The organism is Candidatus Saccharibacteria bacterium oral taxon 488, from assembly GCA_010202115.1.
Taxonomy (GTDB): Bacteria; Patescibacteriota; Saccharimonadia; order Saccharimonadales; family Saccharimonadaceae; genus Nanosynbacter.
Genome location: CP047917.1, coordinates 230,687 through 692,059, shown reverse-complemented (window position 1 = coordinate 692,059; position 461,373 = coordinate 230,687). Strand labels below are relative to the sequence as shown.

The following is a 461,373-nucleotide window of genomic DNA, read 5'->3' as shown; positions in this document are numbered from 1 at the left end:
GTGGTGTCGTCTTGGCACTATTTGCAGGGAGTTTTTATCTGACGGCAGTTAGTGGCATTGAAATGCTGAGTGCATCATCAGTTAATAATAATGGCTACTCACAGCGTAAGGGTAACTCTGCGATAATTATTGGTGATTCACTGCCGCAGTCAATGCAGCAAACTCTTAATAGGCAGCAATATATTGTAAATAGTGCAGCAATATATCCTCTCGAAAAAGGCCATGCTATGCGTTGTAGCGATCTAGCATCATACACTGAGCATACGTGCCCAAGCGGTGCTCGTCCGGATCAATTTGCACTCATCAATTTTGATGCGCCAGTTACGCAGTCGGTGACATTGATGGATACTGTTGAAACAAAGGGCAACGTTAATTATCTCGTGACTCTACAAAATGCAGTTGATGTTGATCAATTGCGAGGCCTAGTTGGTGAGCGACTACAATCAGCCAATCCAATGTGGGTCGTTGGTGGTGCTGATTCTAAGCGGCCAGCCATTAATCCAGTCATCAAAAACTTCGCCGATCTTGCCTATGTTGGTATGGGCGTGACATTGTTTGTCGCCGTAGCAAGTTTAATTGTATCGACGATTGGTGGACTCTTGGAGCGACGGAGGTCACTGTTTACGTTACGGCTCGGCGGGATGAAACTCAGTCAGCTAAAGCGCCTCGTTGGCTTTGAATCGCTAGTGCCGTTAGTGAGTGTCTCCCTACTCTCGTGTGCTATCGGTGTGTGGACAGGATTGGTATTTATCAGCATCCTTCCAACCTCCCTAAAGCCAGTTATTACACCACTATATTGCTTGATTGTTGGTGCTGGATTGGCAATGGCTATTGTTGATATCTATATCATATTGCCAATGATCAAGAAGCTGACGTCACCAGAAGCAAATCAGACTGAGTAAGCGGGGCGGGGATATCTTTAGTTTGTTGCAACGGCCAATCGTGCTGTAGATTGGTCGTCAACCTTGGGAGTGGCATCAGCTTGTGCTAGATGACGTTGCGTCATTACGAGCCACGCTGCAACCATAGCTAGACTGACGTGCTGTGTTGTTGCGTGACGAGAATTTGCCGCTAGACGGAGTTGTCGATTAATGCGACGCTGATCAAACTCTCCGATAACCTCGATACTACTCCAAAATGCAGCACTAATCGATTTTGCCCAGATAATACATACCGGCACAATGATCATCCAGAAGCCCATCATCACAGCTGCTGGCAGAATGATACCAGTGAATGGAAGTCTACCGATAACCATGAATGAAAACCACTCTTCGCGGGTCAGGTAAAATAAGGTTGCGACGGCAACGGCAATTCCACAGATGATCACAAACCTCTTCATGTGTTTTACTATAACAGCCGATTATCATATTTGCAATCATAAGCTTAATATGTTTTTATGAATATATTTATAGTGTGGCGACAGGGGAAATTATCTCGCCCGCTGCAACTGGAAAAATGGATGTCTATTCGGTATAATAGACCAGATATGCCAGAGGTAATTCGCGTCAAGGGCGCCCGTGAACATAATCTGAAAAATATTGACGTGGAGATCCCGCGCGATAAATTAGTGGTGATCACTGGTCTCAGTGGTAGTGGTAAGTCGTCGCTAGCGTTTGATACGATTTACGCCGAGGGGCAGCGTCGCTATGTCGAGAGTCTGTCGAGTTATGCGCGGCAATTTTTGGGCATTATGGATAAGCCGGATGTTGATAGTATCGAGGGCCTGAGTCCGGCGATTTCAATTGACCAGAAATCAACCAGCCGTAACCCGCGTTCAACCGTGGCGACGGTGACCGAGATTTATGATTATTTGCGACTCTTGTTCGCGCGGATTGGCACGCCGCATTGTCCGGCCCTCAAGCCAGACGGCACACGCTGCCATAAGCCAGTGTCACGCCGCACAGCCGAGGCGATTATCCAGGAGATTATCAAGCAATATGATGGCAAGCGATTGTTGCTACTCGCGCCAATTGTTAAAAATAAGAAGGGCGAGTTTGCACACATTCCAGAGCAGTATCAACGGTTAGGTTACGCCCGGGTGCGTGTGGATGGGGTGGTGTATGCGCTGGATGAGTTTCCGCAATTACAGAAAAGTTACAAGCATAGCATTGAGCTGGTGGTTGATCGTCTGGCAATGAACAGTGACTTGACTAGCCGGTTGAGCCAGAGCGTCGAGCAGGCGCTGGAGCTTGGTCAGGGTGTAGTTGAGGTACTGGATGCTGATACGGATGAGCTGAAGACGTTCTCGCAGCGTTATGCCTGTGTTGATCATCCGGATGAGGAGATCCCAGAGCTTGAACCGCGTTTGTTTAGTTTTAACGCGCCGCAGGGGGCCTGTCCGAGCTGTACTGGGCTCGGCAGCCGATTGGAAGTCGATCCTAGTTTAGTACTGAATGAGAATCTGACGATTGCCGAGGGTGCAATTCGGCCATACAACCGGATTAATGTCGATAATTTTTACATGCGCAAGATTTCGGCGGTAGCTGAGGCGCATGGTTTCAGTATCCGGACGCCGGTTGGGCAGTTGTCTGATGAGGCGCGCCAGAAAGTACTCTACGGCACGGGCGATCAGAAATATCCAGTGCAGCTTGGCAATGGGCGGCATTATGATACAACCTATGAAGGGGTGATTCCCAATTTGGAGCGGCGCTGGAAAGAAACCGATAGCGAATTTATGCGCAAGGACATTGAGCGGTTTATGCGCCAGCGGGATTGTTATGTTTGCGGCGGCGCGCGGCTAAAACCGGTTGTTTTGGCGGTAACCGTGCAGGGTCTGAATATCATGGATATTTGTGATCTTGGCGTTGATGACGCGCTCGATTTGTTCACCCACAAGTTAACACTAAATGAGCAGCAGGCGATGATCGCCCGGCTTATTTTGAAAGAGATTACAGCACGGCTCGGGTTTATGAGTAATGTCGGGCTGAATTATTTGGAGTTAGGGCGCGCCGCCAATACACTGAGCGGCGGCGAGGCGCAGCGAATTCGGCTGGCAACGCAAATTGGCAGCGGTTTGCAGGGTGTGCTGTATGTGCTGGATGAGCCGTCGATTGGTTTGCACCAGCGTGATAATGACCGGCTGGTTGCGACGCTCAAGCACCTACGCGACCTCGGCAATACGGTGTTGGTGGTTGAACATGACGAGGACACAATTCGCCAGAGTGACTTTTTGATTGATATGGGGCCGGGCGCTGGCGTGCATGGTGGTACGGTGGTGGCGCTGGGTGCGCCAAATGAGGTGGCTAAATGCACGGATAGTATAACCGGGCGGTACCTATCAGGCGCAGAAAAGATTGTTGTACCAAAGCATCGCCGCCAGGCTGATGCCAGCCGCCAGCTAATTGTTCGCGGTGCTCGTGAGAATAATTTGAAACAGATCGACGTGGCATTTCCGTTGGGGTTGATGACAGTGGTGTCGGGTGTCTCGGGTAGCGGTAAATCAACTCTGGTCAATGATATTGTTGCCAAGGAGTTAGCGGCGCGGCTCAATCGAGCCAGTGATGTACCGGGCACGCACGATAAAATTGAGGGCGTTAAACAACTAGATAAAGCTATCGTCATCGACCAGTCGCCAATTGGCCGTACGCCACGCTCTAATCCAGCGACCTACACGGGTATTTTTACGCCAATTCGTGAACTGTTTGCGAGTACTCCTGAGGCTAATGTCCGCGGCTATAAAGCGGGGCGGTTTAGCTTTAACGTCAAGGGCGGTCGCTGCGAAAATTGTCAAGGCGACGGTATGATCAAGATTGAAATGCATTTCTTACCGGATGTCTACGTCCAGTGCGACGAATGCCACGGTAAGCGTTACAATCGTGAGGCGCTGGAAATTAAGTATAAAAATAAGACGATTGCTGATGTACTCGATATGACGGTTGAGCAAGCAGCGGACTTCTTTGATAGCGTGCCTAATATCGCTCGGAAATTACAGACGTTGGTCGAGGTTGGTCTTGGTTATATTAAGCTCGGTCAGCCAGCAACCACCTTTTCGGGCGGCGAGGCGCAGCGTATCAAGCTGGCGACGGAGCTTTCAAAGCGTTCGACGGGCAAGACGATGTATATTTTAGACGAGCCGACAACTGGGCTACATTCTGCCGATGTTAAGCGGCTGCTGGGAATTTTGCAGCAGCTGGTTGACGGCGGTAACAGCATGATTATTATTGAGCACAATCTGGATGTGATTAAATCGGCCGACTGGATTATCGATATGGGGCCTGAGGGTGGTCTCGGCGGCGGTACGGTGGTAGCGAGCGGCACGCCAGAAGAAGTCGCCAACGTGCCAGAATCATTTACCGGTACGTATCTGAAAAGTTTGCTGTAGTTGGACGTATAGCTACTAACGAGCAGGCTTCATCATGAATGCTTATTGCTTTTTGCGGCGAGTCTTGCCGAGTAGGACTAATACTTGTTGGCGCAACGCCGCGCGAGTATGCTCCTGCTTGAGGGCGTGAATGATCATTGGCAGCACTGACAAGAAGATGATAATTAGTGCAGCGACCTCAATATTAATACCAGCGTCGGTGAGCGCCTTGCCAGCAAAGAATCCGAGGTAGGTGAAAAGCGTGGCCCAAATAACGCCGCCAATGATATTAAAGACGATAAAGGTTCGGTAGTGCATCTTGCTAGCGCCAGCCACGATTGGTGCAAATGTGCGCACGATCGGTACAAACCGCGCCAGCACCACAGTAAGTGAGCCATGCTTTTCGTAAAACTTTTCGGCCTGCACGAGATATTTCTTCTTAAAGAAGCGAGAGTTTTTGCGTTCAAATAATTTACGGCCAACTTTATGTCCAAATGCGTAGCCAACGCTATCGCCAAGGATAGCCATGAACGAGAGTAGTAGTGCAAAGAAATGAATATCAATTGGCAGAATATGTTGCTGTACCATATAGCCAGCCGTAAACAGCAGGCTGTCACCCGGGAAAATGAAACCAAAGAGTAGGCCTGATTCGGCAAAGACAACCAGCAAAATCGCGACAACACCAAAATGAACAATAAAATCAATAAACGCGTGCATCATATCATTATGCATTATAGCATACTACCTAGAGACTGTGCTGGTTAGGCGTCAATAAAGCCGCCAGATTGATGCTGCCACAGTTTCGCGTAGTGGCCGCCGTGCTTAAGGAGCTGGTCATGCGATCCATCCTCGATTATCTTGCCATTATGCATCACGATGATTCGATCAAGCTTTGCAATCGTTGAAAGTCGATGAGCGATGACGATTGAGGTACGGTTTTTCATCAGCGTCTTGAGCGATTTTTGGATCAGAACTTCTGACTCAGAATCAAGCGCCGAGGTCGCCTCGTCGAGGACTAAGATTGGCGCATCTTTCACGATGGCTCGAGCGATAGCGATGCGCTGGCGCTGTCCACCCGACAACTTGACGCCGCGCTCACCGACCAGTGTGTCAAATCCATCCTGCAGCTTGATGATAAAATCATAAGCCCCCGCCTTTTTGGCTGCCTGTTCAATCTCAGCGTCGGTGGCATTAGCCTTGCCGTAGGCAATGTTCTCGCGCACCGAACGGTGAAATAGTAGCGGCTCTTGTGGCACGTAAGCGATCTGCGAACGGAGGCTGGATTGTGTAACCTCGGCAATATCCTGCCCGTCAATCGTGATTGTGCCCGAGTCAATGTCGGCAAATCTCAGCAGTAATTTCGTCAGAGTCGTCTTGCCCGAACCACTAGAACCAACCAGCCCGACTTTTTCGCCTGGTGTAATATGCAGTGAAAAGTTGCGAAATAGCATCGCCCCCTTGCCTTCGTCATGCGTAAAGGTCACGGCATCAAAATCAATGACACCGCGATCAACATGAAGCTTTTTATCACTCTTATCAACAAGTGATGTTGGTGTGTGTAATATCTCGACCATCTCATGGGCGTCACCAATGATACGGTTATAATTGCGCATAATACTATTCATATTCCACAGCTCACGGGCGACACTGCTAGTGTAGGTAATGATTAAGTACACCGCTGCGACCGAAACGATATTATGCTGTGCTGCATAAATAGCGAACACGATGGCACCGATTCGGATGCTGGTGTTTATCGTTGAGTAAACACTGCTGACAGTGAGGAATCCTCGCATGGTGGCCAGGCTAGCCTTGCGCCATGCACGATTCGTTGTATCAAATCGCTGCTGCTCGATTTTTTCAGCGCCAGATGATTTAACGGCAAGCACATTTGACACCATGTCAGCGAGGTTGCCGCTTACCTTGTTGCTAGCCTCCGCTTCGCGCCTACTTAATTTAGCCATCGGACGCGATCCAAAGAAGACGGCTACACCAAAGATGATTGAGAACATGAATAGAAAGAGTGCGTATTGCCAGAGTAACATCGACAGAATGACAATTGATCCGGTGAGTGAGATGACTAGCGGCAGCACTGCCCACACTAGCTCATCCCAAAACCGCTCAACACAGCTACTGAGCTTGCTGTTTTGGCTGACGAGCGAGCCGCCAAATTTGTTGGAGTGGAAAAACATGGTCTCGCCAGATAGCTTAGCGAATACCTTGTTTGCGATGTCGCGCTGCATAATGGTTTCTAGCGTCCACATCAAATATAGTACTATCCGCCACCCAATAATCTCTGACCATAGCTGACTTATGCCATAGAAAATTACCAATGTCCACACAGAGTCAGTCTGCAGCTGACCATGTTGAATCATATCCAGGAGCTGTGCGATAATCAGTGGCCCGACAATTGTGCCTACTGCTAAGGTTAGTGTCGCTGTGATGAGAGCAAGGTTGCGCCGCCATTTGTATGGACGTGATGCTCGCCATAGTAATTGTAATGTTGTTTTTGCGTGTTGTTGTCGCAAGGTAAAACTCCTATAATTTATATTTTAATACAAAGATAAGTCATCTACAGTCCACTATGGTGTATGGTGGACTTGGGTGACCAAGACTCACGGTAATGATGTATCTCATTGTATAACAGAGGTGTGTCGACTGTCAACTGATGGAAGAACCGTCAATGTTGCGACGGTCTTACCATTTATTACCCAATAAATATGGTATAATAAAGACATGAAACGCGAAATTGTAATTTTTTTTACTGAAGGTGGCCGTAAAATACTAACGCAAGAAGCCGTACCCGTCAAACATGAGGACATAGGGAGCGATCATGTGCAACAGACCATAGACGATATGCTCGAGACGCTGCGTTCACAGGGTCCCGGAGGCGTAGGTATCGCCGCTAATCAAATTGGGAGCGATCTCGCAATCTTTATCATTGATGTGCGGCCGCCTGAGGATGCAAAAGTCGAGCCATTTCGGCTCGTGGCAATTAACCCCAAGATCGTTGAATACAGCGGTGAACCTGTGAAGAGCTTGAATCCAGAGGGCTGCCTGAGCGGAGTGACGGGTGATTCTGAAACGACACCAATGGGTTTTACCACGCGTTACCCTGAGGTTACGTTGCGCTGGACAGATGAGCAGGGCGAGACGCATGAACAGGCCTTTGATGGTATGTATGCTTGGGTTATCCAGCACGAAACAGATCATTTGAACGGTATCTTTTTTACAGACAGAATAGAAAGTGGGCCGCAGACAGAGAAGGCTGCTCTGGCTGAACTGGCGATCCGCAGAGCGTCAACTAACAGTACTCAGGAATGACGTAGCTATTGAGATTATCTAATCTCTGATTCTATGAGAGGAGCGTGACACGTCTACGCCTCTACACTAGGGAAGTCGACTTCCCTAGTTTTTCTAATCCGATCGCGCTACACTAAAGCCAAAGGAGGCGATATGAGTTTTGAAGCAAAGATCCATGAGGCACAGACGAAAATTTTGCGGGAATTGTTATTTTTGCCAGCGGCTAATTTCGCAACACTACAAAAAGCGAGTGGTCTGGAAAGCGATCATATTAAATTTCACATCAAACGGCTCGTTGAGCTAGGTTATGTGCAGAAAGTCGACGGCGGGTATTGTCTCTCGGTCAAGGGCAAAGAGTATGCGAATAAGCTTGATACTGATGCCGGTGTTATCGAGCGACAACCAAAGGTGGCAGTTATGCTCGTTATCGAGCGTGAGCATGATGGAGAAAAACAGTATTTATTGCAGCAGCGGCTCAAGCATCCCTACTATGGGTTTTGGGGTGCGCCTACTGGCAAAGTACGGTGGGCCGAGTCAATCGTCGATGCGGCCTCGCGTGAATTGATGGAGGAGACGGGTTTGCGGGGTGAGTTTGTTCATCGCGGGGTGTACCATGAACGTGTGCGCCATGCGCAAACGGGTGAAATTATTGAAGACAAGATCTTTCACCTGATGTTTTGCAAGGTATTTTCGGGCAAATTGGCCGTACAGTTTGAGGGCGGTAGAAATGCCTGGCGTACACTCGATGAGATGCGTGATGAGCCAAAAAAGTACAAGAGTTTTTTGCGAGAAATCACGGCGTGTATCAACGGGTGCGGCGAGTTGACTGAAATAATATATGAATATGGTAGTGCGGAGTTCTAGGCCGCGGGCAGCACGTGCGGTATTGTGTGGGTCGTACAGGCGCGATATTGACGGGTTGCAGCGAGCTTACGACGAGCTAGCCGCAACTGGCTGTCAGGTATTGTCACCGCGACGAGTGGAGTTTATGGGCGGTGAATTTGTTGTTGATGCTGCAGAAGTTGGCCTGTCGCCTCGAGAGATAGAAAGCTGGCATTTACGGGCTATTGAGCAGTCTGACTTTATCTTATTGCATGCCCCCAAAGGCTATGTTGGTATAAGTGCTGCAATGGAGATCGGCTATGCTCTCGCACTAAAGAGACCAATCTTTTCACGAACAGCACCGGTTGATACTATGCTGCGTGAACTAGTTTACGTTGTTCCGAGCGTGTATGATGCATTGCATCTTGGGATTTCGGAGCTAATAAATAGATTTACGTCCATAACTTGCATGGGGGTGTATAATAAAGTCTATGAACAAATCAATGACAATAGTAAGGCAGGAAGTCTGCCGACTGCTTGGCGGCGATACGTCAGGCCATAGCGACGAACACGTTGAGCGTGTGGCATGGCTAGCAGAGCGATTCGCGAATGAGCATAAAGAAGCGGCTTCAATGGACGAAGTGCTGCTGACGGCATGGCTACACGACGTTGATGATTATAAATTAGTTGGCAAAAAGCAAGCGGATGAACTCAATAATGCCACGTCAATTATGACGAAGGCTGGTGTTGCGGCTGATTTGCAGGATGCGGTGCGTCATAATATTGCTCGGATTGGCTATAGTCGTTATCTACATGGTGTGCGGCCAGAACGTTTGGCTGGTCAGCTGGTATCTGACGCTGATATGTGTGATGCGATTGGGGCATGCGGTATCGAGCGGGCACTTATTTATGCGGTGAATCACGGTAGTTGTCGGATATTTGATCCAACTGTTTGGCCTGATGTGAACATTGATGCATATCGATATAACGCCAACGGCGGCACTCATGATGGCGATAGCTTCATTAATTATTTCTTTGAAAAGTTATTGAAGCTACCAAAGATTATGATGACCGACCCAGGCCGAGACGAAGCGTTAATTCGCCAGCAAATTATGGTTACTTTTCTTCGTGCCTATTTTCGAGAAAAGAATGTACCGGAGTGGAGCGATTTCCTGGAAGAATATCTTACTTCAATGGATGAGTAGAGGTATATTGCTCTTCCCAGATCGTTATAGCCTGCCAAATTGTTTCGTTGATTGTGCTACACAGCTCAGCTACCGTGGCGATATCCGATGAAAACTCACCGTCTACTTGCTCGGCCGATGCTGCGTGTAATTCGTCAGCCAGTTTATCAAACAGCAGCATACGTTGTTGAGTGTAGGTAACGAGCGGCTTGATATCAAGCGCAATATATTGCCGCCGCGAACCATCTGCCTGGTAGGAGATCATATCAAGTGTTTCTAGGTAGCGTAGTCCACCGGTAATGGCCGCCTTGCTGAAGCCAGTTTGCTCGTGGAGGCTTGTGTGGCTATGGTGATACGGTGGGGCGATCAGGAGGTAATGTATGATCGTTGCTGAGGCCGGTGGGATGCCGAGCGAGATCAAGGTAGCTATGATATTTTTTGAGTTTATATCCATGTGAACAATATATCACATAATATTGATGAAGGATAGCCTGTAGCATGAACAGTATAGAATGGTTGTGATATACTAACGTAATGACTAGGCCGTTGCTGTATGATGAAATCGATCAAGATAGTATGAATGCTTCGTTTCATGCTCGTGGTTGGCCGCCAGTCTATACCGCTTCGCCCTGCTCACGTATCGTGCTGGTTGGTCAGGCGCCGGGACGAATAGCGCAGGAAACACGCACGCCATGGAATGATGCCAGTGGTCGCACATTGCGTCAGTGGCTGGGGGTTACCGATGAACAATTTTATGATCCTAGTTTGTTTGCTCTAATGCCAATGGATTTTTATTATCCAGGTAAGGCTGCGCATGGTGATTTACCGCCGCGACCGGAGTTTGCCAAAAAGTGGCATCCACGGCTACTAGCACAGATGCCGGATGTGAGGCTGACGATTTTAGTCGGTGCTCATGCTCAGCAATACTATCTCAACAAACAGGCGAAGCGCAACCTGACCGAAACAGTCGCGCATTATATGGAGTATCTGCCTCATTATTTTCCACTTGTCCATCCATCACCGCTTAACTTCCGCTGGCGGGCGCGCAATCCATGGTTCGAAATGAACGTCATTCCGATTCTGTCTAAGATGGTCAAAGAATTAGCACAGTAGTCAAGATCATGGTAGGGTATTCATACTAACATAGCTTCGCGGTCAATCTTTTTGTAGCACGAGGCCACTTCGTGTCGGTATGTATACACGTATAATATGCTCGTTGCCATGTGGCGTCGTAAAGTAGCGGCCGTTAGGATTAACCCGGCCCTGTCCGCCAAATTGCTTGTCGTCGCTGTCCAAAATTACACTGTATGACCCAGTCGCCGCTGGTATGCCGTAATCCGTCCGCGACTGGCTGGGCGAAAAGTTCATAATAAACAGCAGATCACCGCGTATGAAACTAACCACATGGTCGTGTTGGTGAACGGTGAGGCAGTGAATGCCCGAGTCGTCAACGGTTTTAATGAGCTTCATCAGGCTCGCGTCAAATTCGCCCAGCCATTGGTATTTGAGAAAACCATTGTCGCGTAAACTCCATTGTCTGCGAGCATGCTTGAACGACCAATGATTACCCTGGCGCGGAAAGTCGATCCACTCGGGATGTCCAAATTCATTGCCCATGAAATTAAGGTAGCCGCCACCATGTAGTCCGGCGGTCAGTAGCCGAATTAGTTTGTGCAGCGCCACGCCGCGCTCTACTGTCAGGTCGGGGTTGGCTTTGTCCATGTGCCAATACATGGCTTTATCGATCAGTCGAAAAATCAGTGTCTTGTCGCCAACCAAGGCCTGGTCGTGACTTTCGGCGTACGTGATGACTTTTTCCTCTGGGCGGTGCGAACTCAGCGTATGCACCAGCTCGCCCAAATCCCAATCTTCATCGCGCTTTTCTTTCAATGTCTTGATCCAGAGGTCGGGCGCACCCATCGCCAATCGATAATCAAAGCCTAGGCCGCCGTGTTCTGTCGGTGCCGCCAAGCCCGGTAGTCCGCTCATTTCCTCAGCAATGGTCGTGGCATCGGGGCGAACGGCGTGAATGATGTCATTGGCCAGTCTGAGATAGACCAAGGCGTCCTTATCGACATCATCAGTAAAATAATCATCATAGCTGGTGAAACTTTTGCCTAGACCGTGGTCGTGATATAGCATGCTGGTCACGCCGTCAAACCGAAAACCGTCAACGTGGTATTCATCCAACCACCAGCGGCAATTGCTGGCCAAAAAGTGCAGTACTTCCGGCTTACCATAATCAAACAGCCGCGAATCCCACGCTGGATGGTCGAGAGCTTTGAAATACTGCGTCAGGCTGCCCGCAAAATTACCGAGGCCTTCGACTTCATTTTTAGCGGCATGAGCATGGACGATATCAATGATGACGCGCAGCCCCAAACCATGTGCTGTGTCAACCAGCCGTTTGAAATCATCGGGCGTGCCAAACCGTGATGACACCGCAAAAAAGTTGCTGACGTGATAGCCGAAACTGCCATAGTACGGGTGCTCGGCGATGGCCATCAGTTGGATGGTGTTGTAGCCGGCTTGTTCGATGCGCGGTAGGACGCCCGCGGTAAATTCATTGAAAGTGGCGACCTTTTCCTCCTCGCTGCTCATACCAACATGGGCCTCATAGATTAGTGGTACGTTTGGTGCAGGCGGGATGTCATGCTGCCACCGATATGGCTCATCAGGCTGCCAAATTACAGCCGAAAAGTCCACCGAATCATCATCTTGAACAACATAGGTGGCGTATGATGGTAGACGCCATCCGTCGCCATTTGGCCAATAGACGCGCAGCTTATATCTCTGGCCGTAGTGCAGCGCGTCTTTCGGCAAATCAACACTCCATTCGCCATGTGCACCGCGCTGTAAACTAAATTCCTCACGCTCCTGCCAATCGGAAAATTCGCCAACCATCACTATGCGCGTAGCATTCGGTGCCCATTCGCGAAACGTCCAGCCTGCCGCCGTCTGATGTAAGCCAAAATGATGAAACCCCAGCGCAAACTCCGCTGGCGATTTACCGTCCAGAACTTTCTCGAGCGTCGACGAAACATACGCCTCACGCGACTGGATGACGCGTTCATGCGGCGCCAGCCACGGGTCAAGGTCAACCAGCGTTTTCTTGCTCATGCTTCTAGTGTAGCGGAAAAAACTGATATAATCTATCATAATGAAACCGTTTTCTTTTGAGATCACTTCTAGGCTTGACGACACGCTGGCGCGCACTGGCATTATTCACACGCCGCACGGGGATATCACAACACCGGCGTTTATCGTGGTTGGAACTAAGGCTAACGTCAAGGCGATGGTGCCAGAAATGGTGGCGGATGTCGGCGCGCAGGCGGTGCTGGCGAACGCCTATCATCTATATTTGCAGCCGGGTCATGAACTTATCGAGAAGGCTGGCTATTTGGGCAAGTTTATGCACTGGGATGGGCCGACGTTCACTGATAGCGGCGGCTTTCAGGTGCTGAGTCTGGGTTCGGGCTTTAAGAAAGTACTGGCGATGAGTACTGATGTCGATGAGGAAATTGCCATTGCTAAAAAATCGTCGCGCCACGCTTGGGTGGACGAAAACGGCGTAATGTTCAAATCGCATCTGGACGGCTCGTACCATAAATTTACGCCGGAATTATCCATGCAAATTCAGGCGGGCATTGGTGCGGATATTACTTTCGCCTTTGACGAACTGACCTCGCTGATTGATCCGTATGAATATCAAGTGGAAGCCTTGGCGCGAACGCATGCCTGGGCGGAGCGCAGTTTAGCTGAGGTGAAACGTCTGCGTGAATCTCGTCCTGACAAGCCGTATCAGGCGTTATTTGCTGTGCTGCAAGGCGCAAATTACGAGGATCTACGCAAGCAAACGGCTGCGTTTTTAGGCGCAATGGACTTTGACGGCTACGGCATCGGTGGCGCGCTAGAAAAGGAAACCATGGCGCAGACAATTCAGTGGGTTAATCAAATCTTGCCCGAGAACAAGCCGCGGCATTTGCTCGGTATTTCTGAGCCAGACGATATTTTTGCGGCGATTGAGCAGGGAATCGACACCTTTGACTGTGTCAGCCCAACGCGCGTGGCCAGAAACGGTGCCGCCTATACGCCATTTGGTCGGGTTAATGTTCGCGGGAGAAAGTACCGCGAACTGTTTGAACCAATTATGGATGGTTGTGATTGCTATACGTGCCGCTACTACACCGCCGCCTATCTCTGTCATTTGCTTCACGCCCGCGAATCTCTGGCTGGCACGCTATTATCAATCCATAACGAACGATTTATCGTCAAACTAGTTGATGATATTCGTGCCAGCCTAGAGAATGGGACATTTTACGAGTTTCGCGAGGCATTTTTGGCGATGTACTATCGTCGCTAATGCGAGAGCATTATTCGACCGTCACGCTCTTTGCCAGATTGCGTGGCTGATCGACGTCATGACCGCGCTTGACAGCCACGTGATAGGCTAGGAGTTGCGACACGACATTGAACAGAAGTGGCGTGAGGTGCGATAGCTTTGTCGAGACGCGGATCACCGTCTCGCCCGGCACCTTTTTCGTCGTGTCGGTGATGACAATGGCGTGAGCGCCGCGAGTGTTCATCTCGATCAAGTTGCTCTGGGATTTTTCGTATAACCAATTGTCTTGGATATAGCAGACTTCAAAGAAATGGTCATCAATCAGGGCGATCGGACCGTGTTTCAGCTCACCGGCGGCATACGCTTCGGCGTGAATGTAACTTACTTCTTTAAGTTTCAGTGCACCCTCCATGGCAATCGGATATAGCGTATCGCGGCCGATGTAGAGTGCGTGATTGTAATCAGCATACGCCCTAGCGATGGAAGGTATCTCGGCACCTTGTTTATCAAGGACTTTTTGGATCTCACTTGGTAGTATCGCTAATTCTTGCACAAATTCATCAATAAATTGTGGGTTGGCACCCTTGGCATTGGCGAGCATAATACCAAAGATCGTCAGAGCAGCGACTTGTGAGGTAAAGGCCTTGGTACTGGCGACACTAATCTCGGCGCCAACATGCAAGTACACGCCGCCATCAACTGCTCGGGCGATTGTGCTGCCGACGGCGTTGACGACGCCGAGGCATTTAACACCACGTCGCTTCAATTCATTCAGGCAGGCAAGGGTATCAGCCGTTTCGCCACTCTGGCTGACAATCATAGCGACCGAGTGCTCAGGCACGTTGAATGCGCGGTAGCGTAGCTCGCTGGCGATCTCGACGCTGATAGTCACGTCATCGGTCAGTTGCTCAATAAAGTAGCTGGCTTGCACACCGGCAAAATAGGCAGTGCCGCAGCCGACGATGATGACGTGCTTGACGTGGCGCAGTTCGTCGTTGCTCATATTGAGACCGCCCAGGCGCGCATATTTTTGGTCGGGTAGTACGCGGCCGGCTAGTGTCGCTGCAAGGCTGGTTGGCTGTTCATAAATTTCTTTGGCGAGAAAGTGGTCAAAGCCCTGCTTCTGAATCGCCTGCATATCCATGTCGAGCATCTCGATCTTGACGTCAAGCTTTTGCGATTCGATTGTCTGTAACTCTAGCCCGCTACGAGTACAGCGGCCGATTTCACCATCGTGCAAATACACTACTTGATTGGTGTAGCCAACCAGCGCCGAAGCGTCACTGGCGATATATGTTTCGCCATCTCCGACACCGATGATCAGCGGGCTACCTTGGCGAGCCACGATAATTTCTTCGGGGTTCGTGGTGTCAAGTACCGCAATGCCATACGCACCAACTACCATCTTCAATGCGCCGGTGACTGCTGTCAGTAAATCCGGTGAGTCACGCCGCAGATAGTCAATCAAGGCCGCCAATACCTCGCTATCGGTATCGCTCTTAAACTCGTACTCATGACCGGAAAGCATCGTTTTAAGGTCTTGGTAGTTCTCAATGATGCCGTTATGTACCAGATAAATCTCACCAACGTGGTGTGGATGGGCGTTGCGCTTACTTGGTTCACCATGTGTTGCCCAGCGGGTGTGTCCGATGCCGACCGTATCGCTCGTCTTATGTTGTCCGACGAGCTCTTCCAGTGCCGCCACCTTGCCTTTGGTGCGCAGCAGGGTTGGTGTGGCGGAGTCCGATAGGGTGACAATTCCGGCACTGTCATAGCCGCGGTACTCAAGCCGCTTAAGCTCAGCAACGAGGATATTCTGCGCCTCGCGTTCACCGATATAGCCAACAATTCCACACATAGATTATTTCTCCTTTAGCATTAACTGATACACGCTTCTCAGTATAAGACATCATAGAGAAAATAACCAACAGAAAGTAATAATTACAACAATTTACTACTGTAAGAAAGTGTTGTATATAATACAATAACTACTATTACCACTCAAAATGAATGCAACATTTAGCAAGTATACTCGTCGCAATGTAGTGTCCACTAGCAGCGATTAACAAAACTGAAACCGGTAATGACAGAAGTGCATGAAAAGGAGCGATACCAAGTTGGTGGCAGCACCCGAGTATGACGCCAACGAGCGTGAGGTAAATAATAACAAACTTTGTACCGCTAACGCTCAGCCTATCGAGAATACGCTTAACATAGAAAAATGTGACACCGTAGCAGATTGCGATGAGGATAAAGAGAAAGAATAACAGAAAAATAGCAGACTGTCCGCTCGTTTTAATGAATAAGGTAGTGAGCTTGATAAGCACCCAAGCTATAGAGAGGGTCATTGTCAGGATAAGAGCAATACCCAACGAAGGTAGCTTTGGTAAGTTGGTTTGACGGCGACGATCATATTCGGCATTTAGTTCCCGACGCTCGTCATATGATAATCGTTTTGGATATACACTAGTGCGGGTTGCTTCAGGTGTTGCTTTCTTAGAAAAGATACTCATGCTCATAGTATAAACCCTATTTACAACAGTTTGCAAACCAGTTATAATTAGCCCATACGCCGTGGAGCCTTTTTCGGGGGCTTATCGCGTGAAAATATTATTAAAAAAGGAGAACTTCTACAAATGGCAGATGCATTTGACCGAAGCAAGCCGCACGTTAACGTGGGTACAATGGGCCACGTTGACCACGGTAAGACGACACTGACCGCCGCAATTACGGCAGTGCTCGCAAAGCGCCTTCCAAGCGCAGTCAACAAACCAATTGCGTACGACCAGATCGATAACGCACCAGAAGAGCGCCAGCGTGGTATTACTATCGCCAGCTCACACCAAGAATACGAGTCACCGAACCGTCACTACGCGCACGTTGATATGCCAGGCCACGCTGACTACGTCAAGAACATGATCACCGGTGCTGCCCAGGTTGATGGCGCGATCCTCGTGATTGCTGCAACCGACGGTCCGATGCCGCAAACCCGCGAGCACGTGCTGCTGGCAAAGCAGGTTGGCGTGCCAAAGATCGTTGTCTTCCTCAACAAGATGGACATGGCTGACGCAGATATGGTCGAGCTGATCGAAGAAGAAGTTCGTGAGCTGCTTGCCAAGAACGGCTTTGACGAGAATGCTCCAATTATCAAGGGTTCGGCTCTTAAGGCATTGGAGGGCGATGAGAAGTACGAAGACGCCATCATGGAGCTGGTTGATGCTATGGATAGCTATATCCCAGAGCCACCACGCGACATGGACAAGCCATTCATTATGCCAATTGAGGACGTCTTCTCGATCAAGGGTCGCGGTACTGTGGCAACTGGTCGTATCGAGCAGGGTGTTGTTAAGCTGAACGACGAGGTTGAAATCGTTGGTATCCGCCCAACTCAGAAATCAGTAGTCACTGGTATTGAGGCGTTTAAGAAGTCTCTGGATCAGGGTCAAGCAGGTGACAATGCCGGCGTTTTGCTACGCGGTATTGAGCGCAGCGATATTGAGCGCGGTCAGGTTTTGGCTAAGCCAGGTACGATTACACCACACACCGAGTTTGAAGCTGAGGTGTACATCCTGAAGAAGGAAGAAGGCGGTCGCCACACTCCATTCTCCAAGGGTTACAAGCCACAGTTCTACTTCCGCACCACTGACGTGACGGGTGAAGTTGAGCTGCCAGCTGACAAAGAAATGGTCATGCCAGGCGACACCGTAACCTTCAAGGTTAAGTTGCTCGCCCCAATCGCTATGGAGCAAGGTTTGAACTTTGCCATCCGCGAAGGTGGCCGTACCGTTGGTGCTGGTGTGGTGACAAAGATTAACAAATAGTCTTTACACTGCAACCCAAAAATCCCCCGGTTTCCGGGGGATTTTTTAATGATATATTACTATGAGTATCTTGACAAAACAACAAGATAGCGTTACAGTAGAGAAGTTATCGCAATAAAAATTAGGAGACAAACATGAATAAACAGAAGTTGGTGATCGTCGGTGCGGGTGGCATGGTCGGTGCGACGGCGGCGTACGCCTGTGCACTGCGGAGTGTAGTTGAGGAAATTGTGTTGATCGACCGCAACCCTGACTTGGCGTGGGGGCAGGCGGCTGATATCAATGACGCAATGGGAATTGATCGGTGTGTTGTGGTGCGGCCAGGCAGTTATGACGATATCAAGACTGATGATATCGTGGTTATCACCGCTGGTGCGCCGCAGCAGCCGGGGCAGACACGATTGGAGTTACTTGGCGTGAACGCTGAGATTATGCGTGGGACTATTAGGAATATTATGAAAAATGGTGCTCATCCATATATCATTGTAGTGTCGAATCCGGTCGATGCATTAACGTATGTGGCGCTGAAGGAATCGGGCTTGCCAAAGGGTCGGGTGTTTGGTACCGGAACGACGCTCGATACGTCGCGGCTTAAGTCGTATATCGCGGATCAGCTAGATGTACATAGTCGAGAGGTTGATGCCTATATTTTAGGGGAGCATGGTGATTCATCATTTGCGACAATTGAATCAGCGCAAGTCGGTGAGGTACCACTTGCTGATTATCCGGGATTTAAGCCAGCGATGGTCGACGGTATTGAGGAGAAAATTCGTCAGCGGGCATACCGGGTGATCGAGACCAAGCGGTCGACGTATTATGCAATTGGTTTCGTTATCTCCAAGATTGTCTCGGCACTACGCTCATCGTCGCGTTCAGTATATCCAGTTTGCTCACTGGTTGAGGGCGAGTATGGACTGCACGATGTAGTGCTTGGCCTACCGTCAACGATTTGTGCAGATGGTGTAAAAATCTTGACAGGGTATCCGCTTAATGAGCGCGAGCAGGCGGCGCTACGTCATTCGGCCGAGGTGGTAACGGAGGCAATTCGTAGTTTAGAGTAATGCTTGACGGAATAAATATTATATGTTACAGTATAGATTACTATGGAAGAGTTGTCGCACAAAAAAGCGCAAAAATTAAGAGTCGAAACACTTGGTGAGTATATCAATCCGCTAGCAGGTGATATTTACGAGACCGCCTTGAATTTGTTTCCGGCTCGGACACTAGAGGAGATGCAAATTGTTATTGATGAGAACAGTGGTGACTTTAGAGGTGGTGAGGGCGAAGCATTGGATGGTGAGAAAATTCCAATGATTGTCATCGGCACGAGGGAGATGCTGTCTAGTCCGAATCTTGTAGCACGGATGTCGTCTCGACTGGGTGTGCCGCGTGAGCGACTTGAGGATGCAGAAATAGGTCGTCAAATCGTCGGGTTGATAGCGTTTTGTCACGAGTTAGGGCACGTAATCCAGCTTGACAAAAAGGTAATGCAGGTTTTTGGTGAGATAGATAATACCATCGTACCTCTACCGGTGGACTATACTAGTGAGCAATACCAAGAATATGTCCGGTCTGACCACGAAGCTAATGCCGATTATATTGCAGCCTGTATTTTGGCGGCGAGCCAGTTAGGTGAAGCTATGGGTTATCGGCCACCGATTGAAGATGTCGCGCAGTGGCGCCAGTGGGTGGCAGCAAATCCGGTGGTTCTTGACTAGCCATACTTCAGGTACTGTGATATAATTGCCGGGCAGTATTAATTTACTCCGAGAACTCGGCCGTCCGCGAGGCATGGACGTGAGCAGAGGTTACGGAGTCGCACATAAAGGAGGAGCTATGGCTCAAGACACTGGTATCAAGATTCGTATTCGCCTGAAAGCGTACGACCATAAAGTCATCGACCAGTCAGCAAAACAAATTATCGATACGGCAATTCGCACCGGCGCGAGCGTAGCTGGCCCTGTGCCGCTGCCGACTCGTCGCAGCACCTACACGGTGGTAAAGAGCCCGCACGTCTACAAAATGGGCGGCGAGAGTTACGAGATGCGCACCCATAAGCGCCTTATTGACATTACCAATGCCACACCAAAAACGATTGATAGCCTGCAGAATCTGAGTTTACCGGCTGGTGTTGACGCTGAGATTCGGATGTAATTTCCCTAATCTTACAGCAGAATTTACCACGATCCCGCTTGATAAGCATAAGCGGGATTGTTTTTATGTAGAAAACGTAGTACGGTAGGAGTGTACTAAATAAATACCGTCTATGACGGTGGAGGGATGTATGGGAATACTAAAGAAAACAGTAACGGTGCTCGGACTGTCGGCGACGGTGTTTGGCTTGGTGTTGAGTGGTGCACCGGTTGCGAATGCTATCGAGAATGTCGCTGCTTTCAGTGATGCGATTGGCCTGAATAAGGATGGCTCGTTGTGGCTGTATCAGAATAACGCTATTCCAGGCTGGCCATTTAGCGGCGGTTCAACAAAGATCGGTCAGGGATTTGACGGGTACACAAACATTACATTCGCCGATATGGACGGTGATGGTCGTCCGGATATTGTTGCCTACCCAAAAAATCAAAAGGCTCAAGTGTTCCGCAATAATGGCTCCACGACGACACCATTTGCTGACAAGCCAGTCGCCAGCGATATTGACTATCAGGGTGATGCAGTGTTCGCCAAGCTGCACGGTAAAGACAGCCCGGCCTCACATGTTTATGTTGATAACAACGGTAACCTGATGGCAGGCAAAGTTTATCTACGCTACAAGAAGCTTGAAGGAGTGTATGATTTTGTGTCAGATGAGGCTCGTCAGATTGGTCATGGCTGGAAGAATTTTCGATCAATTGTCGCTGGTGACTTAAATGGGGATGGCTATGATGACATCGTCGCGGTACACCGGGACGGTACGATGTGGGCATATCTCAATCGTGGACGCGACAACAAGACAACAATGTTTGAGAGTGGTCGTCAAATCGGTCACGGCTGGAATGGATTTGATACGATTATGCTCGGTAATATGAATGCCGATAGCTTGGCGGATATTGTTGGCCGGACGAAAGATGGACGGTTGCTGCAATATACAAATAGCGGCAATATGAATTGGCCGTTTAGTAGTGGTTCAATAGAAGTTGGTCACGGTTGGAATGGATTTAAGTCGGTCCACCTGACAAATATGTGGTAATTTATTTCTCGTAACCTAAACTTAGGGCAGCCTCGCTTTGTGTGCGGGGCTGCTTTGCTATGGTGCGCCTGGTATGATATGATAAAAAAGCTTATGGCAAAACAAAAATCACGAACGTACGCTCGTAATCGCTCAAAGGCAAGTATCATTACCAACCGCAAAGGTCGGGAGCGGCTGTATGAAAATGACAGCATCTTTTTCGTAAAGTTGGTGGTGTGTGTCGTGCTGGCGGCATTGTGGTTGCGACTGAAGCAGCCGATTGAGCTGGGTGTGGTAGCGATCCAGGCGCTGCCGGTTGGACTGATTGTCGGCCTGCTTTTAGTGGTGTCGGTCGAGAAGTATCAATTTAATCGCAAGATTTGGTACGTGACGCTGATTTTAATGGCAATTGTGACATCATTTACGCCCGTAGGGATTATGATCTAGCCCGGGGTTATATTTAGCGAAAAACAGAGGCCGTAGAGTGCGATACCGGCCGCAACTGAGACATTAAATGACTCTTTAGCACCCCGCATGGGGATTTCGACAATGTGATCGCACCGCGCTAGAATGTCCGGCTCAATGCCATAGACCTCCTCGCCGAGGAGTAGGGCAAAGCGGGCTGGTGGCCGAAACATATTGAGCTCTGTACTCGACGCTGATTGCTCTAGGGCAATCACAGGTAAGCGTTCCCTGTTGGCATTCTCCGCCAACCACTGGCGAATATCAACTACGTAGCTAAAGGGCAGCATTGTTTCTGCGCCTAGCGCAGTCTTGTGAATCTGGGCGGTCAACCTTTCGGTAATGTGCGGCAGCCTTGGATCGATAGACCGGGGATCGGCTAATCGTAAATCGGGGTACGGCGTATAGCCGCTAAAGATAATTTGTCTGACGCCAAAGCCTTCGGCTGTTCTCATAATTGCACCGACATTGTACGTCGAGCGAATATTGTGCATGAGGAGGGTAATTTCTGGCATGATATCATTATAGCACTCGCCCAAGGATAAGCTTTTTGCTATAATAAGGTTGATGGATGAAGATCGAATTCAACAACAACGTCGCGATCAAGATGAAGACGCGACCCGGAAACGAGCGGCGATTTTAGGCCTGCAGTATCTGGATGCTCGCGAGTTTGAGCAGACAATTCCGCTGATTCGTGATATTTTGACGATTGAAGAGATGTATAACGGACACGTTGTGCCACTGGCGATAAACCCTGACGAGCAGTCATATCGATTTGGCATTACGTCACAGACACCACAATCATTAGTAGCGACGATGACTAATAACTACCGCGAGCAGGGTATTATTGCTAAGTTCTTTCTAATATCGGCCTCGGGCTTTAGGTCGTTAATGCTGCGATTTGATCCGCCAAAGAAAGTGATTTATGATAATATCGAAATCGCCAAAGAGGGCGATAGTGATACGCTTCAGCAGGTTAGTCAAACACTAGCAACTGTCGGGACAAATGACGTGTTTAATTATCTAATTGATCAGGCGGATCGGCTGAATGCTTCGGATATTCATATTGAGAATCAGCGCGACACCATTCGGGTGCGGATGCGCGTTGATGGCGCGCTGCACTCGGTGGCGGAGCTGGGCCGTGATCGTTATCGAGTTATCATGGCGGCGCTGGCATCGCGAGCAAATATTTCGACGGCGTCCAATGAGCCGCAGTCGGGGCACATGCAGCAAGAAATCCATCGTGACGGGGTATCACACCTCCTTAACCTCCGTGTCGAAGCAGTGCCAACCATGTATGGTCAAGATGTAGTGCTACGCTTATTTAATTTTGACACCTCGATGCTGAACCTAGACTTGCTCAGTATCGGTGCAGCTGAACGGGCGCAAATTGATGAGATCATTTCCCATCCGCGTGGCCTGGTGCTGTTAGTTGGGCCAACCGGTTCGGGTAAGTCAACGACTTTGTACAGCATTCTCAATGCGCTCAATACACCGGATCGTAAAGTGATTACACTGGAAGATCCAGTAGAAAATACCATTCCCGGTATTACGCAGATCCCAATTGATACGACGGCTGGCCAGCGGTTTGATGATGGACTGCGTAGTGTGCTGCGCCTCGACCCAGACGTGGTGATGGTTGGTGAGATTCGTGATCAGGAAACGGCCAAGACGGCAATTCAGGCGTCGATTACCGGACATCTGGTGCTGTCAAGCTTTCATGCTAACTCGACGTCAGCGGCATTTAGCCGAATTATTGATATGATTGGGCAGAATCCAATTTTTAGTTCAGCGGTGCGACTATTGATCGCTCAGCGGCTGGTGCGACGGCTACATGATGAGAGTAAGGAAGAGTATGAACCAGATGAGGCAACGCGCAGCTGGGTAAAGGAGGTCTTGCGGGATCTACCGTCACATGTTGATTGCCCTGATCTTGATACGTTCAAGCTGTGGCGACCCGTGGCAACCGACGAGGTGCCGTTTGGCTACAAGGGGCGTATCCCGGTGATGGAGCAATTGGTGGTGACTGAGGAAATTCAGAAGTTTCTACGTGGCGATATTGCTGATGTGCACACCGAGGCGATTGAGGCTACAGCCAAGAAACATGGCATGGTGACGCTGCTACAGGCGGGCGTGCTGGCGGCTTTGCGCGGCGAGACGACACTTGAGGAAGTTAATCGAGTGATCTAGTGGACATCAAAAAGCCACGCTAAGGCCATCACTCCGACGGTTTCCATTATGATTGTTAGCATATGCGAATAGGGTTATGTGATAACACGAGCGACGGTTGACGGCACTCGCTCATCAAATGGCGAAGGAATGACTTCATCGGCCGTTGGGTTTTCAACTAGTGCCGCCAGTGCTTTGGCTGCTGCGAGTTTGTGCTGGTCGGTGATTTTTTTCACACCATGATCGAGCGCCCCGCGGAAGATACCTGGGAAGGCCAGGGAATTATTAATTTGGTTTGGAAAATCGCTGCGGCCAGTAGCGATGACTGCTACGCCCGCCTCTCGGGCGACGTCTGGCATGATTTCTGGTACCGGGTTTGCCAGGGCAAAGATGATTGGATCCTCGGCCATTTTCTGTACCAATTCAGGTGTGAGCAGCCCAGCGCGCGACACACCAATAAACACGTCAGCATCGGTGATGGCGTCGTCAATGGAGCCGGATTGTGAAGCGTCGACGTATTCTAACAGTGCAGTTTTTTCCGCATTCAAATCAGTGCGAGACGCACCAACAATGCCGCGGCTATCTACTGCCATGATGTTCCTCGCGCCGTATAAGTGCAATAATTTGATGATGGCCGTACCGGCTGCGCCCGCGCCAATGACTACAAATTTACAGTCTGCCAAATTTCGTCTCGTCAATTTCGCGGCATTGATCAGCCCCGCCAACACCACTATCGCTGTACCATGTTGGTCGTCATGAAACACGGGGATGTCCAGCTCAGCCTTCAGGCGCTCTTCAATCTCAAAACATTTTGGTGCGGCGATGTCTTCCAGGTTAATCGCCCCAAAGCTCGGTGCGATTGCCTTGATCGTGGCAATAATTTCTTCTGGTTGGTGAACGTCCAGTACAACCGGCACAGCGTCGACATTAGCGAAATGCTTGAACAGCAGCGCCTTGCCTTCCATCACCGGCATGGCGGCTTTCGGTCCCAAATCGCCCAAGCCTAAAATCGCTGAGCCGTCAGAAATCACGCCGACTAGATTATTCGTCCAGGTGTACTTTGGCAAGTCTGCTGGGTTCTCGGCGATCGCTTGGCTAACTGCACCCACGCCTGGGCTGTAATAGGCGCTTAATTTATCGCGATCCAGCTCCTCTCGGTCACGCAAACTAGTGGTAATTTTACCCTTATATTTTTTGTGTAATTCAAGTGCTAGTGTATTGTAATCCATGCGGTCAATTATAGCGCAGTTTGGTGAAGTTTTCAGGAGTTGCTATCTTTGGGTAATTGTGCTAGAATTGATAACTAATTGTATCGGTGACATTAAATATCGAGTCTTTCAGTGTGGAGCTATAGGGATACAACTATATGGCCAGCTGTTAAGATCCCGAAACAGAGGAAAACAGTATGAGTTTTGAACTAATCAACAAAGTCAATCAAGCACAGAAAAAGCAAGCAGTTGTTGACGTCCGCAGCGGTGACACTGTTCGCGTCTACCAGAAGATTAAAGAAGGTAACAAAGAGCGTATCCAGATGTTTGAAGGTGTGGTTATTCGTACCGACAACAAACAGTCACACACCTCACGCATCACCGTTCGTAAAATTGCCTCAGGCGTTGGCGTGGAAAAATCATTCTTGCTGCACAGTCCGCTGATCGAGAAAGTGGAAATTGTTCGCCGCGCTAAGGTTCGCCGCAAGTTCCTCAGCTTCTTGCGTAAGCGCTCTGGTAAATCAGCTCGCTTGACTGCCAAAAACTTTGACCGCGTAGCTGTCAACAACGTGCACGACGCCAAGGCTGAAGCAGAAGCTGAACGCTTGAAAGAGGAGGCCGCACAGGCTGCCGCTGCCAAACAAGCTGAAAAAGACGCTGCTCAGGCAGAACTTGACGCTAAGGCTGCCGAGGTCGCAGCTCGCCACAAAGAAGCGTAATTAGTTTTGAGACACATAGGCCGCTCTCTCTGGGGGCGGTTTTCTCATGGTATAATGCCAATATGTCGATCTTTCACTATATCTCTGTGTTTGTTCCCGTGGCTTTGGCGTGTGCAGTGCCATATGTGTTGCGCCGCCATGGCTTCACCGACGAAAAGAAGTATCGCTGGTTGTTATACCTTGCCTGTGTGTTGTTCTTCATCTCGTGGTATTTGCCGTCGCCGCTCATTGAGGGGCGAGACACCAGTTTTACGACGCATTTCGTGGGCGGCGGGTTGTTTACGGGACTAGTGTGGGTATATTTGGTGCTGGCGACACGCTGGCGGGCGCACTGGTTGGTGATGGCGTTCTCGGTGTTTGCGTTGGTGTCGGCGCTGGGCTGTATCAATGAACTGGCGGAATTATTTATGGTCAAGGTTGGTTTGGCGCACATCACGTTAGACGATACCAATTGGGATATTTTGGCAAATACATTGGGCACGGCGGCGGTGTGGCTTGGTTGGGTGGTCGTAAGATTAGCGGCAAAAAAGGGCCAGCACGCGCATGATTCTCGGCATTGATGAAGTTGGACGCGGGCCATGGGCGGGGCCGCTGGTGGTCGGTGCGGTGATTTTGGGCGGTGCCGAGATTGAGGGTTTGGATGATAGTAAAAAGTTGACTAAAAAACGCCGCGAGACGCTGGACGAGGTAATTCGTGAGCAGGCGGCTGCCTGGGCGCTGGGCTGGGTGAGTGCCAGGGAATTGGACGACGTTGGCATGAGCCAGGCGCTGCGACTGGCAACGCGGCGGGCGGTCAAGCAAATTCAGGCGCAATGCAAAGAGAATAATGTGGCATTTGATGAAATTATCATTGACGGGACGGTCAATTTTCTGGCGAATACGGCGCTGGAGCGATACGTGACGGTGATGACAAAAGCCGATGATTTGATCCCCAGCGTGTCGGCGGCATCGATTATCGCCAAAGTAGCGCGCGACCAGGTTATGGCCGAGCAAGACGTGGTCTATCCAGGGTATGGCTTCGCGTCAAATGCTGGCTATGGCGTGGCCAAGCACCGTACAGCAATTGAGCGGTTGGGCGTGACGCCGCTGCATCGGCTGAGTTTTGCGCCGCTACAGAAGTATGTGGGTAGCATGAATTCACAGAATCTGCACCAGAAAAAGTCAAGTGCTCTACCGAATGAGTCGCCTGTCGGATATCCTCAGAAAATAATTCGGGACCCACGTAAAGTTGCCCAAATTTTTTCCGAGGATATCACTCCAGTCGATTTTGTAGGCACCGAAGATGTTATGCAAATCGATGTACCAAATACCGCTCCAGAAACGGAAAAATTAGCAACAACTCGCCAAATTGGGGATAGGGGTGAACAGGCCGCCGCAGATTGGCTGACGACTGATGGTCATGAGATTATTGCCCGCAACTGGCGGACGCGGTACTGTGAAATCGATATTGTTAGCATGAAAGATGATGTGCTGTATTTCACCGAAGTCAAATATCGCAAGAATTCCAGATATGGTGATGGCTTGGCGGCGATTACCAACAAAAAACAGCGACAAATGCGCTTTGCAGCTGAGCTATTTATGATAAAACACCCGCAACACGAGGGGCGTGATATGCGGATGTTAGCTATAGCTGTCGACAGGGATTACAACGCCGAATGCCTAGTGGTGTAGGGTATAAATTTGGCGATGTGTCGTTAGTTAGGGTCTCGGTTGATTACTGCACTTTCGATAGAACAGTCTTCTATGGTGGCTTCAAATATATTGTTACCGGCTGGCGTGTCGATAACGCGTGTTTTGAAGCCTGTGTCGCCTCGTGAGCAAAGGGCGGTTATCTCAAGAGTATGTGGAAATAGCTCACCCCTTGGCGTAGGATTACTGCTTGGTTCATTTATACCAGTAACTATGACATTGCCGCCGCCGGGGCAACCAACAGTAACTACTCCGAGCCTTGGCTCTCTAGTTATATTATATTCGTAAGTTTCAGCACTCTCAATCTGCGGTACTGCTAACGAATCGTGGCCGCAAGCCACGGAGACAGTCTTGTGTTCGGTGGTTCTCTTCCCTGAGCAGCCTACGACTCCAAATGCGGCTGTGCCAGCCATTAAAGCCCAAGCCACGGCCTTTTGCCCCAGCCTACGCGCGGTGTCAGCTATTTGGTGTAGTGTATCTCTCCGGTCTCCCTGGCTACCAATAGTGTTGTGATTTCCCGTAGAATCTCCTTAAATTGAGTTAATTTATTACCTCAAACACGTGCCAACTCCACTCAGTGTGACTAAATGTTTATCCGTGATTGTACCACTTGATATTACATAAGTCAATAGTAAAAGCGTATAACTCACATTACTTATTAAGCGCATCAATAACCGCGGCCTGATCCCGCTCAATCAGTGCTACTCTGCCAGCGATTTCGCGGATGCCCAGATCAATGGTGCGGGTCAGGGCTGGTTCGGCGCGCAGCGGCGTGGTAAATTCGGTGAAATCGTTTAACTCATCGCGGGTCAACAGAGCGCTGGCGGCGTAGCGGATAAAAGTATCGTAGCTTTTATCGCCGCCAAAGGTATCTTTCACCCACGACCAATTTTCTTTCAGCCAATTCCAAGCAATTTGCCGGTTTTCCCGCGTACGGATCAGATAAATAAACCAGCGGCTGGCATCTTGTGGACGTATGATAGTAGTATCCTTGATCGCTGTTAAAATTTGCTCGGTAGTTGCTGGATTCTTCGTCGAGGTCAAGCTTAGTGCGATATCAACCTGCAGGTCGGCTGACGGCGTATTCTGATATATCGTAAAAAGCTTGTCAATCATTTCTGGCGTCTCAAACTGTCTGACATTGGCGTTGATGATCAGCGGGCGAATTTCGGCCGGTAAATCATCTGGGTCGGTTTCGTCAAAGCGTCGTTTGGCCTCCGTGAGCGCTACTGAATCCTCACCATATAACATCAAACCCAGCGCTGCCGTGCGCCGCTCGCGATCATCATCAGACTCGCCGCTCCGTTCATCCCAGCCAAGTTCCATGAAGGTATCGTGGGCAAATTCAGCAGAAATCTGCTTTAGCCGAGCACGTCCTGCTTCGTTATCGTCAACAAATTTCCGTAATTCCGCCAGCGCACCGGCCGCCATACTAAAAACCTTCTCATTGGTCTCGTGCTGAAAAACGCGTGCCAGCGGTAGCAGCGCCGCCGAACTTTCTCGTCCAGCCCGTGTTAGCAGCGTCATGTCTTGCAGTAAGCAAATTTTATCTAATGTCGGTAATTCTGCCGCCTTTTCGATCAATCGGTCTCGCATTACTGAGTCGTAATGCGTTACGAAATGTCCGTTCAGTCCGCAGTTCAGTCGAACGTCGCTATTTATCGTAAATGTTTTCTCGCGCTCGGCCAGAATATCATCAAGCGGCTGATTGGCGAACAGCGGAATCGGCCACAGGACGTCGGACGGCTGATGATCACCGATGAAAAAGCGTTCCTGGCGCAGGGTGGCGGTAGGTTGTCTATCAGAACTATCTTGCTCGACCTGTACAATCGGCAAACCTGGCTGCGAAATCCAAGTGTTCATCAAGTCAACAATCGGCTGTTCGCTGGCGGTTTCTAGCTCCTGCCATAAATCATTACCAACAGTGTTTTGGTAAGCAAATTTTTCAAAATATGACTTCAGCCCTGCACGAAACGCCTCCTCGCCGATCAGCCGCCGTACCATCACCAGTAGACGCCCGCCCTTTGCATAGACAATTGCTGGGTCAAACAACGTGCTGATCTCATCTGGGTGATTAACATCGGCCTGCACTGGCTGGACGCCGTCCAAGCTGTCGCGCCGCAGTGCCGCCGTAACTTCGCTTGTCGCAAAATCCTCCCACATCCGCCACTCAGGGTGTAGCGCGTCGACCGCCACGTATTCCATCATGTTAGCGAAACTTTCGTTCAGCCACAGGTCATTCCACCACTGCATGGTCACTAAGTTGCCAAACCACTGGTGGCTGAGTTCGTGAGCGATGACGGTGGCGATAAAGCGTTTGGACGATTCCGGCGTTAATTTCGGGTCAGCCAGCAGGCAGCTTTCGCGGTAGGTGATGAGTCCCCAGTTTTCCATGGCGCCCGACGAGAAATCTGGCAGCGCCACATGGTCAGACTTTGGCAGCGGATATGGCACGCCAAAATACTTATCATAAAAATCAATTGAGCGAGTGGCGATATCCAGCGCAAAATCTAGGGTCTCCTCGCTCTGAGCTGGTGTGGCCCAGACATTTACCTCGACGCCAGAACTAGTGCGGGCAGTTTTCTTGTGTAGTTCGCCGACAACGAAAGCCAGTAAGTAGCTGCCCATCCGTGGTGTGGTGGCGAAGGTGGTTGTTAGCACGCCGTCGTCTTTAGAAGATTTGGCGACGGGCATGTTGCCTAGGACGGTTAGTTCCGGAGCAGTCACAAGCGTGACGTCATAGGTGGCTTTGGCAGCTGGCTCATCAACACACGGAAAGACTTCGCGGGCATGGTGCGATTCAAATTGGGTGGCAAACAATTGCTTTTTCACGCCGTCGTGGGTAAAGTAGCACGGATACAGTCCATGCATGGCGTCGGTGATAGTGCCAGAAAACTCAACACGAACGGTGCGCTGGCCGCTGGATAAATCTGGGCGCGATAGGCGCAGATCATCAAATTCATCATGGGAAAACTCAGCTGGCTGATCGTCAATTAATGCTGAATGAATGGTCAAGTCTTTGGTGTGTAGCGAAATTAATTCATTAGTTGACTCGCCAGAAATGATTACCGTGCCAGAAAACACTTTTTCTTCAGCGTGCGTCAGATCGAGAGTTAATGTGTAATGATGTGGTATAAAGGTGTCGAGTAGGCGTGGAACTGTTTTCATACTTTCATTATAATATAGATTATGGCAACGGGGAAAATAAGGCGTCGGCAAATCATGGTACTGCTTGTCATGGCGGTGGTGGGTGCAGTAGTGTGGGCGGTGCAACTGCAGCAGCCGCGGGTCGCGCCGACTTCGCCGTCTATGCAGCAGCAATTGTTTGGTGATTCAAACGCTCAAGCGGAGTTAGCTAAACTAGAGGTTAAAGGTCGCGCACCTAAAACGGGCTACAGCCGCAAACAATTTAGTGATGGTTGGGGTAAAATGAGTGGCTGCTCGGTGCGTGAAGTAATTTTGGCGCGGGATCTAACGGAAACAAAAATTGACGATAAATGTCGCGTGCTGGCCGGGACACTACGTGACCCGTATACCGGCCGAACGATCAAGTTTCAGCGCGGGCCAGAGACCTCGTCGAAAGTACAAATCGATCACGTGGTGGCGTTGAGTGATGCGTGGCAGAAAGGTGCACAGCAACTACCACGTGAGGAACGAGAAAAATTGGCAAACGATCCGCTGAATTTGTTGGCCGCTGATGGTCCGGCCAACCAAGCCAAAGGCGATGGCGACGCCGCAACCTGGCTGCCTCCTAACAAACCGTTTCGCTGTCAGTACATTGAACGACAGGTAGCGATCAAGCGTAAATATCGTCTGTGGGTAACAAATGCAGAAAAAGAGGCGATGGGCAAGGTGTTGGCCAGCTGCGGCTCGACGTGATGAGTTGAGCTTCCAAGGACTTGATTAGTTGCAAATATCGCCCAAACCGCTTATACTAAACCCATGAAGATTTATCTTGGCTCAGATCATCGAGGGTTTGCATTGAAAGAAAAAGTATTTGCGTATTTGGCAAAGAATGGTTACGTGGTCGAAGATGTCGGTGGTCGTGAGCTTAATCCTGATGACGACTTTCCGCAGTTTGCGGCAGCGGCAGCGCTGCGAGTGATTGGTGATGGCGAGGATGAGCCACGGGCAATTTTAATTTGCGGCGGCGGTCAGGGCATGTGCATGGCGGCGAATCGTTTCAAGGGGATCCGCGCCAGTGTGATTTGGGATGCACATGAAGCGAGGATGACACGGCGTGACAATAATTCGAATGTACTATGTCTGCCGGCTAGGGTTCTCGAGGATAACGAAGTTGCCTGGAAGGGCATTGTTGAAACGTGGCTCAATACTGCATACGCGGATGCCCCGCGGTATAATCGGCGCAATACGCAACTGGATGAGATCGTATGAGTAGTGTTATCGCCCCGGCAATTTTGGCAGAAAATGCCCAGCAATACAAAGAGCAAGTCGATAGAATTACTGGCTTTGCTGAGCGGGTGCATATTGACTTAACTGACGGTGAGTTTGCGCCAACCTTTACGGTCAGCATCCCAGAATTATGGGCACCAGAAGGTTGGACGATTGATATTCACGCCATGGTGAACAAACTAGATGAGTATGTACCGAAGTTAATCGCACTGAGGCCGCATTTGATTATTATTCATGCCGAGGCCGAAGGCGACGTGTTGGGGGCACTCAAAGAAATTAAGCGCTCGGGTATTATGGCTGGGCTAGCACTGCTCAAGCCAACAGTGCCGCAAACCGTCGAAGAGCTTATCAAAGAGGCAGAGCATGTCCTGATTTTCAGCGGTGAGCTAGGTAAGTTTGGCGGAACAGCCAGCCTGATGCAGCTGGAAAAAATTCGGCTCGTCAAGATGATTAATCCGAATGTTGAAATTGGTTGGGATGGTGGTGTGATGGTTGACAATGCTTATAGCCTTGTTCAGGGCGGCGTGAACGTCCTGAACGTTGGCGGGACAATCCAAAAAGCAACTGATCCACCAGCAATGTTCGCTAAACTCCAGCAGGAAATTAGCAAGACGGGTGTGCTCGGGTAGTTTGCTATGAGCGAACTCACGATTGGCCGGCTAGAAGAGAGGGCGCGAGAACTACGACAGCTGGTTATTCGTCAAGTAGCAGCCGCCGGCAGCGGTCATGTGGCGGGACCGCTGGGGTTTGCTGATGTGATGGCGGTGTTGTATTTTCAGATGCTTAGATTGCGGCCAGAAGAGCCGGATTGGTCTGATCGCGATCTGTTCGTCATGAGTAACGGCCATTATGCGCCACTGCTATACGCAGCGATGGCGATGCGCGGATTTTTATCGGAATCAGAGTTAATGAGTTTGCGGCAGTTGGGCTCGCGGCTACAAGGGCATCCGGAGCGAGTGAAATTACCAGGGCTAGAGACGACGAGCGGGCCGCTTGGCTGCGGTCTCAGTCAGGCTGCTGGCATGGCATATCATTTGCAGTATTTACAGAATTCGGAACGCTTCATATATTGTAGTTTAGGTGACGGTGAACTTAATGAAGGCAATATTTGGGAGGCGGCGATGTTTGCAGCCAAGTATAAATTAGGCCGGCTAATCACTATCGTTGATCGTAATACTATTCAAATTGGCGGCGATACAGAAAAAGTCATGCCGCTGAATGATTTGGGTGAGAAGTGGCGCAGTTTCGGTTGGCAGGTGCAGGAAATCGACGGGCATGACGTGGCGCGAATTATCGCGGCAATTGAAGCAGCACAGGCAGTACGCGAGCAACCGAGCGTGATTATCGCGCATACGGTACCTGGGCGCGGCGTTGATTTTATGGAGGGTGATTATCGGTGGCACGGCAAGGCGCCAAATGCTGAGCAGGCCGCCGCAGCTCTGGCGCAATTAGATCTATCAGCTAAGAAACGGCCAGAAGAGGGGATGGGCGTATGAGCGTATTGCGGGACGATTGGCGCATGGGGAATACCGCGTCGATGCGGCTCGGTTTTGGCCATGGGTTAGTTCACGCGGCATTGAACAATTCCCAAATTGTGGCCTTAAGCGCTGACCTGGCAGAAAGTGTTGGCTTTGGCGAGTTTGCTGAGCAAATCGGTGCACCGCGGTTTATTGAGGTTGGTGTGGCAGAGCAAAATTTGGTAACAGTAGCGTCAGGGTTAGCAGCGATGGGTAATATCCCGTTTGCGGCCAGTTATGCGGCGTTCAGCCCGGGGCGGAATTGGGAGCAAATTCGGACGACGATTTGCCTGAATGATCAGCCGGTCAAGCTGGTCGGTTCACATGCCGGGCTGAGTGTTGGTGCGGATGGTGCGACGCACCAGATGTTAGAGGACATCGCGCTGATGCGGAGTTTACCAAACATGGTAGTCTTGGCACCGGGCGATGCCTACGAGGCCGAAATGATGGCAGCAGTGATGGCAGCTGATCCGCGGCCAAACTACGTGCGATTGCCGCGAGCTGACATACCGCTGTTTTTGGATGGCGAAGCGCCGATTGGCCAGGCGTCTGTACTGCGGCAGGGTACCGATGTGGCGTTACTCGGTACTGGCACGATGACGTATCAACTGCTCATGGCGGCAGAACAATTGGCGTACGCCGGCGTTCAGGCAGAAGTCGTGCATTTTAACACTATCAAGCCGCTGGACGAAGCAGCGGTCATTGCTGCCGCCCAAAAGTGCGGCCGTGTGGTGACAGCAGAAGAAGGGCAAATCGCCGGCGGATTTGGCAGTGCGGTGGCGGAAGTACTTAGTGAAAAATTGCCAGTCAAAATAAAGCGCATCGGCGTCCGCGACCAGTTCGGCGAAAGCGGCTCGGTAGCTGAATTATGGCAAAAGCATGGACTAGATGTCGAAGCAGTTGTCCGGCACGTAAAAGATAACCTGTCATTTATTTAGGCTTGCGCAGACGCCAGGGAATTTCTCGAGCGTCCACAGCTATACAGGAAATTGTCACGAGTGTCGCGATCTCCCATGCTGCTGCATAGGTAAAAATACCAAGTTCCCTCATCAGGATTGACCCCATGATGAACCAAAAGATAAGGCCAGCATTTTGACGAAAGCCGTACAAAAATAAATCGTAAAACCCCTTCGCCTCTTTTCATTTTCCGTCACCGCTGCTATAATAACCATAAGTAATATGGAGGATAAAGCGAGGTTATGGGACTGACAATTTCTGACATTCGGCGCAATACCACGCATGCACGCCATTTGATGCAGCGGACACGGGCGCAGCACTTTGCGGTCGGTGCGTTTAATATTGATAATCAAGAAACGCTGATCGCGGTGGCGCGAGCGGCGCAGAAGCTCCAATCACCGGTGCTGGTGGAAGTGTCGGATGCCGAGGTCAAGGCTATGGGTCTGGAAAATGTGCGCGATCTGGTGGATAATTATAAGGCTGAATACGGCATTGAGATGTATTTGAACTTGGATCACGGGCCGACAGTGGAGGGCTGTAAACGGGCGATTGACGCGGGTTATGAGTTTGTGCATATCGATATTTCCCAGGCAAATCACGATGCTTCGGACGAGGAGATTATTGCCAAAACCCGTGAGGTTGTCGAGTACGCCAAGTTCACCGGCGCGCTGGTGGAAGCTGAGCCGCATTATTTTTGGGGTTCGTCAAACGTCCATACCGAGGCGATTGACTATGAAGAAATTAAGAAAACTTTCTCTACGCCAGAGGGCGCGCGTGATTTCGTAGAGGCAACGGGAATTGACACCTTTGCGGCGGCGATTGGTAATTTGCACGGGTTGTATCCGGTGCCGAAAGTGTTGGATTTGGAATTATTAGGACGCATCCGCGAGGCGCTGCACTGTCAGATTTCGCTTCATGGCGGATCAGGCACGCCGCTGCATTATTTTAAGGATGCGGCGAAAATTGGTGTTTCTAAGATTAATATCAATTCCGATATGCGTTACGCTTTCCGCACGACGCTGGAAAAGACCTTGCGTGAAAATCCGAACGAATACGCCATCGTCAAACTGATGCCACCGGTATATGCTGCTGTTCAGGAAGTAGTTGAGGCGAAAATTCAAGCCTTTGGCTCAGCCGGAAAGGCAGTGGTGTAGTGGCAAAAATTATTACTGTTGGTGCTGGTGTGCAAGATGTTTTTTTAAGTCAGTCGGACGCATTGAAACCGGTGTGTGAGAGCCCAGAACGTTGTTTTGCTAAGTTAGAACTTGGTGCCAAGGCAGACGTCAACCAGATCCATTTTTCGACGGGTGGTGGTGCGACGAATGCCGCCGTGACCTTTGCCAGGCAGGGCCACGAAGTGATGTTTTTGGGCGTTGTCGGCCGTGATCCGGCTGGCCAGGCGGTGTTGGATGATCTGGACGTCGAGAATGTTGATACACGATATGTTCGATTTTCCCAGAAGTATAATACGGGCTACTCGGTGTTGCTATTGGCACCAAACGGTGAACGGACAATCTTGACGTATCGCGGTGCATCAACGCATTATCACGCGGCTGATTTTACCGTGGCGGATATTGAGGCCGATTGGCTATATGTGTCGACGCTGGCAGGTCAGATGACGGTCTTGGATAAGGTGTTCCGTGAGGCGCGAGCAGCTGGTATGAAAATTTGCTTTAATCCAGGCAAGCGAGAGCTAGCACAGCGCGAGAAGTTAATGGGACTGCTGGATGATGTGGAGGTATTGGCGCTGAATAAAGAAGAGATGCAACAGTTAGTGCCGGGTGATGATCTGGAACAGCTGGTGCGGCGAGCGAAAGATCTCGTGCCGGTGGTGTTGCTGACAGACGGCGTGAATGGCTCGATGGTATCTGATGGCGTAACGATTGTCAGAGCGGCGATGTACGAGGATGTGCCGGCAATTGATCGGACTGGTGCAGGTGATGCATTTGCCAGTGGCTTTTTGAGTCAGTGGGCTCATGGCGCCCAGCTGAAGGACGCAGTAGTATTTGCCAGCGCAAATTCAAGCTCGGTCGTCAATCATATCGGTGCTAAAACCGGTATCTTACATCAAGGCGCACGACTACATGCCATGCCACTAAGCGAAAAGGAGTTTTAATGTCAAGAAACTTAACAAAATTATTGGGTGATTCAGTGCGGACACGAGTTGCCGTGAGCGAGCTCAGACGAATGGCCGGCGATGATAGCGATGTGAGGTTGATTACTGAGATTTTAGCTCGGGCTCATTCAATTATCCGTGCACTGGGGCTTGATCCGGCGGACACGACGGGTAGAGAAGTGTATCAGGCGCTAATGGCTGCTGCGCCGCGGCTTGATCAGACGGCCTGGGCGAGAGCCAGCGACTGGGTGATGATGGATTTTGACGGGCAGGTTATCTCGTTTCATCCAGTGGATATCGTCGAAAATTATCATCATCAGTTACCGTACGGCCAGCACTGTATCGAATCTGGTAAGCGCGGGCTTGGCTATGAAATAACTCGTCGTTTTTCAGCTCATCCACGCACGCACACGCCGACTGTTGAGCGTGTCGTCTGCGAGGGCGGGATTTGCTATGTTGCCTCGGCTGTCAGTGAGCCAGTCAAGTCAGCGTCGCCGTTCCAGCTACCGGTAGCTAACGCTAAACCAAAACGTCGCAAGTCAGCTGCCGTGCCCGTAAAATCTAAAAAATCTGCTAGCAAAAAACCTCATAAAAAGTCCCAGCAAAACGCAAATACCCTGAAGAAATCCCAAAAAGTCTGAATTGACACAATAGGTGATCAGCAATAGGTCTTATTTGCTTGTACCAGTTCAATAATCTCATCAACACTATCGGTGATAGTATAAATATCCAGGTCTTTTTCGACGATAGCCCCCTCGGCCAGCATATGGTTGCGGAAAAAGGCGTCCAAATCGCTCCAAAACGCTGTATCAAATAAGATCACCGGTGCACGGTTGGCTTTTTCAGTCTGGATCAGTGTCAATATTTCCGCTAGCTCATCCAACGTACCGAAGCCGCCTGGAAAATAAATATAGGCATTAGCAAACATAGTCATGACGATCTTTCGCGGCGCAAAGTGCTGAAACTCAAACACCTCGGTGGCGTATTTATTGACCTCCTGTTCGTGCGGTAGGCGAATATTAAAAGCGATCGACTCACCGCCAACAGCCCGCGCACCCTCTTGGACAGCCTTGTTGGCGCCTTCATTGGCAGCGCCCATAATGCCGTGTCCGCCGCCGGAAACGATGGCGTAGCCAAGTTTAGCTAGCCGCTCAGCTGTTTCTTTCGCGGCATGGTAATAAGTGCTGTTCGGGTCGGTGCGTGCTGAACCAAATATCGTTACTGTTTTCTGATATTTCCGAAGAATCTCGTAGCCGCTCTGGATTTCGTCTTCCATCTTGCCGAGGCGGAACATCGCAGCCTGTAGCTGCACGTCGCGCGGAATACATGTATGTTGTGAAGTCATGAGGTGTCCTTTTTGTTTTTATCACTGATAACTGGTTAACTATATCATGAAAAGTTGCTATTTGTCAACAGTGGTACAATAGTAATGATATGAGCGTCTTTAACCTCGTCTCTAACTATCAGCCGACCGGCGACCAGCCAACGGCGATTGCTCAGCTGGTGGACGGTTTGGAGCGGGGCGAACGTGAGCAGACTCTATTGGGCGTGACGGGGTCGGGTAAGACCTTTACCATGGCGAATATCATCGCTCGAGCCAATGTGCCGACGCTGGTGCTGGCGCATAACAAGACCTTGGCGGCACAGTTGTTTTCTGAGTTCAAGGAATTTTTTCCGGACAACGAAGTGCATTATTTTGTCAGCTATTTTGATTATTATCAGCCGGAGGCCTACATTGCCTCGAGCGACACCTACATTGAGAAAGATTCGAAGATTAATGATGAAATCGATCGACTGCGGCATGCGGCGACGTCGGCACTGCTGACGCGGCGCGATGTTATCATTGTGGCCAGTGTATCCTGTATTTACGGCATCGGTTCGCCGGAGACGTATGCTGATATGGCCATTCAATTGACGGTTGGTGAGCGGCGGGTTCAGGACAAGTTTATTCGCCTGCTAACTGATATTCAGTATAAGCGCAACGACGTTGATTTTGTGCGCGGCACTTTCAGGGTGCGCGGCGATGTGGTGGATATTTTCCCAGCCGGACAGGACACGGCGGTGCGGGTGGAGTTTTTTGGCGATGAAGTCGAGAGACTAACACGAATCGATCCGCTGACTGGCGAGATTTTGGAGCAGCCAGCTAGCCTGACGATTTTCCCATCTAGCCACTATTCGACGCCGCGTGAACGAATTGAAAAGGCCATCATCGGCATCGAAAAAGAATTTGACGAGCGGCTGAAATGGTTTGAATCGCACGATAAGTTACTGGAGGCGCAGCGCCTAGCTCAACGCACCAAATATGACCTGGAGATGCTCAAAGAAACTGGCTTTGTCAAAGGCATTGAGAATTATTCGCGCTATCTGACGGATCGTGAACCGGGCGAGCAGCCAGCAACCTTGATTGATTATTTCCCGGATGATTGGCTGCTGCTGGTCGATGAGTCGCATATGACCTTGCCGCAAGTCCGCGGCATGTATAACGGCGACCGGGCGCGCAAGGAAGTGTTGGTGGAGCATGGGTTTCGTTTGCCGAGTGCGCTGGATAACCGCCCGCTGAGGTTTGATGAGTTTGATCAGCATATTCACCAGGCAATTTATGTTTCCGCTACGCCGGGCGACTATGAAATTGCTCATTCTCCAAAGCCGGCCGAGCAGCTGATTCGACCAACGGGGCTGCTTGATCCGCCGATTGAGGTGCGGCCGACTAAGGGGCAGGTTGATGATTTGATGGAGGAGATTCGCCAAACCATCGCCAATGGTCACCGTGTATTGGTGACCACCTTGACCAAGCACATGGCCGAGGACTTAAGCGCCTATCTGACCGACAATGGTGTGAAAACGGCGTATCTACACAGTGAAATTGACACACTGGAACGCGGTGATATTCTCAAAGATCTGCGGCTGGGAACCTACGATGTATTAGTCGGTATCAATCTGCTGCGCGAGGGGTTGGATCTACCGGAAGTCAGCCTGGTGGCGATTATGGACGCCGATAAAGAAGGTTTCTTGCGTAGTGAACAGGCACTGATTCAGACGATTGGCCGGGCGGCGCGGCACGTGGACGGGCGGGTGCTGATGTATGGCGATAACGTAACTGACAGCATGCGCCGAGCGATTGATGAGACCAATCGTCGGCGGCACATTCAGCAGCAATATAACGAAGCGCACGGCATCACGCCGCAAACCATCCAGAAGAAGATTGACGATGGCCTGCGCTCCATCATCCCACAAAAAGAATCGGACAAAAAGCCGAAGCTTGATTTGAAGAAGATTCCAAAGGACGAATATCCAACGCTGGTCAAGGAGCTGACTGGTCAAATGGAACTCCATAGTGCTAATCTGGAGTTTGAAAAAGCCGCTCAGCTGCGCGATTTGATTGCAGAAATTCGCCAGACCATGTAGAATGAGGTTAGCATAAGCGGAGGTAATAATTATGACACAAAAGAAAACAGCATCAACACCAGAGATGGTGCAGCCGGTACAGGACGCGGGCGCTCCACCAGTTCCACAATATGCTCCACAACCGACAGCGTACTATCCCCAGGCTGCTACTGATCCGGGTCGCGGTAAGGCAAAATGGCTGACATTTGAGTATTTACTAGCAATGGTATCGACGGTCGTATCGGCGGTATTGTTTGCGCAAGTACTGGGGTCGTTGTTTACTGCTTGGGCAAAGGTTAATGGTGCAGCGACAACGACGATAACTTCGATTGGCGGTTGGCTGGCCGATATATTATCGATAAACATGGTAACGCCGGGAACGGGTATAGTGATGGCGGGTGTGTTGGCAACACTGTTTGCAATCGTTGCGCTCATCACATTTGGTCGCGTCTCACGGGCTATTCCAGATCGTGACAGCTACACCAGTAGTACGGCGTATAAAGTAGTAACATATGGTGCATTTGGTGCTTTGGTAATTCCAGCAATTGTGCTGACGGCAAAGTTAGTAACAGTCCTCATCAGCTCGCTACTATTTGTCGGCGCTGGTGACGCTGGTACAGTGTATGGCGCGCTGTATCTCGGTGAGTTTGTACCATATCTCCTAGGGCTAGGGGTAATCGGTGCGACGCTGTGGATGCTTAAGGGGATTATCTCTGGCCGCAACACATCTAAGACGATGTCTCTGATCCTGTTGGGCGCAACAGGGGTGGTGCTGATTGCTGGAGCTATCACAGTGGCCGTTCAGGTGCACGATACTGGGTCCACATACACTAAAACCAATGTACAGCGCAATATCCGTTCGACGATGTGCGATAAATACGGAGTCGGATGTGACTAATAAGACATCTGGGTGGGATAAGGACGGTGGGTTTGTGTTGCCGACCGTCCTTGTGGCGAGCATTATGCTGTTGCTGATTTTGTTGGCTGGTCTCCAACTGGCGTCAGCGGCAGCTAATGCCTTGATGGAGCAGTATTATAATCAGCTGGCACGTGAAGCGGCTGAGGCCGGCGTGGTGCGGATGAATGAATGTATCAGTCGTGGCCATGACAGTGCCATTGCCTCGGGTGTGCGTCCAGGTACTGATTGCCGCGGCAACGGTACAGCGATTGACGTATTTCGTAATGACAAATTACGTTCGTATTTTATTGGTGAATACACCTCAACAACTAATCCGCGGCGTGCTGATGTCAAGGGCTACCTTGAGTTGATCCGAAAATCTGATGGCCGCCCGTATAAGACCTATATTTACAATTCACGCCAGCAAGCTATCCCGGAAGTTGATTTTAAGGGAACGCGCGCCAGTAAGCGCTGGTGGTGTATCGGCGGGTCAGTCTGTCTCGATTTCGGTGTGGGCGGGTCAAATAAACCGACTCCACACCCTCATCCAACACACTCAAGTGGCCCATCCCATGAGGGTCTAACGACGATTTCCGATCGTAATGGTAATTTGAAATTCTACTCTGACGGACTTCGTATCTGGAACTCGGCACGGAATATTATGCAGGTTGATAGCTCGGCTCCCGATGGCAATCCAACATGTGACGATGGTCAAACAGCATACTATAGTGAATCACCACAGGGATTATGCGGTTCGCGTACTGGTACGCAGGCGGTGGTTGCTTTCCCGATCAATAAGGAAGAGTCTAAATATCTCGTAGTATCAAACTCGGCAAATGGTCGTGAGCGGGCAAAATTCGGCACGCTATACTACCACGTCGTTGATTTTACCAATGATCCACTCGGACGAGTGACGAAAAAGAACATGTCTATTGGCATGGCGGGCAGTTTTTCGCGCAACTATTCTGGCGAGGCGATGAATGCCGTGCCGAATAATGCGGGAAATGGTGCGGTGGTGTATACCTATCGGCCGGGTTCACCGAATCAAGTCTATGCCTTCAATATTTTCTCGACTGACAACGGAGCAACTATTCAGACGCCAAATGCAGCAGTGTATAATGTACCGTCTGGCCCGGCTCAGCCGTGTATCGTGCAACCAAATCCATCAAGCCCTTCACGAACGGGATTCGGCTCGATTAACTTTAACAACGAGGCTACCAAAATGTTAGTGTTTATGGGTGGTAGTGCCTGTCCAAATCGTAATGGTAACGCTGGAGTATTACACGTATTTGATATATCTGGGGCTGATACCAATATGACACCAATAGCTCACTGGTCAGTTGGCGTGCATAACAACAACCCACTTGACAGTAGCTTAGGATATGCTGCTGATTTCTCGCCAAATGGTGACCACGTCTACGTCTCGAAGTTGTATATTGGTGAATTATTCCGCTATGATATAACAAGTCGTAATAGTAGCACTATTAAAGCGAGCGAGCGATTCATCGGCTTCACTAGCTGTGAGCATTTCAGGGACTGTGCGGTTGCCGACTCTCTACCAAACTCGTCAGTGCCGAATCAACCTAGCTGGATGGGTCCTGGCTTTGGTGGCGATGGCGGCGGACAAGTTTTACGTGGCCCGGATGGTCGAGTATATGTGGCAGATCGTGGTGCCAACAAGATTAGTTATATTGAACGACCAGACGCACCAAATGCGGCAACCGATGCAGCAACGGCGGCAGCTATCGGCTGGAACCGCGGTGGGTTATCGCTTGGTTCTGGGATCAGTAGATATGGCCTACCACAGATGGTGACGCTCCATTCGCCGCGACTGCTAAGTTATTAGATTTTCCTCGAGACAGTGCTATAATAGACTGCATGACAACTATTTCTACCAGTGACATTCAGCACCTGGCGAGTTTGAGTAGTCTGGCATTAGCCGATGATGAAGTTGATGGACTGCGCCAGGATTTGGAAAACATAATTAGCTACATTGAGCAGCTGGGCGAGCTCGATACGTCTGGCGTGGAGCCAACCTATCAAGTGACGGGCTTGGAGAACGTCTGGCGCGAAGATGAGGTCCAGTCAGGGATTTCTCGAGACGAGTTGCTTGAGCTGGCGCCTGAAAAGCAGAACAATCAAGTGAAAGTGCCGCAGGTGCTGTGATGAGCCAGATTAGTGATTTTGCCGGAAAAAGCGCGGTCGAAAATGTTAAAGAAGCACTGCGGCGGGCGCGCGACATTGAAGAATACCATGCACTACTCAGTTTAGCGGAAGAGCGGGCGCTGGAGCGTGCCGAACTGGTGGATAAGGGTGAGATTTCTGGCCGGCTGGCTGGTGTGCCGTTTGTGGTGAAAGACAATTTCTTGGCCTTTGGAGCGCCGACGACTGCTGCCTCGAAGATGCTCGAGAATTTTAACGCACCATTGCAGGCCACGGCCGTTGAAAAACTAGAGGCTGAAGGCGCAATTTGTATCGGTAAGGCGAACTTGGACGCCTTTGCTCACGGTGGTTCGACGGAAAACTCAGCCTTTGGTCCAACCAAAAACGCCGCGGATAAAACGCGCGTAGCCGGTGGTTCGTCAGGCGGCTCGGCGGTGGTGACGGCGCTTGACGTGGTGCCGTTTGCACTGGGGACAGACACTGGCGGTTCAATTCGCCAGCCAGCCAGCTTTAACGGCGTGGTCGGTGTCAAGCCAACCTACGGCGCAGTCAGTCGCTACGGCGTGGTAGCCATGGCATCGAGTACGGACACGGTTGGTTGTTTCGCCACGAATGCTGATGATGCTAATTTGGTGATGGAAATTATGGCGGGCCGCGACGACAAGGATATGACGACACTGCCTGACTTTTGGCGGAACCAGCCAGGCTTTACTAAGAAAAAGATTGGTTTGGTTAAGCAGTGTATGACTGACGATGTGGACGCGGCAGTTCGCCAGAAAACGCTTGATTATGCTAAAAAACTGAAGCAGCTGGGCTATGAAATTGAAGAAGTGAATCTGGACATGATGCAATATTCGCTGGCGATGTACTATATTATTGTGCCGGCAGAGTTGTCGTCAAATCTGGCGCGCTATGATGGCGTGCGTTATGGTCACCGAGCGGCCGAAGTGAAAACGCTGGCGGAATTGTACGGCCGCAGCCGTGATGAAGGCTTCATGACGGAGAATAAGCGGCGGATTATGATCGGCAGTTTCGTGTTGTCGAGCGGCTTTTTTGACGCTTACTACATGCAGGCACAAAAAGCGCGCACGCTGCTTATCAATGAGTTCAATCAGTTGTTCGCTGAGTACGACGCACTGCTGATGCCAGTCGCACCAACGCCAGCCTTCAAACTTGATGAAAACACCAATGATCCGATCAAAATGTATTTGTCTGACATCATGACCGTGCCGGCCAGTCTGGCTGGACTGCCAGCAATTTCCGTACCAGCTGGAAGCAATGACGAAGGATTACCGATCGGCGTGCAGCTAGTTGGTAATTACCGTTCGGACGGAAGCCTGCTGAAACTGGCGGCGGAAGTGGAGGCCAGCTGATGGATGGACTATTGATCGCGCTAGTGGTGGCGGCGCTGGTGATCGGTGGCCTATTGATGCTATTCATTCAGTTGACGTCGAAGCGAACAGAGAAGCTCGACCGGGAACTATACCGAAAAGTCTGGCAGGCGGTGCAGCGTGTGGCCGATACAAATAACCCCGACAGTCTGCAGATGGCGATTATCAAAGCTGACAAGCTGCTCGACCGGGCGATGCGCGAATATGGCGTTAGTGGTACGACGATGGGTGAGCGGCTCAAGGCACGGCGTGGTCTGTGGACACATGAGGACGCGGTCTGGTCGGCACATAAACTGCGTAATCAGATTGCCCACGAAAGTCGGGTCACCATTACTACCCAGACATTCAAGCGGGCAATGGCCGCATTTGAGCAAGCACTAAAAGATTTGGGAGCGTTATGATGAGTGTATATGATGAATATGAAATGACCATTGGCATCGAGTGCCATGTCCAGCTGGCGACCAAAACTAAGCTGTTTAGTCCGGCTGATAACGACGCTCGCGATGCTGAGCCGAATAGTAAAACGCACGAGATTGACTTTGGCATGCCAGGAATGCTGCCAGTACTCAACAAGCACGCCGTCGAGTTGGCGGTGCGTGCCGGCAAGGCGTTGAATGCGCCGATTGCCCGCGTTAGCCGGTTTGATCGCAAACATTATTTCTACCCTGACCTGCCAAAGGGCTATCAGACTTCGCAGATGTACCAGCCGATCATCTTGGCTGGCTATGTCGACGCGCCGCTAGAAGACGGTTCGCTCAAACGGGTGCGGATTCATCACGCGCACATGGAAGAGGATGCTGGCAAGTTGATGCACCACGACGGGTACTCGCTGGTTGATCTCAACCGTGCCGGTACGCCGCTGATTGAAATCGTTTCTGAGCCGGACATGCATTCTGCCGAGGAGGCTAGGGCCTACGCTTCGGAGCTACACAAATTGATGATCTATGCAGGTGTGACGCACGGTGATTTATACCACGGCAATATGCGCTTTGACGTCAATATTTCGGTGGCTAAGAAAGGAGCGACCGAACTCGGCAAGCGCGCGGAAGTGAAGAATCTCAACTCTTTCCGTAGCGTCGAGCGCGCCGCTGAGTACGAGTTTAAGCGCCAAGTTGATCTACTCGAGCGCGGCGAATCGGTAGTTCAGGAAACTCGCGGCTGGAGTGATGACAAGCAGATTACTACTTCGCAGCGCTCGAAAGAGGACGCCCAGGATTATCGTTACATGCCTGATCCGGATATCCCGCCGATTGTTTTGACTGACGAGGAAATTGCCGGTATGCAGGAACATATGCCACTGATGCCGGGCGAGTGCCGAGAGCGTTGGGCTGATCTGGGGTTGGATCATTCGGTGATTACGACGATACTCGGCCATCAGCCGCTCGCGATATTGCTTGATGCTATCAAGACGCTGACGGTACATAACGAGCAGGCTGTCCTTGATGAGCTAGGAGCTGACAAGATAAAATATCAGCGGCTGGTCAAGCGGATCTTTAACTGGTTCGCTTCGACGCCGGAGGAGCTGATTGATATGGATCTCATCGGGGAGGGCTATGTCGGGCCGCGTCGGTTGACAGAGTTGTCACTACTCGTCGAGGATAACGAGGTCAGTTCAACTGGCGGCAAGGAGATTTTCCTTAGTCTATTCGACCGACAATACCTCAAACAGGGGCCGCGCGAGATTGCCGAGAGTAAGAATTTGTTGCAGGTGTCTGACGAGGGGGTGATCGCAGCCATCGTTGACGAAGTATTACATGACCCAGCCTCGGCGGCATCCATCGCTGACATTCGCTCGGGCAAAGGCAAAGCTATCGGCTATCTCGTCGGCCAAGTCATGAAGCGCTCTAAGGGCCAGGCTAACCCGAGCCTCGCCCAGAAGCTAATCCGGGAGCGACTGTAGTGAAAACGTTCAGGCGATTATTTGATTATTTAGATAACCTACGACAGGAGGAACTATCATGAAAAAACCAACCAAAGCTATCATCGCTGCCGCTGGCTTCGGTACGCGGTTCTTGCCGCAGACCAAGGCCATGCCAAAAGAAATGATGCCGCTGATCGACAAGCCGATTATCCAATACGTTGTCGAGGAATTAGTCGAGGCCGGCATCAGGGATATTATTATTATCGGCAGTGCTAACAAACGAGCAATTGAGGATCATTTTGACAGGCCGAACGAGGAGCTGCTGGTTAATCTACGGGCGGGCGGCGCCAAGAAGCAGCCACTAATTGACATTGTGAATAATTTGTCAGAAATGGCCAACTTTGTTTATATTCGCCAGAAGGGCCCGTACGGTAATGCTACGCCGTTGATCTGCGCCGCACATTTGATCAATGGTGATGAGCCGGTTATCTATACGTTTGCTGATGATTTTATCGCTGCTAGCCCTAGCCGATTTCGCCAGATGATCACTGCGGCGCAAAAATTAGATGGCGCGGTGCTATCGTGTAAGAAAATTATTGATGATGCTGAATTTGATCGCTACGGCGTGGTTAACGGTGAGCAGGTTGCTGACGGCGTGATCAAGATGACAAACATTGTTGAAAAACCAGGTAAGGCCAATGCCCCGTCCGATCTTGCAAGCGTCAGTAGCTATCTGCTGCCGGGCGAGTTCTTTGCCTATCTCGAAAAAGCCAAACATGCGTTTGATGGTCACGGCGAATTTACGGTGCAGCCGATTATGCAGAGCATGATTGATGATGGCCATAGTTTTTATGGCGTGGAAATTACCAATGGCACGTACTATGACACTGGCGACAAGCTAGAGTATCTCAAGACAGTGATCGATTTTGGTATGCGTGATCCGAAGCTTGGTGCGAGCCTTCGTGAATATCTAGTCAAGCGGCTTGAGGAAAATGGCGCCAACTAAATCGTCAAAAGAACGTGGCCATAAGGATGCTAAGGCCGCTGACCCACGTCCCTCGGTAGCCCGCCGCGCCATTGATCGCATCAAGCGTGATAACGAAAATGGCGCCCGGCAAGCAATGATTGAAGACTTGTTTTTTGATTTTCATCGATCGCGCCGGCAGGTTTATTGGATGAACTTTTGGCGCGGCTTTTTCTTTGGTATGGGTAGCCTCGTGGGCGTGACGGTGCTGATCATGGTGTCAGCCTGGCTGCTGGGGCGGTTTGCTGATATCTTTCCGGCACTGGCGGATTTTCTCAATCAGCTGATTGATACCATGCAGCGACGACGCTAGCATGTTATACTGGGTGGAGAAAGAGGAGGTGGCGCCCACAAGGGAGGCGCAATGAATAATGGCTACCAAACATACGACAGCTTCAGCCAAAGTCGCGGCCACGTTGCAGCCGTCTGATTACGTGCACCTACACAACCACACTCACCATTCGCTCCTAGACGGATTGACTAAAATTCCTGACATGGTTGCCCGAGTGAAGGAGCTGGGTATGGAGGCCTGTGCCATTACTGACCACGGCACGATGTCGGGCGCGATTGAGTTTTATAAAGCGGCCAAGAATGTTGGTATCAAGCCAATCATCGGCATCGAAACCTACGTAGCAGCCCGCACTCGTCACGACCGCGACCCGGCCAAGGACAAGGCGCGTTATCACCTAACGCTGCTGGCTATGAACCACAAGGGCTATCAAAACCTGATGCAGCTTAGCACCATCGCCAACCTCGAAGGCGTCTACTATAAACCGCGCATTGATCACGAGCTACTGGAGCAATACAATGAAGGTATTATCTGTATGTCCGGCTGTATCGGTGGTGAGCTGGGTGAGAATTTGCGCAATGATGATTATGAAAAGGCCAAGGAAATTGCTGGCTGGTACAAGTCAGTGTTTGGCGACCGATACTACATGGAACTTCAAGACCATGGCCACCCCGAAGCGCGCAGCCACTGGCCGGAACAGAAAAAGGTCAATGATTACATTGAGCGCATCAGCGAGGAACTGGATATTCCGTGTGTGGTGACCAGCGACGGTCATTACCTCAATCACGAAGACCAAGAGGCGCATGAGATTTTGCTATGCGTCGGTACTGGTGCGTATTTGAGTGATGAAAAGCGGATGAGCTTGAAGGATTTTGAGCTGCATTTGACCACACCAGAAGACATCATTTCGCGGTGGCAAACAACCAATCCTCAGGCAATTGCCAATACCAAAGCCATCGCCGACCGCTGTGACGTGGAAATCAAACTGGGTGATATTCTCATCCCGAAATTTCCAACGCCAAACGGTGAATCCGAAAAAGAATATCTGGATCATCTGGTGTATAGCGGTATGGCAGTACGGTACGCTGGCATGAAGTTGGAGGACGCGAAGAAGCTCCCGAATGATCAGCTGCGAGCCAAGTTATCAGAGGCGCAGCTAGAGCGACTGGACATGGAGTTTGGTGTGCTCGACAACATGGGTTATAACGGCTACTTCCTCATTGTTCAGGATTTTATCAACTGGGGCAAATCCCAAGGAATTATCTTTGGCCCGGGACGTGGTTCGGCGGCTGGTTCAATCATCGCTTATGCGCTGAATATCACCGACCTTGATCCGCTGCATTACGACTTGCTGTTCGAGCGATTCCTCAATCCCGACCGTATTTCCATGCCCGACATCGACATCGATATTCAAGATACGCGCCGCGGCGAGGTGATCGAATATTGTGCCAAGAAATATGGCTCAGAACGAGTGGCTAACATCTGTACCTTTGGCACCATGGCGGCGCGCGCTTCGGTGCGTGATGTGGCGCGGGTGCTGCAGGTACCATATGGCGAGTCGGACCGGCTGGCCAAGCTCATTCCGCCACCTGTGCAGGGTCGTCATGTACCCATCAAAAAGTCGCTGGAGGAAGACCCTGATCTCAAGAAAGAATACGAAAGTAATCCAACCGCCAAAACCGTCTATGACTTTGCCTCGCGGCTGGAGGGAACGATTCGTTCGCACGGTGTGCACGCTGCTGGTGTGGTGATCGCGCCGGATGATTTGGTGAAATACGTACCGCTCGAGATGGCGCAAAAGGGTGTGGTGGCAACGCAGTATCCAATGGGCCCGGTTGAGGAACTCGGGCTGCTGAAGATGGACTTTTTGGGCTTGTCTAACCTGTCCATTATTAACAACGCTCTGCGTATTATTCGTAAAGTCTATAAAACGGAAATAGATTTATCAACGCTGCCGCTGGATGATGAAGAAACCTACAAATTATTCCAGCGCGGTGACACCACTGGCGTGTTTCAGCTAGAATCGGCCGGCATGAAGCGGTACCTGCGCGAGCTCAAGCCGAGCGTCTTTGAAGACATCATCGCCATGGTGGCCTTGTACCGCCCGGGGCCGATGCAGTTTATCGACTCATTCATCAAGCGTAAACACGGCGAAGAAGAAATCACCTACTTGCACCCCGGTATGGAAAACTCGCTGAAAAACACCTATGGAATTTTGGTTTATCAAGAGCAATTTATGCAGATTTCCAAAGAGTGGTGCGGCTTTACCGGCGGCCAGGCCGACACCTTGCGTAAAGCAGTGGGTAAAAAGAAAATTGACCTGATGAAAAAGGTCAAGCCAGAGTTTGTCGAAGGCGCGGTCAAGGTTGGTGGTGCGACTAAGGAAATCGCTGAGCAGTTTTGGGACGCGCTGGAAGAATTTGCTAACTACTGTTTCAATAAGTCGCACGCGGCGTGTTATGGCCTGATCGCCTACTGGACGGCGTATCTCAAGGCGCATTATCCTGACGCATTCATGGCGGCGCTGATGACCAGTGACCAGGATGATACTGAGCGCCTGGCCATCGAGATGACCGAGTGTAAGCACATGGGCATTGAAGTGCTCAACCCGGACGTTAATGAATCATTTGTCGAGTTCGCGGTGGTGCCTGGTGAAAAGAAGATTCGTTTCGGTATGGCGGCGGTCAAGGGCGTTGGTGTCGGCGCGGTGGAAGAAATTATTCGTGCTCGCGAGGCTGATGGCCCGTTCAAGTCGGTCGAAGATTTTGCCAAGCGAGTGTCGACCAGCAAGTTTAACCGCAAGGCCTGGGAGTCGCTGATCAAAACTGGTGCCTTTGACGGCTTTGGTGATCGGTCTGATTTATTGTTTAATCTTGATACCATTGTCGCCTTTGCTCAAAAAACTCAGAAAGAGGCCGCGTCGGGGCAGACTGACCTATTTGGTATGCTTGGTGATGAGTCGGCTAATGTTCAGCCAACGATGCAGCTACAGCCAGCGCCGGCCAAACATACCAACAAAGAGCGGTTGATGTGGGAGCGCGAGCTGATGGGGCTGTATATTTCGGCGCATCCGCTCGATGCGTATGAAACATATCTCAGCGAGCAGGCGCAGCCATTAACGCAGTTAGTGCCAGAATACGACGGTCGCCTGATGACGATCGGCGGTATTATCACGACCGTGCGCACCATCGTTACCAAGTCAGGCAGCAAGATGGCATTCGTTGGGATCGAAGATAAGTTTGGCGAAGGCGAAGTTATCGTCTTTCCGAATTTGTATGAGCAAGTCGGCGCCAAGCTCGTCCAGGACGCTGTCATTCGGGTGACCGGCAAAAACTCAGCCCGCGATCGGGATGGTAATTTGGGATCAGAGAGCAAGATGATTGCTGATGAAATTGAACTGATTTCTGACGATGACCTCCGGCAGTATCAGTCGACTGGCCGTAAAATGGAAGCGCCAAAGATGAGTAGCAAGGTCAAGCAAGAGCGGCGTACGGCATTTCGAACTCAAACGACTCAGCGAGCAGGCGCAGCCCGAGTATCGACAGCGAAAGGGACGAACATGAAGTCAACACCGGCCGACACGACAAACACGCCACCGCATCCAGCAGCCACGCACGCCGTGCCCGAGACAGAAAAGCTATTTCTTCATATCAAAAACCCGAGCGACCATGATAAACTAGTAGCACTCAAGTCGCTCTGCTCCGAATACGCTGGTGCGACTGACGTGGTGTTGGTGCTGGGTGAGGCAAATAAGTCTGCCATGCGCATGCCGTTTCGTGTTGAGGCTGGCGATCAGCTCATGAGTCAGCTGCGTCAGACACTGGGCGACGAGTGTGTAGTCTTGAAATAAAATTTGCGCGTACTTTATTGAACTTTTATCTCTCGTCGTCGCAGGAGCTTATTATACCAGCGAATCATACCGCGCCGTACTGGTCGGCCGATCATATTACCAAGCGATGCACCGATGGCGATGGCCACGCCGATCATGATAGCTCGCGCCAATATCGCTAGGGACAGTAAAAATTCAGGGTCGGTCGGTGGATTTTCGATCACCCCCATCAAGCCGTTGTAGAGCGATAAGCCCGGCACCAGCGGCACGATGCCAGCAGCGATAATGGCCACTGAAGGAAAGCGCCATAGTCGGGATAATAGCACCGACATCAGTCCAACAACTGTTGCAGCAACGCCACTTGCGATAACGACTCCGAGCGGCCCAACGAGTGCACTCGATATCCACCACCCCAACACACCGACACCGCCGGCAATCAGCATTCCGAACAAACGCGCGTGATTGCCAGCCGCGAAACCTGCGGCAATGATCAGCGCCCCCAAGTATTGCGCTCGTATATCTGCCGCTAGCCCCAGCCGATCTGGTGTAGCCGGAAAGCTAATCCCAAATCGCTGAATAATATATAGCCCGGTCATTACACCGACAACAATACCCATCGTCGCCATAGTTACCCGCAGCAGTCGGGCATTTGCTGTTACATAATATTCATCAATCGCATCCTGAAAAGCGCCAACGATCATCAGCCCCGCCACCAACAGCACGATACCGCTGATCACCAGCATCGTCGTATCAACTTGCCAGCCCAGCCAGCCATTCAGCCACTGGGCAGCACCCGCCGCCAGGGTGATTAGGAGTGCGGTAATGATTTGGAGGTAAAATGTTGCGAGGCCCCATTTGTCCAGAATCCTCATCGTCGCCGTCGCCACAAAGCCCATCACAAACGCCAGTCCGCTCATCAGGATCGAGCCGTTAAATAAAATCACCACGCCCATTGACACGCTACCGCCTGCTAGGCAGACGATCCAGCGCGAGTGCTCTCGTGAGCCTGCTAATAATTCCTCAGTGCGTTTTTCAGCTTCGGCCAGTGGTAAATGATGGTCACGGATTGTGAGGGCGAGGTTTTGCAATGCCTGAATTGTCTGGTAATTAACGTATTTTAAGGTAATCGTCCGCACTAATGTGAGTGGTTCACGTTCGGTACCGCGATCTTGAGATATGGTAATGAGCGTTGAGCTGATATCAATATGAACCCGTCGCCTGCAGTATGTGCCAGTGATCCCTAGCGCCATATGTACCACGTCCCGAGCAGCCACCCCCATTGCTAATAATTCCTCGGCGATTGTCATCGTCATCCGCAGCGCTCGCATATTTGGCGTCAGGCTCTCGTCGATTTTATCTAATTGCCAAATGGGTTCTGGCGTTGGTAATCGTGGAATTCGTCCCAGTGATCGCTTGATAAATTCAGGTACTTTTCTTTTGACAGTTGTTTTCACATCACTACTATAGCGCCTCTTGGCTAAAATGAAAATAGTTTAGTGGGTCGAGACCTGCATGGGTGATACAATAAGCTTATGGACGAACGGCAGATAGCTCAACTTGAGACAATAAAAAATAAAGTGCGTGATATATTAGGCGGCGATCCATCAGGCCATGCTGATGATCACGTTGAGCGAGTGGCGCTGCTGGCGGAGCGTTTTGCTAGCGAATGCAGCGAATCAGTGGATCTGCAAGAAGTGCTGCTGACGGCTTGGCTGCATGACGTCGACGACTATAAACTAGTCGGCAAGGCGCAGGCAGAGAAATTAACGAACGCAGTAAAAATTATGGCGCAGGCAGAAGTAGTTAATAGTCTAAGTCAGGCGGTGCTGGAAAATATTGCGGCGATTGGTTATAGCAAACGGCTGAACGGCAGGCAACCACAGCGGCTGGCGGGTCAAATTGTGTCTGACGCCGACATGTGCGACGCTATTGGTGCAGTTGGGATTGAGCGGGCGTTGGTTTATGCTTGCCATCACGGCGGGCGGATTTTTGACCCCGCGGTCTGGCCGAATGTTAATCTGGCGGCGCACGAGTATAATGCTGACGGCAATACCCACGATACCGACGGCTTTATCAATCATTTCTTTGAAAAGCTGCTGAAACTGAAAGACTTGATGCTGACCGAGCCAGGACGAATAGAGGCAGAAAACCGCCAGCAAATTATGGTTGATTTCTTACGCCATTATTTCCGCGAGAAGAATGCGCCGGAGTGGAGCGAGTTTTTGGAAAAATATTTGTTAAAAATAGCTAATGTAAATGATTTACAATAGATAGAAAGAGTTGTATTATGGGTAAAACTTCAGAAAATGTCTACTCACTGCTTGTAGCGCGCGGTTTTCATGACAGAATGGAAGATTGCGAAGTCCCGTATAACGTTGTCGGCGGGCTAGGTTTGCATGCAGTTACCAACTCTGCCGAAATTGATTGGGACAATCACGTTGTTTATCTGCCTAGCGGCGTGTGCTTACCGTGTTTACGCGAAAATGGTACGGTGCGAGACCTTGATACATTAGTGCAAAGCACAGATAAGACTGTTGTAAAGGGCTGTCGACAGAAAATTGCTGACGCTATCGGTGATAAGTTGGTAGTTTCAGCATTTGGACTTCATCCATACGAAAAGAATCGTCGCGGTATATTTGATTTTGTCGGCGATCGTTATGTTGATAATGAAGGTCGTCTATATTGGCGCCTAAGCGGTATTGAGACGGAAATTCCTTCAGCTAGTCTTGAGCAATGGCTTGTCAAGAGAGGTGGCGAGACGGTATGTGCTATACCTAATCCAGTTGCTCAACTAGGAGCGTACGGGTGTCGCTCAAGCACTGGCCTGCGTCCAAAAGATGAAGAAAAAGTTGCGGCGTTGACAGGTATTATTATGCCAAACGGTAAAATTTCAGATATTCCAGCGGCTTATCGTGAACAGTACCTCGCATTTTTGAAGCAATCTCAAAAAGTTGCCGCAGCTAGGAAGAAGTTGGGTTGGTTTGGGCTAAAGGCTGGATTGTTATCACTCCTTGAGCGTCAAGAGTGGGCGATACGACTTGCTCAGGGCGAGCTGGATGGCGTACTAAGCGGCATCGTCGGTAAGGCTTGACTGTCTGTATAAGTTATAATGATACTGTGAATAAACGGTTGCAACAAAAACTCAAAACCTTACCCCGCACTCCCGGTGTCTATTTTCACAAGTCAGCCAGCGGCGAGATTATTTATGTGGGCAAGGCGGCGGTGCTGAAAAATCGCGTGCGCCAGTATTTTCAGGATTCGCGCGGGCGGGACAATAAAACCATGGCGTTGGTGGCGGAAATTGCTGATACCGATTGGATTGAGACCGAGAGCGAAGTTGATGCGTTGTTTTTGGAGAGCGAGATGGTCAAACGTTATATGCCGCGCTATAATGTGCTGCTGCGCGATGATAAATCGCAGATGTATGTGCGAATCGACATGAAAAGCGAGTGGCCGACCGTCAGTTTTACGCGCAATCCAGCTGATGATGGGGCGGAATATGTTGGCCCGTTCTATAATGGCTTTGCTTTGAAAAAAGCGCTGCGCTATTTGCGGCGGGTTTTCCCCTATTTGACCAGGCAGCGCCGGCCGGGACAGTCGAAATTGGATGAAGATTTGGGCTTGAGTCCGCGATTGAGTGATGGACCAGTCGCCTACAAAGCCACTTTGCGCAAGCTCATCAGCTACATCAAAGGTAATCGTAAAGCCATTGCCGCCGAGTTGGAGCGCGACATGAAAACGGCAGCTGGGCTGCATGATTTTGAGAGGGCGGCTGATCTTCGCAATAAGCTGCGCGCCATGCAGGAGTTGCAGCGGCGGGTTTGTTTTGGCGACAAAGAGTTTTTGGATATTTCTAAAGACAAGGCGCTGGCTGATTTGGCAAAATTATTGGGCCTAAAAGATATCCCAGCACGCATTGAGGGTTATGACATTTCGCACATGAGCGGCCAGCAGGTTGTCGCCAGCATGGTGGTGTTTACCAATGGCGCGAGCGACCGGGCGGAGTACCGCAAATTCAAAGTCAGTGAGAAAAATGATGACACTGGTAATATGTATCAAACAATTTTTCGCCGGCTGAGTGAGCGTCATTTAAAAAGCTGGGGTCGTCCTGATTTGCTGCTCATTGATGGCGGCAAAGGTCAGCTAGCGGCGGCCATCAAAGCGCGCGATGAGCGTGGCGCCACTGTGCCGATTGTCAGTATCGCCAAGCGCGAGGAGGAACTACTGGTGCATAAAACTGGTTCGCAAATTGATACGGCGTTTATTGAGCAAATGCGGTCGCAGCCACGGACGGATATTATGATTCACGAAGACGGTGATATTTATGTAGTGAATTTACACCCAAGTCAGCGTAACGCCGGTTCGCATTCAAAAAACCTGCGAGCTAGCATGGAACAAACTCGCAACGAACGTCCGATGGCGGACGAGAATACCCTTGCGACAACTGACATCGTCAAACTGTTTCAGCGCATCCGTGACGAGTCGCACCGCTTTGCGGTGAGCTACCACACGGCACTGAAGCGTCAGCAGCAAACGAAAAATCAGCTGGAGGAAATTCCTGGTGTGGGGCCAAAAACTCGCGCCAAATTATTGAAAAAGTTTGGCAGCATCAGCCGTATACGGAATGCCTTACTCACCGACCTGGAAAAAATCGTGGATAAAGAGCTAGCGAAAAAGATTAAGCTTATGCTATCATCATAAGTATGAGTCGCAAGTATGGATTTACCGTCATAGAAATACTAATTGTCGTTGTGGTTATTGGTATCTTGGCGGGCATCGGTCTCGTCAGTTATAACGGGTGGCGCAAAGAGACGGTGCGTAAAGCTATAACATCGGATCTTCAGAATGCATTATCAGCGGCGGAACAGGAAAAAAACTTCAAAGGGTCATACCCAACGACATTGCCGCAGTCGTTCAAGAGTGGCTCGCCAGATATCGTAATCACTGTACGAACAATCCCGCCGTCTGGTTCGACGCCGGCCGCGATCTGCATTGAGGGGACGAGTAGTCGACAGCAGCTCCAGATGCACATCAAGAGCACTGAGCGCAAGGTAGTCGACGGCGCTTGCTAGCGTTATGATATAATGAAATGTAGTCATGAGACGACAATTTGCAATATTTTTTGTCAGGTGGGTACTTAATTCTGTTGGTATCTGGGTGGCGGTGCGGCTTCTCGGGACGAGTGAGCCAGTGGTTGAGACGACGGCAACGTTTATCCTCGCCGGTTTAATCTTTTCGATCGTCAACTCTATCTTAAAACCGATCGTTGTCATCTTGTCGCTACCGGCGATCTTACTGACGCTCGGCTTATTTACGCTGGTGGTTAATGGCATCATGGTGTATATATCGTTGGCACTGGCGCCGGGATTATCCATGAGTTTTGGCTCGTCAATTCTTGCCGGAATCATACTCAGTCTGGTAAACTATATAGTAAGTAGCGCCTTCGTTATCAAGCCGGCGCCAGAATAAGGAGAAAGCATGTCACTTGATACTATTTTGCCGTATGTCACATTAGGATCAGCCGTTTTGATGATCATTGCCATATTGCTGCAGCAGCGTGGTGCCAGCCTCGGCGCAGGCTTTGGCTCGTCGGGCGAGCTGTTCACCACGCGGCGAGGTTTTGACAAGAATTTGTTTGATGTGACCATTGTGTTTGCTGTCGTATTCGTACTGTCGATCTTGGCGAGTATGGTACTGCCGAGTCTGAAGGGCTAGGGGTATATCTTGGACACAAAAAAATCATCTTGGAAAAAATTTCTGCGGCTGGACTTCACAACGAAAGACCTCGATGGACGGGCGCAGAAACTAACCAAGACGACCCTGCGTCACGCGCATACGTTTATCTCCTTGCGCCTCGAACATTTGGCTGGAGTTAAGCGACATGTCTTGGGATGGATCTTTCTGGTTATTTTGTTAATTACGGTCAGTATGGTGCAGTGGCTATCGTTTCGCGAGTTGTATGCCAATAATAATGCGCCGACTAGCGGTGGTTCATATTCAGAGGGTGTACTAGGTCCGCTAGAGACGCTTAATCCAATCTTTGCTCGTAGTAGTGCCGAAAAGTCAGCGGCCCGATTGATGTTTGCGAGTCTCTACAACTATGATACGACCGGACACATCAAGGGCGACCTCGCTGAGTCGGTCACAGTCAATGAGGCCGAGACCGAGTACACGGTCAAATTGCGCCGTAATCTCAAGTGGTCAGATGGAGCGCCGCTGGATGCTCGCGACGTGGTGTTTACGGTTAATTTACTCAAGGATGCACGGACACAAGCAGCGATTACCGGCTGGCAGTCGATCAACGTCAAGCAGGTTGACGAGCGGACAGTGCAATTTACCCTGCCGGCCCCGTACGCACCATTTATGCATGCGCTCACCTTTCCGATTTTGCCTCAACACAGTCTCAGTGAAGTTAATCCGGCCGAGCTCCGCGAGCATGGTTATGGTAAGTCGCCCGTGACCTCTGGGCCGTTTGCTATGCGGATTCTACAGAATGCCAATGCTGATGGGTCGAAAAAAGTGCTTCACCTCGTGGCTAACTCGCAGTATCATCATGGCGCGCCAAAGCTGGATCGCTTTCAGCTGTATGTATACCCGACGCGGGACGAGATCACCAAGGGCCTCAAGACAAGCGAAATTATGGCAACACCGGAATTATCTTATACGGCACAGTCGGAGCAGATTCGCCACATGTACGCATCGCAGTCGTATGCGATTAACGATGGTGTCTACGCACTGTTTAATACCCAAAGCGAAGTAGTGAGCTCGCGCAAAGTTCGGCAAGCACTGGTCCAATCGATTAATACCCAGGCGCTGCGCGAGAAGTTTGCCTTTGCGAGGAAGCCGCTACATGGCCCAATTTTTGACGACCAAGTGGACGGGCAACTGGCCGGTCGTTTGCCGTATGACACAGAAGCAGCAAAAAAGTTACTGGACGAAGAAGGATGGAAGGTGGTTGGTAATCAGCGTAAAAAGGGCGAGCAGGTTTTGCAACTGTCGTTCGTGACGCTCAAGGGCTCTGATTTTGAAACTATTGCGCGTGAACTCGTAAAAGTCTGGCAGGAAACGCTGCATATCACCGTTGACTTGCGGGTGGTTGATCCAAATGATGCCTCGCAGAACGTTTTGCAGTCCGTCCTGCGGCCGCGCGGTTTTGATGTGCTATTGTATGAGTTGGTGCTGGGCGGTGACGCCGATGTCTTTGCCTATTGGCATTCGTCACAGGCCAATCAAGGCGGTCTCAATTTTGCTAATTATAATAGCGCCGTAGCTGATGATGCCCTCGCAGCTGGTCGTGCCAAACGGAGTGCTAAGCAGCGAGTTAGCAAATACCAAGCGTTTACCAAGCATTGGCAGTCCGATGTGCCGGCCCTCGCACTATATCAAGTGCAACTGGACTACATTCACTTGCGTTCCGTGTCGGCGCTTGATAAGTCAATGCGGTTGGTATATCCCACCGATCGGTTTGCTGACGTGATCTACTGGACAGTTCGCCGCGAATCCGTTTACAAAACACCGTAATCAGGTATAATGGTAGGTGGTCATGCGGGCGTGGCGGAATTGGTAGACGCGCTAGCTTGAGGGGCTAGTGAGCATTACGCTCGTGGAAGTTCAAGTCTTCTCGCTCGCACCAAATGTAACAGAGCGGCGCGTTGGCGGAGCGGTTACGCAGAGGTCTGCAAAACCTTTTAGACGAGTTCGACTCTCGTACGTGCCTCCAGGATTGTCGATAAAAGCTCTCTTGGAGAGCTATAATTATAAATAAAAATATTGAGTGAAATAAAGTTGAATTTGTAACTGAATTTTTGTATTTTGCGAAGGGAGAATATTGAGTTATGTTTTCAATATCAGGTGCAGTATTATTTGGAATTATAGCAACTATGACCGTTCTTGTTGCTTGCGGCTTGCCTTTGGGCGAATTTACCATGGGTGGACAACATAAAATCTTACCTAAGAAATTGAGAGTTATGGCAGTCATTTCGGTGGTTATCCAAATTTTTGCAATGATCATTATTTTGCAAGCCGGGGGTTTTATTTCCTTATGGTTGCCTTTTACGGTTACCAAATATATTTGTCTCTTCTTCGCCGCTTACCTAACTTTGAATACGATTATGAACATGATTTCAAAAAGTAAGAAAGAAAAATATGTTATGACTCCGATCTCACTTATAGCCGGAATATGTTTTTGGATAACGGCATTTCAGATGTAGTATGTAAAATGAGGGTAAGCTACAGCGCGTCACACTGGAATTTGACAGCAACATTTATATAAATGATTGTCAATGATATTATTGTGGTATTGATGGATACAGGAGGCACAAAGATGATGAAACATAACAGATTGCTTCATTGAATAGAACAATTTTTGAGATAGTAAATCGAGAAAAGTTTACTGTTTTTCTTGCTTAGTTTTCAAAATAAAAGCGTCAATAAAGTAAAAAAGTACAGTCGTCTTTATTATGTAGTAGGTGAATTTCTTTGGCAGACTTTTCGTTTGGTATACTGGGCAGCAAGATGCCAGTGTCATCTCGTTCTTAGGCCAACTATCTACACCATATTGGCGCGTAGGGTGTACATTTTACTTTATAAATATAGTATACTATGGAGGTATGCGCGAGTGGCGGAATTGGTAGACGCGAGGGACTTAAAATCCCTTGACCAAAAGTCGTGCGGGTTCGATTCCCGCCTCGCGCACCACAATTGTTACAAAAGCCGCCGATAAAGGGCGGCTTTCGTTATGGATAGTTGAATTCTAGGGCGCCAGACCCAGATAAATTAAGTGTTTCGTCCGGTCATCTTTCGCCGAAAGATATAGATGGCGAGTGTAAAGATAACGGTGGTATAACACAAAACAATCAGTAGATGTGGTGTGATGACTTGCCAATTCCCCTCAGTGCTGCCTTTAATGGCGGCAACACTGTGGTAAAATGGCAGTGCTTCCGCAACCATTTTAAAACCACCACCGATGAGATCAACCGGGACAAATACGCCCGACAGCCAGCCAGCGACATTGGTGAGCAGGGCGCCACATATACCGCCAACTGCTCGCTCGTTAATGAGACTGCCGAAGAATAACCCACATCCAACAAATAGAAGCGACGTTACCGTTGTAATAACGATTGCCCCAAGAATGTGTACTGAAAAGTCGAGCCCGATAAAGCAGGCGATAACGAGGGTAATCACTGCCTGCATGGTAGCAATGATAATCATCGGAATTGTGTATCCAATGATAAAATCTCGGGCTGTCATAGGCGAGGTAAACAGACGCATCAGGAATGATGACGTTCGGTCTTTTGCTAGGAGCATACCTGAGAATAGTGCTAGGAATGCCGTACCGAACATTGCGATACCTGGTGCCAAATTTTTGATAGCAAACATAGTATTATTGGCTTCGGCGGGAATGCTGGCGTTTATAATAGAGAGCAGTCCAAGTAAAACGAGCGGAAAGACCAATCCAAAGAATAGATTGATCGGATCGCGTACAGCTTCTTTTGTACAGCGTTTAGCAAATAGTAATGATCTCATCGAATATCTCCTACAAGTGCTACGAACGCATCCTCGAGAGTGCGCGTATTGGTTTGTTTTTGCAGTTCTGCCACTGTACCGATTGCCACGAGCTTGCCGCGTGCCATGACGCCAACACGATCAGACAACGCTTCAATTTCCTCGAGATAGTGGGTTGTTAGTAGTGTCGTCACTGTACCTTTGAGCAACTTGATCGCCTCCCATAGCTCATGGCGCGAAAAAATATCAAGACCTAGCGTTGGTTCGTCAATGAATAATATTTTTGGATTTGAGATGAGCGCCATGGCGATCGACAGGCGTCGCTGCATGCCGCCAGACAAATGCTTAGCTTTTTTATGTTCGACAGTTTCGAGCTTGAATTGGCTTGCCATACGCGAGGCGCTCTCACTGGCGTTATGAGCAGATTGTCCGTAGAGTCCAGCGATCAGTTCGAGATTCTCGCGGACTGATAAATTACCAGCTACAGCAGTTTCTTGCGGTGAAACGTTGATCATCTGTTTGACTGCCTGAGGTTTTTCGGTAATACTATTGCCGAGTAAAATAGCATCACCTTGTGTTGGTTGGCTTAAGCAAGATAACATTTTAATCAATGTCGTCTTACCCGCACCATTGACACCAAGTAGTGAAAATAACTCACCCTTTTCAATTGATAGATTAAGGCTGTCGACTGCGACAAAGTCACCGTAGCGTTTTGTTAAGTTGGTCGCAGTGATTGCATTCATGATTTTATCTCCGTATCATTGAGTACGGCGGTGATTGTATCAATGACTTTATTCTTAGTCGGAATAGCAATTCCTTGCTGCTTGTCGCCGAGCATGATAAGTGTATCGCCAGGCTTGATATTAAAAATATCTCGTGCCTCTTTGGGTATCACAATTTGCCCGCGTTCGCCAACCTTGACTGTCCAAGCATGTCTACTCTTTGGTTTTGTCATATAATTCCTTTCTTTCATATAAATATGATTTATATGAATAAGTATACGACTATGATGAGCTGCGTGTCAACAATGAGTTGGCATGATTTTGCCACTATACGACTCGTGTGTATGGTATAATTATGTGTATAAGGTACTAACCATAAGGAGAATAGAACATGGATGCAGTAATAATAACCTTAATTATCGTTGGTGTCGTTATCGTTCTGATCGTGGCGTTTTTGATCGGTACGTACAACAGACTGGTGACACTGCGTAACCGCGTCGAGGAAGCGTGGAGTGATATCACTGTCCAGCTCAAACGCCGGACTGACTTGATTCCAAACCTGGTTAACTCAGTCAAGGGCTACGCGACACATGAAAAAGAAGTATTTGAAAAGGTTACTGAAGCTCGTTCAGCCATTATGGACGCTAAAGGTGTGAAGGATACTGCCGAAGCAGAGAACATGCTCGAAGGTGCGCTGAAGAGCCTGTTCGCGGTAGCCGAGGCTTATCCAGACTTGAAGGCTAACCAAAACTTCATGCAACTGCAGCAGGAACTGGTCGATACCGAAGACAAGATCCAGGCTTCTCGTCGCTTCTACAATGGCGGCGTCCGCGACTTGAACACTAAGATCCAAACCTTCCCAGTAAATATCGTCGCCGGCATGTTCGGCTTCCAGGCCAAGGAGTTCTTTGAGGTTGCTGATCGAGCAAGCATTGAGAATCCAGTCGAGGTAAAATTCTAAGGCAGAATAATCTTTGCCTGAACTAAGCCGCTCGCCTGTTTTCGGCGGGCGGTTTTTGGTATAATAACTACATGTATAGTGCAATCTCTCATAATAAGCGAAACACCGTGCTGATCATGGCAGTGTTTGTGGCAATTATCGGTGTAATCGGTGTGCTGGTCGGTATGTATCTACGGAACTATTCATTGTCGTTGATCATCGTCGGTTGTGCGCTGCTTTATGCGTGGTTACAATATTATATTGCTGGTAAATTGGCCATGGCGATGAGCGGTGCGCAGCAGATTGAAAAGAAGGATGCGCCGGAGCTGTGGCGAGTAGTAGAAAACCTGGCGATTACCTCCGGCATGCCGATGCCAAAAGTCTACATTATTGATGATCCAGCGCCGAACGCGTTTGCGACGGGCCGCGATCCAAAGCATGCTATCGTCGGTGCGACTACTGGGCTGTTAGAAATTATGGACAAGCGCGAGCTCGAGGCGGTGATGGCGCACGAGATGAGCCATGTGCGCAACTACGATATTCGCGTTAGTATGATTGCCTTTGGGTTGGTGAGTGCTATTGGGCTGCTCGCTGATATCGCGCTTCGGATGATGATTTATGGTGATGATGATGACGGGGATACCAGTCCGGTTGTCTACGTCGTGGGTATCATAGTAGTAATATTGGCACCGATTTTAGCAACGATTACGCAACTGGCGGTGAGCCGCCAGCGCGAGTATCTCGCGGATGCCTCGGGCGCGCTATTGACTCGCGACTCGGAGGGGCTGGCGATGGCACTGGAGAAGTTACAAAGTTATGGTCGGCCAATGCGTAAGCAGAGCACCTCAACAGCGAACTTATTTATGAACAATCCACTGCGCCCTGGCTTTTTCTCAAAGTTATTTAGCACCCACCCGCCACTAGAAGATCGAATCGCACGTCTGCGAAGTAATGCAACGAAGATGTAATCATGACGAAGTCAACCAAAAAACAATACACCACGCGGCGTAAACGAGCAACCTCAAGAGCGGATAGTCGCGCCGCGACAAAGAAAACAGTATCGTTAAAAGAGAGGCTTATTAAAGCTTGGCAGCGGCTGATACAGCGCCGTCAAGCTTTTCTCCGCCGTCGGCCGCACCGTAGTTTTCGAGTGACCAAGCGGCGTGACTATCGTCGTTCGCTCAAACTGCCAGGCTACTTTGCGCTGACCAAACAAGCATGGCAACTGATACGAAAGCACTGGCGGATCTTCGTTGGATTGGCGGCAATATATGCGGTATTGGGCGTATTGTTATCGGGGTTAATGTCACAAGATACGTACCAGCAACTCAAAGATACAATTAATGAAGCGAACCAAGAAGGAGCCCTGGGTGCTGTGATGCCGACACTGGCGCTATTTGCCGGCGTGGTTACCAATCAGCTTGGCGGTTCGACGGGTGGTGTGGGATCATCCCAGCAGCTAGTTGGTGCGTTAATTGGGCTATATATATGGCTGACGACAATCTGGCTGATTCGTGGCGTGACCGCTGATAAGCGCCTAAAGATTCGTGATGGGCTGTATAACGCGGGTGCACCAGTCATTGCCCTGGCGGTTCTGGTGTTTATTGCGCTCATTCAATTATTACCAGCGGCGATAGCGGCTATCATCTACGGAGCGGCGGATACGTCAGGCATGTTACAACAGACGGTGGTGCTGATGTTGGCGGCCGGTGCCACCATATTAATCGTTACCTTGTCGATATACTGGCTAACGAGTACGTTGTTTGCTATGGTGATCGTCACGCTACCGGGAATGTATCCACTAGAAGCAGCGCGACTGGCTTCGGACGTTGTACTAGGACGGCGGATACGAATCTTGCTGCGATTGATGTGGCTGCTGGTGGTGCTCGCCGTGGTTTGGGCGGCGGTGCTTATTCCGGTCATTACGATTGATGGTGCACTCAAAACGGTGATACCGGCGTTGAACTGGCTGCCGCTGGTGCCGCTCGTGGCGTTGATGTTGGTGGCGTTCTCGATTGTTGCCTCGGCGTGCTACATTTATCTATTCTACCGAAAGGTCGTCGCCGATGACAGCGCGCCAGCTTGATCGGCAGGCGGCCGAGCAACGAATTGTCAAACTGCGAGATCTGATCAATGATTATCGCTATCATTACCATGTGTTTGATGAATCGATCATGAGTGAGGCGGCGGCTGATAGCCTGAAACATGAATTGTCGCAGCTAGAAGAGCAGTTTCCTGAACTCGTCACACCAGACAGCCCGACCCAGCGGGTGGCAGGAAAAGCGCTCGGTAAATTTACCAAGGTCCAGCATCAAACGCGGATGATTTCACTGCAGGACGTGTTTGACCGAGAAGAAGTTGCGGCGTGGATACAGCGCATGAAAAAAGTGCGCCGGGACATCACTGAAGAATTTTTGTGTGATATCAAGATGGATGGCCTGGCCTGTGCGCTGATTTATGAAGACGGTGTGCTGACGCGGGCCGTGACGCGCGGCGACGGATTGGTTGGTGAAGATGTGACCATGAATGTGCGGACGATTCAGAATGTGCCGCTGACACTGCGCGCCAACCAGCGATTTGCTCATTTTTTGCGTGGTCGGACGGAGATTCGTGGTGAAATCGTGATGCACAAAGAGGACTTTGCAGCCTTAAATCAGCGTCGGCGAGCGGCCGGTCAGCCAGAATTTGCCAATCCGCGTAATTTAGCAGCCGGGACGATTCGTCAGCTTGACCCAAAACTGGTGGCAGAGCGTCCATTGTACTTCGTTGGTTATGACATCATTCGCGATAACCTCGAGGATACGCCGACAATTGCCTTTGGCTATCAGATGATGAACGAGTTGGGTATCACCACCAGTCGGCAGACACAAATTGTCTATGGCCTGGACGAAGTGATGAGCTATATCAATCACCTTGATGAGCTGCGTCAGTCGCTGCAGTTTAACACCGACGGAGCAGTCATCAAGCTCAATGACCGGCGACAGTTTGCCGAGCTGGGCATCGTTGGCAAGACACCACGAGCGGCAGTGGCCTATAAATTTGCCGCCGAAGAAGCCACGACCATCGTCCGCGATATTGTCATTTCCATTGGTCGAACCGGTGCGGCCACGCCAGTAGCGGTGTTTGATCCCGTGGTGGTGGCTGGTACGACGGTGCAGCATGCTAGTCTGCATAACGCTGACGAAATTGCTCGGCTGGATGTGCGCCGCGGTGACACGGTGGTGATTTTCAAGGCGGGCGACATCATCCCGCAGGTGCAAACTGTACTGAAAGAATTGCGACCTGCAGATGCTAAACCAATTGATTATCCAGCGGAACTGGCGCGCCAATATCCAGATTTAGAGTTTGTGCGACCAGCAGGTGAGGCGGTGTACCGGGTTAAAGGTTTGAACGGCCCGCTGATTTTAAAGCGTTCCCTGGCACATTTTGCTTCCAAAGGTGCGCTGGACATTGATACGCTGGGCGAGAAAAATGTCGAGGCGCTGGTTGAGGCTGGGCTAGTCAATGATTTGGCAGATATTTACCGGTTGACGAAAGACGATTTGCTGCAGCTGGAGCGCTTTGCTGAGATTTCTGCGCAAAAGCTTATTGATGCCATTGCTGCCAAAAAGCAGCCAGCATTGGAACGATTTTTGTTCGGCCTTGGTATTCGTCATGTTGGCGCGCAGACGGCGATTGACCTCGCGAACCACTTTGAAAGTATTGAAAAGCTAAGCCAAGCGACTATTGACGAGTTGCGCGAGGTAGACGGAGTGGGCGAAATTGTCGCTGAGTCGATCGTGGCATGGTTTGCTGATGAAGATAACGTGACGCTGCTCGAAAAATTTGCCGACCTTGGCGTGACGCCGCAGTTTACTAAAAAATCCGGCAGTCTAACTGGCCAAAGTTTCGTCATCACCGGCACCCTGCAGTCGATGGGCCGTGATACTGCTGCTGAAAGAATCCGCGAACTCGGCGGCACCTTCCAAACCGCTGTTGCAAAAGATACAACATATTTAGTAGCCGGCGGCAAGGTCGGTGCCAGCAAGCTAAAAAAAGCTGAGCAATATGGTACCAAAATTATCGACGAGCAGGAACTGATGCGTATGCTACAAGAATAAAGGGGAATATATATGATCCGATTTTACTTACAAAAACTAGTTCGCGACAAAGTTGTGAAAAAGTGTCTGGATGACGAAGAAGTTTTACATACGGAGTACCGCGAACTAAACAAGCAAGAATTTCGCCACGAACTGCTCCGTAAGATTCATGAGGAAGCGGACGAAATCCCGCTGGACGATGATCAACGCGGCGAATCTCTCAAAGAGCTGGCTGATTTACAGGAAGTTGTTGACGTGCTGCGCCAAGATTTTGGTTTTTCTGTCGAGCAAGTCCAAGCGGAAATGGCGTGCAAGAAACAGAGCAAGGGTGGCTTTGACAAACGACATTACATTAAATATCATGACCTGGATGATGATAGTAAATGGGTAGGAATCTTCCGCGCTCAGCCAGAGAAGTATCGCGAAGAAGCTGCGGATAGTAAAGAGCAGAGTCGTTGCGCGAAAATAAGCAAGGGTGTGTACAAGTATAGCAAGTCAGGCAAGCTATACGAGGTGATCGGTCTAGCGTTAGAAACTGAGGCAGAAGACTTCCTAGTAATTTACCGACCTCTCTATGAAAATGAATATGAGTTATTTGCTCGCCCCGCCAACATGTTTACGGAAACGGTAGTACTGGATGGGAAATCTGTGCCGCGATTTCAGAAAGTAAACTCTGAAACTCAGGTATAAGCGTGATGAAGACGATTACGTTTATCACCGGCAATCCGCACAAAGCAGATTATTTATCGCGCATGCTGGGTTTACCGCTGAAACATCGGGCGGTTGATTTAACGGAAATTCAATCAACGAGCTTGGAAGAGATTGTTGGACATAAGGTACGTCAGGCGTATGCATTTGCTAAGCGTCCAGTTTTGGTTGAGGATGTAGCGCTCGGGTTTACTGCGCTGGGCGGACTGCCGGGTCCGTTTATCAAGTTTTTCGTGGAGGCGCCAAACGGCTTAGGGAATCTCTGCCGGATGCTTGATGGTTTTGACGATCGATCAGCAGTGGCGGCGTGTGTATTTGGCTATTGTGACGGCGAGCAGGTCAAATTGTTTCGTGCTGAACTTGGTGGTGTCATCGCCAAGCACCCTGCCGGCGATGGCGGTTTTGGCTGGGATAAAATATTTTGCCCGGATGGCCATGGCGGTAGAGCTCGCGCCGAATTAACGCCGAGTGAGGATGCCGAAACGTACCGCTTGTTCAAACCAATCGATGCCGTCCGTCAATTTCTCACCACACTTGAATAAACATATGCTATTATTTATATATGAAAGTGATCTACCTAGCTGGCAAAAATCTCGACAGGGCGAATCGCGTGGCAAAAATCCTAGAGGATTCCGGCTATAGTATTCCGTGTAATTGGTACTATAATTACAAAGACGACGAGACAAATTTCAGTCCAGAAGATGAAGTTCAGGCTGTCCGTTCTGCCGATGTTTTGGTATATCTATGGGAATCCGACCAGGAGAGTGCGCGCTACGAAGTTGGCATGGCGATAGCGCTTGGTAAACCAGTGGTCGTTGTTCATGATACCCCAAAATGGTTTCTACAACTGTCAAATATTCATGCGGTCTCACGGGATGAGGATATTATAAAGGCGCTGAGTGAGGTTGGTTGACGAAGGATCCCCTATGGTAAAACCAGTGCTACAGCCACACTAAAATGAGAGGTGCTATAATAGACCCCATGACAAAACACATCAATCTCGTCACTGGTAATCCGCGTAAAATTGAGGAGGCAACGGCTACGCTGAGCCAATACGACATAGCGGTGGAGATTATTAATATAGATATTGATGAGATCCAGCACCGTGATCCATTAAAAATTACCGAGGCTAAGGTTCGGGCAGCGTACGAGAAGGTTGGCAAGCCGGTTGTTGTCAACGATAGTAATTGGGAAGTGCCCGCGCTCGGTGGCTTTCCGGGTGGCTACATGAAAGATATCGCGCACTGGTTGACGCCCGAAGATTTTTTGGCTTTGCTACGCGACAAAGATGATTGGCAGATTATTCTCCATGACATTGTCGCCTATTACGACGGGCATAATCTACAGACGTTTATCTTTGATCAGCCGGGGAAGTTTGTGGCTCCGCCACGTGGCAAGAGTGGCGCATCGGTCAACAAGATTATTACGATGGATGGTAGTAACGGCCTGACGATATCCGAGGTGTTTGATCGGCGCGATCAAGGCTTGGCGGTTGAGACTGATACGCTGCAGCAATGGCATCAATTTGCGCAGTGGTATATCATGCAGTAGCTGGTTTCTATGAAGTTCGCGCCATACTGGCAGTAATAAGCGTGGCGCCGATCACATCATCAACGCTAGAGCCGCGAGATAGGTCGCTGATTGGCCGAGCAAAACCCTGCAAGATCGGCCCGTACGCATGACCGCCAGCCAGATGTTCGGCTAACTTATACGCGATATTACCAGAATCAAGATCGGGGAAAACGAGGACGTTAGCCCTGCCGGCAACCGGACTGCTTGGTGATTTTTTCTGGCCGATAGCGGGGACGATCGCCGCATCTAATTGCAGTTCGCCATCAATGAGTATATCGGGTCGCTCTGTTTTGACGAGCCGTAGTGCCTGCGTGACGAGCTCGACGCTGTCGCCGCCAGCGCTGCCTTTCGTTGAGTATGACAGCATAGCCACGCGTGGCTCCCAGCCAAGCGACGCCGCACTATCCGCCGAGGCCATAGCAATTGCCGCCAGCTGTTCGGCATTTGGCTGAATGTTCATGCCGCAGTCAGCAAAGAATAACAAGCCGTGTTCGCCACCCTGAAACTGTGGGACGTCTATCACGAAAAAGCTGGATGCATATCGAACATCGGGCGCCAGTCCAACAATTTTCAGCCCAGCCCGCAGCACGTCTTTCGTTGGGTGATCAATTCCAGCCACCATAACGTCGGCCTCGCCGCTCGTTAGCATCGTTGCACCGCGACTGATGGCGTCCTCTTCCTCATCAAGCAATACTGGCTGCACTGCACCGCTCTCCTCTAGTGCCCGCGCCGCCTGCTGGATGATGTGGTTATTACCTTCAGGAAATACCACGCGTGGCGGACGTAAGGCTAAGGTTTTTGCTAAGTCTCGTATGTGCTGATTCATAGGTATAGTATAATGGAAACATGGACGAATTGACAATTGAACGAGCATCCCATATCACTGAAGCTGATGTGGCAGACATTACTAACCTCATCGCGGCACTCACCAGCAAGCCACACCCGGCTGATACCGAGCTGTTACAGCAGATTATCGACTCGCCGAGTCATGCGTTGCTGTTGGCACGGTTATCAGGCAAAGTCGTTGGCATGGCAACGGTGGCGTTATTACTGGGGCCAGCTGCTGGGCGCAAGATCTACCTCGACGATTTCGTTGCTGATCCGACTATCCAGGGTAAGGGCGTCGGCTCTCAACTCTGGGACGCTATCATCGACTGGGGTCGCGAGCAGGGCGCTTTGAAATTAGAATTCACATCACGCCCAGAACGTGAAGCGGCGCAGCAATTCTACTTGAAAAAGGGCGCAGTCGTACGTAGTACTAACGCCTTTGCTAAGGAATTGTAAATAAATATCAGGTAAACCTCTTGTGCTTTTTAATAAAAAAGCACATAATATCATTAGAGCTGGTACGCATAGGGGCGTTTCCTATGCTGCCATCCAAAACAAACACATGAAATTGCCCCGGGTGGGCGCGTAACAGCTCTTTTTTGTTCGTCAAGTGGCGCGTTTGACGGCGCTTATGGTATGATAAAGGGGATGTTCAAGAAGTCGTTTGAGAAAAAAGTGATACGCTATGTCCGGCAATTTTTTGCCGACCATGCTGATGTCAAGTTGATCGCAGTGACCGGGAGTGCTGGCAAGACGAGTGCCAAAACGGCGATCGCCACTGTGCTATCGCAGCAATTTGCTGTCGCCATGCACGCTGCTGAGCCAATGTCGCACTTGCAAACCCTTCTACAGATTATGGGTGTGCGCTATCCTGAGAATCGTCCGGAGGAGAAGTGGGGATTTTGGCACCGCCGCAAGATGATGCGAGCTGTCAAAAAGCGTGCTCGCGCTGAGCATCCCGAAGCTCATGTCATCGTCCAAGAATTCAGCCCGATGCAGCCCGGTTTTAACGCGTGGTTTCAGCAGGTTATTTTGCCGGATATGGCCGTTGTGACGTCGGTAACCTCTGGCCGCATGCGGGTTGAACATACCGTCGAAGAGGTGGCTGGCGAGATGCTAACGTTAGCGAATAATGCTCGCTTTGCGGCCATTAACCGCGATGATATTGACGGTCGATTTGCTGCATTTTTGACAAATCCCCAGATGACGACATATGGCACTAGCGAGGTCGCTGAGTATTATTTTGAGCAGCATGATTTCTCGCTGGAGCACGGTTATGTCGGCAAGATTATCGGCCCGGAATACCCTGATGGCATCGCGGTGACGCTGCCGCTGCTTGGTGAACATAATCTGCGGCCAGCCGTCGTGGCGATGCTCGCTGGGGTGCGGATGGGTATGACGAAAGAATTGATTGAAAAGGGCTTGAGCCAGTTAGGCCCGCTGCCGGGTCGGATGCAAGTGCTTCGCGGTGCGGATCAGACGATTTTGATTGACGATAGCTATAGCTCATCACCACTGACGGCATTGTCAGCACTACAAACGCTGTACAGTCTTGAGGTGCCGCAGCGTATCGTGGTGTTTGGTAACATGAATGGGCTACGCAAGGATACGCAGGCCGGTCATGCCAAGCTCGGCGCTCAGTGTTCACCAGACGAGCTGGATTGGGTAGTGACCGTCGGTGAGATGGCTAATCAATACCTAGCGCCAGTAGCACGTCGTCGCGGCTGTCAGGTCAAGGAGTGTCGTGATGCGCTGATGGCCGGCGGATTTGTGCGCGAAAAACTTCATGCGGGCGGCGTGGCTCTCTTCAAAGGTTCAAGTGGCGGTGTTTGGCTCGAGGAAGCGATTAAAATTAACCTACACAGCACTGAGGATGAGAAAAAATTGGTGCGCCAGTCACCTGATTGGATTAAGCGAAAAAATGAATTTTTCTCGCGCTTTCGCGGATAGTGATACAATGAAAGTATAACGAGGAGGAATATGGACGACAAGGGTACGAATAGCAAGAAAACACCAGCGGATAAAGCCGCTGCGTCAACACCGCCGGCAGCGTCGCAGTCGACGGTCACATCAAGCTCATCACAGTCGACAACGACTCCGCCTACACAGGCTGATCAGCCGGCATCGTCGTCCTTGCGCCCGCCGATCATGAATTCGGTTATGCCGCCAAAAAAGAAAACTGGCCTCATCATCGGTATTATTACCGGCTCGGTTGTATTGCTGCTAGCTATCGCTGCGGTACTGTTGTACTTTTTCTGGTGGCAAGATCCGCAGAGGATGGTAACTGATGCGATGGTCAGTTCGTTCCAGACTAAAAAGGTGGTTTCCTCAGGTAAGCTCGTCATGGATCTTGGTAGCGGCAATCGGGCTGACATTAAGATTAAAGCCGTTGCTGACTCACCAAAATCAAAAACCGAGGCCACCATTACATTGGCGATCAATGGCATAGAAACCCAACAGGATATCGTGCTTACGGTGGTGGCTGACGGCAAGGGCGCGGTTTATATTAAGGGTGAACACTTAAAAGATATCGTACGCCAGATGGCAGAGACGATCATTAAGGATCGGGGCCAGGGAGCACTACCGGACGCGCAGCCAACAGTTATACATATACGTGACCAGATCCTCAAACAGCTTGATGAGAAACTTAACAAGATTGAAGGCAAGTGGCTTAAGGTGTCATTTGATGAGCTTGGCACGTCATATGCGGATAAAGATACATGTTCCCAAGAAATCTTTGATTTGATCAATGCTGACCAGCAGGTGCGTAGCGAACTGATCAATGCGTATCGCAAAAACAGCTTTGTGACGGTCAAAAAGGACGCTAAGGTCGAGCCGCGTGATGGTGCGCCTGGCTTTGAAATTGATCTAGCTTCGGATGGTAAAATGTCAGACAAACTACGCGCATTTGTCGATTCTCTGGGGGATACGAAACTTGGCAAGAAAATTAAAGAGTGCTATGGCGACAAAGTATTCAATACAGCAAATAAAACTACGTCATCAAAGAAATTGCCCACTATACGTATCTGGGTCAATCCGTGGTCGCATCAACTGAAAGCGATTGAGATTAAGGCACACAGTTCAGATGACGACAAGGATCGGAATATCACTATGGATATGACATTTGATTACAACAAGTCAGAACAGATTGACATACCATCAAATGCCGATAATCTTAAGTCGGTGCTTCAGGATTTTGCCGGCTCATCGCCAATACCGCCGCCGTTTGCTAGGGGTGGTGTGTCTGTAGACGAGAATGACGAAGACACGAACGTTAGCGTCGAGAGATGATATACTAAGGAGTATGAAACGCTACAATCCGACGGAAATTGAGAAAAAATGGCAAGATAAGTGGGAGGCTGATGATACATATGTCACTGACCTTAGTGATACAACGCGCCCTAAGTATTATAGTCTAAGCATGCTTCCTGGTATTACTGGCGCGGGTATTCACATCGGTCACGGTCGGACGTTTCAGTTTGCCGATATTAAAGCGCGCCTCAAGCGTCAGCAGGGCTATAATACTTATCATCCAATTGGCTGGGATAGCTTTGGCTTACCGGTGGAAAATTACGCCATCAAGGTCGGTAAAACGCCGCGAGTGGCGCACGACGAAGCCAAGGCACACTTCATCGCTCAGCTGAAGCGACTCGGATTTAGTTATGATTGGTCGAAGGAAATTTCTACGGCTGATCCAGAGTACTACAAATGGACTCAGTGGATTTTTACGCAGCTATACAAACACGATTTGGCGTACCAAAAGGAACAGCCGCAGTGGTGGTGTGATACTGACAATACGGTGCTGGCTAACGAGCAGGTTGAGGGCGGCAAATGTTGGCGCTGCGGTAACCCCGTCACCAAGCGCAACCTCAAACAGTGGTTTTTCCGCATCACCGCCTATGCTGATGAGATGCTGGAGGCGACTGACGACCTAGACTGGACGGACATGGTCAAAACCATGCAGAAAAATTGGATTGGTCGGTCAGTCGGTGCGGAAGTTGACTTTGCGGTCAGCGGACAGGATTCCGTCGTCACTGTATTTACTACGCGCCCCGACACCTTGTTTGGTGCCAGCTACGTGGCACTGGCGCCAGAGCACCCACTGGTTTCTCAGTTGGTCAATGCTGACACGCGCCCCAAAGTTGAAGCATACATTCAAGCGGCGCAGAAAAAATCCGACGTTGAACGCCAGGAAAATAAAGACAAAACTGGCGTCTTTACTGGCAGCTATGCCATCAATCCAGTCAATGGTCAGAAAGTGCCAATTTGGGTGGCGGATTACATCCTCGGTGGTTACGGTACTGGCGCGATTATGGCGGTGCCAGCGCATGATGAGCGCGACCTGGAGTTTGCCGAAAAATTTGATTTGCCAGTAGTGCAGGTGATTGAAAAACCGGAAAACTCGGCGGATGCTGGCTGTTACACGGGCGAAGGCGAATTGATTAATTCGGGCGATTTTGATGGTCTGCGCAGCGAAGAGGCTCGCGAACAGGTGGTAGCCTGGCTGGAGCAACAGGGCTTGGGTCGGAGCAAGACTACCTATAAAATGCGCGATTGGCTGATTTCTCGCCAGCGGTACTGGGGTGCGCCAATTCCGATGGTGCATGTTGACGGCTTCGAGCCAATCGCCGTGGCGGATGAGTGCTTGCCGGTGATTTTGCCAGAAGTCGAGAATTTCAAACCAACGGGCGGCAACACCTCGGTCCTAGCGCAAGTCGATGATTGGGTGCGGGTGTGGGTTGATGTTGAGACGGGTAAAACGGTGCCGATCACCGAGCCAAAGCCAACGGGCAACAATTGGCATGAAGGGCGGCGCGAAACTGATACGCTGGATGGCTATGCTTGCTCGAGTTGGTATTTCCTGCGCTATCTTGATCCGCACAATGACGCCGAGGCGTGGGGTCCAATGCGCATTAACCACTGGATGCCGGTCGATTATTACAACGGTGCTGACCATGCGGTGGCACACCTGCTGTACAGTCGTTTTTGGATGCGCTTTTTCTATAAACTCGGTCTCGTGCCAACGCCGGAGCCGTTCAAGCGGATGATGTACAACGCTTACATCATGGCGCCGGACGGTCAAAAGATGAGTAAGTCCAAGGGCAACGTCATCGACCCGATGGAGATTATGGATAGCGGTTACGGGGCTGATGCGCTGCGCGTGTATGAAATGTTTATCGCGCCGTACGATATGGATGCGCCGTGGGATCCGCGCGGGGTGCCAGGGACGTATCGGTTCTTAAACCGAGTGTGGAATGTGGTGCAGGAGTTTGTGGTTGCGGATACATCACCATCCACTAACCCTTCCTTGAGCGACCCATCGTCATCGACTGATTCTTCTGAATTATTGCGCCTCACTCACCTCACTATCAAGAAAGTCACTCGCGACATTGAGGATGAAAAGTTCAACACGGCAGTGGCGGCGATGATGGAGATGGTCAATGGCCTATACAAGCTCAAAGAAACACACGGCATGCAAGCAACAGAAACGTGGCAGTTTGCCTTGGAGAGTTTGCTGCAAATTTTAGCACCATTTGCGCCGCATATCACTGAGGAATTGTGGCAGGAGTTGGGCCATGCTGATACCATTCACGTTAATCACTGGCCAAAGTGGGATGAAAAATATCTGGTGAGCGATGTGATGACCATCATCGTTCAGGTCAATGGTAAGCTTCGATCACGGCTGGAGCTGCCGGCTGACGCTGATAAAGAGATGATTGAGCAACGAGCGCTGGATGACGAGAAGGTTCGCGCCTATCTCGACGCCCGGACACCGAAAAAGGTGATTTATGTGCCGGGGAAGTTGGTGAATATTGTTGTCTAGGTTAGTTGCCGAGGGGCTTAGTCGTCACCGAGCCATCCCGGTGTACCTCGACTCGTACGCGTGTTCCCTGTGGAAGACCAGCGAGCTTTTTGGATTCCGTAGCACAGCCCACTATATCAATTTGGGTAGTAGTATTGGCATCTCTTACAACGGAATGTGCTGCTGTACATACATCTGAATCATTTGTGGCATTACCTTCCGTGGGGTCATAATGCATCATAAAAGAGCCAACTAGGGGTGATCCTGGCGGCTCTTTATCGGCGTTGGCGATACCGTTAATGCCGATGCCGAGACCCGCCCCCATTACCGCTAGCATCGCTCCTGATCCGATGGCCAGTTTCAGCTCACCTAGTCGACTTAGTGTTTCCCCAGATTGAGGGGTAAGTTTTTCTTATCCATAATTAGTAGGATGTATCCTTTCTATTGTAAGTGATGTTTACGATATTACCATAAATATTATATAAAGTCAATAATACCCCCTGACAGCGTATCGCCATCGCCCTGCATCATCTCTGCATCCCCTTGAGAAATCTATCAAAAACCGGTATAATGAAGCCCAAGTGTTACGATAAACTGAAATAAAGGAGATTTTTCTATGGCACAACCAAAAAAGCAGAGCAGCCCGCGCAAGACTGGTCTGCGCCGCAGCCACTTGGTACTGAAATTAGCACGCCGCGTCAACGGGACGTCACCAGTGAAAGTCAAGACGACCAAACGCGAGACTGGTAATAAGAGTACAAAATAAACTAACACGAACAGGAACGTTTTTGTCATGGCTTCAAACCGTCATTTGGGACGAATCGTCGCGTTGCAGACCTTATACGAGATTGAGTTTCGCCAGGAAGTTGGCGACAGCGGGGTTAATGTCGCCGATATCTTGACGCGCAATCTTGAGAAATACAAATCGTCAGTCGATGATGTTGAGTTTGTGCGGGGTCTGATCAATGGCGTCACCACGCATAAAGCAGAGCTTGATGATAAACTTCGTCCGCTGGCGCCAGAATGGCCGATTGAGCAGATATCGCGAATTGACCGGACGGTATTGCGGCTCGGGCTGTATGAATTATTGTTTTCTCGGGCAGCAGTGCCACCAAAAGTGGCTATCAACGAGGCAGTGGAACTGGCAAAAACGTTTGGTTCGGATAACTCAGGGAAATTTGTGAACGGTGTGCTCGGCACAGCGTATCGCTCCCTTCAAGAGGATGCCGATGAAGACAAGCAGCTTTGATCATATTAAGAAATATTTTGGCGGTCGCAAAAAACCGTCGATCCAAGAAATAGTTCGCGAGCCAACCGCCGGTGGTGTGGTGTTTCGACGCAATAAAAAAGGTGATGTTGAGTTTCTACTCTACCAAGACGCGCGGGATCGCTGGACAATTCCCAAGGGCCACGTTGAGCCGGGCGAGACGGCACAGGCCGCCGCCAAGCGTGAGGTTGGCGAAGAGGCTGGCCTCAAGAATATCGAGGTATGTGGCTGGCTGGGCAAGATTAATTTTCGCTATCGCCGGCTTGATAAGTTAGTGCTGATTTCGCAGCAAGTGTACCTGATGAAGGCGCTTGATCCGGACGAAAAACTGCAAAAAGAAGACTGGATGAATGGCCTGGCGTGGTTTACCTTTCATGAGGCGCTGGATGAGATCGAGTATGAGGATATTGGCAAGCTGATTCTGCTCGCTATGAAACGAATCAGGCAGGAGAATCTATAGATGAGCGGGATGAATACGGCGCCGTATCAGGAGTTTGCGCGTGAGAAGTTGGGGTTTGAGTTTAATAATTTGGATCTGTTGATTACGGCTTTGACGCATCGTAGCTACGTTAATGAACACAGAAAATCAGTCCACGAGCATAACGAGCGGTTGGAATTCCTCGGTGATGCGGTGTTGGAGCTAGCAGTCACGGAATATTTGTTTACGAATTTTTCTGAGCCAGAAGGTATTTTGACAGCGTGGCGGGCGGCGTTGGTGCGCACGGAAAGTATCGGCGATGCAGGCGATACCTTGGGTTACGGGCCGCTGATTCGCATGTCAAAGGGTGAGAAAAATGGTTCGGATCGGGCACACTTGCAGATTTTGGCCAACGCGTTTGAGGCAGTCATTGGCGCGATTTACCTGGAGCGTGGCTTTGACGATGCGCGCGATTTTATTCATAAGCATATTATTATCAAGTTGGACGGAATATTGGAATCAGGTAGCTGGCGTGATCCGAAGTCGTATTTGCAGGAAATTTCTCAACGCGTCGATGGCCAGACGCCAGTATATAAAGTTTTGGGCGAGGAAGGTCCAGATCATGATAAGGTTTTCACGCTTGGGGTGTTCGTCGGTGAAACACTGATGGGGCACGGCGTGGGTCCGTCCAAGCAGGTGGCTCAACAGCAAGCCGCCCGCCAAGCAATCGCTCGATATCGGGCAGCGAATTCTGAATAGTGATTATATCTTTTCTCAGCGCCTAACCGGTGTTATAATCAAAAGGATGAGTAACACAATTTTTAAACGTACCAAGATCCTAGCGACTGTCGGTCCGGCAACGATGAGCCAGGATAAAATTAGTCAACTTATGCAGGCCGGTGTCAATGGCTTTCGTCTGAACTTTAGCCACGGTAGTTATGATGAGCGGCGTGAGCAAATCGGCTGGATTCGCACGGCCAGTCACGAGCAGGGTAAACCAGTTGCCATTCTCCAAGACCTTCAAGGTCCAAAAATCCGCCTCGGCGTTCTCAAAGACAACATGCTGACGGTGCGGGCTGGTGATGTGCTGACGCTTGATTCGTCGATTACAGAACATGATGGAAGCTTTAATCTGCCTGTCCAGTATAACCTCGCTGAGAAAATGAAAGTTGGCGAGCCGCTGTATATGTTTGATGGCAAGATCAAGTCGATCGTTCGTGAAATTGCTGGTCCAACAGCCATCAGGGTGGAGGTGCAGAATGACGGATTTTTGATGAGCCGCAAGGGGTTGAACCTACCAGACACTGATTTTGGTGGTGATATTTTAACACCAAAAGATATCGCCGATATCGAGTGGGCGGCCAATCAAGATTTTGATTATGTGGCGCTGAGTTTCGTGCAGACAGAGGATGACATTATCGATTTACGCTCGCGGTTGACAGCGCTGGGGTCAGATGCGTATATCATTGCTAAGATCGAGACGAAATCAGCGATTTCCGATGAGCATCTGGAGGAGATCGTCAAGGCGAGTGACGGTATCATGGTGGCGCGTGGCGACTTGGCGGTTGAAGCCGGGGCGGAGATCGTGCCAGTTATTCAGCGGCGTATTATCGCTCTCTGTCGCAAGTATTCTAAGCTCAGCATCGTCGCCACGCAGATGATGGGCAGCATGGTTGACAATCCTGAGCCATCTCGCGCTGAGGTGAGTGATGTTGCCAATGCGGTCATCCAGGGTGCCGACACGGTGATGTTGTCTGATGAAACGGCTAACGGTAAATATCCGATCGAGACAGTGCAGGCGATGCGCCGGACGATTATGTACACTCAGGAGCACAGTGATGTCATGGCAGTTGAGTCGGGTGAAAAGCGTCGCAAACATGATGCGCTGCTCAGCTACACGGCGGCGCGGCTCGCCACAGAGCTTAAGGCGCGGGCAATTATTGCCGAGACTAGTACGGGTGTAACTGCGGTGAATGTCGGCGCCTTTCGGCCGAATATGCCGATTATTAGCGTCACCGATAGCCAAAAAACCGCTCAAAAATTAGCACTCAGTTACGCCACGCGCTCATACGTTCGCCCAAGTGGTCTGGGTTCGGCGAATAAATTAGCAGAGGAATTGAAGGCCGAAGGTTACTTTGGCGAGGATCCAGTGACGTTGGTATTGGTCAGCGGCCATCAACCGGGCCGGCCGGGCAAGACTGACAATATCCAGATCCGGACAATGGAGTAGGACAAAAAGAGGGTGGGCACATTTTTCAAGCAAACAATTCATGACGTTAATCTCCGCGGGCTGACCGTCCTGGTGCGGGTTGATTATAATGTGCCCCTAACCGCGACCGGTGGGATCGCCAGTGACTTACGCATTCGCGCTAGTTTATCGACTCTGCGCTACCTACTAGAGCAACGCTGCAAGATTGTCCTGATGAGTCACCTCGGACGACCAAAGGGGGCTGATCCGGCATATAGTCTGCGTCCAGTGGCGCGTCGACTGGCTGAGCTGCTTGGGCGGCCAGTGCGGTTTATTGATGGTTGTGTTGGGGATAAGCTTCGTCAAGCAGTGCGGCATATGGCGGCTGGTGATATACTGATGCTCGAAAATCTGCGGTTTTATAACGAGGAGTCGCGCGATGATATGGTGTTTGCCAGGGCAATTGCCAGGGCGGTGCGACCAGATTACTTTGTGCAGGATGGCTTTGCGGTGGTGCATCGAGCTCATGCCAGTACGCACGCGATTACACTATACGTGCCGGGGCTAGCCGGTGACCTATTGGTGCACGAATATACTGCGCTAACCGCAGCGATGTCGCGTCCAGCGCGGCCACTAGTGGCGATTATTGGCGGTGTGAAAATTGCTGATAAGATTGCGCTGATTGAGCGGCTGATTGATAAAGCTGACACAATTTTGATTGGTGGGGCGATGGCCAATACCTTCCTCGCCTACCGCGGCCACAGGATGGGTCACAGTACGATTGAGCCGGATCAGGAGCAAGTGCTCGCGGCCATCTACCACCGTGCTGCCGGGAAGGTTGGTGATAAACAGGTCGATCAGTTCTTGCGGCTACCTAGCGACGTAGCGGTGGCGTTGTCACCAGAAGCATCAGGCGATCGCCATGAAGTGTTGGTTAATGAGATCGGCGACGATGAGATGGCGCTAGATATTGGCACTGAGACGATGGCGCAATTTGCCTCGGTGATTGCCTCGGCCAAAACAGTCATCTGGAATGGGCCGCTGGGGTATTCGACTAATCGGTTGTTTGCTCGGGGGTCGGCCCGGATTGCCGAAGCCATCGTACAAAATCATGGCGTTACCTCAATTATTGGCGGTGGCGATACGGCGGAATTTGTCCTTGGGTGGGATGGACATGACGGCAGGCAATTTTCGCATATTTCTACTGGTGGCGGAGCGAGCCTCGAGCTGATGAGCGGCAAAAAATTACCAGGTGTGGAAAGTTTACTAGACGCACACGGACTAAAATGATACACTAAACATAAGCATTATGACGCGAAAAACACTCATCATCGGTAACTGGAAGATGAACCTCACTATGCATGAGGCCAGTTTGTATTTACATAAGCTCATGGAGCAGCTGCCGGTGCGTCGTGACGTCGAGGTGGTGGTGGCGCCAACAATGTTGACCTTGCAGAGTTTGAGCTTGCAAATCAAGCGTCGGATCGTCAAGCTCGCCGCCCAGAATTGTTACTGGCGCGACCACGGTCCATACACCGGCGAGGTGCCGGCGTCGCATCTACATGGTATGGTTGACTATGTCATCATTGGTCACTCCGAGCGGCGACATATATTTATGGAGAGCGACAAGGATATTCGTTTCAAGGTACAGGCAGCACTGCGTAATCGACTTCAGCCGATTCTCTGCATTGGTGAAACGGCACACGAGCGGACGCTAGGCGAAACGCGCGAGGTGCTCCAGGATCAGATTGTAAATGGCCTGGCAAATATCACAGCCGAGGAGATAGACCATGTGGTGATCGCCTACGAGCCAGTATGGGCAATCGGTAGCGGCGAGTATGCGCAGCCGAGTGACCTTGCCAAGGTGCTCAAGGTGATTCGCCAGCAAATCACGCATTTATTTGGCAAGGAAGCAGCCGAGGCGGTACGCGTGGTGTATGGCGGCAGTGTCTCGGTTGATAATGCTAGTGATTATCTCGCAGTGGCGGGACTTGATGGACTGCTGATCGGTGGAGCGAGTCTGGACGCATATCAATTTACGGAGATAGTAAAGAAGGCGCATAAAGAATAGGGGGGCTTATGTCAGACATTGATTTTGACGAACTTGATCGGGCGGTGACGTCACTGATGCAGAAACGGGCAGAGAAAGAAGCGGCTCAGCAGGCGGCCGGTGTTGATACGGACGTGGCGACGTCGACGGCACCCGCGGCTAGTACTGCTGAAAATACGGTGAAGGCGTCGTCGCCTGAATCTGTTCAATCTAGCACCCCCGCTTCTCAGCCTGAACCAGCGACACCTCCGGTCGCGCCGCTAAGCCCTCAACCCAAGCCAGTTGCGCCGCAACCTGCGGTGTCATTATCAACGCCACCGAGCGCGCCAGTGGCTACCGCACCGCAGCCGATTGAGAAGTCTGAACCAACATCAACGCCGCCGTCGCCACTTACGTCACCGTCTTCGTCGGTAGCACCAGCAGCCCCTGCTCCGTCAGCCCCACCGTCGCCTGCCACCACGCCATCAACGCCGATTCCGCCATTGACCATCAAGCCGCTAACGCCTCCGTTGCCGACCACTGCACCGACAGCGACGCCAGCACCGCTGTCGACGCCCGTGTCTGCGCCTGCATCTCCAACTTCAGCCATGGCAACCGTACCCGCATCCGAGTCAACAAGTACCGATACGAGCAAGCCACCAGCCCCGGCCAAGACAACACAATCATCAGCCTCATCAAACACTCCAAGTGCGCCGCCAGCGGCTGCAGCAACACCGGCGCCGACTGCTGTCCCGATTTCTGTTACAAAGCCAGCGCCAAAGCCTGTCTCGAAGCTGACGCTCGAGCCGATACCGTCGTTCAAGACAACCTCGTCGCCTGTCCCGCCGTCGCCTACTTCGATACCAGAACCGCCGACCCGGTCAACAACCCCGGAGTCTAGTGATGACGAGCCACACAGTGAGTCACAGGGCGAGCCGCCGACCTCACTACAAGAATCATCCACCAGGGAGACGGCTTCACCGTCGACGGAAGCCAATGGATTTCCGCACGCCGCCTCAGAGACTAAACCAGCCGTGGTATTTCCAGATATCAAAACACCAGCTAAAAAGGCGGATGACCAGGCTGCCTCAGACGCACCGCAGGATAAAGTGACCGATACGTCAGCAGCGAAACCAACTGATGATTCTTCAGATACAAAACATGATGACGAGCCGGCCGTTGCTCCATCACCAGCTATTTCGCGTCGACCGTCTGGTCGCTTTATGGACGTTGTGCATCCGTCGTCTGTCATGCGTGGACACGGTATTCATCAGCCGCGCACTGGCGTGACGCTGCAGCCGACTGGCTCGTATCTCTCCGGTCGGACTGGTAATGACGGCCAGCGGGGCGTTAACATGACTGAACATGCTGAGGACGCGTCAAGTGACATGATGGCGGATGATAACACTGCTCGCTCATCGGCAGCTGATCGCGAGATTAAGCGTCGACCACCACGCCTCGTTCTGCAGCCCGATCCATCGCATGTGGCCGAAGGTCTGACGTCAGACAATGTGTCGCTCAATACCAAGGACGTACCTGATTATGAATCGATGGCCAGTGAGGCTGAGGCCAGTACTGACAGTGCCTTTATCGAGGAAGGCTTACTGGCAGAGGACGCTCCGGCTAAGGCAGCTGATAGTGAAGGGCTAACCATGGATGAGCTGATGGCTGATGATGATCATCTGGTGACGGATGCGGAAGCCGGAGACGAAGTAGCAGAACACTATGATGAGGTGGCTGATACTGACATCACCGCTGATCGTACGAGCCTCGAAGCAACTATTGATGAAATTGAGGCCGGCGAGGTCGGGGAGCAGCTCGACGCAGATGCTTCCTCGGTAGACGTTTCGTCCAAGCAGTCCGTCGCTGATACATCAGAACTAGACAGTGAACTCATGGCGATCGAGTCGATGGACGAGAGTGACGCTGAGATAGCTGATGATGAGACGCCACGTCGACCGCACACTCCGGGCGATATTCCTCAGCAATACACCGCTGGTGACGAGATCGCACCAGATCCAGAGCCGATGTTTGATGCGGCAGCCAGCCAGCCAGCCACCGGGGAGGCGCTCCAGCCTGATAAGAAAAAATCCGGCATCGGGACGATTCTATTGATCATTCTTTTTGCCCTTATCGGCGTTGGCGGCGGTGCAGCGGCGTACTTTTTCCTGCTATACTATAAGTAATGGACATCCTATCTGAACTCAACCCCGAACAGCGGCGAGCCGTCCAGCATGATGGCGGGCCGCTGCTTATTTTAGCGGGAGCGGGGAGTGGTAAGACAAAAACCTTAACGCATCGCATCGCCTATCTGATTAGCCAGCGAGGGATTTTTCCCAGCCGCATCTTAGCGGTGACCTTCACCAACAAGGCTGCTCGAGAGATGCGTCAGCGCTTGGCTGATATGCTGGGCGAAGACGCCTCGGATCGACGCTTCATGCCGTGGATGGGGACATTTCATAGTATGTGTGTGCGGCTACTGAGGATAGACGGAATGTCAATTGGCCTCGGTCGTAATTTTATTATTTATGATGAAGATGATCGGCTGGGTCTCATCAAACAGTTGATGAAATCGCGCGGGCTGACTGATCGCGATATCAAGCCGCGCCGCATCGCTGCGGCTATTTCTGCGGCAAAAAATGACATGCTTTCCCCCGATGAGTATATGATGCAGGCGGTCGGCCCCGCTAAGCAGCAAATTGCCGAGTTATTTATCGCCTACGAGGCCGCTATGCACCGGGCCGGGGCGCTCGATTTTGATGATTTATTGCTTAAGGCGGTGGAGCTACTGCGCCATTCGCCTGACATTCGCCACAAATGGCAGCAGCAGTTTTGCCACATTCTCATCGACGAGTATCAGGATACTAATGCGGTGCAGTATGCGTTGATCAAGTTGCTGGTCGGTCCAGAGCGTAACCTCTGTGTGGTCGGCGACGATGCCCAGTCAATTTATAGTTTTCGCGGCGCAGATTATACCAATATTCTTCATTTTGAGCGTGACTTTCCGGGTGCGGCAGTGATTAAACTAGAACAAAATTACCGTTCAACGGGCGCGATTTTAACGGTGGCAAATAACTTAATCCAACACAACACCCAGCGCACCGACAAGAACCTGTGGACAGAAGCGGTTGGCGGGATGACACCGCAATTGTGGCAACTGTACAGCGAGGCTGAGGAGGCACAAGCAGTGGCTGACGAAATTCATCGCCAGGCCAGGATGGGCCGAGTCTATAGCGACATAGCAGTACTGTATCGCACCAATGCCCAGAGCTACGCCATAGAGCGCGCACTGCGTCAACGGCACATTCCCTACAAAATTGTGGGCGGTCTACGGTTTCTAGATCGAGCAGTCGTCAAGGATGTGCTGGCTTATCTCAGATTATTATATCAACCCAGTGACCGCGTTAGTTTCGCACGGATCGTCAATCTGCCAAAGCGTGGCATCGGCGCGGTGAGCGTGGCGAAATTTCTCGACTGGGCCGATCAATCGGGTCGGAATATTATTGAGGGGCTGGTGGCGGTTGACGAAGCTATAGGGTTGAGCGCCCGTGCTAAGCAGTCGCTCTGGGCATTTGGTCAATTGCTGCAAAAATTACAACAATTACTGAACGACGCACCGGCCGAGGTTATCGAACAAATTATTGAGCAGACTGGCTACGGCGAGGCGGTAAATGATGGCAGTGTGCAGGCCGAAGAGCGGCTGGAGAACCTCGGTGTTTTGGTAGCTGAGGCGCGCGCCTACGCTGATGTATCGACATTCCTTGAAGACATGGCACTGATGTCATCAAGCGATGGCCAAGCGGATCAGCAGGTCACCTTGATGACGCTACACGCTGCGAAGGGTCTGGAGTTTCCGGTGGTGTTTATGACTGGCTTGGAGGAGGGAATCTTGCCGCACGCACGGGTATTTGACAGCGGTAAAGCGGATGATGTTGAGGAGGAGCGCCGCCTCTGTTATGTAGGGATTACGCGGGCCCGAGAGGCGCTGTTTGTGACTTGTGCTAGTTCGCGGACGCAGTTCGGTCAGATCGGCTATAATCTACCGTCGCGATTTCTCGATGAGATGGGGCTGATGAACGGCGGTCTGGATGCACCTGCCGCGCCGCCAGCTGATGAAGTATTTTATGCTGATGATATAGGGATAGAGGTTGGTGAGCGGGTGCGAAGCCCACAATTTGGTGCGGGTGAGGTGGTGGATGTTGACGGGATGGCGGTGACGGTGCAATTTGCTGATGGTAATACGAAAAAGCTTAATGTAGAATTCGCCAGATTAGAGAAAATTTGATATAATACATAACAGTTTTGTGGTACTGCCCACGAGCGAGATTATGGAAAAGAGTTTATCTATTCGCTACCATTCAAAGAAGATTTTTCTATTGATCGGTTTGCTGGTGCTTGGAGTGACATTGATCCAGCTGGCGGATGCTGCACTAGCGCAGGGTACCGAGCGTCCATCACGGAGCGACGGCCAGCGTCTGATGAGTGTCTATGATAAGGGAGTCGAGAAAACAATTATCACTCGGGCAAAAACGGTGCGCGAGGCGTTGAAGGCGGCGCGGATTGACGTCGACGAGAGAAGAGATGTGGTAGAGCCAGCACTTAACGAGCAGTTGGTTGCTAGCTCATATAACGTTAATATCTTTCGGGCTCGGCCGGTAACGGTAGTCGATGGCCGGGCGCGTATTCGGATAACCACGGCCAAGCAAACCCCGGCGGCGATTGCCAAAGCGGCGGGGATTAAACTCTATAGCGAGGATCTTGTCGATATTCATGCCGCCGAAAACGTGGTCGCTAGCGGCACGAATGCAGTCTTGACCATCAAGCGGGCGACGCCGCTACAGCTCAATCTCTACGGGTCACTGGCTGAAGTACGCACCCACGCGAAAACCGTCGGCGCGCTACTCAAGGAAAAGCGTGTCCAGCTGGCCAGTAACGATACCGTATCAATGCCGCTCGAGGCGCCAATTACCAGTGGTATGCGGCTGGATGTTTGGCGTAACGGTAAGCAGACAATTACCACTGATGAAGATGTCGCTTTTCCGGTTGAGACGGTGCGGGATGCCAATCGCGAGATGGGTCACAAGGAGGTGAAAGAGGCGGGCGAAAAGGGCCGGCGGACGGTGACTTATGAGATTGATGTGCAAAATGGTAAAGAGCTGAGCCGTCGGGAACTCGCTAGTCAAATAACAAAACAGCCTAAAAAACAAATTGAAATTATCGGCACAAAGAATGCCGCTATGCCATATACTGGTGGCGGCAATAAAGATCAGTGGTTATCTTCGTCAAACGTCCCGCGTGATCAATGGGGCTATGCGGAGTGGCTGGTGCAGAAAGAAAGCGGCTGGAATCCAAATGCTCGCAGCCGGAGTGGCGCCTGTGGTCTCGCACAGGCGTTGCCGTGTAGTAAAGTGCCAGGAAATCCGCTTAACCCAGTCGATTCGCTGAATTGGATGCATGGCTACGTGATGAGACGATATGGCTCGTGGGAAAAAGCGGTGGCGCACAGCAAGGCCAGAGGGTGGTACTAGTAATTATTAGATAAATGTGGTATAATACGTCCGTTAATTAGGTACTAGAGCAGAATGATGAACTGGTGGAAATGGCACATAGAGAAAGGCTGGCGGCCGGTTATTCTGCTGGGCTGCTTCATGGCTTTCGTGGCTGGTGCGGTTGGCCTACTGCTATCTCAGCCTGTCCAAGCACAAGATAATCATGCCCAGTCGTCAGCGGAGCGGCTGGTAACGATTCGTGACCGCGGCCGCGAGCAGACGATCATGACCCGAGCACGCACCGTACGCCAGGCATTACAGTTGGCGCGGGTAACAGTTGATGAGCGGCGTGACGTTGTTAAGCCAGACATTGATATGGAGCTGACAGGAACAACATTTACGGTGACAATTTTTCGGGCTCGGCCGGTAACGGTCATTGATGGTTCGCGGCGTTCACATATTACCACAGCGGAGCAGACGCCGCAGCGAATCGCCAAAGCGGCGGGGATCACGCTGTATGTCGAGGATAGGGTTGAATTTATGACGAGCGATAATATGCTGCTGGATGGGACAAACGTGCTGATGAACATTACCCGTGCGCCACTGCGAACCGTGACCGAGGAGGTTGACATTGACTTCCCAGTGGAGCAGATCAAGGATGCGAATCAGCCGATTGGTTTCAAGGAAATTAAGCAGCTGGGCGAAAAGGGTATTCGTACCGTGACTTACCAGGCCCAGGCCGAGCGCGGTGTTGAGATCAGCCGTAAGGAAATAAGTAGCAGTATCAGCAAACAGCCTAAAAAGCAGATCGAAGTAGTCGGCACTAAGCCGAAAAATCCATTGACTAAAGGCAAGGGCGCGCAGATATTTACCGACTCCAAGGGTGTGGCGCACCGCGAAACCTATTATGATTTACCGATGAATATTGTTGCTAACGCCTGCGGCGGCGGTGGCTACACGGTGCGGGCGGATGGTGCCAAGGTGGATAAAGATGGTTATATTTTGGTGGCGGCAAATTACGGTAATTATCCGCGCTGCTCAGTAGTAGAAACCAGCATGGGTCCTGGCAAGGTGTATGATACCGGCGGTTTTGCGGCTCGGCATCCGCATGGGTTTGACCTAGCGACTGACTGGACGAATGGAGATGGCCGTTAGATGGCGTCTGCGCATGGGCCGAAAAAAGAATTAGGCCAGCATTGGCTGCGCGACCCAGAAATCTTGGTGGAGATTGCTGAGGCGGCGGAGCTGAGTAAAGATGATGTAGTTTTGGAAATTGGGCCAGGACTTGGTACCTTGACCAGTCGGTTATTGGCGCGAGCTCAGCACGTGGTGGCGGTAGAATTTGACGTAGATTTGGCACGTAAGTTACCGGGGCAGTTTCCTGGTAAAAACCTGGACGTGATTAACGAAGATATTTTGCAATTTGATTTGAATCAGTTGCCGGCTGGCTACAAAGTGGTCGCCAACGTACCGTACTACATCACTAGCAAAATTGTTGAGAAGCTGATGACGGCGAAGAATAAACCAAGTTTGGCGGTACTGTTGGTACAGAAAGAAGTCGCCCAGCGCATCGCGGCGGAGCCTGGTGAGATGAGTATTTTGGCAGTGAGTGCCCAGATTTTTGCCGAGGCAGAACTCGACATTGAAGTGCCGCGGCAATTTTTCACGCCGCCGCCAAAAGTTGATTCACAGGTGGTGATATTGAGAACCCGCACCGAACCACTAGTCGATTCTGAAGACCAAAAAGATTTTTTCCGCATCGTCAAAGCCGGTTTTTCGGCCAAGCGTAAGAAGCTACGTTCCAGTCTGAGCGGTGGGCTGGGTGTTAGTAAAGACACCGCCGAACAGTTGCTGAAAACGGCTAGTATTTCACCTGGTGTCCGTGCCGAAGATTTGGCGATTGACGATTGGCGGCGGCTACTGAGTGAGTGGCGGACGCAATGATTACAGCAGATCAGCCGACGTGTTTTCCCTCTAATCTGCTCATTGCGGTTTCATCGAAAGACGACGGCACCATGCTCAACCGTATTCGCGGTCGCCACGTAGCTGAGGTGCTGGAAAATCGGCGGCGGTTTTGCGATCATATTGGTGTTAAGTATGACGACGTTGTCTATCACGTGATTTCATACGACCAAGGACAAACGTTTGATAATATCGCCGAAGTTACTGAAACTGACACAGTTAAGTGCAACAACGAGGGGATTTTTGCTGACGCGCTATATACCGAAATGGCTGGTGTAGGATTGTTCCTGCCAGTGGCGGACTGTATCGCCACCGTCATCTATGATCCAAAACGCCGGGCGCTTATGCTGGCGCATTTGGGTAGGCATTCAACGGTCGCACAGTTGATGACAAGGGCAGTCCAGTATTTTGCCGAGCGTGGTAGTCAGGCAAAAGATTTGCAAATTTGGATGTCGCCAAGTATCACCCAGAAAAATTACCGTATGGATTATTTTAATCATACAAATGATACGAATTGGCAAAATTTCTGCCGTCAAACGGCTGACGGAATTTATCTGGACATGCAAGGATTCAATCGTTCGTTGGCCGTCCAGGCAGGCGTTCCGGCTAATAATATTGTCATTTCGCCAATTGATACAGCGGACAATCCAAATTATTTTTCGCACTCATCGGGTGATACGGCGGGGCGAATTGCAGTAGTAGCAATGATGCGCGGGTGAGCCCTCGGCGAACGCATATCGGTGAAAATTGTTCCAGATAATGATACAATGAGTATCATGACTAAACAACACGCCTACATTACTACTGCTATTCCTTATGTCAACGGTTTGCCGCACATTGGGCACGCCATGGACTATATGTTGGCAGATGTCTGGACGCGGTATCAGCGGCAAAACGGTCGCGAGGTGCGTTTTCAGACGGGTGTGGATGAGCATGGCAATAAGATTGCTGCCAAGGCTGCCAGCCAAAACCAGACGCCGCAAGCTTACGTCGATCAAATGCACGGCAATTTCCAGAACATGATCGCTGAGTTGAATATTTCGGCGACCGATTTTATCCGCACAACTGACCCGCATCACGTTAGCGCAGTGCAGTATATTTGGCAGAAGCTGGCTGCGGCTGGCTATATCTATAAAGGCACTTATGAGGGCTGGTACTGCCAAGGTTGTGAGGCATTCGTCACTGACAAGGAGGCGGCTGAAAATAATGGCATTTGTCCTGACCACCAGGCGCCATATCAACGGCTGCGTGAGGAAAATTATTATTTCAAAACCAGTGCCTTTTCAGATCATATTCGCCAGGCGATTGAATCAAACAAGATGAAAATTGTGCCTGAATTCCGTAAAAAAGAGTTTTTGGAGCTGATAAAAGATGGACTGAAAGATGTGTCGGTTTCGCGTCCGCGCAAGAACCTCAGCTGGGGTGTGCCAGTACCAGGCGATGACACGCAGGTGATGTATGTCTGGCTGGATGCGCTGAGCAATTATATTACGGTTATTGGTTATCCTGATCGAGCTGAGGAATGGCAGGCGTTTTGGCCGGCAGATGTACAGGTGATCGGCAAGGATATCCTTCGTTTTCATGCCGGGATTTGGCCGGCGATGTTGATGGCGCTGGACTTGCCACTGCCAAAGGTGCTGTTGGTACACGGATTTATCAACGTTGGCGGCACTAAAATGAGCAAGAGTCTCGGTAATGGCATTGGTCCAGCTGACATCATCCCGCACTACGGCGTTGAGGCCTTTCGCTATTATTTCCTGCGTCATGTGCCGACGCAAGATGACGGTGACTTTACCTGGGAGAAATTTGAAGCGGCCTACAACGGCGAGCTGGGCAATGACCTCGGTAATTTGGTGCAGCGGGTGGCAAAGATGGTGCAGAGTTATCAAGCCGGCGTTATTGGCGATGCGCCGCAGTCTGAACACGATATGGGGCCGTACCGTGCCGATATGGAGTCTTTGAACTTTAATCTAGCAATTGATGAAATTTGGCAGATTATCCGTTCATTGAATCAATATATTGAGCGCGTGCAACCATGGCAAGTTGCCAAAAAGCGCGCCAAGGATCCAGAGGCGGAAGCACATTTGGGCGAGATTTTGGCGCATGCTTGCGGAACATTACTGCAGGTCTCTGATATGCTTCGTCCATTTATGCCGCAAACCGCTGAGAAAATTCACGACATGTTTGCCAGTGGTGTCGTGCCGTCAGAGCTGACACCATTATTCCCGCGCAAATATCTACATACGCCCGATCCGCGCGCGCCAAAAGTAAAAAACCAGGGCAAATAATAATGATTCTGATGGCGGAGAATAGTATAGCGGCAGACTTACGCTTGATTGATTCGCACTGTCATTTGCATGATACCGAGTTTTTCGCGGACAATCGCGAGGAACTATATCAGCAAACAATCGCGGCGGGTATCGGCATGATTTGTGTTGGTACTGACGAGCGCAGCAGCCGACAAGCAGTAGAGTTTGCCGCGAGTCGCGACTATACTTGGGCGGCAGTTGGCGTTCATCCGCACGACAGCAAAGATGGCTGGAATGAGGTGGAGCGACTACTGAAAGCCAGAGCAGAGGATTCACCAATTGTAGCGATTGGCGAGATTGGACTTGATTATTATTACAATCACAGCCCGCGCGACGTGCAAATTCAGGCACTGGAGGCGCAGCTGCAGTTGGCTGTGGATTATAGCCTGCCGGTTAGTTTTCATGTTCGTGATGGCGCACCTGACCAGCCGTCAGCGTGGGATGATTTTTGGCCAATTTTTGATAATTTTCATGGGCTGCGCGGCGTACTACATAGTTTTACCGATACATGCGCCAATTTAGAGAAGGGATTTGCCCGCGGACTCTACGTTGGTTTGAATGGCATCAGCACGTTCACTAAAGACCAAACGCAGCGAGAATTGTTCGCCTCCATCCCGCTGGAGCGATTACTATTAGAAACCGATGCGCCGTTCTTGACACCAAAGCCATTTCGTGGTAAGCTGAATAAGCCAGAATATGTGGAGTTGGTGGCACAGTATTGGGCAGCGGAGCGCAAGCTAGTGCTTCACGACCTCGAAAAAGTAGCGACCGATAACACGGTAACACTTTTTGGCTTGTAACAGTGGAGAGATAATGAATCAGCAGCCAAGACCAATCACAGAAATGATGTCGATTCAAAAGGCGCGGGCCGAAGCGCTGGATTTGGCGACGCAAGCACACCCAGAGCGATCGCAGCGAGTAACGCCGCGTCTGTCCGAAGCGGCGGTGCGTGGTAGTGCCGAGGTGATTGATAGTACAGCCGAGTCGGTAATGATATCACTAGCGGAACGGCGCAAGCTAGAAGAATTAGTTGAAGAATGTTTGCGAACTGTTGAAGCAATTGGTGGGCGCATCGAGACATATCGAGCGGATTATAATACAATCGCGGAAAGCACATTCAATGCATCCGACGCTATGCCAAAAAATCATAGAAATAATCATACCTTAGCAGCCTAGAAAGGAGGTGCTTCATGCCAACGATTCTCAAAAAAGCCCTTGGTCTCGTCTTGGCGGATAACACACGCCTTTCGCGCTCATCTAAGCCAGCGAAGCCGGCCCACACTGCCTCAGCGCCAAAGGTCCCGAAATCGACACGCTCGCTGCTGCGACTTACCCGTAAAGATCGGCCACTGAAGAAATTAACTGAGCGCGAACTAATTCAACTGGAGAGTGAAATTGGCGCAACGATTTTCGGTGACAAGCCCGACCGCGTCGTCCGGCGGACGTTCTTTAACCTCGATAAAACGACGTGGATTTGGCACGAAGAAGTGATGGGCAAGGACGGCAAGCGTCATGAGCTGACGACGCGCTATGAGGTGCAGCCGAAGGGTATCTTGAAAATCCAGCCTAACTATCAGTATAACTATCTCGAAGGCCAGGAGCTACAAAACTTTGTGCTGGCAGTCAATGAATATCATGAACGGGTAGCGCGTCAGTTATATAATCGCGATCCGAAAACTGGACAGTTGGTGTAGTCGCCATCTGGGCTGCTTGGTATAATAGTATGTGTGGAATCCTCTATGATATATCTTGATCACGCTGCTGCTACGCCGATGGATCCGTTGGTGGTTGAGGCAATGCAGCCGTATTTTTCGGAGAAGTTCTTTAATCCGTCCAGTCCATATGCACCGGCGGTCGCCGTCAAGCGTGACTACCGTGAGGCAAAATCGCGCATCGCGCGGGTGCTGGGTGTGGCTGCGGATGAATTAGTGATGACGGCTGGTGCTACGGAGTCAATCAATCTGGCGTTTACCGCGGCGGGTGGTGTGAGTTTGATCTCGGCCATTGAACATAGTTCAGTTATCAATTCTGCAAAAGCGCGCTCGGACGTTCGGCTTATCCCGCCGATGAACAATGGACGCATCGATCCGCAGGCTGTCAAAAAACTGTTAACGCCAGACGTTAGTTTTATGAGCATCGCGCTGGCGAATCATGAGCTGGGGTATATCCAGCCCGTTGAAGAGATCGCGGAAGTTGTGAGGCTCGAGCGCGTCAGGCGCCAAGAAAATGGCGAATCAACGCCACTTATATTTCATACCGACGCCTCGCAGACCGCAGCGCTGATGGATGTGAAAATTAAACGGCTGGGTGTTGATTTGTTGACGCTATCGGCGGCAAAAGTTTACGGGCCGAAACAGGTTGGTTTGCTATGGATACGGCCGGGCGTCAAGCTACAGCCGAACATTGTCGGCGGCGGGCAGGAGGCGGGTCTGCGCAGCGGCACGGAAAATGTGGCTGGCGTGGTCGGTTTTGCGACGGCGCTGGAACTAGCCGCCAAGCGTCGCAGCGGTGAAGTAAAACGGCTGCGAGGACTGCGTGATACGTTAGCAAAAAAACTAATGGCGGCTTTCCCTGACATGATTATTTCTTCTGATCAGAAAAAATCGCTAGTTAATTTTCTCAATATTTCATTTCCTGGTGTTGACGCCGAACGATTGGTGTTTTTATTGGAAGCGCGCGGCGTGCTGGCGGCGACGGGTAGTGCCTGTGCGGCTAATTCGGGGACGCGATCACATGTTTTGGCGGCGATTGGGCTAAGTGATGCGGCGATTGATGGTAGTCTGCGGCTGACGTTGGGGCGGCTGAACGATGAGACGCAAGTTATGCGGGCGGCGGACGAGATTATTACTGCAGTGCGTACGGAGCAGGAGCGAACACGATGATTCATCGGTTAATCGGCTTGGTATTAATTGCGGTCGCAGTCATTGTCGGCCTGAGCCATTATCTATCGCCGGATGACTTGAAAGATTGTCCACGCCCTGGCTCAGGGCAGTGCCAAAAAGCGGGCGCGATCATCGTTATTAGTGGCGGTGACACCGAAGCGCGCACGGCTGAGGCAGTCAAGTTATATCAAGCTGGCTGGGCGCCGACCATTATCTTATCCGGTGCTGCAGCCGATAAATCCGGCCCGTCTAACGCCGCCGCCATGAGAAAACAAGCCGAAGCGGCGGGTGTGCCAACTGCGGCCTTGGTGATGGATGAACGTTCAGAAACCACTAAGCAGAATGCCCAAGAAGTGGCAAACATCATAGCGCAGCGTGGTATCAAGCGTGTCATTCTGGTCACCAGCGGCTATCACATGCGGCGGGCACTGGCCGAGTTTTCAGCACAACTGCCGAACGTTGAACTGCGGGCGCATCCGGCGGCGCAGGATAAGCATTGGAGTGCATGGTGGTGGCTGACACCGTGGGGCTGGTGGCTGGCGGTCGGCGAATTGCTGCGGATCGGTTTATTTGCGCTGGGAGTGTCGCGCTGATGGCTCGGGTGTTCGTCGGTATGTCGGGCGGCGTTGATTCGTCGGTAGCGGCAGCTCTATTGGTTGAACAAGGCCACGAGGTAACTGGCGTGTATATGAAAAACTGGTCGGAAGATTTGCCGGGTATGCATTGTCCGTGGGCCGAGGATGTGGCTGATGCCAAGCGCGTGGCGGTGGGGCTGGGGATTGATTTTCAAGTGTTTGATTTCCAGAAAGAGTACAAGCAAAACGTCGTTGACTATATGATCCGCGAATACCAGGCGGGTCGCACGCCAAACCCTGATGTGATGTGTAATCAAGAGGTGAAGTTTAAGTTATTTTTGGAAGCGGCGCTGGCGGCGGGTGCGGAGTATATTGCGACGGGGCATTATGCACGCACTTTTTCTGCTGCGGGTCCTGTCGCTCGGTCCGCCCCTGAAAATTTTTCAGGTAAGCTGAAAACATTTTCGGGTGCTGCCCCGCCTCGCGCCACCCGAAGAGCGGATTCTTGCTTGAGCGAGGGTCGGTTATTCCGGTCTCGCGACGACAATAAAGACCAAACCTATTTCCTCTACCGCGTGACGTCTGAGGCGTTAGCAAAAACCATGTTTCCGCTGGGTGATTTTACCAAGGCTGAGGTGCGTGAGATGGCCAAAGAGCGGGGTTTGTGGACGGCCAGCAAAAAGGAATCGATGGGGATTTGCTTTGTTGGGCAAGTGGGAATTCGTGAGTTTTTGTCAGAATATGTCGAGACGAGCCCGGGCGACATTATTGACCAACAAACAGGCGCGGTTGTTGGCCGGCATGACGGGGCGATATTTTATACCTTGGGGCAGCGCCATGGCCTGAATGTTGGTGGCGGCTTGCCGTACTATGTCGTCGGCAAAGATATGGCCAAGAATGAAGTTTACGTGTCCCGCTCAATTGATGATGGTAACTTGTGGCGGAAAGAATTGACTCTGACTGACGTTCACTGGATCAATCAGCCGCTAAAAGACGGCACCTATCAGGTTCGGGTGCGACACCGAGCGTCGTTGATCAAGGCAGAGGTCACATGCATCAATAACGATGCTAGTGAGAAGGTGACAGTCAAGCTGTCTGAACCGCAGCGCGCCGTCGCCCCGGGTCAGTCGGCTGTGATATATGACGGTGAGGAATGCTTAGGTGGCGGGATTATTTGCTAAGCTAGCTGCTACTAAGAAGCGTATTTGAGAGAGATCTCTTCCAAAGCTTTAAGGTATTTCAATCCCGGTTTTCTTGGCATACCCTTAAATCCTACATCGGTCTGACGGCCATGAGCTGGATTTGGTCCATGGTAATCAGAGCCAGCGCTCACAGCAAGTCCAAACTCTTGAGCAAGTTCTGTCATTTGATCAATTGCCGTCACCATCGCTCCGCCTCTGGACTGGTCATGGTAGTAATAAAACGCTTCGAGTGCGTCGAAATTAGTATTGCTAATCACATTGCGGAGGGTCGCTATATCCATATCTTCGTACAAACTGGCGATAGGATGGGCGAAGATTGCAATGCCGTGTGCATCATGGATTGCTTGGATAGCTTCTTCTGGTGATAATGTTTCACGTTCTACGAAGTACTTACAGCCTTCATTCATCATTGCTTCGATAAATCTTCCGCGACTGGGAATTTCACCGAACACTTCTTTTAGACGACTAGCGTTCTCCTCGTGCTCAACGATACTTTGGGAGATATGGGCCTTGGTAATTGACCCTAACGAAAGTAAACTTTCTTTTGAAGCAATCGCCCAGCCATCTTTTTCAAACATATCAACGACGCGGTTCATATACTCAATTCTAAAATCATGCTGCCTCTTTAAGACGTTATGTAGAGCGTCATTCTCATGATCAATAAAAAGTCCCAAAACATGAATACCGACAGATCGATATCTGGCTGAAATTTCAACTCCAGGGATGAGGCGAATGTCACGTTTCTCAGCCTGTTCAAATGTTGATTCGTCCTTATGTGCACCTAACGTATCGTGGTCGGCGATCGACAGTACGGATACGCCATTATCATGTGCTCGATCAATTAGTTCAATCGGTGTTAACACTCCGTCAGAGTGGACAGTATGGGTATGTAGGTCAATGACGTGTCGTTTCATTTCCAAGAATTAATCCTTTTTCTAAGACATCGCGCAACACCGGGCGCTTCAAGCTGGCGTTTGTCTTTCTCGGCTCTGTCGGCTACGGCTTCTATTAGGTTATCTACAATTAAATTATACATTTCGCGTCGAGCAATACTAAAAGTTTAATTAGCGATTACTTGAAGTTTCTGTGATAGATTCATGCGCTCACGAAAATCGTAGCCCTGTTCTTCAAAACGCCTCAATTGTTGGTAGTCGAATATGTTATCTAACATAGAGACAATTAGTCCTGAATAACCAGCTTGAAGATTATCTTTGTTAGCCGAATTATTAATTGTCATATCCTGTAAGTCATAAAAAAACTAGCGCATTGATCCATCGGGCAAAGCGGTAAATGATATACTGTCTCGCGACAGGACGATTCCCGATTGTGTGAGCGTGGCGATATCGGCGCCAAAACCAGTGATATAGGAAGAAATATCTGAAAAATGTTCAATATGAGAAAGTGGACCGTGTGTATATGTCTGTGTTCCATCCTTGCTGTCAAAGACCTTAAAAGGAAGGCCAGAAAATGGTGTCATGCTTAGTGCTGGTAATTCCCGACCGTTTATAGTAGCAACCATTATTTCGTATTCTGGAATAGTGAGAAGTCCTAATTCAGATAGTAGTTTCGCATTTTCAGGTTCTTGTAATACACTGTTCCATTTCTCTACCTGTGTATCGGGATCGTCAATACTATTCGGTATCGCCAGCGCCCTTCTTTTCCATTAATGATTGCGTCAAATACTGTTTTTGAGCCGCCTTCACCAAGTAGACCCGAAATAATAAAATCTGTATCATCGATTTCTCTTGGTTGGATATGTTCATGTGGCATATTTGGATATTACAACAGATAGATATAAAAAGTCAATAGTAGACTCAAGACAGAATTGACGTACATAGCGAAATAGTGTACACTCTCTAGGAGTAATACATTAATCAAAGAGTTGTAAGAAAAGGAAGAAATCACACATGCTAGCAATTCGTTTGCAACGGTTGGGTCGCAAGGGTTATCCGGTGTACCGCCTGGCAGTACAAGAGGCGCAGCGCCATCCATCAAGCGGCCGCGTGGTCGCCTATGTCGGCAGCTATAATCCACATACTAAGGTGGCAAATATTCAGGTTGAGTCGGCGCAGAAATATCTAGATAATGGTGCCCAGCCAACGCCACGTGTTGTTAAGTTATTGAAAGAAGCTGGCGTTACACTACCAAAGTGGGTCAAAGAACCAGCTGCCGACAAGCACAAAGCCATCCGCAGCCCAGAGAAGCTTCGTAAAAACCAGCCAAAAGAAGAGCCGACTCAGCCGGACGCTGGCGAGCCAAGTGCCGAATAATACGACGTGATGAACTGAGACGTTTCCCGCCCGCGATGAGGGCGGGATTTTCTTGACAAGGGAGGGCCTAATCGCGTATTATTTGAGGTAATTAGTACAACGAAGTAACATGAACATGATAGGGGGGTTTTATGAAATATTTACAACGACGCGGGCGCTTGTTACCGACGCTAGCAGCAGGGGTTATGACGCTTGGTGTTGGCAGCGTGACGCTACTGGCGATGACGCAGCCAGCGAAAGCTGATGCAATTAACAATACTGATTTTGTCATGACGGTTGACACCACGAAGCCGGGCGTATCAAACACCGATCAATTTACCATACCGGTGACGGGTGGGGGATATAATTATACGGTCGACTGTAACAATGACGGTATCCCTGACGCTGTGGGCGTGACGGGTAGCCACACCTGCACATACAGCGACGAGGGTCGTCACACAATTCGTATCGGTGGTACATTCCCGCAGATTTATGTAAATAATGCTGGTGATCGTTTGAAAATCATGTCAGTTGACCAGTGGGGAACGGGCGCGTGGCGCAGCATGGACTCGGCGTTTCGGGGCGCTGAGAATATGGACGTCAAGGCGACTGACGTGCCAAATCTCACGAACGTAACGAGCTTACAGAGCATGTTCGACACGGCTCACTCGCTCAAGGGTGAGGGTGCCAACTGGCAATGGAATACATCAAATGTGACGACAACTGCTAATATGTTCCATGGCGCCGGACAGTTTAACCAAAACATCGGTTCGTGGGATATGGGAAATGTGACGAGCGCCGGGCATATGTTTGCGTATGCAGGGGCGTTCAATAACGGTGGTAGTTCGTCAATTGCCAGCTGGAATACTGCAAAACTTGAATACGCTGATAGCATGTTCGAGTGGGCAAATTCGTTCAATCAGCCGATCGGGCTGTGGAATATGACGAAGGCACATGCTATGGTGCGGATGTTGGCCAATGCGCGGGCATTCAGCCAGTCACTGGCTGGCTGGCAATTGACTTCGCTACAAGATGTTACGGGTAATCCGTATGCTGGCGGGGCGAATATGCTTGATAATACGGCGCTATCGGTGCAAAATTACGACGCAACGCTGATTGCCTGGAATAACGCAGTACTCAAGTCACCAGTGACGCTGGGTGCGGCTGGCCTGAAATATTGTACGGCGGAGGCGGCGCATGCAGCGCTGCAAAAGACAGTGGCCGACGGTGGTCATGGCTGGACGATCAATGGTGATGCCAAGCAGTGCCCGACCTACACGCTGACGTTTAATACCGGCTCAGGCTCACCGGTACCATCCCAAACGGTCGCCTACACTGCCAAAGCGGTGCGGCCGGCTGATCCGACGCGGGCTGGCTATACCTTTGCTGGGTGGTACGCTGATCCAACTTATCTGATGCAGTGGGACTTTAACGTCCATACGATGCCAAACTCTAACTTCACGCTATACGCTAAGTGGAACGCTGTGCCAACAGCGCCGGGTAATCCAGGTGCTCCTAACCAGCCGAGTCAGCCGAGTCAACCAGGGCAGCCGGGCGCTTCGCAGGGTCAGTCGGGTAGTCAGCTAGCCGATACCGGTACGAGTTTGCTGGTAGCGATCGGGGCTGGTGTTGCTGCCATCATCAGCGGTGCAGTGCTGATGATGCGGAAAAAACGCTCATAAAGATCCAGAGTGTCTGAGGCGACTTGTGCTATAATTGCTCCTATGAACGCTCAAGAAATTCGCCTCAAATACCTCAACTTTTACCGCAAACAGGCTCATGCAGTCATCAAGCGTGCGCCGCTGATTCTAACCGACGATCCGACAACGCTATTTACCGGTGCGGGTATGCAGCCGATGATCCCATATCTGCTGGGTGAGCCGCATCCTGAAGGCAAGCGGATCGCTGATTCGCAAACGTGCTTGCGAGCACAAGATATTGATGATATCGGCGACAACCGCCACACAACGTTTTTTGAAATGCTCGGTAACTGGAGCTTGGGCGATTATTTCAAAAAAGAGCAGATCAATTGGATGTGGACGTTCTTGACCGAAGAAATTGGGCTTGACCCGCAGCGGCTATACGTGACATGTTTCATTGGTGCGCCGGAATATAATATCGCCAGGGATACTGAAGCGGCCGAGTTATGGCAGCAGAAGTTTGTCGAAAAAGGCATCGAGGCTGGACTAGCCGATATTGGTAGCGAGGAGCAGGGCGCAGCGCGCGGTATTCATCCGGGTGAGCGGATTTTCTTTTATGATAGCAGCAAGAACTGGTGGAGTCGTAATGGTGGGCCGGAAACTACGCCGATTGGTGATCCGTGTGGGCCGGACAGCGAGATGTTTTATGAGTTTGATTTCATCGAGCATGATCCGAAGTTTGGTAGGCACTGTCATCCGAACTGTGATTGTGGTCGCTTTATGGAGATTGGTAACAATGTCTTTATGGCCTATAAAAAGGTGGCGGACGGTGTGTTTGAGTCACTAGAAAAGCCAAACATTGATCATGGCTCGGGTCTGGAGCGAATTGCGGCGGCCGTGAATAATGACCCGGACGTTTTCAAGATTAGCTTACTATGGCCAATCGTCGAGAAATTGCAGGATTTGAGCGGCAAACAGTATGATTCACATACCGAAAGTATGCGAGTGATCGCTGACCATCTGAGGGCTGCTACCTTTATGGCGGTGGATGGCTGCGTGCCAAGTAATAAGGAGCAGGGTTATGTGATGCGCCGCTTACTGCGCCGGGCGGTTCGCTATAGTTTTAACCTGGGGATCGAGCAGAATTTCCTGGAGGAGGTCGTGCCAGTGATTGCTGATTTGTATGAAGCAGATTTCCCAGAGGTTAAGGAAAACCGCGAGAGTATCATCGCTGTGCTGGTCAAGGAAGAAAAAGCCTTCCGCCAAACGCTGCGCAAAGGCTTAAAGCAGATGCAGCATTATATCGACGATGGCTTAACTGGCGAAGAGCTATTTACGCTATATGATACGTTTGGCTTTCCGGTGGAGCTGAGTACCGAGGAGGCCTATAAACAAGGCATCAAGCTTTCTGATAATTGGCGCGCTGAATTTGATGCGCGAATGGCTGAGCAGCGCCAACGCTCCAAGACAGCACGCAAGGGGCAATTTAGCGGCGGCCTGGAGGGTCACGATCCGATTCATTTGAAATATCATACGGCGACGCACTTGTTGGGGGCGGCACTGCGCAAAGTTCTGAAGGCGCCGGATTTGCAACAGCACGGCAGCAATATCACTGCTGAGCGCCTACGCTTTGATTTCAATCACGATAAATTGACGCCAGAGGAAAAACAGGCAGTAGAAGATCAAGTCAATGCTTGGATCGACGCTGATTTACCAGTCAGCTTTGCCGTCTATCCGACTGACGAGGCGCTAAAAATGGGCGCAATCGGCGCTTTTGGCGAGCGCTACGGTGATGAAGTGAAAGTTTATTCTATCGGCGAAGGCGATAATATCGTTAGTTTCGAAGTTTGCGGTGGCCCACACGTCGAACACACTGGCGTCTTGGCTGAGGGCAGTAAGCGCTTCACCATCACTAAAGAAGAGGCGAGTGCTGCTGGGATTCGGCGGATTAAGGCTGTTCTTAGTGAGGGCGCTGCAGACGCTTCTTGATTGTAGTTTTGTATAGAGGTAGGATATCGTGGGCTAAAGGCGTTATCTATCAAGCTGCTCCAATATAGCAAACGGGTCGTTGTCTGTACGAATTGTCTCGCTGAGCCGTTTGCAGGCTTGAACTGCGCGATCAGTTATTGTGTCTGGATTAGTCTGGAGAAGGTGTCCGTGCGTCGTTGATGGACTAATTATTGTCTGGGCATCAACTACACCGGTATACGGGTTTACGACAACGGTGAGGGTATCTTTGATTGCTTGCTGTCCGACTTCCCGTAGAATTTTACTATTGCGCAGTACATATCGCTCTTTGGTGCGTGGTTTTGAGGTGGATTTTGACCGCGTCTTTTTATATATAGCATCAATCGCGACCACATCGGTCATTCCAAGCCCAACAGCTGGTTCAAAAAATTCACTACAAAAACGAGTAAGACGATCTTTCTCTATCATGGGGATTTCATCAAGTAACTGCCACATGGTGTTGTCACTAACCTTACGTGTGGGGTTTGTATAGTATTCGCTTGTGCGGATGGAGTCGACTCCGCCAAGGGCGGCCACGATATCTTCATTACTAAGGAGGCCTGTCCAGGTTGGTGTATGCTTTGGCCGAACGAGCCGTCTTCCGAATTGACCTTCCCGTAGCTCAAGGTCAGCGGCAAAGGCTAGGCCGCTGGCGATAAGTTCTCTCAGAGCAGCTAGGTGCAGTATCGTATCCTTTTCGCGATATGTGCCTGTGATGTGTACAGCACTGGGTGTACAGGTATTGTTAACAGTATCAGCATGTAATCCGATAATTTCACGTTTTAAGGTATCACGCTGCTCGGCGGACAGTTTGCGTGACGCAGTGTATGATAAAGTGTCACCATCATGACGGAATGCAGAATACATAATATGTATTATACAACTAAATAATATTTTGTCAAAACTAGCCAATCCACACCCAAATGGTATATAATCATAAAGACTATGGTGTTAGATAGGCTTTTCAAGAAGACAGACAAAGATGAACACCAGTACCTGGTCGGTCTCGACATCGGTACGGAGTATATTAAGGCGCTGATCGCCGAGATCAAGGATGATGATATCGAGATCATCGGAGTTGGTCGGGCGCAGCAGAATCTGGGCGACATGCACCAAGGCGCGATCGCTGATATCGCTGGTGTGGTGACCAATTGCGAGGCGGCACTGACCGAGGCTGAGGATAAGGCCGGTGTTCAGGCCAAGCGGGTGATCATCGGTATTGCCGGTGAGCTGGTCAAGGGCGTGACCAACACCATTCGCTATCGCCGGCCGCAGCCCGATAAACCACTGGATGTTGCCGAGATGGAATTCATCATTGAGAAGGTACAGGAACGAGCACAGGGCAAGGCGCAGGCGCAGATTGCACTGGAAACTGGCAACGAGGACGTCGAGGTAAAGCTGGTTAATTCAGCACTGGTCAGCATTCATATTGATGGCTACAAGGTGTCAAACCCGATCGGTTTTCAGGGGCGGGACGTCGCGGTACAGATTTATACGGCATTTGCACCAATGGTGCATATCGGAGCGCTGGAAAAGGTGGCCGACGAGTTAGCGCTGGAGCTAATCGCCGTGGCGGCCGAACCGTTTGCAGTCAGCCGAAGTGTGCTCGGTACAGATGCGAATTCTAATTTTACGGCGATCTTGATCGACTGCGGTGGTGGCACGACTGACATTGCGGTCGTCAATGACGGCGGCGTTGAGGGCACCAAGATGTTCGGCATCGGTGGGCGGAGCTTTACGCGGATGATTGCGACGGACCTTGATCTGGGTTATAAAGAGGCGGAAAAGTTGAAGGTAAATACTGATAATGGTTACATCAAACCAACCCTCAAGCGCAAACTTGACGAGGCAATTGATAAAACACTTGAGGTATGGCTGTCGGGCGTTGAGCTGGCACTCGGTGATTTTGACAGCGTTGATCATTTGCCGAACCGAATTTTGCTGTGTGGCGGTGGCGCGAGCTTGCAGCAGCTGGTTGATGCACTCGCCAATCAGCCGTGGTACAAGGAACTGCCGTTTACGAAAAAGCCAACCATTCAGCATATCAAGCCCTCTGATGTCATCGGTATCACTGATACGACCGGTGATATCACGGATCACACATTTATCACGGTGATGGGCCTGCTGCGGGTTGGGTATGATACAATGGTAAGTAATCAAGACGCTCATGGCTTGATGGATAAAGTTAACCGATTACTTAAAATATAGATGAATAAAGATGTTATTTACATTGACGTCGAAGATGATATCACTGCCATTGTTGGCAAGATAAAGGCGTCAAAGGAGCGAATTATCGCACTGGTGCCACCCAAGCGGGTTGGCGTGCTGCGTAGCGCGGTCAATATGCGGCTGATCGCTCGGACGGCCGCGTCGGTTAATAAGCGAGTCGTACTGATTACTGGTGATACGATTCTGTCTGGCTTAGCGGCGGCGGCCAAAATTCCAGTGGCCAAGACGCTCCAGAGCAAGCCAGAAATGGCCGAGGTGCCGGTACTGAAGGTGGACGACGAAAATGACGTCATCGACGGGCGCGAGCTACCGGTTGGCGAGCTAGAAAAGAGCGCGCAACCTGTTGATGAAACGGATAAAGCGATTGATTCAGCCATCGCTGATTCATCCAAAAAGCAAGACGACGAGACCTCAAAACCGGCGGATAACGCCAACAAGAGCAAGACAGCGCCAAAAGTCCCGAACTTTAATCTATTTCGTAAAAAGTTCTTACTAATCGGCGGTGCCGCGCTGCTATTCATCGGGTTTTTGGTATGGGCGATTTGGTTTGCGCCGCATGCGCGAGTGATTATCACAGCTAAGACAACAACGGTGACGGTAAATAAGAAAGTGACACTCAGGACTGACGGGGTGACTGACCCGACCGCTGACGTGATTAAAGCGCGCCAGCAGGAGCAAAAAGTAGAACTATCCGTTGAGTTCTCGGCAACTGGCAAGAAGAAAGTTGGTGAGCGAGCCAAGGGTAAGCTACGTGTCGCGACTGATTCTATTAGCCTGCTAGATAAGACCATTCCGGCCGGGACATCAATCCGTACGAGCGGTGGGATGACCTTTACGACCGATAGCGCGGTGACGTTTAGTCGCTCTAATGCCTCAGGCTCAACGGTCATGGTGACAGCTGCAAATATCGGGGCGGAATATAACGGTGAAAGCGGCTCAGTATCGGGAATGCCATCAGGGGTCAGCGCTGCCCTCGTTGGCGAAACCTCAGGGGGCAGCAGTCGTGAGGTGACGGTGGTCAGTAGCGATGACGTTAAGCGCGCCAGTGATTTATTGAACGAAAAAAAGGCCGACTCTCTTCGCGCTAAGGTCGAGCAGTCATTTGGCGGATCAACCACCATTATTAAAGAAAGCTACCAGGAGCAGCGTAGCACGCCAACTCCAAGTGTTGCTGTTGACAGTGAAGCGACCGGCGCGGTGACGCTCAAAACGGTGGTGACTGCCTCAATGGTTGGTATCGAAAAATCAGAGTTAAGCACCTACCTCAAGGCGACCGCCAACAAGGAGCTAGAGGGCAAGCAGTCACAAAAAATCTATAAAGATGGTGTCGATAGCGCAAAGTTTGCACAGTTCAGCGGTCAGGGCGGTAACTTTATTACTCACATCACTGCCAATGCCGTTGTCGGCCCGACCATTGATGAGGAAAAGGTCAAGGAGCAATCACGCGGTAAAAGCTATGGCGACATTCAGTCGGCGCTCGAAGCCATCAAGGGTATTGAAAATGTTGATGTGAAATTCTCTCCGTTCTGGGTGCGCACCGTACCAAATGATACCAAACGAATAAGCATCGAATTTAAGCTCAATGAAAGCTAAAAACTTCCTAGCGCTGGATGTGGGCGAGAAACGGATTGGTTTAGCTATGGCCGATTCACAGGTGCGGATTGCGGTACCGTTTGGCTGGGTGGCTAATGACGAGCGGGTCATGGAGGAGCTGGCAGAGATCATGTTGCGGCACGATATCTCGCTGGTGGTGGTCGGCTATCCGCGTAATCAGTCCGGTGAGCCAACGCAACAAACAGAGTTCGTGGTCGATTTTGTCAGACAGCTGAGCCAACTAGATATTAATGCCGAGATTGCTTATCAGGATGAGTCGCTAACCAGCGTTCAGGCCGAACAGCGCTTGGCTGGCAAGATCAAAGATAAAGGCGACATCGATGCTGAGGCGGCGAGTATCATACTACAAGATTATTTGGAGGTGCACGGATGAAGAAATTGAAGATCAAAAAACGGCGGTTATGGCTCATTATCGTATCAGCAATTGTTGCGGTAGCGGGCGTGGTGCTGCTCGGCAGTGTCATTTGGTACAAGCAAATGCTTCGTCCGGTCAACGCCGGGGCGCGGCAAAAAATTAGTATCGAAATCGCCAGTGGCGACACGGCACAGGTTATCGCCAAAAAACTTGAAGATAAAAAAATTATTCGCAGCGCCTTTGCCATGACGATTTACCTCAAGTTAAATAACGTTACCGGCACCTTCAACAAGGGCGTGTACAGCTTTACGCAAGATCAAGATGTGGCGTCGGTGCTTAAGCATTTACTCGGTGGCAAACCGGATCGGCGTTCGGTACTATTTTATCCAGGGGCAACGCTGCGTGATAAGACCTCAACGCCCGCTACTCAAAAGACCGATGTTGCCAGCGCCCTCAAGCGGGCTGGCTACAATGATGAGCAAATTACGGCTGCTTTTGCTGCCACCTATACCGGTACGGTACTAAAAAGTAAGCCAGCGACCGCCGATCTCGAGGGCTATATTTATGGTGATACGTATTTTTTGCCGTCAGACGCCACCGCCCAGCAAGCCTTGCAGCGGGCCATCAGCGAGCTAGACCGGGTGGTGGCTGAGAATAATCTCGAGAAAAAATTTGCGGCGCGAGGGCTGTCGCTGTATCAGGGCTTGACGCTGGCTTCGATTGTTCAGCGCGAGTCAATTGGCTGCCCGGGTAAAGCGACCTGTGAGGACATGCGGCGGATTGCCAGCGTGTTCTATAACCGCCTGAAAAAGGATATGCCGCTCGGGTCAGACGTGACGTATCATTATGCCGCCGACAAGGCTGGCGTCGCTCGCTCGCACACGCTTAATTCACCGTACAACACGCGCATTCACAAGGGGCTGCCGCCTGGGCCAATTGCTTCGCCTGGTCTCGCGGCGCTGAATGCTGTGGCCGATCCAGCCCAGGAGGATTACCTTTATTTCTTGAGCGGCGATGACAACGTAACTTATTTTGCGAAGACCGAGGCTGAGCACAAGGCGAACATTACCGCCCACTGCGCAAAAAAGTGCCAATTGCCATAGTTGCCCTCGGCAAATCGCCTATGCTATACTAGGAGTACAGTTAATTCCAAGGAGGGGCAGTATGTCAACGATAGATCAGCAATTTGTAGAATACGTAGTAAAGGCGCTGGTTGGGCATCCAGAAGATGTCGTCGTCGAGCGTTTGATTGATGAAAAGGGAGTGTTGCTCACGCTGACGGTCAACCCAGAGGATCTCGGTCGGGTCATCGGCAAGCGTGGCGGTACGGCACAGAGCCTGCGGACGCTGCTTAGGGCATTGGGGACGAAAAATGATGCGCGCTATAACCTGAAAATTGTCAATAACGACGGCTTTACGAGTGCCAAGCAGGCTACGGCTGCCGCTTCAGACGATGATTCTGTGGACAACTCAACAGATGAAACTGTGGAAAATAACTCTTCTTATGCAGAAAATGCTCGAAAAGAGCTTGCAGAACTGGATGATCTTGATATATAATCATAACTAGTTCAAGCACAGACAATATGCGAGAACAGCTCTATGCGAGCAATGGGTAACCATTGAGAGCCTTATTTGTGCTAAAAAACCGCCTAGCTAAAGGGCGGTTTTTTGGTGGTTTTTATGTGGGCGCGGTATAATGAAGGGTATGCGAAAATTTCAAGTCATTACCCTGTTTCCCGAAATGTTCTCTGGGGTGTTTGAAAATTCTATGATGTGGAAGGCGCAAAAAGATGGTATCGTTTCACTCGAGACGGTGAACTTGCGTGAATTTGGCCTGGGCCCGCGCCGCCAGGTGGATGATACGCCATATGGCGGTGGCGATGGCATGCTACTAATGATTGAGCCGTTGTGGCGGGCGGTGGAATTTGCCAGGTCGCGCGATGAGAGCGCGAAGGTTGTCCTGATGAGCCCGCGCGGTCGGCGCTGGCGGCAGGCGATGGCGCGCACGGCGGCGGATGAGGGCCGGGGGCTTATCATTATCTGCGGGCGCTACGAGGGCGTTGATGAGCGCATTATGGAATTCGTTGATGAGCAGTGGAGCATCGGTGATTTTGTGCTGACTGGTGGTGAACTGCCGGCAATGACCATCATTGACTCGATCGTGCGGCTGCTGCCAGGTGTGCTGGGCGGTGAAACGTCAGCGGAGATCGAGAGCTTCTCGGACGGCGAGACGCTCGAGTATCCGCAGTATACTCGGCCAGAGGTATTTAATGACTTGCGAGTACCGGAAGTCTTACTGAGCGGGCATCACGGCAAAATCGCCGAGTGGCGCAAACAGCAGTCGCAAAAAGCAACTGTTGATTAGGCGGATAGCAGCGACTCTTGTTCGTAGCCATTGACAGCAGGAGTCGCTAATGCCTTGGCTTTTGCGACGAACTCCTCGAGTTCAGCTAGCTGTTCGGGTGGCATATTTCTTGGATCGTCTCGACAGGCATGCCGCATGGCCGATACGGCTGTCTTACCGAGGCGGATCTCTGATGCCTTTCGCTGAGCTCCAGAGCTGGTTTCTGCTATAAGGTCAAAGCTGGGCTGGGCATTGATAATTCGTAGTTCTAGGTCGCTAATCTGCTGTTGAATATAGTGATTGCGCTTCTTGGCGCTAAGGAGGCCTTCAACAATGGTATTCGCCACGATATGCAGGTGATTCTCGACATAGGTCTTACAATCTTCTCCGTCCATGGTTTGCCCGAGCAAGGATAGTTTATCATACAGCTCACCTCGTTTGCGCATTAGTGGCTCGAGCCTTACGAGAGTCGAGTAAGGGAGGATATCACCATGAGTGGTGGCAAGTCTTCGGATGCTTTCCGGTAAGCGTTGAAATCGTAGAGCAGTACTAATGATACCCTCGCTGATCCCGGTCATCATAGACAGTCGCCTGTAGGTTGGCTGTGCCCCCTCTTTATTCTCGAGGTAGGTATGTAGTTGCTCAATATATTTGGCGGTTTCAGTAGGCGACACTTTCTCGTGTGTGTTCTCGCGCACTTGGGCAATGAGTGCTTCCTCAAAGGTAATTCCACGGCGAAGATTGACATTTACTAGAGCGCACTCCGGTGCAATGCCATGTTGGCTCAGCAACTGCTCGATAGCGCGTTTACGACGATGTCCGGAGATTAGAATGACGTAGTTGCCATCATCATCTGGTGTGAGATCATCAATTGACTGAGATCCTTTATGAAACGCAGCGTGTTCCTTGAGGTATTGCTCCGCCTCCTCTGGTGTGAGGCAGGCGGCTAGGAGAGGATTGTACATATCGAACCAAGTATTACCGTCTTCCTCGTGAACAATTGAAGTCGCTAGCTCAGTGATTGCCCCTGGATCATATGTTTTACGAATCTGCTCAATTTCGTTAATGGCAGATAATGGTACGGGTGCGGTATTTTTTGGACCAAACTCAACAAACCCTCTCAGATCACAATGTTCTTTCATATTGTTACTATAGCACGTATACGCTATATATAGCGTTGTGATTTATCCAACAACGGAAAATACCGCTACACATTCGTAACGGTATTTTGTTGTGGTGGATGTCGTAGAGCGAAAGAAACGTCAGTAGTGTTTGTTTTTGTATCGTTCGCTTGTTGCTACTGTACGTGTTTTTTATCAAAAAAGCAAGTATTTTAGTAAATAATACAACAAGCTTGAGCTTTTTAAGAGAGGGCGGTATACTGTATCTATGAAGAAAACAGTGACCAAGCAGCCAATGTCAGTTGTGCAGATCGTGCGGCGAATTATTGCTGGATACATTCTCGTCATCGTCTTGAGCCAGCTATTCTCGTTTGATAAGTTTCCATCAATGCTCGCTGGACTGCCGGGCATGCTGGCGGCAGTGTGCGCTATCGTTCTCGTTGTCACAGAGGTTGGGGCGCTACCATTTCTACTCGCCATGGATATATCGGCTAGACTGAGAAAAGTAAGTGCCGTGATGGGCGTCGTGGCGCTACTGCTGTTGACGCTGCTGGAAAGCATGGCGTTCTGTCACGGAGTATCAATGATATTTGGGGCGACGTTTGACCTACCGGGCGGTAGCTGGTCGCTCCTGTTTCTGGCCGGCGTGTGGATTTTGGCAATATGGGCAAGTGGTTTCGGCCAGGGTGCGATGACCACGGTAAAATCTCAAGAAACATCAACTGACCATCAGGCTCATACCAAACCAAAGCGTAAGAAAAAAGATTGACAAAACGTCAATCCTTTTTCTTGGCTGGGGATGAGGGATTCGAACCCCCGAATGCCGGGACCAGAACCCGGTGCCTTACCACTTGGCGAATCCCCAACGTGTGTCTGATTGTACTACGAATGGTAAAGCGGCGCAAGCTGGCGGGTCGAGCTCAGGGTTTGACGCCGACGCCCAGCAGGGTATAATGGGGCTTATGGATATCTCATGGATCGTGAAAATTATTGCCGATGGACTGGTGATCCCGGTGGTGCTAATCGGGGCGTACACGCTCATCCGACATGTACCGCGAGACCGACGGTATCAAGTGTATGCACGGGTGCTGATGGCGGGACTGACGGCGTTTGTGGCGGCGAAGATTATTGGGTTACTATATCAGCCATCAGGCCTCCGTCCGTTTGAGCTAGCAGGCGTGAGCGCCGGCGCCTCGTTTTTGGATAATCCGGGTTTCCCGTCCGATCACGCCCTATTCACTATGGCCATCACGTTGGCGGTGTGGTTCGGCGCGAAGTGTCGAGGGTGGGCCGTAGCCTGTTTAGTGATGACGCTACTGGTTGGTATAGGGCGGGTGGTGGCATTGGTGCATACGCCGCTTGACGTGGCTGGTGGGCTCATCATCGCTTGGGTGGGCATATTCTGGTATATGCCATTGCGACAGGCGTCACGCGCTGCAAAATAGGGTTGCGGTTTTATCAAATTACTGCTATAGTTGTACCTATTGTGAAGTGGTTTGAGAAAGTTTTTCACGAGGAAGAATCAGACTATATGTTTCCTGTGACGCCGGCGGTGTTCTGGCGAGTTGTCAGCAGCGGTATGGTTGGCGGTGTCGTGACATGGCTGATCGCCCTAGCGCTCGATTGCTTTATCCTAAAGCAGATTATTTGCAGCCCGACAGCCGACCCATCAATGTGTACGAACAGTGCGCAAATCGGTGCCTACGTTGCGCTGGTATTGGTCAGCGTTATGCTCGTACCGATTGTCGCTCTCAATCGAGTCAGGCGGCCGCTGCTCGTGGTGCTCGCGGCGGTTGGTGCACTGTGGGGTGTTGGCGTCTCGACTGCCGAGGCGTGGTGGTTATCGTTGATAGTGACAACCGTGGCGTTTGGCTTCGTATACGCAACCGCAATGTGGTTGAATCGGATCCGCGGTAACGTGGCGGCGATTATCTTTTTGGCTATATTTATCCTGCTGGCGCGAGTTGTCTTGTCTCTGTAATCCCTGTACACTAAGAGTATGGAGATCATTATCATTATTCTCTTAGGTATTATCGTTATGGGGTTGGGTGCGATGCTATTTGTATTGCAGTCAAAGTTAAGTGAACTAAAAAATCAGTCATCGGTCGAGCTCATCAAAACTGACGTGGTGGAGCTGGGGCGAACCATCGCCAAGCTGAATGAATCGGTCAGCGATAAATTAGAGCGCAGCAACACTCAGGTACAAACCTCGGTCCAGAAGCAGCTGTCGGAAAGTGCCAAATTGGTGGCCGACGTAACGCAGCGGCTGGCCAAGCTAGACGAAACGAACAAACGGGTAGTCGACGTGGCGACTGACCTAAAAACTCTGCAGAACGTCTTGCAAAATCCTAAACAGCGCGGCGTGTTTGGCGAATTTTATCTGGAAAGCGTACTAGATAACGTGCTGCCAGCCAAGCAGTTCCAGATGCAATACCGTTTCAAGGATGGCGAGATTGTTGATGCAGTTATTTTTCTAGACAAGGGGCAGATGTTACCGGTGGACAGTAAATTTAGCTTGGAAAATTATAACCGCATGATCAACGCCGAGACTAAGGCTGAGCGCGAGCTGTGGCTGAACAAGGTGAAGGCTGATCTGAAGGGGCGCATCGACGAAACCAGTAAATATATCCGCCCGCGTGAGCATACTATGGACTTTGCCTTTATGTTCATCCCGAGTGAGTCGCTGTATTATGACTTACTCATTAACAATGTTGGTGCGGGCGGTTCGAGTCGTGATTTGATCGAATATGCCTTTCGTGACAAGCGCGTGATTATCGTCAGTCCGACCAGCTTTTTAGCGTATTTGCAGACGGTGCTGCAGGGCCTGAGGAGTTTACAAATTGAAGAGCAGGCCAAAGATATTCAGGTACGCGTCGGCCAGCTGGGCGTGCACATCAAAAAGTTTGATGAGCTGATGACCAAGATGGGCAAGAGCCTCAGTACGACTGTCGGGCATTATAATAATTCGTACAAAGAGCTGGGCAAGATTGATAAAGACGTGGTGCGGATTACTGGCGGCGACCACCAAACACGGCCAGAGTTAATCGACCGACCGGCGCAGGAAGACTAACGCAAAAAATATCCCGCCAAAAGAGGCGGGATATCGTTATGGTAGAACTATGATTTACTCTTCTTCCTTATTGCGGTAGTTGATGAGCAAGAACAAGTTACCGCCGAGTGCTGCACCAACGAGCGTCGCAGCGATTACCTCAAGGCTGAGGCGGGTATACAGCTTCTCTGTTTTTTGTGCTGGTGCCGAAGCATTTTGTAGCTGTGAGTTAGTCTTTTCCGTAACCGCTAGAGCAACTGCTGGGTTCAGTGTTGCACCGCTGATATACACTTCGCGTGGGTAGGTGCGCTGATCCTTTAGCTGCTGAGTTTGCCGAGTCGCATTTGCTTGCTCTTCTTGGTACTTTTGAACAGCAGCATTTTGGGCGAGTGGTAGCAATGCACCGCTAACCACCAAGCCAAGTGTCAATGACATACCAATGACCACGGCTTTACTGGTATTCTTGAGATCAGTGCGCGATAGGGCTGCGCTGATGCCAAACATAAAGACCGCCATACCGACGAGCTCGACGGCAAAGATCGCCCACGAGAAAGTGGTGAATTGGTCAAAGTTAATGACGAAGCTGCCTGATGAAATTGCTCCCATCAAGACAACGGCAGCCATCGCGCCAAGGAATTGTGCTGCCCAGTAGAACGGCACAAGTATAGCTCGAAGCTTGCGCATCGTCCAGAGACCGAACGTCACGGCTGGGTTAATGTGCGCGCCAGAGATTGCACCAATACCGAGTACTAGTACTACCAGTGCGAGGCCGACATAAAACGGCGTCATCATATATGCCGAGAATAAGGCGACTAATGTCAAAATAAATGTGCCGGCAACTTCAGCCAATACGATGTTGACAAGGTTGCGTGGTAGTTTGCTGTCTAGTTTTTTACGCGGCGAGCTAGTCCTGACAGGCTTAACGGCAGTCGATTTGACCTCTGGTTTTTTCGCCTCAGTTTTGCTGGTGACGCGCGTTACGGTTGTTTTCGATGTAGCAGCTGCAGCAGTCGTCTTCTTTGGACTGGATTTTGCAGTCGCGGCCTTTTTAGTAGTCTTCTTCGTGGCCATAGTCCCTCCTTACTGTACTATTACTATCATTATAACATATCTGGTATAATCGACATATGGGATTATTTGTAAATCAACAAGATCGGCGCAGTGAACTACAAGAACGCATTGCGGCGGAGCTGCGCGAGAAGGCCAAAGCGTCGGGTCTGCAGGAAAAAGCTAGCTTGGACGGCGTAGAAGATGTGAAATATTTGGAAGATACGAAGCAGACGACGACGCTGGCGCCAGCTTGGATTATAATTGTGATCATGGCGGCCGTGGTTGTTGGGATGTTTTTGATGCAGGGGCGATGACATGGAAAAATTGGATGAAGTTCGAGCACTATTATTATCGCGCGTAGCCGAGGCGGCTGAACCGCGCAGCGTGTTGCGGAGCGCGGAGCTGCGGGAACTATACGGCGTTATCGCGACGCTACCGAGTGAGGAGCGCGGGCCGTTTGGTAAAAAGGTTAATGACTTGAAGCAGGAATTGGAGCGGGTGATCGCGGCTCGTGAAGCTGAATTATCAAAGGTTGATCTGCCGCCAATTGACGTGACAGCGCCGATGGACGTCAATGCCCCGCGCCCTAGTTTGCTGCCAAGTGAGCGCGGCACGATTCACCCGCTGAGCGCCGAGATTGAGCGTATTTCTGACATTTTTAACCGCATGGGTTTTGTGACGGAAGAGTCGCGTGAGATCGACGATCAATTTCATATGTTTGAGAGCTTGAACTTCCCGAAGGGTCACCCGGCGCGTGATGATTATGACACCTTCATGACCGAAGAGACTGATGTTAATGGCGACCGTTTGATTGCCCCGGCGCACACCTCGACCATGCAAAACCGCGTGCTGAAGAAATATCATGACAATTTGGCGAGCGGCGAGGCGATAGCGGCTATTGTACCCGACCGGGTGTTTCGTAACGAAGATCTGGACGCGCGGCATGAGCACACGTTCTATCAAGTCGAGGGCGTGTATGTCGCTAAGGGGGTTAACGTTGGCAATCTCATTGCCACGCTGCAAGAGTTTTTGCAGGAATATTACGGCAAGCAATTGGATGTGCGCGTCAATCCATTTTATTTTCCGTTCACCGAACCGAGCTTTGAATTTGCGCTGAGCTGTCCGTTTTGCGAAGGCAAAAATCCGGACTGTAAAGTCTGTTCGGGCGAAGGCTGGATTGAGCTATTAGGCTGCGGCATGATTCACCCGAATGTGCTGAAAGCTGCTAACATCGATCCGAATGAATACACCGGCTTTGCCTTTGGCTGCGGCATCGACCGCTTGGTGATGATGAAATACGGCATCGAGGACGTGCGGCATTTTGAGAGCGGACGATTAGACTTTTTGGAGCAGTTTTAATTCAGTCAATTAGTCCATTTGGAGATATGTGATGATTAAGCGCAATGTCTTTCTCTACAACATCACCAATCGCGACGATGAGGGGTACGGCAGCTATCCGTTTGAGGATGTTCTGCGCGATTTGATGAAGCTCGAAGAAGACGATAGGAATTGGCAGTATAATCCAAATGACGATGAGTCATTCATGCGGCTCTTGCAGTTTGATAAGCTACATAAAACTAGTGAATTATCTAAATGCTATGCTGGCATCGTTGCCGTGTACGGATCGAACGTGATTACCATAGGCAGGGACGATGACGATCTTGTCAAACGTTATCCGCTTCCTGATGGGCAGCTGCCGGTGCAGGTGGTGCATTTCCTCTACTATGCAGACAAAGGAATTATGGCGTTAGAGTACAACCGAAATGTTGCTACGAATGTAAAGATTTTAGCCTATATAAATAACCGCATCACAAAGCTCTCGCTCTCTGAAAAGGCAGCATTTATCGGGACGGTGATTTGCCATCCAGACGCCATCGAGTTAATCAGGCGGGCGCATCGTATAAAATCCGCGAAGATATTTATCTCTCGCGAAGCCATAGAACACAATAATAAAATCAGCCAGCTAGCGAAAAATTTATTCTCCGCACCTTTGATCGATAATCGTACTGATACACTTGGTACTATCGTCATTGATTTTCGGCCGAGTAGAGGTAAGTTTCTGTCTCCTGGCGCGTACATTGATCACTATGTGAAGGAGTTTCCGGGTGTCGAAAAACAGGTTTACGACATTGAAATTGAAGAGGGTATGGAAGTGACATCGGTTAATATCATGCAGCCGCAGTTCAAGAATACTATTGAATTGCCAGACAGCAGCATTGAAGATCGAGAAGAATACGACAACCAGGTTTTTGGCAAAATCCACGAGGTATATAAAGCGGCCACCAATGTCATAACGGGAGCGAACAATGCAGACTAGACGATGGAGCTCGATTGGGCTGGTGCTGATCATCCTGCTGCTATTCTTTGGGGTATCCTTGGGCATGCAAGAGATCGTGAAGGCAGTGAAGCCTGATATCATGAAAGTGAACCCGTGGGATGTGTTCGAGGGTATAATAACCATCCCATCATATATCGTTATAGTGTTACTAGTGTTGTTGCCATCAGGGGCTCGATATAATCTGAGGCTATCAGTATTTCAGCGCTCCAGCTACGTGCGTGAAATTGTCATCTCCGGACTCTTGATCATTCTCGTGATGGCTGTAGTGGGGTTTGTGGCGTACGACCCGACAGACAGCCCGGCTCGCAATCCTTGGAATGATTTTAATTGGGGTAATTATCTGAGCGTGATTGTTTGGGGAATTATCATATTTTTGTATAATGTACTGCTGCGATTGGGTGGTGGGGCGAGGCGTGGATTTGATAAAAACGTAGCTTGATTATCCCATACAAATGTCCCGATAAGGCCGCGTGACAACTTCTGCCGAGTCAAGGCCGAGTTTGACCTCAATCTCGCTGATCATCGCCAGCGCACTAGTCTCATCATCTGACAAAACTTCAACTTCTACGAACGTCCCAGCGTCTTTGATTTCGTCTATAGCCACCGTTGCCTGCGGAAAGTCTGGGGATCGGAATGATCGCCGGTATTTATTAACTTCAACGAGCTGCACCATACCGAGATTTGCTAGTAGCTGCTTGGCGATTGCCGCGTTCCCGGGCTGAATTGGTAGGTTTGTCTCGGGCTTAATGATCACATCGTTTTTCGTATGTGTTGCAGCGGTCGTCGCAGGCTTATATGTCACCTCGGCAAAACCATCGCGCTGGCGAATCCGCAAACATTCAACCGTCTGCATGAAATCGACATCAGGACGAGAATAATACGTATCAATTTCGTGGAGATTACTCTGTAGTTCAAAACCGAGGTCTTGCAATCGCTTGAGTAATTCTTCTGCGTCACCAGTTAATTGACGTTTGCGTTCTATTTCTAGAAGTTTGGTTGTCATGGGTTTTTCGTCTTTCAGCTTATCATTATATCTTTAGTTATCTATAAACTCCACACCTTGCTGCGCCAAAAACTTCCGCCCTTCCTTGTCCAACTGGCAATTCACAAAGTGTGATCGTGCTGCCAACTTGCCGCTACCATAAATAAATTGTGTTTCCTCGTCGTATTTCATACCGCGAAAGTCACAGCCCCCTGCCTCAATAATAGCTTTGACGCCGCGAAAATCTACGCTCTGAACTGATGAATTCTTAAAACAGACTGGTTGCCCGTAAATATGCTTTGCGTAATCCAGGTTGCAATTCTCAAACACGAAAAATCCCATGACAAACTGGCCAAAATCAACGAATGAGCAAGTATTTGAAGACTATCATTCTGAAATCATGAGTAGCTGGGCGACAGCTTCCGCTGATGAAGATGGTTTGGTCTATGTTCCTGAAAAATGAAAAAGCATTAAGCTTACGGTGTTAGCTTATATAAGCAATAGTTGAAGTCTCCGTCGAAGAATATAAAATTATCTGGTTGACTATACAACGAGAAGCAAGAGTCTACAATTTTACCAGATCCATCTTCTGCGCCAACTATCGGAGAAGCTTCACTTGGGCGGCTCATTGGGTCGTACAATACAGACCGCGTCTTAAAAAGACATACTTCACCAGCAAAGCATCTATCTTCAGTCACGATGTAAAAGAAATCATATGACCCCATAGGCAGATTAGTAAATTCAAAATGACCACGTGAGGCGCACTCATGAAGCTTGCCGGTAAATTTCTCAATAATAGTATGATGATTATCCATAATCAATGACATATTATAAAGGAAAAGTGGCTTTTTGTACGGAAGCCACAAACCGCTTAGTAGGAATCAGCCGTGGTAGTCGCGGTAGTCGTTGATGACCTTGCCGTCGATGCGCATATACTCGACACCACCGTCCTCATTCACGACGATGTGGTCGTGCGGCCGTGCGCCGGGCATGCCACCGGGGAAGATGTTGGTAGTACCGTCATCGTTCTTGTCCCAGTACATGACCTCTCCACCGATGCGGCCCATACCACCCTCGTACTGGCTGTTAGTTCCCATAATAACTCCTCTTGGAGTCAGGCGAGATAATTATCTCGCGAAGTGGAGCGTCTCAAGCCCAATGGCTTTGGGCGAAACGCCGACCCTTGCGGATGCAAAGGCTGATATATATCAAATAATAGAACAAAACGTCAATGGATTTTGTCAAAATTATGGCATAAAACAATAAATTGCCTCTGCAGTAATAGTTTAATCGTAGGACTAAACCTGATAGGAAGTTGTGAACATAACGCGGGACGTAGTCTTATGTTGTATTTTGCTTGAGCTTAAAATTATTTGGTATAATTATCTTAAAAGGAGTAGAATTATGAACCATACAATTTTCGACGACATTGTATCAGGCACCGTAAAATCATGGAAGGTTTGGGAGGACGGGCAGTTTTTGGCGTTTCTCACGCCGTTTCCAAATACCCCGGGGGTGACAGTGGTCATTCCAAAGCATAATCCGGGCGATTATATTTTTGCAATTGACGAGACGTTATACCTCGAGTTTATGCGAGCAGTGCGCCAGGTGGCGCGGCTGCTGGAGCGCGCGTTTGATACACCGCGGGTAGCGCTGGTATTCGAGGGGACGGGCGTGGCGCATGTGCACGCCAAGCTGTATCCGCTACATGGTGACTTGGCAGGGCGGACTGATGTCTGGGCAGAGAACGCAGAGTTTCACGAGAGCTATCGTGGTTGGCTGACGACGACCGAGGGGCCAAAGATGGATGAGGCCGAACTAGACCGGATTCAGGCGCAGATCATTGCTGCTCAAGGGTAATATTTTAACTTTAACCAACGGGGCGAACTATGAAGTGGCTCGGAGTTGTCGGTACACGTGAAGTAAATGACACGATTCGCCGCGATATTGAGCAGTTTGTCGGGCAAAAGATTGCTGAAGGCGGCGGGATTGTGTCGGGTGGCGCGACTGGTGCTGATCACGAAGCGGCGCGGCTGGCGTATGAATGTGGCCTGGAGGCGGCACGGTTTCGGATATTTTTGCCAGTGGAGCTGGAGCTGTATTGCCAAGCATTGTATGATCGTGCAGCTGTCGGCAAATGTCGCCAGGATGATGCGATTGCGACGATCGCTCTTTTGCGAGACATCGCCAAACATCGGCCAGGAGTACTGCACGATGCTACTGATTTTAATGGAGTTAATGCTGATTCATTTCATGCGCGTAATTGTCAAATTGTTGACTTGGCGGACGAACTGGTGGCGTTTCGGGTCAACGATAGCTCTGGCACGACGTTTACGATTGACCAAGCTCAGGAAAAAGATATTCCTGTCAAGGTGTTTGACTACACCGTTGATTAGAATGATATACTGGTATATATGAAAGTCAGCCTAAACATTATCAAACAATTGATTAATTTTGAATTGCCGCCGGTAGATGAGTTGGTGTCGCGGGTCAATCAGCAGCTTGGTGGCGTCGAAGAAGTGATCGGCCTCAACGCTAAATATGGCGGCGCACGAATCGTCCGGGTGGTTGAATGCGTCAAGCATCCTGATGCTGACCGGCTGAGTGTGACCAAGATTGATGATGGCGGTGTGGTAGCGGATGTGCCGCGCGATGAGAGCGGTCTGGTACAAGTGGTCTGCGGCGCGCCAAATGTGCATGCGGATATGTGGGCGATTTGGCTGCCGCCAAAAAGCACGGTGCCGGCAAGCTTTGACGACGACGAGCCGTTTGTGCTAGATGCGCGGCCACTGCGCGGCGTGCTGAGTCAGGGTATGTTGGCGGCGGCCGACGAGCTGGCGATTGGTACGGATCACGAGGGAATTGTTGAGATTTATGAACACGACGTGCCGGTGGGCGTTGAACTTACGGCAGGTGCGAGTTTCGCGGAAACGTTTGGTTTGGACGACTACGTGCTGGACATTGAGAATAAGATGTTTACTCACCGGCCGGATTGCTTTGGGCAGCTCGGCGTGGCACGCGAGATTGCCGGGATTTTTCACCAGCAGTTTACCAGCCCCGAGTGGTACAATGTGATTCAAGAATTTGCTGGCGGCGACGGTCTTGAGCTCGAGATCTTCAATGAGGCGACTGAAGTAGTGCCGGTGTTTTCAGCGGTAGCCATCAAAAATATTGAGGTGCAGCCAAGTCCGCTGTGGCTGCAATGTCAGCTGGTGGTGATGGGCGGCAAGCCGATTAATAACATTGTCGATGCCACGAATTACATGATGCTCATGACGGCACAGCCAACGCATGCCTATGATTATGACAAATTACGTGGGTCTACACTCGGGGCGCGGATGGCTCGTGATGGCGAGAAAGTCAGTCTGCTCAATGGCAAGGAATATGAGCTGACGACGGACGACATTGTCATTGCTGATGGCGAGGGCGTGATTGGTCTGGCGGGAATTATGGGCGGCACCGACACTGAGGTTTCGGATGGCACGAAAAACATCGTTTTGGAGTGCGCCAATTTTGATATGTATGCGCTGCGCCGCACGGCCATGCGCCACGGCATTTTTACCGATGCGTTGACGCGGTTTAATAAGGGTCAGTCACCGGCACAAACCGACCCGGTACTCAAGCGACTCATGGGTATGACTGGCGGTGAACAAGCTAGTCCCGTGCTGTTTAAGAATCATCAGTCTCTGCGGTCTGTGTTGGCTGATAGTATGCATTGGTGCGGTGGCCTGTTGGTGCCGAGTGGATTTGTTGAAGAGCGGCTCGGCGTAAATTTTACCGATGGTGAAATGAACACGCTGCTAGGAAACGTTGAGTTTTTCGTTGATGAAGGGCGCGAGTATGGTGAGGACGGCATGATGGTCTACAGCCCGTTTTGGCGCACCGATATTGAGCTGCCTGAGGATATCGTCGAAGAAGTTGGCCGGCTGTATGGCTTTGATAAATTACCGCGTCAATTACCGCATCGCAGCATTAAACCCGCACCAAAAAATTTGCGTCGTGAATTGAAAAACGCCGTTCGCCGTAGTCTATCGCGTGCCGGTGCCAACGAAGTCTTGACCTACAGTTTCGTTCACGAATGCATCCTAAAAAATGCCGAGCAGGACGTTGCTCAGGCATACAAATTATCAAACGCCCTCAGCCCTGATTTGCAATATTACCGCTTGACGGTGCTTCCGAGTTTGCTGGACAAGGTCCACGCCAATATCAAGGCCGGGCATGATGAATTTGCTTTGTTTGAAATGGGTAAGGGCCACAGCAAAATGCATGGCCTAGGCGAAGATGGTTTGCCAGAGGCCAGTCAGTTTACGGACATCGTCTATGCTGCCAAAAAGCCGGGAGCGGGTGCGCCGTTTTACAAAATTCGTCGCTTGGTTGAGCAGTTGGCGCGTGACCTTGGCGCTGAGTTGGTATTCAAGCCAATTGAACAAGAACTTACGCTTCCAGTCGCGGCACCGTTTGACCGGTCGCGCAGCGCGCTGATTGAGACAACTGACGGAACGTTCATCGGTCTGGTTGGCGAATTGAAACAATCAGTCATCAAGAACTTCAAATTACCAACGTACGTGGCGGCGGCGAGCTTGGACACTGCTGGCTTGGAGGCTGTCTACGCCAAGCGTGACAGTCATTATCGGCCACTCAGTCGCTATCCATCAACGACGCGCGATATCTCGCTCAAAGTACCATTCGCTGTCAGGTATCAGCAACTACTGCAGACGCTGGATGAGGCTATACGGACCACCGATATGAATGTACGGATTGAGCCACTCACCATTTATCAGTCCGAGCATGATGCGGCGCAGAAAACGATGACATGGCGACTGACGTTCACCTCGCATGAGCGGACATTGACGGACAAGGATATCGCGCCGGTGATGCAGCAGATTGAACAAGCGGCCAAAGATGCGTGGGGCGCTGAAGTAGTCTGATGAAGCCGCTGATTCACATGCTCCGATATGCACGCGGCATGGGCAGATACTACATCGGGGTTAGTATTAGCTCAGTTGTTGTGGCGCTGACCGGCATTGCGGTGCCGTTCGTGATTTCGCGGGCGACCAGCTTAATGGTCGAAGTGGTTGAGGGCGGCAATGTAGGAATTGAGCAGGCGATTTTCTTGGCGCTGGTGCTGCTGGCGCTTGACGTGACGAATACGATGGTGCGAAACCTTGGCGGTTACTGGGGCGACGTGATGGCAACGCGGCTCAAGCAGCAGCTATCGACGCGGTACTATCATCACTTGCTTGGCTTGCCGCAAAGTTATTTTGATGGCGAGCTGACTGGGACGATTATCAATCGCCTCAACCGCGCGATTACCGAAACGACGAATTTCCTGAACATGTTTGCCAATAACTTTTTCCAAATGCTGCTCACGACGGGCATCACCATCGGTATCGTTCTGGTGTACAGCCTGGAGCTGGCGGCAATGGTGGTCATCATGTATCCGCTATTTATGTGGCTGACGGCGCTAACCAGCAAGAAATGGCAGACCTTTCAGAACCGTAAAAATCACAAAACGGATATGGCCAGCGGCCGGTTTGCCGAAGTCATTGCTCAGATCAAAGTCGTCAAAAGCTATGTCCGCGAGTCGCTCGAATATCGTCATTTTGCCAAGCGTTACCGCAAAACAATTGCCATCACGCGCAAGCAATCGCGCTATTGGCACAGCATGGACATTGTGCGCGGCGTGGTGCTGTCGGTCATCTTCTTTATGATTTTTGCCTACATTTTTGTGCAGACGACCGAACGGCGCTTTTCGATCGGCGATATGGTGCTGCTGATCACGCTGATTAATAATTTGCGGATGCCGCTGTTTAACATGAGTTTCATCGTTGATAATTTCCAAAAAGCTCTGGCCGGGAGTCGGGATTTTGTTGGTGTAATGACGCTGCGTCCAGCGATTGAAGATGTGCCTCACGCGCCGGAATTAGTCGTGAGCCGCGGGGCGGTCGAATTTCGCAATGTCTCGTTTCGCTACGCCTCTGCCATGCAAAAACCAGTGTTGACCGACATCTCGTTTACGCTTCGTCCCGGTGAGCATGTCGCTCTCGTCAGCGAGTCGGGCGGCGGCAAGACCACTTTAACGAACTTGCTGATGCGCCTGTATCAGCCAGACAGTGGTGAGATTATGATTGATGATGTGGCAATTGATGTGGTGCAGCAAAAGAGCTTGCGTCGCCACATTGCCACGGTGTTTCAGGAGCCAGCGCTCTTTTCCGGCACAATTCGTGAAAATATCGCCTATGGCGCCGACGAGCCGACGGATGAGCAAGTGATTGCCGCCGCCAAGGCCGCCAACGCGCACGACTTCATCAGTGAGCTTGACAAAGGGTACGACACGCAAATTGGCGAGCGTGGCCTCAAGCTGTCCGGCGGTCAAAAGCAGCGCATTGCCATCGCGCGGGCGGTACTCAAGGATGCGCCAATTCTCATTCTCGACGAGGCAACAAGCAATCTCGACAGCAAGAGCGAGCATCTAGTGCAGCAGGCGCTGGAGCGGCTGATGAAGGGGCGAACGACGCTGATTATCGCTCACCGGCTGAGTACCATCGCTACGGTGGATCGGATCGTGACGCTAAAACATGGCCGGGTCGACGAGATTGGTACGCCGAAACAGTTGGCAAAATCGGGCGGTATTTATGCTAATTTGCTCAAGCTACAGCGGACAGCTGGCGTGGGGATTGATGATGAGCTGGCACGTTATGACATTGCGGCCGAGAGGAAACATTGATATAATTTCAAGGTAAGATAAAGGAGGATTATGGCAACGAGGGGACAGCGACTCGGTATATGGATCATCACGGGGACATTAGCGGTTGGGACAATTGGCGGGTTCATCGCCATGATGGTGCAGCCAGGCAATGACGCCAAAGACCAGGCCGAGCTGAAGCAGGCGCAAGAAGATTATAAAAAAGCAACCACGGAGTGGCAAAAGAAAGTTGACGCTCAGACGGCGGAATTGAACAGTAAATATCACGGCAAGTTTTTGGGGTTTAGTACGCGAGTCGGTGCCTTTGAGGCTACTGGTGTGAAGGAGCTCGGCAAAGAAGATTTGGTCGTGGGTGACGGCGCGGAGGTCAAGGATGATACCAAATTTGCGGTTTACTACATCGGTTGGAATGCTAAGGGTGAGATTTTTGATCAGTCAATCAACAGCGGTAAATTGAAAGCGCCGTTTGCGGTAAACGGCCCAGCACATACGTCGGTGATTCAGGGCTGGAAAGAGGGGCTGATTGGTATGAAGGTTGGCGGTGTGCGCGAACTGACGATTCCAGCTGACAAAGCTTATGGCAATAAAGGCCAGGGCGATAAAATTCCTGCCAATGCGCCACTTAAATTTGTGGTAATGGCTATCGAGAAACCGGCGGAGATTCCACGGCCGGAGATGCCAGAAGTTATCAAGCGATATTATAGATCAAGGGGGTTGAATGTCTAAGGAGGTTATCATTGTCGGCGCTGGCCCAAGTGCGCTGACGGCCGCAATTTACCTATCGCGCGAAGACGTGCCGACAACACTATACGAACGCGGCGTGGTTGGCGGTATGGCGGCCATCACTGATCAAATCGATAATTATCCAGGGTTTGCCGAGGGTGTGACCGGTATGAAATTGGCGTCCGAGCTGCAGCAGCAGGCTGAGCGATTCGGTGCGGAGATCGAGTACGGCGACGTGACGGCCCTGAAGCAAGTTGACGGCGAATTGGAATTGACGGTCGATAGTCAGCCGGTGCGCGCCAAAGCGGTGCTGCTGGCGACCGGCTCAAATCACCGCAAGCTGGGCGTGCCGGGTGAAGATGAATTGTACGGCCGCGGCGTACACTACTGTGCGACGTGCGACGGTGCATTTTACCGCGACAAGTGCTTGATCGTCGTTGGCGGCGGCAACTCGGCGGTGCAGGAAGCGATATTTTTGACTCGTTACGCCAGCCACGTTGACCTATTGGTGCGCAGTAAATTACGCGCCAGCGATGTCTTGCAGAGGGAGCTGCAAAAATATGTTGATGCAGGCAAAATAACCGTCCACCTTGGCGCGACAACCGATGAAATTATTGTGAAGGACGACAAATTCTACGGCGTCACATCAACCCAAGACGGCGAGCAAAAAGAATTTACTGCAGATGGATTGTTCGTCTTTATCGGCCTCATTCCGAACACGCAGTTCTTGAAGGAGTCAGATGTTGAGCTGGACCTCGGAGGACACATCATCACCGACGAACATTTGCATACCAACATTCCTGGCGTCTTTGCTTCGGGTGACGTGCGTTCGGATGCAACTATGCAAATTGCTTCAGCGGTCGGCGAGGGTGCGGTTGCAGCCCTGCAAATTCGTGAATATTTACAAGAAAAAGCCAGAGAGGAGTAGTATATGGCAGACTTTAACCAAGTATTAACCCCGGGAAACTATCAGGACGGCGAAGTTACCGTTGTCGTGGAGATTCCGGCTGGGTCAAATCATAAAATTGAATGGGATCGGAACGTCGGTGTTATGCGGCTGGACCGGGTTGATCCAGCGATTTTTGCCAAGCCAACTAATTATGGTTTCATCCCGCAGACATTGGATGAAGACGGCGATGAGCTGGATGTACTGTTGGTGACTGACACGCCGCTGACGACTGGGTTGGTGGTCGAGGCGCGAATCCTTGGCGTGATGAAGTTTGTCGATGACGATGAGGTCGATGATAAAATTATCGCGGTGCCGAGCGACGATCGCCACAATGGTAACGCCATTCAGTCGCTGGAGGATCTGCCGGCGCAGCTGATTAAGCAAATTGAATTCCATTTTAATCACTACAAGGATCTGAAAAAGCCAGGCTCGACCATTGTCAAAGAATTTGCCGGCGTTGATACTGCCAAGCAGGTTGTGGCGGCGGCGATTGAGCGCTGGAACGAGCAGGCGTAATACAAACTAACTTGTAAAGCAAAGCGATATCGCGTCTTACCGAGAATCGGGTATGCGTGTTTGTTGCAGTGTGACCGTCAGTCTCTCCGACAAGTCGATAGTTCTGCGGACGGCGTTGCCGGATGTACTCGACTTGGAGGAGACGGCTGGAAAACGAACCGCAGCAGCCACTCCACCGTCCTCCGCCAGAGCACACTCTTCGCTCAAATCTCCACTGGAGATTTCTCGCGAGCGTTCGGCTGAAACGTCCGTTACTCACGAACGCTTCACAGTCTCTGGCGAAGGAGGTGTCGTGTCTGCTGCAGCTTCTGGGATGAGGCGTGAGTGTTTTGCTTACCGTCGAAACAGCGACGAAACGCCGTCAGTTAAGCCGGTTAGATGTGCTAGCACGCCGCCGCTTTTTGACAGCTGCATGCGCAACTTAGTTTTGGCATGCGGCGTGATGACCATGTCACGCCAGGCTGGTTTGGGTTTGGCGGATTTGCTGGTTAAGACTTCGACGACGTCGCCGTGTTGTAATTCATAAGTGAACGGCTTCATAACGCCATTGACCTTAAAACCGCTGGCGTGCGCTGCGATGTCGGAGTGAATGCGGTAGGCATAATCCAGCGGGAAGGCGCCGCGGGGCAGATCATAAATATCACCTTTGGGCGAATAGACGAAGATTCGATCCTCAAACAGCTTCATGCGGAATTTTTCTGAATTAAAGGCCTTGCCCTCGCGGGCCCGGGCCGCCGTTTCCTGCAGGTCACGAATCCATGCCAAATCCGTCGGCAGCGCGGCGATTCGCCCCTGGCGGTAGGCATCGGACATCTTTTGTTCGTTATAATGAAAGCTGGCTGCCAAACCACGCTCGGCGTATTCATGCATGTCTTGGGTACGAATTTGGAATTCGACAATTTGTCCGGTCGGCGTTTGCACTGTCGTGTGCAAGCTTTGGTAGCCGTTCGGTTTAGGGTTGGCAACGTAATCTTTGATGCGCTCGTAAAACGGCTGGTACATCTCGTGCAGTACGCCCAGTACCAGATAGCCGGTCGCTAAATCATCAACAATGATGCGCAGAGCAATCAGATCGTAAATCTTATCAATATCGCCAACGCGGTCGAGCTTCTTGAACAGGCTATACACGCTTTTGACCCGGCCATCCATATCGAACCGTAGGCCCTCGCTCTGCAGGCGCGCCGTAACGTCGCGGCGGACTTTGGCGAGTTTGCGCTGGCTTTTTTTCAGGCGGCTGTCCATCAGACTCTTGGTGCGCTGAAAATCCTTGGGCATCAAGAATCGGAAACTAAGCTCTTCTAATTGTACGCGGACGCGCCCCATATTCAGCCGATCCGCCAACGGCGCAAACACCTCAATTGTCTCGCGGGCGATTTTCTTCTGCTTGTCACGCGGCATATATTGAAGCGTGCGCATATTATGTAGCCGATCCGCCAGCTTGATAATAATCACTCGGATGTCCTCGCCGACCGCGATCATCAGCTTGGCGAGGTTGTCCTTGGTGTGCGGCAGATAGCTATCGAGGCTGCGCATACCAGCGCGTGCCTGCGACACCTTGGTCACACCATCAACCAAAAAGGCAATGTCGCGGCCGAACAAACTTTCTAGTTCATCCAGCGTTGCATCGGTATCCTCGACCGTATCATGCAGCACGCCAGCGATCACCGTGTCAATATCCATACCCCATTCCACCAAAATCCCAGCCACCGCCAGCGGGTGCGTGATGTAGGGTTCGCCGCTCTTGCGCTTTTGCCCGGCATGCTTTTTGGTGGCGTAGTCAATAGCGCTATCTAACACTAGTACCGGTACTTCATCGTACTGCGGCGCCGCTAGATGTAGTAATTCCTCCCGCGTCATAGTTTCATTATACAACTTTGTAGTATAATTAGTAAAAAGCTAATGCTACTTGGGAGGAATAATTATATGGCGATAACGAAAATAGCGATTAATGGTTTCGGGCGGATCGGGCGCAGTGCCTTTAAGATTGCCCGGGAGCGCAGCGATTTGGAAATTGTGGCGATTAATGATTTGACGGATACTAAGACGCTAGCGTACCTACTCAAGCATGACAGTAATTATGGTGAGTACGGTCGGCAGGTTGATGTTACAGAGGATGAACTCATCGTCGACGGAAAACCTGTCAAAGTGCTGGCGGAAAAAGATCCAACGAACTTGCCATGGGGCGAGATGAATGTTGACGTGGTGATCGAATCGACCGGATTGTTTACTGATAAAGATGGCGCGAGCAAACACTTGACTGCCGGCGCTAAACGTGTGGTCATCAGCGGGCCGACCAAATCCGACGGCGTTGATACCATTGTGCTCGGCACGAATGACAGCAAGATCAAGGGCGCGACGCCGATCATCTCTAATGCCAGCTGTACGACTAATAGCTTGGGTGCGGTGATGGCTGTCCTAGACGCAGAATTTGGCGTGGAAAAGTCAATGCTGACGACGGTGCATAGCTACACCGCCAGCCAGCGCCTGCAGGATGCGCCGGCCAAGGACCTTCGTGAGGGTCGCAACGCGGCTGAGAACATGGTGCCGACAACGACGGGTGCGGCCATCGCCGTGACCAAAACCCTGCCGCAGCTAACCGGCAAGTTCGACGGCCTCAGTGTGCGCGTGCCAACGCCAGTGGTATCGCTCAGTGACGTGACGGCCTTGCTGCGACGCGACGTGACGGTCGAGCAGGTAAATGAAGCGTTCAAGAAAGCTGCCGCTGATAGTTTCTATCAAGGGATCTTGGGCGTCAGTGAAGAGCCGCTGGTCAGTCGCGACTTTATCGGTAATTCACATTCTGGCATCGTTGATCTGCCGCTGACCAAGGTCGTTGGTGGCAACATGGTGAAAATCATGGTCTGGTACGATAACGAGTGGGGGTACTCCAATCGCCTGGTTGAGCTGGTAGCGGACGTCGGCCACTACCTCCAGCAGCCAGCGATGTCATAAGTTCTATAACATAAGTTCAGTGATGTGAGTGGGGCGGGAGATACGAGTAGTTGTATCAATCCCGCCCCGCACCTCTCAGTAGTTGCCTCCTTTCCGTCGGCGGGGAAGGTGGATGTAGTCATCCACCAGAAAGACGATAGCTAGTATCCATAGTACCGCGGTGGCTCCGAGCCCCGCATGGCCCATCCATTCAGGCAGGCTGGCAATCGGCTTGTACAGCCATCCAATTGTCGAATCCCTCCGGAGATGTGGGGCCACATTTTTCGCAACCCAGTACAATGCGGTTGCTCCGAAACTGGCGATCATCATTCCGCTCACCATCAGGAAGCTATCATCTCTGGAGGTCGTGATGATCACGACCCCGAGAACGATAATCGTAGCGATGATAATAGTCAGCCCTTCCAGCATGACCCATTCCTTTCTACTTTTGAGGTGCGGCCGTTCCGCGCCTCAAGCCACCGCAGGTATCCGACCTACAGTAGCGAAGCGCAGTTGACAGATTTAATTAAAAATTGTCAAAAGGCTGATATACGTATATCACTATTAGTAGAAAATGTCAATGCTTTTTGTCAAGATTGTGGATGGCCATGAGTCACTACCTCTGTTAGAGATGTATACCCATACGCAGGCTGACATGGGCGAATGGGGCGGCTGAACTTGACGCCGCCTGGCTGGATATGCTACACTACTGACATATCCGGCCAATCAGGTCGGAGTTTTTCGTCTCTTGGGCGTTTGATGTGAAACGTAGTATAATAATATAGCGTAAAGGAGCTAGTATGGAAGATTTGAATATCAAGCAATTGACGTTGGCGGTGCGGACGATTGCCGAGGAAAAGAACCTGCCAGAAGAAACAGTTCTAGAGGTAATCGAGCAGGCTATCGCCGCAGCGTGGCGGCGTGACAACGGCACGCGCGAGCAGTTGGTGCGCGCTAGCCTAAACATCAACAGCGGCACGGCCGTGGTGTCGGTTGTCAAAACCGTGGTTGAAGAAGTCGAAAATGATGTCAACCAAATAAGCCTGGACGAGGCCAAAACCGTTGACCCGGCGGCCGAACTGGGCAGCGAAGTGACAGTCGAGACCCACAATGTGACGACGTTTGGCCGGGTGGCAGCCCAGACCGCCAAGCAAGTGATTTTGCAGCGGCTGCGCGAGGCGGAGCGTGAAGTAGTGCTGGCAGAATTTGAGGATAAAATCGGTACGGTGGTGACTGGTACGATTCAGCGGGTTGAGCCACGCGTGGTGCGAATTGAGCTGGGCAAGGCGGTCGGTATCATGCCGCAGTCTGAGCAAATTCCTGGCGAATACTACGGTGTTGGTCGTCGCGTCAAAGTGTATATCAAGGACATCGAGCGCGAGGGTCGCGGCCCGCAGTTGATCTTGAGCCGCGGCAATGAAGAATTTGTACGCTTCTTGTTCAGTCAGGAGGTGCCAGAGATGGAAACGGGCGCCGTGGAAATCAAAGCGATTGCTCGCGAGGCGGGTCGCCGCACCAAGCTGGCGGTGGCATCAGCACTGCCAGGTGTTGACCCAGTCGGTACGTTTGTCGGTGGTCACGGGACGCGTGTTCAGGCGGTGATGAACGAAATTGGCGAGCAGGAAAAAATTGACATTATTCCGTTCGAGGAGGATACAGCTGGTTTTATCGCGAATGCCATGAGCCCAGCAGAGGTGCTGAGCGTGACGGTTAATGAAGATGAAAAGCGGGCAACGGTTTATGTCAGCGAGGATCAGCAATCAGTGGCCATCGGCCGGGCTGGGCAGAATGTTCGCTTGGCAAGTCGGCTGACTGGCTATGAACTGGACATCGAGGCAAAGGCGACTGCTAAGCCTGAAACAAAACCTCGCAAAAATATTGAGGATAGTTTGATGAGCGTAGTTGAGGAGGTGGCAGAATAAGCTACTTCCTGACAATCGCCAAAAACGAAAGGAGGGCGATATGCCGGAAGATTTTTCTGAGTTAGAATCTCGACTCACTGATACCGCCAGGGCCAGTTTAGAACGCGCTGGTCTGCTGGCGCACAATAGCGGCAGTCCATATGTCGGCACCGAGCATGTACTGCTCGGCGTGCTGGCACAGAATTCGTCGCTGGGCGCGAAGATTTTGGCGGAGAATGGCGTGACCTTGGATCGGGCGGAGCTAGCGCTGGGCTTAACCGCGCAGTCGTTCGTGGTGGTGGTTGTTCACAAAGGTATGAACGCCGAGGTGCTGGAGACGATACGGACGGCTTGGCAGCTAGCAACGGAGTTTGGGCAGGAGCGCATCGGTACTGAGCACATTGTTTATAGCATGCTGTTGCAGCACAAGGCTCGGGCGACGAAATTGCTCAGTGATATGAATGTGGATCTGGAGGAGCTGCGCGGTACACTAGAGGACGTATTTGATCGGCAGCAGCTGGAGGCGATGCAGGATGAGTCTAAAGAAAGCGTAGCACCGCACGCTCGTCGGTCGGCTGATCTCAAGATCCTTGATCGCTACGGCGTCGACATAACGGAGCGCGCGCGGAGCGGACTGCTCGATCCAGTGGTCGGTCGGGAAGTCGAGACGGAGCGGCTGATCACGGTACTCGGGCGGCGCAGCAAGAATAATCCAGCGCTGATCGGCGAGCCGGGCGTCGGTAAAACGGCGGTCGTCGAGGGTTTGGCGCGGCGTATCGCAGCGGGGACGGTGCCAGAGTTTTTAGTCGGCAAGCGGCTGATTCAGCTTGACCTGACGGCCATGGTCGCCGGTACGAAGTTTCGTGGTCAGTTTGAGGAGCGCTTACAAAAAGTGGTGGCGGCAGCGCGTAATCATCAGGAGATTATGTTGTTCATTGATGAGCTGCATTTATTGGTCGGGGCTGGCTCGGCCGAGGGGTCGATGGATGCGGCGAACGTCCTAAAGCCAGCGTTGGCGCGTGGTGAAGTGCGGGTGATCGGTGCAACAACATTTGACGAGTACCGCAAGCACATCGAAAAAGATGCGGCCCTCAGTCGGCGGTTTCAGGCGGTGACGGTGGCGGAGCCGGATGAGCAGGCGGCAGTAGCCATGGTGCGGGCGCTAGCGGGCCGGTTGGCGACGCATCATCGACTGCGGATTTCTGATGAGATGATTGAGCTGAGTGTGGCCCTCAGCCAGCGCTACGTGACGGAGCGTCATTTGCCGGACAAGGCGATTGACGTACTTGATGAGGCGGCGGCGCTGGTTAGTACGCGGCGGCCAGCTAAACTGACCAAGCAACAACAATTAGCACGGCGGATCAAACAACTAGCAGGCAAGCTCGATGCGGTGGTCGAGGCTGAGCAATATCAACGCGCGGCCGAGCTAAAGGTTCGCATCAAGCAGCTGGAGCAGCAGGCCGAGCAGCTACCGGCTGACGATCCAGCATTGCCGGAGCTAACCGAGGATGATGTGCGGCGAGCGGTGGCGGCGATGGCTGGCGTGCCAGCGGAAAAAGTGACGGTGAATGAGCGCAAAGATCTGGTGGCGCTGGAGCAGCGACTGGGTCGGTCGGTGCTCGGTCAAGAGAAGGCTGTGGCGACACTGGCGCGAACCATTCGCCGGGCGCGAGCTGGGCTGAGTCGGCGGTCGGGACCGCTTGGGTCGTTCATTTTCCTCGGGCCGACTGGCGTGGGCAAGACCGAGCTGGCTCGCGTATTGGCACGGGAAGTGTTTGGCGGCGACAATAGCTTGATCAAGATCGACATGAGTGAGTTCTCGGAGCGGCATACGGCCAGTCAGTTGATTGGCGCGCCAGCTGGTTATGTTGGCTATGATGAGGGCGGCAAATTAACCGACAAGGTTCGCCGGCAGCCGTACAGCGTGGTACTGTTTGATGAGATTGAAAAGGCGCATCCGGATGTACTAAACTTGCTGCTGCAAATTTTGGAAGACGGCAAGCTAAGCGATTCGCATGGGCGGACGGTCAGTTTTCGCCAGACAATCGTGATTTTAACAAGCAATGTCGGCGCCGAGGCGATGGTGCGCGACGGTGAGCTGGGCTTTAGCCCGCACGGCGATGATGGTTCGCGGGCGGACGATGTGAATGAGCGCAATGCTCGGGCGGCGCGGCGCGAGCTGGAGGAGCTACTGCGGCCGGAGTTAATCGGGCGATTTGATGCAGTGGTGCATTTCAAGAGCTTGACTCGGCCGGTGGTGGGCAAGATTTTCGATAATCTCGTCAGCGAGCTTAAAGAAGCAGTACGAGCGCAGCAGATGACGCTGGTCATCACGCCGAGCGCTAAGCGTTGTATCATAGACAACGGATTTGATGAGCAGCGCGGCGCGCGGGTGCTTCGGCAGACGATTCAGACGATGTTGGCTGATCCGCTCAGTGATGCCTTATTGTCTCGTCAGGCGCATCCCGGCGCGGTCTTGGTAGCAACTGCGAAAAATCGTGAGGTGGTGATCAATGTTCAGGCTGCGTAATCTCGTTAGTGTCGTGGTGTTTGTGGGGCTGGTGGCCGGTGGTAGCTGGCTAGTGCTCAATCGCCAGCTGGTGCTGGATCATATCAGGGTCTGGCAGTACCAGCCTAGTCAAGACATAGCGACGCTGGCAGATCGGGCGACGATGACTAATAAGGCTAAATTTAGCTTTTATCTAGCGCAGCCGCGACTAGAAAACGCTACGCAGTTTAATCACGATTGCCGTCGTATCGAACAGGCCAGCCCGATCGTCGGCTGTTATTCTCACGCCAAAGAGACCATCCACATTTACAACGTGCGGAACGCGGAGCTAGACGGTATCAAAGAGGTAACGGCGGCGCACGAAATGCTGCACGTAGCCTGGTCGCGCTATTCGGCGGAGCAGCGTCGGCGGCTGGGCGAGCTGCTAGAGGCGGCTTATACCAAGGTCAAGACCAAAAAGCTGGAGGAGCGGATGGCGTATTATGAGCGTGCTCAGCCAGGTACGCGCGCCAATGAGCTGCATTCAATTTTGGGTACAGAGTTTGCTGATCTCGGATCGGAGTTGGAGGCGCATTATGCCGAGTACTTTAGCAATCGAGCGGCGCTACTAAAATTGCATGCTCAGTATAATGAAAAGTTTACTAGCGCCGAGGCCGAGGCCGACGCGCTGGCGGCTAGTCTCGCCAGGCGAAAGCGTGAAATTGAGCAGCTAACGGCATCCTACCATGCGCGCATTAATGCCTATAACCAAGATGTAGCGGCATTTAACCAGCGGGCAACGACGGGTGGTTTTCAGACGCAAGCTGAGTTTCAGACTGAGCGAAATCGACTGAGTCAGCGCGGTCTGGCGCTTCGTCGTGAACAGCAAACCATCCAGGGTAAGGTCGATGCCTATAACACTGATGTTGAAAAATTAAACGCGTTGGGGCGCAAGATTGATCAGCTCAATCAAAGCCTCGATAGTCAAAAGGCGGTCAAATAATGGCCCGAGCAAAATCACAATTCATTTGCCAGCAGTGCGGCACCAGCTATCAGAAGTGGGTCGGCAAGTGCGAAAATTGCGGCGAGTGGAATTCGCTGGTTGAGCAATTACCGGTTGATATGGGCGCGTCGGCGGTAGCGCGTAGCAGCGGCAAGGGCAAGGCGCTCACCACGCTTAGGCTCAGCGAAACGGCCGCTGAAACTAAACAGGCGCGGCTGGCAACCGGCATCGCCGATCTTGACGCGGTGCTCGGTGGCGGCTTTTTGCCAGGTGGTGTGGTGCTAGTGGCGGGGCAGCCGGGAATTGGAAAAAGTACCCTGCTAGCACAAGTCGCGGCGTTTATTGCCCGACAAAACCAGGTGCTCTATATAAGCGGCGAGGAGTCGATATCGCAGGTCAAATTGCGGGCTGAGCGGTTGGGCGCGGTTGATTCAGAGAGTCTGCAGCTGGCGTCCAGCAACAGTGCTGAGGACATCGCCGCCTCCATCCAGACTAGCCAGTACAATCTGGTGATCGTCGATTCCATCCAGACCTTGTCGCTCGCAGAAATTGCCTCAGCGCCAGGTTCGGTCAGCCAAATCACCAACTCATCCAATGTCATCATTCGCGCCGCCAAGGCCGCCAACACTGCGGTGATTTTGGTCGGCCACGTCACTAAAGAAGGCTCGATTGCCGGGCCGAAAGTCCTGGAACATTTGGTCGATGTGGTGCTGAATTTTGAGGGCGATCGCTACGGTGGCTTCCGGGTGGTGCGGGCGCAGAAAAATCGCTATGGCTCGACCAATGAGGCGGCAATTTTTGAAATGCATGAGGATGGCTTACGGATTGTGGCTAATCCATCGGCTAGTTTGTTGGCGGAGCGGCAGAATCTCGACGGCTCAATCGTCCTGGCCACTATGGAGGGGGCGCGGCCGCTGCTGGTGGAAATTCAGGCGCTGGTCAACCCAACGAATTTTGGCTACCCTAAGCGCGCAGCCAGCGGTTTTGACCTCAACCGCTTGAATCTATTGGTGGCGGTGCTGGAAAAGCGTACCAAGCTCAATCTCTCTGATAAAGATATTTACATCAATGTGGTTGGCGGCTTGAAACTGAGCGACCCAGCGGCGGACTTGGCAGTCGCCATGGCTATCGCTTCAGCCTCAGCTGGCCGCAAGCTCAGCGATGAAGCCGTGGTGTTTGGCGAAGTCGGTTTGGGTGGTGAAGTGCGCTCGGCTCAAGGCTGGCACGCCCGCCTCAAAGAGGCCAAGAAGCTCGGCTTTACCTACGCCATTGCGCCAAAAACCCACAAGGACGCATTTGTGCGCGGCGTCGGCGACCTACGTCAGGCGCTGATTGATTATTTACAATAAACGTTATCATAAAGGAAATTAATATGGAAAAAACAATTGAACTTATCATCATTATCATGCTGCTAGCCATCATGGCAGAGATATATCTACTGGTCAAGCCGCGGCAGCACGCAGGCAGTAGTACCCAAATGCCGATTTTGGTTGACACGTCGGTACTGATGGACGGCCGGGTGGTTGATCTAGCAAAGACCGGTTTCTTGTTGGGGCAGATTATTGTGCCGCGGAGTGTGCTGATAGAACTGCAACTGCTAGCGGACGGTGCTGATCACGCCAAGCGCGAGCGCGCCCGCTTTGGCATGGATGTCATGAAGGAACTCAAAGATGTACTGGGCGGCTCGTTCACGTTACTTGATGACGCAACGCGCATTCCTGAGGGCGTTGATAACCGCTTGCTGCAACTCGCCAAGGAAATGAACGCTGCCATCTTGACGCTGGATTACAACCTGAACAAGGTGGCGCAGGTCGAAGGCATTCAGATTCTCAATATCAATGAGCTAGCCAAGAGTTTGCGGATGAGCTATCTGCCTGGTGATGAACTGGTGCTTGAATTGACGCAAAAAGGTCAAGATTCTCATCAGGCTGTCGGCTACTTGCATGATGGCACTATGGTGGTGGTCGAGCAGGCCAAAAAGTTCCTGGGCCAGAAAAAGCGCATTGAAATCATCCGCAGTCTACAAACCGATGCTGGCAAGATGATGTTTGCGAAGGTTTGCGCCGAGCCAAAAGAAGCGGTGCAGCATTCACCAGTCCAAGCCGCTCCCAAACAATCCAAGCAGCGCTCCACCGGTCGTCGGCCGCAAACCAGCAAAGCAACGAAGCCTGATGCCCCACGCGCCGCAGCTCAAAGTCACCGTTCGACTCGCTCCAAGACTCAGTCGCAGCGCGAGGCTGACTTGATCCGGATGGTTAATGAGCAATAATCGCTAAGGTTAAGAAGAAGTAAAAACCAGACTGAAGCAGTCTGGTTTTTATGTGTCACAAGGGGAAGGGGCGCGAGTTAGTCGGAGCTTGAGCTGCTGCCTACCGAGAAGCTGCCGCTGTCTGATGCAGTATAGTAGCCTTCGTCGCGGGCGATCGCCTGAATGGTGTGCCGACCTGGGCTACTGACCCTGATATCAACCGAAACGCTGCCACCACTACCGGAGATCGACTCGCTTTTGACGCTGCGACCATCAACGAGGATGTCAATTGAGGTGAGCGGGAAGGTGCCGTTGGTGGCGCGGGCGGTGATGGTGCGGCTGGAGCCAGAGCCAGAAAGTGATAGGCTGACACTTGGCTTGGCGTCGTCACACTTGTGCTTATCGTCATCAGCGTTGGCGTCGTAACCCTCGGGTGCTGAGTACGATGGTTTCTTAGTGAGCGGGTCAATGGTCTTGGTGACCTCAATTTCCTCAATGGCGTCGGCTGGCGTACAATTTGTCGCCTTTTTCTTGGAGACGCGGTCAAACTTAATCTTTTCAGTGGTCTCGCCCTGTTTTTTATTCCACCACGATGGATAGAGCTCTTTGCCTTGCTGTTGGATACCATTTGGTCGCTTGAACCAATCATTTGGCTTCCATTTGCCCTGTTTGGCATAGACTTCGTTGTGAGCAAATGACATGACGTTACGCACCACCGGCATACCAAAGGCCGAGTTCGGGGTGTTGATGGTGCTGGTGTCGGAATTACCGAGCCACATACCCATGGCTAGCGCCGGACTATAGTTGACGATCCAGACATCCTTGGCGTGGCCGTTTTTGTCGGTGGTACCAGTCTTGGCGGCGGTTCTAACACCAGGCACATTCATCGCGCCATAACCGTGCAGGTCACGCGCCGCGTCCGCGTCACCCAAGATATCATTGATGATGTAGGCGACTTGCGGGTCGGTTGCTTGTTTGCTCTCATCTTTCCATTTCTTTAACGTATCGCCCTGGCTGTTGGTTACCTCAAGGACGTTGGTGCTTGGCTTGGCGACGCCCATGCGGGCAAAGGTGCCGTAAGCATTCACCAATTCGGTCTGCTTCGTACCGCAGGCGCCAATGGCTGCTGACAGTCCGTAGCCGCCGGCCGCTTCTTCTTGCTGGCAATAATTGGTATTACCCATGTTGTGAATATAGTCAACAGTTGGTTTTGGCGAGCCGTTGCCTGCGATATACATTGCCTTGACCGCTGGGATATTACGGGAAAGCGCTAGCGAGCGGCGAATAGAAATACTTCCCATAAATCGTCGATCCCAGTTGTTCAGCTTGGCGCCATAAATCTTGTCAATGTTCTCGTCGCTGAGGATTGAGCCCGAACCATAATTTTGCTGATTACTGCCGCGATTCTCAAACAGTTTGGCATAGTCGAAAGCCTTGATGGTTGAGCCCGGCTGGATAAAGGCGGTAGCGGCATTATCCTGCCCAAAGCCAGCATAATTGAAATCACGACTACCAGCGAGGGCGACAATCTGTCCAGTCTGTACATCTTCAACGGTTGCTGCACCGTTACTGATGCTCACGCGGCCCGGGCGACCTGAGTCGAAGAAAGCTTTCATCTCTGTCTCGAGTTTTTCTTGGATCTTCCAGTCCAGTGTCGTCTTGACGGTTAGTCCACCGCGGCCAACGACCGCCTTGCCAAGTTCACGCTCCAGTTGATTGCGCACCATGAGCACGAAATGCGGTGCCTTGAGGCCGGCTAGCTGTTCGGTTTCGGGCTTGATCTTGTCAAGAATTGGATACTGCTTGGCCTCTTTGGCCTGCGCTTCGGTGATATAGCCTTGTTCCAGCATGTAGTCTAGTGTTGTATGCTGGCGTGACAGGAGCATCTTGCGCCCAGTGATGTTGTACGGATTAAATGTACTCGGGTTTTGCGGAATTGAAGCCAGCAGGGCTGCTTCGGCCAAGGTGAGATCCTTGGCGGATTTACCAAAGTACGTCTGAGCGGCCGACTCTGCGCCGTTACGCCGACCGCCATATGGCGCTTGGTTGAGGTAGAGCGCGAGAATCTGATCCTTGTTGTACATGCGTTCAACTTCAATTGCCAGGATAATTTCCTTGATTTTGCGTGGAATACCGCTGAGGCCGCGTTTGTCGGCATCCTCGGCAAAGAAAACTTGCTTGACGAGCTGTTGTGTCAACGTCGAGCCACCCTGAACTTGTCGACCTGATGCTGTACTAAACATAGCGCGAGTCAGGCCACTAATACTGATACCGTGATGCTTATAGAAATCACGATCCTCAATGGCAATGGTTGCTTTCTTGAGGTAATCACTAATCTTGTCGGCCTCGACCACCAGCTTATAATTATCGGTACCCTTATCTTCCCACAGGAGCTCGCCATTGCGGTCATAATACTTGGTGACCGTTGTCTGGACACGCTTGGCGAGTTCGCCCGGGCGGATCTTGTCGAGATCTTTGCGGAAGTAGGCAAACAGACCGCCGATCAGGATAATCATTGCAACAATGGCGACGCCAAGGATCTTGAGCGCCATCAAGCCGCCGCGCTTGGAGAACCAATAGCGAAAGACGCGCTTGGGGTGGAGGCGGTAAAAGAACCGCTTGACGGGGTGCTTTGGTAAACTCGCCAGATACTCTGCTTTTTCGCGGGAGCGCTTATCCTTCTTGAGCCGACGCTTATTCGCCAAGTTTGCATAGACACTCAGCCGTTTTGCCGGCTTTGGATGCGGACGTGACGGCGCTGATTTTGCGCTGGCGTCCGACTGCTTATCTGAGGGTTTCTTGTTCACACTATCATTATATCACGCCTATGTTTCGCTTCAATCATAAAATTGCTATACTATTATCCAGAAAAGGAGGAATATGCAATTATCAGAGGAGCTAAAGTGGCGCGGGTTTTGGAATCAAGCGACATTCACCGATGATGAGCGTATTGATTCGGGAAATTTTACGCTCTATTTGGGGACAGACCCGTCGGCTGACAGTTTGCATGTCGGGCATCTGGCGGTCTATATGATGGTGCGGCATTTTTTGGAGCGCGGTCACAAAGTATTCTTGCTGGTTGGTGGCGGCACGGGCATGATTGGTGATATGCGCGACACCGAGGAGCGGAGCCTGCTTTCATATGCGGAAATTGAGCACAACAAGCGAGCGTTGAAGGTGCAGGTGTCACAAATTTTTGCGGGACGCGATTTTACCCTGGTGGACAATGCGGATTGGCTGGGCAATTTGGAATTGTTGCCGTTCCTCCGCGACATTGGTAAGAATTTTAACATGGCAGAGTTAACGACGCGGGAATTTTTTAAGGCGCGTATCGCTAACGGCAAGGGGCTGAGTTTTGCGGAGTTTACCTACACCTTGCTGCAGGGCTATGATTTCTGGCATTTGTTCAAACACCACGGTGTCAATTTACAAATCGGCGGCTCTGATCAGTGGGGTAATTTGGTTTCAGGTGTGGAATTGATTCGTAAAAAAGAAAATACCGAAGTTTACGCCATGACCGCGCCGCTGCTCATCAACAAATCAACTGGACGCAAGTTTGGCAAGTCCGAAGGTGGCGCGGTGTGGCTAGATGAGAATAAAACCAGCGTCTACAAATTCTATCAATTTTGGCTGAACGTTGATGACGAAAGCGCCATCGAGTATATGAAGATCTTCACCATGCTTGATCGTGACACCATTGAGGCCATCGCTGAAAACCATGCCGTCAATCCAGGCGCCCGCTCAGCCCAAAAAGTCTTGGCGCGTGAAGTCACCGACATCGTCCACGGTGTTAATCGGCGCGAATCAGTGGAGCGGGTGACTGAAGTGTTGTTTGGCGGCGGCGATTTCCGCCAATTATCAGACGATGATTTGGACACCCTGGCCAAGGAAATCCCGCGCGTCGATGTCGGCGTCGGCGTCATTGAAGCATTGGTAGTCTCTGGCGCGGTCAGTTCTAACGGCGAGGCCAGGCGCCTCCTCAAATCTGGCGCCATCAGCCTCAACGGCGAAAGACTGGCTAATGACCAAGCCATCAACAGTCAATCTTTGTTGAAAAAAGGTAAAAATACGTTTATTCTAGTTGCAGAAAATATGGAAGGAGAGGAATAATGAAAAAAATTATCGGGTTTGATCTGGATGATACACTAGCCATTACCAAGTCACCAATTAGCGATCGTATGGCGGATATCCTTGGTCGGCTGCTTGAAAACTATGAGATGTGTGTCATCACGGGCGGCACATTTCACCAGATTAAAAAGCAAGTGATTGATCGACTTGATGTTCGGCCTGAGCTACTCCAAAAATTCCATGCAATGCCGACATGTGGTACGAGGTATTATCGATTTGACGCTGCTGATGGTGAGTGGAAGGTTCAGTACGCGAACGATCTGTCTGATGAGCAAAAAACTCAGATAACTGCGGTACTGGAGGAGGTTGCCAGGGAGATGGGTGTTTGGTGTGATAATCCTGCGGGTGAGATTATCGAGGATCGCCACAGCCAGATTACCATGTCGGCGCTGGGACAACAGGCAACTCCAGAGGATAAATATGCCTGGGCAGAAAAGTATAAAGATGTCCGTCCGGTATATCGTGACAAGGTGGCGGCGAAACTGCCAAATCTCGAAGTTAGGATTGGTGGTACGACCAGTACTGACATTACGCTGCCAGGAATTGATAAAGCCTATGGCATTGGTAAGCTGCTCGAGCTGAACGGCTGGTCAAAGGAAGAGGCACTATTCTTTGGTGACAAGCTACAGGAAGGCGGTAATGATTTTCCAGTTAAGCAAATGGGTGTTGACTCGATTGAAGTGAAGGGCTGGGAAGACACCGCCTACGCGCTGGAAGGCATCAACGCCGTTTCGTAGATGAGGCTAACAACTCCACTGGAACACCTCAAAGGCGTCGGTCCCAAAACCGCCCAGGCGCTGGCGGCGGCGGGTTTGGAGACGGTGGCGGACGCCCTAGGTTTTTTACCACGGGCGTACGATGATTATTCGGCGGCGGTCAATATCGCTGATCTTCAGCCAGGCAAGGTGACGGTGCGGGCGCGCTGCGAGTCGATTTCCACACGGATTGCTCGCCGGGGTCTGAGGATCACCACGGCGGTGCTAGCGGATGATTCTGGCAAGGTCAAGGCCGTTTGGTTCAATCAGCCCTACCGCGAATCGCAGCTGAGATCCGACACTGGGTTTATGTTCTCCGGCCAATTTGGCATGCAGTATAACAGCTATCAGATCAGCAATCCCTCTGTTGAACTCGCCAAACAAACCGATACATCCGACGCCCAGCACGCGTCGGGTATTCATCCGGTCTATAAATCCATCAAAAATCTCCGCCCTAAAACCGTGCAGGATGTGCTGAAACATCTGCGTCCTATCATGGAATTTTTGCCCGAGACGCTGCCGGAGTACATCGTCCAGCGGCAAAAATTAGTCAGCCGCGCTGAAGCCGTCAGGTTTCTCCATGCGCCAAACAATCATCAGGAGATTACCCGTGGTCGTGAGCGGCTGGCGTTTGAAGAATTGTTTGAAATGATCTTGGCAGCGCAGCTTAACAAGCAAGAGCAAACCAAGTTGACTGGCTGGCGCATCCCGTTCAATCAGCCGGTCGTCAAGCAATTTGTCGAGCAATTACCATTTCCCCTGACCAACGCGCAGCGCCGCGCCGCCTGGCAGATTTTGCAAGATTTGGAGTCCGATCATCCGATGAACCGCTTGCTACAGGGCGACGTTGGCTCGGGCAAAACCGTGGTCGCTGGATTGGTGGCAGCGGAAGTGGCGCAGGCTGGTTTTCAGACGGCCATCATGGCGCCGACCGAGATTTTGGCAGCTCAGCACGCTAAAACGCTGGATGAATTATTGTCGCCGTTTGGTGTATCGGTGGCGCTGCTAACGGGACATGTCAAGGGTGCTCAGCGGCGGCAGCTGCTGGATAATTTAGCCAACGGTAGTATTAACGTGGTGGTTGGCACGCACGCGCTGATTCAGGAAAAAGTGGCGTATCATAAGCTGGGGTTTGTGGTGATCGACGAGCAGCATCGGTTTGGTGTCAAGCAGCGGCAGGCATTATTACAAAAGGCAGACTACATGCCGCATCTACTCAGCATGACCGCCACGCCGATTCCGCGGAGCTTGGCGTTGACGCTATATGGCGAGTTGGACATCTCGATTTTGGACGAGCTGCCAGCTGGGCGCCAGCCGATTGCAACGAAAATTTGGTCGCCAGCTTCAGCGCCAAAACTCTACGAAACTATCGACCACGAACTAGCTCAGGGTCGCCAAGCCTACGTCATTTGCCCATTGATCGACGATAATCCCGACAATGACAAAAAGTCGGTCGAGGCGGAATATCACAAATTAGCAAAAACGATGTTTCGTCATCGCCGCGTCGGATTGCTGCACGGTAAACTGCCGCCGGAGGAAAAAGCGGCGGTCATGCAGCAGTTTGCCGACGGCGAGCTGGACATGCTGGTGAGCACCACGGTGGTGGAAGTCGGTGTTGATGTACCGAACGCCACGGTCATGCTCATCGAAAATGCTGACAACTTTGGGCTCAGCCAGCTTCATCAGCTGCGCGGGCGGGTTGGGCGCGGCCAGCACCAGAGTTTTTGTCATTTGATGCTGTCAGGTCACGACAAGCCAAGCCGGCGCCTCAGGGAAATTGAGAAGTCCCAAGACGGCTTTTACCTGGCGGAAGTTGACCTGAAACTGCGCGGCCCCGGCGAGATTTATGGCCGAGCGCAGCATGGCGCATTGAACCTAAAAATTGCCTCACTGAGCGATACGCCGCTGATTGCCCGTGCGCAAGCGGAGGCTGAGCGCTTTGTCAAAGAGGGGCAGGATTTGCTACAATATAACCATCTGGCGCGTGCCGTCAGTCGCTATCAGCGATTAACCACGCTAAATTAGTGAGATAAGTATGTATTCAGGAACCACATTTCACACCAAATCAGGCAATCTGATGGGTGTTCATCAAAAAATTGATCGGGTCGCGCGGCGGCATATCGTGCAGCTGCTGCCGTCATGGTGCAACTTTCCGTCGAGCAAGGAGATTTTGCATTTCGAGGGTAATAATGGCCCCGATGGTATCAAGCGGAAAAGTCCGGCCGTTGATGAGCCGTGGCACTTCATTGACCCGCATGATCCAAATGACGTAGCACTCCTCGAGATGATCGATCAACACATCACTAATCTCGCAGCGGCGCTCAGTGCCAATAACTGTGAGCGAGCAGCATTTGAGGCAGCATGGATGGCGCATGCGATCACTGATGGCTTGACGCCACCGCATCATTTTCCGCTGGAGGAGAAATTGGCCCAGCTGCGCGGTGAAGGTATGGAGACCCGTAATTCACTGATCAAAAAGAGCTTAATACCGGGCGAAACGGTGCTCAAAACCCTGCGCAATAACTGGGAATTTTGGGGCGCAAAGGGCGTGATGACTATGCATCTGGCGTTCGAGGCGGGTGTCGCCAGCGTAGTGGCCTACCAACGATTTGCTGCTGGCCTGCCGCAGCAGCACGACATTGAGGAAGTGCGCCGGGCGGGCTTTCGGGCGTTTTATCTCGGCTGTGTTAATCAGGTGGCGGACATGGCTATGTATGAAAAGTTCGCCAAGACTGGCTGGACAACGGAGCTAGCGCGGCAGACCAACCGCCAACTGATGCCGCTGATCATTCGTGCGGTGGTGTTGGGCTGGCTGAGTGCAGTGTGGCTGGTCGAGGAGCAGCGTGCGCGTTAAACTCATTGCTGGCGAATTTGGCGGACGATTCATCCAGGCGCCGCCCGGCTCGACGACGCACCCCATGGGCGAGCGGGTGCGCTCAGCAATGTTTAACTCACTGGGCGAAGCCGTGCGTGGCGCGCGAGTGTTGGATGCCTTTGCCGGCTCTGGCGCCATTGGCCTAGAGGCGCTCAGCCGTGGCGCTGAGTCAGTAGTTTTCGTGGAACGAGACCGCGTCGCCCAGCGTGTGATTGCTGAAAATATTAGCACCGTGGGCGCCAGTGAAAACTCTATTGTAATAAAAACAACGGTAGCAAATTGGCTAGAAAGCATGAGCGTAACAGAGGAGTTTGATATTATTTTTGTCGATCCACCATACCACAACCCGCAGTTTTCCACAGTTTCACGACTGATGGGACTTCTCAAACCGGGTGGACATATGGTATTATCACACTCAGGAATAGGTGAGGTGCCAATTCAAAACGGAATTGTTGTGGTGGACAATCGTAGTTATGGGGGTGCGCACCTCACCCGGTTCCTACGATTGAAATAAGTTTCTGGTAAAATGTCCTGATAGTTGTCAGGACGTTTTTTGATGTATAGAAAAACCCGCTGGAAGTAGATAGCCAGCGGGTTTTTCTGTTTGAAGAGGTTAGCAATATGACATTGATGGCCTCTTGTAGACAGAATAACTACACTGGTCACAAAGATGACGACAATCTTCCGGCTCATATAGCGAGAACAGGAGCGACGGAGAAGGGTATCGGGAATCAATGTGAATACACCAGCAACGTTCTTTTACAATCTGGACTTATCAGCAAAGCACAATCTTGTTAAGTGTCACTCTGGTGGGTATGTATTGTCTGGGCCTCTTTAGATATTGGTTATTTTGTGGAATATACGGACACTGCACGCCTACCAGTGTGACACCTAACACAATAAAAGAAAAAGGAGAAAAACAATGAAATACAAAAATATAAATTGGAAACAAGCCTTTGAAAAAGCTAAGTCAATCCTACTGATTATCCTTATTACTGCAGGTATAGCATTCTATGCCGGCATACAATACCAGACAAACAAGTCGGCAGAGATTGACGGAAAGATCAAGCAAGCGACTTCACAGTCAAAACAGTAGCTCGGAAACGTGCAGCTATTTCCGAGAATAAGCAAATTGCTGCAAAGCCAGCTCATAATGTCGAACCAACCGTACTGCGACCAAAATCAGCTGTAGTATCGGGCTGCGAATTGGTTCGACAAGAACTGGTTAAGTATCCAGGCTGGGATGTCCGCCTGATGATGGCTATCGCCAGAGCTGAGAATAGAAGCTGTGACCCACTAAATCATAACCTAACTAATACCGAAAACCACAAGGTATGTGTCGGTAGTTATGGTGTATTACAGGTCGGTTGTGTACATTTTCGGTCCGGTGAGAATAGAAACGATACAGCGACGGTCGTAAGGGTTGCATATCGTGTCTGGCGGTCTCAAGGATATCACGCCTGGACTACCTATTCAGCGGGGAAATATAAGGAGTTTCTGTAATGAATGACGAAACGAGTTTACTAGACAGCTTTAAGTTGGAGTATGAGCAAATAGAGGAGGAGTCTCTGGTGAGGCGAATCCGCAACTGGCGTGCTCGTATGAAGCGGCGTGAACAGAAGAAGGAGAGAAAGCGTGTACATAAAAGCAACACATCATAAATTTGACATAAATGATGTACGGTCCGTTGCGTCTTGTCCTGATTGTCAGTCAAAACACCTAATGTTTTCTCGCGGAAGGCTTACCTGTCGTAACTGCGGCGTTGAGATTGGTAGAGTTGGGAAGACGAACAAATACGGCGCTAAACGTACTGAAATGAATGGTAAGATATACGATTCAAAGTTTGAGGCACAAATAGCCGCCGAACTAGAGGTTGAGAAAAAGCTAGGCCAGATAAAAGATTACGATACTCAATATCGAATTGAAGGCTGGGTATATGACGAAAATGGCAATAAAGCATTTCCATATCGCCATAAGGTAGACTTTAGAATCCATAACTTGGACGGATCGTTTACTCTACGAGAAGCCAAAGGTATAGAAACTGACGACTATAAGTGGCGACGGAAGATACTAGAAAATGTCTGGCTACCGGCTCATCCAGACTATACGTACGAGGTGGTATTTCAAAGAGGCAATAAGCGAAATCGCAAGAAAGGGGGTGTATGACATCCGTACAAAAAGAAAGGTTAATCTTTACATTAGAAAACCTGTATGATCACATGGGCACCACACTGGATATACTTGTCGCCCACAAAGAGGAAGTACCAGAGGTCGATCAATGGATAAACGACTTAGAGTCTGACATGGGTATTATTACAGAATGGACTGACTTTCTTCGCGAATACGATAGCAACTAATAATCTGGTGCCCTTTTCTATGCCACTTCCTACCCTGTGGCATAGAAGGATGTAAAGTGAGTGGTCAAATGGCTAGATATTATTCTAGCAGCAGCCAGAGTTGTCCCCAGGAGGTAGACAATGAAACTAATTGTAACAGTTGATCATAAAGATAGTGAAATCTCACGGTATATTGATCTGGGCGTCGCAAAAGAGAACATCATGACAGAAGTCTGGAAAGGTATCCAAAAACAACTAGAAGAAAAAGGTTATAAGATAATCTCTCTTTCAGTAGAGGAGTATAAGGATAAATAGTGATGGAAACACTAGATACACCAGATTTTGAACAAAGACATTATAGGCGTGAAATCGAAGCCCTGAAACAGCTTGATGACGAAACCCTAGAGAGCATGAAGCAAGACGCTCTAGAGAACTACACAGCACTAAAAAAGCTCATTCTCACCATTTCACGTATTCAGGATGAGCGGGAAGCACAGGAGGCTTTGTTTTGAAACGGTATAGACTCATAAAAGACCTGCCCACATTCAAAGCTGGAGACATGTTTTATATGTCTAAATACGGTGATTTGATCTATGACAGTGGCGATGTCGGCATTACAGCTTACGCCCGACAGGCCCTTGAGAAATTCCCAAATATTCTCAAAGAGTGGTTTGAGGAAATCCAAGAGCCGACAGACAGTATTCACTGGAAGCCTGAAGTGGGTGAGGGATATTGGTCTTACTACTCAGATGGAGAAATCAGATATCTTGTTTGGTCCATGTCCCCCTGGGATATCGCACTGTATAAAATGGGTATGGTCTATCGCACCTCAGGAGAATGCAAAAAAGCTAGAGACCGCAAACTAGCCGAAGCCAGACTACGTCGAACCTCAACATTTAAGCCAGACTTCAAAAATGATAATGGCGGCTGGGTTGTTTATTATGACCCTAGAGAGAAGAGGCTCGAGGTACAGGAAGTCTATCGCCTTGAATATGGAGAAATTGTACGCTACGAAACCGAGGAAGACGCTGAAAAATCTATTGAAGAAAACGAACAAGATTGGTTAATTTATTTTGGAATAAAGGAGAGAGAATAATGTCAGTAACAAGATTTAAGGTAGGCGATAAAGTTAGAGTTCGCAAGGGGCTTGTCGCAAATAAATATTATGATGATGTGCGTTGTGCTAATTCCATGGCGAGGATGGGTAAAAAAGTACTCACGATTGATTGTGTAGAAAGCGACTACTACAGGGTTGAGGAGAATATTTTTTGCTGGTCAGACGAAATGCTAGGGCCTGCTGAGAAGACGCTAGACAATCTGTGCGCTGGGGACGATATTTCTAAAGGCTTTGGCGTCAGAAAGGTCCTAGCGGCAGTAGATGACTGCTATCTATTGAGCCCTGCAAATAAATACACCGTCGCCAGCAATTGGTATACGGCCGCCGAGCTGAAAGAGATGGGTTATCAGGTGCTATCGCCAGGTCATTCAATAACCCCCATCGAAATAAATGGCAAAAAGTACGACAGATCTGAGGTTGAAAAAGCAATTAAAGACCTAGAGCCGATTGAATAACCAATGACCTACCATATGTCAATAAACTGGGTAAAATTAAACCAATCGGGTATAAATCGTACCCAGTAGAACATTAACAACTCAACCGCATAACTGGACAGATGATGGCAATGACACGCCACTAGCGGTCGGAGACCCCGAACTACGAGAACAGATGTGTCGAAAACGTAGATAGACACATTTGGGAGCGCGGTGGCGACTCCTTGCTATCGTCTGTTCAACTGGTAGCATCAGTGTCTAGGCTTTTCATTTGCCTATAGAATTGAGTGCAGGTGGAAATCGGCTCAATCTGGTGCTACTAACTGGTGGCATCAATGTATTGTAGTACAGTGAAATAACGTTTTGTATTGTACTCCAATACACTGCGCTTGGTGCTATCAACTGGCTATATAAGTGGCTCGAAAGCCTGAAACTAAGCCTAGTGTTGCAGCTCGCGAAGTTCCGCAACTAGAGCTAGAAAAGTAACTGCCGACTTTGCAACTTGAGCAGTGAAAGATGTGACTATACGAGTAAAAATCCCCTCTGACTAGTAAGAATATGAATGCCTAGCACGTTCTGAAGGTTATGGAGCTAACGCGAGACGAGAACTCCTCGGCAAATCATCACCTTATATAGCCAACCAGTTATGCGGTTGAATAATTAACTATAAATAAGCGAGAATAAGAAATGGATAAAAACAAGAACCTTGTTGAAGAAGAGAAGATTTACGATAGTGTGCATAGTATTTTGCTTGGTGCATTTTACGACGTATCTCATAATAAGTTAGACAGAATTACACGTAATATTACAAAAGTATTCTTGCGCTATTTAGCGAATAAACATCAATAGAACATGTAAACAACACGACTAAACTACACAAAATCGTGTAGATAAAGAAGAGGTATAGAATATGACACCTAAAATCGAATGGTGCAACTGGGTGTTTGATTATACAGACAGTATGGATACCAATAGGTGGATGGTAAAGCGCGATTGTTGCGATGACGAAATATTGCTTATTCGTGGTGACAGTAGAAACTGGAAAGCATATCAGGCATCGCTAAAGCCGTATCGTGTTGGAAGTTGCCCTGACGCTGCCTCAATGTGTCCTAATTGCGGCAAGTTTGTGAACGGCGTTAATCCATATGACGACGGCGAAACGTGGATGCAATAACAAATATCAACTAAACCACTAATTTTGCGGACATAGAAAAGGAGATGTCAATGATTTACGAAGTAGAAGTTATGCAAACAGTTAGAGGAACTATCTTTGTTGAAGCTGATGGCTATCAAGAAGCAGAAGAGGTTGCTAATAAATATATCCAAGAGGGGCCAAACGTCGCAACCATCAATTTTGACGAGATTTGGGATTATAATGTCGGAGGCTCGTTAGAAGCGTCAGATGATGAGGTTGGCGATGCAGAGGTTATCAAGGCGGAGGACGTGCTATGACAAGCAACGGTTACTATCCTAAAAAGCTAATCTATCTTGGCGACAATTTTAGCGAGCGCAAAGCAGTGCTAGTGTCTTCGCCAGACGAATACGCCGATGCCATACTTGAAACCATAGATCTCGGTGACAGCGCCTTTGAAGACAAATATCGTCAAGTAGCTGCAGCTGCTGGTGCTGAGTTTGTAGACATCAATGACATTATGGTTGTTGGCCAGAGCAATCAACCAATGATCAACGAAAATAACAGAGGTGAAAATGATGAAAGATAGTGAGCGATCAACTAACAGTCAACGAAAGCTAGTCATCAGAAATATCTCAATAAAAATAGCAGGTGTAGCAATCCTCATTGGTTGTGCGATATATGAGCCGCTTTATAGAGCAATGGTAGTAGGGCTGATACTGCTGGTAATTTCGGAGATGTGAATATGAAATACAGAATTAAGCTTAAAATCCTTATGGCTCTAAATCTGATTTGGATAGGATCGAATATATATTTAATTTTTGATTGTGCATTATCTAAACAGTATCTGGGTGCATTGTACTATTTTATTCTATACTTTTTTAGTTTGTGTATGTTTTATTCTATAAAAGCTGAGATAAAAGTTAGTAAAGAAAGGGGTGATAAATGAAAATCTATAACAACGGTAAAGAATCTCTAGACGAAGATGATTTTGGTGGATTAATCATATTGTTGCTATTTGTGATATGTAGCATTGTGTTCTTTATCATCAAGGCGATGGAACCTAGCTCCTTATTGTCTAGGGATGAGATTTGTCAAAAATATTTTGGTAAAGAATATGTTTATGTAAACAATGGTCGCTCTGCAGACTTTTGTGTAGACAATTCAGGGGTACCAAAATATCCTAAGTCGTGGAACGAAAGAAAACCTAATGCGTGATATTAAATTCAGAGCCTGGGACAACCTAGAAAAAAGAATGCGCAAAGTCGTGTCGTTACATTGGCAAGGCGACAAGCTTGTATCAGTAAGGCTTGATGGCGATAATGAGCCGATTCCGATTGAGGGACGGTTAGAAATTGAGCAATACGCAGAACCTATCCTTGCTGACAGGTTAATATGCGAGAACGATATCGTAGTAGACAATCTAAGTCTAAACGCCCATCGAGGCGAAATATCCTACCTCGTCACTTTGGAAGCTGGGGCGTTTTGGTATAAACCGTTGAGGCGTCTGAAAGGTAGTGGCGGTTTTTCTCGTGATAGCAAACTGGCTGCTTATGAGCATATACATTATAAAACTATTGGCAATATTCACGAAAACCCTGAATTGTTGGGGAAAGGATAAGACATGGGCAAACGCTTTGATGATGACTGCTTGTATATCGTTGAAATAGTCAATCCACGCACTAATGATGGTTATATCCTGAAAAACCCTATCAACGAAACTGTTGCTTTTGAGGATCGTGATGATGCTATCGATTATGCAAAACTACACATCAGAAAAAGATTCTATGTTGAATATTTCAATGTTTCTATGCAACCTCTATGTATGCTTGAGGGGGCTCTTGCACCATTACAAATAATTCGTAGAAAAGCAAAAAATAAGGAGGAAAAATAATGCGTAAAATAAAGTTTAGAGCCTGGAGTAAATTAGATGATAAATACTATTATAGAGTCTTAGTGGGGAACACCAGTGAGGACGAAGACCAGTACGTATGTAGTAACGTTTATGATGGTAACGAGTGGGTTGAGTTTGATGAGCATTGCGGCGTTATCGAACAATACATAGGACTAAAAGACAAAAACGGTAAGGAGATTTATGAGGGTGACGTCGTAAAAGTCGAGGGAGATGGCGAGATTTACCGAGTGGAGTGGATTCGCAGTGGATTTGGTCTTGAGCCACGATACAATTCGCCGCGTTACCCAGTACTAGGCAATGTTGAATTACGTAAAAAAATTGAAGTCATTGGTAATATTCACGAAAACCCTGAGTTGTTGGAGGAGGAGCAATGAACCGGATATTACTTAGAGATTTTATATCAGCATATGCGTCAGACCTTATGCCTGATACTAAGTTTGAAGAGTGCGAGCCCTTGGTGATACTGGACGGTGATAGAAAGTACTTATTTTCAGCTAGTTGGCACATACACACCAATAAAGAGCTGAAGCGGTTTCTGAGCGAAAAAATATACAATGCATATGTAGATAAATTCTATTTGTCAGACTGTGGAAGAATACACATATGCATCGGATCAGAGGAATAGAATGATGGATATGAAAAGAGGAGAAGATAATGGCATACAAAATTGAAATTACACAAACCAGAAAGGACTACCTAGATGCTAAATATGGCCCTAGTGAAGTGGCAGAGCTATTTAAGAGACAATCTGGTGAATACTATGAGCCAACCCTTAATAATCGTGAAAAAAGAGCCAAAAGACAATCTGCCTCATGAAGAGATATTGAAGTGAGACTATAATATTTACAATGCTCATGCTTTCCTGTATAATGTAAAGCAGTAAGAGGTCCTTTAGCAGTATATTCCTTGCGAGGAATTTTTGATGGCGAAAACAGCCACTAAAGATAAACCTAAATCTCCTAAAACACCGCCAAAGAAAACGCCTAAGAAGAATGGGCGTCCTTCAAAGTATACCGATAAACTAGCTGATAAAATTTGTCAAATGATTGCCCTTGGGCAATCGGTCCGTTCTATTTGCGCAAAAAAAGATATGATCTCTATGCAGACGTTTTTCCGCTGGCTGCGAGAAAATGATAAGTTTCGTGAGCAATACGCGCGTGCGTGTGAAGAGAGGTCATATATGCACGCTGAAGACATTATTGAAATTGCCGATAATGCTACTAATGACTACATGGAAAAGCTTGAGGGTGATGGCTATATATTCAACAGCGAAAACGTTCAGCGATCACGTCTGCGGATTGATACGCGTAAATGGTTGATGTCTAAGCTAAATCCAAAAGTCTATGGCGACAAGCTAGATATGACGACAAACGGTAACGATATAGGAGTGACGCTAAGTGCAAGCCAAGCCGAGCAGCTGCTTAACGCCAGAGCAAACAGTCGGGATTCTTAGAGAAATTGCCGAGAATGGTTCGTTTGCTGAGTACTGTATTGCTATTGATCCGAAATATCAGTTGGAATGGTTTCATGCTGAGATTGCTAAAGAGCTGGAGCATGGCTACCGACGCCTTATGGCGGGTGAAGACGTCCGTCTGATGATATTCATGCCACCGCGGCACGGCAAGAGCGACACCGCTACCCAGAAGTTTCCATCATGGGTGTTGGGCAAGAGTCCAAATATTCCAATCGTAGTCTCGTCATATTCTGCTGAGCTAGCCACCGACTTTGGACAAAAAACTAGGGATATAATGCAGTCAGATACGTACAGCGCGATGTTCTCAACGCGTTTGCGTGCAGATGCCCGCGCCAAAGGGCGCTGGATTACTAAAGAGGGCGGCGGGTACACCGCAGTTGGTGTTGGCGGAGCACTAACTGGACGCGGATTCAAGATTGGCATTATTGACGATCCGTTTAAGAACCGTGAGGAGGCAGACAGTCCCGTGATACGTGAAGCACGTGACGGCTGGTATAAGTCAACTTTCTCAACACGTGAAGAAGGTAACTCAATGATCGTATTTATTCTTACGCGCTGGCACGATGATGACTTGGCCGGTCGAGTTCTTAAAGCCTCGCGAGAAGCTAAGGCCAGGGGTGAAGCGTATGACGACTGGAAGATAATCGAATATAAGGCTATCGCCACTGAAGATGATGAGCATCGCAAAGCAGGTGAGGCACTATGGCCTGATAAGTTCTCGCTTGAAAAGCTACTAAAAAAGCGTGCCGAAATGGGTAGCTATGAATTCTCAGCACTGTACCAACAAAACCCAATTGATGAGGAGAACCGCAAGTTCAAGCAATCATGGTATAAATATCGCGAATTCAGTAACGTCTTACAGCGTGATACCTATAACGTCATGACAATCGACCCGCGAGGTAAAGATGATGTAAAGCAAGGTACTGACTACATCGGCATCACCCTCAACTTTATCGACCGCGAAGGCAAATGGAACGTGATATGTTACCGCACGAAGCTATCGGCCACCGACCTAGTAGATCTCATGTTTACTAACTGGAAGCGCTACAACCTACATAAAATCGGTATCGAGGACAACCAATTTACTCAAGCCCTGAAGTCTGTTTGGGAAGAGGAGATGGTGCGTCGTGGCGTCTATATGGATATCGAGCTATTGAAACATGGCGGGCACAGTAAGGCATTACGGATCGAAGCCCTAGTTCCGCGATACGAACGTGGCGGCATCTACCACATCAAACACGGTGATACGAATTTCTGCGAAAACCTAGAGAGCGAACTAAGTATGTTTCCGAAGGCTACCAACGATGATGCAAGCGATTCATTAGCATATCAAGTACAGCTGGCTCAACGCCCAGAGGATGACGTCGACAGCGGTGAGGTGTACAATCAATCGCTTACAGACAGAGACATAACGGCAACTTGGAATTAGGAGGATTGGTATGAAGACAATTAAGCCATCAAATCATTAGGTATTTGCAAAGAAGATAGAAGCATCAGAAAAAACATCGAGTGGTATATTTGTACCTAAAAGTGCAATTGATAACTTGTCACAAGCTGAAGTTATCAATGTGGGCGATTCTGTTAAAGAGTTTAAGCCCCACGACAATGTTATCTACAGAGACTATTCCGCAACAGTTACGAAACTTGACAATCAAGAATACTTGTTAATAACAGATGAAGATATCCTAGGAAAAATAATTGAAGTGGAGGGCTAAGATGAAAAAGTTTGTACCAGAATTTGGCAAAGTTAAGGAAAAGAAACAGCTAGACGATAATAAGACAGTTGAGATTGAGAAGAACTATCAGAACCATAGCATCATTACAACAAAAATGCGTTATGAAGAGCGCTTCCGTGTAAAATCCATGGATGAAGCGCGGAGAAAAGTTCACGATCTGACAGCGCGTATTGAGAATGACGATAGACTGATAGATCCTGCAATTCGTTATGACGGCAGAGCCAAGATGCTATACAGAGGGGTGTTTGATGTCGTGTTCGAGTACACCATCATCAAGTAATGTTTCCTTAATAAACATAATTGTGATATAATACGAGCGTAAACCACTGAAAAAACCAGAGTTTACTGCAAATAACAGTAATCTTTGGAGTAATCAGTGGCTTTTTCTTTTCTAACAGAAGAAAATATCTTTGAACTATACGGTCCTTCTAAAGACCATACCGAAAAGCTTATCGAGCCATTTCCGGAGTTTTCTCGTATTGCTCGAAATAAGCCACATCCAGATATCCCGAAGGCATATCCAAAAACTACCGACGGCACAGCTGCGTCAATTATTATCAAGTCACCGCGTCGTGCAATTCAACAGTTGCCAACTGGTGTAGTCAGTGCTGTTGATGAGAATAGCCCGTGGCCAATTCTTGCTGAGTTTGTCTACCTAGAGAAAATCCTACCTAACGCTAACGCTGAGCATGTTTTGATTCATAAATGCTGGATGACTATGGAGGCCGGTGAGACATTTGGTGGAGTGGCAGTATATACACCGATGCTGTATAAAGATGGTGAGCTATTACCTGACTATATAGTCGTTTCTTGGCGAGATGTATTTATTCAGCCGGGTAAAAAATCTGCTAGCGACAGCAATTATCTATTCATGCGTACGTGGTGGCAAGAGTCTGATGTCGATCAACTTATTGATGAGGAAAAAGAGCGTCGCCGTAAAGCTAAGGAAGAGAATGCCGAATATGAGCCGTCATGGGATTTGGAGGCTCTGGAGGAAATCAAGGACGCTATTATCAGCAAAGATGATAAAGCACAGAACGAAGCCGAGCAGGAACGTTCGCTTGACCCATCAGGTATTGAAATTGTGACCGGTTTTCAGGTTGGTGTTGGTGCAACGTTCTACACATTCAATCCAGCAACTGAAAAGATTGTGCGACGTAAGCAAAATAAAGACCCGCGAGGTAAGATTACCCTTGATTGGTACTTCTATGACACTGACGGTGCCAACCCGTTAGGACGCAGCGTGCTGGAACTAATCGGGCCGCTACAGAACCTTATCGATGGTGATATGCAAGCTTACCAGTACAACCGTGCTATCGCCTTGCAACCTACTACTAATGTTTACGGTAATGTGAACGAGAGGCGATTGAACTTTGGGCCTAACGCCCTGAACAAGATACCCGACCCAAATGCACGTATTGAAGTTATGAACATTGACACGACGGCCTTACGCGAATACCCGAACCTATACGGTTTGCAGAAATCGCAGATGCTCAACCTGGTCAACAGTCCAGACACCTCAATCAGTGCTGAGGTGGGCAATCCTGGCTTTGGCAAGACACCACAAGCACTCAAGACTCAACAAGCACAGCTATCTATTGATGACAACGCATTGCGCAAAGGCTTTGAAGCGTTCTTTGAAGAATGGAGCGAGACAGCTATCAACCTGTATTTTGCTGAGCGTAGCGGAGTGGAGAAAATGCAGCTTGATGATGAAACAGCCGAGAAGCTGCGAACATTGGAGCGTGATGGTCATAACTTGGACGGCGTTGAACTAGATGAAAATAACGTAGTAACTATTGATTTCTCTAAAGCACAAGGCGTATTGAAGTTTAAGATTGATGCCTCAACCACCAAGGTCAACAGCGAAGCAGCACAGCTTGATGCACTAAAAACCCTGATTCAGATACTTGATTCAAGCCAATCGCTCAATCAAGTCGTGCCAATCAAAAAGAAGCTGGCAGCGTGGAACGCAATTGTCGCCAACTCTGGTATCGATGGCCTAGACGATCTGAAGGTTACCGAGGAAGAGATGGAAGAAATGCAGCAGATGCAATCACAGGGGGCACAGCCGATGGAACAGACCGAGAGCGAGACGCCAGAAGCTGAGACAGTAACAGATGAAGCCGCGCCTGTGGAGACACCAACTGAGCTGCAGCAAGCCACTGAACAAAGCATAGTTGATGAATTACGCCGGATCGGCACACCAGAAAACTTAATCGCGGAGGTGCCAAGCATGATTGAAAAAGGCTTTACCGAGGAGGAGATAATCGCCTCAATCATGGGCGTTATTCAGAAAGAGGAGGATGAATAATGGAAGACAATCTATACCCACGTAGTACCGAGTACTTTGTGCCAAATGCTGACATGGATGAGCAACGAGAAAAAGCCAAGCAGGCAGAGGAAGAAGCCGCAAAAAAGGATCTACATAAGTTGCAGCAAATTGTAGACCGATGGAACGAGCGGATCGATTTCTACAAATCAGTTGATGCTATCCCAAAAGAAGCCACAACCGACAAAGAGCAGTTGGCGATTTACATGTTGGCACATAAGGAAGTTGTGCGGATTTTACGAGAGGAAAGGAGTGCATTGGAGAGTATCATCGATCCCATTTAGGGAGGTGTATTGCTTTGGTTGGCTAATCCTCGCTAGTAGCTGACCAAAGGAGCGCATCTCACGCAGCCCAGGTTCGTCACCTGTGATCGACGTCAAAACAATCTAATGAGAAGGAGGGTGCTATGCCGCAAACAGAAGCGGAAAGCCAAGAAGTCGTGAATACCGAGGTAGAGCAGGAGTCTACCCAAGCTGAGTCGACGGCAGCTGAAACGCAAAACTCTGAGGCTTCGAGCGAGCCAGATACCAAAGCAGTTATCTCAGATAGCGGCGAGGTGGTACGTGTCAAAGTCGATAAGTCCAAGGAGGAGGACAAAGAGGGCGAATCCGAGGATGAGTCAGATGAAGACCCGAAGCCGAAACGGGGCAAGGAAGCCCGCCAAGAGCAACTAGAACGCGAGTTAGACGAAGACAATCGAGCTATCCGTGAATTGGTTGCCAGGCGAAACCAAGCGAGAGCTACCCGTCAGCAGTTGGAGCAAGAGCAGGTACAGCAGTATCAGGAAACACCGCCTGAAATGCAAGGCCAGTCGCTACCAACACTAGAGCAGATTATGCAGACGGAGAATCCAGAAACTGGAGATTTCTTCACTGAATTTGAAGCTAAGGCGGTGTTGCAGAACCTACAACTACAGCAGCAGCTAGTAGATATGCAGCAGGCTCAAGAGCAAGCGGCTTACGAAGCCCAAGTCAGTGCATCAATTAGCGGTATGTCGTCAGATGCTGAACGGGCACTCAAGGATTTTCCAGAGTTCGACCCAGAATCTGATGAATATGATCCAGAGCTTGATGCTGATGTGGATGAATTCCTGCAAGGAATGCTTATTTACGACAATGCTGGCAATCTTATTGGTTCGCGAGAAAGTATATATCAACTGTATCAGTCATTCCATAAGGCGAGAGGCGAGAAGCCTAAGCGAACAGTGATAAACGATGCGGGAGATTTCCGCGGTAGCGGTGCCCGAGTCCAAAAGCCATTTGAGAAGATGACCACTGATGAGATGGAAGCTCACCTTCGCCGAAAGGGGCATGACATTTAAGAAAGGCTATAAATATGGCAACTAACACAACTGCAACGCTTTCAGCCGAAATGATCCAGTACTTGGAGAAAAAATTCCTGGAGCGTAGCGAAGCACGCACAATCCATGCTGAGGGTGCAAAAAAGAAAACTTTGGAAAAGAACAGTGGTACAACAGTCACCTTTACTAAGCGTTCACCATTCGCGATGGCAACCACACCGTTGGTTGAGGGTGAAAACCCACAAGAAGACGAGATCAAGAGTAACAAAGTTACTGCGACCTTAAAGGGTTACGGTAAATGGACAAAGATCTCAAGCATGCTGTACAACACATCAATCGATCGTGAAATGAAAGAAACGATTGAAACGATGGGCCAAAATGCTGGCGAAACAATTGATACGTTGGTTCGCAATGTACTGCATCAAGGTGCGACTGTTCAGTTTGCAAACAAGAAGAGCGCCTTAACTGGCATCACTGATGATGACATCTTGACTGTCGCAGAAGTCCGCAAGGCGGTTCGTACACTGAAGAAGAACAATGCTTTAGTCTATCCTGATGGCTACTTCTTGGGTAAAGTCGGTCCAGATACCGCCTACAATATCACCGGCGATGCTGCATGGGTTGATGCTCAGAAGTACACCGGCCGACCAGAGTTGTACAAGGGTGAGCTGGGACGCTTGCACAAAGTCCGCTTTATTGAGGCATCGAGCAACCAGATGGAAGAGAGTAGCACCAAGACTGTCTACTCAAACTTTATCCATGGTCAAGAAGCCTTTGGCGTGGTGGATTTGGCAGGTAGCGGCTTGAAGAAGATTATCATCAAGATGTCTGACAAGGGCGATACCTCCAACCCACTCAACCAGTTCATGACAATTGGTTGGAAAGCTGAAGCATTCGCAGCAGCAGTGCTTGATCCGAAGTGGATTATCAATATTAAAACAGGTGCTAAAGACTAGTTATCTGTAATCGGGGCGGCTCAGGTCGCCCCACCAAAGAAAGGTAAGAATATGGCAGAGAAAAACCAATCAACGCCAACTCCAAACGATATTGATGCTCAGATTGCCGCAGCAAAGAAAGAGGCTGAAGCTAGTGCTGCTGACATCATTGCTCAGGCAAAGGCAGAGGCTGAAAAGATCATTGCGGATGCTAAAGAGACGAAATCAGACGATGATGTTATTAGCCGTAGCGTTTCTAGGCAGGATATTATCGATGCTTACGATGGCGGCATGAGTCACTTGGAGATTGCTAGAAAATTCTATGGTAACGTCAACGATGACAGCATGGCTAAGGTTATCAAGGTGGTCAGCCAGGAGTTTGAGCCACTTGATGGTGTAGATCCAGAAGTTGAAGTTACGGATCCTTGGGGATAAATAGACTATGGACGGAACACGAGAGGGTGAATTGAAACGGTTACATGAGGTTTTTAATAACCCTCTCAAATCCCGTCATGAGCGCAGATTAGCCCACGACACATTCAACAAGATATTACGCCAAGTAAAAGATAAACACCTCACTGAATTACGTCGTAGGCTAATCCGAGCCCATAATGCTGAAGATACGGATATTGCTGAAAAAATAACCGAAGAGATCTACGAGTATTCACGGCGGATGGGGTATGAATAATTAGTAAAATCCGAATCGAAATTAAGTTGCTTGATTTAGTTATCTGGCAGCTTTTTGCTTTTTGTTATAATGAAGATATGACAAGTGAGCTAAAAATCAGACAAAGTGATAGCATTTTTGAGTCTATCAAGCATGAAGATAAGCAAGGTGAGTTCTGGTATGCTAGGGAGCTTGGTGAAGCTCTTGAATACGGGACGTGGGATGGTTTTATGCCAGTAATTACACGAGCTAGAATAGCAATATCTAAAACAGGTGCTCCTGTGGAAAACCATTTTCGAGATGTGTCGAAAATGGTTTCTATAGGGTACGGTAACCCAAGAGCTATAGATGATATAAAGCTTACGCGTTTTGCATGTTATATTATTGCTCAAAATGGCAGCCCCGTTAAAAAACCCAAGATTGCGGAGGCTCAGGCATATTTTGCTATTCAAACACGTAAACAGGAAATGTCAGATCAATACAGACAGGATATGGACAGGCTTGCGCGAAGACGTGAGTTTTCCGAATCAGACAAGAGATTATCCTCCAGTGTCATAGAAGCAGGTACTAGTTCGAGAGGACTGGCGATGATAAAAAACGAGGGCGATAAATCATTTTTTGGCGGTAAAACTAATAAGCAGATGAAAAAGAAGTTAAATACCGGAAACAAGCCTTGGGCTAATAAAGCCCATAATGTTGTGCTAGCAGGCAAAACATTGGCAAACGAGATGACAGCAGCCAATATAGAGAATTACGGAATATCATCATATGGCGCCGTGCTTCACGACAATAACGATAATAATGACGCAGTTAGAACGACTATCCGCAATCAGCAAGGTATGAATCCAGAAGACTTTCCGGCAGCTGAAGATACTGAAAAAATACAGCGCCGTATTAAAAACCAAAGCACACCTAAAATTGATAGCCCTAACCTCTAACTTATGCTATAATAACCCTACAATTAAGCACGAAGTGTGACTCTAAAGAAACGAGAGCGCGTTGTCATCCAAAAAAGAAGGAAGCGTGCGTCGCAGCGTTGTATAAGCAGTAATCTGAGGTGATCGCTAAAGAAATGCGAAACCGCCCAAGTCAGTACGGAGCGAAGGAATAGGCCCCCTGAGTGACCAGACAACAGACGAGAACTCTTATCCAATTTAATAGTAGTTTCACAATTTGGAGATTTGGGGTTTGTGGTGTATACTATAAGCATGATTAACCGTCTTTACCACCACATTAGGCGAATGTTTGATATTCCATCTATTGAAGAAGTCGCTGCATATCAGCATAAAATGCCAGGGAGTATTTATGTTAAGACTTCCTATGATAAAAAGACGAAGTTCTATACTGCAACTATCACTAGTCTTGACAGGGAAAAGGTCACCGCACTGCTCATTACAGAAAGTCGTGATGCGGCAAGGCTTGTTGAGAATGTAAATGACCTGCTGCTCACCTACTTGGATATACCAGAACGGATTAAGCCAAGTATGCCGAGACTATTGCCAGAAGATATAGACTATGCAAGTCGACTAATCAAAAACACCCAGCTTGTATTGGCAAAATAGATGTCTGAGTTTTATCGCTCAATCAGAACAAAGAAGCTTATAGCGCTGCTGGTGCGGCACGGGTTTATTAGTAAACTGGGGTCAAAGCACGGCAAGTATGTCAGAGAGTCAGACAATAAGACTGTCATCGTGCCAAGACACCGCGTGCTATCCTCTGGAACGTCAAAGCAGATATGTGAGTATCTCAATACAAAATGCGACATAGCTGCCGAGGAGCTCGCAAGGCTGTTTTAGTGAGTGATAGCTGTGCAGTATGGGGTGATACGTTGACTTTTCACCCCTGTTGTGCTAGAATGTAAGCATGAAAAAGGCTATAGTCATCACCGCCATTGTAGCCCTCGCAGTAGGTGCTGGTGGTGGTATGTGGCTAAAGACTCACCTGGATGCTCAAGCAGTCGCTAAAGTAGCTCAGGAGCAAAAGCAGGAGCAGCCGAAGAGTAAGTACGACGTTGGTCCCGTAGATGCACAGGAAATGCTAGAACTGGTGAACAAAGAGCGTGCCAAGGTTGGTGTGGCACCACTGAAAATCGATGAAAGACTAAACGCCAGCGCCCAAGAAAAAGCAGATGATATGCAGAAGCGTGATTACTATGGACACGAGTCGCCTGACGGTATTGAAGGCTTCTCGCTCGTATTCAGGCACATGCCAGGCAAGTGCCGGTATGCCGGTGAGAATCTAGCTTCGCTACCAGACGCTTCAAACAATAGCCGCACCGCTATAGATACTTGGATGCATTCTACCAAGGGTCATCGTGAGGCGATATTGAATCCTAAGTATAGTTTGATTGGCTTTGGCGTAGCTAGAGATAGACATAACACCTCGGTTGTTCAGCATTTTTGCGAACTCAACAAATAACATTAGTATATAGTACAAACCCCAAATCTCCTTATCTCACGAAGGGAGATTTTTTGTATGAACGGAAATGCATCATACCGTCAATATCTTCAATACCACGCTAACAATCACCCATCAGCTGCTAAACGCGCCGAAGCTCAGGCGCTTTTGAACGTGGTCGGTGATGATCAGCGTATCAATGGTAATTTCTTAACCGGTGAGCGACATGGACTATTTGGAATGCAGACAAGGGAGCAGAGATCGAATGGATATAGTGCTTCGTCTGTTAATCGCTCGGTCAACCCGTGGTGGCAGAACTCGTATAACAGCTGGAGACAAGCTCGCCGAGGAGGCGGCTCTGATCCAGGTGGTAACCAGAACCTCAACCTCGGCTACTATGGCGGAGGTGGTGGAGGCGGCTACTACGGTGGAGGCAACCGTGCCAGTGCTGCTCAGCTAGCAGAATACGATCAAGGTATTGGTCAGCTAGAGCATGGGCTAGGTCGTATAGATAGTCAACTAGGTGTACGCCTCGGTAATATTAGCGGTCAGTATAATACCAAGAAAAACGAACTTCGCAGCTCATGGAACCGTGCAGAAGGACAGTTCAACGACCAGACACGCCAAAACCAGCAGCAACGCCGCACCAACATTAATAATATTAACGACCGCTCGGCTGTAGGACTCCGCGGGTTGCTTCGTTCACTCGGTAGCATGGGTGCTGTTGGCTCAGATATGCAATTAGCCGGTCGTGCAGTGCAGAATCAGGCTAATCAGCAGCGTTCCGGTGCGGGTCAGACCTATGCGCAAAACCAACGACAAATCGATACAACATGGGGTCAGTTTAAGAACGACTACGCAGATGAGGATAAGAAACTTAATGACTGGAAAGCGAATGAAGACAGTGCAGCACGTCAGGCGTCTCAGACTACCCGCCAGAACCTCTTGACACAGCTCGCTCAATTACGTAGTCAAAAAGCTGCCGCACAAGGCGCGAATGGTGCTAATGCAGCTCGTGCTGATCTGGCTCGTGCAAATGCTCTGTCGGGTGAAATTGACAGTCTTGGTCGTCAGCAAAATACCTACACCGGTAACAAGGTTCAGTACAACGCAAAAGACCTCGACAGCTACAAGGTAACGGGTGATACATCGGTCGGTGTATCCAATCCAGCAGCACCGGGTAGTGACCCAACACTCAACATCTACAACACTCGCCTCAATCAAGAGGAAGAGCGTAAACGTCAAAACCAATACCTGTAAGTAAGTGAGGAGGGGATTAGAGAATGGACTTTTTTCAGAGATTAGGTAACTTTTTCACCGGCAAAGGCTGGGTTAATGATGATGAGAAGCGGCGCAGAGAGCAGCAAGTTCAGCCGCAACCTCAGCAATCACAGCCGCAGCAGGTACAGCAACCACAGCTGAATGGCCAGCCGCGGTTCAATACACCGTGGGCTAACAGCGGTAGTGGCAGTTTGGGACAGTTATCACAACCGGCTCAACCAAAAGTTAATCTCAATCCTCTCCAACAAGTCAATCAGGCAACGCAGCAATTAAACATTAATAGCCAGAATAACCAGTCTAGGCCGCAGGTAACTGTAAATGATGCTCCAAAAATGCTTACTCCCGAGGGTCAGCAAGATTGGGCCAACAAGCAGAATAAGCAGATCCAGATACAAAACGCGGTTAACCAGCCAATCCAGCAGCCAAAGCCACAACCAACTCAACAACCGCAACCTCAGCTACCCAAGCCAGCTCTGGTGCAGCCTCAAGCAACAAAGCCACAACCAGTAATTAATCCCAATATAGCCAGCATGCAGAACGGCTTGTCGCGAATGGGAATCGACACCAACCCTGTTCATACCGCCATCCAGCGTGCTAACGAGGAGGTGAATCAGTATAAAACTGATCAGACTCGTCGCCAAGACATCATAGACAACAAAATGCGCGCACGTGGTGTCAGTGAACCAGAAATCCTCAGTAATCGTCAAGAGCGTATTCGATTAGAGAATGAGGCTAATGCGGCCGCTGATCAAGCACGACGGTCGCGCAACATGGCGGATATCGTGGGTATGGCGACCGCACCAGCCCGCTCGGTTACTAGCTTTGCAAAAGGTGCAGTAGATGGTGCAGGCCGTACCGTCGGTGATACTGGCGATAAATTAGCTTTGGCAATCTCTGATGCTATGTATGGTATTACTGGAGACGAAAAATATAATAAAGCACGTCAAAATATTGTTGAGCAAGGTAAGCAGCGCAATGCACAGTACGATAAACAGTTTGGTGTACTTAAGAAAAATAATGCTGATGTTGATGTGGCGTATGAGTTGGGCCAGAGCGGCCAGAGGCTGGTACAAGATCTCGGTACAGGTGTAGCGACGGCTGGTGTAGTTCCAGTTGTGCGGCAGTTTGCGGAAAATGCCGCAGACTTTGTAACTGACGCTAACGCTCATGGCAAAAACACTCGCGACGTACTAGGCGCGGCTTACGCCAATGCGGCAGTGCAGGCTGCTATTGAAAAAGTAGGACTAGATAAGGTACTGACACCCGGTGGTAAAACCGTTGCTCGGCGGATGGTCAAAAGTGCCCTAGCGGAGGGTGGTGAAGAAGCAGCTCAGCAACTAACGGAAAATGCATTCGCTAAGCATACCTATGACCCTAGTCGTAAATATTCAGAAGGGGTTATTAAAAGCGCCCTTATGGGTGCAGCGCTTGGTGGTCCAGCTGGTGCGGGTAACTTTGGCGGCGTACGACAGACAGGTAATCATCCATCAGCGACAATGAGCGCACAGATTGCTCAGAGCCAGCAAACACAGCAACAAACTCCTGGCAAGCTTGAGCAAGAAGCACTAGCGCAGCGCCAAGTTCGACAGGTTCAAAATCAGGATACTGGATACTCATCATTCTATCGGCGTCCATCAGATAACAGGTCATTGCGTCAAGCGGCAGAAGTCAGTGCAGTCAATACACAAACCAGTCAAGCCCACCCAATTCAATCGATCAATGTCAACCGGACAGTAGAAACTACTATGCCAAATGCGAGCCCTGCCCTCAAGCAGGCCGTTAGTCGAAACATATCCGACATCCAGCACGGCGATACCAACGCTATTGCTACTCGCCAGCAAACCACTGGTAAGCTAGAAAACTACCTTATCGAGCAGGCTACTCAGAACGTACAGAATACGGTGGCGCAGGATGTGCGATATAAGCTAAGCCCAGCACAAGAGGAATACTTTAAGAATTCTAAAATCCGAGACGAAAACGGTAATCTTAAGACTGTATACCATGGTACAAATAGTGAGTTCGACCAATTTAGTCCATTAGCCGGCTCATCAAGTAGCACGCGGAATAGGTGGGGCGAGGGTAACTATTTAGCATACGACAAAGATATGGCTAACGACTACGGAGTCAATCTAAAAGAAATGTATGCGAACATCACCTCCCCAATAACTAACAACCAAAAAACTGTCTCATTTGAACAGTATGACGCCCTATATCGACGAATAAATAACGGCGAGCCAGCATATCGTGAAGATTATGATGTGTACGATAACGATATGGACTTGTTGTGGGATATTACTGACAATGGGCAATGGAAAAAATATGCTCAAGATATCAAAGACACTACTGGCAAAGATGGTGTGATTATGGATGATATGGCAATTACTTTTAGCCCAAGCCAAACCAAATACATCGACAACCTCAATCCGACAGACGGTCCAGATATGCGGTATAAAGCTAATAGTACAGCTAATAGTACAGCACGTACAGAACTAGAAGAACTCCAGCAATCCAGTGAACTCCTAGCACGCCATCTGCGACTAACAGGTGATGAGCGTCTTGTATTCAATGAATGGCAAAATGAAATGCAGAGGAAAGCCTTGGGTTACTATAATCCAGAAACTGATACTATCAACCTAAATAAGCTTTCTGAGGATACTCTGAACCATGAATTGGGCCATAAAATCCTAGAGCGCGCAGATAATAAACAGGAGCTTCTAGACACTATCCGTGAATCTTACGGTGATGACTATCTCATTAGTAAATACGGCAAGGAATATGGAGATAGTGACATTAACCTGCTAGCCGAGGAGCAGCTAGCTGATGGCTTTAGTGAATATTACAACGGTAAATTACATGGCGAAGATGCACCACGCCTTGCAGCTCGCTTACATATTCCGCAGCGCATTGTTGCTATCTACGACCGCATCACCGAAGCCATAAGAGGACTTATTGGTAAGCAGGATATCATCAAGCAGTTTTACGCCCAAATGGAAACAGGAAAGTTCAGAAACACCAAACAGCAAGTACCTGGCGGCGATGGGCGAGTGAGGACGATGAGTCTTGATTCAAATAAAGCACTCGAAACTATTAAAAAATTTGATGATGTATTGCGTGGAATACGCAGAATCACCAAGCTTGACGTTATTAGCAATGAGACCGCAGCTAAAATACAGCAGGCTACTGGAATTGATGTGCGTGGTGGTGCTTCCATCGAACTAACAAACAAAAACGCGATACATATTCATAATCGTCATGTTGTAAACCCTGATGATTCACTGCCGCTCAGCGACTATGACATAGCTGCCCTTCCAGAGATAATAAAAGACCCAGATACAATCACTAAAGAAAAGGTAGTTCGTGGTGCACAAAGAATAAAATTTGAGCGCGAGATGGAGGGGAATAAAAAAGCTATTGTCGAGGTAATTAAAAAAGGCAACGCACTGAACGTGGTTACCTACTTTAATGATTCGTCATCTGGCCGACCAAATACTGATAATACAGTCAGTGGTTATACGTCCGAAACGGGGCAATTACAGTCCACGAATCTTAACGATAGTGTAGCAAACAATACCCAAAATGTCAATACGGATAATCGTTACCAGCATCCTCTTCAAGAAACCATTAACGACATCCAAGATAATCCAAAGCCAAAGATGACCAAGGAGTTGCGCCAAGCCATTGATGCACGAATAGCTGAAACTAATCCAGAGTTATTTATGGATCAAGAAACTAACATCATGGGTGGTGACACAAATTGGAATATACCACGCATCCATGTTGATGATCTAAGACACTATCTAGGAAACCTGGCAGAAGACATACCAGCTGCCTACAGGCGTCGTACAGGTAAGCGAGATATTGATACTGTTGCTCAGGAAATGGGCTATGACAATATTGATAGATTTGTTCAAGAACTACAGCGTGCTGCTGAATCACGCCGTCGAGTCCGTGAAAATAAGCAAATGATTGATGAATTACGAAAAGACCCAGAAATTGTTGCCTTAGCTCAGCAGGATGTCGAAAAAGCATCTCAAGAGCGTATGCGTGCGGATAAAGAAACAAAAGACAGTGCGTGGAGCGAAATTAGAGATATTTTGGATTACCGTAAAGCGGCTCTGTCCGACGGCAATACGCAGGATGTGGCAGATGCGGATATGCAGATCAGTACTATTGCGCAAGGAGCGGGCATTAAGAAAACAGAGCTGCAACAGTTCATCAAAGAATATAATGCCACTGTTCATCGAGAAAACCTAGAAGCATCCTATGATGTGACAGAGGATACACCAGCACCTGAGTCTACCCAGACAAGACAGTATGGCAGCAAAGATAAGTTTGGCAGGCTAGATAAGGGCAATATTATTACTCGCGGTAATCTCTATGACCAAACAAAGGTTGGTGTCGATGATATCACAGACAAGCCGGTGCGGGATGGTGATTGGGAATATCGACAGCATAAGCGTCGCATCTTTGACAAAGAAACCAAGCGATGGAATACACTTCAGCAGTTTGAGCGGCGATTTGTTGGCGAGGGTAGTGATGGTGAATGGAAGCCATACTCAAGGGCCGCCTATACGTGGTACAACGATAAAACCATAGACAGTCTATCTCAAGATGAAAAAATCCAAAGAGCAGTCCAGGAGGCGCGTCGTGAGGGCACGGTGCAAGACTTTATCGCGTCGCGACAACCACGCTACGGAAAGAGCGGTAGAGTCGTTGGTGAGGAAATTGTTACCAGCCCAATCAAAAACCCAGAGAATGTTGCTGTGGATGGTGGTTTGGTGCGTGATCGCAAGACGGGCGAAGTGCTCGGAAATCACGTGGAGGTTACACCATTTGGTGCCGTCTATCAAGTTGGGGGTAAAATGGCAGTGTTAGAGGAGGATACTTTTAGAACTCTTAAGAATAAATCTGGTGTATTTGACACATTTGCACGAGCCAGTATTAAGAACGCTGGCGAAAACGCGGAGCAATACCTCAACTTAGTTGATGAAGCGCGCACGGCTAACGCAAATGCAAAACAGGAGATTGTTAAAGTGAGGCAAGAGGCGGAGGGTGCCGCCGCTGAGGCTATGCAGTATAAACCACGCAAAATGTCTACAAATGGCTTTTTCAGGGCAGCTGGAGAATACATTGAAGACAAGGTGCCGATGAGTGACGACATTGATGGCAAGGTGGTAACGTTCAAAACGAAAGATGAGGCCTTTAGACATTGGTATGGTGAAACTACTCTCGATGGAGTCCGGCAATATGATAAAACCATGCGCAGCCTATATGACAGGCTCATCAATGCAGCCAATGCAGTTCGACGTAAACTGGGTCAGCCAGAGATAGAGTACCGCAAGGATTATATGGCACACATTTGGGAAGATGGCGGTCTACTTGAGCAGTTAATGAACGATACTGTTATCAGTACATTTGGCATTCATGGAGACTTTGCCGCAAATGGCCGAGGTACAATACCGGCTTGGATCGTTGGCCGTTCAGACATGACAAAGCCGATGAAACGGTTTAATAAGCATGAGCTAGCGCGAAAGGGCGCAGAGGGCTATGTTCTCGATCCACGAGTTGCAATCGCAAAGGCGTCGGAGGCAATGATACTCAACACCCACCTGGAACCAGTTATCGCCAAGGGACGGTCTATGCAGTCAGCGATAAGTGCTCTAGACACTGCGGATAGAGAAATGATGGGTGCGGAAAAAGAGTTTTCGCGCTATGTTAGCGAGGATTTGGAGAATATGGGCATACCAGCTATTAAGAATGTAGGGTCAAGCCAGAAGCAGGCTCTGGGTGACTTCGTCAATGCTTTGGCTGGTAAGTCGAGTGCAATTGATCGTCCATTTCTGGATAGGATACCGAAAACGATGAGGGTCATCCGGTCCTTAGAAGCCCTGAATGGTGCCAACAAAATCATGGGTAATATATCATCTACTATGGCGCAGGCACTAAACCTGCCAGATACCGTTCGTGATAATGGTCTCAAAAATACCGGCTGGGCAATAACCCATCTTCGCAATCAAGAAGTGCGCCGCATGTGGCAGAAATCACCATTCCTTACAGAGCGCTATACCGAAACTGGTGGTAAGTTTGACAGGAACTGGTGGCAGAAAACGCAAAGCATTGTATCAAAGGCGACATTGCTTGATACCGTTGAGAAGACGTTTGTTCGTATTAACTGGACGGCTAACTATAGTCGCCTTAAATCACAAGGACTAACAGGTCGGGATCTAATCACGCAAACCGATCGAGCTACAGCACGCGCGGTTGGCGATAGGTCTCTTGGTGGTATGCCAGAAGTCCATAAGTCAGCTATTGGTAAGATGTTCTTACAGTTTACCTATGAGACGAGCGAGAACTGGAAGAATAACATGGAACACTTCAGGGCTATGGGCAGTAGCTTAAAGCATAAACAATTTAAGCAATTTGGCGGTTACGGTGTACGTATGGCTGAAGCATTTGCTGTGGCAATGGCTATGAACTACCTGTGGAAGTCGATTACTGGAAGTGAGCCGCTCATGGATATATATGGTGCAATCCAAGACGCGATCGCGAATGCCAATAAAGATGATGAAGATAAAACCAAAAAGCAGCCTATATTGTACGGTGCAACAGTGATAGGGTCTCAGATTGCCAAGGCGGCTCCGGGAGGGTCGGCTATGATTAATACTATTCCAAAGAGCACTCGAGAAGACTGGTTTGGCAAAGATAGTGATTTTGGTCGTTTTGAAGGTGCAACTGGTGTTGTACAAACGGCGGTAAACACTATTGACTCAGCACAGAAAGCAGCGACTGGAAATTGGAATGGTGCTACAAAGAGCGTATTGGGTGTCGTGCCAATGGGTAATCAAATACGCAAAACGACGTCTGGCGTCGGTACGATGCTTGATGGTGTGTCAAAGACAGATTCTGGCCAAGTCGTGGCGCCGGTCAATAACGATACTGCAGATTGGTGGAAATGGGCCAGGGCAGCCATGTTTGGTAAGAATGCCATTGATGAGGTACAGCAGTCGTACGCCAACAAGACCTCTCCATTGTCAGATAAACAAGCCGAAGTATACAACCAATTACGTAAGGGTGCCGGCATGGAAATAGCCAATAACTTCATTCAAGATGTCAACAAACAGCGCGAAGCCGAGAAGCGGCTGAGGGCTATCGGCAAAAAAGCGTCAGCCTCAGGATCTGGTGAAAGTGCTGCCGCTTTTGCTAAAGCCCAAGCTGAAGAGAACATCAAGATGAATAGTGGTGAATGGAAAACGCAGAACGGCTTGATCGTCAACAAGAAGGGTGAAGTTCAAAGGGAACACTACAAGAAACTTGCCGAGGGCCAGGGTAATAGCAACGAGGCTTATTCTAATTGGATGAAGGCCTACAATATTGATGGTGCCTCGACTGTCAAAAAAGAATTCAACTCATCAAACGATATCCTTAACAAACTAGAGAACGGTGAGAAGAAAGCCAATAAAGCAAAGAGTGCGGTGGACATCTTTATGGGTAAGCATAAAGACCTACCAGATTGGGCAAAGGAGCGCTACTATAAGGAGTCTGGCTACAGTAAGGATCAGATCGAGTACGGAGCAATGACCACCCACAAGGAGGTCAGTCTAATGGATAACTACTGGCGTCAGAAGGCACAAGAATCATCCCACGAGGAGCTGATGCAAGCACTCACTAACGGACGGCGCAAGAGTATCATTGGGCAAATGTTTGCCAAGAATGGCGTTATCAACAAACTGCGTGCTGAGGGGTATATCACTAAGTGGGAAGCACGAGCACTCAATGCTGCTCAGTTTGACGTAGATGGTAACAGAATTACCAAAGAGGGCTCGGGTGGCGGAAATGGCTGGGGCCGCGGTAGGGGTAGTCGAGGAGGGCGTGGCGGCCAGTCCGCCAACTCTGGTGTCGCCTCTATAGGAATAAAAGCTGCAGCGAACATGTCGTCATCCGCAGCGAAAGCAAATCAAACTTCGGTCAGCGGTATGAGTATTAACCAGATTGGCCAAAACCTGATCAGTAAAATGAATACCCAGAAGCAGGTGAATGCTGCTCTAAAGCAATGGAACGGTGCAAGCAGAAGCAAAAAGCCAAAAGTCCACACGGGTAAAGCATAATTATGATAAATTATGCTATAATAGTAACCAAGAAAACAGCGTGACCTAAAAAACACGGAGCGTCTGGCAACAATAAGCCGGCTCCGTGTTTTTAATTTAGGGAAACGCCATGAACACTACACAGCTTGTATCAGCAGTCATGCTAAAAGCTACTGGTAAAGTACGAAATCTACCAGAAACCGACAAGAAGTATCAGAAAATACTTGGTATTGCTAATATGTATATTCCTGTATGGCAAAGTGAGCCAAATGTTGATTGGCAATCCTTATACGATCCAGCATACACGATCGATACTTTATCGACAGATCAAGCATACGCTATTGATATGACCAAGGTGGCAAAAGTAAGCGACGTACTAGGCGATACTATCAAGGTTAAAAAAGATGGGCGGGAGCGCGACTATACTACGGTCCCACCAGAGCAAGCAGGGATGTACAAGGGGCAAAACTGCTGCACCATTGCCGGCAACAAGCTAATATTCATTGATCCTATTAGGAGTGATGACCATATGATAGGCGGTCAGATAACAATACCTGTTTATCTTCATGCACCTTTACTCACCAACCAAAGCAGTATAGTGCCTGTAGACAATCCAATGTGGCTTGTGACCATGTGTGCTGCTGAATACGCGCGTAACGACATTCTTTTACAAAATCAATACAGCAACCTCGTCGAAGAGGCCAATCAGTTAATGCAAAAAATGATTGAGAATAATGCTGCTCAAGTAAGTTGTCGACCGCTACATATTATCCCGGGGGTGTCTGATATATGCTAAAGCCTGCCAAAAATATGAAAGCGCCAAAGATACAACGATTGGCGGTTCAGGACTGGCAGAATGGTGTGGTAACAGCCTTTGATGATGGGCGGTCCCCATTGAGAGGCTTACGAGCAACTGAGAACATGATACTTGATCAGGACTCAGTTATCACAACAAGGTGCGGTACAGCAAAGTATGGGCCGCAGCCACTAGGCAAAATACTAGGGGAGCTAGCTGAATTTCGTAGTACAACCAAAAATGGATCAATCAACTGGTTAGCTTGTTTACAACGAATCAAGGATAAGACAAAGCTATGTATTGCTAAGGGCGAAGATCCTGCATGGCAAGTAATTGAAGGCAAGGAATACCATGAATCAGCACGTGGACATTTCAAGCAAATACGCAATAACCTCCTAGTCATGAATGGTGAAGACACTCTAAGCTACCTAGACATCCCTACGATGAAGATCGTAGCATTTCAGAAAATAGCAGACCCAGCAAAGCCGACGCTAGATAAGAACGTAGGGCTAACTGGTACGGGGTTTAAGGTATTCTATGCGGTCACTTTTAACTCTACTGTCGGCGAAACAGCGGGGTCACCGCTACTATCTCAGGCAATATCTGCCGATCGTGATATGTGGAATGCTGAAAAGCAGAATTTGTCCATCAAACGACCAGACAGTACGGAGGCAAAGTCGTGGAATATTTACTGTGGTGTCGGTGTAGATGGCGGAGGTGAGCCAACGCTATATCGATTAGCGGCCGCACTGCCGATGGATCAGACGATATTTATTGATAATGGATCTCGTAGCCTAGATATGTCTGTACCGCTACCGAAGGACAATAATACAGCTGGTCCAAAATCGACGCGGGCTGATGTGATTAATGGTCGTATTTGGATGACGGGAGATAGAGACAATCCATTTTATGTCTGGCGTGGTGGTGATTATGGTCATGAACTAGATTTCTCACCAGGATACGGCGGTGGATACACGCCGGTCGGTAGCGGCACAAAGGAGGTCCCATTTGCGGTAAGACCGTACCGGGATGGCAAGGGAGACCCAAAGGTTACTGTGCTGTCTAACGGTACAAACGGTACTGGTAAGCGATTCTATATCACTCCAACAAATATCACCTATGGTGAGGATACAATCACTGTTTGGCAGGTACAGGAGGATACTGGTGCGGATGGTACAGATAGCCCCGATGCTGTAGTTATTTATAACAATGATTTGCTATATCCAAGCCGTGGTGGGTTCAATACAACTGGTACTCTGCCTCAGTTACAGAATGTGCTATCGACGCGACGTATTACCAATACCATTCAAGATGCAATCAGTAATCTTAATAGCAAGGCTATTGAAAAAGCAGTTGGCTTAGCATTTGAGGGTCGAGTGTATTGGGCACTACCTGTTGCAGCTGACTACAACAATCAGATATGGATTTATGACACTGATCGTAAGGGTGCATGGATGAAGCCGTGGAATATCCGTGCTGATTGGATGACGCTGTATAACGACAACTCTGGTATAACTCACTTTCTAATTGTCCAAGAAAATAAAATCGTCGAGCTGTCGAAGGGCGCAAACACTGTTGATGACGGAAAACCATTTAACACCAGCGCACAAAGTGGGCAGCTAAGGTTTGAGGAGACAGGTCGCGACTGGGCGCGAGTTTTGCGTGCAGTGTTCGTCCTGCTTAGACCACAAGGTCGCATCAATCTAACTGCCACAGTTAAGACCGAAGATGGGCTACAGACATTCACAGAAACAAGATTTTTCGGCGCATCATCAAGCCGCACTGGCTGGAGTGAGCCGGGGGTCGGATGGAGCACTATCGGCTGGAGTCAGATAAAGGGTATTCCGGAGACATTTAACTCTGCAAGCGAGGAAGTAGAACTGGAGATAGATGAAGACGCCCACTGGGTGCAGTATGGCTGGAGTTCATCTGATCCAGGAGTGAGTTACTCAATGTCGAGAGTGGTATTTGAGTACGTCAATATTGGCACAAAAGATCTAAGTTAAAGGAGGAACAATCATGGCAAGTGTCAGCGATAAAATTACAAAAACAATGCAAGGTAGCAATCCTAATGTGGCAAGAGTTGTTAGTCCGCGAGCTGCTGGTTCTGATACATTACAGGTAGACAGTCTGTCGGGCTGGAATGAAGACACCGCGACACACTTTATGTCGTATCGAGTTGATTCAGCCGGCAAAGTAGTGGCTGGTAGTCAAAGAGACTGGAAGGGTATTGCCAACAAGGCAACAGGCCAAATTATTAGTCTTTCGCTTCAAGCTGGCGCAGTCGATGACGGTAATCTGGTCGGTGATATTATTCAGGCCGGTCCCACCGCTAGTTGGTCTAACGACTTGGCAAGTGCACTTCTCGAAACGCACAACACCGATGGTACGCTAAAAGACCATATAATAGAGGATAAAAACATCGCAAAGAAATCTATTACTGCTGAAAGTATCAAGGACGGTGGTATTACAGCCGACAAGATCAATTTAGCGACTGCTCAAAGCCTCGGATATTCAATCGCTGCGGCCAATCTTGACAGCACAAACTACTACAATGCTGGTAGCAACCGCTCACGACTCAAAAAGCAAATTATTCAGCGTGGCAATATCACGATCGATGGTGAGAGAAATGAATTTGTTATCGGAGAGAATGTGAAAACGGTTGAGATTACAGGAACGGTCATGGCAGAAGAGCTAAGGACATACCTATACCTGATTGTCCAACACAAAAAGAAGGACCAAGAAGATAAGAAATACAAACAGGTTGTACATGCCCTTGGTGCTCCTCATACAGGCTATGCTGGCGTAACAGTTTATGGAGTTTTGCACGTGGAAGCTGAAGACAGGATATCAGTATTGCATGACTGCACGGGTATGGTGCGTGGACAGTATTCAAATATTACTGTTAAGTCGATTGCTTAGGTTATTTAGTATATTCTATAACTATACTCACACCACAGCTTCTCCAAGGATATGTTCCTGCGATTTCAATGTTTGTTGGCGTAACAGATGCAATACCAGCCCGATGGTTTCCCTCGATATGTGGCAGTGTTTGCTTCGTTCCGGAATTTTCTATAGTACCGCCAAGCACAATCTCACCAGATATGTTCACAATATCAAACTTTGCGGTCAGCCCGATAATACCATGCTCTAACTTGCCTCTATTTTCGCCGCCCAATAAGTCAACTGTACCCTGGACTACCTTACGATAGATTGGACGGCCATCAATCCATTTGAAACCAGTATCAACTTCATCTCTCGAATACTTTTTGAGCGTCGCTAAATTGATCTTGTCGGATGTAATAATGGGGTGGTATAATATGGTCATAAACTAAATAAAGTGTGATCTCATAGAAACGGAAGCACTCGTAATCACGAAAGGCTTCCGTTTTTTATATGCAGAAATCAGACATCGAGCAGACCGAGCGTTTAGCCCGTTTAGAGACATTTAACGAAAAGGTTGTCGAACCGTCCCTTGCGCAAATCTTAAATAAGCTTGATGGACTAGTCAGCAGGACTGAGTTTAACGAGCGCAAGAAATATGTGGACGATAAACTATCAAGCCTAGAAAAATCTATTAATAACATCAATGATCGTAATAAAAAACTCGATGGCAATATATTTATTAAATCAATCATTGCCGGAGAAAAAAAGCTCGTAGGGCTCATCGTCAAATACACCGGGCTAACTGTTCTTATCGGTACGGTGGCGTTTTTTGTTATAACCCAATTTATTAACTCAATACAGCAAGCCAAACCAGAGATGCGCGAAGTAATAAAAGAAGTAAAGGAGGTGTCAAAGTAATTATGTGGAAACAGGAAAAGCCTTTTAATCCTGACCCCGTCGTCTATCAGGGAGGTAGTGTCCTCATGGACTGGTACGGCTACTGTCTAGCCGTCGTACAGCACATGTTTGGTGCGGGTTGGGCTGGGAGCACTGCGGCTGATGCATGGAATAGAGCAGAGGGTAAGCATACGGATAGAAATTTACCAGCAGGTGTGGCAGTGCCAATATACTTTGATCACTGGGGTGATTACGGGTATGGTTATCAGAACTATGGACACATTGCTGTATATAAAGATGGCCTGTTCTATAGCTCGCCATTATCTCACAAACCTACAGCAGATGTATTTGGTTCTATAGAAGAAATAGAGCGGAAATACCGCGCTCAATATATTGGTTGGGCAGAGAGTGTCGGGCCTCATCGTGTGCTGAGCTATGTAATAGATAAGGCATCTAGGACGACTTCAGTGACGGCTAACGCCCGCGAAGAAGCTAACACTTCTAGCGGTATATTCCAGCAGGTCGATGCTGGTGCAACAGTTGCTATGAAGGGCTATGTCACAAATGGCGAATCAGTTGATGGAAATACCGTGTGGTTTGTAACGGCTAATAGTGGTAAATACATGACAGCTGAAGCTTTTAGTGACAAAGGAACGCACGATCTACTAGATCTGACGCCGCAGATACAGTTACTGGCCACAGAGCGTCAGGCCGTATCTCAGGGTGTGCGGGCCAGAAAAGCACCAAATACATCAAGTGACGTAGCACAGGTAATCGATGGTGGTAGCGTTGTTGATATGAAAGGCTGGACACACGGTGAAAGCATTGAGGGTAACGACATCTGGTTTGTTTCAAAACTGAACGAATTATTCCTTTGGAGTGGCGCTTTTACTGATGTAGGTACACATGACCTACCAGAAATCAAGCAAGAAGCACCTGCCCCATCCCCTACCGACTACAGCAAGATCATTCTTGACGTGTCAAACTGGCAGAGCGATGATGTCGTAAATGTGTTCAGTCGATTTGCCGGTGTGATTGTAAAGGCAGGCCATGTTGGGCCAAGCAATGGCGGTGACGCTAACAAACACCAACCAAAGATGGTGCAATTTGCTAAAGCCGCTGGAGATAAGCTACTAGGACTGTATTGGCTGCCATATTTCAGCGAAGGTGGTGTAGCGGCTGAGGCAGCACGGTTTATTGAAGCCCAAAGACAGGTGAACGCACCATTGCTGTTCGTTGACCTAGAGCCAGAATTTGAGGGCACACCTGAAGATCTAAAGACATTCCGCAATCTAGTACTGCAGGGAACTGGCAAGCAGGTGCTGACATATGGCGGCAACACGATTGTCCAAAAGTTGGGACTAGATCATGTTGACTGGTACCCAAACTACGGCACTGAAAACAACTATGCGCACGGCGCACTAATCCATCAGTTCACCGATAATGGCAAAATTGATGGCTATGGTGGTAACCTAGATTTCTCTACAGCCAAAGTATCAATTGACGAGCTCAAGACATTGGGTAGAATAACCACACCAACACCACCAGAAGAGCCAGAATCGCCAAAACCAAGTGAACCGGATACAAAGCCATCTGAGCCAGAGAAGCCACAGGAAACGCCGGAGATAAAGCCTGAGCAGCCACAAAAGCCAGAGGGCGACAAGCCAACAGGATTTTGGCGATGGCTGTCGGGGCTAGTGGTGGAATTAGCAAAACTGATCTTAGGGATTTTCAAGAAAAAATAAGGAGGAAATATGAACAAACTAAGCTATAACGCACTAGAAGAATTGCACAGCGAACTGAATCGCGGCACGCCAGGCGATGAAGTTTCTCTTAATATCGGCGGTAAAGAGGTGCTGAGAGTCAATTTTCAAACTGGCGGTACAGCTACCACAGAACGCAACGGTGTATTTATAGAGGACTTGCTTATTGTGGCTTACGCAAAACTAGCGGGCTACAACCGAGAATTGCCTTGCCGCGAAAACAGTGTAGCTCTCACAAAAATTGAGGAAGCTATCATGTGGCTGGCTAACCGTAAGGCTGAGCGTGAAGCTCGCGGTGTGTACGGCACTGAGGAAAAATAATAGGAGGAAATATGAAATCACTAGAAGCATTAAAGAATATTAACTACAAAGACGTTGCCGCGCGGGCACTATGGACGTTTTTTCAGACGTTCATCGCAACGTTCTTACTAGCTGGCATCAATCTCGTAAACCTGCTGTTCTCGGCAAGTTGGCACGAGCTATGGGCGCTGACACTAGCGACGACGCTATCTGCGATTGCTGCCGGGCTGTCGGCCGCCAAGACGATAATTATTGAGTTAGTGCGTCAGATGCAGCAAGCCGTTGAGTAGTTCGGTATTTCCGAACAACTGAAAACCGCCTCGATAAGCTCCGGGGCGGTTTTTGAACTGGAAAGGATTTCTTTATAGTTGAGATAGTAAAGACTGCCTACAAACTGAATTGTTCGGTATTTCCGAACAGTTGACTTAATGCAAATATTTTGCTAAAGTAGACGTATCAATGTCATATTGCTGGCCTCTACCGAACTTTATTTCGGTTGGGGCCATTTTATTTTGACCCAAAATCACGAAAAATAGGAAAATCTTGTCAAGCCCCTAAGCACTAATGGGTCTTGCAGAATTTCCTCAAACACATAACGCCCTGTCTAGCAATGGTGCTAGTTAGATTTGGGCTTAAATTTGGAGGGTTAACAGAGGTGAAGACGCATCAATTGCAATCCCAATCTCAATGTAAAAGATTTCCTGAAAGAAATCCCAATCTCAATACCAATTACAATTGTTTAGTTATATCGGGCAAAAAACAGCCAATGGACAAGTGGCAAAAGACACGTCGAGCAGAGTCAATCGCGTATCAGCTTTGTGACAAGTTCAACAATCATGACTATTTTTCGTTCTATTGTAAGGTAGCATTGAAATTGCCGGAATATAGAGTTTGGCAACTGGTAGAAGAGGCTCAACGCGGACAGCAGCCAGCACGTTTATTCTCGTTCTTGTGTAAGAAGGTGGGTGTATGACAGAGGCAAATGTCAGAAAATTACGCAATAAGTTAATGGACAGGATTAGCCGAGCCAAGGCTGATAGACAACAGCAGAGATTGCTTGTAAAGAATGACGGTAACTTATGTGAACACGAATGGAAAACATATAAGCAGATCATTCGAATTGATCACTCAGTTGAGGTATTAAAGAATCAGCCTCGAAACTATAGTGGTCCCATGGCGCCATATTTCGTCGTTAGAGCTTGTCCTAAATGTAAAACGAAGCACTATCTTGATATGCTCTCTGACTAATTCACCTATGTATCTGAACGGGGGTAAATGTAGAAATATCTGCCCTCGTTTTTGCTTGTATAAGCATGAGCACTATGACAAAATAATGCTAAGAGCGCTCATAATTTCTACGTAGACAAAACAAGTATTCACTACTACGGAGGTTCGGAGTTTTATGAACACAATAATGGCTACCGAAAAGGCAGCTTTATTTTTTACTGATGTCGTAAGATCTTGCGAGGAAGACCAGACGGCTACAATATCAAAACTAGCAGAGCGCTATATCTATCACTGTAAGTATGTTGAAAATATGTCAGAAAATACACTACCGACTAAACAAACACACTTAAAGCAGTTTGTAGAGTTTTGTCGGAGTAACGGTAAACAGTATGCTGAGGATCTCACTCTACATTGGATCGATTTCTATTTTTATGAATTTGCAAAGACCCATGCTGCATCAACTACTAATTCTGCTAAACGGATATTGAAATCATTTTTTCGCTATATTACCGATAGAGTAGGAGTAAAAAGTGTTAACCCAGACAGTATTAAATCGCGCAAAAATACTAAACCCCGCCCTCGATATATCGAGCATGAAGTCATTCTCCACGTTATCAAAAGCACAGAGGATCCTCACGCGAAGATGCTGATTGACCTTATGTACGAAACAGGACTTCGCATAGCAGAGGCTTGCCGGCTAACTTATCATGATATTGATGATCTAAGGGTGTATGTGCTTGGCAAAGGTGGCAAGGAGCGCACTGTCTATCTAACGCCAGAAGCCCGATCCCGTCTTGATACCTATATCGAGGAGTGGGGGCGTCATACAGGCACATTATTTCGCACTAACCCAAAGACTGCTCGTGTATGGCTGCAGCGTGCATTTAAGCGCTACGCTGGTAAGCACATAACGCCGCACCAGTTGCGCCACAGCTATGCTACGCGCCTACTACTCAATGGCTGCGACATCTCCTCGATTCAAAAGTTGCTAGGTCATGCAGACGTATCTACCACTATGGTTTATCTGCAGTTAAAAGACGATGCTGTCGAACGGCAGTACTATCGGGCCAGAAAAAACGCTCATGCTATTGACATATGAGTTTCAGTTTGCTATAATCGGGGGCAGATGGGAATAAGGGGATGCGCCCACCCAGGTATTTTTACACCAATAACTAAATGGCTATCTACCGACTAAAAGGTACAGTAGCCAGAAATTGTGCCATCGGAACGGAATTGTTGTGGTGGACAATCGTAGTTATGGGGGTGCGCACCTCACCCGGTTCCTACGATTGAAATAAGTTTCTGGTAAAATGTCCTGATAGTTGTCAGGACGTTTTTTGATGTATAGAAAAACCCGCTGGAAGTAGATAGCCAGCGGGTTTTTCTGTTTGAAGAGGTTAGCAATATGACATTGATGGCCTCTTGTAGACAGAATAACTACACTGGTCACAAAGATGACGACAATCTTCCGGCTCATATAGCGAGAACAGGAGCGACGGAGAAGGGTATCGGGAATCAATGTGAATACACCAGCAACGTTCTTTTACAATCTGGACTTATCAGCAAAGCACAATCTTGTTAAGTGTCACTCTGGTGGGTATGTATTGTCTGGGCCTCTTTAGATATTGGTTATTTTGTGGAATATACGGACACTGCACGCCTACCAGTGTGACACCTAACACAATAAAAGAAAAAGGAGAAAAACAATGAAATACAAAAATATAAATTGGAAACAAGCCTTTGAAAAAGCTAAGTCAATCCTACTGATTATCCTTATTACTGCAGGTATAGCATTCTATGCCGGCATACAATACCAGACAAACAAGTCGGCAGAGATTGACGGAAAGATCAAGCAAGCGACTTCACAGTCAAAACAGTAGCTCGGAAACGTGCAGCTATTTCCGAGAATAAGCAAATTGCTGCAAAGCCAGCTCATAATGTCGAACCAACCGTACTGCGACCAAAATCAGCTGTAGTATCGGGCTGCGAATTGGTTCGACAAGAACTGGTTAAGTATCCAGGCTGGGATGTCCGCCTGATGATGGCTATCGCCAGAGCTGAGAATAGAAGCTGTGACCCACTAAATCATAACCTAACTAATACCGAAAACCACAAGGTATGTGTCGGTAGTTATGGTGTATTACAGGTCGGTTGTGTACATTTTCGGTCCGGTGAGAATAGAAACGATACAGCGACGGTCGTAAGGGTTGCATATCGTGTCTGGCGGTCTCAAGGATATCACGCCTGGACTACCTATTCAGCGGGGAAATATAAGGAGTTTCTGTAATGAATGACGAAACGAGTTTACTAGACAGCTTTAAGTTGGAGTATGAGCAAATAGAGGAGGAGTCTCTGGTGAGGCGAATCCGCAACTGGCGTGCTCGTATGAAGCGGCGTGAACAGAAGAAGGAGAGAAAGCGTGTACATAAAAGCAACACATCATAAATTTGACATAAATGATGTACGGTCCGTTGCGTCTTGTCCTGATTGTCAGTCAAAACACCTAATGTTTTCTCGCGGAAGGCTTACCTGTCGTAACTGCGGCGTTGAGATTGGTAGAGTTGGGAAGACGAACAAATACGGCGCTAAACGTACTGAAATGAATGGTAAGATATACGATTCAAAGTTTGAGGCACAAATAGCCGCCGAACTAGAGGTTGAGAAAAAGCTAGGCCAGATAAAAGATTACGATACTCAATATCGAATTGAAGGCTGGGTATATGACGAAAATGGCAATAAAGCATTTCCATATCGCCATAAGGTAGACTTTAGAATCCATAACTTGGACGGATCGTTTACTCTACGAGAAGCCAAAGGTATAGAAACTGACGACTATAAGTGGCGACGGAAGATACTAGAAAATGTCTGGCTACCGGCTCATCCAGACTATACGTACGAGGTGGTATTTCAAAGAGGCAATAAGCGAAATCGCAAGAAAGGGGGTGTATGACATCCGTACAAAAAGAAAGGTTAATCTTTACATTAGAAAACCTGTATGATCACATGGGCACCACACTGGATATACTTGTCGCCCACAAAGAGGAAGTACCAGAGGTCGATCAATGGATAAACGACTTAGAGTCTGACATGGGTATTATTACAGAATGGACTGACTTTCTTCGCGAATACGATAGCAACTAATAATCTGGTGCCCTTTTCTATGCCACTTCCTACCCTGTGGCATAGAAGGATGTAAAGTGAGTGGTCAAATGGCTAGATATTATTCTAGCAGCAGCCAGAGTTGTCCCCAGGAGGTAGACAATGAAACTAATTGTAACAGTTGATCATAAAGATAGTGAAATCTCACGGTATATTGATCTGGGCGTCGCAAAAGAGAACATCATGACAGAAGTCTGGAAAGGTATCCAAAAACAACTAGAAGAAAAAGGTTATAAGATAATCTCTCTTTCAGTAGAGGAGTATAAGGATAAATAGTGATGGAAACACTAGATACACCAGATTTTGAACAAAGACATTATAGGCGTGAAATCGAAGCCCTGAAACAGCTTGATGACGAAACCCTAGAGAGCATGAAGCAAGACGCTCTAGAGAACTACACAGCACTAAAAAAGCTCATTCTCACCATTTCACGTATTCAGGATGAGCGGGAAGCACAGGAGGCTTTGTTTTGAAACGGTATAGACTCATAAAAGACCTGCCCACATTCAAAGCTGGAGACATGTTTTATATGTCTAAATACGGTGATTTGATCTATGACAGTGGCGATGTCGGCATTACAGCTTACGCCCGACAGGCCCTTGAGAAATTCCCAAATATTCTCAAAGAGTGGTTTGAGGAAATCCAAGAGCCGACAGACAGTATTCACTGGAAGCCTGAAGTGGGTGAGGGATATTGGTCTTACTACTCAGATGGAGAAATCAGATATCTTGTTTGGTCCATGTCCCCCTGGGATATCGCACTGTATAAAATGGGTATGGTCTATCGCACCTCAGGAGAATGCAAAAAAGCTAGAGACCGCAAACTAGCCGAAGCCAGACTACGTCGAACCTCAACATTTAAGCCAGACTTCAAAAATGATAATGGCGGCTGGGTTGTTTATTATGACCCTAGAGAGAAGAGGCTCGAGGTACAGGAAGTCTATCGCCTTGAATATGGAGAAATTGTACGCTACGAAACCGAGGAAGACGCTGAAAAATCTATTGAAGAAAACGAACAAGATTGGTTAATTTATTTTGGAATAAAGGAGAGAGAATAATGTCAGTAACAAGATTTAAGGTAGGCGATAAAGTTAGAGTTCGCAAGGGGCTTGTCGCAAATAAATATTATGATGATGTGCGTTGTGCTAATTCCATGGCGAGGATGGGTAAAAAAAGTACTCACGATTGATTGTGTAGAAAGCGACTACTACAGGGTTGAGGAGAATATTTTTTGCTGGTCAGACGAAATGCTAGGGCCTGCTGAGAAGACGCTAGACAATCTGTGCGCTGGGGACGATATTTCTAAAGGCTTTGGCGTCAGAAAGGTCCTAGCGGCAGTAGATGACTGCTATCTATTGAGCCCTGCAAATAAATACACCGTCGCCAGCAATTGGTATACGGCCGCCGAGCTGAAAGAGATGGGTTATCAGGTGCTATCGCCAGGTCATTCAATAACCCCCATCGAAATAAATGGCAAAAAGTACGACAGATCTGAGGTTGAAAAAGCAATTAAAGACCTAGAGCCGATTGAATAACCAATGACCTACCATATGTCAATAAACTGGGTAAAATTAAACCAATCGGGTATAAATCGTACCCAGTAGAACATTAACAACTCAACCGCATAACTGGACAGATGATGGCAATGACACGCCACTAGCGGTCGGAGACCCCGAACTACGAGAACAGATGTGTCGAAAACGTAGATAGACACATTTGGGAGCGCGGTGGCGACTCCTTGCTATCGTCTGTTCAACTGGTAGCATCAGTGTCTAGGCTTTTCATTTGCCTATAGAATTGAGTGCAGGTGGAAATCGGCTCAATCTGGTGCTACTAACTGGTGGCATCAATGTATTGTAGTACAGTGAAATAACGTTTTGTATTGTACTCCAATACACTGCGCTTGGTGCTATCAACTGGCTATATAAGTGGCTCGAAAGCCTGAAACTAAGCCTAGTGTTGCAGCTCGCGAAGTTCCGCAACTAGAGCTAGAAAAGTAACTGCCGACTTTGCAACTTGAGCAGTGAAAGATGTGACTATACGAGTAAAAATCCCCTCTGACTAGTAAGAATATGAATGCCTAGCACGTTCTGAAGGTTATGGAGCTAACGCGAGACGAGAACTCCTCGGCAAATCATCACCTTATATAGCACGCTAACAATCACCCATCAGCTGCTAAACGCGCCGAAGCTCAGGCGCTTTTGAACGTGGTCGGTGATGATCAGCGTATCAATGGTAATTTCTTAACCGGTGAGCGACATGGACTATTTGGAATGCAGACAGGGAGCAGAGATCGAATGGATATAGTGCTTCGTCTGTTAATCGCTCGGTCAACCCGTGGTGGCAGAACTCGTATAACAGCTGGAGACAAGCTCGCCGAGGAGGCGGCTCTGATCCAGGTGGTAACCAGAACCTCAACCTCGGCTACTATGGCGGAGGTGGTGGAGGCGGCTACTACGGTGGAGGCAACCGTGCCAGTGCTGCTCAGCTAGCAGAATACGATCAAGGTATTGGTCAGCTAGAGCATGGGCTAGGTCGTATAGATAGTCAACTAGGTGTACGCCTCGGTAATATTAGCGGTCAGTATAATACCAAGAAAAACGAACTTCGCAGCTCATGGAACCGTGCAGAAGGACAGTTCAACGACCAGACACGCCAAAACCAGCAGCAACGCCGCACCAACATTAATAATATTAACGACCGCTCGGCTGTAGGACTCCGCGGGTTGCTTCGTTCACTCGGTAGCATGGGTGCTGTTGGCTCAGATATGCAATTAGCCGGTCGTGCAGTGCAGAATCAGGCTAATCAGCAGCGTTCCGGTGCGGGTCAGACCTATGCGCAAAACCAACGACAAATCGATACAACATGGGGTCAGTTTAAGAACGACTACGCAGATGAGGATAAGAAACTTAATGACTGGAAAGCGAATGAAGACAGTGCAGCACGTCAGGCGTCTCAGACTACCCGCCAGAACCTCTTGACACAGCTCGCTCAATTACGTAGTCAAAAAGCTGCCGCACAAGGCGCGAATGGTGCTAATGCAGCTCGTGCTGATCTGGCTCGTGCAAATGCTCTGTCGGGTGAAATTGACAGTCTTGGTCGTCAGCAAAATACCTACACCGGTAACAAGGTTCAGTACAACGCAAAAGACCTCGACAGCTACAAGGTAACGGGTGATACATCGGTCGGTGTATCCAATCCAGCAGCACCGGGTAGTGACCCAACACTCAACATCTACAACACTCGCCTCAATCAAGAGGAAGAGCGTAAACGTCAAAACCAATACCTGTAAGTAAGTGAGGAGGGGATTAGAGAATGGACTTTTTTCAGAGATTAGGTAACTTTTTCACCGGCAAAGGCTGGGTTAATGATGATGAGAAGCGGCGCAGAGAGCAGCAAGTTCAGCCGCAACCTCAGCAATCACAGCCGCAGCAGGTACAGCAACCACAGCTGAATGGCCAGCCGCGGTTCAATACACCGTGGGCTAACAGCGGTAGTGGCAGTTTGGGACAGTTATCACAACCGGCTCAACCAAAAGTTAATCTCAAATCCTCTCCAACAAGTCAATCAGGCAACGCAGCAATTAAACATTAATAGCCAGAATAACCAGTCTAGGCCGCAGGTAACTGTAAATGATGCTCCAAAAATGCTTACTCCCGAGGGTCAGCAAGATTGGGCCAACAAGCAGAATAAGCAGATCCAGATACAAAACGCGGTTAACAGCCAATCCAGCAGCCAAAGCCACAACCAACTCAACAACCGCAACCTCAGCTACCCAAGCCAGCTCTGGTGCAGCCTCAAGCAACAAAGCCACAACCAGTAATTAATCCCAATATAGCCAGCATGCAGAACGGCTTGTCGCGAATGGGAATCGACACCAACCCTGTTCATACCGCCATCCAGCGTGCTAACGAGGAGGTGAATCAGTATAAAACTGATCAGACTCGTCGCCAAGACATCATAGACAACAAAATGCGCGCACGTGGTGTCAGTGAACCAGAAATCCTCAGTAATCGTCAAGAGCGTATTCGATTAGAGAATGAGGCTAATGCGGCCTGATCAAGCACGACGGTCGCGCAACATGGCGGATATCGTGGGTATGGCGACCGCACCAGCCCGCTCGGTTACTAGCTTTGCAAAAGTGCAGTAGATGGTGCAGGCCGTACCGTCGGTGATACTGGCGATAAATTAGCTTTGGCAATCTCTGATGCTATGTATGGTATTACTGGAGACGAAAAATATAATAAAGCACGTCAAAATATTGTTGAGCAAGGTAAGCAGCGCAATGCACAGTACGATAAACAGTTTGGTGTACTTAAGAAAAATAATGCTGATGTTGATGTGGCGTATGAGTTGGGCCAGAGCGGCCAGAGGCTGGTACAAGATCTCGGTACAGGGTAGCGACGGCTGGTGTAGTTCCAGTTGTGCGGCAGTTTGCGGAAAATGCCGCAGACTTTGTAACTGACGCTAACGCTCATGGCAAAAACACTCGCGACGTACTAGGCGCGGCTTACGCCAATGCGGCAGTGCAGGCTGCTATTGAAAAAGTAGGACTAGATAAGGTACTGACACCCGGTGGTAAAACCGTTGCTCGGCGGATGGTCAAAAGTGCCCTAGCGGAGGGTGGTGAAGAAGCAGCTCAGCAACTAACGGAAAATGCATTCGCTAAGCATACCTATGACCCTAGTCGTAATATTCAGAAGGGGTTATTAAAAGCGCCCTTATGGGTGCAGCGCTTGGTGGTCCAGCTGGTGCGGGTAACTTTGGCGGCGTACGACAGACAGGTAATCATCCATCAGCGACAATGAGCGCACAGATTGCTCAGAGCCAGCAAACACAGCAACAAACTCCTGGCAAGCTTGAGCAAGAAGCACTAGCGCAGCGCCAAGTTCGACAGGTTCAAAATCAGGATACTGGATACTCATCATTCTATCGGCGTCCATCAGATAACAGGTCATTGCGTCAAGCGGCAGAAGTCAGTGCAGTCAATACACAAACCAGTCAAGCCCACCCAATTCAATCGATCAATGTCAACCGGACAGTAGAAACTACTATGCCAAATGCGAGCCCTGCCCTCAAGCAGGCCGTTAGTCGAAACATATCCGACATCCAGCACGGCGATACCAACGCTATTGCTACTCGCCAGCAAACCACTGGTAAGCTAGAAAACTACCTTATCGAGCAGGCTACTCAGAACGTACAGAATACGGTGGCGCAGGATGTGCGATATAAGCTAAGCCCAGCACAAGAGGAATACTTTAAGAATTCTAAAATCCGAGACGAAAACGGTAATCTTAAGACTGTATACCATGGTACAAATAGTGAGTTCGACCAATTTAGTCCATTAGCCGGCTCATCAAGTAGCACGCGGAATAGGTGGGGCGAGGGTAACTATTTAGCATACGACAAAGATATGGCTAACGACTACGGAGTCAATCTAAAAGAAATGTATGCGAACATCACCTCCCCAATAACTAACAACCAAAAAACTGTCTCATTTGAACAGTATGACGCCCTATATCGACGAATAAATAACGGCGAGCCAGCATATCGTGAAGATTATGATGTGTACGATAACGATATGGACTTGTTGTGGGATATTACTGACAATGGGCAATGGAAAAAATATGCTCAAGATATCAAAGACACTACTGGCAAAGATGGTGTGATTATGGATGATATGGCAATTACTTTTAGCCCAAGCCAAACCAAATACATCGACAACCTCAATCCGACAGACGGTCCAGATATGCGGTATAAGCTAATAGTACAGCTAATAGTACAGCACGTACAGAACTAGAAGAACTCCAGCAATCCAGTGAACTCCTAGCACGCCATCTGCGACTAACAGGTGATGAGCGTCTTGTATTCAATGAATGGCAAAATGAAATGCAGAGGAAAGCCTTGGGTTACTATAATCCAGAAACTGATACTATCAACCTAAATAAGCTTTCTGAGGATACTCTGAACCATGAATTGGGCCATAAAATCCTAGAGCGCGCAGATAATAAACAGGAGCTTCTAGACACTATCCGTGAATCTTACGGTGATGACTATCTCATTAGTAAATACGGCAAGGAATATGGAGATAGTGACATTAACCTGCTAGCCGAGGAGCAGCTAGCTGATGGCTTTAGTGAATATTACAACGGTAAATTACATGGCGAAGATGCACCACGCCTTGCAGCTCGCTTACATATTCCGCAGCGCATTGTTGCTATCTACGACCGCATCACCGAAGCCATAAGAGGACTTATTGGTAAGCAGGATATCATCAAGCAGTTTTACGCCCAAATGGAAACAGGAAAGTTCAGAAACACCAAACAGCAAGTACCTGGCGGCGATGGGCGAGTGAGGACGATGAGTCTTGATTCAAATAAAGCACTCGAAACTATTAAAAAATTTGATGATGTATTGCGTGGAATACGCAGAATCACCAAGCTTGACGTTATTAGCAATGAGACCGCAGCTAAAATACAGCAGGCTACTGGAATTGATGTGCGTGGTGGTGCTTCCATCGAACTAACAAACAAAAACGCGATACATATTCATAATCGTCATGTTGTAAACCCTGATGATTCACTGCCGCTCAGCGACTATGACATAGCTGCCCTTCCAGAGATAATAAAAGACCCAGATACAATCACTAAAGAAAAGGTAGTTCGTGGTGCACAAAGAATAAAATTTGAGCGCGAGATGGAGGGGAATAAAAAAGCTATTGTCGAGGTAATTAAAAAAGGCAACGCACTGAACGTGGTTACCTACTTTAATGATTCGTCATCTGGCCGACCAAATACTGATAATACAGTCAGTGGTTATACGTCCGAAACGGGGCAATTACAGTCCACGAATCTTAACGATAGTGTAGCAAACAATACCCAAAATGTCAATACGGATAATCGTTACCAGCATCCTCTTCAAGAAACCATTAACGACATCCAAGATAATCCAAAGCCAAAGATGACCAAGGAGTTGCGCCAAGCCATTGATGCACGAATAGCTGAAACTAATCCAGAGTTATTTATGGATCAAGAAACTAACATCATGGGTGGTGACACAAATTGGAATATACCACGCATCCATGTTGATGATCTAAGACACTATCTAGGAAACCTGGCAGAAGACATACCAGCTGCCTACAGGCGTCGTACAGGTAAGCGAGATATTGATACTGTTGCTCAGGAAATGGGCTATGACAATATTGATAGATTTGTTCAAGAACTACAGCGTGCTGCTGAATCACGCCGTCGAGTCCGTGAAAATAAGCAAATGATTGATGAATTACGAAAAGACCCAGAAATTGTTGCCTTAGCTCAGCAGGATGTCGAAAAAGCATCTCAAGAGCGTATGCGTGCGGATAAAGAAACAAAAGACAGTGCGTGGAGCGAAATTAGAGATATTTTGGATTACCGTAAAGCGGCTCTGTCCGACGGCAATACGCAGGATGTGGCAGATGCGGATATGCAGATCAGTACTATTGCGCAAGGAGCGGGCATTAAGAAAACAGAGCTGCAACAGTTCATCAAAGAATATAATGCCACTGTTCATCGAGAAAACCTAGAAGCATCCTATGATGTGACAGAGGATACACCAGCACCTGAGTCTACCCAGACAAGACAGTATGGCAGCAAGATAAGTTTGGCAGGCTAGATAAGGGCAATATTATTACTCGCGTAATCTCTATGACCAAACAAAGGTTGGTGTCGATGATATCACAGACAGCCGGTGCGGGATGGTGATTGGGAATATCGACAGCATAAGCGTCGCATCTTTGACAAGAAACCAAGCGATGGAATACACTTCAGCAGTTTGAGCGGCGATTTGTTGGCGAGGGGTAGTGATGGTGAATGGAAGCATACTCAAGGGCCGCCTATACGTGGTACAACGATAAAACCATAGACAGTCTATTCAAGATGAAAATCCAAAGAGCAGTCCAGGAGGCGCGTCGTGAGGCACGGTGCAAGACTTTATCGCGTCGCGACAACCACGCTACGGAAAGAGCGGTAGAGTCGTTGGTGAGGAAATTGTTACCAGCCCAATCAAAAACCCAGAGAATGTTGCTGTGGATGGTGGTTTGGTGCGTGATCGCAAGACGGGCGAAGTGCTCGGAAATCACGTGGAGGTTACACCATTTGGTGCCGTCTATCAAGTTGGGGGTAAAATGGCAGTGTTAGAGGAGGATACTTTTAGAACTCTTAAGAATAAATCTGGTGTATTTGACACATTTGCACGAGCCAGTATTAAGAAGCTGGCGAAAACGCGGAGCAATACCTCAACTTAGTTGATGAAGCGCGCACGGCTAACGCAAATGCAAAACAGGAGATTGTTAAAGTGAGGCAAGAGGCGGAGGGTGCCGCGCTGAGGCTATGCAGTATAAACCACGCAAAATGTCTACAAATGGCTTTTTCAGGGCAGCTGGAGAATACATTGAAGACAAGGTGCCGATGAGTGACGACATTGATGGCAAGGTGGTAACGTTCAAAACGAAAGATGAGGCCTTTAGACATTGGTATGGTGAAACTACTCTCGATGGAGTCCGGCAATATGATAAAACCATGCGCAGCCTATATGACAGGCTCATCAATGCAGCCAATGCAGTTCGACGTAACTGGGTCAGCCAGAGATAGAGTACGCAAGGATTATATGGCACACATTTGGGAAGATGGCGGTCTACTTGAGCAGTTAATGAACGATACTGTTATCAGTACATTTGGCATTCATGGAGACTTTGCCGCAAATGGCCGAGGTACAATACCGGCTTGGATCGTTGGCCGTTCAGACATGACAAAGCCGATGAAACGGTTTAATAAGCATGAGCTAGCGCGAAAGGGCGCAGAGGGCTATGTTCTCGATCCACGAGTTGCAATCGCAAAGGCGTCGGAGGCAATGATACTCAACACCCACCTGGAACCAGTTATCGCCAAGGGACGGTCTATGCAGTCAGCGATAAGTGCTCTAGACACTGCGGATAGAGAAATGATGGGTGCGGAAAAAGAGTTTTCGCGCTATGTTAGCGAGGATTTGGAGAATATGGGCATACCAGCTATTAAGAATGTAGGGTCAAGCCAGAAGCAGGCTCTGGGTGACTTCGTCAATGCTTTGGCTGGTAAGTCGAGTGCAATTGATCGTCCATTTCTGGATAGGATACCGAAAACGATGAGGGTCATCCGGTCTTAGAAGCCCTGAATGGTGCCAACAAAATCATGGGTAATATATCATCTACTATGGCGCAGGCACTAAACCTGCCAGATACCGTTCGTGATAATGGTCTCAAAAATACCGGCTGGGCAATAACCCATCTTCGCAATCAAGAAGTGCGCCGCATGTGGCAGAAATCACCATTCCTTACAGAGCGCTATACCGAAACTGGTGGTAAGTTTGACAGGAACTGGTGGCAGAAAACGCAAAGCATTGTATCAAAGGCGACATTGCTTGATACCGTTGAGAAGACGTTTGTTCGTATTAACTGGACGGCTAACTATAGTCGCCTTAAATCACAAGGACTAACAGGTCGGGATCTAATCACGCAAACCGATCGAGCTACAGCACGCGCGGTTGGCGATAGGTCTCTTGGTGGTATGCCAGAAGTCCATAAGTCAGCTATTGGTAAGATGTTCTTACAGTTTACCTATGAGACGAGCGAGAACTGGAAGAATAACATGGAACACTTCAGGGCTATGGCAGTAGCTTAAAGCATAAACAATTTAAGCAATTTGGCGGTTACGGTGTACGTATGGCTGAAGCATTTGCTGTGGCAATGGCTATGAACTACCTGTGGAAGTCGATTACTGGAAGTGAGCCGCTCATGGATATATATGGTGCAATCCAAGACGCGATCGCGAATGCCAATAAAGATGATGAAGATAAAACCAAAAAGCAGCCTATATTGTACGGTGCAACAGTGATAGGGTCTCAGATTGCCAAGGCGGCTCCGGGAGGGTCGGCTATGATTAATACTATTCCAAAGAGCACTCGAGAAGACTGGTTTGGCAAAGATAGTGATTTTGGTCGTTTTGAAGGTGCAACTGGTGTTGTACAAACGGCGGTAAACACTATTGACTCAGCACAGAAAGCAGCGACTGGAAATTGGAATGGTGCTACAAAGAGCGTATTGGGTGTCGTGCCAATGGGTAATCAAATACGCAAAACGACGTCTGGCGTCGGTACGATGCTTGATGGTGTGTCAAAGACAGATTCTGGCCAAGTCGTGGCGCCGGTCAATAACGATACTGCAGATTGGTGGAAATGGGCCAGGGCAGCCATGTTTGGTAAGAATGCCATTGATGAGGTACAGCAGTCGTACGCCAACAAGACCTCTCCATTGTCAGATAAACAAGCCGAAGTATACAACCAATTACGTAAGGGTGCCGGCATGGAAATAGCCAATAACTTCATTCAAGATGTCAACAAACAGCGCGAAGCCGAGAAGCGGCTGAGGCTATCGGCAAAAAAGCGTCAGCCTCAGGATCTGGTGAAAGTGCTGCCGCTTTTGCTAAAGCCCAAGCTGAAGAGAACATCAAGATGAATAGTGGTGAATGGAAAACGCAGAACGGCTTGATCGTCAACAAGAAGGGTGAAGTTCAAAGGGAACACTACAAGAAACTTGCCGAGGGCCAGGGTAATAGCAACGAGGCTTATTCTAATTGGATGAAGGCCTACAATATTGATGGTGCCTCGACTGTCAAAAAAGAATTCAACTCATCAAACGATATCCTTAACAAACTAGAGAACGGTGAGAAGAAAGCCAATAAAGCAAAGAGTGCGGTGGACATCTTTATGGGTAAGCATAAAGACCTACCAGATTGGGCAAAGGAGCGCTACTATAAGGAGTCTGGCTACAGTAAGGATCAGATCGAGTACGGAGCAATGACCACCCACAAGGAGGTCAGTCTAATGGATAACTACTGGCGTCAGAAGGCACAAGAATCATCCCACGAGGAGCTGATGCAAGCACTCACTAACGGACGGCGCAAGAGTATCATTGGGCAAATGTTTGCCAAGAATGGCGTTATCAACAAACTGCGTGCTGAGGGGTATATCACTAAGTGGGAAGCACGAGCACTCAATGCTGCTCAGTTTGACGTAGATGGTAACAGAATTACCAAAGAGGGCTCGGGTGGCGGAAATGGCTGGGGCCGCGGTAGGGGTAGTCGAGGAGGGCGTGGCGGCCAGTCCGCCAACTCTGGTGTCGCCTCTATAGGAATAAAAGCTGCAGCGAACATGTCGTCATCCGCAGCGAAAGCAAATCAAACTTCGGTCAGCGGTATGAGTATTAACCAGATTGGCCAAAACCTGATCAGTAAAATGAATACCCAGAAGCAGGTGAATGCTGCTCTAAAGCAATGGAACGGTGCAAGCAGAAGCAAAAAGCCAAAAGTCCACACGGGTAAAGCATAATTATGATAAATTATGCTATAATAGTAACCAAGAAAACAGCGTGACCTAAAAAACACGGAGCGTCTGGCAACAATAAGCCGGCTCCGTGTTTTTAATTTAGGGAAACGCCATGAACACTACACAGCTTGTATCAGCAGTCATGCTAAAAGCTACTGGTAAAGTACGAAATCTACCAGAAACCGACAAGAAGTATCAGAAAATACTTGGTATTGCTAATATGTATATTCCTGTATGGCAAAGTGAGCCAAATGTTGATTGGCAATCCTTATACGATCCAGCATACACGATCGATACTTTATCGACAGATCAAGCATACGCTATTGATATGACCAAGGTGGCAAAAGTAAGCGACGTACTAGGCGATACTATCAAGGTTAAAAAAGATGGGCGGGAGCGCGACTATACTACGGTCCCACCAGAGCAAGCAGGGATGTACAAGGGGCAAAACTGCTGCACCATTGCCGGCAACAAGCTAATATTCATTGATCCTATTAGGAGTGATGACCATATGATAGGCGGTCAGATAACAATACCTGTTTATCTTCATGCACCTTTACTCACCAACCAAAGCAGTATAGTGCCTGTAGACAATCCAATGTGGCTTGTGACCATGTGTGCTGCTGAATACGCGCGTAACGACATTCTTTTACAAAATCAATACAGCAACCTCGTCGAAGAGGCCAATCAGTTAATGCAAAAAATGATTGAGAATAATGCTGCTCAAGTAAGTTGTCGACCGCTACATATTATCCCGGGGGTGTCTGATATATGCTAAAGCCTGCCAAAAATATGAAAGCGCCAAAGATACAACGATTGGCGGTTCAGGACTGGCAGAATGGTGTGGTAACAGCCTTTGATGATGGGCGGTCCCCATTGAGAGGCTTACGAGCAACTGAGAACATGATACTTGATCAGGACTCAGTTATCACAACAAGGTGCGGTACAGCAAAGTATGGGCCGCAGCCACTAGGCAAAATACTAGGGGAGCTAGCTGAATTTCGTAGTACAACCAAAAATGGATCAATCAACTGGTTAGCTTGTTTACAACGAATCAAGGATAAGACAAAGCTATGTATTGCTAAGGGCGAAGATCCTGCATGGCAAGTAATTGAAGGCAAGGAATACCATGAATCAGCACGTGGACATTTCAAGCAAATACGCAATAACCTCCTAGTCATGAATGGTGAAGACACTCTAAGCTACCTAGACATCCCTACGATGAAGATCGTAGCATTTCAGAAAATAGCAGACCCAGCAAAGCCGACGCTAGATAAGAACGTAGGGCTAACTGGTACGGGGTTTAAGGTATTCTATGCGGTCACTTTTAACTCTACTGTCGGCGAAACAGCGGGGTCACCGCTACTATCTCAGGCAATATCTGCCGATCGTGATATGTGGAATGCTGAAAAGCAGAATTTGTCCATCAAACGACCAGACAGTACGGAGGCAAAGTCGTGGAATATTTACTGTGGTGTCGGTGTAGATGGCGGAGGTGAGCCAACGCTATATCGATTAGCGGCCGCACTGCCGATGGATCAGACGATATTTATTGATAATGGATCTCGTAGCCTAGATATGTCTGTACCGCTACCGAAGGACAATAATACAGCTGGTCCAAAATCGACGCGGGCTGATGTGATTAATGGTCGTATTTGGATGACGGGAGATAGAGACAATCCATTTTATGTCTGGCGTGGTGGTGATTATGGTCATGAACTAGATTTCTCACCAGGATACGGCGGTGGATACACGCCGGTCGGTAGCGGCACAAAGGAGGTCCCATTTGCGGTAAGACCGTACCGGGATGGCAAGGGAGACCCAAAGGTTACTGTGCTGTCTAACGGTACAAACGGTACTGGTAAGCGATTCTATATCACTCCAACAAATATCACCTATGGTGAGGATACAATCACTGTTTGGCAGGTACAGGAGGATACTGGTGCGGATGGTACAGATAGCCCCGATGCTGTAGTTATTTATAACAATGATTTGCTATATCCAAGCCGTGGTGGGTTCAATACAACTGGTACTCTGCCTCAGTTACAGAATGTGCTATCGACGCGACGTATTACCAATACCATTCAAGATGCAATCAGTAATCTTAATAGCAAGGCTATTGAAAAAGCAGTTGGCTTAGCATTTGAGGGTCGAGTGTATTGGGCACTACCTGTTGCAGCTGACTACAACAATCAGATATGGATTTATGACACTGATCGTAAGGGTGCATGGATGAAGCCGTGGAATATCCGTGCTGATTGGATGACGCTGTATAACGACAACTCTGGTATAACTCACTTTCTAATTGTCCAAGAAAATAAAATCGTCGAGCTGTCGAAGGGCGCAAACACTGTTGATGACGGAAAACCATTTAACACCAGCGCACAAAGTGGGCAGCTAAGGTTTGAGGAGACAGGTCGCGACTGGGCGCGAGTTTTGCGTGCAGTGTTCGTCCTGCTTAGACCACAAGGTCGCATCAATCTAACTGCCACAGTTAAGACCGAAGATGGGCTACAGACATTCACAGAAACAAGATTTTTCGGCGCATCATCAAGCCGCACTGGCTGGAGTGAGCCGGGGGTCGGATGGAGCACTATCGGCTGGAGTCAGATAAAGGGTATTCCGGAGACATTTAACTCTGCAAGCGAGGAAGTAGAACTGGAGATAGATGAAGACGCCCACTGGGTGCAGTATGGCTGGAGTTCATCTGATCCAGGAGTGAGTTACTCAATGTCGAGAGTGGTATTTGAGTACGTCAATATTGGCACAAAAGATCTAAGTTAAAGGAGGAACAATCATGGCAAGTGTCAGCGATAAAATTACAAAAACAATGCAAGGTAGCAATCCTAATGTGGCAAGAGTTGTTAGTCCGCGAGCTGCTGGTTCTGATACATTACAGGTAGACAGTCTGTCGGGCTGGAATGAAGACACCGCGACACACTTTATGTCGTATCGAGTTGATTCAGCCGGCAAAGTAGTGGCTGGTAGTCAAAGAGACTGGAAGGGTATTGCCAACAAGGCAACAGGCCAAATTATTAGTCTTTCGCTTCAAGCTGGCGCAGTCGATGACGGTAATCTGGTCGGTGATATTATTCAGGCCGGTCCCACCGCTAGTTGGTCTAACGACTTGGCAAGTGCACTTCTCGAAACGCACAACACCGATGGTACGCTAAAAGACCATATAATAGAGGATAAAAACATCGCAAAGAAATCTATTACTGCTGAAAGTATCAAGGACGGTGGTATTACAGCCGACAAGATCAATTTAGCGACTGCTCAAAGCCTCGGATATTCAATCGCTGCGGCCAATCTTGACAGCACAAACTACTACAATGCTGGTAGCAACCGCTCACGACTCAAAAAGCAAATTATTCAGCGTGGCAATATCACGATCGATGGTGAGAGAAATGAATTTGTTATCGGAGAGAATGTGAAAACGGTTGAGATTACAGGAACGGTCATGGCAGAAGAGCTAAGGACATACCTATACCTGATTGTCCAACACAAAAAGAAGGACCAAGAAGATAAGAAATACAAACAGGTTGTACATGCCCTTGGTGCTCCTCATACAGGCTATGCTGGCGTAACAGTTTATGGAGTTTTGCACGTGGAAGCTGAAGACAGGATATCAGTATTGCATGACTGCACGGGTATGGTGCGTGGACAGTATTCAAATATTACTGTTAAGTCGATTGCTTAGGTTATTTAGTATATTCTATAACTATACTCACACCACAGCTTCTCCAAGGATATGTTCCTGCGATTTCAATGTTTGTTGGCGTAACAGATGCAATACCAGCCCGATGGTTTCCCTCGATATGTGGCAGTGTTTGCTTCGTTCCGGAATTTTCTATAGTACCGCCAAGCACAATCTCACCAGATATGTTCACAATATCAAACTTTGCGGTCAGCCCGATAATACCATGCTCTAACTTGCCTCTATTTTCGCCGCCCAATAAGTCAACTGTACCCTGGACTACCTTACGATAGATTGGACGGCCATCAATCCATTTGAAACCAGTATCAACTTCATCTCTCGAATACTTTTTGAGCGTCGCTAAATTGATCTTGTCGGATGTAATAATGGGGTGGTATAATATGGTCATAAACTAAATAAAGTGTGATCTCATAGAAACGGAAGCACTCGTAATCACGAAAGGCTTCCGTTTTTTATATGCAGAAATCAGACATCGAGCAGACCGAGCGTTTAGCCCGTTTAGAGACATTTAACGAAAAGGTTGTCGAACCGTCCCTTGCGCAAATCTTAAATAAGCTTGATGGACTAGTCAGCAGGACTGAGTTTAACGAGCGCAAGAAATATGTGGACGATAAACTATCAAGCCTAGAAAAATCTATTAATAACATCAATGATCGTAATAAAAAACTCGATGGCAATATATTTATTAAATCAATCATTGCCGGAGAAAAAAAGCTCGTAGGGCTCATCGTCAAATACACCGGGCTAACTGTTCTTATCGGTACGGTGGCGTTTTTTGTTATAACCCAATTTATTAACTCAATACAGCAAGCCAAACCAGAGATGCGCGAAGTAATAAAAGAAGTAAAGGAGGTGTCAAAGTAATTATGTGGAAACAGGAAAAGCCTTTTAATCCTGACCCCGTCGTCTATCAGGGAGGTAGTGTCCTCATGGACTGGTACGGCTACTGTCTAGCCGTCGTACAGCACATGTTTGGTGCGGGTTGGGCTGGGAGCACTGCGGCTGATGCATGGAATAGAGCAGAGGGTAAGCATACGGATAGAAATTTACCAGCAGGTGTGGCAGTGCCAATATACTTTGATCACTGGGGTGATTACGGGTATGGTTATCAGAACTATGGACACATTGCTGTATATAAAGATGGCCTGTTCTATAGCTCGCCATTATCTCACAAACCTACAGCAGATGTATTTGGTTCTATAGAAGAAATAGAGCGGAAATACCGCGCTCAATATATTGGTTGGGCAGAGAGTGTCGGGCCTCATCGTGTGCTGAGCTATGTAATAGATAAGGCATCTAGGACGACTTCAGTGACGGCTAACGCCCGCGAAGAAGCTAACACTTCTAGCGGTATATTCCAGCAGGTCGATGCTGGTGCAACAGTTGCTATGAAGGGCTATGTCACAAATGGCGAATCAGTTGATGGAAATACCGTGTGGTTTGTAACGGCTAATAGTGGTAAATACATGACAGCTGAAGCTTTTAGTGACAAAGGAACGCACGATCTACTAGATCTGACGCCGCAGATACAGTTACTGGCCACAGAGCGTCAGGCCGTATCTCAGGGTGTGCGGGCCAGAAAAGCACCAAATACATCAAGTGACGTAGCACAGGTAATCGATGGTGGTAGCGTTGTTGATATGAAAGGCTGGACACACGGTGAAAGCATTGAGGGTAACGACATCTGGTTTGTTTCAAAACTGAACGAATTATTCCTTTGGAGTGGCGCTTTTACTGATGTAGGTACACATGACCTACCAGAAATCAAGCAAGAAGCACCTGCCCCATCCCCTACCGACTACAGCAAGATCATTCTTGACGTGTCAAACTGGCAGAGCGATGATGTCGTAAATGTGTTCAGTCGATTTGCCGGTGTGATTGTAAAGGCAGGCCATGTTGGGCCAAGCAATGGCGGTGACGCTAACAAACACCAACCAAAGATGGTGCAATTTGCTAAAGCCGCTGGAGATAAGCTACTAGGACTGTATTGGCTGCCATATTTCAGCGAAGGTGGTGTAGCGGCTGAGGCAGCACGGTTTATTGAAGCCCAAAGACAGGTGAACGCACCATTGCTGTTCGTTGACCTAGAGCCAGAATTTGAGGGCACACCTGAAGATCTAAAGACATTCCGCAATCTAGTACTGCAGGGAACTGGCAAGCAGGTGCTGACATATGGCGGCAACACGATTGTCCAAAAGTTGGGACTAGATCATGTTGACTGGTACCCAAACTACGGCACTGAAAACAACTATGCGCACGGCGCACTAATCCATCAGTTCACCGATAATGGCAAAATTGATGGCTATGGTGGTAACCTAGATTTCTCTACAGCCAAAGTATCAATTGACGAGCTCAAGACATTGGGTAGAATAACCACACCAACACCACCAGAAGAGCCAGAATCGCCAAAACCAAGTGAACCGGATACAAAGCCATCTGAGCCAGAGAAGCCACAGGAAACGCCGGAGATAAAGCCTGAGCAGCCACAAAAGCCAGAGGGCGACAAGCCAACAGGATTTTGGCGATGGCTGTCGGGGCTAGTGGTGGAATTAGCAAAACTGATCTTAGGGATTTTCAAGAAAAAATAAGGAGGAAATATGAACAAACTAAGCTATAACGCACTAGAAGAATTGCACAGCGAACTGAATCGCGGCACGCCAGGCGATGAAGTTTCTCTTAATATCGGCGGTAAAGAGGTGCTGAGAGTCAATTTTCAAACTGGCGGTACAGCTACCACAGAACGCAACGGTGTATTTATAGAGGACTTGCTTATTGTGGCTTACGCAAAACTAGCGGGCTACAACCGAGAATTGCCTTGCCGCGAAAACAGTGTAGCTCTCACAAAAATTGAGGAAGCTATCATGTGGCTGGCTAACCGTAAGGCTGAGCGTGAAGCTCGCGGTGTGTACGGCACTGAGGAAAAATAATAGGAGGAAATATGAAATCACTAGAAGCATTAAAGAATATTAACTACAAAGACGTTGCCGCGCGGGCACTATGGACGTTTTTTCAGACGTTCATCGCAACGTTCTTACTAGCTGGCATCAATCTCGTAAACCTGCTGTTCTCGGCAAGTTGGCACGAGCTATGGGCGCTGACACTAGCGACGACGCTATCTGCGATTGCTGCCGGGCTGTCGGCCGCCAAGACGATAATTATTGAGTTAGTGCGTCAGATGCAGCAAGCCGTTGAGTAGTTCGGTATTTCCGAACAACTGAAAACCGCCTCGATAAGCTCCGGGGCGGTTTTTGAACTGGAAAGGATTTCTTTATAGTTGAGATAGTAAAGACTGCCTACAAACTGAATTGTTCGGTATTTCCGAACAGTTGACTTAATGCAAATATTTTGCTAAAGTAGACGTATCAATGTCATATTGCTGGCCTCTACCGAACTTTATTTCGGTTGGGGCCATTTTATTTTGACCCAAAATCACGAAAAATAGGAAAATCTTGTCAAGCCCCTAAGCACTAATGGGTCTTGCAGAATTTCCTCAAACACATAACGCCCTGTCTAGCAATGGTGCTAGTTAGATTTGGGCTTAAATTTGGAGGGTTAACAGAGGTGAAGACGCATCAATTGCAATCCCAATCTCAATGTAAAAGATTTCCTGAAAGAAATCCCAATCTCAATACCAATTACAATTGTTTAGTTATATCGGGCAAAAAACAGCCAATGGACAAGTGGCAAAAGACACGTCGAGCAGAGTCAATCGCGTATCAGCTTTGTGACAAGTTCAACAATCATGACTATTTTTCGTTCTATTGTAAGGTAGCATTGAAATTGCCGGAATATAGAGTTTGGCAACTGGTAGAAGAGGCTCAACGCGGACAGCAGCCAGCACGTTTATTCTCGTTCTTGTGTAAGAAGGTGGGTGTATGACAGAGGCAAATGTCAGAAAATTACGCAATAAGTTAATGGACAGGATTAGCCGAGCCAAGGCTGATAGACAACAGCAGAGATTGCTTGTAAAGAATGACGGTAACTTATGTGAACACGAATGGAAAACATATAAGCAGATCATTCGAATTGATCACTCAGTTGAGGTATTAAAGAATCAGCCTCGAAACTATAGTGGTCCCATGGCGCCATATTTCGTCGTTAGAGCTTGTCCTAAATGTAAAACGAAGCACTATCTTGATATGCTCTCTGACTAATTCACCTATGTATCTGAACGGGGGTAAATGTAGAAATATCTGCCCTCGTTTTTGCTTGTATAAGCATGAGCACTATGACAAAATAATGCTAAGAGCGCTCATAATTTCTACGTAGACAAAACAAGTATTCACTACTACGGAGGTTCGGAGTTTTATGAACACAATAATGGCTACCGAAAAGGCAGCTTTATTTTTTACTGATGTCGTAAGATCTTGCGAGGAAGACCAGACGGCTACAATATCAAAACTAGCAGAGCGCTATATCTATCACTGTAAGTATGTTGAAAATATGTCAGAAAATACACTACCGACTAAACAAACACACTTAAAGCAGTTTGTAGAGTTTTGTCGGAGTAACGGTAAACAGTATGCTGAGGATCTCACTCTACATTGGATCGATTTCTATTTTTATGAATTTGCAAAGACCCATGCTGCATCAACTACTAATTCTGCTAAACGGATATTGAAATCATTTTTTCGCTATATTACCGATAGAGTAGGAGTAAAAAGTGTTAACCCAGACAGTATTAAATCGCGCAAAAATACTAAACCCCGCCCTCGATATATCGAGCATGAAGTCATTCTCCACGTTATCAAAAGCACAGAGGATCCTCACGCGAAGATGCTGATTGACCTTATGTACGAAACAGGACTTCGCATAGCAGAGGCTTGCCGGCTAACTTATCATGATATTGATGATCTAAGGGTGTATGTGCTTGGCAAAGGTGGCAAGGAGCGCACTGTCTATCTAACGCCAGAAGCCCGATCCCGTCTTGATACCTATATCGAGGAGTGGGGGCGTCATACAGGCACATTATTTCGCACTAACCCAAAGACTGCTCGTGTATGGCTGCAGCGTGCATTTAAGCGCTACGCTGGTAAGCACATAACGCCGCACCAGTTGCGCCACAGCTATGCTACGCGCCTACTACTCAATGGCTGCGACATCTCCTCGATTCAAAAGTTGCTAGGTCATGCAGACGTATCTACCACTATGGTTTATCTGCAGTTAAAAGACGATGCTGTCGAACGGCAGTACTATCGGGCCAGAAAAAACGCTCATGCTATTGACATATGAGTTTCAGTTTGCTATAATCGGGGGCAGATGGGAATAAGGGGATGCGCCCACCCAGGTATTTTTACACCAATAACTAAATGGCTATCTACCGACTAAAAGGTACAGTAGCCAGAAATTGTGCCATCGGAACGGAATTGTTGTGGTGGACAATCGTAGTTATGGGGGTGCGCACCTCACTTACTTCCGTAAGGAGATAAGTGACTGACACCAGTGAGGTGATGATGGAGAAACGGCGAGACGAACACAATCACTCGGCTCTTCGCCCTGAACCCCTACCGTTATGGACGAAAATGGCGGACGTAGCGATGCGGCCGCTGATGTTTATGTTGGGCGGTTTTCGCCGAGACAGTATGCAGGAGACCCACCCGTGGCATTGCCAGCGTGATATTGATCCGTCGCTGATAGACCCAGCGCTGACGGTGACGACGAATGGTGAGACAGACGAGCTACTACCGGGCCGCTTTTCATTTCTTTTTCATGCGCCAGGGCTCGTTGGCTGGCGGCATTATGCCGTGCTGCGGGCTGAGCCACCATTCCATATTGGCTGGGTAGTGCGTGAACGTGGGAGTGGTCAGGTAAGGCAGTCAATAGTCCATCGTCTGCCAATCAATGATCAATACGTGCGAATGTTGAGTGGTCCAGCGCACCTAGAGACAGAGTTTTTTGCGGTCAATCCTGACGGAAGGCAGATCGGACTGGAGATTATGGACACTGGTATGCTCGGTGATAATAACTATCCAAAGGTGCGCTTATTATAAGAAGGAGATAAGTGAATATGGGGTACTGCAGCCTTAGTTTGAGGGTAGTGGCGATGAGCTTGATAAGTTGCTATTCTATATCGGCTGGGTGCCAGTCGCCGGTAAGGCTGAGTTAAATGGGTGCAGGCCGGCTCGGTCCGAATGGACTCAATAGGTATGTCGCGTCGTGGGCGCCGCTGTATTAGTGTAGTGCTGGCTTCATGAGCAGTCCGCCATAGCGCGCGATGACGATGGTTTGGCTGTCAGTGTTGTGTGCGACAGGTTGACTTGACGTAGCGGCTTGTATTGTCACTGGCTCGAGTGGGTGAATCGTTTGGTCTTGGTCAGCGAAATTAATATAAATACAAGCCCGCTCGCTGCCCAGCTCTCGTTTGATACCGAGGACAAATCCATTACCGGTGTTAATCACTTCGAGCATGCCGCGCTGCAACACTGGCATACTCCGCCGCAGGTGAAGCAGTCGTCGGTGTAGATGCAGAAGTGAGTCAGGGTGCATGGCCTGCGTTAGGACATTGGTTTTGGTGGCGTTGGCGTGAACGGGCAGCCACGGTTGTACGCTTGAGAATCCAGCGAACTGCGTATCGTCCCATTGCATCGGCGTGCGCTCCAGGTCGCGGCTGTCGATGGCGGAATTGGTGGGACTGAAATTATCCTGAATGTCATCAGCGGTCAGCTCGCCATTGGTCATGCCAATCTCATCACCATAGTACATTACGCTAATACCCGGTGTGAGCAGATTGAGAAAGTGCAAAGCCCGCGCTCGTTCCGCCCCGAGCCGCGAGGCAATGCGCGGCTGATCGTGATTGCCAACGCAGAAAAACGGTTTGGCCGAACCTGCCGCTCGCAGATAATTCTCAATCTTCTGCCCGGTATGCTCCGCATGCCACTCGTCCTGGCGATACTCCATGAAAAATGCCGACGCCTTTGGATGGGCGGTCAGCACTTGGCGGTACTGCTGGTAAATATCGCCCAACTTCTCGTCCGGATAAAATTCAAACACCATCTGCTTATCGTCATATTCATCACAAACCGCCGCCAGCTCACGCAGGTATTCTTGAAAATGCGGCCCCATTTTACAGTGGTCGTGGATGAACGCACCGTAAGCTTTTGGGTCGCCAGAAAAATCAGGATTTGGCGAATCATTGCCAAATTCCGGATCTTTAGAAATGCCCCAAATCGCGTCAACCCGCATGCCGTCCACGCCCATATCAAACCAAAATCGCACCACGTTTTTTATCTCATCGCGAACCGCAGGATTATCCCAATTCAAATCCGGCTGTGTCTTCAGGAATGAGTGGAGATAAAATTGACCGGTTTGCTCATCAAACTCCCATGAACTGCCGCCAGATAAACTTCGCCAATTATTTGGCTCATTGCCGTCTCGCCCGTTACGCCAGACATAATAATCACGCTTGGGATTGTCGCGCGATGACCGCGCTTCCTGAAACCACGAATGTTGATCAGACGTGTGGCAGGGAACGAGATCGATCATGACTTTGATATCGAGGATATGAGCTTTTTCTAATAGCGCCCGAAAATCATCCAGCCCGCCAAATGTCGGATCAATCGCTCGGTAGTCAGCGATATCATAGCCAAAATCAGTCAGCGGCGAGGTAAAAAACGGTGAAATCCAAATCCCGTCAACGCCCAGCCACGCCAAATAATCCAGCTTCTCGGTAATGCCATTCAAATCGCCAATCCCATCGCCATTGGTATCCCGAAAACTACGCGGATAAATCTGATACAAAGAAGCAACATCTTGCCAAGTTTTCATGATTTAAGTATAAGCGAGATGAGAGCAAAATGCCAGTTTTTAGTCGATGACACGAAGGCTATTGACATTTTTACTTTACTTTGGTAAACTAAAAATATGAATGGCAAGAACGATATTTGGAAAGATGAACAGTCGCGTCAGCTGGCGGATGTTCTTGCTAGTATAAGTGACCCTAATGAAATGCGGGCGTTTCTTCGCGATGTCATGACTCAGAAGGAGATTATTGAAGTTGGCGCGCGCCTACAAGCTGCCAAAATGTTATCAAAAGGCGAAAAATACGCTGACGTCATTGCAGCGACGAAGCTCAGTAGCCGTACGGTTGCTCGGATTAGCGACTGGATGCAAAACGGTACTGGCGGCTATAAAAACGTCTTTAAGCATCATTCGCACGTTTGGCCAGCTCGCGCTGAGTAGTTTGCGAATAAATCCAAATAAATGCCGGCGCGACGCTGGCGTTTTGATTTTTTGACAGTTAATTTAGTTAATTTTGGAGATATTTATGAGTGAAATAAGAACAGCGAGGTTCGCTGCGCCAGATGAGGCGAGGGAGAAGTATGACGCGATTATTCCCGCGTATCAAGCGGCGTTCGCGGCAGAACCTTGGTATGAAGTAAGTAAATGCGGCGGCTGCTCGTCGGGTTATTCTCGTCAAAATCCTGGTGATATATGTCAAGCTTGCGGTAGCGCGACTGGCGACGAAGCCTATACAGAACAGGAATTGACCGAGAAATTTGATGCTATCGGCGAGACGCGCCCAACATGTTGGTATATCGAGGAGACGCCAGCGGGACTGGTATTGGCGGCGGTCGCTTGGACGGCTAATCCAGCGCAGATTGCGGCGGAAAAATACCCTGGGTCGCTGGAAATGGCAGCGTGGCTTAAGCGGAAGTACGCGCCAACCGCTGCCCCTAACCCAGAGATATTATGGCTGGATGAAGTTTTCGCCGACCGCCAAGTCTCGAGACGTAATAATCTAGTGAATTTCCGCCCAATGGTATGCGGGTTTTCCGATCGCCTAGATCAGACGAATGTGGCTTATCGGACTATTGCGCCGGCAATGACGCGCGCAGCTATGAGAGACTTTGGCGATGATGCGACCATTGATAAATCCAAATCTGATGTTCCTGATTGGCGGAATTTTGTATCAATTGATTTATCTCGGTAAAAAATAATATATAAGGAGGATAAGAATATGAAAATATTAGTAATCGGCGGCATGCACGGGAATGAAATGCTGGGCATTGATTTGGTCAAGAGTTTACAGGAAAATCCGCTGGAAAATATTGACAGTGTACTGGCGAATGAGGAGGCAATAAAAAGAAATAAGCGGTTCATCGAACAAGACTTGAACCGGTCATTTCCTGGCGTGAAATCAAGCGGCATATACGAGCAATGGCGTCCGATTGAGCTATTGGAAATGTGCAAGGAGTATGATATTGCGCTTGACTTTCACAATACGTTTTGTCCGGATAATGATTGTACGTTTGTCGGGGAGGGTGCAAATGAGGAGCTGCTGGCCGCGTCGTGGCTGCTAGGTTTGCCTCGGGTGATTGTGGCAGATTATGATTGCATAAATAAGTATGCGCTTAATTGCGTATCGATAGAAATTAGTGTTCAGAGCAGGCTGAACGATGTGAAAGTCTGGCGCCAGAAGCTGCAAATGCTTGCTGAAAAGGAAATTGCTGATTGCCGGGCGGTCTCAGGGGTGGAGAAGTTTCGCTTTGTATATCGGATAACCCTGGAGGATAAAACAAGGTTAAACCTTGATCAGGCAAACCTAAGAGCATTCCAGCCGATTGACCAGAATTTGGCAGAAAAGATGGGAGTAAAAACTCCGGCCTATCCGATCTTTATCAATGACAAATTCACGCCGTATAATTATGGAGGGCTATTGAACAGGATTGATAGCTAGACTATTTTTGTGATTGCTACGACGGATTGATTGTAAGCTTAAATTATTTGTTCTGTTCTTGTTTATTTTGCTTCTTAATAATCTTGTCAATTTGACCGTCCGGCAGTTTCAGAAAATTAAGCAGTAAGCTCTGCGGTGCACGCTCGACTATGGCCTTTTCTTCGTACTCTGGGATTGGACTTGCAGAGATAATTATCTTATCTGCTCGCCGTAGTGTACGGTTGTTTATTTCACGAACAAAGTTATAATCTATTTCTTTGTATCCAGTGATGCCGCACCTATTACCGAACAGTGCTATTTTTGGAGTGAGTGGAACTATACATTCGGCTGTTTTATGCCAATGATTAAGTCCGAACGGAGAGTTGTCTTTAGTAAAATCAGTAACTGTTACGGGGTGATCTGATGTTATAAATTCAATGTCAACAGTATCTGATGGTCTTAGAAAACAAAAATCCAATGGTCCCCATTTATTTACGTCTAAAGATACGAGTATTGATTCGAGAAAAAATATTTCCTCCATCATTTCTATCTTTTTACTCCACCTATCAGCTGCATCTGGTGCGTTATGTCCTAATGATATTGCACGACCCATTTCATTAAGTTGATTCAGGAAATTATTTAGATGGTTCTGCTGTTTAATTGTGCGGCTTTCTAGTGTGCTTATATATAAAGCTACTTTTTCATGATCTTCTCTGCTAAGTCGCTTACTCTTTTTGATTTTATTATCTAGTATCTTTCCATAGTCTCCTTCTATTTGAGCTAAAACATTCTCAACGGCATTGGTCGGCAGAAGTGGCGTTTCATATAGATTATTTTTTACAGCAACATTGATAGGTGCTATGTCTTTTTGTTCAGCAGTTTGTATAAACTTAGCACGGCCATTATTTCCAAGCCAATAAGTCTTGACCTTGCCGTCAACGGTGAAGTTTTGCAAATAAGAACTACGAGGTAGCCAATGCTGTCGTTTTGTTGGTTGCTTTTTTATCTGTTGGTTGCTCATATACTATTACGGCTAATCGCATACTATAATTAATTAAGAACAAATAAGGGTTATATCCAGGAAAATCAAAAAGACCCTCCAGGCGCTGAAAAGTCTTATATGGTGCGGGTAAGGAGACTCTAACTCCTGGCCTCTTCCATGGCAAGGAAGCGCTCTAACAACTGAGCTATACCCGCATGTGGCTCACGGTTTATTGTAACAAAGCCGCGAATAAAATGCAATGTTTGGTGGCTCCTCCCAGACTCGAACTGGGGACACAAGGCTCTTCAGGCCTCTGCTCTACCAACTGAGCTAAAGAGCCACAAACTTGCTATTTCATTGTACTAAAGTTGCCGTTATCTGGCAAGCCGCTATTTCCGCACGTAATGCGCTACATAGTCAATTTCGATATCGGATACGGCTGGCGTGAGTGGATTAGGTACGCCGCCGTCAACGGTCTCGGTATGCTTATTAATGCCGTTCGGGTTCATCGCTCCAGCCTGCACGCCGAGGAACATCTGCTTGTCAGTCACGTTCGGATGCTTGATACGACCCCATTCTTTACCATCCAGCGTAAAGATTATATGATCTTTCTCGACGATAACGCCGTATGTGTGCCAGCCGTGCATGTCGTGATTATCAAGGGATGCTTGCTTTTGCTTGTTGTCCGGATCCCAGTGGTACGTTGCCTCAACACGAGGACCATTGACGCGCCCCTCAGCGAAATCAATCTCTGGCGGCCAGCCTTCGTCCTTTGGCCAGAGAAGGAATGCGTAGCCAACACCTTTGGCTTTCGGGAACTTGGCGCGAACTTCCCAGCGACCGCGTGAGGCGGTGAATACATCACCTGAGCCGGCGCCACCAGTACTCCACTGGCCGTTCTCGTACTGAGTACGAATTACCAGTTTGCCGTCTCGAGTGAACGAATTGCGTTGTGACATCACGCCCATACAGCCGTGGCCAACCGCTGGATCGCCCCAGCCGTACTGCACCCATTTAGTTTGCTTGATCGATGAGTCAAAGCCTTCAAAATAATCAATCTGCCAGCCATCAATTGCCGCCTGGTTCCGGTCGTGGTTCGCCGGACCGCTGGGCTTTGATGGCTGAGGCTGGCTTGGAACGCTACGCTTGTGCCTCTTATTGCTAGAGTTATTGTTTGATGAGTTGTTGTGCGGCAGTTGATTAGTCTGCTCAGTTGAGCCATGAGGGTCGCGACGTTCGGGCTGTTGATTTGTGGTCTGGGCTTGATTCTGGCGCATCGTCTGCGTTACCCAATTGTGCTCAGCTGGCGTCGGCTTATTGTCAGTGTTTTGGTTGGGCTTGCTTGGTTGCTGATTATCGTTCGTGGAGTTGGTATCAGAGCGAGAGCGACTATCGGTACTCAATGAGCCAGATGAGCCAGTCGGCGACGTAGTTCGGTCAGCGTATTTTGTCGCTTGGGGCGGGGCGTTATTTACCTGCGACAAGAAGTGCAGTGCACCAAGCGACAAGCCGCCGACGACGATTAGAGTTGCTATGCTAGTTGTAACCAGTTTTCGCTTCGTCATGTATCTATTGTAGCGCACTAAAATTATATGTCAAACTTTTAGCGTAAGCGTCAAGAAAATGCTGCAATACTCTAGTAGTTTGGCGGAGAATCAGGTATAATATTCTCGTCGCGGGTGTCGTATAACGGCTATTATGTGACCTTCCCAAGGTTGAGACGGGAGTTCGACTCTCCCCATCCGCACCAAACCTCAGAAAGCTCCGTTCTGGTGGCAATTTATACCAAAGCTCGAACCTATTTCGCCACAGATCGCTAAAACTGTGTAGCTCGCTGCTCAGCCTATTGTTGAAATACGATATCTAATTCACTAGTGAACTTATCTATCTTGTCCACATTTTCGCTCTTAATAGCCTCAGCCAGCGCACCAAAACTTTTAGGCGTGATAAACGTAAACTTATATCGCACATCCGACCCACGTTTTTCCAATTCTTCATTGATTATCTCAAAATGCTTTTTAGCCCAAACATTTTTACCTTTATTTTCCAGATAGTCATATTCATCATCACCACGCAGCTTTTCATCACCTTTGACTTCTGCAACAATAATACGATTGCCGGTAACGATGAAAAAGTCAGGGTTAAAGTTACTAATCTTTGAGTGGTGAGACTCCGATCGCCACGAATAATTTATACTATAAAATCCTACGTGCGCTGATTTAATCCATTTGTCGATGAATAATGCAGTGTCTTTGTTTGTCAGCATTTCGATAAAACGTGCCTCTGGGTTCGAGTCGGCAATAACTAAATTGAGAGGCGTCTTGAACTCGTACTTGTTAGCGATAGGTATCACGTTAAAACTATTGAGCTTGTCCGACAGCTCGCCGTAAAACTCTTTTTCCTCGGACGATATATGATTAGCAGTTTCGCCAGTTACAAACAAGTATTTATCTTTGTGCAAACTCGACGCACTTACCGAATCATACTTTGCATAATCACTCGTCCTTATCTCTGTAAAATTAGTCGGCACAATCTCAAATCGCGCCTCTGGTATTTCAACTGTCTTTTGGCGAATTGTGTTTAGCGCATGAAGCAATTTTTGCCGCGATTCGTCCGTGATAACACTACTGCCGCTTTCTTCAAGCGAACGCTTGATAATGCTTTTTAGTTTCTCGATAGGGTATTCTTGTTGATACGTTTCCGCCTCGTCGACCTCGCCCAGCCTATCGAACATCGTTTGCGCCATTTCATCGATTGAGTACGTTTTGTTTCGCAGCGTCGTCTTCCATTTCGTACTCACTCCGCCCGACACCAGCTCGTCAAACTCGATATATTTTTCTTCTTGTTCTTGTGCGGTTGCTAGTGCCACGTAACCTTTCTTGAACAAGTTATCGACAGGCTTTTTAGTAACAGTTTTTGTCTTTGTGCGTGGGTCGTATTTGACATTGAGTAGCTCAAAATTATATTCCGATTCTGGTACATTGCGACACACAATTTTCTTATCAAACTCCAGCACATCATTTACTAAACCTTGTACTGCGCCAGCCCACGATTCGTGATTAAACACAACGACTTTAGGCTGCCCAGCAGACATATGCCAACCAATAGGAATACGCAAGCCACGTCCCATAACCTGTGCAATCAACAGCTTAGAGTTAAACGCGCGCTCTTCGTGTGGCACAATCTGAAATACACGCTTAACATCCCAGCCCTCCGTCAGCATCGATACAGAGAACACCCACTCAATCTTGTTATCGTCATTATCAATACCTTTTAGACGATAGTTTTCTTTCGACTTACTATGCGCCACAAGCACTTTTTCATTTACCTGCTCATCACTCAAACCTTGCGTTTCCTTCAGAAAATCCTTAAACTCCGCCGCGATAGAGTCGCATGAGCGTGTCTTTTGCGCGACAACTATCGTAATCGGCAGAATACCCAAGCCCTTTACTTCGTCTACTCGCTCATTATGTTTGTTTACGACAAGTTGCCATTTCTGACTCTTGTCACGCAAATCATCAGCCTTTACGATATACTGCACACTCTTCACATAGCCATTTTCTATCGCTTGACGCAGCGAATACCGATACAAAACATCAGGGAAGTAGCTGTCTTTTATATAACACGTGCCAGATACACCAATGATATAGCGAAACCCAAACTCTGGCGAGTCCAAAAACGCCTTCCATTTTCGGATTGTTTCTGGTTTTTTAGGATCGCCGTTTTCGTTGCTGTAAACGTGGTGCGCTTCATCGTTCAATACAAGTGTTCGTGCACCCTTGCCAGTCAACGAATCACGAATTGATGATGTAGCATTTTCCAAAATCTGATGATAATTTTCGACACAAATCGCCCCAGCCACCACCGACTCCGAGCCATTGATAATTTTTGGCACAGCTGCACCCAGCAGCGATGCCAGCTCCGTATCACTCGCCAGCTCACGAAACTTTTCCAGCAAACCATCCTCTATCGTCGTAGACGGACATAGTACTAATACTCTATCGACCTTGCCCTCTGCTAACATTATGGCTGCGATACCATATAGCACGTAGCTTTTGCCCGTGCCAGTCGCAAGATCGAGTGAGCCAGCAAGTTTATCAGGGAATGACAGCTTATCGCGAAATGACTCAAACGTCCGAAACTTACCAACCAATGCCTCATTACTACCGTTTTGCCAGTTCTCTTGTGCCAACCTTGCCAAGTTTTCGTACTGCTCGCCCAGCAGATAGCGAAGTGCCGTCCAAATAGCCTCCTTTTGATACTCACGTGTACCGCACAGCCGATTCACAAATTGAAAATACTTGTCTTCGTTCCACACCGACGGATCGACATCATGCGAAACGCGCAGCACCAAGTCTTGATTCTTTATGGCGATTTTGTCGCTCATTTTATGTCCTCTTTGCTAATAATAGCGCGAACTTCGTTGCCGAACTTATCAAGAAATATCAGCATAGCTCTATCAGTGATTTTATCGCTAGCAAAATCAACCGCTTGCTCGTTAAAATCTTTCGCATACTTCACTTCGTCAAGGTCAAACACCTCACCATCATAGCTATAGTTAATCATCAGCATAGAAAAACTATCCCAACCGTGCGTTTCGTCTTGTCCTCGATTGCGCGTCTTGCCTTCAAACTGCTTGATATGCAGCTTGCCAGCCGCTATCTCAAATTCTAGGTCTGGTAGCTGTATAAAGTCAAAGCCCACCGCCTCAATACCGTCGTTTACATCTTCACTATTGCGCGGCTGGTTAATGGCGGTAAACTTGCGCTTATGTAGCTCGGCAATAAACACATCACCGTCCACACTGTCGCCAATCCGCGCATGCATATCGTCAATCGTTTCGGTTGTGATTTTCGCGTCGGTAGAGTGAAAATCATAAATCCATACACTCTGACCTTCTCGCTTGCCGTCAAATGCAAAGCCTTTGATTTTGTGCTGATCGTCAATACAATTAAAAAGTTGCAAGGCGAATAGTCGCCAGTCATCACGCGGTAATTCGCGTATTTTTGCAAAATCGTACAAGCCAGAGCTGTAAAGAGTAAACGGACTTGCTTGTTTCTCAGACATTCCCAGTAGACGTTTTTGCTGCGTATATACTGAGAGTTTACCGACATCACAAGAAATCCAACGTCGATTGAGCTTCTCGGCGACAAACAGACTCGTTCCAGACCCAGCAAAGCAATCAAGAATAATGTCGCCCTCGCCAGAACTTGCCTTGATTATACGCTCAAGCAGCGGCTGTGGTTTTTCTGTCGGATAAGCCGTTCGCTCTATACCGTCAACTCGTTTTCTCGCTGCAACCGAAAACTCCCACCAATCGTCAGGGATTCTACCGCGCTCTCGCATTTTTGCAATATCTTCATCAGACCAGCTACCGTCAGATGCAAATGCTTTCCTTAAAGATTGATTTTCATCTTTATATGGCACACGCACATCAGTACTGTTAAAATGCCATTTGTCCGACTTTGAATACCAATAAATAACATCATGCTTTCGATTAAACTGTTTCATACCGGGGGAACCGGGTCCTGTATAGCACCATATAATTTCATTACGTAGATTTTTCTCACCAAATACTTCATCAAGCAAGACTTTTACATAATGTCCTTTTCGATAGTCTAAATGCACATAAATTGAGCCGTCGTCCGCCATAACTTCCTTGAGCAAAATCAATCGACGACGCAACCACTCCAGGAACTCCGCGCCCGCAACTTTGTCTTGGTATGCTTTCTGGTCTTCACCTGACACCTTGAAGTCTTTGCGAGTCGAAAACGGTGGGTCGATATATACGAGACGCACACCATCTGTACCGTCAGCGTTTTTCAGTTTGTCATTTTTCTTATCTTCAATAAGTCGTTTTAGCACTTGCAAATTATCGCCAAAAATAAGTTTATTTTGCCAGCCTTCGTAATCCGCAGGTGTATTAAAGTTGCTTACTTCTTGCAAGGGTACCGGGTCTACATCAGCTAATATCGCCTCAGCGGTTTGCTTGCCATAATAACTTAGTTCGTATTCGCGCTTCTCGCTAGGAAATATCACTTTTGCCCAATCTGTTGGGATCTCTTTACCTTGTCTGACAAAATCGAGCGCACGGTTTAGTAGGTCGATTTGTTGCTGCTGTTTACTCACATAACCCTTTCTTTCAGTGGACGATGTCATGAAATAAAAAATGACACCGTGCAGTCCACGATGTCTTAAGTCGTTTAAGCAACAGCACGACGAACGTTCTGCGTTTATCCTACACGGCGTCATTTAATCGTCGTGCAGGCACAAGCAGTTTTTGTACCGCGCTAACTTACTGTTACTTTTAAATAACTCAAGACTATTCTATTATAGCGTGAAATAAGTCATTTTTGTATATCATGTGGTAATATTCTTGGTTTTTTCGGTTGGTTCTCAAGCTACACAGTTTTAGCGATCTGTGGCGAAATAGGTTCGAGCTTTGGTATAAATTGCCACCAGAAATCATAAAAGCACCCCGCTAGTTTACGGAGTGCTTATTTTTATGACTTATTATTTCTTACCGCCGCGAATTGCGTCGATCAGTTCAATCGGGAAGAGCATCATTGTCTTTTGCGACGGTTCGGTGGAGATACGCTCCAGTGTATTTAGCGTACGCAGGTTAATCGCGCCCTGGGTTTTTGCCAGGATCTCCGCCGCCTGCGCCAGCGTTTCAGCGGCAGCTTTTTCGCCGTCGGCGTTGATGATGTTGGCGCGGCGTTCGCGCTCGGCTTCGGCTTGCTTGGCCATGGCCCGCTTCATATCACCCGGAAGTTCGATGTTCTGAATCTTGACATTCTCGACATCGATACCCCATTTATCAGTCTCGGCATCGACAATTTCCTTGATCTGCTGCGAAATCTCCTCGCGCTTGGCAAGCAGGTCGTCCATATCGACGTTACCGGTGACGTCGCGCAGGGCAGCCTGGGCAAATTGGCTGGTGGCATAAATGTAGTTGGTCGTCTCCAGTACCGCTTTTGGGGCGTTAATTACTCGGAAATAAACTACCGCGTCAACGCCGACAGTTACGTTGTCTTTGGTGATGACTTCTTGTTTTGGCACGTCAATCGGTGTCGAGCGCACGTCAACCATCATCATCGTCTGAAAAATCGGCACCACCACCCTTAGACCCGGCTCGCGTACGCCAGTAAATTTACCAAGCGTCAACACTACGCCGCGCTGGTATTGATTGACCACTTTTATACCGCTCAGCACAAACATCAGTACGATGACTAAAATTACTGCTACTATTTCCATATCTACCTCCTGTTTATAAGGAAATTATACGCCACGTATAGAGCGGCTGGCAAGCGCCTCCTCGATCAGCTCATCAATCAGCGCCCGTGGACTGAGGCCTGAAGCCTCCCATAGTTTTGGATACATGCTGATGTTGGTGAAGCCGGGGATGCTGTTAATTTCGTTGAGAAAAATCTGGCCCGTTGGGTCAAGGAAAAAGTCAACTCGCGCCATGCCGCGTCCACCAGTCGCGCGGTAGGCGGCCAGTGCAAGGCGCTGTAGTTCTGTCGCCACCGACTCGTCAACCTCCGCGGGGATAACGACGCGCGAAGTGCTGGAGGTGCTGTACTTATCCTCGTAGCTATAAAACTCTTCGCCAGGAAGAATCTCACCAGGCATACTGACGCGGGCGGACGTACCGCGGCCGAGGACGGCCAGCTCAATCTCGCGGGCGGTGATCGCTTGTTCTATCAATACGGTGTCGTCGTGGCGAAAGGCTTCATCAAGCGCGGCGGTGAATGCTTCGGCCGAGTGGACTTTGCTGACACCGACGGACGAGCCGGCGCGGGATGGCTTGATGAAAACAGGCGCACCAAGCTCATCAGCTATCTCGGCAAAGGTCGGTCGCGGCGCATCATTCGCTAGCGTTCGCCACGGTACAACCGGAACGTGAGCGCCGAGCGCCAGCCGCTTGGTCATGTCTTTGTCCATGGTGACAGCCGCCGAAAGGAGACTCGGGCCGACATAGGGAATATGAAGTAGCTGCGCCAGGCCCTGTACGCTACCGTCCTCACCATTTTTGCCGTGAAGCACCGGAATTATCAGGTCAATCGGCAGCGGGTCAACGCCGTCGATGAGCAGCGACCGCTGGCCGAGTTGTGGCGTTAAGTGTGGGCTCGGTTGGTTGCGTGCCTCGATCGTCTCGACGAGCCGCCACTCACCAGCACGGTCGATGTAGCATAGGTTTATGTCGTAGCGTGCTGCGTCCAGTGCCGCTAGTACATTAGTAGCGGAATTGATCGAGACCTCGTGCTCGGACGACTCGCCGCCAAATATGAGGAGAACGCGTAATCTATCCATTATTCTAGTATAGCGCATTGCACCTTGGCGGGGCGAATTTATGGCGTGATATAATGAAATGATGATGGCGGATAACGGGAATAAGAGGCTCAATAGATCGCTGACGCCTGAGGTCATTGGCGGTAGCGACTCGGTAGCTGAGTGTGCTAGGTGTGGGGTCGTCGGTAATATTGGTACGATTGCCGGTATGTTAACGACCTTGTCAGGTGAGGTGTGGCACAACGTGTTATCAGAAGCTGGTCGGCAAGTGACATTTTTTGGTGGTATAGCGGTAGCGGTGGGTGGCTTGGGGCAGATATCTCGGGCTATTCGATTGCAGAAGTATAGTGAATGTGAAGCTAATCTTCTCCAGAGGGCGATTAAGAATCTGCCGCCACTGGTTGGTAGTATCAAAGATAGCAGTAGGTGGTTAGACGAGCTGTTCGGGGAGCTCGACCAAAAGCGATTGGCATATGAGATGGCGGTTAAGACTGGCAATACGTCAGCTATACCGTTGACCACTGATGAGGCGGAACGTCACGCGGCACTTGTGCGACTGACTAGTCACTGCTCTGGCGGTGCCGGTCTCGTCAATGGAGCGGCAGCGCGGGTTCTACACTGGGCTGGCTGCGCGTTGCCGCCGGAAATGACGGCAGCTGGGCGGCGCCGGTCTCGTCGCGAGGCTGGTCAAGCGGGGGCAGACAGTATGCATCAAATGACGCTGGATATGCTGGAGCAGTATGTGCCGCTGGATGGGATGACATGGCGAGAGTACGTGGCGTCGCCGGAGTTTGCGGCAGTCTGCGGAAGCGCTCAGCAGATTGATCGAGGGTTACGTCTGCAAACAAAACCGCTTGGGCGGCGACCGGCTGATTGTTTTTCACACTTTTCGCAGTATCGGCCGCGAGAGGATAATTGGTGGTAATGGACGCGCGACAACCCCTGGCTGAGCAGATGCGGCCGCAAACGCTGGATGAGGTGATTGGACAAAGTCATTTGCTGGGCGAGGGCGAGCTGCTCCGCCAAATTGTGAGGCGCGCTGAGCCAGTCAGTTTGATTTTGTGGGGGCCGCCGGGCACGGGTAAGACCACCTTGGCGCGGATTATTGCCCGCGAAGTCAACGCCGAATTTGTTGAGTTATCGGCCGTGACCAGCGGTAAAAAAGACGTCGAACGGGTAATTGAACACGCTCGGCAGAACTGGAATTTGGGACTGAGGACAATTTTGTTTGTCGATGAAATCCATCGCTTCAACAAGGCGCAGCAGGACGCCTTTTTGCCGCATGTCGAGAGCGGGCTGATTACCTTGATTGGGGCGACCACCGAGAATCCGAGCTTTGAGGTGATCACGCCGCTGCTCAGCCGGACGCGAGTGCTGGTGCTCCAGCAACTGACCAAAGATGAAATTGTACTGGTGCTGAAGCGGGCGCTGAAAGCTTTGAAACAAACCAAGCGGGTGTCACCCAAGGCTCTAGACTATTTGGCGGAATTGGCGGACGGCGATGCGCGGGTGGCGCTGGGTAATTTGGAGTTGGCGCTGAGTTTTGGTGAGAAGGTTACACCAGAGATCGTCAAGGCGGCGGCTCAGCGGCGTTTGCCGGGCTATGACAAAAAGGGCGATGCGCATTATGACGTTATCTCGGCGTTCATCAAGTCACTGCGCGGTAGCGACGCGGTGGCTGCGGCGTATTATTTGGCGCGGATGATTGAGGCTGGTGAAGACCCGAAATTCATCGCTCGGCGGATGGTGATTTTCGCGTCAGAAGACATTGGGTTGGCCGGTAACGGCGCGCTGAGCTTGGCGGTCGCCACGTTTGAGGCAGTCGAGCGCGTTGGCTTGCCTGAAGCCAAATATAATCTATTTCACTGTGCCATCGCTCTGGCTCGTAGCCAGAAATCGCGCGAAATTACTGATTTGATGAATGAGGCTTTCGCTCTAGCGCACAACTATCCGAACTCGCCCATACCGCTGCACCTTCGCAATGCCGCCACTAAGCTAATGAAAGATCTAGGCTGCGGCAAAGATTACAAATGGCAGGCTGGCTTCCAGCATGAAAAAGGATTTTTGCCAGAAGACATCCCGCGTCCGCCGAAACGTTAGATTATCTCGGGCAGCGTTCATCAAACCGATCATACAGCGCCGCGTACACGCCGTTAGTCCAGCCAAAGCCGTCTTGCAACGGATATTCACCACCACCACCAATGCGTGACTCGCTGTCAACATCATATTTCTCGATCATCTTGCCCTGATCAGCAAAGACGCGCTCAGTCGAAGCCAGCCAGCGCTTTCTAATTTCCTCTGCCAGTTCATCCAGCCCATACCGCTTCAAACCGCAAACCGCCACCCACTGCAGTGGCGCCCAGCCATTTGGCGCGTCCCATTGCTGGCCATTGTCAACCAGCGTCATCCGCAGTCCACCATCGCGCAAAAACTCGCGTTCTAATTTCTCGGCCACGTGCTTGGCTTGTTTTTTGGTGGCAATGCCACTGTAGAGCGGGAAGACGCCAGCCAGTGTGGCGTGACTCGTCTGGTGACCGGTGCGGAAATTATAATCATAGAAAAAGCCGTCGGTTTCATTCCAACAGTGCTGGCGGATACTCTCGGCGCGGCGTTCAGCCAGGCGGATGAAGCGTTTCTTGAGCGGCGCCTGACGCAGTACGCCGTAACAATGGGAGATCGTCATCTCGAGTTCATACAACAAACAGTTCAGATCTACCGGTACAATATCGGTCGTCATAATTGTCTCAATGTCGTGCGGATCATCAAACCAGCGTGAACTAAAGTCCCAGCCACTCTCAGCCCCAGCCCGCAGGTCGAGGTAGACCTTAGCCTTGTTAGCGGAGCGGCTGTTCCTGGCGGTTTCGATATCTTCGCGGCGACTTTCTGGGCGTGGCGTGGCCTTGTCGTCGTAGTAGCGATTGAGCACCTGGCCATCAGGCATAGCTACCACCCGGTTGGTAGCCATAAAGTCAATGCTCGAAAGTTTGCGCTGGCCCTTCATCCAGAACTTATATTCGGCCAGCAGCGACGGAAAATACTCGAGGTAAGTCAAGCTCGGGGCACGCCGGCCGGGTTTACTGGCGAGGAGCTTGACCATCGCCGCAAAAAACGGCGGCTGGCTGCGACTGAGGAAGTACGTCCGGTTGGCGGTCGGAATGAAATCAAAACGCTGAATCATGTACACATAATTTTTCATCATGCCGTCGATCAGCTTCCACTTGCCGTCCACCGCCAGACCCAGCATGATAAAATACGTATCCCAATAAAACTGCTCGGCAAATCGACCACCCGGCACCACGTAATCATGCGGCAGGGCGATCAGCGAACCCTTCGACTTATGAGCCCGGCGGATGAGCAGCGGCCAGAGATTGGTGACGTGCTGTCTGGCAGAGTCCGCCTGGACAAAGCTCACCTTTTTGACCGGCGATTCAAATTCATAAAAATGTAGCTTCACAAATTCATCCAGCCGAAAGTTGGGGTCACGTCGGGCCAGGCGATACTCCTGGAGGATGCGGGTGGCTCGCTTTCGCGGTACGAGATCGACGAAAGTTTTACCATCGGCAAACACGCGGTGTGACTGCACTTCATGAAACAACTGCCCGAGCTTTTCGTCGGGATCTTTACGGTCGATTGGCGTGATGCGCTGGGCGGTGCGGGCTAGTGTGCGCTTGATAATTGTTGTGGTTTTTTTGGGAAGCATATGGTTAAGTATAGCGTGTTAGTGCGGGATAATCCACCGTAATGTCATGGTTTTCATATGTTTTATTAATCAGTAGTTTGTCGGGGTAGGTGATCTATCGCTTGGCGGCGCGCTTTCGCTCATTAGCGTCGAGGTAACGTTTACGCAGACGCAAAGATTTTGGCGTCACTTCCAGCAGCTCGTCGTCCTCGATAAAGTCGATGCATTGCTCCAGGCTAAACTGCGTAAATGGCGTCAGCTGCACCGTGCCATCGGACGATTTGGAACGCATGTTGGTCAGGTGCTTGGCTTTACAAACGTTGATTTCGATGTCTTCTTGGCGGTTATAAATACCGACGATCATGCCGGCGTAGACTTCCGTGCCAGGCCCGACCAAGAGTTCGCCGCGCGCTTCGGCCGCCTGCAGAGCATACGGCGTGGTGGTGCCAGCTTCAAAAGCGATGAGCACACCGCCGCGGGTTTTTGGCAATTTGCCGCCCAGCGGTTGATAGCCATATGGCAGGGAATTCATCATCACCGTGCCTTTGGTGGCGGTCAATAGCACGTTGCGCAGACCAATCAAAGCCCTGGTCGGCAGCACGTAGGTGATGCGAGTAGCGCCGCTGGCGGTGGTTTCTTGCGATTTCATCTCAGCATGGCGCGCACCGAGCTCCTGGCTGATCGCGCCGATGAATTCGCTGCCGATTTCGATTTGTAGTTCCTCAATTGGCTCTTTTTCAACGCCGTCCTCGGTGATGGTCACCACTTGCGGGCGGCCAACTTCGAACTCAAAGCCTTCGCGCCGCATGGTCTCGATCAAGACGCTGAGGTGTAATTCACCGCGGCCAGACACCGTAAAGCCGATGCCGTTTTCTTCGACGCGCAATGCCACGTTGGTTTCTAGTTCCCGTCGCAGCCGGTCGCCAATTTGCCGCGACGTGGTAAATTCTCCCTCGCGCCCTTTCATCGGGCTGGTGTTTGGGCCGAGGTACATGCTCAGCGTCGGCGCTTCGATGGCGATTACCGGCAGGGCTTCCGGCTGTTCTTTGTCGGCAATCGTATCGCCAATGTGCGCCTCGCTGACGCCCACTAGCGCCACGATATCGCCGGCAAACGCCTCGTCAAGCTCTTCGCGGTTCAGCCCGCGGTAGCCAAAAACTTTCTCAATTCTCGCTGAGCCCGACACCTCGCCGTGTTTCAGTAGGCTAACCGCCAGCCCGCGCTTGACCGACCCGCGAGCGATCCGTCCGATGGCATATTTGCCCTGGAAGGTGTCGTACTGTAGGCTGGTCACTAACATCTGGAAACCGCCATCAGCTGTGACGCTCGGTGCAGGGATGTCGTTGATAATCGCCTCAAAAATCGGTGTGAGATCGGCGTTGTCGCTCGGGTTGGCAGGAATCTCTCGCCAGGCTTTGCCGTCGCGCCCGATAGCATAATAAATCGGATATTGCAGTTGAGCATCGTCGGTCGCTAGCTCCAAAAATAGATCGCTCAGTTCATCTTCAACCTCGGCAATTCGCCTGGCTGGCTTATCAATTTTATTGATCACCACCACCGGCCTCAAGCCCAGTTCCAGCGCCTTTGAAAGCACAAACTTCGTCTGCGGCATCGGCCCTTCCTGCGCATCAACGATCAGCAAGACGCCGTCCGCCATCTGCAGTGTCCGCTCGACCTCGCCCGAAAAGTCCGCGTGTCCCGGCGTGTCGATGATATTGATTTTATAATCACCGTAAAAAATCGAGGTCTGTTTGGCGGTGATGGTGATACCGCGTTCGTGCTCCTGATCGCCCGAATCCATGATCAGTTCTTGGCTCATCTCAGCCTGGTTGTCGCGAAATGTGCGCGACTGTTTGAGCAGCCCATCAACCATGGTCGTCTTGCCGTGATCGACGTGGGCAATAATGGCAATATTTCGAATCTTGCTAGCGTCCTTCATAAAAATATGGTCTGATGTTAACGCAGACCTTCCTTTGGTGACTTATTGTAACACAGATGGGTAGAGATGAGAAGGTTGGCTAGCTGAATTATCAGTGGTCGTGCCTATCTTTTATCTAAGCATCGTGTGACATTTCTCGCGGTATAAACCGCTCCTTATATTTTCCACCCAGTAAAATCGCCTCCCTCACATCGCCGAGTGCACGATGATTGTGGTGGTTGGTTCGGCGATATCGACCTTGGCTCGTCCAAGCATCGGCCATTTCCTCGAGGCAGCGCATGTCAAGTTGCCGGAATCCCAAACGCTCGTACAGCGCGGGCATGCGCCTTGCGAGGATCTCGCGGTCACATTGCAGATAATAGCCGCAGTGAATTAAAATAGCGTCATTTGCGGTTTGCTGTAGCCAATTGAGCGCTTGCTTTTCGAGTGCGGCCTCGTTGTACTTTGACACGGAGACATCGTCCAGCAAGCCATTTCGTGTGTGCATATCGACAACCGATTCGGGCATAGAATGCCCAGAGAAGTCATCGGGCTTGCAGGGTAAAGAAAACGGCTCGCCAATTTGTTCCAGCTGGCGATTAGTGATAATCGCAGCGACTTCGAGTATCCGCGCCGTATCAACATCGGTCGTCGTATACTCCAAATCCATCCAGACAAAGAGGCCGGGTGGAAGTGGGTCGTATTCGGTGTTAGTGTTCATGGTAATAGTATTATAACACTGGATTACGTTTGTGGTGGAGATGGAGGAGTCTCTAGGACTGTTACTGTGTGACAGACAGGTATACTCAAATGGTAGTAACCTCTTAAGTAACTCCTATTAATCAACTACTAGGGTCTGCTCGATCACTCAGTTTCTGGCGGGTTGATCCTGATAGCTTCAAAAAACTTACGACTCACCTTACGTCGATTCACCCCAGGTCGACGTTGAATAACGCGAATCATGTCTGCGCCAAGCTCTGGACCAAACCGAGCTAGCAGAGCACCCTCTGGGTCTGATCGTTGAAGCCTGATGTTTCTGGCTACTCCTCTGCAGGAAATTCTCATGTAGACGTCGCGATCTGGCGTTGTATCAAAGACTGTTACTTTCATGTCGCCCTTTGAATATACCGCCTTAACAGGGAGCTTTCGACCAGGTGAGTTGCGCTTTACCGTTTCTAAATCCTGCACTACCACTTCACGCCACTTCCTTGGAGCTCCATCCGTACCCGCCTTACTCTGCGACTGCTGATCTTCCAGCCATTCTTGCTCTGGTGATGAATGCCATTATTCCTTCATACTGCTTTTCAATGTTCAAAAATTAGTAGGATGAGCTGGATTTGACCCACTCCACAGAGATGGTATCATATGACTATGCGGGGGATGCTCTCTGGGGGTGTGTAATCTCGAAGACCCTGATTGATAAAACGGTTATATTGTAAGGAGGCCGTATGAAAATATCACAAGTAGAAAAAGATTATACGGCGGCATGTCTTAACCCTCAACCAAATAAGCCCTACGAAGAGCTTGTGGTTCTTCAGAGGTCAGATCGATCACGATCTATGGATGAAGGCAATGTGCTTGATTCGGATCCATCTTCAATAGAAGTAGAGGAACGGCATCTCTTGGATCTGCTAAGGCGTCAGGTTCAAGACTTGGTATATTCCCCGGGATCCATCAGCGCAAAGCAGACCGTGCTGGGGGTGCTTGTTCATGGCATACCGATGACTCTTCTTGAGATTGCCTCATTGGCAAGAGGGAATATCCCCGAGATTCGACGTGACCTCAGTGTTTTGAGACAATTGGGGTTTGTCGAAGTAGACAGAAATCCGAAGGGCGAACTGCTCTATCAGATAAGCCGACCCACGGAGAGCACACGTGCTGAACGGACTCGGGTATCTATGGCGAAGCTCGCACTAGGCTGATCATGAGTACAGTTAATAAAATTCAATGCGCGAAAATGTACGCGACTATGGTCTGATGCTAACGCAGACCTTCCTCTTAAATATAAAATTTTACCATGAGTGAGAGAAAATAAAAAGAGTAGGGGAATTGTATTTAATAAATGGTCACAGATTGTTCATTAAGCTGATCTTCGGAAAAATGCATTAATCTGGTCTTGTCGTCGGTCCTATGTAAAATATCTGGATTTTCCATCACTATACCTAGGGCTTGAATTGCCATCTTAATGTGTATCGGGTCTATGCTCAGTCTTTGATGAGCTAATTCTGGTACTCTTTTGTTTCTTGTTTCAGCTATTAGCAGGGTGGGGCAATCAGGTATATTGTCGGATGGGGGTATACATATTCCATAGGCAGGTTCTACTCGTGTAAAATAATTTGGAACTACGCCGCTTTGGCTGGAGCTTTGATTAAAACTTATCCCCCAGCTCTTACGCTCTAATGGTAGCGGCTTGTTTTCCTCAAGATACTTACAGTATATATCCGTGTGATGGTTTTCAGGAGACACTATTATGTGTCCTATTGGCTCTCCGTTGGGCGATAGCTTTCGTGAAAATATAACCAAACCAGACGGATGAGGTTCGGTTTCCATTTCTATGTCAAGATGGGTCGATGTAACGTAGAAAGATTCCATATTCATATCAATATTAAATGGTGGGAAATACAGGGCTCGAACCTGTGACCTCACGAATGTGAATCGTGCGCTCTAGCCAACTGAGCTAATCTCCCGTAAAAATAAAACCTTGGTGCGGATGAAAGGACTTGAACCTTCACGCCGTGAGGCACATGCTCCTAAGGCATGCGTGTCTACCAATTCCACCACATCCGCATAGCTAATTGTCAAAGACGCGCACGGTACTTTCAGGCGCATCTACCCCTCAATTATACACAACCCGTCGCCCTCGAGCAATACACTTTACGCTCCACTTCGACCGTGCTATCATGAAACTAACAGAAAAAGGGGGACTATGAATAAGGTTGCGACGTATTTGAATGAACATCTGACGGGTGAAGTAGTGACGCATGACGGTGCTTTGGCGGATGCGCAGCGGGATGGGAGTGTGCTGGCGCGGCAGCCGGAGTTGATCGCACGAGTGGCGGACACCAGTGATGTGCGCAAGATTTTGCGGTTTTGTTCGCAACTGGCGGAGAAGGGTCACGTCCTACCGGTGTATGCGCGCGGATGCGGCACGGATAGTACGGGCGCGGCGATCGGGCGCGGTATCGCCATCGACATGGCGGCACACATGCATAATGTCGTCGGAATTGATGCTAAGCAGCAGCTAGTCCACCTCCAGTCGGGTATTTCTCATAGAGCAGCGCAAGCGGTGCTGTCAACGCACAAGGGTTTGGGTCTGCCGGAGATTTCATTGACAGGTGAGGATGGCACGATTGGTGGTGCGATTAGTACTGAAGCAGCTGGCATGTTGTCCTCGGCGTACGGCCTGTTGAGTCAGTCGATTCACCAAATGGAAGTCGTCCTGTCAAGTGGCGATATTGTACAGACCGGTCGGCTGTCGAAGCGTGAACTGAGCAAGAAGAAAGGCTTGGCGACGTTTGAGGGCGAATTGTACCGGCAGCTGGATAATTTGATAACCGATAATGAAGCGCTGATTGCTCGGATTGATGCTAGCGCGCCAGAGATGGCCGGCTTTTCGAGTATCGCTCAGGTGCGGCAGCGCGACGGCTCGTTTGACCTCACACCGCTGTTTATTGGTGCTCAAGGCAGTCTCGGTATCATCGGCGAACTAATTATGAAGGCTGACTTCATCCATCCAGAACTGACCGTGGTGAGCGCCGCGTATAGTTCAATGAATGCAGCGCAGGCTGCGGTTGACACAGCGCTCCAAGCAGGCGCCTCGACAGTCGAGCTGATCGACGGGCGGCTCTTCTCGCGGGCGGCAGCTCAGGGCAAGAAACTAGCATGGGCGCCGAAAGAATGCTATCGCGGCGGCGTGGTGGTAGCGCTCTTTCACGCATTTTCAGACCGAGCGCGTAGCAAGGCCGCCAAGAAGTTACTGCGCGCGCTTCGCGGTGGTACGGCCCTGCAGGTTGAGCTACGCGACATGGAAATGAAAGAGGTGTTTACGCTGCACTCAGTGCTGACCTTGGCGGAGCATCCGGCTGACGAGCACGGTGTCGTGCCGCAGGTATTCTCTGGGATGTGGCTGCCGGGTGTGCAGCTGGACGGCTTTATCAAGTCGATGCGTGCACTCGAGAAAGAATATGGCGTGGCCATGCCGCTGTTTATCGACGCGACGACTGGTATGATTAATAGCTATCCGGTATTCTCGAGCAAAAAGGTCAGTGACCGCCAGCGTATCCTCAAACTCTGCTCGGACATGGTGCGGATCGTGACCAGCCACGAAGGGTCGTTCGCGGGCTTTGGCGGCGAGGGTCGGCTCAAGGCGGCGTTTGTCCAGCCAACACTCACGTCCGAGGAGCGTGACCTGTACGCAAAAATCAAGCACATCTTTGATCCAAAAGGCATCCTCGCGCCGGGTATCAAGACTGCCGTGCCGATGAAGCAGTTGGCAGAAGAATTAAATGCTTGGTGCCGGCTGGCGGGCTGAAACGGCTAGGCAAACTCCTTGCGGAGGAGCAGCCGGTCGTGTATAATACTCGGTAGTCACGCGGATGTGGCGGAATTGGTAGACGCGCTAGCTTCAGGTGCTAGTGTACGCAAGTACGTGAAGGTTCAAGTCCTTTCATCCGCACCAAGAATTGACGACTGCATTACAAGAAAATCACCGATCATTTGGGCGGTTTTTCTTGTGATATAATAACCGTATGAGTAAGGCGAACAGCCATATCGACTACATAGAGTTTCCAGCAAAGAGCGTGAAGGAGTTGAGCGCAGCAAAAGACTTCTTTACCGAGGTATTTGGTTGGTCATATCAACAATGGGGTGATGACTATGCGGACACAAACGACAGCGGCGTGGGTAGTGGTATCAATGCCGAGGATCCAGCAACTGCTCCGCTTCCAGTGATCTATGTTACTGACATTCAGGCGGTCTACAACAAGGTGAAGACAGCCGGCGCTTCGATTACCAAAGAGATATTTAATTTTCCTGGCGGTAAACGCTTTCATTTTCAAGACCCGGCGGGCAATGAGCTTGCTGTTTGGTCGGAGTAAGTTTTGTTTGTCGTGAGATAGTGTGGATGCTTGAGAGCACGCTACATTTTTCATGACGACGAGAAGATCTTTCGTCTCTTTTTCGTAACGTTTGCTACAATAACAGAGATGCAAGATACGCGAAATGTGATTGACAAATTCAAAGGTCGGAGCGAGGCGGAGATCATGAAAGAACTAGACGCCAAGGACCACGGCCTGGTGATTGCTCTGGAGAACACCGAGCGGGATTTTAATATGGGGACGATCGTCAGGAGCGCCAATGCGTTTGGCGTGCGGCAGATTTACGTCATCGGTCGGCGGCAATGGAACAAGCGCGGCGCCATGATGACGGATAAATATTTGCATGTACATTACGTTGGCTCGACAGCGGAGTTTGTCGAGCTAATGCGGTCTGAAAACAGAGAAATTATTGCGATTGATAATATCCCGGGCAGTGTCAATATGGCGGAGACGACCCTAACAAAGCGCGCGGTGCTGGTGTTTGGCCAAGAGGGTCCGGGAATCTCCGAGGAGATGGCGCAAGCGGCAGACAAGATAGTGGCTATTGAACAATTCGGCTCAACCCGCTCCATCAACGTCGGCGCGGCAGCCACTGTGGCGATGTATTGCTGGCTGCAGCAGCATGTGCTCGATTGATACACTTCAACCTCTCATTCGTCTTTATCATTGAAAAATTTGCCCCATTGTGCCACAATAAAAGCAACCATGAGCAATTTATCAACTCAGAGTTACAAGGGCGCGCGCGATTATTTCCCGGAGGACAAGCGCCTGCAGAATTATATTTTCAAGGTGTGGCACGCCACGGCGCAGAGTTTTGGGTACGAGGAGTACGGTGCACCGCTCGTCGAGCCGCTGGATATTTACACCGCCAAGTCGGGGCAGGAGTTAGCGGGCGAGCAGACGTACTTGTTCACCGATCGTGGTGGTCGTCAGGTGGCAATTCGCCCAGAGATGACGCCGTCGATTTCTCGCATGGTGGCCAGTCGGCGCCAGGAACTGGCCATGCCGGCCCGGCTGTATTCTATCGCTAATTTCATGCGCTACGAACGGCCACAGCGCGGACGGGAACGCGAGTTTTGGCAGCTGAATGCTGATTTGTTTGGCGCGGAGGGGCCGTGGGCCGATGCGGAGATTATCGAGTTTGGCTACCGCAGTATCATGAACTTTGGTGCGCGCGAAGACATGTTTACGGTGCGGGTGAATAATCGCCAGTTGATCAATCAGTTGATGAGCAGTTTTCTCGGACTCGACGTGATCGGTGCGCAGATGATGACGCGGCTGCTTGATCGCAAGAATAAGATTTCGCCAGAAGCTTTCCGCGAGCAAGCCATTGAGATTTTTGGCTCAGAAGAGGCCAAGGCGGGCCTGCCAAAGTTGGCGCAGCTAATTAGCATGCGCAGTGTCGATGATTTACCAGAGGAGCTGGCGGATAGTCCGAGTGTCCAGCAGCTTCGCCAGGTGATGACCCTGCTGCGTCAGAAGGGCATCGGTAATGCGATGTTTGACGTGACGCTGATGCGCGGGCTGGATTATTATACTGGTACGGTGTTTGAGTTTTTTGATAATTCGCCGGAGAATAATCGAGCGCTATTCGGCGGTGGGCGCTATGATGGGCTAGTCGGACTATTTGGTGTCGAGCCGGTCGCTACGGTCGGCGTGGGGCTCGGTGCGACGACGATGCAGCAGTTTCTCGAGGTGCACGAGTTACTACCAAAACTAACGACGCATACCGATGTGTACATCATCGCGGTGGACGCGGCATCGCTAGGTGGTGCAGATACTTTGGCGCGGACGCTGCGCAGCGAGGGGGTGCGGGCCGAGTTAGATTTCAGCGGGCGTAAGTTAGATAAGCAGCTGAAAACTGCGCTGAAAAAGAACATCCCATTCGTAGCGTTTGTCGGCGAGGAAGAAGTCGCTTCGGGTGTCTACACGATCAAAAACCTCATCGAGTCAACCGAGCAAAAAGTCAGTCTCGAGCGCATGATCAGCGTGGTCAAAGATCGACGCTACGACGGTGATGACGACGCGGCGTTTGAGATTTAGCGTTACCCCTGTTATAATAGGTAGTCATGAAGACGACTGTAAAGAAACTATCAGATACCAAGGTTTGTTTGACGATTACGCTGGGGGCGGACGAGCTGAATGCGGCTGAGCAGGTGGCGCTGACCAAGATGGCGCGCGACCTCAAGGTGCCGGGATTTCGTAAGGGTAAAGTACCGGTCAGCGTGGCTGCCAAGCACGTCAATCCAATGGCGCTCCAGGAACAGGTGCTCGACAACGCCCTGTCCAAGGCGGTTGCTGAGGCCTTTATGAATGAGAAGCTCCAGGCGCTGGAACGGCCGAGTGTTGAGGTCAAAAAATTTGTCCCCAATCAAGAAGTTGAGTTTACCGCCGAGGCGACCGTTGTGCCGCCGGTCAAATTAGGCGACTACAAAAAGCTCAAGGCCAAGGCCCAGACGGTCAAGGTTGAGGCCAAAGACGTCGATGAGATCATCGAGCGGATGCAGCAGAATTTTGTTGATAAAGCCGAGGTCACGCGCGCAGCTCAAGAAGGCGACGAGGCGATTATCGATTTTGTTGGCAAGAAAGACGGTGTGGCGTTTGACGGCGGCTCGGCCAAGGATTTCGCCCTGAAACTGGGCGGTGGTCAGTTCATCCCCGGCTTTGAAGAAGGTGTGGTTGGTCACAAGGCCGGCGAGACATTTGATCTTGATCTTGAATTTCCAAAGGATTACCATGCTGAAAATCTAGCCGGCGCCAAGGTGGTGTTTAGCGTGACGCTCCATAAAGTAAATGAGCTGAAGTTACCGGAACTCAATGATGAATTTGCCGCTAAATGTGGCCCGTTCACCGACATCAAAGAACTCAAGGCTGACATCAAGCGCGAGATTACCGCGCAAAAAGAGCGCGAGGCCAAGGAAAAGCTCAAGGATGAGCTGGTGGCGGAATTGGTGGATAGCTCCAAGGTGGCGCTGCCAGAGCTGTTGATCGACGATCAGCTGCGGTCAATTGAACAAGATCTGATGCAAAATTTGTCATATCGCGGCCTGACAATGGACGCGTATCTAAAGACGCAAGGCTTCAAAGATAAAGCCGATTGGCAGAAAAAAGAGGCTCGCCCGGCGGCCGAAAAGCGGGTCAAGGCTGGCCTGGTGCTAGCTGAGCTATCAAAGGAGCTGGGCGTAGAGGTTAGCCGCGAGGAGCTTGACGCACAAATTTCCACCTTCAAGCAGCAATACGGCAAGGACGCTAAACTAGCCGCGCGATTTGATGATCCAAACGTCCACCGTGATATCGCAAACCGGATGATCACCGACAAGACGATCGACAAGCTGGTTGAGCTGAATAGTAAATAAGGTTTTAGTGAATGTATATATGACAAGGCCAGCTAGCTATCTCATCCCCACCGTCATCGAAAAGTCAGCCGACGGCGAGCGGGCGTTTGATATCTATTCGCGGCTGCTCAATGAGCGGATTATTTTCCTCGGCGAGGAGGTTAACGAGCATACTGCCAACAGCGTGGTGGCGCAGCTACTGCACCTGGCGTACGTTGATCCAGAGGCTGACATCTCGCTCTACATCAATAGCCCGGGCGGCAGTGTATATGACGGCATGGCGATTTATGACACTATGAATTTTATCAAGCCGGATGTGGCGACGTACGGCATTGGCCTGCAGGCCAGTATGGGTGCGTTTTTGCTCAGCTCGGGTGCCAAAGGCAAGCGGTTCTGTCTGCCGCACGCCAAGGTGATGATCCATCAGCCGTCCTCTGGCACGCGTGGCAAGGTGACCGACATGGAAATTGACCTGAAGGAAACGCTGGAAGTGAAGGAAATGCTGGCCAAAATCATGGCCAAAAACACCGGCCAGAAGCTCTCTAAAGTCAAGGCTGACATGGAGCGTGACTACTGGATGAGCCCTCAGGAGGCGGTACAATATGGGCTGGTGGATAAGGTATTGAGCAAGTTATCGTAGGCTCCAAGAAGCCCCCGCGATTCATAAATGTATTCAATATGGCGTGACGTTGTGAAAACTACCGCTGGTTTTGCTTGTGGTTACGGTGGAATCTTGCCATAATTAAGGAAAGGCAAGGAGGGATTATGAGACAGTATCTAGATGCTCTGCGGCACGTTCGTGACAATGGCGTGAGAAAAGGCGACCGCACCGGTACTGGCACCACGGAAGTGTTCGGCGTGCAGACGCGGTATGATTTGGCGGACGGCTTCCCGGCTATGACCACCAAGAAATTATATTTCAACAGTGTGGCGCATGAGCTGCTGTGGTTTCTCAAAGGTACGGGCAACATTGAATATCTAGCACAAAACGGCGTGCATATCTGGGACGAGTGGCCATACAAGAATTATTTGGAAAAAACCGGTCAGCACATCCCTGAGATCAATGGCGAGGAGTGGCGTGCTGGCATGAAAGAGTTTATCGGTAAAATCGCGACTGATCACGCGTTTGCCGAGGAGTGGGGTAATTTGGGCCCAGTCTACGGCGTGCAGTGGCGGAAGTGGCCGGACGGCAAGGGCGGGACGATTGACCAAATCCAAAACGCCATTGATATGATACAGAATAATCCAACATCGCGGCGCAATATCGTCAGCGCCTGGAACGTGGCGGAAATTGACGATATCGCCCGAGCTGGTGGGCTGCCGCCGTGCCACACGATGTTCCAGTTTAATGTTCGCCCGGGTAAAAATGGCGAGAAAGATAAACTGGATCTGGCGCTGACCCAGCGTTCGGCGGACATGTTCCTGGGCGTACCGTTTAATATCGCGAGCTATGCATTGCTGCTGTCGATGATCGCTCAGGTGACAGATAAACAGCCCGGTGAATTCGTCCACACCTTGAATAGCGCGCATATTTATACCAATCACCGCGCGCAGGTCGATGAGCAATTGTCGCGCCGTCCGCTGTCACTACCGAAACTGTGGCTGAATCCAGACATCAAGCATATTGACGATTTCACGATTGATGATATTCGTCTGGAAGGTTATGAGCACCACCCGCCGATCAAGGCGCCGATTGCGGTGTAGTGTGTTCGGGCAATTTGTTGGCGTACTAAATTATTCAAAGGTGTTTGGAGTTTGGGCCCGGCTAAATTATCCGGTGATATATCACAAAATCAAAGTCGTACTTATTCTCGGTGTCCGCGGGATGATGGACGCGGCTAATCTCCCGCCAAACAGACATATCCAATTCCGGGAAAAAAGTGTCGGCGTCTGGGAATGCAGCGTCAACCTCGGTGGCATAGATGGTGTCAATTTCCGGCATTTTCAGCGCATCGCCATACACCTGCGCGCCGCCAATGATAAATACCGGGTAGCGCGACAGCGCCAGAGCGCTCGGCAGATTCATGGCGGTCAGCACGCCCTTGACGCCGGTCGGCCGCGAAGAAATGACAATGTTTTCACGATCTGGCAGTGGACGGCAGCCGATCGACTCGAAAGTTTTTCGGCCCATGATGACGTCGCTACCTTTGGTCAGCCGCTTGAAATTCGCTAGATCCGCCGGTAGGCTGCGACCCCACGGCAAATCGCCACCCCGGCCAATGGCGCGGTTGACATCATAAGCAACGATGATGGCTTTCTCCATAACCCCAGTCTAGCATGATGTAAAATTTACGAAAAGCTTGCCCGAGCGGGCAAATATTGCCATAATAGAATTACTCGGGGGAGTGAGGTAAGATAAACAAGAGGAGGCGCGGCATGAGCGTGTATTCAAACCGGGAAATTTTGGCAGCGATCGAGGAGGGAACGATCGTCTGTACACCGTTTACCCCGGACAATGTGTCAGAGGCTAGCCTAGATTTTACGCTGGGGCATTATTTTTATAAACAGGAATTTGATGATCAGTCAAGCGTTTATAATCCATTTGACGAAGCGGAGGTGGCGCGGTATTTTAAGGGGCCGCTGATGGCGATGCCGCATGCCGAGTGGTGCAAACATAACGGCTTTAGGCAGTTTCGTAATATTCCGGATGAGCATCCGATCATTGTGCTGCGTCCCGGCGAGCGGATCTTGGCGCACACCCACGAGTTTGTGGGGATTCGGGCGCATGGCGGCGCGGCCGAGGTGAAAAGCCGCAGCTCGTGGGGTCGTAACGGTGTGGCGGTGTGTTTTGATGCGGGCTGGATCGACCCGGGTTATATCAATCGGATTACGCTCGAGATCTATAACTTGAACAAGCACGAAAGCGTGGTACTACCAGTTGGCGAGCGCATCGGGCAATTAATTTTTCACCAGACTGGGCCGGTGGATGGTGGCTACGCCGGCGGGCGTGGCGGCATCAGCGGCAAGTACCAGCACACCGACGACCTCACCGAGCTTATCCATAGCTGGCGGCCAGAAATGATGCTACCGCGAGCGTTCAAGGATCGGCGTCATACTCCGGCGATTATTAATGGCCTAGGTGAGGGTATCAAATGAGCCGTCCCGGTCGATACATCGTCATCGAAGGCAACGACGGCACCGGCAAGTCAACCCAAGTAGCCATGCTGGCGGATTATTTCCGGGCGCGCGGCCGCATCGTGTGTGTGGTCGAAGAGCCAGGCAGTGACGATCCAGAAAAGTCAACGCCGGTAGCCAATGAACTGAGGCGCATCGTTAAGAATGGCGATCTAGTACGTTCCGGCGAAATTAACCTAGCGTTATTCTCAGCGGCGCGGCGCGAGTTGTGGCGCGAAAAGATCCAGCCAGCTCTGCAGCGTGGCGAGATCGTTCTGAGTGCGCGTAATTACATCTCGACACTGGCTTATCAGGGCTATGGCGACGGGCTAGATGCGGAGGAGATTATGCGGATGACGAAGCTATTTACCGACGAGCGATACCTGCAGCCGGATGCGATGATCATTTTAACGCTCAGCGACACCCAGCGCCAGCAGCGCATCGCGGAGCGCGGGCACGTCGCTCATCCTGATACGTTTGAGTCGCGTGAGCAGTCGTTCCAGGACAGAGTTAACCACGCCTATGAAGCCATCGCCGCCGAGCGAAATATCCCGGTATTGTCAGCTGTCGGAGCTCCAGAGGAAGTGCACGCGTGGATTCTTGACAGCATTGCTCGATATTTATAGTATATTTCATAAACAGGAGAGGATATGATTGAGACAGTTCGATTAAGTGGTGGTGATATTACTGATTCATTGTGTGATGATCTGCGCCGCCTGTGGGTTGAGTCTCTCGTACATGTGAAGCCAGATATCAGCGCCTCCGAGATAAGGCGATTGTATCAATCTGAACAGTTTACGCCCGAAGTACTTCGGAGGCAAGCCGATCTTGTCGAGGGTGGTATTTATGTTGCGCTCGCAGATGCATCAATCAAGGCGGCAGTAAGTGTAGGTCGAACCGATGCCTTAGGCTTGGCCTCAGATATTCCGGATGTACAGGATAATAATCTGATATATCTCGAGCGGTATGGGGCTAGAAATATGAAACGCTGGGATCTGTTTCGGGGACTGGTAAATGCGGTACTTAATCATGAGACTGGGCCAAATAATCGGCCAACATATCTTGGTATGTATATTGACGAGCGGGCTCTACTACTACCGGGTCACGTCAAAGATATTAATCCGCAAAATCACCAAGTTAGCCGTATTGTCAAACGTGACTCGGTTGGCGGTGTCGCTGGTAATTATCGACTACATACGGCGCAACTTCAAACCGATGGAAGCTGGGAATGGTTAGCGACGATCACTGACGGTGAGCGTGCGGCTAGATTACTGGGTGAAGTGTGCCTTCGTTTAGAACTAGCCGCTGCTTAACAATAGTCAATTTTTCATTATTTTTCTCTTGCAATTCGTCGTCCTATGCGTCATAATGTGTCACAGTGAAGTAGTGTAGTTTTAGCGAGGGGCGAGCTTGATGGGCGGGCAAACCTCAGGCTCGTGCTGAGACTAAGAGATCTTCCGGCCGTGATCACCAATTATAATCAATGCGAGGAGTAACGCCTGTGGCTCAACAGACCACTCGTGGCGCGCGCGTCTTTTTCACTGGAACAGACAGTGCGATCGCCATGCCAAATCTCATCGCTCACCAAGAGGACTCGTGGCGCTGGTTCGTCGAGGATGGTTTGAGCGAAATCTTTTCAGAAATTAACCCAATTGACGACTACACTGGTCAGAAGTTGGCACTGCGGTTCGGCAGCTATCATTTTGACGAGCCAAAGACCACCGATCAGTTCGCCAAGGAAAATAATTTGACGTTTGAGGCGCCACTGCATGCAACCGTCGAACTGACCAACAAAGTTACCGGCGAAGTCAAAGAGCAGGAAATCTACCTCGGTGATTATCCATGGATGACCGAGCGCGGTACCTTCATCATCAACGGGACGGAGCGCGTGGTGGTTAGCCAGCTGATCCGCTCGGCCGGTGTGTTCTTTACTGCCGACACGGTAGCTGGTCGTAATTATTACGGCGCCAAGATGATTCCAGGCCGTGGTGCCTGGCTGGAGTTTGAAACGGCAACCAATGGCACGATTTATGTCAAGATTGACCGTCGCCGTAAACTACCGGTGACGACGTTGCTGCGGGCTTTGGGTCATCCAAAAACTTCAGAAATTCGCGAACTATTTGCTGATATTGATACGGGCGAGACTAGTTACATTCAGGAAACGCTCGAGAAAGACACTGCGCGTGGCGCTAATGAGGCGCTGATCGAGGTCTATCGTCGCTTGCGGCCGGGCGACTTGGCGACGGTTGATAACGCACGCCAGATGATTGAGCGAATGTTCTTTGATTTCAAGCGCTTTGATTATAGTCGGGTTGGCCGGTACAAGATGAACCAGCGCCTGGGTCTGGACGTTGCGAACACTGCTGAAAACCGTATTTTCCAGATGAGCGATTTAGTGGCCATTATTCGCGAGATTATTCGCCTCAACAATACCCAGGAGCCAGCTGATGACATTGATGCGCTGAGCAATCGCCGCGTCAAGCTGGTCGGCGAGCTGATTGCCCGTCAGTTCCGCGTCGGTATGCTCAGGATGCAGCGCAACGCCATGGATCGGATGAGTGTGGCTGATATGGAGAACATTACGCCGAGCCAGTTGATCAATGCGCGGCCAGTGGTGGCAGCAGTTCGCGAGTTCTTTACCAGTTCGCAGCTCAGTCAGCTCCTCGATGAGGTCAATCCACTGTCCGAACTCAGTCACAAGCGCCGCTTGAGCTCGATGGGTCCTGGTGGTTTGAGCCGCGAACGCGCTGGTTTTGACGTGCGCGACGCTCACCCAACGCATTACGGCCGTATCTGTTCGGTGGAGACGCCAGAGGGTGCCAACGTTGGTCTGGTGCTGAACCTCGCTACCTACGCGCGGGTCAATGAGTATGGCTTTATCGAGACGCCGTATCTGCGCGTCACCGATGGTCGGGTGACAGACGAAGTGGTCTATCTGGATGCCGCTCAGGAGGCCAGCGAAGTTATCGCCGATGCTGGAGCACGCTTGAATGACGACAAGTCGTTTACCGATAGCCGCGTCAGCGCCCGCAAGTTCCTCCAGCCAGGTCAGGTTGACGTCGAAGAAGTTACCTTTATGGACGCTGCTCACAAGCAGATCCTCGGCTCGACGGCGGCGCTGGTGCCGTTTATCGAGAAAACCCGCGTCGACCGCGCCTTGACCGGCTCGAACATGCAGCGCCAAGCAGTGCCGCTGCTCACGCCAGAGCCGGCGGTTGTCGGTACCGGTATCGAGCAGGCGGTAGCCGAGAATAGCGGCCACCTGATCCAGGCCGAGGCTGATGGCGAAGTGGTACGGGCTGATGCTGATGAAATTCATGTCAAGTACGCCGATGGCGTCAAGGTCTACGCGCTGCGACACTTCGTCAAGAACAATGACGATCGCTGCTACAACCAAAAGGTTCGCGTAGCCCGTGGCGACACGGTCAAGCAAGGCGATATTCTCGTCGAGGGTGCATCGATTGCCGAGGGCGAGATCGCGCTGGGGCGAAACCTGACGGTGGCCTTTATGCCGTGGGGTGGTTACAACATGGAGGACGCGATTATCCTCAGTCGCCGCTTGGTGGAGGACGATCGCTTGACCAGCATTAATATCAAGGATTATAACGTGGAGGTTCGCGAGACCAAGCTCGGCCCAGAGATCGTCACTCGCGACATTCCGAATGTGTCAGAAGACAGTCTGCGCCACTTAGACGAAAACGGTATCGTGCAAATTGGTTCTGAGGTCAAGGCTGGCGACGTCTTGGTTGGTAAGATTACGCCGAAAGGCGAGCAGGAGCTTAGCTCTGAGGAGCGTCTGCTGCGCGCTATCTTTGGTGAAAAAGCCAAGGATGTCCGTGACACTTCACAGCGCATGAACAATGCTGGCGGCGGCAAGGTCGTCGGTGTCAAGATCTTTAGCCGCGAGAATGGCCACGAGCTCAAGGCTGGCGTATTGATGCAAATCCAGATCTTTGTGGCGCAGATGCGCAAGATCGGTGTCGGCGACAAGATGGCTGGTCGCTTCGGTAACAAGGGTGTGGTCGCACGAGTACTGCCGGTCGAGGATATGCCATTCATGGAGGATGGTACGCCAGTTGACGTGATCTTGAACCCGCTGGGTGTGCCGAGCCGCATGAACCTCGGTCAGCTGTTTGAAACGCACCTTGGTATGGCGGCACGAGCGTTGGGCTACCGTGTGGCGACGCCGTCGTTTGATGGTGTGCCATCAGCAACGATTTCTGATGAATTAGAAAAAGCAGGCTTTGCCCGCGATGGTAAATCACAACTCTTTGATGGTCGGACCGGTGAAGCATTTGAAGAGCGCACCACAGTTGGCGTGATGCATATGATTAAGCTACACCACATGGTCTCTGACAAGATTCACGCCCGCTCAACTGGTCCATACACCATGGTCACTCAGCAGCCGCTCGGTGGTAAAGCGCAGAACGGTGGTCAGCGCTTCGGCGAGATGGAGGTCTGGGCACTGGAAGCCTACGGTGCTGCGGCAACCTTGCAGGAAATGTTGACCATCAAGTCTGACGACGTCTATGGCCGTGCCAAGGCTTACGAGTCCATCATCAAGGACGAGCCAATTGTCGGGCCGAAACTGCCAGAATCCTTCAACGTGTTAGTCAAGGAACTGCAGGGATTGGGCCTTCGGGTTGACCTGCTTGACGAGGGCGGTGTAGTTGACGCTGAACATGTCATCGCCTCCAGTGGTCCAGCTGACAAGACCGTGCCACAAGCCGCGAGCGACGACGATGACGATGACCAAGTTTACTTAGATGAATCAGACGACATCGGCGACATCGAGGCCGGCATGAGCGTACAAGATATTGACGAAGTAGAAGAAATAAAGGAGGAGGCGTAAGATGGCGCAATATTCATTTAACGCGACCGGAATTAGCGATTTTGATGCGGTACGCCTAGCGGTGGCCAGCGCTGATGACATCCTAAAGTGGAGTCACGGCGAGGTTCTCAAGCCAGAGACGATCAATTACCGTACCCAAAAGCCAGAGCGTGACGGTTTGTTCTGTGAGCGAATCTTTGGCCCGGTTAAGGACATTAATCCACACGACTCAAAGTTAAAAGGTGTTCGTTCACGCGAGGCTGCAGTCGATAAAAACGGCGAGCTCGTCACCAAGTCAATCGTCCGCCGCGAGCGCATGGGCCACATTCAGCTGGCCGCACCAGTAGCGCACATTTGGTTTATGCGCGGCACGCCGAGCGCCATGAGCTTGCTACTGGGGATGACGGTGCGTAATATTGAGCGGATCGCCTACTTTGCGACCTATGTCATTCTCAAGGTTGATGAGATCACCCGCGACCAATACCTGGCGGATCTAGAAGCTGAAACCGAAGCTGGTCGGATGGCGATTAAGATGCGCTACGAGCAGCTTGCGGAAGCTGACAATGCTGATATCAAGCAGCTGGCGAAGGAACAGAGCCGTGAGGTTGACGAGCTTAACGACAAGTACGCGACGAAGAAAACGCAGCTCGAGGGCCTCGTCAAGGGCGCACTGATCTCGGAGACGGATTATCGCAACTTGCCAGAGGAGTACGACGAGCTGATCGAGGTCGGCATGGGCGCCAGTGCGCTCAAGGCGCTGCTGGATGAAATTGATCTGTCAGAACTGATCGCCCAGCTAAGTGAGGAGGCTGAACATGCCAAGGGTCAGCGCGAGAAGAAACTGCTCAAGCGCCTGAAGATGCTTGAGAGCATGCAGGCTGCTGGTATCAAGCCATCCAGCCTCTGCCTGACCGTACTGCCAGTCATCCCACCAGACTTGCGTCCAATGGTCGCCCTCAGCGGTGGTCGGTTTGCAACGTCTGATTTGAACGATCTGTATCGCCGCATCATCAACCGCAACAATCGCCTGAAGAAACTGGTCGAGCTCAACGCGCCAGAGGTGATTCAGCGCAATGAACGACGCATGTTGCAAGAGGCCGTCGATGCCCTGATCGACAACGCAGCAGCGCGCGGTGGTCGGGCGGTCAGCTCGACTGGCAGCCGTCGTCGCCTCAAATCAATTAGCGACATGCTCAAAGGTAAGCAAGGCCGCTTCCGCCAGAACTTGCTCGGTAAACGGGTCGATTACTCTGGCCGCTCGGTCATTGTCGTTGGCCCAAAATTAAAGATCAATCAGTGCGGCCTGCCAAAACAAATGGCGCTTGAACTATTCAAGCCGTTCGTTATCAGCTGGCTGATCAAGGGTGAATTTGCCCACAACATTCGCTCGGCGACTCGCTTGATCGAGTCGGGCGAGGCGGTCGTGTGGGACGCGCTTGATGAGGCGATCAGGGGCAAGTACGTGTTGCTCAACCGTGCACCGAGCTTGCACCGCCTGTCAATTCAATCCTTCCAGCCAGTCCTGGTCGAGGGTAAAGCCATTCAGCTGCATCCGCTGGTCTGCGCTGGTTTTAACGCCGACTTTGACGGTGACCAGATGGCTGTCCACCTGCCGCTTTCCAAGGAAGCGCAGGCCGAGGCACGCGAGCTGATGAGCGCTACTAACAACCTGTTGAAGCCTGCCGACGGTGCGCCAGTGCTGCACATCTCGCAGGATATCGTGCTCGGTAACTACTACTTGACGTATGACAAGCCGCAGGCCCAGACTGACGATGTCAAGTCATTTAGCTCAGTCTACGAGGCAGAACTGGCGTACGACAAGGGTGCTATCCAACTGCAAACGCCAATTCGCATCTATGCCAAGGGTAAATTACGCCAGACGACCTTGGGCCGCGTCTTCTTTAACGAGATTCTGCCAGAGGACTTCCCATATGACAACAATGTTCAGACGAAGAAGCAGCTGAAGAAGGTCTTGGCACAAATTTTCAACAAGTACGGTGCCGAGGAAACTGCCAAGATTGCCGACCGCATGAAGGGTCAGGCCTTCCGCTTCGCGACAACCGCGGCCGTGTCAACTGGTATGACCGACTACGTGCACTTTGACGAGATCGCTGAGTTCGTGGCTGAGGGCGACGCCAAGGCGGCCTTGATTTCTGAGCAGTTCGACCAAGGTTTGATCACCGAGGACGAGCGCTATAACTTGACAGTGAATGCCTGGCGAAATGTGGATAATAAGATCACGGCGTTCCTCCAGGATCAGCTGGCGCACATGGACACCAGTATCTCGATGATGGTCAACTCTGGTGCTCGTGGTGATATCTCCAACGTCAAGCTCGCCAGCGCCATGATCGGTATCCAGGTCGACGCCGCTAACCGCGAGATCGAGCTGCCAATCCGTAGCTCGTACACCGGCGGTCTATCCAGCCTGGAGGCCTTCGTGGCGACACGTGGTGCGCGTAAGGGTCTGATCGACACCGCTTTGAAGACTGCCGACTCAGGCTACCTGACGCGCCGGTTGGTCGACGTGGCGCAGGACGTCTTCACGGTTGAGGATGCCGAGGGCGACGACGAAGGTTACGCAATCTACCGCTCAGAAACTGAGGAAACGATGATCGACTTCTCGAATCGCTTGGCCGGTCGTTACGCGGCTGAGACGATTCCAGGTCACGTCAACAAGGATGAATTGATCACTCGCGAAATCGCCGACTCAATTGATGACGATGAAAGCATCCAAAGTGTCAAGATCCAGTCAGTCTTGTCAACTAACAACCTCAACGGTATTCCGCAGCGCAGTTACGGCGTTGACATGTCAACCGGTAAATTGGTCGGCAATCATCAGCCAGTCGGTGTTATCGCGGCTCAGTCAGTCGGTGAACCAGGTACTCAGCTGACCTTGCGTACCTTCCACAACTCCGGTGTGGCCGGTGGCGACATCACCCAGGGTCTGCCGCGTGTTGAAGAATTGTTCGAGGCACGCACACCAAAGGGTCAGGCATATGTTACGGAAATTGCTGGCCTGGTCGACGTTTGGGAAGATGGCAAAAAGTACATCGTCCAAGTTACCCCGGAATCTGGTAAAGTTGAGCGCTTGCCGCTGGACGGCCGAACCATCATGGTTAAGGCTGGCTCAAGCGTCAAGGCTGGCGACGTGCTGGCAACTGGCGAAGGTGACACTCGCCCGCTCGTCGCACCATTTGACGGTGTGGTTGAAGCAGCAGAAGACACCTTGGTTATCGCTGCTGAAGCTGGTGCACCAGCTCGTTACGAAATCCCAGGCACTATGCAATTGGTTGTTAAGGCTAACGACGTTGTCGAAGCTGGCGACCGCTTGACGGCCGGTTCATTGAACCTGCACGACTTGATGCGCCTGAAGGGTGTCGAAGCCACGCAGCGCTACATCATCAACGAAGTACTGCGCATTTACGCCGCTCAGGGTCAAGACGTGGCCGACAAGCACCTGGAGATCATCGTTCGCCAGATGTTTAGTCGCGTCCAGATCGAAGACGCGGGCGACAGTGACTTTGTGACGGGCGACATCGTTTCTAAGGCTGCGGTGGTAAACACCAACAAGCAACTAGCGGCTGAGGGCAAAAACCTCATCAGCTACACCCAGTTGCTACTCGGTATCACCAAGGTGTCAATCTGGAGCGACTCATGGCTATCTGCTGCGTCCTTCCAGGACACCACTCGCGTGCTGATCAACGCTGCCGTATCTGGCCGCGCTGATCACTTGCATGGTCTCAAAGAAAACGTCATCATCGGCCGCAAGATTCCAGTAGGAACGGGTGCTGTCGAAGAGACGGAAACCGACGAGCCAAGCGAGGACGAGTTCGCTGACAATCAGGAGGAGGAACTAGCTGTAGCAGTATAAGCCAACTGGCTTTCTTTCTCGGAAAACCGCTCCGATGGATACGGGGCGGTTTTTCTATAGCAATTGCACGCAGTCTATGCTATAATCTCCCCAGAGTTTCCTCTTTTCGGAGCGCGCGGTGGTTTGAATGTGTACAGACTGCATGCTTGGCAGAAAAGGTATAGACACGGGGCGGAGTTGCTGAATCCAAGCCGTAGGCGCTAAGAGAAGCTGGTTTTTGCGTGTCAATGCCGAGCCAGCTTACTAGAGCCGCCAGGCGAATCGCCATCATTAGTAAATCAACCAAGGAGAAATTGGATGCCAACTATCAACCAATTGGTGCGCAAGCCGCGCCAAACGGCTAAGAAAAAGTCCAAGTCGCCAGCACTGGGTCGCATTCACAACGCCCTGAAAACGCGTTACTACGACCAGAATGCACCGCTCAAGCGTGGTGTGTGTGTGCGTGTGACGACCAAGACGCCAAAGAAACCAAACTCAGCTTTGCGTAAAGTTGCCCGCGTGAAACTAAACAACGGCTACGAAGTCTGGGCCTACATCGGTGGTGAAGGTCACAACTTGCAGGAGCACGCTGTGGTCTTGATCCGCGGTGGTCGTGTGCCTGACCTTCCAGGTGTGCGTTATCACATCGTCCGTGGCGCGTTGGACCTTCAAGGTGTCAACAACCGCAAGCGGGGCCGTTCAAAGTACGGTACCAAGAAAGGGGATAAGTAATCATGCCTCGTAAAGTTACCAAGAAACTACAACGTGAACTTAAGCCTGACCGCCGCTACCAAAGCGTGCTGGTGCAGCGCTTGATCAACAAGTCAATGCTGGATGGTAAGAAATTGGCGGCTGAGCGTGCTGTTTACACCGCGCTGGAAACTGCTGCTAAGAAATTGGATTCAGAAGATCCACTGGCAGTGTTTGAGAAAGCCTTGAAAAACGTCAGTCCAAACTTTGAGGTGAAAAGCCGCCGTGTCGGTGGTGCCAACTACCAGATCCCATTCCCAGTTCAGGGACACCGGCAGTTGCACTACGCGTTCAGCTGGCTGGTGCAATCAGCTCGCGCTCGTAGTGGCATGCCATATTCACAGCGTTTGGCGCTGGAAATCGTTGATGCGTATAACGAAGCTGGTGCCGCCTTCAAGAAGAAGGAAGACACCCACAAGATGGCCGAAGCCAACCGTGCCTTTGCACACTTTGCTCGCGGCTAATTGTCGGGAAAATGTAAACTCAGAAATCGCTCTGAAAAATGGGCGATTTTTGTTATAATGAGGAAAACGAGGAGGGGTAAATGGCAAGTTTTTCATTTGATATTGTGTCAGAAATTGACAAAGCCGAGCTGAATAATGTTTTCATGCAGGCGGAAAAAGAGATCCAAGGGCGGTACGATTTTAAGGGGACGAGCGCTGGGATTGACTGGCTGGATGATAAAAAAGGATTCAAGCTCACTGGTGATAACGACTGGCAGGTTGATGCGGTGCTGGACATCGTGCGCAAGAAACTGGCGGCTCGGGGTCAGTCGAGCAAAGTCCTCGGTCTCACCAAAGAAAAGGTCACCTCAAACCTCAAAACCACCTGGGAAATTCCTTTCAAACAAGGCCTCGACCAGCCGACCGCCAAGCGCATCGCTGCCGACATTCGCGCTGCGGCGCCCAAAGCCAAGCCGCAAATCCAAGGCGACCTCGTCCGTGTCACCTCCGCCTCGAAAGATGAGTTACAGAAAGTCGTTGGCTTGGTGCGTGAAAATGATTATGACACGCCGCTGCAATGCGTGAATTATCGCTAAGAGCTTTATGGTTATGGTTGCGTCAGTCGGCTTTTACGCCGTATGATTAAGAGATGACGACTGAGTCCACCCCATCTGCCGCCCCGCTGCCCGAGAACCTTGCGTTACTTGATAAGGCTGTTTTCAATCAGCAAGTCGCCACTGTCCTCCGCCTGGCTCGAGAACGAATGGCCGACGTTCGAAAGCTCAATCCTCATCAGTATCTAGAAGCCACTGTGCGGATTAACCAAGAACTATTTGCCGGGCTTATCGGTCAGCTGATGGCGGTAAGCGGATGGGTGCAACAACATACCAAAAACGGAGCAGAATACGTATATATTGAAGATCATAAACTCCAGTGCGCCGGTTGCCTGATTGTCGCGAACAAGTCTGATCCAGAAATCGCACTTGGTGGTCTTGGCGTAACACCAGAGGGCACCACGGCCCAGTATGTCGTTCCGCTGGATGTCCTTATCCAGTTTCCGCAGCTGATGGATATTGAACAGGCCAAGGCTATTTTACAGCTGTACACGCCTGAGGTCCTTGATTATTTGAATAATATACGACCAGTTGATCCAAACAATAATTGTATCGACTCAGCTCGAATGATCAAGGAGCTAGCAGATATTCCGATTAATGAAATTCCTTTTAGGCGATTGTCGAATAGAGACCTTAATCGAGTCATTAAGGCGATAAACATTCACTGCAAGGTACTGGCTTCACTTGATCCGTATATGCCATACGATATTATGTATAAGGGCCTCGCGCTTCATAATAGGGAATGGGTTGAATTGAATACGGCGGGTGCGATGTATGTGCAATCTGTCTCCGTGGAAACCCTCGCCACCACGAGAGTCTGTGATTCTCTAGTGATGATGGTGTGTGCAACGCTCCTTGGTCGGTCTGATGCTCAAAACAAAGATTATTTACTCATGGCCAAGGGTATACAACAAATCCAATCAGGTCGTAGCCAAATTCCGCGCTAAGACAGGGCTCATTCACAAAACGCCAATCGTCTGCTATAATACAGCTCAAGCGTAGTTTTTTGGTGCGTCAAAATAGCTCCGGAGAATCTCGAACAATAACTATTTTTAACAAAGGAAAGACAATGGCAGCAAACGTTCCATTACAAAACTTTAGAAACATTGGTATCATTGCCCATATTGACGCCGGTAAAACGACGACCACTGAGGGTATCTTGTACCGCACTGGCTTGACACATAAAATTGGTGTAGTTAAGGGTGACGGCGACGGTGCGACCACCGACTGGATGGCGCAGGAAAAAGAGCGTGGTATCACCATCACCTCTGCAGCGGTGACTTGTTTCTGGAGAAATCACAAGATCAATATCATCGACACCCCAGGGCACATCGACTTTACCGCTGAGGTGGAGCGTTCACTCCGCGTGCTCGACGGTGCAGTGACGGTGTTCGACGGTAAGATGGGTGTTGAGGCGCAGTCTGAGACGGTGTGGCGCCAGGCTAACAAATATGGCGTGCCACGCATTTGCTTCGTTAACAAGATCAACCAAACTGGTGGTGACTTCTGGAAATCTCTGGAATCAATTCACAACCGCTTGAGTAAGCAAGCCTTCCCAATTCACATCCCAATTGGCTTTGAAAAGACCATCAACGGTGTGGTTGACCTCATCGACATGAAAGCGTATACCTACACTGACTTTTCTGACCACGAATTGGTGCAGGGTGAAATCCCAGCTGATATGCTGGAGAAATGCCAAAATGCCCGCAGCTTGCTGGTAGAAAACGCCGTTGAGGCTGATGACGAATTGATGATGAAGTTCCTCGACCAAGGTGAAGAGGCGATTACTATCGACGAGCTGAAATCTGCCTTGCGTAAGCGCGTGCTGGCTGGTGACTTCTTCTTGGTGACTGGTGGTGACGGCCGCGGTGTCATCGTCGAGAAGGTGCTTGACCTGATGGTTGACTACTTGCCAAGCCCACTGGACGTCGACGAGATTTGGGGTAAAAATCCAAAGACTGGCGACGAAGTGAGCCGCAAACCAGACGACAAAGAGCCGATGAGTGCCTTGGCATTCAAGATCGCGACTGACCCATTTGTTGGTAAATTGATCTTCATCCGCGTCTACTCAGGTGTTTTGAATTCTGGTAGCTATGTCTTGAATACCACGACTGGCGATAAGGAGCGTATTGGTCGTATCGTGCGAATGCATGCCGACAAGCGCGAGGAGATCGACAAGATCTCTGCTGGAGACATCGCTGCGGTGGTTGGCTTGAAGAACACTGGTACTGGTAACACCTTGACTGACCCGGCGCACCCAATTGCCCTGGAATCAATTGAATTCCCAGAGCCGCCAGTTTCCATCGCCGTTGAGCCAAAGTCAAAGGCCGACCAAGAAAAGATGGCGCTCGCCTTGCAACGTTTGGCTGAGGAAGACCCAACCTTCCGCATCCACACTGACGAAGAGACCGGCCAGACCATCATGTCAGGAATGGGTGAGTTGCACTTGGATATTTTGATCGACCGTATGAAGCGTGAGTTCAAGGTTGAAGCGAATATCGGTGAGCCGCAAGTGGCCTTCCGTGAGTCAATCAAGGGCAAAGCTGAAGTTCAGGGTAAGCACGCCAAGCAGTCTGGTGGTCGTGGTCAGTACGGTGACGTCTGGGTACGCTTTGAGCCAAACGAGGCTGGTAAAGGCTTTGAGTTTGTTGATGAAATTAAGGGTGGTGTGGTGCCGCAAGAGTACCGCCCAGCTGTCATGAAGGGTATTCGTGAAACCTTGGAAGGTGGTGTTATCGCTGGTTATCCAGTGGTTGACGTCAAAGCCACCCTGTACGATGGTTCATACCACGATGTTGACTCCTCAGAGCTGGCCTTCTCATTGGCAGGTTCGTTGGCAGCCCGCGAAGGTATCAAACAGGCAACGCCAATTCTGCTTGAACCAGTCATGAAAGTTGAAGTCACCACCCCAGAAGAGTTCATGGGCGACATCATCGGCGACCTGAACTCACGTCGTGGTCGCATTGATACCATGGAAGATTTGATGGGCGGCGCCAAGTTGGTCAAGGCCTTCGTGCCACTGGCGAACATGTTTGGCTACACCTCAGACATCCGCTCGATGTCACAGGGTCGCGCAGCCAGCACCATGGAGCTCGCGCAGTACGAGGAAGTTCCACCAAACGTGGCGCAGGAGATTATCGAGAAGCGCAACGCCTAGCGTGTGATAATAATGAATAATACCGCTCCTTGGGGCGGTATTATTGCTGGTTAGCTGAGGCCAGGGGTTATTGTGTCTCGGCAGCTTCTCGTGCTGCTTCCTGCTGTGATTCCGCATATAAATTGAGAGCAATCTCTACAGCTTGTTGTATGGTTGGGTCCAGTGTCTCTAGATCCTCATACGATAGTTCACCATTTTCAACTTTTTCATATGTTAGTTGCCCGAACCATTCGAAGAACTTTCTCCTGTCTTTGTCGGTTTCCGGATTTCTTGTGACCTTGTCATAATCTGTCCAGGCCTTAGCTTCTGATGTTGCAGTCATGCTTTACTCCTCTTGCTATTTTATTCAAACTGTCAGATTATAGCAGGTAATCAACATCGTGTCAATAGTCCAGACCAACATTCTACCACTGTTGACGCCACAGACCAATGTGTGTTACAATCACAAAGTAATTTCTATTACGCGTAATATCAACTGTTCTCCTCGATGAATGAGCAGGTCTGGCTATGGTTGAAGTGTTTATCGTGAACGCCTCACTCAGAACCCAGAAACCGCACGTCATCAGGAGTATTTAAGTGGGAGTGAGGAAAAGTGAAAACACTTCTCGGTACCAAACTTGGTATGACCCAGCTCTTGGCTGAAGACGGCAAAGCCATTCCGGTAACGCTGATCCAAGCCGGCCCTGTCACCGTGACTCAGGTGAAGACTGTCGAAACCGACGGTTACAATGCGGTGCAGGTCGCTTATGGAGAGGGTAAGAACCTGAGCAAGGCCGTGGCTGGACACGTCAAGCCAGCCCAAGTGACCCCGAAGCACATTCGGGAATTCCGCGTCGACGAGATCCCTGAGGGACTCAAAGTTGGCGATGAAATCAACGTTTCCGCGTTTGAAGTCGGCGATTCTGTCGATGCGACCGGAACCAGCAAAGGTAAAGGTTTCGCTGGAACCATTAAACGCCACAACTTTAAGCGTCACCGCAAGACGCACGGTGGTAAAGGTAATACTCGTAAGCCAGGTTCAATTGGCTCGATGTATCCACAAAAAGTGTTCAAGGGTAAGACGATGGCTGGCCACATGGGTCACGAGCGTGTTACGGTCAAGAACCTGGAAGTGGCATATGTTGATCCAGAGACCAATCTGATCGGGGTGAAGGGCGCTGTGCCTGGGCCACGAAAAGGGCTGATCATTTTAGGAGGTAACAAGTAATGGCTGAATCAACCAAACTTCCTAAAGACATTTTCGCTGTTGAAGTGCCAAACCACGAACTGTTGAAATTGGCATACGACAGCTACCTAGCCAACGCTCGTTTGGCAAGCGCAACCACCAAGCAGCGCGGTGAAGTTTCCGGTGGTGGTAAAAAGCCATGGAAGCAAAAGGGAACTGGTCGAGCACGTTTCGGTTCAACCCGTAACCCAATCTGGCGCGGCGGTGGTGTGGTCTTTGGCCCACGCGGCAACGAAAACTACACCAAAAAATTGTCTAAAACCGCCAAGAAAGTGGCAATTCGCCAAGCCTTGACGGTAGCCAATGAAGCGAAGAAGATCGTCGTCAAGGACATCAAGACGACTGGCAAGACCAAAGAAGTCGCAACCTTCTTGGCGGATAACAAGTTTGAGCGCCGCGTATTGATCGTCGTCGACGAAAAGACGCCAGAATTGATGCGTGCGACAAACAACATTCAGAACGTACTGGTGATTCGTGCGAGCTATCTCAGCGTCTACCACATTCTGAATGCGGATACTATTGTCATGACCCCGAAAGCTCTGCCAGTAGTCACTGAATGGCTGAGTAAGGAGGAAGCGTAATATGAAACAGATGACAATTATCCCACGCATCAGCGAGAAGGCCTACGCCGTGAGCGCCAACGGCGTCTACGTGTTCCGCGTTCCGCTGAACCTGAATAAAAACGAGATCAAAGCAGCAGTTGAAGCGCAATTTGACGTTACTGTTCTGAAGGTGAAAACCTTGGTCCAAGACGGCAAAGCTGTGCGTTTCTCACGAGGCAAAAACCGCTATCCTGGCACGACTACGCGCAAGGATTGGAAGAAGGCTTACGTGACGCTGAAAGATGGCGATAAGCTCGATGTGTTTGACGCAGTAGAGCAGCAGATGGAGGAGACCAAGTAATGCCAGTGAAAGCTTACAATCCAACCACTCCTGCTCGTCGCGGCATGACGAGCCAGGATTTGTCGGATATCACGACAAGGAAACCGCTCAAAAGTCTGACCAAAGCCAAAAAGCAAAATGCTGGCCGTAACAACCAAGGCCGCATCACCGTGCGTCATCGCGGCGGTGGCGTTCGCCGTCACTACCGTTTGGTGAACCACAATTTGCCGGCTGGTCTGACGCTGACAATTGAAGAAATTGAGTACGATCCAAACCGTTCAGCACGTATCGCTCGGGTGAAAGATCAGTACAATTTGTACCATTACGTATTGGCCGACACCTCAATGGTCAAGGGTAAGACGATTCAGACTGGTGAGACAGCGCCAATTGAGGCCTCAAACCGCCTGCCACTGTCTGCTATCCCTGTTGGTACGATGATTTATGCTATTGAACTGACTGCCGGCAAAGGTGCGCAAATGGTTCGCGCTGCTGGTGCCAAAGCTCAGTTGATGGCCAAAGAAGGCAATTACGCAACCATCAAATTGCCATCTGGCGAAGTTCGCAAAGTTCGCCTGGAAGCTACCGCTGCCATCGGTACAGTCGGTAACATCCAGCACCAGAACGTAAAGATCGGTTCAGCTGGTCGCCGCCGCCGCAAGGGTATTCGCCCAACGGTTCGCGGTGTCGTCATGAACGCCGCAGATCACCCGCATGGTGGTGGTGACGGTGGACGCCACGGTACTGGTAAAGCACCACGTACGCCATGGGGTCAATTGACGCTGGGCTATCGAACTCGCCGCCGCAAAGGCTCAAATAAATTAATCGTACGCACGCGTCACGACGCGAAGAGGAAGAGGTAAATCACGATGAGTCGTTCATTAAAGAAAGGTCCATTCGTCGATGTGAAGCTTGCGAAAAAAGTCGCTGCTCTCAGCCTTGACGATCGAACCGTTATCAAAACGTGGGCGCGCGCTTCGACCATCACCCCAGAAATGGTCGGTCGAACCATCGCCGTCTACAACGGTAAGATGCACGTGCCTGTGCTGATTACTGAAAACATGGTTGGCCACAAACTCGGTGAGTTTAGCCCAACTCGTAAGTTCCGTAAGCACGGCGGAAAGGATAAGAAGTAATCATGGCTGATACTACGTATACTGTTCGCGCTTACGCCAAAGGTGTTGACCAAACACCACGCAAGGTCAGCCTGGTGGCTGCGCTGGTACGTGGCCGCACCGTCGCTGATGCATTGGTTATCTTGGAACACGTGCCAAAACGCGCTGCTTTGCCAGTCAAAAAGGCAATCGACAGCGCCAAGGCAAATGCCATCAACAACCACGGTTTGGACGCCAAAAGCTTGGTAATTACCACCTTGAGCGTTACCACTGGTACGCGTCTACGCCGCTTTAAGCCAGCGTCACGCGGCCGCGCTTTGCCGTTCCAGAAAAAGACCTCAAACATCTTGGTTGAAGTAACTGGTACCGAGAGGCCAAAGAAAGCGCCTGCGAAGAAACCAGAGACCAAGGCTAAAGCAGAGACCAAACCTGCCAAGCCTGTAGCGAAAAAAGCCGCCGAAACCACGGCAAAAAAGGAGGAAAAGTAAATGGGTCAAAAAGTGAATCCAATCAACTTCCGCCTACAAGTTCACAAGAACTGGAGCTCTCGTTGGTTTACGGCCAATAAGAAAGAGTTCGCGGAGGCAATTCGCCAGGATCACGAAATCCGCGAATTGATTGAGAAGAAATTTGCCTCACGCCCAACCATCAATCGCATTGAGATTGAGCGGAGTGCCAACTTGATCACGGTAACCATTCACACAGCAAAAGCTGGTGTGGTGATCGGCCGTGGCGGTGCAGGCGTGAATGAATTGAAAAAGCAAGTTGAGAAAATTGTCGGGTCACCTGTTCGCATCAACATCGAAGAAGTGCGCCGACCGGAACTAGCAGCTAAATTGGTGGCAGAGAACATCGCTCGCCAGCTGGAACGCCGTATCAACTTCCGCCGGGCAACCAAAATGACCGCACAAAACACCATGAGTGCTGGCGCTAAAGGCATCCGCATCGAGGTGGCTGGTCGTTTGAACGGTGCTGAAATGGCACGCCGCGAAAAGGTGATCGAAGGCTCAGTGCCGCTACACACCCTTCGCGCTGATATTGACTTCCACTGCGCTCGCGCCCAGACACCAGCTGGTATCATCGGCGTGAAAGTGTGGATTTATAAGGGAGAAAGGAGTCGCTAAATGCTGTTACCAAAGAAAACCAAGCACCGCAAAGTGCGCATCGGTAAAAACCGTGGTAATGCAACCCGTGGTAATTACATCGCGTTCGGCGACTTTGCACTGCAATCACAATCAAACGAGCGCATCAACTCTCGCCAAATCGAGTCTGCTCGTCAGGCAATGACCCGCTACATCAAGCGTGGTGGTAAGATTTGGATCCGGATTTTCCCGCACACCCCAGTTACTCGCAAGCCACTTGGTTTGAAGATGGGTGGTGGTAAAGGTAATCCAGAGTTCTTTGTTGCCAAGGTAAAGGCCGGCACGGTGATGTTTGAAATGCAGGGCGTTTCTGAGGAAGTAGCCCGCGAAGCAATGCGCCTGGCGAGCCACAAACTACCAGTCAAATGTAAGTTCATCAAACGGGAGGACGCATAATGGCTGAAACAAAGAAACCTACAAAAGCAGCAGTTGTAAAGACGATTGATGATTTGAAGAAGGAACTCGCCGAAAAGCGACATGACCTGCTTCAAGCAAAACGTTCTCACGCTGCTGGCGAATTAGTTAATCCAAAAGCGCTGTGTTCACTCCGCAAGGATATCGCACGCCTGCTGACACAACTTAACGAAAAGGAGAGCAAGTAATGGCCCGACGAACACTGATTGGCGTCGTAACGAGTGCCAAGCGCGACAAGACCATCACTGTGACGGTCACCAGCCGCGAAACGCATCCGCTCTACGGCAAACAGTACACCGTGACTCGCAAATACACTGCTCATGATGAGACCAATGAAGCAGGCGAAGGCGACAAGGTGCAAATCGAAGAGACTCGCCCAATTTCCAAGACCAAGAGCTTTACACTGGTCAAGGTGATTGAAAAGTCTCGCGGTTCTATCAAACTAAAGGCTGAAGTTTCTGGCGAAGCTGAGGAAGAGACCAAGGAGGATGACAAATGATCCAACAAGAATCTCGCCTCAAGGTAGCTGACAACTCGGGTGCCAAAGAAGTATTGTGCATCCGCGTCCTCGGTGGTACCCGCCGCCGCTACGCTCGTGTTGGTGACGTGATCGTCTGTTCAGTCAAAGACGCCAGCCCAACCGGCAACGTCAAAAAGAAATCTGTCGTCAAGGCTGTAGTGGTTCGCACCCGCGACCAAATCCACCGCAAGGACGGCTCGACCATTTGCTTTGATGACAACGCCGTGGTGATTATCAACGATGACAAGCAGCCAAAAGCTACCCGTGTCTTCGGCCCAGTACCACGCGAACTACGCGACATGGGTTACATGAAGATCGTAAGCTTGGCTCCGGAGGTACTCTAATGGCTCGTATTCATAAAGATGACACCGTAAAAATTATCGCTGGTAAGAACAAGGGCACGACTGGTAAAGTTCTGAAAGTTAACACCAAAGATCAGACTGTTTTGGTCGAAGGTGTTGGCGTCGGGCGCCGCCACGTCAAGCCAAGCCAGTACAATCCAAAAGGCGGCAAGAAAGACATCCACGTACCGATGGATATCAGCAAAGTCGCGCTGGTTGTTGACGAAAAGTCAGGCAAAACCAGCCGGGTTGGTTTAGTAAAGAACGCTGACGGCGGCAAAACTCGCGTCGCTCGCCAAGCAAAAAATAAGGAGATTAAATAATGGCAGAGAAGAAAACCGTCGTGCCAGCTCCTCGCTTGAAAGCCTTGTACCAGGAGAAATACCTGAAGGAACTGCAAGCCGAACTAGATCTAAAGAACGTGCACCAAGTGCCAGCTTTGGAAAAGATCATCGTGAGCGTTGGCACCGGCAAAAAGAAAGATGACAAGCGTCATTTTGAAATTGTCAAAAATACCGTTGCAAAGATCACCGGTCAGGCACCAGTTGCCCGCCAGGCAAAGAAGTCAATCGCCGGCTTTAGCATCCGTAAAGGTATGGGCGCGCCAATTGGCGTCAGTGTAACCCTACGTGGTGCTCGGATGTACGAGTTCATGGATCGCTTGATTAACGTGGCACTCCCACGCGTCCGCGACTTCCACGGCGTTGGCCTGAAATTCGACAAGGGTGGTAACTACAACCTAGGCATCATCGAGCAGTCAATTTTCCCAGAACTGACGTTTGAGGAAACACAGATTTTGCACGGGTTGCAGGTAACATTTGTCATCAAGAACGGCAACAAAGAAGCATCAAAAGCTTTGCTGGAGAAATTTGGCATGCCGTTTGAGAAGAAAGGAGGCGTCAGGTAATGGCTAAGAAATCAATGGTCGCTCGCGACAAAAAGCGTCTGAAGATGATCGCAAAATACGCTGCGAAGCGCGCTGAGCTCAAAGAACTTGGCGACCTCGACGGTTTGCAGAAATTGCCTCGCAACTCGAGCCCAACCCGGCACAAGAACCGCGACAGCATTTCCGGTCGTCCACGTGGCTACATGCGCCAGTTTGGCCTGAGCCGCATCAATTTCCGCGAAAAAGCAGCCAAGGGCGAAATCCCAGGCATAACAAAGAGTAGTTGGTAAGAAGGAAAGGAGATTCGACAATGTCTATGCAAACTACAGACCCAATCGCCGACCTTCTGACGCGCATTCGCAATGCGAAACTGGTTGGCAAGACGGAAGTTCGTGTTCCGTCCAGCAAGATGAAAAAAGTCATCGCTGAACAATTAGTCAAAAACGGCTACCTCGCAGATGTTAAACTAGAGGATGCCAAGCCTCGTGGCGTGCTGGTCGTGACCATCAACGAAGAGGGTACTAACAGCACCATCAACGAGATCACCCGTGTTTCAAAGCCAGGTCGTCGCGTTTACGTCGGCGCTAGCGAGATTCCAAAGGTGAAAAGCGGCCGCGGTTTGGTACTCATCTCAACCTCAAAAGGTGTCATGACTGGCGCCGAGGCAGCCAAGGCTAAACTTGGTGGTGAGTTGCTACTAAAGGTGTACTAAGCCTGACAATGCTAGTTGAAAGAAAAGCGCTCGGGGAAATAATCTCCGGGCGCTTTTTGCATGCCTAAACTACTTCCGTTATAATGCAGCTATGCGGCAGAATAACCCCATCCCATTCACCGCCCGAATCAAAGAATTATGTATTGATTGGCTAGTCATCAGCGCTTATCTACTCTGTCTTTTTGCCGTGTCGATAGCCTGCTATTTTATGACGCTTGGTGGCATCCCGACCTTTTCTGAGTTGCACAGTCAACTCATCGCTACGTTTGCGTCAGTTTTGGTTGTCGTCGCACTATTTACCTATCTTGACTTCAAAGGCGGTAGCATCGGCAAGCGCACCGCCGGGCTAGAGGTTTATTTTACACATAGAAGCTTTAGCCGCAGCTTCGTTCGTAATGGTATCAAATTTCTCCCTTGGCAAATCGGCCATATGGCTGTCATTCACGGAGTGTATACCGAGTTTGATACAATGAGTATTGTATTGTCAATTGTCTCCTGTACTCTCTTGGTCATCATGTTCTTGATGGGTACTATACGCCGCGACCGTCGACACCTCGGGGATATGCTGGCAGGGACACAGGTGCAATTAGCAAAGCGCGAGCAGGAGTAGTTATGTTATACTCGCCGCTGTTTTATGCGGACGAGTTACGATCTCAGCAACGTAGACAACAGAGCAGCCGAGAGTATACAGGTGAGTAATGCGGCCGGTATCAATGTTGGTCATTGTCTCGTTGGGATCTATTGCCTTAGGAGAGTGTTTTGCTTGCTAGCAAAGTACTTTTATGGTATAATGCCAAAGTAATGACAGAGAAGGTATGCGACACAGGGGAATACACTCCTAGTAGTTCATCATCAATTGATGTATTACTTGATGAGGTGAATAGAGAGAGGATGATACGGCAGGAGATAGATGATATTGCCCGTGAGATACGTGAGATTGACGATAGTATTGCTAGACTAAAAACAATACGCCGTGGACTAGAGTCTACTCATGAGATGGACGGCATCGACCAGACGGTAGATAGACTAAATGCAAAACGTGCTGGGCTAGTACAAAAACAAAAAGCAGGGCAGTTGAAGCTTCAGCAGACCAGGAATACCGGTCAGAAGAGGCTAGGGCGTAGGGTCGGAAAAAGGTTAGAGCAGGAAATTCGTGATATATATAAACAGGGTCACGAATATAGCGGAGATACACTTGTTGAGGTTGCTGCGGCCAGTCTTGCAGCGCATGTTTATGGCGTAATAATATCGGAGGATCCAGATAATCAACCACAAGAAAGGAATAACCATGATTCGTAAATCCCCAGAATCCACTATCAGCGGAAAAATTGGTAACGTTTTGCGCCGACCGCTAGCTAGCTTTATGGGCGTAGTGGCATTGTTTGCCTCTGGCTGCGGTCTGTCGGGATTGGACGCCAAGCCAGCCCCAGCGACTGTTACCGTGACCACGACAAACAGGCATCCGCAAACGACCGAGACACCACGGGCGACGCAAACCGTACGCGTCACTGAAACCGTGACGCCGTCTCCGTCAGAACCAACCTCACGTCCGACAAATACTACGCCGAAAGAAGGAGACATCGTCACTATCGGCGGGAAAATCACCTGTGCCAACGGCGAGAAGTTTGTTGGTGCGTGGGCAGAGAGAACAGGAAAAATAAAATCGGACTGGGTGGAGACTAATCCAACTAGCGACCAGTCGGTCGTTGACACTAAAGACATGGTGGGCATGATCGGCGAAAAAATAAAAGTTTCCGTTGGTTGTGGTGGAATGAAGAAGGATTGGGGTACAGTAAGCTATTCTGGCTTTACAAAATTTACCGGTAAGGATCTTGATATCACCTGCTATCCTAACGGTAACAACGGCTGGTGCGAGGTAAAAGAGAAGTAGTCTCTCAGCTAAACGCCCCGTTGCCTTGACACGTACCCGCCTCGCAAACTACGATATTCTTATGAAAAATCATAAGGACGTGTCCACGGACTAGCGGTAGGCAAAAATGATTCCGTTTCTGAAGCTTCCCGCTACTTCTAAAACTGACGTTATCACACTGCGAGATGTGTTCTATAACGACATGTTGCGGCTGTTTGTGTTTGCCATCGTGTTATTAACGTTATTTTATGGTGTGGGTGCGTTGGTGGCGGCTGCAGGCAATAATAAATATCCGATTGAATATTACACACAGCTGTTTTTTGACTACACGCCGGTGGTGCGATTGATCATTCCGTTGGGATTTTGCGTAGCGGTAATGGGATTGAAACGAGATAAGCGATGGTGGTCCTGTTTGGCGGCGGCGGAGTTCATGTTTGTTGTTAATTTTAGTAATCAAACATATCATTTTGAGCTTAGCGGGATGCTGTCGCTCATTTCTGCCGTTTTATTAACGATTTGTGCATGGCGTTTGTGGGATTATTATGAGCTGCGGCGGGTGTATCATTATGACACGCCACAGTTGACGCGGCCGGCACTGGGGGCGTACATCACGCTAGCGATAGCGTCCTTGCTCATGCTGATACCGCTCAGTTAGACGTCATGGTTTTGGCGGTGAGTTTTGGTTTACTGGGCTTGATTGTTGGTGCCGGTGCGACCGTCATCCTCCCGTTCGTTATCTCGGTAATCACGCCGATGACTCGATTATCTTTATTGCCAATCGGCGCGAATGTTGCCCGCGTGCCCACCGGTGGCAGGCGCAGCGGATTCATGGCGTTGATGGGTATAGTGATCGTCTCGCCATATTCCTTGAGCTGCCAAAAACTGTCCGCCTCGATCTCAATAATAGTTACCGCGCTACTAATCAACAGGCCGTCATTATCTAATCGCGCATATGTCTCGAGCGCCTCCAAGCGATCCTTCTGCGGCGTGTCTTTGTGAGCGCGCTGCCAGATGTAGAAAAGTATGGACGCGATGAGCAGTGCAAAATTGAGCAGGTATACAACATAGGCTAGCATCGGCCCAAAAACCGCAGTCATCGTTCCATTGCGCGCCAAAACATACAGTAGCACTGTAGATGCGGAAAAGACGACGAAGCTTATTTTTGCGATGAGGTATTTTGAGATCACAAGCATATATTAGCACACTTACGATGGCCTCATGATACACGCCTATGGGTAAGTAAACTACCAAAATAATTTGCGGTTAGTCAGTGGAACTTTAGCATAAACTGGTACTGCGTATATATTGACATGCGGCACACATATAGTATAATTAAGAAACTACATGGTTTGTATTAAAAGCGGAGTTTTTACTCTTTGGGAGCGTAAAATATGCACGAGTTAGCACAGCCAAACGACAAAGACAGTCGTCTTGAGATACATGAAAGACCAATTGATCATACTGATACGACAAATCGTCTCAGTGCCGCTGCTATCGTGAATACATTGGGTCCAGGATTATACATTGGGATGCTGACGGACAGATCAGATGAATGCCATTCGTGGCTATTATGATGATCTTTTCCAGAAACGGACTGAGCTATGGCAAACGATATTTGACTCCAAGAAAATTCGACCATACGGCCTTTCGGAGGATTTTTCAACCATAGGCGAAGCATATCGTGAGCTGGATGTGATCCATGGTGATCCGACGGAGCATATGCTACCACTTCAGAATACCTTTGCCCGTCATTGTGCGAACAGTCAGCATGATCTTGTATTCAAAGGCTTAGATGCTAAGCAATATGACCTATACAGGCTTCTCAAAGAGGAGCCTGAGGAGGTGCGCAAATTTGAGTTAGTGACGGGTTCGTCAGTACACACAAACCATGACAGGGAGGGTGTCACATACGACTTAACTTTTGATACATATCTGGGAGGGATGCCCCTCAGCCAGTTCAAATGCGAGGGAGTGAAGCACAGCTACGAGTATGGAATTGTCGGCTACAATGACGCACGGCCCGCTACTGCCAAAACAATTGACGGACTCAGGAGAGCCGTGCGTATATTATCCGGTCTAACAGAATCTGTGAACGAGGAATTCTCCGATCAGTTGAATGAAGCGGGTCTCCAGATTACAACTGATACAATATCTATCCAGGAAATTGGTTATTTGAAAGAAGAGGTATTGGCAAGTTTTTACGGGGTAGAGGCAGATGTGAAAGAGCGTAGGCAGGTATGGAACGGTGGCCCGCCAGGATCTACAAGTTCTACAAGAAAAATTAAATCTATCTCAACGCTCAAGACTATCAGTGTGATCGATTTCTTGAAAAACGCCGCTGGGGCTGATTCTCAGAAATAAAAAGTAAAGAGCTGGGGGTAGTTACCTGACGACTAGGGCGGGGTTGCCTTGTCGTACTTTTGGAGGTATACCTTGCAATCAACCCCCATCTTATGCTAAAATACCGAAGTTACTATTAATTTCACGAAAGGTGAGTAATGAGTCTGAGTCGAATCGGAAAACTGCCGGTGGTTATTCCGGCCGGTGTGACAATCACGGTTGACTCTGGCGATGTGGTCGTAAAGGGCCCGAAAGGTGAATTGACACAATTCATCACGCCAGCAGTTGAGGTGAAAGTCGAAGACGGACAGGTCACGGTTCATCCGAAGGATGAGTCCAAAACTGCTCGCGCCCAGCACGGTCTGATGCGCGCGCTGATCAACAACATGGTAATCGGCGTAACCAAGGGCTACGAGAAGCGCCTCGAGGTCAATGGTGTCGGTTTCCGCGTGAGCTCCAGCAACAATGAGCTGGAAATGGCGCTCGGGTTTTCACACCCAGTCAAATACAAAGCCCCAGAGGGCATCACCGTTACCAATGAAAAGATGACCATTATCGTCAGCGGTATCAATAAACAGCAAGTCGGCCAAGTCGCTGCGGAAATCCGCGCGCTGAAGAAGCCTGAACCATACAAGGGCAAGGGCATCAAGTATGCTGACGAGCAGATTTTGCGCAAAGCAGGAAAGACAGGTAAGTAATCATGGCTGAAAACAAGAAATTACTCAACCGCGCTCTCCGTAAAAACCGCGTTCGCGCGAAAGTTTCAGGCACTGCAGAGCGCCCACGCCTGACGGTTACCATCAGCAATATGCACGTCAGTGTTCAGCTGATCGACGACGTCGCTGGCAAGACATTGGCTGCCGCAACCACCGTTGGCACCAAAGCAAAAGGTACGATGAGCGAAAAATGCGCTACCATCGGTACTGAAATTGCCAAGAAAGCAAAGAAAAGTAAAATTAGCGCAGTGGTCTTTGACCGCAACGGCCGCCAGTACGCTGGTCGCTTGAAGGCATTGGCTGATGCTGCGCGCCAAGAAGGATTGGAGTTCTAGTATGGCAGAACAAGCTGCAAATACTACCCCACGCGCAGAAGGCCGTCGGCCTCGCAGTCCGCGTGGTGGTCGCCGCGATGACCGGCGAAATGTGCGCGATGACGCACCAAAAGAGTTTGAAGAATTGGTAATCAACATTGACCGCGTGAGCCGCGTGGTAAAGGGTGGCCGCCGTTTCCGCTTTAAGGCGTTGGTAGTTGTCGGTAACCGCAAGGATAAGGTTGGTGTTGGCGTAGCCAAAGGTGCCGACGTGCAAGCTGCCGTCGCTAAGGCAACCTCAGTTGCTAAGAAGCACTTGATCGCCTTGCCACTGAACGGCGAGACCATTCCACACGACAGCGAAGTTAAGTTCTCAGGTGCCCGAGTGCTAATCAAGCCAGCTGCTCCTGGTACCGGTATTATCGCTGGTGGTGTAGTGCGACAGATCATCGGCGTAACTGGTGTTCGCAACCTGCTCACCAAGTCGCTTGGTTCAACCAACAAGGTGAACATAGCCTACGCAACCATTGAAGCATTGAAATCACTAGTTCCGCGCGAAGAATGGCTCAACTCTCAGCCAGTCAAAAAAGCTGCTAAAAAGGAGGCTAAGTAATGAAATACAACGATCTCCAAGTTTCAGCAAACAAGAATAAAAAGCGTGTTGGCCGCGGTATCGCTGCTGGCCAGGGTAAAACCGCTGGTCGTGGTACCAAAGGTCAGAACGCCCGCACTGGTAAAAAGCTTCGCGCCATGTTCCAGGGTGGTCAGCGCCCATTGGCTCAGGCTGTGCCAAAAGCTCGTGGTTTCAAGAGCTTGCGCACGCCAGCTCAGGTAGTCTACCTCGACCACTTGAATGCCTTTGACGGTAAAACCGTTGACAACGCGCTGCTGTTTACCGAAGGCTACATCGCGACACCGTTCCACACGGTCAAGGTGATTGCCCGCGGTGAATTGAAAGCTAAGGTTGACTTGAAAGTACAAGCTGCTTCCGCTTCGGTCGTTAAAGCGATTGAAAAAGCTGGCGGCTCATTTGAGAAAGTCGCAACGCCTTTGCGCCAAAGCACAAAAGACGTTGAGGAGAGCGATAAGTAATCTTTTCGGTCTTCCATCACATACGTGAGATAAAAGCGAGTGTCCTCTAGGGTCACTCACTTTTATTATGCTAGAAATTATCACGATACCTGTGGTATAATAGCCAGAGTAAATGCCAAAGACAGAGGGGTAAACGACGATGATGAGTTGGAAGACCGTGTGGCGGTCGCTGAAAAATAAAGATATGCAGAAACGCCTGGCCATTGTGGTGGGAATTATTGTGGTGTATCGAATGCTGGCGCATATTCCGGTGCCGCTGGCGAATCCGACACAGATGAAGACGGCACTGGCGGCCGCACTGGGGCAGACCGACCTCGGTGGATTCTTGAACTTGCTTTCGGGTGGCGCGCTGGCGAGCTTTTCACTCGTGCTGGTTGGGCTCAGTCCATTCATTACCGCTAGTATCATCACTCAGCTCCTCACCAAGGCCATCCCAAAGCTCGAGGAGCTACACAAGGACGGCGAATCAGGCAGGCGCAAGATTCAGCAGTGGACGCGGCGGCTGACCATCCCACTGGCTATCGTCCAGTCGATCGCCTTTATATTCCTCTTGCGCCAGACCGTGCTGGCCGGCGGTACGACCACGCTGAGCGACCCGACCATGCTTGAGTGGACAGTTGGCGTGACAGCCATGACTGCCGGTTCGGTACTTTTGATGTGGCTGGGTGAATTGATCACCGAGCAGGGTATCGGCAATGGTATTTCGATCTTGATTTTCGCTGGTATCATCAGCCAGATCCCGCAGATGCTGGGCTCACTCATCTCGTCGCTCGGCAACACCTCGGCTGGCGGACTGAACGTCTTTAACTGGTTTACCTTGCCAGTGAATCCAACCGTCTTTTGGCTGGTGGTGATCATGGCTATCGCCTCACTCATCGTTCTCTACTTCTTGGTGAAAATTAACGAAGCCCAGCGCGTCATCACTATCAACTATGCCAAGCGCATCCATGGCAACTCCAGCTACGGCGGCATCAAGAGCATCCTGCCGGTCAAGCTAATCGCTGCTGGCGTCATCCCGGTCATCTTTGCCGTTGCCTTCCTCAGCTTGCCGCAATTCATCGGCCAAGTCATGAAGGCCTCAGGCAATCCAAACTTGCAAAACACCGCCAACACCCTGATCACGTGGTTTCAGGCACCCAACCCGGGCTCCTTTACCGGCAGCACCTGGGAGGCATTCATTTACCCGACGCTGTATTTCCTCCTGGTTATTGCCTTTACCTATTTCTACACCGGGATCGTCTTTAACGCCAACGAAATCGCTGAGAACTTGCAAAAGCAGGGCGGCTTTATCGAGGGTGTTCGGCCCGGTGAACAAACCGAAAAGTATCTGATGCGCACCGTCAATCGCTTGATTTTGTTCGGCTCAATCGTTCTTGGTATCATTGCTATCTTGCCGTTTGTCGCTGAATATTTGATGTATCACCTGGCGGCAATCCGCGGCTCGCGTCTGTCGATCGGTGGTACCGGGCTGCTCATCGTGGTCTCGGTCGGCCTCGAGTCACTGCGCCAGCTCAACTCGCGCGCTCTGATGGTTACCTATGACGACTTTGACCCAGACGAACTGACCAAGAAAAAGTCGAAAAAACGACGCTCGTCCCTCTTGTAATCGCCGAGACGATACGGTATAATTGACAACTGTAACTTATGGCGAGTCAAAAGGAAGTCATCAAGATGATTGGTAAGGTGGTGGAAGCACTGCCTAATACCCAATTTCGGGTGGAACTGGAGAATGGCCATAGTATCATCGCGCACATTTCGGGACGGATGCGCAAGAATTACATCCGCCTGGTGCCTGGTGATAGGGTGGAAGTCGAGATGACTCCTTACGATCTCACAAAGGGTCGCATCGTCTTTCGCCTCAAGGAGGAGCGACCAGCGCACGTGGCTCGAAACACGCGGCGCTCGTCATAATACTAACGATAATCTCGGGTTTACTCGGGAAGGGAGATTTCAGAGCACTTTATGAAAGTTCGTGCAAGTGTCAAGAAGATCGACAAAGATCCCAAGAAAGGTGACAAGCTAGTGCGCCGCAAAGGCCGCCTATACGTCATCAACAAACGAAAACCTAAGAACAAGCAAAGGCAGGGTTAAGCATGGCTCGAATTGCTGGGGTAGTTATCCCAACAGAGAAGCAGGTACAAATCGCGCTCACCTATATTTATGGGATTGGGCCAAAGCACGCTTCGAGCATCCTTGCGGCGGCTAAGATTGAGCCGACCACTCGGGTGAAAGATCTCACCGAGGCTGAAGAAAACAAGATTCGCGAAATTATCGACAGCGAATACACCGTTGAGGGTGATCTCCAGCGCTTGGTGACGAATAATATTAAGCGCTTGAAGGATATCAACGCCTATCGCGGTCTTCGCCATAAAGCAGGACTGCCGACACGCGGACAGCGGACTCGTACGAATGCACGAACTCGCAAGGGTCGCGCCATCGCCGTGGGCGGTACACAACCAAAAGCAGCAAGTAAGACCTAAAGAAAGGACTAAGAAATGGCAGACGCAAAATCTACCAAGAAAAAGCAGCGCCGATCAGTCCCAGCTGGTCAGCTGCATATTCAAGCAACATTTAACAACACTATTGTTACCTTTTCTGACAAGAAGGGTAACGTGTTGACCGCTTCATCGGCTGGTGCATGTGGTTTCCGTGGTAGCAAAAAAGGCACCGCCTATGCTTCACAGGTTGCTGCTGAAAAAGCTGCTGAAGCTGCGAAAACTCAATATGGTTTGAAATCAGTTGACGTTTTCGTCAAAGGTGTCGGCCTGGGCCGTGATGCCGCTATTCGTGCGGTTGGCGCTTTCGACATCTCAGTAGAAAGCATTAAGGACGTAACTGGCGTGCCTCACGGCGGTGTTCGTCCACGGAAGGCACGGAGGGCATAATTATGGCACGAGATAATTCACCGATTGTCAAGCAAAGCCGCCGCGAAGGTTATGCGCTTCATCCAAAAGCACATAAAGTTTTGGCACGGAAATCTGGCATTCCAGGTCAGCACGCCCACGGCCGCCAAAGTAAGCCAAGCCTGTATGCTACGCAGCTGCGCGAAAAGCAAAAGGTTCGCCGTCTGTATGGTTTGGTGGAAAAGCAATTTGCGCGGTTGATGAACGAGGCAACGCGCGCCCAAGAAGGTTTGGCAGGCGAAAACCTGTTGAAACTGTTGGAGCGCCGCCTGGACAACGTGGTGTATCGCTCTGGGTTCGCCGTATCGCGCCGCGCTGCTCGCCAGCTCGTCAGCCACGGCCACTTTGAATTAAACGGCCGCCGCGTCGATATCCCATCGATTCGTGTTAAGGCTGGCGATGTTATCACCGTTCGCCCAAAGAGCACCAAATCTGAATACTTCACGCACATCGACGATGTGATCAATAATTCAATCCAAGGCCCGCTGAGCTGGCTGAAGAGCGATAGCAAGAAGCTGAAGATTGAAGTGACTGGTTTGCCGAAGCGCGAGGAAGCGGAAGCTGACATCAACGAGCAATTAATTGTTGAGTATTACTCACGATAAAAGAAGGGTTAGGGAAGAATTATGGCAAAAGCAATTTACAATCCAGCACTCGCGAGCGTTGATGATATTTCCGCGACCAGTGCAACCTTTCTGATCGAGCCGATGCACGCCGGCTATGGCAATACGCTGGGTAACTCAATGCGCCGCGTCTTGCTCTCGAGCATTCGCGGTGGCGCAATCGTCGCCTTTCGTATTGAGGGCGCGACACACGAGTTCACCACCGTCGAGGGCGTCAAAGAAGATGTCGTTGACATCATGCTGAACCTGAAGGGTGTGCGACTCCGCGTTCACACTGACGAGCCAGTTGAGCTGCGCCTCGAGAAATCTGGCGGTGTGATTACCGCTGGCGATATCCAAGCAAACGGCGAAGTAGAAGTTGTTAACCCAGACCACATCATCGCTACCATTGATGATCCGAACAAGACCGTCATTATGGACTTGGTGGCAGAAGCTGGCCGTGGCTATCAGACGATTGAGGAGTCGAGTGCCAATCGGTTGCACTCCGATATGATTGCGCTCGACGCTATCTTTACACCGGTACTGCGCGTTCGCTATAAGGTTGACTCAACACGCGTTGGCGACGAGACCAACCTCGAGAAGCTGGCCCTGACGGTTGAGACCGACGGCACGATGACACCGCGCGAAGCCTTTGAGGAGGCAGCAGCTATTCTCGTCAGTCAATATAGCGCGCTGGCAGGCTCGACCGTAGTGACTGGTGCGCCAGCGCTGGGCAACGACGAGGCAGATGATTCTGAACTTGACATGTCGATCGAAGAATTAAACCTAAGTGCCCGCACGACGAACGCGCTGATTAACAATGAAATCCGCACGATTCGCGACCTGGTGACTTTGACCGAGCAAGATTTGCGAGAATTGAAAGGCTTTGGCTCAAAGGCGCTGGATGAAGTACGCGACAAGATGGCGGAGTTGGAGTTTTAACTATGCATAGACACGGATATCAAGGGCGCAAGTTCGGCCGTGAGCGTGATCAACGACGAGCCTTGCTGAGGGGCCTGGCAACCAGCCTGGTCGAGCACGGCAAAATCGAGACCACCTTGCCGAAAGCCAAAGAGCTGAAGCGCCACATTGAAAAAATCATCACCAAGGCGAAGAAAGGCGATCTAGCCAGCCGCCGCCAGGTGATCGCAGCACTCAGCACCCGCGCTGCTGCTTACAAACTGGTTGATGAAATTGCCCCACAACTGAGCGGTCGCACCAGCGGACACGTTCGCGTTGAGCGCACCCGCCTACGTGTTGGCGACGGCGCGCAAATGGCAATCATCGAGTTTGTCGACGACATCAAACCAATGCCAAAGGAGGAGAAATAAGATGAAGACCTATTCACAAAAACCATCTGACGTTTCTCGCCGCTGGGTATTGTTTGATGCAAGTGAACTGCCACTCGGACGTTTGGCAACTGAAATTGCTAAGCACCTGACCGGTAAATACAAACCAACCTACACGCCGCATGTTGACGGCGGCGACTATGTGGTGGTTATTAACGCCGCAAACACCGTCGTTACTGGCTACAAGGAAACCGACAAGTACTACTACCGTCACAGTGGTTTCCCAGGCGGCATCAAAGAAACGCAGTTCAAAGAAATGCGTGAACGCCACCCAGAACGAATTATTGAAGAAGCTGTCAAAGGCATGTTGCCAAAGAACAAATTGCAAGCAGAGCGCCTCAAGCGCCTCCGTGTATTTGCTGGCAGCGAGCATGCTCACACGGCACAAACCCCAGAGAAAGTTGAGGTAAAGTAATATGGCTACTGATACCTATTTCTACGGCTTGGGACGACGCAAAAGCGCCTCGGCAAGTGTTCGCTTGCTTCCTGGCAAGGGTACCATCACCATCAATGGCAAAGTAGCCGCTGAGTACTTGGATGGCAACAAAACCTTGCTCGCCGAAGTAACCGATCCACTAGCTATCGTCAGCAAGCAAAAGGAATACGACGTTACCATCTTGGTGAAAGGTGGTGGTCTCGCTGGTCAAGTTGACGCCATCAAGCTTGGTATCGCCAAAGCATTGACGGCTGCTCACGCTGATCTGCGCCCAGTTCTGAAGAAGGCTGAGCTGCTCAAGCGTGACCCACGCGAGAAAGAGCGCAAGAAATACGGTCTGCGTTCTGCCCGCAAGCGCGAACAATTCTCCAAGCGTTAAGCTTCGTTTGCGATACACAGACACCTCGCCACCAACCCTGGCGAGGTGTTTTGTTATTCCATAGGAAAAGTATATAATAAGCAATATGAAAGATAAGCGGGTCAGTCTCAAACACAACTATGCCAATCCGTATCTACATAAGCCACTAGCCATGTCTAAGCGTATTCGCACGGCAGGTTTTGCGGAAAAGCAGGCGGAGCTGAGCCACATAACTATGAACTATGTTGAAGGCCCTAAAAATGGTCCTCCATTAGTGTTAATACCCGCTCAAATGGGAACCTGGCAAAGCTATCATAAGGTCTTACCCATACTTGCCAAGCAATTTTGGGTATTTGCCATTGATGTTCGCGGACACGGACGCAGCAGCTGGACGCCCGGTGATTATACCTGGGACACTGTTAGCGAAGACGTAGCGGAATTCATCAGCACAGTTATCAAGCAGCCAGCTATCCTGTCAGGCAATTCATCTGGCGGCATCATTGCGTTATGGTGCGCAGCTCATGCTAGTCAATGGGTGTCGGCTGCTGTCTTAGAGGATGCGCCAGTGTTCTCGACCGAGATGCCACGTTTTCGTGATCAAGATAAATTTGTATATAATGGCATCAAACATACGGTTGAAGCCATCGGAGACATCCACCATCGTGATCTGGCCAACTACTATGCTAATCAAGTCATGCCCATTAACGAACGCCGCGTGAAAAGAATGCCACAGTGGTTTGTCCGTTGGCTTTCAAAGAAGCTCAAACAAACTGAAAAACGTCATCCTGGTGACCCAATTGCTCTTGATCAGTGGTATATACCATATATATTGAAGCTGCAATTCACCTCACTCAAGATGTACGATCCAGATTTTGGTCGGGCCTTTGTTGATGGTCGTATGTACGGTAATTTTGATCACGCTCAAGCGCTAAAAGCTGTCCGCTGTCCACTCCTGGTATTGCATGCCGACTGGCAGCGACTGCCACAGTACGGCTTGGTGGGTGCTATGGATTATGACGATGCGAAACATATCCAGCAGTTAGCGCCGCAAATGCACTATCAAAAAATCGCCGCCAAACATGTCATCCACGTCTTTAATCCACGACGGTTTATCGAAGCTATTGTTAATTTCACCAACCAGGTACTATAGAACTATGTTCGACCGACTCATCCATCGCTGGCTGCGCGTACCGTATAAACTATACGTGCATGATTTTCAAACACCGAAACAGCCTCGCGCCACTGTCGTGTTGATTCATGGCATCGGGAGCTCGTCGGCGATGTGGCAGCGAGTCGTAGGGCGTCGTAGGATTGATAAAACGACTCGCGTACTAGCGGTCGACTTGCTCGGTTTTGGCAATTCACCGCGACCCCACTGGAAGACCTATGATGTCAAAACGCAGGTCGATTCACTAGTCGCAACCTTGGCACAGCAGAAAGTCGATGGACGAATCATCTTGGTTGGCCATAGCTTGGGGGCGCTCGTGGCGGTACACGCCGCCCGATATTATCCTTCATTGATCGATTCGCTCATCCTGTGCAGCCCGCCGCTGTATCATCCACAAGGCAAAGATCGCCCGGCTGAACGCCAACTGCGTGCACTGTACCAAAAAATTATCGATAAACCAGCGCTCGGCAAGGTGATTGCCAGCGATTTTGCCAAGAAATACAAGCTATTCAATCCTGGCTTTCTCGTCGATGAGTCAAATCTGCCAATCTTTCTCGACACCTTAGACGCGGCCATCATCAACCAAAAGGCGCTAACGGAAATTGCCGAATTGACGATGCCGGTTGAAATATTTTACGGGCAATTTGACCCAGTCATTATCAATAAGAACCTACGAAAATTAGCAAAGCAAAAGCACATCGCCGTCACTAAAATGTTAGCAAGTCATGAGATCGACAAACGCTATGGCCAAGTTGTTGCTCAAGCGATCAATCGGCACGCCATCGGAGACGACTATGGCCAAGCGTAAAGATCCAGCCCAGGAGCGCCAGAAAAAGCGTGAGCTCTGGATCAATCGCACGATACAGTGGAGCGGTCTGCCTAGCGCCGAGGTCGAGGCAAGGCTGTCACAAACCCGCACCCAGAGTTTTCGGCTCAATCCATTGGTCGATAGGGAAGTCGCCCCCAAACTGCTGAGCCGCCAGGTTGCCTGGTGTCCGGATGGCTACGAAATTATCCCGGAGTACATCGCTGAATATCAGCAGCTGGCTGACGGCGGACGCGGCTATATCCAAAATGCCGCCAGCTGGCTGCCGGTCCTGGCGCTTGCACCTGCGGCGGGTGAACGCATCCTCGACCTGTGCGCTGCGCCCGGCGGTAAATCCAGCCATATACAGGCCATAGCCAGCGGTCAAGCCGACCTGGTCTGTAATGACAATTCCAAGCCGCGCCTGATGAAGCTCCAGGCCAATCTCAAACGGCTCAATGTTTCAGCCGAATATATGCTAGCTGATGCTAGAAATCTCTCCCGTCGTCAGCTGGAGGCCTTTGACAAAATTCTACTTGACGCTCCATGTTCTGGCGAAGGGCTGATGAGCCTGAACGCCAGCGATACTCCGTTGTTTGACAGCTGGTCGGTGGCGCATATCCGGAGACTGAGTGACCTGCAAAAACGCCTCATCCTCGAGGCTTGGCGACTGCTGAAACCTGGCGGCACGCTTGTCTACAGCACCTGCACCATGGCGCCAGAAGAGAACGAAGCAGTTGTCGACTGGTTGCTGCACCGTCAGTCTGATGCTAGCCTCGTACCGATTGACATCACACCGCTGCCACATCGTGTGCCTGTCGTCCAGTCGTGGAATGACCGCGCTTTTACGCATGACCTAAGCGGTTGCTTGCGCCTGATGCCGGGCAGGCTGACTGAGGCGTTTTTTGTTGCGGCATTTCGTAAAACACCTCTCGCCGAATCAATGGTATAATAAGACTATGAGTAAACCCGTCATCCTCACCGGCGTGCGCGCCAACAACGATATTCACATTGGCAATTATTTTGGCGCCATTTTGCCGATTGTTGATATGGCGAAACGCCGCTCGTCTGATTATGATATCAATCTGTTTATCCCGGATCTTCACAGCTTCACCACGCCGATCGACCACAGTAAATTGTATGACAGCATCCTCAACAACGCCCGGATTTATACGGCCGCCGGGCTGCCGCTGGACAACCAGGCGATTCATCTGTACCGTCAAAGCCGCGTCCCAGCCCACAGCGAGCTGGCGTGGATCTTGGACTGCTTCACCGGATTTGGCGAGATGAGCCGAATGACGCAGTTTAAGGATAAGGGCAGTAAGGTAGACGCCCGAAACATCGCTGAGAGAATTAAAAAAGCCCTTGACGCACAAAAAAGCGGTGATATTGTCTCGGAGAGAGTAGAACTTATGCGATTATATAATAAATTGGTTTTTGAAAAAGAAGTTTCCGTCGGTCTCTTCAACTACCCAGTCCTGATGGCGGCCGACATCTTGCTCTACGGCGCCACTTACGTGCCAGTCGGCGACGACCAGACGCAGCACCTGGAATTCACCCGCGACATCGCCGAGCGGATGAACCGCAAATTCGGCGAATTATTCACCGTGCCCAAACCGGTCGCCGAACAGCACCGATTTTTCGGTAAAGACCAAGGCCTACGCATCAAAGACCTCGCCAACCCGACCAAAAAAATGAGCAAGTCCGACGACACCGGCAAGGGCGTGATTTTCCTAGGCGACGACCCGCAGGCAGCGCACAAAAAAATCATGAGCGCCACCACCGACTCACTGGGCAAGGTACAGTACGACCGTGACAACCAACCAGGAATTTCCAATCTGCTGGAGATTTTGACGCTGGTACGCCAGGACGCTGGGCGAGATGTCAGCTTGGAGCAGACCATCAGTCAGTACGCCGGCATGGAGCGCTACGGCGACTTCAAGCGAATCGTGGCGGATGAAGTGGCAGAATTCTTAGCAAATTTCCAAGCACGCCTGGCGGCAGTTGACAAGCAGGCCATCGAACGCAAACTGGAGTCCAGCGAGCGCGACATGAACGTCATCGCTAATGCAACCTTGCACCGCGTCCAGGCGGCCGTGGGACTACGGAGATAGGAACGCTCGCGTGAAAATCTCACCGCGCACCGTCCTCAAAATCGCCAGGCTATATCACCTGGCGGACGACAACACGCCCGTCAAAGCCTTACGCCATCTAAAAATCCAGACGGACGAATCGCACATCGTGGCGGAATTTATCTTAGACAAGCAGCATTTCGCCGTGCTCTACGGCTCGATCGTCGACGAAGAATCAATTGACGAATTGTGGCCCGGTAGGCCCGCCAACGCCGAGATGTTACCAAACCCGCTTGATTCGAGCTGCACCGAGACGCCGTTTCAGGGCAAGTTTGTCATGATGTTTCGAATTGTGCCGACCAAGCAGCGCCTGGACATCCACTTGTCCACGGACTTTGACCCGTCAATTTCGCGCAGCCTCTGGCAGAAATACATCAAAGCCGGCTATGTTTCGGTCAATCAGCGCGTAGTAACGACGCCGAAATTTGAGGTCGACGAGACTGACGAGATCGCCGTCAAGCTGCCAGAACAGGAGCAGGCCAGCGCAGAACTGCCGGTTCTATATGAAGACGATGACGTGATCGTAGTCAATAAGCCAAGCGGGCTGTTGACCCACGCCAAAGGCGGGTTATCGACCGAACCAACGGTGGCGGAAATTATTCGTCCCAAGACTTCGTTTGCCTCAGACACCGACCGGCCAGGCATTGTCCATCGGCTCGACCGCGACACCTCGGGTGTGCTGATCATCGCCAAAACTGCTGATGCTGCCGCCCACCTACAACAGCAATTCGCCCAGCGTACCACCAAGAAAACCTACCTCGCGGTAACTGACGGCGTGCCGAAACTAGCCGCCGCAAAGATCGACCTGCCGATTGGCCGCAATCCAGCCGCGCCCAGCACCTTCCGTGTCGACCCAAACGGCAAGCCCGCTCAGACAAACTATCAGGTTTTGGCAGTGGCTGATACCAAAGCATTAATTGAGCTCAAACCCTCCACCGGCCGCACCCACCAACTCCGCGTCCATATGGCATACCTAAACACACCAATCCTCGGCGACCGCGTTTACGGCAAACCAAGCGCCAGCCGCTTGATGCTCCACGCCTATAAACTGGAAATCCCGCTGCCATCCGGCAAGCAAAAAACCTTTGAAGCGTCCATCCCGGAGGAGTTTCAACAATTATTCCCGGAGGTTGCTACAACCCCGAACGAGATGAGCGAGGCTGCTCATGACTAACACCCGCCCACCGCGCACACCAGTGGTAGCGCATCGCGACCGCGCTACACTACACCAACTTGCTGAGCGACTGCCGCAGGCAGTGATCATCAACGCCGAGCGTGGGTTAGACGGTATAGGCACCGCCGAATATCTGGCGAAGCTCACACCATCAGAGGTGATTTGGCTGCAGCCGCTGGAGGCAAAAACCACAATTACAACTGAGCAAGTTCGCACCATGATCGCCATGCTGCGCACGCACGCCACGGTTCGCCGCGTTATCGTTATCAATCCAGCCGACCAGATGAGCGAGGCAGCACAGAATGCGCTTCTCAAATCCCTAGAGGAGCCAAACGCCAACACACATTTTTTGCTGGTGACCGAGAACGAACAGCAGCTACTGGCCACCATTCGTTCGCGCTGTCAAGTGCTAACCTTACACCGCACTTCGCAGGCACAGGATGAAACGCTACTTGACACCACCTCGCTCATCGCCAGCGAGCGGCGCCAAATCCTGTTCCTGGCCGCCGGACGGCCGCTGCTTATCCGCCAACTAGCACGCACGCCGAAACTGCTGTCCGAATATCAAGCTATCGCCGCTGACGCCAAATGCATCCTCTCTACACCGGGCTCATACGAAGCACTGCGCACGCTGCCGTCCTATTTCACCGACCGCACCAAAGCCCTCCAGCTGATCGACATCCTCCTCACCATGGTGGCGTTTCAGATGAAGACTCAGCCGAGCCCCACACACCAGCCCCTCCTTGATCGGATCATCACCACCGAAACGCGGCTGAGGCATAATGGCAATGTGCGGCTGGCGCTGATCAATATTGTGGTATAATGGATACATATGTCTGGATTATTAGTTATCCTGCTAGTTATGGTGTGGGCAGTTTGGTATCAGCCGTCAGTCGGCGAAGCGCAAAACTTACCAGTTAAATTGTCGGAGAAACTCGACAAGCTCTGGGCTATCGCTCAAGAGTCACTGCGCGAAAACAAGTATCTACGCGCCGAGAAAGCACTCCTAACCATCCTGCGCGTCGATGAGAAAAATGCCACGGCTTACAACCGCCTGGGGATTTTATACGCCAAGCAGCGCGCTTACAAGGACGCCATCGAATGCTTTGAGATCGCCCAGAGCCTCGAGCCGAGCGCCTCGAGCCTGCACAATGTTGGCCTCATTTACTACGAGACGCAAGATTATGTCAAGGCCGCGCTGGCCTTTGAGCAGGCGCTTGACATGGAGGCCGGTCATGCTGCCCGGCACATCGCCTATGCCAAGGTCCAGGAGAAATTAGGCAACACGAAGAAGATGCTGGCGGCGCTAGAAAAGGCCGCCGAGCTTGAACCAACCCCGCACACCTTGAACACACTCGCCCAAGCCTACGACAGCGCCAAGCAGCCCGAACAAGCCGCCAAACTTCGCGAGCGCGCCACGGCCATGCTCACACCCGACAAGCCAGCCGCCGCCCCGCGCCGTTCTCAGCACCCAGCTCATCCTCAGCAGCCACGCCAGCCGCGGCAACCACGAAAAGTAATTATGTAGACCTTGTCTTGGGTGACAAAACTTGCTACAATCATTCAAGATGCCGATTTAGCTCAGCTGGTTAGAGCAGCTGTTTTGTAAACAGCAGGTCCTGGGTTCGAATCCCTGAATCGGCTCCATTTGCATCGCCTTCGCACCAAGCGTGTAAGAACGTGCGGGCGCCGCGGTGCAGCAAGCTTCATGCCGGAATCGTGTAGTGGCAATCACAGGAGACTGTAAATCTCCCGCCGTCAGGCTTCGTAGGTTCGAGTCCTACTTCCGGCACCATATTAGTTATGTCACAGAGAGCGTTAGCCGACGCTCTTTTTAAATTGAATTGTACCTGAGCAACATGGGTATTTTGTTATAATAAAAACTATGGAGAAGGGAAGAACAATACCCGAGAAGAAAACAGCACCCATTGGTGCGCTTGGATACGTTATTATAAATGCAACAGATAGTGAAAAATCGGCAAAGTTCTGGAGCGCCGTAACCGGCAGAGAGCTGGGTGATGTCTCACCGCCATACATTGATCTACCATCGACTAATAATGAGGATGGGGTAGCAATTAGTATCCAACAGGTTCCCGATCAAGAATCTCTCGGGATGCATATCGATATTGTTGTCGATGATATTGACGAGGCTATTCAACAAATAATCGACCTTGGTGGAAAGCTCGTAGAAGAAAAGTCAGAAGGCAACTGGCGCTGGGTAGTTATGCAAGACCCTGATGGAAATAGGTTTTGCCTGGTGACTAACTAGCGACTATAGGTAACGTTGACTTTACTCATAAACAATGCTATAATTTCGAGCATGTTAGAGCTTATCAAGCGAGGGCTGATTACCTGGAACGAGCAGAAAAATCAGCGCCTCAAGTTACAGCAGGCCTACGTCGCCCTAGCCATCATCAGCTTAACGATCGGCGGCGGGCTGATCTTGATCAGTAATTCAGCCGCACATCTGGCCGCCTCAATCGCCGGTATCGTCGGCGTGGTCTTCTTGGTCAATAGCGTCGCCTGGACGGTACTGGACGCCATCATTGCACCGCGCTTGCCACGGCCAGCCAAGCCAACCCGAGCGCGCACCACAAAATCTACCCGTACTTCACGCTGAGTTGCTCGCCGCCGCCCGACATGCTATTATCAAATCATGAAACGATTTCCATTTGCCAAAACACTCAAAGCACTCTATAAACCATTACCACGCATGTCCAAGCAATCGCGCCAAGCGGTCGCCGACAACCTCTGGATTGTCGCCGCACTGCTGGCAGTGGTGGCTGCCTTGTCGCTAACCTCAGCCCTGTCATTACTGTCACAAGCTGATCATATCTCCCTCTTTGGCGTCGCCATATTTGTACCAAATATCGCCATCATCCGCTTGCAGCAGATCATCACGCTGATCTTTGCGATCACCGAAATTGTCCTCTTCGGACTGGCCATCTCACCGCTACGACGCAAGCAAACCCGAGGCTGGCTCTTTACTACCGCTGGCATTGTCGTTACGTTCCTTGCCACCGTTGTCACCTTTATTCTCAGCTTCTTCACTCATTACTACGACGTTGCGAGCGGAGTTGTCGCCATCGCCCTGGTCGCCGCTATGGGCTATGTGCTTAGCGAAATCGAATCTGAGTTTGACTCAGCCAAAGCTAACAAGCCGACAGCGCACAAAAAAGAGCCCAAAGAAACGACTGCGCCGACCACCCCTGAAGCCGCCGACAAGCCAGATCAGGTCGAGGCAGAGAAGTAGTCTGAGAACGCCATCGTCTTTGCACGGCCACGTGAATATGGTACAATACGAATGTTGCCGCGCCGTTTTCGGACGTAGCGGTGTGTCGCGATAGCTTCTACGCGTGAAACGTAAACATACGTAGAGCGCATGCCGCAGGCGATGGTGTAATGCCGCGATAGCTCAGTTGGTAGAGCGCATCCATGGTAAGGATGAGGTCTCGGGTTCAAGCCCCGATCGTGGCTCCATTTTGATTTTTAGATTACTAGTAAATTTTTAGCCAGTTTTTTGTTTTGGCGCCTTGATGTCAGTAAGGCCATGACTCCAAGATCCACAATAGTAGGTAAATTGTCGGGCATATTATTATCGCTAGGTAAAGCATCCTCAGAAATGCAAGCAATAAACAAAGATACTCCGATAACATCGACGACAGTTTACAGAATTATTTCCATGTATACAAGTGAGCACTGAGTGTTATTTTGTGATATACTACTATTAGTCTATTAGCATGAAAGTACAAGAATTTAAGAACAAATTAGAAAATACCTTAAGGGGTGACCTTAAAGTCTTGCAAGACAGGAATAATGATTGGGTAGTTAAGGGCTTTATAGACATTTACAAAAATATCTATACTATCTCAATAGATACAAAGGTCATATCTAAGATAATAGAGCTTATGTTATTCCCTACGATTTCGAAGTTTGCGAGAAGCAATAAGCTAAAAATGGTGCTAGCTGAGCATCAAAATTTCTATCCTGACATTACATTTATTGATGAGAGAGACGGGACTGCGTTTGCAGTAGATGTGAAATCTACCTATCGAGTCAGCAATACTCGGGTAAACGGTTTTACCTTGGGTGCTTTTACTGGATATTTCCGCAATCGTTCCAGTGGTAAAAATATAACTATGCCATATTCAAATTATACTTGCCACCTTGTTCTTGGGGTCATTTATACGCAGCAGCCCAATAAAATTGATGAAGAAAAAATATATACGATTGATGATTTACCGGAGATAGTCTCTGTTGTCTCTGATTTTGATTATATTGTTCAGGAAAAATATAAGATTGCCAACTCAAGACCAGGTTCAGGAAATACAAAAAATATTGGCTCGATCACAGAGATAGAAAAGCTACATAATGGTAACGGGCCGTTCGCTAAACTTGGTGCAGATATTTTTGACGACTATTGGATGTATTACCAAACTCGTGATATGGCTGATGGTGGAAATACGCCATATTCAAATCTAAAACAATACGTAGCATACAAGAAAAAGCTGCCGGATGCCAAATTATTAAACACCATCGACGAAGAGTTGTAGCTATGAGAGATCTGAACGTCGCGATTCAGCCATCCTTCTTACCGTATTTAGCAGAAGAAAAAATCATTACTGTATTTGACGAAATGCACCCTTTTCCAGCTACACGCTATCAGGGTTCAAAGAACAAATTAACAGATTGGATTTGGGAAAATATATATGATATAAATTTTACAACCGCACTTGATGCTTTTGGTGGAACCGGTTCTGTATCGCATATGCTGAAGCGCAAGGGAAAGGAAGTTATCTATAACGACATTCTTAGGTTCAACTCGATAATAGGAACTGCACTTATAGAAAATGATTCCATATTATTAACCGAGGAAGATATTGAATTCATATTAAACAATAACAGCGGTTCATTTAATTTTATTCAAAAAACGTTTAAGGGAATTTTCTATACTGACGAGGAAAATGCTTGGCTTGATAAAACGATTTTTAATATTGAGCTCTTGGGGGATAGGTATAAGAGGGCAATTGCTTATTTTTCTTTATTTCAATCGTGTATTATTAAAAGGCCGTATAATTTATTTCATAGAGCAAACTTGTACTTACGACTATCGACAGTAAAGCGCAGTTTTGGCAACAAAGCGACATGGGACAAGTCTTTCGAAAGTTGTTTTCGACATTTCGCAGCAGAAGCCAATAGCTCAATATTCTCAAACGGTAAAAATTGTGTTGCCCTAAATAAAGACGTAGTAACTTTTGATTCAAAAAACATTGACCTAGTATATCTTGACCCACCGTACATCTCTAGCAACGGTGTAGGCACGGACTACTTAGATTTCTATCACTTTCTAGAGGGAATAGCCAACTACAAAACTTGGAACAATAAGATTAATCATAGATATAAGCATTTACCTATAAAAAATAAGAAAAAGAACCCGTGGACTAATAAAAATCAGATAGAAAGAGAGTTCCATAAAATAATAAGTAAGTTTTCTGATTCCACAATAGTCATTTCTTATAGAAGCGACGGTATCCCGAGCATTGAACAGATATGTGATATACTTTCACAATATGGTAAAGAAATGTGCGTGGTATCTAATAGGGACTACAAGTACGCTTTGTCACACTCGAAAACAAAAGAGGTGCTAATCATTAGCAAATAACTTAAGCTAAGTCGTTTTGGTTTTGTTTTAGGCTACCTGGTTTGATATAAAAGAAGTGACTACGATGAAGCTCGTGCCGGGTTTTGCCGAAACAGTGGGAGCAGCGTTAGCAATGCGCCACTTATAGGTTATAATAAACATATGCTTCACAGCCTCACGCGCCAACTCGAAACGCTTGCCCAAGGCAACGAATCCTACGCCGCCTTTAATCAGCGTATCGTTAATACCAAGATGCCGGTCATCGGCGTGCGCGTGCCGGATTTGCGGCGGTTGGCGCGGGAATTAGCGCCTGACATGAGCGCAGCGGACATTAGCAAATTGCTAACGGCCAAGAACAAGTCATTTGACTACGTGCTGCTATGCGGGCTACTGATCACGCACGCTCGGCTCGATGAGCAGACGGCGATTAATTTGACTAAACAATATTTGCCACTCGTTGATTCGTGGGCGCATATCGATATATTTGTCGAGAAAAAGCGGCGCTTTGCTGGTAAAATGTGGTGGGATTTTGCGCTGGAATGTTTGCGGAGCGAAGCCGAGTTGACGGTACGTTACGGCGTAATTTCTTTGATGACTAATTTTTTGGATGAATCGCATATTGATCAAGTTTTTGCCGCGCTACGAAACGTTACACACGACGGCTATTACGTCAAAATGGCACTGGCTTGGCTGTACGCCACGGCGGCAGTGCAGTTTTTTGAGCTGACGTTGGCTGAATTAGAAAACGGACGCATCGACACTTGGACGCGCAACAAAGCTTACCAAAAAATGCGCGAATCGCGGCGATTCACACCCGAACAGCAACGTATCATTAGGCAACAAAAAGGAGGACACCAATGACCAGTAAACCAACCATTTCAGCAGCAGAAATTACCAAGGCGCTGGACTTCCGCCACGCCTGCAAAAAATTTGACGCTGATAAAAAGATCTCTGACCAGGACGTGGAGCTGATCCTTGAGGCAATTCGCCTCACGCCAACCTCGTACGGTTTTGAGCAATTCGACGTCATCGTCGCCCAAGATCAGCAGCTGCGCCAGGATCTGAAAAAATGTGCGCCGATTAACAAGCCGCGCTTCGATGCCAGCCATTTCCTCATTTTTACTGCCAAGACAGCCGAGGCACTTAGTGATCACATTGATCACATACTCCAGGACGTAAAAGAAATGAATCTGGTCGAGCGCACTGCCTACAAAATGTTCTGGAGGCAGTGGGCCAAGAAAGATTTCAAGCTGACGGACACGCCTGATGGGCTACACCAATGGTCAGCGCATCAGGCGTATATCGCCCTCGGCTTCGCGATGCTGGTGGCGGCCCAGCGGGGGATTGACTCGTGTCCAATTGAGGGATTTTCGATTGATCAAGCGACAGAGGTACTGACAACCCACCAGCTCATCGACCCAGCCAAAGATCTGCCGGTTCTCATGCTAGCGCTCGGCTACGCCAGTCGTAGCAACCAACCGCACCCGCGCAGCCGCCGGCCACTTGATAAGATGGTACGCTGGTATTAGCTCGGGGGCAAGAGCAATTTTCCTTGTCAGCGCCCCTAGCGTTTCCTAATTATCTGTGCTATAATCGGTCAAGATTGTAAATAAACGTAACGAGTAAAGAGATGGCAAAGAAGAATACGAAGCGAAAGTTGATTGGTTTGGTCAGTAATTTGAGCGGTCACCGCACGTACTACACCACGGTCAATACCCAAAACCGCACCACCAAAGGGCAGGGCAAATTGACACTCCGAAAATACGACCCAGTGGCCCGCCAGCACGCAACCTACACCGAGACCAAGAAAAACCTCGGCCGCAACGAAGTCAAGCCACGCAAGGGCTAATGACATCAAGCGAGAATCACCCCCCTAGGATAGGGGTGATTTTTTATTTGCGACAAACGACCAAATCAGTAGGCCGGTGTAATTCCCATGCGCTAATCTACCGCTGCGCCACGATCATATCAAGCAGGGTATTGACATATTCAGCCGAAGCTACCACCGACGACGCGTTATGCTCACTTACCGCGCCAGTTTTGGTAATGCACCGCTCGCGGATCAAGTCAACGATTCGCTCTGCTCGCACCATCTCTCCTGTCTCGATATAGTATTGCGCCAGCCACAAACTAGCAACCACGCTACTATCTGAATCCTCCACCCGTCGCTTGAACAGACCATCAACTGCCGCCAGTGTTTGTGTCGCCTCGTCAACCAGCTGCTTGGTTCGCTCGGCCTCGCCCTCAACACCGAACATATAGGCGGCATACACCGCATCCATCGTCACCTCGTCAGCACCACGTCCCGCTAGCTGCGCGCTGATATCATCAGCGCAGGTTCGCCACTGCACCGCATTGGCTGGGTCGTCGTGCTGCTGCGCGAGTTCGCTCGCTTGCTCCAGCGCCGCGCGCGACAACTGCCAAACGAACGCCGCGTCGTCGTCTGCCACCGGATTATCCCAATTATCCGTCAAAAATGTCGCTACCTTGGTGGCCACCGACTGATATAGCTGCCGCGAGCGCTCCACGCCAACTCGCGACGTCGCAAATTGACAGAAGATAAATAGTACCGCCGCCGCGTCCGCCAGGCGCATTGGCGGCCGGTCTTGGCGCCACGCAGTATCAGTCGCCACCGGCTCACCATCCGTATAATACGCTGGCGCAAAGTAGCCATCAGTCTCAAATATCCGCCGGCAAGCTTCGAAAAACATCGCCGCCTCATTGCCATACCCCAGCCGAATCAGCGGCCACAGCGCGAATGCTGCGTCGTATAGACGACAACCGCCCACCGCGTCATCAGTCAGTACCAATCCAGATTCATCCACGTGGGCTCGCAGTGTCAACAAGGAATTAATAAAGGCCTTACGGTGTGGTAGCGGCAATTTCTGGGCTGCGCGAAAACCGGGGCTCAGCCACTTGTGCCAAAAATCCGTTGTCCGCGCCAAGCTCCGCACTAAGCCGATACTGCGCGTCTTTTCGTGCAGCCCCAGCGCTTCCTTGATCGACGTCCCGGCCGCGAGCCAGTAAGTGCAGCGATCCGACGCTAGCGCTGCCAGCCGCAGCGAACAGCCCAGCACCGAGTCAGTCATGCCATATTCATGCGGACAGCCCGCCAGCTCACCATCCTCCGCATCGCGCCACGCTCCATCGAGCCCATCACCAAATCGCCCGACCGTCCACCGATCGAAATCATGCCCATCAAATGTCCGCAGACCAACAGCAAACGCCCGCCGCCCGCGATAATGCAGCAGCGCCCGCGAAGCCTCGACATACTGCGCCGTATCAATCGCTTGACCATCATCGTATAGCCGAAACGCCTGATGCAAAAACAACCTCACCTGGCGCGTCTCAGTTCGCAGATTGACCACGTGAATATTGCGGCCGAACACATTGACCTTGCTATCGACAAAATCATCGCACTCCAGCACCAGTCCCAATCGCTCATGCTTGAGCACCGTGTGCGCCACCAGCGCCCCCTGCGGCAGTCGCATCGTCACTTGCCACGATCCATCATCAATCCACGAAAACTCGCCGTCCACCCACACGCCGATCCGATGCACGGCCTGATGGTTCTGGACTTCGCGGCCAACGTGCGGGAACGACAGCGAACTCACTCGGCCAAACTGATCGAGCTCAACCGCCAGCCTGCCATTTGCGAGAAGCACCGACATCAAAACCTCTCGTACCGATGCGCGCTCAGCCGCCAGCGCACATCGCGAATTGCGTTAACATAATAGAGGAAGGCCTCGTACGGCGAATCATACGGACTGAAATAGGCGTGGACGTCGCCGTCGGTAAACCACTTGGTGCACATATAGTAAAAATGATCAGACGACTGCAGTCGCCGCCAGTCAGTGATCAGCTGCTCATCGCCACTCCTCAGTACATCAGCCTCCAGCTCATACAAATACCGCAGCGCTTCTTTCTGTAACTCATTGCCATTCCACGCTGTCAAATCGCGCTCACTATCCGCCCAAGTCACCGTCTCTGGCATACTAATATCACCAACCGGCCGATGCGCCGCCAGCGCTTCAAACACCGTATAAAACGTATTACCGCTAACCTCGAGCCACGAGGCAACAAATTGATCAAAAAAGCTAAAAATACCGCTATCCGACCACTGGTGCTCGCCAAAGGTTTCATAATCCATGAACAAATTAACCAGCGGCGCCTCGGCTGTCGCCTCCATCAGCCACGTCCGATATTTTTCTGCCGTCAGCGGCCAACCCGCCCACGACCGATTACTAAACCGAAAAGCGATATCGTCACTCAGGCGATAATTCTTGAGCAGCAGTCCAATCTTGTCCGTACCAACCGGCCGATACACATAATTCGGACTGCGCCACTCCAGCACCTCATCCCAACCCTCGGCTAACACACCACTAAAGCCAGCCGCCTCCGCCCACTTGGCGAGGTCGTTGTTATACGCTAGCTCGGTATTTGCGAGCACCTTGGTCTCGACACCAAACAGCTGGCGCAGCTTCTGCTGATGGCGACGAATTTGCTTCTCAAACTCGGGGCGCGAATAAAAGAACGCTAGGCTGTGATAATACGGGCTTGATACCAATTCGACCTTGCCGGTGTCGACCAGTCGCTTAAAGCTCTCGATCACCGCTGGGTTAAAGCGCTCCGCTTGCTCGAGGAACACACCGCTGATGCTCAGCGACAGCTTGAAATCATGATGCCGCCTGAGCAGCTCCTCCAACAGGGCATTCATCCGCAGATACGACTTCTCGGCGACTTTATGAAAAATTAACTCGTTGTTTTGGGCTGGATCATTCGTCTCGAAATAATCATGCCGCGCCGCCACGTCAAAAATACTGTATCGTCGCACCCGCCACGGCTGATGTACGTGGAGATAGAGGGTGATGCCTCGGCTCATACCCACCTCCTTTGGGCCGATGCTTGATACAGCGCGACACACCGCTCCGCAGCATCCCGCCATGACAGCCGAGCGTATTCATCCTTGACATTGCGCTTTAATGCCGATTGCAAGCCTGGCGAGCGCGCAATATTGACGATCTCGTCCGCCAGCTTATCAACATCCCAATAATCAAACCGCATGATGTTATGGAGTACCTCGCCAACACCCGACTGCTTACTGATGAGCAGCGCTGTATCGTGATGCGCTGCCTCCAGTGCCGTCAGCCCAAACGGTTCTGACACCGAACTCATGATAAATATATCAATCAGGTAGTAGGCATCGCGCCACTGCTTGCCGCGAACAAAACCAGTGAAAATCACCCGGTCGCTCACGCCCAGCCGCGCGGCTAAGGCCACCAATTCATCCCGCTGCTCGCCATCGCCCGATAGCAAAAATGCGATCTTGTCGTAGCGCTCCAGCGCTCTAGCTGCCGCCCGCACAAAATAGGTCAGTCCTTTCTGCACCGTCAGCCGTGTCAACGCACCAACGATGGTATAACCATCGGTCTTGAGATCCTCGAGGTATTTGTATGTCGCCGTGTCGTACTCATGCGGCGGTAGATCAGCCAGGTCAATCGCATTATATACCACCTCAACCTTATCTGGCGGGATATGATAATTCTTAACAATCATGTCCTTGGTAATACGGCTAACCGCGATAATTCGATCAGCCATCATCAGCCCCTGCTGCTCAATCTCATGCACCAAGGGATTACCCGAATGCTCGCCCGAGCGATCAAACTCAGTAGCATGCACATGAACAATCAACGGAGCACCCGACACCTCCTTGGCGATCACGCCAGCCTCCATCGTCAGCCAGTCGTGAGCATGAATGGCGTCCGGTGGATACATCCGAGCGAACTGCCTGACAAACTTGCCATAGCGGCGCTGTAACCGACGCATCGGTTCAAGCCCGTGCTCATCACCATCCTCAGTATCTGGCGCAACACCATGATCATACGCCCCGCAGTCTCGACAGCCCGGCGGCAGCGGCGAGGCCGCATAAATGTTCATATGGGTAATATTCGGATGCTCGGCCGAGTAGGGCACAACAAAATCAATAACAATACCATGCGCTGCCAGCGCCTTTGACATCTGGTAACACGCCACACCGAGGCCGCCACAATTGTGCGGAGGAAGCTCCCACCCTAGCATCAAAATTCTCATCTTATTCCCAGTATAGACCGCCGCTTATGCTTTTTCAAGCGCATCTGGCATTTTTTTCACGAGATCAAGGCATTATTTTCACAAGCGGCGAATTGATATGCGCCGTCAATTCTACAGCAAGCCATTAAAAAACGACTTTCATCAAGTCGTTACGCCATAAATCGTGGCAGGGGCAGTAGGAATCGAACCTACCTCTGCGGTTTTGGAGACCGCCATTCTAGCCGATGAACTATGCCCCTACACCCCGCGCTAACGGGTTAGCTTATCTATTATAACAGAAAAAAATATTCTGCAAACTGACCCAAACTAACCATTTTGAGAAAATATGATATAAGTTATTGACAAAATAATGCTTGTGTGATAATATTGGGGAAACAACCAGTGAGGAGGATGTTATGAAATTAAGTACAAAGCTTAAGATCGTGGCGCTGTCGCTGGTCGCTGCTTTCGGAGCAGGACTGGTCTACTACGCCAACGCAGAAACAATTGACAATACCCGCGACTGTGACAAGTACGCCGTGGTGTATTGTGGTACCATGTCGGTACAAGAGATGCGCGAACGATATTTCAACAAAGGCGTATCAACAATTTATGGCGCGTTCGGTATTTCCTACGAGATGCTGAGCGGCAGCTACGTTAATGGTGCAGTCTACCGTAACGGCGAGGTTCGCCTCGATAACGGCACCGTTGTTGCCACCAACGCTCGGACAGCCATCCGCAACATTAGCGGCGGCACACCAATCTCAGGCACCAACGCCAAGGTCGTCCCAGCCAGCCGTATGGGTAGCGCACAGCGGGCGTTTATCCGGCTCGATGAGCAGGGCCGCTTTAAGTTCGCCATCATGACGCCATGTGGTAACCCAGTTGTCGCCACCAACGTTGTTGTACCACCAAAACCGAAACCACAGCCAGTGGCTACTTGTAAAGCACTTGACCAGCCAGTCATTAGTCGTCAGACTAACACGGTCGCCCTGAAGGCTCACGCAACAGTCGAGAACGGTGCAACCGTTAAGTCATACACCTTTAGCATCACCGATGCTTCGGGCAAGGAAGTCTTCTCACGCAGTAACACTACTTCAGCGCTGACTAGCGAGACCAGCGCTACCATCAAGGAAGCGGGCACTTATACCGCTCGCGTCACAGTCACAACCAGCCTTGGTGATCGCACCAGCAACGACTGTGTCAAGCAGTTCACCATCCAGCCAGAAACGCCAAAGGCTAACCCTGGCATCAAAATCGAGAAAAAGGTTGATGGCCTCAAGCACAAGACCGTCCAAGTCGGCAACGAATTCCCATACCAGGTAACCGTCACTAACACCGGTAACGTTGACCTAAAGAACGCTGTTGTCACCGACAATGCGCCACAAGGTGTTACCTTCCTGAAAGCATCTGAGGGCACGCTCCAGAACAATACCTGGAAAGCAACAATTGCTGAACTCAAGCAGGGCGCATCAAAGACCTTTACCATCACGGCAACCATCAAAGAACAAGTTACTGGCAAGGTCGTCAACACCGCCTGCGTTGATACCCCAGAGATTCCTGGCGACAAAGACGGCTGTGACAATGCCACGGTTGATGTACCAGAAAAAGTCGAGGCCTGCAACGTTCAAACTGGCGTCATCGAGAAAGTCGAGAAGGGCAAAGAGAACACACCACCATACACCACTGATCTGAGCAAGTGTGAAAAGATCAAGGTCTGTGACGTCACTACCAAGACCATCCGCGAAGTTACCAAGAAAGAAGCTGAAGACACTAAGCGGTTCGTCGGTATCGACAGCGAAGAGTGTAATCCAAAGCCAACCACCCCAACCCCACCAACACCAACCGCACTACCACGAACTGGTATGACTGACATGGTACTCGGCGGCCTGGGTCTCGGTGCACTGGTTACCTCAGCCCTAGCATACGTCGCCAGCCGACGCCAACTGTAAGAGACTGACCGCTCCGAGAATCTATATTCTGAAGCGCGAGGTTTCAGGCGAGAATCCCCCTTGGATAAGGGGGATTTTTTGTGTATACTAACATATATGAAACCTTTGCAACTTTCTTCTCCTCACATCATTGCCATGGTGGGCGTGCCGGGGGCGGGCAAGTCGCAATTTGCGGCTGAGTTTTCTGAGATGTTTCATGCGCCGCATTTGGACTCTGGTATCTTAGCGGCATTATCCGATGATGAGGCGGCTGTTAATTACGCGAGCGGTGCACTACTCAAAGAATTGATGAAGACCCATCAAACCATCGTGTTTGAAGGGGCAACGGAGAAGCGAGCCTGGCGGGTTGAGCTCGCCAAGACAGCCCGTGCTGCTGGTTATAAGATTCTCTTTGTCTGGGTACAAACCGACCTCGCTACCGCCAAAATGCGCTGGCTCAAGGCCAACGATAACGACGAGGCGGCATTTGATACTAAGATCAAACAATTCTCATCGCCGCACCCCAGCGAGCCATGCGTCGTCATCAGTGGTCGTCACACCTATAACACCCAAGCGCGCACCTTGCTCAAGCGCCTGGCCGACGTTCGCCCGAATACTACAGCCGCTCTGACCCAACCACAGGCTGTCCAGGCTGATACTCCCAAACGCCGTCCGCAACGTCCAGTGTTCAGTCGTATTCGCGTTAGCTAGGAGCTATACATGCCAACGATTACTGACGCTGAGTTTGGCGAAATCACGGTGAGGCGCTCGCACTTGGCGCGTCAGGTATCACTAAAGGTCGCGCCAAACGGGCAGCTGCGGATTAGCCTGCCGGCGTATACACCGCTGCTCGCAGCAAAAATGCTTATCAAGTCATCCCGGCCGCGTATTCGCGAGCTCCTGGCTGAGCATCAACAAGGTCACTACTACACGCAGGATCAATCAATTGGTAAAAGCCACCACCTGATTATCGAGACCCAGTCCGCGCTCGCCGAACCCACCATCAAGCGCTCCGGCACCCGCATCCTCGTCAAGCTGCCATCCGGCACCGACATTACTACTCCAGCCATCCAGCAGCGCATTCGCGAAGTCGTCATCACAGCGCTACGCAAGGAAGCCAGAAGTTACCTGCCACGGCGGCTGAAATTCCTGGCTGAGGAACATGGCTTTTCCTATCAAACCATCAAGCTGATGCACGCCTCGAGCCGCTGGGGCAGCTGCTCGTCGCGCGGTACAATTAGCCTGAATATCGCGCTGATGAACTTGCCGTTTGAGCTGCTTGATTATGTATTGATCCACGAGCTAGCTCACACCCGCCAGATGAATCACTCCGACGCGTTCTGGAGAGAGGTTGCAGCCATCGACCCGGCTTACAAAGCGCACCGAGCAGCACTGAAAAACCATACGCCGCACGTGTAGCATGTGCTATACTAAATCATATGAGACAAGGGATGGGCACGTGGCGCACGAGGCGCAGTCAGCAGCAGCATGCACACGAGAACATGGATGCCGCGCCAGAACATAGCCAGATGATGACGTTGGTAAACAGCTTGACCGATGCGGTGCTGAGTACTGATGCTCACGGCGTGATCACGATTTATAATGCGGCGATGATCGGCCTGCTGGACACCAACGCCACACTCCATGGCCACCACATTAACGAGATATTTCAATTGCAGACGCTCGGTAGAACGCCAATCAATGTATTTGAAGAACTGAGCAAATCGCCGTCAATCCGCACCCGTGACGATCTGATCATGCCGCTCAGCGATGGCGATCATTTGCGACTGGAGGCGACCTTTGCGCCGATTTTAGGCGGCAGCTCCAGCACTGACGGTTACGTGCTGATTCTGCGCGACGTCACCAAGATAAAAAGCCTCGAAGAGGAGCGTGATGAGTTTATCAGTGTCGTTAGCCACGAACTGCGCACACCGGTAGCCATTGCCGAGGGGGCGCTCGATAACGCTCGACTGCTCGCCGAGAAAGGCTACACCCAAAAGGTACATGAAGCGCTGGTGGCGGCGCATGATCAAGTGATGTTCCTCGCTAAAATGATCAATGACCTTGGCACCCTATCACGCGCTGAACGTGGAGCGGCGGACGAGACGGAGACGATTAATTTGATGGAGCTGGCTAGCACGTTACACAGTGAGTTTGCACCGCGAGCGGCCGAGAAGGGGTTGCGGTTTGACCTCGACGTGAGTGCGCAGATTGGCGTGATCAAGGTTTCGCGGCTGTACTTGACCGAACTACTGCAAAACTTCATCATCAACGCCATCAAATACACGCCTCGTGGCGGGGTGACGCTGCGGATGCACCGGCGTAACGGCGTCGTACAATTTGCGGTAATCGATACCGGGATAGGTATCGGCAAGACTGACCAAAAAAAGATTTTCCAGCGATTTTACCGGGCCGAGGATTATCGTACCCGCGAGACCAGCGGCACCGGACTGGGACTGTACGTTGCGAGCAAATTGGCGCACAAACTCGGCTGCACCATCTCTGTCAAAAGCCGACTCAATCATGGCTCGACGTTTAGCTTTGAGCTGGCCGACCCGCCCACGTCCGCGTGAAACCGCCCTTGCAATCACAGCCCGGACACGCTACAATAGACTTGACAGTCTGCTAAGAAGCAGACTTTTAAATTGGGAGAAACTATGGCTCAAAAAAACGCAGCAGAATCAAAGACGAGGGTTCGCCGCATCACCGCGAAAGATGACGAGACGAAGCAGCCGTCACCACATAAACCAAAATCAACCGCACCCACCAAAAAAACGGTGACAGCGACTGGCACGTCACCCAAACAGCCAAAAACCACGGCCAAAAAATCAGGCGACGTTGGCTATTTCAAGGGCGCGTGGCAGGAGCTCAAGTTGGTGCGCTGGCCGACTCGCTCAGCCACCTGGAGCATGACGGCGGCAGTGCTGGTGTTTACGTTGATCTTCGTGGTGCTGATTTTGCTGCTTGACGCCGGCTTTAACTGGGGCTTTAATCAAATTTTGAAATAGGAAAGGGAATTTATGTCATCAAATCGCTACGATTCAACTCGCTCGTGGTACGCCATTCACACCTACTCGGGCTACGAGGAAAAGGTTGCTGAATCCATCCGCCAGCGTATCAACGGCGTCGACATGGCCGACAAAATCTTCGACGTCATGGTGCCGAAAGAAAAGCAAATTCAGATCAAAAACGGCAAGCGCAAGGTTGTCGATGCCAAGATCTTTCAGGGCTATGTGCTGGTCGAGATGAAGCTGACCGACGAGACGTGGTATATCGTCCGCAACACGCCGGGCGTAACTGGCTTCGTTGGTGCTGACACTACGCCTACACCGGTGTCTGACAAAGAAATTACTAAGATCAAAAAGCGTATGGGCGTCGAAGAGCCAAAGCATCAGATCGATTTCTCAGTCGGCGAAGTAGTCTCCATCATTGACGGGCCGTTCAAGGGCTTTGATGGGTCGATCGCAGAAATTGATGCCATCAAGGGCAAGATCAAGGTCATGGTCAGCATGTTTGGCCGCGATACGCCGGTCGAGCTGGACGCGCTGCAGGTCAAGAAAGTCTAGCCGCCTGATCATCTGGCCGCGCGGCGATACACCGGTCGAGCTACCAGACATCTTTGGCTTCAACTACCTCGCTACTTTTGGCGAGGTAGTGTTGCGTGGCAAAGAGGACTAGCGCCACCGTAATTACCCCGAGCAGCACCGCCGCGATCGGCCACTGCCTAGCATCATACATCGCCATGATCAGCACTGGCACCGTCCCGATGCCACACGCCAATATCTTGCCGAACAACAGGGTCGCCAGCGTCACTTGGCTGTGACATAATCGAATGCTGCGCTTCAATAGATACGAGCCGCAACGCCCCAGCCAATACGGCAGCATCACCACCACACCCAAAACCGCCACCGTCATTACCGACATCAGTACCAGCTGCACCACCTGAAGGAGAAACGGTACCGCACGAGGCGTCGTATCGCTCGGCGTAGTGGGCGGGGCGGGCGCCGGCTGGACTGCCTCTGGCGATACACCGAGCTGCATGAGTAGGCCACTGCGCGCCAGCCACAACAACCCAGCACCGACGATAACCGCATAAGTAAAAATCAACAGGCTGTAAGCGAGCGCCCCAAACATATTGATCAGGCGACGAACCGGCTTGATGCTGCGAGCGTTCATGCTTGTATTCTAGCACAGTTTTCGTTATAATACAGTGGTTACGCACAGAAAAAGTAAGAGGAAACTATGGCAAAGAAAGTTATCGGTAATCTAAAATTACGTATCCCTGCCGGACGAGCAACCGCTGGGCCACCAGTCGGTTCAACCCTCGGTCAGTGGGGGCTGAACATGATGGACTTCATCAATCCATTCAACGACGCCACCAAAGATATGATGGGCAAGGACGTTATCGTCCACATTCAGGTGTTTGAAGATCGCACTTTTACGTGGAAGAGTCTGGGGCAACCGGTCGATGATATGATCCGCGAAAAAGCCGGCATCCAAAAGGGTTCAGGCAAGCCGCACGCCGAGAAAGTCGGCACCATCACTCACGCTCAGCTTCAGGAAATTGCCGAAGCAAAGATGGATCAGCTAAACGCCATCGATATCGAAGGCGCGATGAAAGTCGTTGCTGGTTCCGCTCGCTCAATGGGCGTAGAAGTCGCCGACTAATTTACGTCTGTTCATTCAAACAAAATTGCTCCCTGCCGTGGGGGCAATTTTATTGTGGTATAATCATTTGGTGATCACCAAAAACTTACTTGACACTGCCGTCATCGAGGCGCTACGAGCTGACAAACTCGTCGTGGCGCCAACTGACACTATTTATGGTCTGCTCGCTCGAGCTGATAGCCCGAAGGCAGTTGATGAGCTGTACCGCGTACGCCAGCGTGATCGCACTAAATCCTGCATCATCCTGCTCAGCAGCGCCGACAACATTCCCGAACTCACCACCAAGCAGCGGTATATCTATGACCAGCTACGCCACGAACGGCCGACCACTATTGCTGCCAGGGTCAGCCCCGACGTTATGCCGCACCTAGTACGTACTGACGCGACCTTGGCATTTCGTGCCGTACCACCAGACACAGCATTGTCTGAGCTGATTCAGCTGGTCGGTCCACTGCTCGCACCAAGCGCTAACCCCGCAGGGCAACTGCCGGCCACCACAGTCAATGAGGCAACCGCGTATTTTGGTGATGAGGTGGCTGTCTACGTTGACGGCGGGGAAATTAAGGGGGTAATGCCTTCACGGATCATCAAATTTACTGATGAGGGGCAGCTGGTTGCCTTGCGGCAATAATTTCCACTACAGCCAACCAGGCGCCCGACGTCTTGTCTCGTGACCTATGAACTACGGCTGCTTGAACGGCCGCACCAGCTCTAGCTCTGGCCGTATCTCGGCGATACGCATCAGCTCGTTGTACTTGGCGATGCGCTCTGAACGCGACATCGAGCCGGTCTTGATCTGGCCCGTACCGAGCCCGACCGCCAGATGAGCAATGGTCACGTCCTCGGTCTCGCCCGAGCGGTGGCTCATCACCGTATTCCAGCCGGCCTTTTTCGCCATCATCACCGCCTGAATCGTCTCGCTCAGCGTGCCAATTTGATTTGGCTTGATCAAAATCGCGTTGCCAGCCTTTTCAGCGATCGCCCGATCCAGTCGCATTACATTCGTCACCAACAGATCATCACCAACCAGCTGCGTCGTCGAGCCAAGCTCTGTCGTCAGCGTCTGCCAATCGTGCCACGCTTCCTCGTCCAGTCCATCCTCGATCGATACCACCGGATACTCAGCCCGCAGCTGCTTGTACATCTTGATCATGCCATTCACATCGAGCGTGCGATGCTCCGTCTCAAGCCGATACTGGCCATCGCCCTCATGGAATTCGCTCGAGGCCACATCAAGAGCAAAGGCAAAGTCCTGCTCCAACTTGTAGCCAGCCTGCTGAATTGCGCGTGCTAGCAGCTTGACCGGCTCCATATTGCCGCCACGCACATGTGGCGCATAGCCGCCCTCATCGCCAACGGTCGTCGGGTAGCCCTCAGCCTTGAGCACCTTTGCCAGCGCGTGAAACACCTCGGCACTCATCCGCATCGCATCCTCAAACGTCGATGCACCAACCGGGATGATCATATATTCCTGAATATCCGTCGCACCCAGCGCGTGCTGCCCACCGTTCATCACATTGATCATCGGCATCGGCAGGCTCATCGTGCCAGCATTCGCCAGCTGATTGACATAGACGAAAAGCTCAATACCCTTAGACTCGGCCGCCGCCTTGGCAACCGCCAGGCTGACCGCTAGGATGGCATTCGCCCCAAGCCGCCCCTTGTTTGGCGTGCCGTCCAGCTGCCGCATCCGCTCGTCAACCCGATGTTGCGCAAATGGATCCATGCCGCGCAGCGCCCGCGCGATCTCGACATTAACATGCTCGACCGCCTTGAGCACGCCCTTGCCGCCATACGCCAAGTCACCATCACGCAGTTCGACTGCCTCGTGCGAACCAGTACTGGCACCTGACGGCACTGCCGCCCGCCCGAACGAGCCATCGCTCAACCGAACATCGGCCTCCACCGTCGGATTGCCCCGAGAATCTAAAATTTGTCGTGCGTGAATGTCTGTGATTGTGATATTGTTCATACCTGCTATTGTAGCAGAGACGAAAGAGCAGGGGCAAGCGGGTTACGACCTTCGCCTCACTCGTACAGGCTCTATGTTTCCCTCTCCGCTACTTTGCCGAGGCAGTACAGGGCTATCACACACCCTCACTCGTACTAAACGACCCGTCTTTGTCTGAAATTGAGCCGTTGTCGGACCGGGACAATTCTCGGCAAACTGCAGTACGTGATTTCCAGATTCATCAATCTCATCAAGAAGGCCCGCTGCTTGGCTACGTAGATCTTTATTAAGTTCTCCTAGTACCTCAGGATCCAGACCTGCAACATCAACCTGCACGCCGTCACCTCGAAAAAGTTGAATATTTGGATTATCTCTCAACCCCCTCAGGGCTAACTCTGCAGCCTCTTGGGCAGCCCGCCGTCTATTCTCCACATTCTCGCAAGCTGGCCCAGCAATCGGACAGTCCTTGCATTTACCTAAAAATTCCGCCTTATTCATAGTTACATAATTGTACCGCTACATTGCAAATATGTCAAACTACTTGCAAAATAACGTTTTACCATCTATGCTTGTAGTTAATTATGAGAGAAAGACGTTATCATTCACCAATAGCCGACGGACTATCTATACTGAGTAGCCCAAACTTTCAGCGAGGGGTTGATGAGGCTAATCATGCACTCGCCGCCAAAACAGAAGTGACGAAGAGAGGAGAGCGCCTCCCACGGGATAGGGATCCCGAAAACATAATCAAGCAGCACATCACCCCACACTTTCCGGACGACTACATCGGCTCGCTGGTCACGATCACAAATGTTACTGAGAGCGATAAGCTAGCTGTCTGCCAACTGAGAGGAGAGCTCCTGTTACCAGAGGCTAAAAGATGTATGGTTAATAAGTGCTCGCGAATACTAGCGGCGCTGGCCATTCGCTCCCAGGGAGATACGCATCACTTTCCACTCTCCCAAGAGACAATCAGCAATATTCTCCAATTTGATGTTCATCTGCCAACTGACCTACTAGCGGGTTACTTTTCGGCTCAAGCGACAAATCCCGAGATACACAAGACGATACTCAACATAGAAAATGCCGCCAAATATGCCGGCTCACCCGCCGACCGTGCTGCAATAATCGCTTGGGGCGTCCAAACATTGACTCAGCAATTGGGCGAAGATTTCTGTAAGGGTGGGTCGTTTTCCGGTGAAGGGTCTACATTCACGAGTGAAGGGGTTAGGCTTCCGTATAGCAAATTTAACGACATGAGATCCACCGGCTTTAGTGTAATCACTGACTACACTAATGACGAGCCAACTCCACGGGTTGCCCTTTCACTGGAAGATAGTGACGGTACTATTCAGGTTATCCCAGACCGTCGTTTCCTCTCTAGGCTAATGCGCCGTAACATCAGCGATGGGTAATATCTCGTAGTATAACCCTCGGTTGCTTTCCTGTACTATTTCAGGTATAATTTCACCATCATCAAATCAATGCTGGGAGGCAAATTCGCTCGAGAAGTCGCGAGTCGCCGTTTGTACCACAGAAAGGATTAGTATGGCCAAGAAAGCCGAGCTGTTAGAAAAAGCAGCAGAACTAAAATTAGCAGTCAGCGACAAGAATACTATCGCTGAGACTGAAGCGGCAATTGCCGAAGCTGAATCAGGCGCGCCTGAAAATAGCAAGCCGCACGATACCAAAGATAAAGACGTTATCGCCGAGCGCGAAGCCGTTGTCGCCAAGGCCGGCAAGCGCAGCCAAAAAGCCCTTGACGAGGCTGCCGAGAAAGCCGAAAAAGAAGCTCGCAAAGAAGCAGGCGACACCACGCCGCAATCCGACGACGCTGAAGCGCATGTTAAGAAAGGCCCGAAGCCGATCACGCGTCCGCTCCTAGAGCGCCGCGGCAAAAAGTATCAGGAAGCTGCCAAGAAGATTGAGAAAAATAAATTGTACAGCCTTGATGAAGCACTGAAACTGGCGACTGAGACCAGCCCGGTCAAATTCGACGCCAGCGTTGAAATTCACGTTCGCCTGGGCGTTGATCCGCGCCAAGCCGATCAGAACGTCCGCTCAACCGTAGCGCTGCCGCACGGCACCGGCAAGGACGTCCGCGTAGCAGTGTTCGCACCAGAGTCAGAGCATGCTGCCGCTAAGAAAGCCGGCGCTGACATCATCGGTGACGAGGAGTTCCTGAAGCAGCTGGACAAGGAAGAATTGAACTTTGATATCTTAGTCGCAACGCCGCAATATATGCCGAAGCTTGGCAAGTACGCCCGGCTGCTCGGCCCACGCGGTTTGATGCCAAATCCAAAATCCGGCACCGTCGCCACCGACGTCGCCAAGGCCGTGTCCGAAGCCAAAGCCGGCAAGGTCGAGTACCGCGTCGACAAGCAAGCCATCGTCCACCTGTCAATTGGTAAGGTTTCGTTTGGCGCTGACAAACTGGCAGAAAACACCCGTGCCTTCCTCGCCAGTCTGAACGCCCAAAAGCCATCCAGCCTCAAGGGTATTTACGTCAAATCTATCGCTGTCGCCACCACCATGGGGCCTAGCGTAAAGGTTGAAACTTCACCGTAAGGTTGGCTTGTTGGCATAAACGCGCTCCGCATTAAGCAGGGCGCGTTTTCATATTCCTGAAAATTAAAGCCAACATTGTCTTGCATCCCGTTGTCATTTCTGCTACAATTCTAAGGAACATTACCAAAGACAGCGTGCGACCGAAGGGAACTGAGGTGTAAAAATGCCGCCGAGGGATGAAACAAAACTGTTTTAATCACGTCTTTGGTAGTGCGAGAATCAAAGACGTTTTTGTTTGCTCGGCTAATGCCCAGAAAAACGAGAACCAGGTTCTCCATTACCGCACGTTAACAAATCGGTCAAATCACACAAGAACCAATCAAAGAAAGGATTTTTATGGCAATTTCACGCGATAAAAAACAAACTTTGGTTGCTGAACTAACCGAGCTGCTGAAGAATGCCAAAGGTACGGCATTTGCGCGGTACCAGGGTCTGAGCGTGGCCGAATTGCAAGAGCTGCGCAAGGCCGCTCGCGAAGCAAACGTCGTCATCAAGGTGGTCAAAAACCGCTTGGTACGCGTAGCGCTACAGGGCGTTGACACCTACAAAGAAGCTGACACCGACCTACTGGTTGGCCAGTTGGTCTACGCCATGAGCGCTGACGACGAGGTCATGCCAGCGAAAGTTCTGGACACGTTTGCAAAGACACATCCAGCACTGCAGTTGGCCGGTGGCTTCTCAGGCGAAGGCTTGAGCATCAACGAAGCTGACATCAAGGCGCTGGCGAGCCTGCCAAGCAAAGACCAGCTCATTGCCGAAGTTGTGGCACAGCTGCTCTCACCAGTCCACGACACCGTGGGCGCGCTTGGTGGCAATTTGCACGGTTTACTAGACGGCATCGAAGCCAAAGCTACGGCTTAAGTTTAGCAATCAATCATCTCGAGTTATTCGGTCTTCATAAGTCTCCGGTAAAGCGTTGCAGCCCGAGCGCCCTTGAAGGCGCCCGGCGCGAAAAGAGGAGGCGTTGAAGATTGGATGACTCGAGATGATAAATAATTAATAATCTAAGGAGAATACCATGGCTGATATTAAAAAATTGGCTGAAGAACTGACCAAGTTAACAGTTCTGGAAGTTAATGAATTGAAGAATCACTTGAAAGATGAATACGGCATCGAGCCAGCTGCAGCCGCAGTTGCGGTGGCCGGTCCAGCCGCTGGCGGCGATGCTGCCGCAGAAGATGAAAAAACTGAGTTCACCGTCACCCTAAAGGACGCGGGTGCTCAAAAAGTCGCTGTCATCAAGGCAGTCAAGGAAATCACCGGCTTGGGCCTCGGCGAGTCAAAGGCCATCGTCGACGGCGCACCAGCACCAGTCAAGGAAAAGGTGTCAAAGGACGAAGCTGAAGCTGCCAAGAAGACGCTCGAGGACGCCGGCGCTAGCGTTGAGTTAAGCTAATTTTTGCGTGAAACGACCGATTGTTTTCGTAGAGAAATGCCGCCCGGAGCTTATACCACGGGCGGTGTTTTATTGGCAAGGGTAAAAATTACCACATTTTTACCTGGCTATCTGTTGTCCTTGTGGAAAGACGAGCCGTTAGCCGATGCGAATAGGCCGGCGGGACTTGCACACTCACATAATTAGTGCTATATTACTTTCACGTACTATCAAAATAGACAAGGAATGCGAGCCATATGTCTGATTTACCGGAAAAGCAAGTTAAGCGCCTCAGGACGCTCATCCAAGAAGCAGAAACTAACTTAGCAGCAGCCAAGGAGCTGCTGATTAGCATCGTTGGCGACGACGGGCAAGTCGTCACGCCGAAAACCTCATCGGACGATGTCGCTGGCAAGATAATTGAGGGCGTGTTTGATGGCCAAATGATGATGGGGCCTGATGGCAAGAATTATCCAATCCCGGCGAACTACGCCTCAAAATCCAAGCTTGTTGAGGGCGACATCTTGAAATTAACCATCGCCGAAGACGGCAGCTTTATCTACAAGCAAATTGGCCCGGTCTCGCGCAAACAAGTCATCGGTACACTCGTGCAACACGACGGCGTTTACTACGTCGAAGCCAACGGCCGCGAATATCGCATCCTGCTCGCCAGCGTCACGTTCTTCCGCATCGAAGTCGGCGACCAAGTCACCATCATCATCCCTGATGACAATCCGGACGCCACCTGGGCAGCTGTCGAAGCGCCGCTATAGACTGTTTGACATTTGAAGCCGTCCCGGGCGGTTACCGGGCGGCTTTTGATATAATGGTGCTATGTCTGGGGAGTTTTTGCTAAGCTACGCCAGCTTTGATACCAAAAACCGGCCATTTCTGGAGTGGCAGATTGACGGCAAGACTGAGCGTGGTGATGTTTTGGGGCAGGAGTTGTCACTGGCGTTTGATTTTTCGGCCAAATATTGTACGGGTTGGGTGGATTTTGACAATCACTGCAGTCAGGTTTGTCCTGACGGTGCCACGGTTGATGAGAAATATGAAAACTGCCTGAAATGTCGTAACCGTACTGGTTTTAATCCAGCGTTTTATCACGCCGATTCGGTGTCGGCACAACAAGAAAAAATCAATCAGCAGCCGCACTTCGTCTATCTGGCATATTTCGCGCCGGGAGTTATCAAAGTCGGTATCTCGCAGGAAGAACGCGGCATTCGGCGGCTACTGGAACAGGGAGCACGCTTGGCGGTGAAGCTGGAGACGTTTGCTTCGGCGTTGATCGCCCGGCAGTATGAAGCGAAAATAGCCGGTCTGAGTGGCATCATGGAAACAGTGGCCATCAGCAAAAAGCTGGGGCTGATCAGGCGGCCGCTCGATACTGCAGCGGCGGAGCAGGCCCTAGCTGACACGCTGATACGCATTCAGCAAAAACTGGGGCTGGATTTTCCAAATCGGACGCTCATCATGTGCGAAGATTATTTTCACACGGACGGTCGAGACCTCAGTAGTGTGATTGATATGACGGGGCATAAAACCATGGCTGGCACTGTCGTCAGCGTCATCGGTTCAGTGCTCATTACTGAATATGACGGACAGCTATTAGCATACAACGTGAAAAAATTCATCGGCTACCAGGCGCAAACAATTGACGGCGCCATTAACATCGAAATACCCAGCACACAGCTGGCGCTGTTTTAATGCGTGCTCACGAGGCGAGTCGTCTTTAGATCAACCGCCAAAACGGCTTACTAATCCCGCACTTTGCGCTATAATACATAAGTATGAGTCAGGCACTGTACCGCAAATATCGCAGCCGCAGCTTGGACGAGGTGTTGGGGCAAGATCACGTGACCAATATCTTGCGCCGAGCGCTGGAGCAGGGGAAAATCGCCCATGCGTATTTGTTGACGGGTCCGCGCGGCGTGGGCAAAACCAGCGTAGCGCGAATTTTAGCGCATGAAATTAATAAGCTACCGTACGACGAGGAAGCCTCGCACCTGGATATCATTGAAATTGACGCCGCCAGCAACAACGGCGTTGACGACATCCGCGCCCTGCGCGAAAAAGCTCAAGTCGCGCCCGTTTCTGCACCGAAAAAAATTTACATTATCGACGAAGTCCATATGTTGTCCAAGCCTGCCTTTAACGCGCTGCTAAAGACCCTAGAGGAACCACCAGAGCACGTAGTATTCATCTTGGCGACTACCGACGCCGACAAGCTGCCCGCCACCATTCTCAGCCGCGTCCAGCAGTTTTTTTTCCGCCCCATTCCAGCGGACATCATGGCGCGCCAGCTGACGACCATTGCTGAGAAAGAAGGCTTTACCATCGAGGCGGACGCTGCTCGGCTGATCGCTGAGCGCTCGCGCGGCGGGTTTCGCGATGGCATCAGCATGCTCGATCAATTGTCGGCATTAGCCAGCCCTGATAAGCCGCTAAGCGCGTCAGACGTTGCTCAATACCTGGGGCTGAGCGCTACCGAGACGTTGGAAAACCTGCTGGAATTGTATCAGCAGCGCGACGCACCGGGAGCGCTGAACCTGCTGGGTGAACTAGAGCAAACTGGCATCGATCCGGTCGTCCTGTCCCGTCAATTATTGTCGCTACTGCGAGCGCACTTACATCAGCGCCCAGAGTTAATTACATTGGTCAAGCAGCTAATCGAGATCGACCGCCATCCGCATCCGGACTTGAAATTATTGACGATATTTATGGACAATAGGGAACAGGTGACCGACACATCGCCCGAGCTGATATCGCCGTCGATCACCAGTCCCAAAACCACAGCCAAACCGCCACTCACCATTTCCAAATCGCCAATAGATAAGCCAGAGTCATCGGCAGCTGATACAGAAACACCAGCTGCGCAGCCGGTAGAAAATTTGCCAAAAACTACCCCAAAGAATCAGCAAACTAATATCTCTAAGGGTAAGGAAACCGCAGGCACCGCCGCCCTGGCAGACCATCAACCAACGTCGGACAATCCGCCAGCCTCCGCCACAAACATCGACTGGGATAAAATCATCACCCTCGCCAAGGAGCAGTCATTCGCTATTGCGACATTGTTGCAACAGTGCAGCTGGCGGCGAGATGGCAACACCTTAACCCTGTACGTTGGCAACGCCTTTAATAAAAAGAAGCTGGATGACGCCAAGAATCGCCCGCTTATTGCGACAATTGTGCAACAAGTCGCCGGCACCGAACTAGATATTGCGACAATTGGGCAAAAAGCCCCGCCCAAAGACGCCGAGCTTGCGAAGATTGCCGAGCTAATGGGCGGCGGCGAAGAAGTTAACCTGGAGGAATTATCATGAGCGAAACAACCCAAACCGAGACCATCGCGGGCAAATTACCGCCCCAAAACCTAGACGCCGAAAAAAGCCTGCTCGGCGCGATTCTCATCGACGAGGAAGTCCTGGCCGACGCCTCGGAAATCGTCCGGCCGGCTGACTTTTACGACAAAAACCACGGGCTGATCTTTGGTGGTATGATGCGGCTGTTTGAAAAGCATAAGCCAGTTGACCTCTTGACCCTAACTGATGAACTGAAGCGCAAGGACGAGCTGGAACTCATCGGCGGCTCGGCATATTTGACGGAACTCACCAACTACGTGCCGACAGCAGCGCACGCAGCGGCATACGCCGAAATGGTGGCACAAACGGCGGTGCGGCGGCGCCTGATCAAGGCCAGCAGCGGCATCACCGAGCTTGGCTACGACGAATCGACGACGACGCAGGAATTATTAGAAAAAGCCGAGGCCGAATTATTCAGCGTCTCCGACCAGTCATTGAAACAGGATCTGGTCAGCCTGGAAAGCATCTTGACCGATAGTTTTGACCGCATCGAGGAGCTTCACCGCAACAAGGGCAGCCTGCGCGGTATGCGGACTGGCTACCGCGATCTGGACACCATGACGGCGGGACTGCAGAAGTCGGATTTGATCATCCTGGCGGCGCGGCCGGCCATGGGCAAGACCACGCTGGTGACTAACCTAGCGTACAACGTAGCGACGATCGAGAAAAAGCCGGTGCTGTTCTTCAGCCTGGAGATGAGTAAGGAACAGCTGACCGACCGCATGCTGGCGGATGCGGCCGGCGTTGATAGCTGGAATATTCGTACCGGTAATCTGAGCGGCGATGATTTTGAGAAATTGTCTGAGGCCATGGGCGAAATGGCCGAAGCGCCGATTTACATTGATGATACGCCGGGCCTCAGTATTCTGGAGATGCGCACCAAGGCTCGCCGGTTGGCACACGAAGGCGAAATTGGCCTGATCATCGTCGACTACCTGCAGCTGATGCAGGCCACCAACAATCACAACGGCAACCGCGTCCAGGAAGTGTCGGAAATTTCCCGCGGCCTGAAGTTGATCGCCCGCGAGCTCAACGTGCCGCTGATCGCTCTGAGCCAGCTGAGTCGTTCAGTTGAGTCGCGCACGCCGCCAATTCCACAGCTAGCCGACCTGCGCGAATCTGGCTCCATCGAGCAGGATGCCGACATCGTCAGCTTTATTTACCGACCAGGATATTACGAACCGGACAATCCGGAAGTCCAAAACATCACCGACCTGATCATCGCTAAGCACCGTAACGGCCCGGTCGGCAAGATTCAGCTGTACTTCCATCCAGAGCGCCTGCGTTTTATGAGCTTGGATCGCAAGCATGACTAGAATTGTGCTATAATCAATACCAATGAAAAAGCACAAACTCGCCGACTCGGCTGTCTATCGCTGGCGCTATTGGCTAGGCTATATGGCGCTGGTTGTGCTATTTTGTGCGGCCATCACCGCCGCTAGTTTGTATGCCCCGGGTGGCGTAACCGAGGCGGAAATTGAGGCGCTTAATACTACCAATGCTATTTCGCCGAGTCACCTCGGATCGCTCGCTCAAACTAACTTGCCATTTCACCTCTTGCAGCGTGGACTGTTCAGTGTATTTGGCGTCACCATCTATACCATCAAGCTGCCGTCGCTCATCCTGTCATTCATCGCCGCCGTCGCCGTATTTTTCCTATTGCGGCGCTGGTTCAAGCCCAATGTCACCATCCTGTCGCTCGTCATCATGACGGTCACCGGCCAGCTAATCTTCTTTGCCCAAAGCTTCACACCGCACATCCTCTACATCACCTATGCCGCGCTCATCCTGCTCTTTGCCAGCCTGATCGTTCAGCGCGCTAAAGGCTCGGCCTTGTGGCGGCTGCTGCTGGCAGCGACGGTCGGCCTGAGTCTGTTTACGCCGTATTTTTGGTATATTCATCTGACGCTGCTGTTGGTAGCGCTGATCCACCCACACACCCGCTACGCGCTACTCGCCAAGCGCAATCGCTTCAAGTGGCTACCAGCGATCGTCGTTCTCGCGCTCACTAGTGCGCCGGTAATTTTCCTCGCCGCGACACATCACGATCTACTCAAATCACTGGTCGGTATTCACAGCCTCAGTTGGGCGCTGGTCGATAATTTGCGGTTGCTGCTGTATCATTATTTCTGGGTTAAACCGACCGTTATCGGTGGTCAGATCGCACCAGTGCTCGACTTTTCGGCGCTGTTTCTGATCGTGCTTGGTCTTTTCAAAACCATCCAGCACCACCACACCGCGCGTTCGTACATGATCGGCGTCTGGCTGCTGTTGAGTTTGCCGCTGCTGGTGCTGCAGCCATCAATGACCAGCATTATCATCCTGCCGCTATTTATCCTGCTGGCCGTTGGCGTCGAGGCGCTGCTCAATCAATGGTATTCGCTATTTCCGCGTAATCCTTACGCCCGCATTACTGGCTTATTGATGCTGATGGCGCTCATCGGCGTGATGGTGCTCTCGGGCCTCGACCGCTTTACCAATGGGTATCGTCATTTTTCAGGTGCAGTACATGAATTTAGCACCGACTTGCCACTACTACAAAAAGCCATCGCCGGCAGGCAAAACGTCGTTCTCGTCGCCAACCCGCACGAGGCGCCGCTCTACGAAACCGTCGCTCGCTATAGCAAGCACAAACTCGCCGTCAATCAACCGGCCGCGGAGGGTACTACGCTCGTCATCACCCGCGCTGAACAAATGGCGCACCCCAACACTGACGGCTGGACACTCGAGCGCATCGTCACCAATAGCCACGCCGAGCAAGCTGACCGCTTTTACCTCTACAAATCAGCGAGAAAATAGCGTATAATGAAAAAGTAAATTCAAGGAGGAATTAATAATTATGGCGTTTGACCAAGTCAAGATGTTGCAGCAGCTGCGCAAGGCCCAGAAACAACTCGGCAAAGAAATCATTGAAGTAGAAGCCGGCGACGGTGCAGTGATCGTCCAGATCACTGGCGAGCTGAAAATTAAGTCGATCAAGATTAATCCAAAGATGGTTGATCTCGATAACATCGAGCAGCTGGAGCACTGGATCCAAATCGCAATTCGTGACGGTCTAGCCAAAGCACAGGAAGTTGCTGCCGAGACGATGAAACCGCTGATGGGCGGGCTGGGCAACTTGCCGTTCTAATGAAACCGACGATTTTACCGGCAGCGCTGACGACGCTGATTGATGAATTTGGCGGGCTGCCCGGTGTCGGGCCGCGAACTGCTGAGCGCTATGCCTACGCCGTGCTTCGGCGTGACGCCCGGCGGGCCGAGCAGCTAGCGCGAGCGCTGGACCGACTGCACACACGCGTTAAAACCTGTCCGGTCACGTTCGCCTTAATTGATCATGATCAAGAGGTGTCGCCGCTATACCAAGACGAGTCGCGCAATCGCCGCTTGATTTGCGTGGTTGAAGAGCCACTGGATATCGTGGCGCTGGAGCGGACGGGGCAGTATAGTGGCACCTATCACGTGCTGGGCGGGGCGATTTCACCAATTGATGGCATCGGCCCGGAGCAGCTACACATCCCCGAGCTCATTGAGCGCATCAAGCGCGATAATGCCGAGGAGCTAATTATTGCCACCAACGCGTCGGTCGAGGGTGAGTCAACCGCGCTCTTTTTGCAGCGCTACCTCCAGGAGGCCGGCCTGACCATCACCATCTCGCGCCTCGCCCGCGGCATCCCCGTCGGCGTCGACCTCGAATACGCCGACCAAATCACGCTGACGCACGCGCTGGAAGGACGGCGGACATTATAGCTTGCTAAGGCCATCCTGCTTTTGCTACAATACAACTATGAAACCAGAGGTGGGAAGGGCACGCGACGAGGATATCGCGGCATTTTTAGCGAAATTTGACGATGTCGAGGAAGCAATTGACGCAATCCGTAACTTTGCCCAACCGGCTGTTTCGGCTGGTTTAGTTGATTTACCTCCAGCCGCCAAATCTAGCCCAGCCGCTAAGGTTATGACACCGCCCGCTGCCGCGCCAAAACGCTCCAACCGTTGCCATATCGCCATAACCGACCTCGCTAAATCTTACCGCGTCGGCCACCAGACCATTCCGGCGCTTGATGGCGTTAGCCTTGATATTTTTGCTGGCGAGTTCGTGGCCATCACTGGCGCTAGCGGCTCGGGTAAAAGCACTTTATTGCAACTCATTGGTGGACTCGACAAGCCGTCCACTGGCCAAATCCTCATTAACGACCAGCCGCTCAGCCGCTTGTCCGACCGGCAACTGTCGCGGTTCCGATCGCGTGAAATCGGCTTTGTTTTTCAATCATTTTATCTGCAGCCATTCCTAACCCTGTTCGCCAATCTGGAAATCCCCGCCATGTTTGCCCGCATCAAGCCCAAGCAGCGCCGCGCTCGCGCCCAGGAACTCGCCGAACTGGTCGGACTAGCAGACCGGATGCACCATTTGCCGCGCGAACTTTCCGGCGGTCAAATTCAGCGCGCTGCCATCGCCCGCGCTTTATTCAATCGCCCGAATATTTTACTCGCCGACGAGCCGACAGGCAATCTGGACAGCGCCAATTCCGACCGCATCATTGACCTATTTCACCAAATCCGCCGCGAACTCGGCACCACCGTCGTTATCGTTACGCACAATCCAGACATCGCCGCAGCAGCCGATCGTGAAATCCGCCTGAAGGACGGGAGAATAGCCGATGCTTAGAATCACCGATTCGCTGCGGCTGGCTGGTACCAAACTCCGAGTGCGGCGTATTCGCTTGTCCATCACCGTGGTCGTGTCCGGGCTGCTTTTCGCGGCGCTGCTGGCGGGACTGACTATGCTAATGGGCGCCCAGCGGAGCATCGAGGAATTTGATCGGGGCAGCCTGAATAATCGCTACTTGGTGGCGCAAACCGCCATTCGGCCAAATAATATTGAATTTACCCCAAATCTAACTGCCCGCGCCGAAGCCGAACGCACGCAAATGATCAAGGACAAGCAGGCGCTGGCCGCCCGCCTCGGCCTGCCATACGACCCCAAATCCGAACCACCGATCATGCAATCGTTTCCCGATAGCCCGCCGTACCCGAACAGCCAGAGCGTCATTGTCCAGCGGCTTATTCGCCAGGAGACCGCCAAATTACCGCGCCTCACAGCGAACGCGCAGTGGCAATTTGCCCGCACCCGCGGCGCCGTGCGGCAGTTTAGTATTCAATCAATCGCCGCCAATGGCATGCTGAACTATATGGAGCGGGGAATTGAGTCGTTTGACGACAAGCGCCAGCAAAACAACCAGCCGACACCGCTGGAAGAATTTAAGCAGCAATTCGGCAGTATAACCACCATCGACCAATCGCTACTGGGCGGCTATCTGCTGGCTGACGCCAGCGCCAAACCCAGCGAGATTCCGCTAATCATCCGCTATCAGGACGCCGAAGCGCTGCTTGGCCTCAAGCCGCTGGATAAAAATGCCAGCAATGACACGCAACTAACAAGACTCAAAGAATTGCGCCAAAAAGCCGGGCAGCTGACATTCAGCGCCTGTTATCGCAACCCGGCTTCGCAAGAATTACTGCAAACCGCCAAACAGCAAATCCAAGCTGCCGCCAATCAAGCTAAAAAACCATCCGCCGATTATGTCAAGCCAGACCGCGAATACGCCATGCCGTCCGCTGATTCCTGCGCTGCGCCGGCCGTCGTTAAGGATAATCGTTCCGCCGAAGCCAGGCGCACCGAAGCTAACCAGCGCCAATTTGATCAGACTTTCGGCTCAGCCCAGCCCGAACCCGCCCAAGCCAAATTTACTTTTCATGTCGTCGGCCTGATGCCAGACGGCATTAAAGCTACTCAAAGCGATATCGGCAGCTTCTTACAACAATTTTTAAGCACCCGCCTGGCATACACCTGGATCATGCCGCGCGGCTCAATGACTACCGCGGCACAAATGACACTTGAATCGACTATTCAAACCGCTGCCAACAATCATGATCAGGGCGGTGCCAACAGGGACGAAACGCTGGCTATCTATGAATTTAGTGACCCCAATAAAGCTCGCAGCTACCTGGCAGCCGCTTCTTGCGGCGAAGGAGCCGCCCAACCCGAACCCACCGGAGCCTCCAAAACCCAAAAATCTAATAAATCAATCTGCCTGCCGCGCTACGTAGTATTCGCGTCGCCCACCGGCAGCAACTCACTCGTTAATTACGACGCCATGGAACGCCTCAAGCCAATCATCATGTGGACATTCATCGGCGTAACGATCATCGCCGCCTTTATCTTGCTGATTATCATTTCCCGCACTATCGCCGACAGCCGCAAAGAATCCGCAGTTTTTCGAGCGCTCGGAGCAACGCGGCTTGATATTAGCCAAATTTATTTCGTTTACACCATGATCGTGGCACTGCTTACCACGCTGTTTAGTATCGCTGCCGGACTAATCGTCGTATATATCGCCGACAATTTGCTGGCTAGTCAAATCACCGCGACGCTGCGCATCGCCATGACGCCGAAAGATTTGGCGACAACTTTCCATTTCTGGACGATGGACTGGATAGTCATCGGCGCGGTCGCCCTCAGTATCATCGCTGCCGCCGTGCTGGCGTGCCTGATACCGCTCATCCGCAACACCCACCGCAACCCGATCAAAGACATGCGCGACGAATAGCCCCGTCACACCACTGAAAATCCCATCTGCTATAATAAGACTATGTTTGATACCGCCGAGCAACTTATCCAATCCGCCAATAACATCGTCATCATCCAGGCCGAAAACCCTGATGGCGACAGTCTGGGCTCTAGCTTGGCGCTGGAGGAAGTGCTGAGCGATTTGGGTAAAACCGTGACGCTGTACTGTCCAGTCGATATCCCCAAATATCTGCGGTATATTCGCGGCTGGGACAGGGTAGTTGGCGATTTTCCGACCCGCGCTGACCTAGCCATCATCGTGGATACCAGCGCTGATATTTTGCTTAGCAAAGTCTTAGAAACACCCGGCGCGCGGCATTTTTTGGAAACGCATCCGGTACTAGTTATCGACCACCACACCGCCGAGTCAACGCTGAGCTTTGAGCACACCATGCTCTCTGATACCGTGGTGGCGACCGGGGAATTACTATACCAATTGTTCACGCATACCGGCTGGGTCATCAACCGGCAGGCGGCTGAAGATTTGCTGATTGCCATCATGTCCGACAGCCTGGGTCTCACCACACCAAACACTGCCGCGTCGACCTTTCACGTGGCTGGCGAATTGACCGCGCTAGGCGCCTCCAATGCCGAAATTGAAGAACGGCGGCGCGAATTTATGAAGAAATCGCCGGAGATCTTGGCGTACAAAGGCAGACTAATTGAGCGAATCGAATATTTACTGGACGGACAATTGGCGCTGGTGCACGTGCCATTTGAGGAAATTCAAGCCTACAGCGACGCCTACAACCCCGGCGCACTAATCGGCGACGAACTGCGGTTGGTCGAGGGCGTGGCGCTCAGCTGCGTCATCAAAACCTATCCCGACGGCAAACTAACCGCCCGCCTACGCGGCAACTTACCGATCGCCGACACCGTGGCTGGCTACTTCGGCGGCGGCGGCCATCCGTACGCGGCCGGCTTCCGCGTGTACGAGAATTATGACGAGGCCGTGCGGGAATTGGTGACGGCGACTGATAAGGCCTTACGAGAGGTAGGGCAGAACTAGTCATTCCCTATGAACAATTATTCAAACATCCTGTTCCCAGAAATAATCAATGAAGCATTCCCAATTCTTGACGGCGCATCATATATTCGCCAGCTGGCGTCGCTTGTGCCACTCTGTCCCGACACGGCGTTTCATTTGTTTGACGATAAAAATGGAGGCTTTTTCGCGCTGGTAATGACGGATTATCCCGACCCGCTTTATCAGAGCGAGGAGTTGAAGCAGATTTCTGGCGAATATGAGTTTGAGTTCACTTACCTCATCAAGCCATACGCCAACGACCAGCATATTGAAATTCGTCCGAACGACGATATCGATAACAGTTTTTTCGTGCCAGACCCAAAGAGTTATTATCGGTATTATTTGGCGGTGACCAAGCAAAAGCTGGATTGGTGATTTTCGCGTACATAGCGCGGAAAGCGGCCACCGATAGCGAATGCGAGCCATCATCGCTACCCAAAATTTATTTACAATCATAACAGGGGTGAGAGAAGATATTATACCACATTTTTGACAAAATCCATTGACATTTTGTTCTATTAGTGATATATATCAGCTTTCGGCTCAAGGCTTTGTCTTAGGGCGGAAGTCGCCCTTTAGCTTTGAGCTTTCTCTAGGAAAGGTAGAAGGTATGTCCAAGAGTGCCCTCATCGTGTTTGCGATCATATCGATAATCGGTGTCCTCGGGGGCAGTTTGCTGCTCATCGACGGCGCATGCTCGGACCTTGACGTCTGTGTTGGGGTCAGAAATTGTCCGGAGGCGGAGAGCTGCTCCGCAGCGTTCTTCTCGGTGTTGCTCGGTTTTCTCGGAATAGGTGTCACGGTGTATGAGATAACAAGACACATAAAGAGGTGAGGACTAGGGCTAACGCCCACCGGAAAATAGCTCGCCGTATGCGCTCAATCTGATTGAGACAATGTGATGTTGTCTCTCGGGTTGAAGAACTCGCATGCAGCTTGAGCTCATTCGGTGGGCTATTTTCATTGGAGATAGATTAGGAATTGAGACCTATTCGCCCACTCATTCTGGGTGGTTCGTCTGTATTCGCTCATCAGCCACCTCTACCGTATCAACGAACTTCCGGCCAGCACGGCGAGCCAGCCACCACTGGGCCAGAGCGACGGGAACGACCACAGCGATGCCCGGCCAGAGCAGGGCGACATTTGGCATGGTAAAGTCAAAGAACTGCCTGAGCGGCTCAATGCCAAAGCTCACCAAGGTCACGAACAGCACGCCCGCCATATACAGTGTCCGCGCCAGGTGCGCCCGCTTGTCCAAAATTACACCCAACATCGGCCCGACCAAAAATACCAGATAAATCCCAAAGAACGTCGCCGTCAGGACGGTCATCGTCGCCGCCTCGGCCGCCTGATGTGGATGCAGCGTCACGCCCGACCAGTAGGTAAACGCCACGGTGAGACCCGTCAGCAGCGCGATCGGCGCCACCGCCTGCAATGTGTCGCGCCAGAAATGCGCCGGATTGACCCGGTGGCGCGGCCGTGGTGGAAACAGCGTCCACATGATCGTCGGCATGGTCACCAGAAAAATATTGAGAAACGTGATGTGCCGCGGCGCGTACGGATAATTCAGCCCGACCAGCATGGTACTGAGTAGCAGCACCACGCCGTAAATAATCTTGTGAAAGAACAGGGTGGCAATCACTTCAATCGCTTGCATAATCCGATTGCCCAGCTTCATACCGATCGGCAGGGACGTGAACGAATTGTTGAGTAAAATAATATCCGCCACCCGCCGCGACGCCGGAGCACCCGCGTACATCGCCACGCCGAGGTCAGATTTTTTCAGCGCCAGCGCGTCGTTAACGCCGTCGCCGACCATGCCGGTGAACTTGCCGGACTGTTTGAAATGAGCGATCAGCCGCTCCTTTTGCTCTGGCAGCACGCGGGCAAAAATTGTGTGTTCATCGGCAGCCTTGTCGAAGGCTTTGTCGCTGAGACCCGCTAGTGCCGAGCCGAGGATGGCCTTATCTGGATTATCGATGCCCGCTTCGCGCGCGATATGCTGAACGGTGCGTGGATTGTCACCGGAAATCACCCGAATGACCACGCCTTGCTCTTGGAGAAACTTGACCGTATCAATCACGCCGTCGCGCAGAGAATTACGCAAAATCACCGCACCAATCGCCCACCCAGAACCATCCGGCAGATCCTTCAACTTCGTCGTTTCATCGTCAAATTCCGCCAGCATCAGTACCCGTAGGCCGCTGTCCGCCCACTCGTCTAGCTGGCGCTGCAACATGGCGTCAACCGGCGCTAGCTTGGCCACAAACTCCGGCGCTCCCATCATCAATGTCCTGGCTTTGCCATCAATTTTTGCCCGGACGCCCGCCATCTTGCGCGCCGAGGAAAAGGCCATCACCTCGATGATATCTGCGTGCTTGGGCGGCGTGATTTCCGCGAGGATCGCTTGCCCGGTGATATTGCCGCCGCTGGTTTCATGAGCGATGAGGGCCGCCAGCTCGGCAATAGCTGAGCCCATCGATACACCCGTCTCATTAAACGCCACCACTCGCTCCAGCGTCACCTCATCGCTCGTCAGCGTGCCAGTCTTGTCCACCGCTAGCAAATTCAGCAGGGCCATTGCCTCAATCGCCGCTAATTTTTGCGGCAGCACCTTGGCCTGTGCCAGCCGCAGCGATCCGAACGCCAGCAGCAGGGAACTAGCCAGCAGCAATCCCTCCGGCACCACTGTCACTGCTGACGAGGTGATCGTCTTGAGGATGATCACCATATTATCGCCCGACAAATAATATACGGTAAAAATCAATATCGCTAACACAATCGCGCCGTATGTCAAGAAGGTAATCGCCCGCCAAATCGCTCGCTGCAAGGGCGTCAGCTCTGGCTTGTAGCGCTTGAGGACTTGGCTGATGGCGCCGGCTTTCGTCTGGTCGCCGACCGCCGTGACTCGCGCCGTACCTTCGCCCGCCAGCACCGTGGTTGCCGCCAGCACCGTGTCACCAGCCGCTTTCTCGACCGCCGCCGACTCGCCAGTCAGCATGCTTTCATTGAGCTCCAAGCCCTTCGACACTGTCACCGTCGCGTCCGCCGGCAGCTCATCACCAGCCTGTAGAATGATCTCATCACCCACCACCAGCGAATCATACGGCACTTCCACCGCCTGGCCATCACGCAGCACCCGCGCCCTGGGCGCACTCATCAGTTCCAACTGGTGCAGCACCCGCTTGGCACGAATTTCCTGCACGATGCCGATCAGCGAATTGACCACGATCACCACCGAGATAAACCAAGCGTCCCGATACTCGCGCACATAAATTAGCGCCCCAGCCAGCAGGAAAATTGCTAGCACAATTGGCGATAGTAAATTTCTCTTGATAATATCCAGATAATCTCGCATTATATTGCCTCACTCCTTTTGTAATGTAATCGCGCGCCGACACGATAGCCGCCGCGAGCGTCCGGGTCAAATTGGTATATTTCGCCGCGTTTAACTTCTGATATGACGACCAGGGCTGGATTATACGGCACCAGTGTTCGATAGTATATCAAGTCATCCGGCGAAGTAACATTCATCCCCGGAAAGACCGCCTGAAACTTCTCGGTCGCCACGTCGTCAAAGTAGTTCGGCTGGTGCTTTGGCGGCACGAACCGCTCTGGCCGCAAGCCCATTCGCCGCACCAATCGCTTGACATCGCCCAGCGTCATGATGGCCCGCGCTGTGATGTAAGCCAATAATTCGCCCGTCGCGTCAAGCACCACCGTCGCCTGCGCCGTGCGGCTGACATCGCTCATCGGCAGCACGACCGACTGGATCTCGACCGTCAGTCCAAACTGATCATCAATCAGCGCCGCGAGTGCCCGTTCATCGTGCATACCTACTATTTTACCATTGTTACCCGTGCCTCCGCCAGCGTGCTACAATTGACTCATGGATTTTGACACGCGCTACGCCACGCTGAACGCCAATCAGCGCCAGGCGGTCAATTATATTCACGGTTCGCTCCTGGTGATCGCCGGGCCAGGTACGGGCAAGACCGAGCTGCTGAGCATGCGCGCTGCCCAGATTTTGCGCCAGACCGACACGCTGCCGGATAGTATTTTGTGCCTTACCTTTACCGAGAGCGGCGCCGCCAACATGCGCCAGCGCCTGCGCCAGATCATCGGCGAGGACGCGTATAAAATTGCCATTCACACCTTTCACAGTTTCGGCACGGAGATTATCAATCAGCACCGGGAGTATTTTTTTCACGGCGCTGATAGTCAGCCGGCGGATGAACTGACGCAGCACCAAATTGTGACGGGGATCCTCGAGGGGCTTGATTGGCGTAATCCGCTGAGCGTTAAAAACAACGGTGAATTCGTCTACACCAGCGAGCTAATCCGAGTTATCTCCGAGTTCAAACAGAGCGGCCTCACGCCGGCGGAACTAAGGCTAGTGATGGCCGATAATCAGCGCGTTATCGCCGACATTGCCCATGACATTCAGCAGGTATTTGCGACCAAAATTTCTAAAAAAACCATTGAATTATTTGCACCGCTGGCAGAGAAGATTGCCGAGAGAATCGGCGAGGAAAATGCTGCGAAAACTAGCAAGGAAGGCGCTACAGAGCTTTCTGAAAATGCCGCCAGCTCAGCGCCGCATCACGCCACACCATCCGCCGCGCTGCCGTCCTCCATCACCCCGTACGCCCACGTTCTGGCACTCAGCATCGCTCACGCGACCCAAGAGGCCATCGACGCTAGCTCCACCAAACCGCTGACCGCCTGGAAAAACAAGTGGTGCGAAAAGAACGCCGCCGGCGAATTCGTCCTCAAAGACGCCACTGCCAGCGAGAAACTATCCGCCGCCATTGACGTCTACGAAGCATACGGCAACGTGCTGGCCGAGCGCTCGCTGTTTGACTACGACGACATGATTTTGTCCGTTATTCAAGCCTGCGAAGCCCACCCAGAACTGCGCGCCAACCTCCAGGAGCAATTTCAGTTCATCATGGTCGACGAGTTTCAGGACACCAACCTGGCGCAGCTGCGGCTACTGTTCGACCTGACTGGTGATGAGGACGATCCCAACATCATGGCGGTTGGCGACGACGACCAGGCGATTTTCAGTTTTCAGGGCGCGGATATTGGCAATATCCAGCGCTTCCGCCAGCACTATCACGACCCGAAAATCATCGTGCTGACCGATAATTACCGCTCGGCGGCTGACATCCTGACGGCGGCGCGCGGAGTGATTACCCAAGGAACAGATCGCCTGGAGAACACCATTGACGGCTTGTCAAAACAATTGACCGCGCACGCGTCTGGTAACGGCGCGCGGGTTGAAATCCAGGAATTTGCCTCGGTAAGCGAGGAGCGGGCAGGGGTAGCTCAGCACATTGCCGAGCTGATCAAACGTGGCAAAGACCCAGCGCATATCACCGTCATCGCCCGCCACCACAAGGAGCTGATCGAGCTGCTGCCATATCTGTACCGCCAGAACCTGACGGTTAATTATGAGCGCCACGATGATATTTTAGAGCAAAATATCATTCAGACACTGGACAAGCTAGTGCGGGTCGTCATAGCGATTCATCAGAATAACCTCGACGTCGCTAACAGCCTGCTACCAGAGGTCATCGCCCATCCGGCGTTTGGCTTTTCGGCGCTGGATATCTGGCGGCTCAGCCTCCATGCCTATAACAATCGGCAGTTGTGGCTGGAGAGCATGCTGGCGAACAGCACCTTTCAGCCGTTTGGCGAGTGGCTGCTGGAGCGGGCGAAGGACGTGCCGAATCTGCCGCTGGAGGAGCAGTTGGATAAGCTGTTGGGATTGGAAATAGACGCTGGAATTACTCCAATCGACTCCTCTTTACGCGCCGGGCGTCAGAGGACGCTCGGGCTGCAATCGCTGCACGGAGTCGATCAGAGCAATTCCAGCAGTGCTTGCTCCGACAAGAGTTCTTTACCACCAACCAATGAGGACGTTCGAGCAACAATCGCTGTACGGAGTCCTAGTGAAGACTCTTCGCGTAACTCTCTCGCCGCTCACTACTTCTCACCCGAAGCCCTCGCCGAACACCCCGACGCCTACCTGACCACGCTCGAGAGCCTGCGCACGCTGCGCCAAAAATTACGCGACCGCGTCACCGACGAAATCCCAACGCTGGCGGACTTCCTGGAATTCATCAACCTGCACCGCTCGACCAAAACCCGCCTGACGCACATCCGCCCCCAGGCCAGCGCCCTCGGCGGCGCCATCAATCTGATGACCGCCCACAAATCCAAGGGCCTGGAATTCCCGCACGTCTTCGTCATCGGGGCAATCGACAGCGCCTGGGGCGAGAAAGTCCGTTCGCGCTCGCGGCTGATTCGCTATCCCGCCAACCTCCAGCTCCAGCCCGCCGGCGCCAGCTACGACGAGCGGCTGCGGCTATTCTTCGTGGCGATGACCCGCGCCAAAACCACCCTGACCATGACCTATTCTCAGACCAATGACGCCGGTAGCGACACCATGATCGCCAGCTTTCTGACCGACCACGCGCCGACGATTATCCCCGCTGCCGACACGCCCACAGCGCAAATGACCGTGGCGCACACCGACTGGAGCACGCGGCTGAGTGCGCCGATGACCGCGGAACTCAAGGATGTACTGGCGCCGACCTTAGAGACTTACAAACTTTCCATTACGCATCTCAATAATTTCCTCGACGTCTCGCGCGGCGGGCCGCAGAACTTTTTGTTGAACAATCTGCTGCGCTTTCCGTCCGCCAAAAGCCCTGCCGCCAGCTACGGCACCGCCATTCACGCCAGCCTGCAGCAGCTGCACAACCTGCTACGCACTGACCACTACCTGCCGCCCGCTGAGCACATTCTCCACCATTTCCGCACATCGCTTGAGGCCCAGCACCTGCCGCCCGGCGATTTCGAGCTGTATCTGGACAAGGGCACGGCGGCGCTGACGGCGTTTCTGGACGCCAAATCGTCCGATTTTCGTGACACAGAGCTCGCAGAGTTCGATTTCGCTCATCAAGGCGTCGTCGTTGGCGGCGCGCGCCTGACCGGCAAGCTGGACGTCGCCGACATTGATAAGCATAATAAGACCATCTTCGTGACCGATTACAAGACCGGCAAGCCATCGCACTCCTGGAAGGGCACCTCTGATTACGAAAAAATCAAGCTCCACAAATACCGCCAGCAGCTGATGTTTTATCAACTCCTAGTCACGTCATCACGCGATTATGGCAATTTCAGCTTCACCGGCGCTCGCCTGCAGTTCGTCGAGCCGGACACCAAAACTGGCGACATCCTCAGTCTGGAGGACACATTCTCTGAGGAGGAATTAGCTGAATTCGCCCGGCTGATCAATGTCGTCTGGCGGAAAATAACCACGCTGGAACTGCCGGATATCTCTGGGTATTCGGCGGATTATAAGGGGATGGTGCAGTTTGAGGAGGATTTGTTGGCAGAGGCGGAGTAGGAAATTATGACAAAATATATTGACATTTCTTGATTTTATTGATATAAATAGAATCACTCTCGAGTGGAGTCTGTTGCATATCGGATACATGCAACCTTGTTTTGCTCGGCACGAGAGCAAAGCACGAAGAGACGCTGCCAACAACCCGCCCGCTGGAAAGTCCAGCGGGGAGCCGCATATCTGCGGCAGAAGGGAGGTGAAACCTTGCCGATTATCGACGCCGGCAAGGCCGGCACTGATAGTTGCCGAGGCTGCTGCCCAAACCCCCATCGGGGGTTTGCAGGCCCCATTCCAAAATGCTCTTCTTGTGGTAAGGGGCCGGGTAAGACCCCGACGAACCACAAGAAGAGTTGTCCATGCTACCCGAAGTAGTATGGACAATGACGGTCGGGGTACGTGCACCCCGAAACCCGCCAGTCGTGAACTGGCAAAGGGCGTCCGTCCGCCCACAAGGGTGTGCTGGGTCAGGAGGCAAGGTTTTAAAAACCGCCGAGCCTCGCGGGTTCGACTCCCGCCACATCCACTGGGGTGCGTACTGTGCTCAGCGTTGAGCCGCGGTACGCATGATAGGCCAGTAACCTCCACTCTGGTCTATCACGAGAACAACGTTGTTTTCACCCTTCAATATTCCCGGGAGAGCCCCGGGATGAAACCCCCGAAAGGGGGAGAAAGGAGGTCACTATGGGAGTGTAGACCTCCGCCCCGCGACCAGCCTCCTCGGGGAGACGGGCATTCTTCATCTGGTCGCGGGGCCCCAAAACATTGGATTCGCGAGTTTCACTCATCGCTAGCAGCCCCTCCGGGCCGCTCCGAGCAGAACCGCTTGAGTCCACCACCCCGCGTCATCGTTGACGCGGGGATTTCACCTTTTGGCGGTGATTGTCGGGCAGGGGTAGCCACTCGTACACCCCAAAGACTCTCGCCACCATACCATCAGACTCCTAGTAAACATCGTGCTATTTGACAAACATCATGATGTTTTGGTAATATCACGACATGAATGCTGCGCAATTACTCCAAGAAATTCTGGTGCGGACAGGCCTTACCCAAGAACAACTGGCGCGTCGCCTAGATGTGCCGGTGCGTACGCTCAACGCCTGGGTACACCAACATATGTCGCCGCGTGCCAAAAACCTGGCGAATATTCAGCTATTACATCAAGAGATGCTCGGGCGGGACACCATCGACGAGGCGAAGCGCCTCGCTACTGAACGTGCCGCCCATGCCAGTCGCATGACGATCCGGACACTCCTGGCGAATCAAGAGTTACTTGACATCCTGACGCTCCACTTGACCTACCACACGAACACGATCGAGGGTAGCACAATGACCCTAGCGGACGTCGCAGAGGTGCTGAACGATGATAATCGTGTCCTCGCCAACAAGACAGCACGCGAACAGATAGAGGCCCGTAACCACCGTACTGCGCTCTATTTTCTGCTGGATGCCTTACACGAAAAAGGAACACATTTTACGTGGAGCGAAGAGCTGATCTCGCAAACACACGTCCGGCTGATGAACACGCTGGTGTCTGACGCCGGACTCTACCGCCGGCACGGTGTGCGCATCATGGGTAGTCGCGTCACAACAGTAAACCATCTGCGCATCACTGAAGCGATGTCGGAATGTATTGACGAAATGAACAGATTGCCCAAAACAGAGCCAATTGAATGGCTAGCCCGTACTCATGCAACATTTGAAAAAATCCATCCATTTAGCGATGGCAACGGTCGCACCGGGCGACTCTTGCTCTTCGTTCAGGCCCTGCAATTAGGACTGGTGCCACCCCTCGTTGCCAAAGAGCGCAAGCGAGCGTACTATACCTATCTGGAGCGAGCGCAGGTTCGCGGCGAGCTGGCCGCGCTGCGTCTATTTATCGCGGAGAGTATATTGTTTAGCAAAGGACTGGTGACGTGAACATGACCTTTTGGGACAATCTGCCGCAGCCATTTTTCATCTTGGCACCCATGGAAGCCGTCACCGACGTGGTGTTTCGTCATGTCGTGAAGCAGGCGGGCGCGCCCGACGTGTTTTTCACCGAGTTCGCCAATGCCACCGGCTGGGTACACGCTGGCGACAAGGCCATCGCTGGGCGGCTGGTCAAAACCGACGATGAGCATCCATTGGTCGCCCAGATATGGGGCGGTGAGCCAGGCGATATGGAACAATTTGCCAGCCATTGCGCCAAGCTCGGCTTTGACGGCATCGACATCAACATGGGCTGTCCCGCCAGATCCGCCATCAAATCTGGTGGCGCAGCGCTCATCCGCCGACCCGACGTGGCGGTTGCCGCCATCGCTGCCGCCAAAACTGCCGGCCTGCCAGTCAGCGTCAAAACCAGGCTGGGCTACACGTATGTTGACGAATGGCGAGAATGGCTGACGACTATTTTGCAGCAAGATATTGTTAATCTGACCATTCATCTGCGCACCAAAAAAGAAATGAGCAAAGTCCCAGCCCATTACGAACTTATCGACGACATCATCAAACTGCGCGACGAAATCGCCCCGCAAACCTTGCTAACCATCAACGGCGACATCCGCAACCGCGCCCAAGGCAAAGAGCTCGCCCGTCAGCACCCCGGCATCAACGGTATCATGATCGGGCGGGGAATTTTCAGCGATCCGTTTTGTTTTCGGAAAGGCGGAGTGTCTTCGGAGATCGAGGATAAGCGGGTGATAGTCGGCGGGGCAGCACCCACTTCTGAACAAATCTCTGATTTTTCAGAAGAAGGGGCGGACCGACTAGCAGGACCCGCGTTTAGCGACCTACGTGCCGTCGGAGACGGCGACGACGGGAGCGACAATACTAAATCAGAGCTTATATATCTACTACATTACCACCTCGACCTCTTTGACCACTACCAGCCAGCCCTCGGCCGCCCCTTCGAAACCCTCAAACGCTTCTTCAAGATCTACATCCGCGACTTCGACGGCGCCAAGGAACTGCGCGAGCAATTGATGCACACCACCAGCACCGACGAAGTCCGCCAATTACTGGATGATCAATAAAACTGAGCGCCCATAACCGACCGCAAGACACATCGTAATCAAACGTGCGCCTAAAATGACACTGTAAACAATCTACTACCGTCGTCGCTTGCGCCGATGCAAGTCCGCCACCTTCAACCGCACCATATGCCGGTCGATGAGCTGTTTGGCTTTCTCGCGCTCGACTTGGTCGCCGGCCTCGTCGCGGGCTTTGATGGCGCGCTCCAGGGCCGCCTGAGTCTCCGCCTCGATGATGTCGTCGCCATGGTCGGCCTCGTCCACCAGGATTTGCACCGATGAATAATCGATTTTCACCACGCCGCCGGAGATTGCGAAATATTCCAATTGATTGTCGGGGTCTTCTTGACGCCGGCGCACGGTGATCACGCCGTCCCTCGCCACCGTCACCAGCGGTTCGTGGCTCGGCAGCACCGAAATCTCACCGTCAATCGTCGGAATAGTTACCGAGTAGACCATCTCATCCAGCTTGACACCACCGAGCGTTACCAGCTTTAGATCCATCAGGCTAGTCCTTCTTTGCTTCTGGTTGCTTTGCGCTTTCAGCATCACGAGCTACTTGGTCGGCCAGTGTGCCTTGCACCATGTAGAACCAGCTTTCTGGCTTGTCATCGTATTTACCAGCCAAGATGTCAGCGGCGTCGCGAATTGTGTCTTCCAACTTGACGTACACGCCTGGATTGCCAGTAAACTTCTCAGCCACGTGGAATGGCTGGGCTAGGAAACGCTGGATGCGACGCGCCCGAGCAACGATTTGCTTCTGGTCATCCGACAATTCTTCCATACCAAGGATAGCGATGATATCCTGCAGTTCTTTGTACTGCTGCAACACTCGCTGAACTTCGCGCGCCACGCGGTAGTGTTCCTCACCAACGATTTCTGGATCCAACGAATTAGAGCTAGAATCCAGCACATCGACAGCCGGGTAGATACCAATTTCCGTCAAAGCACGGTTCATCACGATGGTCGCGTCCAGGTGGGCGAAGGTGGTTGCCGGCGCTGGGTCGGTCAAGTCGTCAGCTGGCACATAGACCGCCTGAACAGAGGTGATCGAACCCTTTTTCGTCGAAGTAATACGCTCCTGCAGAGCACCCATTTCTTGCTGCAAGTTTGGCTGATAACCCACAGCGCTTGGCAAACGACCGAGCAGTGCCGACACCTCAGCACCAGCCTGGGTGTAGCGGTAAATATTGTCGATAAACAGCAGCACGTCCTTGCCTTCATCACGAAAGGCTTCAGCCATTGCCAGACCCGACAATGCCACACGCAGACGTGCTCCAGGTGGCTCGTTCATCTGACCAAACACCAGCGAAGTCTTGTCCAGCACGCCGGCTTCTTCCATTTCGTAGTACAAGTCATTTCCTTCGCGAGTACGCTCACCAACACCAGCAAAGACCGAGTTACCAGAGTGGAATTTGGCGATGTTGTTAATCAGCTCGGTGATCAGGACGGTTTTACCGACACCAGCGCCGGCGAACAGACCAGCTTTACCACCTTTGGCCAGCGGCGCGATGAGGTCGACGACCTTGATACCAGTTTCCAAAATCTCTGTCTTGTTCGATTGCTCACTCAGATCCGGAGCAGGGCGGTGAATTGGTGCGGTTTTGCCCTTTGGCTGTGGCTTTTCGTCAATCGCTTCACCAACCACGTTAAACATGCGCCCCTGAGTTTCAGTGCCCACCGGCACAGAAATCGGCGCGCCAGTCGCCACCACTTCCGCACCGCGAGCCAAGCCGTCAGTCGACGACAGCGCAATCGTTCGCACCGTGTGCTCATCGAGGTGCTGCGCTACTTCCAGCACCAGCGTCTCTTTGCCGTTCTTGACATGGAGCGCGTCATAAATTGCCGGCAGCTTAACGTCACGTGGAAATTCCACATCGACCACCACGCCAACGATTTGAATAATTTTTCCTAGTGTTTTACTCATCAATTCCTCCTTTTACTATCTCGATTATCTCGCCATTCTTAATACCTTTTAGCGATGCCACTTCATCAATAGATAATCTCTGTATATGTGCTTGCAAAAATTTATACACCTCACTATTGCTAATGATGAGAGTAACTCCGGGAAAACGAACTACATCCTCATAAGCAGATGCGATAGTTGTTAATATCTTATCTAGCGGCCTGGGCTCACGCTCTGGTCTCGGAGATTTACCGTGCCACCCATTTCTCAACCAGTACATTAGTGCGTCGATATCAAAATCCAGCCATCGCTCATCAAAACTAATTTGTACATCATCGGATCCAGCCGTTTGAGCTATTTCCTTAGCGGCAGCCCTTGCAACAAGAAGCGGTGAAGTAATGATTCTATCAATTGTTAAATTTTTATCCAAAATACCCCGTTTAGTTCGCTGGATAGCTTCAGTGCGCAAGGATACTTTTCCTGAGAGCTGATGTTCATCGTAGCAAGCAAAGTACACGCTCATTGTTCCATCGCCTCCACACCGCCAGAAATTTCTGCCAATTCCTGGGTGATCGCGCCCTGGCGGGCTTTGTTCATCGCCAGCGTCAAGTCATCCACCAGGTCAGAAGCATTATCCGTCGCGTTCTTCATAGCCATCATCCGCATAGAATGTTCCGAAGCGCGAGCGTCCAGCAACGCTTGCAATAATCGCGCGCCCGTCAAACGATTCGCTACGGCGTCCAGCACTTCCGGAATGCTCGGCTCGTACTTGGCATCGGAAACCGTGTTAGAAACTTCACTCGGATCAATCAGCGTCTTCGTGCCAGCTGGCAACAAGCGCGATAATTCCGCCGTCTGCACCATGCTATTGACAAATCGCGTGTATACCAACGTTACTGCGTCAACTTCGCCATTCTCAAACATGCTAGTCGCGGTGTTTAAAATGGTGTGAAAAGTGAGCCCTGACGGCTGATCCGGTAAATCGTCATAGTTACCGATAATCTTCGTATCCTTCAAGCGCGAGGCAAACTGTGAAGCCCGACGCCCAATTGTCAAGGTCAGATTCTCAATGCCGCGCTCATCATCACGCTTCAGTAGCTCCAGATACTTCTTCAGCACGTTTGTGTTATACGCTCCAGCCAAACCTTTGTCGCTGGCAATGACGATGATTAGACGCTTAGTGATTTTGCGGCGCTTAAACAGCGGGTGGTTATCGGTTGCACCTTGACTGGCCAGGTAGCTCAGCAACTCCTCGGCTGCCATGGTGTAGGGAGCTGACGCCTTGTCCGCCTCTTGCGAACGGCGCATTTTGCTGGCCGCCACCAACTGCATCGCCTTGGTGATTTGCTTGGTCGAATCCACCGAGCGAATGCGATTTTTCAGCGCACGAGTACTCGGCATGGATTACTCCTCAAACCCTTTCGCCGCTGCCTGCGTTACGTCATCAATCAGCTTCAGTTGCTCGTCAGCTGGCTTATCGCCCTTATTAAGTTCACGCATGGCGTCTTTGTTATTCTTCCAAAGTTGTGTCAGCAGGGCAGCTTGTGCTTCCTTGATCTTAGCGACTGGCACATTGTCAAAGGCGCCGCTGGTCACCGCATGGATACTGACAAATTGCTCCCACACGCTCATCGGCTGGTACTGCGGCTGCTTCAAAAGTTCAGTCAGGCGCTGACCGCGGTCAATTTGCGCCTTGGTCGCGTCATCCAGATCCGAGCCAAATTGCGCGAAACTAGCCAATTCACGGAACTGTGAAAGGCCGAGCTTCAGGTTACCACCAACCGATTTAACCGCCTTGGTCTGAGCGGCGCCACCAACACGGGAGACCGATAGACCAGCAGAGATGGCCGGGCGAATACCTTGGTAGAACAAATCGGTTTCTAGGAAAATCTGACCGTCGGTGATGGAGATCACGTTGGTTGGAATGTACGCCGAGATGTCACCAGCCTGCGTCTCGATGATTGGCAGAGCAGTCAACGAGCCGGCGCCCAATTCGTCCGACAATTTAGCTGAACGCTCGAGCAGGCGAGAGTGTAGGTAGAAGACATCACCAGGGTACGCCTCGCGTCCCGGTGGACGGCGTAGCAGCAATGACATCTGGCGGTAGGCCACGGCGTGCTTGGTCAAATCATCATAAATCATCAGCGCGTGGCCGCCGTTGTCGCGGAAATATTCGCCCATGGCCGTACCGGCATATGGCGCGAGGTACAACAGGGAAGCCGCGTCTGACGGGCTGGTCGCCACCACGATGGTTTGCTCCATCACGCCTTCTTCTTTCAGGCGGTCAACCAACCGGGCAATCTTTGATAATTTCTGTCCAATCGCCACGTAGACGTTCACCACGCCAGTCTTTTGCCGCGCCTGGTTGATCATGGTGTCGATAGCAATGGCGGTTTTACCGGTCTGGCGGTCACCGATAATCAGCTCGCGCTGCCCGCGACCGATTGGGAACATGGCGTCAATTGACATGATACCGGTCATCAGCGGCTCGTGCACCGACTTACGGCCCATCACGCCGATAGCTGGGCGTTCAATCAGCCCGCGCTGCTTGGTCTTGATAGCTGGTCCGCCATCTAGCGGCCGACCTAGCGGGTCAACCACCCGGCCGAGCAGCTCCTCGCCAACTGGCACGTCCAGCACCGCACCCTTGCGGCGAACGCTGGCGCCAGCCTTGACTTTTTCTTCACCGCCGAGGATCACCGCACCAATTTCATCTTCCATCAAGTTCAGGGCAAACGCTTCCACCACGCCGCCATCAGTCTCAATTTCTAGCACTTCGCTGTAGCCAGCCTTACTGAGGCCGTGCACCCATGCCACGCCGTCACCGACGCGGATGACCACACCAGCGTCCGCTAATCCTTCCGTCGCCTCCAGCTGCGCGATTTTTTCCCGCAGGCTTTTGGCTAGTTCTGTCACATCAATCTTGCTCATTTTTCCTCCTAGATTTTCTTCGCCCGCAAGTCGTTTAGTTTCTTGGCAATTGTCGCGTCCATCACTTGAGTCGGCGTGGTAATCTTCACCCCACCAATCAACTCGGAACGGATGATTTCACGCAGGCGCACCTGAGCGATGCGGTCGCTCGGGACTTCCGTATCAGGAAGTTCGACATGCTGAGTGGCACGGTCGCTACCATCTGTTTCGGGTGCGTGGGCTTCGCTCCGGGCGTCCTTTCTGGACGCTCGGGCTGCAGAGCGACCCTCCACAGATGTCAGCGACTCCATGCCCGAGTTAGATGATAGTAGTCGTTTAATCGCATCCTTTGTCGCCGCGTCCAGCGGTGTTGCGCTTTCCACCGTCGCCACAATCATCCCGAGCTCAGCCAATTTCGCCTCAATATCCTGCACCAACAGATCGATCTCTCGCTCGCGCCGCTCGGCTATGATCAGCGCCGCTAGTTCATCAATCACTGCTGCGTCGCCCGTCAGCAGCCGCTCGGCCGCATGCTGCGCCAACTTTCGCCGAAGCGTCCGCGCCATGACTAGGCAACCTCCTTGACCGCAGTCGCGATCAGCTTGGCGTCTGTCTTAGTATCAACTTTCTCGTGCAAAACCTTGCCAGTCGCCTCGGCCACTAATTCCAGCGTTTCATTGTGCAATGTTTTCTTGGCCTGCTCAACTTCCTTAGCAATTTCCGCCTGCGCCGCGCTAACGATGGTCTCAGACTTGGCAGTCGCCTTAGCCGCAGCTTGCTCGACGACCGAGGCCGCTTCCTCGCGCGCTGCCGCCACGATATCACTGGCCTCCGCCCGAGCTTTTCGCATCAACTCGTTGGTCATTTTTTCAGCCTTATCAGCGTTATCACGCGCCGACTGCGCTGCCTTTTCGGCTGTGCGCATGTCTTTTTCGCGCTTGTCGAGCATCGCTGCCAGCGGTGGATATACCCACTTGCGTAGAATCACTAGCAAGATTAGAAACGCCACCGTTTGTAAAATCAGCAGCTTCCAGTCAATGCCCAGCGAACTGAACAGGTCAGCCTTTTCGGCCGCGTGCGCTTCGGCACTCGCAAATTGTGTCAATATAGTCTCCACAATTTACCTCTCAAATTACATAACTTTGCCGACGATAGCCGCCACGAAACCGATAATCGCCAGGGCGTCGATGAACGAAATACCGAGGATCATCATGGTGCGTAGATCGTTAATTTTCTCTGGGTTGCGGCCAGCCGCGTTCATCGCTGCCGCGCCGACGATACCAGCGCCGATCGCTGCCAGCGCAGCCGGGATGGCGTAGGTGAGTGCAAATGCTAATTCTTTCATATAATTTCTCCTTTATTTAATACTTTACTTTTCTAATCATTCGCCGCCGCGAGTTTCGTCGTATCAGCAGGTGAATGAGCATGATCAGTCGGCTCGTGCGTGTCGTGGTGAGCCAGCCCCAGCGAAATAAATACCGTTGACAGCATAAAGAAAATGTACGCCTGAATACCGCCGATGAACAGCTCGAACAGATAAAACGGCTGGAGCGCCGCCGGCGAGATATATTGCGTCAAAAAGGCGATCATAATCAGCAGCACTTCGCCGGCCAACACGTTGCCAAACAAACGGAAGCTCAGCCCAAGCAGGCGCGAGAACTCCGCCACCAGCTCCAGGATGCCAACGAACGCCATGATCGGATCGCGCAATGGATTGACAAAGTAGCGGCCCATATTACCCTTAAAGCCAAGGTACTTAAAGGCGTACACCTGCGCTGCAACAATTGTCACGATAGCGAGGCCAAACGTCATATTCAGGTCGGCCACACCACCGCGAAACAGCGGTGTACCATGACTACCCACGGTAATCGGCCCGACGATCGGTAGCAGCCCCAACCAATACTGCGCCACCACGAAAAAGAATATGGTGATGCACAGCGGCGCCACTCGACGCGCCCATGTCTGGTCAGGGATGACTTGGCAAACCGTATTGTACAGCCCATCAAATGTCCAGTGTACCAGCCGCGTCGCAAAATTATGCTTTTTCTTGCCCAGCACTGCCGCCCGCGTCCGAAACATCAGCCACACCAAAACGATCAGTCCCAGCGCGCCAAGCATGTGCGAGTTAGTGATCGACACGCCCATGATATTCGCTACCTCATCAGCCTTGACTGAAATGTGCGGACCGGCACTGGCAAATCGTTGCATCATATGTTTTTACGCTCCTTTTTTCGTTTCACACGCCCCAGTTGCTTATTCACCAGTAGATACGCGCCTAAAAAGCCAAGTACCACACCAGCAAACATCAGCCACGGCTTCAAGCCAAACACGCTATCCAGCCACACACCCAGCAGCGTACAGCCGATGCTCGGCACAAACATCCGCCACGTTGTGTCGCCGATCGTCCCGAGAATAACCCGAGCCGCCGCCACTTCCGTCGCTGTCGTCACGCCATTCTCAATATCTGGTCTCTCAGCCATTACTCTGTCACTATAGCAACATGCTATACTCTTGACAAGATGCCACGGCGAAATTACCCGAAAAACCAACCAAAATCGGCCCGAACGCTCGTCAAGCCGACGCTGACAACTACCGATCACGACACCTGCCGGCGCAAGCGCCGCTTCGCCACCGAGCAAATCGCCAGGCGAGCGGCTGATACGCAGGAGCTGATGTCACCAAAGCTGGAACTAGACGTGTATTATTGCCAAGGGTGTGACGGCTGGCACTTAACGAGTCGGGTGTCCCGAGACTAGAGTAGCATTGCCGAGGCACCGATGCTTATGCTACAATAGAGAAAAGCCATAAGGAGGGAAGTTATGAGCGAAGATAACACGGCCAATCACCAAGACGCTAAAGTCACCGTCTATAGCACCAGCTGGTGCGCATTCTGCCACACCGAGATGGAGTGGCTGAAAAAACTCGGCATTGATTTTGTCGCCAAGGACATCGAGGCTGATCCAAGCGCCAAGGAAGAATTGCTCAGTAAAAACGGCGGCAATTTCCAGGGCGTGCCGGTGACCGATGTTTGCGGCGAGGTCATCCTGGGATTCGACCGGCCGAAACTACAGGATGCGCTCCGGAAAAACGGTTTGATCGCCGAATAATTTTTGAGACTTAAGATGCCGCGGGGTTTTTATTCTCGCGGTATTTTAATTGATCTATTCAATTGCTCACGCCGCACCAATTTGCACCACCTCACCACCAATTGCTTGACGGAAATAGTTGTCGTGACTGACATAGAGGATGGCGCCAGAATATTTCGCCAGTGCCGTCTCTAACTCCTCAATGCTCGGCAGGTCAAGGTGGTTGGTCGGCTCATCTAAAATCAGCAGCTGCCGGTCATTCGCCAGCATGGCAATGATCTGAAAGCGTGCCTTCTGACCACCCGACAGGCGCGCCAGTGGCGTCATCCGATCGGCTTCGGTGAACAGATAATCGGCCATTAGTTGGCGAATTTTCGTCTCAGAAATCGGCAGGTCGCGGCCAAGATACAGTTTCTCAATCGCCGCCTCCAACGGATCCGCCAAATACTGCTCATCGATCTCTTGCTCATACACGCCCACCCGCACCTGCGGATCGAGGAAAAGATTACCAGAGTAGAGGATAGGGGCGGCAGGTGCGACACCTCCTACGCCAGAGACTGTGAAGCGTTCGTGAGTAACGGACGTTTCAGCCGAACGCTCGCGAGAAATCTCCAGTGGAGATTTGAGCGAAGAGTGTGCTCTGGCGGAGGACGGTGGAGTGGCTGCCGCCCTACTATTTAACAACATCCGAATCAACGTCGTCTTGCCGGCGCCATTGCGGCCGCGTAGCTCCACCGCCTCGCCCTCACGTAGATCAATATTCACCCCCTCACACAATAGCCGCTCGCCAATCCCAACTGCCGCATCCTCAACCCGCACCAGCACGTGCTGGCTACGACTAGCCGCATCCTTCATCGACAGGCGAATATTGCGCGCCTTGAACTTGCCGTAGCGCTCAGCCGACTTATAATCAAGCTGCCCAGCTGACTGCTTGTCAATCCAAAATGTCGGCTTGTCCATCTCTGATAATTCCGCCAGCTCGGCCCGCGCCTCATGTTCCAGCCGCTTGAACTTTTGGATAGTGCCGGGGTTGCGCGACTTTTCCTTTAGCCGCTGATAATCCAGCACCTTTTGCCGAAGGTTAGTCATCCGCTTCTCAACCTGCTCAAAATTATTCATGCCCGCCGCCGTCGCCTGAGCATTCTGCTTGAGATAGGCGTCATAATTACCGCGGTAGCTGACTGATCCACCGTCTTTGAGCTCAATAATTCGATCCACCCGACCCAGCACATCGCGGTCGTGGGTGATGATCAGCATCGCCTGGCGCGGCTGCGAACTCATCCAGTCGATGAATTGCTGCTTGGCCACATAATCCATGTGGTTGGTCGGCTCGTCAATCAGCGCCAAATGCGCCTCCGAATGCATAATCTTCACGATCTCCACCAGCCGCTTCTGACCACCCGACAGGGAACCAAGCGGACGGCCGCCACACCCGCTCAGCTGAAAATTATCAAGCTCCCGCCCAATCTTCTCCTCAATCTGATAAAACCCTTTCTGGTCAAATCGCTCCAGCGCCTGCGTATACTCCTCAATCTTACGCATATTGTCGCCCATGGTCTCAGGGTATTCATCGATAATTTTCTTTAAGCTCGCATATTCTGGCAGCCCCGCCAGGATGTAGCTCAACACCGTCTGATCGTCCAAACCGTGATGCTCCTGCGCCGTACTGGCCACGGTGATGCCGCGGCGAAAAATCACCTCGCCAGTATAATCAGTGTCCGTGCCCGCCAAGATGCCAAACAGTGTCGACTTGCCGACGCCATTACGGCCGACCACGCCAACCTTCTCGCCATCATCCACACTAAACTTGACGTCGCGCATCAACGTCTTGTCGCCAAAACTCTTCTCGGTGATGTGAATGTCGGCTATCATGCTTGGGATATTGTAGCATATCACCCTTATGAATGAGGTGATGGACCGTTCTTGAATTGATAGGGTCGCACCTGGCACAAACGCAGATATATGATATGCTACCATTATGGGTATACACGACAGGCTGCCGACAAGCACGGCAAAAACACCAGAAACTATAGCAACCATCATGGAGGGATATCAGTCGCGCCTCGATGATATCTTTGCTCAAGCCAAAGACGCGTTAGGTGATCCAGAAATACATGAATCCCGAGAAGTTACGATAAATAATCTAAAGCGCATGACAGCTCTCATCCTGTACGCCAGACACCGCATCCCAACGGATGAAATTACCAAGAATATGAACGAGGCGATCGAGGGCTTCGTTTGTGATCGTGACACTGACGGCAAATTAATTGAGGGTACACTCAACAACACGATGCTGCAACTGATTGTTGATATACATGAGGCCAAAGACAGGGCCAAGAGAAAGAATCGACATTGGAAAGATCAGTGGTCAAATGATATCAAACAGCTAGGAATGATAGCTGCCGTGCGAGTCAGCGCTCTGACGGATGAACCACCTCTAACGGTTGATGATCATTAAAATTCATTATACTATTGCATTTATACATAATCAATGTTATAGTATGAAATTATGAGTATAGAGACGACACCACAAGCACCACATACTACGATTATCCCTCCTGAAGAGGAGGCGACCCCCGAGAGTCAGAGTGCCGATATTTATAAACTCTGCCATAATATAGATCTCCAAACCCGCACATATGCAGATAATCTGAGGGTGGTCCAGTCAAACCTCAATATTCTGATAAGTGTAGTAAGCTGGACTGAGCAAAGAGTTGTCGCACGAAGCATTGCCAAAGGAGCTAAACAGGAATTTACTAGCGATAGAGTTGGATCAGACAATGCATACGATGCGCTCTGTCACTATGAACATAGCGATGGCCCCCAAGATCAATTATATAATCTCGTTGACGCGCAAATGAGAGAAATACTATCTGGCACTAGTACTGACGAGGAGCGTCGTGAGAAACTTCACGACCTAACCAACTTGCTGCTTGATTGCAAGGGTCGCATTCAGCACACATTAGACGAATTATCAAAGAAGTCGCATAACGATTCCGAAAATGACCCTATTGAGCCGTATATAGATTGGGACCTCGCTGAAGCCCCAGCTCACGTGCTACAATAATCACGTGACCAAGCCCACCAAGACCAAAAAACCATCCACTCAAGCCGTCGTGAATCGCCGAGCGCGATTTGACTATGAGTTGGGCGAGGAAGTTGTGGCGGGGCTGGTGCTGACGGGCATGGAAGTGCGCGCCGCCAGGGAAGGGCACGTGCAGCTAAAGGGGGCGTTCGTCAGTCTGCGAAATGGTGAATTGTGGCTAAATAACGCTAGTTTTTCGCTGCGACTCAATGTTCGCGGCCAGGCCAACGCCCGCAGTATTGATACTTCAGCACGAAAATTATTAGTTAACAAGCGCCAGTTAACGCGCTTTACTGAGGCCAAACAGCAAGGCATGACCATTGTGCCGACCAAATTATTGACCAACGGCAAATTCATTAAAGTAGTCATTGCTCTGGCCAAAGGTAAAAAAACCTACGACAAACGCGAGACCATCAAGCGGCGCGATCAAGATCGCGAGACGCGGCGGCAGCTTTCTGGGCGATAACCCGGCGGTATAATTTCTCTAATTTGCGGACTTGGCGGCGCTCAGTGAATGTGGCTGCTAATTTTTTGCTCTCGGCGCCAAACTTTGCTCGGCGGGCCGGTGAACGGAGCAGCGTGATAATGGCATCCGCCATGCTCTTGGGCCGATTTTTCACGAAGATACCGTTCACGCCGTTACGCACTACCTCGGATACTTGCGTGTCAATGATGACAATCGGCTTACGAGCGTGCGCCGCTTCGTGTAGTACCCAGCCCTGCGTATCCTTGAGCGACGGGAAGCAAAATACATTCAGTGCCTGATAGGCTACGCCTAATTCCTCACGCGGCAGAGTGCCGGTAAAAATGATCCGATCAGCGTACTTGCTCTCGGCCGCCATCGCCTCAAGTTTTTTGCGGTACTCGAAATCGCCAACGAACAGCAGCTTGGATTTGGGGCGAGCCTTGGCGACATACTTGTCAAAGGCCCTGATCAAAATCGGTAAGTTTTTCTCTTCGCCCAGCCGCCCGATGAAACCAAATACTTCATCAGACGCCCTGAGACCCCACTGCGCCCGAAAGGCCTTGAGCTGAGCCGCTGACGGCCGCGGCAGGGCATTGACACCATTTGGCAGCAATGTCAAATCATACAGATGATCATCGTCCTGCCAGCCGCTGAGCTGAGCGACGCTTTTGCGACTGAGGGCGATGACGGCGTCGGCCTTGCTGTAGAGAATAGTGATGACGCACTCGATGATGGCCCGGTTCCATTTGGTAATGCTGCGCGGCCGATATAGCTTGACCAGCTCAAATAAATCACGGCCTCTGAGCTTAATCGACAGAGGTAGCACCACGCCAGCCAGCGTCAAGATCCCCGGAAGCACCGCCGGATAATGCTCGGCAAATTCGTACATATCGGTGCAGTGCTGGATAACGAGGGGGATCTGCTGCTTGTGCGCCGCACTGACGCCAACCAGCCCGATTTGCGACGGTGTAAAGATATGCACGATGTCTAGCTCCAGCTCTTTGATGCGGCGCTGCACCGCCGGCGGGAAAAACACCGACGTATCGTAATCATCAAAAAACGCGCCCTTGATTGAACGAAATCGGATGATATGCGAATCTGGATCTTCGTTAAGTAGCTCGGCCTGCTTGGCTGGGTTCATCGACTTGGCGGGGCAGAACACGTAGACGTCATGACCGAGCGCCTCGAGCTCGCGCTTGAGCGATTCGACCACAAAAACGATGCCGTTAATCGACGGCCGATAGGTATCGGTGAATAAACCTACGCGCATTCCTCATCTTCTTTTAGCAACTCTTGATACATCGCGACTAAGCGCTTGGCGCCAGCACCGCTATCAAATCGTTCAGCAATTTTTTTAGCACCATGAATTGCTGACTGGCGAAAAGACGCATCTGTTCTGAGACGGGTTACTAATTGAATAAACTGCTCATCAGTACCCGCCATAACTGCCGAACCACGAAATGTATCGTCATACTGCGGGATATCACGCAATACTATCGGCAATCCAGCACCAGCTGCCTCCAGTACACACACAGGATGATTTTCCTGAGTAGCCGGCAATACAAACACATCAGCCGCCATATAATACTGACGCACATCTTCGAGCGGTATAACACCGGTTACCGTAAGGTTAGGAGGAACTGAATTAATAAGTTTTTGCATTGACTCGTATTTAGCCCCAAGATGTTTAAATGGAATACCACCAATCCAATAAAACGTAACATCCGGCATTGCACGAGCGATTGATATAAAGGTATCAAGTCGTTTGCGAGGCTGCACTTGGCCATTACCGATGACGACGAAATCACGTTCTGTCAGATGTAACGCTTGACGCGCAACACGGCGATCATCAGCAGTAACCCGATATCGCGCCATGTCAACTGTATTATATAACACCTTGACGTTAGACAATTTCATGTCATGAACCAGCTCATCATGTACCATCTTGGAACAGGCCAGCACAAGGTCGGCCCGGCTGTAGAAGAACTTTAGCCACAATTTACCAACTGGCTTCCAGTATTTGGCCGCTCTCAATGATCCAATGAAACTATCTGGTACCAAGTGTGCTGAAACAATTTTTTTACCGTTTTTGCGCAGTAACCGTCCCAATGCATACATACCCACTGTCTGTACATGAACTATATCTGCCGATCGATTAGTGTTAATGGCAATATCAATAGCAGGCTGTTTTTCCAAGGCACCAGTAATCTCCTTATAAGCTGTATGTACACCATGTCCTTGGACCGTAAACTCACTTTCCGAAATCATATTGACCACGATTCGGGATGTCTTTTTAGTCATATTTAGCAATTATACCATGATAATTCGTTGTATAATACAAGAATGCGATTATTTTCCTGGAACGTCAATGGTATCCGCGCTGTCATCAACAAGGGCGAGTTTGCCCGCTCCCTGCAAACCTATGATCCGGATATTGTATGCCTCCAAGAGACCAAGGCCGCCCGCGACCAGGTAGAAATTAATCTGCCAGAGTATCACGAACATTTCTATTCAGCCGCCAAAAAAGGTTATTCCGGCACGGCGATTTTGTCGAAAATCCGGCCGCTGCACTGGCGCGATGGGTTGCCGCCGGCTATCATCGAGCGGTTTAATTTGACCGGCGATCAATATGGCAATCCAGCGGACGAGGGGCGCATCATCACTGCCGAGTTCGACGATTTTTGGGTGGTGACCTGCTATACACCAAATTCAAAGGGGGATTTGAGCCGGCTGAAATTACGCCATGAGCAGTGGGATCCAGCGGTGCTGGCGTATCTGGAGGAGTTGGAGTTAGTAAAACCAGTGCTGTACTGCGGCGATATGAACGTGGCGCATCAAGAAATTGACCTGGCAAATCCAAAGTCTAATGTCGGCAAGCACGGTTTCACTGACGAGGAGCGCGAGGGCTTTCAGAATTATCTGGACGCTGGATTTATCGACACCTTCCGGGCGGCGTTTCCTGAAAAGACCGACGCCTACACCTGGTGGACGCACTGGGCCAACGCCCGGGCGCGTAATGTCGGCTGGCGGATCGACTATTGGCTGGCATCGCGCGAAATCGCCGGGCATGTAACCAACCCGCAAATTCACGCCGAACAAATGGGTAGCGATCACTGCCCGGTAAGCATCGAGGTTGAGGTATGAAAATTACCAAACGCTTGAGGGAACGTAAGCTGCTCCTTGGCCTGGGTGCCGTGCTGATCATCGCCAGTAGTGCTGTAGCGACTTATTTCACCCTCCGTCATTTCAACCCGCCGCGTACCACTGCCCAGCAGCCTATCAGCCAAGAGCAGCCCGCGCCGACACCCAAAGAAAAAGATCCCGACGGCCCGAAAACTCCAGCGCCAGCTGCACCAATTACCATCGCTCTGCCAAACGCTACACCGATCCCTGCGCGCATCGTTAATGATGCAGATGATGCTGACATCTGGAAAATTGTCAACAAATCCCGAGCCTTTGCCAATCCTCGTTACCAACCCAACGACCTCCACCTCGTCAGCGTGCCGACACTACCCGGCCGTGGCCAGGACGAGCGCTCGCTCCGCGCCGTGCTCATGCCTGACCTCGAGAAATTAGTCGCCGCTGCTGGTAATGCCGGTGTCACCATCTACGTCGGATCAGGCTACCGCAGCTATGCTACTCAGGCTTCACTTTTTGCTAGCAACGTTCGTCAGCACGGCGAAGCTAAGGCCAACCGGTTTAGCTCACGCCCCGGTCATAGCGAACACCAATCGGGCTTGGCCGTTGACTTTGGTGGCATCGATCGAGCTTGTTGGGTGGAGGACTGTTTTGAGCAAACCACTGCCAGCAAATGGCTGGCCGCCCACGCTCATGAATACGGCTTTATTCTGCGCTATCCGAAGGGCAAGGAAAAAATTACCGGCTATCAATACGAACCGTGGCATTTTCGCTACGTCGGGCGGGAGCTAGCGGGTGCCCTACATCAATCGGGCTTGACGATGGAGGAGGCTTGGTCGTATATTGAAAAGGCAATGACCAAACTCAAGCAGCGAGGAACACAATAAATGAAGCACGGGGTGGGGCGCGCAGTCGTAGCCATGGTTTTGGCAGCGTGGACGACACTGACACTACTGATGATCAACGGCGGCACGCAGCTCGTCAACCGAACCTCAGAGTCGGTCGCTCATTCGCCGCTGTATAATTTCCAGCCAGTCACCATCCGCCTTGACCGGACCAACCGCGACCTGACCTTTCCGTCGTGGAAATATTTACAAACCGGGAAAATCTGGTCCTATGTGTCAGGCAAGCAGGGTATCGACCCAGCCTTTGAGCCGCCGCTGACTGATATTACTGATGGTACGCCGAGCTGGATAGAGGATAAGCGCGTGCAGCCGATGGTCAAAGAGCCACTGGAGCAACTGCGCCAAGCCGCGGCTGAGGCCAAGCTACCGGTCCTCGTCTCCAGCGCCTACCGCTCCGGCACCGCCCAAGCCAAAGTCCGCACTGAAACCACCGCCAAAAACGGCGCCACCCACACCGATGAATACGTCGCCAAACCCGGCCACAGCGAACACCAGCTCGGCCTAGCGGTTGACTTAACCAGCTTTTCTGAGAAATGCAAGGCCCGCTTTAGCGACTGCGCACTTGATCCAAAAACCGCCAGCTGGCTGGCCGCTCATGCCCACGAATACGGCTTTATTCTGCGCTATCCAAAAGGAAAAGAAAAAATCACCGGTATCGCGAGCGAAGCTTGGCACTTCCGCTACGTCGGCAAAGACCTGGCCAGCCTCATCCACGAATCGGGGCTGACCTTTGACGAAGTGTACCAAAATATGGTCAAATTACGCGACAATGCATCAGTTGCTAAGTCATCTCCTTCATGATATAGTAAGCTATTGCGAGAAAGCTAAAAATACGAGATAATCAAGCGATGAAGCAGCAGAAATTCGCAGTTTTTGATATCGACGGTACGCTCATTCGCGGCGGGCTGTACCGGCAATTGGTGCTTGGGCTGATTGATGCTGGCGCCATCCCCGAAGTCCACGCCTCGATCATTCAGCAAAAATTACTCAGCTGGAAACGGCGAGAGTCAAAAGATGCCTATGATGAGTACGAAATGAGTTTGGTCAACGCTATTTCCAGCTCGCTCGCTGACATCCCGACCGCAGTGTTTGACGAGGTGGCGAGTAGTATCGCCGAGAGGGAGCTCAACCACGTCTACACCTACACGCGACATCGCCTGCGCGAGCTAAAGCAAGCGGGCTACTTCCTAATCGCTATCTCTGGCTCGCAGCAGGAGCTGGTCGAGCCATTTGCTAAAAAATACGGCTTTGATGCCTGGGCGGCCCAGGTGTATGAACGGCAGGGCGATACCTTTACCGGTACAATTACCACCAAGACGTATACCAATAAAGACAAGATCCTCCAGGGAATCATTGATAAGCACGGGCTAACGCTTGCTGGCAGTTATGCGTTTGGCGACAGCGAGGGCGACCGGCACCTCCTGGCGATGGTTGAACATCCCGTCGTGTTTAATCCCACGGAAAAGCTCCTTGAAATTGCCAAAACCAACAGCTGGCCAATTGTCCTGGAGCGTAAAAGCGTAGTATTTGAACTCGAGAAAGGCGAACGTGGATACCTTTTGGCGCAGGCAGGAAAAATCTAAGCCGCTGTTTCCTGACGTCGAATGGAATCGACCAGAGCGCCGCGACCAGGCCGGGCGACTGGGGATCGTTGGCGGTAACAAGCTCGGCTTTGCGGCGGTGGCGACCAGCTACCAGGCAGCACGTGACGCCGGGGCAGGCGAAGTGCGAGTCGTGCTACCCGACACATTGCGCCGCACCGTGCTAGCAGCGATGACCGACGTCCTGTTTGCACCGACCAATCCGTCCGGCGGCCTCAGCGGCGCGGCAGCAGGCGAATTGGCCGCGCTCGGCGAGTGGGCTAGCGTCATGCTGCTGATCGGCGACGCCGGCAAAAATAGCGAAACGGCCGCGCTGTACGAGCAATTTGTGCGCCAGTACCACCGGCCAGTCGTACTGAGCCGCGACGCCATCGACCTGGTGCAAAACAGCTTTCCCGCCATCCTTGACAATCCCCACGTCGTCTTTGTCGCCTCATTCGCCCAAGTACAGAAACTCTTTCGCAGCGTCTACTATCCAAAAATCCTGACATTCAGCATGCAGCTGGCGCAGTTCGTCGAGGCGCTGCACAAATTCACCATCACCTATCCGGTCACATTAGTAGTTTTTCATGCCGATCAACTCGTCATCGCACGGGGCGGAGAAGTCGTCACCCAAGCCTGGACCGAGCCGATGCAGCTGTGGCGCGGACAAACCGCTGCGCACGCCGCCAGCTACCTCTTGTGGTCACCCGAAGCACCGTTAGCCGCCATCAGCACCAGCATTGCCGCTAGCGTATAAACCGGGGCAGTTCCCACCAGCTCTTGACGATTTATAGACTACGCGGTATAACAAGGATAGCTATGTCACGAAAATGCCTGATTTACCATCCTGTGGCTGAATTTCCTCTGTCAGATCCAGATTTTGCTCAAGAGATACAGGAACGATTTAGTAGACTGAATGACAACCCCATAAAACCAACGCAATCCGGGGAGCGTCATCTTACTATCCTAGGTGCACGAGAATACCCAAAGATTCTACATCCGTCTAGACTGCAGGTCCGCCTACCGGAACAATCACAAAAGAGCCTTGAGCTCAATGTAGTTGGCGCTCGTATATTAGGAGAGTGTGCACTCACTCTGGTATTCAATGACCTCAGCCAAACTTTACCGCGGGAAGAAAGACGACGTATCAAGCAAGCATTTATAGAAGCAGGGGCTACCACTCCTCACCATAAAAAATTCAAGCCACACGTCACCATTGCCAAGATTCCCAGGGGAATTAGTAGACGGCATGTGATTCGCTGGACAGAAAATATGCTGCCGACAGACCCAACCGTCATCGTTGGCAGTATCACGCAGAACAATCTCTCGGGGAGAGAATTTAACGAACAGTCCCTCATCGAGTTTGACTTTAGTAATGAGGGTCATTCTCTCGATCTACAGGTTGCTGACTGTATGCTTCTGCCGCCACTAAAACAAAAGCCAGAGAAGAAAGGGTGCGGACATCATTCTCATTCTTAACATTAGCTTCTCATAAGGTATTGCCACCAATAAAACTCCCGCTACAAAACGGGAATAAAATTAAACAAACTGAGGCGACCTCTGGTACCGCGGGCCGGACTTGAACCGGCACGAGCGATTGCTCACCAGATTTTGAGTCTAGCGCGTCTACCAATTCCGCCACCGCGGCACGAGAGAACGCCCCAAGTCATCCGAGGGTAATTATACCACGGCCGCTACCACATCAGCAAGAGCCCGGATACTTTATCTTTCCGACGTTTTCCCGTATAATAAGGGGTGATGAATCCACATGACGATCAGTTTGGCAGGCGAGTGGGAGCGCCAATCTCGAGTCAACCTCGTCCACTGACGCCGCCACCACGTGATTATTCTGGCTCGCAAGCTGCTGCCGCTAATGTTATTCGTGATCAAATTAATGCTATATATGGCGGTCGCAGCACCGAGTCCACGCCACACACCACACCGGTGGTTCAGCCGCGGCCCACGGAGCAGCCACATCCAGAACCGACCGAGCGCACCACTGTCACGCCGCCACCGCGCACGCCAAGCCCACACGCCCTGAACACCGCGCCACCGGCAGCACAACCGACCCAGCCAGCCACAGCGCCATCTCCTGCTCATCCCGCTCACATCACCGAGTCACCTCAGCCCCAGCCAGCGAACAAGTCAACGGACAAGCCCACCGCCGCGCCACCAACCACACAGCCGCAACCAACCGCTCCAGCAAAAACCCCCACTCATCAGCCGCAAATCACCGCCGACCAGTGGAAGCAGTACCACAGCTCGTGGCAAAAATACTACCAGATGTACTACGAGCGCTATTATGCCTCGCACCTCGATCAAAAGCAACAGGAATTTAACCGGCTGGTCCAGTCTGCTCGCGACGCTAACACCGCCGCCGCGCCGGCCATGACCGATATGTTGTCCGCCCAAAGCCCCATCAAGCGCCTCCGTGCCCAGATCCAGCAGACCGTCCGCGACAAGGCCAAAAAAGTCACCAAGTCACGCCATTTCATCCCGGCACTGGCGGGCGTGCTGGTGCTGCTAGCGTTCGTCTTTTTGCAGTACAACCGCGTTCTGTTCGGCATCGCCGCTGCCTACACCACCCCGGGCAATGTCGACCCACAAAACATCATCGTCAATCCAGCAAGCAGCGCCGCTGTCGGCCCCGACCCACGGCTGATCATCCCTAAACTCAACGTTGATGTACCGGTCATTTATGGCGTTAATGCGGCCGACCACAACGCTCAGATGAAGGCGATGGAGAAGGGTGCTGCTCACTTCTCGATCGCTGGTGCCAACGCCGTACCTGGCCAGATTGGTAATGCCGTGTTCTCGGCACACTCTTCTAACGACGCCTTTGCGCCTGGTGATTATAAGTTCGTCTTTGCCCAGAACGAAAAGCTCGTCAAAGACGACATCATGTATATGCATTACCAGGGCAAGCGCTACACCTACGCCGTCACCAAGAAAGAAGTCGTTATGCCAAATGAGGTCAGCCGCGTTCAAATCCAGACCGACAAGCCGATGCTCACCCTGATCAGCTGCGTACCACTTGGCACAGCCGAAAAGCGCCTGCTGGTATTTGCCGAGCAAATTAGCCCCGACCCATCTGGCGCTACTAAATCAACCGAGCCAGTCAGCACTCAGTCGGCCGCCATCCCTGGCAAGCCATCGCCAACATTACTCGAACGATTATTCGGTGCTAAAGACTAGAGCGAGAATAGCAATAAGAAAGTTAACCTGGTGTGCTTAGCGCTTGATCGTCATGCGCAGCCGTGACATCGTTACCGCACCATTGTCGGCTCGGCGGAACGCATACAGCCAGTCACCGTCGTGCGACAGTGACACATCAAACCCTTCGCTGGCCTCGAGCATCGTCGATTGATTAGCACCGTCGAATTCGCGCATCACCACCTTGCCGCCCTCAACACTCCACACATGATAATCATCCAGCCAGTCAAGTACCGTTCCCGTCGGCAGCGCCGTATCGTGCGACACCGATTGCCGCTCAATGTCATAGCTCATAAAGCCAGCCCCCGTTCGCATCAAGACGAACCGCCCGGTACCGCTTAGATCTAGTTCAGTTAGTTGCTCGCCGGCGGTAATTGATTTGACACGGCTGAGTAGCTTTGATGCTGACGAACTCGACCCGTCTAGCGCCGCACCCATGTGTAGCGTCACCGCTGAGCCAACGCCGACCACTAGCACGTCTTTATTGTCATAGCGCGAGAACTTGATCATCAACGGCGTCGAGGCCTCCGCCTCAGTCTGTCGTCGCACGACCACTGGCTCAGTCCAGTCCTTGCGCCAAATGCCCGCCAGCTGCAGCTTGCTTGTGCCATTCGTCCCGACGTAGGTGATATAATCCGTGCCGTACACCGAGAATGACTGTACATGACTGATCAGCGGCGCAGAAATTGTCGCCGCGTTGAGGTCCGCTCGCCGCAGTTCGCCGCTTGACTGCAGTACATACAGTTCATTACCGCTCTCACCGAGGAAGCGCACTTCTCGTAGCTCCAGCCCGATCACTTTCGCGATATCAACCACTGTTTTATTCTCGCGGTCGACTTTCAGCCACTGGACTTTTTCGCCTTGGCCTTCGACCACGTAGGTGTGTTTGAGAATGGCGTAGCGATTACCCGAATCCCACTCGACAATCTTGAGCGCATGCGCCGTCGACTGGCCGCCGTAGCCCGCCACCACCGAGGTGTCCAATGTTACCTCGTTAAACTTTGGCTTATCCGAATCGCGTAGATCGCCCCAAACGATCTTTGGTGCATCGGTCGCTTGCATCACGCCCAGCATGAACCGCCAATTTGGCGAAAATCGCACTGAGGCCAGCGACGAAAATTCCTTGACTGAACTCACCACTCGTTCACTCGGCACCAGCCGCGCGTACGATAGCCAAGTCAGTGTCCCGGCCTTGACCTCGACAACCTTGCGCCACTCATCGTAGCCGTCCAGGCGCATGGAAAATTGATGCTGCCCCTCGGGAAGCATGCCCTTGATATGTGTCTTGCCAAGCTCCGTACCATCAATAAACACCTGTGCACCTTGTGGCCGTGAATCATACTGCACCAGCGCCCGCTGCTCAACCGTCTGCGTCTTGAGATCCAGCTGATACCCAAGCGTATGAAAAATCAAAATAAACGCCAGCGTACACACCGCCAGCACCATAATTGTGTAGATTAGCGTCCTGCGAGCAAGCTCTAGGCCGCGCTTTTGCTTTCGATACATAATGAGAGATTATACCACATTTCGCCCCTTGCAAAAAGCATGTCCTCTTTGTACAATAAACAATAAGCATTAGGAATACGAGGGGTTCATGAACAAACAAACTATCCATAAAACCGTCCACAAAACTGCCGGTCAAAAATCAACGACGCTCAGCCGCCGCCACGTTGCTGCGCCGTCGCACGCCAAGCGTCGCCTGGCCAGCCGCCCCGACATTACGCGCGACACCTCCGTCCCGATAAGTGTCCATGTCAATAAATTTGCGCCGAGCGTGCCGAGTGTCCAGCTGCAGCCAATCAAGCGTGATCGTCCAGCCGAACCACACCCGACCGTTGTGCGTGCCCAAGCTCGTGCTGCCCAGCAACCCCATCAGACCACTCGAACCGCAACCCGCCATGTCCCGACCACACCGCACCATCACTCGACTCGTATCATCCAGCCAAACCACCTGCCGGCCAAACAACACACTGCCACCCTCGCGCCCAAGCCGGCCGCCGTTCTCAAAAACGAAGCCATTACCGAAGCCCTGCAGTGCGCCACCACCCCGCCAAAAGCGCCGCGCCGCAGCAAAAAACCAAAGAGCCGCATCGGTCGCTGGCTGCAAGTCGCCTCCGTCGGCCTGGCCATCATGCTGATCGGCGGCTATTTTACCTACCTCGGTATGCCTAACATCTCCACCCGCATTGCCGCCATCCAATCTGGTGTCAACGCCAAATACCCCGGCTATCGACCGACCGGCTATGCCCTCAGCGGCCCAATTACCTTCAAAAGCGGGGAAGTCCGCATGAAATTCGCCTACGCTGACGGCGGCCAATCCTACACCATCACCCAGCAAAAAAGTTCACTCAATTCCGCCGCCCTCAAAGAGACCTTGACCGCCGACGGCGGCGACGTCCAGACCACCACTGCCGGCGGCCTGACTATTTACAGCACCGACCGGACGGCCACCTGGATCAATGGCGGCGTCCTCTACCAGATCACCCTCAGCGGGGCACTGTCAAGCGAGCAAGTCACCAAAATCGCCACTAGTTTATAATCAACGCCACACCGATGCCTCGGCGTTTACCAGCGCTGCGGCCTCATGCTATAATCACCCCATGACTACACGCACTCGTTTCGCACCCTCGCCAACAGGGTTTTTGCACGTTGGCGGCATTCGCACGGCATTATTTGCTTTTCTCGTCGCCCGGCAGGCTGATGGCCAATTTATCCTGCGCCTCGAAGACACTGACAAGGTCCGCGAAGTTGCCGGCAGCCGCGAGCATCTCATCGCCAGCCTCAAGGCGCTGCACCTCGACTACGACGAAGGACCGGACATTGGCGGGCCACACGGGCCGTACATCCAAAGCCAGCGGCTCGAGCATTACCACCAGTGGGCACAAAAATTAATTGATACCGGCCGCGCCTACGCTGATCCCTACACGCCCGAGCAAATCCAAGCGTTTCGTGACGCCGCTCAGGCCGAGAAGCGTGCCTTTCGCTACCGCGACCATCGCCCCGACAATCCACCAGCTTGGGATGGCACCACGCCGCTACGTTTCAAGGCTGAGCCCAAAAGCTACACCTATCACGACGAGGTCATGGGTGACGTCACCACCAGCCCCGAGGTCGTTGACGACTTCATCCTCATCAAGTCTGACGGCTACCCGACCTACAATTTTGCCCACATCATCGACGACGCCGAGATGAATATCACTCACGTCATTCGCGGCCAAGAATTCATCTCCAGCATGCCAAATTATCTGGCACTCTACGAAGCACTGGGCTTGCCGCGGCCCGTGTTCGCGCATCTGCCACACATCATGAACGAGCAGGGTAACAAGAAATTAGGCAAGCGCGACGGCGCCAAAGACGTGCTGGATTATATCCGTGATGGCTATCTGCCAGAGGCGCTGGATAGCTTTATCGCCACCATGGGCTGGAACGACGGCACCGAGCAAGAGACCTTCACCATGAGCGAATTGACCGCCAAATTCAGCCTCAGCCGCGTGCAGCGCTCGGGCGCTCGCTTTGACGAAAAGCGGCTGCTGTGGACGAATGGGCAGTTTATTCGCTCGCTCGCGCTGGATGATTTAGCCGAGCGGGTTAATGATTTTTGGCCGGACAGTGCCGCCGGAGCGGACGAGGGGTATCGCCGGCGCGTCCTAGCGCTGGCCCAAGACCGCGTAAAAACCCTGCGTGACCTCGGTGGATTTGGCTATTTTTTTGCGGAGCCTGAGATTAACATGGAGCTCATTGACGGTAACAAACAGCTCAAGAAATTATCTGAGCATGAGCGGCGCGAATTACTAGAAACTGCTCAGCGCGAGCTCGCCATGCTCACCGACTGGACGCCAGAATTAGTCCAGACTCGGCTAAACGAATTGCTAGAAATCACCGGCCAAAAGCCTGGCATTCTCTTTAGTCTCATCCGCATCGCCATCACCTGGGCACCGTTCAGCCCGCAGCTGAGTGACACGCTAGCACTGCTCGGCCGCGAGCGTACGTTGGTGCGACTTGAGCGGGGAATTACCGCGTTCTCGGCGGCGTAATTCGGGGCAGGTTGTATACCGAAATACGCCGATCAGTCACTGCATTGTTCCGTTTACCGGATATGTCGCTTATGCTATACTAAACCCATGCACATCAAGAATCCTCGCCCAGCCACCGCGGCCCAAAAACCGACGGTAAAATCAGCTAAACTTGAGCCGGCATCACCAAACGCCCCGGCCAAAAAACGCTCGTTTGCCCAGTGGTGCAAAAAGCATTTGTGGGCGATCGTCCTCATCACCGCCTCGCTGGTTATCGCTGGTATTTTCATCGTCGCTATCAATTCTGTCCAGCACGACGGTGGTCTGCCGTTTTTCGCCGCTAAGAAAAAGCCAACCAAATTCTACTCACCACTCACCGGTCTCGAGGTCGCTGATGAAGCAGCCACCAAGCAGCCCGTCACCGCCGTCATGATCGAGAACAGCCCTGATGCTCGCCCACAGTCCGGCCTCTCCGGAGCCGGTATCGTCTATGAGGCCGTCGCCGAGGGTGGCATCACGCGCTTCCTCGCTGTTTATCAGGGCGCTAAGCCCGGCCTCATCGGCCCAGTTCGTAGCCTCCGCCTTTACTATCTCAGCTGGGGCGCGCAGTACCAAGCCTCCATCGCCCACGTCGGCGGCAGCCCGAACGCTCTCGATACCGTCCGCAGCAGCGGCTACCGCGACATCGACCAGTTCTTTAATGGCGGCAGTTATTGGCGAGCCAGCGACCGCCGCGCCCCACACAATGTCTACACATCTGGCGAGAAGCTTGATGCTCTGAACGCCAGCAAAGGTTTCAAGGAATCATCATTTACTGGCTTCAAACGCAGCGATGGCAAGCCGGTCGAGACACCAAATGCCACCACTATCCAGCTCAACTTTAGCAGCGGCATGTACAATACCGCCTATGCTTATGACAAAGCGACCAACACCTACAAACGCTCACTAGCTGGCGCACCGCACGCCGACCGGGAAGGTGGCCAGATCGCCCCACATGTCGTCATCGCCCTTGAAGCGCCCGTCGAGCGACGCGTCGGGCCAGATGGCTACGAGGACACCGTCACCATTGGCTCGGGCAAGGCGACCGTCTTCCAGAACGGCACCGCTACCGCCATCACCTGGAAGAAAGATAGCCTCACCGCACCGCTCAAACTGCTTGACGAAAATGGCAAAGACTTTACCCTGGGTCGCGGCCAAACATGGATCGGCGTGTTTACGCCCGGGCGGGGATCCGTCACGTGGCGATGACAGCTGGCGGCACGTCAATCTGTAGCTTTCGACGATACCACCGGCGCATGTTGTTCGCTTGTGCACTGGCCGGGCAGATGGCGGTGGCGCTCATCAGTGGTGTCGTCCTCAATATCACTGGTCTTACCTCGTGGAATCACCCAGCGTTCTGGTTAATTACTGGTACGATTTTCATTGTCGGCAGCTTTCTTTCGGCCGTTCTGATCATCATCGCCGGCCGGCCGCTTGATAATATCTTGACTGCGCTGATCCATAAACGCGGCGAGCGCACCACCAGGCCGCTACCAAACCCGAACGCCGAGCAACACGCCAAAACCGGCTTCAAGACCGTCCTTGAACTCATCTATGACGAGCCGACTCAACCCGCACCACCGCCAAGTCCCGACGCGCTGCTAACCCAGGCGCTTAACCACACCAGCTGCGGCATCGTTGTCCTCGATCCCGCCAAGCGTATCATCTCCGCCAACAAGGCTGCACCAATTGCCACTGACGCCGACGGCCAGCCGTATCTGGCGCTGGATTTTCTCAACGAGCAGTCGCTCACAGCCTGGCTCAGCGACGCCGACGCCCGCCAAGTCTCCGCCGAGCGTACCTGGCGCCGCGTCGCCACCACCAACGGTGCCTTCAAAAAAACTCGCTTCTTTGACATCATTGCCTCCTACCAAAAAGACGCACCCGGCGAGACCGTCATCGTCCTCATCGACCGCTCAGCCCAATACCTACCCGAGGAAGAAGACCTCAATTTCATCTCCTTCGCCGCCCACGAACTCCGCGGCCCGATCACCATCATCCGCGGCTATCTCGACGTCCTCGCCGAGGAGCTAGCCGGCCGCCTGAAAGGTGACGAGCCGCAGCTACTAGCACGGCTGACGGTCTCCGCCAACCGCCTGTCTGGCTATATCAACAATATCCTCAACGTCGCTAAGTTCGACCGCCACCACCTCAGCATCCACCTCGCTGAGGACTCGCTGTCTGACATCTATGGCTCGATCGCCGACGACATGCAGCTGCGCGCGTCGACGCAGCACCGCTTGCTCAATATCAGCATCCCAAGCGACCTGCCGACTGTCGCTGCCGACCGCTCCAGTATTAGCGAGGTCATTTCCAACCTCATCGACAACGCCATCAAATACAGTTTCGAGGGCGGCACTGTCTCGGTCAGTGCCGAACAAAAGGGCGATGTTATCGAAGTCTCCGTCGCCGACAACGGCGTCGGCATGCCACCGAGCGTCGTCAAAAATCTATTTCACAAATTCTACCGCTCGCACCGCAGCCGCGAGACCGTTTCTGGCACCGGCATCGGCCTCTACATCTGCAAGGCCTTTATTGAGAGTCACGGCGGCCACATCACCGCGCGCTCCAAAGAGAACGAAGGCTCGGTCTTTTCGTTTACCGTGCCGGTGTACGCCGCCGTCAAGGACAAGCTACTCGAAGACGGACAGCTCAATCGCAATCTGATTCGCCAGGGCGGTGGCTGGATAAAAAATCACGCTATGTATCGAGGATAAGAGGAGGGAAGTATGGCGATCAAAACAATCTTGTGCGTGGAGGACGACCGCTTTATCGGCGAGATGTATGTGCGCAGCCTGCAAAAAGCTGGCTATGACGTGACCTGGGTGGTTGATGGTAATGATGGGCTGGTTATGGCCCGGAGTCAGCCGTTTGACTTGATCATCCTTGATTTAATGCTGCCCGAACAGCGCGGCGACCAAATTTTGGACGCTCTGCGCTCTGATGATACTGACTTGATTCCAGAGAGCAAAATCCTCATCATGACGAACTTTGAGCAGGACGATGCCACCAAATCCGCCATCATGAACCGTGTTGACGGCTACCTCATCAAGGCCGACATCACGCCCCGCAAGCTGATCGACGTCGTCAACAAGATGGGCTAGACGCCCCCAGCTAACCATGCTATAATGACCCGGTAGCTTAACACGGCCCTATCGTCTAGCGGTTAGGACACTGGGTTCTCATCCCAGCAACCCGGGTTCGATTCCCGGTAGGGTCACCATACAGGGATTTATATTCCGTTCGGATTTGAAACAGCTCGTTTACCTCTGGTGGCGAGCTGTTTTTGTGGAATCTAAGCTACAAAGACCACCCACATTCCTCATCAAAAATCCCGCTGGCAACGTTCTATTTCCGCGGCAATGAAAGAAATATGTCGTAGGACTGTTTCACCATACTACGCCTCAAATCTCTGAAACTGGTCATATTCACACTTTTTTCTATAATATGCCCATGGGCAAAATTTATCTTCACATCGCCAATGCTAATCATATTTTTAACGACACCGACTGTTTCATATTTCGCCAGGCAGCTAAAAAAGCCGAGGTATTTATCTCAGAAATGTTTCAACAATTCAATTATAACGTCGATATGGTCGTGATTACTCCGTCTTTCTTATTACCAACCATCACCGAGGACGGAATTGCAGGTAGAACACATAACTCGCGTCTCATTATGCTGTCTGTTAATAAACATCAGCACCAAATTAACGAAGATTTTGTTTTTGAGACAATATGCCACGAGTTGGCACATTCTTTGCGCTGGGAGAAAGTTCCAGAATATGCCGAGACAATGTTTGATGGTATGATCTTGGAGGGATTGGCAGTTGTACTTGAAGAGGAAGCGATGAATAGGTTTAAGCAGTATAATAAACAGTTCTTCCTGCGTAAAATACAAAATACCAAACAAAAAGAAGTTGACGCTATGATAGCGGCACTAAAAAACAACTTTAACAACACGGCTTATGACTATAATGCAATATTTTATACTGGCAATGATAATTTACCACGCTGGACAGGCTATAAACTAGGTTATTACTTCGTGAAACAATATTTACTAAAAACCAATCAAACGATTGCACAAGCAACTTTTGCTAGCTATAGAGATTTCACTCCGGATATTGAAAAGTCCCCATCGTGATATGCGTAACGACGGGGGCGTAGTTTTAGCTACGTCTTATCTTCGTTGTAGTATCAGCATCACTTGCCGCAGCCACTGCCACAGCTGCTGCTGCCTCCGCATCCGGAGCCACAGCTACCGCCAGCACAACCGCTACCACCACCGTTACCACAGTTTCCGCCGCCGGAACCGCCGCCACAGTGACTTCCGCCACCACTGGCCATGATTCGCGACAGTGGAGACACAGCCACTGTAATGGTCGAGAGAGTTTCGGTGTACATGTAAATCACCTCCTTTCTGTTTGGATTCGCGAATCCATCAAAACACAATCGCATATCAGTGTAAAATGGACTCAAGCAAAGTAGTGTGGCATAAGACTGTCGCCTCGTGCCACCCCAGTCAGAGAATGATGAGAATAGTGTCCAGTGCCAAATCCAAAGCTAATTGGTATCAGCTTGCAACTCAACACCTTAGCTACTTTCAGTATCGAGTGTTTCTCAGAGACATCCACCACAACAATCTCCAGCTCCTTTTTCGAGGTATCGATTGATGCTGTTGGTACAGAAGCTCTGTCCAAAGTTTTACCTCCGAACAGAAACTTCACACACTCATGGTATTGCTTTGATTGAGCGTAAAGCATCTCATGATCAAGAACACTATGAACATGACGTGGAATCAGTCTTCGTGGCTTCTGAGCGTTTAACCCATAGATCAAACGAGACTCAGCCTCCTGAAAAGCCTTGATAGCGGCTTCCTCAAACGTATCAAGCGAGCTGGATGCGCCACTTACGAAACAGGGGTACGAATCAGAAATTATCACCACCTCAATGATAATAACCCCTTTCTGGCTCAGATCAAGTACAACTATGTTGTGCCCTCGGTCTTTCCAGTATTCCATTCTGTTTCGCAAATGAGTTGGCAAAACCGCAGGATCCAACTTATGCGGACTGCGCTTTTCGTACCAGCTTCGCATCAAACCGTCACGCTCAATGAGCTCTAGGAGACCTCGATTAACAGCCTCTTCGAAATTAGTATAGGCGGCGAACCCCGAAGAGCAAGTGTCCACTACCAACTTTCTACCAAGGTTTTCCATGGAATAAAACACCAAGTCGATCGGTACGAATACCGTCTCTCCTTTATGATTTACTCCTCTGATCCACTCAATTTCCAGATCCTCATTGAACTTTTGCAAATACGGAAGCCGGATATACTGCGCATCAGTGAGAGGCGCAGCAACTCGAGGATCAAGCCACGGACCTGGAAGGTTTTGAGCCGATGAATAGACATCGTAGAATACGTCTGTTGAACGCTGTCTCTCATAACCTTCGGCTATGGCCTTAAGCCTCGCATCAGACCACGATGTCGATATCCCACTTGCAATTTGACCATTCTGCGCAACGGACAAAAACTGGAAATATGACTTGCCGTAGTCATTGGATAGTGTGTTGTCGGTAAGCCAGACGCGACGAACTGGTTTTACATCTCCGACAACTTCATCCTCTAGCCGAGAGAGCAAAGATCGTTCTGTTCTTACTTCTGCACCAGCAGATTTACCAAGCGCAATTGCAAGAAATGAGAGACAGCCCTCAAGTTGCAGCTCATCAGAGACTTCTTTTTCTCTCATGCCCCTGAGAAGACAGGTATCCATGCCAGATTCTATCGCCCCAAGGGCAATATTCTGAGCAATTTCACCCGCTTCAATAGCCATAAAGCGATACCCCAAGTTTGAGTACTTGTACGGCTGGCGATTTGCATCGGCAGCAATCACAAGCATCACGCTTGCGCCAAAGGGCAACCCTACGGCATTAAATGCATGAGAAATCCGCTGAAAATCAGGAGTTCCGTTAAATAGTATGAGGCGATCACATTCACTATCGTACTCATAATATCCAGCCGGAAAATCCTTTTGGTCTTCTAGGGCAATGACAAATATCTTCATCGGATAAAGATTGCCCGCGGAAGGGACTGCATGCCTCTCAAAAGAGTAGCCAACATTCAGCAAGACGCCAACCTCTTCAATAGATAGAGGCTCGCCGGTGAAGTTCCTACAGCTAGAGCGAAGCCTCTGAAGCTCCGTAAGCTTAGAGAGGTTATCTTCAGCGGTGAATGAGAATTCGACACCCTCCTTGATTTTCATACGCGGAGACTTGACATGACTCATAACTTCTTCATCCGTAATGTCAGAAGGATAGGTCATGGGGTTTGCACTGATTGCGTGAAAGCGTTTGTATACCTCACAACTATCAATGACAATACCGAGCGAATTCAAGTCATTCAAGAATCCTATCGTGAAATTTGCATCAATGCTTGAGAGCTGTTCGGCAATTGCATGAATGGGATTCATTCCATTGCACAATTCCAGAATATTCCAAGCAATCGGTGCTATTTCAGATCCCAAGAAGATCTCTCGGTCGGACATAATGAACTTAATGCCATCATCTTTCGGGATACCCGGAACCACGAGAAGCGGCCTCTTGAGCATTTACAAATACCTCCTTACTTTGGATAGTACAACGATGTGAAAGAACGGAGCCAGTAGACACCCTGCGTGCGCAGAGAACAGCCCACGACCCCTATGTAGCAAATGGCGGTCCCTAGGGTCAGACGATTATTCGGAAAACGTGTTCGTGAGCTTCGCAAGAAGAGCGGTTTTTCGCAGGAGCAACTAGCAGATAAAGCCGGGCTTCATCGAACGTATATAGGAGCAATAGAACGTGGCGAACAAAATATTTCAGTCGATAATATTGACAGGATAGCCAAAGCGCTAAAAGTCTCCATCCCCACCTTATTTACATAATATACTTTTCTGCTCCTAAGCACTAAGGGCCTGCCGACCAACCGCGGAATCTATGGCTATTTTGTGTTATAACTAAAATAGTAACTTTACGGCAGACTATCTTATACAGAACATAATCATGACAATCCGCCCCTTCCACCCCAAAGACCGCGCCGCAATCGACGAACTGGCTATTAAGCTGCACGCGCATTTCGCACAGGTTAACGACACGGCGGAATCGCTGCCGTTCGCTAGCCCGCGAGACGCGCACGGCTACATGCAGCGGATGATCGACGATAGTGAGGATATGGACGGCGCGATGTATGTTGCCGAGGAGAACGGCCAGGTGGTCGGCTTTATTCAAGGTGTGATTATTGATCATCAACCTGGTCAGGACGCCGCTTTCGATGCAGTGCATGCGGCCGCGAAAAGACGGCTGGATCGGACTGCTTTATGTCGAGCCAGAGCAGCGCCGCAGCGGTATCGGACGAGCCTTACTGGATGAAATGAAGCGCTATTTCCAGAGTAAAAATTGCGATACCTTGCGGCTAAAAGTGCTGAGCAGCAACCAGCGCGCCATAACGTTCTATGAAAAATATGGTCTTACGGCCCGCGAAGTAGAAATGATAACAAAACTACGGTAGGTTTTTCGGGATCTCGGCTTGAAGCGGCGCCCCACCGCGCGCTATACTGATACTATGGCCCGCGAAATTCTTACCATTGAGCATCTCAGCAAGACGTACGGCTCGGGTGATAGCGCCACGCGTGCGCTCAAGGACGTCAGTTTTTCGATTCGTCACGGCGATTTTCTAATGATCACAGGGCGCAACGGTTCGGGCAAATCGACCTTTATGCATCAGGTGGCGATGTTGGATCGCCCTGATAGCGGCACAATCTGGTTTGATAGTAGGGGTGACGAGACACCAGCGATAGAGATCACTCAGCTACCAGAAAAACAGCGAATTGAACTACGCCTGCGCCAAGTTGGCTATATTTTTCAAGAGTACGCCCTGATTCGTGAACTCACCGCCCTAGAAAACGTCATGTTGCCGCGGCTGATGTGGTGCTCGGCGAAGATTGCTAAGCAAAAAGCTCTGCAAGAACTGGATCGTGTTGGTTTGAAGGACAGAGCGCGCCATCTGCCATCGCAATTATCTGGCGGCGAACAGCAGCGCGTGGCGATTGCCCGGGCTCTGGTCAATGAGCCGCACATTATTTTTGCCGACGAGCCGACGGCTAACCTAGATACGGTCGCCTCAACAAATGTCATGGAAACGTTGAAGGAAATTAACGCCAGCGGCATAACCTTGGTGATGATCTCGCATGAAGCTGATGAACTAGCCTATGCCAAGCGGCAAATCGTGTTTGAAAACGGCAAATTAAAAGGCGAGCGTCAACCCGCAGCCGGGAGGCTACTATGAGCCAGTCCCGCAAAACGCAGGAAACGCAAACGCCGCAGCCCAAGAACAATCTGTGGCGCGAGTTCTTGCTGGGTTGGCGATTGATGCGGCAGTACATCGTGCGCGGCCGCAAGTGGACGCTGGGCCTGACGACGCTGCTAGTGGCGGTGGCGTTCATTAATCTAGCCTTCATATCGTCGCTGCTAGCTGGCGTCACGTCGGCGATTGAATCGCAGATCAAGAACCTGATGGTCGGCGAGGCCTATATTGATGTCAAAAAGCCCGGCGAGTACATCACCAATGTCGATAACAAGCTGGCCGAGATCAAACGCATCGACGGCGTCACGTCGGCTGACAAAATCCTGGCTGTACCGGCAATATTAGGATATAACGATGACAAGCAGGTACAAGCTCGAATCAATGTCGTTAATCCGCAAGCCTTTCGCCAAACCCTGGAGGTCGCTAACCGCGTGTCGGACGGAACGTTTTTGGCGGCGAGCGACGACGAGATCGTGCTGGGTAGCCGGCTGCTCGAGAGAGGTTCTCTTGAAGGGGTCAAAGTTGGCGATCGGGTAACGATAAATGTTAACGGTAAAAAGGTCAACGTTAAGGTCGGCGGTATTACCTCGACGAAGTTCTATAATGCAGATATTCAGGCGTACATCTCGCGCGGTTTATGGCGCAAGCTCACCAGCGGTATACCGAGCCATTTGACGGCTGGCGAGAACGATGCCAGCATGATCGTCGTGCGCACCAGCCGCGGCAAGGAAGCGTCGGTGCAACGAGCACTTACTGACCTGAACTATCCGGGCCTGCGGGTTCACGATTGGCGTGACGGAGCGACGGTTATGGATACGATTACCGGTAGCTTTCAGTCGCTCAACGCTATTATGCTGATAGTTGGCATTATCATTGCGGCGGTGACGATCTTCATCGTGATTTACGTTGACATCATCAACAAGCGGCGGCAAATCGGCATTCAGCGGGCAATTGGCGTCAAGCCGCGAGTGATCGTCTTTAGCTACGTTCTACTAGCGCTATTTTATGCGGTGTGCGGTATAGCGGTCGGCTTGGTAATTTTCCTCGGTGGACTAGTGCCATATGTAGTGGCGCATCCGTTCAGTCTACCAATTGCCGACGTGACACTCAACATATCGTGGTGGGAATTGCTATTCCGTGCTGAGGTTGTGCTGGTAGTTGCCATCATCAGCGGCGCCATCCCCGCCATCATGGCCTCGCGAATGAAGATGCTCGAGGCGATTTTAGGGAAGGGCTAAGTGCGCCCCTCGGGGCAGCTGAATACGTACCATGCTTGACTTGCCGTGACGTGGCTCAATGTGGGTATCATTTTCGCCCGTCTCGGTCTATAATACAAGCATGAAGTGGGCGGGGGATGTTTCGCAAGTCGGTGAATTATCGCGATTTTGGCTGCGGCGACTATGCGAGGCGGCCTTGTTCGTCGGGCTAGTCATCGTCCTCCTCTATGCTTGGGCGCGTTTTATCCCGACCGGTTACCGGCTACCCATCGGCGAAGCCATCACCGACCTCGCCGCCGCCATCAGCGCCCTCGTCAGCCTTGCCGCCCTCATCCTCTGTCTGTGGCTACCGCGCCGAGCCATCACCGCCGCATCCATCGCTGTCTACGGCCTGATCATCCTTGCCGTCGGCTCACTGGTTGCCACCAGCGGCTTTCTGGCCTCGCCATTCGCCGCCGCCTGGCTCAGCGCTGCGGTGTTCGCCGGCTTCTTTGGCTGGCCCGTTGTCCTCGGCACCAGCCTCCTCGTCATCATCGCCATCACCACTGCCGCCATCACCCAGCACGCCAGCCTCATCGCCACGATTGGCGCCCTATTTTTTGGCCTGGCGCCCCTAGCTCTTGGCTTTATCATCTGGCGCCATCAGCCGCGCGTCAGTAAGCTCGGCGACATATCTGAACTCCGCACCAAGCTATCCACCGCCGAAGGCACCTCTGACATCGTCATTAACACCATCGACGACGGCGTGCTGGCCATCTCGCGCGAGGGCAATATCGAGCTAATCAACCCCTCGGCCCAGCGGATCATCGGCTGGAACCAAGGCGACGCCCTCGGCCTCAAATGGCAAAGCGTCATCCAATTAGTCACCGCCGATGGCAAAGACGTCACCGTCACCGAAAACCCGGTCATGCAGTCACTGATCAATAATCGGCCGGCGCACTCCGACAAATTACTCCTCCGCACCGCCTCTGACAAGCAAATCCTCGTCTCCATCGTCGCCTCGCCAGTCGGTAAAGACAACGAAGGCATCATCGTCGTTTTTCGCGACATCACCAAGGAAAAAGCCGAGGAGCGCCAGCAAGCCGAATTCATCTCTACCGCCAGTCACGAAATGCGCACTCCCGTCGCCTCCATCGAGGGCTACCTCGGCCTGGCGCTCAACCCAGCCACCGCCCACATCGACGACAAGGCGCGCGATTTCATCACCAAGGCCCACGCCTCGGCCCAGCACCTGGGTCGACTGTTCCAAGATCTGCTCGACATCAGCCGCGCCGAAGATGGCCGCCTCAAGAATGAGCCGCAGATCATCAATATCACCACCTTTGTCGGCGAGATTTTTGAGGGCCTGGCACCACGTGCCGCCGAAAAAGGCCTCGTCTGCACCTTCCGTCCGGACGCCGCCGCCACTGTCCAGCCAGCCTACTACGCCAACGTCGATGCCGACCACCTCCGCGAAGTTGTTTCTAACTTGATCGAAAACGCCATCAAGTACACGCCCGACGGGGAAGTAGTCGTAGACATCACCGGCGACGACAAAACGATCACCATCAGCGTCCAGGACAGCGGCATCGGCATCCCCGCCGAAGATGTGCCGCACCTCTTTCAAAAGTTCTACCGCGTCGACAATTCCGACACCCGCGAGATCGGCGGCACCGGCCTCGGTCTGTATCTCAGTCGCCGCCTCGCTGAGGCGATGTCTGGCCGCTTATTCGTCATCAGCGAATACCGCAAGGGCAGCACCTTCTTTCTCGAGATCCCTCGCACTCGAACCGACGAGGCGATGCGTCAATTACCAACCATCCCCGCACCCGCTGCTCCACCACTAGCCACCGAACCGCCAACCGCTGTCGCCGTCCAGCCAACCGTCCCGATCAATGCCACCCAACCGGACGCTGCCGATACCGTCCTAACTAAGCCGGCCACGCCGCCGGTGCCGCCGCCCAACTTTAGCCCGCTGCCGCTGATGTTCACGCCACCACCTGAACCAACCACTCCCGCGCCCGCCATGCCCATACCGCCTGAGCCAACCGCTACACCCATGCCATCAGCACCGCTCGCTACCCCAGAGCCAGACGCTGCCCAACAAAAACCATAACCACTATAGTATTTTGGCGCAAACTTCGGTATAGTAGGGGTAGTTATGACAAAGATTTTACTAGTAGAAGACGACAAAAGCCTGCGCGAGATTTACGGCGTCAGGTTACTAGCTGAGGGCTACGACATCGTTTCGGCGGGCGACGGTGAAGAGGCTTTGGCTATGGCTATCAAAGAACGCCCGGCCTTGATCGTTAGCGACGTGATGATGCCCAAGATTTCCGGCTTTGACATGCTGGATATCTTGCGCTCGACCACCGAGACACGCGACGTCAAAGTCATCATGATGACCGCATTGTCATCCGAAGACCAGCGTCAACGTGGCGAAGCCCTCGGCGCAGATCGCTACCTCGTTAAGTCGCAAGTTGGCATCGAAGACGTGGTGCGCACTGTCCACGAAGTACTCGGCGACGCGCCAGAACCGACTCCCGTCGCGCCCGAGCCGGCCGCAGAGCCCGTAGCAGCTGACGCGCCGTTGGCGGCACCGGCCACCCAGCAAGACGCTCCGGCAGTTACCTTGCCATCACCAACAGAGATAGCAATTGCAACCCACGTTGTCACTCCGGCACCGACCGCACCAATAACTCCGACGACCCACGATGATTCAGCCATCGCACCCGCTCAAGCTAGCCCAGACAATTCGACCCCTCCAGCAACCGACCCAGCACCGTTCGTCCTGCCGAGCGCCCCATTGGCACCGACGGCTCCGTCCGCATCGACTGAGCAAACCGCCGAGCCGGCCACTACAGAACCAGTGACGCCAGCCGACCCAGCGCCAACCCCAGCGCCCAAGGTAGAGCAAACTCCGGTCTCTGAGTCAGCGCTGACCCCATCTCCTGAAGCAGCACCGACCACCCCGACCGACACCTTGCCACAGCCAACAGCACCGACCTCATCACCATCGCCGCAGCCGACCAGCCACGGTGGCGAACGAGTAATCCAGCCACTGAGCCAAGAACCACAGCCAGACATGTCCAAGATGATGGAGCAGGAGCTCAGCGACCAACTCGAGTCTATGCAGGCCGCACCACAGCCAACGCCAGATTCAGGCGACTTCACGCTGCCGACGCCTGATGCTATGGCGGGGCCGCACGGCGACCTGACACTAGATGCACTCGAGCCACTACCGACGCCAGCCGATGACCAGCTGCTTGATGCTGGTACCGCGATCAATGCCGAGCTCGCCAACGCGGCATCATCACAGCCACAAGATGACGATACACCGTTCGTCCTGCCCACCCCAGCACCGATGCCAACTGATCCAACCTCGACCCCAACGCCTGAGGCAGAGCAGACCTTGACCCCTGAAGGAGGGCCATCCCCCGTGACAGAGCCAGCACAGCCAACGACACCCCAGCCACCGACCAACGCCTTTCCGCCGCAGCCACCAGTAGCCTCCTAGTATGACGACACCAACGCAAGCATCCGATTCTACCGATTCATCCGCCCAGCGCCTCAATAAATTCGTGGCGCTGGCGCTTGGTGTGTCGCGCCGCCAGGCTGACGAGCTGATCAAGCAGGGCACGGTCACGGTGAACGACCAACCCGCCAAGCTCGGCCAACGCATCACCACGACTGACATTATTCGCCACGGCAACAAACGACTCACCGCTCAAACCCACCAACTCATCCTCCTCCACAAACCTGTTGGCTACCTCTGTTCGCGTGCCTCTCAGGGCGGTGTACCGACTATTTACGAATTATTACCGAAAGACCTCCATCACCTCAAGCCCGTCGGTCGCCTGGACAAAGACAGTTCTGGACTCATCCTCCTCACCAACGACGGGGATTTTGCCCATCAGATGACACACCCATCCTTTTATAAGATCAAGCGCTATCTGGTGACGCTCGACCAGCCGCTGCGGCCGCTCCATCGGCAAATGATCAACGACTTTGGCGTGCAGCTGCCTGACGGGCCCAGCCGCTTGACACTAGAACGCCAGCACGAGGGTGACGACCACCGCTGGATCGTCCAGATGAGCGAAGGCCGCAACCGCCAAATCCGCCGCACCTTCGCCGCCCTCGGCTACACCGTCACCAAACTCCACCGGACAGACTTTGGCAATCACACTCTCGGTGACATCAAACGCGGGGAATTTACCGAAGGTCCACTGACTACCTAGGTCTCCTCAGGCGTCAAAAAACGCATATAATACCACATTTTTGCTTCAATTTCATTGACATTTTGTTCTATTAGTGATATATATATCAGCTTTTGCTCAAAGTTTGTCTTAAGGGCGGAAGTCGCCCTTTAGCTTTGAGCTTTTTCAAGAAAGGCGTAATCATGGTCGTCATCGCCCTCGTGGTATTCATGCTTAACCTAATAACTGCGATACACTATCTAACTCTAGCGATCAAGGTCAGCCTCATAGCTGACGCATGGATAATCGCCATCTTTGTTGGCGTGGCGACGCTGAACCTCGTCAGTGCCATAATTATGGCTATGGTCGCCAAGGAGGGATTTGAGAAGAGGAAGGGCTAAGCCCACCGAAAATAGCCCGCCGTATGTGCTCAATCTGATTGAGGTAGAATTTCTATCTCTCGGGTTGAATACTCGCATGCAGCTTGAGCTCATTCGGTGGGCTATTTTCATTGCCTCCCGCCAAAACCCCGTGCTATACTACCATCATGTGCATGCCCGCTGTTAATCCATTTTCACCCGGTGTTCCGTATCACTGGAAGGAAAGCTACGTAGATTTCGATCACCCGTTCGCTCATCCACAGGATTTCGCGATGTTCATCATCACGCCGGTTCGCGAGCGCAAGGTCTGTCTGTTTGACAAAACACAAGCATACATCGCCGAGCCGCACGTCATCCCGCTGGGTCAGGAGCCAAAGTTCGGGCTGAATTTGTATGCGTTAGGCATTGAAGTCGTCATCTTGGCCGGACTCATGACATTCGCCATCCTCGCCCGGCGTCAGGCAAAACGCACCGAGAAATCATCAACCAAGCACGCCTGGCGCGGCAGCAGCTACCTGGCATTTTTCCTGGCGGCCCTCTTTGTCGGCTGCATCGTCTATTATTCGCTATACCGCTTTGGTCTAGTCGGATCCAGCATATAACGCTTATCCTCGCTAAATCCTCACGCCTCTGGTATAATAAGCGTAATTATGCCTAATAAACTACCTACCGTCGCCATCATCGGCCAAGCCAACGTTGGCAAAAGTTCGCTGTTCAACCGCCTGACGCGCGCCCGCACCGCCATCGTCGCCCGCGAAGCCGGCACCACCCGCGACAACGTCGTCGGTAAAGTCTCATACAAACGCCGCGCCTCATCTCCTGACGAGGCAAGCCAGGCTGAATTCTGGCTCATCGACACCGCTGGCCTCAAACCCGCCGAAGACGAATTCGAATCCACCATCCAAGACCAAATCGCTGATGCCTCCGCCGCGGCAGATGTCATTCTCGTCATGGTCGACTCCACCGTCTATCCATCAGATGCCGATCGCCAACTGGCTAAAAAAGCCCTCAAAAGCGGCAAGCCCGTCCTCCTCATCGCCAATAAAGCTGACCTCAAAGGCTCGCTCCACACCGACGAATTCAAGCGTCTCGGCATCAAAACCATCATCAAAACCTCTGCCGAGCACAACATTGGCATCTCCGAGCTACTCGACAACATTGCCAATCTCATTCCGCCAGCCACTCAAACCGAAGCTGACGACATCATTCGCGTCGCCTTGATTGGTCGGCCAAATGTCGGCAAAAGTAACTTGTTCAACACCCTAGCAGGCAAGCAGCAAGCTATCGTCGCCAACGTTGCCGGCACCACCCGCGACGTCAACCGCGTCCAAGTCCGCTATCACGGCCAGACCATCGAGCTACTGGACACCGCTGGCATTCGCCGCCAAGGCAAACAAGAAACCGGCATCGAAAAGTTCTCCGTCCTACGCACCATGCAGGCCATCAACGAAGCCGACATCTGCTTCCTCTTGATGGACGTTAACGAATTGAACGTTCAATTAGATCAACGGCTGGCTGGCATCATCGACGAAGCAGGCAAGGGGCTAGTCCTGGTCGTCAGCAAATGGGACTCCGTCGAAGGCAAAGACGCCTACACCCATGACGAGCTAGCACCGCAAATTAGCTATCATTTCAAATTCACACCCTACGCACCACTGATCTTCACCTCATCAGTCACTGGCCAAAACGTCGCCAAATTGTTCGACCTAGCCCTCGACATTTACAAGCGCCGCCGCCAAGAGTGCAAAACCCGCATCTTAAACGACCTCTTACAAAAAGCCGTCGCCGCTCATCCGCCAGCTGGCCTGAAAAACTCACATCCGAAACTGCGCTACATCGTCCAGACCGACACAGCCCCGCCATGGTTCGTCATCTACGGTAGCAACCTGAAATTCGTCCACTGGAGCTACAAACGCTACCTCGAACGCACCCTGCGCGAAGCCTTCAACTTTGCCGGCACGCCCATCAAACTATCTTTCCGCGACGAAAAGCAACTCAAAGCCAACCGTGAACGCGTCGCCCGCGGCCTGGCGCCCGTCACCAAAGCTTACAAGCAGGCCAAAAATGCCGAGAAGGGTATATAATGCCACATTTTGACAAAATACTTTGACATTTTATTCTATTAGTGATATATAACAGGTATGGAGCAAATTTCACGCAAAGATGTTGCGGACTACCGCGATGACCAAGAAGAACTTAAGGCTTGGCGCATCGCCGAACGGCGCAGACAGGAGGAAGCCTTCCTGCAGCGTGTCAGAGATGAGGCCGCCGAGCTCGGACGCCAACTGGAGCCAACCCCCAAGTGGATGCAAGCAATCGCGCAGCTCCGCCGCCGGGTAATACAAGCCCTTGCTGAGGGAGACTCCAAAGGAGAGACAACTATATCCGCATCAATCGCTCTATCTGATATGCCGTGGCTATGGCGGCGAAAGTGGAGCCACCTAGCAGACGGATGCGGATTATACCAGGAGCCGGTCGACACCCCCTTAGAATTAGCAAGGGGTCTCCTGGAGGGAGGCCTAAGACATTGTTTGGAAACTATCCTGCCTGTAGCGCATGCAAACTGCTATAAGGCAAAGGACACAGGATGGGTACTCATTGTAACCTTTTTACCCCCGAAAAACTAACCTCCCGCGAACCTCTGTCAGCTCTGCTTGTCATGTTCGCTCCATAGATGCGTGTCTATGCTGATGAGTCGGAAACGACGAAAGCGAACTTACTATAGAAAATACCGTAAATCTAGGCCGGCATTGGAGGGCGTGGGGAGTAGCCGATACGCGTCACATCTCTCGATAATCCGCCTCGGTGGCGACTCGCATAATTTTTTGGACAGCCTCAACCGTAGGGGCGATCGTCTCAATCTTTGGTTCAAACTGATCTAACTCACGTAGGTTCACCCACCGATACTCGGAATACTCATCATTGAGCATAATTTCACCGCCAATAAACCGGGCATAATAGTGCGGTAGCACCATGGCCTGCCCATTAGTTTTGACAAAATATTCATTAACACTGATACTCGTTACCACCGCAATTTTAGCGGCCGAGCCAATTTCCTCGTTTTTCTCCCGCCGAAGACCATTCACCAGGCCACCATCCGTCGACTCCAACTTGCCGCCAATAAACGAGAACACGCCATCATAATCAGCCTCCCCGCGACGCCTGGCGAGCAGCACGGCAGAGCCGTCTTGACTGAATAGTACTATTTTTTGACAGTATTGAAACAAGGTTGTATCCATATATCGCCTTTCTCGCCTTACACTTCCTGGAGTCATCATACCATAGGTACAGACAGATCTTACAGCCGCCTAGATAACGACTGAGATGCGGGGGGTAGCGTTCAGTTGCGACGGGGGCAGGGCCACTCGCCAATCTCTGCTTTTTCCTGTAAAATAAAAGCAATGAAGCTCCATAACACCCTCACGCGCCACAAAGATGAACTCCAGCCGCTCGACGGGCAGACGGTTCGCATGTACACCTGCGGGCTGACGGTGTATTCGCAGCCACACATTGGCAACTGGGTTGGCTATATTTATTGGGATGTGTTGGTACGGTTGCTGCGCTGGCAGGACATCTCGGTTATTCGGACGCAGAATATCACCGACGTTGGACACTTGACCAGTGATGATGATAATGGCGAAGACAAGATGGAGAAGGGTGCGCGCCGCGAGGGTAAAACCGCTTGGGATATCGCCGAGCAATATATCGCCATCGCTGATCACGAAGCGTATGAGGTGTTAAAATTGGTGCGGCCCGACCATTTGGTGCGGGCAACGGACTACATCCAGCAGCAAATTGACTTTGCCAAGGGGCTAGACGAGAAGGGATTTTTGTATAAAATTGACGGCGACGGCATGTATTTTGATACGTCGCGGCTGCCGGATTATGGCAAATTAGCGCGGCTGGACGTGGCGGGCTTGGAGGCTGGCGCGCGGGTCAGCGTGGCAGGCAAGCGCAACATCACCGACTTCGCCGTCTGGAAATTCTCACCGACTAACATCAAGCGCGACATGGAATGGGACAGCCCGTGGGGCGTCGGCTTTCCGGGCTGGCATTTGGAATGTTCGACCATTGCCCGGGAGACACTCGGCGATAGTATTGACATTCACACCGGTGGCATCGACCACATTCCGGTACATCACACCAACGAGATTGCCCAGAGTGAAAGTTTGACCGGACAGCAGTTTTCTCAAATTTGGCTACACAACAACCACATCAAAGTTGATAGCCGCAAGATGAGCAAATCCCTCGGTAATATCATCACCCTCAGCGACATCACGGCGCGAGGCTTTAGTCCGATGGCCTTTAAGCTGGCGATTCTCAGCAAGCACTACCAAACCGAGGGCAATTTCACCTGGGAGATTTTGGAGGCAGCCCAGGCGCGGCTGGACCATTGGCGCGGCTATGCGGTGCTGCGACACCAGACGCACGACACGCTGGATGATGACGATGAGAAAGATGAGCAGGAGGGCACCGTGTCGCTGCTGGCGGCACGGCAGGCGCTGGTCGAAAAGTTGAATGATAATTTGGATACACCGGGGGCCTTGGCGCTGATTGATGAGGCGTTCTCACGGCTGGATCACGCGCCATTGGAGAAGATTCACCGCGACGGTTTACTGCAGCTACTCGAGGTAATTGACGAGGTTTTGGGCCTAGAGCTAATGAATACCACGCCAGACATTGATGATGAAGCAAAGCGACTCATCCTCGAGCGTCAGCAGGCTCGCCGCGCCAAAAACTGGCAGGCCGCCGACGATATTCGCGCTCAACTCGACGAAAAGGGCATCGCCCTACGCGACACCCCATCTGGTCAAGTTTGGTCGTACCGATAATCTCTCGGCCGCTTACTCAGCTGGCTTCGTCTCAGCAGCTTTTTTGAGCGCCTTTTTTAGCGGCGAACGGCGAGGCGGTGCCTGCGGCCCGCGATTATGCGCCAGATAATCGTCCATCAGCACCTTGAGCGATCCAGCGATCGGAATAGCCACCACACCACCGACCAAGCCGCCAACATACAGCCCGACCGTCACCGCCACCAAAATCGCCAGCGCCGACAGCTCGACTTTCTTGCCCTGAATGACTGGCGCGATAAAATTATTCTCAATCTGCTGGTAAATCACGAAATAGATGAGATAGATAACGCCCGCCGACACACTATTAAGCATCAACATCAACCCCACCACCACACCAGCGATCGTCGCCCCAAACATCGGGATCAGGCTGAGTAGGAACACCAGCAGAATCGCCGGCATTGCCAAGTTAGCCGTGATCTCCGGAATAAACCAGCTCATGCCAAACACAAACGCCCCAGCACACAGTGAGCCGATCCCCGACACCGTCAGCTGCCCAACGATGTAGCCAGTCACCACGTTATAAATCTTGCCAACCAACATCTTGTGGTGGTCGCGCCGCTGCTCATCCCGATACAATCGCCACAGCCGCTCCATCCATTCCTGACCCTCGAGCAACATCAAGAACGTTAGCACCAGCACCAGAAAGGCCGATGCCAAAAATGACGCCAGCGAGCCTATACTGCCGAGGATATTCGCGCCAAAACTCGCCGCCCAGCCAGATGCCTGACCACGAATATTATTCATCAGCGAATCAATCTGCGGCTGCAAGCCATTCTGCTCGACAAAGCCCTTCAGCCCGTGCCACTGCTCGTTAACGCCGTTGACCAGCCCCGGCAGCGTCTCGGCAAACTTAGCCGATTGTTGCACCAATGGCGGCACCACAAACCAAATCACACTAGTCAAGATGATGACTAGCAGCATAAACGCCAGCGCCGTCCCACCCAGCCGACTCTTGCCGGGCAGCCACGACGCCAACTTACGCACCGGCGCGTTCAGCGCCAGCGCCAGAAACAACGCCGTCCCGAGCACCATCAGCGCATCCCGCGCCGAATAAATCATCAACCCCGCCAGCCCAAAGCCAATCACCACCAGCCAAAACCGCACAAATGTTCTGGTGTCTATTTCAATGCGTACTTTCATAATCTAAACTTTATCAGCTTTTCGCTTCATCCGCAACGCCGACAGAGATAACTTGCTGTCATAGGACATCGCACCGTAGCGGAAAATCCGCACCGCCAGCATCATGATCAGTACCGCAGACACCACCAAGACCGCCACGCCGATCAAGGCCTCAATGAGTGACAAATTGCCGACCGTATTCCTAATCATCAACGGAATTGGTGCCGTAAGCGGGAAGTACGACATAGCCATTGAGAACGTTGACTCTGGGTATGAAACAAATACTGACGCGGCATACAGCGGCCCGAATAGTAGTATCATCACCAGACCAACCCACGAACCTGCCTCCTTGGCAGTTGGCATCATTGCTCCCATAGCCACCAACAAACCGGTCAGCATGGTAAAGCTCGCGCCAAATAGCGCAACAGCAATAGCGATCCTCGTCGGATCAAATACGATTTGCGACAGGTCGAAGCTAGACAAATGCAGCTGTGAACCAAATCCAAAGTAAGCAATTAACACCGGTACAACGATGACCATCCCCTGAATCAACGATAGAGCGATTAACGCCCAGATCTTACCAACGATCAGCGTCTTGGCTCGCACTGTTGTCAGCAACATCTCCACAGTGCGGTTTTCTTTCTCCTCGACAGTACTCGTCAGCATCTGATTGCCAAAGAAAGCAACAAGCATATAGAACAGTACCAAGAAGAACCCCGGCACGATCATCTCGTTCACACCGCCACTTTCTTTACCGTCTTTATAAGTTTTGAGCGATGAATTAACTTTCTGCTTGATCACTGCCGCCTCTGATCCGGTGACCTTGCTATCAACCGACTGACTCAGCAGTGTACGGACAACTGCCTCGTACTTATTGTTCTCGAAAACCCCTGTATCTTGGCCATATATTCTGATCGTTTCCTTCTCGAGATTCTTCGGTATATAGAAATAAGCATCGGTCTGACGATGTTTGACTTTTTCAACACCCTCAGCTTCAGAGTCAACAGACTGGACTTTCATTACCGCCGCGATCTCTGGCTTGATTAGCTTTGAGTGATCTGTCATAGTGATGCTAAATTTTTGCTCCTGAAGCTTGTCGGCCGCCTCTTTAGTCGCCTGATTTGACCAAAGAACAATACCGAAAATCAACCCGATCATAACCGGAAAACCCAGCGCTATCAGCCAGAAGGTCGGTTTTTTCAGGGTGCGCAGCACTTCAAATTTGAATACCATCCCAAAATTATGCATCTTACTCATGACGTACCTCCTGCTTTTCGCCACCGTAAACCTTCACAAAAATATCATCCATTGACGCGCCGCCGAACTGCTTTTTCACTTCTGCTAGCGTACCGTACGCCGCTGCCCGACCATCTTTTAGTAGAATCAGCCGGTCGCATAGTCGTTCGACCTCTTCCATCTGGTGCGTCACATAAATAATCGTTGCGCCAGCCTTGCGTCGCTCTTCGATGATGTTCATTAGTAGGCGGCGGTTGACTGGGTCAAAGCCCTTGGTCGGCTCGTCTAAAATGAGCAGCTCTGGGTCGCCCATGATGGTCACACCCAGCTGAATCTTTTGCTGCTGACCGCCTGATAATTTGTCCAGCCGAGTTTTTGCCTTGTCGCTTAAACCAACTCGCTCCAGATAATTCATGGAGAAATTGCGAGCTTCTTCTTTGCTGAGCCCCTTCAGCCGGCCAAAATAAATCATAGTGTCGATGACTTTTTCTTTTTTGTACAGGCCACGCTCCTCCGGGAGATAGCCTAGCTTGACGCTATCCTCAACCGTATACGGTTTGCCGTCAACTAGCAGCTCGCCACCCGCCGGCTCATATAGTCCCAGTAGTGCCCTGAGTGTCGTTGTTTTTCCCGAGCCGTTGCTGCCTAAGAATCCAAACACCTCACCGCGTCGCACCTCAAAACTGAGGTCCTGGATGACCATTTTGTCGCCAAACGCCATCCGAAAATGACGAATCTCGACAATCGGCTGCTGCTGTTTCACTGTGTCTCGTCCCATACGTCTCCCTTCTTTCTGCTTATTATACACTATGTGGGTGGAGCAGGGGGCATAAGGCACTATATCTTATTTTCGCTCTACTCCCTCGGCGCTCCGAGCTATCGCCGCTACAACTTCACGCTCTACTCCGTAATGCATAGCTATACCAACCGCGCAGCGCATGACGTCCTGAATCTCTTTGATGAGATTATCATACTGCGGCTGGCCGTGTTTGCGGCGCTTGACGCCCATACCTTCAAGGTGGTTAACGGCGCTAGCGAGCTCGCCACTCTCCTCGCACAACCGCGATACGCGCTGGAATATGTCAGCACCACGAGGGAACTTCGCATCAAGAGCCTGACAAATGATTAGTAGATTGGTAAATGTTTTATCGTCCAGATGCATTGATTATAATTATAAGCCTATATACTGTGTTGAGCAACTCCAGGTATGAGATGCTCACTATACACACTAGCAAAATATTTTATATAATATACTTATGCGCCTCCTCATCATCGAAGACGAACGAAAGATTGCCCGGATCATTGCCGAGGCCTTACGGCGTGAGCATCACGCCGTGGACGTGACGCATGACGGAGACGAGGGACTAAACATGGCGATGAGCGAGCCGTACGATCTGTTGGTCGTTGATCGGATGCTACCGGGACGGAGCGGCACGGACATCGTGCGAGCGTTACGCGGGCAGGGCAAGGATATGCCGATTCTGCTATTGACGGCACTGGGGACGACTGAGGACAAGACGTTCGGCCTGGACAGCGGCGCTGATGATTATCTCGTCAAGCCCTTCGCCATCGCCGAACTCACCGCCCGCGTGCGAGCGCTCCTTCGCCGCCCGCCGATTCAGCAACCGGACACGCTCCAGATCGCTGATCTCGTGATCGACCAGACAACGCAATCCGTCACTCGCGCCGGCACCTCGATCGACCTGACTAGCAAGGAGTACGCGCTCCTCGAATACCTGGCGCGCCACCCCGGCCAGACGCTTAGCAAAGACACATTGATCGCCCATGTGTGGGATTTTGATGCCGATATTTTACCCAACAACGTCGAGGCCTATATCAAGCAGCTACGCAAGAAAATCGACAAGCCATTTCGTCGGCCGCTGATTCACACCGTGCGCGGCTTTGGGTATAAATTGGAGGCTGGCGAGTGAAATTATTTTTCTCAGCAACGCTCAAGCTCGCCGGCTGGTACTTGCTCATTCTGATGACCGTCAGTTTACTATTTAGCGGCATCATCTTTCAGGTCGCTAGCTCCGAGCTCGATGTCCAACTAAACAACTGGAGTAAGAACCACAAAACCGACGGCCACACCGAAACCACCATCATCCGAGACCATCCGTCAATCTCGACCACCAACCTGCTGATCAGCCTCGGCTATCTCAACCTCATCGTGCTCATCGGCGGTGGCGTCTGTGCCTATATATTGGCCCGGCGGACGCTTGAGCCAATCGAGGCAGCACATGACGCCCAGTCACGCTTTACCGCCAACGCCAGTCATCAGCTGCGTACACCGCTGGCTGTCATCAAGGCCGAGGCCGAGCTGGCATTGTCCGACCAGCGCGCCAGCAAGGCATCGCTTCGCCAAACGCTGCAGAGCACACTCGAAGAGACCGACCGCCTAACACAGCTAACTGAGACGCTGCTCAAATTGTCATCTGCCAATCGACAACTAGAAACCACAACCGAGACCTTTGACATCACTGACCTCACCAAAAAGCTGATCACTGAACGCAAGGCCGATGCGCGCACCGTACTGATCACCGACGAGGCCATCACCTTGACCAGCCATCGCCTCATCGTCCGCGAACTGATCGCCATCATCCTCGACAACGCCCTGTGCCACAGCCCACGTAAGTCCCGCGTCCAGGTTGACATCAAGGCTACCAATCACCGCGTCACCGTCTGCTTGACGAACGATGGTCAAATCGCGGCACGCGACTTACCGCACATTTTTGAGCGATTTTTCTCTGGCGAGCAGGGCAGTGGTGGCTACGGCCTTGGCCTCAGTCTCGCCAAGCAACTGGCCGGCGCCCTCGGTGGCCAACTCACCGCCGCCAGCCGCAAGGACACCACAACGTTCACCATTTCACTACCAAAAACTCTGTAATTCACCTCTGGTGGTATGGCTTTTCTTATGCTTTTTTGTAATTTTCAGCTAATTTTCAGAATACCATGGTGTAATAGATCGCAGGTGAGGTGAGCTTCACCGGAAAGGGTAAGAATGAATACGACAACATATCTCAGTAAAAAAGGCTTCAAAGAATTACACAAGCAGATCAACGAACTCGAAATCCGCGAAAAAGCACTCTCAGCTGAACTGCGTGACATCGGCCGCGCCAAGTCTCGCGACGACAAACTCCGCCGCAGTGACATTATTATGAATCTCGAAAACGTCCATGGCAAGCTCGCCGAGAAACGCACTGCGCTCAAGACCGCCAAACCACTGCCGCGTAAGCGCGATCGGCTACGCATCGCCATTGGTTCGGTGGTTGATCTCATTGATCAGCAGGGTCAGCTCTTTCGCTACACACTCGTTGACAGCCTTGAGGCTGATCCGTCTGACGGCCGCATCTCGGTCGACAGCCCCCTCGGACAGAGCCTCCTCAACCGCCATGCCACCGAAACCATCTCTCTCGGTCTCGGTCGCACCACTCGGCGCCTACAAGTGGTCGGCGTCCACTAACGCGCCCCAAGCGTCCCAATTCGACGCTGACCACGCGCCCCATGCCGCTCGTTTACCACGGGCGGCATTTTCGGTATACTACTTATATGACATCAACGATTCTTATTGTTGAAGACGAGCCCACCTTACGCACTGGCACTGAGCAGTTCCTCCGCCAACAGGGTTTTACGGTACTGACAGCAACCAGCGGCGAGGAGGCTCTGGAGAAATATACCAAAGCAGATGTCATCATCCTCGATATCATGCTACCAAAGATGAGTGGCATTGAAGTGCTGCGGCGTATTCGCCAGACCAGCGATGTGCCGGTGCTGATGCTGACGGCGCTACATGATGAGCCAACGCAAATTGCGAGTTTTGACGAGCTAGCGGATGATTATATGAGCAAGCCGTTTTCGCTGGTGCTGTTGGAAAAGCGAATCAGAGCGCTATTTCGCCGCCAGCAGCAACCCACCAAAACCTTATGGCGCCGCAGCCTGGCCTCGGTTGATTTTATGGCATATCAGGGGTTTTATGATGACACTGACGCACACCTCAAGCCCAAGGAAGTGCAGCTGCTCAAGCTACTGGTAGACAATCCAAACATGGTCTGGAGCCGGCAAGCCATCATTGACAAGCTGTGGCGCGACGATGAGGTGCCATTTGATCGGGTGATTGACGTTTACATCAAAAATCTGCGCAAGAAATTGCACCTGGACTGCATCGTCACGGTGAAGGGAGTGGGCTACCGCTATGAAGAATCTTAAATTATTCCCCAGGACGTTTCTGGTATCGATCGGCCTATTTGCAACGTTAATTATATTGGTGCATGCGCTGGTTTACACCTTGATGCCGCAATTTTATCTGCAGCAAAAAGAGCGCGAGGCAGCAGATAATCTTACTGCGCTGACATCTGAACTGCGTGGCAAATCACCTGAGGAAATGCGCCGAATCAGCCAGGAATTTGCGAGTATGAAAAACGTCAACATCACGCTGACGATTGACGGGCGCGATCAGTATTTTCAAGGCTTTCAATCCGTCAATATCGTGACAGACAGCGGTAAACCAGTCGATACCAGCGTGGTGAAAATCGCTGACGGACAAACGGTCGATCCGCGCTCGGTGATTTTGCAACAGGGCAGCGCGGCGGATAATCACGGACAAACGGCCAGAATCAAGCTACTAGCCGACGTAGCGCCTGTCACTCAGGCCAAACTCGCCACGCTGCACGTATTGCCATATACCATGCTGGGCTCGCTGTTGGTGGCGCTCGTGTTTTCGTACATCTATAGCCGTTTTATCACGCGGCCGATTCGCCAGATGGTGGCGGTGACCACGACCATGCAGCGGCTGGAAAAGGACGCCCGCTACCCGGTACGGAGCAGTGATGAAATCGGCGTGCTGGGGCGAAATATTAATGAATTATATCAAAATCTGTGGCAAACGATTCGCTCACTGGAGCAGGAAAATCAGCGGATATCGCAGCTGGAAAAAGAAAAAATCGCTTTCCTCCGTGCGGCCTCGCACGAGCTAAAAACGCCACTGGCGGCGCTCCGGATTATGCTGGAAAACATGCAGCTGAACATCGGCGAATATAAAAATCGTGATCGGTATTTGGCGAAATCGGTGGCTCAGGTTGACCGCTTGGCGGCGATGGTGAATGGTATCTTGCGCTCTGGCGGTGTCGCCGAGCAGGCTCTGCGTCAAGAAAAGCGGCTGAGGATCGATAAGCTAATCACTGAAGCGGTTGACGATTATATACTACTGGCAAAAACGCGCGGCATGACCTTCAAGCTTGATACCCAGCCGACGACCATTCGCGCTAATCCTGATATGATGCGGCACGTCATCTCGAATCTGGTGTCAAACGCGGTGCGCCACGGCGACGCCAGCAGTGTCATAAAAATTACTTGTGACCAGTGCGAACTAGCCATCGAAAACGCCTGCAAGCCGCTCACCAAGCGGCAACTCCAGCACGTCTTTGATCCGTTTTATCGAAGCAACAGCGACAAGAAGCAGCACGGCGACAGTAGCGGCATCGGCCTCTACACCGTGAAAATGCTGCTCGACGCTAAGGGTCTGGACTATGAGTTTGTGCCGCATGGGCGGGGCATGCGGTTTGTGGTAAGATTTGAGTAGGGAGATGTAGTGGACAGAGAGCTAGAGAAAATGAGTTTGGAAGAATTGTGGCAACTATTCCCCATATTTCTTGTAGAACACAATCGAGAATGGGTACGCTGGTATGATGAGGAAGTGAAAGCCATCTCCTCATTGGTGCCAGAAAAATACATAACACAAATATCTCACATTGGTAGCACGGCCATCCCAAATATACAGGCAAAGAATATAGTAGATATATTGCTTGAAGTCCCGTCGGAAAAAGAATTAGAGCCTGTAAAAAATATCCTTGTTGAAAATAATTGGTTGTGCATGAGTGAGAAAGCAAAACGAATCTCATTGAATAAGGGCTATACTAAACAGGGCTTCGCGGATAAGGTATTTCATCTCCACATTAGGGTTGTGGGGGATAATGATGAGATCTACTTTAGGGATTATCTAATTGAGAATGGAGACATTGCCAAACAGTACGAGAAATTGAAACTACAACTTTGGAAGGAATTTGAGCATGACAGAGATGGATATACTGATGCAAAAAGCGATTTTATCAGAAAGTATACTAAAATAGCTAGAGAAAAATACGGGTCCAAGAATAGGTCTTCCTAAATTGTGCATATTAAAGTCGTCAAACAGACTCTCAACTCCTGCTTTACATAAAGCTTCCGCCGTCAGCATATCATGCTGAAGCGCTAGCTGTCTGTGCTACAATTAAACCATGAAGATTATTGATACCATAACCCTCGCCGAGCTTCGCCCGATGGCCGAGAGAATGTACGGGACGATGGTCAAGGCGGATGTCGATGTTGCGAAGAAAATTGTGGTGATCGACATGGATATGCATGCTGATGGTGAAGCGTATTTGTTAGAACGTGGATCGCAACAAGCAGATCTATGGGGGATCAACCTACATCCAGATAAGTTTGGCACTGATGACTTTATCGAGTTTGACAGCATGATAAACATCCGACCGCGGCAAAGCAACTCGTCGCGCGATGTGCTCGACCAAGCGATACGCCAGCAAATTATCGATATCATCGCCGGAGTCGTCCGTGAGTGAACATGTCTTTGATCGGCAAAAGTGGCAGAGCCTAACGATATTTGAGCAAATGGGTAATATCGGCTCGGAGGTCGGGCGAGCGTTTGCCGCCCGGCGCCGCGGCGATACGGCTGCAATGACTGGCGCCTGGCAGCGCGGCTTGGACTTATTGGACGTCACCGCCGAACAGCTTGCCCGCCAAAAATCACCAAAACTCCGCGAAGTCCTGCGCGCCCGCGAGCTATTCGCCGGCATGGAGGACGAATCGTTGGAGGATTACTTTATGTGGTTTGCAGTGGCAGCGAGGAGAGGGAAGTAAAACAGTAATTAGCACTACTGATCTATTATTCTATCGACCCCCTATGATTTAGATGAACTATGTAAATCTTCTTCTATCCTCTTGCGTAAACCATTGTAAATAGTTGGTTCTTTACCAGCTTCGAGCTCATCAATTAGATCATAAATATAATCATCTATAATAACAAAGTCCGCCCGAGGATCATAAATAGGTTTACCAATAAACTCATGGACTATGCCATAAATACTAGTCAATTGCTTAATATCTCTTTTTTCTATGGCGCTATCTATTAGGAACAATAATTCCTCGGCAACTGATATCTCAATTGGATCATTCATTTCAACCCTCTTTGAAAGTGAGCAGTTTATAGACTTGCTCGGGTCTATTGTGTCACTCCTCTCGATAGGAACCACGATCCGAGACCAGGTTACCATAAGCATCGTAGTGATCGTGATGCTTTTTGACACGAAGCTTCTTGTCGCCATAGAAGTCAACGCGGTCGAGATGGTCAGAAGCAATAAGCGCCTCTCCATCCCGCGGACCAAGTCCGAACGACACAGTAACATCATGACCACTACTAGTGCTGCCATAAACTGGCGGCGTCCAGTTACGGTTACCATACGTTTCACCATCGCCAAACGTACAATCAGGACCGCCACGGCAAGCCGATCGACGATGCACCATAACCGTGTCATGCGACAGAATCTGATAGCTCAGATCGTCGTCGAAATTGCATCGGTACCAATCGGTACTAGTAGGCAGTTGGCTAGGTGTGGCAACAGTATGTCGCCCATTAGACAGCCTCCTGAGAATGCAGTTGTCACCGCATTCGACGTCGCATCTCTCTGAATAACTCATAGAGACCTTTCTCGAGCAGAAGGAACAGCGCAGGATTATTCCAAAACGCCAATATATTATGTATCAATAATAGAACCCGCTGTCAAGCGATTTTACGAAAATCACCACAAACCATGGTAACGTCCCGCTCACCCGTACTAGAATAAAACTACAACCAATACCTGGCCCCTAACAAATCAAGATAGTATTCGCCGCACAATTTTAGCATCGGCTTGTGAACTAAATTAAGTAGCTTTATAATGAAACGTATGAAAGTCATCACCAAAAAATCTTACCCCGATTTATTCGAAAAAGTCCTAGCGGGCGAGAAAACATTTGATATGAGAGTGGCTGATTTTAACATCCAACCCGGCGATATCCTGGAGCAGATTGAGGTAAATTGTGACGGAGCGCCGACCGGCCGCAAAGTCCGTCATGTAGTCGGCGAAGTTTTACGCACGAAAGAAGTTGATTTTTGGAAACAAGAAGATATTGATCAGTACGGCTATCAGGTGATGTCGCTTGTTGAGCGGGTTGAGTAGTGTAGCAGACCTACTTTGTGGCAGGTTCCGTCCTAGAAAAAGAAATCAAGAACACCAAATTCGAAAAAGCCACCGAGCTCTTTAATGTTGGTCTCTGAGAATATAAAACCATAGAATCATAAACATACGACGACAAGTGCCAGAAAATTCAAATCGGCAACCAAATAATTTTTACCAACCGATGAATGGATAATGAATTTTATCCGCTTGACGAACAGCTACAAAACGGTGTTACCGGCATTGAATTTACACCAATTTGACTAGCTATAGCCATAAATTACGCATGTATAGCGATAGATAGCTTGTATTATTGTATAGGGTATAAGACAATAAACTCATGAACCGACATAAGAAATATTCAGTCACTGTGGCTATCCGTAAAGCCAAAACAGGCGATGTTGATTTCGTTTCCCGCTTGATGACAGAAACACTTGGGCCGTTTTACGATGGCGATCATCGAGCTCATGCACGGCGGATTTTTACCGCGCATATCAATGGCAACGTCGATTCTGTCGGGCAGTTTTCACTCGGGCAATACACATTTATTGCAGAAGTTAATCATCATCCCGCCGGGATGATTCATCTAGTTGTCAAGAAGCAGGGGACAGTTAAAATTAGTCCGCTCATCGTTGCTCCAGAATATCGCGGTAAATTTGGCATTGGCAGTAAGTTACTTCGCCATGCTGAGGATTTTGCTCGCAAACACCACGCTCGGCAACTCTACTGTACAGTGGCTGCCCAAAACCAAGCCACGTTCAAGTTTCTATTGCGCAAAGGCTTTCATCTGGCTGGTAGGGCGCAAGATCATTATAAACCTGGTATCGACGAGTGTATGCTGTACAAGCCGCTGAATCAAAGTGCAGCTCCTGATTTGTCAGATATTTCAATCATCCCGTTTGACGAGAAAAAGCACGCTGTAGCGGCGCGCCAACTGATCCTGTCGCGAGTGGGCAGTGACTTTAATGGCGTGGATGATACATGGGTGGATGCGCTATTTGCTAGCTACCAACGACGTGAGAGCCGAGATATCAACGCTAAATATAAGCTCATTTTCATCGCCGAGCAGGATAGAAAGGTCGTTAGCGTTGTAGTTGCAACCCCAAAGAAAGGCCAGCCGATTAAAATCATGCCGTTGGTAGCAAAATCAGAGGCTGTTTTCGAAGTACTGGTGGCTAACTTGCCGCGATTATTAGCTGACTATGGTCACAAGCTGTACGTCCACCTGGTCCCTGAACCGCGGCAGGTCGCCTGTCTCCAGCGCCACGGCTGGACGATTGAAGGCTTATTTCCCGAAGGCTATGCGCTAGACGTCACTGTTCAGCAGTGGGGATTTAGTCTCAACAAGGAAGGAGTGTCTATGCGTAAGATGCGTATCAAGCGGCCGTACTACGACGCAATCATGTCGGGCCGCAAGACTTTAGAAGTCCGCATCGGCTACAATAGCATCAAGCGCCTTAAGGAGGGTCAGCTATTGCAGCTGGAAAACGGACATGCGTTCGGTGTAGTGCGAATCAAGTCAATTCAAATTTATGATACATTTGCTGATATGCTGGCGACCGAGCCATGGCGAGAGATTGTGCCACAGGCAAAAAGTAAAGAGGAAGCACTTCGCCTGCTTCACAAGATCTATCCACCACACAAGGAACGCCTCGGCGTTCACGTCATCGAGGTTCAAAAGTAGCACCATCTCTATGCATATTGCCGCAAAAGCTGAGCTTGAGAAGAAATAAGCAATCACAACCTGAAAATGTCATCATCCATTAAGACATTTTGTCCTGAAGCATAATGACAGACTAAGCAATTCTAAGGTGTTAAATTCATATTTTTGTCCTCATCTCTTGATTAGTAAAAATAATCCGTTGTGATCTCATTGTCCATTTCACATTCCCTTCACACACCCCTGCTACACTGACATAGAACCAAGAAAGGAGATCTATGTCATTTATACAACGTGCCTGGTTGTATATCACCAGGAAAAAACTCAAAACGCTGATTTTGCTGGCGATTTTGCTGTGTATGTCGACGATTATGCTGAGTGGATTTGCCATCAAGCATTCGACCGACGCGGCGGCGCAGTCGCTGGACAAAACGCTCAAGGCTGGCTTCACGCTGGGCAATAATCCGCGCACCAATCCGGGAACGGCCCGCGGCTCGGGGACGGTGTCGAACAAAGACATCGACGCAGTGAAGAACCTGGAAGGCGTGACGGACTATGTCAAGCGCCAGAACGCCACGGTCGATTTTATCAATACCAAGCTAGTGCCACTACCGAGTGGCGGTAGCGGTTATGATGCCGAGAAAGATAAACAGTTTGGCAACGCCGCTACCATCATCGGCGTCAATAAATCTGAGTCCGAGAAAAAGTTCCGGGCTGAGTCGCTCAAGCTCATCGCTGGCCGGCACATCACCGAGAACGATTCACACAAGATTTTGGTGCATGAAGACTTCGCCAAGGCCAACAACCTGAAGCTTGGCAGTAAAATCAAACTAAAGGCCAATCAATACGACACCGATAACGAACATCCATCCAAGGACGAGGTTGAGGTAGAAATCGTCGGTATATTTAACGGCAAAAACCCAAAGCAGGCAACGTATCAGGTGGAACTGTTTGAGAATTTGTTCTTGACTGACATCGCGACGACCCGCCAATTGAATGCGTACACAGAGCAAAACGAGATTTATCAGGACGCCACGTTCTTCACCAAAGGCACCAAGCAGCTGGACGAGGTGATGGCGCGGGCAAATAAATTACCGGTCAATTGGCAAAAGTACCAGTTGAATAAGAATAGCCAGGAACTAGCCGGCGTGACTGGCGCAGTGAACGGTGTGTACGGTCTGATCGACGGTATGCTGTGGGCAACGGCGCTGGTCAGCGTCGCGGTGATCGGCATGGTGCTGTACTTGTGGATGAACGAGCGCAAGCGCGAAGCAGGCGTGCTCTTGGCGACGGGTGTGCCGCAGTCAAAGATTGTGCTGCAATATATCGCTGAGCTGGTGATGATCGCGGTGCTGAGTTTCGGCGCATCATACTTTACCGCGGGGCTGATTGCCCAGCAAATGGGTGATCACGTGGTATCGCAGGCGGCACAGAATGCCACGCGTCAAGCTGGCAGTTCCCTCAACGGTGCATCGCTCGGTGCTGACGCTGACTCGGTGACGTCATCGCGTACGCTAGAAAAGGTGACGGTTGGCGTGCAACCAACGGATCTGCTGGCGGTGTGGGGCGCTGGACTGGCGGTGATTATCATCGCGGTGCTACTGGCCTCTCGACCGATTACTCAGTTAACGCCAAAAGAATTACTAACCGAAGTGGACTAGGGGCAAATGATGACGATTATCAAACGAGCCTGGACGGCTGTGGCGCGCAAACGGCGTCGCAGCCTGACCATCGCCCTGATCATGACGCTGATTTTCACGCTGCTGATCGGTACGCTGACGGTACAGCAGACGATGGCGCAGCTGAAGCAATCGGTCGAGCGGAACATTCGTGCCGGCTTTAGTATCGCCAGCAAGCAACCGTCGGGCGAGGTGCCAATGGAGACGGCACGACAGGTGCAGCGCCTGGACAAGGTCAAAGCACATAATTTCCAATCAGAGACTACCGCGGGACTGCCGGGCAAACAATTGATCGACACGGCAGGCAGCGGCGTTCAGCTGGACGCTAACGTGGCTGGCGAGGCGAAGGTGACGGGCGCGACAGAGAGTAATCTGCTCGGCGAGTTCACCGGTCGATTTTACCAACTAGAGCAGGGCAAGCACCTAACGGCGAACGATCAAAACGCGGCGCTGGTTCACAAAACGTTTGCTGAGAAAAATGGTATCAAGCCAGGCGACAAGCTGGACATTACCAAAGACGGCCGGCGGGTGACGGTGACTGTCATGGGCATCTTCAGCGGCAAAGGCGAAAAGCCAGCGGTCTTGCAGTCCGACATGGCGGAGAATCATCTCATCACCAACTTGGCTGCGGCGCAGCAGCTGACGGGTAGCCAGCAGTTGACGCGGGCAACGTATTTCGCCGAAAATCCGCATCAGCTGAAGTCGCTAACAGACCGCACCAAAAGCCTACCAAACGTCGATTGGAAAAAATTTAGCCTGACCGACAACGGGGCGGTATTCGCTGGTGTCCTCCAAAACATCGCTGGCATTCAAAACATCTTGACGATTGCCACCATCGGCGCAGCCGCAGCGGGGCTGGCGGTGCTGTCGCTGGTGCTGGTATTCTGGGTGCGCGGCCGCTTGCATGAAATTGGCATCTTGCTGTCCATCGGCACGTCAAAGCGGCAGATTATCGGACAGCTCTTGGCGGAGCTTGCTATCATTGCCGCAGTTAGTTCGGTGTTCGCGCTCGCCATCGGCTCGGTCGCCTCGTCGCAGATTTCTACCGCCCTCACAGCGCAAACCGACCAAAGCCAGCGCATAGAAAAGAACGTAGTGCAAGCCGCGCCACCAGCGACCTACCTGCAGGCTTTCGCCTTCGGCTACATGGTCGTTCTGCTGTCAGCCATCGCTGCCACCGCGCCAATCATGCGCCAATCACCAAAGCAAATTTTAGCAAAATTAAGTTAGGAGTTATCATGTCATTACTTACGTTACGCGATATTATCTATTCATACGCCGACGGCACTAGCAATGTGCTCAACGGCATCAATTATCAATTTGAAAAAGGCAAGTTCTACGCCATCGTCGGTAGTTCTGGCGCTGGTAAGTCGACGCTGCTGGGGCTGTTAGCGGGGCTGGACACGCCGACTGGCGGGCAGATTTTGTTCGACGACGAAGACATCGCCGAGCAGGGGTATTCGCATCATCGCAAGCACAATATCTCGCTGGTGTTTCAGAATTATAACCTGATCGATTATCTGACGCCGCTAGAAAACTTGAAATTGGTTAATTCCAAGGCCACCAATGAAACGTTGCATGCCATGGGACTGGACGACGATCACATTCACCGCAACGTCATGAAGCTTTCTGGCGGTCAGCAACAGCGCGTGGCGATCGGGCGAGCGCTAGTATCCTCCGCACCGATCATCTTGGCGGACGAGCCGACCGGCAACCTCGACGAAACTACCGCTGCTGACATCATCGACATCCTGCGCCAAGCCGCCCACGAAAACGACAAATGCGTCATCGTCGTCACCCACAGCAAACAGCTGGCTAAGGAGGCGGATGTGGTGCTGAAACTGAAGGATAAGAAGCTACGGGCATAGCGTCAGGCCTGGTGCGGCCCACGTCACTTACGGTACGTGGAGCGACCGAATCGACTGACGATGATAGAATCATAAAACCCCCATCTCAAGCAAGAGGTGCGCGAGGCAGAAGCCGGAGGCGCACCTTTTTGCCTGTAATTAACTGTTGCAGAATAGCGGCCTCAACTATAACTAGGTACGATGATTACCCACCATTTCAAGCTATACCCCAAGCCATTTACTACCATTTCCTCCAAGCCGCACTTCACGCTATAATAACCATATGCATTTTTATCAATCATCAAGCGACGAGGTACTGCGGCGACTGGGTTCCTCGAGTAGCGGCCTGAGTGCGGCCGAAGTCCAGCGCCGCCAAAAACGCTACGGCCTCAACGTCATCAAAGTCCAATCCGAACCGCTCTGGCGTATCATCCTCGAGCCATTCCTCGACATTTTTATGCTCGTCCTGCTCATCGCCGCCATCATCAGCCTCTGGCATGGCGAGGCAATTGACGCCATCATCATCTTCGTCATCGCCGCCATCTCGGCCGTTATTTTCTACATTCAGCGCTTCTCAACCGACCGCGTGCTGCGCAGCCTGTCCCGCCACGACGCCCAAAAAGTCGACGTTCACCGCGTCAATCGTACCACGCGCATCGACGCCAGCCAGCTGGTTCCGGGCGACGTCGTTTCACTAGCCGAGGGCGAGAAAGTCCCTGCCGACATCCGCCTCATTCATAGCGCCAATTTGCGGGTAGACGAGGCGCAGCTGACCGGCGAATCACTGCCAATCTCCAAACAAGCCGACGCCCTCACTGGCACCAAAGAAATGTATGAGCAAACCAATATGCTGTTTCAAGGCTCATTCATCATCAGCGGCACCGGTACTGGCGTGGTCGTCGCCACCGGCAATCAGACCGAGTTTGGCAATCTCGCCATGCTCTCTAAGCGCGAATCGACCCAAAGCCCAGTCCAACGAAAAATCGACACCCTCATCACCAAAGTCATCGCCGCCGTCTCGGCCATCGCCCTCGTTGCCTTTGGGCTGAGTTTGCTGCGCGGCATGGATGTACTAGAGAGTCTGCGCTTCGTCATGGCCCTAGCGGTGAGCGCCGTGCCAGAAAGCTTGCCGATTGCGATTTCCGTGGTGCTGGTCTTAGGGATGCGGCGGATGGCCGCCAAAAAGGCGCTGGTGCATCAGATGCGCGCCATCGAGACCATCGGCGTCATCACCACCATCGCCACTGACAAGACGGGTACACTGACCAAGAACAAGCTGACCGTTCAGCAAACCTGGACACCGGACGAGGCGACAGAGGACATCGACCGCATCATCGGACTGGTAGTCAACCGCGCTCACGCCAAGAGTCACGATCCGCTGGACATCGCCCTCAATGAATACGCCCGCAAGCAGAGCGCCGCCCCACGCCACGCACCAGTTCGCGACCTGCCATTCAGTCAAGCCCACGCCATGTCCGCCACCATCTGGCATCACGGCCGGCAGTTTCGCTTGTATGTCAAGGGTGCGCCCGAAACCATCCTGGCGGCCTGTCGCGTGTCAGCCCGCACCAAAAAGCGCGCCCAGCAGATGCTTGATGAAATGACCGCCCGCGGCTACCGGGTAATTGGACTGGCAACGGGCGAGTTGGATGAGGCAATTGATGGCTTTGATCAACTGGGCAAGCAGCGCCTGACACTTGCTGGCTTCGTGGCCGTGGCCGACGTACTCAGACCAGAGGCGCCGCGGGCTATCCGGGCCGCCCTGAAAGCGGGCGTGTCGGTGCGGATGATCACCGGCGATCATTTCGAGACGGCCTATCAGATTGGCCGGGAACTTGGCATGGTTGAAAATCGCGACGAGGTGTTCGATTGCCGTGATATGGCCAAGCTGTCCGACGAGCAGCTGGACGCCATCGTCACCAAGACCAAAGTCTTCTCCCGCGTCATCCCCGAGCAAAAATACCGCTTGCTGACCATTCTCAAAAAGCACCACATCACCGCCATGACAGGGGACGGCGTCAATGATGTGCCAGCGCTCAGTAACGCCCACATTGGCGTGGCTATGGGTTCGGGCTCGCACATTGCGCGTGACGCTGGAGCTATCATTTTGCTGGATGATAATTTCAAAACCATCATCGACGCCATGCGCGAAGGGCGAACCATCATCGCCAATGTCCGCCGTATGTTGTTTTATCTGCTGTCGACCAACACCGGCGAGCTGATCACCATGATTGGCGCGCTTCTGATTGGCATCAAAACCCCGCTGGAGCCGGTGCAAATCCTCTGGGTCAATCTGGTCACTGACACCTCAATGGTCATCCCGCTTGGCTTGGAGCCAGGCGAAAAGCAGGCCATGAACCGCCCGCCGGAGCGCCCCGACGCACCGATTCTCAGCCGTCAAATGATCTGGCGGATGGTCATCGTCGCCGCCACCATGTCAGTCATGGCGCTGGCGGTCTATATCTTTTTCGAGAAGCATTACGGCCACGACTACGCGCAGACGCTAGCCTTTATCTCGCTGGTGGTCAGCCAGTGGGCCAATGCCTTCAACGCCCGCTCCGACAGCGAGTCAATCTTCACCCGCCTCAGGGTCATGAATGCCAGTTTTTACGCCGGCATCGGCCTGTCGGTGATGTTACAGCTACTCGTCTTCTTCGGCCCGCTTGGCACAATCCTCCACATCACACCGATCAACTTCTGGCACGGCGCACTCATCGGCCTCGCCTCGTTCGTCATCCCGATCACCACCTGCGAGATACACAAGTGGTGGGGCAGGAGAAATGATCATGCCTGAGCTCAAACATATCCGAGCTGGCTATCGCGTGTCGGTCAAGGGACTGATCTATGAGGACGGAAAGTTACTATTCGTCCGCGAGAGGAGCGATACATGGGATTTACCCGGCGGCGGGCTGGAGCACGGCGAGGGCATAGCCGAGGCCTTGCAGCGTGAGTGCCGAGAAGAGCTGGGCGCCGAGATAGAAATTGCAAGCGCAGCGCCGATCATCATCCCAACATGGAGCAAAAAGTTCGACACTCCGGTGCTCATTATCGCCTACCACGCTCGCCTCGTGTCGCCACCCACAACCACGACAGATGTCAGCGAGCTGCGGTATATTGGGGCCAATGAGCTGGGGCAGGTTGAACTTGACTCGACACTGTCGGCCATGATGGATCAGTTCTACTCGCAATAGCGGGGTGTAGATATTAGTATAAATGCTATAATTTTATATCATGAGCAGCGGCAGTCCAATAATAAACAAGAAATACACAAACCCCATATCCGCAGCTGGCGATGGGTATGTTTTTGAGCATTCCGTGCAGACCTTTTTTGTGATCCAAATGATAACAGGAGGCCTAGTGCCGAGAATGGACAGCTGCGAAGTAACGAGGATAGTACTTCAGACAGAGCGATACGGAAGAAAGACTGATGATTGCGAGGTAACGCTTAAAGACAAGCTAACTGATACGAGAAAAACACTACTAGTCCAGGTAAAGCGAAATATCCGCCTTTCAGGTAGTGAATTTACAAAAACCATAAAAGATGCTTGGAATGATTTTAACAGCCAGAGCTTTAATAGGAACTCTGACAGAATAATGCTCGTCACTGGTGGTCTTGATAGTAATGGAATTGGGCTGAAGAATATACTGACTCATATTCAAAGCTCTTATCAGTCGGCTGATCAGTTTTGGGAAAACTACGATAATAAGACTTTGGGTAGAGGCAAACCGGAGCGCGAGGGTCTTAAACGTCTGCGTGAACAACTAATACTAGCCAATAATGGTGTCACTTTAGACAGAGAAGTGGAATTTGAGTTCTTGAAATCTTTCTTCATAATAAAATCTGACATGCATGAGAATCTGTTTGAAGACGGTGATATTAATGTCGCCCTGATTCATAGCATCTTGGCACAGAAAAAATGGAAAGATAACGTAAGCCCTAAAGTTGTATGGGAACGGCTCTGTCATTATGTAGCTACTCGTAATAAAGACCAGATAGAGCTATTAAAAGATGATCTGCCTAAAAAACTACTGGAGATATTCGAAGAAGAGAAAGTAATCCGACAAGATGATGTAGTGAGCTTGCAGGATGAAAATCAATTAGTCAAAAAAGTAGAACCGTCAAAAAACAAGATCACAATTAAAACAGCACACAAAAAAGAGCTAGCATTACTATGTTTAATTGGTGAATTTGACTCTGCAAATTCAAATGATAAAAAAATAGTGTCTGAATTGCTAAGATGTGATGATGGCTCATTATTAGACATAGTCCAAGAAATAAATTCTACCGATGATCAAGTACTAGAACTAAGAGATACTACGTGGAAGGTTCTTGACATTAAATCTACGATTGAGCAGCTAAGTAAATGCATTTATGACAACCATATTGATGTTTTTGCGGATATTTACTTAAGGATCCTGAGTGAAATCAATCCAGCGCTAGATTTGCCAATAGACGAAAGATATATGGCTAATATTTACAAAAAGAGCCGAGCATACTCAGCGACAATTAGGACTGGCGTAGCAAATGGTATGGCCATGCTTGCAAATAACCAGGACATACTTCGTAAGTGCTCTGCCAACAAAATAGCTAACACAGCAAATAATACAGTATACAGGTTGCTTTCTGATAATCAAAACCCCAAACTATGGATGAGCATCACAGACAACACCTCTTTAATCGCCCAAGCATCTCCAGTTCAATTTTTGTCAAAGCTAGAGAACATCCTTGAAATAAAAAATAATAATCCAATTGCAATAGTCATAAAGGAAAGTTCGGGCGATTCATTCTTTCAGTCGGATTACATGACTGGTTTGCGCTGGGCGCTGGCTGATTTATCTTGGGATAAAAAATATTTTTCACGAGCTAGTTTAGCGTTAGCTAAGATCGCAGCCCTCGAAATTGATCAGACAGAGAATAAAAAGCGCTCCCTAGATACCATCCTACATACGATCCTGCCGTGGCAGCCGAAAACGCTTGCCCCCTTAGAGGTTCAACACGGTGTGGTCGAAAAAATAGTCAATGAGCATAAAGCTGTCGGGCGAGAGCTACTCAAGGGTTTACTGCCGAATATGACTCAAACAACCATGGAGAGGGAACTTCCAGAATGGCTAGATATTACCAATAGCTTTCAGCCTATTACGCAACAAGAGCTGTGGAAGGAGAGTTCATACTATTCAAATCTCTATATAGATACAACCGAGTCTCTTCAAGAAATTATCGATGTAATTGAAAATATCGACCATCTTACAGATGATGCCTTTTCGAATTTCATAGACCAACTAAATAAACATCTACAAAAAATGGCTAACAAAGATAAGCAAGTAATATGGGAGATATTACTTAAAAAAATAAATAATCTAGATCGGCGTAGTAAAGATGAAGGCAAAAGAGCAGAGATACTTAAAAAAATTGCCGATGATATAGAGCCTGAGGATGATCTATATAAGTCTATATATCTATTTAGTAATTCTGACCACAACCTAATAGGCTATAACGACTGGGAAAAAGGCAAGAAAGAGCTGGAAGAGAAGCAGCGAGAATCACTTCTCAAGATCTTAAACTCAGATAATGCCATTTGTCAGTTGAATGAACTTATTAACCGAGCCAAGATTCCGTACACCATAGGATCTAGCCTGGGCTCTATAGATTATCCATCCATCGAAAATATGTTATTGCCTAAATTCCTCAACGAGAATAAAGCTGAAAAAGAATTTATTAGTAACTTCATTTATACGAGATATTTCTATTATAAAGGTGACATCAACTGGGTCAATAAGTTAGATTTTGCCAGCTGGAATAACGAACAAAAGATTCTACTTCTTCTAGCTTTGCCATTCGGTCAAAGCGCTTGGGACCTATTGGCCGCACAACAAGATAAAGACCTTACTAAAAGATACTGGGATAGGGTCGATAATTTTCGACGTACGGATGACAAATATTCCGAAGCTACAGTTAGAAATCTTCTGAAGGCCAGACGCCCTCTGGCCGCAATTGAATATATTGCCTTGATAATTCATGGGACTGTGGACTCTATCAAACAGCAAATTGATCCAGAATTATGTCTACAAGCACTAATGACATCATTAAATACCACCGAGAATATTTCAAGCACAAATAACTTACAATACGAAATAGGTCGAGTATTCAAGTATTTATACGACAATATTGACTATACGAAAACGAACTTATGGGGGGCAGAATGGGCCCACCTTAAACTATTCGGAAAACACGGCATAGGACAACCGCGAGCATTAATATATCGAATTGCAAATGACGCAGATTTTTTCTGCGATCTAATTAAGACTGCCTACAAATCAGACCTTCCCGATGCCAAGTACCAAAAGATTGACGATGCTATCCAATACAGACTATTAAAAATATTATCATTTAATGACTTTATGGTTATGCCAGGCATAGACCAATATGGCACATTCCGAGAAGATAATTTTACTGCTTGGATACACAAGACTGAGCAGATATGTGAGACGAGCGGGCATTTGAACATTGCCCAGTCTGTTATAGGTGGATATCTAATAAACTCCCCTGAAGACAAAAGCGGCTTATGGATCAACAAAACGGTAGCAAAAACTTTAGACCGAAACGACTCAGTGTCTATGAGGTCCGGATATGGCAGAGGGGTATACAATTCGCGTGGTGTTCATGCAGTGGACGAAACGGGCGAGGCTGAGGCATCCTTGAGAGATAAATGGCAAAATCGTGCAGATAAGATTGAATCTTTAGGTTTTATAAATCTTGCAGCATCACTGCGTGAGCTTGCAGAGACTTATGAGAGAGAAAGAAACCGCATAATTAAGCAAGAGCGGTTTAGAGATTAATATCCTCCTTATACTCAACACATTTGGCGCTAGACCTACGCCAGATATAGGCACAAAGATAGTGGGTATCTATACAATAGACCAAATCATACAAATAAACCGCCCAGCCACTCTGGACTAGACGGTTACTATATAAAACTTGGCTGGGCCGGAGGGATTCGAACCCCCGAATGCCAGGACCAAAACCTGGTGCCTTACCACTTGGCGACGGCCCAATACCAAGGACTAGTGTAGCATAATAATCACCTAATTACCAGCCTTGCGATCAAACCAAAAACGCGCTACAATCGTCATATGCATAAGCAGTATGGCTTTACTATCGTCGAAATTATCATTATCATCGTGGTCATCGCGATCCTCGCTACCTTAGGCGGCCTCGTCTGGCGCAATACGTATAACACCGCCCGCGACAATGAAACCAAGTCAAATATTTCAATGCTCAAGGAGGCGATCGAGAAATATCGTTCGGACAACGGCGAATATCCATGGCCGACGAGTGCCTGCACCATTTATAACACCGCTAATATGAAAATTTGTAATGGCGGCGAGCTCGGCGCACTCCTCATTCCACGCTACATCAAGCAGCTGCCGAAAGACCACGAAGGCCGCGACTATTGGTATCTCGCAGCCACTGACACGACCCACGCTTCCAGCGTCGTGCCGACCCGCTACGCCATAAAGGTGCCGCTCTCAGATGGCACCACCTGCCGCACTGGCCGCAATATGCAAAACGGCTGGTTTGGCGGCGTGCCAGAGTGTAATTTCTAATTTGTTATAATAACTCTTGATGAAACGACAGAGTTTCGAGACGCTGACACTGGAGAAAATCGTCGGCGGCGGGCAAGCACTGGGGACGCTGGCTGACGGGCGTAAATGTTTCGTATGGGGCGGGCTACCAGGCGAGACCGTCACCGTTCGCGTTACCAAAAAGAAATCGCACTTCGTCGAGGCAGTCGTCGAGGAAGTAATCTCGCCAAGCCCCGACCGCATCCAGCCGCGTGATCCGGATAGTTATCTGTCGACCAGCCCGTGGCAGATTATGCCGCTCGAAGTTGAGCAGACGTATAAAAGGCAATTGATCAACGACGCCTTTATGCTACACAATGTTGCATTACCAGCGGCGATTAATGTCTATTGCGACAATGTCGCATATGGCTATCGCAATAAAGTTGAATTTAGTTGGTATAGTGAATCGGTAGCATCCCGAGCGGTATCTCAGAAAGAACCTGGGGCTATCTCGGGTTTCGGATTATTTTCTGATGATACCCGAGGGATAGACGCGGATAGCGACCGTGAAGAATCATCTGGTGATACGCTTGACTTGGCATTTTTCCGTCGCGGCAGCAAGGGCAAGATTGTCGTCGATGGCACAAGTTTGGCACACCCTGCAATCAACAACTTGGCGCGTGCGATCCGCGATTTACTGCGCCATAAACATGTCTCGGCTCGCCAGCTCAAGACCCTACTCATCCGCTGCGATCAGTCGGGGAGTTGCGTGTGGCAGCTGTATATCAAGGATCGCTTGCCCGAAATCATTACCGCTGATGAAGTCGCCAAACTACCGGCTCAGGGCGGGGAAGTCATCTATTCCGACCCGCGCTCACCAGCCAGCCGCATCACCGAACGCCTGGCGCGTTTCGGCAACACCACCCTGACCGACACCGTCCTTGGCGTGCCATTCCGCTACGCCTGCGAAGGCTTTTTCCAAGTCAATATTCCAGTTTACGAGCAAGCGCTGCGCGACATGCGGGAATGGGTACCGTACAATAAGGCGCGCCAAGAGCGCCAGTTGGATCAGTTGGCGGCACATGACAACACCGATAGTCAACAGCGAGCAATATCTCAGAAAAAATCTGGGCAACTTTACGTGGGTCCCGGATTATTTTATGATGATATTCGAGCTGTCAAATTATCAACCATCGACCTCTACGCTGGCGTCGGCACCATCGGCCTGACCATTGGCGGCGACAACATCACGCTGGTGGAAAGCAACGCCGACGCCGTCCGCGAAATGCAGCGCAACATCACCGAACTTGGTCGCACCGACGCCCGCGCCGTTCTCGCCCCCAGCGAACAAGCCCTCGACTACATTACAGGCAAGGAAATCGTCATCGTCGACCCGCCGCGCGCCGGCTTGCATTCCGATGTTATTGCGACATTGTTGCAACAACTGCCACCGCGCATCCTCTATCTCAGCTGCAATCCTGTCACCCAAGCCCGCGACGTCGCCTTGCTCCAGCAACACTACCGCATCGCTTGGCACCGCGGCTACAACTTTTTCCCACGCACACCGCATAGTGAGCACTTGGTTGTTCTTGACAAAATTTCATAATCTTATTGGATTATTGACAAAGGCCGTTGACGTTTTGTTCCAGTATTGATATATAGTAGCCTTTTGTGCAATTTCGCACTAGGTTCACATTTGATTCATGCCATGCGTCAAATGTGCCGTTTGCGAGAAGGTCTGTTCTCGCCCGACTCCAAAAGGAGTTTACTATGGCAACTGGACGTCCCCAAAAGGGATTGAACAGCAACAAGAACCATCACGACAGCCTGAGCCAGAGCGGTAGCCAGCGGTTCGGCTTCGGTGGTTCTTCCGGCACGTTGCCGAAGACCACTATCAGCAGCGTGCTCACCCCCAAGTCGTCGACCCCGAAAGCCGACGCTCCTAAATCGCTGCAACCGTGGCGATTCAGGAACCTCGAACAGCAAGGCTCCGTTCAAGAGCTTCTGAGTTCGAGAAGACCCCGCCCCTGTAGGACCATGCTACAGGGTGGGGCACTCATCTGGTACAATAAACCCCATGATCCACAAACTATATTCGGCTTATAACCTACCAGCCGACCATGATGTCTGCCATTTGTTTGAGCATTTGGTTATTCGGCGGTTCTTACGAGCGGCAGAAAAATCTGGCAATGAGCGCGCGTTCGTCGGCGAATTACACGGCACGACATCCGAATCAAGCGTCTTTTTTGACGTCGCGTTCTTTACCCGCGAATCAATTACGTTATTTGAAAAAGTCATCGCTGACGTAAAGCCGTTTGATTTATCCATGATTCACGAATCCGTCGCCCACATTGAAGCGGAAATGAGATCAAACGTTGTCATTTGGGATGAAAAAGAATTACGCAAACAACTGGCGCGCTGCCAAAAAGCTTTCGCCAGGCGCCGCTCCGCTAGACCTGGAGAAATTACCGAACCAGTCACAAGCTCGCCGCTGGAAATTGACTACCAGCCAGAGGATTTTATAGACATCACGCTGACGATTGAGGTTCCCGATGCCAGCAAGCAGGTAACTGCCGCCTTTTTCTGCATGTATCCGATACTGCTCGACCTGGTGCGCAGCGCGTGCTTTGACCGAGTCTCGGCCTATCCGTCCAGCCATAGCGAATTCACCGCCTATCATGACGGCAACTCAGTCGGTCAAACCTACACCGTGAAAAAATCTTTTGATTGGCAAAATGCAGGCAAAACAGCGCAGAATTATTTACGAACATTTGACCCTGCACCGCACGCCAGCCGCCTAAATGATCTCGCCGAGGCGTTCACGACCGACCCATTCTATAATTCCGCGCCAATTTATTTTTACCAGAAAACCGCCACGCCGCTGACAAAACATGAGCTAGCGAAGGCCATCACCGCTACAAATTTGCAGACGATTTTGAGAGCGATAACGGTGACCATCTCCGCTGCGAAACATCTAGGCGAGTCATAATTAGCGACCCAGCATAGCGCGGGGAGGATGGGGCAGCCACTCACGGAAAACACCGGCTACTATTTTCTATAAAAAGTTGTCCATGATCATAACAGGGGTAAGAAAAAGTATTACACCATATTTTTGACAAAATCCATTGACATTTTATTCTATTAGTGATATATATATATCAGCTTTTGTTGACGAGTTGAGTGAATCCTTGTCCGAAAGTGTATTTTGACAAGCAGAGAAAGTTTTGATTTGAGATGGGATGTTGCGGTGCGTCACAAGAAGCACCAAAACACCCCATCTCGAGTCGACCCATTCGGGTGTCGACCAGTGTTTTTCACACGAGCATCCGCTCGGGTGGGGAGGAAGAGTATTATGCCCAACTATAAGGTTATTTCAATTAGTATAAAGTTCAATGATGGCACTAACCTGCTTAGCGCCATTATTGACGCGAAGATGCTTGCTCAATTGCACGACCGGGAGGGGCAGACTGTGGTTAGGTTCAAGTTCAATAAGCACACCATCCAAGTATGTTCCAATTCCGATCCAATCTCCATAACGAAGGCTCTCATGAAAGCAAAGCAAGGGGGGACCATTGGACCGTGACCTACCTGTACATGACTCAAAAGGAGGTGATTGATAGATATACACTAGTTACGAACTGGCGGGCAAAGTTAACTTTCCTCCACCTTCTGCTTGTCAGTTCGCTCCATAGATGCGTGTCTATGCTGATGAGTCGGAAACGACGAAAGCGAACAATTTATTCAAACATCACTAGTTGCGCCGCCAAGGCTTCGCGCGTAATTTCATCCGCTCGTTTGCCGATGAGCACGATTTTTGCCGCCTCCTCAGGCCTGGCATTAGTTAGCTGAATCTGCTGCTCGGTTGCCTCCACATGCTGGCGCGCGCCGTTGTCGTTGATGAAGCAGCCCTTCATTCGCCGCAGGCCATACGCCGCAAATAATTCCGGCCATATTTTTTCCAAAGTCGCTGCCGTAATTTTCATGCCTGAAACGTCCAGCACGGCGTACGTCGGATTATCCGGCACCGCCAGCTCGCCGTCGTACGTATCAAAAAATGCCAGTAGCCCCGACGGCGTGGTTAATTTACTGAGTTCAAACCGACCGTGCGGCGCGCTGAACACCTTGGCGTAGGGCAGAGTGTGCAATTTTTCCTCGTACTCGGCGCGCTCATTTTCACTTAGCAAATCTTCCTTGGTCACTAAAATCACGTCTGCTGCTTGCAGTTCAACTTCGTGCGCTGGCTCAATCCCGCGCAAAATCTCGTGCGCATCGATCACGTAAAAACTCTGCATCAACTCATACTTATTGAAGATTTGTGCATTAATGAGTTTTTCCACCAAATTCATCGTTCGCGCCACGCCCGTCGCCTCGATAAACACTGGCGCCGGAGAATTCCGGCAGAAGTCCAGCAGCATCCGCGTCAGCGCGTGCTTCGACGAGCAGCAGACGCAGTCGCCAGCCAACGTCGTCACCATCTCCGCTAGTCCCTCCAGCCGGTAGCCGTCGACATTTTCATTGGCATATTCATTTTCAATCACCCGCGCACCCTTATAGCCACTTTGTTGCAATAAGAATTCCAGCACACTGGTCTTGCCAGCACCCAGCGAGCCATTCACCAAATATAGCGGCACCTTGTCAACAACCGCCCGCGCCTCGTCAAACGCCGCATTAACACTAAATTCCAAATCATCATCGCGTTTCGCCATACATCTATTATACGTCATCCTGGCCAAGGTGATATACTAAGGCTATGAAAGTCATTCTGGCCCTTGGCAATCCTGGCGAAAAGTACGTTCACACGCGGCATAATGCTGGCTTTTTGGCAATTGACCAGTTGGCGGCGGAGCAGGGTGCACAATTTAGCAATAAGCCCAAATTCTTTGCGGATATTGCTAAGCTAAATAATGTCAAGCTAGCCTCAACTGCTGACGCAAAGTCGTTAACCGCTAGTCCGCAGGAAAAAGTTCTCTTGGTCAAACCAACGACGTACTATAACGAAGTCGGCGTTGCCGCGCGGGCGCTCATGGATTTTTATAAATTGACACTGGATGATTTACTAATTATTCACGATGACACTGACCTTGATTTTGGCAAAATCCGCGTCCGTAAAGGCGGCCGCGACGCTGGTAGCAACGGCTTAAAATCGCTTCATGCTCACATCGGCGCTGATTTCTGGCATATTCGTATCGGTACCGATAATTTACTGCGCCGGCAAGTCTCAATCGACCGTTTTGTTATGATGAATTTTAATAGCGATGAATTAACTATTTTGAAAAATTGGACCATCCCAACGGTGCAAACAATGATTCATGACTTTTTATCCGATCAAATTTCAGCCATAAGCGTCAAGCTTTAATCCCCGACACATCACTACACCATTGCGCCTGCGAGATTAAAAACGCTTATTGCAACAATGTCGCAATAAGCAAGCAATGCCGCCCGAAACAAAAAGCCACAAATATCAATTACCGTCGCTTACGCGGCACAATCCTCGCCGCGCCGTGCTTCAGCCGCCGCTCAGCATTATGTAATTTCGCCGCGGCTACTTCTTGCAGCCTAATCGCTCGCGCCTCCAGCATGCTACTACCAACCGCCAAGCTTACAAACAATAGCCCCAAGCCGCCCGTCGCCCATTCCGGAAGCTCCAGATGAAACAGCTTGGCGATCATCATCATGCCGAGCGCCATAATCGCCCAGTGCGCGCCATTTTCCAGATATTTATATTTGCTGAGCATGCCCGTCCGCAGCAAATACACCGTCAGCGACCGCACCCAAATAGCGCCGGCACCCAAACCCGCCACGATCAGCAGCACGCTGCTGGTGATAGCAAAGGCGCCGATGACGCCGTCGAAGCTGAAACTAGCATCCAACACCTCCAGGTAGAGCAGGCTAGCGAACGCCGCCCAGCCAGTCTTGACCTTGGCCGATTTAGCATCATCCTCATGAAAGAATGAGCCGAACAATTCCAGCCCGATATGCAATATAATCCCCAGCACCGACGAGATCAGCACCAGCGCCCGATGCGGCGGCTCAACCGTAAAATACAGCACCGCCGCCACGCTCAGCATCAAACACACCTTGAAATTCTCAAACCGCCCAGCCTTGGCCAGCCACGGCTCGACATGCCGCATCCAGTGCACGCGCTTGTTATAATCAATGAAATAACTGAGGCCAATCATAATCAGAAACGCGCCGCCAAAGGCATCAATCATCGGCGAGGCTTCGTGCAAAATATGGCCGTATTCCGCCGGCTTATTCAGCGCCAGATCAACCACTTCCATAAAGCCATGGCCGCTCGCCACCATCACGATAATAATCGGCAGCACGAACCGCACCACAAACACCGCCACGAAAATCCCAACTGTCAAAAACACCTTTTGCCAAACCTGGCTCATGCCGGCTAACACCTTGCTGTTGATCACCGCATTATCAAAGCTAAAGGTTACTTCCAGCACTACCAAAATCGCAAACAACCACAAGCCGCCCGCGCCGAAATGTCCGAAAATCAACCCGCCCAAAGCCAGCGTCAGCAGCGCCGAAAACCAAAAAATCCGAAATGGGTGATGTGAGTGGAGCCAATGTTTCATACTGAGTTTTAGTATAGCATGCTAGGCGGGGAGTAGTATAATAGAAACTATGCCGTCACTACAGACAATGTATCAGCGCACGACCGCCTGGCTCAAAGACCATAGCGACGCGATCCGATGGACTATCGTCGGCCTGTTTGGGATTATCGTCATGCAGTACGGTTTACAAATTGATCTCTGGCTGATCGCGCATCCGCCGCACACGTGGGCCGAGACGCTAGCACCGCTGGCACAAGATTTCCTGACACTAACATGCAGCGTCATCGTTGAGGCCACACCATTTCTGATTATCGGTATCATCGTTTCTGCTCTCATTCGCCGTTTTTTGCCGCCAGACCGATTGCTTAAAATCCTACCCAAGCATACATTCATCCGCCGCATTCTCCTCTCGCTTGTCGGCATCGCGCTGCCAGTCTGCGAGTGCGGTAATGTCCCGGTCGCCCGCAGCCTCCTAGCACACGGCCTCAAGCCAGCCGACGTCATCAGCTTTCTCCTCGCCGCGCCGATCCTCAATCCGATTACCATCATCGCCACCATGACCGCCTTTAGTTTCGAGCCGCGCATGGTCTGGTGGCGCATCGGCTTTGGCTTTCTGATCGTCCAGCTGACCGCCCTGATCGTCAGCTTTATTCACCCGAGGCACGTCCTCCAGCCGTCATTTGCTGCCTCCTGCACCGACCGTCATCCAACAACTTTTCGCCATATTCTCGCTGATTCCCGCAACGAATTCTGGCAGCTCACCACCATGCTGGTCCTCGGCGCCATGATCGCTGCCGCCACCCAAGTCTTCGTTCCGCGCTCCATCATCAACGCCGTCGGCGGCGATATCATCCTGTCGGTCATCGCCATGATTGGTCTCGGCTTCGTCGTCTCTATCTGCTCCAGCGTCGATGCCTTTTTTGCGCTGGCTTACGCCCGTATCTTCACCAATGGCTCCGTCCTCGCTTTTCTGCTGACTGGCCCGATGATCGACATCAAGCTCATTCTCCTCATGAGAAGCACCTTCCGTCCGCGCTTTATCTTGCTAGTCATGCTTATTATTTTCAGCCTGTCGCTGGCGATAGGGATCGGAGTCAATCTATATGCACGCTAAGTTCGGCCCATTGTTACGCGCTGGCGGCGGACTGCTCGCCTGTGGCTACATCATCCTCATCGCCGTCCGCGGCCAGCTCGGCTTTTACATTCATCCGCGCTACCATCTGCTTGCCGTCGTGGCGGCCATGGCTGGCGGCATGTTACTAATCCTCGATGTCGTTCTAGAGCTGCGCCATAACCCAGCAGGGAAGCAGCGCGCCTCCGCTCACCCGACAACCACGGAGCGTCCAGCAAAGCCGCGGCGTAAAATCTCTCTACTTTCAATCATCACCGCCGGCATCCTCGCTCTGGCCATCGTCCTGCCACCGCGCCCGTTGTCCTCGTCCAGTGCTGCCAATCGCGCCACATCCGGGCCGACCAGCACGACCGGCCGCTGTGATAAGCCAGAGCCGCTTGATGGCAAACCTGTCTCCATGAACCGCTGGCGTAACGCGTTTGACGACTGCCCGAACGACAGCTTTTTTGACGGCGTAACCATTGACGTCACCGGCTTCGTGGCGCGCGACCCGAGTGGCTTTTATGACAACCGCTATTTCGAGCTCTCGCGCTTCGTCATCAGCTGCTGTGCCGTCGACAGCACCCCGATCAACATCCTCGTTAAATCCCCAGACGCCGAGCGTTACCGCAACAACCAATGGCTACAAGCGCGCGGTCAGATCAAACGTGAACTATCTGGCGGCAAAGCCGTCTATGTGCTCACTAACCCCACCATCACCCCAACCACCGAACCAGCCAATCCATACGAATTCCTCGGCGTCTAGCTATGTATCATTATTGCGACAATGTCTCAATTACTGGTAAGCCCTCTCACTGCGCAGGCTTGTACACAAAGACCGAATTAATCACCCCATCTGTCGGATGGTATTCCTCCATCAGCTGCACACCTTCAAGGGCGTCAGCGTCAAACCCTGGGTAGAGCAGGGTGCGCGCCCCATACGCCCCGCGCGCGATCAGTCGCCCATCTGGTTTGAGCGCTGATAGTGCACGATCAACAATTGCTTGCTTTTCCGCCAGCGTTTCGCCAGCCAGCCCCGCTACATATATCACATCATACCGCCCCTCATCCAGCGCCACCGACTGGCCCAGACCAGTCACAAATTCACCCGGCCAATCAAGCGCCGTGGCAAGGCCGCGCGATAGCTTAATCGCCTCGTCCGACGCATCAACATGCGTAATCCGCGCTCCCGTTAGCTGATGTAGCCACCAGCCCGTCAGCGGCAACGGCCCGCTACCGATCATCGCTACTTCCGAGGGGCCACACAGCCGCAGCCCAGCTCGTCCCAGCAGCCCAATCTCACGCCGCGTTAACTCCTTATAATTTTCATGATACGGAAACGCTCCTAGCTCTGCCCACGGGTTATCCGCCCCTGGGATACGCCTCGACCAGTACTGTTCCAGCTCTCCCTCGGCTACCGCGCACCGCTGCTGCACCTGATGGCGCCTATTCTCATCACACAGCAGTGGCTCTTCACCGTGCGCCACCACTTTCTCAACTAATTCGGTAAACGCCGCATTAACTTCCTCAGAAGGTGTGAGCTGCGGCAAGCTCAGCACTCGTTCAATACATTCATTCATAGCTCATCAGTATGGCGTATTGTATAGCTTATTGCAATTTTGTCGCAATAAGTGCTACAATTGCGACATGGATACCTTACGCGACATCTTTCGCCAAGCCGACCTTCGCCTGACCAAATCACGCTGCGAAGTCTTTACGGCACTCGAATCCATCGACGTGCCACTGACCATCGCCGAAATCGCCAAGCGCTGCCCGAACACCAACCGCACCAGCATCTATCGCATTCTCGAAACCTTTCACGAGCTCCACGTCATTAACACCATCCACATCGGTTGGAAAGTCCGTTATGAGCTCGCCGAGCCATTCATCAAACATCATCACCACCTCTACTGCACACGCTGTCATAACGCCGAACCGCTGGAGACACCAGAGCTAGAGCGGCTCATTGCCTTGATCGGCCAGCGCCATCACTTCCGTGTCGAGCGCCACCACTTTGAACTTGAAGGAGTGTGCCAGACCTGCATGGCAGCTGGCGATACGCAGCCTGGCTCAACCGAAACGACGAGCCAAGCCTAATCAGCCGCGGCAGCAGCTATCTCAATTCCAACGAACCACACGGGGCCCGATATCTCTCCTACAAACTACACCTCAAGCTTCGCCCGTAGCACATCCCGCTCACGCGTCAGCATCCGGTAGCGCTTGAACGCACTCATCAGTTCGTTGCGTGCTGTCGCGTCTAGGTCAAAAATCGCCAGCAGCACCGAATCAATTTCCTTGACCGCCCGCTGCGCCTCTGACAAATTCGCCACGCCTGGCACCGTGTCGAGGTACTCCTCGCGAATCGCTTCGGTCTTTTTCTCATATAGCGCCAGCCGCTTGGCTGGGCTCTCGGCCGCTTTTTTACTCAGCCGACCCAGCGCCTTTTCATACTCCTGTCGCGCTGCTAGTACCGTCACATAATCAATATTCAGCCCGAACAGCCGGGCCGCCAAGCCGCCGCGCTCCTGCTCAATCGCCGCCATTTCTCGCTCAATTGCCGCCAAGCACCTCGTTACCTCGCGCCGCAGTTTCTTGACCTGACGGCCGGCCCGCAGCCGCTGCCAGCATCGCACCAGCCCCCAGGCCTGCTTGTCCACCACAGTCACACCGACCTCAGAGAGCACCGCCCGGTACAGTTCGTACCTCATAAAATCTTCAACCTGCTGCCGACAGACCTCGATTGGCTGCTGGGTAAACGCCAGCGTCCGCTGATACGGCTTTTTCTCTCGCTTTGACGCAAACTGCGACCCCGCAAAGGCCAGTCGCTCCTCCTCAAGCCGCACCGGTATCATCATGGCGATCAGCCGTTGCTGCGACGACGTCTCGGCCAGTAAATCCTCCCGCAAGGCTTGTTGCAACATTGTCGCGTTATGCGCCGAGGTGATCGTCTCTAGCCTCGGCAACCATTCGTCCCGCCACGCCGTCAACATGTCATGCATCGTGCGCTTGCTACGATTCAGCACCCGCGCATCTCGTCGAAATCGCCGCGGCACACGTGCCAAGACGGCGGCCGCTTGGGCTCGAAACACCAACGGGCGCTCTTGGCTTAACTTGACTAACGTATCGTGCTCAATTATCTGCGTCATATATATTCACTATACTATTTTAGAGACAAAAAGTCAATATTATGCTCACGCATATTCGTCTAACGTCTCGCTTTCCGGCAGGTCACCTCACACTAATTCACGCCCAATCTTCACTTACACGGTGCAAGATCACATTAAAAACCCAACTAAAAAAGCGCCAGGTAAGGGTGGGCATCACCTGGCGCTTTGTTACCCTTCAACCCACCCGAGCTCCCGTCTCAGTGAAGCGTCGTGACTAAAACTCCAAAAGTCCGCGCCTGATTATAATATCAACACCATCCAGTGCTCACCTTAACAGAGGTCGCCTTCAAAAAAAGGGCAGTTAAAGGGGTTAGTATGCGCGTAACGTTGAATCGCAAAAAGTGGAGGGTAAGAATACTTAATGCCATTGCGCGCAACCTAACATATTAGTTAGAATAGGGGGTATAAGGTGCTTTTGATTAGCGCTTTAACTAACCAATCGCTCCTGATTATAGCAAGCATTTGACAACATGTCAATACTTTTTATCACAAAAGTCATGGAAATCAATAGAATCCGTCCAGATGAGCATATTTTTACCCAGAGGTTGGCAAGTATTGCTAATCCACCGAAAAGCTTGTGTTTCATGGGAAATTTGCCAGATAGCGGCGCACCGGTCGTGGCAATCGTTGGCTCACGCAAGCCCTCGGCGTACGGCCGGGAAGTGACCGAGCAGCTGGCGAGCGACCTAGCAACAGCCGGCTGCATCATCGTTAGCGGCTTGGCACTCGGCATCGACGGCATTGCCCAGAAGACCGCCCTGGAGGCTGGCGGCACGGTCATCGGCGTTATCCCCAATGAACTACCTGATATCTCGCCGCAAACCAATTACAAATTAGCCATGAACATCATAAAAAATGGCGGCGCTATTCTATCCGAGTGGAAAAAAGGCGACGGTAAAGTCGTCAATCGCTGGAGCTTTTTAGAGCGCAACCGCTTGGTATCAGGACTAGCCGACGCCGTCATCATCACCGAGGCCGCCGAGCGCAGCGGCACGCTCAACACCGCCGCCCACGCCTTATCCCAAGGCCGCGACGTCTTTGCCGTGCCAGGCAACATCACCAGTCCACTCTCTGCAGGCTGCAACGCGCTACTCAAACAAGGCGCCCTCGTCGCCACCACTGCCACAGACATCCTCGATGTCATCGCCCCGTCAACCACTCAATCTGCCACCGACCAAGCCGTCATCCCCCTCGGTGAAACCCCGGCCGAAAACACTATCATCGACTTACTCCGGACCGGCCTCAGAGACGGCGACCAACTGCAGCAACAATCCGGCCTCAACCCAGCCGACTTCGCCACGGCACTAACCATGCTAGAGATCAACGGCGTGATCAAGCCGCTTGGGGCGAATAATTGGGCGCTACGATAATCGCGATAATATTGCCAATTTGACAAATTGATGATAGGCTACGGCTTATGAAGGCAGGTCGGGAACTGGTATCTGGCAGCAAAGCGGTCAATGACGGTGACATCACCACCTTGATTAGGGACGCCTTGACCATCCCTAATGCGATGAGTCTAGCGGGTGGAAAGTTGACATGGGACGGTGCGGAAAACCTTGAGGAGGTTTCTGGCTTGGTGCGGGTGATCATTGGGCGAACGCTCGATGTTGCCGACGGAGCGGTCGCCCGCGCAACAGGACAAACGAGTAATGTTGGCGCGGCCGTTGACGCGATCACCGATAAAGTGGTCACGCTCAAACTGCTCTATGAAATGCTGAAAAAAGGCGCAGCGCCAAAATCGGTTATCGGCACCATCGCCGTGTTAAACACGATAAATGCCGCCGCAACAGGCATCGCCAATTACCGCAGTAAACACAAGGGTGAAACGCGCCCGACAAAATCCGGCAAACTAGCCATGGCCGGTGAGACGCTGGCATTATTTGCCTACGCGGGCGCCTACACCGCCGAACATAACGATAAATCAGAGCTGGCCGAAACCCTCCGCAGAGTTGGCCGCACTGCATTTATCGCCTCGTTACCACTTGCTGCTCATGCCTCATACACATATGTCAAACGAGCCATTTTTGGTGGTAATAGTGATGATGATACGCCAGAGGCTTGACTTTTTATCCAATAATTGATATATATATCAGATTTTCGTTCAGAAAACGAAGATTCGTCCATCCAGAAAGTCTGGGTGTTGACAATTCGGACAGAGAGAGAAGGTCTGACATGGCGGACTATGATGATTTCTTCGTCATCAACGTTACGGGCGGTGATATCACTGTTCATACCAGTAAAAAACTCCGCAATGAGCACCTGTGGCAAATAATCCAAAACAGCAGCGTGGAAGCCGCATGGGCCATCAATGAGTGTACTTTTGGCTTTAGAGCTAGTGGTAGTAAACCCGTAGTCGTGGCCGAGGTTCTGCTCGACTGTTTCGGCACTGGCACCTGGCGAATTACTGGTGATTTTGCCGGTAATGTCAGGAAGTGGTGCTATACTATGCGCAAAGCACAGTACGAACAACTCCTCCACGATGCCGTTATTACAGGGGATGAAGATAAGCTTCTGAGATACCATGATCTCCTCGAAGAGTTGCTCGAGGAAGAGAGTATCGTTAGACTCATCTAGCGCCCCTCAGAGGACAGACCCATCTCTCTGTCCTCGCAACCAGAGCCACCGAGAAACACCCTCGGCGGTTGTGGTTGCGAGGTGATTTGATATAATATAGAGTTATGAAAAATCTCGTCATCGTCGAGTCACCAGCCAAAGCCAAAACCATTGAGAAATATTTGGGCAAGGATTTTCATGTCTTATCAAGCGTGGGGCACATCCGCTCAATCGTCAAAAAAACCAAGGACGGCACACCGCCAATTGATGTGGCGAATGATTTTTTTGCCGTCTACGAAGTTGATCCCGAAAAAAAGAAAGTCATCACCGAGCTAAAGAAAAACGTCAAGGCCGTCGGTAAAGACAACGTCTGGCTAGCCACCGATGAAGACCGCGAAGGGGAGGCGATTGCCTGGCATCTCTGTAAAGTGCTGAATCTACCGATCGAGACGACCAAGCGCATCGTCTTTCACGAGATCACCAAGGATGCTATCACCACCGCTATCAAAAATCCACGCACTGTTGATATGAATCTGGTACAAGCCCAGCAGGCACGGCAGATTCTCGACCGATTGGTTGGCTTTGAGCTCAGTCCAGTGGTCTGGCAAAAAGTACCAGGCGGCAAGTCGGCTGGCCGCGTCCAGAGCCCGGCAGTGCGGCTGCTGGTCGAGCGCGAACGAGAAATTATGAAGTTCGAGGGCAGCTCGCAGTTCAAGGTGACCGCCATATTTATCCACGACAACCAAGAATTCAAAGCCGAGCTCAACCAGAAATTTGATTCCGAAGAGACTGCGCGTGAATTCCTAACTAGCCTCAAGCCAGCCACATTCACCGTCAACGATATCTCGAAAACGCCTGGCACCCGCAACCCAGCCGCACCGTTCACGACCTCGACCTTGCAACAGGAGGCTAACGCCAAGCTTGGTTTCAGTTCCAAAGCCACCATGGCTTCAGCCCAGCGGCTCTACCAGGATGGTAAGATCACCTACATGCGTACTGACTCGGTCAATCTGAGCGGGCAGGCCATCGCCAGCGCCACTGATTTTATCAAGCGGCTGTACGGCCCGGATTATTCGACTGTGCGCAAATTCAAAACCAAATCCGCCTCAGCCCAAGAAGCCCACGAAGCCATCCGCCCGACCGACATCACCCGCGAAACCGTCACCTCCAACGAATACGACCAAAAACTCTACGACCTCATCCGTCGCCGCACCCTGGCATCACAAATGTCGGCAGCGAAATTGGAGAAGACGACAGTGACGATTAACATTGAAGGCAGAGAATTATCTACTCACGACAAAACATCTGCACAAACCCGAGAGTTGAATGACGATGAGGCGCGGCGCGGCGAGGACTGTCTGAGCGAAGCGAGTTCCGCAGCCACCCGAGACGAATCGGAGAGAGAATCTCGGCGTGCGGAAGCCGTTTTGGAGGGGGCAGATAATTCTTTCGGGCGTTTCCACTTTGAAGCCAAAGGCGAAGTCATCACCTTTGACGGCTTCCTGCGCGTCTACGGCGGCGGCAAAGACGAACTCTTGCCGAAGCTCCACTCTGGCGACACACTTGAAACCCACGACATCACCGCCCGCCAAATCTTCGCCCGGCCACCGGCCCGTTACACCGAAGGTTCACTCGTCAAGAAGCTTGAAGACCTCGGTATCGGCCGGCCAAGCACCTACGCCACCATCATCGACACCGTGCAAACCCGCGGCTACGTCGAAAAAGGCGACAGCGAAGGCCAGCCGCGCGACGTCATCGTCCTAAATTATAACGGCGAGGAAGTCAGCCGTGACATCGTCCAAGAAAAAACCGGTTCCACCCGCGGCAAGCTCATCCCAACACCAAGCGGGGAACTAATCGCCGACTTTTTGACCGACCATTTCACGCAAATCGTTGACTATGATTTCACCGCCAATGTCGAAACTGAATTTGATAAAATCGCCGCTGCTGACCTAGCGAAAAGCACCATGCTGCACGGATTTTACACGCCGTTTCACAAATTGATTGAACAATCAGGCGGCATCGACCGCAGTAAAGTCGGCGCTAACCGTGAAGTCGGCATCGATCCAAAATCTGGCAAACCAATCCTGGCCCGCTTTGGCCGCTTTGGCCCAATGTTGCAACTGGGTGCCACTGACGACGAGGACAAGCCACGCTTTGCACCGCTACCGAAGGGCGCGAAAATTGAAACGGTCACTTTGGAGCAGGCACTAGAAATGTTCAAACTACCGCGCGTCGTCGGTCAAACCGAAGACGGGCAAGACATCAAAGCCAACATCGGCCGCTTTGGCCCGTACATCCAAGTCGGCAAACTCTTCGTTTCCATCAAGCCTGAAGACCCACACACCATCACCCTAGAAACAGCCCGCGAACTCTACGCCGCCAAACTCCAAGCCGAAGCCGAGAAGAATATCGCTAATTTCGGCGATGGCGTCAAAGTCCTCAACGGCCGCTTTGGCCCGTACATCACCGACGGCAGCAAAAACGCCAAGATCCCCAAAGACACCGACCCGAAATCCATCACTCACGAGCAAGCCTTGGAGCTTCTGAAGGTCGCACCCGCGAAACCCGCCCGCCGCGGCCGCACCTCAACCAAACCATCCAAATCCCCGAGAAAAAGCAGCCGCTCAAAGAAGTAATTGACCCACAAAATAACCCAATCAAGCCACATTTTATTAGTGCTGTATAGACCATATCCCCATAATTCACAAAATTAAAAACTATCACACCATTTCATTGCAAAAATTGTTAAATACATGCTATAATTACGGCGTACTACACGACTTGCTTGACACGAAAATATTTTATTGTATAATAGCAATATCGTCATATATCAACATAACTTCTGAGGTGAGGCAGAGAGGATTTAACATAAAGCCATGAGCGACATACAAGAACAGAGCGCACCAGACAGGCAGCTTCGGCAAGCAGCCGAGGATGTCTTGGCGCAGATTCCGCAAGAGCGCGAGAAAGAGATTATTAGCCGTCGCTTTGGTTTATACGGCAATAAGGAGACGCTGGAGCAGATTGGCGATATGCTCGGGATCACGCGTGAGCGTGTCCGTCAGCTCGAGAAGGCTATCCTCGTTCGCCTGCGCCTATTAGTGGCTGATGGCGGCATACCAAGTGCCTCGGCGGCCGAGAAGATGGTCACCTCACACCTGTCGGAAATGGGCCGAGCCGCACCACTGCATAATCTCGCCAAGCATGTCCTCGGCCGGGATGTCACCGATAGCGAACGATCCCATGTCGCCTTTATCGCCGAGCTCAATCCATCGATCAACACCATCACCGAGAACGATGACTATTACCACTCAGCCATCATCGGCACGCCGAACGACGAGAAGAATATCAAGAAGCAAGTCGAAGAAATTGTCAAAGCCATCAAGCAACATGGCCAGCCAGTCACCGCTGAGGAGCTACACAAAACGCTCAACTACGAGCATCCATCAAACATTGCCGCACTCGCCTCAATCAGCAAGAAACTAGCCCATCTCCGTGGTCTGTGGGGCCTGATCAAGTGGCCGCTCGTCAACCCAAAAACCATTCGTGACAAGATCTTCGTCATTCTTGATAGCAACGGCCAGCCAATGCATTTCTCAGACATTGCCAAAGCCATCAAGGACAGCGACTTCAAACGCAAAGATGTCACCATCCAGGCCATCCACAACGAACTCATCAAAGACAAACGCTTCGTCCTGATCGGCCGCGGTATTTATGCCCTCGAATCGTGGGGTTACGCTCGCGGTACCGTCGCCGACATCATCGCCAGCGTCCTACGCGAGGCCGGCGAGCCGCTGCACCGCGATGAAATCGTGAAGCGCGTCCTCGACAAGCGTCAAGTTAAAGAAACCACCATTCTGCTCAACTTGCAAGCCAAACCGCAATTCCAACGCTCCGCCAAGGCCACCTACATTCTGGTCAGCGAAGCCTAAGTTTGCATTTATCTATAAGGGGTGAGATAATGAAATAGCATGGAAATTATCTCTTCGATGATTAGTTTTTTAACGCAGTGGTACGTCTGGATACCCATCACAGCCGTGCTGTCATTCTTGACGTGGCGCAACTATCAGCGGGCCGACGAATTCGAACCGACCGAGAGTGTGTTGTTGGTACTGGAAATCCCCAAAGCCAACGACAAGAAAGAGTTGGCCGCCGAGCAATTATTCGCCAGCCTGCACGGCATCTTGCGCGACAAACGCGAACTCAAATTATCAGGCGGGCGGCAGGAGCATATCAGCTTTGAAATCGCCTCGGTCAACGGTCAAATTCGTTTTTACGTCTGGGTACCCCGAACACTGCAAAGTTTCGTCGAGGGACAAATTTACGCCCAATACCCAACCGTCCAAATCTACGTCGCCAGCGAAGATTACACCGAGCACGAGCGTGAGCATTCCACCGTGTACACTACCGAGCTGACCTTGACGGCGCCAGAGTTCTTACCAATCCGCACCTTTCAGACCTTTGAAGTCGATCCACTGGCGGGAATTACCGGTACGCTGGCCAAGCTAGAATTGACCGGCGAGGAACTCTGGGTGCAGGTACTCATCAGGCCGATCGCCGACAGCTGGCAACAGTCCGCTGATCGCTGGATCGCCAGCGTCAAGAGTGGGCATAAACTCATCCCCGGGCTCGGCGGCGGTGGCTTGCAATGGATTGGTACGCTACTAGAGGCACTTTGGAGACCACCGGGCCAGGGAAGTGATGGCAAAAAAGCGCCCGAGCTGTCTGAGCGTGACAAGACGCGCGTCTCTGAGGCAGAGAAGAAGGCCACTAAATTAGGCTACGACGTCAAGATCCGCCTGGCGTACCTTGGCGAAGATCAAGCCAGCGCCAAGCTACATATGCAGGCGCTGGTCGGTGCTTTTAAGCAATTCAACTCAACCAACCTCAACGGCTTTCGTGCTGTCAAGGGTGCGTTCGGCAAGGAGTTCCTCGACAAGTACCGCAAGCGCGCATTTTACGGCGATGGCTACATCCTGAATATCGAAGAACTGGCCTCCGTCTTTCACTTGCCGCACACCAATGTCGAGACGCCCAACATCGTCTGGGCCAGCGCCAAAACCGCCGAACCGCCGTCCAAGCTGCCTGTCCTGACTGGCAGCGACGCCAATGACGACCAAATTTCCGCCTTTGGCGTCACCAATTTCCGCGGCATCAACCACCAATTCGGCATGCTGCGCTATGACCGCTCGCGTCACGTTTACATCATCGGCCAGACCGGAGCAGGTAAGTCGGGCCTGCTCGAATTATTCGCGCTCAGCGATATCTTTCACAGCCAAGGCTACGCCATCATCGATCCGCACGGCGACTTTGCCATCAACAATATGAAATTCATCCCCGGCTCACGGCTGAACGACGTCGTCTATTTCAACCCGGCCGACACCGCCTATCCACTCGGTTTCAACCCGCTGGAAGTCACCAATCCGAACCAAAAGACCAACATTTCATCAGAGGTCATCGGCGTTCTGAAGCGCATGTTTGGCGAGAGTTGGGGGCCGCGACTGGAGTACATCTTGCGCTACACCATCCTGGCGCTGCTTGACCGGCCAGAGACGACCATGCTGGACATCACCCGCATGCTGACTGATAAAACCTTCCGCAAAGAAACACTGGGCTATTGCCGCGACACCGTGGTCCTACAGTTCTGGAACGTTGAATTCGCCAGCTGGAATGACAAGTTCGTCGCCGAGGCCGTCGCGCCAGTCCTTAACAAGGTCGGCGCCTTTACCGCCAACCCCATCATCCGCAACATCATCGGCCAGCCCAAATCCACCTTCAACATCCGCCAAATCATGGACGAAGGCAAGATTCTCATCGTCAATTTATCCAAAGGTCTGATCGGCGAAGATAACGCTGCCATCCTCGGCTCATTCCTGGTCACCAAGATCCAGCTGGCTGCCATGTCGCGCTCTGACATCCCAGACATCCGCGACCGCCGCCCATTTTACCTTTACGTTGACGAGTTCCAGAACTTTGCGACCGATTCATTTGCCACCATCCTGTCCGAAGCCCGCAAGTACGGCCTCAACCTGACCGTCGCCAACCAGTACATCTCGCAGATGAACGAAACCGTGCGCGACGCAGTTTTTGGTAACGTCGGTACCATGATTTCATTCCGTGTTTCCGCCGACGACGCGCCGATCCTGGCTAAGCAATTTGAGCCGAATTTTGAAGCCGTCGACCTCTTGCAAATGCACAATCGTAACTTCGTCATCAATATGGTCATCGGGGGAGAGAAGACGCCGGCCTTTTCCGCGCGCACGCTGGAACTCCCGCCCAGCCAAGCCGACAACACACCGCACATCATCGAACATTCGCGGCGTATGTACTCACGAAACAGGGAAGACGTCGAGCGAGAAATTGCCGCCGTCATCATGCCACCGCGCCCACAAAAACAGCCCAGCAGCCAGCCGCGCCCGCAAGCCGTCGCCGCAGCCGCACTAGCCCAGCCCGCTCAGGCGGCCACTAGTCAACCGGTGCAGGGAACCACGGCCACTAACACCCAACACCCCGCACCACAACCCGAACCCGTCACAGACAGCGGCGAAGTCATCTTGCAAATCCGCGGCAACAGCGCATTTGAATCAGCAGCTACCGACACCGCCACACCGAAGAAACGCCGCCGACGACGGAAGAAGAGTGCTGCATGATATATAATAATTAAGCCTCTCGACAAAAATAGAAAACTTCTACACGGTAAAACAGCCCCAAAGACAGTATAAAAACTGTAACTATTCAAATTTTTATCTTTTATTGATATACTGAATTCGTCTAGATCTGACTGGGTACCGCATGGTCTGGTTTACTTTGCAAATGAGCAACCATTGTGCGATAAAGTGGACGCATGCGTTCCCTTGTCAGATCTAGACAGTCAGCAAATGGCTGTCCTTTTTTATGACAGCTCAGCAGGCAATCTATATTATTAATAAAATCCTGAGGGGGATTATGGGCAAAAACGAACAAAAGAAATCTGGGCTAGTCATAACAGGATTAGTTATGGGTATTATCGGGCTAGTGTTATCGGCAATCCCGATTATTAACAACTTCGCCGCAATACTTGGCGTGCTCGCTATATTTTTTGGCATAGTTGGCATTGTTCGCGCTAAGAAGCACGACGGCGCAGGCCACGGAATGTCAATTGCCGTTTTAATCATAGGCTTAGTCTGCGTTGGCATCGTGCTAGCCAGTCAAGCGATGTACGGTAAAGCAATAAACGATGCTGGTAAAGCCATCCAGGATTCAGTGGATACATCGAGCGGCAAAAAGACTGATGAGCTGCTCAAAAACGATGTTAGTGTTGAGGTTGGCCAATTTTCAGCAACTACTGATGCATATGGTATCAATAAAACCCTGTTAAGCGTTAAGATTACAAATAAGAATGCCGAGACAAAATCATATACTGTTAAAATAGAGGCTGTAGATGCTAGCGGCACACGACTTGCAGAAGATACGATTTACGCTAACGACCTCAAAAGCAATGGGTCTGGATCATACGAAGCATTTAAATATGTAGAGGCTGGTAAAGTAGATAGTCTAAAAACCGCAACATTCAAGGTTTATTCTGTTGGTCAAAGTTAAAGTTAAAATATAAAAACTATACAAATAACTAAGCCAGATTAAAAGCTGGCTTAGTTATTTATTTTTGGTACTAAATGCGTTATTTATGCTTATCGCAAGCTATGCCGTCGCCGTCTCTATCAAGGTGCAGTGCGTACCCTGGTTGACCACGATGCATATGGCTATAACCAGCAGTGCGTGCCTCTTTACAGTTACGAAAGTGTAGCTTTCCGCCCGACGATGAAACTTAATAGTTTTATTACCGCGGCGTCTACCGTCAATAACAGAAATGATAACCTCACTGTCGCCATATTTGATATTTTTGATCTTACATTTAACATTACCAGTCGAGTCTTTACGCTCGCATATACTAGCTCTATCATCAGCCACTTTCACTTCAGCGAGCAGGTTTTGAACCATTGGTAATCCCCAAAATACCACCATTTTACTTACATTGGCAGAATAACCTCCATGTAACCCCCATAACCATACCACAAAGCAATACAGCACGACAATCCTAAAAAACCCATTTACTTAACCCGTCATAACATATTATAATTTCCCTTATGGAAATAAGTATAATAATTCTTATCATCATTGTCGTCTTTGGAATAATTGGGGCAAAAACAAACAGACGAACCACTTTTTCTAAGCCAAAAACAGGGGAGTATGCATACACCAAAAAGGAGCGCATCATAACACAGTACGAACTAGCCTTCTATCAAACCCTACACGAAGTAGTCAGCGGCTGTATCATTATTCCTCAAGCCCATCTGAGCATATTCTTGAATCATAAGGTGCGCGGACAAAACTGGAGCAGGGCATTCTCAAGAATCAATGGTAAATCAGTAGACTTCCTCATCTGCACCAATGACATGCGACCACTTCTCGCCATAGAGCTTGATGATATCACTCACAATCGCCCTGACCGTCAACAGCGAGACGCTTTTGTCAATACAGTTATCACTAGTGCACACATACCCCTGCTACGATTCACCGCCAGCGGCTGGAATACCGACACCATCAAGCAGCAAGTTGCCCAGGCCCTGCACGCATCAGTATTCGAAAAATAATAGAACAAAAAGAGAACTTATCACATTAGCGGTTCAAGCGACTTTAGGCTGCCAAGATTACGCACATACAGGCTGTATCGTTGTATCGCAGTCCATATATAGCAAGCCTGGGTGAATACGGCAACGGGTACGATACCGATCAGAAGCGCTCAATCACCATAAAACATAAAACGCCGAGGTAATAAAACAAATCTAAGTTTTCAATAAATTCCGCAAAACCGCATTTGGTAGATTTATCCGTCAGTCACGATATGGGGGCGTCCAGTAAAGGGCAGTCAAAGCTAAGCTAACATTACATACAAAACAAAAAAATATTATCGCGAAGAGACGGTAGAGCATGCATCTTTTCGTAGATAATTTAATGTCGCACAAGGTAGCTTTTACGTATTATGGTTATTTTGATACGCTAAACTTCGTTTATACATACACTTAATATACCCTTTATAACTTTTTCGCCTAACACCTCTTGCGGCGGGGGATCTCCTCCGGGCTTTCACCGTACTACGGTGAGTGCCAACACCAGGACACGTTCAAGCTACCATAAACAGAACGGGGCGCACTAACCACTTTCGACTTTCAGCCGGGGGAGTTTGGGATGCCTCCAGCGCCAGCGTCGTCTCCGTCTCTCAAATAAATATCAAGCTAGGCCTTTACCAAACTAAACGTTGTTACAATCTAGGCGTAACTCGTAGACTTTTCCACATCATAAAGCACCGCCCAGCATGGGCATATGGCACTTGTGTACGAGGCCGCGCACGACAAACACAAGCATCCCGCGCTGGTTAAGCCTACAAATATTTGACTTTTTCCTATTTTATTCCCCTGCTCTATTTTTTCCACAAGCACCCTATTTGATTTTTTGCTATTTTGATATTATAACTATGTTTTTCTTAATCCTCTGATAAACGAACAAAAAGCGAACTTATATAATCAGGGGCGACGTCTCTACCCTATTGGTGGCTCGACCTGCAACCCGCGCGGACGAGCAATCCACCCCCTGCCCGCTCTACTTATAAAACACTCGCTGATTGACGCGCACATCAATATACGTAGGCGTCGCGCCACTACCCTGGAAGAATGTCATAGCCTTGACCGCTTGCGCCACCTGTGCCGCCGCTTCCCTGTCGGTGGTCATTTTAATACTGTATGGACGGCCCTTGATTGACAGAAGCGCCTGGCGAACGGTGTTTTGTGGCAGGATAATTTCCGTAACTTCGAGCTGGTGCTCGCGAAAGCCGGCGACAGCTTGACCGAGAAAACTAAGAAAGTGGCGATTAATAACCTCCTGGCCGGCGGCGGTCGGCACGCCACTCTGGTCTTTGACGATGACTGACGGCGAGCCCACGTAGGTGGTCGAGAATGTCACACCCGCATCGTCAACAAAATAGCTTTTATCACCAGAAGTCCACTGGACAACGGGCTGGCGAAAGGTAAGTTTGAGGCGCGGCCTGGCGAGCTGGTCAGCCTCGAGGCGAACCGTCTTGACCTCTGGGGCTTTCTCAAGGAAAAAACTAGCCAGCGACTGATGATTGAGCACAAACAGAAACCGCTCAGCTGGGCGCACACTGAGGTATTCATCGATGAGGCGGTGATAGCGATCGGCCTCTTTAGCACTGGCTGCGTCTGGCGTTTGCACCGAGACCGTGACGGTACATTGCCATGCGAGTAGACCAATGACAATAAGCACCAGCGCACTGCTAAGGAGGATAATCCACCGCGTCCGGCGACGCCGAGATTTCGCATGCTGAATCGTGCGCTCTGAGGTCTCGACTGGCGAGGCGGTGTGGCGGGTGTTGAGATTGCGATTGCGGCGATAGGCTGTTTCAAATGAACTATCCTCGTTAATGAGCGCCGCTTGACGACGAGCCGCAATTTCGCGGCGTGTGGCCAGCGTAGATTTTGCCCGAGAAAAGGGTAATTTCACCGACGTCTCCCCTGCCGACGAATGACAGTGAGGAGCATCGCTGCCATGTCTTTAGCGGCGTTGGGCTTCGCAAACGTACCGATGTTTCGCCCGAGGCCGGCCAAGATCCGCGGCGACTTAACGAGGCCAATGACCTTCTTGCTCAGTACCTCTGGCGTCTGCTCCAGCGTCGACTCCTCAACGATCACTGCCGCCAGCGCGTCCTGATACACCTTGGCATTCTTGAGCTGATGACCGGCCGTCAACATGCCATTCGGCACGATCACCGCTGGTTTATGCAGCGCCGCCAGCTCCAGCAGCGTCGTCGCACCAGCCCGCGCCACCACCACATCCGCTGCCGCCAGCACTTCAGCCATACCGTGGTTAACAAACGCTTCTAATCGCCAGCCCGCCCGGCTATCAACGCGCTCTTTCAGCTCGTTAAACTGATGCTTACCAGAGATCAAGAATACCGACGTCTCAGCCAGCAGCTGCTCGCGCGTGGCTACCACCGCCTCATTGAGGCGCGCTGCTCCCAGTCCACCGCCAGTCACCACCACCAGCGGCCGTGCCGGATCAAAGCCAAACTTGGCCTTTAGCTGCCGCCGTTCAGCCGCGCTGTATGGTCGAAATTCCTCAGCCACCGGGATGCCGACATACTCCGCCTTGACGTCAGGATAATTATAGTGCTCCAGCGGCGCCCCGGTGCCGATCTTGGCAGCAAATGGCGCTAGCAACCGATTGGTCAGTCCCGGATGCGCGTCCGAATCATGCAGCACCAGCGGAATTTTCAGCAGCCGCGCTGCATAGCCAACCGGCAGGCACACGTAGCCGCCCTTGATAAAAATCACATCTGGCCGCCACCTCAGCAACTTACAAAAGCTCTGAATAAACCCAACCCCCACTAGAAAGATATCGCGCAGATTCGGTAGTAAAATTGACGGTCGAAGATGAAACGCCATATTTTTACCGTGGTAGCGACGGATCTTGCCAGCGATAATCAGCTCAACCGGGACCGTCTCGTCAAATTTACCAAAAATACCGCGAGCGCTAGCGCCAAATTTCCGATCACACCAAAACCGCAATTCGTGATCACCCGATGATCGCAACTCCTTACACACTGCCACGACTGGCGTAACGTGTCCGCCCGAGCCGCCGCCGACTGCCAAGATCTTTGCCACTTCCCTCTCCTTCCATTAATGGTTTATGCGCCGTGTAGGCTGATAGTTGAAATGCCAGACCCAGCGCCGCTGCGATAAATAACATGCTGGTGCCGCCATAACTGAGCAGCGGCAGCGAGATACCAGTCATCGGAATAATCCCCGTCATTGAGCCAATATTCATCAGCACATGCGACGCCACCCAGCCAAATACGCCCGCCACCACCAGCCGTAAGTGCATATCAGCCAGCCGCGACGTCACCTTGAGCAGGCTCAGCAGCAGCGCCGAAAACAACGCCAAAATAACCGACAGGCCGACAAATCCAAACGTTTCGCCCATCACCGCAAAAATCGAGTCATTAATCGCCTCTGGCAGGTAACCTGTCGCCTGCACACTTTTACCGATGCCGAGACCCAATAGACCGCCCGAACCGATGGCGATGCGCGCTTGTTGGATGTGATAATTATTTTCATCCCGGCTGGCTGATTGATGCGTATCACCCTGGATAAAGGTCATCACTCGCTCGATGCGGTGCGGTGATGAGAACGTCAGCACCAACGCCGCAGCCGCGATCACCAGCACGATGCGTCGCAGTAGCCGAACGTCCATCCCCGACACCGCTAACACCGACAGTACCAGCGCTACGAGCGACACACCCGTCCCCAAATCTTTCTGCAGCACCACCACCACAAACATCGACACCGCCATAATAATACCAAGTGGGATCAGCGTCTCGTTGATATCGTTGAGTTTGCCTTGGCGCACTCGCTTGGCCAAAAACCCGGCCACAAACAATAGCAAACCAAATTTCAATAACTCCGCCGGCTGAAAACTACCCAGTCCACCCAGATAAAACCAGCGGTACGCGCCGTTGGTGTCCGATGCAAATGGCAGATGCAGCAGCGCCCCGCAAACCACCAACAAGAAACACGCCGTCAAGCCCGCGATAAACAGTCGCTTGGCCCACGCCTCGGTCAACCACCGATATGGCAATATCGCCGCCACCCCAAATGCCACCACAGCGGTGATGACGCTGGCCAGCTGCTTATTGAAAAAGAAGGTGTCGCTATAATTCGCGCCGTGGGTATGATTCAACACATTTGCCCGCTGCGGCCCCAGCGCATACATCACCACCAACCCGAGCATCAATAACAACCCCATGTACAGCACGATCTGATACATCGGCCGGTGGCGACGCACCGCCTTGGCGGTTGAGGTGGCGGCAGTGCGGTTACGCAATATGACCCCCCGCCAGGGCCAGCATCACGCCGATAAACGCCATCACACAGCCAATCACCCAAAACCGCATCGTCACTTTAGTTTCCGGCCAGCCGCTGGCCTCTAGGTGATGATGGATTGGCGCTGACAAGAAAATTTTGTGCTTAAAGAGTTTTTTGCTCACAATCTGAATCAAGCTCGAACCTGCCTCGATCACAAACAACAACCCAATCACCGGCAGCAGCAGCAATGAATTAGTCAACATCGCCACTACCCCCAAACTCACCCCATAGGCAAAACTACCAACATCGCCCATGAAAAACCTTGCTGGATAGATGTTAAACCAGAGATAACTCAGCAACACACCAACTACCGTGAAGCAAAACCCCGCCAGCAATACTTGTTGCTGCAACAGGGCAATTACCCCAAACGCTCCAAAACTAATCCCCAACAACCCGCCGGCCAAACCATCCATACCATCAGAAATATTAACCGCGTTACCAGTCGCCACCACTGCAAAGGCAAACAGCGGGACGATCAGCCAGCCAATTGCCACGTCGCCCATAAACGGCACATGGAAGCTGGCCACGCCCAGCTTGACATAGAAAAACCAGCCAAGGACGACACCAATGAGGACAATTAACGCAAATTTTACCGGACTACGTAAGCCGGCTGCACCACCGCCCAGCCCGCGTAGATTAATAACATCATCAATAAGCCCAACCGCGGCACCGCCAATCAACGCCGCCAGTGGCAGCCATGTCTGCGCTCGATCTAAATTACAAACGAACGTCACCACAAAAATCGAAATAACACCGATAACTCCGGCCATTGTTGGAATATTTCGCCGCAATTTTGCCGCTTGGAATTTAGCAAAAACCTTCAACTCTTTGCCGTCGGTACTCTCCGAGCGCTGCCGCTTCCAGAACCGGTATCGATAGGCAAAAAACGTATAAATTGGCGTCAGAAACATCGCTAGTAAGAACGCCCCGACACTGAGCAAAAATACGTGCGTTAATTCGTTGGTCATTGTTTGTAAAGCAGTTGCCATGGCTATCCCTTCGGTGCTAATTTCATATAATCAATCATCCAGTTGGAGATATCAGTAAAAATTGGTGCAGCGTGAATGTTACCCTGTAAGTTCTTGCGCTTGCCAGGCGCCGCGACACGTACCATTATGACATACTCGGGGCGATTTGCGCCACCATAGCCGATATACGTCGCTACTGTTTCGTCCATGGTATAGCTACCATTGATCAGTGTCTCTGAGGTACCAGTCTTGCCGCCAACATCATAGCCCGGCTTGTCTTTATCGGGCATACGCTGATTGAGAACCGCCCGCGCTGTTGACAGCATGCCGCGCATGGTGGCTGATGACTGCTCAAAAATCGTCCTACGCAGCAGCGAAGCAGCCGCTGGCTTCAGGCCACCATTGACGTCCACCGTTCCAGCCACCACTGTCGGCCGAAAATATTGCCCACCATTCACCACCGAACAAAACGCACTGGCTGCCTGCACCATCGTCGCATTCATACCCTGCCCGAACGTAATATTCGCGTAATTCACCTCCGCTCCCGGCCGATTTGGCACGTAAAGCAGCCCCGGCGCCTCTGCTAGCTCAATCCCCGTCGCCTCGCCGAACCCAAACTTCTCATGATAATACTCATACAGTGTCTGCCGCGCACCCGGGGTGATCATCGATCCATCGCCTAGCCGCCGCGCAATCGTAATCATACCGACATTGAGCGAATTATTAAATGCACTCTGCATACTCGTTGTGCCGCTAAGCCCCCTTAGGGCGTTACACATTTTCCGATCCCCCACCTCAGTACAATCAGTATTCGAGTACGTTGTCTGCGGCGTCACCACACCCTTATCAATCCCCGTCGCCATACTGAACGTCTTGACAATGGAGCCCGGCTCAAACGGCAGCATTGTCGTCGCGTTACTAAACACTGCTGCGTCTTTTTGCTTGGCGTACTCGGCTGGATTATACGTCGGATAATTTGCCATCGCTAGCACCTGCCCATTATTTGGATTCATTACCATCACGCTGCCCTCGGTCGCGCCGGCCTTTTCGATCCCTCGTTTGAGCGCTTCTTCGGTATAACTCTGCACATTTCGATCAATCGACAACGCCACATTCTCGCCCGACTTCGCCTCGACACGCACGTTATCCTTACTCAGCGTCAGCGGCACATTACGCACGTCCGCCACTGTTTTGAGTAGGCCATCGCGGCCCTTCAGCCTATCATTCAGCGCCCCTTCAACCCCGTACTGACCCTTGCCCTCAGCATTCACGAAGCCTAGCACCTGCGCTGCCAGTTGCCCCTCCGGATAGTTGCGAATCGACCCCTTTTGATACAAGATACCGACAAAATCCTTGGCCTTTAACTTCTCGGCTTGCGTGCGCGTGATGTTGCGTGCCAGCACTTCGTAGCGAGAGGTGGTGCGCTCCAGCCGCTTGGCTGCATCGCTCACTACCTCGCCACCCGCGATTTCCTGCAGCGCTGCGACAATCTGCTGACGCTGCTCTTGCTTGACCGTCTGCGGATCAGCGATAACCGTATAAACTGTTTGGTTGAGTACCACAGGAACAGCCGTACCGCCATCCATCATGTATAGCTTGCCACGCTCGGCCGGAATGACGAAATGCCGCTGCTGACTGGCCTGAGCCAGTGACACGTATTCGCTGTGTTTGATGATCTGTAAATAAAACAGCCGCATCACAAAAATCGCCATCATCCCCAAAAGAATGATAGCGAGTACGCCGGTTCGAGATTGCGTTAAGTGACGTTTCATACCGCTTGTCCTATTGTACCACTTTTGCCCGAACTAGCGAGCATAGTTCGTCTGCGCCGGTGTTTTCATCGCCGATGCAACATTGCTGTGCTTGACCTTTTCGAGCGCCGTCAGCCGCGCATTTTGCACCTCTAGCTCTGACTTTTTCGTCGCCAGCTCATTCAACTGCGAATCCAGCCCCTCCGCCTCGTAACCATAGGCCGTCGTCTTTGTCGCCTGCGTCAAGTACACCAGCCCCAGTACCATAATCATCAGCGCCACCAGCACCGTATGTGCCACTGGCCCGAGCTTGGTCTGTGATCGAAAACGGGTGGCGTTCTGGTTACGGCGAAGCTGTGGCCCAGGACGACGCGGCGTAAATGTGGTGGATGAGCGTGTGTGCATAAATAATTTCTGTGTGTGTTTAAATGTGTTACGTTTGGTACTTTAGTGGCGCATCATAATGACACGGGAAAATACAGCCGGTCGGCCCGCCCTTATCGTGGAAGAGCGAGCCGCCGAGCTTGCATACTTTTTCCGGGAAAACTATCAAGCGAGCTTACTTAGCCGCGGCGTACCGCAACGGTCTCAGCTGCTTCTGCGTCCTGGAATTGTACTTTGATGTGGATTGGCATGGTGTCGCCCTCCTTTGTTTGTTTATGTTTTCACGGCGTAGCGAAACTGAGCGCTCCGACTACGCGGGTTGTGAACATCTTCTGTTCCAGACACCGGTTTTTTCTCTGGGATGATCAGCTCGGCCTCATAGCCAGCAGCCGCTTGCTCCCAGAAATATCGCTTGACCAATCGATCCTCCAGACTATGAAAGCTAATTATTCCAACGCGCCCGCCCCGGTTAAGGAGGCGCGGTAGCAGCGGCAATAATTCTTCAACCAGCCGAAGTTCGTGATTGACTTCAATGCGCAGTGCCTGAAAAGTGCGAGTCGCCGGATGATGTTTCATCCCGCCGCGACCGACAGTGTGCTTGATCAGACCAGCCAGCTCAGTCGTTCCCCGAATCGGCCTGGCGCTAACAATTGCCTGTGCAATCCGCCTAGCCCGCCCGGGACTTTCCTCGCCGTAACGAGTCATCAGCCGCGTCAGCTCATCAACCGAATACGAATTGACGATATCCGCCGCTGTCGTTTCCGTCCGATTATCCATCCGCATATCCAGCGGTCCGTCAAACCGAAACGAAAAACCTCTCTCTGCTCTGTCAAGCTGCGGTGACGACACCCCCAAATCAGCCAAAATCACGTCAAATGTACGTCCCTGCTTGACCAAATCCCGCGCTGCGCTCACAAAATCCTTGTGAATTAGCGTGGCACCTTTTTCAGCCAAATCGCCCAGCGTGTTAATCGCGTTATCATCGCGATCAACCAGCACTGCGCCCAAGTAATTATCCGTCCTCGTTAAGAATTCCCTGGCGTGGCCGCCATAGCCAGCCGTCAGGTCAAGATAACTCTCGCCTTTAGCTGGCCGCAACCTATCCAAGGTCACCTCCAGGAGTACGGGAACATGAATCGGTTCGCTCACTTGAAGCGCTTCCGACTGTGGTGGATGTTCTTTAATACTCATAGCAAAAGTATACCATCCCGCAAGCCGATCCGCACGAGCGTAAGCGAGCTTTAGGGGGAGGAGGTAGCGCAGACGAATTTAGTTCGGCTGGCTACCGGCGGGGTGAGCCCCTCCTCTTTTGCTGCTCGAGATCACCTAACTGGATATTTAATTCTGGCTGTTTTGTATTTGTGTTTTGTTTGTTTTTGTTGTCTTAAGAGTGGAAATGTGATGATTGTCAGTGACAACCATAGTTTCCAAAAGAGACTTATGTGTGAGGTGGAGTTTTTTGGGAGGTGTTTTGAGGAAAGAACGTTGCCGTTTTTATCGTGGAGCAAATTGCCACCTGCCATCTTCAAATACCCAGATAGTTGATCTCGAGAGGTTTTCAAATTGTTAAAGTACTGACCCCGGCTAATCAATCCGCATTCTCGGCCGCCATCAGCCGAAAATACGCGCCCGCCCGCACCGCCACGACTTCCCGGTCAATGCCGGCATAGTCGAGTAGATGCTGCTCGATCGTCACTCGCCCCTGTTTCTGGTCGAGCGCCGATGCGGTTTTACCGCGGCGAAACTTGACGTTCAGGTCGGCCACCCGCTCATCCAGAATACTCCCGGTCAGCGCGCCCTCCACTTCCCGATCCCAGACTTGCTGTGGATACAGGTGCAGATAGTTGCCAAACCCGCGGGTCAACACGACGCCGGACGCAAACTCTGCCCTGAGCTCGGCTGGGATGGTCAAGCGCCGCTTGTCGTCCAACTTTCGCTCAAAGTAATCTGTCTGCACGTCGTCCTTCCTCCGTGGTAGATTAGTTGGTTTTTCTAGTGGATGTTTGTTTTGGTTGGTGTTACCCGCCAACATTCGTTCCACTACCTCCACTATACTACCCACAACTACCCACATGCAAGCCTTTTTACCCACTTTCTACCCATTTCCCTACCAAACAAAAACTTTTCCACGGTTTTGTGGAAAAGTCTAGTGGTGTGGTATAACGGCGGAGCGCTACTTTCTCTAGCATGTCGCTTTACATTCGAATCTAGGGTTATGCGAAGCTGGTCACTATTTCCGCAGCTTCTTGATCACCGCCGCAAACCAGTGCGCGCTTGGGCGTATCGTCCGGGTCATGGTCCGCCGATCGACTGCTACCAGGCCAAACTTTGGCCAATAACCCTTGTCCCATTCAAAATTGTCGAGCAGGCTCCAGTGCAAATAACCGATTAGCTTGACGTCATGTTTGAGCGCCTCGTGCATGGCCTTGATGGTCTCGGTCAGCCACCACTGCCGCTGACTATCAGCGCCGTCTGCCAGCCCATTCTCGGTAATCATAATCGGCAACCGATAGCGCTCGGCAACATCCTCCAGCAGGTATTGCAGCTTATCCGGCTGCATATCCCAGCCGAGATCACTGACCTTCAGGTACGGGTCATGTGCCCGATAGCCATAAATCCGCCGCGCAAAGTAATAATTGATCGCCAAGAAATCACTATGCCGCCGCACTCGACGCAGCACCCACGTGTTCAAGAAATAATGTACCACCCGCGCACTAGCGCGGCTGAGAATCGCGTCATCGCCCGGATAGCAATAAATCAGATGATGCGCCATCGACACCTTCCACTTTTTGCGAGCACGCGTCAATTTATACACTTTTTTATGCGCCGTAACGAGGTTACAGAGCACGCGCAGCATATCACACTTGCGAGTTTTATTCGGCGGCCAATGCCCCTCGAGGTAACTCTCACCAGCGTACACGGTCGGCTCGTTAATCGTCACGATCCACTCGATATCGCGCCCCAGCTCGCTCAAAACTTTTTCGACATAATACACGAAATATTTGATGTTGCGCCGCTTTTCAAAACCGCCTTTGGCCATAAACCACTCCGGCAGCGTAAAGTGAAACAGCGTCACCACCGGTGTAATACCCATCTTTTTCAGCGTCCGTAGATACGTCCGATAGTGGGCAATCGCCGCCGCGTCCCACGCGCCCTCTTGCGGCTCAATTCGTGCCCATTCGATACAGAACCGAAAGGCATTCATGTTGAGACTCTTGAGAATCGCGAAATCTTCCTCGTAGCGATGGTAATGATCGACACCCCGCCCCGATACGTAGTTGTCAGGCCTGGTCGCCTCTTTTTTGATGCGCGGCCAGCTGTCAAGATCACCAAATTGATGCGGTGCTTGCACGGACAGCCGCTTGGCATGTTCGAGCTCCCACGTCGTCCACTGATTCACCAGGCCACCCTCGACCTGATGCGCCGACGTCGCTACACCCCATAAAAACTTCTTTGGAAACACGATGCGTTCAGATTGCTTCGTTGTCATCAATGTATATTATACCAAGTTATCAGCTCATCTGCCAGCCTGGGGCTACTGCACCACATCCTCCCCAAAATGTTTCTGCAGCCGCATGCGAATTGAGCCTTCGTGGCGACCAAGTTTTTGGCTAAGCTGCTGGATGGTCGCGCCTTGTAAAAATTCCTGTTTGAGGATGTCGTCGTCGGCTTTTTCCCACGGCATGTACGCTTTCGGATGTGTCTCGCGCATTTTGGCAATCTTTTGCTGCCAGCTAGCGGACTGAGGCTTTTTGCCAGATTTTTTCGGCACTGACTGCTTTCGCTTCATGTCCTCCAACATCGGACGATAGTGCTTGGCCGCTTCATCACTTGCTCGCTGCAATACCTCGTCAATCGCCAACGCATCCGGCGAGACTTCCAGTGCCTTGCGGTTAATACCGTAAAGATACAGATTATCGAGATCACGCACCCGGCTGAGAGCTACATAACCCATACCTTCAACAAACGCCTTTCTCAGGTCAATCCGAGCCGCATCCAAGGTCATACCCTGACTTTTATGCACGGTGATAGCCCACGCCAGTCGCAGCGGCACCTGTGAGATACTGGCGCGCCTACGCTCGCCATCGCGTAGCTCCCAGACATCCGGCACCATGGTCACCTGCTGGCCACCACGAAACTCTACAATCGGATAGTCCGTCAGTGGCTCAAAATCCACCACTGTACCGATGCTACCATTGGCGTACAATTTCTGCGGCGAATTTTTCACGGCCATCACCAACGCACCCGGTTTCAACACGAGTTCACTCGGCGCCAACACCGACCGTTGCAAGCTCTCGACGTATACCTTCGAGCCAGTCGTCGTCTGCTGATACGTCCGCTCCTCGCCCACCAGCTCTGCCAGCTTCTGGCTGTTGATAGCGTCAACATCAACATTGACGGTATGTAGCTCGGTGATGTCACCATCAGGCAGCTCGACCTCCGTCCGTGCCAGCAACATCTCAGCGTGATGTCGCCTGATATCGTCATGTCTCAGTGCTGTCAAAATCTCGAGGAGCTGCTCATCATTTTGCCGATATTGCCGCTCCAGATACAGCACCGCCGGCTGCAGCTCCTGCCACGCTTCCGAATACACCACAAAGCCGCCGCCCTGCTCGCCCGGACGATTGATCGGCGGCAGCTGGAAAAAGTCGCCACTCATCACCAGCTGAATACCGCCAAACGGCTGGTCATTTTCCCGGACACCACGCAGCACCTGATCGACCATGTCTAGCCGAAAATCATGCAGCATGGAAATCTCATCAATTACCAACACATCAGTCTTGGTAATCACCTCACGCCGCGTTTTTGACAGCCGATCAAAAAAGTTGTTCGCCAAGTGATCACTGACACCAATGCCGCTCCAACTGTGAATGGTATTGCCACCCAAATGCGTCGCCGCCAAGCCCGTCGTCGCTGTTACCGACACCTTTTTACCCTGGTCACGCGCCTGTGCAATAAACGTGTTCAGCAGGTGTGTTTTGCCGGTACCCGCCGCGCCCGTCAGCAGCGCCGACCGACCGCTCATCAAAATCGCCAGCGCTAATTCCTGGTCCATGCCTAACCTCGCGGCGGTTCGCCTTCTGGCTCACCCAGCAGTTTTTTCGACTTAATCTCGTAGCGCTTGCCAGTAATTTTACTCTCGATGTAGTCCTCATTGATCAAGTTCACAAACATATCCAGATCATTACCATCCATAATGATAATCGCGCCGTTATCATCACTCATCAGCTCCAGCTGCATCTCATCAGCATAGTCCAGTACCTGCTCTTGTTTGACCTCGCCGATCTCCAATTTCTGCAGTTTATTGATGGTCTTTTTGCGCTCCTTGACCAGCGCATTTAGATCCAAGCCCTCTGGAAAACTCAATTTGTATTCCTTTTCGATCTCCGCCACCTTCTTATCGGCAATCACTTGCTTCTTGTATTCATAGCCAAACATCCGCTCAAACTTGCCTGGATTAAAGGCAAATATATCCTGACCGATGATCAGCACCTGGTTATCGTCTGGCACCTTAAACCCGACTTCCGCCTTAAACGCGCCAAACTTGCCGTCAGAAAACTCCCACGCCAGTGCGCTTTTCAGCGTCTGCCCCTGCTGAATTAATTTGGCGGTGTAAAAGATTTTTTCTGGATCATTTGGGTCAGTAAACCGCGCTATCACGCCCTTCATCCGCTTGAACTCATGCTCGGTTTCCGAGAATTCCACGATGTCATCACGCTCGTGTTCGATCAAATGAAGCAAGGTTTCCGCCCGGCCGACCTTGGCGAGGTCTGCTCGCAATAGCACGTTATCTTCCGCTTCGCTCAGCTCATAGTCGCGCACACTGAGGCCGGTACCCGCCCCCAAATTAACTTGATTGATATAATCAAACAAAAATAGCGGCCGGAGCTGCTGCTCAACATCACCCTTCAAAGGCATGAAATACGGCGTGTAATTTTTATTAAATAAGAACAGCTCTATCTGTAAATCGTTCTTCTTCGCATCAGTTTGATTGGCCCACAAAAAAATATCAGTCGTTTCCCTCACTTCTTCCATGAGGGTAATTATAGCAATTTTTGTCAGATGTCGCCAGCTGCTATTTAGTTAATCGCTCGCCTTCACGCGCTCGGTTGGCCCACTCATCCGCCAGCTCATTGCCCTCGTCGCCCTCGTGGCCACGCACCCAGCGGAGTTCCGCCTGCGACTGCACATATAACTCGTATAATTCCTGTACGATATCCAAGTTCTTAATCTCGCCACCCTTCTTTGTCCAGCCGCGCTGCCTCCAGCCTGGCGCCCACTTGGTCACCACATTGATCCAAAATTCGCTATCAGTATAAATCACACATGGCGCGCCGTCAGCGTCCTGAAGCGCCGCAATCAGCGCCTTGCCTTCCATGCGAATATTGGTCGTTTCGCCGTCCTCGGAGCCCAAGATCCACGGCTGAAGATCCTTGATCACCGCGAAGCCGCCCGGGCCGGGATTGGGGCTAGTCGAACCGTCAGTGTAGTAAATTGTCATATTCTGATTATACATAGTTTGCCGAGACTAGGCGAGCTCATGACACAAGAAATGATATAAATCCTCCAGCAACGCATCACGCGCCGGAGTTGAACGCTCATTTACTTCCAGATCATGGCTGGCATAGTCGCGCCGCTGGTGGATCTGCTTGAGCAGCTGAGACATCGTTTGAGCAATGGCATGTTTATCTTCATCAGAGACTGGGCGCTGCCGCTCCAGCTGACGAATATATTTATAAATAATATGCGCCACCTCTCCCGTCCGCGATCGCCGACGCTCATCCTCGGTGACAAACTGCACTTCGACCGGCACGCCCTTGTCTAGCCCTGGATAATCCATCAGGAAAGTCGTCTTGGAAACCTGATATTTCTGACCGCGCTGCTGCACACTTTCAGCATCCTGGACCACAAACTCGCAGCGCTCTGTATCAAACCCGCGTTGCTCCATCTCCCGGCGAACGGTAGTAACATAATCCACCGTACCATGGACACAAATGGCACTGGATTTACTGGCGGCCTTTTTCAGCTGAAACGCTGGGTTCATATCAATTCGCCGCTGCAAAAACTCCACAAAATCACGTGCCTGAGCTTTCACATTCTTTGATATAACGGTCAAGCCCAGCACGTCCATCGGTGTATACTCTGGTTTGTCGTTCTGGTGCGCTTCATGCACCTTGGCTGCCCACGACCCCACAGTTTTCAGGCGATATTTTCCATAGACCGCCTTACCGTTTTGCGCTACAAAATCTCCGATGTGAACTGACCGATTGTGACACGATGCTTCACTGCGCAAACCAACCACTGCTTCGGTCTCGACTTGTTCAGTACCAAAAATTGTATTAACTAAATTACGGACACCAACGTGGCGAGTTTTTTCATACTGCTCGCGGATCTCCTCGATGAGCTTACGCTTGCCCTGCCCCTCCAGCCGAATGATATGCGCCTGTGAACGCAGGCTTGCCGCCAGCCCGTCAAATCCCATCACTTCACACAGCGGCGCATAGAATGACTCCGCCTCCAAGACATCCTGCAGTTTGGCAGACTCACGCGATGATGACGGATAGCACATATTGTCGAGTAGCTCACAGGCCTTGATGATCACCGCCTCGATATTGGTTTTATCGAGGAATTCAGCCATCTGCTCCACATCAACAAATGGCTCGATCTGCCGCCATGCCTCAGCCGGTACCGATTCTTGATAATGATCAGTGATAATCTCTCTGATATCTTCAGGGATAGTAGTGGCCACCCGCACTCGGTGATGAGCAGAGGCCTTTTCCGTTGCAATAAAGTCCGCTAGGAGCGACGCTACATATGAACCCTGCGCACACGTCACCCCAGTTTCAGGATTCGTAAATACATCGGCCAGAGCCAAGCCAGCAGCCTGTCGACGCTCCGGTGTGCACTTCTGGCTGTCTCTGTTGTGAAAACGGTCGACCACGTCATGCAGCAGCACGGCATAAAGCGCTTCGGGCGGTAGTTTCAAGCCGGCAAACTCCTCCACCAGTTCCATCGTCCGCTTAGCATGCTCTATCAGATCTTCTCGCTCACCCACTCCATCGGCTTGGAAATATTCCTCAAGCGCCAACTGAAAAGGAAACTCAAGAGATGGACGTTCGAGGTCTATCGTTTTTTCAAATTTTTGCGGTGTGCTTGGCTCTGGCTGCTCACTGCGCGAAGAACATAATTCACTCATAATTCAGTTCGTTGTCAAACTGGGCTATTATAACAGATGAATTAAATTTAGTCAATAAAATACGCGCCGGCATCCGGATACGCATTGTACCGTTTCAGCGACATGCTCTGGCAATACGCCCCCGCATCAAAGATCACTAGCTTATCACCAATCTCCGCCTGAGTTAGTCGTCGCGATTCGAGATTTTCTGGATTACTGGGTGCCGGTGTCAAGATATCGCCCGTCTCGCAGCAATGCCCTACCACGATGTACTCTCGCTGCTCCTCGCGACCCGACAACACCATCATCTCGTGCTGCGCGCCATACATTCCCGGCCGGGTGATGTCATTCATACCGGTATCAAGGCGCAAAAATGTATGACCATCCGCCCCGGTATCAACAATGTCCACCACCTCCGCAACCAACACACCAGCGTGCGCCACCAGCCAGGTTCCCGGTTCAATTTCTAGATGTAATTGCCGCCCGGTTTCTTCAGAAAACTGAGCTAATTTCCGAGAAAACACCTCGCAAATTGCTGCCAGATCCGCCTCCTGCTCATCACCGAACCGATACACCTTAAAGCCGCCGCCAATGTCTAGAGTGGTCACCTCTGGCAGTCGCCCAACAAGCGCCAATGCCGCATCCATCGCCTCGCCCCACAACCGTGGATCAGCACCCGAGCCGATGTGAATATGCAGCCGATCAATCGTTATGTTATGACGCCTCGCCAGCCCTAGCGCCTGCTCGGTATACGCATGCCACAAGCCAAAGCTGGAATTAACCCCACCGGTCATCGTCCGATTATTATGCCCCGAGCCCATGCCAGGATTGAGCCGCAGACCGACCGTATTTGGGCGGTATGGACTCGAGGCAAACAGCTCTAATTGACGAAGCGACGTCGCCACGTAACGCACGCCAGCCTGGAGCAGCTCATCAAGGTTGTGCGCCGGCTGCTGGCTAGAGAGGCTGATTGTTGGGCCGCTCACCCCCTGCTTGAGTAATAGCGCCGCCTCGTAACTTGAGCTGGCATCAAATTGCAACCCCAACTTATCAAATAATCGTATAATCTCGGGGTGCGAATTTGCCTTGGCCGCGTAACGCACCGTCAGACCGAACGGCACTCGGCACGCCAGCGCCTGCCGGGCCCGCTCCTCTAGTATCCGCCTCGAATACACAAAGCTCGGCGTATCAAGCACCTCAGGCAACTGATCGATCGGAAATTTCATCATTATCAATTATACCAGGAATCTGGCTCAATGCTGTCGCTACTGGCCACGCTGGATGTTCTGGCGCCGTGATGTTATTGTACTCAACTGTCTGGATAAACCGCACACCATCGGGCAGATCACCACCAATTGGTTTATCATCAACCATCCACACCTCGCCAGTTGGACGCTGCTCACGGAAATAATCGCTTTTCGACTGCAGTGTGGTAATAATCTCCACCCCTTCAAGCGACGGACACAGCGCCGCCTTGAACCGCTGGTAATTCGCTGGCCCGTAGGTCAAGACATGCACCGTTCCGCGCTGCCTGGCCCAGGCTACCAACTCAGCCACCCCGTCGTACTCCATTCGCCCATCAGCCAACGTCGACTGAAGCAGGAACGAGAATACCGCCTCCTCACCAAGTTCCGCCGCCTGCACATGCGCCGCAAAATCATAATAGTATGCTTTCTCAGTGCGCACATAAAAGTCAGTCCGCCGCTTCAGCTCTGCCTCGCTGTCAATGCCAAACTGCTGCCCAAGCAGCCCCCACTCCGCCGCATCCAATTCGCTTGTCCGAAACAGGGTGCGATCAAGATCAAGAAACAAGTTCAAACTCATGAAAAGTAAATCCTCATTAACTCCCTGGCTACACGATCCGAATCGTGACGGATCAGACTACGCAGCGCCGCTAGCGGATCGGCCTTTTTATTATGTTGGCGAACGCCATTAGCGATCAGATGTTTACCCGAGGCGTGGTAATGCTTTTTCTTGAGCTCCTCCTCATCCCATTCAACCAAATATTCACCGTTGTGCGCGTATTTATCAAGCAGCTCCTGTGGCGGACGATAATTATTATACAGCACATAATCCATGCTCACTCCAGCAAACCGCTCAATCTCATCGACGAAGTCCGCCACCGTAAAGCCATCAGTCTGCGTCGGCTTAGTCACGAGATTACAGACATACACCTTTTTGGCCTTGGTTTCAGCCAAAGCCCGCGTCACACCGCGCACCAGTAGTGCTGGCGCCAAACTACCATACAATAACCCCGGCGCTACCACCACGAGGTCGGCATCCAGAATCGCTTGCCGAGCATGCGGATTAATCGTTGCTGGCGGGCTGAGTTCCAGCCACGGCCGCTCATCACCTGGAATATTCGTCACCTCGATAGCATGCTCGCCCTCAACGACCGTACCGTCACGCAGCCTCAACGATAACTTGGTATCGTCCAGCGTAATCGGAAATACCCGTCCGTTTACGCCGAGCACCTCGCTGGCCGTCTCGACCGCTTGCGAAAAACTCCCCGTCATCTTTTCCAGCGCCGCCATGAACAAATTACCAAACGCGTGTCCCTTCATACTGCCCTCGTCAAACCGGTAATTGAACAGGTCGCGCACCTTTGGCGAACTACTCAGCGCCACCAGACATTGCCGCACATCACCCGCCGGCAGCACACCCAGCTCATCGCGTAGCATGCCCGTCGAGCCACCATCGTCAACCATATTGACCAGCGCCGTGATACTATGGGTATACCTTTTCAAACCCGACAGTAGCGTGAAGCTACCAGTTCCGCCACCGATTACTACAATTTTTACTCCAAAATATTCTCTATCCGCTTCATACGTCATGCCCGCATTATAGCACTTCAGCGAGCTTAGACCAACGTGCCCTTTGGTAGCGGCCACTCGAGGAACATCTGATGCTGCGTGTTAACGGCGGTCAGTATATGACCAGCCACCTTGGCCGGGTCATTGAAAAAGGCATAATCATCCGGCCGACGCCCCCGCCAAAACGGTGTTTTCATCGCCCCGGGCAAGAACAGCGCTACGCGAATCGGTAAATGCTGCTCGTCCGCCTGCAACGCCAAGCTGCGCGCCAGCCCCGCCTGGGCGTGCTTGGTTGCCACATACACGGCTTCGTCCCTGCGAGCTTTGATACTGCTGGTCGAGCCGATTACTATTAGTGTGGATCGTATCCGCTGCTGCGCCATCCTATGCCAGGCCCACTGCACCAGTGGCAACGGACCAGCGAAATTAACCTCCGCCATCGAGCGCGCATCAGGCTGATCCTCGAAATTACCGCGCCAGCCATAGCCCGCCGCCCAGACAAATTGCTCAATAGCATCGCCGCCCAGAATCTGCTCAATCCGCGCCGACGCTGCTTCAACCTGCTCGGGATAATACACATCCAACGGGAAGCCCTCGCCGTGCTCCTGAACATTATGCGTCTGCCCCAGCACCAACACGCGCTTACCGCTTTCTCTGAGCTGCCGCGCCATCTCCAGCCCAAGCCCACTCGTCCCACCAAGAATAATATGCATATGGTTATTATAGCAGGAGGAGTGATGGACTGTAAAATGCCGAGCGTGGGTGCCTCAAATATCAGAGCGGCGTCCAAGCCGACGAGTCCAGATATATTTATTGACACACCTACGAATGACGCTTCAGCCAATCAGCAATCGCATCGATATCGAGATGATCGGTCGCGACGCGGACAGCAAAGTCTTCTAGTTCACCACACCGGGCTACAAAACTATAATCATTCACCTCAAGTAGCGTTAGTCCAGCCAACATGGCTGTCCGCTTATTGCCATCAACAAATGGATGGTCACCAATAATCCCGCGCATTAATGCCACTGCCTTGGTAAATACTGTTGCGTACAATTCCTCGCCAAATACTACCTGATGCTGCGCCGACACCACAGCTTCTAGCCGACCAATATCACGCACACCACCTGCACCGCCGTCTTTTACAAGAACTAGCGCGTGAAGTTGCAAGATCTGCTCGAGAGTCAAACTAACCATTAGCGCTTCGCCAGGTGAGAAAAATCCTCTTTGTATCGCTCAAGGAGCGAATTTGCGACCTTTAACACTTCATCGCAATCAGCCGCCACCGTCCGCTTGCGTATCGTAACCTCAATCTCGTCACCATCATGAACACCCAGCGCCCGTAGTTGCTTAGCCGGCAATGTCACGCCGCGGCTGGAACCAATCTTGATAACCTTCTGAATTGTAGTGATTGTCATGCAAACATTATAACAAAATTATAATTTTATTGCAATTCACTTCCCCTATTGTACGCTGCTAGCAAGCTTTATCAAATCTGCAGTCATATCTGAATCAATCAAAGCGTGGTGGGTGGTGCGTCCATTCTTTGACATAATTGACCCTAGTATATCTGTCGTTTTCCGCGCCATAGCATCCAGCCACTCATCCGTCAGCACCTCACCAGTTTGTGGCTGCTTGATATCCTCACATGAGCACTGGATAGCCTCTTCAAAATATTGTGTCATTTCGCCGTTAAATGAGTCTCCTCCATACTTGGTCTGACCTATATAGGCGCCTGGGATACCCGCAACCTTCAGACCATAAAGTGTCTCACCGGCACCTATACAGGCCCCATCGTCCCACGAAAACCTCTCGCGCAGTAGTTCAATTGTTTCTTTCAAATCACGATACTCTGAGAATCCCAAAATAAGCGTATCCTGGCGATACCGCTGTGGACCCTCTTGATTATATGGAACCCAAAGTTTTCCATAGTCCGGACGAGCACCTGAATTTACAAGGTCTGCTACCATCTGCAATGATAATAGATCCGTGCGATGTAAATATAATCTGGTTGGAGGCAATTCACCATCCTCGCTCCTATCGTCTCCAAATTGGAAAGAGGGCATCTCTTGTCCTAATTCAAATCCCCCCTTCTCATAGCCAGCTTGATTCAGGGCACTAATTAGACTCTTGGATCCAGCACTAAGCACGTTAATATCATCGGGACTAAAGGCTCTCTCGCAGCGACCCGTCATAGCATTATAAATCGCACGATCCAAATGCGTACGTTCTGGATGCTCCATAACAGTGTTGCCATTCGGCAAGTCTTTCATCTTATGACGACCTTCAACTATAAGAGGGCCTTCGCATTCTACAGGTTCTAACTCCGGACCTATAAGCCACTCCTCCCCAGTGGTAGCATCATACATTAACCGTCTACGGATTATCACGGGTGCAACGGTCACGCCATCGGACTCAAGACGCCCACGGACTGCCTCCATAATTATCCGCTTGATCTCGGTCTTGCTTATAAACTCTGGACTACCCGTATCGTAATCACAGGAGTTACTTAATAATTCCTTTATCATGCGGTTTATTTTACTATAATATTTGGCTAATGTCAATCTAAGCGCTGCGTACTATTTGTAAATGCCCCTGTTGTATAGCTCCTGCCATTTCTCATGCGCTCCATAGGCTCGAGCTGGCGCGTCAACCTCACTTTCCTGGAGCAACAACTCCTCAGGGTCGATAAACATTACTTCGTCACCCTCTTCACCTGGCGCAAAGTCAAAATTCTCCGGCCAGACACGGCAATAAAAACAGATTTGATTGGCATCAATCCGCTCAATATACATCTCGTCCGACGCGTCAAACAGTTGATAGCACAAACCACCCTTGTAGCCGACTTCTTCAAGCAGCTCGCGTTTCAGTGACGACTCAATAGTCTCTCCAAAATCCATACCACCACCCGGCAAATCCCAATACGTCCGATCGATTTCTTTGACGACTAAAATCTGACCAACGTCGTTGTAAATCAGCGATTTGAGCGAAATGCGGTAGAGATAATCATGGCGAGTCGCGCCATCTGAATCTTGGGTGATGAGGTGTCCGTTGGTAAGATTTGACATGGGGATAATTATAGCACTTTTTCTCGAGAGTGTTGTATAGTCTCACATTACTTTAGTACACGCGGCTTCACAGCCCCCTTACATTCGACCGTAATTAGGTGATGTACTGCATCAAGCACATCTTCTTGACTAAAGTTAATACCAGATTGCTTCTTAATCTTCAAACGAATAGCTCGAATTACATCCTCCGTATAAATTGTCTTGACAAGACTATCTGTCGTTAAAGCATCAAACCTCTTCCAATATAGCTCCAAGTCTCCCTTTTCCACGCTACGCTTTGCAAGATTAATAAAATCTTTCGATGCCGCGCGCATAATAGATAAATCGGATAAATCATAGTCGAATACCAAGTGAGTCCTAATCGGCTTGCCAAAGATAACCCGATAAAGCTGGACTTGACGACCATTAAAGAGTAGAATCCAGTCAATACCCTCATTTGAAGCATAAGCCAACGCTTGACGTAGATGTCGTTCATTTAAGTCAATCTCCATAGCTTTTACTTCAACAACAAAATGCTTCTTGCGCTTAAGCTGGATCACATAATCAGCATATTCTCCCTTAATGGCGTATTCCGTCTTAATCTCATCACCAAATGCATAACCAAGTACATCTTGTAGAAACTCATTGACACTAATACGCGTCCCAGATTCATTCATGTCAGTCGGCTTATTTTTGCCAAGATATTTCTTGCGATACTCCCGCAATTGTTTTTCGAGTTGTGCGCGCTGATGCTCCGTTGCCATATTCCCCATTTCACACTTTACTTAACTTGCTACTTTAAAGTATAAGCTGTTACTTTTAACTTATCAAGGAGCGCGCTAATCTATTTTTTTAGACTAAGATATCCGTATCGGATTCCTCAACCTTCACCCGCCTCTGCTCCGTCGTATCCCGCTCACGCACGGTGACGGTGCCGTCCTCTAGCGTCTGGAAGTCGATGACTACACAGTGCGGCGTACCGATTTCGTCTTGACGGCGGTAGCGTTTGCCGATGTTGCCATTGTCATCCCACATCACTCGGCCTGGGTTGGCTTTGGCGAGCGCGGCGTAGACGTCGCGGGCTTTTTCCACCAATTCTGGCTTGTTTTTCAGTAGTGGCGAGACGGCAAATTTGACTGGCGCCAAATGCTCTGGCAGCGCCAAATATACCCGTTTTTCACCGTTTTGCTCATCCTCGCGGTACGCACCCGACAGCACCGCCATCAGCGCCCGCTCCACACCAAACGACGGCTCGATGACGTGCGGAACAAATTTTGTGTTCGTTCCCTTGACGGTGTATTCCATGCTCTTACCACTGGCGCGCTGGATGTTCATCAGATCAAAATCAGTGCGGTACGCGATGCCCATCAGCTCCTCGCGGCCAATCGGATAATCGTACTCGATGTCGATCGTCTTTTTGCTATAGTGCGCCCGATCCTCCGCCGGCACGTCCAGCTCGTGGATATGCTCTGGTTTCAGACCCAGCTCTGTCAAAAACTCATGCGTCGCCGCCAGCAGCTCATCAAACGCCTCCTGCCAATGCTCAGGGTCGACGAAATATTCAATCTCCATCTGCTCAAATTCCCGAGAGCGGAAGACGAAATCGCGCGGCGCAATCTCATTACGAAACGCCTTACCCTGCTGAGCAATGCCAAACGGCAAATTGGGGTAAAAACTATCGACGACGTTTCTGAAATTGGTAAAGATACCTTGGGCGGTTTCGGGGCGGAGATAGCTGATACTATCCTCACTCTCAGTCGCACCAACGTGCGTTTTGAACATCATATTGAAGGTGCGCGATGCGCTCAGTGGATTACCATCCGGGCTTTTGATGCCTTGTTCTACAATCGCCGCATCCATCTGCTCCATGGTCATGCCATCAGCGTCAACGCCATTGTCCTTGAGAATATGATCGGTGCGGTAGCGTCGGTGATTGACCGTATCTTCGCACAGCGGATCGACAAACGTATCCACATGTCCACTGGCCTGCCAAACTTTCTGATTCATCAAAATCGCCGCATCCACGCCATACATGTCGTCGCGCTCATCAACAAACCGGCGCCACCACAAATTCATGATATTACGCTTCAGCTGCACGCCTAGCGGGCCGTAATCCCACGTACCGCTCAGACCACCATACACATCCGACCCCTGATAAATAAAGCCGCGGCGCTTGCACAGGCTGATAATGTCTTCCATTTTTGCTTGACTCATCACACAACCTTTCTCCATGTTGGCAACATGGCGATTCATTAACTAAGGTTTATTATAGCATGCTTGACGGTCGCTATTTATTGTGCAACAATCGCACATAGGGAGTATCAATGGTGTTATGAGTCAGGAACAGTACAGCACATCGTCTACAGATAAAATTTTTCCAGATTCCCCTGTAATACGTCACCCCCAGGAATACTCATTGGAGGAGGTCCGTAGATTACTAGAGATTTCTGATAAATACGAAGGAGCGGATGATAGAGCTAGAAGCATAGTCGCCGAAGGGATCCGCGTCACTGGTTTCGCTGCTTTTAGTTCCACAAGCCCGCTAACAGCTCAGGAGCAAGGTAAAATTAGAGAATACTTTGGGCAATGGATGCTACTCAGAGATCAACTCTCAGGACTCATCACCCCCTATGAACACAATACTTTTCTCTCGGCAAAGCGTAATTTTGACTCTGCCTGCACCAGTAAAGTGTCCGACCAAGTAAAGGTGGCCTTCCTAGATCAAGCACTAGAAGATGCTCACAGTGTTTACGCCAGTCAGACCAAAAGAACAGATATTTCTTTTAGTTCCGTCCTCAATAAAATATTCCTAGCGCGCACGTTACGCGATCTCGCCGCGATGGGTCGATTTGATGACGACGCTAAAAGAAGCGCGGTTGCCCTGCTCTGGGAATGTGCCGATGAGATTATCAAAATAAGTAAGCCAGATCTCGAGGTGGAATATTGCAAGGAGTCCTATTTACATGAGATTGAATATTTCCGTGGCCAATACTCGGAAGAGATAGAGATTAACCCCGAAGAGAACCCCGATATTTCAACACATAACATACTCACCAAGCTTAATCAGTCGGATATTGAGTCCGGGCAAAACCCTAATACTTTCATGGAATCTGCCTTCTCCCCCCTACGGAAAGCAATTGTGAAGCATGCTCTACAAGACACAGTTACACCGCGGCATGCTGCCTAGCCACCAGCCAGCAACTAGCGATGACCGGGCCGAGGCCGCCGATGTGGGTAAGGTTTTCCAGCGGCTTGGCTTGGATGAGGCGCAGCAGCTTGATGTGATCGGCCGTTAGATCACCCTGCTCGCTTGGCCTTAGGGCCTTTTCGCTTGGATCGTACATGTATGATTTATCGCTCGTGAGCGTCCGCCCGGCCACGTCAGTGCGTAGATTCAGCTCGTCACCCAGTAGCTCGGCGTACTGCATATAAAACCACGTCTCGACCAGCAGCCGATCAACCGCCGGCCGATCAAGCCACGCCAGCACCTGACTAAGCACCGCGAACCACTCCGGCCCATCAACGGTCTCAGTCGCCTGCGCCACCAGCTTGAGCGCCTGGTAAGCGAACTGCATCCGCTCATAATCCTCGAGGATATGCCGATAAAATGCGCTGAGCCTAGCACTGGTCAGCAGTCCCAGCTCGCCGCGGCCCGAACGAATCACCACGTCACACAGCGCCAGGAGTTCAATGCCGCCAGCCAGCTTGCTCCGCTCGCGGCGCACCCCCTTGGCGATCACCGCCCGCCGCCCCTGGGGCGTTAGTAGCTGCAGCACTCGATCAGCCTCCGCGTAATCCGTCCGCCGTAGCACAATCGCCTTGAGTCGCTCACCGTCTTTCATTCAGCCTCCTCGCCTAGCACGCTGAGCGCGGCCCGTACGTCATCGGGCGTCATGCGCGCCTTATCGAGCACCGCCCGCACACCAAACGGCCGCAATTGATCCAGATCAAGTGCGACATTACTACACACCACTACTGGCAACTGCGCCAAATCCTCATGGCTTTGCAGCTCATTCAGCAGCGCCATCCCTGTCTCACCCGCCAGCAGCATATCGAGCACCAAGCCATCCGGCCGCCACTCATCAAGCATCGCTATCGCCTGTCCAGCCGCCACCACTGTCCGGGCCGTATACCCCGCCTCCAGCGCATACCGCTCCAGCACCGCCGCCCACTGCGGATCATCCTCGATGATCAGGAGTTTTTTCACAATAAGCTCATCTGCTCGCTGAGCGGCACATCAACATAAAACGTCAGTCCGTCTCGGTGGCGTATCAGCCCGATCTGCCCGCCCATCGCCCGCGCGAACGTTGCAGCGATATACACTCCGAGGCCACTACTGTCCGGTCGGGTTCTGACTGATTTACGCGTAGTCATCTCATCCACCAGCCGCCGATACTCAGCCAGGCTCATCATCGGCCCAAAATCCCGTACACCCAGCCGCACCATCGTCCCTGCCTGATGCATGGTCACGCGAATTACTGCCCCAGCCTCGCTGTAGCGCATCGCATTATCGAGAAAATTCGTCATGATCCGCCCAAGCAGCAATGGATTGGCCACCACCAGCCGCTTCTTGCCCGCCCGCGGCCACGTCACCCGTCGGTCATACAGCCGCAGCATATCGCGCGACTGGTGCGCCAATTGGGTCAGTAGCGCCAGTGGATTAACCGGCTCCAGCGGAAACAGCGTTGGCTGCACATTCACGGTACGCGCTAAGTCCTGTACCAAGGCCAGCGAGCGCTCCGCCGTTAGCGTCAGCCGTCGCTGCATCAACTGTGCCTCGGCTGGACTAAGCCGACCATCCTCGATCAGTAAACTCATCTGCCGAATCAACGCCAGCGGTGCCTTCAGCTCATGCGCCGCCACCGCTATGCTCGGCATCGCGGTAAACTCCTTATCACTCCACTGTGGCTGCACCATATATCTCTAGTATAGCAAATCGAGGCGCCAAAAAGAACCGCTGCCGCTCTGTATCATTTCATGCACCAGCCGCGACCGAGAGAGATTACTGTACAAATTTCACTGTCTTGAGAATAGCCTCAAAATCTGGCTTGAACGTATCAGCGTCGGTTGAAAAACGCAGCGTCTTGTCGCGCACCTTCATCAGCACCACCGAGCCGCGCAGATCCTTACTAAACGCACCGTCAATGCGCGTGGCGGTATTACCGTTATATTCGACGCTACTCGAGGTCAAATCACCCTTTTTCAGCAGGCTGGCGTACTGATCTAGTGTCTTATTAAAGTCACTATTGAGGATTTCGAGGCGCAGCGCAAACTTGTTTTGGTTGCTACTATGTGTGTTCGTCGGTGGCACGATAGCCGGGTGGAGATACGCTTTATAATCACCGCGATCGCTGCCGTCAGCCGCTACGTAAACACTCCAGGTTTTTGGATACATAAATGAGACGCGGCCGTACTGCTCGGGGCCGACGAATTCAATGCGCGGGTTTTTGGCTTCTTCATTAAATTTCTCGCGGTCAGCCTTTGATTGCTCTTCGCGCGCCTTGGCCGAAGCTACCGCCATCCGACTCTCGACCGCAGTTTTTTCCTGTGAATATGCCAGGTACGCCCAGATTGCCGCGCTACCAGCCGCCACGAACAGCACGATCGCGCTAATCGCCACAATCATCCAGCTATTGACATATCCCTGTTCCATCTCTGTTTTTCTACTCATATGCATCAGTATAGCTTATGCTTCGGGCGATGTAAAGCCTCCCGGCAGCTGATAGAGAAAATAGCCGTGGTATTCTTTTGTCGGTTGCGTGCCGGGGACAGAAAATCCGTAGCTCACGAAAGTCAGCGGCTCGGTCTGGGCGGCCGCTTGACGCTCGGCCAGCTGAAACATCTTTGCGATATCGCGACCATCGCCAAAGGCATACATCACCGTCACCTTGTCGAGCACCGGCTGCCGCCAGATATTCGCCCAGTGTACTTGGGCGCCCGGTAGTTTGCGCAGCCGCCAGCGCGATATTAGCACCAGGAATGGATTAATCTCATAGCCAATCGCCCGCGCACCCTGCTGGGCTGCCGCCATCAGCACCACACCGTCGCCCGATCCGATATCAAGCACCACGTCACCTTTACCGAGCGGCAGCGCCTCAGCAAACAGCCGCTGCACTTCGCGCGACCGTGACGGCACATACGGCGCACCAATCAGTGCTGGCAGTGCAAAGATCATCAGAATCGCGCCACCAAGCCACAGCAGCCATATCACGCGCTAAAATCCTCGCTGAGCACTGTAATATCGTGCTGCATATCATCCAGCGCCACCGTAATCTCCTTCGCCAGCTGCCGCGCCTCAACAAACCGCTGCCTGGCCTCATCCAGATTAAACTCCTCGCTCTGAAACCACGCAATGCGCTCATTCAGCTCCGCCATCATCTGCTCAATCGTTTTTTCGTTTGTTTTATCGTTGTTCACTGCTCTCAATCCTCGCTTTCATAATCATATCTTTTGTTGTAATCTTCACAATACTACCAATTTGACGATCGCCGCTGATCATCGCGTAACCGCGCCGCAGTGCTGTCTCTGGATCGTACTCAGCAATCATCCGTTGTTGCGACAATACCATATTTTTAGCAATGTCAACGCGGTGCGACCACTGTTCGAGCGCTGCTTGTTGCAACATTGTTACGTGAAGGCGTTGCTCCGTAATCTGCCGCTGAATTACCTCCGCCACGCTGCCCAGCCGCAACGCTAACTGCCGCCTCACCTCGTATTTATCCGGAAATAGCAGCTGAGCAGCATTGCTCGGCGTAGCTGCCCGCACGTCGGCCGCCAGATCGCACAGGCTCTCGTCAACCTCGTGCCCGATACCAGTCAGTACCGGCACGCGGCTGCCCGCCACCGCCCGCACTAAGCATTCGTCATTAAAGCTCGCCAGGTCCTCCGCACTACCACCACCGCGAATCAGCACAATCACCTCTGGCGGCTCCGCCAGCTGATTACAATGGGCAATCGCCCGCACCGCCTGATCAGCCGCACCGTCGCCCTGAACCTTAACATTAGCGACGATAAACTTCACCCCGCCCCAGCGCTCACCAGCAATTTTCATAAAATCAGCGTAGCCCGCCGCCTGCGTGCTGGAAATGACCGCCACGCGAGCAGGATATGGCGGCAAGGGACGCTTCCGTTCCGTATCAAACAGCCCTTCGCCCGCCAGTTTCGCCTTGAGCAACTCGGCGCTGCGCTTGAGGTGACCCGCACCCAGCGGCTTGACCTCCTGTACCGTTAGGCTAAACTTACCCTTGGCGGTTAGCTTGGCTGAGGCCTGCACCATCACGCACATCCCTTCCTCGATCGGCGTCCTGAGTTGCCAGGACATCATGAAACAATTGACCGCGCTCTCATTGTCCTTGAGGGTAAAAAAGACAAACTTTTGCTGACGCACCGCGAACTCAGCAACCTCGCCTTCAACCTCGACGACCGGGACAGCCGTCTCCAGCACTTGATTGACAACCGCTACAAAGCCGCTGACACTAAACCGCGGCGCTATCGTCGTCATCTGGCTGCCCGTACTTGATCAGCGCGTGCTGATAAAATATATACCCAAAGATAATCGTCCCTGCAAGCAAGATCACCCGCGTCAGTACAATCCCAGCGATAGCGACGTCCGGCGCCACACCGGTCATGCTCAGAAAAACGATCATAATTGCTTCGTACACGCCCGCACCACCCGGCGTAAAGGCCACCAAGCTAGCCAGTCCTGCCACGCCGTAGCCGATGATCAGCACTGCTGGATTGACCGACACGCCCAGTGCCCAAAACGCCACGATGAACATCAACACATCAAAAATGGCATAAATCGCGCCCCAGACCAGCGGCTTGACGAGTAGGCGCCGGTGCTCTGACAGTTCCACGAAATCATCATGCATCTCAGCAAAAAACGCTTCAATTTTCGTCGAAACCAGCAACCGCTTGATTTTGCCCAGTGTCGCCCAGCGCACTACCGCGTTGATCAACCGCGACACCCGCACCGCCGTGTTGTGCATCCGCTTTCGCGACGAGAACATAAAAATCAGCCCAAAGGTCAATGCCAGCACCACCAGCACGAGGAAGAAACTTGACGTCACGATGTAGCGATTGACCTGCCCGTCAATTGACAGGATCAATACCGCCGCGATCAATAGCACCATCAGCGACAAAAAGCCCGTCACGTAACGGATCACCTGAGCAAAGGTCGAGCGCGCCGAGCTGACGCCGAGCTTGTGCATCCGCCACGTCGTGTAGGAGATGCCGCTGACGCCGCCCGACGGAAAAATGTGATTGACCAGATTCAGTTCCAGCGCAATTCGCGTCTGCTCAAACCGCGAGATATGCCCGATCAGTTTTTTGTCGCGAAGATAGGCAAAGATCATCTCACCGCCCGCAAAATACACGATAATCTGAAACGGCACTAGTAGCATCAACAGCCAGATATTTGCCCGGCCAAGTAATTCCCATGCCCGAGCCAGCTCCGCCCGCGACAGAAAAATAATCAGCACCAGCACTGCCAACGTCACGAGGCTCATGATCGTCCGTGGTGACTTACATGCTTCCAAAAGTTGCCGTATCCCTTTTGATACCATATCGTCAATTATATCACGCGGTTTTTGCTATAATCAAACCATGTACATCGCCCTGCTTGGCCGCCAGCCAGAGATCTCGATAGCCGAACTTGCGGCGGTCTTTGGCGCAGACTGCGTCAATCGCATCAGCCAGCAATTTGCCAAAGTTCAAACATCTCAATTTGATATTACCACCCTAGGCGGCACCATTAAATGTGCTAAAGTGATCACCGAGCTGCCTGCCAGCCGCACCGACAAGGCCTCACTCCTCGCCGCTTCGCGCTTCATCACCCAGCATTATCAAGCCAAGTGGGCGCACTCGCCGCATAAAATCACCCTCGGTCTCAGCGCTTATAACCTAGCCGTTACCGCCCGCGATGTCCAGAAAACCGGCCTCATCCTCAAATCATCCCTGAAAAAATCGGGTACCAGTCTCCGCCTCATCCCCAACGATCAACCCGCCCTCTCTACTGCCACCGCACACAATAATAAGCTCGGTGGTTCACCGTATAAAGTCGAGCTACTTCTCGTCAAAACGACCGACCGCCGCCTCGTCATCGCCGAGAGCCGCGGCGTCCAAAACATCACCGCCTACACCCGCCGTGACCGCCACCGTCCCAAGCGCGACGCGTTCGTTGGTATGCTACCGCCCAAATTAGCGCAGATTATGCTGAATTTAGCGCTGGGTGCTGGGTCGCTAGCTCATCAAAAATCGTGTAGTAATTCTGCGACGGGGTCGGCTTCTAGCCTCTTTGACAAGTCGATGGTTCTGCGGACGGCGTTGCCGGATGCATTCGACTTGGAGGAGATGGCTGGAGGCCGACCTGTTGTGACAATCCTCGACCCCTTCTGCGGCACCGGCACCGTCCTGCAAGAAGCCCTACTCGCTGGCTATGATGTCGTCGGCACCGACCTCAGTCAAAAAATGGTTGACTACACGACAGAGAATCTATCGTGGCTACAATCAACTTTCACCACGCCCGGCAACGTCATCGACATTCATCAAGCCGACGCCACCACGCACCGTTGGCCAAACAGCACGCACCTCACTGCCGTCGTCTGCGAAACCTACCTCGGCCAGCCCTTCTCCGCGCCGCCCGCGCCTCAAAAATTAGCAGAGGTTGCCGGTAACTGCAACCATATTATCACCAGCTTTCTCACCAACATTCGCCCGCAACTGGCGCCGAACACGCCGCTGTGTATCGCCGTGCCAGCGTGGTACGACGCGTCCGGCCAGGCCACTCATGTGCCGCTGATAAAGCACCTCCAACAGCTCGATTATCACCATCTCAACCGTCGTACACCGCTCATATACCGCCGCCCTGACCAGGTCGTCGCCCGCGAGCTACTGATCCTGCAGACTACCTAAGCACCGGACGATTAAGTTGTAGCGCCGGATCATAGTCTGCGAGCTGCCCCAAGCGACCTACCAATTCCTTTTCCAAAAGATCAAGCTGCGCTTGACGCGCCTCTGCCATTTGCTTGGCCGCAGAAGGAGCGATCGCCTCCTGATGATACTGTTGACACATCGCTAGTAAATCCTTAGCGCTCAGACCGATCCGCCGCTGATTCAACACCATGATCAAAAATGCCAAGGTCGGCCGCGCCTGCTTGGTTATTTCCGTCGTCATTTGTTGATCGGTATCAGCAAACATATCTTGCCCAATCTGGCTCAATAGTCCATCCACCATATTCGCCCCGGCTGACGCATATGACCCCTCGTCTGAGATATATTGCTCAAGCGGCTCGGAAAGCGCCACCTCAACCTTTGCCGTTGCACCACTCTCGTGCTGCAGTGTCGCTGTAATCATCTTTTCCGTTGTCGTCTGACCATTGACACCGCGCTCAGCAACCTCTGCCGCCGCCGTCTGTACCGCGTGTAGTGCCTGCAGCGCTTCTCCGTCACGAGGCATTTCTCGAGATTCGTGCACAGCACCACCGAATGCCACTGCACCAACGGTGCCCAAGCCACCCAGTAGTACCGTTCTTCTATCCACTCGTCTGTTGAAAATAGCTTCCATTGTCGTCATATTCTGCTCGTTCATAGCCCCTAGTTATATAACACTTGGCTAATCAAGTAAAGCCCCTTGACTTTTTATCAGCCGTCACTTATACTGGTACAGATTAGGTTTAGAAAATTTAAGGAGTTTCAATGTCAAAAGTCAAAGCTGGTGGCTCAAGTAAGAACATCCACAACAACCCTGGCCAACGCCTCGGCGTCAAGCGCTTCGGCGGCCAAAAAGTCAACGCTGGCGAGGTACTCGTCCGCCAAACAGGCGCCACAAAAATCGCTGGCGAGGGCGCGTACATGAGCCGCAACTACACTATCCACGCCGCTAAGTCTGGCGTCGTCACCTTCAAACAGGTCAAGAAAACCAAATTCACCGGCAAAACTGAGCGGCGAACTCAGGTTTGCGTCGGCTAGTCAAGTATCATCTTGTTCACAGCGCCGCTGGTCGCGTTCGTTTTTTCAGCCGCTTGCCTTGCTCTGCAATTTTATTACTGTAACGCGCACCTTCGACACGGTCGTCAGCGTACCCATCAATCTGGTCATGTAGCTCACGACCCACGACTGCCAACGCCGTAAAATATGTCACCGAGCACTTGATTATCAGGTGTCTCGCCCTGCAGGGCATAGAAAAACGCCATATCATCTACCAGCTCGACATCGAAACAAGATGACTTGTCAACCAGCGCCGCCATAACATCCGGCGTCAGTACGTAGCGCACATCAACATCATACTGCTTTGGCGCGTATAGTGTGAAATACGTATCAAAATCGCCCTCCAGACTGATGCGCTGACTGTTCGAAATCACCACCGGCAAATTACTGATCAGCGCCTTGCCCATCACGATTCCGTCATTGGATTTCGAGTCCAGCACCAAGTGCGGCACCCTGCGAGGTAGGCGCATCCCAGCGTAGTACCAGGTATACGTCCGCCGCTGTTTACCGCTACCAACCGTATATTCGTAACGACCGACTTCCAGTAGTCGCTGTCCGTCGCGTCCATACGACAACACGCCGCGATAATGCCGCGAATAGCCGACATCAAACAATAGACCAAGGCCGATTGTGTCAGCTTTACCGACTGGATCATATTCCAATCCACAACAAGACGCAAAGTCAGCCATTCGTATATGCCGACGTATCGCCCGCCTTGAGGCGCGGAAAAAGACAATCATTGACGTGGTGGCCAATATACCAATCATCACCACCAAAACGAGCCAGTGCGGCACAAGTGACATCAAAACAGCAAGTCCGATACAAAAGATAACCCACACGACCGCCAGCACCGCCATGTCGGCTAGCGACGTATCAAACCCCAGCGACCAACGAGAAAGTCCCATACGCCGCCGATACTCCCTCGCTTCTGCCAACGAGACCGGCCGGCGTAGTACTGTCAGCGTATCTTCGGTAATTTTTGGCAACCATTCCACGCCCTTATTATAGCAAACTACCTACGCGGGGATGGCCCAACCTAGTTTTCAAACGACTGCGACATGCCCAAATGATGCTTCACTCGCGCTACCACATCGCCGATCACCACCTGTGACTTGACGAGGTATTCATCCACGCCCAGCGCCTCTGCCCGCTCTCGGTCTTTCTGCTGGCTGAGCGCCGTCAGCATGATCACCCGCACGTTGGTCGTTTCTGGCGTATTGCGCAGGATATCGAGCACGTCAAAGCCGCTAATTTTCGGCATCATAGCATCCAGTACGATCAGATCCGGCCGAAACGCCACCGTTGCCGACAGCGCGTCCTCACCATTATGCACCTCACGAATCTCAAAGCCCTCCAGCTCCAGCCGCGACCGATAGACTGCCGCCAGTGCTGTATCGTCTTCAACCAATAGTATTTTTTTCCTGTGTTGCATATCGTTACCCTCCCTTTTTGAGCCTATACACTCTTTGCTTTTTCCAATTGTGGATCGCGTCCATTATCTGCCGCCCCAGCCGTCATCTCGACCTTAATATCTGGCTCGATACCCGACTTGTCAATATTCTTGCCATGCGGCGTATACCAGCGCGCCTCGGTCACTTTTAGAACCGAGCCATCCGCGAGATCAATCGGCCGCTGCACACTGCCCTTGCCATAAGTTTTTTCGCCAACCAGCGTCGCCTTGCCGTGATCCTTGAGCGCCCCCGCCACGATCTCGCTGGCGCTGGCACTACCACCGTTAATCAACACAACCGTCTTGATATCACCGAGAAGCGGCTGGCCGGTCGATTTCTCCGTCGAGATAACCTGCTCACCGCGCCGTTGGGTCATTACCACCTCATGATTGAGCCACAACCCCGCTAACGCCTGTGCGGCCGCCACCGTACCGCCAGGATTTCCTCGAAGGTCGAGGATGACTTTCCTAACACCTGCCGAGCGAAACTCCTCGGCGGCTTGGCGCGCTTGCTTGCCGGTGTCATCATTAAAGCGACTGACCGTCAAAATACCAATCTCACCATCAACCTTCCACTCGGCAGCCGGCGCGACGACCTCCTCGCGTGTCACCGTTATATCTTTACGCTCGCCGCCACGCGACAGCACCAACTTGACCGTCGTGCCAACGTCGCCACGAATACGCTGCACCACTTGATCAACCGGCATATTAGTCACCACCGTGTCATTGACCTTGACGATGGCATCACCAGCTTTGACGCCCGCCTTTTCGGCTGGGCTATTCTTTAGCGGCCGGATGATCGTCGGCACGTTATGCCGCTTGGCAATTTCCGCCCCGATACCGCCACCAATATTGCCCGACAAGCTCTTCTCAAACTCCTTGGCTTCATCCGGATCCATATACGCCGTGTGCGGATCGCCCGTCGCCGCCACCATACCGCGCGCCGCCCCACGTGTAAGTGCTTGCTCATCCAACGTACCGTCATAATGAGCCTTTAGCTCACGGTACACGCGCTGCACTGTTGATACATCCAGCGACCCCGTCGCTGTCCTGAGGCCAAACAGCGACCCGACCTGCGCCATAATCAGATCTGACCGCGTTCCGGCCACAAAACTCACAATCGCGATCAGCAGCCCGCCCAAAAACAAGTGAGCTCGCGTTCCTACCCTCCGTTGCTCTGTCATATATCTATTGTACACAAAAACCCCCGCTGATGCGAGGGTTTTATTGACTCATCGTGCTATTAAAAATACACGTAGGTTAGGCCCGAGGCTAAACGCGTATACTTCCGGTACAGACCGTCCCACGCCAAGTTATAGTCGCTGACCGTAATTGTGCCGTCACCATTAACCGACTCGACGTACATCACGTGTCCATAATAGCCAACATTCATAACCGCTGCTGCGCCAGCCTTTGGTGTCGAACCGCTCTGGATGCCGTATCGCGCCGCTGTTGATGGCCACTGATTAGCGTTACCAGCCCCACCAAAATGCGGCACAAACCGACCAGTACTGTGGATCTTCCAGGCCACATAGCTCACGCATTCGCGCGTATATAGGCCCCATGGATCGACGTAAGCATCCAGTGGTGCATTCGCCCAGACGCCTGGATAGCCGCCACCACCCGGGATACCACCCGGAATTGATACGCCGCCAAGTGCTCGCCGGTTAGCCGCCGCCTGCTCTTCGCGCAGTTTCGCTGCTTGGTTATTCCGCTGCGTCGCCAGGGCTGCGTAAGCATTTTGGTCATTCTTGGTGTCATTAACCAGCTTGGCCTGCTCTGCCTGCTTGGACGCTAGTTGCGTCTGCTGAGCTTTCTGGTCTTTGAGCACATTCTCGACTGACTTTTTATTCTCTTCTAACTTAGCCTGCAGCGCCTTAATTTCCTTGATCTTATCATTCAGTGAGGATCGCAAACTACTACGTTGCTCCTGCTTATCAACATAATCGCCGATTGATTTGGAGCTCGCCAACATCTCGAGTGGCGAAATCTGATCATCAAGGTAAATATCTGACAAGATTTTGCCCATGACCTTACGGCTTTTCTCAATTGCCAGCTTATTCTTGGTAATCTCCGCGACCAGTGCATTATGCTTTTGCTGACTCTTGGCAATTTCCGTTCGGATCGAATCAATCTGGGCGTTAATGCGCCCCAGCTCTTCCTCCAGCGTCGCTGCCATCGTCCCGAGACGATTAGCCTCGTTCTGCGCCTGCTGTGCCTGTCGGTTGAGGGCATCAATTTCTGCATCATAGTCACGTGCAAATACGTGTGGGCCGAGCTGGAATACGCCAGCGCCCAAAACAACAGCACTAACCGCCACGAGAGCTGCCCGTGTGGGCCGTGATGTTGAAACTGGTGTGGTGGACCTTATCTTCATTGCTTTTTATTTTAGCACAAGCGACATATAGACGTCAAGCGTCTTGGTTCATTACATGTTCAGGGGTCAGCGACAAAATAATTTATAATTTTAAGTATTTGCGCGTCGCGATCAATGATGAGACGATACCGATCACCGCACCAATCATAATCATCGCTAGCACCACCAGCCCGGCATACGTGGTACTAATATTCATCAAGTTATCCATCGGTAGCCGCACTGCCAGCTTGTCATGCGCCGAGAACAACAACAGATACCCGACTCCTGAGGCCACCAGTGCCGCGATAAATCCATACATGATTGCCTCGACGATAAATGGCCCACGGATAAACCCACGATCAGCACCGATCAGCTTCATCATCTGGATCTCGTCTTTGCGGTTAAAAATTGCCATCCTGATGGTGTTAAACACCACCAGCGACGAAATCACCACGAACACCACCGTAGCGATCGAGCCGGCGATACTGGCAAACCGCACCCAATCACCGATGGCATTGATCGCATCACGCCGATCACCGATGAACGACGGTTCTTTAGTCGGATCTTTGTGCTTCTTATACAGCTCGTCATGCTTCGTAAACTCAATCAGTGCCCGCTGATCGTTTAAATCCTTGAGCGAAGCCCGAAGCGATGCTGGCATTTCGTTACTTGATTCCTTGATCGCCTCGAGAGTTGCTGGATCATTCTTATACTTCTCGATTTGCTCCTGACGCGCCTGCTCTGCCGAGATATACGTCACCTTTTCGACATTCTGGAGCTTGCTCAGGCGCGATGTCAGCTCGTCGATCACCTTTTGCTCGGTTGAGCCTTTGAGGAAAATTGACATATCGGACTTGCGCGAAATTGTATCGACCGAGTCAACCAGCACCTGGCGAGCAGCCATAGTAACGGCAATAATGAGCAGCGTCACCGCCATCACCGCAGTCGCTGCGATCGTCAGCCAGGTATTACGACTAAAATTATTGATACCATACCGGCACATTCGCCAGAACGTCAGCACCCGACGGCGACGCTGCCGCGTGCGCTTGAGAACTTTAGGATCGACGCGCGCCTTGGCGGCGGCTTTACGTGAGATATCGGTCATTGTTTGTAACTCCCCTTGGCTTGATCAGAGGTGATTTTACCGTGATCAATGGTGATCACCCGGCGTTTGAGCTTATTGACAATATCGACATTGTGCGTGGTCAGCAGCACCGTGGTGCCGTATTTGTTAATTTTTTCCAGCAAGCGCACAATATCCCAGCTATGCTTTGGGTCAAGGTTACCAGTCGGCTCGTCAGCGATCAAGATCTTTGGCTGCCGAACCACTGCCCGGGCAATCGCCACCCGTTGGCGCTCACCGCCAGACAGTTGGTTTGGGAAATTCTTTTCCTTACCTTTCAGCCCCACCAGCTCGATCACCTTTGGCACTGTTGATTTGATCTCACGATTAGTCATGCCGGCAATCTCCAGCGCAAAGGCCACATTCTCAAACACCGTCCGATTCGGCAAAAGTTTGAAATCCTGAAACACCACGCCGATCTTGCGGCGGAGCAGCGGAATATGCTTGTCCTTGAGCGTGTCATAATCAATCCCACCGACGACAATCTTGCCGCCAGTCGGCTTTTCCTCGCGGGTCAGCAGTTTGAGCAGCGTCGACTTCCCCGCACCGGACGTCCCGACCAAAATCACAAACTCGCCCGGCTTGACATGAACACTCACCCGGTTCAAGGCCGGCTTGTTATCCTTGCCATACGTTTTGGTAACCCTATCTAACAAAATCATTGCCATTAGTATAGCAGATTTTTTAGGATGGTGCGAATAGGCATATACTGGCTCTTTATTTAGCCGCGCGACTCACGCAAATAAGCCGCCATAAACTCATCGATATCACCATCCAGCACTCCTTGGGTATTGCGGTTCTCGTGCTTGGTGCGGGTATCCTTGACCAGTGTGTATGGGTGCAGGACATAATTTCTAATCTGGCTACCCCAGTTGGCTGACTCGCCAGCTCTGAGGTCAGACAGGGTTTCGGCGTGTTGTTCTAGCTTCATTGCCAGCAACTTGGAGCGCAAAATCTTCAGCGCCGTTTCTTTATTTTGAATCTGCGAACGCTCATTCTGAATCGCCACCGTGATGCCCGTCGGCACGTGCGTCACCCGCACCGCCGAGTCAGTAGTATTCACTCCCTGGCCGCCCTTGCCGCCCGAGCGATACACATCAATCCTCAGATCACTCGGGTCAATCGCAATTTCATCCGGTGTATCAATCTTTGGCAGCACCTCCACCAGTGCAAAGCTAGTCTGGCGCAAATTATCAGCATTAAATGGACTGAGGCGCACCAGCCGATGCACGCCGTTCTCTGAGCGCAATTTTCCATACGCAAACGATCCAGAAATTTCCAACACCGCCGTCTTTATCCCCGCATCATCATTGGTCGAGCGCTCCAGCGTGTCGGCTTTCATCCCCGACTTTTCCGCCCAGCGCAGATACATCCGCTCCAACATCGCCGCAAAATCCTGAGCATCCAGCCCACCCACACCCGCCGAAATCCGCACCACTGCCTCGCGGTTGTCGTACGGGCCGCTGAATAATAAATCAGTCTTGCGCTGGGTAAATTCTTGCTCCAGCGCCGCTACCTGCGCTTCAAACTCTGGCAGTAGATCATCGTCGCCCAGCTCCATCAACTCAGCGATATCCGCCAGTTGCACCCCGAGCGTCTGCCACGGCTCAACCGTCTGGCGCAAGCTAGCCGCCTTTTTTGCTAGTGCCTGCGCCTCGTCCGGATTATGCCAAATCTCCGGCTGATTAAGCCGCTCATCCAGCGCCGCCATCTCCTGCTCCAGCGCCGCAAAATCCAGCGCCGCCTTGGCCTGTTCTACTTCTGATTGCAGGGTTTGGATACGTTTTTTTAGCGGTTGCATGGATACCATTGTAACAATTTTGCTATACTTTTTGTATGAAGATCGGCGTATTTGATACAGGAACTGGCGGCGAATTAGTAGCAAAGAGGCTGAAAAAATTACTGCCGCAGCATTCGTACATCACGGCGATCGACCGCGAGCACGCACCGTACGGTAATCGCTCGTCAGAAGAAATTATCACACTGACTGATACCGCTATCCAGCCCCTGCTGTCATGTAGCATCATTATCCTCGCCTGCAATACCGCTACAACAATTGCCATACAACCACTACGACAGCGCTATTCAGATGTCCGCTTTATTGGCTTTGAGCCAATGATTAAACCAGCTGCAACACTCACTAAATCACGTCATATCACTCTATTGGCGACAAACGCCACCAAACACAGCCAGCGTCTGCGCGCGCTTATCAGTGAATATGCTACTGGCGTTCGCATCGACACGCCAGACACCCGTGCGTGGGCGCAGATGATTGATCAAGGTTTGGCCGACGATATTGTGCCTGATGAAGTATCAGCCAGTGTTGCGGACGGCAGCGATGTTATTGTTCTAGGCTGCACGCATTATCTGGCAATTAAGAGGCGGTTACAACGCCTTTTTCCGCAATGCCGCATTCTTGAACCCACTGCAATTATCGCCAAGCGGATTAGCGATTTTGCTAGCTAATTGTTATACTTATCCTAATGAATCAAGACATTGCTAAAATCCTCGTGACTACTGAGCAAATTAACAATGCAGTGGCGCAGCTGGGCCGAGAGCTGACGGCAGAGTATAGTGACAAGAACCCGCTGGTCATCGGCGTACTGCGCGGTGCAGCACCGTTTATGATTGATCTAGTACGCGCCATGGATTGCTATATGGAAATCGATTTCATCGACGTCTCCAGTTACGGCGACGCGACTGAATCATCCGGCGCAGTTACCGTTCTCAAAGACATTGACAGCGATGTTGCCGGGCGGCATGTTCTGCTGGTCGAGGACATCGTCGATACCGGCCGAACGTTGGAAAAATTACTAGAGTTATTCGCCGGTCGTGGTGCGGCCTCAGTCAAAGTCTGCTCACTGCTCGACAAACCCGAACGGCGTATCGCCAACGTTGCCGCCGATTACGTCGGCCTGTCCGTCCCCAACGAATTCGTCGTCGGCTACGGCCTAGATTTCCGCCAACAATACCGGAATCTACCATATATCGGGGTGTTGAAACCTGAGGTGTATCAGGGATAAAGCTTCTCCACCGCCGCCACAAATTGCTCACCGCGGTCGACGTAATTTTTGAACATCCCAAAGCTAGCGGCCGCCGGGCTGAGGATGACAACATCACCTGGGCGAGATAATTGATTGGCTTGAGCGACGACATCCACCATCGTTGTCTGGCCGAGCGCTACCATCGTCGCCGTGACCGATGCTTGACGCAGTGACTGCTCAATCTTCGCCGCATTTGCCCCGATAATGATCACCGCCCGCACCGCTTGTCTGGTAATCTCCACAGCCATTTCATCATAATCCGCCCCCTTGTCGTACCCGCCGACGACCAGCACTTTCGGCGCCTCAAACGCCCGCAGCGCCGCGATGGCACTGCCCGGCGTGGTAGCGATACTGTCATCATAATACTTCACACCGTTTTTCTCAGCAACGAATTTTAATCGATGTGGCAATCCCGTAAAACTCTCTAGTCCAGCCGCGTACTGCTCGTCGATCACTGTAATCGGCAATTCTGTCACCGCGCTTATCGCCGCACACGCATTCTCGAGGTTGTGTGCGCCCGGTAGCCGCAAATGATCAGTGCGACAAATCCGCCGATCTTGCACACAGAAGTAGCCATCCCGGACATACACCTGATTCTCGTCGGGAACGGCATAGCGGTGCGCGAAATCTAGCGCATCATCCCCACAATACTCACACGTCACACGACCCTGCTCATCCAATAGTCCATTAAAAGGCGTAGCGGCTACTTCCTTCGAATATTTATTCGTTGGATGATATAAACATGTATCAACAACACTCTGGTGACGACGAATATTTTTCTTGGCGTCGAGGTACTCGGCAAAATCCGTATGCACCTCCAAATGGTCCGGCTCGATCATCAATACCACGGCAATGGTCGGCGATTTTTCGAGATCCCACAGCTGAAAACTCGATAGTTCGTACACAACGAAATCGTCCTTTGTGATGTTTGGCAGCGCGTCCAGTGCCGGCACACCAATATTCCCCACCAAATGCACCGTCTGACCGGCCGCCCGCAAGATCGCCGCGATCAGACTACAGGTCGTACCCTTGCCTTTCGTCCCCGTCACGCCAATAATCGGCGCTGGGCACTTGTCGAAAAACTCATTGGTCGCCGACCATATTTTGCCTGACGTTTTGAGCAGTCGCGGCGGCACACCCGGTGCTCGCACCACCATATCGGCATCCTGCAGCTGCTCGGTGAACACCGACTCGCCAGTCCGCACCGCCACATCATCCGGCGCATTCTCGACCGCTTTCTGGTCAGCAATCACAAATTCAGCATCAGGAAAAACCCGCCGAAAATATCTCAAACTTGATATACCCTCAAGACCATAGCCAGCGATAATAATCTTCATGGTTTCATTATAGCATTGAGCACTACTAAAACAGCCCCTCAAGCTTCTCCTGCAGTCGCCCGAGCAGCTCTTTCTCACCGCTACTCACGCCAGCAAGCACCCAGGTATTTGCTGCAAAAAACTCTCGTGCCACCCGAACAATTTGATCAGCGGTCACCGCCAAAATTGCCGTTGGTACGCCCTCATAATCCTTGACGAAATCATCAGCAAAATAACGCCCGGTATAGAAATTGCTGACCTGCGCTACCGTTTGCGCTCCCATCTGATAGCGGCCCAGTGCATATGACTTGGCATTCTCGATGTCCTCCGAGGTGATCGTCCCGTTCAGCACCCGGCGCAGCTCACGCACGATGATATCGAACAGTGCCTCTGCTGTCTCGAGGTTGACCTGGCCGCCAAAGTCCCACGCCGAATCATAAAACCCGACCGAAGTGTCGCTGAACACGCCGTAAGCCAGCCCCTTCTTGCGCGCCGCCCCAAAAATCCGCGAGCTCATCGTCCCGGTCAAGATATGATTCAAGCAGCCCATAGCGTCAGAATCCTCATCGCTCAGCTCACGCGGCAGATTCATCGACCAGCCAAATGTCAGATTCGAGGCCTCCTTGCGACGGATAAAAATCGGTGCGGCACTCGACAGCTTATCGTGCGGAATGGTAAACCGCTCGCCCGGCTCTAGCTGCCACTGCTCCAGCGATTCACGAATCGTCGCCATCCGCCCGGTCAACTTGCCCGCCACCACAAACCGCATATTGTTGAGCGTATGTGTCCGCCGATGATGCTCCTTGATATCCTTTAGCGTGATCGCATCAATCGTTTTCAGTCGCTGATTATATGTCAAAATATCCTCGCCCAGCGCTTGCTGCACCCGCGGCCACATCACGCGGTTGTGATTATTAAGATAACCGGTCAGCTCGCTCCGAACGTTACCTTTCTCGGCCTCTAGCTCTTCGGCGTTAAAGCGCGGCGTGGTGATCGCCAGCCGCTGCAATTCCAAAATCCGATCCCATTCAAAATCCGCACAGGTCGCCTCATACACCATTGAATAATCAGAGGTAAACGCATTATGATAGGCGCCATTCTTGGTAAACTCCTGCTCATAGGCGTGCTCCGAACGAAACTTCTCATTCGCCCCAAACGCCATGTGCTCCATGATGTGCGCCGTCTCGTAGATGTCCTTGTCGCGGACATAGCGGTTGCCTGCCCGGAACTGCACCTGAAAGCTCATCACCGTCGCGTCTGGCACATCAATGAACAAGCCTTTCGCACCATTTTTCAATTTTATTTCTTTGACCGTATGTTTCATCTGTCTGTCGCTCTCTGCCCACCGGTTTTAGATTTATTTGCGGTTCTTTTTGCGGTTTTGGCGCTGCGCTTTTTTCTTCTTGCGTGCTTGGTTTTTGGCGCGGTTCGACTCGGCGTTTGATTTGCCCTTTTTCACCGAAAAGTCACCGTCACGATTTTCCTCGCCCGCACCAACTTCATTAACACCACGCTCAACTGCACTTTCGGCCAGGCGCGTTAGCTCGGTGTCATACTCATCATCCTGCGATTGGCGAATTACTGCGTCGGATTTATGAATATGAAAAATTGTGTTCAGAACTTCGTTACGCAGATTTTCCTGAAGGCTGGTGAACAATTTTTGTGACTCAGCCCGGTATTCTACCAATGGATCGCGCTGGCCAACGCTGCGCCAGTGGATCCCTTCGCGTAGGTGTTGCATATTCTCTAGGTGCTGCATCCACAGGGTGTCGAGCACCGCCATATACACCTCGCGCTCCACACCGCGCAGCTCTTCAGTACCGATTTCTTCATCTTTTTCCCGGTAGGCCTGGTGTGCTAGTTTCAGAGCTTTTTGGAGGCGCAGACGGTCCTTTTTCTCGCGGCCAACCTTGCGCACGGCCGCTTCATCGACTGGAAAGGCTGCCGTAAATTCCTCGATAAACTTCGGGTTGTTCTTGGTTGGTAGCGTCACTAACTCTTTGACTCTGTCACGCAACAACCGCTCAATTTCCGGCTGGATATTGTCGCCTTCAAGGATTTTTCGCCGCATCGTGTAGACCACACGGCGGTGACGATTAATCACGTTGTCGTACTGAACAACATTTTTGCGCGTATCAAAGTTGTAACCTTCGACACGCTTCTGGGCTGCCTCCAAGGTCTTTGACACGGCGCGGTTTTGAATTGGCGTATCTTCGTCGACGCCCAGCCGGTCCATCAGCGCGGCGATGCGCTCGCCCTGGAAAATTCGCATCAAATCATCTTCGGTCGATACGTAGAACTGGGTCTCGCCCGGGTCGCCCTGACGGCCGCCGCGGCCGCGCAGCTGATTGTCGATGCGTCGTGATTCGTGGCGCTCCGAACCGATCACCACCAGGCCGCCCAATTCCTTGACGCCCTTGCCCAGCTTGATGTCGGTACCGCGTCCGGCGATGTTTGTCGCTAGTGTAATCGCACCCTTTTCACCAGCCTTCTCGATGATGGCCGCCTCACGCTCATTATTCTTAGCGTTCAAAATCTCAAACTTGATGCCTTCTTTTTCCAGATATTTGGCAATCTGCTCGTTCTTGGCAATCGAGCCAGAGCCAACCAGCACCGGCCGGCCTTGCTTATGATAATCCTTGATAGCTTCAGCCACCGCCTTCAACTTACCCTTTTCGGTCTTGAAAATCAGGTCTTCTTTGTCGTCGCGAATAACTGGCTTGTTCGGTGGAATCTGAATGACGTCCAGTGAATAAATTTGTTGAAACTCTTCGGCCTCGGTAAATGCCGTACCAGTCATACCGGAAAGTTTATTGTACAAACGGAAATAATTCTGGAACGAAATGGTCGCCAGCGTCATGCTTTCTTCCAGCACTGGCACACCTTCTTTCGCCTCAATTGCCTGGTGTAAACCTTCGTTGTAGCGGCGTCCTTGCATCAAACGACCGGTGTGCTCATCGACGATGATCACCTCGCCGTCATTAGTTACCACGTAATCTTTGTCGCGCTTGAACAATGTTTGTGCTCGCAGGGCTTGGTCCATGTGGTAAACGCTGCGCACGTGGTCTGGTGTGTACAAATTTTTTATTCCCAGCAGTTTTTGGACTTTTTCCACGCCCTCGTCGGTCAAGGCTACGCTGCGGCGCTTTTCATCCAAAACATAGTCCTCCGGCACTAATTTACTGGCAACCTTAGCAAAAGTATAGTAATTGTCCGGGTTCTCCGCTGCTGGCGCCGAAATGATCAGCGGCGTGCGCGCCTCGTCAATCAAAATTGAGTCCACCTCGTCAACGATAGCAAAGTTCAGTTCGCGCTGCCTGAGCAAATCAACGTCGTTAACCATGTTGTCACGCAGATAATCAAAGCCAAACTCGTTGTTGGTACCATAGGTAATGTCAGCCGCGTAGGCTTCCTTGCGAGTGACCGGACGGAGCTTGCGCATGCGCGGATCGTCGTGATGCTCATTGTCGTAATCTTTATCATAAACAAATGACGCCTCGTTGATAATCACGCCAGTTGTCAAGCCCAAAAAGTCATACACCTGGCCCATCCAGCCAGCGTCGCGCTGCGCCAGATAGTCGTTGACAGTCACCACGTGGACGCCCTTTTCCTCCAGCGCATTGAGGTACGTCGGCAGCGTCGCCACCAAGGTTTTACCTTCACCAGTTTTCATCTCAGCCACATTGCCCTCATGAAGCACCATACCACCGATCAGCTGGACATCGTACGGACGCTCACCGATGACACGCTTGGCGGCTTCGCGCACCACCGCAAAGGCATCCGGTAAAATCGTATCCAGTGTTACATTTTTCTTTTCCAAACGCTTTTTCAGCGCCTCTGTCTGCGCCTGCAAATCTTTGTCCGACATTTTTTCATACTTTTCAGACAGACCGTTAATTACGTCAACTTGCTTCTGCAGCCGCTTCAAAATCTTCTTCTGCGGATCGCCAAAAATCTTACTCAGCGCCTTTTGTTGTGTCATTGCCATAAACTCAAAACTCCCTCACTTTCAGGCATTTTCAAAAACTGTATACAATTATACCGTGCAGGGCTGGAAAATTAAAGAGTGTTTGGGCGCGGAATTAGCCAGACCGCGCTGGCGCAATGTCGCCCATCAGAGAACGCAAGCCTACAATCTTAGTCCCCTTCGATGCATTATAGTAATCGACTACCATCATACAGTCCCCAGATCCAATCTCCCAGCCAATACACGGAGCATAGGTGTCGTTGCCAACGACGAACCTGCCTGCTGCCCAAGAGCGGACATTGATATCTACTGGTGATATACCTTGGCGAATACGGTGCACTTGATAGGCAGTATAGCAGACTATTGGCACAGCCGACCCATATCGTGTTATCTGATCGTAGGATAAACCACATTTCCCCGGCTCTTCATCATTAGATAACATGAAAGCCGTCCATTTATTATCGCCTACAGCCGTCAGTCGCCAATTGTCTACCGTGTCTTTCATTATACTAGCCCAATTAGAAACCACTGCCCCCTCTATGTACCTGTCGCCCTCAATTCTCTCAAACGTGTCCAATGGCAATGTCAGTGGTGCTACCACCAAGTCGTACTCTGGCCGCATGCGCTTTAGTTCTGCTAGCCAACCAAAATCAATACCACCCTGCGCCAATTTATCTGGTGTCGGTACTGAACAGCAAGAACATGCCCGTCAGATAGCAGCCGACCGCCGCTATCAAGAGCAAACCGGACATTCACTACAGGAAAAGCAGCATTATGATAACGAGGTCAAGCGACTACATAGGCAGATTGATCAGATGCGCCAAGTATTTCAATCAGTCTTGAATGAAGTCGTTACCGCCCGCCGCGGTCTCAGTCGCCGTTCCCACCAAGACGGCGATATCCTCGACCCCAACCGCCTAGCGCAGACCATCACCGACATCAAGGGTGGTATCACACCAGAAGCGTTCCAGCGCTACGAAACCGTGCGCGGACGAACCGAACTGAACTGCAAGACCGACTATTTCTTTGTATTTGACTGCTCTGCTTCCATGAGCGGTGCGCCTGCAGAAGCCGCCGCCAGTTGCGCCGTCATCATGCTGGAAGGACTAGCCGGCACGGAACGCGATATCCGACAGCTGGAACAACAACAAAGTATTGACCTATCCGACCTGTCAGTACGTACCTCATTATACACGTTTGGTGATACTGCAACCTGTCACAAACCGCTCAGTAGCGACCTAAATGACAAACAACGGCTTGATACATACGCAGCCATCACTGCAGCCGATATGGGTAGTACAGCAGATTATTTAGCTCTCCAGGAGATTGCTGATCTACCCCGTAGTCAAGATCGTCAGCGAATCATCATCGTCGCGACTGACGGCGCAAGCGATAACCCCAGCGCCGCCCAGGCAGCCGTCAGCCAGCTTCGCCGTGACCAGAACACCGTAGTATACGGCGTATCCATTGGCTCAGCCGCCGCTGAGCAACTGTACGCTCCGAATGCCAAACGTATCAACGACCCTAAAGACCTGCCAAATGTGTTACAATCATTTATAGAAACAACCATTCAAACATAAAAAGAATAACATATGGCTAATCTCAATCTACTATCACCAGACATTCGAGCCGCAGCGAATAATGCTTGGCAGAGAGCTCAGGAAGGACAAAAGGCCCAGTCTCTCAATACCAGTCAGGGTTTTGGTTCTGCAGCGCTTCTAAACACTCTCAATGCTGATGTGAGAGAAGCTAGAGAGAAAAAACCTTTAATAGTCTTGACACGATAACCAATCCAGAAACAAAACGGGCTTTTGAAAAAGCTTTCACTCTATCCGAGCGTTTGGTTAGCTACATCGGCCTTTCGGCACCAACACCAGAACAAATGGTGTCTGTCGGTGTTAACCTTCAATACCTAGCCGAACAATTTGCACTCATGAAGCAAGAAGAAGGTGTCGCCCCGCACGTTGTTTTAGCGCCCCACGGTCTTGGCAAAGAAAATTGGCTGGCTATTGGTCAAAAAATGACCAACGATAAAACTATACCAAACAATCCATTGGATCAGCATCCCCTAAGTGACATCATAAAGGTTAGAGACGTTTACGGATTATCTATCAGTCCTGAAATCACGGATGATATATGGCACAACTTAGACCAAGCATCGACTTTCACGACAACTCCAGCATTAAATACATTACCAACCTACAAATGTATAAATGGTCTTTTGAATATTGAATGGACACTTCGTCTTATCTCTGGTAGAGAGCAGCCAATGCAACTTGGCAAACCATACCAAAATATTCAAGAGCATCAGACACTAGTTGAAGGATTGACTGACAAATTCACCGCTGTACTAGCTGATGGTGAGTTGACCGACCGAAGTGCTGGCTCATGGTGTCTACAACCGAACATAAATGCTCACATAGCTCCATACATCCACTGGGGGACATTCTCTGACCGAGTGTGCGTTAAGCTTGCCGATCTTAGACGTCCAGCAAGCCAAAACTACTATTCGCATATAGGTATACGTCCCTCAGTAGGATAGGGTTACTGCTCGCGCTGGAAACCGCGCTTGAACCGTGCCAGTACGCCGCGGCTGCTGCCAACGTGTGCTAATACATCGTCCTTATATTTACGCAGCTGCCCGTTTAGCTTCGCCTCAACGATATCCACTGCTGCTAGCACATTCATTGTCGAATCTTTAGCGGTGATTTTCTTGTCTGGCACATTGATAATCACCTCAACCTCGTACTTGTTGCCGCCAGGATTATCGATCTGCTTGATCTTTACGTCAGCGGTCGCGCTCTTGCGGGCATGTCGCGGCAAGTACTTGCCCAGCGCACCGATTTTGCGCTCAACGTATTTCTTTGTGGTGTCCGTCAATTCGTATTTGACGCCAGTAATGGTAATATCTTTGATCATAGTTCCTCCTTTTATGTATACGTTAGCGCGGCAAGACAACACCCGCATCCTTCGCTATTTTTAGTAATTCTTCGTTAATGACGAGCAGCTTTTCTTTCGATGACATTTTGGCAAAGCTGGCGCTCATAAATGATTTGTTCGGCTTGCCGTAAGATCGCGCCCTTGATCCATTGCTTGTCATCGTTCGTCAGTGCCATATACCCTCCTAAATTCTATTATATCATCTCACGGCCATTCATATATGGACGCAGTGCTTCTGGCACCACGACATCACCCTCCGCGGTCTGGCAATTCTCGATAATCGCCACCATACAGCGACCCAATGCAAAGGCCGTCGCATCGTTTGTGTGGATCAATTCAACTCCGTTATCCGTACGCACCCGCGTCATCAGACGGCGCGCCTGATAATCCGTCATATAATCAGCGGTATGCGTCTCGCGGTACTTGCCCTGACCCGGTAACCATACTTCCATATCAACACCGCGCGCATTTGGTTTACCGATATCAGCGGTGCACTTCATCAGGACATGGTACGGTAGCTTGAGCTGAGCCAAAAGCCACTCTTGAATCGCGATAAATAGCAGGTGCTCGTTATAACTATCCTTCGCCTCGGTGAAGCTCTCCATCTCGAGCTTATCAAACTGGTGCATCCGGATCAGCCCCTCCATATCCTTGCCGTACGTCCCCGCCTCTTTTCGGAAACTGGTCGCAAAGCCCAAGTATCGAAGTGGCAACTGTTTCGCATCAAAAATCTCACCCGCATGCATACTACCGAGCACATGCTCAGCACTCCCCTGTAGCCACAGTTCCTCGCCTTCGATTTTGTATCGATCATCACTCGGCTGGAGACGATCCATCTGATCATACGGCTCGGTCCGAATCATCAGTGGCGGCAGCACTGGGATGAATGGTTTTGTATTGACACCAAGGCCAGCCTTTTTGGCGATCTCTTTGATCACTGCTGGGTTCGTGAGAGATGTAATCACAAACTGGATAATCGCCTGCTGCAACAACACTAAATCACCCATGATATAGGCAAAGCGAGCGCCAGCAACCTTGGCAGCACGCTCTTTGTCGAGCCAGCCTTTTGCCTCGGCGATTTCGTAGTGATTTTTCGGCGCAAAATCAAAGGCTGGGATAGCACCGACTACCTTTACCTCAACGTTTTCATCCTCACTCAGACCAACTGGTACGTCGACGTGCGGCATATTAGGGACTTGCTTGAGTAGCGTTATGTAGCGTTCCTCAACCTCGCTCAGCTGAGCCTCAAGCCCGCTCAGCTTGGCCTTGATAGCCTTGCCCTGCTCAATCAGACCCGGCTCGGGCTTGCCGCCCTTCATTTTAGCAGCAATCTCATTACGCTGCTGGCGCAACTCATCAACCTGCCGCTGCGCCTCTCGACGCTCGTCATCTAATTGCAACAATGTCGCAATAGACACGTCGCACCCCTTGTGTTTCGCCGCAGCCTGCACTGCTTCGGCGTTATCTCGAATAAAGCGAATATCTAACATGGTTTCATTGTAGCAGATATACGATAATTTATCTCGCTAACTTGATTAGTTTGAAAGCTTGGTAATTGTCAGGCTTGCGTCGCTGAGTTGCACACTCTGGAGGTCTGATACGACGATCAACTTTAGCTTGGTACCAGCTGTGGCTCGCATCATCCGTGAATACGGCAGTGTCGAACGACGAACACCGGCTTGGTTAGATGACCATGCGCCCTCTGGACGATCACCGTTCACATCATTAACAATTTGGTAAATATTACGCACTGGCGAGTTGTCAACGGTACGAATACTGGAACGAATGAAGTACACACCATCACTTGGAATAGTATACGTGTGATTCACCGGATCCCAGGTACCACCGCCGGTATTCGTGGTGATCGTTGTCATCGGAATAGCTGTATAAGTGTCAGCGTTAACATTTACCGCCACGATATTACCATTACCGACACCGATCGAGCCGGCAAACATCGTTTCTTGCGGCAAGCTCCTCCACGCAACATCACAATCTGCCGCCGACTTTTTCATCAGTACCTGACCAATTGACCCACCGGCCGGAATATTTGATCCGGTAAATGTCAGTCCAATATTCGGCGTACCACTGCCCGTGACAGTAAGGCCGGTCGAACATGGCTGAGTACTATTCGTCACATTAACTGTTGCATTTGCACCAGCTTCGCCCTTTTCACCTTTATCACCTTTTTGTCCTTGAGGACCAGCGTCGCCCTTCGGGCCTTTAGCTCCAGGTGCACCGGCATCTCCCTTAGCTCCTTGCGGGCCGGCAGAGCCAGTGTCGCCCTTGGCTCCTGGCTCGCCTTTCTCACCCTTAGCGCCCTGTGGACCCGCTGGGCCAGTCTCACCTTTAGCGCCCTGCGGGCCGATAGGACCTTTATCCCCCTTAACACCTGGTATACCCTGGGGGCCAGGCAGGCCCTGAGGACCTACTGGGCCAGTGTCGCCCTTGTCGCCTTTTTGACCTTGAGCACCTGTCGCTCCGGTATCACCTTTGGCGCCTTTGAGTCCTTGCGGGCCAGCGGGACCGACTGGACCTACCGGACCGGTATCACCTTTGGCTCCCTGAGGACCTGCAGGACCTTGTGGACCATCATTACCTTTTTCACCTTTCTCACCTTTTTGGCCTTGGGGACCAGCTGGGCCCTGTGGGCCGGCAGGGCCAGTGTCGCCCTTCGGGCCTTGTGGACCAGCAGGCCCCTGAGAACCTTGTGCACCGGTTGCACCTTGAGACCCTGCTGCACCTTGCGGGCCAGCGGGACCTTGTGGACCGGTATCGCCCTTATCGCCCTTCGGACCCTTCAAGTCAGATAATGCAATGAGGTTGTTCCACGTAGCATCACCCCTGTAGCGCCACTGGATATACAACGCGGTTTTCTGTAACTCAATCTCTCGCCCATCGTTACCAGCATCACCCTTTTGGCCTTGTGCGCCCGTCGCTCCAGTATCACCTTTAGCACCCTGTTGGCCGGCATCGCCCTTGTCGCCCTTGGCGCCGGCGTCTCCTTTATCTCCTTTATCTCCCTTAGCGCCAGTATCACCTTTGTCGCCCTTATCACCTTTTTGACCCTGTTGGCCAGTATCACCTTTGTCACCTTTGGGACCCTGTGGGCCAGCCGGACCGACGACACCATTGGCATCGCCCTTCTCGCCCTTGTCACCCTTTTGGCCCCGTGGACCAGCTGGACCCTGAGCACCGGTGTCACCTTTTGGCCCGGTCGCACCGTTTTTACCATTCGCTCCATCCCGACCGTTAGCTCCACGCTGTCCTGTACTTACGCCGTTTTTACCGTCTTTACCAGCAGCTCCGGCCTCACCAGTGTCACCTTTGTCACCTTTCTCGCCCTTGTCGCCTTTTTCACCCCGCAACTCAGAAAGAGAAACGATATCTTGCCAATCACCATCCATAAACTGCCACTGTACCTTGCCATTGCTTTGGCGTAGGCTAATCTGATCTGGACGAACCCCCTTGTAAAAGCGATTACCGCCGGCCCCACGGCCACCACCACAGCAGTAGAATAATCAGTATCGTGACGATAAATAAACATATTACCAGTTTACGACTCGCATATGTTTTATCTGAGCGCTCGTTCATATTGTATTATATCCCCTATTTGATCTTGCTATACGCCTATTTAGCACGATTATAGCATGAGCATATTCTAAAAGCCATAATTTTATCAAAAATCGCAGATAATTACGACAGGTCAGCCATAATTAAGTAGTATGAGCCAGTCATTCCGTACGCAGCGCCTCAATTGGGTCAAGCTTCGCTGCTTTGCGGCTCGGCAAGAATCCCGCAATAATTGCTACTAACATCAACCCGACGACAATGACGAGACCGCTAATTGGTACAAATATCAGGAGTGAATGTTCCCCCAAATTAAGCGCCCCGGAGATCATTGGGTTACACAACTCACCAATTCCCCACGCGCCGAGCACTCCAAGCGCACCACCCAAGAAGCCAACCCATGCTGCTTCGTAACGGAACAGCCTGGCAATATCACGCCGACTAGCACCAAGCGCCTTCATTAGTCCAATCTGTTGCGTTCGCTCCAACACCGAAATGTATTGAGTATTGACGATGCCAAATATACTCACCACCAACGCCAACACACCAAACCCAAACACAATCCACTGCAGCAAGTTTACGAACGTAAAGAGCAGCTCCTGGATATCTTTCGAAGTTACCGCTGACAGGTTCAATTCATCTTTAAGAGCTTTCTTGACGTCTTCGGGCTTTTTACCATCAGCCACCGTTGCTGAAGCGGTAATATACTTTTGGTACTGCGGCGTACCGAGCGTTGCAAATTCAGTCAGCTCCTTGGCAGTCTCTGGGCTGATATAGGTATTTGGTGTATTCGTCGCTTGCTCCGGCGATTTCTTTGATACCGCTACAATGGTCAGCTCTTTGTGCTTCAACTTACTACTTGTTAGTTCACGCACGCCAGCCTCGCCGCGCTGCCGATACGCCTTGGCAATGTCCTCTTCACTGACTTTCTGCGGCGCTTGCTCAACGGTGAGCGTCAACTTGCTACCGATGATCTTGTCCGCAGAGATCCCCAATTCCTCAAGGTAGGACTCTGGTATTATCACTTCATTATCCCCCAACTGAGTGCCCTTGGACATCATCCTGCCCGCTACTGTCTCAACACGGATACCGCTATCGCGCATCGCTACCTCGCCCGTGTACTTTTTATCAGACTTGGTACTAAACGTCAGGTATTTTGGGTTCAATTGATATAGCGGCGTCACATCTTTCAAGTCACTGCGCGCCTTCAGTTTGGCTATATCATCAAGAGTCAATAGCTCAACTTCTGCACCACGATGTGTACCAGTGTCCGGCTTATACTCCTTAAGTGGCTTATTGCTGCGACCGGTAAACGCCTCACTCGCCTTGCCAATCATCAATCCTTGAGGATTAATATTACTGCTGATGATCCTGTCAATATATTGCCGCGCACCCTCGCCAGCCATCAAACTCGCGGTAATCGCAAAGCCACCCACCGCGATAGCGACACTGGTGAGCAAGGTGCGCAGCTTAGCTCGCCGCAGATTCCGCCCAGCCCGACGTACGATATCTAGCGTTTTCATTTCTTCGCCTCCTTCTTGGTAGCTTTCGTGGTTCTTGACTGTTTCGTCTGGCGACGAGGCTTCTTTGGCTCAGGTAGAGGAGCTGCGGCAGCAATTGTCACGGTGGCGGCATGACGATGAGCCCCCGAGGCCACCATTTTACCTTGAGCGATCCGAATTGCATCTTCAATCGCTGAATCAGATTCAACTCGACCATCTTTGATACGAATAATCCGCTCACATCGTTTCGCCAAATCTTCATCATGCGTCACGATAATCAAGGTTGCGCCATGCTGTTTTTGATACTCAAATAACAGATCTTCAATCACCGCCGATGTTACCGAGTCAAGATTGCCGGTCGGCTCATCGGCGAACAAAATCGCTGGTTCACCGGCAATAGCCCGGGCGATCGCCAGGCGCTGCTTTTGCCCACCAGAGAGATGTTTAGCACGCACCTTGGTCTTATCAGTCAAATCAACCGCTTTTAATGCCGACTCGATGCGCCGCTTGCGCTGAGCACGAGGGACGCCAGCAGTCTCCAGCGACAAACTGACATTGTCATAACACGTTTCACCACCTTCGACGAAAAAACTCTGAAAAATAAAGCCTATCTTCTCAGCGCGGAACCTATCCGTTGCCCGCGTCTTGAGGCGCAAAATATCCTCGCCATCAACCAACACTTCGCCCCGCTCAGGCTTATCCAAGCCTGAGATAGCATGCATCAGCGTTGATTTTCCGGAACCAGATTTGCCTAAAATCGCCACACTCGCCCCATCCGCGATCTCGATATTAACATCATCTAACGCCACGAAAGCATTTTTCTTGCCGCCGTACGTCTTGGTAATATGTTTGATCTCTATCATTCTCCCTCCTAACTCCTGCAGCTTATCGTCGTAACAAGGACAAGATGTCATAACCAAGCCTGACCTCTATATTACAATCGTATCATAGAATGAAGAATGTGATCAAAACTTATAATTTCCTAGTCGCGTCTGTAGTCGCCCAATCCAAAGAATACGAGGTAGCAGCATGAAAAGTGACCATACGCTTTTAACGGCGAACTAAACCGCACCGATCGCGCCGCTCATCAGCAAAGCAATGATCAGCACGCCCAGCCCGACTCGATACCAAATAAATAACGAGAAGTCATTCCGCGCCACAAACTTGAGCAGCCACGATATCGCAAGGTAGCCAACCACAAACGACACAATTGTCGCAAGTCCCGTCGCCGTCCAGCCGACACCGCCGGCAATGTGCTTTGAGGCGGTCAGCATCTCCAGCAGCCCCGCTGCCACCAGCGCCGGGATACCGAGGAAAAAGCTCAACTTCGTCACCGTCACTCGGTCAAATCCCCGCAGCAGCCCCACCGAGATCGTTGCTCCCGACCGACTGATACCCGGTATCAAGGCCAGGCACTGCCCCACACCAATCGCCAGCGTATCTCGCCACGTCGTTTGCTGCTCGCTGCGGTGACTGGCTTTCTCTGAACGCCTATCGGCCCACCACATCACCAGGCTCCAGCCGATCAACGCCACCGCCACAAACCACAAACTACGCAGCACCGTCTCGACCTGATCCTTAAACAGTAGTCCAATCACTGCGATCGGCACCGAACCGATAATAATCGCCCAGCCATACACATAATCAAACTGTCGCCGCGCCCGCTTCCACCACAGCCCACGCCACCAGGCGCTTAGCACCCGCCAAATATCGCCCCAAAAATAGATGATCGCTGCCAAGATCGCGCCGATCTGAATTACTGCCGTGAACGCCGTCAGGCTCGGATCATCAATCCTCATCCCCATCAACTTCTCGACGATCGTCAAATGTCCCGTCGAAGAAACTGGCAGAAACTCCGTTACGCCTTCAATAATACCGAGGATAATCGCCTGCCACCACGCCACTTGCTTAATAGCTCCTTCTCATCCCTTCAGTGTAGCAGCTCAGTAAGCATTCGCCAACCTTCACGCTCACTATGCGTTGCTTGATTGTGGTACGGGCGATGGCGATAGCGGCCCAGACACATGCAGCCGCACAAACCCGAAGCAGTCGACGTCAAGCTCTGGCGAGAGGCCAAACCACGTTGTGCGACAGCGA

481 protein-coding genes, 17 tRNA genes, 2 pseudogenes and 1 other annotated feature (2 of these 501 only partly in view) are annotated in these 461,373 nt (G+C 51.0%); of the genes and pseudogenes, 358 read left to right on the top strand and 142 right to left on the bottom strand.

Annotated elements, in window-relative coordinates; all coding sequences use genetic code 11:
* Window positions 1-902: the end of an FtsX-like permease family protein gene (locus GWK74_03720; protein QHU90604.1), read on the top strand. 1,330 nt of this gene lie to the left of the window's left edge; only the last 902 of its 2,232 coding nucleotides appear in the window; its start codon lies off the left edge, out of view; it ends in the stop codon at window positions 900-902.
* 17 nt (window positions 903-919) lie between these two features.
* Here GWK74_03720 and GWK74_03715 read toward each other — a convergent pair whose 3' ends face one another.
* Window positions 920-1,339, bottom strand: coding sequence for a hypothetical protein (locus GWK74_03715; protein QHU90603.1), 420 nt, complete (start codon window positions 1,337-1,339; stop codon window positions 920-922).
* Between the two features lie 147 nt (window positions 1,340-1,486).
* Here GWK74_03715 and uvrA point away from each other — a divergent pair, with 147 nt between their 5' ends.
* Window positions 1,487-4,321: an excinuclease ABC subunit UvrA gene (uvrA, locus tag GWK74_03710; protein ID QHU90856.1), complete on the top strand. Its 2,835-nt coding sequence runs from the start codon at window positions 1,487-1,489 to the stop codon at window positions 4,319-4,321.
* Window positions 4,322-4,363: 42 nt separating this feature from the next.
* Here the strand turns inward: uvrA and GWK74_03705 are convergent, their stop codons facing one another.
* Window positions 4,364-5,017 (bottom strand): DedA family protein, encoded by a 654-nt coding sequence (locus GWK74_03705; GenBank protein QHU90855.1) that lies wholly within the window; start codon window positions 5,015-5,017, stop codon window positions 4,364-4,366.
* 44 nt (window positions 5,018-5,061) lie between these two features.
* Entirely contained in the window at window positions 5,062-6,825 is a 1,764-nt protein-coding gene (locus GWK74_03700) for an ATP-binding cassette domain-containing protein (protein ID QHU90602.1), read from the bottom strand.
* Window positions 6,826-7,033: 208 nt separating this feature from the next.
* On the opposite strand from GWK74_03700, the gene def reads away from it, so the two are divergent.
* The 4 genes from def (at window position 7,034) to GWK74_03680 (ending at window position 9,627) form a co-directional block, all read left to right on the top strand.
* Window positions 7,034-7,621 (top strand): peptide deformylase, encoded by a 588-nt coding sequence (def, locus tag GWK74_03695; protein QHU90601.1) that lies wholly within the window; start codon window positions 7,034-7,036, stop codon window positions 7,619-7,621.
* Window positions 7,622-7,753: 132 nt separating this feature from the next.
* Complete coding sequence (locus GWK74_03690) at window positions 7,754-8,464, top strand: NUDIX domain-containing protein (GenBank protein QHU90600.1); 711 nt, start codon at window positions 7,754-7,756, stop codon at window positions 8,462-8,464.
* On the top strand, window positions 8,451-8,984 hold the full coding sequence (locus tag GWK74_03685; GenBank protein ID QHU90599.1) for a hypothetical protein: 534 nt from the start codon (window positions 8,451-8,453) through the stop codon (window positions 8,982-8,984). The genes GWK74_03690 and GWK74_03685 overlap by 14 nt, the downstream gene beginning before the upstream one ends.
* Entirely contained in the window at window positions 8,914-9,627 is a 714-nt protein-coding gene (locus tag GWK74_03680) for a hypothetical protein (protein ID QHU90598.1), read from the top strand. Before GWK74_03685 ends, GWK74_03680 begins: the two co-directional genes overlap by 71 nt.
* Here GWK74_03680 and GWK74_03675 read toward each other — a convergent pair.
* On the bottom strand, window positions 9,608-10,060 hold the full coding sequence (locus GWK74_03675; protein ID QHU90597.1) for a hypothetical protein: 453 nt from the start codon (window positions 10,058-10,060) through the stop codon (window positions 9,608-9,610). The genes GWK74_03680 and GWK74_03675 overlap by 20 nt on opposite strands.
* An 80-nt stretch (window positions 10,061-10,140) precedes the next feature.
* On the opposite strand from GWK74_03675, the gene GWK74_03670 reads away from it, so the two are divergent.
* On the top strand, window positions 10,141-10,719 hold the full coding sequence (locus tag GWK74_03670; protein ID QHU90596.1) for a uracil-DNA glycosylase family protein: 579 nt from the start codon (window positions 10,141-10,143) through the stop codon (window positions 10,717-10,719).
* Window positions 10,720-10,761: 42 nt separating this feature from the next.
* Here the strand turns inward: GWK74_03670 and GWK74_03665 are convergent, their stop codons facing one another.
* Window positions 10,762-12,726 carry a 1,4-alpha-glucan-branching enzyme gene (locus GWK74_03665; GenBank protein ID QHU90595.1) on the bottom strand — a complete coding sequence of 655 codons (1,965 nt, stop codon included), beginning with the start codon at window positions 12,724-12,726 and terminating at the stop codon, window positions 10,762-10,764.
* A 40-nt stretch (window positions 12,727-12,766) separates the two neighbouring features.
* Here GWK74_03665 and tgt point away from each other — a divergent pair, with 40 nt between their 5' ends.
* Entirely contained in the window at window positions 12,767-13,969 is a 1,203-nt protein-coding gene (gene tgt / locus GWK74_03660; GenBank protein ID QHU90594.1) for a tRNA guanosine(34) transglycosylase Tgt, read from the top strand.
* Window positions 13,970-13,979: 10 nt separating this feature from the next.
* Here the strand turns inward: tgt and glmS are convergent, their stop codons facing one another.
* A complete protein-coding gene (gene glmS, locus GWK74_03655; protein QHU90593.1) occupies window positions 13,980-15,806 on the bottom strand; it encodes a glutamine--fructose-6-phosphate transaminase (isomerizing) in 1,827 nt (608 codons plus the stop codon).
* Between the two features lie 136 nt (window positions 15,807-15,942).
* The gene (locus GWK74_03650; protein ID QHU90592.1) at window positions 15,943-16,461 is read right to left on the bottom strand and encodes a hypothetical protein; all 519 of its coding nucleotides are present in this window, start codon (window positions 16,459-16,461) and stop codon (window positions 15,943-15,945) included.
* 123 nt (window positions 16,462-16,584) lie between these two features.
* On the opposite strand from GWK74_03650, the gene tuf reads away from it, so the two are divergent.
* The 6 genes from tuf (at window position 16,585) to GWK74_03620 (ending at window position 21,379) form a co-directional block, all read left to right on the top strand.
* Complete coding sequence (gene tuf / locus GWK74_03645) at window positions 16,585-17,769, top strand: elongation factor Tu (GenBank protein ID QHU90591.1); 1,185 nt, start codon at window positions 16,585-16,587, stop codon at window positions 17,767-17,769.
* A gap of 134 nt (window positions 17,770-17,903) precedes the next feature.
* Window positions 17,904-18,830, top strand: a complete 927-nt coding sequence (locus GWK74_03640) for an L-lactate dehydrogenase (protein QHU90590.1) — start codon at window positions 17,904-17,906, stop codon at window positions 18,828-18,830.
* A gap of 42 nt (window positions 18,831-18,872) precedes the next feature.
* Window positions 18,873-19,487, top strand: coding sequence for a hypothetical protein (locus tag GWK74_03635; protein ID QHU90589.1), 615 nt, complete (start codon window positions 18,873-18,875; stop codon window positions 19,485-19,487).
* A gap of 118 nt (window positions 19,488-19,605) precedes the next feature.
* Window positions 19,606-19,923 (top strand): 30S ribosomal protein S10, encoded by a 318-nt coding sequence (rpsJ, locus tag GWK74_03630; GenBank protein QHU90588.1) that lies wholly within the window; start codon window positions 19,606-19,608, stop codon window positions 19,921-19,923.
* A gap of 130 nt (window positions 19,924-20,053) precedes the next feature.
* Window positions 20,054-20,953, top strand: coding sequence for a hypothetical protein (locus GWK74_03625; GenBank protein ID QHU90587.1), 900 nt, complete (start codon window positions 20,054-20,056; stop codon window positions 20,951-20,953).
* 93 nt (window positions 20,954-21,046) lie between these two features.
* Window positions 21,047-21,379 (top strand): hypothetical protein, encoded by a 333-nt coding sequence (locus tag GWK74_03620; GenBank protein QHU90586.1) that lies wholly within the window; start codon window positions 21,047-21,049, stop codon window positions 21,377-21,379.
* Here GWK74_03620 and GWK74_03615 read toward each other — a convergent pair.
* Entirely contained in the window at window positions 21,376-21,909 is a 534-nt protein-coding gene (locus GWK74_03615; GenBank protein QHU90585.1) for a TrmH family RNA methyltransferase, read from the bottom strand. The genes GWK74_03620 and GWK74_03615 overlap by 4 nt on opposite strands.
* A gap of 52 nt (window positions 21,910-21,961) precedes the next feature.
* Here GWK74_03615 and GWK74_03610 point away from each other — a divergent pair, with 52 nt between their 5' ends.
* The gene (locus GWK74_03610) at window positions 21,962-23,584 is read left to right on the top strand and encodes a hypothetical protein (protein QHU90584.1); all 1,623 of its coding nucleotides are present in this window, start codon (window positions 21,962-21,964) and stop codon (window positions 23,582-23,584) included.
* Between the two features lie 74 nt (window positions 23,585-23,658).
* On the opposite strand, the gene GWK74_03605 is transcribed toward GWK74_03610, so the two are convergent.
* The gene (locus tag GWK74_03605; GenBank protein QHU90583.1) at window positions 23,659-24,792 is read right to left on the bottom strand and encodes an NAD-dependent malic enzyme; all 1,134 of its coding nucleotides are present in this window, start codon (window positions 24,790-24,792) and stop codon (window positions 23,659-23,661) included.
* 176 nt (window positions 24,793-24,968) lie between these two features.
* Here GWK74_03605 and rplS point away from each other — a divergent pair, with 176 nt between their 5' ends.
* From rplS to GWK74_03590, 3 genes are all read left to right on the top strand, one after another.
* A complete protein-coding gene (gene rplS / locus GWK74_03600) occupies window positions 24,969-25,490 on the top strand; it encodes a 50S ribosomal protein L19 (protein ID QHU90582.1) in 522 nt (173 codons plus the stop codon).
* A 62-nt stretch (window positions 25,491-25,552) separates the two neighbouring features.
* Window positions 25,553-26,050: a hypothetical protein gene (locus tag GWK74_03595; protein QHU90581.1), complete on the top strand. Its 498-nt coding sequence runs from the start codon at window positions 25,553-25,555 to the stop codon at window positions 26,048-26,050.
* On the top strand, window positions 26,034-27,161 hold the full coding sequence (locus GWK74_03590) for a ribonuclease HII (GenBank protein ID QHU90580.1): 1,128 nt from the start codon (window positions 26,034-26,036) through the stop codon (window positions 27,159-27,161). Before GWK74_03595 ends, GWK74_03590 begins: the two co-directional genes overlap by 17 nt.
* A gap of 669 nt (window positions 27,162-27,830) precedes the next feature.
* Here GWK74_03590 and GWK74_03585 read toward each other — a convergent pair.
* Window positions 27,831-30,347, bottom strand: a complete 2,517-nt coding sequence (locus GWK74_03585; GenBank protein QHU90579.1) for an aminopeptidase — start codon at window positions 30,345-30,347, stop codon at window positions 27,831-27,833.
* 21 nt (window positions 30,348-30,368) lie between these two features.
* Here GWK74_03585 and GWK74_03580 point away from each other — a divergent pair, with 21 nt between their 5' ends.
* The 8 genes from GWK74_03580 (at window position 30,369) to GWK74_03545 (ending at window position 36,823) form a co-directional block, all read left to right on the top strand.
* Entirely contained in the window at window positions 30,369-31,058 is a 690-nt protein-coding gene (locus GWK74_03580; GenBank protein ID QHU90578.1) for a DUF1524 domain-containing protein, read from the top strand.
* Between the two features lie 63 nt (window positions 31,059-31,121).
* On the top strand, window positions 31,122-31,574 hold the full coding sequence (locus GWK74_03575) for an RpiB/LacA/LacB family sugar-phosphate isomerase (protein ID QHU90577.1): 453 nt from the start codon (window positions 31,122-31,124) through the stop codon (window positions 31,572-31,574).
* Window positions 31,571-32,221 (top strand): hypothetical protein, encoded by a 651-nt coding sequence (locus GWK74_03570; GenBank protein ID QHU90576.1) that lies wholly within the window; start codon window positions 31,571-31,573, stop codon window positions 32,219-32,221. The genes GWK74_03575 and GWK74_03570 overlap by 4 nt, the downstream gene beginning before the upstream one ends.
* A 6-nt stretch (window positions 32,222-32,227) precedes the next feature.
* The gene (locus GWK74_03565) at window positions 32,228-33,088 is read left to right on the top strand and encodes a transketolase (GenBank protein QHU90575.1); all 861 of its coding nucleotides are present in this window, start codon (window positions 32,228-32,230) and stop codon (window positions 33,086-33,088) included.
* Entirely contained in the window at window positions 33,085-34,047 is a 963-nt protein-coding gene (locus tag GWK74_03560) for a transketolase family protein (protein ID QHU90574.1), read from the top strand. Before GWK74_03565 ends, GWK74_03560 begins: the two co-directional genes overlap by 4 nt.
* A gap of 261 nt (window positions 34,048-34,308) precedes the next feature.
* The gene (locus tag GWK74_03555) at window positions 34,309-35,220 is read left to right on the top strand and encodes a class II fructose-bisphosphate aldolase (protein ID QHU90573.1); all 912 of its coding nucleotides are present in this window, start codon (window positions 34,309-34,311) and stop codon (window positions 35,218-35,220) included.
* Window positions 35,220-36,182 (top strand): hypothetical protein, encoded by a 963-nt coding sequence (locus GWK74_03550; GenBank protein QHU90572.1) that lies wholly within the window; start codon window positions 35,220-35,222, stop codon window positions 36,180-36,182. Before GWK74_03555 ends, GWK74_03550 begins: the two co-directional genes overlap by 1 nt.
* Entirely contained in the window at window positions 36,182-36,823 is a 642-nt protein-coding gene (locus GWK74_03545) for a hypothetical protein (GenBank protein ID QHU90571.1), read from the top strand. Before GWK74_03550 ends, GWK74_03545 begins: the two co-directional genes overlap by 1 nt.
* Before the next feature lie 17 nt (window positions 36,824-36,840).
* On the opposite strand, the gene GWK74_03540 is transcribed toward GWK74_03545, so the two are convergent.
* A complete protein-coding gene (locus tag GWK74_03540) occupies window positions 36,841-37,527 on the bottom strand; it encodes a TIGR00730 family Rossman fold protein (GenBank protein QHU90570.1) in 687 nt (228 codons plus the stop codon).
* 89 nt (window positions 37,528-37,616) lie between these two features.
* On the opposite strand from GWK74_03540, the gene uvrB reads away from it, so the two are divergent.
* From uvrB to GWK74_03490, 10 genes are read left to right on the top strand one after another with little or no spacing between them, the layout of a single operon-like run.
* Window positions 37,617-39,587: an excinuclease ABC subunit UvrB gene (uvrB, locus tag GWK74_03535; GenBank protein QHU90569.1), complete on the top strand. Its 1,971-nt coding sequence runs from the start codon at window positions 37,617-37,619 to the stop codon at window positions 39,585-39,587.
* 31 nt (window positions 39,588-39,618) lie between these two features.
* Window positions 39,619-40,464 carry a hypothetical protein gene (locus GWK74_03530; protein ID QHU90568.1) on the top strand — a complete coding sequence of 282 codons (846 nt, stop codon included), beginning with the start codon at window positions 39,619-39,621 and terminating at the stop codon, window positions 40,462-40,464.
* A complete protein-coding gene (locus GWK74_03525; GenBank protein QHU90567.1) occupies window positions 40,457-42,310 on the top strand; it encodes a hypothetical protein in 1,854 nt (617 codons plus the stop codon). Before GWK74_03530 ends, GWK74_03525 begins: the two co-directional genes overlap by 8 nt.
* Before the next feature lie 32 nt (window positions 42,311-42,342).
* Entirely contained in the window at window positions 42,343-42,630 is a 288-nt protein-coding gene (gatC, locus tag GWK74_03520; protein ID QHU90566.1) for an Asp-tRNA(Asn)/Glu-tRNA(Gln) amidotransferase subunit GatC, read from the top strand.
* Window positions 42,630-44,000, top strand: a complete 1,371-nt coding sequence (gatA, locus tag GWK74_03515) for an Asp-tRNA(Asn)/Glu-tRNA(Gln) amidotransferase subunit GatA (GenBank protein ID QHU90565.1) — start codon at window positions 42,630-42,632, stop codon at window positions 43,998-44,000. The genes gatC and gatA overlap by 1 nt, the downstream gene beginning before the upstream one ends.
* Window positions 44,000-44,419, top strand: a complete 420-nt coding sequence (locus GWK74_03510) for a hypothetical protein (GenBank protein ID QHU90564.1) — start codon at window positions 44,000-44,002, stop codon at window positions 44,417-44,419. Before gatA ends, GWK74_03510 begins: the two co-directional genes overlap by 1 nt.
* Window positions 44,416-45,918: an Asp-tRNA(Asn)/Glu-tRNA(Gln) amidotransferase subunit GatB gene (gene gatB / locus GWK74_03505; GenBank protein ID QHU90563.1), complete on the top strand. Its 1,503-nt coding sequence runs from the start codon at window positions 44,416-44,418 to the stop codon at window positions 45,916-45,918. The genes GWK74_03510 and gatB overlap by 4 nt, the downstream gene beginning before the upstream one ends.
* Before the next feature lie 58 nt (window positions 45,919-45,976).
* Window positions 45,977-46,885, top strand: coding sequence for an NTP transferase domain-containing protein (locus tag GWK74_03500; protein QHU90562.1), 909 nt, complete (start codon window positions 45,977-45,979; stop codon window positions 46,883-46,885).
* A complete protein-coding gene (locus GWK74_03495) occupies window positions 46,872-47,216 on the top strand; it encodes a hypothetical protein (protein ID QHU90561.1) in 345 nt (114 codons plus the stop codon). The genes GWK74_03500 and GWK74_03495 overlap by 14 nt, the downstream gene beginning before the upstream one ends.
* 58 nt (window positions 47,217-47,274) lie before the next feature.
* Window positions 47,275-51,042: a DNA polymerase III subunit alpha gene (locus GWK74_03490; protein QHU90560.1), complete on the top strand. Its 3,768-nt coding sequence runs from the start codon at window positions 47,275-47,277 to the stop codon at window positions 51,040-51,042.
* A 14-nt stretch (window positions 51,043-51,056) separates the two neighbouring features.
* Here the strand turns inward: GWK74_03490 and GWK74_03485 are convergent, their stop codons facing one another.
* Window positions 51,057-52,475, bottom strand: a complete 1,419-nt coding sequence (locus GWK74_03485) for a threonine/serine exporter family protein (protein QHU90559.1) — start codon at window positions 52,473-52,475, stop codon at window positions 51,057-51,059.
* A 78-nt stretch (window positions 52,476-52,553) separates the two neighbouring features.
* Here GWK74_03485 and GWK74_03480 point away from each other — a divergent pair, with 78 nt between their 5' ends.
* The 11 genes from GWK74_03480 (at window position 52,554) to GWK74_03430 (ending at window position 59,718) form a co-directional block, all read left to right on the top strand.
* A complete protein-coding gene (locus tag GWK74_03480; protein ID QHU90558.1) occupies window positions 52,554-53,291 on the top strand; it encodes a hypothetical protein in 738 nt (245 codons plus the stop codon).
* A 17-nt stretch (window positions 53,292-53,308) separates the two neighbouring features.
* The gene (locus tag GWK74_03475; GenBank protein QHU90557.1) at window positions 53,309-54,112 is read left to right on the top strand and encodes a hypothetical protein; all 804 of its coding nucleotides are present in this window, start codon (window positions 53,309-53,311) and stop codon (window positions 54,110-54,112) included.
* A gap of 26 nt (window positions 54,113-54,138) precedes the next feature.
* Window positions 54,139-55,722: a GIY-YIG nuclease family protein gene (locus tag GWK74_03470; GenBank protein QHU90556.1), complete on the top strand. Its 1,584-nt coding sequence runs from the start codon at window positions 54,139-54,141 to the stop codon at window positions 55,720-55,722.
* 2 nt (window positions 55,723-55,724) lie between these two features.
* A complete protein-coding gene (locus GWK74_03465) occupies window positions 55,725-56,093 on the top strand; it encodes a prepilin-type N-terminal cleavage/methylation domain-containing protein (protein ID QHU90555.1) in 369 nt (122 codons plus the stop codon).
* Between the two features lie 25 nt (window positions 56,094-56,118).
* The gene (locus GWK74_03460) at window positions 56,119-56,490 is read left to right on the top strand and encodes a phage holin family protein (GenBank protein ID QHU90554.1); all 372 of its coding nucleotides are present in this window, start codon (window positions 56,119-56,121) and stop codon (window positions 56,488-56,490) included.
* A gap of 9 nt (window positions 56,491-56,499) precedes the next feature.
* On the top strand, window positions 56,500-56,736 hold the full coding sequence (secG, locus tag GWK74_03455) for a preprotein translocase subunit SecG (GenBank protein ID QHU90553.1): 237 nt from the start codon (window positions 56,500-56,502) through the stop codon (window positions 56,734-56,736).
* 9 nt (window positions 56,737-56,745) lie between these two features.
* Window positions 56,746-58,542 carry a hypothetical protein gene (locus GWK74_03450; GenBank protein QHU90552.1) on the top strand — a complete coding sequence of 599 codons (1,797 nt, stop codon included), beginning with the start codon at window positions 56,746-56,748 and terminating at the stop codon, window positions 58,540-58,542.
* Between the two features lie 24 nt (window positions 58,543-58,566).
* A tRNA-Leu gene (locus tag GWK74_03445) sits at window positions 58,567-58,654 on the top strand.
* 13 nt (window positions 58,655-58,667) lie between these two features.
* Window positions 58,668-58,741, top strand: a tRNA-Cys gene (locus GWK74_03440).
* A 115-nt stretch (window positions 58,742-58,856) separates the two neighbouring features.
* Window positions 58,857-59,231 (top strand): hypothetical protein, encoded by a 375-nt coding sequence (locus GWK74_03435; GenBank protein ID QHU90551.1) that lies wholly within the window; start codon window positions 58,857-58,859, stop codon window positions 59,229-59,231.
* A gap of 401 nt (window positions 59,232-59,632) precedes the next feature.
* Window positions 59,633-59,718 (top strand) — tRNA-Leu (locus GWK74_03430).
* Window positions 59,719-59,796: 78 nt separating this feature from the next.
* Here GWK74_03430 and GWK74_03425 read toward each other — a convergent pair.
* The 3 genes from GWK74_03425 to GWK74_03415 are packed head-to-tail and all read right to left on the bottom strand — an operon-like array spanning window position 59,797 to window position 61,480.
* On the bottom strand, window positions 59,797-60,546 hold the full coding sequence (locus tag GWK74_03425; GenBank protein ID QHU90550.1) for an ABC transporter permease: 750 nt from the start codon (window positions 60,544-60,546) through the stop codon (window positions 59,797-59,799).
* Complete coding sequence (locus GWK74_03420) at window positions 60,543-61,268, bottom strand: ATP-binding cassette domain-containing protein (GenBank protein ID QHU90549.1); 726 nt, start codon at window positions 61,266-61,268, stop codon at window positions 60,543-60,545. Before GWK74_03420 ends, GWK74_03425 begins: the two co-directional genes overlap by 4 nt.
* Window positions 61,265-61,480 carry an AbrB/MazE/SpoVT family DNA-binding domain-containing protein gene (locus GWK74_03415; GenBank protein ID QHU90548.1) on the bottom strand — a complete coding sequence of 72 codons (216 nt, stop codon included), beginning with the start codon at window positions 61,478-61,480 and terminating at the stop codon, window positions 61,265-61,267. Before GWK74_03415 ends, GWK74_03420 begins: the two co-directional genes overlap by 4 nt.
* Before the next feature lie 158 nt (window positions 61,481-61,638).
* On the opposite strand from GWK74_03415, the gene GWK74_03410 reads away from it, so the two are divergent.
* The 8 genes from GWK74_03410 to GWK74_03375 all read left to right on the top strand — a co-directional run bounded on the left by GWK74_03410 (window position 61,639) and on the right by GWK74_03375 (window position 68,525).
* Window positions 61,639-62,208 (top strand): LemA family protein, encoded by a 570-nt coding sequence (locus tag GWK74_03410; GenBank protein ID QHU90547.1) that lies wholly within the window; start codon window positions 61,639-61,641, stop codon window positions 62,206-62,208.
* Between the two features lie 71 nt (window positions 62,209-62,279).
* The gene (locus GWK74_03405; GenBank protein QHU90546.1) at window positions 62,280-63,155 is read left to right on the top strand and encodes a M48 family metalloprotease; all 876 of its coding nucleotides are present in this window, start codon (window positions 62,280-62,282) and stop codon (window positions 63,153-63,155) included.
* A 2-nt stretch (window positions 63,156-63,157) separates the two neighbouring features.
* Window positions 63,158-64,273, top strand: a complete 1,116-nt coding sequence (locus GWK74_03400) for a hypothetical protein (protein ID QHU90545.1) — start codon at window positions 63,158-63,160, stop codon at window positions 64,271-64,273.
* Window positions 64,254-66,287, top strand: coding sequence for an NAD-dependent DNA ligase LigA (ligA, locus tag GWK74_03395; protein ID QHU90544.1), 2,034 nt, complete (start codon window positions 64,254-64,256; stop codon window positions 66,285-66,287). The genes GWK74_03400 and ligA overlap by 20 nt, the downstream gene beginning before the upstream one ends.
* 282 nt (window positions 66,288-66,569) lie before the next feature.
* Window positions 66,570-66,956 (top strand): DUF1653 domain-containing protein, encoded by a 387-nt coding sequence (locus GWK74_03390; protein QHU90854.1) that lies wholly within the window; start codon window positions 66,570-66,572, stop codon window positions 66,954-66,956.
* Window positions 66,957-66,958: 2 nt separating this feature from the next.
* On the top strand, window positions 66,959-67,516 hold the full coding sequence (locus GWK74_03385; protein ID QHU90543.1) for a non-canonical purine NTP pyrophosphatase: 558 nt from the start codon (window positions 66,959-66,961) through the stop codon (window positions 67,514-67,516).
* A 20-nt stretch (window positions 67,517-67,536) separates the two neighbouring features.
* Entirely contained in the window at window positions 67,537-67,887 is a 351-nt protein-coding gene (locus GWK74_03380; GenBank protein QHU90542.1) for a hypothetical protein, read from the top strand.
* Window positions 67,888-67,955: 68 nt separating this feature from the next.
* Entirely contained in the window at window positions 67,956-68,525 is a 570-nt protein-coding gene (locus tag GWK74_03375; GenBank protein QHU90541.1) for a hypothetical protein, read from the top strand.
* A 7-nt stretch (window positions 68,526-68,532) separates the two neighbouring features.
* Here GWK74_03375 and GWK74_03370 read toward each other — a convergent pair whose 3' ends face one another.
* Entirely contained in the window at window positions 68,533-69,372 is an 840-nt protein-coding gene (locus GWK74_03370; protein ID QHU90540.1) for a phosphate acetyltransferase, read from the bottom strand.
* A 20-nt stretch (window positions 69,373-69,392) separates the two neighbouring features.
* Between GWK74_03370 and GWK74_03365 the strand changes: the two genes are divergently transcribed.
* The 11 genes from GWK74_03365 (at window position 69,393) to GWK74_03315 (ending at window position 81,121) form a co-directional block, all read left to right on the top strand.
* A complete protein-coding gene (locus GWK74_03365; GenBank protein ID QHU90539.1) occupies window positions 69,393-69,830 on the top strand; it encodes a GNAT family N-acetyltransferase in 438 nt (145 codons plus the stop codon).
* A 192-nt stretch (window positions 69,831-70,022) separates the two neighbouring features.
* A complete protein-coding gene (locus GWK74_03360; protein QHU90538.1) occupies window positions 70,023-71,324 on the top strand; it encodes a hypothetical protein in 1,302 nt (433 codons plus the stop codon).
* Between the two features lie 30 nt (window positions 71,325-71,354).
* Window positions 71,355-72,665, top strand: a complete 1,311-nt coding sequence (locus GWK74_03355) for a hypothetical protein (protein ID QHU90537.1) — start codon at window positions 71,355-71,357, stop codon at window positions 72,663-72,665.
* 13 nt (window positions 72,666-72,678) lie between these two features.
* Window positions 72,679-75,198, top strand: coding sequence for a leucine--tRNA ligase (locus tag GWK74_03350; protein ID QHU90536.1), 2,520 nt, complete (start codon window positions 72,679-72,681; stop codon window positions 75,196-75,198).
* Window positions 75,199-75,793: 595 nt separating this feature from the next.
* Window positions 75,794-75,943 (top strand): hypothetical protein, encoded by a 150-nt coding sequence (locus tag GWK74_03345; protein ID QHU90535.1) that lies wholly within the window; start codon window positions 75,794-75,796, stop codon window positions 75,941-75,943.
* Between the two features lie 27 nt (window positions 75,944-75,970).
* A complete protein-coding gene (nusB, locus tag GWK74_03340; GenBank protein ID QHU90534.1) occupies window positions 75,971-76,426 on the top strand; it encodes a transcription antitermination factor NusB in 456 nt (151 codons plus the stop codon).
* Entirely contained in the window at window positions 76,407-76,904 is a 498-nt protein-coding gene (locus GWK74_03335) for an NUDIX domain-containing protein (protein QHU90533.1), read from the top strand. The genes nusB and GWK74_03335 overlap by 20 nt, the downstream gene beginning before the upstream one ends.
* Window positions 76,905-77,621, top strand: coding sequence for a ribonuclease III (rnc, locus tag GWK74_03330; GenBank protein ID QHU90532.1), 717 nt, complete (start codon window positions 76,905-76,907; stop codon window positions 77,619-77,621).
* A gap of 46 nt (window positions 77,622-77,667) precedes the next feature.
* On the top strand, window positions 77,668-79,092 hold the full coding sequence (gene pyk, locus GWK74_03325) for a pyruvate kinase (GenBank protein QHU90531.1): 1,425 nt from the start codon (window positions 77,668-77,670) through the stop codon (window positions 79,090-79,092).
* Between the two features lie 12 nt (window positions 79,093-79,104).
* Window positions 79,105-80,340 carry a phosphoglycerate kinase gene (pgk, locus tag GWK74_03320; protein QHU90530.1) on the top strand — a complete coding sequence of 412 codons (1,236 nt, stop codon included), beginning with the start codon at window positions 79,105-79,107 and terminating at the stop codon, window positions 80,338-80,340.
* Between the two features lie 16 nt (window positions 80,341-80,356).
* On the top strand, window positions 80,357-81,121 hold the full coding sequence (locus GWK74_03315; GenBank protein ID QHU90853.1) for a triose-phosphate isomerase: 765 nt from the start codon (window positions 80,357-80,359) through the stop codon (window positions 81,119-81,121).
* A 247-nt stretch (window positions 81,122-81,368) separates the two neighbouring features.
* Here GWK74_03315 and GWK74_03310 read toward each other — a convergent pair whose 3' ends face one another.
* Complete coding sequence (locus GWK74_03310) at window positions 81,369-82,076, bottom strand: hypothetical protein (GenBank protein ID QHU90529.1); 708 nt, start codon at window positions 82,074-82,076, stop codon at window positions 81,369-81,371.
* 37 nt (window positions 82,077-82,113) lie between these two features.
* On the opposite strand from GWK74_03310, the gene GWK74_03305 reads away from it, so the two are divergent.
* Genes GWK74_03305 through GWK74_03245 form a run of 13 tightly spaced genes read left to right on the top strand, consistent with a single transcriptional unit; the run spans window position 82,114 to window position 95,477 of the window.
* Window positions 82,114-83,265 carry a hypothetical protein gene (locus GWK74_03305; GenBank protein ID QHU90528.1) on the top strand — a complete coding sequence of 384 codons (1,152 nt, stop codon included), beginning with the start codon at window positions 82,114-82,116 and terminating at the stop codon, window positions 83,263-83,265.
* 5 nt (window positions 83,266-83,270) lie between these two features.
* A complete protein-coding gene (locus tag GWK74_03300) occupies window positions 83,271-85,364 on the top strand; it encodes a UvrD-helicase domain-containing protein (protein ID QHU90852.1) in 2,094 nt (697 codons plus the stop codon).
* 19 nt (window positions 85,365-85,383) lie between these two features.
* Window positions 85,384-86,607, top strand: a complete 1,224-nt coding sequence (locus GWK74_03295; GenBank protein ID QHU90527.1) for a DUF348 domain-containing protein — start codon at window positions 85,384-85,386, stop codon at window positions 86,605-86,607.
* A gap of 57 nt (window positions 86,608-86,664) precedes the next feature.
* Window positions 86,665-87,723, top strand: a complete 1,059-nt coding sequence (locus GWK74_03290; GenBank protein QHU90526.1) for a DUF348 domain-containing protein — start codon at window positions 86,665-86,667, stop codon at window positions 87,721-87,723.
* The gene (gene rsmA / locus GWK74_03285; GenBank protein QHU90525.1) at window positions 87,724-88,512 is read left to right on the top strand and encodes a ribosomal RNA small subunit methyltransferase A; all 789 of its coding nucleotides are present in this window, start codon (window positions 87,724-87,726) and stop codon (window positions 88,510-88,512) included.
* Entirely contained in the window at window positions 88,509-89,249 is a 741-nt protein-coding gene (locus tag GWK74_03280; protein ID QHU90524.1) for a hypothetical protein, read from the top strand. Before rsmA ends, GWK74_03280 begins: the two co-directional genes overlap by 4 nt.
* A gap of 57 nt (window positions 89,250-89,306) precedes the next feature.
* Window positions 89,307-90,818: a methionine--tRNA ligase gene (locus GWK74_03275; GenBank protein ID QHU90523.1), complete on the top strand. Its 1,512-nt coding sequence runs from the start codon at window positions 89,307-89,309 to the stop codon at window positions 90,816-90,818.
* An 11-nt stretch (window positions 90,819-90,829) separates the two neighbouring features.
* A complete protein-coding gene (locus GWK74_03270) occupies window positions 90,830-91,639 on the top strand; it encodes a preprotein translocase (protein ID QHU90522.1) in 810 nt (269 codons plus the stop codon).
* A 13-nt stretch (window positions 91,640-91,652) separates the two neighbouring features.
* On the top strand, window positions 91,653-92,015 hold the full coding sequence (locus tag GWK74_03265; GenBank protein ID QHU90521.1) for a hypothetical protein: 363 nt from the start codon (window positions 91,653-91,655) through the stop codon (window positions 92,013-92,015).
* Window positions 92,016-92,029: 14 nt separating this feature from the next.
* On the top strand, window positions 92,030-92,533 hold the full coding sequence (locus GWK74_03260) for a hypothetical protein (GenBank protein ID QHU90520.1): 504 nt from the start codon (window positions 92,030-92,032) through the stop codon (window positions 92,531-92,533).
* Window positions 92,534-92,578: 45 nt separating this feature from the next.
* Window positions 92,579-93,721, top strand: coding sequence for an aminotransferase class V-fold PLP-dependent enzyme (locus GWK74_03255; GenBank protein ID QHU90851.1), 1,143 nt, complete (start codon window positions 92,579-92,581; stop codon window positions 93,719-93,721).
* Window positions 93,718-94,314 carry a YdcF family protein gene (locus GWK74_03250; protein QHU90519.1) on the top strand — a complete coding sequence of 199 codons (597 nt, stop codon included), beginning with the start codon at window positions 93,718-93,720 and terminating at the stop codon, window positions 94,312-94,314. The genes GWK74_03255 and GWK74_03250 overlap by 4 nt, the downstream gene beginning before the upstream one ends.
* A complete protein-coding gene (locus GWK74_03245; GenBank protein QHU90850.1) occupies window positions 94,314-95,477 on the top strand; it encodes a tRNA 2-thiouridine(34) synthase MnmA in 1,164 nt (387 codons plus the stop codon). The genes GWK74_03250 and GWK74_03245 overlap by 1 nt, the downstream gene beginning before the upstream one ends.
* Before the next feature lie 11 nt (window positions 95,478-95,488).
* Here GWK74_03245 and GWK74_03240 read toward each other — a convergent pair whose 3' ends face one another.
* Window positions 95,489-96,412: a hypothetical protein gene (locus GWK74_03240; GenBank protein ID QHU90518.1), complete on the bottom strand. Its 924-nt coding sequence runs from the start codon at window positions 96,410-96,412 to the stop codon at window positions 95,489-95,491.
* Window positions 96,413-96,756: 344 nt separating this feature from the next.
* Complete coding sequence (locus tag GWK74_03235; GenBank protein ID QHU90517.1) at window positions 96,757-97,017, bottom strand: hypothetical protein; 261 nt, start codon at window positions 97,015-97,017, stop codon at window positions 96,757-96,759.
* A 388-nt stretch (window positions 97,018-97,405) separates the two neighbouring features.
* Here GWK74_03235 and rpsP point away from each other — a divergent pair, with 388 nt between their 5' ends.
* From rpsP to GWK74_03220, 3 genes are all read left to right on the top strand, one after another.
* The gene (gene rpsP / locus GWK74_03230) at window positions 97,406-97,768 is read left to right on the top strand and encodes a 30S ribosomal protein S16 (GenBank protein QHU90516.1); all 363 of its coding nucleotides are present in this window, start codon (window positions 97,406-97,408) and stop codon (window positions 97,766-97,768) included.
* A gap of 131 nt (window positions 97,769-97,899) precedes the next feature.
* A complete protein-coding gene (locus GWK74_03225; protein QHU90515.1) occupies window positions 97,900-99,429 on the top strand; it encodes a BspA family leucine-rich repeat surface protein in 1,530 nt (509 codons plus the stop codon).
* A gap of 42 nt (window positions 99,430-99,471) precedes the next feature.
* The gene (locus GWK74_03220) at window positions 99,472-101,376 is read left to right on the top strand and encodes an alanine--tRNA ligase (protein QHU90514.1); all 1,905 of its coding nucleotides are present in this window, start codon (window positions 99,472-99,474) and stop codon (window positions 101,374-101,376) included.
* A gap of 42 nt (window positions 101,377-101,418) precedes the next feature.
* Here the strand turns inward: GWK74_03220 and GWK74_03215 are convergent, their stop codons facing one another.
* Window positions 101,419-102,261 carry a hypothetical protein gene (locus tag GWK74_03215; protein ID QHU90513.1) on the bottom strand — a complete coding sequence of 281 codons (843 nt, stop codon included), beginning with the start codon at window positions 102,259-102,261 and terminating at the stop codon, window positions 101,419-101,421.
* A 78-nt stretch (window positions 102,262-102,339) separates the two neighbouring features.
* Between GWK74_03215 and GWK74_03210 the strand changes: the two genes are divergently transcribed.
* From GWK74_03210 to trmD, 6 genes are all read left to right on the top strand, one after another.
* The gene (locus GWK74_03210) at window positions 102,340-103,602 is read left to right on the top strand and encodes a hypothetical protein (protein QHU90512.1); all 1,263 of its coding nucleotides are present in this window, start codon (window positions 102,340-102,342) and stop codon (window positions 103,600-103,602) included.
* The gene (locus tag GWK74_03205; protein ID QHU90511.1) at window positions 103,603-105,216 is read left to right on the top strand and encodes a hypothetical protein; all 1,614 of its coding nucleotides are present in this window, start codon (window positions 103,603-103,605) and stop codon (window positions 105,214-105,216) included. It begins immediately after the preceding gene.
* Window positions 105,206-105,610 (top strand): Holliday junction resolvase RuvX, encoded by a 405-nt coding sequence (ruvX, locus tag GWK74_03200; GenBank protein ID QHU90510.1) that lies wholly within the window; start codon window positions 105,206-105,208, stop codon window positions 105,608-105,610. The genes GWK74_03205 and ruvX overlap by 11 nt, the downstream gene beginning before the upstream one ends.
* Window positions 105,607-106,695, top strand: coding sequence for an endolytic transglycosylase MltG (gene mltG, locus GWK74_03195; protein ID QHU90509.1), 1,089 nt, complete (start codon window positions 105,607-105,609; stop codon window positions 106,693-106,695). Before ruvX ends, mltG begins: the two co-directional genes overlap by 4 nt.
* Window positions 106,696-106,756: 61 nt before the next feature.
* Window positions 106,757-107,149 (top strand): KH domain-containing protein, encoded by a 393-nt coding sequence (locus GWK74_03190; protein QHU90508.1) that lies wholly within the window; start codon window positions 106,757-106,759, stop codon window positions 107,147-107,149.
* A gap of 136 nt (window positions 107,150-107,285) precedes the next feature.
* Complete coding sequence (gene trmD / locus GWK74_03185) at window positions 107,286-107,957, top strand: tRNA (guanosine(37)-N1)-methyltransferase TrmD (GenBank protein QHU90849.1); 672 nt, start codon at window positions 107,286-107,288, stop codon at window positions 107,955-107,957.
* Here trmD and GWK74_03180 read toward each other — a convergent pair.
* Window positions 107,954-109,078 carry a hypothetical protein gene (locus GWK74_03180; GenBank protein ID QHU90507.1) on the bottom strand — a complete coding sequence of 375 codons (1,125 nt, stop codon included), beginning with the start codon at window positions 109,076-109,078 and terminating at the stop codon, window positions 107,954-107,956. The genes trmD and GWK74_03180 overlap by 4 nt on opposite strands.
* A gap of 247 nt (window positions 109,079-109,325) precedes the next feature.
* Between GWK74_03180 and GWK74_03175 the strand changes: the two genes are divergently transcribed.
* Complete coding sequence (locus GWK74_03175) at window positions 109,326-109,826, top strand: hypothetical protein (protein QHU90506.1); 501 nt, start codon at window positions 109,326-109,328, stop codon at window positions 109,824-109,826.
* Window positions 109,827-109,847: 21 nt separating this feature from the next.
* Here GWK74_03175 and GWK74_03170 read toward each other — a convergent pair.
* A tRNA-Gln gene (locus GWK74_03170) sits at window positions 109,848-109,922 on the bottom strand.
* Window positions 109,923-110,019: 97 nt separating this feature from the next.
* Between GWK74_03170 and GWK74_03165 the strand changes: the two genes are divergently transcribed.
* From GWK74_03165 to rmuC, 3 genes are read left to right on the top strand one after another with little or no spacing between them, the layout of a single operon-like run.
* A complete protein-coding gene (locus tag GWK74_03165; protein ID QHU90505.1) occupies window positions 110,020-110,502 on the top strand; it encodes a phosphatase PAP2 family protein in 483 nt (160 codons plus the stop codon).
* 41 nt (window positions 110,503-110,543) lie between these two features.
* Entirely contained in the window at window positions 110,544-111,038 is a 495-nt protein-coding gene (locus GWK74_03160) for a hypothetical protein (protein ID QHU90504.1), read from the top strand.
* An 18-nt stretch (window positions 111,039-111,056) separates the two neighbouring features.
* Complete coding sequence (gene rmuC / locus GWK74_03155) at window positions 111,057-112,127, top strand: DNA recombination protein RmuC (protein QHU90503.1); 1,071 nt, start codon at window positions 111,057-111,059, stop codon at window positions 112,125-112,127.
* Window positions 112,128-112,181: 54 nt separating this feature from the next.
* Here rmuC and GWK74_03150 read toward each other — a convergent pair whose 3' ends face one another.
* Window positions 112,182-113,177 (bottom strand): hypothetical protein, encoded by a 996-nt coding sequence (locus GWK74_03150; GenBank protein QHU90502.1) that lies wholly within the window; start codon window positions 113,175-113,177, stop codon window positions 112,182-112,184.
* 56 nt (window positions 113,178-113,233) lie between these two features.
* Here GWK74_03150 and GWK74_03145 point away from each other — a divergent pair, with 56 nt between their 5' ends.
* The 4 genes from GWK74_03145 to GWK74_03130 are packed head-to-tail and all read left to right on the top strand — an operon-like array spanning window position 113,234 to window position 115,933.
* Window positions 113,234-113,470 (top strand): hypothetical protein, encoded by a 237-nt coding sequence (locus tag GWK74_03145; GenBank protein QHU90501.1) that lies wholly within the window; start codon window positions 113,234-113,236, stop codon window positions 113,468-113,470.
* Window position 113,471: 1 nt separating this feature from the next.
* Window positions 113,472-114,515: a phenylalanine--tRNA ligase subunit alpha gene (pheS, locus tag GWK74_03140; protein ID QHU90500.1), complete on the top strand. Its 1,044-nt coding sequence runs from the start codon at window positions 113,472-113,474 to the stop codon at window positions 114,513-114,515.
* Between the two features lie 31 nt (window positions 114,516-114,546).
* Window positions 114,547-115,473: a hypothetical protein gene (locus GWK74_03135; GenBank protein ID QHU90499.1), complete on the top strand. Its 927-nt coding sequence runs from the start codon at window positions 114,547-114,549 to the stop codon at window positions 115,471-115,473.
* Window positions 115,463-115,933 (top strand): hypothetical protein, encoded by a 471-nt coding sequence (locus GWK74_03130; GenBank protein QHU90498.1) that lies wholly within the window; start codon window positions 115,463-115,465, stop codon window positions 115,931-115,933. Before GWK74_03135 ends, GWK74_03130 begins: the two co-directional genes overlap by 11 nt.
* On the opposite strand, the gene cyaB is transcribed toward GWK74_03130, so the two are convergent.
* The 4 genes from cyaB to GWK74_03110 form a co-directional block, all read right to left on the bottom strand.
* The gene (cyaB, locus tag GWK74_03125; GenBank protein QHU90497.1) at window positions 115,934-116,497 is read right to left on the bottom strand and encodes a class IV adenylate cyclase; all 564 of its coding nucleotides are present in this window, start codon (window positions 116,495-116,497) and stop codon (window positions 115,934-115,936) included.
* A 33-nt stretch (window positions 116,498-116,530) separates the two neighbouring features.
* Entirely contained in the window at window positions 116,531-116,806 is a 276-nt protein-coding gene (locus GWK74_03120; protein ID QHU90496.1) for a hypothetical protein, read from the bottom strand.
* Between the two features lie 146 nt (window positions 116,807-116,952).
* Window positions 116,953-117,291: a hypothetical protein gene (locus GWK74_03115; GenBank protein QHU90495.1), complete on the bottom strand. Its 339-nt coding sequence runs from the start codon at window positions 117,289-117,291 to the stop codon at window positions 116,953-116,955.
* 66 nt (window positions 117,292-117,357) lie between these two features.
* Window positions 117,358-117,573 (bottom strand): hypothetical protein, encoded by a 216-nt coding sequence (locus GWK74_03110; GenBank protein ID QHU90494.1) that lies wholly within the window; start codon window positions 117,571-117,573, stop codon window positions 117,358-117,360.
* 307 nt (window positions 117,574-117,880) lie between these two features.
* On the opposite strand from GWK74_03110, the gene GWK74_03105 reads away from it, so the two are divergent.
* The 7 genes from GWK74_03105 (at window position 117,881) to GWK74_03075 (ending at window position 125,370) form a co-directional block, all read left to right on the top strand.
* Window positions 117,881-118,336 (top strand): HIT domain-containing protein, encoded by a 456-nt coding sequence (locus tag GWK74_03105; protein ID QHU90493.1) that lies wholly within the window; start codon window positions 117,881-117,883, stop codon window positions 118,334-118,336.
* Between the two features lie 29 nt (window positions 118,337-118,365).
* Window positions 118,366-118,872 (top strand): hypothetical protein, encoded by a 507-nt coding sequence (locus GWK74_03100; GenBank protein QHU90492.1) that lies wholly within the window; start codon window positions 118,366-118,368, stop codon window positions 118,870-118,872.
* A gap of 18 nt (window positions 118,873-118,890) precedes the next feature.
* Window positions 118,891-121,404, top strand: coding sequence for a phenylalanine--tRNA ligase subunit beta (gene pheT, locus GWK74_03095; GenBank protein ID QHU90491.1), 2,514 nt, complete (start codon window positions 118,891-118,893; stop codon window positions 121,402-121,404).
* Complete coding sequence (locus tag GWK74_03090; protein QHU90490.1) at window positions 121,404-123,203, top strand: ATP-binding cassette domain-containing protein; 1,800 nt, start codon at window positions 121,404-121,406, stop codon at window positions 123,201-123,203. Before pheT ends, GWK74_03090 begins: the two co-directional genes overlap by 1 nt.
* A 114-nt stretch (window positions 123,204-123,317) precedes the next feature.
* Window positions 123,318-123,908 (top strand): hypothetical protein, encoded by a 591-nt coding sequence (locus GWK74_03085; protein ID QHU90848.1) that lies wholly within the window; start codon window positions 123,318-123,320, stop codon window positions 123,906-123,908.
* Window positions 123,901-124,833, top strand: coding sequence for an FAD-dependent oxidoreductase (locus tag GWK74_03080; GenBank protein QHU90489.1), 933 nt, complete (start codon window positions 123,901-123,903; stop codon window positions 124,831-124,833). Before GWK74_03085 ends, GWK74_03080 begins: the two co-directional genes overlap by 8 nt.
* A gap of 3 nt (window positions 124,834-124,836) precedes the next feature.
* On the top strand, window positions 124,837-125,370 hold the full coding sequence (locus GWK74_03075; protein ID QHU90488.1) for an inorganic pyrophosphatase: 534 nt from the start codon (window positions 124,837-124,839) through the stop codon (window positions 125,368-125,370).
* A 333-nt stretch (window positions 125,371-125,703) separates the two neighbouring features.
* Here GWK74_03075 and GWK74_03070 read toward each other — a convergent pair whose 3' ends face one another.
* On the bottom strand, window positions 125,704-127,227 hold the full coding sequence (locus GWK74_03070) for a RelA/SpoT family protein (GenBank protein ID QHU90487.1): 1,524 nt from the start codon (window positions 127,225-127,227) through the stop codon (window positions 125,704-125,706).
* 66 nt (window positions 127,228-127,293) lie between these two features.
* On the opposite strand from GWK74_03070, the gene gap reads away from it, so the two are divergent.
* Entirely contained in the window at window positions 127,294-128,322 is a 1,029-nt protein-coding gene (gene gap, locus GWK74_03065) for a type I glyceraldehyde-3-phosphate dehydrogenase (protein QHU90486.1), read from the top strand.
* Window positions 128,323-128,397: 75 nt separating this feature from the next.
* Here gap and GWK74_03060 read toward each other — a convergent pair whose 3' ends face one another.
* Window positions 128,398-128,730 (bottom strand): hypothetical protein, encoded by a 333-nt coding sequence (locus tag GWK74_03060; GenBank protein QHU90485.1) that lies wholly within the window; start codon window positions 128,728-128,730, stop codon window positions 128,398-128,400.
* Between the two features lie 371 nt (window positions 128,731-129,101).
* On the opposite strand from GWK74_03060, the gene nusA reads away from it, so the two are divergent.
* The 5 genes from nusA to GWK74_03035 are packed head-to-tail and all read left to right on the top strand — an operon-like array spanning window position 129,102 to window position 135,962.
* Window positions 129,102-130,223: a transcription termination/antitermination protein NusA gene (gene nusA, locus GWK74_03055; protein QHU90484.1), complete on the top strand. Its 1,122-nt coding sequence runs from the start codon at window positions 129,102-129,104 to the stop codon at window positions 130,221-130,223.
* A complete protein-coding gene (locus GWK74_03050) occupies window positions 130,204-132,732 on the top strand; it encodes an AAA domain-containing protein (GenBank protein ID QHU90483.1) in 2,529 nt (842 codons plus the stop codon). The genes nusA and GWK74_03050 overlap by 20 nt, the downstream gene beginning before the upstream one ends.
* The gene (locus GWK74_03045; GenBank protein ID QHU90482.1) at window positions 132,716-133,693 is read left to right on the top strand and encodes a hypothetical protein; all 978 of its coding nucleotides are present in this window, start codon (window positions 132,716-132,718) and stop codon (window positions 133,691-133,693) included. Before GWK74_03050 ends, GWK74_03045 begins: the two co-directional genes overlap by 17 nt.
* Window positions 133,693-135,042 carry a DNA repair protein RadA gene (radA, locus tag GWK74_03040; GenBank protein ID QHU90481.1) on the top strand — a complete coding sequence of 450 codons (1,350 nt, stop codon included), beginning with the start codon at window positions 133,693-133,695 and terminating at the stop codon, window positions 135,040-135,042. The genes GWK74_03045 and radA overlap by 1 nt, the downstream gene beginning before the upstream one ends.
* 23 nt (window positions 135,043-135,065) lie before the next feature.
* Window positions 135,066-135,962, top strand: coding sequence for a hypothetical protein (locus tag GWK74_03035; GenBank protein QHU90480.1), 897 nt, complete (start codon window positions 135,066-135,068; stop codon window positions 135,960-135,962).
* 77 nt (window positions 135,963-136,039) lie between these two features.
* Here the strand turns inward: GWK74_03035 and GWK74_03030 are convergent, their stop codons facing one another.
* The gene (locus GWK74_03030; GenBank protein QHU90479.1) at window positions 136,040-138,748 is read right to left on the bottom strand and encodes a hypothetical protein; all 2,709 of its coding nucleotides are present in this window, start codon (window positions 138,746-138,748) and stop codon (window positions 136,040-136,042) included.
* A 73-nt stretch (window positions 138,749-138,821) separates the two neighbouring features.
* Between GWK74_03030 and GWK74_03025 the strand changes: the two genes are divergently transcribed.
* From GWK74_03025 to GWK74_02830, 40 genes and pseudogenes are all read left to right on the top strand, one after another.
* Entirely contained in the window at window positions 138,822-140,051 is a 1,230-nt protein-coding gene (locus GWK74_03025; GenBank protein QHU90478.1) for a tyrosine--tRNA ligase, read from the top strand.
* Entirely contained in the window at window positions 140,051-140,806 is a 756-nt protein-coding gene (locus GWK74_03020; GenBank protein QHU90477.1) for an HAD-IIB family hydrolase, read from the top strand. The genes GWK74_03025 and GWK74_03020 overlap by 1 nt, the downstream gene beginning before the upstream one ends.
* On the top strand, window positions 140,807-142,849 hold the full coding sequence (recG, locus tag GWK74_03015) for an ATP-dependent DNA helicase RecG (GenBank protein QHU90476.1): 2,043 nt from the start codon (window positions 140,807-140,809) through the stop codon (window positions 142,847-142,849). It abuts the gene before it with no gap.
* Between the two features lie 10 nt (window positions 142,850-142,859).
* Window positions 142,860-143,678 (top strand): hypothetical protein, encoded by an 819-nt coding sequence (locus tag GWK74_03010; GenBank protein QHU90475.1) that lies wholly within the window; start codon window positions 142,860-142,862, stop codon window positions 143,676-143,678.
* Window positions 143,668-144,213, top strand: a complete 546-nt coding sequence (gene rsmD / locus GWK74_03005; GenBank protein ID QHU90474.1) for a 16S rRNA (guanine(966)-N(2))-methyltransferase RsmD — start codon at window positions 143,668-143,670, stop codon at window positions 144,211-144,213. Before GWK74_03010 ends, rsmD begins: the two co-directional genes overlap by 11 nt.
* Window positions 144,214-144,621: 408 nt before the next feature.
* Window positions 144,622-144,795, top strand: coding sequence for a hypothetical protein (locus tag GWK74_03000; GenBank protein QHU90473.1), 174 nt, complete (start codon window positions 144,622-144,624; stop codon window positions 144,793-144,795).
* Window positions 144,796-145,201: 406 nt separating this feature from the next.
* Entirely contained in the window at window positions 145,202-145,360 is a 159-nt protein-coding gene (locus GWK74_02995) for a hypothetical protein (protein ID QHU90472.1), read from the top strand.
* A 154-nt stretch (window positions 145,361-145,514) separates the two neighbouring features.
* Window positions 145,515-145,865 (top strand): DUF1064 domain-containing protein, encoded by a 351-nt coding sequence (locus GWK74_02990; GenBank protein QHU90471.1) that lies wholly within the window; start codon window positions 145,515-145,517, stop codon window positions 145,863-145,865.
* Complete coding sequence (locus GWK74_02985; protein ID QHU90470.1) at window positions 145,862-146,056, top strand: hypothetical protein; 195 nt, start codon at window positions 145,862-145,864, stop codon at window positions 146,054-146,056. Before GWK74_02990 ends, GWK74_02985 begins: the two co-directional genes overlap by 4 nt.
* A 120-nt stretch (window positions 146,057-146,176) precedes the next feature.
* Window positions 146,177-146,350 carry a hypothetical protein gene (locus GWK74_02980; GenBank protein QHU90469.1) on the top strand — a complete coding sequence of 58 codons (174 nt, stop codon included), beginning with the start codon at window positions 146,177-146,179 and terminating at the stop codon, window positions 146,348-146,350.
* A 2-nt stretch (window positions 146,351-146,352) separates the two neighbouring features.
* The gene (locus tag GWK74_02975; protein ID QHU90468.1) at window positions 146,353-146,547 is read left to right on the top strand and encodes a hypothetical protein; all 195 of its coding nucleotides are present in this window, start codon (window positions 146,353-146,355) and stop codon (window positions 146,545-146,547) included.
* Complete coding sequence (locus GWK74_02970; protein ID QHU90467.1) at window positions 146,544-147,131, top strand: hypothetical protein; 588 nt, start codon at window positions 146,544-146,546, stop codon at window positions 147,129-147,131. The genes GWK74_02975 and GWK74_02970 overlap by 4 nt, the downstream gene beginning before the upstream one ends.
* Window positions 147,131-147,607, top strand: a complete 477-nt coding sequence (locus GWK74_02965) for a hypothetical protein (GenBank protein ID QHU90466.1) — start codon at window positions 147,131-147,133, stop codon at window positions 147,605-147,607. Before GWK74_02970 ends, GWK74_02965 begins: the two co-directional genes overlap by 1 nt.
* A gap of 666 nt (window positions 147,608-148,273) precedes the next feature.
* On the top strand, window positions 148,274-148,435 hold the full coding sequence (locus GWK74_02960; GenBank protein ID QHU90465.1) for a hypothetical protein: 162 nt from the start codon (window positions 148,274-148,276) through the stop codon (window positions 148,433-148,435).
* A 375-nt stretch (window positions 148,436-148,810) separates the two neighbouring features.
* Window positions 148,811-149,038 (top strand): hypothetical protein, encoded by a 228-nt coding sequence (locus GWK74_02955; GenBank protein ID QHU90464.1) that lies wholly within the window; start codon window positions 148,811-148,813, stop codon window positions 149,036-149,038.
* Complete coding sequence (locus tag GWK74_02950; GenBank protein QHU90463.1) at window positions 149,035-149,307, top strand: hypothetical protein; 273 nt, start codon at window positions 149,035-149,037, stop codon at window positions 149,305-149,307. The genes GWK74_02955 and GWK74_02950 overlap by 4 nt, the downstream gene beginning before the upstream one ends.
* A 356-nt stretch (window positions 149,308-149,663) precedes the next feature.
* Window positions 149,664-149,936, top strand: coding sequence for a hypothetical protein (locus tag GWK74_02945; protein QHU90462.1), 273 nt, complete (start codon window positions 149,664-149,666; stop codon window positions 149,934-149,936).
* Window positions 149,929-150,339, top strand: coding sequence for a hypothetical protein (locus tag GWK74_02940; GenBank protein ID QHU90461.1), 411 nt, complete (start codon window positions 149,929-149,931; stop codon window positions 150,337-150,339). Before GWK74_02945 ends, GWK74_02940 begins: the two co-directional genes overlap by 8 nt.
* Before the next feature lie 3 nt (window positions 150,340-150,342).
* On the top strand, window positions 150,343-150,612 hold the full coding sequence (locus GWK74_02935) for a hypothetical protein (GenBank protein ID QHU90460.1): 270 nt from the start codon (window positions 150,343-150,345) through the stop codon (window positions 150,610-150,612).
* The gene (locus GWK74_02930; protein ID QHU90459.1) at window positions 150,612-151,007 is read left to right on the top strand and encodes a hypothetical protein; all 396 of its coding nucleotides are present in this window, start codon (window positions 150,612-150,614) and stop codon (window positions 151,005-151,007) included. The genes GWK74_02935 and GWK74_02930 overlap by 1 nt, the downstream gene beginning before the upstream one ends.
* Before the next feature lie 280 nt (window positions 151,008-151,287).
* Window positions 151,288-151,449, top strand: a complete 162-nt coding sequence (locus GWK74_02925; GenBank protein QHU90458.1) for a hypothetical protein — start codon at window positions 151,288-151,290, stop codon at window positions 151,447-151,449.
* Window positions 151,450-151,666: 217 nt separating this feature from the next.
* Window positions 151,667-151,993, top strand: a pseudogene (locus GWK74_02920) (hypothetical protein).
* 37 nt (window positions 151,994-152,030) lie between these two features.
* A complete protein-coding gene (locus tag GWK74_02915) occupies window positions 152,031-153,536 on the top strand; it encodes a hypothetical protein (protein ID QHU90457.1) in 1,506 nt (501 codons plus the stop codon).
* A gap of 55 nt (window positions 153,537-153,591) precedes the next feature.
* The gene (gene groES, locus GWK74_02910) at window positions 153,592-153,822 is read left to right on the top strand and encodes a co-chaperone GroES (protein QHU90847.1); all 231 of its coding nucleotides are present in this window, start codon (window positions 153,592-153,594) and stop codon (window positions 153,820-153,822) included.
* Window positions 153,806-154,123 carry a hypothetical protein gene (locus GWK74_02905; protein ID QHU90456.1) on the top strand — a complete coding sequence of 106 codons (318 nt, stop codon included), beginning with the start codon at window positions 153,806-153,808 and terminating at the stop codon, window positions 154,121-154,123. Before groES ends, GWK74_02905 begins: the two co-directional genes overlap by 17 nt.
* Window positions 154,124-154,219: 96 nt before the next feature.
* Window positions 154,220-156,157, top strand: a complete 1,938-nt coding sequence (locus GWK74_02900) for a hypothetical protein (protein QHU90455.1) — start codon at window positions 154,220-154,222, stop codon at window positions 156,155-156,157.
* Complete coding sequence (locus GWK74_02895; GenBank protein ID QHU90454.1) at window positions 156,157-156,459, top strand: hypothetical protein; 303 nt, start codon at window positions 156,157-156,159, stop codon at window positions 156,457-156,459. The genes GWK74_02900 and GWK74_02895 overlap by 1 nt, the downstream gene beginning before the upstream one ends.
* Before the next feature lie 122 nt (window positions 156,460-156,581).
* A complete protein-coding gene (locus tag GWK74_02890) occupies window positions 156,582-157,496 on the top strand; it encodes a hypothetical protein (protein QHU90453.1) in 915 nt (304 codons plus the stop codon).
* A 14-nt stretch (window positions 157,497-157,510) separates the two neighbouring features.
* The gene (locus GWK74_02885; GenBank protein ID QHU90452.1) at window positions 157,511-158,431 is read left to right on the top strand and encodes a N4-gp56 family major capsid protein; all 921 of its coding nucleotides are present in this window, start codon (window positions 157,511-157,513) and stop codon (window positions 158,429-158,431) included.
* Between the two features lie 51 nt (window positions 158,432-158,482).
* The gene (locus GWK74_02880; protein QHU90451.1) at window positions 158,483-158,845 is read left to right on the top strand and encodes a hypothetical protein; all 363 of its coding nucleotides are present in this window, start codon (window positions 158,483-158,485) and stop codon (window positions 158,843-158,845) included.
* 7 nt (window positions 158,846-158,852) lie between these two features.
* Window positions 158,853-159,098, top strand: a complete 246-nt coding sequence (locus tag GWK74_02875; GenBank protein QHU90450.1) for a hypothetical protein — start codon at window positions 158,853-158,855, stop codon at window positions 159,096-159,098.
* Window positions 159,099-159,175: 77 nt separating this feature from the next.
* A complete protein-coding gene (gene dinD / locus GWK74_02870) occupies window positions 159,176-160,015 on the top strand; it encodes a DNA damage-inducible protein D (protein QHU90449.1) in 840 nt (279 codons plus the stop codon).
* 270 nt (window positions 160,016-160,285) lie between these two features.
* Window positions 160,286-160,639 carry a hypothetical protein gene (locus GWK74_02865; protein QHU90448.1) on the top strand — a complete coding sequence of 118 codons (354 nt, stop codon included), beginning with the start codon at window positions 160,286-160,288 and terminating at the stop codon, window positions 160,637-160,639.
* A complete protein-coding gene (locus tag GWK74_02860; protein ID QHU90447.1) occupies window positions 160,640-160,873 on the top strand; it encodes an addiction module toxin, HicA family in 234 nt (77 codons plus the stop codon). It abuts the gene before it with no gap.
* 67 nt (window positions 160,874-160,940) lie between these two features.
* Window positions 160,941-161,495: a hypothetical protein gene (locus GWK74_02855; GenBank protein ID QHU90446.1), complete on the top strand. Its 555-nt coding sequence runs from the start codon at window positions 160,941-160,943 to the stop codon at window positions 161,493-161,495.
* Between the two features lie 57 nt (window positions 161,496-161,552).
* On the top strand, window positions 161,553-162,734 hold the full coding sequence (locus GWK74_02850) for a hypothetical protein (protein QHU90445.1): 1,182 nt from the start codon (window positions 161,553-161,555) through the stop codon (window positions 162,732-162,734).
* Window positions 162,735-162,757: 23 nt separating this feature from the next.
* Window positions 162,758-170,860: a hypothetical protein gene (locus GWK74_02845; protein QHU90444.1), complete on the top strand. Its 8,103-nt coding sequence runs from the start codon at window positions 162,758-162,760 to the stop codon at window positions 170,858-170,860.
* A gap of 109 nt (window positions 170,861-170,969) precedes the next feature.
* Window positions 170,970-171,635 (top strand): hypothetical protein, encoded by a 666-nt coding sequence (locus GWK74_02840; GenBank protein ID QHU90443.1) that lies wholly within the window; start codon window positions 170,970-170,972, stop codon window positions 171,633-171,635.
* Complete coding sequence (locus GWK74_02835; protein ID QHU90442.1) at window positions 171,629-173,641, top strand: hypothetical protein; 2,013 nt, start codon at window positions 171,629-171,631, stop codon at window positions 173,639-173,641. The genes GWK74_02840 and GWK74_02835 overlap by 7 nt, the downstream gene beginning before the upstream one ends.
* Window positions 173,642-173,654: 13 nt before the next feature.
* Window positions 173,655-174,557 (top strand): hypothetical protein, encoded by a 903-nt coding sequence (locus GWK74_02830; protein ID QHU90441.1) that lies wholly within the window; start codon window positions 173,655-173,657, stop codon window positions 174,555-174,557.
* Window position 174,558: 1 nt separating this feature from the next.
* Here GWK74_02830 and GWK74_02825 read toward each other — a convergent pair whose 3' ends face one another.
* Window positions 174,559-174,963 (bottom strand): hypothetical protein, encoded by a 405-nt coding sequence (locus tag GWK74_02825; protein ID QHU90440.1) that lies wholly within the window; start codon window positions 174,961-174,963, stop codon window positions 174,559-174,561.
* A 68-nt stretch (window positions 174,964-175,031) separates the two neighbouring features.
* On the opposite strand from GWK74_02825, the gene GWK74_02820 reads away from it, so the two are divergent.
* From GWK74_02820 to GWK74_02675, 30 genes are all read left to right on the top strand, one after another.
* Complete coding sequence (locus GWK74_02820; protein ID QHU90439.1) at window positions 175,032-175,439, top strand: hypothetical protein; 408 nt, start codon at window positions 175,032-175,034, stop codon at window positions 175,437-175,439.
* A gap of 2 nt (window positions 175,440-175,441) precedes the next feature.
* Window positions 175,442-177,163 (top strand): hypothetical protein, encoded by a 1,722-nt coding sequence (locus tag GWK74_02815; GenBank protein QHU90438.1) that lies wholly within the window; start codon window positions 175,442-175,444, stop codon window positions 177,161-177,163.
* 108 nt (window positions 177,164-177,271) lie between these two features.
* Entirely contained in the window at window positions 177,272-177,502 is a 231-nt protein-coding gene (locus tag GWK74_02810) for a hypothetical protein (protein QHU90846.1), read from the top strand.
* Window positions 177,503-177,513: 11 nt separating this feature from the next.
* The gene (locus tag GWK74_02805; protein ID QHU90437.1) at window positions 177,514-177,771 is read left to right on the top strand and encodes a hypothetical protein; all 258 of its coding nucleotides are present in this window, start codon (window positions 177,514-177,516) and stop codon (window positions 177,769-177,771) included.
* 1,112 nt (window positions 177,772-178,883) lie between these two features.
* The gene (locus tag GWK74_02800) at window positions 178,884-179,807 is read left to right on the top strand and encodes a tyrosine-type recombinase/integrase (protein ID QHU90436.1); all 924 of its coding nucleotides are present in this window, start codon (window positions 178,884-178,886) and stop codon (window positions 179,805-179,807) included.
* Between the two features lie 607 nt (window positions 179,808-180,414).
* Window positions 180,415-180,588 carry a hypothetical protein gene (locus GWK74_02795; GenBank protein ID QHU90435.1) on the top strand — a complete coding sequence of 58 codons (174 nt, stop codon included), beginning with the start codon at window positions 180,415-180,417 and terminating at the stop codon, window positions 180,586-180,588.
* 406 nt (window positions 180,589-180,994) lie between these two features.
* Entirely contained in the window at window positions 180,995-181,153 is a 159-nt protein-coding gene (locus GWK74_02790; GenBank protein QHU90434.1) for a hypothetical protein, read from the top strand.
* A gap of 154 nt (window positions 181,154-181,307) precedes the next feature.
* Window positions 181,308-181,658, top strand: a complete 351-nt coding sequence (locus GWK74_02785; GenBank protein QHU90433.1) for a DUF1064 domain-containing protein — start codon at window positions 181,308-181,310, stop codon at window positions 181,656-181,658.
* Window positions 181,655-181,849: a hypothetical protein gene (locus GWK74_02780; GenBank protein ID QHU90432.1), complete on the top strand. Its 195-nt coding sequence runs from the start codon at window positions 181,655-181,657 to the stop codon at window positions 181,847-181,849. Before GWK74_02785 ends, GWK74_02780 begins: the two co-directional genes overlap by 4 nt.
* A gap of 120 nt (window positions 181,850-181,969) precedes the next feature.
* A complete protein-coding gene (locus GWK74_02775) occupies window positions 181,970-182,143 on the top strand; it encodes a hypothetical protein (GenBank protein ID QHU90431.1) in 174 nt (57 codons plus the stop codon).
* Window positions 182,144-182,145: 2 nt separating this feature from the next.
* A complete protein-coding gene (locus tag GWK74_02770) occupies window positions 182,146-182,340 on the top strand; it encodes a hypothetical protein (GenBank protein ID QHU90430.1) in 195 nt (64 codons plus the stop codon).
* Complete coding sequence (locus GWK74_02765; protein QHU90429.1) at window positions 182,337-182,924, top strand: hypothetical protein; 588 nt, start codon at window positions 182,337-182,339, stop codon at window positions 182,922-182,924. Before GWK74_02770 ends, GWK74_02765 begins: the two co-directional genes overlap by 4 nt.
* 189 nt (window positions 182,925-183,113) lie before the next feature.
* Window positions 183,114-183,401 (top strand): hypothetical protein, encoded by a 288-nt coding sequence (locus tag GWK74_02760; GenBank protein QHU90428.1) that lies wholly within the window; start codon window positions 183,114-183,116, stop codon window positions 183,399-183,401.
* Window positions 183,402-184,163: 762 nt separating this feature from the next.
* Complete coding sequence (locus tag GWK74_02755) at window positions 184,164-184,358, top strand: hypothetical protein (GenBank protein QHU90427.1); 195 nt, start codon at window positions 184,164-184,166, stop codon at window positions 184,356-184,358.
* 275 nt (window positions 184,359-184,633) lie between these two features.
* Complete coding sequence (locus GWK74_02750; GenBank protein QHU90426.1) at window positions 184,634-185,158, top strand: hypothetical protein; 525 nt, start codon at window positions 184,634-184,636, stop codon at window positions 185,156-185,158.
* Window positions 185,159-185,181: 23 nt separating this feature from the next.
* On the top strand, window positions 185,182-185,460 hold the full coding sequence (locus GWK74_02745) for a hypothetical protein (protein ID QHU90425.1): 279 nt from the start codon (window positions 185,182-185,184) through the stop codon (window positions 185,458-185,460).
* Window positions 185,461-185,730: 270 nt separating this feature from the next.
* Window positions 185,731-185,925: a hypothetical protein gene (locus tag GWK74_02740; GenBank protein QHU90424.1), complete on the top strand. Its 195-nt coding sequence runs from the start codon at window positions 185,731-185,733 to the stop codon at window positions 185,923-185,925.
* Window positions 185,926-186,060: 135 nt separating this feature from the next.
* A complete protein-coding gene (locus GWK74_02735) occupies window positions 186,061-186,267 on the top strand; it encodes a hypothetical protein (GenBank protein QHU90423.1) in 207 nt (68 codons plus the stop codon).
* A gap of 23 nt (window positions 186,268-186,290) precedes the next feature.
* Window positions 186,291-186,674, top strand: coding sequence for a hypothetical protein (locus GWK74_02730; GenBank protein ID QHU90422.1), 384 nt, complete (start codon window positions 186,291-186,293; stop codon window positions 186,672-186,674).
* On the top strand, window positions 186,590-187,666 hold the full coding sequence (locus GWK74_02725) for a hypothetical protein (protein QHU90421.1): 1,077 nt from the start codon (window positions 186,590-186,592) through the stop codon (window positions 187,664-187,666). Before GWK74_02730 ends, GWK74_02725 begins: the two co-directional genes overlap by 85 nt.
* An 89-nt stretch (window positions 187,667-187,755) precedes the next feature.
* Complete coding sequence (locus tag GWK74_02720; GenBank protein QHU90420.1) at window positions 187,756-189,516, top strand: hypothetical protein; 1,761 nt, start codon at window positions 187,756-187,758, stop codon at window positions 189,514-189,516.
* A gap of 307 nt (window positions 189,517-189,823) precedes the next feature.
* Window positions 189,824-190,147 carry a hypothetical protein gene (locus tag GWK74_02715; GenBank protein ID QHU90419.1) on the top strand — a complete coding sequence of 108 codons (324 nt, stop codon included), beginning with the start codon at window positions 189,824-189,826 and terminating at the stop codon, window positions 190,145-190,147.
* Window positions 190,148-190,232: 85 nt separating this feature from the next.
* Window positions 190,233-190,493 (top strand): hypothetical protein, encoded by a 261-nt coding sequence (locus tag GWK74_02710; GenBank protein QHU90418.1) that lies wholly within the window; start codon window positions 190,233-190,235, stop codon window positions 190,491-190,493.
* Window positions 190,494-190,509: 16 nt separating this feature from the next.
* Window positions 190,510-191,043, top strand: coding sequence for a hypothetical protein (locus tag GWK74_02705; protein ID QHU90417.1), 534 nt, complete (start codon window positions 190,510-190,512; stop codon window positions 191,041-191,043).
* A gap of 47 nt (window positions 191,044-191,090) precedes the next feature.
* Window positions 191,091-191,558 carry a hypothetical protein gene (locus GWK74_02700; protein ID QHU90416.1) on the top strand — a complete coding sequence of 156 codons (468 nt, stop codon included), beginning with the start codon at window positions 191,091-191,093 and terminating at the stop codon, window positions 191,556-191,558.
* 41 nt (window positions 191,559-191,599) lie between these two features.
* A complete protein-coding gene (locus GWK74_02695) occupies window positions 191,600-192,391 on the top strand; it encodes a hypothetical protein (protein ID QHU90415.1) in 792 nt (263 codons plus the stop codon).
* Window positions 192,388-193,263, top strand: a complete 876-nt coding sequence (locus GWK74_02690; protein ID QHU90414.1) for a hypothetical protein — start codon at window positions 192,388-192,390, stop codon at window positions 193,261-193,263. Before GWK74_02695 ends, GWK74_02690 begins: the two co-directional genes overlap by 4 nt.
* 109 nt (window positions 193,264-193,372) lie before the next feature.
* A complete protein-coding gene (locus GWK74_02685) occupies window positions 193,373-194,038 on the top strand; it encodes a hypothetical protein (protein QHU90413.1) in 666 nt (221 codons plus the stop codon).
* Window positions 194,032-196,044 carry a hypothetical protein gene (locus GWK74_02680; protein ID QHU90412.1) on the top strand — a complete coding sequence of 671 codons (2,013 nt, stop codon included), beginning with the start codon at window positions 194,032-194,034 and terminating at the stop codon, window positions 196,042-196,044. Before GWK74_02685 ends, GWK74_02680 begins: the two co-directional genes overlap by 7 nt.
* A gap of 13 nt (window positions 196,045-196,057) precedes the next feature.
* The gene (locus GWK74_02675) at window positions 196,058-196,960 is read left to right on the top strand and encodes a hypothetical protein (protein ID QHU90411.1); all 903 of its coding nucleotides are present in this window, start codon (window positions 196,058-196,060) and stop codon (window positions 196,958-196,960) included.
* A 1-nt stretch (window position 196,961) separates the two neighbouring features.
* Here GWK74_02675 and GWK74_02670 read toward each other — a convergent pair whose 3' ends face one another.
* Window positions 196,962-197,366: a hypothetical protein gene (locus GWK74_02670; protein ID QHU90410.1), complete on the bottom strand. Its 405-nt coding sequence runs from the start codon at window positions 197,364-197,366 to the stop codon at window positions 196,962-196,964.
* 68 nt (window positions 197,367-197,434) lie between these two features.
* Between GWK74_02670 and GWK74_02665 the strand changes: the two genes are divergently transcribed.
* The 6 genes from GWK74_02665 to GWK74_02640 all read left to right on the top strand — a co-directional run bounded on the left by GWK74_02665 (window position 197,435) and on the right by GWK74_02640 (window position 202,968).
* On the top strand, window positions 197,435-197,842 hold the full coding sequence (locus GWK74_02665) for a hypothetical protein (protein QHU90409.1): 408 nt from the start codon (window positions 197,435-197,437) through the stop codon (window positions 197,840-197,842).
* Window positions 197,843-197,844: 2 nt separating this feature from the next.
* Complete coding sequence (locus GWK74_02660; protein QHU90408.1) at window positions 197,845-199,566, top strand: hypothetical protein; 1,722 nt, start codon at window positions 197,845-197,847, stop codon at window positions 199,564-199,566.
* Between the two features lie 108 nt (window positions 199,567-199,674).
* Complete coding sequence (locus GWK74_02655; protein ID QHU90845.1) at window positions 199,675-199,905, top strand: hypothetical protein; 231 nt, start codon at window positions 199,675-199,677, stop codon at window positions 199,903-199,905.
* A gap of 11 nt (window positions 199,906-199,916) precedes the next feature.
* Window positions 199,917-200,174, top strand: a complete 258-nt coding sequence (locus tag GWK74_02650; GenBank protein QHU90407.1) for a hypothetical protein — start codon at window positions 199,917-199,919, stop codon at window positions 200,172-200,174.
* A 1,112-nt stretch (window positions 200,175-201,286) separates the two neighbouring features.
* Window positions 201,287-202,210 carry a tyrosine-type recombinase/integrase gene (locus GWK74_02645; protein ID QHU90406.1) on the top strand — a complete coding sequence of 308 codons (924 nt, stop codon included), beginning with the start codon at window positions 201,287-201,289 and terminating at the stop codon, window positions 202,208-202,210.
* A 197-nt stretch (window positions 202,211-202,407) separates the two neighbouring features.
* Window positions 202,408-202,968, top strand: coding sequence for a hypothetical protein (locus tag GWK74_02640; protein ID QHU90405.1), 561 nt, complete (start codon window positions 202,408-202,410; stop codon window positions 202,966-202,968).
* 181 nt (window positions 202,969-203,149) lie between these two features.
* On the opposite strand, the gene GWK74_02635 is transcribed toward GWK74_02640, so the two are convergent.
* Complete coding sequence (locus tag GWK74_02635) at window positions 203,150-204,742, bottom strand: alpha-amylase (GenBank protein ID QHU90404.1); 1,593 nt, start codon at window positions 204,740-204,742, stop codon at window positions 203,150-203,152.
* Window positions 204,743-204,838: 96 nt separating this feature from the next.
* Here GWK74_02635 and GWK74_02630 point away from each other — a divergent pair, with 96 nt between their 5' ends.
* The 3 genes from GWK74_02630 to GWK74_02620 all read left to right on the top strand — a co-directional run bounded on the left by GWK74_02630 (window position 204,839) and on the right by GWK74_02620 (window position 206,654).
* Window positions 204,839-205,156: a TrpR YerC/YecD gene (locus GWK74_02630; protein ID QHU90403.1), complete on the top strand. Its 318-nt coding sequence runs from the start codon at window positions 204,839-204,841 to the stop codon at window positions 205,154-205,156.
* 85 nt (window positions 205,157-205,241) lie between these two features.
* Window positions 205,242-205,907 carry a hypothetical protein gene (locus GWK74_02625; GenBank protein ID QHU90402.1) on the top strand — a complete coding sequence of 222 codons (666 nt, stop codon included), beginning with the start codon at window positions 205,242-205,244 and terminating at the stop codon, window positions 205,905-205,907.
* A gap of 27 nt (window positions 205,908-205,934) precedes the next feature.
* Entirely contained in the window at window positions 205,935-206,654 is a 720-nt protein-coding gene (locus GWK74_02620; GenBank protein ID QHU90401.1) for a hypothetical protein, read from the top strand.
* Between the two features lie 43 nt (window positions 206,655-206,697).
* Here the strand turns inward: GWK74_02620 and GWK74_02615 are convergent, their stop codons facing one another.
* The 4 genes from GWK74_02615 to GWK74_02600 all read right to left on the bottom strand — a co-directional run bounded on the left by GWK74_02615 (window position 206,698) and on the right by GWK74_02600 (window position 208,892).
* Window positions 206,698-207,654, bottom strand: a complete 957-nt coding sequence (locus tag GWK74_02615; protein ID QHU90400.1) for a DUF4238 domain-containing protein — start codon at window positions 207,652-207,654, stop codon at window positions 206,698-206,700.
* A gap of 100 nt (window positions 207,655-207,754) precedes the next feature.
* A tRNA-Gly gene (locus GWK74_02610) sits at window positions 207,755-207,830 on the bottom strand.
* 49 nt (window positions 207,831-207,879) lie between these two features.
* Window positions 207,880-207,955, bottom strand: a tRNA-Phe gene (locus tag GWK74_02605).
* Between the two features lie 49 nt (window positions 207,956-208,004).
* Window positions 208,005-208,892: a family 16 glycosylhydrolase gene (locus tag GWK74_02600; protein ID QHU90844.1), complete on the bottom strand. Its 888-nt coding sequence runs from the start codon at window positions 208,890-208,892 to the stop codon at window positions 208,005-208,007.
* Window positions 208,893-209,290: 398 nt separating this feature from the next.
* On the opposite strand from GWK74_02600, the gene GWK74_02595 reads away from it, so the two are divergent.
* Window positions 209,291-209,365 (top strand) — tRNA-Gly (locus GWK74_02595).
* Between the two features lie 93 nt (window positions 209,366-209,458).
* Here the strand turns inward: GWK74_02595 and GWK74_02590 are convergent.
* The 4 genes from GWK74_02590 to GWK74_02575 form a co-directional block, all read right to left on the bottom strand.
* Window positions 209,459-212,002 (bottom strand): DEAD/DEAH box helicase family protein, encoded by a 2,544-nt coding sequence (locus GWK74_02590; protein ID QHU90399.1) that lies wholly within the window; start codon window positions 212,000-212,002, stop codon window positions 209,459-209,461.
* Window positions 211,999-213,744 carry a site-specific DNA-methyltransferase gene (locus GWK74_02585; protein QHU90398.1) on the bottom strand — a complete coding sequence of 582 codons (1,746 nt, stop codon included), beginning with the start codon at window positions 213,742-213,744 and terminating at the stop codon, window positions 211,999-212,001. The genes GWK74_02590 and GWK74_02585 overlap by 4 nt, the downstream gene beginning before the upstream one ends.
* Window positions 213,745-214,128: 384 nt before the next feature.
* Window positions 214,129-214,872 (bottom strand): slipin family protein, encoded by a 744-nt coding sequence (locus tag GWK74_02580; GenBank protein QHU90397.1) that lies wholly within the window; start codon window positions 214,870-214,872, stop codon window positions 214,129-214,131.
* A gap of 24 nt (window positions 214,873-214,896) precedes the next feature.
* On the bottom strand, window positions 214,897-215,931 hold the full coding sequence (locus GWK74_02575; protein ID QHU90396.1) for a D-alanine--D-alanine ligase: 1,035 nt from the start codon (window positions 215,929-215,931) through the stop codon (window positions 214,897-214,899).
* A 187-nt stretch (window positions 215,932-216,118) separates the two neighbouring features.
* Between GWK74_02575 and GWK74_02570 the strand changes: the two genes are divergently transcribed.
* Window positions 216,119-216,835, top strand: a complete 717-nt coding sequence (locus GWK74_02570; protein ID QHU90395.1) for a hypothetical protein — start codon at window positions 216,119-216,121, stop codon at window positions 216,833-216,835.
* Window positions 216,835-218,010, top strand: a complete 1,176-nt coding sequence (locus tag GWK74_02565; protein QHU90394.1) for an AAA family ATPase — start codon at window positions 216,835-216,837, stop codon at window positions 218,008-218,010. The genes GWK74_02570 and GWK74_02565 overlap by 1 nt, the downstream gene beginning before the upstream one ends.
* Before the next feature lies 1 nt (window position 218,011).
* Here the strand turns inward: GWK74_02565 and treF are convergent, their stop codons facing one another.
* The 4 genes from treF to GWK74_02545 all read right to left on the bottom strand — a co-directional run bounded on the left by treF (window position 218,012) and on the right by GWK74_02545 (window position 222,617).
* A complete protein-coding gene (treF, locus tag GWK74_02560) occupies window positions 218,012-219,610 on the bottom strand; it encodes an alpha,alpha-trehalase TreF (protein ID QHU90393.1) in 1,599 nt (532 codons plus the stop codon).
* Between the two features lie 94 nt (window positions 219,611-219,704).
* Entirely contained in the window at window positions 219,705-221,528 is a 1,824-nt protein-coding gene (gene typA / locus GWK74_02555) for a translational GTPase TypA (protein QHU90392.1), read from the bottom strand.
* Window positions 221,529-221,643: 115 nt separating this feature from the next.
* Window positions 221,644-222,228 carry an oligoribonuclease gene (locus GWK74_02550; protein QHU90391.1) on the bottom strand — a complete coding sequence of 195 codons (585 nt, stop codon included), beginning with the start codon at window positions 222,226-222,228 and terminating at the stop codon, window positions 221,644-221,646.
* A gap of 143 nt (window positions 222,229-222,371) precedes the next feature.
* The gene (locus GWK74_02545) at window positions 222,372-222,617 is read right to left on the bottom strand and encodes a hypothetical protein (protein ID QHU90390.1); all 246 of its coding nucleotides are present in this window, start codon (window positions 222,615-222,617) and stop codon (window positions 222,372-222,374) included.
* 338 nt (window positions 222,618-222,955) lie between these two features.
* Between GWK74_02545 and GWK74_02540 the strand changes: the two genes are divergently transcribed.
* On the top strand, window positions 222,956-223,429 hold the full coding sequence (locus GWK74_02540; protein ID QHU90389.1) for a hypothetical protein: 474 nt from the start codon (window positions 222,956-222,958) through the stop codon (window positions 223,427-223,429).
* Between the two features lie 133 nt (window positions 223,430-223,562).
* On the opposite strand, the gene GWK74_02535 is transcribed toward GWK74_02540, so the two are convergent.
* The 3 genes from GWK74_02535 to GWK74_02525 form a co-directional block, all read right to left on the bottom strand.
* Entirely contained in the window at window positions 223,563-224,105 is a 543-nt protein-coding gene (locus GWK74_02535; protein ID QHU90388.1) for a hypothetical protein, read from the bottom strand.
* A gap of 12 nt (window positions 224,106-224,117) precedes the next feature.
* A tRNA-Val gene (locus GWK74_02530) sits at window positions 224,118-224,194 on the bottom strand.
* A gap of 15 nt (window positions 224,195-224,209) precedes the next feature.
* Window positions 224,210-224,294, bottom strand: a tRNA-Leu gene (locus GWK74_02525).
* 139 nt (window positions 224,295-224,433) lie between these two features.
* Here GWK74_02525 and GWK74_02520 point away from each other — a divergent pair.
* The 8 genes from GWK74_02520 to GWK74_02485 all read left to right on the top strand — a co-directional run bounded on the left by GWK74_02520 (window position 224,434) and on the right by GWK74_02485 (window position 231,642).
* A complete protein-coding gene (locus GWK74_02520; GenBank protein ID QHU90387.1) occupies window positions 224,434-226,038 on the top strand; it encodes an FAD-binding protein in 1,605 nt (534 codons plus the stop codon).
* A 60-nt stretch (window positions 226,039-226,098) separates the two neighbouring features.
* A tRNA-Leu gene (locus GWK74_02515) sits at window positions 226,099-226,185 on the top strand.
* Between the two features lie 70 nt (window positions 226,186-226,255).
* The gene (locus tag GWK74_02510; GenBank protein ID QHU90386.1) at window positions 226,256-226,603 is read left to right on the top strand and encodes a VOC family protein; all 348 of its coding nucleotides are present in this window, start codon (window positions 226,256-226,258) and stop codon (window positions 226,601-226,603) included.
* Between the two features lie 108 nt (window positions 226,604-226,711).
* A complete protein-coding gene (locus GWK74_02505; protein ID QHU90385.1) occupies window positions 226,712-227,239 on the top strand; it encodes a TrmH family RNA methyltransferase in 528 nt (175 codons plus the stop codon).
* A 69-nt stretch (window positions 227,240-227,308) separates the two neighbouring features.
* Window positions 227,309-228,646 carry a histidine--tRNA ligase gene (locus GWK74_02500; GenBank protein QHU90384.1) on the top strand — a complete coding sequence of 446 codons (1,338 nt, stop codon included), beginning with the start codon at window positions 227,309-227,311 and terminating at the stop codon, window positions 228,644-228,646.
* Between the two features lie 26 nt (window positions 228,647-228,672).
* On the top strand, window positions 228,673-229,959 hold the full coding sequence (gene tig, locus GWK74_02495; protein QHU90383.1) for a trigger factor: 1,287 nt from the start codon (window positions 228,673-228,675) through the stop codon (window positions 229,957-229,959).
* A 19-nt stretch (window positions 229,960-229,978) separates the two neighbouring features.
* A complete protein-coding gene (locus tag GWK74_02490) occupies window positions 229,979-230,578 on the top strand; it encodes an ATP-dependent Clp protease proteolytic subunit (protein QHU90382.1) in 600 nt (199 codons plus the stop codon).
* 125 nt (window positions 230,579-230,703) lie between these two features.
* A complete protein-coding gene (locus GWK74_02485) occupies window positions 230,704-231,642 on the top strand; it encodes a thymidylate synthase (protein QHU90381.1) in 939 nt (312 codons plus the stop codon).
* Window positions 231,643-231,703: 61 nt separating this feature from the next.
* On the opposite strand, the gene GWK74_02480 is transcribed toward GWK74_02485, so the two are convergent.
* Window positions 231,704-232,201: a hypothetical protein gene (locus tag GWK74_02480; GenBank protein QHU90380.1), complete on the bottom strand. Its 498-nt coding sequence runs from the start codon at window positions 232,199-232,201 to the stop codon at window positions 231,704-231,706.
* A gap of 113 nt (window positions 232,202-232,314) precedes the next feature.
* Between GWK74_02480 and dcd the strand changes: the two genes are divergently transcribed.
* The 10 genes from dcd to fusA all read left to right on the top strand — a co-directional run bounded on the left by dcd (window position 232,315) and on the right by fusA (window position 246,697).
* Complete coding sequence (dcd, locus tag GWK74_02475; protein QHU90379.1) at window positions 232,315-233,034, top strand: dCTP deaminase; 720 nt, start codon at window positions 232,315-232,317, stop codon at window positions 233,032-233,034.
* Window positions 233,031-233,678: a dTMP kinase gene (gene tmk, locus GWK74_02470; GenBank protein QHU90378.1), complete on the top strand. Its 648-nt coding sequence runs from the start codon at window positions 233,031-233,033 to the stop codon at window positions 233,676-233,678. Before dcd ends, tmk begins: the two co-directional genes overlap by 4 nt.
* A 24-nt stretch (window positions 233,679-233,702) precedes the next feature.
* Entirely contained in the window at window positions 233,703-234,365 is a 663-nt protein-coding gene (locus GWK74_02465; GenBank protein ID QHU90377.1) for a hypothetical protein, read from the top strand.
* 170 nt (window positions 234,366-234,535) lie between these two features.
* Window positions 234,536-237,904 (top strand): DNA-directed RNA polymerase subunit beta, encoded by a 3,369-nt coding sequence (locus tag GWK74_02460; protein QHU90376.1) that lies wholly within the window; start codon window positions 234,536-234,538, stop codon window positions 237,902-237,904.
* A gap of 1 nt (window position 237,905) precedes the next feature.
* Window positions 237,906-241,754: a DNA-directed RNA polymerase subunit beta' gene (gene rpoC, locus GWK74_02455; GenBank protein QHU90375.1), complete on the top strand. Its 3,849-nt coding sequence runs from the start codon at window positions 237,906-237,908 to the stop codon at window positions 241,752-241,754.
* 297 nt (window positions 241,755-242,051) lie between these two features.
* Entirely contained in the window at window positions 242,052-242,465 is a 414-nt protein-coding gene (gene rpsL, locus GWK74_02450) for a 30S ribosomal protein S12 (GenBank protein QHU90374.1), read from the top strand.
* A 2-nt stretch (window positions 242,466-242,467) separates the two neighbouring features.
* A complete protein-coding gene (gene rpsG, locus GWK74_02445; GenBank protein QHU90373.1) occupies window positions 242,468-242,947 on the top strand; it encodes a 30S ribosomal protein S7 in 480 nt (159 codons plus the stop codon).
* Window positions 242,948-243,027: 80 nt separating this feature from the next.
* Window positions 243,028-243,522 (top strand): YajQ family cyclic di-GMP-binding protein, encoded by a 495-nt coding sequence (locus tag GWK74_02440; protein ID QHU90372.1) that lies wholly within the window; start codon window positions 243,028-243,030, stop codon window positions 243,520-243,522.
* A 53-nt stretch (window positions 243,523-243,575) separates the two neighbouring features.
* A complete protein-coding gene (locus GWK74_02435) occupies window positions 243,576-244,487 on the top strand; it encodes a hypothetical protein (GenBank protein QHU90371.1) in 912 nt (303 codons plus the stop codon).
* 122 nt (window positions 244,488-244,609) lie between these two features.
* On the top strand, window positions 244,610-246,697 hold the full coding sequence (gene fusA, locus GWK74_02430) for an elongation factor G (GenBank protein QHU90370.1): 2,088 nt from the start codon (window positions 244,610-244,612) through the stop codon (window positions 246,695-246,697).
* Window positions 246,698-246,764: 67 nt separating this feature from the next.
* On the opposite strand, the gene GWK74_02425 is transcribed toward fusA, so the two are convergent.
* Window positions 246,765-247,019: a hypothetical protein gene (locus GWK74_02425; protein ID QHU90369.1), complete on the bottom strand. Its 255-nt coding sequence runs from the start codon at window positions 247,017-247,019 to the stop codon at window positions 246,765-246,767.
* 270 nt (window positions 247,020-247,289) lie between these two features.
* On the opposite strand from GWK74_02425, the gene rplC reads away from it, so the two are divergent.
* The 19 genes from rplC to GWK74_02330 all read left to right on the top strand — a co-directional run bounded on the left by rplC (window position 247,290) and on the right by GWK74_02330 (window position 256,456).
* A complete protein-coding gene (rplC, locus tag GWK74_02420) occupies window positions 247,290-247,904 on the top strand; it encodes a 50S ribosomal protein L3 (GenBank protein QHU90368.1) in 615 nt (204 codons plus the stop codon).
* Complete coding sequence (gene rplD / locus GWK74_02415; protein QHU90367.1) at window positions 247,904-248,503, top strand: 50S ribosomal protein L4; 600 nt, start codon at window positions 247,904-247,906, stop codon at window positions 248,501-248,503. Before rplC ends, rplD begins: the two co-directional genes overlap by 1 nt.
* A 1-nt stretch (window position 248,504) precedes the next feature.
* The gene (gene rplW / locus GWK74_02410; GenBank protein QHU90366.1) at window positions 248,505-248,825 is read left to right on the top strand and encodes a 50S ribosomal protein L23; all 321 of its coding nucleotides are present in this window, start codon (window positions 248,505-248,507) and stop codon (window positions 248,823-248,825) included.
* Window positions 248,825-249,664, top strand: a complete 840-nt coding sequence (gene rplB, locus GWK74_02405) for a 50S ribosomal protein L2 (GenBank protein QHU90365.1) — start codon at window positions 248,825-248,827, stop codon at window positions 249,662-249,664. Before rplW ends, rplB begins: the two co-directional genes overlap by 1 nt.
* A gap of 6 nt (window positions 249,665-249,670) precedes the next feature.
* Window positions 249,671-249,937: a 30S ribosomal protein S19 gene (rpsS, locus tag GWK74_02400; protein ID QHU90364.1), complete on the top strand. Its 267-nt coding sequence runs from the start codon at window positions 249,671-249,673 to the stop codon at window positions 249,935-249,937.
* 2 nt (window positions 249,938-249,939) lie between these two features.
* Window positions 249,940-250,404: a 50S ribosomal protein L22 gene (gene rplV / locus GWK74_02395; GenBank protein ID QHU90363.1), complete on the top strand. Its 465-nt coding sequence runs from the start codon at window positions 249,940-249,942 to the stop codon at window positions 250,402-250,404.
* Entirely contained in the window at window positions 250,405-251,040 is a 636-nt protein-coding gene (gene rpsC, locus GWK74_02390) for a 30S ribosomal protein S3 (protein ID QHU90362.1), read from the top strand.
* The gene (gene rplP, locus GWK74_02385) at window positions 251,041-251,454 is read left to right on the top strand and encodes a 50S ribosomal protein L16 (protein ID QHU90361.1); all 414 of its coding nucleotides are present in this window, start codon (window positions 251,041-251,043) and stop codon (window positions 251,452-251,454) included. It abuts the gene before it with no gap.
* Window positions 251,454-251,660 (top strand): 50S ribosomal protein L29, encoded by a 207-nt coding sequence (gene rpmC / locus GWK74_02380; GenBank protein ID QHU90360.1) that lies wholly within the window; start codon window positions 251,454-251,456, stop codon window positions 251,658-251,660. Before rplP ends, rpmC begins: the two co-directional genes overlap by 1 nt.
* Window positions 251,660-251,971, top strand: coding sequence for a 30S ribosomal protein S17 (gene rpsQ / locus GWK74_02375; GenBank protein QHU90359.1), 312 nt, complete (start codon window positions 251,660-251,662; stop codon window positions 251,969-251,971). Before rpmC ends, rpsQ begins: the two co-directional genes overlap by 1 nt.
* Complete coding sequence (gene rplN / locus GWK74_02370) at window positions 251,968-252,336, top strand: 50S ribosomal protein L14 (protein QHU90358.1); 369 nt, start codon at window positions 251,968-251,970, stop codon at window positions 252,334-252,336. The genes rpsQ and rplN overlap by 4 nt, the downstream gene beginning before the upstream one ends.
* Window positions 252,336-252,656, top strand: a complete 321-nt coding sequence (gene rplX, locus GWK74_02365; GenBank protein ID QHU90357.1) for a 50S ribosomal protein L24 — start codon at window positions 252,336-252,338, stop codon at window positions 252,654-252,656. Before rplN ends, rplX begins: the two co-directional genes overlap by 1 nt.
* Window positions 252,656-253,240 carry a 50S ribosomal protein L5 gene (gene rplE / locus GWK74_02360; protein QHU90356.1) on the top strand — a complete coding sequence of 195 codons (585 nt, stop codon included), beginning with the start codon at window positions 252,656-252,658 and terminating at the stop codon, window positions 253,238-253,240. The genes rplX and rplE overlap by 1 nt, the downstream gene beginning before the upstream one ends.
* Window positions 253,240-253,509: a 30S ribosomal protein S14 gene (gene rpsN, locus GWK74_02355; protein ID QHU90355.1), complete on the top strand. Its 270-nt coding sequence runs from the start codon at window positions 253,240-253,242 to the stop codon at window positions 253,507-253,509. Before rplE ends, rpsN begins: the two co-directional genes overlap by 1 nt.
* A 20-nt stretch (window positions 253,510-253,529) precedes the next feature.
* Complete coding sequence (gene rpsH, locus GWK74_02350; protein QHU90354.1) at window positions 253,530-253,931, top strand: 30S ribosomal protein S8; 402 nt, start codon at window positions 253,530-253,532, stop codon at window positions 253,929-253,931.
* A gap of 91 nt (window positions 253,932-254,022) precedes the next feature.
* Window positions 254,023-254,541 (top strand): RDD family protein, encoded by a 519-nt coding sequence (locus GWK74_02345; GenBank protein QHU90353.1) that lies wholly within the window; start codon window positions 254,023-254,025, stop codon window positions 254,539-254,541.
* A 191-nt stretch (window positions 254,542-254,732) separates the two neighbouring features.
* Window positions 254,733-255,230 carry a hypothetical protein gene (locus tag GWK74_02340; GenBank protein QHU90352.1) on the top strand — a complete coding sequence of 166 codons (498 nt, stop codon included), beginning with the start codon at window positions 254,733-254,735 and terminating at the stop codon, window positions 255,228-255,230.
* The gene (locus GWK74_02335) at window positions 255,220-255,822 is read left to right on the top strand and encodes a hypothetical protein (protein ID QHU90351.1); all 603 of its coding nucleotides are present in this window, start codon (window positions 255,220-255,222) and stop codon (window positions 255,820-255,822) included. Before GWK74_02340 ends, GWK74_02335 begins: the two co-directional genes overlap by 11 nt.
* 106 nt (window positions 255,823-255,928) lie before the next feature.
* Complete coding sequence (locus GWK74_02330) at window positions 255,929-256,456, top strand: hypothetical protein (protein QHU90350.1); 528 nt, start codon at window positions 255,929-255,931, stop codon at window positions 256,454-256,456.
* On the opposite strand, the gene GWK74_02325 is transcribed toward GWK74_02330, so the two are convergent.
* The gene (locus GWK74_02325) at window positions 256,449-256,994 is read right to left on the bottom strand and encodes a hypothetical protein (GenBank protein QHU90349.1); all 546 of its coding nucleotides are present in this window, start codon (window positions 256,992-256,994) and stop codon (window positions 256,449-256,451) included. The genes GWK74_02330 and GWK74_02325 overlap by 8 nt on opposite strands.
* Before the next feature lie 355 nt (window positions 256,995-257,349).
* On the opposite strand from GWK74_02325, the gene GWK74_02320 reads away from it, so the two are divergent.
* From GWK74_02320 to rpmG, 33 genes are all read left to right on the top strand, one after another.
* Window positions 257,350-258,162 carry a hypothetical protein gene (locus GWK74_02320; protein QHU90348.1) on the top strand — a complete coding sequence of 271 codons (813 nt, stop codon included), beginning with the start codon at window positions 257,350-257,352 and terminating at the stop codon, window positions 258,160-258,162.
* Window positions 258,163-258,305: 143 nt separating this feature from the next.
* Window positions 258,306-258,839 carry a 50S ribosomal protein L6 gene (gene rplF / locus GWK74_02315; GenBank protein QHU90843.1) on the top strand — a complete coding sequence of 178 codons (534 nt, stop codon included), beginning with the start codon at window positions 258,306-258,308 and terminating at the stop codon, window positions 258,837-258,839.
* A 2-nt stretch (window positions 258,840-258,841) separates the two neighbouring features.
* On the top strand, window positions 258,842-259,192 hold the full coding sequence (locus GWK74_02310) for a 50S ribosomal protein L18 (GenBank protein ID QHU90347.1): 351 nt from the start codon (window positions 258,842-258,844) through the stop codon (window positions 259,190-259,192).
* Window position 259,193: 1 nt separating this feature from the next.
* Window positions 259,194-259,784 carry a 30S ribosomal protein S5 gene (rpsE, locus tag GWK74_02305; GenBank protein ID QHU90346.1) on the top strand — a complete coding sequence of 197 codons (591 nt, stop codon included), beginning with the start codon at window positions 259,194-259,196 and terminating at the stop codon, window positions 259,782-259,784.
* Window positions 259,784-260,263: a 50S ribosomal protein L15 gene (gene rplO, locus GWK74_02300; protein ID QHU90345.1), complete on the top strand. Its 480-nt coding sequence runs from the start codon at window positions 259,784-259,786 to the stop codon at window positions 260,261-260,263. The genes rpsE and rplO overlap by 1 nt, the downstream gene beginning before the upstream one ends.
* 139 nt (window positions 260,264-260,402) lie before the next feature.
* Window positions 260,403-261,869, top strand: coding sequence for a preprotein translocase subunit SecY (secY, locus tag GWK74_02295; protein QHU90344.1), 1,467 nt, complete (start codon window positions 260,403-260,405; stop codon window positions 261,867-261,869).
* A 38-nt stretch (window positions 261,870-261,907) separates the two neighbouring features.
* On the top strand, window positions 261,908-262,174 hold the full coding sequence (infA, locus tag GWK74_02290; protein ID QHU90343.1) for a translation initiation factor IF-1: 267 nt from the start codon (window positions 261,908-261,910) through the stop codon (window positions 262,172-262,174).
* 51 nt (window positions 262,175-262,225) lie between these two features.
* Window positions 262,226-262,354, top strand: coding sequence for a 50S ribosomal protein L36 (gene rpmJ / locus GWK74_02285; protein QHU90342.1), 129 nt, complete (start codon window positions 262,226-262,228; stop codon window positions 262,352-262,354).
* Between the two features lie 2 nt (window positions 262,355-262,356).
* Window positions 262,357-262,743: a 30S ribosomal protein S13 gene (gene rpsM, locus GWK74_02280; protein ID QHU90341.1), complete on the top strand. Its 387-nt coding sequence runs from the start codon at window positions 262,357-262,359 to the stop codon at window positions 262,741-262,743.
* Window positions 262,744-262,758: 15 nt separating this feature from the next.
* The gene (gene rpsK, locus GWK74_02275) at window positions 262,759-263,148 is read left to right on the top strand and encodes a 30S ribosomal protein S11 (GenBank protein QHU90340.1); all 390 of its coding nucleotides are present in this window, start codon (window positions 262,759-262,761) and stop codon (window positions 263,146-263,148) included.
* A 2-nt stretch (window positions 263,149-263,150) separates the two neighbouring features.
* Window positions 263,151-263,771: a 30S ribosomal protein S4 gene (rpsD, locus tag GWK74_02270; protein ID QHU90339.1), complete on the top strand. Its 621-nt coding sequence runs from the start codon at window positions 263,151-263,153 to the stop codon at window positions 263,769-263,771.
* Between the two features lie 21 nt (window positions 263,772-263,792).
* Window positions 263,793-264,710, top strand: coding sequence for a DNA-directed RNA polymerase subunit alpha (locus tag GWK74_02265; protein ID QHU90338.1), 918 nt, complete (start codon window positions 263,793-263,795; stop codon window positions 264,708-264,710).
* Window positions 264,711-264,712: 2 nt separating this feature from the next.
* The gene (gene rplQ, locus GWK74_02260; GenBank protein ID QHU90337.1) at window positions 264,713-265,099 is read left to right on the top strand and encodes a 50S ribosomal protein L17; all 387 of its coding nucleotides are present in this window, start codon (window positions 264,713-264,715) and stop codon (window positions 265,097-265,099) included.
* A gap of 1 nt (window position 265,100) precedes the next feature.
* On the top strand, window positions 265,101-265,532 hold the full coding sequence (rplM, locus tag GWK74_02255; GenBank protein QHU90336.1) for a 50S ribosomal protein L13: 432 nt from the start codon (window positions 265,101-265,103) through the stop codon (window positions 265,530-265,532).
* A 1-nt stretch (window position 265,533) separates the two neighbouring features.
* Window positions 265,534-265,932 (top strand): 30S ribosomal protein S9, encoded by a 399-nt coding sequence (gene rpsI, locus GWK74_02250; GenBank protein ID QHU90335.1) that lies wholly within the window; start codon window positions 265,534-265,536, stop codon window positions 265,930-265,932.
* A gap of 151 nt (window positions 265,933-266,083) precedes the next feature.
* Window positions 266,084-267,061 (top strand): alpha/beta fold hydrolase, encoded by a 978-nt coding sequence (locus GWK74_02245; protein QHU90842.1) that lies wholly within the window; start codon window positions 266,084-266,086, stop codon window positions 267,059-267,061.
* A 4-nt stretch (window positions 267,062-267,065) separates the two neighbouring features.
* Window positions 267,066-267,887, top strand: a complete 822-nt coding sequence (locus tag GWK74_02240; protein ID QHU90334.1) for an alpha/beta fold hydrolase — start codon at window positions 267,066-267,068, stop codon at window positions 267,885-267,887.
* Window positions 267,823-268,836, top strand: a complete 1,014-nt coding sequence (locus tag GWK74_02235; protein ID QHU90333.1) for a hypothetical protein — start codon at window positions 267,823-267,825, stop codon at window positions 268,834-268,836. The genes GWK74_02240 and GWK74_02235 overlap by 65 nt, the downstream gene beginning before the upstream one ends.
* A gap of 7 nt (window positions 268,837-268,843) precedes the next feature.
* Window positions 268,844-269,998 carry a tryptophan--tRNA ligase gene (gene trpS, locus GWK74_02230; protein QHU90332.1) on the top strand — a complete coding sequence of 385 codons (1,155 nt, stop codon included), beginning with the start codon at window positions 268,844-268,846 and terminating at the stop codon, window positions 269,996-269,998.
* Between the two features lie 10 nt (window positions 269,999-270,008).
* Window positions 270,009-271,190, top strand: coding sequence for an RluA family pseudouridine synthase (locus tag GWK74_02225; protein QHU90331.1), 1,182 nt, complete (start codon window positions 270,009-270,011; stop codon window positions 271,188-271,190).
* Window positions 271,183-272,013 (top strand): hypothetical protein, encoded by an 831-nt coding sequence (locus GWK74_02220; protein QHU90330.1) that lies wholly within the window; start codon window positions 271,183-271,185, stop codon window positions 272,011-272,013. The genes GWK74_02225 and GWK74_02220 overlap by 8 nt, the downstream gene beginning before the upstream one ends.
* 9 nt (window positions 272,014-272,022) lie before the next feature.
* Window positions 272,023-272,718 (top strand): tetratricopeptide repeat protein, encoded by a 696-nt coding sequence (locus GWK74_02215; protein QHU90329.1) that lies wholly within the window; start codon window positions 272,023-272,025, stop codon window positions 272,716-272,718.
* 42 nt (window positions 272,719-272,760) lie between these two features.
* Window positions 272,761-272,837 (top strand) — tRNA-Thr (locus GWK74_02210).
* 63 nt (window positions 272,838-272,900) lie between these two features.
* Window positions 272,901-272,985, top strand: a tRNA-Tyr gene (locus GWK74_02205).
* 90 nt (window positions 272,986-273,075) lie between these two features.
* Window positions 273,076-273,459, top strand: a complete 384-nt coding sequence (locus GWK74_02200) for a hypothetical protein (protein QHU90328.1) — start codon at window positions 273,076-273,078, stop codon at window positions 273,457-273,459.
* A 51-nt stretch (window positions 273,460-273,510) separates the two neighbouring features.
* Window positions 273,511-273,810 (top strand): hypothetical protein, encoded by a 300-nt coding sequence (locus GWK74_02195; protein QHU90327.1) that lies wholly within the window; start codon window positions 273,511-273,513, stop codon window positions 273,808-273,810.
* A gap of 36 nt (window positions 273,811-273,846) precedes the next feature.
* Entirely contained in the window at window positions 273,847-274,443 is a 597-nt protein-coding gene (locus GWK74_02190; GenBank protein ID QHU90326.1) for a hypothetical protein, read from the top strand.
* 151 nt (window positions 274,444-274,594) lie between these two features.
* A tRNA-Thr gene (locus GWK74_02185) sits at window positions 274,595-274,670 on the top strand.
* A gap of 260 nt (window positions 274,671-274,930) precedes the next feature.
* Window positions 274,931-275,743, top strand: coding sequence for a restriction endonuclease (locus tag GWK74_02180; GenBank protein QHU90325.1), 813 nt, complete (start codon window positions 274,931-274,933; stop codon window positions 275,741-275,743).
* 2 nt (window positions 275,744-275,745) lie between these two features.
* Window positions 275,746-276,852: a DNA methyltransferase gene (locus GWK74_02175; protein QHU90324.1), complete on the top strand. Its 1,107-nt coding sequence runs from the start codon at window positions 275,746-275,748 to the stop codon at window positions 276,850-276,852.
* 141 nt (window positions 276,853-276,993) lie between these two features.
* Window positions 276,994-277,692 carry a hypothetical protein gene (locus tag GWK74_02170; protein ID QHU90323.1) on the top strand — a complete coding sequence of 233 codons (699 nt, stop codon included), beginning with the start codon at window positions 276,994-276,996 and terminating at the stop codon, window positions 277,690-277,692.
* Window positions 277,689-278,360, top strand: a complete 672-nt coding sequence (locus GWK74_02165) for an NAD(P)H-dependent oxidoreductase (GenBank protein QHU90322.1) — start codon at window positions 277,689-277,691, stop codon at window positions 278,358-278,360. Before GWK74_02170 ends, GWK74_02165 begins: the two co-directional genes overlap by 4 nt.
* A gap of 101 nt (window positions 278,361-278,461) precedes the next feature.
* A complete protein-coding gene (gene rpmG / locus GWK74_02160) occupies window positions 278,462-278,680 on the top strand; it encodes a 50S ribosomal protein L33 (GenBank protein ID QHU90321.1) in 219 nt (72 codons plus the stop codon).
* Window positions 278,681-278,777: 97 nt separating this feature from the next.
* Here the strand turns inward: rpmG and GWK74_02155 are convergent, their stop codons facing one another.
* From GWK74_02155 to GWK74_02140, 4 genes are all read right to left on the bottom strand, one after another.
* Window positions 278,778-280,502: a hypothetical protein gene (locus GWK74_02155; protein QHU90320.1), complete on the bottom strand. Its 1,725-nt coding sequence runs from the start codon at window positions 280,500-280,502 to the stop codon at window positions 278,778-278,780.
* The gene (locus GWK74_02150; GenBank protein ID QHU90319.1) at window positions 280,502-281,719 is read right to left on the bottom strand and encodes a polysaccharide deacetylase family protein; all 1,218 of its coding nucleotides are present in this window, start codon (window positions 281,717-281,719) and stop codon (window positions 280,502-280,504) included. Before GWK74_02150 ends, GWK74_02155 begins: the two co-directional genes overlap by 1 nt.
* Window positions 281,710-282,921 carry a glycosyltransferase gene (locus tag GWK74_02145; protein QHU90318.1) on the bottom strand — a complete coding sequence of 404 codons (1,212 nt, stop codon included), beginning with the start codon at window positions 282,919-282,921 and terminating at the stop codon, window positions 281,710-281,712. Before GWK74_02145 ends, GWK74_02150 begins: the two co-directional genes overlap by 10 nt.
* A 164-nt stretch (window positions 282,922-283,085) precedes the next feature.
* Window positions 283,086-283,160 (bottom strand) — tRNA-Trp (locus GWK74_02140).
* A 156-nt stretch (window positions 283,161-283,316) separates the two neighbouring features.
* On the opposite strand from GWK74_02140, the gene GWK74_02135 reads away from it, so the two are divergent.
* The 6 genes from GWK74_02135 (at window position 283,317) to nusG (ending at window position 288,397) form a co-directional block, all read left to right on the top strand.
* Window positions 283,317-284,852 (top strand): DUF11 domain-containing protein, encoded by a 1,536-nt coding sequence (locus GWK74_02135; GenBank protein QHU90317.1) that lies wholly within the window; start codon window positions 283,317-283,319, stop codon window positions 284,850-284,852.
* Between the two features lie 96 nt (window positions 284,853-284,948).
* On the top strand, window positions 284,949-285,542 hold the full coding sequence (locus tag GWK74_02130; protein QHU90316.1) for an AAA family ATPase: 594 nt from the start codon (window positions 284,949-284,951) through the stop codon (window positions 285,540-285,542).
* Between the two features lie 9 nt (window positions 285,543-285,551).
* A complete protein-coding gene (locus tag GWK74_02125) occupies window positions 285,552-286,250 on the top strand; it encodes a DUF45 domain-containing protein (protein QHU90315.1) in 699 nt (232 codons plus the stop codon).
* Window positions 286,251-286,270: 20 nt separating this feature from the next.
* Window positions 286,271-287,404 carry a hypothetical protein gene (locus tag GWK74_02120; GenBank protein QHU90314.1) on the top strand — a complete coding sequence of 378 codons (1,134 nt, stop codon included), beginning with the start codon at window positions 286,271-286,273 and terminating at the stop codon, window positions 287,402-287,404.
* 84 nt (window positions 287,405-287,488) lie between these two features.
* A complete protein-coding gene (gene secE / locus GWK74_02115; protein ID QHU90313.1) occupies window positions 287,489-287,839 on the top strand; it encodes a preprotein translocase subunit SecE in 351 nt (116 codons plus the stop codon).
* A 12-nt stretch (window positions 287,840-287,851) separates the two neighbouring features.
* A complete protein-coding gene (gene nusG / locus GWK74_02110; GenBank protein QHU90312.1) occupies window positions 287,852-288,397 on the top strand; it encodes a transcription termination/antitermination protein NusG in 546 nt (181 codons plus the stop codon).
* A gap of 40 nt (window positions 288,398-288,437) precedes the next feature.
* Here nusG and GWK74_02105 read toward each other — a convergent pair whose 3' ends face one another.
* Window positions 288,438-289,007 (bottom strand): hypothetical protein, encoded by a 570-nt coding sequence (locus tag GWK74_02105; protein ID QHU90311.1) that lies wholly within the window; start codon window positions 289,005-289,007, stop codon window positions 288,438-288,440.
* 66 nt (window positions 289,008-289,073) lie between these two features.
* Here GWK74_02105 and rplK point away from each other — a divergent pair, with 66 nt between their 5' ends.
* Window positions 289,074-289,499 (top strand): 50S ribosomal protein L11, encoded by a 426-nt coding sequence (gene rplK, locus GWK74_02100; protein ID QHU90310.1) that lies wholly within the window; start codon window positions 289,074-289,076, stop codon window positions 289,497-289,499.
* A 70-nt stretch (window positions 289,500-289,569) separates the two neighbouring features.
* On the top strand, window positions 289,570-290,130 hold the full coding sequence (locus GWK74_02095) for a hypothetical protein (protein QHU90309.1): 561 nt from the start codon (window positions 289,570-289,572) through the stop codon (window positions 290,128-290,130).
* 51 nt (window positions 290,131-290,181) lie between these two features.
* On the opposite strand, the gene GWK74_02090 is transcribed toward GWK74_02095, so the two are convergent.
* On the bottom strand, window positions 290,182-291,471 hold the full coding sequence (locus GWK74_02090) for a phosphopyruvate hydratase (protein ID QHU90308.1): 1,290 nt from the start codon (window positions 291,469-291,471) through the stop codon (window positions 290,182-290,184).
* A 560-nt stretch (window positions 291,472-292,031) separates the two neighbouring features.
* On the opposite strand from GWK74_02090, the gene GWK74_02085 reads away from it, so the two are divergent.
* The 16 genes from GWK74_02085 (at window position 292,032) to GWK74_02010 (ending at window position 307,245) form a co-directional block, all read left to right on the top strand.
* Window positions 292,032-292,865 carry a hypothetical protein gene (locus GWK74_02085; GenBank protein ID QHU90307.1) on the top strand — a complete coding sequence of 278 codons (834 nt, stop codon included), beginning with the start codon at window positions 292,032-292,034 and terminating at the stop codon, window positions 292,863-292,865.
* 133 nt (window positions 292,866-292,998) lie between these two features.
* A complete protein-coding gene (gene rplA, locus GWK74_02080; GenBank protein ID QHU90306.1) occupies window positions 292,999-294,018 on the top strand; it encodes a 50S ribosomal protein L1 in 1,020 nt (339 codons plus the stop codon).
* Between the two features lie 105 nt (window positions 294,019-294,123).
* Window positions 294,124-294,261, top strand: a sequence feature (ribosomal protein L10 leader region).
* A 93-nt stretch (window positions 294,262-294,354) separates the two neighbouring features.
* Window positions 294,355-294,879, top strand: a complete 525-nt coding sequence (gene rplJ / locus GWK74_02075) for a 50S ribosomal protein L10 (protein ID QHU90305.1) — start codon at window positions 294,355-294,357, stop codon at window positions 294,877-294,879.
* A gap of 157 nt (window positions 294,880-295,036) precedes the next feature.
* On the top strand, window positions 295,037-295,414 hold the full coding sequence (rplL, locus tag GWK74_02070) for a 50S ribosomal protein L7/L12 (protein ID QHU90304.1): 378 nt from the start codon (window positions 295,037-295,039) through the stop codon (window positions 295,412-295,414).
* A gap of 236 nt (window positions 295,415-295,650) precedes the next feature.
* Window positions 295,651-296,166: a hypothetical protein gene (locus tag GWK74_02065; protein ID QHU90303.1), complete on the top strand. Its 516-nt coding sequence runs from the start codon at window positions 295,651-295,653 to the stop codon at window positions 296,164-296,166.
* A gap of 61 nt (window positions 296,167-296,227) precedes the next feature.
* Window positions 296,228-297,100 carry a DUF2797 domain-containing protein gene (locus GWK74_02060; protein QHU90302.1) on the top strand — a complete coding sequence of 291 codons (873 nt, stop codon included), beginning with the start codon at window positions 296,228-296,230 and terminating at the stop codon, window positions 297,098-297,100.
* A gap of 83 nt (window positions 297,101-297,183) precedes the next feature.
* Window positions 297,184-298,716: a DNA polymerase III subunit gamma/tau gene (dnaX, locus tag GWK74_02055; protein ID QHU90301.1), complete on the top strand. Its 1,533-nt coding sequence runs from the start codon at window positions 297,184-297,186 to the stop codon at window positions 298,714-298,716.
* Window positions 298,713-300,071, top strand: a complete 1,359-nt coding sequence (gene dnaB, locus GWK74_02050) for a replicative DNA helicase (protein QHU90300.1) — start codon at window positions 298,713-298,715, stop codon at window positions 300,069-300,071. The genes dnaX and dnaB overlap by 4 nt, the downstream gene beginning before the upstream one ends.
* A 22-nt stretch (window positions 300,072-300,093) precedes the next feature.
* The gene (locus GWK74_02045; protein QHU90299.1) at window positions 300,094-301,554 is read left to right on the top strand and encodes a hypothetical protein; all 1,461 of its coding nucleotides are present in this window, start codon (window positions 300,094-300,096) and stop codon (window positions 301,552-301,554) included.
* 40 nt (window positions 301,555-301,594) lie between these two features.
* Window positions 301,595-301,885: a YbaB/EbfC family nucleoid-associated protein gene (locus GWK74_02040; protein QHU90298.1), complete on the top strand. Its 291-nt coding sequence runs from the start codon at window positions 301,595-301,597 to the stop codon at window positions 301,883-301,885.
* Window positions 301,885-302,502, top strand: a complete 618-nt coding sequence (recR, locus tag GWK74_02035) for a recombination protein RecR (GenBank protein QHU90297.1) — start codon at window positions 301,885-301,887, stop codon at window positions 302,500-302,502. The genes GWK74_02040 and recR overlap by 1 nt, the downstream gene beginning before the upstream one ends.
* 37 nt (window positions 302,503-302,539) lie before the next feature.
* Window positions 302,540-303,421, top strand: coding sequence for an ATP-binding cassette domain-containing protein (locus GWK74_02030; protein QHU90296.1), 882 nt, complete (start codon window positions 302,540-302,542; stop codon window positions 303,419-303,421).
* The gene (locus GWK74_02025) at window positions 303,414-305,363 is read left to right on the top strand and encodes an FtsX-like permease family protein (protein QHU90295.1); all 1,950 of its coding nucleotides are present in this window, start codon (window positions 303,414-303,416) and stop codon (window positions 305,361-305,363) included. The genes GWK74_02030 and GWK74_02025 overlap by 8 nt, the downstream gene beginning before the upstream one ends.
* Window positions 305,364-305,405: 42 nt before the next feature.
* Entirely contained in the window at window positions 305,406-306,392 is a 987-nt protein-coding gene (locus GWK74_02020; GenBank protein QHU90294.1) for a hypothetical protein, read from the top strand.
* Window positions 306,393-306,401: 9 nt separating this feature from the next.
* Entirely contained in the window at window positions 306,402-306,785 is a 384-nt protein-coding gene (locus GWK74_02015) for a hypothetical protein (GenBank protein QHU90293.1), read from the top strand.
* Between the two features lie 235 nt (window positions 306,786-307,020).
* On the top strand, window positions 307,021-307,245 hold the full coding sequence (locus GWK74_02010) for a hypothetical protein (GenBank protein QHU90292.1): 225 nt from the start codon (window positions 307,021-307,023) through the stop codon (window positions 307,243-307,245).
* 165 nt (window positions 307,246-307,410) lie between these two features.
* On the opposite strand, the gene GWK74_02005 is transcribed toward GWK74_02010, so the two are convergent.
* Window positions 307,411-309,768, bottom strand: coding sequence for an HAD-IC family P-type ATPase (locus GWK74_02005; GenBank protein QHU90291.1), 2,358 nt, complete (start codon window positions 309,766-309,768; stop codon window positions 307,411-307,413).
* On the bottom strand, window positions 309,768-310,244 hold the full coding sequence (locus tag GWK74_02000; protein QHU90290.1) for a hypothetical protein: 477 nt from the start codon (window positions 310,242-310,244) through the stop codon (window positions 309,768-309,770). The genes GWK74_02005 and GWK74_02000 overlap by 1 nt, the downstream gene beginning before the upstream one ends.
* A 55-nt stretch (window positions 310,245-310,299) precedes the next feature.
* Here GWK74_02000 and GWK74_01995 point away from each other — a divergent pair, with 55 nt between their 5' ends.
* The 3 genes from GWK74_01995 (at window position 310,300) to GWK74_01985 (ending at window position 316,841) form a co-directional block, all read left to right on the top strand.
* Complete coding sequence (locus GWK74_01995; GenBank protein ID QHU90289.1) at window positions 310,300-313,830, top strand: UvrD-helicase domain-containing protein; 3,531 nt, start codon at window positions 310,300-310,302, stop codon at window positions 313,828-313,830.
* A gap of 996 nt (window positions 313,831-314,826) precedes the next feature.
* On the top strand, window positions 314,827-315,747 hold the full coding sequence (locus GWK74_01990) for a hypothetical protein (protein QHU90288.1): 921 nt from the start codon (window positions 314,827-314,829) through the stop codon (window positions 315,745-315,747).
* Window positions 315,748-315,749: 2 nt separating this feature from the next.
* Window positions 315,750-316,841, top strand: a complete 1,092-nt coding sequence (locus GWK74_01985) for a tRNA-dihydrouridine synthase (GenBank protein ID QHU90287.1) — start codon at window positions 315,750-315,752, stop codon at window positions 316,839-316,841.
* 75 nt (window positions 316,842-316,916) lie between these two features.
* Here GWK74_01985 and atpC read toward each other — a convergent pair whose 3' ends face one another.
* The 10 genes from atpC to GWK74_01935 all read right to left on the bottom strand — a co-directional run bounded on the left by atpC (window position 316,917) and on the right by GWK74_01935 (window position 324,134).
* The gene (gene atpC, locus GWK74_01980; GenBank protein QHU90286.1) at window positions 316,917-317,342 is read right to left on the bottom strand and encodes an ATP synthase F1 subunit epsilon; all 426 of its coding nucleotides are present in this window, start codon (window positions 317,340-317,342) and stop codon (window positions 316,917-316,919) included.
* A 4-nt stretch (window positions 317,343-317,346) separates the two neighbouring features.
* Window positions 317,347-318,765, bottom strand: a complete 1,419-nt coding sequence (gene atpD / locus GWK74_01975) for a F0F1 ATP synthase subunit beta (protein ID QHU90285.1) — start codon at window positions 318,763-318,765, stop codon at window positions 317,347-317,349.
* Entirely contained in the window at window positions 318,758-319,267 is a 510-nt protein-coding gene (locus GWK74_01970; GenBank protein QHU90284.1) for a hypothetical protein, read from the bottom strand. Before GWK74_01970 ends, atpD begins: the two co-directional genes overlap by 8 nt.
* Window positions 319,264-320,145, bottom strand: a complete 882-nt coding sequence (gene atpG / locus GWK74_01965; GenBank protein QHU90283.1) for an ATP synthase F1 subunit gamma — start codon at window positions 320,143-320,145, stop codon at window positions 319,264-319,266. Before atpG ends, GWK74_01970 begins: the two co-directional genes overlap by 4 nt.
* 3 nt (window positions 320,146-320,148) lie before the next feature.
* The gene (locus GWK74_01960) at window positions 320,149-321,675 is read right to left on the bottom strand and encodes a F0F1 ATP synthase subunit alpha (protein ID QHU90282.1); all 1,527 of its coding nucleotides are present in this window, start codon (window positions 321,673-321,675) and stop codon (window positions 320,149-320,151) included.
* Between the two features lie 8 nt (window positions 321,676-321,683).
* Complete coding sequence (locus GWK74_01955; GenBank protein ID QHU90281.1) at window positions 321,684-322,220, bottom strand: hypothetical protein; 537 nt, start codon at window positions 322,218-322,220, stop codon at window positions 321,684-321,686.
* Between the two features lie 2 nt (window positions 322,221-322,222).
* Window positions 322,223-322,771 carry a F0F1 ATP synthase subunit B gene (gene atpF / locus GWK74_01950; protein ID QHU90280.1) on the bottom strand — a complete coding sequence of 183 codons (549 nt, stop codon included), beginning with the start codon at window positions 322,769-322,771 and terminating at the stop codon, window positions 322,223-322,225.
* Window positions 322,772-322,786: 15 nt separating this feature from the next.
* Window positions 322,787-322,999, bottom strand: coding sequence for a H(+)-transporting ATPase (locus GWK74_01945; GenBank protein ID QHU90279.1), 213 nt, complete (start codon window positions 322,997-322,999; stop codon window positions 322,787-322,789).
* 32 nt (window positions 323,000-323,031) lie between these two features.
* On the bottom strand, window positions 323,032-323,799 hold the full coding sequence (locus GWK74_01940; GenBank protein QHU90841.1) for a F0F1 ATP synthase subunit A: 768 nt from the start codon (window positions 323,797-323,799) through the stop codon (window positions 323,032-323,034).
* Between the two features lie 62 nt (window positions 323,800-323,861).
* Complete coding sequence (locus tag GWK74_01935; protein QHU90278.1) at window positions 323,862-324,134, bottom strand: hypothetical protein; 273 nt, start codon at window positions 324,132-324,134, stop codon at window positions 323,862-323,864.
* Between the two features lie 39 nt (window positions 324,135-324,173).
* Here GWK74_01935 and GWK74_01930 point away from each other — a divergent pair, with 39 nt between their 5' ends.
* Entirely contained in the window at window positions 324,174-324,410 is a 237-nt protein-coding gene (locus GWK74_01930) for a hypothetical protein (GenBank protein QHU90277.1), read from the top strand.
* A gap of 63 nt (window positions 324,411-324,473) precedes the next feature.
* Window positions 324,474-324,761 (top strand): NrdH-redoxin, encoded by a 288-nt coding sequence (locus GWK74_01925; protein QHU90276.1) that lies wholly within the window; start codon window positions 324,474-324,476, stop codon window positions 324,759-324,761.
* 66 nt (window positions 324,762-324,827) lie between these two features.
* On the opposite strand, the gene GWK74_01920 is transcribed toward GWK74_01925, so the two are convergent.
* Window positions 324,828-326,612, bottom strand: a complete 1,785-nt coding sequence (locus tag GWK74_01920) for an ATP-binding cassette domain-containing protein (GenBank protein ID QHU90275.1) — start codon at window positions 326,610-326,612, stop codon at window positions 324,828-324,830.
* A 106-nt stretch (window positions 326,613-326,718) separates the two neighbouring features.
* Between GWK74_01920 and GWK74_01915 the strand changes: the two genes are divergently transcribed.
* Genes GWK74_01915 through smpB form a run of 3 tightly spaced genes read left to right on the top strand, consistent with a single transcriptional unit; the run spans window position 326,719 to window position 328,291 of the window.
* The gene (locus GWK74_01915; GenBank protein ID QHU90274.1) at window positions 326,719-327,198 is read left to right on the top strand and encodes a hypothetical protein; all 480 of its coding nucleotides are present in this window, start codon (window positions 326,719-326,721) and stop codon (window positions 327,196-327,198) included.
* A gap of 51 nt (window positions 327,199-327,249) precedes the next feature.
* Window positions 327,250-327,807, top strand: a complete 558-nt coding sequence (locus tag GWK74_01910) for a hypothetical protein (protein QHU90273.1) — start codon at window positions 327,250-327,252, stop codon at window positions 327,805-327,807.
* Between the two features lie 4 nt (window positions 327,808-327,811).
* Window positions 327,812-328,291: an SsrA-binding protein SmpB gene (gene smpB / locus GWK74_01905; GenBank protein QHU90272.1), complete on the top strand. Its 480-nt coding sequence runs from the start codon at window positions 327,812-327,814 to the stop codon at window positions 328,289-328,291.
* On the opposite strand, the gene GWK74_01900 is transcribed toward smpB, so the two are convergent.
* Together GWK74_01900 and GWK74_01895 are read right to left on the bottom strand one after the other, a co-directional pair.
* The gene (locus tag GWK74_01900) at window positions 328,239-329,561 is read right to left on the bottom strand and encodes a glycosyltransferase (GenBank protein ID QHU90271.1); all 1,323 of its coding nucleotides are present in this window, start codon (window positions 329,559-329,561) and stop codon (window positions 328,239-328,241) included. The two genes, smpB and GWK74_01900, sit on opposite strands and share 53 nt — an antisense overlap.
* Window positions 329,552-330,592: a glycosyltransferase gene (locus GWK74_01895; protein QHU90270.1), complete on the bottom strand. Its 1,041-nt coding sequence runs from the start codon at window positions 330,590-330,592 to the stop codon at window positions 329,552-329,554. The genes GWK74_01900 and GWK74_01895 overlap by 10 nt, the downstream gene beginning before the upstream one ends.
* Window positions 330,593-330,634: 42 nt before the next feature.
* On the opposite strand from GWK74_01895, the gene xth reads away from it, so the two are divergent.
* The 6 genes from xth (at window position 330,635) to GWK74_01865 (ending at window position 335,396) form a co-directional block, all read left to right on the top strand.
* A complete protein-coding gene (gene xth / locus GWK74_01890) occupies window positions 330,635-331,435 on the top strand; it encodes an exodeoxyribonuclease III (GenBank protein ID QHU90269.1) in 801 nt (266 codons plus the stop codon).
* Window positions 331,432-332,316: a D-alanyl-D-alanine carboxypeptidase family protein gene (locus GWK74_01885; GenBank protein ID QHU90268.1), complete on the top strand. Its 885-nt coding sequence runs from the start codon at window positions 331,432-331,434 to the stop codon at window positions 332,314-332,316. The genes xth and GWK74_01885 overlap by 4 nt, the downstream gene beginning before the upstream one ends.
* On the top strand, window positions 332,317-333,135 hold the full coding sequence (locus tag GWK74_01880; GenBank protein ID QHU90267.1) for a hypothetical protein: 819 nt from the start codon (window positions 332,317-332,319) through the stop codon (window positions 333,133-333,135). It abuts the gene before it with no gap.
* Window positions 333,136-333,182: 47 nt separating this feature from the next.
* Window positions 333,183-333,917 carry an HAD-IB family hydrolase gene (locus GWK74_01875; protein QHU90266.1) on the top strand — a complete coding sequence of 245 codons (735 nt, stop codon included), beginning with the start codon at window positions 333,183-333,185 and terminating at the stop codon, window positions 333,915-333,917.
* On the top strand, window positions 333,883-334,674 hold the full coding sequence (locus GWK74_01870; protein QHU90265.1) for a hypothetical protein: 792 nt from the start codon (window positions 333,883-333,885) through the stop codon (window positions 334,672-334,674). The genes GWK74_01875 and GWK74_01870 overlap by 35 nt, the downstream gene beginning before the upstream one ends.
* A gap of 62 nt (window positions 334,675-334,736) precedes the next feature.
* The gene (locus GWK74_01865; GenBank protein QHU90264.1) at window positions 334,737-335,396 is read left to right on the top strand and encodes a hypothetical protein; all 660 of its coding nucleotides are present in this window, start codon (window positions 334,737-334,739) and stop codon (window positions 335,394-335,396) included.
* Between the two features lie 82 nt (window positions 335,397-335,478).
* On the opposite strand, the gene GWK74_01860 is transcribed toward GWK74_01865, so the two are convergent.
* Window positions 335,479-335,565 (bottom strand) — tRNA-Leu (locus GWK74_01860).
* A gap of 110 nt (window positions 335,566-335,675) precedes the next feature.
* Between GWK74_01860 and GWK74_01855 the strand changes: the two genes are divergently transcribed.
* Window positions 335,676-337,112, top strand: a complete 1,437-nt coding sequence (locus tag GWK74_01855) for a sortase (protein ID QHU90263.1) — start codon at window positions 335,676-335,678, stop codon at window positions 337,110-337,112.
* A gap of 36 nt (window positions 337,113-337,148) precedes the next feature.
* Here the strand turns inward: GWK74_01855 and GWK74_01850 are convergent, their stop codons facing one another.
* The gene (locus GWK74_01850; GenBank protein ID QHU90262.1) at window positions 337,149-338,636 is read right to left on the bottom strand and encodes a PEGA domain-containing protein; all 1,488 of its coding nucleotides are present in this window, start codon (window positions 338,634-338,636) and stop codon (window positions 337,149-337,151) included.
* 88 nt (window positions 338,637-338,724) lie between these two features.
* Between GWK74_01850 and GWK74_01845 the strand changes: the two genes are divergently transcribed.
* The 7 genes from GWK74_01845 (at window position 338,725) to GWK74_01815 (ending at window position 345,322) form a co-directional block, all read left to right on the top strand.
* Complete coding sequence (locus GWK74_01845; GenBank protein ID QHU90261.1) at window positions 338,725-339,669, top strand: DUF4367 domain-containing protein; 945 nt, start codon at window positions 338,725-338,727, stop codon at window positions 339,667-339,669.
* 61 nt (window positions 339,670-339,730) lie between these two features.
* The gene (locus GWK74_01840; GenBank protein QHU90260.1) at window positions 339,731-341,164 is read left to right on the top strand and encodes a glutamate--tRNA ligase; all 1,434 of its coding nucleotides are present in this window, start codon (window positions 339,731-339,733) and stop codon (window positions 341,162-341,164) included.
* An 87-nt stretch (window positions 341,165-341,251) separates the two neighbouring features.
* Entirely contained in the window at window positions 341,252-342,391 is a 1,140-nt protein-coding gene (locus GWK74_01835) for a DUF3048 domain-containing protein (GenBank protein QHU90259.1), read from the top strand.
* On the top strand, window positions 342,343-343,899 hold the full coding sequence (locus GWK74_01830) for a hypothetical protein (protein QHU90258.1): 1,557 nt from the start codon (window positions 342,343-342,345) through the stop codon (window positions 343,897-343,899). Before GWK74_01835 ends, GWK74_01830 begins: the two co-directional genes overlap by 49 nt.
* A 12-nt stretch (window positions 343,900-343,911) precedes the next feature.
* Window positions 343,912-344,286, top strand: coding sequence for a response regulator (locus tag GWK74_01825; protein QHU90257.1), 375 nt, complete (start codon window positions 343,912-343,914; stop codon window positions 344,284-344,286).
* 44 nt (window positions 344,287-344,330) lie between these two features.
* Window positions 344,331-344,405 (top strand) — tRNA-Glu (locus GWK74_01820).
* 230 nt (window positions 344,406-344,635) lie between these two features.
* Window positions 344,636-345,322, top strand: a complete 687-nt coding sequence (locus GWK74_01815; protein ID QHU90256.1) for a hypothetical protein — start codon at window positions 344,636-344,638, stop codon at window positions 345,320-345,322.
* A 25-nt stretch (window positions 345,323-345,347) separates the two neighbouring features.
* On the opposite strand, the gene GWK74_01810 is transcribed toward GWK74_01815, so the two are convergent.
* Together GWK74_01810 and GWK74_01805 are read right to left on the bottom strand one after the other, a co-directional pair.
* Window positions 345,348-345,515 carry a hypothetical protein gene (locus GWK74_01810; protein ID QHU90255.1) on the bottom strand — a complete coding sequence of 56 codons (168 nt, stop codon included), beginning with the start codon at window positions 345,513-345,515 and terminating at the stop codon, window positions 345,348-345,350.
* Window positions 345,516-345,653: 138 nt separating this feature from the next.
* Window positions 345,654-347,783, bottom strand: a complete 2,130-nt coding sequence (locus GWK74_01805) for a hypothetical protein (GenBank protein QHU90254.1) — start codon at window positions 347,781-347,783, stop codon at window positions 345,654-345,656.
* 102 nt (window positions 347,784-347,885) lie between these two features.
* On the opposite strand from GWK74_01805, the gene GWK74_01800 reads away from it, so the two are divergent.
* Entirely contained in the window at window positions 347,886-348,098 is a 213-nt protein-coding gene (locus GWK74_01800) for a helix-turn-helix domain-containing protein (protein ID QHU90253.1), read from the top strand.
* Window positions 348,099-348,120: 22 nt separating this feature from the next.
* Here GWK74_01800 and GWK74_01795 read toward each other — a convergent pair whose 3' ends face one another.
* Window positions 348,121-348,441 (bottom strand): hypothetical protein, encoded by a 321-nt coding sequence (locus GWK74_01795; protein ID QHU90252.1) that lies wholly within the window; start codon window positions 348,439-348,441, stop codon window positions 348,121-348,123.
* A gap of 52 nt (window positions 348,442-348,493) precedes the next feature.
* Here GWK74_01795 and GWK74_01790 point away from each other — a divergent pair, with 52 nt between their 5' ends.
* From GWK74_01790 to der, 9 genes are all read left to right on the top strand, one after another.
* Entirely contained in the window at window positions 348,494-348,721 is a 228-nt protein-coding gene (locus GWK74_01790; protein ID QHU90251.1) for a GNAT family N-acetyltransferase, read from the top strand.
* Window positions 348,722-348,775: 54 nt separating this feature from the next.
* A complete protein-coding gene (locus GWK74_01785; GenBank protein ID QHU90250.1) occupies window positions 348,776-349,498 on the top strand; it encodes an ATP-binding cassette domain-containing protein in 723 nt (240 codons plus the stop codon).
* The gene (locus GWK74_01780) at window positions 349,495-350,754 is read left to right on the top strand and encodes an FtsX-like permease family protein (protein ID QHU90249.1); all 1,260 of its coding nucleotides are present in this window, start codon (window positions 349,495-349,497) and stop codon (window positions 350,752-350,754) included. Before GWK74_01785 ends, GWK74_01780 begins: the two co-directional genes overlap by 4 nt.
* Window positions 350,755-350,854: 100 nt before the next feature.
* The gene (locus tag GWK74_01775) at window positions 350,855-352,828 is read left to right on the top strand and encodes a PAS domain-containing protein (GenBank protein QHU90248.1); all 1,974 of its coding nucleotides are present in this window, start codon (window positions 350,855-350,857) and stop codon (window positions 352,826-352,828) included.
* A 45-nt stretch (window positions 352,829-352,873) separates the two neighbouring features.
* A complete protein-coding gene (locus GWK74_01770; protein QHU90247.1) occupies window positions 352,874-354,229 on the top strand; it encodes a response regulator in 1,356 nt (451 codons plus the stop codon).
* A 1-nt stretch (window position 354,230) separates the two neighbouring features.
* Entirely contained in the window at window positions 354,231-354,950 is a 720-nt protein-coding gene (locus tag GWK74_01765) for a pseudouridine synthase (protein ID QHU90246.1), read from the top strand.
* Between the two features lie 161 nt (window positions 354,951-355,111).
* Window positions 355,112-355,309, top strand: a complete 198-nt coding sequence (locus GWK74_01760; protein ID QHU90245.1) for a hypothetical protein — start codon at window positions 355,112-355,114, stop codon at window positions 355,307-355,309.
* Window positions 355,310-355,455: 146 nt separating this feature from the next.
* Complete coding sequence (locus tag GWK74_01755; GenBank protein ID QHU90244.1) at window positions 355,456-355,890, top strand: hypothetical protein; 435 nt, start codon at window positions 355,456-355,458, stop codon at window positions 355,888-355,890.
* 48 nt (window positions 355,891-355,938) lie between these two features.
* Window positions 355,939-357,372 (top strand): ribosome biogenesis GTPase Der, encoded by a 1,434-nt coding sequence (gene der / locus GWK74_01750; protein QHU90243.1) that lies wholly within the window; start codon window positions 355,939-355,941, stop codon window positions 357,370-357,372.
* A 69-nt stretch (window positions 357,373-357,441) separates the two neighbouring features.
* On the opposite strand, the gene GWK74_01745 is transcribed toward der, so the two are convergent.
* Entirely contained in the window at window positions 357,442-357,600 is a 159-nt protein-coding gene (locus tag GWK74_01745; protein QHU90242.1) for a hypothetical protein, read from the bottom strand.
* Between the two features lie 468 nt (window positions 357,601-358,068).
* Window positions 358,069-358,527: an NUDIX domain-containing protein gene (locus tag GWK74_01740; GenBank protein QHU90241.1), complete on the bottom strand. Its 459-nt coding sequence runs from the start codon at window positions 358,525-358,527 to the stop codon at window positions 358,069-358,071.
* A gap of 162 nt (window positions 358,528-358,689) precedes the next feature.
* Here GWK74_01740 and GWK74_01735 point away from each other — a divergent pair, with 162 nt between their 5' ends.
* Window positions 358,690-360,120, top strand: a complete 1,431-nt coding sequence (locus GWK74_01735; GenBank protein ID QHU90240.1) for a cysteine--tRNA ligase — start codon at window positions 358,690-358,692, stop codon at window positions 360,118-360,120.
* Between the two features lie 12 nt (window positions 360,121-360,132).
* Here the strand turns inward: GWK74_01735 and GWK74_01730 are convergent, their stop codons facing one another.
* The 4 genes from GWK74_01730 to GWK74_01715 all read right to left on the bottom strand — a co-directional run bounded on the left by GWK74_01730 (window position 360,133) and on the right by GWK74_01715 (window position 363,655).
* Window positions 360,133-361,278 (bottom strand): AI-2E family transporter, encoded by a 1,146-nt coding sequence (locus GWK74_01730; protein ID QHU90239.1) that lies wholly within the window; start codon window positions 361,276-361,278, stop codon window positions 360,133-360,135.
* 3 nt (window positions 361,279-361,281) lie between these two features.
* Window positions 361,282-362,514 carry an ABC transporter permease gene (locus GWK74_01725; GenBank protein QHU90238.1) on the bottom strand — a complete coding sequence of 411 codons (1,233 nt, stop codon included), beginning with the start codon at window positions 362,512-362,514 and terminating at the stop codon, window positions 361,282-361,284.
* Window positions 362,507-363,214 carry an ATP-binding cassette domain-containing protein gene (locus GWK74_01720; GenBank protein ID QHU90840.1) on the bottom strand — a complete coding sequence of 236 codons (708 nt, stop codon included), beginning with the start codon at window positions 363,212-363,214 and terminating at the stop codon, window positions 362,507-362,509. The genes GWK74_01725 and GWK74_01720 overlap by 8 nt, the downstream gene beginning before the upstream one ends.
* A 123-nt stretch (window positions 363,215-363,337) precedes the next feature.
* Window positions 363,338-363,655, bottom strand: a complete 318-nt coding sequence (locus tag GWK74_01715) for a hypothetical protein (protein ID QHU90237.1) — start codon at window positions 363,653-363,655, stop codon at window positions 363,338-363,340.
* A gap of 94 nt (window positions 363,656-363,749) precedes the next feature.
* Between GWK74_01715 and GWK74_01710 the strand changes: the two genes are divergently transcribed.
* The 8 genes from GWK74_01710 to GWK74_01675 all read left to right on the top strand — a co-directional run bounded on the left by GWK74_01710 (window position 363,750) and on the right by GWK74_01675 (window position 369,405).
* On the top strand, window positions 363,750-364,424 hold the full coding sequence (locus tag GWK74_01710) for a response regulator (protein QHU90236.1): 675 nt from the start codon (window positions 363,750-363,752) through the stop codon (window positions 364,422-364,424).
* Window positions 364,421-365,380, top strand: coding sequence for a hypothetical protein (locus tag GWK74_01705; GenBank protein ID QHU90235.1), 960 nt, complete (start codon window positions 364,421-364,423; stop codon window positions 365,378-365,380). The genes GWK74_01710 and GWK74_01705 overlap by 4 nt, the downstream gene beginning before the upstream one ends.
* 114 nt (window positions 365,381-365,494) lie before the next feature.
* A complete protein-coding gene (locus GWK74_01700) occupies window positions 365,495-365,956 on the top strand; it encodes a hypothetical protein (protein ID QHU90234.1) in 462 nt (153 codons plus the stop codon).
* A gap of 86 nt (window positions 365,957-366,042) precedes the next feature.
* Window positions 366,043-366,699 carry a response regulator gene (locus GWK74_01695; GenBank protein QHU90233.1) on the top strand — a complete coding sequence of 219 codons (657 nt, stop codon included), beginning with the start codon at window positions 366,043-366,045 and terminating at the stop codon, window positions 366,697-366,699.
* Entirely contained in the window at window positions 366,686-368,071 is a 1,386-nt protein-coding gene (locus GWK74_01690; GenBank protein ID QHU90232.1) for a HAMP domain-containing protein, read from the top strand. The genes GWK74_01695 and GWK74_01690 overlap by 14 nt, the downstream gene beginning before the upstream one ends.
* Window positions 368,072-368,080: 9 nt before the next feature.
* On the top strand, window positions 368,081-368,656 hold the full coding sequence (locus tag GWK74_01685) for a GrpB family protein (GenBank protein QHU90231.1): 576 nt from the start codon (window positions 368,081-368,083) through the stop codon (window positions 368,654-368,656).
* A gap of 109 nt (window positions 368,657-368,765) precedes the next feature.
* A complete protein-coding gene (locus tag GWK74_01680; GenBank protein ID QHU90230.1) occupies window positions 368,766-369,107 on the top strand; it encodes a hypothetical protein in 342 nt (113 codons plus the stop codon).
* Window positions 369,100-369,405 (top strand): hypothetical protein, encoded by a 306-nt coding sequence (locus tag GWK74_01675; protein ID QHU90229.1) that lies wholly within the window; start codon window positions 369,100-369,102, stop codon window positions 369,403-369,405. Before GWK74_01680 ends, GWK74_01675 begins: the two co-directional genes overlap by 8 nt.
* Before the next feature lie 41 nt (window positions 369,406-369,446).
* On the opposite strand, the gene GWK74_01670 is transcribed toward GWK74_01675, so the two are convergent.
* Window positions 369,447-369,722: a hypothetical protein gene (locus GWK74_01670; protein QHU90228.1), complete on the bottom strand. Its 276-nt coding sequence runs from the start codon at window positions 369,720-369,722 to the stop codon at window positions 369,447-369,449.
* A 52-nt stretch (window positions 369,723-369,774) separates the two neighbouring features.
* Complete coding sequence (locus GWK74_01665) at window positions 369,775-370,068, bottom strand: hypothetical protein (protein QHU90227.1); 294 nt, start codon at window positions 370,066-370,068, stop codon at window positions 369,775-369,777.
* 422 nt (window positions 370,069-370,490) lie between these two features.
* Here GWK74_01665 and GWK74_01660 point away from each other — a divergent pair, with 422 nt between their 5' ends.
* The 8 genes from GWK74_01660 to GWK74_01625 all read left to right on the top strand — a co-directional run bounded on the left by GWK74_01660 (window position 370,491) and on the right by GWK74_01625 (window position 382,783).
* Complete coding sequence (locus GWK74_01660) at window positions 370,491-370,763, top strand: DUF3850 domain-containing protein (GenBank protein QHU90226.1); 273 nt, start codon at window positions 370,491-370,493, stop codon at window positions 370,761-370,763.
* Between the two features lie 337 nt (window positions 370,764-371,100).
* Entirely contained in the window at window positions 371,101-372,444 is a 1,344-nt protein-coding gene (locus GWK74_01655; protein ID QHU90225.1) for a GNAT family N-acetyltransferase, read from the top strand.
* Between the two features lie 254 nt (window positions 372,445-372,698).
* Window positions 372,699-374,081 carry an FtsX-like permease family protein gene (locus tag GWK74_01650; GenBank protein ID QHU90224.1) on the top strand — a complete coding sequence of 461 codons (1,383 nt, stop codon included), beginning with the start codon at window positions 372,699-372,701 and terminating at the stop codon, window positions 374,079-374,081.
* A gap of 6 nt (window positions 374,082-374,087) precedes the next feature.
* Window positions 374,088-375,329: an FtsX-like permease family protein gene (locus GWK74_01645; GenBank protein ID QHU90223.1), complete on the top strand. Its 1,242-nt coding sequence runs from the start codon at window positions 374,088-374,090 to the stop codon at window positions 375,327-375,329.
* A gap of 8 nt (window positions 375,330-375,337) precedes the next feature.
* Entirely contained in the window at window positions 375,338-375,967 is a 630-nt protein-coding gene (locus tag GWK74_01640; protein ID QHU90222.1) for an ATP-binding cassette domain-containing protein, read from the top strand.
* A gap of 262 nt (window positions 375,968-376,229) precedes the next feature.
* Window positions 376,230-378,740, top strand: coding sequence for an HAD-IC family P-type ATPase (locus tag GWK74_01635; protein ID QHU90221.1), 2,511 nt, complete (start codon window positions 376,230-376,232; stop codon window positions 378,738-378,740).
* Window positions 378,733-379,137, top strand: coding sequence for an NUDIX domain-containing protein (locus tag GWK74_01630; GenBank protein QHU90220.1), 405 nt, complete (start codon window positions 378,733-378,735; stop codon window positions 379,135-379,137). Before GWK74_01635 ends, GWK74_01630 begins: the two co-directional genes overlap by 8 nt.
* A gap of 40 nt (window positions 379,138-379,177) precedes the next feature.
* The gene (locus tag GWK74_01625; GenBank protein QHU90219.1) at window positions 379,178-382,783 is read left to right on the top strand and encodes a hypothetical protein; all 3,606 of its coding nucleotides are present in this window, start codon (window positions 379,178-379,180) and stop codon (window positions 382,781-382,783) included.
* 140 nt (window positions 382,784-382,923) lie between these two features.
* On the opposite strand, the gene GWK74_01620 is transcribed toward GWK74_01625, so the two are convergent.
* A tRNA-Gln gene (locus tag GWK74_01620) sits at window positions 382,924-382,998 on the bottom strand.
* A 79-nt stretch (window positions 382,999-383,077) separates the two neighbouring features.
* Between GWK74_01620 and GWK74_01615 the strand changes: the two genes are divergently transcribed.
* The 3 genes from GWK74_01615 to GWK74_01605 all read left to right on the top strand — a co-directional run bounded on the left by GWK74_01615 (window position 383,078) and on the right by GWK74_01605 (window position 386,498).
* Window positions 383,078-383,551 (top strand): hypothetical protein, encoded by a 474-nt coding sequence (locus tag GWK74_01615; protein QHU90839.1) that lies wholly within the window; start codon window positions 383,078-383,080, stop codon window positions 383,549-383,551.
* Between the two features lie 19 nt (window positions 383,552-383,570).
* The gene (locus GWK74_01610; GenBank protein ID QHU90218.1) at window positions 383,571-385,115 is read left to right on the top strand and encodes a TRAM domain-containing protein; all 1,545 of its coding nucleotides are present in this window, start codon (window positions 383,571-383,573) and stop codon (window positions 385,113-385,115) included.
* A gap of 471 nt (window positions 385,116-385,586) precedes the next feature.
* The gene (locus GWK74_01605) at window positions 385,587-386,498 is read left to right on the top strand and encodes a hypothetical protein (protein ID QHU90217.1); all 912 of its coding nucleotides are present in this window, start codon (window positions 385,587-385,589) and stop codon (window positions 386,496-386,498) included.
* Between the two features lie 748 nt (window positions 386,499-387,246).
* Here the strand turns inward: GWK74_01605 and GWK74_01600 are convergent.
* Complete coding sequence (locus tag GWK74_01600) at window positions 387,247-388,215, bottom strand: hypothetical protein (GenBank protein ID QHU90216.1); 969 nt, start codon at window positions 388,213-388,215, stop codon at window positions 387,247-387,249.
* 44 nt (window positions 388,216-388,259) lie between these two features.
* Between GWK74_01600 and GWK74_01595 the strand changes: the two genes are divergently transcribed.
* Window positions 388,260-388,865, top strand: a complete 606-nt coding sequence (locus GWK74_01595) for an aminoacyl-tRNA hydrolase (protein QHU90215.1) — start codon at window positions 388,260-388,262, stop codon at window positions 388,863-388,865.
* A 109-nt stretch (window positions 388,866-388,974) separates the two neighbouring features.
* Here GWK74_01595 and GWK74_01590 read toward each other — a convergent pair whose 3' ends face one another.
* Window positions 388,975-390,096 carry a DUF475 domain-containing protein gene (locus GWK74_01590; GenBank protein QHU90214.1) on the bottom strand — a complete coding sequence of 374 codons (1,122 nt, stop codon included), beginning with the start codon at window positions 390,094-390,096 and terminating at the stop codon, window positions 388,975-388,977.
* Between the two features lie 49 nt (window positions 390,097-390,145).
* Between GWK74_01590 and GWK74_01585 the strand changes: the two genes are divergently transcribed.
* Together GWK74_01585 and GWK74_01580 are read left to right on the top strand one after the other, a co-directional pair.
* Window positions 390,146-391,189 carry a permease gene (locus GWK74_01585; GenBank protein ID QHU90213.1) on the top strand — a complete coding sequence of 348 codons (1,044 nt, stop codon included), beginning with the start codon at window positions 390,146-390,148 and terminating at the stop codon, window positions 391,187-391,189.
* Entirely contained in the window at window positions 391,179-391,952 is a 774-nt protein-coding gene (locus GWK74_01580; protein QHU90212.1) for a TIGR03943 family protein, read from the top strand. Before GWK74_01585 ends, GWK74_01580 begins: the two co-directional genes overlap by 11 nt.
* Window positions 391,953-391,998: 46 nt before the next feature.
* On the opposite strand, the gene GWK74_01575 is transcribed toward GWK74_01580, so the two are convergent.
* Complete coding sequence (locus tag GWK74_01575; GenBank protein ID QHU90211.1) at window positions 391,999-392,766, bottom strand: methyltransferase domain-containing protein; 768 nt, start codon at window positions 392,764-392,766, stop codon at window positions 391,999-392,001.
* A 67-nt stretch (window positions 392,767-392,833) separates the two neighbouring features.
* On the opposite strand from GWK74_01575, the gene GWK74_01570 reads away from it, so the two are divergent.
* Window positions 392,834-393,283, top strand: coding sequence for a hypothetical protein (locus tag GWK74_01570; protein ID QHU90210.1), 450 nt, complete (start codon window positions 392,834-392,836; stop codon window positions 393,281-393,283).
* Between the two features lie 65 nt (window positions 393,284-393,348).
* On the opposite strand, the gene GWK74_01565 is transcribed toward GWK74_01570, so the two are convergent.
* On the bottom strand, window positions 393,349-394,332 hold the full coding sequence (locus GWK74_01565) for a hypothetical protein (GenBank protein ID QHU90209.1): 984 nt from the start codon (window positions 394,330-394,332) through the stop codon (window positions 393,349-393,351).
* Window positions 394,333-394,850: 518 nt separating this feature from the next.
* Between GWK74_01565 and dprA the strand changes: the two genes are divergently transcribed.
* The 7 genes from dprA (at window position 394,851) to GWK74_01530 (ending at window position 404,490) form a co-directional block, all read left to right on the top strand.
* Window positions 394,851-395,723 carry a DNA-protecting protein DprA gene (gene dprA / locus GWK74_01560; protein ID QHU90208.1) on the top strand — a complete coding sequence of 291 codons (873 nt, stop codon included), beginning with the start codon at window positions 394,851-394,853 and terminating at the stop codon, window positions 395,721-395,723.
* A gap of 47 nt (window positions 395,724-395,770) precedes the next feature.
* On the top strand, window positions 395,771-396,418 hold the full coding sequence (locus GWK74_01555) for a hypothetical protein (GenBank protein ID QHU90207.1): 648 nt from the start codon (window positions 395,771-395,773) through the stop codon (window positions 396,416-396,418).
* A gap of 110 nt (window positions 396,419-396,528) precedes the next feature.
* Complete coding sequence (locus GWK74_01550) at window positions 396,529-396,930, top strand: hypothetical protein (protein QHU90206.1); 402 nt, start codon at window positions 396,529-396,531, stop codon at window positions 396,928-396,930.
* A 104-nt stretch (window positions 396,931-397,034) separates the two neighbouring features.
* Window positions 397,035-399,548, top strand: a complete 2,514-nt coding sequence (gene topA, locus GWK74_01545; protein ID QHU90205.1) for a type I DNA topoisomerase — start codon at window positions 397,035-397,037, stop codon at window positions 399,546-399,548.
* A gap of 240 nt (window positions 399,549-399,788) precedes the next feature.
* A complete protein-coding gene (locus tag GWK74_01540; protein ID QHU90204.1) occupies window positions 399,789-400,844 on the top strand; it encodes a hypothetical protein in 1,056 nt (351 codons plus the stop codon).
* A 39-nt stretch (window positions 400,845-400,883) separates the two neighbouring features.
* Complete coding sequence (locus tag GWK74_01535; protein ID QHU90203.1) at window positions 400,884-403,562, top strand: type IV secretion system DNA-binding domain-containing protein; 2,679 nt, start codon at window positions 400,884-400,886, stop codon at window positions 403,560-403,562.
* Between the two features lie 295 nt (window positions 403,563-403,857).
* Window positions 403,858-404,490: a hypothetical protein gene (locus GWK74_01530; protein ID QHU90202.1), complete on the top strand. Its 633-nt coding sequence runs from the start codon at window positions 403,858-403,860 to the stop codon at window positions 404,488-404,490.
* 79 nt (window positions 404,491-404,569) lie between these two features.
* Here GWK74_01530 and GWK74_01525 read toward each other — a convergent pair.
* Window positions 404,570-404,695: pseudogene (locus GWK74_01525) on the bottom strand (hypothetical protein).
* Window positions 404,696-405,035: 340 nt separating this feature from the next.
* Here GWK74_01525 and GWK74_01520 point away from each other — a divergent pair.
* Window positions 405,036-405,542 (top strand): DUF2726 domain-containing protein, encoded by a 507-nt coding sequence (locus GWK74_01520; GenBank protein ID QHU90201.1) that lies wholly within the window; start codon window positions 405,036-405,038, stop codon window positions 405,540-405,542.
* A gap of 1,006 nt (window positions 405,543-406,548) precedes the next feature.
* Here GWK74_01520 and GWK74_01515 read toward each other — a convergent pair.
* The 23 genes from GWK74_01515 to GWK74_01405 all read right to left on the bottom strand — a co-directional run bounded on the left by GWK74_01515 (window position 406,549) and on the right by GWK74_01405 (window position 429,257).
* Entirely contained in the window at window positions 406,549-407,466 is a 918-nt protein-coding gene (locus GWK74_01515) for a hypothetical protein (protein ID QHU90200.1), read from the bottom strand.
* The gene (locus GWK74_01510) at window positions 407,463-408,626 is read right to left on the bottom strand and encodes a hypothetical protein (protein ID QHU90199.1); all 1,164 of its coding nucleotides are present in this window, start codon (window positions 408,624-408,626) and stop codon (window positions 407,463-407,465) included. Before GWK74_01510 ends, GWK74_01515 begins: the two co-directional genes overlap by 4 nt.
* Window positions 408,559-409,845 carry an FtsW/RodA/SpoVE family cell cycle protein gene (locus tag GWK74_01505; GenBank protein QHU90198.1) on the bottom strand — a complete coding sequence of 429 codons (1,287 nt, stop codon included), beginning with the start codon at window positions 409,843-409,845 and terminating at the stop codon, window positions 408,559-408,561. The genes GWK74_01510 and GWK74_01505 overlap by 68 nt, the downstream gene beginning before the upstream one ends.
* Window positions 409,838-410,875 (bottom strand): phospho-N-acetylmuramoyl-pentapeptide-transferase, encoded by a 1,038-nt coding sequence (gene mraY / locus GWK74_01500; protein ID QHU90197.1) that lies wholly within the window; start codon window positions 410,873-410,875, stop codon window positions 409,838-409,840. The genes GWK74_01505 and mraY overlap by 8 nt, the downstream gene beginning before the upstream one ends.
* A 2-nt stretch (window positions 410,876-410,877) precedes the next feature.
* On the bottom strand, window positions 410,878-412,626 hold the full coding sequence (locus tag GWK74_01495) for a hypothetical protein (GenBank protein QHU90196.1): 1,749 nt from the start codon (window positions 412,624-412,626) through the stop codon (window positions 410,878-410,880).
* A 33-nt stretch (window positions 412,627-412,659) separates the two neighbouring features.
* Entirely contained in the window at window positions 412,660-413,010 is a 351-nt protein-coding gene (locus tag GWK74_01490) for a hypothetical protein (GenBank protein QHU90195.1), read from the bottom strand.
* A gap of 252 nt (window positions 413,011-413,262) precedes the next feature.
* Window positions 413,263-414,180 carry a 16S rRNA (cytosine(1402)-N(4))-methyltransferase RsmH gene (gene rsmH / locus GWK74_01485; protein ID QHU90194.1) on the bottom strand — a complete coding sequence of 306 codons (918 nt, stop codon included), beginning with the start codon at window positions 414,178-414,180 and terminating at the stop codon, window positions 413,263-413,265.
* Between the two features lie 397 nt (window positions 414,181-414,577).
* Entirely contained in the window at window positions 414,578-415,030 is a 453-nt protein-coding gene (locus GWK74_01480) for a hypothetical protein (protein QHU90193.1), read from the bottom strand.
* 189 nt (window positions 415,031-415,219) lie between these two features.
* Window positions 415,220-416,479 carry a family 1 glycosylhydrolase gene (locus GWK74_01475; protein QHU90192.1) on the bottom strand — a complete coding sequence of 420 codons (1,260 nt, stop codon included), beginning with the start codon at window positions 416,477-416,479 and terminating at the stop codon, window positions 415,220-415,222.
* 45 nt (window positions 416,480-416,524) lie between these two features.
* On the bottom strand, window positions 416,525-418,045 hold the full coding sequence (locus tag GWK74_01470; protein QHU90191.1) for an AAA family ATPase: 1,521 nt from the start codon (window positions 418,043-418,045) through the stop codon (window positions 416,525-416,527).
* 2 nt (window positions 418,046-418,047) lie between these two features.
* Window positions 418,048-419,025 carry a DUF4868 domain-containing protein gene (locus GWK74_01465; protein ID QHU90190.1) on the bottom strand — a complete coding sequence of 326 codons (978 nt, stop codon included), beginning with the start codon at window positions 419,023-419,025 and terminating at the stop codon, window positions 418,048-418,050.
* Between the two features lie 40 nt (window positions 419,026-419,065).
* Window positions 419,066-419,491 carry a ribonuclease HI gene (locus tag GWK74_01460; protein ID QHU90189.1) on the bottom strand — a complete coding sequence of 142 codons (426 nt, stop codon included), beginning with the start codon at window positions 419,489-419,491 and terminating at the stop codon, window positions 419,066-419,068.
* Between the two features lie 27 nt (window positions 419,492-419,518).
* On the bottom strand, window positions 419,519-421,186 hold the full coding sequence (locus GWK74_01455) for a hypothetical protein (protein ID QHU90188.1): 1,668 nt from the start codon (window positions 421,184-421,186) through the stop codon (window positions 419,519-419,521).
* A 47-nt stretch (window positions 421,187-421,233) separates the two neighbouring features.
* Window positions 421,234-422,394 carry a diaminopimelate decarboxylase gene (locus GWK74_01450; GenBank protein ID QHU90187.1) on the bottom strand — a complete coding sequence of 387 codons (1,161 nt, stop codon included), beginning with the start codon at window positions 422,392-422,394 and terminating at the stop codon, window positions 421,234-421,236.
* Complete coding sequence (locus GWK74_01445; GenBank protein QHU90186.1) at window positions 422,363-422,989, bottom strand: hypothetical protein; 627 nt, start codon at window positions 422,987-422,989, stop codon at window positions 422,363-422,365. The genes GWK74_01450 and GWK74_01445 overlap by 32 nt, the downstream gene beginning before the upstream one ends.
* Window positions 422,986-423,999 carry a uridine diphosphate-N-acetylglucosamine-binding protein YvcK gene (gene yvcK, locus GWK74_01440; protein ID QHU90185.1) on the bottom strand — a complete coding sequence of 338 codons (1,014 nt, stop codon included), beginning with the start codon at window positions 423,997-423,999 and terminating at the stop codon, window positions 422,986-422,988. Before yvcK ends, GWK74_01445 begins: the two co-directional genes overlap by 4 nt.
* A 26-nt stretch (window positions 424,000-424,025) precedes the next feature.
* Complete coding sequence (locus GWK74_01435) at window positions 424,026-424,691, bottom strand: SDR family NAD(P)-dependent oxidoreductase (protein QHU90184.1); 666 nt, start codon at window positions 424,689-424,691, stop codon at window positions 424,026-424,028.
* A gap of 109 nt (window positions 424,692-424,800) precedes the next feature.
* Window positions 424,801-425,175: a type II toxin-antitoxin system death-on-curing family toxin gene (locus GWK74_01430; GenBank protein QHU90183.1), complete on the bottom strand. Its 375-nt coding sequence runs from the start codon at window positions 425,173-425,175 to the stop codon at window positions 424,801-424,803.
* On the bottom strand, window positions 425,175-425,396 hold the full coding sequence (locus tag GWK74_01425) for a hypothetical protein (GenBank protein ID QHU90182.1): 222 nt from the start codon (window positions 425,394-425,396) through the stop codon (window positions 425,175-425,177). Before GWK74_01425 ends, GWK74_01430 begins: the two co-directional genes overlap by 1 nt.
* A 45-nt stretch (window positions 425,397-425,441) precedes the next feature.
* Window positions 425,442-426,506 (bottom strand): hypothetical protein, encoded by a 1,065-nt coding sequence (locus GWK74_01420; protein ID QHU90181.1) that lies wholly within the window; start codon window positions 426,504-426,506, stop codon window positions 425,442-425,444.
* A gap of 51 nt (window positions 426,507-426,557) precedes the next feature.
* Entirely contained in the window at window positions 426,558-427,046 is a 489-nt protein-coding gene (locus GWK74_01415; GenBank protein ID QHU90180.1) for an NUDIX domain-containing protein, read from the bottom strand.
* Window positions 427,047-427,093: 47 nt separating this feature from the next.
* A complete protein-coding gene (locus GWK74_01410) occupies window positions 427,094-427,789 on the bottom strand; it encodes a hypothetical protein (protein QHU90179.1) in 696 nt (231 codons plus the stop codon).
* 88 nt (window positions 427,790-427,877) lie between these two features.
* The gene (locus GWK74_01405) at window positions 427,878-429,257 is read right to left on the bottom strand and encodes a glycine--tRNA ligase (GenBank protein QHU90838.1); all 1,380 of its coding nucleotides are present in this window, start codon (window positions 429,255-429,257) and stop codon (window positions 427,878-427,880) included.
* 100 nt (window positions 429,258-429,357) lie between these two features.
* On the opposite strand from GWK74_01405, the gene GWK74_01400 reads away from it, so the two are divergent.
* Window positions 429,358-430,212, top strand: a complete 855-nt coding sequence (locus GWK74_01400; GenBank protein QHU90178.1) for a hypothetical protein — start codon at window positions 429,358-429,360, stop codon at window positions 430,210-430,212.
* Here GWK74_01400 and recO read toward each other — a convergent pair.
* From recO to GWK74_01360, 8 genes are all read right to left on the bottom strand, one after another.
* A complete protein-coding gene (gene recO, locus GWK74_01395; GenBank protein ID QHU90177.1) occupies window positions 430,190-430,867 on the bottom strand; it encodes a DNA repair protein RecO in 678 nt (225 codons plus the stop codon). The two genes, GWK74_01400 and recO, sit on opposite strands and share 23 nt — an antisense overlap.
* On the bottom strand, window positions 430,864-431,232 hold the full coding sequence (locus tag GWK74_01390; GenBank protein ID QHU90176.1) for a response regulator: 369 nt from the start codon (window positions 431,230-431,232) through the stop codon (window positions 430,864-430,866). Before GWK74_01390 ends, recO begins: the two co-directional genes overlap by 4 nt.
* Window positions 431,229-431,942 (bottom strand): hypothetical protein, encoded by a 714-nt coding sequence (locus GWK74_01385; GenBank protein ID QHU90175.1) that lies wholly within the window; start codon window positions 431,940-431,942, stop codon window positions 431,229-431,231. Before GWK74_01385 ends, GWK74_01390 begins: the two co-directional genes overlap by 4 nt.
* 85 nt (window positions 431,943-432,027) lie before the next feature.
* Complete coding sequence (locus tag GWK74_01380) at window positions 432,028-432,696, bottom strand: hypothetical protein (GenBank protein ID QHU90174.1); 669 nt, start codon at window positions 432,694-432,696, stop codon at window positions 432,028-432,030.
* A gap of 15 nt (window positions 432,697-432,711) precedes the next feature.
* Complete coding sequence (locus GWK74_01375; protein QHU90173.1) at window positions 432,712-433,236, bottom strand: hypothetical protein; 525 nt, start codon at window positions 433,234-433,236, stop codon at window positions 432,712-432,714.
* A complete protein-coding gene (locus GWK74_01370; GenBank protein QHU90172.1) occupies window positions 433,233-433,442 on the bottom strand; it encodes a hypothetical protein in 210 nt (69 codons plus the stop codon). Before GWK74_01370 ends, GWK74_01375 begins: the two co-directional genes overlap by 4 nt.
* Complete coding sequence (xseA, locus tag GWK74_01365) at window positions 433,429-434,526, bottom strand: exodeoxyribonuclease VII large subunit (protein QHU90171.1); 1,098 nt, start codon at window positions 434,524-434,526, stop codon at window positions 433,429-433,431. Before xseA ends, GWK74_01370 begins: the two co-directional genes overlap by 14 nt.
* A complete protein-coding gene (locus GWK74_01360; protein ID QHU90170.1) occupies window positions 434,501-435,589 on the bottom strand; it encodes a flippase-like domain-containing protein in 1,089 nt (362 codons plus the stop codon). The genes xseA and GWK74_01360 overlap by 26 nt, the downstream gene beginning before the upstream one ends.
* A gap of 619 nt (window positions 435,590-436,208) precedes the next feature.
* Between GWK74_01360 and GWK74_01355 the strand changes: the two genes are divergently transcribed.
* A complete protein-coding gene (locus GWK74_01355) occupies window positions 436,209-436,937 on the top strand; it encodes a methyltransferase domain-containing protein (GenBank protein ID QHU90837.1) in 729 nt (242 codons plus the stop codon).
* On the opposite strand, the gene GWK74_01350 is transcribed toward GWK74_01355, so the two are convergent.
* Window positions 436,930-437,613 carry a hypothetical protein gene (locus GWK74_01350; protein QHU90169.1) on the bottom strand — a complete coding sequence of 228 codons (684 nt, stop codon included), beginning with the start codon at window positions 437,611-437,613 and terminating at the stop codon, window positions 436,930-436,932. The two genes, GWK74_01355 and GWK74_01350, sit on opposite strands and share 8 nt — an antisense overlap.
* Before the next feature lie 107 nt (window positions 437,614-437,720).
* On the opposite strand from GWK74_01350, the gene GWK74_01345 reads away from it, so the two are divergent.
* Entirely contained in the window at window positions 437,721-437,993 is a 273-nt protein-coding gene (locus GWK74_01345) for a 50S ribosomal protein L27 (GenBank protein QHU90168.1), read from the top strand.
* Window positions 437,994-438,009: 16 nt separating this feature from the next.
* Here the strand turns inward: GWK74_01345 and GWK74_01340 are convergent, their stop codons facing one another.
* The 8 genes from GWK74_01340 to GWK74_01305 form a co-directional block, all read right to left on the bottom strand.
* The gene (locus tag GWK74_01340) at window positions 438,010-438,165 is read right to left on the bottom strand and encodes a hypothetical protein (protein QHU90167.1); all 156 of its coding nucleotides are present in this window, start codon (window positions 438,163-438,165) and stop codon (window positions 438,010-438,012) included.
* A complete protein-coding gene (locus tag GWK74_01335; GenBank protein ID QHU90166.1) occupies window positions 438,128-439,006 on the bottom strand; it encodes a hypothetical protein in 879 nt (292 codons plus the stop codon). Before GWK74_01335 ends, GWK74_01340 begins: the two co-directional genes overlap by 38 nt.
* Before the next feature lie 41 nt (window positions 439,007-439,047).
* Window positions 439,048-439,443, bottom strand: a complete 396-nt coding sequence (locus GWK74_01330) for a response regulator (protein QHU90165.1) — start codon at window positions 439,441-439,443, stop codon at window positions 439,048-439,050.
* Window positions 439,444-439,466: 23 nt separating this feature from the next.
* Window positions 439,467-440,645: a PDZ domain-containing protein gene (locus GWK74_01325; protein QHU90164.1), complete on the bottom strand. Its 1,179-nt coding sequence runs from the start codon at window positions 440,643-440,645 to the stop codon at window positions 439,467-439,469.
* Window positions 440,646-440,704: 59 nt separating this feature from the next.
* Window positions 440,705-441,838 (bottom strand): CHAP domain-containing protein, encoded by a 1,134-nt coding sequence (locus GWK74_01320; protein ID QHU90163.1) that lies wholly within the window; start codon window positions 441,836-441,838, stop codon window positions 440,705-440,707.
* 82 nt (window positions 441,839-441,920) lie between these two features.
* Window positions 441,921-442,922, bottom strand: a complete 1,002-nt coding sequence (locus GWK74_01315; protein ID QHU90162.1) for an FtsX-like permease family protein — start codon at window positions 442,920-442,922, stop codon at window positions 441,921-441,923.
* A complete protein-coding gene (gene ftsE / locus GWK74_01310; protein QHU90161.1) occupies window positions 442,919-443,602 on the bottom strand; it encodes a cell division ATP-binding protein FtsE in 684 nt (227 codons plus the stop codon). The genes GWK74_01315 and ftsE overlap by 4 nt, the downstream gene beginning before the upstream one ends.
* Window positions 443,603-443,661: 59 nt before the next feature.
* Window positions 443,662-444,741 (bottom strand): peptide chain release factor 2, encoded by a 1,080-nt coding sequence (locus GWK74_01305; GenBank protein QHU90160.1) that lies wholly within the window; start codon window positions 444,739-444,741, stop codon window positions 443,662-443,664.
* A 35-nt stretch (window positions 444,742-444,776) separates the two neighbouring features.
* Between GWK74_01305 and GWK74_01300 the strand changes: the two genes are divergently transcribed.
* Both GWK74_01300 and hpt read left to right on the top strand, forming a co-directional pair.
* The gene (locus GWK74_01300; GenBank protein QHU90159.1) at window positions 444,777-445,406 is read left to right on the top strand and encodes a glutamate racemase; all 630 of its coding nucleotides are present in this window, start codon (window positions 444,777-444,779) and stop codon (window positions 445,404-445,406) included.
* 17 nt (window positions 445,407-445,423) lie between these two features.
* Window positions 445,424-445,963, top strand: coding sequence for a hypoxanthine phosphoribosyltransferase (hpt, locus tag GWK74_01295; GenBank protein QHU90158.1), 540 nt, complete (start codon window positions 445,424-445,426; stop codon window positions 445,961-445,963).
* Here the strand turns inward: hpt and murD are convergent.
* From murD to secA, 3 genes are read right to left on the bottom strand one after another with little or no spacing between them, the layout of a single operon-like run.
* A complete protein-coding gene (gene murD / locus GWK74_01290) occupies window positions 445,954-447,321 on the bottom strand; it encodes a UDP-N-acetylmuramoyl-L-alanine--D-glutamate ligase (protein ID QHU90157.1) in 1,368 nt (455 codons plus the stop codon). The two genes, hpt and murD, sit on opposite strands and share 10 nt — an antisense overlap.
* A gap of 25 nt (window positions 447,322-447,346) precedes the next feature.
* The gene (locus tag GWK74_01285) at window positions 447,347-448,624 is read right to left on the bottom strand and encodes a hypothetical protein (protein ID QHU90156.1); all 1,278 of its coding nucleotides are present in this window, start codon (window positions 448,622-448,624) and stop codon (window positions 447,347-447,349) included.
* Between the two features lie 33 nt (window positions 448,625-448,657).
* Window positions 448,658-451,282: a preprotein translocase subunit SecA gene (gene secA / locus GWK74_01280; protein QHU90836.1), complete on the bottom strand. Its 2,625-nt coding sequence runs from the start codon at window positions 451,280-451,282 to the stop codon at window positions 448,658-448,660.
* Window positions 451,283-451,887: 605 nt separating this feature from the next.
* Here secA and GWK74_01275 point away from each other — a divergent pair.
* The 3 genes from GWK74_01275 (at window position 451,888) to GWK74_01265 (ending at window position 453,809) form a co-directional block, all read left to right on the top strand.
* Entirely contained in the window at window positions 451,888-452,847 is a 960-nt protein-coding gene (locus tag GWK74_01275; GenBank protein QHU90155.1) for a VWA domain-containing protein, read from the top strand.
* Window positions 452,848-452,859: 12 nt separating this feature from the next.
* Entirely contained in the window at window positions 452,860-453,054 is a 195-nt protein-coding gene (locus tag GWK74_01270) for a hypothetical protein (protein QHU90154.1), read from the top strand.
* 146 nt (window positions 453,055-453,200) lie between these two features.
* Entirely contained in the window at window positions 453,201-453,809 is a 609-nt protein-coding gene (locus GWK74_01265; protein ID QHU90153.1) for a hypothetical protein, read from the top strand.
* A 2-nt stretch (window positions 453,810-453,811) separates the two neighbouring features.
* Here GWK74_01265 and raiA read toward each other — a convergent pair whose 3' ends face one another.
* From raiA to GWK74_01225, 8 genes are all read right to left on the bottom strand, one after another.
* Entirely contained in the window at window positions 453,812-454,186 is a 375-nt protein-coding gene (gene raiA / locus GWK74_01260; protein QHU90152.1) for a ribosome-associated translation inhibitor RaiA, read from the bottom strand.
* Window positions 454,187-454,208: 22 nt separating this feature from the next.
* Window positions 454,209-454,367 (bottom strand): hypothetical protein, encoded by a 159-nt coding sequence (locus GWK74_01255; GenBank protein ID QHU90151.1) that lies wholly within the window; start codon window positions 454,365-454,367, stop codon window positions 454,209-454,211.
* Window positions 454,368-454,401: 34 nt separating this feature from the next.
* Window positions 454,402-455,697 (bottom strand): serine--tRNA ligase, encoded by a 1,296-nt coding sequence (gene serS / locus GWK74_01250; GenBank protein ID QHU90150.1) that lies wholly within the window; start codon window positions 455,695-455,697, stop codon window positions 454,402-454,404.
* 45 nt (window positions 455,698-455,742) lie between these two features.
* A complete protein-coding gene (locus GWK74_01245) occupies window positions 455,743-457,611 on the bottom strand; it encodes a collagen-like protein (GenBank protein QHU90149.1) in 1,869 nt (622 codons plus the stop codon).
* A 327-nt stretch (window positions 457,612-457,938) separates the two neighbouring features.
* Window positions 457,939-459,297 (bottom strand): FtsX-like permease family protein, encoded by a 1,359-nt coding sequence (locus tag GWK74_01240; GenBank protein ID QHU90148.1) that lies wholly within the window; start codon window positions 459,295-459,297, stop codon window positions 457,939-457,941.
* The gene (locus GWK74_01235) at window positions 459,294-460,139 is read right to left on the bottom strand and encodes an ATP-binding cassette domain-containing protein (protein QHU90147.1); all 846 of its coding nucleotides are present in this window, start codon (window positions 460,137-460,139) and stop codon (window positions 459,294-459,296) included. The genes GWK74_01240 and GWK74_01235 overlap by 4 nt, the downstream gene beginning before the upstream one ends.
* Window positions 460,140-460,337: 198 nt before the next feature.
* Window positions 460,338-461,180: an undecaprenyl-diphosphate phosphatase gene (locus GWK74_01230; GenBank protein ID QHU90146.1), complete on the bottom strand. Its 843-nt coding sequence runs from the start codon at window positions 461,178-461,180 to the stop codon at window positions 460,338-460,340.
* Between the two features lie 69 nt (window positions 461,181-461,249).
* Window positions 461,250-461,373 carry the end of a PspC domain-containing protein gene (locus tag GWK74_01225; protein QHU90145.1) on the bottom strand. It continues 1,169 nt past the right edge of the window, so 124 of the gene's 1,293 nt are visible here — the last part of the coding sequence; its start codon lies off the right edge, out of view; it ends in the stop codon at window positions 461,250-461,252.

Coding starts and splice junctions, on each gene's coding strand:
- GWK74_02465 (QHU90377.1), top strand. CDS start 233,703: ATGATTGAGACAGTTCGATTAAGTGGTGGTGATATTACTGATTCATTG.
- GWK74_03365 (QHU90539.1), top strand. CDS start 69,393: ATGGACGAATTGACAATTGAACGAGCATCCCATATCACTGAAGCTGAT.
- GWK74_01800 (QHU90253.1), top strand. CDS start 347,886: ATGGCGGTCCCTAGGGTCAGACGATTATTCGGAAAACGTGTTCGTGAG.
- GWK74_03570 (QHU90576.1), top strand. CDS start 31,571: ATGAGTAGTGTTATCGCCCCGGCAATTTTGGCAGAAAATGCCCAGCAA.
- GWK74_01695 (QHU90233.1), top strand. CDS start 366,043: ATGACATCAACGATTCTTATTGTTGAAGACGAGCCCACCTTACGCACT.
- GWK74_03665 (QHU90595.1), bottom strand. CDS start 12,726: ATGAGCAAGAAAACGCTGGTTGACCTTGACCCGTGGCTGGCGCCGCAT.
- GWK74_03715 (QHU90603.1), bottom strand. CDS start 1,339: ATGAAGAGGTTTGTGATCATCTGTGGAATTGCCGTTGCCGTCGCAACC.
- GWK74_03190 (QHU90508.1), top strand. CDS start 106,757: ATGTCAACGATAGATCAGCAATTTGTAGAATACGTAGTAAAGGCGCTG.
- GWK74_02630 (QHU90403.1), top strand. CDS start 204,839: ATGAATGGCAAGAACGATATTTGGAAAGATGAACAGTCGCGTCAGCTG.
- GWK74_01300 (QHU90159.1), top strand. CDS start 444,777: ATGAAGATCGGCGTATTTGATACAGGAACTGGCGGCGAATTAGTAGCA.
- rsmA (QHU90525.1), top strand. CDS start 87,724: ATGGCGTCTGCGCATGGGCCGAAAAAAGAATTAGGCCAGCATTGGCTG.
- GWK74_02790 (QHU90434.1), top strand. CDS start 180,995: ATGAATGACGAAACGAGTTTACTAGACAGCTTTAAGTTGGAGTATGAG.
- GWK74_02025 (QHU90295.1), top strand. CDS start 303,414: ATGCTTAGAATCACCGATTCGCTGCGGCTGGCTGGTACCAAACTCCGA.
- GWK74_03405 (QHU90546.1), top strand. CDS start 62,280: ATGTATAGTGCAATCTCTCATAATAAGCGAAACACCGTGCTGATCATG.
- GWK74_01655 (QHU90225.1), top strand. CDS start 371,101: ATGAACCGACATAAGAAATATTCAGTCACTGTGGCTATCCGTAAAGCC.
- pheT (QHU90491.1), top strand. CDS start 118,891: ATGAAAGTCAGCCTAAACATTATCAAACAATTGATTAATTTTGAATTG.
- GWK74_03355 (QHU90537.1), top strand. CDS start 71,355: ATGGACGACAAGGGTACGAATAGCAAGAAAACACCAGCGGATAAAGCC.
- GWK74_01835 (QHU90259.1), top strand. CDS start 341,252: ATGCACATCAAGAATCCTCGCCCAGCCACCGCGGCCCAAAAACCGACG.
- rpsP (QHU90516.1), top strand. CDS start 97,406: ATGCTAGCAATTCGTTTGCAACGGTTGGGTCGCAAGGGTTATCCGGTG.
- GWK74_02220 (QHU90330.1), top strand. CDS start 271,183: ATGACTAACACCCGCCCACCGCGCACACCAGTGGTAGCGCATCGCGAC.
- GWK74_01420 (QHU90181.1), bottom strand. CDS start 426,506: ATGATAAAGGAATTATTAAGTAACTCCTGTGATTACGATACGGGTAGT.
- GWK74_03280 (QHU90524.1), top strand. CDS start 88,509: ATGATTACAGCAGATCAGCCGACGTGTTTTCCCTCTAATCTGCTCATT.
- rplD (QHU90367.1), top strand. CDS start 247,904: ATGGCTGAATCAACCAAACTTCCTAAAGACATTTTCGCTGTTGAAGTG.
- GWK74_02135 (QHU90317.1), top strand. CDS start 283,317: ATGAAATTAAGTACAAAGCTTAAGATCGTGGCGCTGTCGCTGGTCGCT.
- gatC (QHU90566.1), top strand. CDS start 42,343: ATGACAACTATTTCTACCAGTGACATTCAGCACCTGGCGAGTTTGAGT.
- GWK74_01875 (QHU90266.1), top strand. CDS start 333,183: ATGAAGCAGCAGAAATTCGCAGTTTTTGATATCGACGGTACGCTCATT.
- GWK74_02795 (QHU90435.1), top strand. CDS start 180,415: ATGAAATACAAAAATATAAATTGGAAACAAGCCTTTGAAAAAGCTAAG.
- GWK74_02005 (QHU90291.1), bottom strand. CDS start 309,768: ATGCGAGATTATCTGGATATTATCAAGAGAAATTTACTATCGCCAATT.
- GWK74_03150 (QHU90502.1), bottom strand. CDS start 113,177: ATGGCCACGAAGAAGACTACTAAAAAGGCCGCGACTGCAAAATCCAGT.
- GWK74_01330 (QHU90165.1), bottom strand. CDS start 439,443: ATGCAACACAGGAAAAAAATACTATTGGTTGAAGACGATACAGCACTG.
- GWK74_03510 (QHU90564.1), top strand. CDS start 44,000: ATGGATGGACTATTGATCGCGCTAGTGGTGGCGGCGCTGGTGATCGGT.
- GWK74_02345 (QHU90353.1), top strand. CDS start 254,023: ATGCGGCAGAATAACCCCATCCCATTCACCGCCCGAATCAAAGAATTA.
- GWK74_02825 (QHU90440.1), bottom strand. CDS start 174,963: ATGACCATATTATACCACCCCATTATTACATCCGACAAGATCAATTTA.
- GWK74_03000 (QHU90473.1), top strand. CDS start 144,622: ATGAAATACAAAAATATAAATTGGAAACAAGCCTTTGAAAAAGCTAAG.
- ftsE (QHU90161.1), bottom strand. CDS start 443,602: ATGATTTTGTTAGATAGGGTTACCAAAACGTATGGCAAGGATAACAAG.
- tig (QHU90383.1), top strand. CDS start 228,673: ATGAAGACGACTGTAAAGAAACTATCAGATACCAAGGTTTGTTTGACG.
- GWK74_02190 (QHU90326.1), top strand. CDS start 273,847: ATGAAACGATTTCCATTTGCCAAAACACTCAAAGCACTCTATAAACCA.
- rplJ (QHU90305.1), top strand. CDS start 294,355: ATGGCAATTTCACGCGATAAAAAACAAACTTTGGTTGCTGAACTAACC.
- GWK74_03235 (QHU90517.1), bottom strand. CDS start 97,017: ATGGTTGCTACTATAAACGGTCGGGAATTACCAGCACTAAGCATGACA.
- GWK74_02335 (QHU90351.1), top strand. CDS start 255,220: ATGATTCGTAAATCCCCAGAATCCACTATCAGCGGAAAAATTGGTAAC.
- GWK74_01935 (QHU90278.1), bottom strand. CDS start 324,134: ATGGCTGAGAGACCAGATATTGAGAATGGCGTGACGACAGCGACGGAA.
- rpsN (QHU90355.1), top strand. CDS start 253,240: ATGGCTAAGAAATCAATGGTCGCTCGCGACAAAAAGCGTCTGAAGATG.
- GWK74_02935 (QHU90460.1), top strand. CDS start 150,343: ATGGGCAAACGCTTTGATGATGACTGCTTGTATATCGTTGAAATAGTC.
- GWK74_02725 (QHU90421.1), top strand. CDS start 186,590: ATGGGTGCAGCGCTTGGTGGTCCAGCTGGTGCGGGTAACTTTGGCGGC.
- rplM (QHU90336.1), top strand. CDS start 265,101: ATGAAGACCTATTCACAAAAACCATCTGACGTTTCTCGCCGCTGGGTA.
- rplV (QHU90363.1), top strand. CDS start 249,940: ATGGCTGATACTACGTATACTGTTCGCGCTTACGCCAAAGGTGTTGAC.
- GWK74_02760 (QHU90428.1), top strand. CDS start 183,114: ATGCTAGGGCCTGCTGAGAAGACGCTAGACAATCTGTGCGCTGGGGAC.
- GWK74_02615 (QHU90400.1), bottom strand. CDS start 207,654: ATGAGCAACCAACAGATAAAAAAGCAACCAACAAAACGACAGCATTGG.
- GWK74_02855 (QHU90446.1), top strand. CDS start 160,941: ATGAAAAAGGCTATAGTCATCACCGCCATTGTAGCCCTCGCAGTAGGT.
- GWK74_03035 (QHU90480.1), top strand. CDS start 135,066: ATGGAAAAAACAATTGAACTTATCATCATTATCATGCTGCTAGCCATC.
- xseA (QHU90171.1), bottom strand. CDS start 434,526: ATGACGACGATAGCGCCGCGGTTTAGTGTCAGCGGCTTTGTAGCGGTT.
- GWK74_02785 (QHU90433.1), top strand. CDS start 181,308: ATGAATGGTAAGATATACGATTCAAAGTTTGAGGCACAAATAGCCGCC.
- GWK74_02535 (QHU90388.1), bottom strand. CDS start 224,105: ATGAATATGGAATCTTTCTACGTTACATCGACCCATCTTGACATAGAA.
- rpsE (QHU90346.1), top strand. CDS start 259,194: ATGGCAGAACAAGCTGCAAATACTACCCCACGCGCAGAAGGCCGTCGG.
- gap (QHU90486.1), top strand. CDS start 127,294: ATGGCGATAACGAAAATAGCGATTAATGGTTTCGGGCGGATCGGGCGC.
- atpC (QHU90286.1), bottom strand. CDS start 317,342: ATGGATCTAAAGCTGGTAACGCTCGGTGGTGTCAAGCTGGATGAGATG.
- rplP (QHU90361.1), top strand. CDS start 251,041: ATGCTGTTACCAAAGAAAACCAAGCACCGCAAAGTGCGCATCGGTAAA.
- hpt (QHU90158.1), top strand. CDS start 445,424: ATGAATCAAGACATTGCTAAAATCCTCGTGACTACTGAGCAAATTAAC.
- GWK74_02745 (QHU90425.1), top strand. CDS start 185,182: ATGGACTTTTTTCAGAGATTAGGTAACTTTTTCACCGGCAAAGGCTGG.
- GWK74_02720 (QHU90420.1), top strand. CDS start 187,756: ATGCAGAGGAAAGCCTTGGGTTACTATAATCCAGAAACTGATACTATC.
- GWK74_01410 (QHU90179.1), bottom strand. CDS start 427,789: ATGGCAACGGAGCATCAGCGCGCACAACTCGAAAAACAATTGCGGGAG.
- glmS (QHU90593.1), bottom strand. CDS start 15,806: ATGTGTGGAATTGTTGGCTATATCGGTGAACGCGAGGCGCAGAATATC.
- GWK74_03270 (QHU90522.1), top strand. CDS start 90,830: ATGGCGGAGAATAGTATAGCGGCAGACTTACGCTTGATTGATTCGCAC.
- GWK74_02950 (QHU90463.1), top strand. CDS start 149,035: ATGACAAGCAACGGTTACTATCCTAAAAAGCTAATCTATCTTGGCGAC.
- GWK74_02860 (QHU90447.1), top strand. CDS start 160,640: ATGTCTGAGTTTTATCGCTCAATCAGAACAAAGAAGCTTATAGCGCTG.
- gatB (QHU90563.1), top strand. CDS start 44,416: ATGATGAGTGTATATGATGAATATGAAATGACCATTGGCATCGAGTGC.
- GWK74_01565 (QHU90209.1), bottom strand. CDS start 394,332: ATGACGCAGATAATTGAGCACGATACGTTAGTCAAGTTAAGCCAAGAG.
- GWK74_03565 (QHU90575.1), top strand. CDS start 32,228: ATGAGCGAACTCACGATTGGCCGGCTAGAAGAGAGGGCGCGAGAACTA.
- GWK74_03690 (QHU90600.1), top strand. CDS start 7,754: ATGAGTTTTGAAGCAAAGATCCATGAGGCACAGACGAAAATTTTGCGG.
- GWK74_02145 (QHU90318.1), bottom strand. CDS start 282,921: ATGAGAATTTTGATGCTAGGGTGGGAGCTTCCTCCGCACAATTGTGGC.
- GWK74_03585 (QHU90579.1), bottom strand. CDS start 30,347: ATGAAAACAGTTCCACGCCTACTCGACACCTTTATACCACATCATTAC.
- GWK74_02600 (QHU90844.1), bottom strand. CDS start 208,892: ATGCGCCAGAATCAAGCCCAGACCACAAATCAACAGCCCGAACGTCGC.
- GWK74_02460 (QHU90376.1), top strand. CDS start 234,536: ATGCGAGGAGTAACGCCTGTGGCTCAACAGACCACTCGTGGCGCGCGC.
- tgt (QHU90594.1), top strand. CDS start 12,767: ATGAAACCGTTTTCTTTTGAGATCACTTCTAGGCTTGACGACACGCTG.
- GWK74_01555 (QHU90207.1), top strand. CDS start 395,771: ATGAAGGCAGGTCGGGAACTGGTATCTGGCAGCAAAGCGGTCAATGAC.
- rplW (QHU90366.1), top strand. CDS start 248,505: ATGAAACAGATGACAATTATCCCACGCATCAGCGAGAAGGCCTACGCC.
- rplX (QHU90357.1), top strand. CDS start 252,336: ATGGCTCGTATTCATAAAGATGACACCGTAAAAATTATCGCTGGTAAG.
- GWK74_03545 (QHU90571.1), top strand. CDS start 36,182: ATGTCAAGAAACTTAACAAAATTATTGGGTGATTCAGTGCGGACACGA.
- GWK74_01360 (QHU90170.1), bottom strand. CDS start 435,589: ATGGTATCAAAAGGGATACGGCAACTTTTGGAAGCATGTAAGTCACCA.
- GWK74_01955 (QHU90281.1), bottom strand. CDS start 322,220: ATGGCGCGGACGCTTCGGCGAAAGTTGGCGCAGCATGCGGCCGAGCGG.
- GWK74_01385 (QHU90175.1), bottom strand. CDS start 431,942: ATGGTGCAGCCACAGTGGAGTGATAAGGAGTTTACCGCGATGCCGAGC.
- GWK74_02775 (QHU90431.1), top strand. CDS start 181,970: ATGAAACTAATTGTAACAGTTGATCATAAAGATAGTGAAATCTCACGG.
- rpsG (QHU90373.1), top strand. CDS start 242,468: ATGCCTCGTAAAGTTACCAAGAAACTACAACGTGAACTTAAGCCTGAC.
- GWK74_02505 (QHU90385.1), top strand. CDS start 226,712: ATGCAAGATACGCGAAATGTGATTGACAAATTCAAAGGTCGGAGCGAG.
- GWK74_01700 (QHU90234.1), top strand. CDS start 365,495: ATGAATACGACAACATATCTCAGTAAAAAAGGCTTCAAAGAATTACAC.
- GWK74_01520 (QHU90201.1), top strand. CDS start 405,036: ATGGAAATAAGTATAATAATTCTTATCATCATTGTCGTCTTTGGAATA.
- GWK74_02200 (QHU90328.1), top strand. CDS start 273,076: ATGGAGAAGGGAAGAACAATACCCGAGAAGAAAACAGCACCCATTGGT.
- GWK74_02120 (QHU90314.1), top strand. CDS start 286,271: ATGAGACAAGGGATGGGCACGTGGCGCACGAGGCGCAGTCAGCAGCAG.
- GWK74_02575 (QHU90396.1), bottom strand. CDS start 215,931: ATGGATAGATTACGCGTTCTCCTCATATTTGGCGGCGAGTCGTCCGAG.
- GWK74_02010 (QHU90292.1), top strand. CDS start 307,021: ATGTCCAAGAGTGCCCTCATCGTGTTTGCGATCATATCGATAATCGGT.
- GWK74_02945 (QHU90462.1), top strand. CDS start 149,664: ATGAAAATCTATAACAACGGTAAAGAATCTCTAGACGAAGATGATTTT.
- GWK74_01605 (QHU90217.1), top strand. CDS start 385,587: ATGATCCACAAACTATATTCGGCTTATAACCTACCAGCCGACCATGAT.
- GWK74_03375 (QHU90541.1), top strand. CDS start 67,956: ATGACAAAACACATCAATCTCGTCACTGGTAATCCGCGTAAAATTGAG.
- GWK74_01680 (QHU90230.1), top strand. CDS start 368,766: ATGAAGATTATTGATACCATAACCCTCGCCGAGCTTCGCCCGATGGCC.
- GWK74_03175 (QHU90506.1), top strand. CDS start 109,326: ATGAAGAAAACAGTGACCAAGCAGCCAATGTCAGTTGTGCAGATCGTG.
- GWK74_02670 (QHU90410.1), bottom strand. CDS start 197,366: ATGACCATATTATACCACCCCATTATTACATCCGACAAGATCAATTTA.
- GWK74_02815 (QHU90438.1), top strand. CDS start 175,442: ATGTGGAAACAGGAAAAGCCTTTTAATCCTGACCCCGTCGTCTATCAG.
- GWK74_01540 (QHU90204.1), top strand. CDS start 399,789: ATGAGCGACATACAAGAACAGAGCGCACCAGACAGGCAGCTTCGGCAA.
- mraY (QHU90197.1), bottom strand. CDS start 410,875: ATGGCAACTGCTTTACAAACAATGACCAACGAATTAACGCACGTATTT.
- GWK74_02990 (QHU90471.1), top strand. CDS start 145,515: ATGAATGGTAAGATATACGATTCAAAGTTTGAGGCACAAATAGCCGCC.
- GWK74_03610 (QHU90584.1), top strand. CDS start 21,962: ATGGATGAAGATCGAATTCAACAACAACGTCGCGATCAAGATGAAGAC.
- secE (QHU90313.1), top strand. CDS start 287,489: ATGGCTCAAAAAAACGCAGCAGAATCAAAGACGAGGGTTCGCCGCATC.
- GWK74_02545 (QHU90390.1), bottom strand. CDS start 222,617: ATGAAAGTAACAGTCTTTGATACAACGCCAGATCGCGACGTCTACATG.
- GWK74_03640 (QHU90590.1), top strand. CDS start 17,904: ATGAATAAACAGAAGTTGGTGATCGTCGGTGCGGGTGGCATGGTCGGT.
- xth (QHU90269.1), top strand. CDS start 330,635: ATGCGATTATTTTCCTGGAACGTCAATGGTATCCGCGCTGTCATCAAC.
- GWK74_03240 (QHU90518.1), bottom strand. CDS start 96,412: ATGAAACGACACGTCATTGACCTACATACCCATACTGTCCACTCTGAC.
- GWK74_03380 (QHU90542.1), top strand. CDS start 67,537: ATGAAAGTGATCTACCTAGCTGGCAAAAATCTCGACAGGGCGAATCGC.
- typA (QHU90392.1), bottom strand. CDS start 221,528: ATGAAGGACGCTAGCAAGATTCGAAATATTGCCATTATTGCCCACGTC.
- GWK74_01635 (QHU90221.1), top strand. CDS start 376,230: ATGCATTTTTATCAATCATCAAGCGACGAGGTACTGCGGCGACTGGGT.
- GWK74_03245 (QHU90850.1), top strand. CDS start 94,314: ATGGCTCGGGTGTTCGTCGGTATGTCGGGCGGCGTTGATTCGTCGGTA.
- GWK74_01325 (QHU90164.1), bottom strand. CDS start 440,645: ATGACAGAGCAACGGAGGGTAGGAACGCGAGCTCACTTGTTTTTGGGC.
- GWK74_02170 (QHU90323.1), top strand. CDS start 276,994: ATGCTTCACAGCCTCACGCGCCAACTCGAAACGCTTGCCCAAGGCAAC.
- dinD (QHU90449.1), top strand. CDS start 159,176: ATGACAAGTGAGCTAAAAATCAGACAAAGTGATAGCATTTTTGAGTCT.
- GWK74_02485 (QHU90381.1), top strand. CDS start 230,704: ATGAGACAGTATCTAGATGCTCTGCGGCACGTTCGTGACAATGGCGTG.
- rpmG (QHU90321.1), top strand. CDS start 278,462: ATGGCAAAGAAGAATACGAAGCGAAAGTTGATTGGTTTGGTCAGTAAT.
- GWK74_01735 (QHU90240.1), top strand. CDS start 358,690: ATGAAGCTCCATAACACCCTCACGCGCCACAAAGATGAACTCCAGCCG.
- GWK74_01270 (QHU90154.1), top strand. CDS start 452,860: ATGGCTAATCTCAATCTACTATCACCAGACATTCGAGCCGCAGCGAAT.
- GWK74_03555 (QHU90573.1), top strand. CDS start 34,309: ATGGGACTGACAATTTCTGACATTCGGCGCAATACCACGCATGCACGC.
- rplQ (QHU90337.1), top strand. CDS start 264,713: ATGCATAGACACGGATATCAAGGGCGCAAGTTCGGCCGTGAGCGTGAT.
- rpsQ (QHU90359.1), top strand. CDS start 251,660: ATGGCCCGACGAACACTGATTGGCGTCGTAACGAGTGCCAAGCGCGAC.
- der (QHU90243.1), top strand. CDS start 355,939: ATGCCTAATAAACTACCTACCGTCGCCATCATCGGCCAAGCCAACGTT.
- GWK74_01400 (QHU90178.1), top strand. CDS start 429,358: ATGAGTCAGGAACAGTACAGCACATCGTCTACAGATAAAATTTTTCCA.
- GWK74_01920 (QHU90275.1), bottom strand. CDS start 326,612: ATGATAGCCGACATTCACATCACCGAGAAGAGTTTTGGCGACAAGACG.
- GWK74_01275 (QHU90155.1), top strand. CDS start 451,888: ATGCGCTTTAGTTCTGCTAGCCAACCAAAATCAATACCACCCTGCGCC.
- GWK74_03605 (QHU90583.1), bottom strand. CDS start 24,792: ATGGATTACAATACACTAGCACTTGAATTACACAAAAAATATAAGGGT.
- GWK74_01650 (QHU90224.1), top strand. CDS start 372,699: ATGTCATTTATACAACGTGCCTGGTTGTATATCACCAGGAAAAAACTC.
- GWK74_02750 (QHU90426.1), top strand. CDS start 184,634: ATGCAATTAGCCGGTCGTGCAGTGCAGAATCAGGCTAATCAGCAGCGT.
- GWK74_02235 (QHU90333.1), top strand. CDS start 267,823: ATGGCCAAGTTGTTGCTCAAGCGATCAATCGGCACGCCATCGGAGACG.
- GWK74_03475 (QHU90557.1), top strand. CDS start 53,309: ATGGGTAAAACTTCAGAAAATGTCTACTCACTGCTTGTAGCGCGCGGT.
- GWK74_03390 (QHU90854.1), top strand. CDS start 66,570: ATGGCGTGCAAGAAACAGAGCAAGGGTGGCTTTGACAAACGACATTAC.
- radA (QHU90481.1), top strand. CDS start 133,693: ATGGCCCGAGCAAAATCACAATTCATTTGCCAGCAGTGCGGCACCAGC.
- GWK74_03145 (QHU90501.1), top strand. CDS start 113,234: ATGGGATTATTTGTAAATCAACAAGATCGGCGCAGTGAACTACAAGAA.
- GWK74_01830 (QHU90258.1), top strand. CDS start 342,343: ATGGATCGGCGTGTTTACGCCCGGGCGGGGATCCGTCACGTGGCGATG.
- GWK74_01960 (QHU90282.1), bottom strand. CDS start 321,675: ATGAGCAAGATTGATGTGACAGAACTAGCCAAAAGCCTGCGGGAAAAA.
- rnc (QHU90532.1), top strand. CDS start 76,905: ATGAGCGGGATGAATACGGCGCCGTATCAGGAGTTTGCGCGTGAGAAG.
- GWK74_02680 (QHU90412.1), top strand. CDS start 194,032: ATGCTAAAGCCTGCCAAAAATATGAAAGCGCCAAAGATACAACGATTG.
- GWK74_02065 (QHU90303.1), top strand. CDS start 295,651: ATGTCTGATTTACCGGAAAAGCAAGTTAAGCGCCTCAGGACGCTCATC.
- GWK74_01990 (QHU90288.1), top strand. CDS start 314,827: ATGAATGCTGCGCAATTACTCCAAGAAATTCTGGTGCGGACAGGCCTT.
- GWK74_01940 (QHU90841.1), bottom strand. CDS start 323,799: ATGGGCGTGTCGATCACTAACTCGCACATGCTTGGCGCGCTGGGACTG.
- GWK74_02500 (QHU90384.1), top strand. CDS start 227,309: ATGAGCAATTTATCAACTCAGAGTTACAAGGGCGCGCGCGATTATTTC.
- GWK74_02890 (QHU90453.1), top strand. CDS start 156,582: ATGCCGCAAACAGAAGCGGAAAGCCAAGAAGTCGTGAATACCGAGGTA.
- GWK74_02195 (QHU90327.1), top strand. CDS start 273,511: ATGTTAGAGCTTATCAAGCGAGGGCTGATTACCTGGAACGAGCAGAAA.
- GWK74_02985 (QHU90470.1), top strand. CDS start 145,862: ATGACATCCGTACAAAAAGAAAGGTTAATCTTTACATTAGAAAACCTG.
- GWK74_01815 (QHU90256.1), top strand. CDS start 344,636: ATGGGCAAAATTTATCTTCACATCGCCAATGCTAATCATATTTTTAAC.
- rpsH (QHU90354.1), top strand. CDS start 253,530: ATGTCTATGCAAACTACAGACCCAATCGCCGACCTTCTGACGCGCATT.
- GWK74_01460 (QHU90189.1), bottom strand. CDS start 419,491: ATGACAATTTACTACACTGACGGTTCGACTAGCCCCAATCCCGGCCCG.
- GWK74_02580 (QHU90397.1), bottom strand. CDS start 214,872: ATGGAAATAGTAGCAGTAATTTTAGTCATCGTACTGATGTTTGTGCTG.
- trpS (QHU90332.1), top strand. CDS start 268,844: ATGAGTAAACCCGTCATCCTCACCGGCGTGCGCGCCAACAACGATATT.
- GWK74_01775 (QHU90248.1), top strand. CDS start 350,855: ATGAAGTGGGCGGGGGATGTTTCGCAAGTCGGTGAATTATCGCGATTT.
- rplA (QHU90306.1), top strand. CDS start 292,999: ATGGCCAAGAAAGCCGAGCTGTTAGAAAAAGCAGCAGAACTAAAATTA.
- GWK74_02320 (QHU90348.1), top strand. CDS start 257,350: ATGAATGCCATTCGTGGCTATTATGATGATCTTTTCCAGAAACGGACT.
- GWK74_02830 (QHU90441.1), top strand. CDS start 173,655: ATGGCAAGTGTCAGCGATAAAATTACAAAAACAATGCAAGGTAGCAAT.
- GWK74_01355 (QHU90837.1), top strand. CDS start 436,209: ATGCTACCGCCCAAATTAGCGCAGATTATGCTGAATTTAGCGCTGGGT.
- GWK74_03085 (QHU90848.1), top strand. CDS start 123,318: ATGGTGCAGCCAGGCAATGACGCCAAAGACCAGGCCGAGCTGAAGCAG.
- GWK74_03615 (QHU90585.1), bottom strand. CDS start 21,909: ATGCCAGAAATTACCCTCCTCATGCACAATATTCGCTCGACGTACAAT.
- GWK74_01305 (QHU90160.1), bottom strand. CDS start 444,741: ATGCAACCGCTAAAAAAACGTATCCAAACCCTGCAATCAGAAGTAGAA.
- GWK74_02635 (QHU90404.1), bottom strand. CDS start 204,742: ATGAAAACTTGGCAAGATGTTGCTTCTTTGTATCAGATTTATCCGCGT.
- GWK74_02845 (QHU90444.1), top strand. CDS start 162,758: ATGGACTTTTTTCAGAGATTAGGTAACTTTTTCACCGGCAAAGGCTGG.
- GWK74_02690 (QHU90414.1), top strand. CDS start 192,388: ATGAATAGTGGTGAATGGAAAACGCAGAACGGCTTGATCGTCAACAAG.
- GWK74_02675 (QHU90411.1), top strand. CDS start 196,058: ATGGCAAGTGTCAGCGATAAAATTACAAAAACAATGCAAGGTAGCAAT.
- GWK74_02770 (QHU90430.1), top strand. CDS start 182,146: ATGGAAACACTAGATACACCAGATTTTGAACAAAGACATTATAGGCGT.
- secG (QHU90553.1), top strand. CDS start 56,500: ATGTCACTTGATACTATTTTGCCGTATGTCACATTAGGATCAGCCGTT.
- secA (QHU90836.1), bottom strand. CDS start 451,282: ATGACACAACAAAAGGCGCTGAGTAAGATTTTTGGCGATCCGCAGAAG.
- nusA (QHU90484.1), top strand. CDS start 129,102: ATGGAAGATTTGAATATCAAGCAATTGACGTTGGCGGTGCGGACGATT.
- rsmH (QHU90194.1), bottom strand. CDS start 414,180: ATGAGTATTAAAGAACATCCACCACAGTCGGAAGCGCTTCAAGTGAGC.
- GWK74_03495 (QHU90561.1), top strand. CDS start 46,872: ATGGCGCCAACTAAATCGTCAAAAGAACGTGGCCATAAGGATGCTAAG.
- GWK74_03415 (QHU90548.1), bottom strand. CDS start 61,480: ATGACAAAACCAAAGAGTAGACATGCTTGGACAGTCAAGGTTGGCGAA.
- GWK74_03180 (QHU90507.1), bottom strand. CDS start 109,078: ATGAAAGAACATTGTGATCTGAGAGGGTTTGTTGAGTTTGGTCCAAAA.
- GWK74_02940 (QHU90461.1), top strand. CDS start 149,929: ATGCGTGATATTAAATTCAGAGCCTGGGACAACCTAGAAAAAAGAATG.
- GWK74_01805 (QHU90254.1), bottom strand. CDS start 347,783: ATGCTCAAGAGGCCGCTTCTCGTGGTTCCGGGTATCCCGAAAGATGAT.
- topA (QHU90205.1), top strand. CDS start 397,035: ATGAAAAATCTCGTCATCGTCGAGTCACCAGCCAAAGCCAAAACCATT.
- GWK74_03265 (QHU90521.1), top strand. CDS start 91,653: ATGAATCAGCAGCCAAGACCAATCACAGAAATGATGTCGATTCAAAAG.
- nusB (QHU90534.1), top strand. CDS start 75,971: ATGGCTTCAAACCGTCATTTGGGACGAATCGTCGCGTTGCAGACCTTA.
- rpsC (QHU90362.1), top strand. CDS start 250,405: ATGGGTCAAAAAGTGAATCCAATCAACTTCCGCCTACAAGTTCACAAG.
- rpsL (QHU90374.1), top strand. CDS start 242,052: ATGCCAACTATCAACCAATTGGTGCGCAAGCCGCGCCAAACGGCTAAG.
- GWK74_01725 (QHU90238.1), bottom strand. CDS start 362,514: ATGAGTAAGATGCATAATTTTGGGATGGTATTCAAATTTGAAGTGCTG.
- secY (QHU90344.1), top strand. CDS start 260,403: ATGATGAGTTGGAAGACCGTGTGGCGGTCGCTGAAAAATAAAGATATG.
- GWK74_02030 (QHU90296.1), top strand. CDS start 302,540: ATGAAACCAGAGGTGGGAAGGGCACGCGACGAGGATATCGCGGCATTT.
- GWK74_01970 (QHU90284.1), bottom strand. CDS start 319,267: ATGAGCGTGTACTTTGCTTGCTACGATGAACATCAGCTCTCAGGAAAA.
- GWK74_01720 (QHU90840.1), bottom strand. CDS start 363,214: ATGGCGTTTGGCGACAAAATGGTCATCCAGGACCTCAGTTTTGAGGTG.
- GWK74_03290 (QHU90526.1), top strand. CDS start 86,665: ATGAACTGGTGGAAATGGCACATAGAGAAAGGCTGGCGGCCGGTTATT.
- GWK74_02520 (QHU90387.1), top strand. CDS start 224,434: ATGAATAAGGTTGCGACGTATTTGAATGAACATCTGACGGGTGAAGTA.
- GWK74_02800 (QHU90436.1), top strand. CDS start 178,884: ATGAACACAATAATGGCTACCGAAAAGGCAGCTTTATTTTTTACTGAT.
- GWK74_03500 (QHU90562.1), top strand. CDS start 45,977: ATGAAAAAACCAACCAAAGCTATCATCGCTGCCGCTGGCTTCGGTACG.
- GWK74_03075 (QHU90488.1), top strand. CDS start 124,837: ATGGCAGACTTTAACCAAGTATTAACCCCGGGAAACTATCAGGACGGC.
- GWK74_01755 (QHU90244.1), top strand. CDS start 355,456: ATGTGCATGCCCGCTGTTAATCCATTTTCACCCGGTGTTCCGTATCAC.
- GWK74_02215 (QHU90329.1), top strand. CDS start 272,023: ATGTCTGGATTATTAGTTATCCTGCTAGTTATGGTGTGGGCAGTTTGG.
- rpsI (QHU90335.1), top strand. CDS start 265,534: ATGGCTACTGATACCTATTTCTACGGCTTGGGACGACGCAAAAGCGCC.
- GWK74_03400 (QHU90545.1), top strand. CDS start 63,158: ATGACGAAGTCAACCAAAAAACAATACACCACGCGGCGTAAACGAGCA.
- GWK74_03020 (QHU90477.1), top strand. CDS start 140,051: ATGAAAAAAATTATCGGGTTTGATCTGGATGATACACTAGCCATTACC.
- dnaX (QHU90301.1), top strand. CDS start 297,184: ATGAGTCAGGCACTGTACCGCAAATATCGCAGCCGCAGCTTGGACGAG.
- GWK74_01785 (QHU90250.1), top strand. CDS start 348,776: ATGGCCCGCGAAATTCTTACCATTGAGCATCTCAGCAAGACGTACGGC.
- GWK74_03025 (QHU90478.1), top strand. CDS start 138,822: ATGCAATTATCAGAGGAGCTAAAGTGGCGCGGGTTTTGGAATCAAGCG.
- GWK74_02975 (QHU90468.1), top strand. CDS start 146,353: ATGGAAACACTAGATACACCAGATTTTGAACAAAGACATTATAGGCGT.
- treF (QHU90393.1), bottom strand. CDS start 219,610: ATGCTTCCCAAAAAAACCACAACAATTATCAAGCGCACACTAGCCCGC.
- GWK74_02625 (QHU90402.1), top strand. CDS start 205,242: ATGAGTGAAATAAGAACAGCGAGGTTCGCTGCGCCAGATGAGGCGAGG.
- rplN (QHU90358.1), top strand. CDS start 251,968: ATGATCCAACAAGAATCTCGCCTCAAGGTAGCTGACAACTCGGGTGCC.
- GWK74_03425 (QHU90550.1), bottom strand. CDS start 60,546: ATGAGATCATTACTATTTGCTAAACGCTGTACAAAAGAAGCTGTACGC.
- GWK74_03595 (QHU90581.1), top strand. CDS start 25,553: ATGTCGATCTTTCACTATATCTCTGTGTTTGTTCCCGTGGCTTTGGCG.
- GWK74_02440 (QHU90372.1), top strand. CDS start 243,028: ATGGCAAGTTTTTCATTTGATATTGTGTCAGAAATTGACAAAGCCGAG.
- GWK74_01610 (QHU90218.1), top strand. CDS start 383,571: ATGAAACGACAGAGTTTCGAGACGCTGACACTGGAGAAAATCGTCGGC.
- rplK (QHU90310.1), top strand. CDS start 289,074: ATGGCAAAGAAAGTTATCGGTAATCTAAAATTACGTATCCCTGCCGGA.
- GWK74_03650 (QHU90592.1), bottom strand. CDS start 16,461: ATGAGTATCTTTTCTAAGAAAGCAACACCTGAAGCAACCCGCACTAGT.
- GWK74_02705 (QHU90417.1), top strand. CDS start 190,510: ATGGCACACATTTGGGAAGATGGCGGTCTACTTGAGCAGTTAATGAAC.
- dprA (QHU90208.1), top strand. CDS start 394,851: ATGGAAATCAATAGAATCCGTCCAGATGAGCATATTTTTACCCAGAGG.
- uvrA (QHU90856.1), top strand. CDS start 1,487: ATGCCAGAGGTAATTCGCGTCAAGGGCGCCCGTGAACATAATCTGAAA.
- rmuC (QHU90503.1), top strand. CDS start 111,057: ATGGAGATCATTATCATTATTCTCTTAGGTATTATCGTTATGGGGTTG.
- GWK74_03210 (QHU90512.1), top strand. CDS start 102,340: ATGGTGTTAGATAGGCTTTTCAAGAAGACAGACAAAGATGAACACCAG.
- GWK74_03370 (QHU90540.1), bottom strand. CDS start 69,372: ATGAATCAGCACATACGAGACTTAGCAAAAACCTTAGCCTTACGTCCG.
- GWK74_03110 (QHU90494.1), bottom strand. CDS start 117,573: ATGGGAACTAACAGCCAGTACGAGGGTGGTATGGGCCGCATCGGTGGA.
- rpmJ (QHU90342.1), top strand. CDS start 262,226: ATGAAAGTTCGTGCAAGTGTCAAGAAGATCGACAAAGATCCCAAGAAA.
- GWK74_03705 (QHU90855.1), bottom strand. CDS start 5,017: ATGCACGCGTTTATTGATTTTATTGTTCATTTTGGTGTTGTCGCGATT.
- GWK74_02330 (QHU90350.1), top strand. CDS start 255,929: ATGATTCCGTTTCTGAAGCTTCCCGCTACTTCTAAAACTGACGTTATC.
- GWK74_03480 (QHU90558.1), top strand. CDS start 52,554: ATGGACGAACGGCAGATAGCTCAACTTGAGACAATAAAAAATAAAGTG.
- rpsM (QHU90341.1), top strand. CDS start 262,357: ATGGCTCGAATTGCTGGGGTAGTTATCCCAACAGAGAAGCAGGTACAA.
- GWK74_01630 (QHU90220.1), top strand. CDS start 378,733: ATGCCTGAGCTCAAACATATCCGAGCTGGCTATCGCGTGTCGGTCAAG.
- GWK74_03490 (QHU90560.1), top strand. CDS start 47,275: ATGGCTACCAAACATACGACAGCTTCAGCCAAAGTCGCGGCCACGTTG.
- ligA (QHU90544.1), top strand. CDS start 64,254: ATGACAGCGCGCCAGCTTGATCGGCAGGCGGCCGAGCAACGAATTGTC.
- GWK74_01535 (QHU90203.1), top strand. CDS start 400,884: ATGGAAATTATCTCTTCGATGATTAGTTTTTTAACGCAGTGGTACGTC.
- GWK74_03345 (QHU90535.1), top strand. CDS start 75,794: ATGGCACAACCAAAAAAGCAGAGCAGCCCGCGCAAGACTGGTCTGCGC.
- rpmC (QHU90360.1), top strand. CDS start 251,454: ATGGCTGAAACAAAGAAACCTACAAAAGCAGCAGTTGTAAAGACGATT.
- nusG (QHU90312.1), top strand. CDS start 287,852: ATGTCATCAAATCGCTACGATTCAACTCGCTCGTGGTACGCCATTCAC.
- GWK74_02755 (QHU90427.1), top strand. CDS start 184,164: ATGGATATAGTGCTTCGTCTGTTAATCGCTCGGTCAACCCGTGGTGGC.
- GWK74_03410 (QHU90547.1), top strand. CDS start 61,639: ATGGATGCAGTAATAATAACCTTAATTATCGTTGGTGTCGTTATCGTT.
- GWK74_01765 (QHU90246.1), top strand. CDS start 354,231: ATGACGACACCAACGCAAGCATCCGATTCTACCGATTCATCCGCCCAG.
- GWK74_03255 (QHU90851.1), top strand. CDS start 92,579: ATGATATATCTTGATCACGCTGCTGCTACGCCGATGGATCCGTTGGTG.
- cyaB (QHU90497.1), bottom strand. CDS start 116,497: ATGACAACCAAACTTCTAGAAATAGAACGCAAACGTCAATTAACTGGT.
- GWK74_01930 (QHU90277.1), top strand. CDS start 324,174: ATGCCACGGCGAAATTACCCGAAAAACCAACCAAAATCGGCCCGAACG.
- GWK74_02245 (QHU90842.1), top strand. CDS start 266,084: ATGTCTAAGCGTATTCGCACGGCAGGTTTTGCGGAAAAGCAGGCGGAG.
- GWK74_02510 (QHU90386.1), top strand. CDS start 226,256: ATGAGTAAGGCGAACAGCCATATCGACTACATAGAGTTTCCAGCAAAG.
- GWK74_03635 (QHU90589.1), top strand. CDS start 18,873: ATGGAAGAGTTGTCGCACAAAAAAGCGCAAAAATTAAGAGTCGAAACA.
- GWK74_03260 (QHU90520.1), top strand. CDS start 92,030: ATGCCAACGATTCTCAAAAAAGCCCTTGGTCTCGTCTTGGCGGATAAC.
- GWK74_01455 (QHU90188.1), bottom strand. CDS start 421,186: ATGAGTGAATTATGTTCTTCGCGCAGTGAGCAGCCAGAGCCAAGCACA.
- GWK74_01425 (QHU90182.1), bottom strand. CDS start 425,396: ATGACAATCACTACAATTCAGAAGGTTATCAAGATTGGTTCCAGCCGC.
- rpsD (QHU90339.1), top strand. CDS start 263,151: ATGGCACGAGATAATTCACCGATTGTCAAGCAAAGCCGCCGCGAAGGT.
- rpsJ (QHU90588.1), top strand. CDS start 19,606: ATGGCTCAAGACACTGGTATCAAGATTCGTATTCGCCTGAAAGCGTAC.
- GWK74_01715 (QHU90237.1), bottom strand. CDS start 363,655: ATGCATCTGGACGATAAAACATTTACCAATCTACTAATCATTTGTCAG.
- GWK74_01915 (QHU90274.1), top strand. CDS start 326,719: ATGGGTATACACGACAGGCTGCCGACAAGCACGGCAAAAACACCAGAA.
- GWK74_01575 (QHU90211.1), bottom strand. CDS start 392,766: ATGAATGAATGTATTGAACGAGTGCTGAGCTTGCCGCAGCTCACACCT.
- GWK74_01240 (QHU90148.1), bottom strand. CDS start 459,297: ATGAAAACGCTAGATATCGTACGTCGGGCTGGGCGGAATCTGCGGCGA.
- GWK74_02665 (QHU90409.1), top strand. CDS start 197,435: ATGCAGAAATCAGACATCGAGCAGACCGAGCGTTTAGCCCGTTTAGAG.
- pyk (QHU90531.1), top strand. CDS start 77,668: ATGAGTAACACAATTTTTAAACGTACCAAGATCCTAGCGACTGTCGGT.
- GWK74_02310 (QHU90347.1), top strand. CDS start 258,842: ATGGCTGAAAACAAGAAATTACTCAACCGCGCTCTCCGTAAAAACCGC.
- GWK74_03115 (QHU90495.1), bottom strand. CDS start 117,291: ATGGATAATCATCATACTATTATTGAGAAATTTACCGGCAAGCTTCAT.
- raiA (QHU90152.1), bottom strand. CDS start 454,186: ATGATCAAAGATATTACCATTACTGGCGTCAAATACGAATTGACGGAC.
- GWK74_01780 (QHU90249.1), top strand. CDS start 349,495: ATGAGCCAGTCCCGCAAAACGCAGGAAACGCAAACGCCGCAGCCCAAG.
- GWK74_01995 (QHU90289.1), top strand. CDS start 310,300: ATGGATTTTGACACGCGCTACGCCACGCTGAACGCCAATCAGCGCCAG.
- GWK74_01585 (QHU90213.1), top strand. CDS start 390,146: ATGCCGTCACTACAGACAATGTATCAGCGCACGACCGCCTGGCTCAAA.
- GWK74_03335 (QHU90533.1), top strand. CDS start 76,407: ATGAAGACAAGCAGCTTTGATCATATTAAGAAATATTTTGGCGGTCGC.
- rplS (QHU90582.1), top strand. CDS start 24,969: ATGAGTTTTGAACTAATCAACAAAGTCAATCAAGCACAGAAAAAGCAA.
- GWK74_01235 (QHU90147.1), bottom strand. CDS start 460,139: ATGATAGAGATCAAACATATTACCAAGACGTACGGCGGCAAGAAAAAT.
- GWK74_01350 (QHU90169.1), bottom strand. CDS start 437,613: ATGAACGAGCAGAATATGACGACAATGGAAGCTATTTTCAACAGACGA.
- GWK74_02240 (QHU90334.1), top strand. CDS start 267,066: ATGTTCGACCGACTCATCCATCGCTGGCTGCGCGTACCGTATAAACTA.
- GWK74_02435 (QHU90371.1), top strand. CDS start 243,576: ATGACGACTGAGTCCACCCCATCTGCCGCCCCGCTGCCCGAGAACCTT.
- GWK74_01615 (QHU90839.1), top strand. CDS start 383,078: ATGCATAAGCAGTATGGCTTTACTATCGTCGAAATTATCATTATCATC.
- murD (QHU90157.1), bottom strand. CDS start 447,321: ATGAAGATTATTATCGCTGGCTATGGTCTTGAGGGTATATCAAGTTTG.
- GWK74_01640 (QHU90222.1), top strand. CDS start 375,338: ATGTCATTACTTACGTTACGCGATATTATCTATTCATACGCCGACGGC.
- GWK74_02955 (QHU90464.1), top strand. CDS start 148,811: ATGATTTACGAAGTAGAAGTTATGCAAACAGTTAGAGGAACTATCTTT.
- rpsK (QHU90340.1), top strand. CDS start 262,759: ATGGCAGACGCAAAATCTACCAAGAAAAAGCAGCGCCGATCAGTCCCA.
- GWK74_03675 (QHU90597.1), bottom strand. CDS start 10,060: ATGGATATAAACTCAAAAAATATCATAGCTACCTTGATCTCGCTCGGC.
- GWK74_01865 (QHU90264.1), top strand. CDS start 334,737: ATGTCACGAAAATGCCTGATTTACCATCCTGTGGCTGAATTTCCTCTG.
- GWK74_01945 (QHU90279.1), bottom strand. CDS start 322,999: ATGAAAGAATTAGCATTTGCACTCACCTACGCCATCCCGGCTGCGCTG.
- atpD (QHU90285.1), bottom strand. CDS start 318,765: ATGAGTAAAACACTAGGAAAAATTATTCAAATCGTTGGCGTGGTGGTC.
- GWK74_01790 (QHU90251.1), top strand. CDS start 348,494: ATGCGGCCGCGAAAAGACGGCTGGATCGGACTGCTTTATGTCGAGCCA.
- GWK74_01600 (QHU90216.1), bottom strand. CDS start 388,215: ATGGCGAAACGCGATGATGATTTGGAATTTAGTGTTAATGCGGCGTTT.
- GWK74_01570 (QHU90210.1), top strand. CDS start 392,834: ATGGATACCTTACGCGACATCTTTCGCCAAGCCGACCTTCGCCTGACC.
- GWK74_01315 (QHU90162.1), bottom strand. CDS start 442,922: ATGACCGATATCTCACGTAAAGCCGCCGCCAAGGCGCGCGTCGATCCT.
- GWK74_03575 (QHU90577.1), top strand. CDS start 31,122: ATGAAGATTTATCTTGGCTCAGATCATCGAGGGTTTGCATTGAAAGAA.
- GWK74_02645 (QHU90406.1), top strand. CDS start 201,287: ATGAACACAATAATGGCTACCGAAAAGGCAGCTTTATTTTTTACTGAT.
- GWK74_02995 (QHU90472.1), top strand. CDS start 145,202: ATGAATGACGAAACGAGTTTACTAGACAGCTTTAAGTTGGAGTATGAG.
- GWK74_02805 (QHU90437.1), top strand. CDS start 177,514: ATGAAATCACTAGAAGCATTAAAGAATATTAACTACAAAGACGTTGCC.
- dnaB (QHU90300.1), top strand. CDS start 298,713: ATGAGCGAAACAACCCAAACCGAGACCATCGCGGGCAAATTACCGCCC.
- GWK74_01895 (QHU90270.1), bottom strand. CDS start 330,592: ATGACTAAAAAGACATCCCGAATCGTGGTCAATATGATTTCGGAAAGT.
- yvcK (QHU90185.1), bottom strand. CDS start 423,999: ATGACGTATGAAGCGGATAGAGAATATTTTGGAGTAAAAATTGTAGTA.
- GWK74_02015 (QHU90293.1), top strand. CDS start 306,402: ATGAACAATTATTCAAACATCCTGTTCCCAGAAATAATCAATGAAGCA.
- rplL (QHU90304.1), top strand. CDS start 295,037: ATGGCTGATATTAAAAAATTGGCTGAAGAACTGACCAAGTTAACAGTT.
- GWK74_03590 (QHU90580.1), top strand. CDS start 26,034: ATGATTCTCGGCATTGATGAAGTTGGACGCGGGCCATGGGCGGGGCCG.
- GWK74_03580 (QHU90578.1), top strand. CDS start 30,369: ATGGCAACGGGGAAAATAAGGCGTCGGCAAATCATGGTACTGCTTGTC.
- GWK74_03045 (QHU90482.1), top strand. CDS start 132,716: ATGTTCAGGCTGCGTAATCTCGTTAGTGTCGTGGTGTTTGTGGGGCTG.
- GWK74_03090 (QHU90490.1), top strand. CDS start 121,404: ATGAAGCCGCTGATTCACATGCTCCGATATGCACGCGGCATGGGCAGA.
- GWK74_01900 (QHU90271.1), bottom strand. CDS start 329,561: ATGCGCGTAGGTTTATTCACCGATACCTATCGGCCGTCGATTAACGGC.
- GWK74_01405 (QHU90838.1), bottom strand. CDS start 429,257: ATGGAGAAAGGTTGTGTGATGAGTCAAGCAAAAATGGAAGACATTATC.
- tuf (QHU90591.1), top strand. CDS start 16,585: ATGGCAGATGCATTTGACCGAAGCAAGCCGCACGTTAACGTGGGTACA.
- atpG (QHU90283.1), bottom strand. CDS start 320,145: ATGCCGAGTACTCGTGCGCTGAAAAATCGCATTCGCTCGGTGGATTCG.
- GWK74_03350 (QHU90536.1), top strand. CDS start 72,679: ATGAAACGCTACAATCCGACGGAAATTGAGAAAAAATGGCAAGATAAG.
- GWK74_02960 (QHU90465.1), top strand. CDS start 148,274: ATGGATAAAAACAAGAACCTTGTTGAAGAAGAGAAGATTTACGATAGT.
- GWK74_02835 (QHU90442.1), top strand. CDS start 171,629: ATGCTAAAGCCTGCCAAAAATATGAAAGCGCCAAAGATACAACGATTG.
- GWK74_02165 (QHU90322.1), top strand. CDS start 277,689: ATGACCAGTAAACCAACCATTTCAGCAGCAGAAATTACCAAGGCGCTG.
- ruvX (QHU90510.1), top strand. CDS start 105,206: ATGAAAGCTAAAAACTTCCTAGCGCTGGATGTGGGCGAGAAACGGATT.
- GWK74_02930 (QHU90459.1), top strand. CDS start 150,612: ATGCGTAAAATAAAGTTTAGAGCCTGGAGTAAATTAGATGATAAATAC.
- GWK74_01380 (QHU90174.1), bottom strand. CDS start 432,696: ATGAGTAGAAAAACAGAGATGGAACAGGGATATGTCAATAGCTGGATG.
- GWK74_03620 (QHU90586.1), top strand. CDS start 21,047: ATGGCAAAACAAAAATCACGAACGTACGCTCGTAATCGCTCAAAGGCA.
- infA (QHU90343.1), top strand. CDS start 261,908: ATGGCGAGTCAAAAGGAAGTCATCAAGATGATTGGTAAGGTGGTGGAA.
- GWK74_02105 (QHU90311.1), bottom strand. CDS start 289,007: ATGAACGCTCGCAGCATCAAGCCGGTTCGTCGCCTGATCAATATGTTT.
- GWK74_02060 (QHU90302.1), top strand. CDS start 296,228: ATGTCTGGGGAGTTTTTGCTAAGCTACGCCAGCTTTGATACCAAAAAC.
- GWK74_01855 (QHU90263.1), top strand. CDS start 335,676: ATGAATCCACATGACGATCAGTTTGGCAGGCGAGTGGGAGCGCCAATC.
- GWK74_03465 (QHU90555.1), top strand. CDS start 55,725: ATGAGTCGCAAGTATGGATTTACCGTCATAGAAATACTAATTGTCGTT.
- GWK74_01645 (QHU90223.1), top strand. CDS start 374,088: ATGATGACGATTATCAAACGAGCCTGGACGGCTGTGGCGCGCAAACGG.
- GWK74_02820 (QHU90439.1), top strand. CDS start 175,032: ATGCAGAAATCAGACATCGAGCAGACCGAGCGTTTAGCCCGTTTAGAG.
- GWK74_02740 (QHU90424.1), top strand. CDS start 185,731: ATGGGAATCGACACCAACCCTGTTCATACCGCCATCCAGCGTGCTAAC.
- GWK74_03105 (QHU90493.1), top strand. CDS start 117,881: ATGAACCATACAATTTTCGACGACATTGTATCAGGCACCGTAAAATCA.
- GWK74_02550 (QHU90391.1), bottom strand. CDS start 222,228: ATGAACACTAACACCGAATACGACCCACTTCCACCCGGCCTCTTTGTC.
- GWK74_02590 (QHU90399.1), bottom strand. CDS start 212,002: ATGAGCGACAAAATCGCCATAAAGAATCAAGACTTGGTGCTGCGCGTT.
- GWK74_02685 (QHU90413.1), top strand. CDS start 193,373: ATGAACACTACACAGCTTGTATCAGCAGTCATGCTAAAAGCTACTGGT.
- recG (QHU90476.1), top strand. CDS start 140,807: ATGAGGCTAACAACTCCACTGGAACACCTCAAAGGCGTCGGTCCCAAA.
- GWK74_01665 (QHU90227.1), bottom strand. CDS start 370,068: ATGGTGCATCGTCGATCGGCTTGCCGTGGCGGTCCTGATTGTACGTTT.
- GWK74_03010 (QHU90475.1), top strand. CDS start 142,860: ATGTATTCAGGAACCACATTTCACACCAAATCAGGCAATCTGATGGGT.
- GWK74_02650 (QHU90407.1), top strand. CDS start 199,917: ATGAAATCACTAGAAGCATTAAAGAATATTAACTACAAAGACGTTGCC.
- GWK74_01465 (QHU90190.1), bottom strand. CDS start 419,025: ATGGAAGAAGTGAGGGAAACGACTGATATTTTTTTGTGGGCCAATCAA.
- GWK74_01845 (QHU90261.1), top strand. CDS start 338,725: ATGAACAAACAAACTATCCATAAAACCGTCCACAAAACTGCCGGTCAA.
- GWK74_02925 (QHU90458.1), top strand. CDS start 151,288: ATGGCATACAAAATTGAAATTACACAAACCAGAAAGGACTACCTAGAT.
- GWK74_01925 (QHU90276.1), top strand. CDS start 324,474: ATGAGCGAAGATAACACGGCCAATCACCAAGACGCTAAAGTCACCGTC.
- GWK74_01450 (QHU90187.1), bottom strand. CDS start 422,394: ATGATGAAATTTCCGATCGATCAGTTGCCTGAGGTGCTTGATACGCCG.
- GWK74_03560 (QHU90574.1), top strand. CDS start 33,085: ATGAGCGTATTGCGGGACGATTGGCGCATGGGGAATACCGCGTCGATG.
- GWK74_03080 (QHU90489.1), top strand. CDS start 123,901: ATGTCTAAGGAGGTTATCATTGTCGGCGCTGGCCCAAGTGCGCTGACG.
- GWK74_02965 (QHU90466.1), top strand. CDS start 147,131: ATGTCAGTAACAAGATTTAAGGTAGGCGATAAAGTTAGAGTTCGCAAG.
- GWK74_01490 (QHU90195.1), bottom strand. CDS start 413,010: ATGCACACACGCTCATCCACCACATTTACGCCGCGTCGTCCTGGGCCA.
- GWK74_01345 (QHU90168.1), top strand. CDS start 437,721: ATGTCAAAAGTCAAAGCTGGTGGCTCAAGTAAGAACATCCACAACAAC.
- GWK74_02175 (QHU90324.1), top strand. CDS start 275,746: ATGAGAGATCTGAACGTCGCGATTCAGCCATCCTTCTTACCGTATTTA.
- GWK74_02880 (QHU90451.1), top strand. CDS start 158,483: ATGGCAGAGAAAAACCAATCAACGCCAACTCCAAACGATATTGATGCT.
- GWK74_01595 (QHU90215.1), top strand. CDS start 388,260: ATGAAAGTCATTCTGGCCCTTGGCAATCCTGGCGAAAAGTACGTTCAC.
- GWK74_01430 (QHU90183.1), bottom strand. CDS start 425,175: ATGGTTAGTTTGACTCTCGAGCAGATCTTGCAACTTCACGCGCTAGTT.
- GWK74_01740 (QHU90241.1), bottom strand. CDS start 358,527: ATGGATACAACCTTGTTTCAATACTGTCAAAAAATAGTACTATTCAGT.
- GWK74_02045 (QHU90299.1), top strand. CDS start 300,094: ATGAAAAAGCACAAACTCGCCGACTCGGCTGTCTATCGCTGGCGCTAT.
- GWK74_01770 (QHU90247.1), top strand. CDS start 352,874: ATGACAAAGATTTTACTAGTAGAAGACGACAAAAGCCTGCGCGAGATT.
- GWK74_03530 (QHU90568.1), top strand. CDS start 39,619: ATGACACAAAAGAAAACAGCATCAACACCAGAGATGGTGCAGCCGGTA.
- rpsS (QHU90364.1), top strand. CDS start 249,671: ATGAGTCGTTCATTAAAGAAAGGTCCATTCGTCGATGTGAAGCTTGCG.
- recO (QHU90177.1), bottom strand. CDS start 430,867: ATGAAAGACGGTGAGCGACTCAAGGCGATTGTGCTACGGCGGACGGAT.
- GWK74_03225 (QHU90515.1), top strand. CDS start 97,900: ATGAAATATTTACAACGACGCGGGCGCTTGTTACCGACGCTAGCAGCA.
- GWK74_02180 (QHU90325.1), top strand. CDS start 274,931: ATGAAAGTACAAGAATTTAAGAACAAATTAGAAAATACCTTAAGGGGT.
- GWK74_01590 (QHU90214.1), bottom strand. CDS start 390,096: ATGAAACATTGGCTCCACTCACATCACCCATTTCGGATTTTTTGGTTT.
- uvrB (QHU90569.1), top strand. CDS start 37,617: ATGAGCGTCTTTAACCTCGTCTCTAACTATCAGCCGACCGGCGACCAG.
- pheS (QHU90500.1), top strand. CDS start 113,472: ATGGAAAAATTGGATGAAGTTCGAGCACTATTATTATCGCGCGTAGCC.
- GWK74_01445 (QHU90186.1), bottom strand. CDS start 422,989: ATGAGTTTGAACTTGTTTCTTGATCTTGATCGCACCCTGTTTCGGACA.
- GWK74_03165 (QHU90505.1), top strand. CDS start 110,020: ATGGATATCTCATGGATCGTGAAAATTATTGCCGATGGACTGGTGATC.
- GWK74_01880 (QHU90267.1), top strand. CDS start 332,317: ATGAAGCACGGGGTGGGGCGCGCAGTCGTAGCCATGGTTTTGGCAGCG.
- GWK74_02020 (QHU90294.1), top strand. CDS start 305,406: ATGTTTGATACCGCCGAGCAACTTATCCAATCCGCCAATAACATCGTC.
- GWK74_03215 (QHU90513.1), bottom strand. CDS start 102,261: ATGTATTCTGCATTCCGTCATGATGGTGACACTTTATCATACACTGCG.
- GWK74_02090 (QHU90308.1), bottom strand. CDS start 291,471: ATGAACAATATCACAATCACAGACATTCACGCACGACAAATTTTAGAT.
- GWK74_03060 (QHU90485.1), bottom strand. CDS start 128,730: ATGCTGGAAGGGCTGACTATTATCATCGCTACGATTATCGTTCTCGGG.
- GWK74_02695 (QHU90415.1), top strand. CDS start 191,600: ATGGCTGAAGCATTTGCTGTGGCAATGGCTATGAACTACCTGTGGAAG.
- GWK74_01730 (QHU90239.1), bottom strand. CDS start 361,278: ATGAAAGTACGCATTGAAATAGACACCAGAACATTTGTGCGGTTTTGG.
- GWK74_01475 (QHU90192.1), bottom strand. CDS start 416,479: ATGACAACGAAGCAATCTGAACGCATCGTGTTTCCAAAGAAGTTTTTA.
- GWK74_01825 (QHU90257.1), top strand. CDS start 343,912: ATGGCGATCAAAACAATCTTGTGCGTGGAGGACGACCGCTTTATCGGC.
- GWK74_02155 (QHU90320.1), bottom strand. CDS start 280,502: ATGTCGGTGCTTCTCGCAAATGGCAGGCTGGCGGTTGAGCTCGATCAG.
- GWK74_01760 (QHU90245.1), top strand. CDS start 355,112: ATGGTCGTCATCGCCCTCGTGGTATTCATGCTTAACCTAATAACTGCG.
- GWK74_01245 (QHU90149.1), bottom strand. CDS start 457,611: ATGGATGGTGATTGGCAAGATATCGTTTCTCTTTCTGAGTTGCGGGGT.
- rpoC (QHU90375.1), top strand. CDS start 237,906: ATGGCGCAATATTCATTTAACGCGACCGGAATTAGCGATTTTGATGCG.
- GWK74_02840 (QHU90443.1), top strand. CDS start 170,970: ATGAACACTACACAGCTTGTATCAGCAGTCATGCTAAAAGCTACTGGT.
- GWK74_01265 (QHU90153.1), top strand. CDS start 453,201: ATGAAGCAAGAAGAAGGTGTCGCCCCGCACGTTGTTTTAGCGCCCCAC.
- GWK74_01850 (QHU90262.1), bottom strand. CDS start 338,636: ATGTATCGAAAGCAAAAGCGCGGCCTAGAGCTTGCTCGCAGGACGCTA.
- GWK74_01495 (QHU90196.1), bottom strand. CDS start 412,626: ATGAAACGTCACTTAACGCAATCTCGAACCGGCGTACTCGCTATCATT.
- recR (QHU90297.1), top strand. CDS start 301,885: ATGAAACCGACGATTTTACCGGCAGCGCTGACGACGCTGATTGATGAA.
- GWK74_01840 (QHU90260.1), top strand. CDS start 339,731: ATGACTACACGCACTCGTTTCGCACCCTCGCCAACAGGGTTTTTGCAC.
- GWK74_01885 (QHU90268.1), top strand. CDS start 331,432: ATGAAAATTACCAAACGCTTGAGGGAACGTAAGCTGCTCCTTGGCCTG.
- GWK74_03205 (QHU90511.1), top strand. CDS start 103,603: ATGAATAAAGATGTTATTTACATTGACGTCGAAGATGATATCACTGCC.
- GWK74_02000 (QHU90290.1), bottom strand. CDS start 310,244: ATGCACGATGAACGGGCACTCGCGGCGCTGATTGATGATCAGTTTGGA.
- GWK74_03275 (QHU90523.1), top strand. CDS start 89,307: ATGACTAAACAACACGCCTACATTACTACTGCTATTCCTTATGTCAAC.
- GWK74_03360 (QHU90538.1), top strand. CDS start 70,023: ATGTTCAAGAAGTCGTTTGAGAAAAAAGTGATACGCTATGTCCGGCAA.
- GWK74_01530 (QHU90202.1), top strand. CDS start 403,858: ATGGGCAAAAACGAACAAAAGAAATCTGGGCTAGTCATAACAGGATTA.
- GWK74_01580 (QHU90212.1), top strand. CDS start 391,179: ATGCACGCTAAGTTCGGCCCATTGTTACGCGCTGGCGGCGGACTGCTC.
- GWK74_02700 (QHU90416.1), top strand. CDS start 191,091: ATGGCGCAGGCACTAAACCTGCCAGATACCGTTCGTGATAATGGTCTC.
- GWK74_01285 (QHU90156.1), bottom strand. CDS start 448,624: ATGAAACATACGGTCAAAGAAATAAAATTGAAAAATGGTGCGAAAGGC.
- GWK74_02895 (QHU90454.1), top strand. CDS start 156,157: ATGGAAGACAATCTATACCCACGTAGTACCGAGTACTTTGTGCCAAAT.
- fusA (QHU90370.1), top strand. CDS start 244,610: ATGGCAGCAAACGTTCCATTACAAAACTTTAGAAACATTGGTATCATT.
- GWK74_03435 (QHU90551.1), top strand. CDS start 58,857: ATGTTTTCAATATCAGGTGCAGTATTATTTGGAATTATAGCAACTATG.
- GWK74_02265 (QHU90338.1), top strand. CDS start 263,793: ATGGCAAAAGCAATTTACAATCCAGCACTCGCGAGCGTTGATGATATT.
- GWK74_02540 (QHU90389.1), top strand. CDS start 222,956: ATGAAAATATCACAAGTAGAAAAAGATTATACGGCGGCATGTCTTAAC.
- GWK74_02130 (QHU90316.1), top strand. CDS start 284,949: ATGAAACCTTTGCAACTTTCTTCTCCTCACATCATTGCCATGGTGGGC.
- GWK74_02565 (QHU90394.1), top strand. CDS start 216,835: ATGGACGCGCGACAACCCCTGGCTGAGCAGATGCGGCCGCAAACGCTG.
- GWK74_02340 (QHU90352.1), top strand. CDS start 254,733: ATGACAGAGAAGGTATGCGACACAGGGGAATACACTCCTAGTAGTTCA.
- GWK74_02480 (QHU90380.1), bottom strand. CDS start 232,201: ATGGAGAAAGCCATCATCGTTGCTTATGATGTCAACCGCGCCATTGGC.
- mltG (QHU90509.1), top strand. CDS start 105,607: ATGAAGAAATTGAAGATCAAAAAACGGCGGTTATGGCTCATTATCGTA.
- GWK74_02865 (QHU90448.1), top strand. CDS start 160,286: ATGATTAACCGTCTTTACCACCACATTAGGCGAATGTTTGATATTCCA.
- GWK74_03070 (QHU90487.1), bottom strand. CDS start 127,227: ATGACGCGGGAGGAATTACTACATCTAGCGGCGCCGCAGTACGATGAA.
- GWK74_01625 (QHU90219.1), top strand. CDS start 379,178: ATGAGCAGCGGCAGTCCAATAATAAACAAGAAATACACAAACCCCATA.
- GWK74_01435 (QHU90184.1), bottom strand. CDS start 424,691: ATGCATATTATTCTTGGTGGGACGAGTGGGCTTGGGCTGGAGATGGCG.
- GWK74_02490 (QHU90382.1), top strand. CDS start 229,979: ATGACAAGGCCAGCTAGCTATCTCATCCCCACCGTCATCGAAAAGTCA.
- GWK74_03250 (QHU90519.1), top strand. CDS start 93,718: ATGATTCATCGGTTAATCGGCTTGGTATTAATTGCGGTCGCAGTCATT.
- GWK74_02980 (QHU90469.1), top strand. CDS start 146,177: ATGAAACTAATTGTAACAGTTGATCATAAAGATAGTGAAATCTCACGG.
- dcd (QHU90379.1), top strand. CDS start 232,315: ATGAGCGTGTATTCAAACCGGGAAATTTTGGCAGCGATCGAGGAGGGA.
- GWK74_03100 (QHU90492.1), top strand. CDS start 118,366: ATGAAGTGGCTCGGAGTTGTCGGTACACGTGAAGTAAATGACACGATT.
- GWK74_03420 (QHU90549.1), bottom strand. CDS start 61,268: ATGAATGCAATCACTGCGACCAACTTAACAAAACGCTACGGTGACTTT.
- rplE (QHU90356.1), top strand. CDS start 252,656: ATGGCAGAGAAGAAAACCGTCGTGCCAGCTCCTCGCTTGAAAGCCTTG.
- GWK74_01660 (QHU90226.1), top strand. CDS start 370,491: ATGAAAGTCATCACCAAAAAATCTTACCCCGATTTATTCGAAAAAGTC.
- rplO (QHU90345.1), top strand. CDS start 259,784: ATGAAATACAACGATCTCCAAGTTTCAGCAAACAAGAATAAAAAGCGT.
- GWK74_02885 (QHU90452.1), top strand. CDS start 157,511: ATGGCAACTAACACAACTGCAACGCTTTCAGCCGAAATGATCCAGTAC.
- GWK74_02570 (QHU90395.1), top strand. CDS start 216,119: ATGTTAACGACCTTGTCAGGTGAGGTGTGGCACAACGTGTTATCAGAA.
- GWK74_03680 (QHU90598.1), top strand. CDS start 8,914: ATGAACAAATCAATGACAATAGTAAGGCAGGAAGTCTGCCGACTGCTT.
- def (QHU90601.1), top strand. CDS start 7,034: ATGAAACGCGAAATTGTAATTTTTTTTACTGAAGGTGGCCGTAAAATA.
- GWK74_03130 (QHU90498.1), top strand. CDS start 115,463: ATGCAGACTAGACGATGGAGCTCGATTGGGCTGGTGCTGATCATCCTG.
- GWK74_01415 (QHU90180.1), bottom strand. CDS start 427,046: ATGTCAAATCTTACCAACGGACACCTCATCACCCAAGATTCAGATGGC.
- GWK74_02710 (QHU90418.1), top strand. CDS start 190,233: ATGCAGTATAAACCACGCAAAATGTCTACAAATGGCTTTTTCAGGGCA.
- GWK74_03670 (QHU90596.1), top strand. CDS start 10,141: ATGACTAGGCCGTTGCTGTATGATGAAATCGATCAAGATAGTATGAAT.
- GWK74_02325 (QHU90349.1), bottom strand. CDS start 256,994: ATGCTTGTGATCTCAAAATACCTCATCGCAAAAATAAGCTTCGTCGTC.
- GWK74_01550 (QHU90206.1), top strand. CDS start 396,529: ATGGCGGACTATGATGATTTCTTCGTCATCAACGTTACGGGCGGTGAT.
- GWK74_02875 (QHU90450.1), top strand. CDS start 158,853: ATGGACGGAACACGAGAGGGTGAATTGAAACGGTTACATGAGGTTTTT.
- GWK74_01690 (QHU90232.1), top strand. CDS start 366,686: ATGAAGAATCTTAAATTATTCCCCAGGACGTTTCTGGTATCGATCGGC.
- gatA (QHU90565.1), top strand. CDS start 42,630: ATGAGCCAGATTAGTGATTTTGCCGGAAAAAGCGCGGTCGAAAATGTT.
- GWK74_03135 (QHU90499.1), top strand. CDS start 114,547: ATGATTAAGCGCAATGTCTTTCTCTACAACATCACCAATCGCGACGAT.
- GWK74_02780 (QHU90432.1), top strand. CDS start 181,655: ATGACATCCGTACAAAAAGAAAGGTTAATCTTTACATTAGAAAACCTG.
- GWK74_02425 (QHU90369.1), bottom strand. CDS start 247,019: ATGACTGCAACATCAGAAGCTAAGGCCTGGACAGATTATGACAAGGTC.
- GWK74_01710 (QHU90236.1), top strand. CDS start 363,750: ATGCGCCTCCTCATCATCGAAGACGAACGAAAGATTGCCCGGATCATT.
- GWK74_01320 (QHU90163.1), bottom strand. CDS start 441,838: ATGAAGATAAGGTCCACCACACCAGTTTCAACATCACGGCCCACACGG.
- GWK74_01670 (QHU90228.1), bottom strand. CDS start 369,722: ATGAATGATCCAATTGAGATATCAGTTGCCGAGGAATTATTGTTCCTA.
- GWK74_01910 (QHU90273.1), top strand. CDS start 327,250: ATGAGTATAGAGACGACACCACAAGCACCACATACTACGATTATCCCT.
- GWK74_01470 (QHU90191.1), bottom strand. CDS start 418,045: ATGGACCAGGAATTAGCGCTGGCGATTTTGATGAGCGGTCGGTCGGCG.
- rplB (QHU90365.1), top strand. CDS start 248,825: ATGCCAGTGAAAGCTTACAATCCAACCACTCCTGCTCGTCGCGGCATG.
- GWK74_01255 (QHU90151.1), bottom strand. CDS start 454,367: ATGACAAGCAATGGATCAAGGGCGCGATCTTACGGCAAGCCGAACAAA.
- GWK74_03625 (QHU90587.1), top strand. CDS start 20,054: ATGGGAATACTAAAGAAAACAGTAACGGTGCTCGGACTGTCGGCGACG.
- serS (QHU90150.1), bottom strand. CDS start 455,697: ATGTTAGATATTCGCTTTATTCGAGATAACGCCGAAGCAGTGCAGGCT.
- GWK74_03540 (QHU90570.1), bottom strand. CDS start 37,527: ATGACTTCACAACATACATGTATTCCGCGCGACGTGCAGCTACAGGCT.
- GWK74_03460 (QHU90554.1), top strand. CDS start 56,119: ATGAGACGACAATTTGCAATATTTTTTGTCAGGTGGGTACTTAATTCT.
- GWK74_02660 (QHU90408.1), top strand. CDS start 197,845: ATGTGGAAACAGGAAAAGCCTTTTAATCCTGACCCCGTCGTCTATCAG.
- tmk (QHU90378.1), top strand. CDS start 233,031: ATGAGCCGTCCCGGTCGATACATCGTCATCGAAGGCAACGACGGCACC.
- GWK74_01985 (QHU90287.1), top strand. CDS start 315,750: ATGACCTTTTGGGACAATCTGCCGCAGCCATTTTTCATCTTGGCACCC.
- GWK74_02085 (QHU90307.1), top strand. CDS start 292,032: ATGAGAGAAAGACGTTATCATTCACCAATAGCCGACGGACTATCTATA.
- GWK74_03220 (QHU90514.1), top strand. CDS start 99,472: ATGAACGCTCAAGAAATTCGCCTCAAATACCTCAACTTTTACCGCAAA.
- GWK74_02125 (QHU90315.1), top strand. CDS start 285,552: ATGCCAACGATTACTGACGCTGAGTTTGGCGAAATCACGGTGAGGCGC.
- GWK74_02850 (QHU90445.1), top strand. CDS start 161,553: ATGAACGGAAATGCATCATACCGTCAATATCTTCAATACCACGCTAAC.
- GWK74_02040 (QHU90298.1), top strand. CDS start 301,595: ATGGCGTTTGACCAAGTCAAGATGTTGCAGCAGCTGCGCAAGGCCCAG.
- GWK74_02620 (QHU90401.1), top strand. CDS start 205,935: ATGAAAATATTAGTAATCGGCGGCATGCACGGGAATGAAATGCTGGGC.